The following is a 461,373-nucleotide window of genomic DNA, read 5'->3' as shown; positions in this document are numbered from 1 at the left end:
TTTCGTGGGGATGGGAATGAGGAACGAATAGTTGATGTCCTCGGGCTTGGCGAAAGAAACCGCCAGCGTGTATAAGAGCGGATAGATGCACAGCGCCGCGACCAGAAAGCAGACGGCGGTGCAGATGACCTGGTAGAGGTTTTCGTGAAACTTTGCCGAAAACAACGGCTTTTTCTTTTTTTCCTGCATACTTCCCCTCCTTACCACATACCGATGCCCGTGGTCTTTTTCGAGAGTTTATTGCAGCCGTACACGAGCACCATGCCGACCGCAGCCTGGAAGAAGGACATCGCCGCGCCAAGCGAATATTTCAGTTCGCCCAGACTCGACCAGTACAGCCAGGTGTCGATGACCATGGCTTTGGGCTTGGTGACGGCGTTGGCAAACAACAGCAACTGTTCGCCGCCCGCGTTTTTGAGGATCTGCCCCAGATTGATGATGAGAAGGTACATGACGATGGGCAGAATGCTCGGAAGAGTGATGCGCCACACGCGCTGCCACGGGCCCGCGCCGTCGAGTTTGGCGGCTTCGTACAATTCGGGCGGCACGGAAGAGAGCGCCGCGAGATATAATATCGTGCCCCAGCCCAACTCCTTCCAGATATTCGTGAGGACGACGATGAAAATAAACCAGTCGGGATCGGTCAGAATACTCGAACTCGTACCCAGCCAGGTGCTTAAAAGCCCCTCTTCGTTCAAAAACGCGTAGGTGATGGCGTAAATGATGACCCAACTGAAAAAGTGCGGGATATAGACGATTGTCTGTACGACCTTTTTGGCGCGCATCATGCGCATGTCGTACAGAAAGATAGACAAAAGCAAGGGCGGCACCGTCGCGCCGATGAGTTTTAAAAGCGATATATACAACGTGTTTCCGATGACGCGCAGCATTTCGGGGCTGAGAAATATTTCCTTGAAATTCGCCATGCCCACCCACGGACTGTTGAAAATGCCCGTTCCCAACGAGTAGTCCTTAAAGGAGAGCACCGTTTGCAGCACGATGGGATAGAGATTGAAAACCGCGATGAGAAGTAGCGGAAAGACCATAAACAGATACGAGGGAATGTACCTTTTCAGAAGAACTACCTGCGCGGAATCGATCTTGCGCTGGATCATGCCCGCGACGATGCAGACGGGGCATAGCACCAGCCAGATGACCGAGGGAGAAAACACCTTGTAAAAGGCGGCCTGCACGGCAACGTCTTCCAATCCCGCCGTCACGAGATAGGTAGTCGGTATATTGAGGGTTATGAGCAGCGCATAGACGACAAGGCACAAAAATCCCAGTCCGATCCCCGCCCAGCCGCCGATGGCGTTGAGACGCGCCGCGTTATCTTCGCCGCGCTTTCTGAAAAGTACGACGAGCGCTGCCTGATACAGAAACAGCGCCAGAAACAGCGCGATACACAAGGTCAGCAACACGCCGATCGCCGTCGGCAAATATGCCGTGACAAAGATCTTTTCACCGTCTACGAGATAAGAATAACTCAGTTTACCGCCCTGAAAGAGCGCGCCGATCACGGCAGCGCCCGAGAAGGCGCCGTTTACGCCGATATCGGCAAGTTCCCGCCCCACGACGCCCGCCGCCAACAGGCAGACAAGGCAAACGAGGCTGACGCCCGCCGCAATGGCGGCTTTGATCGTCTGCGCGGTGAGTTTCCGGGGCGCAGGCGCGCTTTGCGCGGCCGCGCCGCGCTCGATCGCTCGCTCCATAGATCAGTCCTCCCCTTTTATTTTTTTGCGGGCGGCAACGGTACGCAGCACTCCGCCCCTCAGTTTGAAAATTTTATATCCCCCGCGCGCCTCGTCCCAGCCTTCCGTATCGAAAAGCGCATCGCTGAGCCACAGTTCGCCGTCGGTCTTTTCCGCATAAACGGTCAGCGTATCTTTTGCGCTCTCGATGCGGATATCTCCGTCGCGGAGCGGAAGCGTCGCGCTGTACGAGGATAAGCGCACGAGTTTCGGGCACAATCTGTATTCTTCATAGGCGGGTTTCGTCGGTTCCAGTCCGATGAGATAGCGCCCGAGAAGATACAACGGGCTGGCGCCCCAGGCATGACATAAACTCTTTCCGTACTTGCGGTTATACATGGCGTATTTATCGTCGCCGCGCTCGTTTTTGTCGTATAATTCCCAAAAACTCGTGGCGCCCTCGTCGATCATGCCGCCCCAGTATTGCAAGATCTCGTGATATACGAAGTCGGTCTCGCCCGCAAGGCACAGCGCGCTCAACTCGAAAAAGCGCATGAACGGCGTGACGATCTTTTCCGCTTCGTCGTTCAAAAGCACGTTTTGAATGACTTTCTTTTTCTTTTCGTCGTCCAGAATACCGAAATACAACGCGAAAATATGCGGGTGCTTTTTGATCGCGGGGTTCAGTTTCCCTTGGTACCGCGAATAATAGAACACCCCCCGCTCTTCGTCCCACAGGGTATCGAACAGCACTTTTTTCAAGGCCTCGTATTCCTCGCGGTATTCTTCGGGATCGTCGCCAGAGATCCCGCACAGTTTCTGCATGGTTTCGAGCGCTTTGAGATAGATGATCTGTTCTGCGGCGACTTCGCCGCGGTTGTCGATATTCGCCCAGTCGACGAACACCCAGTCGCCCTCTTTGCCCTCGATCATGCCGCTTTCCGTCTTGCGCGTGCGCGCAAATTCGATGATGCGCCGCGCGGTGGGGATCATGCGGCGCAAATAATTTTCGTCGCCTGCGTACATATAAAAATCGTACAGCCCGATGATCCAGTAAAAAGAGTATTCCATGATATGGTTCATGAAATGCACCACGGGCGGCTTACCCGCGAGCGCCGTGATCGTGCGGCGTTCGGTTTTCAGATCGAAAAAGGAATAATAGTTCATCAGAAACGCCTGATAGGCGTCGCCCGCCCACAGCCAGCGGTCGCGCTTGATGCCGTCGAGGAAAAATTCGCGGGTATTGAGCGCCAGCGTATCCAGCGCCACCGCGTAAATTTTTTCCAGTTTTTCATCCGAACAGGAAAATTTTGCGCTCCGCGCCTGCGGCACGAATTCGCGCAGTACTTTCAGGTTGGTCAGATCGACTCCCTCGCCGTGCAGATGGACGTAGCGGAACGCCTTGCCGACTTCGGGGCGCGTCTGTACGGGAAAATCCAGTTCGTCCGTCAGTTCGCAATTCTCTTTGTCCGTCGCCTCCGCAAGGCTTTCGCCGTACCAGATATGTACAAGCCCTTCGCCCTCGCACGATTCCAAATTCACCACGCCCATCATCTCGCGGCGGCAGTCGAGAAGGAGCGAATCTTTATCCTTCCGCAAAATATCGAAATCTACGTCTTCGTAACGGAAACGAAACGGCCCCGGCGGCGATTCGGGATCGGTCAGCCCGTCGCACCCCGCCGCCGAATACCGAAAATCGTTGGAAGTGGTGAGAAATTGCTCGTCCGAGCGCACCGTTTCGCCGTTGACGTACAGCGCGGGAATTTCTTTTTCGTTATATACGGAAACGATCAGTTCGTATTCGCCCGCCCGAAGATCCACAAAACCTTGAAATTCGCGTATGTAAGCGTTTTCGGGCGCCTGTATCCGATTCACGATCACGTTGAACTTTCCGTTTGCGCGAATTTCCAACCGCTCGGGCTTCGAAAGCGTAAAGCGCCGTATAAATTTCACGTTTTTACAAAAATCGTCCGTATGCCAGAAGGGCGGCACGAACACCTCCCTTTCGTAGCGGGAAGTCAGGCACGCATTGAGTTGCCGTATCTCGTAATCGCCGTTATGCCATATCCATTCTGCCTTTCTATCCATCAGTCGTTTTCAGTCCTCCGTACGGCAGCAATACGGTCGGTCTTTCGAGAGCATGACCGCTCTGCCGTTGATTTCCACTTCCATCGGCTCGCCTTCCGAAAGTAAAATTTGCGTTTTCTCTTTTTCCACGGTCACGCGCAAGCGGCGGCCGCGGTAAGCGATTTTAAAAGAATACTTTTGCCAGCCTTCGGGAATCGCGGGTTTGAAATGCAGTTTGCCGCCGTAGTCGCGCATACCCGCAAACCCGTTCACGATCATCATGTACGCGCTCCCCTGACAGGCGGAATGCACGCCGTTGAAAGTGTTCCTGTTCACGTCGTCCAGATCCATGCGCGCCGCCTGTTTCAGATACCCGTACGCCTCCGCCGCATAGCCGATATCCTGCGCCACGATACAGTGGATCCCCGCGGACAGCGAACTGTCGTGAATGGTTTTCGGCTCGTAAAAGTCAAAGATCTTGCGTTTCATCTCGCGCGTGAATTCATGGCTGTATAAATAGATGAGCAATACGATATCCGCCTGTTTGATGACCTGATAACGCCACAGGTTGAGCGGGTGCAGATGGGTGAGAAGAGGAAGTTTTTCGGGCGGGATCGCGTCTACGTCGATGGGATCTTTATCGAGGAAATCGTCGTCCTGCAAATACAGATCGAGCGTTTCGTCATAGGCGATATACATATTGTCCGCGGCTCTTTTCCAGCGGGCAAGTTCATTTTCGTCGCAATCGCACAAATTCAGCATGCGAAGATAGGCGCTTTCGTCCTCCGCGCGCAGTTTTTCGAGCATTTGCAACGTAAAGTAAAATTGATCGCGCGTGAGCCAGTTGGTATAGAGATTGTTGTTGACGACGGGATTGTATTCGTCGGGCCCGCAGATGCCGTTGATACAGAATTTGCCGCCCTTGTGTTCGATAAAGTTTCCGCGGTGGGACAGGCACTTGGAAGTTTTCGCGAGCATTTCGATGCCGTAATCCTTCATAAACTGCCAGTCGTCCGTGGCGAGATAGTAACGCTTGATCGCGTAAAAAATATCGCAGTTGAGGTGATATTGCGCGGTCGCCGCCTCGAACACGTGGCCGCACTCTTCGCCGTTTATGCTATTCCAGGAATACAGGGCGCCGACATCGTCCATTTCCGCGGCGCGCTTTTCCGCGTTTGGCAGAATATTATAGCGGTACAGAAGCAGTTGTTTTGCGACTTCGGGCGAGGAGTACAAAAACGCGGGCGTCATAAATATTTCCGTATCCCAGAAAGTATGCCCCATATAGCCCGTGCCCGTGAGACCGTTGGCGCCGATGTTGGTTTTTCCGTCCTTGCCCGCAGAAATCTGCAGCATGAAAAGACTGAACCGAACGCCCTGCTGAACCATGAGGTCGCCCTCGATCTGCAGATCGGCATTGTCCCAAAATTTTTGCCATAACGTTTCGCTTTCCGCAAGGCAGCCGCCGAATCCTTTGCCGATCGCCGCGGCGGCGCTTTTTTTCGCCGCGGAAAGCGGCTCGTCGCAGTCGCTGTCGGTATAGAACGACGCGGCGCGTTCCAAAGTCAAAACGCCCTTTCCCGTTTCGCCCGAAAAGACGTTGACGAATAAATCTGCCATGTCCTCTTTTTGCAGCGAAAGTCCCTGCGCGCGTTCTTCGAGGGCGCAGGCGACGCGGAAGGCGGAAACTTCCGCACGATAGTCGATAGACCGCGCGTTGTCCTTTCTCGAAAGGGATAAAAGATGCAGGCGGACGGCGTTATCGCCGCCGATTTCTTCCTTGCGTATACCGTCCGCGCGGGCGGGAAGGCACAGAGGCGTTTCGATACGCACGGAAATTTTTTCGTCGGAAGAGATCTCGACGCGGTGCATGAGAACATGCACGTCGTTTTGACAGGCGAAACGCTGTAAAGAAATATGTAAGCGCTTGTTTGCGGAAGTGATTAAATCGTATTCGCGTTTCATCACGCCGTTTTTCAGATCCAGCCGCCGCATATAATTTTCCGCGCTTTCAAAAGGCGTGCACAGTTCGCCGTCGGCGTAAACTTTGAGGGCGAGAGCATTGACCTGCGAAAAGATGGAATGATAGCGGCCGGGGAAACCGGGGCGCTGCCAGATATGACGATAGGGATGATATTCATACACACCGTTAATGAGGAGCGACTGTTCGCACGGCACGCCCGACGGCACGCCCTCTTCAAAATAGCCGCGCACGCCGAGGTAACCGTTGCCGACGGAAAACACTGTTTCATTGGGAAGCGAGCGACCCTTGTTAAAGCCGTATTCGGTGACCGTCCATTCTTCGGGCACAAACAAAACGGGCACGTTGCTGTGAATCTTTCTCATAGGACCTCCGATTTCGATCGGTTTTATTCTTTTGCAAATTTAATTATCTACATTTGGTACAAAATTTCAATGGTAAATTCATCTACAAAAAAAGGAGCCAAATGCGAGCATTTCGCCCCGATTTGGCTCCTTTTTTATAAAATTTTCGTCATTTTTGCGCGTTTTGTCAGTGTCCTTGCCTATAACGCCTTAAAATTTGCTCTACTTTCCTATGTTTTTTTCTTTCGATAAGTAGACCGATTTACCAAATTTTTCTTCATTATAGTTGAAATTCACCAAAAAAATAAAAAACCCCGCCGCGCAAATGCGCGGCGGGAACTTCCATATTTACGGTAAAAGTTCTTCTACAATATCCAATATTGCGGTTTCGGTCATGGGTTGGGATAATTCTAAATAATAACGATATTCTTCATATTCGAAAAAGGCAAAAGCACTTGTAAGACTATTAGCATAGTTTATTTCTACATTCTTTACCGTTTGCTTACTCAAACATGTGATTATGAAATTTTCTAGCATATCAATATTAGTAAAATTATCCGTGATGAATATCTTTACACGATCACCAGTTTCTCCACTTATGATCTCTTCACTAAAACAAATTTCTTCGCCCGTACTGTTTAAATAATATGTAACATTAATAATGCTTTCAGCAAACTCATACCAATCTAAATACAACCAGTTTTTCTGATTAATTTCCGCATGTTTTTTTATCGTTTCCTCTATTGGTTGCGAAGAATACTCCTCTTGGGTACAGTAACGACTTTTCAGTTTCTCCTGCGGCATAAAATAAAATACGGAAAACAAACTAATCCCCAATACCAAAACAAACGACGCAGCAATGGTAGCGATTTTTTTCCAAGAAAATTTTTTACAGGTAGGCGTGCCTTCGCCCAAAATATCTTCTTGGGCTATTCTTTGACGGACTTCGTCCCACATTCTCTGTTTGGCTTCGGGCTCCTGCTCTTCGATAAGTTCATGTATAGAGCGTTTTTTCGCCATCTTATCTCCTTAAGCGGTTATCGTTACGGCATATCCATTATCTAACCAGGCGGTAGTATTTACCTGAACAAAGGCTGTACTTTGAGAATATAGCCCTGTAGATACCATCAAATATGTATCTGTTCTAAAATTTTCATCTAAGCCGTTATAATATTTTACAGTACAATAGCCATAAGCTACCATTACATGTCTATTCTGAACAATTGACGTTACAATTCTATCGTAGTGATCTCCTTGCGCAACAATGATCAAACCAGCTTCATCACAAAATAATAAAATAGGCTTATTATTATCTATGGCGCTTTTCGCAGAACTTAATTGAAATGTTCCCCATGTATTTTTTACGGAAGAATAACTTAAATTATATCCTTTTTGTTCTACATATGTCTTTAAACCATTTTTGCAATCTGCTTCGCTTACGCCGACATCGTCTACGTTAGTACGCATTAACGTATACAGTTCTTGCATTAAGGCAGGTATATAAACTTTATCTTTTACTTTATAACGACCATTTGTATAATTAGGAGTAAAACCAGGAATTAAATTTTCGTAGTAACGATCATAAAAACCAACAATAATTCCGCCTGCAGTAGGCCCACAAGAATTGCTTAAATCTGAATTTGCATAATAATCAGGCGCCTCATTAGTCGTTGTAACCATATCATAGGTTCTTCTAGAATAATTTACTGTTTCAGAGTCAACCGCATACGTACTGATCGGATACTCGTCATAATAGCGGTCGGACGAGGTTTCTTCTGCGCTTGCGGATACGGTCAGCGCGGGGATCAAGGAACCGCATAAAAGCATAAAGGCGCAGGCAAGTAAAACGAATCCCTTTTTGATGACTTTGGACATATTTTTCATTTCTCCGTGTGTAAAATTTTTTATAATTAATATACCGACGATTTTTTAAAAAGTTTCCTCAATCGTCGAATTTTTTTAGTTCTTCCAAAACAAGCGCTTCTAATCGGGCGCAACGCTTGCTGATCGTCGATTTACTGACATTCTTTAAACGCGCAATATCCGAGCGCGATAAATTGCAGACATATTCCAAATAATACAAATCCTGCATTTCCGGCGTTAATTGCTTGACAGCCTCTTTTACCGCATTGCGCTCTTCCGAATCTTCTAAATAGGCCTGTACGTTAAAACGCGAACTTTCATCGTAGAAATTATCGGGGATCCCCACATCTTCGCGATAATAAAGTTTGTTGATATCATGCGCCGCGTTTTCCGTGATCTTGCACATCCAGTTATATCCGTCGCTCGCTTCGTTGAAACGATCGATATACCTGATGACGCGCACAAACGTTTCTTCAACGGTATCTTCGATATGACTCTTGTCCGTTAAATACAGTATCGCAATCCCTTTTAAGTGGTTTGCAGTGCGTTGATAGAGTTTGTCCAACAAATCAAGCCGTTCCGCCCCACTGCTCTTTTTGATCTGTGTCAAAAGTTTCGAGACGGCGACTCCAAAATACGACATCCGTGATAATAACCCTCAATTTCCAAATATTTACAATTTTCTTCCCAATTATAATATATATTTATGAAATAGTCAAATTCTGACAGACTGTATTTTTTAATAAATTTGGAAATTTATATTAAAAATTTTTATTTTTTTGTATTTATAGGAAACTTTTGGAAATTTTGCAAGTATATACTATATCGGAAAAATATCAATCCCTAATAAATCGAATATACGGTACACACTTATGAAGAATCGCTTAAAAGCAATGGAAAGTTATTTGCGATTAGCCGCACTTGAATTTAATAATCCCGTTCAAGACACGGCGCATTATGCGTTGGCTCTAACGCTGGACTATTTCGAAACTTATGACAATCTGCATAATTCCGACAGGCATTACATATTTTGTCAACTTTATTTCAAATCGGCATATCGGAACGCTTCGGAAGTCAAAAAGAGCATGCACCTTTCCGTAAGCGTTGCCACGCTATGCCGTTATCGTAAGAAATTCGTTGAAGCCTTTATCTACTACTGCAATCTTCTGGAACCCTCGTATTTTGACGATCTGAATAAAACGACGGGTTTTTCGGCTTGATTCTTAATTTTGCTCACCCCCCTATCATTCATCCTTCTTTTACGAAGGGGCGCCCCCCGCAGCAAACGGCTGCAGGGGGCGTTCTTGTTATTCCGTATGAAAATTCAACTCAAAAGACGCTTTCTCTCCCTCGCTTGCCTGCGACTCGACAATAAACGCGTAATCTCCCGCGGTTTCGAAAACGATACTTATTTTTATACGGATCGTATCCTGTTCATAACTGAATAACACCGTCAGAAAATATTTGCCGTTTTCAGAAAAAGTGTTCCCGCTTTCGGTTACCGTATATTCGCCGTACTCGGAAGAGATTTTATGCGTTACGCCCGAATAGGAACTTTCTAACACCAACTCGATCTCGTAAACTTCGCCGCATTCCGCAGCGATCTCAGAACCGTTTTCCCGTCCGTTGACGAGAACTTGCGTGAAATCAAGTACGGGCGCGGCAGTGACCGTGTAAGAAAAACGCACGTAGATCTCTCCGAATTCGCCGTACAGCGCGACGTTCACCTCATAATAGCCGATCTTTGCGGGAACGTCTGATCCGACCTGCACGCACCAACGCCCCAGTGCGGACTGCGTCACGGTGCAGAAAAATTCTTCGGAAGGTTTTCCGTTGACTGTCCAGTCGCAGTAAATAACGCCGTAAAAGTCACTGATCTCCGCTTCTCCCGCGGGCAACGATTCACCTTCCGACGATAACAACGCGCTGTCCGAAATATAATTTATCTTCGGACAAGGCATCCATTTAGCCGACAGAGCCAGATCTTTCGTCACAGCCGTAAGGGCGGTCAGTTTTGCCGCGTTCGCACCTTCCCCGCAATACCAACCCGCAAATACGTAACCTTCACGCAAAGGAACGGGCAAACTCGCGTAATCTCCCGTCGGAATTTCTTCAAAATACGTCGTATCGCCGTTTTCGAACGCGCCCGCACCCGCGTCGTAAGAAACCGACACGGTGCCGCGCATAGCGTCCTCCCCGCGGATATTGCCGAGTTTTTCCCATACCGCCGCGCGACGGTACAGATCGTAACTTTCGGTATCGAGATAGAAATCGCCTTCCTTTCCCGAAAGCGGATCGGGCACGCCTGCGCCGCAGTACCACGCGGCTCCGTCTTTCCCGTCCTGCCCGTCCGAACCGTCAACGCCGTTCTGTCCGTCGTTGCCGTTTTGGCCGTCGTTACCGTCCGCGCCCTTTACGTTGCCGACCTTCTGCCAGCCTTGACCGACTTTTAAATAAACGTCGTATGTTTCGCCGTCCAAGTAAAAATCGTCTGTTTTTCCGAGCGATTCCCGAGGCGCGCCCGCCCCGAAGAGCCAACTTGCACCGTCTTTCCCGTCGGCGCCGTCTTGACCGTTTTCACCGTCGGCGCCGTCCTCGCCGTCTTTTCCGTCCTGACCGTCCGCGCCGTTCTGTCCGTCCTTGCCGTCGGTACCGTCTTTTCCGTCTTCGCCTTTATCCCCCTTTTCCCCGCGGACGACGCCCGCATTGACGATGGTACCGTCGGTGAGCGTGACGATCAATTCGCCCTTTTCATTGACGGTCGCGGCGGAAACGCTCGCCCCGTCCTTGCCGTTTGCGCCGTCCTTGCCCGCGACCAGCCGTAAAAATTCTTCGAGAGTTCCGTCGTAACCGAGTTCGCGCGCCTGCACATACACCTTCTCCTGTGCGGACAGAGGCTTTTCACCCTCCGCGCAGCCTGCCGAAGCACCCAGCGCCAGCCCTATCACCAGCAGCGCGACGGCGATCTTTTGTACAAATCTCAATCATTCATCCTCCTGGATATAATATTACAGCATATAAAATGCAGTAACTTCCTATCAAAAACGGCACGCAAATCTGCGTGCCGCTCAAAAACTTATTTTAATTCTTCGTCTGCACAGGCAAGCGCGGCGTCGATCACTTTGTCCATATCGTAATACTTGTATTGTCCCAATCTTCCGCCGAAGATGACTTTACCCTCCCGATCCGCGAGCGCCTTGTATTTCCGATAGAGCGCGTCATTCTTTTCGTCGTTGACGGGATAATACGGTTCGTCGCCCCGTTTCCAGTCGGCGGGATATTCGTAGGTGATATACGTGACCGGACTTTGGGAGCGTTCGAAATGCTTGTGCTCGATGATGCGCGTGTAGGGAATTTCCCGCTCCGTATAATTCACGACCGCGTTGCCCTGGTAATTTTCCTCTTCGAGGCGTTTGGTTTCAAAGCGCAGAGAACGGTATTCCAACTCCCCGAACCGATACCCGTAAAACTCGTCTATCATGCCCGTATATACGGTTTTTTCCGCGATATCGGGGTTTTCCTTGATAAAATCGAAATAATCGCAGGAAAGCAGTACTTTCGTACCTTCCAAAAGTTTTTCCGCGAGGCGGGTGTAGCCGCCCTCCGCGATGCCCTGGTAGCGGTCGTTGAAATAATTGTTGTCGTACGTGAAACGCAGGGGCAGCCGCTTGATGATGAACGCGGGCAGATCTTTGCAGGATTTGCCCCATTGTTTTTCGGTGTAGCCCTTGATGAGTTTTTCGAACACGTCGCGCCCGACGAGTTTCAGCCCCTGTTCCTCGAGATTTTTCGGCTCTCCGATGTGCAGTTCTTCGATCTGCGAGTCGATCTTTTCCCGCGCCTCGCGCGGCGTGACCACGCCCCACATTTTCGAAAACGTGTTCATGTTGAACGGTAGGTTATACAGTTCGTCGCGATAGCGCGCGATGGGAGAATTCACGAAATTATTGAAGGAAACAAACTGATTTACATAGTTCCAAACGCGTTCGTTGCTCGTATGAAAGATATGCGCCCCGTAAACGTGAATGTTGACGTTATCTTTGTTTTTCGTAAAAATATTGCCCGCAATGTGGGGGCGTTTGTCGATGACGAGGCATTTTTTGCCCGCTTTTTTCGCTTCGTAAGCAAAAACGCAGCCGAACAGCCCCGCGCCGACGATGAGATAATCATATCTTTCCATATTTAGCACTCCGATGAAGTATTCTAAGCATATTATATCCCATTTGCAGGGCTCCGTCAAGACAATTCGGAAAAAAACGGGATTTTCACGTCACGCGTAGCGATACTTTTTCCGTTTTCCCCACATGAAGGCGAACGTAACGAGCAGCGCCAGCCCTTCCGAAACATTGATCGCCATCCAAACGCCGTCCAGCGCGAAGAACACGGGCAGCGCGAGAATGGCGGCAGCGGGCAAAACGAGGGTTCGTATAAAGGAGATAACTGCGGATACCCACCCGTTGTTGAGCGCCGTAAAGAGAGCGGAGCCGAATACGTTGAAACCGCAGATCAAAAATGAAAACGCGTAAATGCGGTATCCGCGCAGCGTCATGACGAACAGCGCGTCGTCGTATCCGACGAACATTTTCGAAAGCGGTACGGCGAGCCCTTCGGCGAGCGCAGTCATGCCCACGCCGAGAACGCCCATGATCACAAGACTTTTGCGGAACAGGTTTTTCAGTTCGTCGTGATTTTTCGCACCGTAATGGTAACTGATCACGGGCGAACACCCGACCGCGTATCCAATGAAAAAAGCCAGAAAGATCATGCTGACGTACATGATCGCGCCGTAAGCCGCCACGCCGTCCTCTCCCGCGATTTTCATCAATTGAAAATTGTATAGCAGCGTAACCACCGAAGCGGATATATTGGACAAAAACTCCGAAGATCCGTTGGCGCATGATTTCAATAATATTTTCATGTCCCATATCGGCTTAGCGAATCGTAAAAGGCTGTCGTTGCGCCGCATGAAATACAAGACGGGAAACACGCCGCCGAAAATCTGGCTGACGGCGGTCGCGATCGCCGCACCCGCCAGCCCCCAGCGGAATCCCGCGACGAACAGCGCGTCCAGCACGATATTCATCGCGCCCGCCGCCACCGTTACGATCAGTCCCAGACGCGGTTTTTCCGCCACGACGAAAAAACTTTGAAATACGTTTTGCAGCATGAAAAAGATCATGGAACTCAAAACGATCCTGCCGTATAACACGCAATAGTCGTAAGTTGCTCCCGCGGCGCCCAAAAGAGAGGCTATTTTCGGCAATAACAACTGGCCGAGCACCGTTAAAAGCAAACCCGCCGCCACCATGCAGATCACGAGCATGGAAAAATATGCGTGCGCTTTTTCGGGTTCCTTTTCGCCCAGCGTTTTGGCGACGAGCGCGCTCCCTCCCGTACCGATCATAAATCCGATCGCGCCCATGATGATCAGAAGCGGCATGATCAGATTGATCGCCGTCAAGGCGCTTTTCCCGACGAAATTGGAAATGAATAATCCGTCCACGACGCCGTATATCAGGGTGAATACGATCATGACCACCGACGGCAGTACGAAACGCAAAAGTTTTTTATAATCGAAATGCTCCGATAACTGAATCCTCATCCCTTTCCCCTTTCTTGTTTGAACAACTCTTTCACAGCGTCCACATAGCGGCGGTTCAAAGCCACGAACGCAGCCCGCTCGCCCTTTTCGAACCGTTCAAACGCAGCCCGCTCGTTGCGCAGGATCAAGTCCGCCGTGACCGATGCGAGCCGTTCGCCCTTTTCGGTCAGCAAAATACATTTATTTTTTCTGTTGTCTTCCTTCGTCCGCAGGACGATATACCCTTCCTCTTCCATCTTGCGAAGCGCGGAATTCACGCTCTGACGGTTGATGAACATGGCGTCCGCGATCTCCGATTGCGTTAAGGGTGCGCTCGTTTCGCGGACGCAATATAATATCCACAGGGCGCAGTCGGATATTTTATGCGCTACGGCAACGGCATGATACATTTCGTCCAGTTCGTTGTACATCTGATTCAGGCTTGCGTACTGCAAATCTTTTTCGTCTTTCATCGGCTCTCCTTTTTTGTATGATTTCATATTATTTTTATGCATTATAATATGATTTCGGATAATTGTCAAGCAATTGCGCCGAAACGCAAAAAAAACGGTTGACATCGCCGCGAAAAAAAAGTATAATCGAAACGCTATGAGCGGACTTTGAAACGAAAGCGTTCTCATGCAAATACCTTAGACCACCCTTCGGGGTCGAGGCCATACGGACAGCCGGGTCAAATGCCGATTTTGCGGCGCGCGCGCCGCGTTATTGATTGAGTTAAAAGCTCAAATTTTATAAGTTGGTTACTTTATAACCGGTGCGTTCCGCACACAACTTGTGAAACGGTCAATAATATTGGTTGTCAGTGAGTATTTGCTTTTTGTAACTTACGCTCATTTTGGATCCTTTGCGTCCATCAAATGAAACGGGAAACGGGCAAGCGGAAACGCTTGCCCGTTATTTTTATTCCCAGAAAGAGAGAGGTACGTTATGGAAAAAATGAAATTATACGGATTCAACAATCTTACCAAATCGCTCAGTTTCAATATTTACGACGTATGTTACGCCAAGACCGCGCGTGAACAAAAAGATTATATCGCCTATATCGACGAACAGTATAATTCCAAACGGCTGACGGAGGTGCTCATCACGCTCACCTCCATGATCGGCGCGAAAGTTTTGCATATTTCCAGCCAGGATTACGACCCGCAGGGCGCTTCGGTCACCCTTCTCATATCCGACCATTCCATGATCCCCGCGCCCGAAACGCAGGTGGCGCACCTCGACAAGAGCCACGTGACCGTACATACGTATCCCGAATATCACCCCGAAACTTCGCTCGCGACCTTCCGCGTGGATATCGACGTGGCGACGTGCGGCGAGATCACGCCCCTTTCCACACTCGATTATCTCATCGGCAGTTTCGATTCGGATATCATCACCATGGATTACCGCGTGCGCGGCTTTACGCGCAGCATCGACGGCAAAAAGGTGTTCAACGACGGGAACGTGACTTCCATTCAGGAATTCATCTCCCCCGCCACATTAAAAAAATACGACGCCGTGGATATCAACGTGTACGCGGCGAATTTATTCCATACAAAGATGCTTTTAAAAGAAATCGATCTGCAAAATTATCTGTTCAACCGCGACGCGTACGAGATCGCGCCCTCCAAACGGTTGGAGATCATCGACAACCTGCGCCGCGAGATGATCGAAATTTTCAACGGACAGAATATTTACTGAGGAGGCGAGCATGGATCAGACGAGTGCGCCTATCTTCGAGGCGCTGGAAAAATTCCGTAAAATGCGCGTGGTCCCCTTTGACGTGCCCGGGCACAAGCGCGGGCGGGGCAATCCCGAACTCGTGGATTTTCTGGGGGAAAAGTGCGTTTCCACCGACGTAAATTCCATGAAACCTCTGGACAATCTGTGCCACCCCGTTTCCGTCATCCGCGATGCGGAAAAACTCGCCGCCGACGCGTTCGGCGCGGAAAACGCCTTTCTGATGGTGGGCGGCACGACTTCCGCCGTGCAGAGCATGGTCATGTCCGCGCTCAAAAGCGGAGAAAAGATCATACTTCCCCGCAACGTACATAAAAGCGTGATGGGCGCGCTCGTCTTGTGCGGCGCGGTGCCCGTGTACGTCGATCCCGAATGCGACGCAAGGCTGGGCATTCCACTCGGCATGAGCCTTGCCGCGCTGGAAAAGACCATCGAAAAAACGCCCGACGCCAAAGCCGTGTTGGTAAACAATCCCACTTATTACGGCATCTGTTCGGATATAAAATCCATCGCGGCGCTGGCGCATAAACACGGGATGCTGTGCCTTGCGGACGAGGCGCACGGCACGCACCTGTATTTCGGGGAAGATCTGCCCGCGGCGGCGATCCGAGCGGGCGCGGATATGGCGGCCGTTTCCATGCATAAATCGGGCGGGAGCCTGACGCAGAGTTCCATACTCTTAACGGGACCGCGCGTCAACGGCGACTACGTGCGGCAGATCATCAATCTGACGCAGACGACGAGCGCCTCTTATCTTTTATTGTCCAGTCTGGATATTTCAAGGCGGAATCTGGCGCTGCGCGGAAAGAGCGCGTTTGCGGAAGTGGTGAAACTCGCCGACTACGCGCGCGGCGAGATCAACGATATCGGCGGTTATTACGCGTTTTCTTCCGAACTGAAAAACGGCGGCAGCGTGTATGATTTCGACCGTACCAAACTCGCCGTGCACACGCTGGACGTGGGGCTGGCGGGCATCGAAGTTTACGATATTTTGCGCGACGAATACGACATTCAGATAGAATTCGGAGATCTGGGAAACGCGCTCGCCTATCTTTCCATCGGCGACCGCATCCGCGATATCGAACGGCTCGTGAGCGCCCTTTCGGAGATCAAGCGCCGCTACGCGCGCGACAAAAACGGCTTGATGGAAAACGAATATATCGCGCCCGCGGTAGCCGTGACGCCGCAGTACGCCTTTTACGCGCCCAAAGAATCTCTCCCGCTGCGGGAAACGGCGGGGCGCATATGCAGCGAATTCGTCATGTGCTATCCGCCCGGCATCCCGATCCTTGCGCCGGGGGAACGCGTCACGGAAAAAATTATCGAATATATCCGATACGCCAAGGAAAAAGGCTGTTCGATGACGGGCCCCGAGGACGCCGCCATCGAGCGGCTGAACGTTCTGAAACAGGAAGTTTGAGGTGAAAAAAATGGACTTATGGTTCAGTGAAAAACATACGCCGAACGTAAAATTCAGTATCCGCGTGGACAGGCAGTTGTACAGCGGACAGAGCGATTTTCAACGCATCGACGTGTTCGAATCGCCCGAATTCGGCCGCATACTCGTTTTGGACGGATATCTCATGCTGACGGAAAAGGACGAGTTCATCTATCACGAAATGATCGTGCATACGCCCTTGGCGGTGCACCCGCACGTGAAAAACGTGCTCGTGATCGGCGCGGGCGACGGCGGCGCCGTGCGCGAACTGACGCGCTATCCCGAGATCGGGCGCATCGATCTTGCCGAGATCGACGGGCAGGTCATCGAAGTGTGCAAAAAGTTTTTGCCGCAGACTTCCTGTAAAATGGACGATCCGCGCGTACATATCTACGTGGAGGACGGGCTCAAATTCGTGCGGCGGCACGCCGACGAATACGACTTGATCATCGTCGATTCGACCGACCCGTTCGGCCCGGGCGAGGGGCTTTTCACCAAGGAATTTTACGGAAACTGCTATAAGGCGCTCAAAGAGGACGGCATCATGGTCAACCAGCACGAGAGCCCCTTTTACGAACAGGACGCGCTCGCCATGCAGCGCGCGCACAAGCGCATCATCGAATCTTTCCCCTTTTCGCGCATCTATCAGGCGCATATTCCCACTTATCCGTCGGGGCATTGGCTGTTCGGATTTTCCACGAAAAAATATCATCCGCTCAAAGATCTCGACGAGGCGCGCTGGAACGCGCGCGGCTTAAAATGCAGATACTACACCACCACTTTGCACCGCGGCGCATTTTATCTGCCCGCGTACGTTGAGGAGATGCTTGAAGATGTTGAAGAAAAACGTTGAAACTTTTTTAGGCTGCGACAGTGACTGGCGCGACGCGCGCGTCGTGCTGTTCGGCGCGCCCTTCGATTCTACGACTTCTTTCCGCCCCGGCGCGCGATTTGCGAGCGCCGCCATGCGCAAAGAGTCTTACGGGCTGGAAACGTACAGCCCCTATCAGGACAAAGACCTCGCCGACTGCAAAATTTTCGACAGCGGCGATCTCGAACTTTCGTTCGGCAGCCCCGCCGCCGCGCTTTCGGACGTCGATCGGCGGGCGAAACATATTTTAAAAGACGGTAAGATCCCCTTTCTCATCGGCGGAGAACACCTCGTCACACTCGGCGCGGTGCGCGCCGCGTCGGGCGCGTATCCCGATCTGCATATCGTGCACTTCGACGCGCACGCCGACCTTCGCGGCGAATATCTGGGCGCGAAACTTTCGCACGCGTGCGTCATGCGCCGCTGTCACGAACTTCTGGGCGACGGCAGAATTTTTCAGTTCGGTATCCGTTCGGGCGACAAGTCGGAATTTACCTGGGGCAAAGAACGCGTGCAGACGCGCCTGTTCGATTTCGAAGGGTTGGAACGGACATTGGACGCCCTCGCGGGTAAGCCCGTCTATTTCACCGTCGATCTGGACGTTCTCGATCCTTCCGTATTTCCCGGAACGGGCACGCCCGAACCGGGCGGCGTAAGTTTCGAAGAACTCAGAAAGGCCGTCACGCTCGTGTGTTCGAGCGCAAACGTAGTTGCGCTCGACGTGAACGAACTTTCTCCCCATTACGACGCGAGCGGCGCATCGACCGCCGTCGCTTGCAAGATCGTGCGGGAAATGCTGCTCGCAATTCAAAAACAGGAGGTATAGATCATGGGAAAAGCACTGATCATCGGCTGCGGCGGCGTCGCGTCCGTCGCCATTCACAAATGCTGCCAGAACAGCGAGGCGTTCGAAGAGATCTGCATCGCCAGCCGCACCCTTTCCAAATGCGACAAACTCAAAGCGGCGCTGGAAAACAAGACGAAAACGAAAATTTCCACCGCGCAGGTGGACGCGAACGACGTGGAAGCGCTCGTCGCGCTCATCGACGCGCAAAAACCCGACGTGGTTTTGAATCTCGCCCTGCCCTATCAGGATATCTCGATCATGGAAGCCTGTCTGCGGACGAAGACCCACTACGTGGATACCGCCAACTACGAGCCCGAGGATACCGCGAAATTCGAATACAAATGGCAGTGGGCGTACCGCGAGGCGTTTGAAAAGGCGGGCATTTGCGCCCTTTTAGGCAGCGGGTTCGACCCCGGGGTCACGGGCGTGTTTTCGGCGTACGCGCTCAAACACCACTTCGACGAGATCGAGTATATCGACATTCTCGACTGCAACGGCGGCGACCACGGCTATCCGTTCGCGACCAACTTCAATCCCGAGATCAATATCCGCGAGGTTTCCGCCAACGGCTCCTACTGGGAGAACGGACATTGGGTGGAAACAAAGCCCATGGAGATCAAGCGCGAATACGACTTTCAGGGCGTGGGCAAAAAGGATATGTACCTATTGCACCACGAAGAGTTGGAATCTCTGGCGCTCAATATCCCGGGCATCAAACGCATCCGCTTTTTCATGACCTTCGGGCAGAGTTATCTCAACCATCTCAAATGTCTGGAAGACGTGGGCATGACCTCGATCGAACCCATTGAATTCGAGGGACAAAAAATCGTGCCCCTGCAATTTTTGAAGGCGGTGCTGCCCGATCCCGCCTCTTTGGGCCCGCGCACGGTCGGAAAGACGAATATCGGCTGCATTTTCCGCGGCAAAAAGGACGGAAAGGACAAGACCTATTATCTGTATAATATCTGCGACCACCAGGAATGCTACCGCGAGGTAGGCTCGCAGGCGATCTCTTATACGACGGGCGTGCCCGCGATGATCGGCGCCATGCTGGTGATGCAGGGCGTATGGAACAAGGCGGGCGTGCACAATATCGAGGAATTCGACCCCGATCCCTTTATGGACGCGCTCAACCGCTGGGGACTCCCCTGGCAAGAAGATTTCGATCCCGTATTGGTAGACTGATGGAATTGAAAACGCCATATTTTCTGATCGACGAAGCGGCGCTCGAAAAAAATCTGCGCATTTTGAAATCCGTATCCGACGCGTCGGGCGCGAAAATTCTATTGGCGCAAAAGGCGTATTCGTGCTTTGCGACGTATCCGCTCATAGCAAAGTATCTCGACGGCACGGCGGCGAGCGGGCTGTATGAAGCGCGGCTCGGCAAAGAACATTTCGGTAAACAGACGCACGTGTTTTCCCCCGCGTTCCGCGAAGAGGAAACCGAAGAACTCGCAAAGTATTGCGACCACGTTATCTTCAATTCGCCCGCGCAGGCAAAAAAATTCGCGCCCTTTTTCAGGGCGCGGAATATCAGTTGCGGGCTACGCGTCAATCCCGAACGTTCCACGCAGCAAGGACACGCGCAGTACGACCCGTGCGCGCCCTGTTCAAGGCTGGGCACGACGATTTTAGAATTCGACGAGAGCGTTCTGCCCCTTCTGGACGGGCTGCATATGCACACGCTGTGCGAACAGAACAGCGACGCGCTCGAAGAAACGGTCGAGGCTCTCGAAGAAAAGTTCGGGAAATACCTTTCGCGCCTTCGCTGGCTCAACCTCGGCGGGGGGCACCATATCACGCGCGGCGATTACGATATCCCGCGGCTCTTATCCCTGCTCGTGCGCCTGCGCGAGCGATACGGTCTGCAAATCTATCTCGAACCGGGCGAGGCTGTGGTCTTAAACGCGGGCACGCTCGTATCGCGCGTTCTGGATATCGTACAAAACGGCATGGATATCGCGATTTTAGACGCTTCCGCCACCTGCCATATGCCCGACGTTCTGGAAATGCCCTACCGCCCGCCCGTACGAAACGGCGGCGCGCCGCACGAAAAGAAATACACCTACCGCCTTGCGGGTCCGACTTGCCTTGCGGGCGATATCATCGGGGATTACTCCTTTGACGCGCCGCTTTGTTGTGGCGACGAGATCGTCTTCGAGGACATGGCGCTGTACACCATGGTCAAGACGAACACGTTCAACGGCATGCCCCTGCCCGCCATCGCGCTGAAAAAAGAGGACGGTTCTATCCGCGTATTAAAAACTTTTTCCTATGAAAATTTCAAAACCCGCCTTTCATAAGGCGGGTTTTTTATTATTAAAACATTTTGCTTTCGCCCGCTTTTACAGTGCAGGGTACGCCGTTTTTATACACGGTGATATCCACGTCGGGCGTGTATTCCGCGAAATCTTCGCCGAACCGCACTTCTACCGTGCCGCCGCCCGCGACGGGCAGTTTGCCCGTGCCCTCTACCCCGCGCGCGGGGAGTTTGCAGTATTCGAAGGCGCGCGGCGCGAGATCTTCACGCGGCATCAGCCCCAGACAGTAGCGCGACAACTGCCAGGTGGGACAGCCCGACCACTGATGGCAGTGCGACCAGCGTCCGTCGAACACTTCCAGCCAGGTGTTGTCCTGCGCGGCGAGCCAACCCCAGCACGTCTTATACTGCGATATGACAAAATCGCCCTCGCCCGCCTGCCACAATATGGGGAAAGCGAAATGCGAAAAGTACGGTGTGATGAGCCGCGGGTTGTTCTTGTCGGGCGCGCCGAGACGGGGCGCGCTCATATCGTTGGGGAAACAGGACAGATAATGGCGCTTGACGTACGCGACGCAGTCCTTTGCCTCCTGCCCCTCGAAAAACCCTTCGCCCAATGCCAGAACGGCGCGGTGCATACCGATTTTTTCCCATTCGCCCGCATTTTTCACAAGATACGCGGCAATGACGGCGCGCACACGGCCGAGAAACTCTTCCGCAAAGGCTTTTTCTTTCGTATCGCCCATCCATTCGCACCAATCGACATACGCCCTGAGCGCGTTATGAAGGTGCAGATTGACGCCCATGTCGCTCTCGCCCTCGTTCGTGACGTACCCCCAGTCGACGAACGCCCAGTGTACGTCTCGCGAACAGCCCGCGTTCGTGAAGTTCTCCGCAAAGTAGCGCATATTGCGCTTTGCCGCGTCAAACGCCCAGGTAAAATACTCTCTGTCGCCCGTCATGCGGAAAAATTTCAAGGACGCGCGCACCCATTGCAGGGCGTAGGTGGAAAGATAGCCGACGCCGCCCGGACACAGCCCCGCGACGCAGCCGTCTTCCGCGGCGCACTGCGCCGCCTGCACCAGACCGCGGCGGATCATGCGCATATCGCCGAACGCGGCGTTGCAGATCTCGATGCCCGCGCCGATGACGTCGCCCGTCCATTCGCCGCGTTCGCGGGTGGGATTGTCCACGAGCGCGTCCTCCGAGCACGAACGGAAAGTTTCGGCGCCGATGCGCCAGATCTTATCGAGAAGTTCGTCGCCGCTCTCGAACGCGCCGCACGGCGCGCCGAAATAGGTGCGCTCCAAAAAATTCACAGAGCGCACGCGTATCTTGTCCGCATCGCCCAAAATATGAATCTCCGCATACCGACCGCCGCGCGGCGTCAGGTTTCCGAAAGAGTTTTTCCCCTCCGCAAGGCGGTAGCGGTCGAGATTGCACGAATCCCCCGCCGAAAGGGTGATGAGCGGCGATACGCGGCCGTTTTGCAAAGTTTCGGCATACGCGATCTCGAAGAGCGTGCCCGCGGGCGCGTCGATCTCGGCCGTAAAGCGGAACAGGCGCACTTTGCCCAGGTCGTAGCGCAGCCAGATCCCCTCTTGGGGATACGTTTCGTCGTTTAAGTAACGAAGGTAAAATCGCGCGGGCACATCGTCGTTTTCATACCCGAAATTTTCCGCAAGAACGCCCTCCCCTATTTTCAGCGCGTCTACCGCGCGCGGACGGATATGTCCGAGCCGCGCTTTTGAAAGCGCGCCGATTTCGGGCGTGACGGGCACCGCCTCTTCCCACGCGGAATCGTCGAAACCGGGACTTTCGAAAAAAGGGACCGCGCTAAGGTCGCAGTCCTCCGACCAGCCCAGCTGGGGATTGATCCTGCGAAAATGCGGCGCGTAAGCAAGTTCCCGCGTGCGGAAAGAAAGCGGGATCTCCTTTCCCGCCCCGTCAAGGAGCTGCGCGCCGAAAAAGGGCGGCATTTCGGCGAGAAGGCGCGTGGAAACGTGTTCGTCGTGCACGCGCGCGGCAAGCACGTGTTCGCCCGCGCCGAGAGAAATTTTCAATTCCTCGTATTCGGGATACGCCGCGGGAAAACGGCAAGGGCCTTCGGTGATGAATTCGCCGTCGATCCGCACGGAAAACCAGGAAGCCCCGAACACGCGGAGCGTGTATCCGCCCGCAGACTCGGCGCAAAATTTCGCGCGGAAGCCCGCATAACAACCGATGTTCGCGCGCGCAGCGCGCGTCCAATAAAATTTCATCGCTTCCTCCAGAATGGATTGTTTTTTCTATTATATCATAATCTGCCGAAATTGCACCTGTTTCGCCGTACGTTTTGCAAAACTCGTCTTGACTTTGTTAAGTATTTGTTTTATAATGAACCTATTGAAAAAATGGAGGGAATCATGCGAATCAAAAAAAAATTGGCTTTGCCCCTGTTGGCGGCGCTGGCGTTTCTGGCGTTGTTTCTGTTGACAGGATGCGTAAGCCGAATGTTCGTCGTCACGCTCGCGGGCGGCGAAAACGCGGGTTTTCAGGCGCGGACGGAATACGTCGCGGAAAATTCGGAATTCACGCTGCCGTCTATGGACGAGCCGTGGGAAGGACACGTATTTACAGGGTGGAAAAATGATGCGGCCGTGTACGCTGCGGGAGATAAGGTAAAAGTAACTTCCGACATGACCTTTACCGCCGTATGGGAAGATGAAGCGGCTATGTACACCATTACATTTATATACGGCCTGAACGGCGAAAAATCGGAGGTGTTCACCTTAAAAGAGGGAACCATGCCGACCGCGCCCGATATCCCCGATGAAATCTCCCCGGACAATTCTGTTAACAGAATTGCGGGCTGGAAGCCCGCAATCGTAACGGTTTCAGCCGACGCGACCTATACGGCTCTCTATGAAAAAGCCGAGATCACGGCTACATTTATGGACGGAGATGCCGTTTTAAAGGAACAAACGCTGAAATCGGGCGAAACGCCCACGCCGCCCGAGGTAAAAGACAAAGATTTCGCGCCTTCGCACACGATGGTCTTTAAGGGTTGGGATAAAGAAGTCGGCGCCATCGTCGGCGACACGGTCTATCGCGCCGTGTTTGAAAAGCGCATAACGACCTACGAAATATCCTTCGTTTACGGGTCCGAAGGCGAACATACGCAGAGAGCGACGCTCGATTACGGCGCAACGCCGACCGCGCCGACTGTGGAGGACGAAGACTTCGCCCCCTCGCACACCATGGTCTTTACGGGCTGGGATCGAGAAATTTCCGCCGTTTCGGCTGACGCGCTTTATACCGCGCAGTACGAAAAGCGCATGACGAGTTATCTGATCACCTTCGTGTACGGAATCGACGGCGAATACAGCGAAGAATTCACCCTCGAATACGGGCAGACGCCCGAGCCGCCCGCAGTTCCCGACGTGATCATGAGCAAAACGCTCGTCAACGTCTTCGACGGCTGGGATACGGCTGTCGTGCCCGTCGGCGGAACGGCGGTCTATACGGCTAAGTACCTGGAAACCGCGCGGGAATATACCCTGCGCTTTGCAGACAGCGCGTACGTTGATTTCTACGACGAGGCGGGCGCAAACCGCATCTCTTCTCTGACGGGTACGTACGGGCAGGAAATGCGCTTTACCGTACAAAAGAAAGCGGGCGCGTATATCCTGGATATGAATATTTTGCTCGGCGAACATGCGCTGACCGCCGAAAGCGGCGTGTATTCGGCGGCTTTGACCGCGGACGGTCTGATCGTGCGCGAACAGGGCGCGCGCTGGGTACGCTTCGACGTGGACGTTTCCTCCAAAAACGCTACGTATCTGCCCTTCGAAACACAGAACTTGAATTACGGAACGGTGTTGAAAGTTTACGCCAAGGGCAACGCGTGGTATGAGGACGACGCGCCCCTTCTCACCTACGGCGGCGAGGCGATCGCTTCCGACGGCAAAGAAACAAAAGATGGCGCGCAATATTTTACATACGGCGTCTTTATCGATAAGAACGCCCCCATAAAAATCGAAGGCGTGCTCGACGTCGTGCCCGTCACCTACGTCGATATTTTCGGGGAAGAACATATCGTTGACTGGACCATCGAAAATTACACCGTGGGAAGCAACGAACAGTTCGATCCTATGGGAAATTACGACTACGAAGGCAAATATCTTTACTGCGGCTATAAATATGATTCGAGTTGGTCTTACAGTATCTTCGCCTATACGGCGAGCGCCGACTTGTCGGCACGCATCTTGGACGAAGACGCTTATTCCGCTTATATCGGTGAACAGGTAAATACAATATTACTGCCGCAAAAGGGAGCGGAAAACCTCTATTATATCGTATATTACGAAGACGTGAAAACTTTTCAAGCGGGCTTTACCCTTCCCTACGATGCAACGGAAGTGCAATATCTGAAAGACGACGAAACGGCATGGAATACTTTAACTTATGTGAAAGAAGGGGATCAAAACATTGCGCCTTATTATGAAATTTCCTCCTCGTTCGCATCGGGTACGGTATTGTATTTGCGCTTTACGATGCCCGCGGGCAAAGAACTGCCCGCTCTGTATCACACGGCGACGGACGGACAGATTATAGCGCAAGAGTACGCTCTCGCAGGCGGGACGGTGCTCTGCTATCGCATCGAGGTCAGGGACGCGGACGCTTTTTATGCGGCGAAGTTCGAAAACACGCACACCGTTTCCTTCAACGTGGACGAACGGTTCGGCGAACAGTTCAGCGTATATAACCTCAAAGGCAACCGCCCGAACTATGACGGCGTGACCGTGCAGCACAACGGCGTTTATTCTTTTAAAATATCCTATAATAAGGATAAATCTACGATTTTACAAAATATTACCGTCAACGGTGAAGTTTTTACCTTCAAGGACGGCTTTGCTCCCATCAAAATCACGGGAAATGCTGAATACAAAGTGGATTCTTACATAAAATGGGGCTCTTATTACGCTGATTTTTACCTTACCAATATTACAAGCGATCTTGTGATCGAAATCAACTGCGAAAAGCAGCCCGCTTCGGAGATGGCTTTTACCATTTCCGACGATTATCAGATCTATGTAGACGGGAGCCTGTTAAAGGGAGAGGTAGGCAGCATTGCGACCGCCCCCGTATCGTACGACAGTACCGTTGAATTCCGCATCGTCAAAGAAGGTTACCAGTTCGCCGTGAACGGCCGTTTCATTTATTATTATTTACTGGACGGAAAGTCGACCGAAAAAGCGGTGTACGGCGGCTCGTTGACCGAACAAAACACGGTATTTACTTATGTATTCAGCAGTTTTGGCTTTATAACTCCGTTCGATACGAGCAAGCCTACCTACGTTGAATCCGAAATCGTACCCTTCCGCGTGAATGCCGAACACGACCTGTCCCGCAGCGAAGCGACCGAGGCGAACGGCGTATATTTCAGCGGTAGCGCTCCGACCTGGGCGAATAACGACGGCGCGTTCACGTTCACCGTCACCGTTCCCTACGGCAAGGTGCCGAAACTTTACATTCAATATTCCGATGCCCTATCCGACGGATTCCTGCCCTACGAATACGAACTCGTCAGGGAAGAAGGCGCGAACAACGTCTACACCTTTACCGTTTCGCCGATCCCCTGCGATATTTTATGGTATATCGGGCTGGAAGCGGATATATTCGACATCACTTTTGTGTACGGCGAAACGCAGACGACGCTGCAGTTGCCTTACGGCGCCGACCTTGCTAAGATCGACGAGATCCCCAAAGAATTCGAGGGCATCAAGGACGGAGTGCCCGGATTCTTCCGCATTTTGGGTTGGAGTTCGACGGAAGGAGGCCTGGAAGATACGCTCTTGGCGGAGAAAAACGGAACGCTGTGGGCGGTCACCGAATTTACTGCCGCGGCGGCGGTCTTCGAGGGCGTATATTATCTCGACCTGAACGACGCGTTCGCCGCGCTGAACGAAAACAGCAAAGGGACGCTGGATCTCGTGTACTCGAAAACCAACGCGCCCGCATTGCAGGCAGGTACTTACAACTTGCCTGCGGGCGTGACGATGCGCCTGCCATACGCGGCGGGCGCGTACGGCCGCACGCTTGCCGAAACGACGGACGATCCCTCGCTGTTCTACGCCGACGCTTCGCGCGGTACGGTGGCGTTGATCCTCGGAGAGGGCGTGACGCTCAACGTATACGGCACTCTCTCCGTGGGCGGCATCGTGGGCTATAAACAATCGGCGCGGCCCTATCAGGGGCAGACTTCGGCGGACTACGCGATCTTACGGTTGGACGGCGCGCTCAACGTGCAGTCGGGCGGCGTGCTCGACGTGAACGGGTATATCGTCGGCGGCGGCAAAACGGACGTTTTGGCGGGCGGCGCGAGCAAACTCCCCTTTATCGTCAAGGATTACAAGGGCGGTACCAATTCGCAAAACGTATATAACGCGGGGTTCGTCCCCTTGAACATCTACGAAATGCCGAATATTCAGACGAATTATACCATCCGCTACGGCGCCAACGAATACGCTTACGCGATGCTGGTCGCTATGGGCGGATATAATGTGGCGGAAGTATGCGCCATCGGCGCGGAAGGCATGATCCGCCCCGCGATCGGCGGCTACGTCGAGAAAAAGACGACGCGCATTGAAAATCCCCGCTATGCCGAGGCGACGAAAAAGTACGAGCCGCCTTTCGAATTCCGCACGACGCTCGACTTATACGGTGGCGCGACGGACGGAACGCTCACGCTCATGTCCATCATCTCTACCGAAGGCATGCTGATGGCGATCCCCTATACCTACTCCGCCATCACCTTGCACGACGGCGATTACGCCATATACAATATGTTCAAAATCATGCCCGGCGCGAAACTCATCGTGGACCAGGGCGCGCAGTTGACCGTGAAAAACGAGAAAGCGGGCGAAAAAGAATATCTTGCAGGCTTGATCGTCTACGAAGATACGTTCGTTGAAGATCACGGCAGTTGTACGACGTTCGTAAACAGCAAACAACTCTGGTACCCCTCGCAGCCCAACGGCAAAAAAGAGGGCGGCGCGCTCATCGTGAACGGAACGCTTATTCTGGAAGGACGGTTCGGCGGCGAGATCTGCGCGTCGGCGGCAGACGCGCAGATCAAAGTGAAATCTTTGCAGGCGCACCTCACGTTTTCCTCGCAGGAAGCCATTTACCCCAACGACGAACTCGTGATCACCTATGAGCAGAATTCGTGTGCGTCGGTCAACGGCGGTTCGATCTTGTTGGAGTACGGAAAAATTTATCGTTCGTATCAAAAAGAAGACGGCTCTTTCGGCTGGAAATAAAAAAACCGCCCCGCGGCGTGTGCCGCGGGGCGGTTTTCTATTATGATTAAGATTGAGAAGTCTTTTCTTCGCGCTTTTTCGCGGCGGCAAAGGCGGTTTCCACCATTTCGGGCGAAGGGCTTTTCGTAAAGCGGCTCACGAGCGGCGTCACCAAAATGCTGTACGCGATTGTGATCACGCCGATGGCGGGCGGAAACAGGATCGCGGCGGTCGCAGGCACGGTTTTGGAAACGATATACAGTACGAGCGTGATGACGATCGTGCCGAGCATGGACGCGTATACGGCGGTTTTGCTCGCCTTTTTATCGTACAGCCCGTAAATGTACGGCCCGATGAAACAGCCCGCCAGAACGCCCCAGGAAAGGGACATCAGATTGACGATCGTCGTCGCCTTGCCCGTAACTTCCTGCACGTGGTCGTTGTAGATCGCGATAAACGCGGAAATAGCGATGACCACGACGCCGATGATCTTCAAACAGTAATTGATGAATTTATCGGACGCGTCCTTTTTGATATACCCCTTCACGATATCGATGGACGCGGCGGAAGAAATGGAGAGCGTCAGCCCGCTGAGCGTGGACATGCTCGCCGAGAGCACTAAAATGGTGATCAGCCCCAAAAGACCCGCGGGAAGCGTTTCTGCCAAAAGCATGGGAATGCGCTGATCTGCGGGAATGGTTGCGGCAGTATCGCCGAATACGAGAACGACGGTACAGCCGACAAGGTACGCGCCCACGCCGATAACCAGCGCAAACACGGTGGATACCCAGGTCGCCTTTTTGATCGCCGCCTCGTTTTTCACCGTATGGAATTTATGTACGATCTGCGGCAGCCCCCAACTTCCGAGCGAGGTCAGAAGGACGAGCATGACGAGTTGCCAGATACCCGTTCCCGTCATGGCGAGCCCCATTTCTTCGCGCTTGTCGCCGATGGCGGCGATGCCTTCGAGGAATCCGCCCACTTTTTCGTAATTGAACACGTAAAAGATCATGACCACGACGCCCACGAACATGATGATGCCCTGGATAAAATCCGAAACGGCGGTGGCGAAATATCCCCCGAAAAAGAGGTAGACCGCCGTCAGAAACGCCATGACCAACACCACCCAGATAAAGTCGATGCCGAACACGCTTTTAAAGAGGTAGCCGAGCCCCGTGTACACGCTGGCGGAATAGGGCAGCAGAAACACCACAACGATCAGCCCCGCCAACAATTTCAAATGGCGGCTCTGATAACGCGCCTCGAAAAATTCGGGCATGGTCTTCGTGCCGAGATGCACGGTCATGTTTTTCGTTCTTCTCGCCAGCACGATCCATGCGACCGCCGCGCCGATCACGGCGTTGCCGACGCCGATCCACAGCGAAGAAAAACCGAACGTATATCCCTGTTCGCCCGCATAGCCGATAAAGATGACCGCGGAAAAATACGTCGTGCCGTAGGCGAACGCGGTCAGCCAGCCGCCCATATTGCGGTTGCCGAGCAGCGTGTCCCCCACCGTTTTGCTCCGCTTGCGCGTGAAAAACGCCACGAGCAGCATTCCCACGATGTACAAGACGAGTATCGACGCCTTGATAAACATATCCCAATCCATAAAGCACCTCTCAAAATCGTGTCATTATCTTATCACACTATCGCGCTTTATGCAATCGTTTTTTGCATAATATTCAAATAAATGTCAATTATTCAATAATTATGCGGATATTCAATTATTTTTGTATAATTATCAATCGCATTTTTTTCGGTGATTCCTTTGCCCTTTGCGGCGGCGTGGTATAATATAACAAAAGGAGGAAAACCATGAATTCTTTACAGGAATCGTTTATACTGCATAACGGCATAAAAATACCGTGCGTGGGATTCGGAACGTATCTGAGCGCGGCGGGCGGCGAAACGGAGCGCGCCGTCGCGGAAGCGCTGAAAGTCGGATATCGGCATATCGACACGGCGGCGTTTTACAAAAACGAGAGCGACGTCGGAAACGCGGTGAAAAAGAGCGGCATCGCGCGCGAGGAAATTTTCGTGACTACGAAATGCTGGAACGCCGACCGAGGCTATGAAAACGCGAAAGCGGCTTGCGAAAAAAGCCTTCTCACGCTGGGGCTTTCGTATATAGACCTGTATCTCATTCATTGGCCCGCGAACGAAAAACAGTTCGGGGAACGCGCCGAAGAGATCAACGCGGAAACATGGCGCGCGTTCGAGGAATTATGCGCCGAAGGAAAAATCCGCGCAGCGGGCGTGAGCAACTTTTTGCCGCATCACCTCGAAATGCTGAAAAAGACGGCGAAATTCATGCCCGCCGTCGATCAGATCGAAGCGCGGCCGGGGTTCTGGCAGGAAGAAACGCTCGATTACTGCCGCGCTCATTCCATTCTCGTCGAGGCGTGGAGCCCTTTGGGACGGGGCGCGTCGCTCGCCCTTCCCGCGATCGGAACGCTCGCCGAGAAGTACGGCAAAAGTCCCGCGCAGATCATTCTGCGCCGTATGTTGCAAAGGGGCATCCTTCCCCTCCCCAAATCGGTGACGCCTGCGCGCATCGCCGAAAACGCCGACCTCTTCGATTTTACCCTTTCCGACGCGGACTGCGCCGCGATCGACGCTCTCCGCGCGCCCGCGGGCAAAAACCCCGACGAAATCGATTTTTAAAAAAATCCCGCTTTTCTTTGGAAAGGCGGGATTTTTTTAATCATAATTATGATTTGATAAGTTTTTTAACACATTATGTGATAAAATACAACAGATATATTTTTCTCAACGCGATTCGCGTACTTTCGAACTTTTGCTTTTTTTAGTGTTATAATGTAAATAATATTCGTATGAAAGGAGCTATCATGGAAGGAAATGCAATCTGCAAAAACTGCAAACATTTTATTCAATATTATACGCTTTTGGGCGTGCGGCTGCATGAGAGCGGCAGAGGGCATTGCGGGCAAAAAAGATCGAAAGCGGTGTGGAGCGATACAAAAAATGCCTGCGAGAAATTTGATTTGCGCGACGAACAAGCGTGGTGCGGGGAAAAGTTGGAACGGGTGCTCGGTTTTGCAAAAGATACGTGCGCGCGCATGAATTGTATGATAACCATGCTCGAATTTTTATTAAAAGAAAAGCAAGGCAAATAGTTTTATTCGGCTGTCAGATCCGCGAATACTGCGCCGACGGCGGTAAGAAGGTCGGCGGGAGAAAGGCGCATTTGCCTGCCCACCTTGCCCGCGCTCACATACATTTGCGGCAACGTCCGGGCGCTTTCGTGCACAAAGGTGCGGAAGCGCTTTTTCATGCCCACGGGCGAACAGCCGCCGTGCACGTAGCCCGTGAGCGGTTCGAGTTCCTTTTGTCGGATCATGGAAACCGACTTGACGCCCGCCGCCCGCGCCGCCTTTTTTAAATCGAGCACGGCGCATACGGGCACTGCGAACACGAGGTGTTCGCCCTTGTCGGAAACGGTGACGAGCGTTTTGAAAACTTCTTCGGGCGGCTCGTTCAAAATCGCCGCGACCGCCTCGCCGTCGGTGATCGACGCGTCGTACTCGCGCGCGGCATAGGGTATTTTGTTTTTGTCGAGAATACGCATCGCGTTGGTTTTTTCCATGATGATCGCCCCTTTTTCTTTTGCACTATTTTACCGCAGAATTTCTCTGTTGTCAACCGCGTTTTCGGTTGACTTTTCCACGTACGGGAATTACAATAGGCGTTGGCAGAGAGGGTATATGAAAGCATTGGATCTGGGTAACAAAAACGTATTTTCCACCGTCGTAAAACTGGCGGTGCCCGCCATGGCGGCACAGTTTATCAACGTTTTATATTCCGTTGTGGACAGAATGTTCGTGGGCAATATCGAAACGATCGGAGATACCGCGCTGGCGGGAGTGGGCGTCTGCGCGCCCGTCGCAACGCTTATATCCTCCTTCGCATTCTGGGTCGGATTGGGCGGCGCGCCCATGTTCGCCATGGCTCTGGGAAGAAAGCGCGAGGACGAATCACGAAAGATCCTCTCCAACGCCCTTCTGGCGCTCGTCGCGCTCGCGGTTTTCGTTTCCGCGGCGACGACGGTCTTTATCCGCCCCCTCCTCATGACGTTCGGCGCGAGCGAAAATACCTACGTATACGCGCGCGAATATCTTCTCATCTACGCGGCCGGCGCGATCTTTTCCATCACCGCGGTAGGGCTGAATCAGTTTATTATCGCGCAGGGCTATGCGGGCGTAGGCATGATGACGACGATCATCGGCGCGGTGGCAAACGTGGCGCTCGATCCCCTGTTTATTTTCGCATTCCGCATGAACGTGGCGGGCGCGGCGCTCGCGACCGTTTTGTCGCAGTTTCTTTCATTCCTGTTCGTCATCGTATTCCTTCGCAAAAAGAATACCAAAGTGCGCCTGACGGCGGGCGGATATTCGATCAAAACCATCGTAAAGACGCTGAAAATGGGCATTTCGCCCTTTCTCATCATGGCGACGGACAGCGCGATCATCATCGTATTCAACGCGGTCTTACAGCGCTACGGCGGCGCGTCGGGCGATATGTGGATCACCGCGTCTACCGTCGTGGTGGCGTTTTCCTCGCTCGTTTTAAATCCCCTGATGGGAATTTCCACGGGTACGCAGCCCGTTCTCAGTTATAACTACGGCGCGAAAAACATACCGCTTATCAAGCGGGCGGAAAAGTGCATACTGGGAATGTGTCTTGCGTTCACCGCGCTCATGTTCGCGCTCTCCTTTGCGGGCGCGGCGCCTTTCGCGAAGTTGTTCACATCCAATCCTCAAATCGTGGAAAACAGCGTGTGGGGCATCCGCATATACATGATCGGCGTTATCCCCCTTTCCTTTCAGTACGCGTTCGTGGACGGCTTTACGGGTCTGGGACAGCCGCAGTATGCCATCGTGCTCTCCATGCTGCGGAAAATGGTCTTTTATCTCGTATCTCTTCTCGTGCTGCCCGCCTTTTTGGGCGTGGAGGCGGCTTTCTACGCGCAGCCCATCGCAGACGTGGCGGGCTCGCTCGCGAGCACTGTCGCTTTCGCCGTGTTTTTCCCGAAAGTTTTGCGCAAAAGACAAAACGCAACCATTGGTTGACAGATTGCAAAGCGGAGAATATTGCATGCTTTCCCGGTTCCGTGGTATAATGAGCGCAGAATAATACGAAAAGAGGTAAGACATGACGCTCGGACAGAGATTGTATCGGTTGCGCAAGGACAAAAATCTATCGCAGGAAGAACTGGCGGACCGCCTCGGCGTTTCGCGGCAGTCGGTTTCCAAATGGGAGACGGACGCGAGTTATCCCGAACCCGAAAAACTGGTGGCGATCGCCGCCTTCTATCACGTGAGCGTCGATTTTTTGCTGCGCGGAGAGGATGCAGAACCCGATAGAGAGCCGCGGCACGGATATCCGTTTTGCCGCCGCCGCTTTCATTACGAATATAAGAGCAAGCGTACCTTTCTGGGATTGCCGCTCGTGCACGTAAACGTCGGCCCCGGACTGTGCCGCGCCAAGGGCGTCATCGCCGTCGGCAACGTGGCGACGGGACTCATATCGGTGGGATTCGTCGCCGCAGGACTTTTGTCGTTCGGCGTTCTCGCCGTCGGGATCTTGGCGCTCGCGTGCCTGTCCTTCGGCATCTTCGCGCTGGGCGCGATCGCCGCGGGCGGGGTGGCGGTCGGAGCCGTTGCCGTGGGGCTGTTCGCCGTGGGCGGCGTGGCGGTCGGGCTTTTTTCCATCGGCGGGTGCGCGATCGCGCAATACATCGCCTACGGCGGATACGCGCAGGGAATGTTCGCCATCGGCGACGTCACTGCGGGGCAATACTTCTGGCACGTGGACGAATGGCCTGATTTTATCGCCCTGCGCGGGGAAATTTACGAGACGATCGTGCGGGTGATGCCCGATATCCCGCGCTTCATCCTGCATATTTTTTCTCTGACGTAGCCCGAAAGGTTTGAAAATCATGCGGAATGTGCTATAATTATGGAAAAAACTGAAATTCGGAATGATTATGAAATTTAAAAAACTGACGCGCAAGAGGATCAAAGATCTTCTGCCCTTTTTAAAAGCGCAGAATCTGCATCTTGCCAACTTTTCGGCGGGATTCCTGTTCATGTGGAATAAATATATTTCCCCCGAATACGCAATCTACGGAGATACGCTCATCCTCAAAGAGCGGTACGTGAACAACGTATACTTCCACTACCCCTTATGCCTGAGCGGCGACGAATACTGCGAACGGCAGGCGATCTCCGAACTGGAAAAATACTGCCGCGAAAATAAGATCCGCATCCACTACACGAACGTGCCCAAGTCGCGGCTCGCCTCCCTCGTGATCCGCTACGGCAGCGACGTACACGTCGCCAACCAGCGGCGCTGGCGCGACTATCTGTATTACGCCAGCGATTTCAAGACCTACGCGGGCGGCAATTACAGCGGACAGCGCAACCACGTCAATAAATTCAAAAAGAGTTTTCCCGACTACGAGTTTCACGTATGCGAACAGAGCGACGCGTGCGGGGTTCTGGCGTTTTTCGAGGAATACGAGAGTTATCAACTCGCCAAAGGCGAGTTTTCCGCGACCGAGGAAATGAAGGCGGCGAAAGAAATTTTGCCTTATCTCAAAGACTTGGGGCTGTTGTGCGGATATCTCACCGTGGGCGGCAAGATCGTGGCGGCTTCCATCGGCGAGCGTTGCGGCGACATGCTCATCATCCATATCGAAAAGGCGCTGCGCGACTATCCGGGGGCGTACCCGACCGTGGCGCAACTGTTCGCCCAGACGTTCGCGGACGAAAACGTGCACTATATCAACCGCGAGGACGATTCGGGAGATCTGGGGCTTCGGAAATCCAAACTCAATTATCTGCCCGTGGAGATCGTGGACAAATATAATCTCGCCATCAGGCGGAGCATCGACGCCCTTTCCAAACTGCCCGAGATCGAAAGCGAACGCGTGATTTTGGCGCCCGTTCCGAACGGCGACGCCGCACAGTACGCGCGGCTCGCGCGGGATACCGAACTCAATCGGTTTTGGGGTTACGACTGGCGCGACGACGCGAAGGGAAAGGACGTTTCCGACGCATGGTTTTTAAATTCCGCGCGCAAGGATTTTAAGAAAAAGGAAGAAATGCCGCTCGGCATTTACCTGGACGGCAAACTCGCGGGCGAAGTGATCCTCTTCAATTTCGGATTTTTAAGCGAGGCGGAGATCGGGATCCGGCTCTTGCCCGAATATCGCGGCCGGGGACTTGCAAAAGAGAGTCTTTCAGCCTATATGCGCTACGGGTTTTCTAAACTGGGGCTGGAAAAGATCGAGGCGAAATGCTATAAAGAAAACGTCGCCTCCGAAAAGGCGCTTTTATCCGCAGGCATGCGGCGCATCGGCGAGGACGATACCTTTTATTATTTTTATAAAACGGCGGCTATGTAAAAAAAGAGCGGAAAGTTTCTTCCGCTCTTTTTTTATTGCGCGGGAATGACCGCAGGCACGTAGACGCGCGCCGCGAGTTCCTGATTCAAAAGATACAGGCCCTTCGCGTCACCGCCGAAAAGGCTCATCTTGCGGATCAAATCTTCGGCGGTTTTCTCCTCTTCGCCCTGTTCTTTCACAAACCAGTCGAGAAACTGCACGGTCTTGTAATCTTTGAGCGCGAGCGCCTGTTCGTAAACGGCGCATATGTGCGCGGTTACGAACCGTTCGTGCGCAAGCCCCTCGTTTAACGGCTGCGCGAAATCTTTATATTCGCCTTTCGGCCGCTCCACCGCTTCAAACACGACGCGCACGCCGCTGTCGATGAGGTATCTGCGCATCAAAAGCGCGTGGTCGCGCTCTTCCTGCGCCTGCACTTCGTACCAATGGGCGAATCCTGCCAACGCCTCGTCCTCGTAATAATTGGCAAAATCCAGATACAGATAAGCGGAAAACAATTCCCTCGTGATCTGTTCGTTGAGCATCTTCGCAATTTTTTCGTTTAACATTTTTGTCTCCTTTTAATCGATCGAATGAAATAACAGGTTTATAAAATCGCCGTATTGCCGTTCGTGCTCGGCGTATAATTCTTTTTCCGAAATCGCTCCGAGCGTATGTTCCAGCCGCCTTGCCATAAAGCGGTAACAGCAATCGGCGTAGTGCACGGGACTGACGCCGTACTTATGCGCCCCGTCCGACAGACAAGTCTCTAACGGCGGCAAAACGGGCGCGCCGCCGAGATATTTCAACGCTTGGTTCTCGAACTCGCGAACGCGCGCCTGCGCCTCGGGCAAAAGCCGAAAATGATCGGTAAACGGATAGATTTTCATACGGCCGTATTCCTCTTTCAGATAATATTTGCTGTAGGTCGCCCGATTCAAAATAATTTTATCCGAAGAAATCACCGAAGAAAGTTCCTCAAACAGTTTCTTCACTATGCTTTCTACGCTGCAATTTGTATATTTCTGCCGTTCGTACGGTTGATGCAATTCATTTAAAAGCGCTTTATAATGTTCCGTGGCGGGCAACCTGACGCCATTTTCTATCCGGTAAAAATCCGTAACGGTTTCTGCAAAATCCAAGATCAGATAATCCGCCTGCCCCTCTTTCAGATAACCGAATATTTTTTTGCGGCATTCCAGATCGAGCATATTCGCAAAAAAGCGATTGGGGGCGACGCGGTCTATCGCTTCGCGATCCACGGGAAAAGGCGGCTCGTTCAGCGTGATAAACGGCGTATAGACGCATTTAGTCACTTCTAACCGATCGGTATAGTTGAACATTTCGCGGGAAACGCAGCAGCCGAGTACCTTTATTTTAATCATTTTCCCTCCTTGCCAGATATTCTTGGGCGCGCTTTTTGCCGCGGAAGACGCGCACCATCGTATATTTGAAGCCTTTCGTATGCCAGCAACGGAAAAATGCCGCGGTTTTACGGGGGATCCAGGTCAGAAATCTTCCCAGTTTATAGGAAAAGGATGACTCCAGCGCCCACAGCCGACGCAGCGCCTCGTCCGCGGTTTTCAAGCGGTCGTTGTGGTTTTGCAGCGCCTCGTACACGGTGGTATGGATCCGCTTGCTCATTCCGATCTGACGGATAATGCCGTTGTAACGGGAGGATTCCGCATAGTTCCAGAAATCGATGGAAAATTCATTTTCGGGATACGACCACGCCTTTTTCCCCGAGGTAAAGTGTGTGATGTATTTTTTCGCCTGCGCGTTATCCAGCGACGCCTGCGATTCTTTGACCACTTTTTCGGCATACGGCAGTACGTTGTGCCATTGGAAATTCCAGCCGCTGTCCAGCATTTTCGCGCTGTCGCGGCAGGAAAGATTTAAAAGATCCTGATCGGGGCAGACGAGATTGTTCTTTATTTTCAAAAGATCGAAACATTTGATTTTAATTTTATTTTCCACGAACGAGTTTACGTTGATGAGCAGCACGCCCGAATTGAAATAGCGTTCCGCGGGCAGTTTCAGCATTCTCGTGACGTATCGGTACATACTGTAATTCATGGCGTTATGCACCGCCCCCAAGGGCGCCTCGCCGAGGTCGGTTTCGTACAACTGCGCAATATCGCGGTTGACGATCACGTCGCAATCGAGATACACGACCTTATCGCAATGGTAAAAAAGTTCGGGGATAAAGATGCGGTAATACATCTCTTTGGAATAATGCGCGCGGGAATACAGCGTGGAATCGTTGAATTTGGACTTTAGATCGATACAGTTGACGCGGTAATTTTCGCCCTTGTGTTCTTCCAGTTTTTGAATATTGAGATCGCTCAATTCCGTTTCGAAAACGTAAATATCGTAATAGTAACGCGGCGTGGCGTGCGCGATCAGGGAAAGGATCGCAACGTCTAAAAAGGGCGCGTAGCCGTTATTGGTGGCAAAGACGACGGGTACGACGATTTTATTGGTATCCAGTTTCCGATGCAAAAGCGCGATCTTTCCGTTCGCATACCAGGATTTTCCCCGAAACGATTCGAGGTCGAACGGGTACATTTCCCGCACCAGCATATCGCAGATCCCGCGAAAGTTTTCTTTTTTGCTTTCTTTGCTCGATTTCCAGAAAAAAGAAAACAGATCCTCCATATTGGCGTTGAATACGCGCTGAAAAATTTCGTCGGGAAAAGATTTTGCGATCTGAAAGATGCGGTCGTTCGCCGTGAGATGACAGTCGAAATGTTTGGAACGCCCCTGCCCTACCAGGGACAGTTCGTTGTTTTCCCTATAAAAAATAAACGATTCGGCATACAGCACGATGGATTTTGCCGCCGTGATCGTCTGGAAATAGAAAGCGCGGTCGTTCGCGCAGACGATCTCGTCAAACCGCGCGCCGACGGAGCGAAGGAATTCCGCATTGTAGATCTTGTTCCAGGGAACCACCGAAGTGTTGCAGAAATGCCAGTATTTACGGGAAAAGGTCGTGATCTCCGTTTTTCCTTCTTCCAGTTCGAACAATCTGACCTTGCGTTCTGCGCCCGTGCGGTTGTCGTAGCGCGTATACATGAACACGCCGACGTCGGCGCGGGAATCGGTCATAACTTTGTAAAGTTTTTCGTACGCGGCAGTATCCACCCAGTCGTCGGCGTCCAGAAAGTGGATAAATTTTCCCTTCGCGCGGCGCAGACCGTTATTGCGGGCTGCGCCCGCTCCCCGGTTTTTCTGCTGCAAAACAATGAGCCGCTCGTCTTTATTTTGAAATTTGCGCAAAATTTCGACGGACGCATCCGACGAGCCGTCGTCCACACAGATAACTTCCAGCGCGTCAAAGGTCTGCCCGAGCACGCTTTCGATGCACTTTTCCAAATAAAGTTCCGCGTTATAAACCGGTATGATAACCGATATCTGAACGTTTTTCTCTTTCATTTGTTTTTTCCTTTGTATTAGTATGTTTCATTTTTTCATTTATTTGCGAATAGATTTGTTTTTGTTTGGGCGCGCCCAAACAAAAAAGACGTCTTTTTTGTTTGGGCGCGCCCAAACAAAAAAGACGTCTTTTTTGTTTTGATAATGATCAAATTATTATATATACCATAATTCTTGTCTGCCGACGGAAACGGCGTCGGCGCCCGCGGAAAGCGCGGCGATCACGTCGGATTTGCTCTCGATAAGCCCACCCGCGATGATCTTGACGTTGAACGGCTGCGTCCGCGCGCGAAAGCGCGCGATCTCTTTGCATAGGACGCCGGGCATCAGTTCCGCGCAGTCGGGACGGGAGGCGGACACGCTCTCGAAAGCGGTCTGCACGGACAGCGAATCGATGAGGAAAAACCGCTGTACCGTTCCCAGCCCCAGGCCTTTCGCCGCGGCGATCAAAGAATTTTTCGTGCTGATGACGCCGTCCGCGCCCAGACGCGAGAGAACTTCCAGCCCCACTTTGTCTTTGCCGAGCCCCTCGCACGTATCCGCATGCACGAATACCTGTTTGCCACGCTTTTCTGCGAGCATCTCCCGCAAAGACAGAAGATCGCTCTTGACGACGAATACGGTCTCCGCGCCGCTTTCAAGCGCCGCGGCGTATTCTTCCGCGCTGCGCACCGCCGCGATGACGGGACCGATCTCAAACTGCATCACAACTCCTTTGCGGGCGCCTTTTCCTTCTTTTGGCGCTTGGCACGCTCGAACGCGTTCGTTTCGGGAACCAAAAGTCTGCGGAGCCTTCCCCCCAGTTTATGGTCGATAAGAAGTGCCGCAATATAGACGACGCCCCCCATAAGGCACACGAGCATATCGTTGAGCGTATCGAAAAGCCCGACGTCCAGATAGCCGCCGAGAATGACTTTCGTGCCGTCCGCATAGTAGATGACCGTCTGGGTAATGCCGTCGATCACTTCCGTCGCGTTGTGCGTGCCCATCAAAAAGTAGGAGGAAAAACCGTCTATCAGCATATCTTCCTGCATATCGATGCCGAAAAACGCATAAGCGGCGTATTCGAACATCTCCCATAAGAGGGCGATGGACAGGCTGAACAACAGCCCCACGAAAAGACAGATGAAAAAATTTTTATTGCTCTCCTCTTTGCCGAGCAGCGCTTTCATCAGCGAAAACCCGAGCACGGCGAAGATCACGCCGGAAATGCCGTGCAGGATCTCGTCGAAACGGGGGATATAGTTATACAAATCGTACGCACTGCCCAAAATTCCGCCCGCGATCAAAAACAGGAGGATCGCCATGAACAAAGGGGCGAATCTGAGGCGCACGCCGTATTCCACCGCATAGATTACGGGAACGACCAATAAATAGGCAAAGGACATGACGCAATTCCGCGCCTGCCCGATCACGCCGAAATAGATACCCGAACCGACACAAAAGGCGATAAAGACGAATACGATCGCCGTCAGGATCTTATCCGCTCTGACGCGCCCTTTCACATAAGAGAAAAATTGTTTCAAAAATCAAGACTCCTTTGCTTCAAGTATGAAATTTCCTCGCCATTTCCGATTTCAGGGGCTTCCAATACAGGACCGCTACCACGAACAGATTCAAAAGCGTAAAGCAGAACAGCGGAAACGTGAGCCAATTGCGGTAAACGGGCAGGCACAGCACCACGATCTCGGGCACGAGCGCGACCACGGAAACCAGAACGAGCGAAACGAGATAATATTTATATCCGCTCTTTTCGACGAACGACATCACGTCGCAGGTGATCAAAAGGGCGAATAAGAGCCCCGGTACGGCGTATTGCAGAGAGATCCCGAAATAAGAAGCGTTTCCCGCCAGGTCGAAAGAGATCGTCAGATCGATCAGATACAGCGCGGCGGACAGCGCATAGGCGCACACGGCGAGCAGGGAATAAAACCTTCTGCGGCGATAAATGGTTTGCAGCACGCACCAGTAGACCGCGAGGCCGCCGATGACGACGTATCCCCACCATTGCTGCCGTGGCGTGATGAGGCGGTTGACGAGCACGGCGATGAGAATGGCGGCGATCGTCAGAAGCAGCGATTTTTTGCGCAGGAAATGGCGGAAAAAGTCGCCCTGGTAATCGAGCGGCACGAAACGCACGCAGGGTTCCGATTCCCGCTCGTAGCGCGCGGGAGGTGATTCCGCTTTTTCCGCACCGACCAGATAACTGCCGCATAAGGGACAGCGCGTCAGATCTTTGTGCGCAAAGACGCGGCATTGTCTGCAATATTTCATACTATGCCTCTATAACTCGCAGTTGCTTTCCAGCGTGACGGAAACGCCCAGTTCGGAAAGTTTGCGGAAAAAATATTTTTCGACGCCCGTTTCCTGCCGATAGCGGGAAAACGACAAAACGACGTTGTTGTTATACGCCGCCGCGCAAAGGTTGGTCAGTTGGCACCGGTTGGGACCGAGATAAAAATCGTAACGCAGCACGTGCCCCTCGAATTCTTTCGGCGCGGCGATGCGGCCGAGATTGGAAAAGGTGGTCGTCGTCACGCGGTCGGAATACAATTTTAAAACCGCTTTCATGCCGACGTTTTTCAAGGGCAGGGGCAGCGCGACGAACAATTTGTTCTTTTCCACGTTGACGTTGTAATTCACATAGCCGCGCAGATATTGTTCCGAGCGCATGTGCGCGAACTGTTCTCTGACCGTCTTTTCGATGGTCTCGAAATCGCTGCCGCATTCTACGCGCACGGGCATGATGGCGACAAAATTCCTGAGCGTTTCGCTCGGGAATACTTTTCTTAAGTTGACGGGGATATTGACCACGATGGGATGGTTTTTTCCGCGCATATAAAAGGCACGCTCGGCGTCCACCGCGTAGGCGAGGACGGCGGTCAGCAGTTCCCCCACCGTAAGGTTCCTGCTTTTGGCAGCCGCGTTCAATTCGTCCGCATTCAAAACGCCCTGAATGACGGCGAGCATGGTGGCGGGCAGTTTTTTGCCGTGCATATGATACGCCTTGGTTTCCCGCTTGTCCTTTTTCGTCTTGCCGTCGTATACTTTTTTATAACTGTCGGAAAGTTCTTCGGGGCGGGGCCTGTCCCGCGTGTCCAGACAATTCGCCCCCTCGCCCACAAAAACCCCCTTGCGGCGCAGATAACAGGCTATGAGGGTGTTTAAAAAGACGATGCCGCCGTTGCCGTCCGTCGCCACGTGGAAAAATTCCGCGGCGACCGCGTTTCCGTAATACAGGACGCGCACCATGTGATGGCGGGTGTCGAGCGGAATGGGCCTCATGGGAAATTCGCTCTCTTCCTGCACGACGAGCGGCGTGGCGGAAGGTTCCAGATAATAGCGGAAAAACCCGCCTTTGAGCGTGGCGCAAAGCCCCGGAAAACGCGGCACGACCTCGTTTACGGCGTATTGCAGTTCCACGGGATCGATCGGCTCGTTTAACAGAGCGCCCACGCGGAACATGCTGGACATATCCGCGTTTTCGCTCGCGGGAAAGATCAGTGCGGCGTTGTCGAGGGGCAGCCAGTCGCTGACAGCCTTTTGCTCCGCCGCGATGCGGCGCAGCCGTTCGGGCATACTATCCTCTTTTTTCCCCTCGCCGAAAGGACGGCCCGACCGCCTTTCGCGGCGGCGCGTCTGCTTTTCATTTTTTTTCAGTTGTCTGCTTCTGAAATCTGACATAGGTTATCCCTTCGGGTCTGTTCGGCCCGCTTCACGTAGGGCAGCAAATATCGGGTGATCTGCCGATAGGCAGGCAGCGTCAGATGCAGCCCTTCCAGCGTGAATTCTTTTTTCAGTTCGCCCGTCCCGTCCGTCAGTTCCGCGTGCACGTTGCAGAATTCCATGCCTGCCGCCGCCGCTTTTTTCGCGAGCAATTCGTTCGCCGCGTTGACGCGCCCGTTATCCGCATGGTTCAAGACCGCGGGACTGACGATAAAATATTTTTTCCGCCGCACGGGATAGAGAGATAAGAGCGTGACTTCGATCCCCTCCGCAACGAGCGCGTCCACGATCTTGAATACGCGTTCGCATAAAATTTCGGCGGTCAATTTTTTCCCTTCTCTGATCAGATCGTTGATGCCGATCTGCAAAAACACGTGACTTGGACGCAACGCAATGACCTCGTCGAGCCTTGCCTGCACGTCCGCGGTGGTGTCGCACGCGATGCCGCGGTTGGCGACATTGTACGGCGAATAAAATTCGCCCGTCGGGTAAAAATCGGTGAGAGAATCCCCCAGAAAGACGATGGGCGCCTCGCCCGCGAACTCATCCTGCAAGACGAAACCAACGCGCTGCTTGCGCATCAGTTCCTTGAACCTGTCGTACACGATCACGCCCAACACGAGCAAAACGATGATCACGCTCAAAAGCACGATCAGAATGATTTCCCACGGCGACATAGTTATACCCACCTTTTTATTTCCGTATTCTTATTATAACACATCCCCCGCGATAATACAAACCTTTTTTCATTTGCGGTAGATACCGCCCCAAAAAACGACAAAACCCGATGCGCGCATCGGGTTTTCCTTTCGATATGCAATTTACCAGAGCCCGAGCGCCGACTGCACGCCGATGCTGACGCCCGCGATGGCGATCCAGCAGACAAGGCCCAAAAGAATGGGTTTCCATCCCGAACGTACGAGTTTGACGATATTGGTATTGAGGCCGATCGCCGCCATGGCGAGCGTGATCATGAATTTCCCCGCGGTATTTAAAAAGGCGGGAACGGTTTCGGGCACGCGCAGCGCAGGAAACAGCCACGTATTTACGACTGCCGCCAACAGGAAAAAGACGACGAACCAGGGAAAGACTTTTACGAAACTGAAACGGATGCCGCCCTCTGCGGTAGCGCTCCTTTTCGCCTTGATACCCTCGAGAATCGCGAGCGCAAGCGTGATGGGAATGATCGCAAGCGTGCGCGTGAGTTTGACGATGGTCGCATATTGCAGGGCGACGTCGCTGCCCGTCATGCTCGCCCAACTCTGTCCCGCCGCCACGACGCTGGAAGTATCGTTAATGGCGGTGCCCGCCCACATACCGAAACCCGTATCGCTCATGCCCATCGCCTGCCCCAGCGCGGGGAACGTGAACGCGGCGATCACGTTGAACAGGAATATGACCGAAACGGAAGTCGCCACGTCGGAATCCTTGGCGCGGATGACGGGTGCGGTCGCCGCGATGGCGGAGCCGCCGCAGATCGACGAGCCCACGCCGACAAGCGTCGCCACGTTCGAGGGGATCTTCAACAGTTTCGCCAAAACAAAGGATACGATCAGCGACGTCGCAATGGTCGAAAGGATGATGAGTACGGAGTTTCCGCCCACTTCCATGACGGTGTAAAAGTTCATGCCGAAGCCCAGAAACACGATGCTCGCCTGCAAGACCTTTTTCGAAGTGAAGCGCACGCCGCCGTCCAGAACTTTGGGCCTTTTGAAAAACGCGAGGATCATGCCGAACACGATGGCGAACACCGCGCTGCCGATGACGGGCACGAGTTTGCCCAAAAACCACGCGGGCACGGCGAGAGCCGCGCACAATGCCACGCCAGGCACCGTGTTTTTCAGCCAATTCCGGACTTTTCGAAAAAAGCCCTCTTTGCGCGGCACGGCGGCTACGGCCGCCTCTTCGACGCTTGTTTCGGACTCTTCCGCTTCCGAATCTTCCTTGTTTTTTACCATTTCGACACTTCCCTTTCGTATGAATTTATTTATTTTATCAAACTATCGGGCAAAAAGCAAGCAAAAGAAAGACCCCGCGATATTTTCATATCGCGGGGCTGGTGTGTCCGCCGGGGCTCGAACCCGGACCGAAGGCGTCGGAGGCCTTTATGGTATCCAATTCCACCACGGGCACAAAAGTGATTCGGCTATCCTATTATACCAAATTAAACGGAAAAATCAAAGGATTCGCGCATAACATTCTCAAAAAAATAATCATATTATGAAATAAGAGGCGAAAAATACGCCTCGGCTACGAATGAGGAATTTTATGACGCTCGGTATTTGTATGATCGTGAAGGACGAGGAAGACGTGCTCGCGCGCTGCCTCGACAGCATTCAAGAAACGTACGACGAACTTATCGTCGTGGACACGGGGTCGACCGACAAAACGGTCGAAATCGCGAAAACGTACACGGATAAAGTGTATACCTTCGAATGGGTCTACGATTTTTCCGCGGCGCGGAACTACGCGTTTTCCCTGTCTGAATGCGATTTTTTAATGTGGCTGGACGCCGATGACGTGCTGGACGAAACCAACCGCCAAGCCTTGAAAGCGCTGAAAAACAGCCTGACTGCGGACGTGGATATGGTGATGATGCCCTACGTTGCGGCATTCGACGAAGAAGGAAAGCCCACCTTATCTTACGAGCGGGAACGCATCGTAAGGAGGACGGCAAACTTTTCGTGGGTGGGCGCGGTGCACGAAGTCATCGTGCCGCGCGGAAACGTCGTGCATTCGGATGTTTCCGTCTTTCACAAAAAAATCAGACCTGCCGAAGCGGGGCGCAATTTAAAGATTTTCCAAAAAATGCTCGCGGACGGTAAGACGCCGGACGAACGGCAAAAATTTTACTATGCGCGGGAGTTGTTCGACAACGGGTTGTACGATGCAGCCGTGACCGCGTACAGCGAATTTTTGAACGGCGACGGATGGGTGGAAAACAAAATTTGCGCCTGCCGCGACCTTTCGGCGTGTTTTTGCAAAAAAAACATGCCGAAACAGGCGCTCGCGGCGCTGTTCAAGAGTTTCGAACTCGATTCGCCGCGCGCGGAAACGTGCTGCGATCTGGGCGCTTTTTATATGCAGCACGCCATGTACGGGCGCGCCGTTTTCTGGTACAAACTCGCCTTGAATTTAAAGCCGGACCTTACCACGGGCGCGTTCGTTTTTGCGGACTGTTACGGATATATTCCCGCCATTCAGTTGTGCGTTTGTTACGACAGGCTCGGCCAATTACAAAAAGCGCAAAAGTATAACGAACTTGCGGGACGTTTTAAACCGAATAACGCAAGTTACTTGCATAACAAACAATATTTCGATAAAATTTTAAAAAACAAAGGAAACGAACAATGAACGATTCTTGTTTTCATTTTCCCGTCTATTTATTCTGCCCGCAGCAAAGGCGTTGCGGCTGCAGGCGCGCATGCGAACCTGTTCCGAACATCGATGCATTTGGCGTAACTCCCACGGGTCCTACGGGTTGTACAGGTTGCACAGGCCCGACCGGTCCGACCGGGCCGACGGGAACCGCGGGCGCAACGGGCGCGACGGGACCTGCGGGTCCGACAGGCCCCACGGGCGCAAGCGGACGCGCGGCAACGATTTCTATCGGCAACGTATCGACTGCGGAACCCGGGCAAAACGCCTCGGTGACGAACGCGGGAACTACGGAAGCCGCGGTATTCGATTTTGTGATCCCGCGCGGCGCGACGGGTGCCACAGGCGCGACAGGCGCAAGCATCACGGGTGCCACAGGCGCGACAGGAGCGACCGGTGCGACAGGCGCGACAGGAGCGACCGGTGCGACAGGCGCGGCGGGTGCAACGGGTGCAACGGGCGCGATCGGACCCACAGGACCTACGGGCATTAGCATCACGGGTGCGACAGGCGCCACAGGCGCAACGGGAATTACAGGTCCCACCGGGCCGACAGGACCTACGGGTGCAACGGGCGCAAGCATCACGGGCGCAACAGGCGCGACGGGAATCACAGGCCCCACAGGCCCGACAGAGCAGGTAACATATGGGAAAAAGGTAGCGAAAGGTTCGCTACCTTTCTTTTATTCCCGTACTCAGAAAAACGTTCCAACGTCACACAAAAATGAATGCATTTTCATATAAATAATAGAAAAATTTTGCGTTTTTAAGGAGGGAAACCATACGAACAGACCGATAAGACCGTTGCTTGAACAGTATGCCGCATGCCCGACTTCAAAAGAACTGCACGAAACAGACGGCAAAAAGTATCTTGTAACGAGACATTTCACAAAGGAGAAAGAGATCGGCAAGATCATACTTGAAATCGCACGTGAGCAGGCGATGCGGATTTCTGTAAAACAAAGCATTATTTTACAGAAAAAAAGCGATCTATAAAATAGATCGCTTTTTTGTTCGCCCTCAATATATTCTTGATTATTTGGAACGGCTGCGTTTTTTCATAAGCACCGCGATCCCCGCGAGGAGCAAGGCGCCGCCCGCTACGGTACCGGTACCTACGACCGCACCGCCGCAACCGCCTTTCTCGACATCGTCGGTCGTATCGCCGCCGGGGTTATCGTCGGGCTTGTCGTCATCGTCGCCGCCGGGACCGGGCGTCACGTCGGGGACTTCCGTTCCTTCATAATAGTTCAAAGTCAACGCCATTTTCCCGTCCGCAGTTCCTTCGGGCACCGCCACGGTGCAGACGCAAGAACTAACGCTGAAAGAACCGAGCGACGAGATCGTCGTTGCTCGGGCGGAATCGATCTTGACCGTCATCACGCCGTCGCTGTAGCTGAACACGATCTCATGCTTTCCGAGAGCGGAAGGATTTTCGCAGTTACTGATATTGATCGTTCTGCTCGTCGGCATAATGACGTAGCCGCCTTCTTCATTGACCATGTAATACGATTCGTAAAGAGCCGTATAGTTATCCGTAATGGCATCGTCCGCATAGTTGCAATAAAGCGTGTAATACAAGGTATTGCCGCTGTACGGATCATAGAATTCGAACGTGACGTAGCCCGCCGTCTTTCCGTTTCCGTTGTTGTAATAACCGGGAATGGAGGTGAAATCTACGAGGAATGCCGCCCCAGCCGCAAAATCAACCGACTGCATGATCGTATACACGGCATCGCCCTCAAACGTAAAAGTGCCGTCCTTGTTGGATACGGAGCCGTCCCCTTCCGTCTTCACGCCGCCGTTTTCAAACGCATCCGCATACACATAGCAGGGATACAGGGCAGAACCGCTCACGACCATGAACTCCGTAACACCCGCTTTGTCCGTCAACACGTCTTTTTTAATAGTCAGCGTGCCGTCTTTAAAGGTATACAGCGATGCATCGATCTCGTTGCTGTCCTTATCCAGGACCATGGAAACTTCGCTGACGCCGTCCAGCGTAAACACGGCATCCGTCAAAGCGCCTACCGTGACGAACGCAACAGACGTATCCTTCATATTGGAAGACGAATAAGCCATCGAGAATTGCGTTCCCGTTTTGTTCACGTTATCCCAAACGGAAATAACGCTGCTTTTTGTAAAGTCGATCCTGCCGAAATAGGAAGCCTTGATGACGAGTTTCCCGTTGCTGTATGTGTAATCGGTATCCTTGACCAAGGTATTGCCTGCGGCGTCTTTGACGGTGATATCGCCCTCTGCATTCACGTTGATGAGCGAAATCTCGAAATCGGCCGCTTTGGCGAGATCCATCGCATACGCTTTGTCATCGACGGGCGCAGTGACCGCTACCGCGTTGACGTTGCTGTTCACTTTGAAGTTAAAACCGCCCTTGGTGTCGTTGAAGAACCAGCCGACGTATGCAACGCCGTCCGAAAAATCGCTCTGTACGGCAGACGGGCTGCCGCAATTCTGCCCGTTGATGCGGAAATAACTTTCTTCAGCCGTTTTGCCGAAATAAATCTCCACGACGATGCCCTTCATTTCCGATTTCGGATAACTTGCATTCGTCGATTCACCGGATCCGATGGTGAACCCGGAAAATTTCTGGATATCCGATCTGCCTTCGCCGAAAAACAGCGCCTGCAACTGAGAAGATTCTCTCGTATTATCCGAGAAGTAATCCATGGTTTCCAAACTGTCCGTGACGTTCAGCATTGCCCAGGTCGTCGAACTGGGGATGCTTGCAAATTCGATCACGATCGGTTTGGTGACGTCAAGCCCCCGGTTGTAATAGATACGGGATGCCAGAGACACGGTGCTCATCTTGTTGAAGGTGCCGGTCGTATAGTAATCATCTGCCGTCAGCGCCGTACCGGAAGCGAGATCGACGGAACGGGCCACCCACCCCTCGGTATCCTGCTGATAATAGAGAGAGGCTGTAAGTGCATTGGTGCCGAAAGAAATGTGGAAATATCTTCCGTAATAAGTTTTCAGCGCCTCTTCCAGGTACGTATCCCGGATGGTAAGCGTGTAATCATATGTATCATCGTCCTGCTTCTCCGGCGCGCTCAGCGTGTAATCTTCCCCTGCGGTCAGATCGGAGAGCGTGCTGCCGCTGTAAATACCGCTGCGAATGGTGACCGATTCTGCCGTATAGGTATTATATACGCTGTTAAACGTGAAAGACGTATCGGCAATTTCGTCAATGACGACGTAATTATCGCCGACCCATGTGGGCGCAACGCCCGTGGTAACGTCCAAAACGACAAACGCGCTGCCGTTGGTCGAAGTGATCGTCAGATAATTTTCGGCGGCAAAAGAAGCGGCGTTCGTCCAGAAAGACTTTTTGATCGTGAGTTTTGCCGTGGAATCGGAATCAGACGTCAGCGTGTAGTGCTGTTTATCGACAGCCGCCCCGTTGATTTCCACCGTAGCGGCGGAAACATCTTCAAGATTCGCCACCGATACCGTGAGGTTATCCGAAATAGAATCCGGATCGTATTGCAGAATCTTATCGTTCAGTTCATCACTCTGCGAAGTTACGTAAGGCGTATTGTATTCGCCCAGATAAATGATCTGGTTGCTATCTCCCGCTAAGTTGATATGGATGCCTAAATAGCAACCGTTGGGGAAATCCGCCTCGGTGATATAGTTTATTGCGGAAACGTCGCTCGTTTCGTGTAAGAGCATATTCCCGTTCAGTTTCATATAGGACACGTCGTCCCCTTCCCCTGTGCCGATATGCAATTCAACGCTGATCAGACGATCCGAGAAGGAAGGCACATTTCGTACCCCATAGACGGGAGAAATTCCGTTTCCGTACGCCTGACCGGCACCGTTCTGGAAAATGATATGCGGTTTCGTATCGACGCCCGCATTTAACCCTGTCCACACCACGTCCTTCCAGTCGTTGACATCCGACTCTAAGCCGTTCAAAAACGAAAATGCGGACCATGCACTGCCCGTGTCGACCATCATCTGGAAATATACGGTATTATTCTCCATTTCCAAAATATTCTGGTCGTTTGCGAGGATCGCCGCCGCGGTATACTTCGTCAATCCGTTCTGAATAGTATTCCCCGAGCCGTTATGCGACATCCAATGCCCTGTTTCCGCAGCGGAAACGGATCTTCCGTCGGAAAGCATTGCGGCTCCCGTAACGCCGAAGATCAACGCAACAGCCGCCAAAAAACACAATATGTACTTTTTGGACTTTGCCAGTAAATTAGCCATAATTCCTCCTATAAATTTAGTATTTAAGCGCGGAGCGGCGTATGGGTTTCCCCTTGTTCCGCCCCGCCGCAAAAATGAAAACCTTAATATGCCATACGGTAAACGTAATTCAGTCTGCCGATGGGTGCGCTGTCGCCGCCGCAATAGAACGCCATTGCATCGCCGAACGAATACACGCCCACCCCGTCGTTTTCATCGGTCGCTTTTACGCCGAAAATGTTGTCGCACGCCTTGATCTGAATTTCGTCCGCACTGGTAACGCCCAACGCTTCGAGCGGGATACGGTAGGAAATATACTGCCCGTTGACCGCATAATCCGCCTGTGCGGAGAGCGCAGTCGCAACGATTTTGCCGTCAGCCCCCACAGAAAGCGCCTCGATCGAGGTTTTATTGCCGGACGGACTGCGGTTGATCACGAAATTGTAATTTTCCCAACCGCCGGCCTTGCCCGTCGAAAGGTAAAGATTCATCCAGCAATCGTCCCCCGCGGTATATTCGCTGATCTTGTCTTCCGCAGCGACGAGCACATAGAGGTATTCGCTGTCGTTCGCGATTTTAAGGTACGATATATCGTTGCGCGCCGAATCGTCGGTATAGGTATACACGTTTGCCACGCTCGAATAGTTGCGGGCCTGCGCATCGGCGGTAATATCGATGTATTTTGCCGAAACGTTGTCCCAGGCGCTCACATTTGCCCAATCGACGCTCTGGCGCATCCACATGGCTGCAGACGAATTTTTTCCCGTCGCCGCGTATTTGAAATCGCGGACGTTCTGCGCAAGTTGCATAAAGAAGTTATCGGAATAGCCGCCGTCGCGCATCATTTCGATATCGCGGGAAAAAGCGATGTTGAAGGTATCCACAAAATTCGCATAAGAATTTGCGCCGTTGTGGTTGTATTTCTGCGCGACCCACTCGTTCCAGCCCGTCACGGTGACCATCCATACTTCGTCGTCGCCCTCGTAATGGAGGACGTTATACCATTCGTCCGCGAAATTCTGACCGTAAACAGCCTGCTCGACGCTGTCCGTTTCGTATGCATATTTCTGCGAAGAAGTCGCGCTCCTGCCGCGGTACTGATACGAAGCGTTCATGCGCGAACGCGCGAGATACGCTTCCGAAGACCAACTGCCTGTCAAATGCTGCGCAACGGAAACGTTCATGATCCCGCCGTAATTGTTTTGCGGCAGAGAATAATCCATCCAGGGGAAGCCGTTTTCAAAGTCGCTCTGCGAAACCGAAGTGGGCCAAACCACTTTCCGCATCCAGAACGCATCGGCCGCGGCGCTGTTCGTAAGATATTTTTCGTCGAAATCGTAGCACACGAGCAAGGGCTTGCCGCTCGGGTTGCGCGTTTTGTCGGCGGTGAACCAACAACTTTTGTATTTGAAATCGTCGTGGGCGTAATAATTTTCATATACCCACTCGACGATCTTCGTGATGCTCTGCGTACCGCCGCCCGTAGAGGGATTGCACACCATCGGCACGATTTGCGGCACGTCGTACCCCTTCGACTGCAATTCCAGGATCGCATCCAGCAAGGCGTACGTCTGTTTCTGATAGATATTCACTACGCTGCCGCCGCTCAATCCCGCATTGGTGAAGTCGAGATACAAAAAGTCTATATCCGCCATCGCCAACAATTCAAGATGACGCCGTATGACCCACGGATCGTCGCTCTGATAATATCCGTACAGCGGCTCCTCAAAATAATGGAACGCATACAGAGGAGAAACGGATGCGTCGTAGTATTCCGAACCGGGGAGCGCCCACAGCGGGTTGCGGATGGTATCCGTAGCCAGCGCGGCGTTCTCTTCCTGGATCTTCGAAATGTCGTAGATCCCGCCGAAATCGGTCAGCCAAAGGAAATAAAATACGCCTACATACCTCGAGGATTCCTTTTTGGTCCCGTGTGCGGAAAAACTCCTGCCTGCGCCGTCCGTGCCCCCGATCTGCGAAAGGGTGAACCCCTGTTCCCCCATATCGAGCAGAGATTGCGTATACGCGGCGTCGTAAGTATCCGCCCAGTTTTCGCCGTAGGAATAGACGCCGGGCGGGTCTTCGTCCGTCCCGCCGGTATTGCCGCCGGGGTCGTCCCCTCCCGTTTCACCGCCCGGCTCGTTTGTCGTCGAACAGCCGATCAATAAGCAGCAGCCGAAAACGGCGACAAAAACAAGCGCGAAAATTCTCTTTAATAATTTACTCATCTGTACCTCCTTATCCGTTATAATAACTGTAATTGATCCTGCCGATGGGAGCGGCGTCGCCGTTCGTATAAAGGTCGGTAACGTCGAAATCCTTTTGCAGATTATCCGTCACCTTAAATACGATCCCGAATTCATCGCCTTCGATGCCGAGAGATCTCTTTGCGACCTGCACGAGCATATATCTGCCCGAAACAACGGTCGCAGCCGTACCGACGGACGCATACGCGCCGTTTTCGATCTTATCCAGGCTGGCCGTGGTCCCGTCGAGCGAGCGGTTCACCACGTATTGCAGCCCGTTCCAGCCGCCTTCCGCCCCCTCGATGCCGATAAATACGTTCATCCAACGGGTGTCTGCGGCTTCCTTGGCCGTGATATCTTCCGCCGCCGCGACGAGGAAATACACATACTCCTCGTCGGAGGCTACGCGCACCTCCTGAATGTCGTTGCGGCCCGTATCGTTGGTATAATAATTGCCGCCCGCGCCGAGCGCCGCGCGGGGTTCGGTTTCGCCGACCAGATCTTTATAGACAGGAGCGGCAGACCAATTCGACAGGTCGAAAAGATCCGTTCCCTTTGCGACCGTCGCGTTGCGAGTGACCTGCGTGCCGTAACCGACACCCTTGTATTCGCGAATATTCGCGACCAGTTGCAGATAACAGTTATCCAGATAACCGCCGTTCATCATTTCGATATCGCGGGAAAACTCCGTGCTGAACGTGTCCACAAAATAACCGTAAGAACTCCCCAAAAGCGGATCCTTGCTCTGTTTTTGCGCGATCCATTCGTTCCAGCCCGTCACGAATACGAGGTTGACGTCCTCGTTTTGCAACGCGCTGTCCCACTGCTCTTCGAAATTGACGTTCGCGAGAGCGGAATCGTAATCGTTCGAGCCGGTTTCGTGTGAATAACCTCTTCCCCAATTATAATTGTAGTACTTCGTTGCCGTTTCTGAAGAAACCCGCGCTTTCAGACTGTCGGAAAGCGTATCGTAGTTATAAGGGGCGAACAGGCCGGAAATTGAAAAATTGATGCCCGAAACGCCTGCGTCGCTCAAAGAGCCGCCGATCCCCGTATGCTGCGATACGGATACGCTCATGATCGTGTAATCGTTTTCCCGATCCGTATACGTTTCCTGCGGATAATGCCAGGAGATCCAAGGGAATCCGTTTTCGTTGTAGGAACGGTTGGGCCACTGTGCGGGCTTGAAATAAAAGCGGTCGAGAATGTTCGCATTGGAGCCTGCATAGGAGGAGATGATCCACGGCTTATCGCCGTTCCCGTAAAACCACACCGCATCGTACGTATCGCGGCGGTAAAACGCATTATAGATATTTTCGGTCATCAGCGTGGAATCGCTGTTCGTCATAAACATGGCGCGCGGCACGTCGTAGCCCATCTCGGCATATTCGAGAAGAACGTCGAGCACGGCCTTTGCCGCTGCCTGATAAAAATCGTTGTTCGTACAATCGAAACAGATGAAGTCCAGCCCCGCGTTGATGAACAATTCCACGTGTTTGCGCACGACCCACTCATCCTCGACCTGATAGAACCCGTACATCGGTTCGCCCCAATAGGTGAAAGCGGGCGCCATGCCGACCTCGTCTCCCGTCAGCACCGCTTCGACGTTTCCGTCCTCTATGTACGAATCGACATTGGTGGTGACCGATGCCTGGCTCAGCCATAAAAAGTAAAAGATACCTACGACGTTTCCGTTATAATCGGTCACTTCGCCGAAACTGCGGTCGTAATCGTCTGTCGCCGACGTACGCATGAATCCGGTGGAATAATCATCCGAATCGCGCAGCGTCCCCGTCAGAGTTCCGGACTGTTTGCCTCCGCCGCCGCAGGCGGCAAAGGCAAAGAGAAACGTCAGTCCCAAGATCAAAGCCACTATTTTTTTCACGGCCCGTTACCTCAACTTACCGAAGAATAAGGCGAATTGACGAGGTTGTTGGTCTGCTCCGCAACCTTCGTATAATCGTTGTAGATAAAATTATTTTCTTCCGCATAATTGGCGAAGCCGGATTTGATGATATTGAAATAAGATGTTGCCTGCGCCGTCCAGTCTGCATTGCCGCCGCGGAAAAAGCCGGAAAGCACCGCCGCTATCTGATCGGTAACATATTCGCCGCTGCTGCCCGCGGTGATGGTATCCATGCCCGAGCCTTTGCCGAAGAAACGGTACGGGTTGTTCGAACAGTCGCCCACCGCACTGATCAGATCCGTATAGTCGATGCTCTCGGGGATCGTTACGTTCTTGACCAACTGGCGCATATTGATGGGCGCGTAGTTAGAGGATTCGTAACTGGCGTAGATCGCCGCCTGACCGGTCGGAGAGATGAGATAACGGAGGAAATCGACCGCGATCTCATCGGTAGACTGAACGCCCGTGCTCAGAACGCCGAAGTTTTCGTTCGGACCGCCTTCGGGACGCAGATTGTCGGCTACGCCTTCCAGGTCAGAGGAGATCGCAGGCAGGATAAACCATCCGATCTCCGAAGCGATCTGCTCCGCCGTGGGGTATACCGTAGCCCCGCCTGCGCCGCTTGTCTTGAAGGCATCCCTGTACGTACGGATATACGTAAGATCTTCAATGTAAAAGAGTTTCATATCGCTGTACGAACCGCCCTTTCCCTCGTACGTGATGACCGTTTCGTTGAAACGATTGAATACGTCGTTGTACGAGGCCTCGGGGTCGCTGTAAGAGAAAAGCGTATACAGATTTTCCATCAACTCTTCATAGCGCTCGGAAAGCGGGTTGTAGCCGGTCTGATTGAAATAGGTATCCACAACGCGGTTTATATTGTAGGTATAGGAGTTCGGAAGGTCGATCGAGCCGTCCGATCCGTCGTATTTCCATACCGAATCGATGCTCGAAATGTAACTGTAATCGCCTTCTTTCGAATGCACCACGTCCAGGAAATCGCGGAAATACTGGTCGAGATACGCCTCGATGACCGAAGCGCCGATATGGAAACTATCCGAGCCGAAAGACTGTTCGCTCGTCGATAAGCCGAGCGGATAGTCGAAATTCGCGTCCGCGTTCTGCGCCGTTTCCAACGCGTTCAGCAGCCATTCCCACGTGATCTTCGAATTGTCGATGGTACCGTCCTCGGCAACGAGAGGATCGTCGCCCAGCACGTCGAGCACCGCCGCCTTGTTATAATACACCGCCGTGTAGTTGCTGGAATAACTCAATCCGGGGATCGTCGTGGAAGCGCCCGTCTGGCGCGCCCTGTACGCGTCCTCTTCGAGCGCGTCCATCCAGGCAGCATTGCCTTCTATGTAGGGATTCGGCTCCTCCAGATATCCCGAAAGGTCGAGGATCTTGTCGGTGCCGTAGTACTCGTCGACGACGGACGTGTTGGCGATCGTAGGATTTTTGACGCCGTTGGATACGAGCGTTCGCAGCGTCTGCATATACGCAGCGGGGTCGGTGTTGTTGCGGATCATAATGGTGATATCGTTCCCCTTCTCGTACTGCATATCCGAATACGCGTTTGCGACCTGCTGCAAGGCGGACTGTTCGATGATATTTACGGAAGTATAAAAATCGAGCGTCGCGGTCACGCCTGTATTGCCGCCGGGATTGTCACCGCCGGGATTGTCACCGCCGGGGTTGTCTCCGCCCGTATTTCCGTTGCCGCCGCAGCCTGCTGCCGTCAATCCGAGGGAAAGAGCCAACACGGCCGCCACCAGAAGTTTGGAAAACTTTTTCATGGAAAACCTCCTGTCTGAATAATTTTTATAATTTCATCCCGCTGGCGAAATCGCCGCTGACAAAAAATTTGATACTGATGATGGTGGTGATGATAAGGGGGATGCCCGCCACCAGATACATGGCATACTGCACGCCTTGCGCGTAGTTGTTCACGATCGACCGCAGATACGGCATGAGGACGCCCGAAGACAGATCGTTCTGGTACAGCAACAACGGCCACAGATAGTCGTTGTACATTGCCGCAAAGATGGATATGCCCTGGATCATCATGATGGGCACCGAAAGCGGCAGGCACAGATAGAAGAACAACTGCGGCGCTCCTGCGCCGTCGAGTTGGGCTGCTTCGTAAAGGGAAGCCGGCTGCTGCCGCATGAATACGCGGAGAAGGAATATGCTCGCGATCTGGTTGCCCGCGATGTAAGGAAGGATCAGTCCGAACCAGTTGTTCCCCAGATTCAGCCACTGCACCGCCACGATATATGTGGGCGAGAGCAGGATCACGCTCGGTACCATCATCGGGGCAAAAATAAAGAAGAACAGTGTCTTTTTGCCGCCGAAATCGTAACGCTCAAACAGAAAAGCGATAAAGCAACTCAATAGCAGCGTGACGAAAGTGGAGATCAGATCGATCAAAATCGTATTGAGCATAGGAGAGGAAAGTACTGAAAACGCCTCTCTGTAATTGGAGAAATACCAGCCCGTCTGCGGAAGCGTCCAGATCGGATACGCCATGATATCCTGCGAACTCTTTACGGACATGATCATCGTGATCAGCACGGGCAAAAGCGTCAAAAGCAATATGATGAGAATGATGACGAGCAGGATCGTCTGGGCAACGGGCCCCTCGATACCGCGGCGAAAGCCCTTTTTTATTTTTTCGCCGTTCGCGGGACGTAAAGCCGTATTTTCAGAATTTGAAACCATGTTTATGCTTCCTCCCCTTGTTTCATTTGGATCTTGAAGTTCAGTGCCGTACAAACGCTCAGGAATGCAAAAATAAACAAACCCATTACGCTCGCAACCCCGTAATTAGCATTGATGATCTCTCGGTACACGAGCAGCGCAGTCGTCTTGATCTGACCGTTGACGCCGTATAGAACGTAGATCGACGTATAATTTTGCACCGACGCGATAAACGCCGTGATCACGATGTATTTGATCTGCGGAAAAATCAGGGGCACATCCAGCGACGCCATCCTGCGCCACCATCCGCAGCCGTCCAGTTTTGCGGCTTCGAACAAGGATTTGTCGATGCCGGAAACCGCGCCGTAAAAGATGAGGTATGACCCCACCCACGGGAAACCGAAGGCGATCAACGACCCGATCGCCGTTGCGTTCGAGGCGCTGTAGATCCAGTTCTTTGCAAAGCCCGGCACGAACAACCCTACGAACGCGTTGATCAGGCTGTTGCTCGTCGAGCCGAAAATACCGTCGCTCCAAACGAGCGTCGTGGCGACGCCCGGCAAAATGCCGGGCAAAAACAGCAAAATCCGCACGACGAGGGAAAACCGCTTGAATTTTACCGCAATGATCGCCTCTGCCACGAACAGCGGAGGAATGACCGCTTTCAGCAGGTCCGCGATGAGAAATATGAGCATGGTCGCAGAGGCGTTCCAAAACTGCGTGTTCAGTACGACGGATACGAAGTTATCCCAACCCGCAAACACGAGGCGAACGCCCGGTATGTATTCGAAGAAGGAAAGCCCCAGCCCCAAAACGATCGGAATGTAGTAAAAGACGATCAGCAAAATAAAGGGGATCACCAACGACAGGTAAATGAATTTATGCCGCACCATTTCCGTGAAGAAACCCTTCACCTTCCCGTGCATTTTTTTGCGGCTGTCGGGATTGATGCCGAACCCGAAATACGCTCCCGCCGCCAGCGCCGCCAAAGCCACGGCAATAAATACGTAGAGCAAGGTTGAAAAGACTTCCTTGGATCTGGCAAGATCGCTCGAATAATAAGTGATCGTGGGATTGTTCAGATCGGCTGCGTTGTACAGAACAAAACTTTCGTCCGTCCACATGATCAAATTCAGCGAATCGGACGCCCGCATGGAGAGCGTGACCGAATGCGAGGACGAATCGATCATCGCAACGCCGCCGTTGTTGATCTTCGCCGTGAAATTTTCGCCCGTCGAAAAGACGTATTCCGAATTGAGCGATACGGAAAGCGCATAGTTTTGCGGCGTGCCCGCGCCGTATTCGGGAAGAATGAAAAGATTGTTCTGCGCCGTGACGAGCGAAAGAGCGTTTTCGAAACAAGAGAGCGCGACGATCGTTTCGTTGACGTTTTGCAGAGATGTTACGCCTCCCTCCGCCGAAACCGCGTACACCGTGCTGCGCATTGCATAATACAGCGTACCCTCCGAATAAGCCATGCCGCCGACGCTGTTGGAAGTACCGACCAGACGCTGCGGCGTTTCCGTTCCGTATTCAAAACGATAGATCCTGTTGATCTGCGAAATGTCGTTGAATACCCCTCTCAGATAAAAGGTCTCCTCTTCGGGTACGACGATGAGTTGCGTGTTTTTCACGTTTCCGTTCGTATTGAAAGACGTCCCTATGGAGTACACGCTCGCTTCGGAAAAACTCTCCCCTTCCTCTATGGACGCGGCGTATTCCAGAGAAAAGCGCACCACATTGCCGTTGGCATAGACGACGAATACGTCGCCGCCCTCCACCGCCAGTTCGTAAACGGGACTCGTGTAAAACGCACCGGCATCCCACAACATCTCCCCTTCGAGATCGGAGGCGAAAACCTCGCCGTCCTGCGTGCCGAAAACGCGGATGGTTTCATTGTCGGTATGCATCTTCGTTACATTGTAACCGCTAAGGTCGATCCCCAGATCCATTTCCTGTTTCGATACGACCGCAGAAACCGCGACCATCGCGCAGGCCGCTATGAATAAGATTGCCGAAACAATCAATCCCGCTATAAATAATTTTTTTGTCTTCATTTCCGTTCCTTCGTTTCCTTGCCATCTAAAACGTTTTGTTTTTTGTTTTTTGTTTACAAAAAACAAAAGCGTACGCTTTTCGATTTATGGGTGATTTTGATCTTAAACCGAACTCGCCCGTTTTATGAATTTCGATACGATGGTATCGTTATTTAAATTTTTATCCAATATGTAAGTGATATATCTTTGGATCTCGATTTCGGTAGAAGAATCAATGGTACTCAGCGGCGGCACGCAAAATTTGCTCATCAGCGTATTATCAAAACCGATGACCGAAATATCTTCCCCGATCTTTTTTCCTATCTTTGTGAGAAACTGCATTCCGCCGAATGCCATGGCGTCCGTCAAAAAGAAAATCACGTCGGGCTCTTCCGTCTGATAAATTTTTTTTACGGCAGTTTCTCCAGTTTCCATCGCATTGCTGGCGGGATAATCTCCCCAGATAATACTGTTTTCATTTTTTTCCAGCCCGTATTTCTCGAGCAATTGCAAAAAACAGCGAATCCTTCCGTCTTCCAAAAAATTTTTTCCGCCGCCGCAAACGAATTTAAACTTTTTCAGGCCGCGGCCGAGAAAGGAACAAAACGCCTCCTCCATCGCCGCCGAATAATCGATATTGATGGGAACGGGGTCTGTACCTACGCCGGGATGGATAATTTTGATCTTAGCGGAATTTATTTTTTTCAAATATTCTTCGTTGATCGGGAAAAAACCCAGATTGATGATGACCGAGACTCTGTTTTCCAGCATAGTGTCGAAAGTCTTGAACAAATTATTCTCGTTTATGCGGCATATCGACACGATGTAATCGTACTTTTCGAAAAATTTGGTCAGATAATCGAAAATTTCCAAATAATAGTAATTCGACATATCCGGCACGAGCACGACGACAAAATTACTGTTCTTGTTGCGGCTGAGATTTCCTGCGATCTTATTCCTCGTATAGCCAAGTTCATCCACCACTTCCAGAACGCGCAAACGCGTCTGCTCCGCCACAAGTTTATCGCCTTGCAATACGCGCGTGACGGTCCGCATAGACACGCCCGCCCTTTCTGCTATCAACTTCCTTCCTATCGTTTTTTCCATGGCCCGATAACCTTCTCTTGTTTTTGCCCCTGGGGGCATTTTATACCAAAAAACTTGATTTGTCAATACTTTTTTTAAAAATTTACAAAAATTTAAAATTTCTCACATATTCCGAACGAGGTTCTCCCGACCGTAAAAAGTTACCGTCACACAAAGCCCGCAACAGTCCATATATATGGTACTATAAAAAAATACGTCTCTTGCCGCGTATACGGGCAAGAGATACGGGTTTCAAAATGCAAAATTTGCATCGAACAGGGCTTTATCTGCGCCTCTCGCGCGACGACGAGAAATGCGGCGAGTCGATGTCCATCGAAAATCAGCGCGCCATCCTGCAAAAATATGTTTTGGAAAACGGCGGCACGATCGCGGGTGAATACGTGGACGACGGCTGGTCAGGGACCGATTTTGAGCGTCCGGGCATACAGAGGCTTTTAAACGACGCGAAAAACGGCAATCTGGATACGATCGTCGTCAAAGATCTTTCGCGGTTCGGAAGAAATTACATACAGGTCGGGCAGTATATCGACTATATTTTCCCCGCGTACGGCATCCGCTTTATTGCCCTGAGCGACAATGTAGATACCGCCGACCGCGGCAGCGCAGGCATGGATATGATGCCCATTATGAACGTGTTCAACGAATGGCACGCGGCAAACACTTCCAAAAAGATACGCGCGGTGCTTGACGCAAACTGGCGCGCGGGAAAGTATACTAACTGGGCATACCCGTACGGTTATAAGGCGGACACGGACGACAAGCGCACGGCAAGGATCGACGAGCCTGCTGCAAAAGTCGTTCGGCGCATCTTCGACATGCGCTTGCAGGGCTATTCGGCACGCACCATCGCAAAGGCGCTGACCGATGAAGGGATCCCAAATCCCACGGCGTATTATACGAGATTGGACGGGAAAAAGTCTGAGCGGCGCGCCTCTCCGTACTGGTCGCCCAAAACGGTAACGGAAATTCTCAAGGATACGACATACATCGGCACGCTGACACAGCACCGCACGGCGCGCGTTTCATATAAAAATCACAAGGCGGCGAACGTCCCCGAAAACGAACACGTCGTCCGAAAAAACGCGCACGTTCCCATCGTTTCTCTCGACGTGTGGGAAAAAGTACAGGAAATCAACCGTTCGGTTTCCCGCGGCAGGACCGACAAACAAAATGCCGTACATCCCCTGTCAGGCTTACTCGTCTGCGCCGACTGCGGGAAAAAATTGAAACGCAAGACCTCTGCCCGTTCACGTAAAAAACCTTGCAATACGTACGAATGCCGTACTTATACCGATCTCGGGAAAAAGTATTGTACTTCTCATTCCATCCCCGAAAAGCAGATCGAAAGCCTTGTTTTACAGGATATCCGATCTCTCCTCGGCGATCGTAAATTCGATGAGGAAAAAGAAAAACGCTGCTTTTTGCAGTATATGGCAAAGCACGGCGCTCAGAACAGAAACGCAGACGAAAAACAGCGGCGGGCGTTCAAAAACAGGCTTGCGGAATTGGATCGGTTGATACAGTCCGCGTTTGAAGAAAAAGTGCTCGGCGATCTTCCCGAAAACGTGTGCAAAAATCTCTGTGAAAAATATCAGACTGAAAAAGTTGCGACAGAGGCCGCTCTCGCCGAGATTGAACAACGCCTTGCCGAAAAGAACGAGGACGACGCGGACGCCATGAGGTATCTGGCGGAATGCAGGCGTTTCAGCAACTGTGAAGATCTCACCCGCGAAATGTGTTTACAACTTATCGAATTTATCACGATCGGAGAATCCCCGACGGATAACGCCCCTCGCGAGATCCATATTTATTATAAATTTAATTCATGTCCGGATAACAAAAAATAATTCCCATACGGTACCTGCCCGACAGGGCCTACGGGCGCGACAGGTGCGAGCATCACGGGAGCGACAGGCGCGACGGGAGCGACGGGCGCAACGGGAATCACAGGCCCCACGGGCCCGACAGGGCCTACGGGCGCCACAGGTGCAAGCATCACGGGCGCCACAGGCGCAACGGGCGCGACGGGAATCACAGGGCCCACGGGTCCGACAGGGCCTACGGGCGCGACAGGTGCAAGCATCACGGGCGCGACCGGACCTACGGGAGCAACGGGCGCGACGGGCGCCGCGGGCAGCGTGCCGCTGGATACAGTTACCGCCTATGCGGATACGACGCCGACGATCACTGCCGGCAGTCCCATAATATTCTCGGACAACACCGAACTGAACGGCACCGCTCTTTCGCACACGGCGAACACGGGCGATATCGTCTTTAACGAACCGGGCGTGTATTTCGCCGCTTTCAGCGGGACGGCTGTTCCTGCGACGGGCGCGACGTTCCCTTCGACCAACGAGGTCTATCTGACCTTGGACGGAACGCGGCTGGAGGGGGCGACCGCACAGCACATCTTCCACATTTCCACGGAAAACGCTCCCGAATCTGTTTCACGGATCATAACGGTGACTGCGGCGGGTTCGCGGCTGGAAGTCGTCACGGAGGGCGATATCGTCTTCAATTACGCCACTTTGAGCGTATTTAAGATCGCAGATCTTCCCGCAAACACGTAAAAACAGACGGAGGGCCCGCAAAAGGGTCCTCCGTTTTTGCCGCTTTGCGCTTGACGAACGGCAAAAAAAACATTATTATGATAGGGAAAAGAAGTTGAGAGGCAAAACGATGATTTTGACGGATATCCACACCCACACCAAATTCTCCGCGGACGGACGCGGCGATATACGCGATATGATCGAAACGGCGCTTGCCAAAGGGATTTCCTATTACGGGATCAGCGAACACGTAAATTATGATTATACCGAGCAGGGCATAGAGATCGAAGGCGAAACCGAAAACGAGATCAATATTCCGCTCTATTTTCAAACCGCGCGCGCCTTGCAGGAAGAATACCGCGGCAGACTGCATCTTTTGATCGGCTGCGAATTCGGCTTTCACGACGGGCCCTTTTGCTTTCGGGAATACCAAAAGATCATAGATTCGTTTCATCCCGATTTCGTGGTGAACAGCATTCATACCTGTATGGGCGAAGAATGTTATTTTCCCGAATACACGCGCGGCAAGGAAAAGCGCGACGCTTACAACGCCTATTTTCAGGCGGTTTTGGCGAGTCTGGACGCGCCCTACCCCTACGATATCGTGGCGCACATCGGATATTGTTCGCGCAACGCCGTATATGCCGATCCCAAGATCCGTTACGAAGATTTTTCCGAAATACTCGACCGTATTCTGTACAGGATCGTTGAAAAAGATAAAATCCTCGAGATCAATACTTCCTCCAAGACGGCGGGCAGCCCCTTTCTCCCCGACACGGATATTTTGCGGCGGTACTATGAGATGGGAGGCAGGAAAGTTTCCTACGCCTCGGACGCGCACGATCCGTCGCGCATCATGGAAAAACGGGATATCGTCGTCGCCGCGCTCAAAAAGATCGGTTTTTCTTGTTTAAGCGTTCCCGATTGCGGGAAAATCCTGCAAATAGAAATTTAATAAAGGACTGCCGCCGGCAGTCCTTTTTGATTTAGCGGTCTTTTTTGAAAATAACGCCGACGACGGCGCACAGAATACCGCCCACGGGGAAGACGACCCAGCCGGGATGCCATAAGCCGCCCAAAAAGCCCAGCAGCAAAAATGCGACGGTAGCGAGCAGCATGATGACCGAACTGAGTTTGCCCGCGAGCGAATTGTCTTGCTCGTCTTCTCTCGCGATCGCGCGCAGAGCGTCCCGCTCTTCCAGAACCGCGTTTATGTCTTCTTTTTCTTCGTCCGTCAAAAAGCGAGCCGCCCGTTTCATGCTGCGGCTGACGACTTTTTTGCGGTAGCCGTCCCACACGACGCCGCCGTAAATGAAAAAGAAAACGCCGACGGCAAGACAGGCAAACCCCGCCAGAATAACGCCGACGAATGCCGCACGGCTGGGCAACAGCGCCCCCTCTTCGAACAGCCCGCAGGAGACGATGCCGATAACGCCGAGCATGACAAAGGACATTCCCGCCAGCAAGCGGCGGATAAACGCGCCGAGTTGCGATTTCCATGCGCCGTCTTTCACGGGCAGAAAGGCATATTCCGAAGCGACGCCCGCGTAGATGAACAGATCGACGCCGATCCCGATGAGCGCCATCAGCGCGCACGTGACGGCAATATGCACCCATTCCGTTTCGGTGAGCAATCCCGCCGCGATGACGGAAATGACACCCGCCGCAATGGAGGCGAACCCGCACACGATAAGCGCGGCGAATTTTTTGTGCCACCAGTCGGGCTGATATTTGCGCGCGATCTCCTCTGCGCTGTCTGCGGGAGGCGTTTCGTTTTCCTGCGGCGGGATCGCGCATTGCGCGCTCCTGCCGCGTAAGAGTTCGTCCGTCGTGACACCGAAAATATCCGCGAGCGGCACAAGTTGCGCCGTTTCGGGAAATGCCTCGCCCGTCTCCCATTTGGAAACGGCTTTGTTGGTCACGCCCAGTTTATCCGCGAGTTCCGCCTGCGTATAGCCTTTCGCCTTCCGAAGAGTGTACAAATAATTGCCGAAGTCGTTCATAATTCTCATTCCTTTTTTCTTTATTGTAACCCCGAAAGACCGAAATCGCCAAATACCTGCGTTCGAAGGTTGTCGAATTACGGTAGAATTTTACGAATCTTCCTCTTTTTGCGTGATCATTTCCCTGTAAATCTCGCTTTTTGACACGCCCCTGTCCTTGGCGACGCGCTTGAACGCTTCTTTTTGTTCCATACCCTGCTTTGCGTAGTGCGCCACGTGTTCGGAGACGGAAAGGCTGTTCAAGGGACTTTCCGACTTTTCCGCGCCCTGCACGAGCAGCACGTACTCGCCCCGCTTTTCGCCCGCAAGCCCCGTTTCCAGACCGAAATATTCCACGCTTTCGTGAATTTTGGTGATCTCGCGCACCGCCGCCGCCTTCCGCGGCCCGAACGCCTCGAATAAAAGAGCGACGTCGTCATCCACGTCCTGCGGGGCGCTGTAAATGACGAGCGTGCCGCGATCGGACGCATATTCCTGCAACAGCGCGCGCTTTTCGCTCTTTTTGCCGCGCAAAAATCCTATGAAAGAAAAGCGGTCGGCGGGGAAAGCGGAGAGCACGAGCGCCGCCACGAACGCGCACGCGCCGGGGATCAGCGTAAATTCCACGCCCGCCTCTCGCATGGCGGACGCCAATACATTGCCAGGATCGGAGATGACGGGGGTGCCCGCGTCGGTGACGACGGCGACCTGTTTGCCCTCGCGGGCGAGCGAGATCAATTTGTCCGCCGCCGCCCGCTCGTTGAATTGATGGCAGGCGTACAGCGGTTTTTTGATCTCGTAATGGTTGAGCAGTTTGAGCGAATGGCGGGTATCCTCGCAGAAAACGCAGTCGCAGCCGCGCAGAACTTCCAGCGCGCGCAGAGAGATATCTTTTAAATTGCCGATCGGCGTGGCGATAAAATAAACCATTTTTTTATTCCTTTATTTGACGTTGACGAGATCGGGCAGAACGTCCACGCCCTCCTTCCCGCCCTTGGTGCCCTCGACGAGCAACAGATACGGTTTGGCGTTTGCGCTGCCGCGCACGAATTGCAGACGCTTGGGCTCGATGCCGCGCGATTTCATGGCGAAAAGCACTTCCGCCACGCGGTCGGCGCGGTTGACGAGCGCGAGCCGCCCGCCGAATTTCAGTTTCGCGAACGCCGCGTCCACGATCTCCGCGAGCGTGACCGTGATCTCCTTGCGGCAGATCGCTTTTTTGTAATCGTCGTTGGAAAAACCGCCGCGCTCGTAGGGCGGATTGGCGAGCACGAGCGAAAAATACTCGTCGTATTCCTTGCCGATATCCTGCACGCGGCAGTTCACGGCGGTAAAATTTTTCAAACCGTTCAGCGCCACGGAGCGTCGGCTCATATCGGAAAGATCTTTCTGCATTTCGAAAAGGGCGACGCTCTCGACTTTTTCGGGATTGAGCGCGTAAAAATGCAGTCCCACGATGCCGCTGCCCGCACAGAAATCCGCCGCCTTCTCGTGCGCTTTCGCTTTGACGAACCGCGTCAAAAGCACGCTGTCGCTGGTAAATCGGTACAGTTTGACGTTCTGAATGATTTTCAGCCCGCCTTCCAACAATTCTTCGACGACTTCTCCCTCGCCGAGTTTGCCCGTAAATTGTGTTTCCATTGCAACTATCATATCACAGATCGCCGTTTTTTGCAAATACGATTCGCCTTTTACATTGACAAAACCGCGGATCCGCTATATAATACTAACGAAACACAAGTACGTTTTAGGGTTAGAAAGGGTTTCTTATGCGCATTTTTATCAAATTTTTTCTGATCGTCGCGACCGCTTCGGTGATGATATTCAGTTATAAATTCGTCATCGTGAGCGACGGGGTCAAGACGGCGCTCAGTTATTCCAATCTGCATTTCAACGAATACGACGCGGCGAAAAAGAACGAGGTGATCTCCGACGTCGAAAAGATCTACACCTATCGCGCGTTCGGCAGGCAGTTTTATATTTTCGAAACCAGATATAACGGTCTTTTGCTGGAAAGCATCCGCCCGGACGAACTTCCCCGCGAGGCGTTCGTGCATTACGGGCTGGATAAGGCGCTGGACAGGCTGGACGAAGTTGCCGTAAAAGTACCGCACTGGGGCATTTTTGCGGGCGTCGGACTGGTCATCGTCCTGTTTCCCTCCTTTAAAAAAAAGAAAAAGGCATAAAAAAAGGGCTGTATAGCCCTTTTTTAAATGTGTTGCGAAATCGCTAACATAATCGGCAACCAAATGCCGATCCATGCGGCGTTGACAACAACGCCCACGACGATACAGAGAATCACCGACAAAGGTTTGGAAAGGTTGGAACGGAGCAAGATCGCGTTGCAAACCGCGCCGATCATACAGAACAAAGCGCTCAGTCCGCCGCCTATCGCGCCGCCGAAGCCTACGCCGAAAACGATTCCCACCAACGGGAAGAAGATCAATATCCATTCGTACCAAAGATTTTTGCAAAGGACGATCTCTTCCGCATCTGCCATGACCGTTACTCCCGAAATAAAATTTCCCCTTATACAATAATAATGCTTTGCATCCTCTTCTTCTTTTACAAAGGTTTTCCGATCTGCTTTCGCGATCTCGGTGCCATCTACGTACAACTTACGTTTGCCCGTCCAAAAATTTTCCTCATACGTAATTTCCGAGCCCGCTGCCGAACGACCTGTTAGTTTCATGAATCCCTCCAACTATTTTTAATCATTATAACATATCCGTGCAGTGCTTACAATCCTTTTTTTAAATTCCTGAACAAATTTCGATAAAGTGTTGCAAACACCATATCTTGTGTTTATAAAAAATTTTTTACACTAAATATTGACGCAAGAGTATTGACAATCGCAAGGGGCGGTGCTATAATAGAGCCCTACCGAAAGTTTTGGGAGGATTGAATCGATGTATCGCGTAATCAAAAGAGACGGTGCAAAAGCAGAGTTCGACATTCATAAGATCGTTGTCGCCATCACGAAAGCGTTCGAAGCGCAGGAAAAACAGTATCACCCCAGCGTGATCGATATGCTCGCCCTCAAAGTCACGTCCGACTTTGAAAATAAGATCAAGGACGGGCTCGTTGCCGTCGAAGATATTCAGGACAGCGTGGAGCAGGTGCTCATTCAGGCGGGTTACGCGGACATCGCCAAAGCATACATACTGTACCGCAGACAGAGAGAAAAGATCCGCAACATGAAGTCCACCATTCTCGACTATAAAGAACTCGTGGACAGTTATGTGAAGGCGACCGACTGGCGCGTGAAGGAAAACTCGACCGTGACTTATTCGGTCGGCGGGCTGATCCTTTCCAACAGCGGCGCCATTACCGCCAATTACTGGCTTTCGGAAATTTACGACGACGAGATCGCCAACGCGCACCGCAACGCCGACCTGCATATTCACGATCTGAGTATGCTGACGGGCTATTGCGCGGGTTGGTCTTTAAAACAGCTCATTCAGGAAGGTCTGGGCGGCATTTCGGGCAAGATCACGTCCGCCCCCGCAAAGCACCTCGCCACCCTCTGCAACCAGATGGTCAACTTTTTGGGCATCATGCAGAACGAGTGGGCGGGCGCGCAGGCATTCTCTTCGTTCGACACTTATCTCGCACCCTTCGTCAAGGCGGACAACCTCTCCTACGACGCGGTGAAAAAGTGCATCGAAAGTTTCATTTACGGCGTGAACACCCCCAGCCGCTGGGGCACGCAGGCGCCTTTTTCCAATATCACCCTCGACTGGGTCGTTCCCAACGATCTGGCGGAACTTCCCGCGATCGTGGGCGGCAAGGAGCAGGACTTCAAGTATAAGGACTGCCAAAAAGAAATGGATATCGTGAACAAGGCGTTCATCGAGGTAATGATCGAGGGCGACGCCAACGGACGCGGATTCCAGTACCCCATCCCTACCTATTCCATTACCAAGGATTTCGACTGGTCGGATACGGAAAACAACAAACTGCTCTTCGAAATGACCGCGAAATACGGCACGCCTTATTTCTCCAATTACCTCAATTCGGACATGGAACCCAGCGATATCCGCAGCATGTGCTGCCGCCTGCGCCTGGACCTCCGCGAATTGCGCAAAAAATCGGGCGGGTTCTTCGGCAGCGGCGAATCGACGGGCTCCGTCGGCGTCGTGACCATCAATATGCCGCGCATCGCCTATCTGGCTGCCGACGAAAATGAATTTTTCAAGCGGCTCGACCGTCTGATGGACATTGCGGCGCGCTCCTTAAAAACCAAGCGCACCGTCATTTCCCGCCTTTTGGACGAGGGGCTGTATCCCTACACCAAGCGTTATCTGGGCACCTTCGCAAATCACTTCTCGACCATCGGGCTTTTGGGCATGAACGAAGTCGGTCTCAACGCCAAATGGCTAGGCAAGGATATGACCGATCCCAAAACGCAGGAATTCACCAAAAAAGTGCTCAATCATATGCGCGAGCGTCTTTCCGACTATCAGGAGGAATACGGCGATCTGTACAATTTGGAAGCGACGCCCGCCGAATCGACGACCTATCGCTTTGCCAAGCACGACGTACAGCGCTATCCCGATATCAAGACCGCGAACATGAACGGCACGCCCTATTACACCAACAGTTCGCATCTGCCCGTGGGATACACGGAAGATATTTTCGACGCGCTGGACATTCAGGACGAATTGCAGACGCTGTACACTTCGGGCACGGTATTCCACGCATTCCTCGGCGAAAAACTCCCCGATTGGAAAGCCGCGGCGACGCTGGTCAGGAAGATCGCGGAGAACTATAAACTGCCCTATTATACCCTTTCCCCCACGTATTCCATCTGCCAGGACCACGGCTATCTTGCGGGCGAACAGTTCAAGTGCCCTGTCTGCGGCGGCAAGACGGAAGTTTACAGCCGCATCACGGGCTACTACCGTCCCGTGCAGAACTGGAACGACGGCAAGGCGCAGGAATTCAAGGACCGCAAGGTGTACGATATCGCGAACTCGAAACTGCACGCGAAGAGCGCGGCGAAAGTGTGCGAAAAGGTCAACGCGGCGGCGCCCAAACTGGACGGCCCCGTGCTCTTTACCAGAAACGGCTGCCCGAACTGCAAGACCAGCAAAATGATGCTGGACAAGGCGGGCGTGAAATATGCGATCGTCAACGCCGAAGAAGACGCGGCGGCGACCGCGAAGTTCGGCGTGAAAAAGGCTCCCTCGCTGCTCGTTCCCGAAGGCGACGGGTTCAAGACCTACGACAACGCCAGCGAGATCAGAAAATATATCGAGAGCATCGGCTGATATGTACGACGTAATTATCATCGGCGCGGGCGCGGCGGGCATGACCTCCGCGCTCTACGCTTTGAGAAACGGCAAGAGCGTATTACTGTTGGAAAGCGAGAGCCTTGGAGGGCAGATCGCGACTTCCCCGCGGCTGGAAAATTACCCTTCCATCAAGGAGATCAGCGGCGAGGCGTTCGCGGACAATTTATTCGAACAGATCTCGGCGCTCGGCGCGGAGGTGGAGATCGAAAAAGCGGAACGCATCGAAAAGCGCGCCGATAAAATTTTTTCCGTCAAGACCGAATACAACGAATACGAGGCAAAAAGCGTGATCATTGCCTCGGGCGTAAAGCATAAGCACTTAAAGACCAAGAGCAACAGGGACGATTTGGTGGGCAAAGGCGTATATTACTGCGCCATTTGCGACGGCGCGTTTTATAAGGGGAAAGAGGTCGCCGTTATAGGCGACGCGAACACCGCCCTGCAATATTCGCTGCTGCTCGCGAGTTATTGCAAAAAAGTGTACGTTTACACGCTGTTCGATAAATTTTTCGGAGACGCACAACTCGTAAAAGCGCTGCGCGCCAAAGAAAACATCGAAGTGCGCCCGAATACCGCCGTGACGGATTTTATCGGGGACACGGAACTGAAAGCCATCGAATACACGGATAAAGACGGCAACGTATGCCGACACGAAATTCCCGCCGTATTCGTCGCGATCGGGCAGGTACCCGACAACGCGGCGTTTGCGGACCTCGCCGACCTGGACAAAGACGGGTATATCGTCGCGGACGAAAATTGCAAAACCAAAACGGAAGGTCTGTTCGTTGCGGGCGATTGCAGGACGAAACCCGTGCGGCAGGTAGCGACCGCGGTCGCGGACGGCGCGATCGCCGCGACCAACGCCTCGATCTATTTAGAAAGTTTATAAGATTTTTTTTGCGTTCCCGCCGCTCTCAATTCTGAGAGCGGCGGGATTTTATTCGTCGAAATCCGTTTCGGGGTCGTCGAACGCCTCAAACGCCAGGCGCAGCCCCATTTTAAATCCTTCTTCATAACGCTCCAACATGAGTTCGGAATAAAGGTCACCGTACGTATCCATCACTTGTCCGAACTCATTTTTTAAATCTTCATTCAATTTCAACTCAAAATCGTCGGCTTTTTTACAGAATAACTTTTGTAAAGTTTTACAGTTTTTTGTAAGTTTGTAGATCTGAAAATCTCCTCTTCTGCCTAAATAAATCTGCCGCATGACCGAATATTTTTTTTGCATATTTACTCCTTTTCCAATATAGTGGATTTTTTATATTATATGCCACAATAGTGGAATTGTCAAGCAAAAATGAATTATTTATAGTATAATCATCTTATGGAAGGCTTCGGAAAAAGATTGAAAGAATTACGCAAAGAAAAAGGAATTTCGGTCATTGAATTATCAAAAAAAATCAATTACTCGAAATCCGTAATATTTTATTGGGAAAGCGACGAAAGGGAACCGAGTATTTCCGCGTTAAAAGCGCTTTGTGATTTTTTCGACGTTTCTGCCGATTATTTTTTAGGAAGATAACGCCTATATAAAAAAGCCCCGAGTGCGGCAATGCCGCACTCGGGGCTTTTCATCGTTCCGAATTATTCGTAATCGACCACGTTCACCCATTTTTCGAGGAACGCCTGTTCTTCGGGGATCGCTTTCATCGTCTGGCTCGCCGCCACGATGGGAAGCGCTTTTTGTACGAGCACTTTGGCAATGCCCGTCTTTTCCGAAAAGAGTTTCAGATATTCTTCCGCAAGGTCGTCCTTGCCTTCCAGTTTGAACAAAAGGTACGTTCTCGCCGCGTCGCAGCGGGCATTGCCCTGCGTAGCGTGCGCCCAGTCGATGATGAATTTTCTGCCGTCGGGCGATACGATCACGTTCGCGGGGTTGAAATCGCCGTGCAGAAGTTTATCGTGCTTGGGCAAAGAGTCGAGAAGAATGTGCAGATCGTAACGCGTCGTTTTATCGAACTTCGTCGCCGAAATTTTGCGGTGCATTTTATCTTTCAGGGGCGAGAGAAGCGGCACTTTCTGCGAGAGCACTTCCACTTGCAGATCGACAAACTCGTTTAAAAGTTCGCCCGTCTTATCGGGATTTTCTTCCATCAGTTGCTGCATGGTCTTGCCTTCGACAAAGTCCTGAATGATCGCCCATTCGCCGTTGACTTTGGTCACTTCGTGCACCGCGGGCACATTGAGCGTGGTGCTCTCCTCCACGCGCGCCGTATTGAGTGCCTCGTTCAAAACGTCCGACTTGGGGTATTCGTTGTTGAACAGTTTGACGAGCGTTTTGCCCTCTCTGTAAATGGTCTTTTTCTGCGTTTTCTGAATGATTTCCGCCATGATTTTTTCCTCCCTCATTTCCCGTAATAGCATTTGAGATACATTTCTTTGATCTCGGAGATCAGAGGATATCTCGGGTTCGCGCCCGTGCACTGGTCGTCGAACGCCTGGTCGCACATTTCGTCGAGCGTCGCAAGGAATTTCTCCTCGTCCACGCCGTAATCTTTGATGGTCTTTTTGATGCCGACGCGCTCTTTGAGTTGTTCGATCGCTTTGATCAGATTTTTGACCTTGTCCGCATCCGTCTTGCCACCCAGCCCCAGATAGTCCGCGACTTCGGCGTATCTCTGCATGGTATGCGGGTAAGCGTACTGCGGGAACGTGCCCATTTTCGTGGGAACTTCGGCACTGTTGAAGCGGATGACTTCGGAGATCATCAGCGCGTTCGCCACGCCGTGCGGCAGATGATGGAACGCGCCCAGTTTATGCGCCATGGAATGGCACACGCCGAGGAAAGCGTTTGCGAATGCGATGCCCGCCATGGTGGAGGCGTTCGCCATCTGCTCCCTCGCCTCGGGATCGTTGGCGCCGTTCTCGTAGGCGCGCGGCAGGTATTGGAAGATCAGTTTCATCGCCACGAGCGCCTGCCCGTCGGTATAAGGCGTCGCCATGACCGACGCGTACGCTTCCAGCGCGTGCGTCAGCGCGTCGATACCGCTCGCGCTGGTCAGTCCTTTGGGCATATTCATCATGAAATCGGCGTCGATGATCGCCATTTTCGGCAAAAGTTCGTAATCGGCGAGCGGATATTTGATATTGGTCGCTTCGTCCGTGATGACGGCGAAGGGCGTGACTTCCGAGCCTGTGCCCGCGGATGTGGGGACGGCGATGAAATACGCCTTTTCACCCATTTTCGGGAAGGTATAGACGCGCTTGCGGATATCCATAAAACGCATCGCCATGTCCATGAAATCCACTTCGGGGTGTTCGTAGAGCACCCACATGATCTTGCCCGCGTCCATGGCGGAACCGCCGCCCAGCGCGATGATGACGTCGGGCTGGAATTCGCGCATCAGTTTCGCGCCCTCTTTCGCACAGGCAATGTTGGGATCGGGCGCCACGTTATAGAAACAAGTGTGGCGGATGCCCATTTCGTCCAGTTTATCGGTAATTGGTTTGATATAGTTGTTTTCGTACAGGAAAGAATCGGTGACGATGAACGCCTTTTTCTTGCCGAGTACGGTTTTGAGTTCTTCCAGAGCGACGGGCAAACAGCCCTTTTTGTGATAGACCTTTTCGGGCAGTCTGAGCCAGAGCATGTTTTCCCTCCTCTCCGCGAGTGTTTTGATATTCAAAAGATGCTTGATGCCGACGTTTTCGGAAACCGAGTTGCCGCCCCATGTGCCGCAGCCGAGCGTGAGCGAAGGCGTCGTTTTGAAGTTGTACAAGTCGCCGATGGCGCCCTGCGAGGACGGCGTATTGATGAGCATACGGCAGGTCTTCATCGCCTCCTGCCACTTTTCGATCTTCGCCTTTTCGGTGATCGTATCGATATAGAGGGAGGAAGTGTGGCCGTAACCGCCGTCCGCGATCAGGCGTTCCGCTTTCTGCACGGCGTCGTCGAAATCTTTCGCGCGGTACAGAGCGAGCACGGGGGAAAGTTTTTCGTGCGCGAACGCCTCTTCGAGTTCCACGCTCTCCACTTCTCCGATGAGGATCTTGGTCGCCGCAGGCACGGTAAAGCCGCAGATCTCGGCGATCTTTGCCGCGCTCTGTCCCACGATCTTGGCGTTGAGCGCGCCGTTGATGATGATGGTATTGCGCACTTTATCCGGTTCGTCGCCCTTTAAAATATGACAGCCGCGCGCCGCGAATTCCGCCTTGACCTGCTCGTACACGCCGTCTACGGCGATGCACGACTGTTCGGACGCGCAGATCAGCCCGTTATCGAAGGTCTTGGAATGGATGATAGAGTTGACCGCCACAGTCACGTCCGCCGTGTCGTCGATGATGGCGGGGGTATTGCCCGCGCCCACGCCGAGGGCGGGTTTGCCCGAAGAATAGGCGCTTCTGACCATGCCGGGGCCGCCCGTCGCCAGAATGATATCCGCCGTCTTCATCAGCGTGTTGGTCATTTCCAGCGAGGGGATATCGATCCATCCCACGATGCCCGCGGGCGCGCCCGCCTTGACGGCGGCGTCCAGCACGACTTTCGCTGCCGCAATGGTGCAGTTCTTCGCGCGCGGATGGGGGCTGATGATGATGCCGTTGCGCGTTTTCAAGCAGATAAGCGTCTTGAAGATCGCGGTAGACGTGGGGTTTGTGGTCGGAATGACCGCCGCCACGACGCCGATGGGCTCGGCGATCTTTTTCACGCCGTACGCCGCGTCCTCTTCGACGACGCCGCACGTCTTGACGTCCTTATACGCGTTGTAGATATACTCCGCCGCGTAGTGGTTTTTGATGACTTTGTCTTCCACGATGCCCATGCCCGTTTCCGCGACCGCCATTTTGGCGAGCGGGAGCCGCGCGTTGTTCGCCGCGAGCGCCGCCGCCGTAAAAATTTTGTCGACCTGCTCCTGCGAATACGTTGCAAAAATTTCCTGTGCCTTCCTGACCTCGTCGATCTTCGCCATCAAGGCTTCGACCGAATCGACGATTTGGTTTTCCATGAAAACCCTCCTTTCCTGATTTTATTTTTCGTTGTATAAAATTTGTTCGAGGCGTTTGGACAAGATCGCGAGCGAGCCCGCCATATCCTCGTTTTTAACGGCTATTTTTTCGGAAAGTTGCAGGTGCGCGGGCGCAAAGTTCCAGATCGCGCGCACGCCGCCCTCCACCAATTCGTCGGCAACTGACTGCGCAAATTCTTTGGGCACGCAGATGATGCCGATTTTTACGTTCTGCCGCCGCACGAATTCCTGTATTTTGTCCGCGCTCTGCACGGTGACCGAACTGATTTTCTTTCCGATGAGTTTCGGCGCGGTGTCGAACGCGGCGACGATATTCAGCCCGTAATTGCGGAATCCGCCGTAACCCAAGAGCGCTTTGCCCAGCCCGCCGACGCCCACGATGACCGCGTCCGTCGTGTTGTCGTATCCCAAAAATCGGTTGATGTCCTCGATAAGATCGGTGATCTCGAAACCCAGTTTGGGCTTTCCCGCGACCGACGATACGAGCGCCAGATCCTTTCGCACCTGCACCGCGTTCAAATGCATTTCCTCGGCGATCGCCGTGGAAGACGCCTTCTTTTCCCCTTTCGCCTGCTTTTCTTTGAGATAACGAAGATACGCGGGCAGCCGCGCGATGGTCGCTTTGGATATGCCTATATTATCCTTTTTGACTTCCATTGCCCCTTTCCTTCCCCTTGCAGATTATCGATATTTTTTTATCGATAAAATAATATCAAATTATCGGCGATTTGTCAAAACAGTAAAAGTGAAAATTTCGATCTTTTCGGTTTTGTGAATTATTATCATTTTTTACATAAAATAATCAGCGGACGAAAAAAAGGCGGGCCTTTCGGTCCCGCCTTTCGATTATGCGTGAAAATCGTCGATAATGGATTGGATGAGTTCGTTTTCCGAACGGAGTTCCGCCGCCGCACGCCCCTCTTCGGTGGAGAGGCTGCTCTCGTTCTTTTTATAAGCGAGCCGCGCGAAATGGAAATTGCGGAAGAACACGAGCGACACGACGAGCGCGACAGCCGCCGCCGCGTCCAGTATCATGGCGGGAATAAGTATTTGCACGCCCGAAACGGTATTGATGAGGCAGGTCAGAACGATGCCCGCGACGAGCGCGACAGCGAAACAGACGAGGGAAAGGTAGAAGGGCTTTTTGCTCGCTTCCAGCGCCGCCGATAGGCCGTCGCGTTTGGATGCGCGGTATGCCGCGTCCGCCTCTTCGAGCGTTTCCGCTTCCTCGGCGTTTTCCGCTATCTTTTGCTTTAGGCGCGCGTCATAGGTAGCCGCAAGTTCTTCCTTGCCCGCTTTGCCCGCACGTTTCAAGGCGCGGTTGTAGGCGTTCTGGCAGTCGTATATGCCCGAAAAATCCGTCATATCCTTGGTCTGCACGCGCACCACGCCGAACCAGGCTTTCCAGTTGCCGCCGTGCACCGCCACGCTGTCAAGGTATTTTTCGCCCGCGCTTTCCAACTCGCCCGCCGCGAACAACGCCTCCGCCTGCTCGAAAATCTTTTCTGCCTGCGCCTTTTTTTCCGCCACGTACTGTTCGTACAATTGATTTTTTGCGGAAAGTTCGTCGCCTGAAAGCCCCACGTTGTCGTCTTCCTCGCGGAACCCCGCAAAATCGGGAACGTCGATGACGATCTCTTCGTCGTCCTCTTTTTCGGGATGATCGAGAAAATCTTCGCGGTTTTTACGCATTTTGATCTTGCCGTCGTCGTCCAACTGCATGTTTCTTTCTTCCATGATACCCTCCTTTTTATTCGAGAAGTTTCTTTTCCTCTTCCGAAAGGGAAAAGGGGTTCTGCGGCGTCCGCTTTGCGCGGGGCGTCACCGTATGCGCGACGCGCGCGCGGAATTTGCCGCGGTATTCTTTTTTCGCCCAACGGCACAACTCTTCGCTCTCGAACAGGGCGAACGCCGCGCTGCCCGATCCCGTGACCGCGTATGCGGCGGGCGAAAATTTTGCAAGTTCGTCAAGCGCCGTCTGCACGTCGCCGTTGAGTTTTGCGGCGGGCGCGCCCAGAGCGTTGTACACGCCGCGGCACAGCATCTGAAAATCGCCGCTCACCAGCCCGCTCGCGCACGTTTCGGCGTCGTTTCGCTTTTCGTCGGGCGCCTCGTCGTATTTTTTATAACACGCGGCGGTGTCCACGCCGCTTTTCGGCAGCAGGAGCAGCAGATGATAGCGCTCTTTGGCGGGAATGGGAAAGACGCGCTCGCCCCGTCCCGCAACGCGCGCAAAGCCGCCGCCGAGCATATAGCCCGTATCGCTGCCCAGCGCGTCCGCAAGGCCTTTGAGCGCCGCCCGGTCGGTCACCTTATACAGCGCCGCCATGGCGTTTAAAACGCCAGCGGCGTCCGCAGAAGAGCCCCCGAGCCCCGCGCCCATGGGAATATCCTTGTATATCTCGATATCCGCGCCCTTTGTGGAAAAAGCGGAAACGAACGCTTCGCCCGCCCTGACCGCGTTGTTGCGTTCGGGCAGGATATTTTCGCTGCCCAGCCCGTGCATATACACGTTGACGAGTCTGTCGCCGCGCGGCTTGACGCACACCGTATCGTAAATATCGATACTCGCCAGCACGCTGTCTATGAGGTGATAGCCGCCCGCCGCGCCCGTGACGTTGAGCGACAGGTTGACTTTCGCGTAACTTTTCACTTTTTTCGCAAACACGATGGGAGGCGCCTCCGTTTTTTCATCTCATTATAGCATTTTTTACACACGCTGTAAACAACGTATGGTGAAATTTCGCAAAAATTCCATAAAAAAGCCGCCCCGCGCAACTTTTTACGCGGGGCGGCACGATATTCACTTTTACGAAGATTTGCGGCGGTAGATGACGATGCGCTCGTCGCCGCAGAGCGGGTATTCAAGTTCCGCGTTGCAGCGGCTCACCTCTTCAGGCGGTTTTTTCAGTTTTTTTGATACTTCCCAAAGCCCGTCGCCGCTTTCGGGAATGTACACGCTGATGGCGCATTCGTTCTCGGGAATGTCCGCGCCGCCCTCGATGCCGCACACGTAAGAGTAAGAACGGGGCGAATAGACGCGCACAAACATTTTCAGAGTGCCCTCGGCTTCCAGTTCCCCTTCCTTTTTCTGCCGCGCGTACACGCCGCACACGATGCCGTCGATGCGCACGCGGTCGCCGCGTTTCGCCTTGTCGCAGGAGACGGGGAATGCGAAGGGAAGGCTGATCTGTACGCTTGCAGGCAGCCCCTCGCCGTCGGTAAAGAGCACCGTGGCGGACAAAACGCCCTCGGCGGTGATCTGCCCGTCTTCCGCGGTCACGCCCGTGATTTCCAGATTCTGCGCGGTCACCGCCTGCATATTACAGGTGAAATCGATCTTGCCCATGAGCGCCGCAGTGCCCGACACCCGTTCGGTGGCGAGAAACGCCGCGGTCTGTTCGTCGTAACTCATGCTCGCGCGTTCGACGGCGCATTCGCAGGAAGGGCTGAACGCGTCCTCGCACAGCGGAAGTTGCTGGGTAAGATATACTTTGCCGCCGATCTCCAACGCGATCTCGGCGACGATGGCGCATTTGTTTTTGTCCTCGTCGCAGTTGGCGGAAATATTGACCGAGCGCACGCATACGGAGGCGTCGCAGCCGTCGTGCGATTCCGCCTCGTCGCAGGAGATCTCCGTTCGGAACGGAATGAGCCGCTCGTAGGAAACGAGTTCCTTTTCCCCCGCGCGCTTTGCCAGAATGCCCAGTTCGATCTCGCCCGCCACGTCGATCGTACCGTTCCCGCACACGGCGCGCGTCACGTAGGCGCTCTCCGAATGGGAGAGTATGTCGCCCACGTAATCGGTTTCGAATTCCTCCTCCACTTCGGCGTTTTCGGAAAACACGGCGATGCGGCGCACGGGCGTATCCGCCGTCTTGACGACGATGCCGTCGCCGCCCGACAGGCAGTTGATGCGCGTGGATAAGACCAACTGCGCCGAAGCGGACACGATCGCGGAGAGAATGACCGCCTTTCCGTCCAGGCGCACTTCCACCTTTTCCACTTTGAGCCGCACTTCCGCACTGAGGGCGGGGGCGGCCTCTTCCGCTACGCACTTATGGGAAAACTCCGCCGCGCGCTCCGCGCCCGCGATCGCGCCCTCCGGCGTTGCCGCGAGTACGGAAAAATATATTTTGCCGCCGTAGCGGATCTCGCCCGACACGACTTCCGCGCCCGTGAGGGCGACAGAGGCGTTGACGGCGAGGATCTTGTTTTCCGACCAGTCGTTTAATCTGCATTCCACGATCGACTGCGTCGTCAGCCTTTTCCCCGCGGAATTGATATCGTATTGTTCGTAACGTGCCGAAATAGCCATTTTCTTCACTCCTCAATTTTATGTCATTGCTATTCTATGAGGCAAAAACACGGGTTATGCGCCGCGCAAAAGAAAAATTTTGTCGGCTTTTGTCCGATGCGCATAAAAAGCGCGGCAAAGGGAAATAATTCGGTCATGATTAAGCCGACACAGAACTTACAAGCGATTAAAGACAACATCCGCTCCTTTTACGATACGGACGTGGACGTGCGCGTCAACCTCGGGCGCAATAAGATCGTACAATTTACGGGCAGGCTCTCGGGCGTGTATCCCGCGCTGTTCACCGTGGCGCCCCACGATAAAAATTACAGAGGCAAGACAGCCTATTCCTATTCGGAGATCCTCTGCGGCAGCGTACGGATCAAACCGCACCATTAAAGAAAAAACACCGCCGTGCTTCTCGCACGGCGGTGTTTTATTTATTTAAAAATCGTCCTCTTCGTCGGACTCATCGTCATCGTCGTCGAAATCGTCCAGATCGTCGTCGGAAAAATCCAGATCGTCGAAATCGTCGGCGATCTCTTCGGGTTCCGTTTCTATCTCCTCGTCGTCGAAATCGTCCTCGAATTCGGCGGCAAGTTCGACCGGCAGACCCAAAGGCTCTTCTTCGAGCACGAGATCCTCCGCATCGTCGTCGAGGTAATTGCGCCACTCATCGTCCTCGTCGGGCTCTAAGATCTCGTCTTCCTCATACTCGCTATTTTTCCTGCATTCGTCGCACATCTTATCGCTCAAGCGCATATAATTCACGCCGCAGACGGGGCAGAGTTCCGTCTTTTCGAGATCGTCGTCCTCGTCGAGGTCGGCGAATTTCAATTTACTGCCCTGCAATTCCGCGAGGCAGACGTCGCAGTATTCCTGTTTTTCCGAGTCGATATAGTTGAGTTCGCATCTCGGACATTTAATATATTTTACCATTTGTTTTAACCCCCTTGCTGAAAGTGAATTCGGTTACAGTTACATTGTATGTATTTTTCTGCGGTTCGTTACAGTAAATTCCGCCGCGGATTAACTACGCTGTATTTTAGCAATAAAAAATGAATTTGTAAACTGTTTTTTTAATATTTTTTCGGTTTTTCTGAAATTTATTCGCGGAAATTTTTTTTGCATGAAAAAAGACGGCTTTCGCCGTCTTTTTCGGTTTTTTATCTTCTCTTTTTGCGCACGATCACGATGGGCACTACGATCGCCGCCGCCAATACGACTACTCCGACGGGCACCCAAAGCGCAACGTACTGCCACGTTTTCCAGCCCGTGCTCTCGTCTTCGTCCGCTTCCTTGACGAGCAGCGCGGATTTGAGCGCTTCGTCACGCGCGTCCACGTCGTCCTCTTTCATAACGCCGATACGGTTATAGAAGTACGTTTCCACGTTGAACGCTTTGTCGCCGTCCTTGAGTTCGTCGGTCGCGTACACGCCTTTCTCGCACTTTACGAATTGTTCGTATATGACGAGCGCGTCTTCCTTGTACTCGTCTTTATAGTCTTCAGTGTAGATAGTCGCGTTGTCGCCCGTATAATAATAGTATTTCGCCGCGTTGGAGATATCGCTGAATTTGACGGCGATATCCTCGAATACGTCGTTCACCTTTTCGAGTTTATCGTTGATCTCTTCCAGAGCCGCGTTGGTTTCGGGGTTCTTGAACACGTACACATAGTTGTAGCCGTAGGTAGACGCGTTGGCGAAGAACACGAAACCGCTCACGATCTCGGGCTTATACCAGGAAGAATTGTAATCGACGTCGAGATACTTTGCGGGTTTGATGACGTCTTCGCCTGCAAGCATGGCGTTGTAGTCTTCGGGATCGCCGTTGTATATCACGCGGTTGAGCGCGTTGCCGTTCGTGCCCGACGTGGAATAATACACGTAGTTGCCGTCGCGGTACAAGAGCGTCGCGCCCGTCGCGTTATAGGCGACGTAGACGGTCTCCTCGGCAAAAGCGTTGGAAGAATCGCCCACTTTGACACGCACGATTGCATTGTCTTTGACATACATATAATAATGAGCGCCCTCTTCGATATAGAACATGGAACTCGCGCCCGCGGTCGTCGTGTTGGCGGCAAGTTGCACGTTTTTGTCGCTGTCGTTGCCTTTTACGGCATTCCAGTCGGCAGCCTTGACGTCGCCGTCCGCGATGTAATACAGGGCGCCGCCGTCGCCGACGGAACTTCCCGACGCGGTCGCGTCCGTTCTGGTATAATACAAGCCCCCGTTTTCATACTTTATAAGCGAATAGGTATAGCCCTTGTCGGACGCGCCGTCATTCCCATCGACGTTGAACACGGTGGGCGTATCGAGTTTGCCGATGCCGTCGAACACGAGCGTGCCGAGATTGACGTACTCCATCACTTCGCCGCTGTCCTTATCGGTGTAATCCGCCGCAAGGTCGATCTCGTAAGGGCTTTTCGTCGTCGCCGCGTTGACGGTGTAGACCTGCTTGTACTTTTCCTGATTGGTGCTTCCCTTTTTGTAGCCGACTTTCTTTTCGACGGGCATGGTGTAATACACGTTGGGATTGGTCACGTCGCTCGCATCGAATACGTAGGATTCGTAACCAGCCGCCAGTACGGTATTTTCGTTCGTGGCGGTGTTATAGGAATGAATTTCCTTTTCGCCCGAATCCACGTACAGACAGTAGACGGTGCCTTCCACTTCCACATAGCGGTATACGGTGGTGTTGTCGCTGATACGGAAATAGTAGTCGCGCATGGTCGAGGAGCCGTCGAGTTTGGAGCGTTTGAAATCGAGATAGGAATTTTCCACCTTGCCGTCCTTATTCTTGGTGGACGTAGGCGTGGCGTAATACACGTAGTCGCCGTAAATATACAGGCCCGAGGTGTAATCCTGCGAAACCATCAAAAGCGGCACGACCACGTCGGTCTTGTCGTAATTACCTGCGGCGAGGTCGCTTTCCTTGATGCGCATCAAAGAGCCCTTCTGCACCTTATTGAAAGTATTATCGGCGGTGTATTCTTCGCTGCCGTTGATAAAGTAGATCCATTCGCCCTTCTGGACGACAAATCCGCCGTTGGACGTGACTTCTCCCGAAGAGGAATAGCCGTCGAGCGGTTTAGAAGAAAAGTCGCCGCCGCAACCCGCGAACACGGCGAGAACCATGACGAGGGCGAGAAATACGATCGCGAACTTTTTGACGCTTTTACGCATAAAAGTCTGACTCCTTTGATGATGAGTATTTTCGTTTATCCGAACAATATACTTTTCTATTATATACCAAAACGGTGTTTTAATCAATTAAAAAATATTAAATTTGCGTGAAAAATTTCACGGAGGAGCAAAAAAAGGTGGAAAAATTCGGAATCTTCAATATTTTATCCGCGTTGGGCAATCTTGCGGAAGAAAAAGGCGAAACGGCGAAAAAAGAAGAGGAAAGCGCGCCCGCCCCGCCCGCACCAGCGCCCGCCGAACGCGCGGGCATTTTTACCGGCGAGGAACGCATGAACAAGATGCTCAGCGTGCTGGAACGCCACGATATGATCTCGCGGCGCATCGACAGCCGCAAGCCGCCGAGATAAAGAATACCGATTGCGCAAACAATCGGTATTCGGATACTGCGATATGAATTTCGGCTGTTATCTCTTGGAGAACTGAGGCGCTCTTCTCGCCTTTTTCAAGCCGTACTTCTTTCTTTCTTTTGCGCGGGGGTCTCTGGTAAGGAAGCCCTCTTTTTTCAGCGCGGGGCGAAGTTCGGGCTGCGCCTGGATGAGCGCGCGGGAAATGCCGTGGCGGATGGCGCCCGCCTGTCCCGTAAAGCCGCCGCCGCACACGTTGACGACGATGTCGTACGCGCTCTCGGTGGAGGTCAGAACGATGGGCTGCTTGACGATATACTGCAAGGTGCCCTGCGGGAAATAATCTTCCAAACTTCTGTCGTTGATGACGATATTACCGCTGCCTGCGGGAATGAGGCGGACGCGTGCGATAGCTTTTTTTCTTCTGCCCGTTCCCCAGAACTGCAATTTCTTTTTTAAATTCGCTTTTGCCATGCTACCTTTACCTCACTAAAATAATTTAAGTTCTTCGGGTTTCTGCGCTTCGTGGTTGTGTTCCGCATTTTTGTACACCCGCAGTTTTTTGAGCATTTTTCTGCCCAGAGAGTTTTTGGGAAGCATACCCTTGACCGCTTCGTACACGGCTAAATCGCTCTTTTCCGCCATCATTTTGCGGTAAGGGATCTCTTTCAAGCCGCCGATGTAGCCCGTATGATATCTGTAAAATTTGTCGTCCAGTTTTTTACCTGTGAGAACAGCCTTGTCGCTGTTGATGACGATGACGAAATCGCCGCAATCCACGTGGGGAGTAAAAGTAGGTTTGTTTTTGCCGCGAAGAATTGCCGCGACTTTGGAAGCAAGACGGCCCAAAGGCACGCCCGCCGCGTCCACAACATACCATTTTCTCTCTACCGTTTGGGCATTGGCCATGTAGGTTTTCATTATGTTGTTCTCCTTAATTTGTGTATATTTTGCGTTATAAATCTTTACATACCCGAAAGGTTCCGGCGCTTTGAAAGCGCCCCGCGGTTCCGGCTCAAAAAACTGCGGTGCGAATCCCGTTCGCCGTTTGCTACCCATAAATTTTAGCCTATATACAAAATACTGTCAAGCGGTTTTGATCGGGAAAACCTCTTTTTTTTTAAAAAAATTATAAATATTTTTTCCGTCACGAGAGCGTTTCGCTCGCGATCCTGGGCCCGTTCTCGCAATCGTAGACGAGCGGCCGCCCGCCTTTGAGCACCACGAGTCTTGCCCCGAACTTTTTGAGAACGGGCGCGAGCAGACGGAATTTTTCGTACAGGCTGTGCCCGTCCAGCATCAAAAATTCCAGACTGAACCCGGACGTGTAATAGGTCGCGCCCGTAGAAGCCGCCGAAACGGAGTTTTTCTTTTTGCCTCCCGACATATAATGCGCGAGCGTAGCCATGACTTTTTCCGCGTTTTCCGTATCGTTGTCGAAGTCCAGCCCGCCGACGTACAGATAGCCGAACGTAAAGCCGTATTCCTCGTGCAAAAGCGACTGTTCGCCGCTCAGCGAGGGTATGGAGATCGAGGGCGCCGCGGTCGTGAAATACTGCGTATCGCCGCGGAAAGGAAGATCCTTCCCCGGCGCGTTCTGCCCGTCCATGCGCGCGATCGGGCGATAGAGCGATTCGGGGTACTGTTCTTTGATTTCATCCGTCACGCGGCTTTCGAACATACGGCAGACCGCTTCCGCACTGATGAGCGGCTCGCCCTTTTCCGCGTCGCCGCGCTCGTTGGTAAAGAACAGCATCAGATCCTCGCCCATCTGCTCGCACAGGTACAGGTACGCCGCTTCCTTATACATCCAGGCGCGCTTTTTCGAATACCGTTCGGGCGCGGCGAAATGCAGGCGGAACCAGCCGTCCTCTTCCTTGACGGAAAAGAGAGGCGGCGTTTTTTTCATGTCGAACCCCGTTTCTTTTTTATTGTATGTAAAGACGCCCTTTTTGAGATAGGGATAGAATTCCCACGTATCGGGGATGTCGTCGGTTCTGCATTGCAGCACCGCGTCCACCATCACGCTGTACACGTCCTCGCGCGCGCCCACAAAGCACACCGTGTACACGTCCCCCTTTTTAAATAGAAACGAATCGCTGATGACCGCGCCCGCCTTGATCGTTTCGAACAGTTTTTTCGCCGCCTTGACCTTTCCCTTATCGAGCAGTTTTTCAAGTTTCCCGCGCGCCGCCGCGAACTTTTCCCAAAAAAACGCCGCGCGGGCGAAATAGGGAAACTCCCCGTCGATGGAATGGCGGTAGCATACGTTGTCGTAGGAGATCTCGTCGTAATGCGTGGAAATATCCTCGTCGCCGTCGTCCGTATAATAATGGCAGGACGGGCACGTTTTGGCGATATTTTCGCGCAGTTTCGCATCGTATTCCTTTTGCGGAAGCACGAAGAGCGTCGCGTCGAAGGCGAGCGAATAATCGCTCACCGAGATGGTTTCTATCCTTTCGCTCTCGCCCGTGACGTAGGGCGCCATGCACGTTTTCTGCTCGTAACGCACCGTTTCGAACGCGCGGTGACCGTATTTTTCTTCCAGTTCGGCAACGCTCGAAACGTCGTCGGGCAGCAGATAATATTCGAATTCGTAAAACAGCCCTTTCTTTTCAATCATATCTCTCTCCTGATACCAACGGTTTTTTTCGTATTTTCTCTATTATATCCTACCCCGCCCCGTTTGTCGAGCGTTTTTATAAAAAGAGCCGCGCGGCGATCGCCGCGCGGCTGTATTATAAATTATTTCAATCTCGCTTTCAGATCGGAAAGCTCCTTGGAAAGTTCCGCAGGCAGGCGGTCGCCGAACTGCTTGTAGAACTCTTCGATGCCTTCCGCTTCCTTCGCCCAGGTCTCTTTGTCGACCGTGAGGATCTCTTCGAGCGTTTCTTTGGTCACGTCGGTGCCATCGAGGTTGATGTCCTCGGCCTTGGGCACGTAGCCGATGGGCGTTTCCACCGCGTCCACTTCGCCCTCGCAGCGCTTGATGATCCATTCGAGCACGCGCATATTCTCACCGAATCCGGGCCACAGGAATTTGCCGTCGTCGTCGAGGCGGAACCAGTTGACGTTAAAGATCTTAGGCTGGTTTTTGACCTTTTTGCCCATCTCGATCCAATGTTTGAAGTAGTCACCCATGTGATAGCCCGCGAACGGACGCATCGCCATAGGGTCGCGGCGCACGACGCCGACCGCGCCCGTAGCCGCGGCGGTCGTTTCCGACGCCATGATGGAGCCTACGAACACGCCGTTGTTCCAATCCTTGGACTGATACACCAGCGGAGCGGTCTTGGCGCGTCTGCCGCCGAACACGATGGCGGACAGGGGCACGCCCTTGGGATTATCGAATTCCTTGCTGATGCAGGGGCAGTTGCGCGCGGGAGCGGTGAAACGGGAGTTGGGATGCGCGCCCTTGACGCCTTCCGCCTGCTCTTTCTCCGTCCAGGGATTGCCCTTCCAGTCGATGGCGTCCTTGGGAGGATTTTTATCCAGCCCTTCCCACCACACGGTATTGTTTTCGAGGTTGTGCACGACGTTGGTGAAGATCGTGCCCTTTTTGGTGGATTCCAGAGCGTTGGGATTGGACTTCGCGTTGGTGCCGGGCGCCACGCCGAAGAAACCGTTTTCGGGGTTCATCGCCCACAGTCTGCCGTCCGCGCCCACGCGGATCCACGCGATATCGTCGCCCACGCACCAGATCTTATAGCCTTTCTTGCGATAACTTTCGGGGGGAATGAGCATGGCGAGGTTGGTCTTGCCGCAGGCGGAAGGGAACGCCGCCGCGATGTATTTCACTTCGCCGTCGGGTTTTTCGAACCCTAAAATAAGCATATGTTCCGCCATCCAGCCCTCGTTCTTGCCCAAATAGGACGCGATGCGCAGCGCAAAGCACTTTTTGCCCAAAAGCACGTTGCCGCCGTAGCCGGAATTGACCGACCAGATGGTGTTATCCTCGGGGAAATGCAGAATGTAGCGTTTGCTTTCGTCGATATCCGCTCTCGCGTGCAGGCCTTTGACGAAATCGCCGTTCTCGCCCATGGCTTCCAGAACGTTTTTGCCCACTCTGGTCATGATGGTCATGTTCAGTACGACGTAGATGCTGTCCGTGAGTTCGATGCCGCATTTGGCGAATTCGCTGCCCACGATGCCCATGGAATAGGGTATAACGTACATGGTTCTGCCCTTCATGGCGCCTTTGAAGATCTCGCCCGCCATTTTATAGGCGGCCGCAGGATCCATCCAGTTGTTGATGGGGCCGGCGTCTTCCTTGTTTTTGCAGCAGATAAACGTTCTGTCCTCTACGCGCGCAACGTCGTTGACGGCGGTTCTGTGGAGAAAGCATTCGGGGAGAAGATCCTCGTTGAGCCTGATCATTTCGCCCGTGGAGCAAGCCTCCGCGCGCAAATTTTCGATCTGCTCTTTGCTGCCGTCTATCCAGACGATCTTGTCGGGCTGACAAAGCGCCGCGCTCTCGTCGATAAACTGCAAAACCTTCTTGTTGTTGGTCATTCCCATTGTTATATCTCCTTTTTTCAAAGAATTTAACGTATTTAATCTCTATTATTATATACCAAATTTTATAAAAAGTAAAACGAATTGATGAGGTTACAAAAAACCCGTTGCGCAGGCTTTTAGACGCTTTTCGGCGTTTCGCGACAAAAAAGTATGTTTTATGCGGGGAAAGAATATATTACTATCATAATAAGAAATACGGGCGGGGATTCGCGCCCTTGTACGGAATGGATTTATGAGTAATTACTGTAAAAAAATGTGCGTCCTGAAACAACTTTCTACGGGATTCGCCTCCGACGGAAAAAAAGTTTCGGGGCTTTTGACCGCGGAAAAATACGGGACGCGGCTGACGGCGTGTTTTTCGCTCATCAACTTCGCGCCCCTTTCCGAGGGGCGGTACGTGGCGGCGATTTCCGACACGCGCGGCGGGCTGGAATTTTTCGAACTTTCCGCAACGGGCGGCACTCTCAAACGGGAAAGTACGCTTTCTTTGGAGGACGGATTCTGCTGTCTTATCTGCCACGTTGCGTTCCGCGCGGCGCCAGCGGCGTTCGGCAAGAGCGGCGAGGACGTGTACGACGTAAAAAAACTGTGCGCCGCCGTTGAGGAAAAGGAGCGGGGCAAGGCGGCGCCTGCCGCCAAAGAGGAACGGGAGGAGACGCCGCCCGAGAACGCTCCCTACGACGATGAGATCGTGGCGACGGAGAATTATTACGAATATCCCGACGCGAACGTGGAAAATTTGACGATAAAGGAGAAATCACATGAAGAACAACCAGGCCTTAGCGCTGTTGATGCAGTTGCCGATGCAGTCGATACGGGCGAAGAACGCGCAGAAGAAACGGCTTGCGGAGCGGACGCTGATGCGGATGAAGATGCTGTGCGCCTATTCAAAGTCGAAAGTCCGGGAAACGAAAACGGAAGCGCCCGTTATTACGATTCGGTAAAGGGTGAACTCGACGAACTGTTCGAAAAGTACCCTTCCGAAGACAATTTGCAGCGCGCGGTGGAAGATTCGCGCTGGGTGAAGATCGAATTCGCGCCGCAAAAGTATTACACGGTGGGTTTGATGTTCGAAAAGGGCAAGCCGCGCTATATCTGCTACGGCGTACCCGCGGCGAATAAGAGCGAGCCGCCCGCCGCTTTGAAGGGTTTTTGCTCGTATCTTCCCCTTTCGCTGTTCGATCTGCGCGGCAAGGGCTACTGGATGATGTACCAGGACGCGGACACGGGCCGCTGCGTGGAAATTTCGGCAACTTAGTTCACGAAATTTGTTCGAAAGGGACGAACAAATTTCCGTTAGTTTTGAAAGACAACCGCCGTTCGCGCAACTTTGTACGCTCTGCGGCGTTTTTCTCTCTTCGAAAATTTGTTACGGCTCTCCTATTGTCACAATTTTCGAATTCACTCTTTTCCCCGAGCGCTTGACGCGCAAATTGAGTTTCGCTGCGCAAAAACGCGGTTTTGCTTGCAAAAGTTAGATTTTTATTCACGAAATTTTTTTAATAGACACGATTCGGCGAGCCCCGTTATACGGGGCTCGCTTTTTCCGTTAAAAAGTCGGCGCAGCAGACGCCGACCAAAAGACCTTTGCGGATTCCGTTTATCAAATATTCGTCTTCTTTCAGCGCGGCGATATCGCCGATAAATTCGTAAAAGTCGTTAACGCTCCTCTTTTTCGCCGCGGAAACGTTCGATCATCTTTTCGTTTTCGCGGATATTTTGCGCAACCCGCTCGCGGTCCGAACTGACGCCCACGCTCTCACGCGTCAGTCTGCCGCTCAATACCCGATAGAGCACGGAATATTTTTTATCGAACACGCCCGACGTTTCAAGCCCCGCAAGAACACCGAAGACAAAACCTGCGCCGTAATAATCTTCGAAGGCGACGGCGCTCGCCTTGTCCCATCCCTCGACGATCTCGTCGAATTTCTTTTTTTCGCTCTCGGCGAACAGTTCTTGCAGCGACGCAAGGGCTTTTTCTTTTTCCGCCGCAAGCGCTTTCAACTCCGTTTGCACGCTTTCACAGAATGCGACTTGCTCGCCTTTCAGCATTTGTTGTATGATTTTTCGCATATTTGCCTCCTTTATATACTTATTATACTTTATAAAAAAACATAATTGTTAAAAATAAAGTATGCTTTGCGCTTTTTTTTCCTTACACAAAGAAAAGCCCCGACGGTCACCGTCGGGGCTTTTCCTGAGGTTATGTTATAAGAGATTACGTTATGGATAATCAGGGTTTAGGTTTGTCGTCCGGCTTTTTCTCGTTCGAGTGACACGCCGATTTGCACGAACAGCAGTCGCAGCCGCAATCGCAGCCGCTCTTGCCCTGCTTTTTGCGCACGTAACCGTATATCAGCGTGAACACGACGATGCCGACCGCCAATACGCCGACGGCGACGGAAACGATGGTTCCGACCGCGGCTGAAAGGGAGAGTATCATAAAAACTCCGTTATTCGTTGCGCTGTTTGGATTTTTTGCCCCAACGGATCATACCTTTGTTCCGAAAAACGAAGAAGATCACGACGAGGGCAATGAGCGCAACGAGGATAAATGCCGTCCACCACCAGGATAGCACCGTATAGACGATGGTTGCCGTGAGATAGGACGTAATCATCCAGAATGCGACCGTATTTTTGAATTTGCCCTTAGGCGTTTCGCCGCGCACTGCCGCCGCCGCCGCGAAACAGGGTATGGTAAGCATATTGAACACACAGAAAGCGATCAGCCCCTGCCAGGTGACGCCCGTGGACTCCATCAGAGCCATCACCGCGCCGATGCCGCTTTCGCCGTCGTCCCAATCGGGAAGCACCGCGCCGATGGCGGGTACGAGCACGTAGAAAGTGGTGATGACGTTTTCTTTCGCGATCAGCCCCGTGACCGCCGCGACGACGAACACCCAGCCGAATTTGCCGAGTTGCAGGCCGAAGCCCATGGGGGTGCAGATCCACTGCACGAACGTGCCTATATTATATAATATGCTGTCTTCGATGCCGACGAGTTGCCAACTCCACGAAAAATTGGATAAAAACCAGATGACGATGGACGAAGCCAGAATAATGGTAAACGCCTTTTTGATATAATGCTTCAGTTTATCCCAAAGGTGTAGCATCAAATTGCGGAACTGCGGCGCGTGATACGCGGGAAGTTCCATGATGAAGGGCGGCACTTCGCCGCGCATGGAAGTCTGCCGCATGAACGCGACCGTGACGACCGCCATTACCATGCCGAACACGTAGAGCGCGAAAGTCAGAAGACCGCCGTCCAGATTGGTGTAATGCGCCGCGAGCGCGCCGCACACAGCCGCGAGGATGGGCGCCTTTGCGCCGCACGTGAAGAAGGGGATCACGCGGTTGGTCATGATGCGTTCCTTTTCGTCCGCCAGCGTTCTGGTGTTGATCGCCGCGGGAACGGAACAGCCAAAGCCCATGATCATGGGGATGAACGCGCGGCCCGAAAGCCCGAATTTGCGGAACGCTCTGTCGAGAATGAACGCCACGCGCGCCATATAGCCGCTGTCTTCCAGAATAGAGATGAACAGAAACAGCACGAGGATCTGCGGAATAAAGGACAATATGCCCGAAAGACCGCCCCAGATACCGTCGTTGACCAGCCCCTGCGCCCATTCCGCCGCACCTGCGTTTTCCATTCCCAGCGCGATGCCGCCGCCGATCTGGTCGGTGATAAAGCCCATTAAATTAAAGACGATGGCGCCCGGCGTGGAGATCCCTTCCGACGAGTAAAAGACCGTCACAAAGGCATCGAGTACTCCGTTGCCCGTATTTACGTCGTTCGCGAATCCGAAAATGGCGTTGAGATACAAAAGATCGGTGCCGAACGTCAAGTGAAAGACGGCGAACAGAATGACCAGAAAGATGGGAATGCCCCAGATGCGGTGCGTGAGCACCTTATCCGCTTTGTCCGATTTCGATAAATTTTCCTTTTTCGGAACGCGGGTGAGCGCGCCCGAAAAATGGGTGGATATGTATTTGTAGCGCTCGTCCGCCACCATGGCTTCGAAATCGCCCTCGAACACGTCGTCCTTGAACTGCGCCTTGAATTCCTCTACCATGCGCATCTCTTCGGGGTGGGAGGCGACTTCCAACTCGTCGCCCTCGGTGAGTTTGACCGCGTGGAACAGAGGATTATCCACGCCTTTGCCTTTGAGCGCGATGCGCACGTCCGAGATCACGTGGTCGAGCGGCGTGCCCGCGAGCACGGTTTTGCCGTCGCGTTTCTGTTTTGCCGCTTCGAGCGCGCGCTCCATGAGTTCTTTCACGCCCTCTTCTTTGAGCGCGGAAATTTCCACGACGGGCACGCCGATCTCTCTTTCCAGTTTTTTCGCGTCCAGTTTGTCGCCGCTCTTTTTCACGACGTCGATCATGTTGAGCGCGACCACGACGGGCACGTCGATCTCCATGATCTGCGTCGTCAGATACAGATTGCGTTCGAGGTTGGTCGCGTCCACGATGTTGATGACGCAGTCGGGCTTTTCTTCCAGGATAAAGTTTCTCGACACGACTTCTTCGGGGGTGTAGGGAGAGAGGGAATAAATGCCCGGCAAATCTACGATATTGATATGCTCGGAAAGTTTTTTATATACGCCTTCGCGCTTATCCACCGTGACGCCGGGCCAGTTGCCCACGTGCGCCGTGGAACCCGTCAAGGTGTTGAAGAGCGTCGTTTTGCCGCAGTTGGGGTTGCCCGCGAGCGCAAATTTAAGCATTTTTCACCTCCATACAAACGCAGGAGGCTTCTGCCTTTCGCAAAGTGAGTTCGTAACCGCGCACGGTGATCTCCAAAGGGTCGCCGAGCGGCGCGAGTTTGCGCAGATAAATTTCCGCGCCGGGGGTCACGCCCATATCGAATAATCTTCGGCGTATCTTGCCTTCGCCCTCGATCTTCAGAACGACTCCCTTTTCTCCCACCGAGAATTCGTTGAGTTTTTTTTGCATTTCTTTCTATCCTCTATATATATTCTTTATACCAGAATTTTCATTGCCTGCGTTCTGTCGAGCGCGAGTCTGCCTTCGCGCACCTTTAATATCACGTTTCCGCCCACCTGCGATACCACCGTGATCTTCGATCCGATGGTAATGCCCAGGTTTTCGAAATGCCTCTTGTTCTTATCGTCCAGCAATACTTTTTTCACCGTGAGTTCTTCGCCCGCGGGAGCTATCGGCAACGGCATAATTCGCTCGTCCTCCCTGTCCCTGTTCTCTGTTTTCGATGAGAGTTTACCATAATTAACTTTTTATGTCAAGCATTCGCGGGAATTTTTTGAAAAAATATTTTTTATCACAAATTTCGACGAAATCAAGGCGGATATTAAACGCGCGAGATCTGCGTTAAAATAAGAAAGGAGCGCGGTGACTTCGCGCTCCTTTCTTATTTTAATATCTTATAAATTTTCCGCTTTGCGAGCGCCTCTTTCGCCTCGCCGTTGCCCTGCGCCGCCGCCTTTTCGTACCACTTTATCGCCTGTACGAAATCCTGCGGCACAAGTTCGCCCGCTTCCAGACAGAGCGCGTACAGATACTGCGCCTCGGCGTTTCCGCTCTCCGCCGCGCGTTTATACCAGTAGGCTTCCTTTTCCGCGATTCTGGGCACGCCGTCGCCGCCGTGGTAACAGTAGCCGAGCGAGAGCATTGCTTCCGCACTGCCCTTTTCCGCCGCCTTTTTGTACCAGCGGGCGCCTTCGAACACGTCCTTTTCGCAGCCGCGGCCCGCGCTGTAACAGGCGCCCACGATGAACTGCGCGTCCGCGTCGCCGCGCTCTGCGGCAAACAGATACCAGGAAAAGGCGGCGCGGCTGTTCTTTTCCACGCCGCGGCCCGTATCGTAACATTCCGCAATGGCGAAAAACGCCTCGCGGCAGCCGAATTGCGCGGCGCGCTCGTACCACTTTGCCGCGCGTTTCATGTCCCGCCGCACGTTATCTCCCCGCTCGTAGCGCAGGCCTATCTTGTAGCACAGATCGCCGTCGCCCTGCGCGGCGGTCTTTTTGTACCAGAATAAGGATTTTTTTGCGTCCTTTTTCACGCCTTCGCCCGTTTCGTAGCAGATTGCCAGATTGTACTGCGCCTCTTTTAGCCCGCGCTCCGCCGCTTTTTTATACCATTGCACCGCTTTCTTTGCGTCTTTTCTGACGCCTTCGCCGTTTTCGAAGGAGAGCGCGAGATTGTACTGCGCGTCCGCATCGCCCTGCCGCGCCGCCTGTTCGTACCAGTACGCGGCTTTTTTTGCGTCCTTTTTCACGCCTTCGCCCGTTTCGTAGCAGAGCGCGAGGTTATACTGCGCCGAAATGTGCCCTTTCCGCGCCGCCTGTTCCAGCCAGAAGGCCGCGGCTGCCGCATCTTTTTCGGCGTCCGTTCCTTCGCCGAGCCGCACCGCCAGATTGTACTGTGCGACGGCGTCGCCGTTTTCCGCCGCTTTTTCAGTTCTTCCGTCTGCATCCGCGCCTCCCGTATCATTTTCATTTTATGCAGAATTATAGCCGAACGCCGCCCGTTTGTCAAACGGACGGCGTTTTGATTTACTTATACTTCTCATTCGCGGTTGCGCATATCAAACAGCGCGTCGATATTTTCGGTAGGCACGTCGCGTTCGAGCGCCTGGCTCGCCATGAGGATATAGCCCCCGTTTGCGCCGAGCGCGCGAACGTAGCGGCGGCACTCCGCGCGCACCTCTTCCGGCGAGCCGAAGGGCAGAAGCGACTGCGTGTCAATGCCGCCGTGAAAGGCGATCTTTCCGCCGAATTCTTGCTGCAAACTTTCGGGGTCCAGCCCGTCGACCTTTTGCAGCGGTTCCAAAACGTCCGCGCCGCACCCGATCAACGCGGGAATGAGCGCACGCACCGCACCGCAACTGTGCTGTTGATAAAAACAGTGGTAGCGATGGGCGAGATCCGCCAACTTTTTGGTGTTTTCCGAAAAAAATTCTTCGAACAGCGCGGGAGAAAAAAGCAGGCTCTGCTGTGTGCCGTAATCGTCGTGCGGGCGCATGATATCAATCTGCCCGTCGCCCGCAATCAAAATGCGCTCGTAAAATTCCAACTCGAACTGCACGAAACGGTCAAAAAGCGCCTTTGCCGTTTCGGGTTCCAACATCATCTTGGAAAACAGATCCGACATTTCCATCATAAACGTGGCGATCTGAAAGGGGCCTTCATGCCCGAAAATCAGCGCCTTGTCCTCATGCGCGCCGCACTTTCTCTTCACGCTCTCGTAATCGAAATCGTCGGGCGTGATCCAGTCGAAAGATAAAATGTCTTTTACAGTCGTTTGCTCGGAAAACGGATAGCGGTGCATGACGGAATGCGTTTCGCCGCCGTTATCTTTGAGCCGCACCTCGCCGCCGTAAATAGACTGCGCCAGCGCGATATCCCCCTCTTTCCACACTTTGGTGCGGCCGCCGATATAGTCGGGATGACAGTCGCAAATATCGATCTGATAATACGCGGCGAGCCCGTCGAAGTTCCGACAATTTTTCTCGCGCAAAAGCCTGTTCACGACCGCGGGCGTCGCCTCGAATCCGACGGGAACGCGGTCGGGCGCGCGATGCGAGATCGCGCGCCTTACCCGTTCTTTTGACGTCATCAGAACTGTACCTTTTCCGCGCCGCTCTCGATCGAACAGACGGTGAACTGATTTTTTTGATAGTTTTTCATCTCGTCGGTATCGCTCGCCTTAGGCCCGGAATTCCAGTTCTGCAAATAAAACTGGAAGTAAGCCTCGCCGCTGGGAAAGAGCGCGTTGAAACGCGATTCGGTGATATTTCCGCCCTGACTTAAAGCACGGCCGTCGAAATACAGAGTGTAAAATACGCCCAACTCGTCCGATTCTTTTTTCAACTCGAACGTATGTTTTTTGCCGACGACGGCGTTCTCTTCCTGCGGATTATCGCCCTTCTGCACGAAATTGTTGCCCTTTTCGTTGACTAGAATGGACATTTCCGCGCCCGCGCTCACCTGCGCGAAGGGTTTTAAGAGCATGACGAAGCCCTGCGCGAACGTGCCCGACGTGTCGGTCACGGTATTGAACATAGTCGCCTTGTCGGTGAACGCGAAGGCGAACCAACTGTCCCACACCCCGCCGCTGTTCGTATCGTTCTTATGGCCGATCTCGTCGATGATAAAAGTGACTTTGAACCCGTTTTCCTTTATGTTAAACTTTTTCGTGTATACCCCGCCGCACGCCGCGCCGCTCTCGCTGCCGTCGTCTTTCTGCCAGAAACCGCCGGTTCCCGAAAAAGTGACGCCCGCATCGGTATCTTCGATCTTTCCGTCGGTATAGTATTCTTTACCCGCGCCCGTCACGCTTTCCTCGTATTTTTTGCCGCCCGTCGTGATCTTCCAATCCTCGAGCACGGCTACGTGCGAGCCGCCGCCTCCGCATCCGACGAGCGCAAGGCCGAACAGCGCGGCCAACAGTATGACAAGACATTTCTTTTTCATGATATTTGATCTCCTTTCAGTTTATTTTCAAGTTCCGCATTTTCCCGCTCTTCCTGTCTTTGCTCGATCTGGGCATTGTTGGCGAGCACGATGCGGTTGACGACAAAATAGAATATCGGAAACATGAGGATCGCGAGAAATTCGCTCGTATAAACGGCAACGAGCAAAACGATCAGCGCGACGCAGACCTCCGTGAGAGTCTGCAACAGGTGCCCGAACGCGTACAGCGCGGAATTTGCGAACAGCCGCGGCACGTTCGATTGCGAATACGCCGCGACGGGATAGTGCATCGTCAGGCAAAACGCGAGCACGGCGCAAAACTGCGAGACGTAATACACGGCGCTTTGCGAGACTGGAAGCGACAAGAGAAACACGACCGCCGCGAATACAAGCGTATACGGGATCCCGCAGACGATCTTTTTGCGAAAGACGCGAAAAAATTCGCTCACGGTGAATTTATCGTCCTGCGCCAGCGCGCGCAGCGCCGCATTGTAGGCGATCAGCGCGCCGCCGAACGTGACGATCGGCAACGTGCACAGCATTAAAAACAGCGTAAAGAGCAGAACTTTATGCAAATTGATAAAAAAATTCATAAACCCTTCGCCGATATAGCGCGGGGAAAGGTACAGCGTCATGGCGTCCTTTCTCATAGTTTCAGCCCCGAGGCGAAATCGCCGTTGACGAAATATTTCAGCCCGAACAGGGTGGTGAACACGAGCGGAATACCGCTTAAAAGATACATCGCGTAGGACACCCCCTGTTTGCCGCTGCTCTGGGCGACCTGCGCCAGATTTTTCAAAACGGGCATGAGGGGCTGTTTGGACGTTTCCTGTATGATGATCGTAGGCCATAGAAAATCGTTATACGCGGAGGCGAAAGAGTTGACCGCCTGAATACAGAGCACTGGTATGGCGAGCGGCAGACAGATGGAAACAAACATTTTCAGTTCGCCCGCGCCGTCGATCTTCGCCGCCTCGAAGAGTTCCTTGGGCTGTTGGCGGAAAAACGTGGAAAACAGGAAAATGGCGGATACCTGCCCGCCCGCGACCGTGGGGAACCAGATCGCGAACCAGGTGTTTTCGATATGCAGCGCGGCGCAGAGGATATACAGCGGCGTGAGCGTGATGATGGAGGGAATGAGCATCAGCAAAATGACGAGTTTGAAAAGCACGTTTTTGCCGAGAAAATCCATTCGCACGAACACGTACGCGGAGATCGCGCCGATAAACACGGTAAAAAAGGTGGAAACCAGCGCGATGAGGATACTGTTGAGCATATTCGGCAAAATTTCCGTAAATCCGAATTTCCAGTTGCTCCACATGATCTTTGTCGGGATCGACCAGATGCCCTGCAACAGATCGTAATTGCTTTTCAGGGAAAGCATGATTGTCAAAAGCACGGGGAGAAGCACGAGAAACACCACGATCGCCATGATGGTATATACGGCGGCCTGCGAGATCGGCCCGTCGATCCCCTTGCCGCGGTTGAGAGATCTTTTGTTCGTTTTATCACTCATAACTGTCCACCGTCTTTAATTTCAGATTGATGAGCGTAGCCACCATCAGCACCAAAAATAAGATCAGCCCCATCGCGGCCGCCATACCGAGGTTATTGAATTTCGTCAGGTTATAGTACATTTCCAGCATGGGCACGTATGTGCCCGCGGCGCCTTCCGTGGTCAGATAGATGCGCTGGAAATCCTGCACCGAACCGATGAACGTGATGACGAAAATATATTTGAGTTGGGGCGATACGAGAGGAAGATCGATCATGACCATACGCTTGAACCAGGTACAGCCGTCCAGTTTCGCCGCCTCGTAAAAGGATTTCGGAACGCCCATCAGCGCGCCGTATAAAATGATATAACTGCCGATCCAGGGGAATCCGAAAAAGATAAGCGACGGGAGCGCCACGCCCTCTTTCCCCAAAAAGTTGACCGATTGGCCGCCAAGCGCCGTGATGATGCCGTTTAAAAGTCCCTCGTTGCCGAAAATGCCGTTCTGCCACATTAAAAGCGCCGCGACGCCCGGTATGATGCCCGGGAGATAAAGAAGCACGCGCGTGACGTACTGGGCGCGCGACGAGCGCATGGCGATGATGAGCTGCGCGAACAAAAAGGCGGGGATCAGTCCCTTGACGATATCCGTGACGAGAAAGATGACCATATTCCCCATGCCCGACCAGAAATAGGTCTTGGAAAACAGATCTATGAAATTCTGCCAGCCGACAAAGGTGTTCACGCCGCCGATATCCACCTCGTAAAAGGCGAGTACCAGCCCGCGGAACGAGGGATAATAGGCGAATATCGCGCACAAAAGCAAAGTCGGCAACAGCAGGCAATAGGCGATCTTGCCCGCATACAGTCGTTTGCCCGTCGATCTCAAAGAAACCGTGACGCGCCGATAACGGCGTTCGCTGAAAAGCCCCAGCGCGGCAATGACGGTGCACGCGAGCGCGGCGAGCAGCAATACGATGCCGACGTACGCGAGAACGACGTACAGAGTATAAAAGCGCATCTCGGACCAATCATAGCGGTCGACCGTCGCCGAGCCCTGCGTCCAGATGGAAAACCCGTCGTCCGCGCCGAGATACACGCCTTCGATCTTGCCTTTGAGCGTCTGCCGCAATACGACGTTGCCCTGCATGTCGAGTTCGGTACAGCGTCCGTTCTGATCGCTGACGATGATCTTATCCGTACCGACAGCCATCGCCCGATTCGCGGAATTGAGATTTTCCAGATAAAAACTTTTTTCAAGTTGCCCGTCGAACGCGCCTATGCCGCCCGCATCGTCTAAAACGAGCAGTCTGCCGTCATCCAGAAATTTACCCGCGATCGGGTTATAATCCAGTCCCAGCGCGGCGTGCAGTTCGCCCCTGCCGTCGTATTGGTTGATGACGCCGTACGAGGAAAGGACGGTCAGAAGATCGCTTTCCCGATCGTAGCCGACCGTGACGACGGGGATTTCGAGAAACAGCGCGTTGATGCGCTCGCGGTAGATGAGATCGCTCTCGTTCGCGCCCTGCGGCTCGTGCACCGTGTCGGGCGTGAGATCCAAAAGATTCAGATTTTCGTCGAAACGGTACACCTTGTTGCGGTTGACTTTCGTACTGCCCGCGACGAACAGATCGCCCGCAGATACGCTGAATGCGACGGGATTATAGTTGATCGCCGTCTGCGCCTCGATCCCGCCGTTTTCATTAAAAAGAGTGATCTTTCTGTCTTCCGTGGCGACGGCGAGATTTTCGCCGAGTTTTTCAAGGAGTAAAATTTTACTTCCCAGATCGGCGAACGTTTTCACGCCGCTTTCGTCTGCGCGCTCTATTTTTCCGTCGGTCTCGCCGTAGTACTCGTAACGTTCGTCGGCAAAGACGGCGCTCACGTCGCTTTTGAGGCGGATTTTTTCGGGACGGATCAAGAGCGAGGAAAACAGTACGCTCAGTAAGGCGATAACCGCCGCCAGGATCAGTGCGGAAAAGAGAAAAAACATCTTTCTTTTACGCGATGCGGCTTTCCAAAAATTGTTCATTTTCATTACCTCGCGGGATCCAGCGCGGGATTTTGCGTTGCGTCCGTACGGTACTGCATACTGCGAAGCCAGTAAGGAATGCTGTTTTTACAGGCGCGCTCCTGTAAATCATTGCAATATTTTACAAGGTCGCCGCCCGAACCGTAATAAGCCTGAGAAAGTTCCACGTATTCGCGCACGCCTTCGGGTTCGTCCATAAAGCCGCGGGAAAACGCGGCGAGCGGGTTGCTGTCCGCACTGCCCGAAAATTCGATGTCGTACTTTCCCACCCACTGTTCGGGCATGGTGACGTCCTTGACGAGGGAAATGCCCTGCGGCGCGATATTTTCGCGCGCCATGGTTTCGAGGTAGAGCGTCTGCCCGCGCGGCGAGATCAAGAACATGAGAAAATCCATCGCCAGATCCGATTGTTTTTTGTTTTTGTAAATAACGCCGTAGTTACCGCTGGCGCCGCCCGTATCGCGGGTATAATCCACGCCTACGTCAACTCCCTGCGTATGCGACACCATCGGCGGATACTGGAATACGCCCACCTCGAACTTTTCCACGCCCGTATCTTCGAACGTACGTTCGATGCCCGCGTAGAAACTCATCAGATCGATATAGATCGCCGCCTCGCCGCGCAAAAAGTATTTGACCGCGTCGTCGGGCTTGAGCGACGTGAAGTTGGGCGGCACAAATGCGGGCACCAAACGGGACAGATTTTTGATCATGTCCTGAAATTTGGGATGCGCGGGGCCGATCTCACCGTCCTCCACCAGTTTCGCAAGGCGTATTTTATTGACGATGTAGCCGTCTTCGGTATCGTTAAATTTGTCCTCTTTATCGAAAAACCAGGAAGTCTGCAACTCCTCGTCGTACAGATAATCCCCGGGCTGCGCGACGACCAACTCTTCCATGTCGCGGAAATACTGGTCGGTATAGACGCGGTACAGCCAACCGAACTGCCAAGACCAGAAACTCGCGTAATCGCCGCCGATCGCCAGAGGGATCACGCCGCCCTGCTGCAAAATTTCGCACGCGGCGATCAGATCGTCCCAGTTCCATTCGGAAACGCTCTTGCCCACGGCTTGTTCCACGCCCAGTTCCTCGAAGATCTCCTGATTGTAAAACCATGCGGTAACGACCTGTTCGGTGTTCAGGCTGTATATCTGCCCCTCCGTCGTCGATTCGGGGTACGCTACCTTTTCCATCAGCGTTTTCCAGACCGCGTTCTCCGCGTAGGGATTGGGGCGGTTCAGATACTGCGAAAAATCGACGAATTTGCCCTTATTGAAAAAGGACGCCGCGCCGTTGTTGATGACAATATCCGCAGTGGGCGTTCCTACCGTGAGTTGGTTGGACAGCCAGGTGTTGTAAGTGCTGCCCTCTTTCTGATCAAGTTTGATCTCCACGTTTTCGCGCTGTTTGCAGTATTCCTCCGCGATATGTTCCCAGACGGGCTTTTCCACGCCGAAATCCCAGGCGAGCACCAGCGTGCTCTTGCTTGCGCCGCTCTGATAGGTACAGCCGATCAACGAAAACAGGAAACACACGGCAAGCGCCACGGAAAGCGTTTTCAAAATTCGTGCGAGTCGCCTCTTCATGATTCCTCCTGATTTATAAATATTCGCCCTCCCGCCGCACGGCGGGAGGGCCGACGCCGTTCGATCAACCTCTCTTTCTGCGGATCATCGCGGCGGCAGCGCCGAGCGCAAGCAAGCCCGCGATGCCGATCCCCGCGCCCGCAAATACGGCGGATCCGCAGCCTTTATCCCCTTCCTTGTCCGTATCGTCGGGAGGGGGCGCGATCGTTTCTTCCTTGACGACGATCTTGATGCTCGCCGTCTTTTGGTTAACGGTCGTGACCGTGATCGTCGCTTCGCCCTCTTTCAGCGTTTCGATCTCTCCGCTCTTCGCGTCTACTTTGGCAACGGTTTCGTTGTCCGAACTCCACGTCACGTCCGTTTCGGTGATGCCCGTCGCAGGTTTGAACGTATGAGGCAAAACGAATTTTTCGCCGGGTTTTTTCTGCATTTCCGTAATGCTGCCGTTTCCGATCTGTACGGATTCGGGATACACTTTCTGCACGTTGACCGTCTTGACGAGAAAGACGAACTCTTCGACGTTTTCGCCCGCGACGGCGGGCTGCGCCATGCCGATATGCAGATACGCTTCGTTGTTTTCAAAATCCGAAACGTGCATCTGATAGGGCTTCAACGTTGCGGAAGGGTCGTTCTGCGTTCCCGCATAGGGGTCGCACTGCGCGGGGAAGATCGCGTCCGCCTGGAAATCGAAATTATCCGGATTTTCCGCGTTGGCTTTCACCGCGTAAGTATGTTCTCCGATCGTGGGAAACGCGCCCCAGTCGGTGTTGCAGGACAAATTTTCCTCGCCCTGCCAATAACCGTTTTCCATCAGTTTGGTCTTCATGCCCCACATCATGTAGGTCACGCCCTTGGCGCTTTCGGAAAACAAGTCTGTATTGGCTTTCTGATGGAAACCGACCGACCACCATTGCACTTTTTTGTTGAAGTGCGCCTGCGGCGCGTCGCTCCCGTCCGTGGGGCCGAGCACTTTCAGCGTGACGGACGCGTTCGTGACGTTCAGCGGCAGTTTCATATACACGTAGCCGTTGGTGAACGTGTCGTCTTTCGCAACGGGCGTCATTTTCACGAGCAGTCCCGTATCCCCCTCGACGCCGTTGTAATCGGTGACGTCTTCCATGGAAATGGTCACGTTGGGCCCGGCCTTTTCGGCAAAGTATTCCTTTTTTGCCGCGTTGAAATACGCGGGCTCCTCCTCGGCGGCAAGGGCGCTGATACCCGACAGCATGCAGCCTAAGCATAGCGCGAGAACTGCAAGCATACTGACAAATTTTTTCATGATTTCCTCCTTTTATTTTGTATATGCCTTCAAAGATAAGTCGCTCATCGAAAACGTACAATCCCAGTTTCCCATGTTTTCCCAGCCGACCTGGTAAAAACTCAGCGTGAGATCGTCCACGGATACGTTGTACCAGGGGTTGGCAACGCTTTGTCCGCCGACCTGGATCGTTTCGCTCTTGTTTTGCAACTTTCTAATCAGTACGTAGTTGACCATTTTATAGAGATCGTATTTGACCGTAACTTCTTTGCCGATCTCCATCTTCTCCCCTTCGAGATCGAAATAACTTCCCTGCTCCTCCGCGGGTCCGATGCGGTAAAACGCCTGCCCGTGCTGGTCCATGTTGAAAATTTCAGTCTGATTGGAAGGCGTGGTCGAAAAGTAGTTCATGCCGACGAAGAATCCCCCGCTCGACTTTTTGCTGCGAAAGAAAAACGTGCCTTGCAGACTCGCTTCGGAATTGGACTTGGCTGCATCAGACGGTAACGCGGGTTGATCGTAACGGTCGGACTCGCCGTTGGGCCAGCCGTTGATCTGTTTCGCTTCCGACACTTTCATCGTTACCTTGTATTCGAGTTTATCGAACTGCGCCATGTCTATTTCCTGTCGGAAATTCTGGTGCACGTAGAGGTGCGGCCAGGTATTGTTGGCAAAATCTCCGCTATACGCGTACGCGGAATTACTGATATCGTTATAAGAATTGTAGCGGACGGTCAGTTTCCCCTGCTTGTCGCTTTCCAATGACTTTACGAATTTGGGATTCGATTCGTACAAAGACGGATAATGGTCGTGCAGATAGTCGTTGTACTGTTCGATCAGCATTTTCGCGGAAGAATTTTCCTTGACTTCGCTCTTGACGCAAAGTCGGAAATCGTGCAGTTCGTCCACGGGGGAACCGAGTTCGTCCACGATATTCTTTTTGGCGCCCTCTTCCAATTCCCAGAAGGTATCGTTTTCCGCGCCGCTCGACGTCACGCCGTCTTCTTTGGTCGCTTTGCCTACGGGCTGAATATAAATATCCTGCCCGATATCGCGGTAGGTGAGGGGAACGCCCTTTTTCAGCGCGTTGTCGCCCGTAAAACTGGTGCCGTAGATCCAGCCCGCGCCGAAGCCGCGATCGAACTTTCTATCCTCGAACAACTGTATCCAGCCGTCGCCGCTCTGCGACCAGTCGGGCGGATCCTTTTCGTTCTCCTTGCCTGAAGATGCGCAGCCTGCCAGACTCGTCATAGCCAATAAACCTCCTAAAATCAATGCAAGCCCCTTTTTATTCATCGTTTTCCTCCCTTTTTTATCTTGCGCGGTACTTGCGGTAAAACTCGTCGTACCACAGCGCGTTATCCACGGGCGTGTTGGGCGGTATGTGATTTCCCACCGCCATTACGAATCCAGGATAGCGTTTTCCGAACTCCATGACCCGCTTGACCTCTCTTTCGATGTCCTCTTTGCTTCCCGAAAGCAGTACGCGCGTATCGACGTCGCCGACGAACCCGTGCGTCTTTCCGTGTTTCTTTGCGAACCCTTCCATGTCGGAATGCGGTTCGAAAAAGAGCATATCCGCGCCGCAGTCCACGATTGCGTCGGTAAACTCACCGTAATTTCCGTCCGAGGTGAAAAGGATCTTTTTCCCTGCGCGTTTGCAGGGTTCCAGAAGTTTTTTCAGATACGGCAACACGTTTTGATCGTACCATGCGCGCGAGGCGAACTTGCCGCTCGTCCAGGTGATATCGTCGTGCATCATCAGAACGGGAACGTTACTTTTGGCGAAAGCCTCGTAAAATTGTTTCACCCACTCGTAATAACTCTGCATGACTCTGTCGAATTCTTCATACGCCATGCATTCCAAAAACATTTCCCAGCCGTACACGTACGTCAGACCCGATACCAGAGTGATGTACACCCCGCCCATATTCACCGTATCCGGATAATCGCGGCACATCGCCTCGTATTCCCGCTCGTAGGTCGCGATGAGTTCCGATTGATCGAATTCGCCGTAAAATTTCGTGCAATCGAGCGCGAGCGCTTCGTCCACGTCTTTGAACAGTACTGACGTGTTTTCGTCCTTATCCGAGCCGCCCGCAGATGATTCCGCATATACCGCGTGTCCCATATTGGAAATTTTTCCGAACCGTTCGAGATAGTTTTTATGGATGTTCGCGTACCACAGAAGGGAAAAATCCCAGTTTTTGATAAACGCGGCGCTCGCGCGGTCGCGGTTTTCGATTTTTTTCGTATCGATGCCCGTCACTTTTTCGACGAGTTCCCAATGCACGTGCGCGCTGTATTCGGTGCGGGGCACTGCGTCCGGCATCTGCATATTGATCGCCTGCCAGCCCTCTTTAAATCCCATTCGCCGCTCTCTCCTTCTTTAGAAATTTTATCGTATATTCGCCGCCTTGCAGCCGTTTTGGAAGATTTCCGCCCTCGTAAAGCCATTGCCCGCGGAATCCTTCGTCGAATTCGGCATAACAGCCCGTCGGAATACGGAGAAATAAGTTTAAATTTTCTTCCTTGCGTTCCCATGCGATCGCCGCTTCGCCGTACACGGTGCGGACCGACGCGGAGGCATTGTCCAAAAGTTTGCAGCACAGAGGACTGACGCGGATTTTTTTCGCGCTGCCGATCTCACCGATATCCAGACCCGCCACGAAACGGTACATTACGGCGAGCACGGAACCGAACATGGGATGATTATGCGATACGGGATAGCCCTTGTTGAGCGTGCCCGCCGCGTCCGCGTAATCGGGGGAAACGTCCTCGGACCAGCATTCCCAAAGCGTCGTGGCGCCCTGTTTCAGCATATAGCCGTAAGACGGATAGTCTGTCTTTTGCAAAATTTTCAGCGCGATATCCGCACGATGCCGTTCAAACAGCATACGGAACAGTATTTCCGTGCCGAAAATACCCGTATCGACGTGAAAAAGCGTATCTTCGGAGTAATGCTCTACACAATTTTGCCAGCACGTTTCACGCAAAGACAAAGGCACGACGCCCGCGTCCAACGCGAAAAGGTTTGCGCCCTGTACGTTGCCGCAATAATTGCCGTCCGCAGCCAAAAATGCGCGGTTGACCGCATCCGCCGCCGCCTCGATCTCTTGGGTAACGTTTTCCCGTTCGCCCGAAAGTCGTGAAAATTTCTGCTGACGGCGAAGAGATTTTATGTACACGAGCGTATTGACGAATTCGGGCGGAATGAGTACTCTCTCGGGACAGAACCATTCACCGAGACACCAGTCGCGTTCCTCGCGGTCGATAAGTCCCTCTGCGTTCATGCGCGTCTTTAAGTATTTCGTCCAGCGGCGAACGTGCGGAAGGGCTTCCTTCACGATCTTTTTATCGCCCGTGTGCCTGTACAATATTTCGGGCACGGCGCAGATCGCATAGCCCCAGGAAGGACCGCCGCCCCCGCCCGAAAAGGGCGCGGTGTGCGGGACGAATCCCGTGACGCCGTCCTGCGCATCCTCGATATCTATAAGCCATTTGCGGTAAAAGACTTCCGCCTCCACGGCGTAGAACACCGCTTCGCAGGTGATCTGTCCGTCGCCCGTATAGCCGCGCCGCTCCCTGTGCGGGCAATCGCTCGGAATTCCTCCGTGCATATTGGAAACGAACGTCTGCGTACAGACGTCCGTCAGCCGTTCCAACTGTCGGTCGGAACAGGTAAATTTTGACGGCTCCCCCACATAACTGTGGGTTTCCTGTGAAACTACGCTCAGAATTTTACAGGGTGAATCCCATACGATCTCCGCATATCGGTAGGCGTGCACGGTAAATTCCGCGGCGAATCGATCCTCTTCGCCGCTCAAAATCAAGCGGTCGTTCTGAATAAGAACGCCCCAACTGGACGAATAGTGGTCGACGTGACGGTCGGGCGTCATCTTTTCACCGTAAACGACGCGCACGTGCGCACCGCGGATTCCCGAAATTTTTATTGATAGATTTCCCGCATGATTTTTACCGAAATCCAGCGTGACGCTGTTTTCGAAATAATAACTGGCAACGGGCAAAATACAATTTGCCGCGTAATCGCCGCAAGCGGGCGCCGCGCACAATTTTCCCGTAGGGATCTTTTTACAGATGTCCGCCCTGTCTTTTGCGATCAGTTTCGTCAGATCTGATTTTTCCCGAAAATCCACGCGCTCGCCGCGAAACAGCGTGGCTTCGCGTTCGGTTTCATAGACAAAACACGTTTCGTCGCTCGCGACGATCGCAGAGGTTCCGTCGGCATACTCCAGATGCAGTTCGAAAAGCGTTTTGGGAATCCCGTAAGAATAGTCTCCCTCGACGCTCTTTTCCTTATGGTGATACCACCCGTTGCCGAGAAGTACGGATAGTACGTTTTCCCCCTCTTTCAAAAGAGGTAAAACGTCGAACGCGTTATAATAAATGCGCCGTTTCGGCTGCTGCACCGCATAGCAGAGGATATTTTCGAGAGCGCGTTCGTCGTATTCGCTGACGAGCGGTTTCAGATATAGTTCGTCGGTACGCGCGCCGTTGAGATAGGATACATAGTATCCCAGTCCCGTCACGTAGAGCCGCGCCCGTTCAAGCGCGCCCCGCACGCAAAATGTTTTTTGGAACAGGGGCAATTTTCCGCGGTAAGAAGAAAGTTCGATCCATCGGCCGCTGCAAAACTTGCCCAAGAGTCCGCGCTCGAAATAACTCTCTTCGGACTCTGCGACAAGTTTCCCGTTCTCGTAACCCCGAACGCGCCAGAATACTTTCTCGCGCGCTTCGCCCGCACTCACGTATGCCTCTTGCCTCCCCGCCTCTATGGGAACGCGAAAAGCCATTTTTTCCCGTTCGGTTCTTCCTTCCGCGAAAAACCGTATGGCGTCGTTATGATCGCGTCTCTTTTTTATTTCAAACGTCAGCCGCACCGTCTTTGCGTCGGTGATTGGGCAGATCTCCCCGTTTGTTTTTAAATTGTCAATGATCCATGCAGTATCCATCGTTACGGCCATTTTACATTATTCATGCGCCGTTTTCTTGCTTTTTCTTAATATAAAATTGCTTTTTTTTGATATTTCTCTTGAAAAACATGGCTATTTGTGTTAGAATTTTGAACGGAGGAAAGTTTCATGAATCAACACAATCCCGGAGATCTGTACCATCCGCTCACCTATGCGGTCTCCTTCGAAGTCAATGAAAAGCACTGCCACACGTCGTGGGAGTTCACGATCATTTTGCGCGGCAGCGCGAAAAGTTTTATCAATGAAAAGGCTTATTTCGTGCAGCGCGGCAGTTTTTTCCTTTCAAAACCCGGCGACTGGCATTATTTTCGCGTGACGGACAAAAAGAATTACGAACACCGCGACCTGTATTTAGGCGACGACGAAATGAAAAAGGTCTGCGGCGCGCTCTCGCCCGATCTGTACGAAAGACTGACCGTCGGCAGCCGCGAATGCCCCGTCGTGCAGTTGGGCGAAGAACTGTTGACGATTTTAGACAGAAAACTGCGGCTCTTGCAACTCGCCAATCCCGACGACATCACGGAAAACGACAGGATCGTGCAAAAATCTCTGGCGGCGTTTATGCTGGGCATCCTCTTCGAAAACGAAAAAAATTCCAAATATCCGCCCTGGCTGACCAACGTACTGACGGAAATGAACAGTTACCGCATCATCTGCGGCCCGCTGGAAAACGTGGTGACGCTGACCGACTATTCGCACGAACACCTCACGCGCGAATTCAAAAAATACGTGGGAGTTTCCCCCATCGAATATCTCATCCGCCAAAAAATGAATTATGCCGCCCTACTTTTGCGGCAGACGGATAAATCGGTTTTACAGATATCCTCGCAGATCGGGTACGATTCGCTCAGTTATTTTATTTCGCAATTTAAAAAACGCTTCGGTGCGTCGCCCGGACAATATCGTAAAAAGGGAAAAAACTAAAAAAACCCCGCCTTTTTAAAGGCGGGGCTCTTTTATTTTCAGTTGATTTTTACATTGGAAAACTGTTTCGGAAGGCGTAGATCGTACGCGCCGAGATCGGGACAGTCGGTAGAAATTTTCAGCGTTTTTTGTTCCGTATCCCATTCGAGGCTGACGGTATATTGAAACAGCCGCAGATTTTTTGCCCTTCCCTTTCGTAACGCGGCGGGCAGAGCGGGCAGTATTTCCACTCTGTTTGCTTCGCAGTGAAGAAGCATTTCCTGCACGGCGCAGACGAAACCGAGATTTGCGTCCAACTGGACGGGCACGATATCGTCCGAGTGCAGGCTCATCCCCATCCCTCTCCAATCGTTGTGCACGGTCATCAGATTTTGCAATACGTCGCTCTTCACGAGAAATTTCAGGCATTCGTACGCCCTTTCGCCGTCGTGCAGGCGGCAGTACAGATTGCAAAGGTGCGTGAGCGACCAGCCGCTCTGGTGATGCAGCCCGTTTTCCGTGCGGCGCTCTAAAGCGCGGCGGCAGGCTTCAAACCACTCGCTTTCCTCTTTGATCTCGTCCCCTGGCCAAAGAGGATACAGGTGCGCAAAGTGGCGGTGATTATGATTTTCCGAAAACCCGTCGAAGCACCATTCCTTGAACGCGCCGTCCTCCGTCCGATACGCGGGCAGGCGATTCAGAATTTGCCGCATTTTTTTTTCGTTTTCATCGGTTTGCCCCGCTCTTGCCGAAAGAGAAAGATATTGCGTAAAAACTTCTCTGACGAGTGCGACATCCATCGCCGCGTTGATTGCCGAGGGCATGGGATGCGAGAGCGTTTCCGCATTTTCCCCGACAAAATTCTTCGGTGAATTTTCGGGAGATACGGAAGGATAGATCTCGATTTCCCCGCGTTCGTTCAGATAAAGAAAATCGAGATAGAACAGGCAGACTTCTTTTAAAAACGGAAGCGCGCGCGAAACGAGAAAGGTTTCGTCTTGGGTAAACTCGAAATACTTCACGTAAAAATGCGCGATCCATGCCGCTGCACCCGTCCAGTTGGTGATGACGGGCACATTTACCGCCACGCCCCCCATATTCGGGCAACTATATGCGTGTATACAAATGCCGCGGCAGCCGAAAAGTTTTTTCGCCGCTTCGCGGTATTCTTCGAGATTGCTCTCGAAATAATCGAACACGGGCAGCAGGCGGTCGATCAAATTACCGCAAAAAGACTGCTCGTAAATCATTTCCAGATTTTCGTTGAGTACGTTTTGGCTCCACTGCGCATTGTAATCGCCGAACCACAGCCCGTACTGCGCGAACGGGAGCGCGCCCGCACTCGTGCCGCTGACGAACAGATATCGCCCGTACCGAAACATTTTTTCGATGAGTTCCGTCGAAAGTCCGTCTTTTTGCGCTTGCAGCAGCAACTCTTCGTTTGCGTGGCTTTTTCCCCGGTATAAGTTGATCTCCGTTCCGCGATACTGCCTTTTAAAAGCCTTTTTATGCCTTGCAAAGAGCGTTTCGTATCCCTTAGTCAATTTGATCGTTTCCTGAACGGGACGTTCGCGGTTTGCGTATAATCCGACGCAAAGCAGCGTATCCGTAGCGCCGCTCACGCGGATTTCGGCGTTTGAAACGCTGATTTTTCCGTCCGTCTTTAAACACAGATTCGCGCCGAAATACAGTCCGTCGTCGTTTCGGGCGGAATATTCGACGCGCCCGTTTTCGGCGCTTACGGCCGCGCTTTCCGCGACGTACGGAGGGCAGGGAAACTGACTGTCGCGCTCGTCGCGCGTGCGCAAACGCAGAATAAAGGAATCTTCTATCGAACTGCGGATACCGATATATGCGCGGTCGTCCGCTGCGTCGACAAAATATCTTCGCTCGAAAGCGTTTCCTTCGCTTTTCCAGCGCACGCATATCTCGCCGCTGTCCATATCGAGAGAACGAAGGTAATTTTCAAAGATGCCGCCCTTTTCCCGAACGATGTCCAGTTGTCCCAAAGGAAGAGGAACGGAACACGACGCTTTATAGCCTTTTTGGACGAGCGCGTCGCAAATCGCGCGGTCGGCCTGTAAAAACTGACCCTTTTTGCGCAGTTCCCGCATCTGTTTCAAAGCATCCGACACGTCGGGGAGGGACGTCTTTTTCAGCCCGGTCCAAAGGTCGCCGCGGTTCAAGAGCACAGTTTCATGCTGTACGGCGCCGAGCACGTTGATGCCCGTCCGGCCGTTGCCCGCGACGAATCCTTCTCGCCATAAATTTCTATGCCATTGCGCGGGATAATAAGAATACAGAACGTTCGGTTTCATGATCTCCTCGGTTTTTTCTTTTATTATAGCGGAAAAGGAAAAGCCGTTCTTGTTTTTTCATGATAAAAAGATGCTTTCTTTTGACAAGAAAACATCTTTTTTCTTACAGATCGAACAGATCCCCGCTTTCGGGCGCGCGGGTGACGGTCGCCACGTTCAAAACGAGTTCGCCCTCGGCGATCTTCTCGCTCTTGCCTTCTTTCAGAAAAAAAACTTTGCGGCCGTTGGTGCAGACGACGCCGCCTTCCGCAAGGCTGAAATCGCAGATCCCGCTTTTCATCTCCTCTTCCTCTCCGCCGCGGATCCGCACGAGTTTCCAACTCGCGGGAATAAAAGCGAGGTCTTTATCCTTGAACTTTTTGTTGCGCGCGATCTCCTTGTCCACTTCGATCACGTTGCCGCGGATGATCATTTGACGGGAATCGGTATCCCTGCCTTTGGCGGGGTTATTGCCGCCGCCCGTCATCGTTTTTCCCGTAAAAAACACCACGAAGATCTGTATGAAGTTGACGATCGCCATCAGCAATCTATACGGAATGAGCAGGATCTCCACGACGGGATTGTGCCGGTCCCGCTCTTTGGCGGGCTTGCGGATACAGTAAATATCGCCGTTTTCGTCCTCCACGGGCTTGATATAAGAATATTTTTCGCTCGCGCGGATCTCTTTCAAGTCGAGGGTATTGAGGTCGTACTCGTAAACGGCCGCGGGCGCGTATTCAACGAATTCGCCGCGCGCGTTCCTGCCCGCCGCCAGAGAATCGTACAGAATGACGCCCGGGCGCTTTTTGGAAAACGACGGGTTTTCGTCGCGCGAATCGCCGTCGGTGATGCTGACGTAATCGCCGCGCTCGGTATCTAACAACACGAGGTCGGAAGAGATCTCTCCCCGTTTGAGTTCGGCGACGAATTTGCCGTCCGTCACGTTGTAATCGGAAGAGAGGAGTTCCCCGTCGTTGGTATGCAAAATAAAGCGTTCGCCGTCTTTTTTTGCGGAAAGCGTTTTTTCGATGACGCCCGACGTCTGATTCACGGTAAACGTATAGAGCACCTTATCCTCGCCCGCGGCATGTACGGAATTTATGTACGCGTCCACGCGCGTTTCCGAATCCATGCCGACTTCGGACATGGTATCCCCGCGGAACATCGCGCCCATACCGCTGTGTTTCCATTCCTTGTTCTTGACCATGCGGCGCATGCGCTCGCGGTAGTCCGCGATATATTGGCTCGCGTACGTTCCCTCTTCCCCTTCGTCCAGAACGCGGATGCTGTCCCCGTCGCTGAATACGATTTTTTCCATTTTCTCACCTACCGAAAAAAGGGCGGAATCCTCCCCGCCGGGAAATTCCGCCCGAAAAAATTACTCTTTTCCTTCCTCTTCTTCTTTGTCGTCCTCTTTTTGCGGCGCGACGATCTTGGGCAGGGAAAGCCCCGCCATATTGTACATTTCTTCTAAGGGGGGCAGGCTCTTCAAAAGCCCGCTCAAAAAGTTCGCCGTTGTGGATTTTCCGTCCGCGTTGTTGCCGCCGTCCCATACGGTCACTTTGTCGATCTTGATATTCTTGATCGCCTCGACCTGTTCGGAAACGAGCTGTTCGAGTTTATCGGCGATCATCAGGCGCACCGCGTCGTCCGCTTTGCCGCCCGCGGCGGAAACCAGTTTGGCAATACCTTCGCCCTGTTTGGACAGTTTTTCTTTCATACCGCGCGCTTCCGCTTCCATTTTCGCGAAGATGGCGTCCGCTTCGCCGCGTGCGATACGGCGGCTCTGCTCCGCGATGGCATCCGCTTCGATCTCTTTCTTGCGCTTTTCGATCTCGCTCTTGATGATGACGTCCGCTTCCTGCGTGGCTTTTTCTTTCGCGGCGCGCGTAAGTTCCGCCTGCTTTTCGGCGACGTAACTCTCTTCGAGCGCCTTTGCCGCCTGTACTTTTTCCGCGGTGACGGCGAGTTTCAATGCCTCCGCTTCCTGTTCTCTGAGCGCCGCGCGCGTTCTCGCGATCTCCGCTTTCGCCTTGGATTCGCCCTTGATCGCCTGGCTCTCCGCTTCCGCGACCATGACGCGCTCTTCTCTTTTCGCGTTCGCTTCGCCGATGGAACCGTTCTTATCCGCTTCCGCGACGGAGATCTTCGCGTCGTTGATGGCTTTCGCCGCCGCTTCTTTGCCGAGCGCGACGATATAGCCCGATTCGTCGGAAATATCCGTCACGTTGACGTTGATCAGACGAAGGCCGATCTTTTTCAGTTCGCCCTCCACGTTGCGGGAGATCGCTTCCTGAAATTTATCGCGGTCGGTATTGATCTCTTCGATATTCATCGTCGCGATGACCAGACGCAACTGGCCGAAAATGATATCTTTGGCGACGTCCTGGATCTCGGTGAGTTTCAGCCCTTTGAGCCTTTCCGCCGCGTTTTCCATGATGGTGGGTTCGGTGGAAATGCCGACCGTGAAGATGGAGGGCACGTCGATACGGATATTCTGGCGCGAAAGCGCGCTCTTCAAGTCGACGGCGATGGAAATGGGCGTCAGATCGAGATAGGTATACGACTGCACGAGCGGCCAGATAAACGCCGCGCCGCCGTGGATACACTTCGCGCTGCGGTTGTTTCCTTCTTTATCCGAGCCGACTTTACCGAAGATGACCATGATCTTATCGGGCGGGCACTTCTTGTAGCGCGTGACGAGCATCAAGAACATCATGAACAGCACGAGCACCACGACTACGATGAGTACGATGATAAAAGGTTGCATATTTCTCTCCTTATATTTGATTTAAGTTTTGTTACGCTTCTTTGCGTTTGACGATGAGGCAGTCGCCGACGACTTCGACGACTTCCACCGTTTCGTCGACGGGAATGCGCTCTTCCTCGTCGCTGACCGCGTCGAGTTCGGTGAATCTTCCCTGCGCCGTCATGGTGACTTTGCCGCGCCCGCTTCTTTTGGGCGGGATGCTGACGTAAACGGTCGCCGTTTTTCCGACGATCTTTTCCATGACCAGCGTGCCGTTATCCTGCAATTTCAGAATGGAACGGAGAATGAGCCAAACCGCGACGAGCGCCGCGCCTCCCGCGACGAGCGATACGATGACGGATACCGCCACGTGCACGTCGTAAGAGAGCATCAGGAGCCCCGTCCAGCCGCCGACTGCAAAAAACGCCACGATGCCTTTGACGGAAAAGGGCGTAACGCCCGAATCGCCGCCGCCGTCGGATGCGCCGTCACCGTCGATATCCCCGTCGGCGTCCGCGTCGCCGTCGCCCCCGAACACCATAAATAATATCTGTATGATCAGAAACACCGACGCCACGCAGGCGATGATGAAATACGTCTTTTCCAATGCGGAAAGACTGTTGAACCAACCCATAGAAACCTCCTTTTCGAAAAAATTTCTTATACTCTTCTATTATACGTACAAAATGCGGATATTTTTCGATTTCGCATAATTTACGGTATAAAACGTGCCGCCTTTCTCTTCGCGCAGGTAGGCGATCAGCAGATCGCCCATGTCCGCCATGTAGCGGTTCCTGTCGAAATAACAGCCCGTCTGATAGCGCGGATACAGAACGACTTTCCCGTCGCTCGCTTCCACGTAATTTTTATACACTTCTTTCTGCCGCGGCGAAAACTTTTCTTCCTGCCCCGCAAAGGGGATACAGGCGACGATCGCGATATCGTACGTTTCGCGCAGTTTATAGAGCACGCGGCAGCACGCCGTATCGAAACCCACGGCCATACCCGAAAGAAACAGCGTAAAACCCTCGCCGATCAGACGGACGAAAATTTCTTTAAGTTGCGTTTCGTCGAAATCGTAGCCCAGTTTCCTGTGCCCCGTGAGCGCGCAGATCTTGCCTCCCGCCGCCAGTTTTTGCAATTCTTCCTTTGTCACAGCGGTTTTCCCCGCTCTTTCCCGTTACCGCGCGGATAAGCCGCGGGGGTGGAAAAAATTTTTTCCGCGACGATGAGCGTACGCTTACCCATTTCCTCGGGGAGATCGTACCGCTCGCAGGCGACCGTTTTTACTCCCAGAACGCGGAACGCGTTTTCGGCTTCCCGAAGTTCCTCTTCTGCGCTGCCCTTATACGCGATAAAGCGGCCGCCGATCTTTACGAAAGGCACGCAGTATTCGGAAAGGGTATTGAGCCGCGCGACCGCACGGGCGCAGCACACGTCGAATTTTTCGCGGTACGCGCGGTTTTTTCCGCCGTCTTCGGCGCGCATGTGGATAACTTGTATATTTTTCAGGCCGAGTTCTTTGACCGCCTCGCGTAAAAAAACGCACTTTTTTTCGACGGACTCCACCAATGCGAATGAAAGATCGTCCCGCACGATTTTAAGCGGCAGCGAGGGAAACCCTGCGCCGGATCCGATCTCCGCGACGTTTGCGCCCGCGGGAAAGTACGTTTCGGCGCAGATACTGTCCAAAAAATGCTTGATGCGGCATTCTTCGCGCCCGATAATGCGAGTAAGATTGAACTTTTCGTTATAAAATACGAGAAGATCGTAGAAAGCCTGCATTTTTTGCGCGATTTCATCTCTTTCCAGTATATCGAGATATTTTTGCGCCCATTGTGTATCCATGAATTTATTATATCATACACTTTGCGAATTTACAACATTTTTTTCGAAACATTGTCCCCACCCCGATTTTTCCACAAGTGGACAACTTTCTGTGGAAATCGGGACAACTCCCTTTTTTGTGGTTCCACACTCCTTTTCGGGAAAAAACACTTCCTTCCGGCGCCGGGAAGATTTCCACTTATCCACGAATTGCCCACAGGTATCTCCACAAAAAAAAGCCTGCTTGTCCACATCTTTTGTGCGCAAAGTTGCTTGCTTTTTCGGGCGTTTTTCTATATAATAAAAGCACCTCTCACCGTTTCGGGGGAGTTTGTCCACATTTCAACAGAACATATTAATAAATATAATACCTATAAATAAAAAAAGTAAAGTATCATTCTTCCCGTTCGGGAAAGGGAATTCGTTTCCATTACGGAGGTTTTTATGAAAGTTATATGCGAAGGGCTGGATCTTTCCGATGCGGTTATGAAAGTCGTCAAGGCGTGCAGCACCAAGACCACCAACCCCATTCTGGAATGTATTAAAATTTCGGCGAAGAACGACGGATTGACGCTTGTATCCACCGACGGCGAGATCGCCATACAGAAAAAAATCAACGCGGAAGTTTTCGAAGAAGGCGAAATCGCCGTTCCCGGAAAGTATTTTTCCGACTTTATCAAGAAATTGGAGAACGTGCAGATTACCCTTTCCACCGACGGGGACAAACTGACCATCCAATATGCGGACGCGGAGAGCGTCATACAACTTCTGAACGCGGATGATTTTCCCTCCATCGACATGGAAATCGGCGAGAATCAGTTCACGCTTTTGCAGAAAGATCTGAAAGAACTGATCGCGCGCACCACGTTCTGCTGCGCGCAGGACGATTCGCGCCCCGTGCTCAAAGGCTGCCTCATCGAGGCGAAAGAAGGAATGGTGACTTTCACCGCCCTCGACGGTTACCGCATGGCGGTGTGCAAGCGCAACGTCATCTCCATGAGCGAGGATATTTCCGTCATCTGTCCCGCGCGCACCCTCAACGAGATCGCGCGCATGCTTGCGGGCGAAGGAGAGGAAATCGTCGTCTACGTGCAGAAGGGCATGATGCTCGTCAGCGTGGACGATACCGTTCTTACCAGCCGCCTTTACGACGGCGAGTTCGTCAACCGCGCGAATATCATACCCAAGTCGTTTTCCAGCGAGATCGTCGTCGATTGCGCGGCGCTCGCCGCGAGCGTCGATCGGGCGAGCATCCTCGCGAGGACGGATAAAAACAGCATCATCGTGTTCGATATCAAAGACGGCGCGGCGAACGTCAGTTCCAATACTTCCATAGGAAGAGTCAACGAGAGCGTAAAGATCATGCTCGACGGCAAGGACGTCACCATCGCGCTCAACTCCAAGTTCGTGAGCGAGTGCATCAACGCCGTCAGCGACGAAAAGACGCGCATAGGCTTTAACGGCGCGGTGGCTCCTTGCGTGATTTATCCCGTAAACGGGGACGCGTATCTGTATTTGTTGCTCCCCGTGCGCACAAACGCGTAAAAACGGTTGACAGAGCGCGGCGTTTTTAGGTATAATATTTTGAGCAAAAACTAAAATTAGGAGAAATCTATCATGAAAAGAACATATCAGCCGAAAAAGAGACAGAGAAGCAAAGTACACGGTTTCCGCAAAAGAATGAAGACGCAGGGCGGAAGAAAAACTTTAAAGAGAAGAAGAGACAAAGGCAGAGCGAAACTCTCCGCTTAATTTATTTTGTATACCAGACTCAAAAAAAACAACGAGTTTCAGAGAATGTTTGCGCGGGGAAAAAAATCTTTTTCCCCCTATTTGCTTATGATGTATATGCCCGCCGCGAAAGTTTCGCTGGGACTGTGCGTCAGTAAAAAGCACGGAAAGAGCGTTATGCGAAACCGTATAAAAAGGCTTTTGAGAGAAGCGTTCCGCGCCGAATGCGGACATCTCAAATCGCCCTGTGCGATCGTTCTCGTACCCAAACAAGCCGACGAGTATTCTTTGGAGAACTTTCGAAAAGGCCTTCGGGCGATGTTTAAAAAAGAAGGCTTATATAAATGAGTCGGCAAAATTTCAGAAAGACAATCAAATATCTTCGCAGGCACGTGTTTAAACCGTATATCAAAATGTTCTGTATGCGGGCGATTCTCTTTTACCAAAGATATTTTTCCAAAGGAACGTGCCTTTACCGCCCTACCTGTTCGCAGTATATGCTGGAATGCATCAATAACCAGGGCGTCATTTTAGGGATATTGCTCGGGTGCTGGCGGCTTTTGCGCTGCAATCCGTTTTCCAAAGGGGGATACGATCCCGCTCCCGAGAATTTCATCCGGAAACGATGGGTCCTGTGAATCAGGGACAAGCCATCCGCGCGTTTTGCGCAAAAATCCCTTTAAAAAGAGAAGGACAACACAAAGAATGTTAAATTATTTATTGCAGAGCAATATCATCACTCTGTTCTTTAACGGCGACAGCGTGAGTATGAATTGGATCGCCAAACTCATCAACGGGCTGATCAACGCGATCGGCATCGTTGGCGTTGGCGTAGTCGTTTTCACTTTGATATTAAAACTGATCACGCTGCCGCTCGACGTCTATTCCAAGGCGTCGATGCGGAAAAACAGCCTGAAAATGGAAAAAATGCGGCCGCAGTTGGAAAAATTGCAGAAACAGTACGCCAACGACCAGCAGATGTACAATGCCAAAATGATGGAACTGTACAAGAAAAACGGCTATTCCATGCTCGGAGCCTGTCTGCCCCTCATCGTGTCGCTCGTCGTATTCATGCTCGTTTTGAACGCGTTCAACAGTTATTCCAGATATACAGACCTGCAAGTTTTCAACCAGATGGCGAACGATTATTCTGCCGCCGTTCTGGAATACGCCCCCTCCCGCGATTTGGATCCCGAGCCCGTCTATACCTGTTCGGAATACGGGAAGAATGCGGAAGGAGTCATGCAGTATAAAGTTACGATGACCAAAACTTTCCGCGAAGACGGAAAATATATCTCTTTTGAAGAAACCCAGACGAAGATCACCACGAATAAAGACGACCGCGATTTTGCCGATACCGATGCCTATCCCGTCAGCACAGTCTACTATGTGGAAACGGAGACGATGGTCGCCGATCCGTCTATCGAGGAAAGTTTAGACGCGCTGCGAGCCGAACATGAGGGAGAGGACGACGATTTTATCTGCCGTCGGTATATGCAGAATATCGGACGCGCCGCTTCGGAAGAATCTTATCACGAAAACCAGGTCAGTTTCCTGTGGGTGAAAAATATCTGGTATCCCGATACCGCGTTCAATCATCCCATGAAAAATTATAAAGATTTCAAGAGTTTTCTGGGAATCAAAGACAACGGTAACTTTATCAGCGAAACTTTTTACAACGAGATCACAGCCAATTTGCAGAGCGAACTGAAAGAGCCCAACGGATACTTTATCCTGATCGTCGTATCCATCGGCACGATGTTCCTTTCGCAGTTCGTTATGTCCAAGAGCCAGAAAGCGCAGAACGAATTGCAGACGGCAAACGGACAGGGCGCAAAGACGCAGAAGATCATGATGATCGTCATGCCGATCATGTTCGGTATATTCTCGTTCATGTACAGCGCGGCGTTCAGTATTTACATGATCGTAAGTTCGGTGTTCGGTATTTTAAGTTCGCTCGGCACCAACTTCATCATCGACAAAAAGTATAAAAAACTTGAAGAAAAAGAACTTCAGGAGAAATATAACAGGAGGATTCCGCAAAGCGCGAAGAGCGAAGTCATCACGCGGAATGAAAAGAAAAAGAGATGAAAGAGTACGAATTCATCGGCAAATCGGTCGAAGCGGCCGTGGAGGAAGGGTTAAAATCCCTGAATCTGAGCAAAGAAGAGGCGGAAATAACCGTACTGGAAGAGGGGAAAAAAGGGCTGTTCAAATCCACGCCCGCGAAAGTGAAGATCTGTAAAAAGATGACGGACGGCGAACGCGCGGTCGAATTTCTCGACGGCATCATGGAACTTTTGAATATTCCCGCGACCAACGAACTTGTCGAAAACGAAGAAAACACCAAGATCAACGTGATCACGACCAGCACGTATTCGGTCATCGGACACAGGGGCGAGATCCTCGATTCCCTGCAGGTGCTCGCGGGCGCGGTCGCGAATATCGGGCGCGAAGAGTACAAGCGGGTGGTGGTCGATTGCGAAAATTACCGCGAAAAGCGCGAAGATACGTTAAAGCGCCTCGCGCAGAAACTGGCTGAAAAGGCCGTGCGCACGGGCAGAAAGGTTTCCATCGAACCGATGAGCCCCTACGAGCGCCGAATCATCCATTCGGCGCTGTCCGAGTCCACCGAGGTCAAGACGGTGAGCGAAGGAAAAGAACCCAACCGCTTTATCGTGATCGTGCCCAACAATCTGCGCCCCGGCGCGGACAGGCCCTTCAGAAGCGACAGAAGGGACAACCGCGGCAGAGACGACAGAAGATTTAACCGTGACAGGAGAGACGATAGGCGCGACTTCCGCGGCAGGGACGACAACCGCGGGGAAGGCCGCGACAACCGTGATTTCCGCGGTCGAGACGATAGACGCGGCGGAGACAGACGGGACAGAGGGCCCCGCCCCGAAGGCAGGCCGCAAGCCAAGCGCGCCCCCTTCTTCGGCACCTACCTCGGCAACAGCAACAAAACCGCCGACGACGCGGCCCCCGAAAAAAAAGACGAAGAATAAATTTTTAATAAAAACCCCCTTCCGTGATTATCGGAAAGGGGTTTTTATATTGACAAATTTTCCCGGTTATGATATCATGAAAATGCGACACAATTCAATATTCCTGACAGGAGTACAACTATGCGATTTTGTACTTCCTTTTCCTGTTAGGGAGAATTGTGTCGCAACAAGCGAGGTACATTTTCGGGGTGTGTCTCACTTGTTGAGGCACACTTTTTTTTATGCAAGGAGAAATTGTTATGCAAATGAAAAACTATGAAGATAAACGTATCTTCAAACAGTTGGCTTGGGCAAAGAGTGGGTATACCATTTTTACGATTTTAATTTTTTTAATATTTATAGGAGCACTTATTTCTACTCTTATAGGGAAGACAGTTTCTTATATTTCATGGTGGTTATATATATATTTATTGATCACTTCTATAATCGGTTGGATGATTTCAAATGTTAAGCCAATAAATGAAAACTTGACGAAAAAGCAAATGCAAAATATAGAAGAAAGAGATATAGAAACGAAATTTTGGAATGCGGAAAAAAAACTTTTTATTTGGTCAATTATAGAAAGCGTTTTTATTCTTTGGTATCTATTTGGAATGATTGGTATAATCTTTTATTTATTTTTTGATTATATATTCGCGTTAGTGTTAATGTTAGCCTTTTTACTGTTTTTCCCTAAACTCATTGCCGCTATTTCTTGTTTTCGCGCGTATTTATATGTAAGGCAAGAAAATAAAAAAAATCCTCCTGATTATGTAATTCAGGAAAAGCAAAGAAAATTATTGCAAGAAAAAGAGAAAAACAGTCAGACAGCCGCGAATTTAATTTTAAAAACAGGAAAATTATTTTTTGTAAAATATTATATATATTTGCAAAATTATTCGGAATCCGATTTAATGGATATCGTAAAAGAAAACTATTCCGAAGAAATCAAAACGCAGAAAATTCGGGCGGGTAAGGAAATTTTTCGGTTGGGCTTGCATAAAAATGCTTTACAACAAATTGTTTCGGATACAAACGGCTCTGTTGACGAAAGAACAAAAGATATGGCAAAAAAACTGTTAAATAAATAAAAAAGGAGATACTTATGCAAATCAAACAAGGAGATTTTTTCAGAGGAACCACGATTCAGGATTGCTGTTCACAGGCGTTCGGCTGCGACGCGCTACCAATGAGAGCGTATTTTATACCGAAAACAGTCCGTGAACGCTACGGGGATCATTATTATGCCTGGTTTGTTTTTATGGACGGAAGCGTAAAAAATAATTGGAGCAATCAGTTCATTGCAAAATCGCAAATTATTCCGTTTTTAAAAGTCCCTGCCGAAAGAGATTGCATTTTTGAAGCGTACAGCGGCTTGCAAGCCGATATGACCAAACATGAGAAAGATCCGTTGGGCGAAGAAAGAATTGCTTTTCAGCGCGTCAAAGGTTATAATGGAAAAGTTGTAGGCTATCGTTTCGAGGGCGTCTATAAAATAACCCGCACAATCTATGAAGACGGAAAATTTATTGCACGCATTCATGAAAAGACGTCAGATATTTTTTCACTGTAAATATTTACGGTAATTGTACGAATTATGTAAATTATAACAGACTTATTTAAAAATCAGCGCAGGAATTTTTTCAACTGCGCTGTTTTTTTGTCATTATAGGGTGCATAGCGAAGTTGTATATCGATGGCGGTGCTTTTTTCCACGATGCTCTTGACGTGGGAAAAGGCAAAAAACCCGCGTTCGCCGTGGTAGGCGCCCATGCCGCTCTCCCCTACGCCGCCGAAGCCCATGCGCGTGGTCGCAAGGTGTATGATGGTATCGTTCACGCAGCCGCCTCCGAATTGGATCTCGCGCAGGATTCTTTGTTTCAGATCGCTATCTTTTCCGAAATAATAGAGCGCGAGCGGCGTCGGATGATGTGCGATCGCCGCGGCGATTTGTCCGTAACTTTCAAACTCGATGACGGGTAGAACAGGTCCGAAGATCTCCTCGCTCATAACTCTGTCCGTAAACGTTACGCCGTCGAGAACGGTCGGCGCGATCTTCAAAGCGCTCTCATCTGAATCTCCGCCGAACACGATTTTATCGGGCGCGACGAGCGACAAGATCCGTGCAAAATGCTTTGCGTTAACGATTTTCGGATAGTCGGGATTTGTGAGCGCGTTTTCGCCGTACATGTTGATGATGTGCGTTTCGAGCGCCTCCAAAAACGCCGCGTGTACCGACCTGTGCACGAGAACGTAGTCGGGCGCGACGCAAGTCTGCCCCGCGTTTAAGAACTTTCCGAACGCGATTCGTTTGGCTGCAAGCGGTATATTTGCGTCTTCGTTGACAATGCAGGGGCTTTTGCCGCCGAGTTCCAGAACAACGGGCGTCAAATTCTTTGCCGCGGCTTCCGCGACGACGCGGCCCGTGGAAGAACCGCCTGTAAAGAAGATCATGTCGTATTTTTGTTGGATCAGTTCGGTGTTTTCCGCCCTTCCTCCCAGGATCACGGCGATATGATCGGGATCGAAGGTTTCTTTGAGCAAGTCCGCGATCACCTGCGCTGTCTTCGGCGCATAGGCGCTCGGCTTTACGACGGCGCAGTTGCCTGCCGCGATCGCATCCGCCAAAGGCGCCAGAGTGAGTTGAAAGGGATAGTTCCAGGGACTCATGATCAGAACGACGCCGTAAGGAGCGGGATAGGTATAACTTTTTGCTTTGAATTGCGCAAGCGGCGTTTTAACGCGCTTTTTCGCGGCGAACTTTTTTAGGTGTTTCAGCTGAAAGGAGATCTCCTCCTTTACCATGCCGATCTCCGTCATATAAGCCTCTGCAGGGCTCTTATTTAAGTCCGATCTGAGGGCTGCGAGTATTTTATCTTCCCACGCGTTTACGGCGGCGAGAAGGGCTTTTAACGCCTTGATTCTCGATGAGACCGGAAAAGTGTTTCCTTTTTGAAAGTACAATTTTTGTTTTTGTACCGTTTCTTGTATATTCATGATTTTTTCCTTATGAATGCAGAAAGATTTGGCATTCCTTGTCCATATTATAAGATCGATTTATAGAATTGTCAACATAATGTGGATAATTTCTTTTTTTGAACATAAAAACAGCGCCAAATTTGAATTAGGGCGCTGTTTTTATGTTATATTACTTGGCGCATAGAAGATTTATGCGCGTTCATTAAAAAAGTAGCCAGAGAATCGGAAATAATATCTGACATTTTATAAACTAAATTCAGGCGCGTGAGATTCAGTAAAGAATAATTAAAGAGCGACTTTTCTGCGACGATGCCCATAATGCTTACGTCTCCCACCGCAGGAAGTTTTTTATTGGCGCCAAGACCCGGTTTTAACCCTTTATTATTGATTTTGATCAAACCGATGTCTCCCGCGGCGCCGACTGCCGCATCTACCGCAATGATTTTACTATTCGGGTGCGTCTCTTTTAAAAATGCGTTCAGATATTTTACTTCTTTTGCGGTCACGGGTTTTTTAAGCGTCCCGTAGACGAAACACCCTTTATAGCAGTTTTTGCTTTGCAGCATGGTCCCGCAGACAGGTCCCAGACTGTCTCCGATCGCAAGATCGCTGCCTATGCAAAGTATTACAGGCGGTGCTTCGTTTGTTCCTATATACGCGTTCAGTGCCATCAATATACCCGCGCCAGCCATCTTGTTGTAGATATTGAATGAATATTCCATTTGCGTCATTCTCCGTGTGTGCGTTGATACTACTTTATTGACAAATTCACGTCGATTTATACCTTCTACGCGGTTTAATTTATCCACAAATTGTGCACATAGTGTGGATAAGTGCATTTTTCAAATATTGCATCTAATGTATTTTGTGTTGATAACTAGCGTAAGAGGGGTTTATTTATTTGCGTACTTTGTTTTTTAAACTTTATATTTATGCGTTTATATTGTGACAGAAAATTTTTAGTTGCGTTTATGACTTTTAAAAAAAGCCTCTCAGACGATTTGAGACAGAATAATTTTATTTTTTTGAAAAATTTCCGACCTAAAATCTTCTGTTTTTTCAGATAAAAACCAGGTAGTTTATCTGAAATATGATAAAATATGTATAGTTTCAATAAAGGAGACTGCTTGGAATCTATTTACTATTAAAGAGAAATTTATCTGTTTCACATGAAACGTGGCCTTGATAGTCTAAATTAATGTTTCATATGAAACATTAATTTAAGGGCGAGCGCGTGCATAACAGTTGGTCAAAGCAATGTTTCACGTGAAACATTGCTTTGACCGGGGAAGTTTCATATGAAACATTTTAGAGGTTAAAAAAGGGTCGTTTTTGATGGGTGCATAATGATTTCGTGTGTAAATTTATGATAATTCGGTAAAAAATTAGCAAGAATTCAATTATTTTTCAAATAATCCTTGTGTTTTTTTTTAGGATATGGTATGATAGAATCCACAGGAAAATATTCTTGCTGTTACGGAACGGCAAATAGTTTTTGCGGCTTTGATTGCCCTGCTTTTATAAATAGCGTATGAATATGTGCCGATTGTTTGCGGGCGCTGTAACATGATTTATGAAATAAAATAGCGCTAATTTACTATTTCATTATAAATTGGTAATAAACGGGAATCGATAGGCGGCTGATATTTTATCTGTTAAGTTGGCACATACTGAATAGTGCGAAAGTCAACCCTATTTTATGTAAGGGAAGCATTTTTCTTCCCCTGTATATATATAATAAGGAAAGTTGATTAAACGTCGGTAAAACAGTTCATAATTTTTCGGCGGGAATTCAAATAGAAAAACAAGTTATAAAACGGACTTTTAAGGAGTAATTGAATGAACAAATCATCGAAAATTCTTCTCTGGGTGGTGCTTGGGGCGGTGATCCTCCTATTGGGGATTACGCTTTTTACGAGCTTTTACAGCCCTGCCACAGAAATCAAATTTTCTGAATACGAAGAAAAGATTGCCAATGTTGATGCAAGCGAGAGGGTTACAACGATTGTCGTGGACGATTATATTTATAAAGGATATAATGCGAACGGCAAGTACATTTTCTTTGCGTACGGCGACCGCGGCGATTACACCGCGCAGAAACTCGACGAATGGACGGGGAAATATCCAGGTTTCAAATATACCTACACCGATCCCAACGCGGGCAGTTTCTGGTCGTATCTGATTCCTTTCTTCGGGATCATTCTCGTGTGCGTGGTCTTCTATCTCATCATACGCCAGACGCAGGGCGGAGGCAGCAAGGCGATGAGCTTCGCAAAATCCAAGGCGCGTGTCAATTCCAATATTAAGGTGCGTTTTGCAGACGTCGCGGGAGCGGAAGAGGAAAAGGCGGAACTTGCCGAAGTCGTCGAGTTTTTAAAATCTCCGAAAAAGTTTTCCGATCTGGGTGCAAGGATTCCGAAGGGTATTCTGCTCGTAGGCCCTCCCGGAACGGGTAAAACGTTGTTTGCCAAAGCCGTCGCGGGCGAAGCGAACGTTCCTTTCTTCTCGATAAGCGGCTCCGACTTCGTGGAAATGTTTGTCGGTGTCGGCGCGTCGCGTGTGCGCGATCTGTTCGACGCGGCGAAAAAGAGCCAACCCTGTATCATCTTCATCGACGAGATCGATGCCGTCGGCCGCCAGAGAGGCACGGGCCTCGGCGGAGGTCACGACGAACGCGAACAGACCTTGAACCAACTGCTCGTGCAGATGGACGGTTTCGAGACCAACGAAGGCATTATCGTCATGGCGGCGACCAACCGCGCGGATATCCTCGATCCCGCTCTCCTTCGCCCGGGCCGTTTCGACCGTCAGGTCTACGTCAACCTGCCCGATGTGCGCGGCAGAGAGGCGATCTTGAAAGTGCATTCCAGAAATAAGCCGATGGCTCCCAACGTCAACTTCAAAATACTTGCGAGGATGACGAGCGGGTTCTCGGGTGCAGATCTGGAAAATCTTTTGAACGAGGCAGCTATTCTCGCCGCCCGTGCGAATAAAAAACTCATCGGCAATAAAGAATTGTACGAAGGCATCAACAAGGTGCTCGTCGGGCCGCAGAAAAAGAGCCGCCTTGTCACAGAGTCGGATAAACGCATCACCGCTTATCATGAGGCGGGGCACGCGATTCTGGCACGCCTTTGCAAGAACTGCGATCCCGTACAGGAAGTTTCCATCATTCCCCGCGGCATGGCGGCAGGGTATACGATGACGCGGCCCGACAGCGACGACAACCATATGAGCAAAGATAAACTCAAAGACATCGTCTGCATGACCTTGGGCGGCCGCGTGGCGGAAGAAATCGTCATCAAGGACGTGTGCACGGGCGCTTCGAGCGATTTGCAGAAAGTGACGGAGATCTCCCGCAAAATGGTCACCGAATGGGGTATGAGCGAAAGAGTCGGTCTTGTCACGTACGGTTCGGACAATCCGATCTTCCTCGGCAGGGATATGGAAGCCCACAACTCTTACAGCGAAGAGACCGCGAACATGATCGACGAGGAAGTTCACAAGATCATAGAAGAGGCACACGCCCGCGCGACCAAATTACTGACGGAAAAACGTTCCGTGCTCGACAACATGGCAAGACTTTTGATCGAACGCGAAACCATTTATACGGACGAAGTGGATATGCTGATGAACGGCGAGCCGCTGGAAAAGATCAACGAATATATGGACACCAAGGAAAAAGCCGCACAGGAAAATCCTTTCAAGAGGTACGACGCCCCGACGGAAGAAAAAAAGGACGAAGATCCCTTTGAGGACGAAAACGGCGAACGGAAACACTGATCCACGTGACAAAAACGACCGCGGGGAGCGCCGATGCGCTCCGCCGCGGAACATAAATTGACGAAAGCGGTGAAAGAATGGGAAAAATAGTTTCATTTTCAAATCAGAAGGGGGGCGTGGGTAAGACGACGACTTGCGTGAACATGGCGGCGTATATCGCCGCAGAGGGCAAAAAAGTGCTCCTCGTGGACATGGACCCGCAGGGCAACGCCACCACCGGGCTGGGCTTTTCCAAAAGTTCGCTCGAACAATCCATTTACAGCGTCCTCATCGACGACGAAAAGGCATTGGAAAACATCATGCCCACGGAAGTGGAAAATCTCGACCTTTTGCCTTCCAACATCGATCTCGCGGGCGCCGAAGTCGAACTGGTCTATAAAAAGAACCGCGAACGCGTACTGAAGAACGCTCTCGAAGAGATCCGTTCGCGGTACGATTACATATTGATAGACTGTCCGCCCTCGCTGGGACTTCTGACCATCAACGCGCTCGCGTGTGCGGATTCGGTCATCATTCCCATTCAGAGCGAATATTACGCTTTGGAGGGACTGAGTCAACTGATGAATTCCATCAGCCTCGTGAAACAGCATCTCAACGCCGGTCTGGAAGTGGACGGCGTCGTCCTCACCATGTACGACAGCCGTTCGCTCATTTCCAAGCAGATCGCCGAAGAGATCAAAAAATTCTTTACAAAGCGGCTGTTCGAGATCGTCGTGCCCCGCAACGTGCGGTTGGTGGAGGCTTCCTCATACGGCAAGCCTATCATGATGCACGATCCCAAATGTACGGGCGCCCGCGCCTATAAAGCGCTGACGCTGGAATATCTGGCAAGACAAAGCAAATGAGTTTTCGTCCGTTCAGGCAGAAAAATCGCATGAGGTAATTATGAAAACGAACAGAGGATTAGGAAGGGGGCTTTCGGCACTCTTTTCGGATACGGAAGAGGCGTATGAGAACGCAGCGAAATCCTTTACCAGGGAGAACGCGCAGGAATTTCCCGAAGACATCAAGGGGCTCATCGAGGTGGACATCGATCTCGTAAAACCCAATCCCAACCAGCCGCGAAAGCATTTCGATGAAGACGCTCTCAACGAACTGGCGGATTCCATCAAAAAACACGGGCTGATCATGCCCATCGTCGTCAATAACATGATCGGCGGGCAGTACATGATCATCGCCGGCGAACGCCGTTACCGCGCCGCGAAGATCGCGGGCAAAAAGCAGATTCCCGTCGTCATCCGCTCCTACACCGACCGCGAGATCAAGGAAATTTCCCTGATCGAAAACCTGCAGAGGGAGGATCTGAATCCCATCGAAGCGGCGAATGCCATGAAACAGCTGATGGACGAATATAAACTCACGCAGGAGGAACTCGCGGAACGTATCGGCAAATCCCGCCCCGCGGTCACGAACACGCTCCGTCTGTTATCCCTTTCCCGCGAGGTCATCGAACTCGTCGCCTCGGGTAAACTCAGCGCTGGGCACGCCCGCGCGCTCATCACGCTGCCCGAAGACGCGCAGTATAAACTCGCGATCGACGCCATCAAGGACGGCCTGTCCGTCCGCGACATCGAACGCAGTGTGAGAGAATATTTTTCCTCCGCCGAAGAGTTGGACGAAAAGCGCGAAAAGAAGAAGATGCAGGTTTCTCTCGAACTCAAAGACATGATCGAGCGGATGAAACACACCTTCAAAACCAAAGTGAGCCTGATCGGCAACGACAGAAAGGGCCGCATCTATATCGACTATTACAACACAGACGACCTGGACCGCATCAGCGAGATCATCGACCTGGTCGAGCGTCAGGAAAAAAGATAAAAAGGTCCCCGCCGCTTTTCTTGCGGCGGGGATTTTCTTTATATATAATATATGTCGCGCGCGTGCGCGCGGAAGAAAAGAGGAGGGGTCAGTCCTTTTTTTCCTCTTCGGGTTCGGGTTCCTCGGGCGACTGCGGCTTGGGCTCTCGCATTTCCTGCAAACTTTTAAAAAGCATCATCAGCACGAAAAACAATAGGGCGAGCACGGCTTCGATAATCACGTACACCGGCTTGAACCAGACGACGGACGGGATGATGAATGCCAGAAGCAGCGCGCAGAGCACTGTGCTGACGATGCGCAGCGTTTTGAACATTTTTAAACCTCTCTTTTTTTATTAAGTTCATTATATCATACAATCGAGGAAATGGCAAGTTTGCGTCGTATAGTGGTACGAAAATCGCCGACAATACTATATATAGCGTTGTCGAAAAAGAATGAAAAAAAAGCGGAAAAATCGCAAAAAAGTGCGAAAAAAACGTTGACTTCCGTGGCGGGATATGATATTATAGGCAAGCTGTCAAACGAGAGCGGCAGACACCATAAAACATACGAAAATGCTTGCAAAAGTTTTTTGAAAAAATTCAAAAAAACAGTTGACAAAAATTTGTAGATGTGATATGATAGTCAAGCTGTCAAACGAGGCGGACAAAATCATAACGAAGCGCAAAACTTCGACAAAAGTTTTTCAAAAACTTTGAAAAAAGTCGCGAAAATCAGTTGACAAAAGATTTGCAATATGGTATGATAGTCAAGCTCACTCGTTGAGAGAGCTCCGAACGAAGTTCGGACAAGCGATGCTTAAAAATTGAATAGAAGGAAATGAATTAAAAATTACTATTTTTAAAAAGTTTCTGTCAATTAACTTTTGAGTACACAAAAGTACCAAAAAGAACAGTCAGCAAATAATAACGTTAGAGCCGTTGTTCGAAAGAACAGCTTTAAACAATTAAACTTAAGAGTTTGATTCTGGCTCAGGATGAACGCTGGCGGCGTGCTTAACACATGCAAGTCGAACGGAGTAAGAAAGCTTGCTTTTTTACTTAGTGGCGGACGGGTGAGTAACGCGTGAGCAATCTGCCCATACCAGGGGAATAACACATAGAAATGTGTGCTAATACCGCATAAGACCACAGAGAGGCATCTCTCAGTGGTAAAAGATTTATCGGGTATGGATGAGCTCGCGTCCCATTAGATAGTTGGTGAGGTAACGGCCCACCAAGTCTGCGATGGGTAGCCGACCTGAGAGGGTGATCGGCCACATTGGAACTGAGAAACGGTCCAGACTCCTACGGGAGGCAGCAGTGGGGAATATTGGGCAATGGAGGCAACTCTGACCCAGCAACGCCGCGTGAGTGATGAAGGTCTTCGGATTGTAAAGCTCTGTGATGGGAGACGAAGAAAGTGACGGTATCCCAATAGCAAGCCTCGGCTAACTACGTGCCAGCAGCCGCGGTAATACGTAGGAGGCAAGCGTTATCCGGAATGACTGGGCGTAAAGGGTGCGTAGGTGGCTTGGCAAGTTGGTAGCGTAATTCCGAGGCTCAACCTCGGCGCTACTACCAAAACTGTCAGGCTCGAGTGCAGGAGGGGTAAGTGGAATTCCTAGTGTAGCGGTGGAATGCGTAGATATTAGGAGGAACATCGGTGGCGAAGGCGACTTACTGGACTGTAACTGACACTGAAGCACGAAAGCGTGGGGAGCAAACAGGATTAGATACCCTGGTAGTCCACGCCGTAAACGATGTATGCTAGGTGTAGGGGGTATCGACTCCCTCTGTGCCGACGTTAACACATTAAGCATACCGCCTGGGGAGTACGGCCGCAAGGTTGAAACTCAAAGAAATTGACGGGGACCCGCACAAGCAGCGGAGCATGTGGTTTAATTCGACGCAACGCGAAAAACCTTACCAGGACTTGACATCGAGTGAAAGCCTAAGAGATTAGGCCCTCCTTCGGGACACGAAGACAGGTGTTGCATGGTTGTCGTCAGCTCGTGTCGTGAGATGTTGGGTTAAGTCCCGCAACGAGCGCAACCCTCATATACAGTTGCCAATATTCAGTTAGGAACTCTGTATAGACTGCCGTGGTTAACACGGAGGAAGGTGGGGATGACGTCAAATCATCACGGCCCTTACGTCCTGGGCTACACACGTGCTACAATGGCTATTACAAAGAGCTGCTATACAGTAATGTTGAGCGAATCTCATAAAGATAGTCTCAGTTCGGATCGTGGGCTGCAACCCGCCCACGTGAAGTCGGAGTTGCTAGTAATCCCGAATCAGCATGTCGGGGTGAATGCGTTCCCGGGTCTTGTACACACCGCCCGTCACGCCATGGGAGTTGGGAGTACCCAAAGTCAGTGACTTAACCGCAAGGGGAGAACTGCCTAAGGTAATACCAATGACTGGGGTGAAGTCGTAACAAGGTAGCCGTATCGGAAGGTGCGGCTGGATCACCTCCTTTTAGGGAGAATAGATTAGCATTAAAAGCTGATAGCTAATCCATTTTCAGTCGATACAGAAACTTTCATTTCCTTTCTATTCGTTTTTAATACAAAATTTGCTCCGATTTCGGAGCATTATTTTTGTAATTCGCAAAATTATTTTTCGCAAATGCGGAGAAAGTACGGGGGTATAGCTCAGCTGGTAGAGCACCTGCCCTGCAAGCAGGGGGTCAGCGGTTCGAACCCGCTTACCTCCACCATTATGGGCTCATAGCTCAGCTGGTTAGAGCACACGCCTGATAAGCGTGAGGTCGGTGGTTCGAGTCCACTTGAGCCCACCAAGCAACGCAAGTTGCGAGGGGTTATTGTGGGCTTTGCCGACGTAACCCGTAAAAAAACGCGTTTTCCGACTCTGTCGAGAAGGAAGGTTGCGGACAAGTAGATTGACAACTGCATAGCAATAAAAAAGAAATAGTACAGAAGGCAAAGAAAAATAAAAAAAAGAGCTAATTGGTTAATACGAAAGTATGCGAAATTAAGCACCGGAAGGAGCCTAAGAAAGCGAGAATCAAATAGCCGAGTAAAAATTAGAATTTTTTGTATAGCTAAAGGAAAGTAGACGAAAAAGATCAAGCTACAAAGAGCATACGGAGGATGCCTTGGTACATGGCGCCGAAGAAGGACGTGACAAGCTGCGAAAAGCTGCGGGGAGCTGCAAATGAGCCGAGATCCGCAGATGTCCGAATGAGGAAACTCAGCGCGGGTAATGCCGCGTTATCATACACTGAATCCATAGGTGTATGAGGGGAACCCGGGGAACTGAAACATCTTAGTACCCGGAGGAAAAGAAAGTAAAAACGATTCCGAAAGTAGTGGCGAGCGAAATCGGAGAAGCCCAAACCGCATATAGCAATATGTGCGGGGTATGGACCCCGAAAAGCACGGAGAACGATAGCCGAATAGTGTTGGAAAGCACATCGAAACAGGGTAACAGGCCCGTAGGCGAAATTGTTCAAAGGCCGGGGGTATCCGGAGTACGTCGGGACACGAGAAATCTTGACGGAAGACAGGAGGACCATCTCCTAAGGCTAAATACGACCATGTGACCGATAGCGAATAGTACCGTGAGGGAAAGGTGAAAAGCACCCCGGGAGGGGAGTGAAAGAGAACCTGAAACCGTATGCTTACAAGCAGACAGAGCACCACACGCGTGTGATGTCGTACTTTTTGTAGAACGGGCCGGCGAGTTACGTTGTGTTGCGAGGTTAAGCGATAAAGTCGCGGAGCCGAAGCGAAAGCGAGTCTGAAAAGGGCGGTAAGTAGCATGACGTAGACCCGAAACCTGATGACCTATCCATGAACAGGTTGAAGCAGCGGTAAAACGCTGTGGAGGACCGAACCCACGCCTGTTGAAATAGTCGGGGATGATTTGTGGATAGCGGAGAAATTCCAAACGAATCAGGATATAGCTGGTTCTCCTCGAAATAGCTTTAGGGCTAGCCTCATGAAAGATTACCGAAGGTAGAGCACTAAATGGCCTAGGGGGCTTCACAGCTTACCGAAGCTTATTAAACTCCGAATGACGGAAAATTGATTCATGGGAGTCAGACAGTGACAGATAAGTGCCATTGTCAAAAGGGAAACAGCCCAGATCCACAGCTAAGGTCCCAAAGTACAGGTTAAGTGGTAAAGGATGTGTCATTGCAGAAACAACCAGGATGTTGGCTTAGAAGCAGCCACACATTAAAAGAGTGCGTAATAGCTCACTGGTCGAGTGATGATGCGCCGAAGATTACCGGGGCTCAAACCTGACACCGAAGCTTGGGGATAGAAGTAATTCTATCGGTAGAGGAGCAATGCATACTGGCAGAAGCTGTAGCGGAAGCGGCAGTGGACGGTATGGAAGAGAGAATGCCGGCATAAGTAGCGAGAGCGGAGCGAGAAACTCCGCCGTCGAAAGTCTGAGGTTTCCTGGGGAAGGTTCGTCCGCCCAGGGTAAGTCGGGACCTAAGTCGAGGCCGAAAGGCGTAGATGATGGACAACGGGTTGAGATTCCCGTACCACCGACAGACATCTAAATGAAGCAGTGACACAGAAGGATAGTTCGAGCGCACGGATGGAAAAGTGCGTCCAAGGCGAAGCGTTGGCAGTTAGTGAAGTACGGCTGTCGCAAAACGTAGCGCTGACGGGGAGCGGATTAGAGAAGCGAAGCGAATGAATCCACGCTGGCGAGAAAAGCTGCTAAATACGTCTGAAGGTGCCCGTACCGCAAACCGACACAGGTAGACGAGAAGAAAATTCTAAGACGAACGGGAGAACCATTGTTAAGGAACTCGGCAAAATGACCCCGTAACTTCGGGAGAAGGGGAGCCACGGCAACGTGGCCGCAGTGAAGAGGCCCAAGCGACTGTTTATCAAAAACACAGGTTTCTGCGAAAGCGTAAGCTGACGTATAGGAGCTGACGCCTGCCCAGTGCCGGAAGGTCAAGGGGAAGTGTTAGGAGCAATCCGAAGCACCGAACTTAAGCCCCGGTGAACGGCGGCCGTAACTATAACGGTCCTAAGGTAGCGAAATTCCTTGTCGGGTAAGTTCCGACCCGCACGAATGGCGTAACGACTTGGGCACTGTCTCAACAGTGGGCCCGGCGAAATTGTAGTATACGTGAAGATGCGTATTAACCCGCGACTGGACGGAAAGACCCCGTAGAGCTTTACTGTAACTTGATATTGAATCACGACCATTGATGTACAGGATAGGTGGGAGGCTAAGAAACATTCTCGTCAGGGAATGCGGAGCCGACGTTGGGATACCACCCTTTAATTGTTGGGATTCTAACCTGCAACCGTGAAACCGGTGTGGGGACATTGTCAGGTGGGCAGTTTGACTGGGGCGGTCGCCTCCTAAAGAGTAACGGAGGCGCCCAAAGGTTCCCTCAGCATGGTTGGAAATCATGCGAAGAGTGTAAAGGCAGAAGGGAGCTTAACTGTGAGACAGACATGTCGAACAGATGCGAAAGCAGGGCTTAGTGATCAGGCGGTAGAGAATGGAATTGCCGTCGCTTAACGGATAAAAGTTACCTCGGGGATAACAGGCTTATCTCCCCCAAGAGTTCACATCGACGGGGAGGTTTGGCACCTCGATGTCGGCTCGTCACATCCTGGGGCTGAAGCAGGTCCCAAGGGTTCGGCTGTTCGCCGATTAAAGTGGCACGCGAGCTGGGTTCAGAACGTCGTGAGACAGTTCGGTCCCTATCCATCGTGGGCGCAGGATATTTGAGAGGCTTTGTCCTTAGTACGAGAGGACCGGGATGAACGCACCTATTGTGCACCTGTTGTCGCGCCAGCGGCATAGCAGGGTAGCGAAGTGCGGATGAGATAAACGCTGAAAGCATCTAAGCGTGAAACTCACCTCAAGATAAGATATCCCATATCGTAAGGTAGTAAGACCCCTTGAAGACAACAAGGTTGATAGGTCGGAGGTGGAAGTGCAGCAATGCATGCAGCTGACCGATACTAATAGGTCGAGGGCTTGATCTCAATAAAATGAGAAAAGGCGTAATACAATCCTTAAATATACAAAGAAAGAACAATTTTTACGAGCCTTGCCGAAAGTGCTATGGAAAGAATATTGCTGTGTAGTTGTCAGTTTGCTTGGGAAAACAGGCAGATTGAGAAAAAGAATGTCCGCAACGGGGGATAAACGGAGCGGACAGAGCCGTGTATGTATACCGCGATAAGCGGTTTATATAGCCATTGCGGTGACGATAGCGGAGAGGATCCACCTGTTCTCATACCGAACACAGAAGTTAAGCTCTCCTACGCCGAAAGTACTTGGGTTTCATTACCCCGGAAGGATAGGTAGTTGCCGCATCTAATTGAAAAAGACACTCTATACGGAGTGTCTTTTTTGTTGTTGCAATTTCAATAAAAAGTATTGACATATTCATGTTAGGTGATACAATCTAAATAAGGAGATTTATCATGGAAAAATTTCTCAAATATATGCTATTAGGAATTGCTTTCATTCTGGTCGGCATCGTAGCGGCCGTTATTTGCATAATTTCCGATTCCTATATTCCGATGGTATTAACGATTCTTATGCCAAGTGTTGGTATCGTACTGTGTATTATTGGAGTTCGAACAAACAATAATAATAAAAAATAAATTTTCATTCCGCCTTTTTATTCGTTTATATTCTGTCGTTCCAGCGTCATCACGACGCCGAGGTTTTCCCCTAAAAGGGATATGCGGTCTTTGACGGTCTGCATGATCGTTTCTTCGCTGAGTTTGTTGTCGAAAGGAACGGCAAGGTCAAAAACGAGATTTGCGTGCGTTTCGCCGCCCACCATGCGGAAGTCATGCACGCGGAACCGTCCGTCTATGTCCCGCACGATGCGCTCTATCTCTCCGCGATAAAGATTGATCTTCGGATCGTCGAATACGAGGGGATCGATATGTACGGTCAGCAAAATATCGGTGTGTTCTGTAAATTCATGCTCGATGTTGTCCGCCAGATCGTGCGCCGCCATGATAGGCATATGAGAATCCACTTCTACGTGTACGGTCGCATACATTTTGCATTCGCCGTAATTGTGAACGGTCAGGTCGTGCAGCCCGTGCACGCCATCGAACGCCAGGATGCGTTCCTCGATCTTCTTGACGACGTCCGCGTCTGGCGCTTTTCCCAAAAGGCGGCTGATCGTATCTTTTAGTATGGAAACGCCCGCAAACGCAATGAACAGCGCGACCAGAACGCCCATATAACCGTCGAGATCGATTTTCGTGTAGTGTGAGATCAAAAGGGAAACGAGCACAGCGGTCGTGGCGATTGCATCGGAAATGCTGTCGGTTGCCGTTGCTTTCAGGGTTTCGGAGGAGATTTTTCGCCCCAACCGCCGATTGAACACGAACATTCCCAGTTTGACGAGCACGGACACGATCAGAATGACGAGCGTCAGAACGGAAAACTCGCCAGTTTCGGGGGAGAGTATCTTTTCCACCGAAGAGATCGCCAATTCCACGGCGACGACTAAAATGATCAGCGAAATCACCATCGAAGCGACGTATTCCGCGCGCTGATGCCCGAAAGGATGCTCTTTATCCGCGGGCTTTCCCGCCATTTTGAAGCCGATGACGGATACCGCGTTGCTGCCGCAGTCGGTCAGGTTGTTCAGCCCGTCCGCAAGTACGGACAGCACGCCGGACACGGCACCCGCCGCGATCTTTCCCGCCGCGAGCAGCACGTTGAACCCGATGCTCAGATATCCTGCAAATTTTCCGTACCGCTCCCGCGTTTTCGCGTCGGGAGCGGTCTGCAAAGTCTGTAATTTATTTTCTTCCATTGTTCAAGTGTACCATAACGCGCCGCGAAAATCAAGCGGCGCGCTCTTTTTTTAAGTTCTTAAAAAAATTTTAAATATTTTATATAAAACCGTTGACAAATTTTTAAAATCGAGTATAATATGAATTAGCAATTAAGAAATGAGAGTGCTAACACTCTTATAAATAAATTGCTAAATCATAACTATTATCCCCGAGAAAGGGAAAGGAGAATGTTTTATGAAATACGCAATTACGAACCGCAATCGTTTCGGCAACAATCTGTTTGAGGATTGGGACAAATTATTCTTCAATCCTTTCGAAACCAGCGAACTGAAAACGGATATCCGCGAAAAGGACGGCAATTATATTCTTGACGTGGATCTTCCCGGATTCCGCAAAGAAGATATCGACGTAAGCATGGACGACGGTTATCTGACTGTCCGTGCGGAGAGAAAGGAAGAGAAAGAAGAAAAGGATGAAAAAGGGCGTTATCTGAGAAGGGAACGCTGCTACGGTACCTGTTCGCGCAGTTTTTATGTGGGCGACATCGACGAAAAGACGATCAAAGCCTCGTACAGCGACGGGATCCTTACCGTAACGATCCCCCAGGAGCAGCCGAAAAAACTCGAAGAGAAAAAACGCATCGAAATCGAATAATTTCGTCCCCCACGAAAGGGCCGCGGCGCAAGCCGCGGTTCTTTTTCGATTGCTCTTGACGCGGGGTCGGCGAAATGATATAATACAGGCATGGAATACGCCAATGCACTCAAGTTTATCAACAGTTACAACCGTATCGAGGCGCAGTTGAAACTGATGTACCGCGCCAAGCCCACGCAGAATTTCACGGATCTTGTCAAACGGTGTTCGGATCAGAACCTGACGGTGCGCCGATACGCCGCGGAACTGACCGATTACGGGAAACTCCGCAACGCCATCGTGCACCGCACCATGCGCGGCGATCAGTTTATCGCCAATCCGTGCGACGAGGTGGTGGAATCCATCGCCGCCATCGAAAAACAAATCTGTACGCCGCCGCGCGTGATGGACGCTTTCAAAGTCAAGCGCATCGTGCACGTGTTCGCAGACAGTTCTCTCGCCGAGGCGTTCGCAAAATTTTCGGAGGGACGGAGAAAGAGCCTGCCCGTCTACCGCGACGGAAAACTGGCGGGGATCCTCAATCCTTATACCTTAATGGGAAAACTGTTCGAGTTATCGCAAAACGGGGCGGACATCGCCGCGTATCTCAACGATACCCGCTGCGGCGATATTCTGGACGAAACCGAATTGGGAAACTATCGGTTTATGGGAAAGGACGCCAATATCTTCGAAGTGTTTCAGGCGTTTGAAGCCAAAAAGCACGTGAACGCAGTAATAATCACCGAAAACGGCGCGTTCGGCGAAAAAGTGCTCAATATCATTACGCCTACGGATTTTCCGATTTTAAACAGTTATATCGAAAACTACGATACCAAACTTTTGTAATTCACAAAAAATTATAAAAATTTTCAAATAACCTATTGACAAATTTTGAATGTGTGGTATAATAAAAACACAAAAGGGAGAAATACTCTTTTGCAAACGAATTTCATAGCACGGAAGTTCCCGACAGTCAGGGAAGAAAATTACGGAAGCGTTAAAGCGTAGCAAGTCGCGAGGCCGGAAGCGCAGGGGTAAAAGTCGGAAAGGAGTGTCAGATTTAGAAGATCCGGGAACCGTGCGCGGCAAAGGGTAAAAAAAAGAAAATATCCTATAGATCCTGTTTTAATCGGCGTGAGCCAAAAAAGATTAAAGAGAGTAAGTCAGGATCGGAAAAAAGGATAACTTTTGGAATAACCTGCGCCAATGAAATTCGTAATACAGGGCTGTGTGTGCAAACATACAGCCCTCAATTTTCCAATAAAGTTCCGGTCTGTACGGAAAAGTCTTTCCGGAATTTTATGATAAAGGAGATCAGGCGCCCGGCTATGGCCGCGCGCCTGTTTTCCTGTCTTTAATTCCTATAAAATTTATAGAATATACTGCAAAATGCTTGCGCGGCAAATCAATGTGTGGTATAATCATGCAAAACAAAGGAGCGGTCATGAAGATTTCCACAAAAGGGCGCTACGCGCTGCGAATTATGATAGATATAGCCGAGCACGAGCCGCAAATCACGAGCGTAAACGAACTTGCCGCGCGGCAAGAGATCTCCGTCAAATATGCCGAGGCCATCGTCGGCGCGCTTTCCCGCGCAGGGCTGCTCGTCAGCCGCCGCGGCAAAACGGGCGGTTACGTGCTTTCGAAAAGCGCCGATGCCATCACCGCGGGCGATATCCTGCGCGCGGGCGAAGGCTCTCTCGCTACGGTCGCGTGCTTGTCCGCGCCCGTCAATCCCTGTCCGCGCGCGGCGGGCTGTAAAACGCTACCGTTCTGGCGCGCTCTCGATCGGCATATCGCCGGATTTTGCGATTCCGTTTCCCTTTCCGCCCTCGTCACGGGCGAATTTTTGCCGTAAAAATTTTATATTTTATTCCTATATTTATGATAGGAAAACAGGAGTAAACATGAGTTATCGTTTTGAAACATTGCAGGTGCACGCGGGGCAGGAACAGCCCGATCCCGCAACCGGCGCGCGCGCCGTGCCCATTTATGCGAGCACGTCTTTCGTGTTCGGCGACTGCGACAGCGCTGAGGCGCGCTTTGCGCTCAAAGAGAGCGGCAACATTTACGGGCGGCTGACCAATCCCACCAACGACGCGTTCGAAAGGCGGATCGCGGCGCTGGAAGGGGGCAAGGCCGCGCTTTCGCTCGCGAGCGGCGCGGCGGCGGTCACCTACGCGGTGCAGAACATTCTGCGCGCGGGCGATCGTCTGGTCTGCTCCGCCGATGTGTACGGCGGCACCTATAACTTGTTTGCGCATACGCTCGCGGAGTTCGGTATACAGACGGATTTTTGCGAAAACACGCCCGAAGCGTACGAACGGGCGATGAAAGACAATACCAAAGCGATATTTATCGAAACGCTGGGCAATCCGCACAGCAGCGTTGCGGACGTGGAAAAGATCTCGGAAATCGCCCATAGGCACGGCGTGCCGCTCATCGCGGACAATACCTTTGCCACGCCGTATCTGTTCCGCCCCTTAGAGCACGGCGCGGATATCGTGGTGCATTCCGCGACCAAATTCATCGGCGGTCACGGCGCGGCGCTCGGCGGCGTCGTGGTGGACGGCGGCAAGTTCGATTGGAACAACGGTAATTTCCCCGCGCTTTCCCGCCCCAATCCCTCCTATCACGGGGCGGTATTTACAGACGCCGCGGGCGGTCTCGCGTATATCGTAAAAATGCGGGCGGCGCTTTTGCGGGATACGGGCGCGACGCTCAGTCCCTTTCACGCTTTTCTCTTTTTGCAGGGGCTGGAATCTCTCTCCCTGCGCGTGGAGCGCCACGTCGGAAACGCGCTGAAAGTGGTGGACTTTCTCCGTTCGCGGCGAGAAGTCGCGTTCGTCGACCATCCCGCCAACCCCGAGCGGCGGGACAACGCGCTTTACCGCAAATATTTCCCGCAGGGCGGGGCGAGTATTTTTACGTTCGAGATGGCGGGCGGCGGCAAAAAGGCGCGCAAGTTCATCGACTCGCTCAAATTGTTTTCCCTGCTTGCGAACGTGGCGGACAGCAAATCACTGGTCATTCACCCCGCGTCGACCACGCATTCGCAGATGAACGAAAAAGAGCGCCGCGCTGCGGGAATCACCGACGCGACCGTGCGCCTATCGGTGGGGATCGAACATATCGACGACATTCTGGCAGATCTCGATGCCGCGTTCGGCGCAATTTCGCGCGCATGATTGTCAACGCGCGGGTAATATGATATAATAGAAAGAGGAGGTCATCGCATGATTTATCGGAATATCACCCAACTGATCGGAAAAACGCCCCTGGTGGCGCTTGAAAACATACAAAAGGAATTGCGCTTAAAGGCGCGTTTGCTTGCAAAAATCGAATATTTCAATCCGTCCGGCAGCGTGAAAGACCGCGCGGCGTATTCCATGCTCGCGGAGGCGGAAAAACGCGGCGCGGTGAAAGCGGGGACGGTCGTTATCGAGCCGACGAGCGGAAATACGGGCATCGGACTCGCGGCGATCTGCGCGGTCCGGGGATATCGGCTCATTCTCACTATGCCCGAAACGATGAGCGTGGAGCGGCGCAAACTTTTAAAAGCGTACGGCGCGGAGATCGTGCTGACCGAGGGCGCCAAGGGCATGCGCGGCGCGATCGAAAAGGCTTCGGAACTTGCCGCACAGTATCGCGACAGTTTTATTCCTTCGCAGTTTGAAAATCCCGCAAATCCCGCCGTTCACCGTGAAACAACGGGCCCCGAGATCTGGAACGACAGCGAGGGCACGGTGGATATTTTCGTGGCGGGCGTGGGTACGGGCGGCACCGTTACGGGCGTGGGCGAATATCTGAAATCGCAGAAACCGACCCTGCGCGTGGTGGCGGTGGAGCCTGTCAATTCCGCGGTGCTCGGCGGCGGCGCGGCGGGCCCGCATAAATTGCAGGGGATCGGCGCGGGATTCGTTCCCAAAGCGCTCAATACGAAAATTTATGACGAGATCGCGCAGATCGCCGACGAGGATGCGTTCGCTTTCGCAAAACTCATTGCAAAGCGCGAGGGGCTGTTGGTCGGCATATCGTCGGGCGCGGCGCTGAAAGCGGCGTGCGATCTGGCGGCGCGGCAGGAAAATGCCGGCAAAACGATCGTCGTGCTGCTGCCCGATTCGGGCGATCGGTATCTTTCCACGCCCATTTTCGAAGAATGAGCCCCCAAGAGCGTTTCGAAAATACCTGTGAATCTCTGCAAGCGCAGGGGTATACGGCGCGCGATCGCACCTTTTCGGGCGCGGGCGGGGCGGCGATGCTCGCAACGGTACTGCCCGTTTCGGCGCTCTTTGTCGCGCTGTACGCCATACTTGCGCGCTCGGTTGCATCGGTCTGGCTGGGCTGGGTCATGCTCGCGGCGGGGATCGTTTGTAGCGTGCCCGTGCACGAACTTCTGCACGCGCTGGGCTGGGCGGCGGTCAACCGTTCGTTGCGCTGCGTGCGGTTGGGATTCGATCGCCGTACGTGCACGCCCTACTGCGCGTGTTCCGCACCCATGCAGCGCGGGAAATACCTCGTCGGCGCGCTTTTTCCCTGGCTTTTGCTGGGGATCGTGCCTGCGGCGCTTTCGGTGGCGTTGAAAAATATTTGCCTTTTGCTCTTTGCCCTCGTCAACGTCGTTTTAGCGGGCGCGGATACCGCCGTGGCGCTTCGCGCGACGACCTGCCGCGCGAATTTATTGCTCGACCACTACGAACGCGCGGGATTTTACGCGTTTTCCAAATAAAAAAGACTGTGCGCCGCACAGTCTTTTTTTGATTACAGGATCTGCAATACGAAATATTTGAGATACATGGTCTCCTCCGCGCATAAAAGAGAGGGGTGGTCTGGCGCCTGTATCTTGACTTCCAGCATTTTTACCCTGCGCCCGCTCGCCGCGGCAGCGTCCGCAAGCATATTTTCGAAGAGGGGCAGCGTCATATAGTGCGAACACGAGCACGTAATGAGGTATCCGCCCCGCTCTACGAGTTTCATGGCGAGCAGGTTGATATCCTTATAGCCTCGGCAGGCGTCCCTGACCTCGGCCGCGCTCTTGCAGAATGCGGGCGGGTCGAGCACGATGCAGTCGAACTTTTTTCCCTCCGCCTTATAAGCGCGCAGCGCCTCGAACACGTCGGCGCACTGCGTGCGGATATTGGTAAACTGATTCAGCGCGGCGTTTTCCCGCATGTTTGCGAGCGCAAATTCGGAAATATCCAGCGCCGTGACCTCTTTCGCGACCGTCGCGGCGTTTAAGGAAAATCCGCCGCTGTTGCAGAAACAATCGAGCACGCGCGCGTCCTTGCAGTAGCGCCGCGCGGCGGACCGATTTTCTTTCTGGTCGAGAAAATATCCCGTTTTCTGCCCGTTTTTCACGTCTACGGACATGATCAGCCCGTTTTCGCGGATCTGAACTTTGTCCGGCACTTCGCCGGAAAGCACGCCGCTTTCCAAGGGCAGACCCTCTTTGGCGCGCACCGCCACGTCGCCCCGCTCGTAAATGCCGCGCGGGCGGAACAAATCGTTCAAAACGCGCACGATCATCTCTCTTTTGAGCGAAATGCCCAAAGAAAGGCATTGTAGCACCAAAACGTCGCCGTAGCGGTCGATGATGAGCGCGGGCAGATCGTCCGCCTCGGCAAATACCATGCGGTAGCAGTCGTCGGAAATCAACCGCCTCCGCGCGGCGTCCGCCTCCGCGATGCGTTCGCGGTACAGCGTCTCGTCGTCCTCCCGCCCGTCGCGGATAAAGATACGCACCAAAATTTTGGAAAGGTGGTTGAGATAGCCCTTTCCGATATAGCGCCCGTCGCTTGCATAGACGGCGGCGAGGGCGCCGTTCTTGTCCTTGCCCTCGATGCGCGCGACTTCGTTGGCATACACCCAACTGTGCCCTCTCAGCAGGCGTTTTTCCTCGTTCTTTTTCAAATAGACGCTGTACGGCATAAAAATCTCCAAGGTTTTGTTAACATTATAACAAAAGTATGTGAAAAACACAAGCGCGCGCGCCGCGAAAAGGGGATAGGCTTGACAAACGCCGCGAATTTGGGTACAATGTTAAAGTTCAATAGATTTGCAGGCGGCATATTTTCGTGCCGCGCTCTCATAGAATAGAGAGCGTCGAGGTGGGTTATGCAAGCGGTGTCTTCCCGAGAGATACATTCGTACAATTTAAAACAACTGGAAGCGCTCGCCGACGACTGCCGCGAGGAGATCGTCGCCGCCGTACGCAAAAACGGCGGGCATCTCTCTTCCAATCTCGGCGTGGTAGAACTGACGCTTGCCCTGCACTTCGTCTTCGATTTTCCCAAAGACAAACTGCTCTTCGACGTGGGGCACCAGTGTTACGCGCACAAACTCGTCACGGGGCGCGCCGAACGGTTTTCGACCATCCGCCAAAAGGGCGGACTCTCGGGCTTTCCCGACCCCGAAGAGAGCGATTACGACGCTTTTATCGCGGGTCATAGCGGCGCGAGCGTGGCGACGGGCATCGGGTTTTGCCATGCGAGAGATCTTTTAGGCGGGAGCGAAAAAGTCATCTGCCTTATCGGCGACGCTTCTCTTTCCAACGGTCTGGCGCTGGAAGCGCTCTTTTCGTCGGAATCCAAGCCCAAAAATTTTATCGTGATTTTGAACGATAACGGCATGTCTATCGGCAAAAACACCTCCGCGCTGTACAGCGCGGTCAGCAAAATGACGGCGAAACGGCGCTATCGCCGTTTCAATTCGTTTCTGGAAAAGACCTTCCGCGAAACCAACGCTCTGGGAAGATCTCTTCGCAAAGTCAAGAGAAATATCAAGCGGCTGCTCAATAAAAACGCGTTTTTCGAGCGCTGCGGATTCAAATATATCGGCCCGCTCGACGGGCACAATCTTTCCGAACTCGTGCGCGTGTTCGAGGATATAAAACACCTCGACAAGCCCGCGTTCGTGCACGTGGTCACGCAAAAGGGGCACGGCATGGAACTCGCGGAACAGCAGCCGTCGCTCTATCACGGCATCGGCGCGGACCTCAAAGTGAGCGAAAATACCTTTTCCGAGCGCGTGAGCGCGATGCTGTGCCGCGCGGCGGAAAAAGACGAACGGGTGACCGCCGTCTGCGCGGCGATGCGCGACGGGGTAGGGCTCAACGAATTTTCCGAAAAATATCCCGCGCGCTGTTTCGACGCGGGCATCTGCGAAAGTTACGCCGTCACGATGGCGGCGGGCATGGCGAAGGGCGGTTTAAAGCCCGTCGTGTGCATATATTCCACGTTTTTACAGCGCGCGTACGACCAGATCGTTCACGACGTGTGTATCCAGAATCTGCCCGTCGTCTTTCTGGTGGACAGGGCGGGGTTGTCGGGCGCGGACGGAAAGACGCATCAGGGAATGTTCGATACCGCGTATCTCCGTTCGATCCCCAATCTGAAAGTATTCGCGCCCAAGGACGACGACGAGGCGGAGGCCATGTTCGCCTACGCGCTTTCGCTCGATTGTCCCGTCGCCCTCCGTTATCCCAACGGAAAGATCGGCAAAGTCGGTATAAGCGGCGCGGATTTTGAGAAAAATAGGTGGGAAGTGCTTGAAGAGGGGGAAGACGTCTACGTGCTCGCGAGCGGCGCGCGTTCGATCGCGAGGGCGCTTTCGGCGCGGGAAAAGGCAAAGATCCCCTTCGGGATCGTAAACGCGCGCACCGTCGTGCCGCTGGACGAAGATATGCTCGAACGGCTGAAAGATAAAAAACTCGTCACCTTCGAGGAATCGTACGCGGCGGGCGGGTTCGGCGGCGCGGTCGCGGAATTTTTCGCGCAGAGAGGGGAACGCGTCAGTTTGCGCCTTGTGGGCGCGCCTTTGAAATTCATTGCGCACGCGAAGGCGGAAGAGCAGGCGCAGATGCTGGGCGTCGCCGAAAACGACTTGCTCAAAATCGTGGAAACGCTGCAACGAGAGCGCGGCAACGGAGACTGAATCTATGGATCTTGGAAATATCCTGTCGGCGGGCGTCACCGAATGGATCAAAGAACTGTTCGCGCGCGTATTCGGCGATAATGCGGCGCTCGCGACCGTTCTCATATCGATCGTGCCGATCATCGAACTCAAAGGCGCGATCCCCTTCGGCATGAGCACGGCGTTCTGGGGCGAACACGCCCTGTCGGGCGGCGCGGCGCTCGGATGCGGCATATTGGGCGGGCTGATCGTCGCGATCCTGCTTTCATTTTTGCTCGAGCCTTTGGTGCGCTGGCTGAAAAGCACGAAACTTTTCAAGCGGCTCATCGAGCGTTTCGAACACTCCGTGCGTGAAAAGGCGGAAAAAATGGAGAGCGAGGGCAAAGCGCAGTCTTCTCCCCGCAAAAAAACTTTTTATAAAATGCTGGGCGTGTTTCTGTTCGTGGCTGTGCCGCTACCGCTGACGGGCGTGTGGACGGGCACCGCGATCGCGGTGTTTGCGGGGCTCAAATTCTGGCAGAGCATTCTTGCCGCGTTTGCCGGCAACGTGGTCGCGGGGCTGTTGATCTCTTTCGTGTGCACGGTGTTTCCCGCGTTCACGACGCTCTTATTTTATCTCATCATCGCCATCGTGCTGATGGTCGTGGTGTATAAACTCATCAAGGGCCGATTGTACAAACAAAACTGAATTTTCCCGACGGGATCTCCCGTCGGGATTTTTTTATGCCGATTGCGTAAAATAAGGTTATTACAAAATTATGACAACATTTGCGAAAAGATTAGACATTTTGGGTTTATACTCGAATTACAAAGAACAAGGAGATCGAAAAAAATGAAAAAGATATTGCTTGCGATTCTGAGTATCGCAATGGTAGGCGTTTTAGGCGTTGCGGCAGTCGGCTGCGGCGAGGACAAAATGACGGACACGATCACGGTGATCACCCGCGAGAGCGGTTCGGGAACGCGCGGCGCGTTTATCGAACTGACGGGCGTACAACAGAAGGATAAGGACGGCAACAAAGTGGACAGGACGGTCAAGACCGCGCAGGTTGCCAATTCTACCGCGGTAGCGCTGCAAAACGTACAGAAAAACCCGAGCGCCATCGCTTATATTTCGCTCGGTTCGCTCAACGACAGCGTCAAAGCGGTGCCCTTTGAAGGGACTGCGGCTACCGTAAACAACATCAAAAACGGCTCTTACACGCTTTCGAGGCCCTTCAATCTCGCGTACAAAGAGGACAACGACAATCCCACGCTGGCGGATTTCATGAAATACATCGCGAGTACGGAAGCGGCGGAGGTCATCAACGGAGAAGATTTCATTGCGCCCGAAAATACGGCTTCGTACACGAAACCCGCTACGGCGCCTACGGAAAAACTGGTCGTCAACGGTTCCTCCTCGGTGTATCCTTTGATGCAGGCGCTCGTCGAAAGTTACTGCAAGGCGTCGGGCGTTTCCAAATCGACGATCGATCTGCAATTCAACGATTCCACGGCGGGCATGACGGGTGCGATGAACGGAACGTACGATCTGGGCATGGCGTCGCGCGAATTGGAAGAGAGCGAGGCCGCGGCGCTGCAATCCGTCGTGCTGGCGACCGACGGCATCGCGGTCATCGTCAACAATATGAATCCCATCACGAATATTACCAAAGAACAACTTTGCAACATCTATATCGGCGTCGCGACGAAATGGTCGGACGTGGGCGTGTCGGTAGAGGCGTAAAGCAAAAAATAAATCGGGCTGGCGGGGCTTTGTACAGACCCGCTTTTGCCGCGTTCTGAGAGGAAAAAATGGAACAAACCTTACAGGAAGGCGTAAAACGCGCCGTAAAGATCCAATGGAAAGAAACGATCATGAGGATCGTCTTTATTATCTCCGCCGTCGTATTCGTGGCGGCGGTGGCGACGATCTGCGTGTTCATTTTCGCGCAGGCGTTTCCCGCGATCGCCGAGATCGGCATCATCGATTTTCTGTTCAACGGGAACTGGGCGCCTACCGACGGCAATCCGAGTTACGGCATCGCGACCATGATCGTCGGGTCCTGCTACATTACGGCGGGCGCGCTCGCCATCGGCGTACCCATCGGTTTTCTGACCGCCGTATTCATGGCCCGCTACTGCCCCCGCCCCGCGTACAAGGTGCTGAAACCGCTCACCAATATTCTGGCGGGCATTCCCTCCATCGTGTACGGGTTTTTCGGCGTGGCAGTCATCGTCCCGCTCATCCGCCGCACGTTCGGCGGATCGGGCTCGAGTATTCTGACCGCGTCCCTCGTTTTAGGCATCATGATCTTACCCACCATCATCAGCGTGTCGGAAAACGCCATCCGCGCCGTGCCGAAAAGTTATTACGAGGGCGCGCTCGCGCTGGGCGCGACCAAGGAACGCGCGATCTTCCGCACCGAAGTGCCCGCGGCGAAATCGGGCATCATGACCTCCATCATTCTGGGGCTGGGGCGCGTCATCGGCGAAACGATGGCGGTCGTCATGATCGCGGGCAATCAGGCGGTGTTCCCTTCGAGCATACTCGACGGTGTGCGCACGATGACGGCGAATATCGTCATCGAACTCGGCTACGCGACCGATCTGCACCGCGGCGCACTCATCGCCACGGCGGGCGTGCTGTTCGTATTTATTCTCATCATCACGCTGCTCGTTTCGCTCATCCGCAAAAAGTCCAGATAAGGAGGTATTTATGGAACGCGAAAAAATTCTGCCCGCATCGCAAATGCCGCAGGGCGCCGTCGCCATCAACAGGCAGAGCGTATCGGATAAACTGCGCGCCTATCTGAAAAAACCTTTTTCGCTCGGCGCGCTCGTATTGGTGCTGCTTGCGGCGGCGATCACCGTGGGCGCAGTCTTGTGGGTGCTCGTCTATACGCTCGTACAGGGCGTTCCCAACCTGTCCGCCAGACTGTTCGAATGGGAATATACCACCGAAAACCAATCTATGCTGCCCGCGCTTTTAAACACGCTGTTCATTGCGGGCACCGCGCTCGCCGTCGCCGTGCCGCTCGGCGTGTTCGCCGCGATCTTTATGGTCGAATACGCGAAATCCAATAACGTGTTCGTCAAGATCGTGCGCATGGCTGCGGAAACGCTGGCGGGCATCCCTTCCATCGTGTACGGCATTTTCGGCATGCTCTTTTTCGTACAGTTGTTCGGTTGGGGCACTTCCGTTCTCTCGGGCGCGCTCACGATGGCGCTGATGATCCTGCCGCTCGTCATGCGCACCACGGAAGAGGCGTTAAAAGCCGTGCCCGATTCTTTCCGCGAAGGCAGTTTCGCGCTGGGCGCAGGAAAACTCCGTACGATCTTCAAGATCATTCTGCCCTCCGCCATGTCGGGCATCATCTCGGGCGTTATATTAAGCCTTGGCAGAATTGTGGGGGAGACCGCCGCGCTCATCTATACGGCGGGCACGGCCACCAACGTGGCGGGCGGATTTTTAAAGGGCGGCGAAACGCTCTCCATTCACGTCTATATTCTCGCGACCAACGCGCTGTACGAAAAGGAAGCGTGGGCGGCGGCCGTCGTGCTCATCGCGCTCGTTCTCGTCATCAACGGGTTGGCGGAATTCGTCGGCGCAAAACTCAAAAAGGAGTACTGATCTTGGATAAGTTCAACGTAAAGGGATTAAATTTATATTACGGCAATTTTCATGCGCTGAAAAATATTGATATGGACATCAAAGAAAAGGAGATCACCGCGTTCATCGGTCCGTCGGGATGCGGAAAATCCACCTTTTTGAAATCGCTCAACCGCATGAACGACCTCGTGCCCGACTGCAAAATTTACGGAGAAGTGCTGATCGACGGCGAAGATCTGTACGGGAAAGTGGACGTCAACGATCTTCGCAAGCGCGTGGGCATGGTGTTCCAGAAACCCAACCCGTTTCCCATGAGCGTGTACGACAACGTCGCCTACGGCCCCAAGACGCACGGCGTGAAAAAAAAGGCGGCGCTGGACGAGATCGTGGAAAAATCTTTGCGGCAGGCAGCCATCTGGGATGAACTGAAAGATCGTCTGAAAAAAAGCGCTCTGGGGCTTTCGGGCGGACAGCAGCAGCGCCTTTGCATCGCGCGCGCGCTCGCCGTCGAACCCGAAGTCATTCTGATGGACGAACCGACGAGCGCTCTCGATCCCATTTCCACCTCCAAGATCGAAGATTTGGCGCAGGAACTGAAACAGAATTACACCATCGTCATGGTCACGCACAATATGCAGCAGGCGGCGCGCATTTCCGACAAGACCGCGTTTTTTCTGTTGGGCGATCTCATCGAATTCGGCGAAACTGATCAGATTTTCGATAAGCCGCGGGACAGGAGAACGGAAGATTATATCACGGGGAGGTTTGGCTGATATGGTCAGAAATCAATATAACGAGCAACTCGCGGAACTGAAATCGTTGCTTACCGAAATGGGGGATCTGAATTCGCAGGCGATCGCACAGGTGGTCGCGGCGCTCAAAAGCCCCGCGATCCCTCCCAGAAAAGAGGGGGAATTGTACGGGAGCGTCAGCGTGGTGCGCGCTATCAAACGCTATGAAAACGCGGTGGACGAAAAGGAGAGCGAGATCGAGCGCCTGTGTTTAAAACTCATCATCCGTCAGCAACCCGTCGCAAGCGACCTTCTTTTTATCACTTCCGCCATGAAGATGATCACGGACATGGAGCGTATCGCCGACCAGGCGGTGGATATCAGCGAACTGGTGGTCAAAATGAGCGGGTTGAAAGAGGGGGAGATCCCCGAAGAGATGAGCGCGATGGCGGACGCGGTGCAGAAGATGGTCGTAGGCGTCATGCAGGCGTTCACCGAGCGCAGCGAGCAAAAAGCGCGCGAGATATGCCGCGCGGACGACGTCGTGGACGAATGTTTTATCAAAATCAAAACGAAACTGACTTCCGTCATGCACCGGAGCGGCGACGAGGGCGGCAACGAACGCGCGCTCGATCTTTTGATGGTGGCGAAATATCTCGAACGCATCGGCGACCACGCGGTGAATATCGCTGAATGGGTACTCTTTTCCCTGACGGGAGAACATAAAAAATTGGGTTGACGATTTTCGCATAAAGGATCGCGGCGCGGCGCATACTATCATAAAAAGGAGAGTTCGATATGAGCCAAACCATTCAATATATCCTGATCGCGGCGGCGGTCATCGTGCTGTTGCTGATCGGTCTGAAGTTATTCAAAGCGACGTTCAAAACCATTTTTACGATCGTTTTAAACGCCGTCATCGGCGCGCTCGCCATCTGGCTTTTGAATTTTATCCCCGCGGTGGAAATCCCGCTCGTGTGGTGGACGGCGCTGCTTGCGGGTATTTTCGGCGTTCCCGCGGTCATCATCATGCTGATCGTCAGTCTGATCAAATAGTAAAAGCGCACCCTTTCGGGCGCGCTTTTTTTATCAGGACGCTTTGTCTTTCATGATAACCGTTTGCGGCACGTCCGTCTTTACGGGGACGAGTTGTTCGATCCTGGTCGTGTCCACGTGTTTGATTTTTTTCCAGGTGACGTGCATGAACAGGCTGAAGATCGCGAGCGGGATCTCGATAAAATCGAACCAGGGGAAGAGCAGTACGTACAGGACGAGTTTCTTCGTCGTACAATGAATGTGTTTCCGTTCGCGTATGACGACCACGGTGCCGGTGAACACGGTCATCAGCCAGAAACTCAAAAGGTCCATTCCCATGCTTTTGAGCGTCGCCAGCGGCCCGTAGGAATCCATCACGGTGCCCGCCTGCACCGCGAGCGCGACGGAAAGGGCGGTGACCGCCAAAGATATGACGGTCGTGACCAAACCGTAAGGAAAGGCGTAAAACAACATATCGAAACACGCCCATTTCTGCGTTTTCTTTTTGAACATGCCCGCGATCTCCTGGTGCGCATAGGCAAAAAACGCGTAAAGGCGGCCCTTGAACCAACGCATGCGCTGTTTGATGACCGTTCCGAATCCGACAGGCTGTTCGTCGAAAAATTCCGCAGCCTCGCAGTAGCCGATCTTATATCCGTGCGCCACGAGGTAGAGGGTGAGTTGGGTATCCTCGGTCAGACAATACCAGCGCCAGCCGTCCTTTAAAATCTCCGCTTTCACGAGATAGCCTGTGCCGGCGAGGTGCGTGGCGGAATTCAATAACTGCCTGGGGCGGTGGTATGTGAGCGAACTTCTGTAAAAGTGAATGCCGTACGCGGCGGAAATGCAATTCGTGTCGAAGTTTTTCGTATTGCGGTAGCCCGTAATTACGTCGAGTTCGCCCGTATCGAACGCTTTGTTCATTTCGGTGACGTAATCGGGGCGCAAAAGGTTGTCCGCGTCGAAAAAGAGATATCCTTCGAAATTTTCGATGCCGTAATCTTCCTTGATCCGATCGAACCCGAACCCGAGCGCGTAACCTTTGCGCGCTTTGGAAAGATCGTGCCGCTCGTACACGGTGGCGCCTTTTGCGCGCGCGATGGCGGCGGTTTCGTCCGTGCAGTTGTCCGCGATCACGAACACGTGCAGTTTGTCTTTGGGATAATCCTGCCCCGCAATGCTGTCCAACAGGTTGCCGATGACCTTTTCTTCGTTGCGGGCGCAGATCACTATGGCGTAACGATGTTTCTTTTCAGTAACTGAAAAGGTTTTTGCCTTGCGGCAAAAACCTATGATCATATAAACGAATTTATAAAAGGACATGACTAAAAAGACTTTCAGTATAATGTCCAGTACGCGGATTGCTGTTTCCATATTCTCCTCTTTCTTTTAAACGACTACGATATTTTTGCTTTCGAAACTTGCTTTTACCGCGGCGGGCAGATTATCGTCGGTAATGAGTACGTCGATGTCCTCGGGGGATGCGAAGGTATAGGGCATGATCTTGTCTATTTTGGAAGTATCGAGCATCATATATACCATTTTCGCTTTATCCAGAATAAATTTCAGAAGGTCGGCTTCCACCTGCCCCAAACAGGAAAACCCGTGCGCGAAGGAAAACGCGGAAGCGGATATGATCGCAAGTTCGAAATTCGTGTTTTCCAGAAACACCCGCGAATAAGGGGACGCGGTGGAAAGATTTTCCTTGATGAGCGTGCCGCCGACCAGCACCACGTTGGGCTGTTTTTTGTGCGCCAGTTCCTCCGCCACGGCGATGCCGTTCGTGAAGATATGGCAGGGGCGGTCGGGAAGTTCTTTCGCGAGGTACATGGCGGTAGTGCCGCCGTCCAGAAACAAACTCACGCCCTCGTCGATGAGCGCCGCCGTCTTTTTGGCGATCGCCTTTTTCGCGTCGGTGTTGATGGTGGTCTTCTGCGCGTACGCCTCCCCCGAGCGCTTTTGCACTTCCAGAACCGACATGGCGCCTCCGCGCACGCGGATGACCTTGTTTTCCTTTTCCAGTTGCAATAGATCGCGCCGCAGCGTCATGTCCGATACGTCGGGAAATTGCTCCGCCAACTCTTCCAGACTCATTTTGCCGTTCTTCTCGATGAGAAGCGCGATCTCTTCGATTCTCGTTCGTTTCGTAATGGGGCCCCCCTTATGGTCGAATATCGGTTATTATTATATCATAAGCGTCGGCTAAAATCAATAAAATGTTCAGGAATTGTGAATTCTTTTCAAATTTCGGTGAAAAGACGGAAAAATTTTTCCGCGCACGCGAATTACTTTGTTTTTTCGCGCAAATCATGTATAATAGTGTCAAGAAAATATCGAGGTTGACTATGAGTGAAGATCTCATTCGCGATTTAGACGAATACTTTGCTAAGAAATACGAAAATTACGATCTGATCGCCGGCGTCAAGAGTTACGAATCGGTGACCATGTGCATGATCCTCAAAAATCAGAACCGCATCGAACAGGGCGAAATGGCGTCCAACGAAATGCGCAAAATATACTGTCAGCCGCAGCCCGCGGTGATTTTGAAAGAGGTCAAGGAAAAGTACGTCGACAACAATTTTTCCTTTACCGTAAAGGTCGCGCCCTTGAAACTGCGCTGGAAGGCGATTTTTCATCACAGCGCCGTGCCCGCCGCGCGCATCGAAAGCGTCATCGAGAAAAAGGGCTTTTCCCCCGCGGAATTTTACAAGGAGTTCGACTATCCCGAGGCGACCTGGAAGGGCATTTTGAAGGGCAAATACCTTCCCGAAAAGAATCTGATCTATCAAATCGCGCTCATAACGGGCGCGAGCCTTGAAGACGTGAACGGACTTTTGGCGGCGTGCGGATACTCGTTCGATTATTCCGACGCGCGCGACGTGGTGATCCGTTTTCTTTTAGATTACCGCATCACCAATCCCGAAATGGTGCAAGCGGCGTTCGCGGAATACAAGATCGCGCCGCTCATCGCGTAAAAACGCTTGCATTTTGCCGTAAATCGTGATAAAATGACGGCACAAATCCAATTAAATAGTGTTTCCGATGCGGAAAAAGAGTATCAGCGAGTTTCAAAGAGAGTGCCGACGCGGCTGAAATCGGCGCAAATTTTTGCTGAGAAGGTGCGTTTCCGCGCTTGAGGACGGGCCAATCCCCCGCGGTGCGCGCCGTTATCGCGCCAACGAGAAAAGCCTTCGGGCTTTTGAAGTAAAGTGGAACAGCGTGCATTGCGCCTTTATATACTGTATAGAGGCGCTTTTTTTATTTGGAAGGAAAAAGGGCGGCTTCTTTGCCATCGAACGCGATAGGAGGAAACGACAAATGTTTTTCAAACGGCTGCGGCAGGATATCAACGCCGCAAAGCGCAACGATCCCGCCGCGCGCAATAAATTCGAGATCTGGCTTACCTATTCGGGCGTGCACGCGCTCTCCTGGCACCGCGGCGCCCAGTTTTTTTATAAGATCAAGTTAAAACTCCTTGCGCGCATGATCTCGCAGTTCGCGAAATTTTTAACGGGCATCGAGATCCACCCCGCCGCGAAGATCGAGGGGGGCGTGTTCATCGACCACGGCGCGGGCGTCGTCATCGGCGAAACGGCGGAAGTCAAGAGCGGCGTGGTCATTTACCAGGGCGTCACGCTCGGCGGCACGGGCAAGGAAAAGGGCAAGCGCCATCCGACCATCGAAAAAGACTGCATCATCAGCGCGGGCGCCAAAGTTCTGGGCGGATTCACCGTGGGCGAAGGCGCGAAGATCGGCGCGGGCGCCGTGGTCTTAAAAGAAGTTCCCCCGCACGCGACCGTGGTCGGCGTTCCCGGCAGAGTCGTGCGCATCAAGGGCGAAAAACCAGACCTTTTGCAGGAAAAAGCCGATCCGAATCTCGAAGAGATCTGCTCGCTGCGCTCCCGCGTGGCGGAGTTGGAAGCCGCGCTCGTAAAACTGACGGGCGGCGAATTTCAGCCCTGCAAACCGCACGGCGGCGAACAAAAAGAATAAAAAAGAGGCAAAAAAATGAAATTATACAACACGCTCACGCGCAAAAAGGAAGAATTCGCGCCGCTTGACGGCAAGACCGTCCGCATGTATTCGTGCGGGCCGACCGTTTACAACTTCGCGCATATCGGCAATATGCGTACGTATATTTTTATGGATATCCTGCGCCGCACCCTGCGTTACGAAGGCTATAAAGTCAAGGGCGTCATGAACATCACCGACGTGGGGCATCTCTTGAGCGACGCAGACGAGGGCGAGGACAAAATGGAAAAGGCGGCGAAAGAACAGCGGAAATCGCCCTACGAGATCGCGGATTTTTACACGAAAGTGTTTTTCGACGATCTGAAAAAACTGAATATCGGCAAGCCCGAACTCACCCCCAAAGCCACCGAACATATCCGAGAAATGCTCGATTTCGTCTATGCGCTGTGCGAAAAGGGCTACGGTTACGAAACGAGCGACGGCATTTATTTCGATATTTCCAAATTCCCCGCCTACGGGCAACTTTCGGGCATCAATTTAGAGGATCAGAAAGCGGGCGCGCGCGTCGAGGTCAACGACGAAAAGCGCAGCCCCTTCGATTTCGCCATCTGGAAAAAGGCGCCCAAAGAGCACATCATGCAGTGGGACAGCCGTTGGGGCAAAGGGTATCCCGGCTGGCATATCGAGTGTTCCGCCATGAGTAAAAAATATCTCGGCGAAGTGTTCGATATCCACACGGGCGGCGTGGACCATATTCCCATCCACCACGAAAACGAGATCGCCCAAAGTTACGGCTATTCGGGCAAAAATCCCGCAAAATTCTGGATGCACGGCGAATTTATGCTGGTGAACAACGGCAAAATGAGCAAAAAATTAGGCAACACCTATCTCGTGAGCCAGTTGGAAGAAATGGGTTATTCGCCCATGTGTTTCCGCTATTTCTGCCTGAACACCCATTACCGCAAAAAACTCAATTTCACGTTCGAGGGCATGGACGGCGCCAAGACCGCCTACGCGCGGCTGTGCGCGCTCGTCGCAAAGCACAGAGAGGGCGAAAACGACGTTTCCGACGAAAAACTCGCGGCGTACAGAAAGGAATTCGAAGAGGACGTCACGGACGATCTGAACGTTCCGGGCGCGATGGGCGTGCTTTGGACCATGCTCAAAGAGCCTGCGAGCAGGAAAATTTACGCGCTTGCTCTGGAAATGGACAAGGTTTTCGGTCTGAAACTCGACGAGGCGAAGGCGGAAGAGGTCAAAGAGGAATTCCCCGCCGAGATCACGGCGATCGCAAACGAGCGCGCCGCGGCGCGCGCCGCCAAAGACTGGGGCAAGTCGGACGAACTGCGGGCGAAACTCGACGAACTCGGCTATGCGGTCAAGGACACCAAAGAGGGATATACGCTTACGCGCAAATAAGCGAAGAGAGGAATATTTGAAAATGATAACGAGCAAACAACTGCGGAACAAATGGATCTCATTTTACGAAAGCAAGGGGCACGTCAATATCGGCGCGGTGTCTTTGATCGGCGACGGCAGCACGGGCGTCATGTTCAACGTGGCGGGCATGCAGCCGCTCATGCCCTACCTTCTGGGACAACCTCACCCTGCGGGCAAGCGCCTGTGCAACGTGCAGGGCTGCGTGAGAACGGTCGATATCGAATCGGTGGGCGACGCGTCGCATTTCACCTTTTTCGAGATGATGGGCAACTGGTCGCTGGGCGACTACTTCAAAAAGGAAAAGACCGCCTGGTCGTTCGAACTTTTGACAAAGGAGTTTGGATTAGATAAGGACAAACTGTGTTCCACCGTGTTCGCGGGCAACGAGAGCGCGCCGCGCGACGAGGAAACGGCGAAATTTCTCGAAGAGTTGGGCATCCGTAAAGAAAATATCTTCTATCTGGATAAATCCAACAACTGGTGGGAGTTGGAGGGCACCGTCGGCACGCCCTGCGGGCCGGATAACGAGTGGTTTTATCCGCTGCACGACGAAAAGTGCTGCGATACGTGCGATATCAACTGCGCCTGCGGTCGCTACGTGGAGATCGGCAACGACGTATATATGCAGTATAAAAAGTTGGAAGGGGGCAAATACGCGCCTCTGGAAAACAAAAACGTGGATACGGGCTTCGGGCTGGACAGAATGCTTGCCTTTTTGAACGGGCTGACCGACGGTTACAAAACCGACCTGTTCAGCGGCGTCATCGCGTATCTGGAAAAAATTTCGGGCAAGCGCTACGACGACGGCGGCGAGGCGCAAAAAGCCATGCGCATCATCGCGGACCATACGAGGACTTCCGTCATGCTCATCGGCGACGTGAACGGCATCGTACCCTCGAACACGGGCGCGGGCTATATTCTGCGCCGACTGATGCGCCGCGCGGTGCGTTACGCGAGAACGCTGGGCATCGAGAGCAAAGAACTTTTGAACGCCGCGAAAATATTTATCGAAGAGGTGTATAACGAGGCGTATCCGCTCCTGCCCGAAAAGGAAGAGTACATTTTGCAGGAATTTTCCCGCGAGATCGAACGCTTCGAAGCGACGCTGGAAAAGGGCATCAAGGAATTCGAAAAGTGCGTAAACGGCATCGAGCGCAAAAACGAATTCATGTCCAAACAAAATCCCGATTACGTGAAAGAGAGTGCCATCGGCGGAAAACAGGCGTTCAAACTGTACGATACGTACGGTTTTCCGCTCGAACTGACCGAAGAGTTGGCGGCGGAGCGCGGCTACACGGTGGATGCGGCTGGATTCGAAGCGGCGTTTAAAGAGCACCAGCAAAAGAGCCACGCAGTGGCGGAAGGGCAGTTCAAGGGAGGGCTTGCCGATACGGGCGAGGCGACGACAAGGCTGCACACCGCAACGCACCTTTTGAATGCGGCGTTAAAAAAAGTGCTTTCCCCCGATATCAACCAGAAGGGCAGCAATATCACGCCCGAGCGTTTACGGTTCGACTTCAATTTCTCCCGTCCGCTGACGGAAGAGGAGATCAGAGAGGTGGAAGCGCTCGTCAACGAGAAAATCAAGGAAGATATTCCCGTCGTATTCGCGGAAATGCCCTACGAACAGGCGCGCGAAGAGGGGATCACGGGCGTATTTGACAGCAAGTACGGCGAAGTGGTCAAAACGTACAGCATCGGCGGTTTTTCGCGCGAGATGTGCGGCGGTCCGCACGTCGGGCGCACGGGCGAGTTGGGCACCTTTAAGATCGTAAAGGAGCAATCCTCCGCCAGCGGTATCCGCCGTATCAAAGCGGTTTTGGAATAAAAAAACGGCTGTTCCTCATGGAACAGCCGTTTTTTTATTGTTTTTCAAAGTCTTCCAACAGTTTTGCCGCCTCTACGCCGAGGCTTATCCCCTTACGAAAGCCGCGCATTAAAAATTCGTCCGCAACCGGCGCGTTCATTCCGTAAATCGCCATGTCGAGTTGATGGAGCAGTTCATTATTCTTTAACTTTTGGGCGAGTTTTGTTTCATAATAAAAATATGCGCTTTCGCGCGACTCTATTTCTGCATTCGTAAACGGCATTTCGCAACAGAAAAAATCCTGAAAATAAGTGTTGTATAATACAGAATGTACGCGGTCAAAACAGTCTGCCGTTTCCAAACCGAACAAAATGCCGTAGCGCAGTCCCTGCGCGTAACTCTCTTCCTTTTTAAATGCCGCCGCTTCTTGCGAGACCTTTATTAAACGTTTCAAGTCTTCGCGGCCTTGCTTGTCCAATCGGGATAAAAGTTGATTTTTGACCTGTTCGCATTCTTTTCGCTCCATATCGATTTCCTTTAAAATATCTTCGGACAAAGTTTCTCTTTCGCCTTTCATCATAGTTTTTACAATTTTTTTCATATGTGCTCCTTTATTTTTTATAGGCTCATTTTAGCAAAATTGCAAAAAAATAAAATATAAGTTTAGAAACTCTCAATTATTTTATTACAATTTTATTACAAATTTTACAAGTGTATTATACAACTTTTCCGTAAAATGAATGTGTAGTTTTCACAAGAGGAGCACGTTATGGATTATTTTTGGGCGTTTATCGGGCTTTTGGCAGGACTGGGAGCGTTTTTATTCGGCTTTAAAGTCTTATCCGAAAGCATCGAAAAACTGGCGAACAGCCGCATGCGCCGCTGGTTCGATAAAACCGCCAAAAGCAAACTCGCGGGCGTGGGCATCGGCACCGTCACCACCGCCATCATTCAGAGTTCTTCCGCCACGACCGTCATGGTCGTAGGCTTTGTCAATGCGGGCATCATGACTTTGTATCAGGCGACCGCCATCATCATGGGCGCAAATATCGGCACCACCATCACCGCCCAGATCGCCTCTTTGCAGGCTTTCGACTTTATCGCGTTCGTCACAGTGTTCGCCTGCGTCGGCGTGTTTATGGATATGCTCTCCAAAAACGAAAAGATCAAGACCATCGGCGTCGTGCTCGCGGGGCTGGGGCTCGTCTTTCTCGGCTTGCAGGTCATGTCCGATTCCATGTCCATTTTCCGCGATTCCCAGTCGTTCAAAAACTTTTTGACGGGCGTGAGCAATCCCTTTTTGCTCCTTCTCATCGGCGCCGCGTTCACCGCCCTCGTACAGTCGAGTTCCGCGGTCACTTCGCTCATCATCGTCATGGTCGGCGCGGGGCTGTCCATCGGCGAACCCGGCAGCAACGGCGTTCTCTTTCTCGTGCTCGGCAGCAATATCGGTACGTGTATCACCGCCATTCTCTCTTCCGTCGGCGCGAGCACCAACGCCAAGCGCGCCAGCCTGATCCATCTCATGTTCAATGTGTTCGGCTCTATCATTTTTACCGTCTTTCTGCTGTGCTGGCCCTCTTTCATGCAGGATACGCTCGTGCGCTGGTTTCCGCAGGCGCAGACGCAGATCGCCATGTTCCACACCTTTTTCAACGTCATCTGCGTGGCGATTTTTCTGCCGTTTACCTCACTGTTCGTCAAGATCGCGACCAAAGTCATCCGCGAAAAGAAGGAAAAGTCTGTGGACGAGGCGCGCTTTCTCGACGAACGTATCTTGCAGACGCCCGCCATCGCGCTCAACCAGGCTACCAAGGAGACCGATTATCTCGCGCAACTCGCCATGCAGTCTTTGAGCGTCGCTTTCGAAGGGTTCATCGAGGAGAACGTGGACGCCAAAGCCAAGGTGGACGAACTCAACGCGCGGTGCGCCGATCTCGAACGCCGCATCGTCGATTATCTGATCAGAATTTCCTCCAACGACGTGTCCTACGGCGACGAAAAGATCATTTCCGCGCTGCACCACGGCGTCAACGATATCGTGAGGATCAGCGAACTTGCCGACAATATCACCAGATACACCGCTAACTGCAAGCGCGACGACATCACTTTTTCGGACAGCGTAAAATCTTCGCTCAAAGATATGTTCGAAAAAATCCTCGCGCTGTACGCGAGCACCAAACAGGTATTCGCGGAAGGGGACGTGACCGCGCTCAAAGCGGTGGATTCCATCGAGGACGAGATCGATCACGCCCGCCGCGCCATCGTGGACAGCCATATCAGGCGCCTGAACGACGGCAGATGCCGTCCCGCGTCGAGCGGCGTGTTCATCAACTTAGTCGGCAATCTCGAACGTGCCGCAGACCATCTGACCTATTTGGCGCATTCGTTTGATGAATCGCCCGCGGTGTGATATAATGGGAACCATGAATAAGAAAGTATATTTGTTGGAAGACGATACGAGTATCTGCGAACTCGTGCAGTGCGCGCTTGAAATGTCGGGCATCGAACTTTCGGCGTACAATACCGTATACGAATTCTGGGCAGCGCTGGAAAAGAGCGCGCCGTCGCTCGCGCTTCTGGATATCATGCTGCCCGACGGCAACGGATTGGAAGTATTGGCGAAGATCAAACAGAAATATCCGCAGGTGAGTTGTATCATGCTCTCCGCGCTGGGGCAGGAAACGGACAAAGTGCGCGGGCTGAATCTGGGCGCGGACGATTACATCGCCAAGCCTTTCGGTATTTTGGAACTGACTGCGCGCGTCAACGCCGCCCTTCGGCGCCACGGCGAGAGCGCGGGCATCGTGCGCGGGGATCTGGCGCTCGACGAAGAGACCATGACCGCGACGCTGCGCGGCGTAAAACTCGAACTCAACAACAAGGAATTCAACCTTTTGAAATATCTCATGCAGAAGGAGGGCAAGGCGCTTTCGCGCGAAAATATCCTCAACGCGGTCTGGGGGTACGACGAAGGCGAAACGCGCACGGTGGATAATCACGTGGCGCGCCTTCGGAAACTCGGCATCGACTACATCGAAACGGTGTTCGGCGTGGGGTATAAATTCGTTTACAGGGAATAACGGGGAAAAACTATGCTCAAACGCATTCTGTTGATCACGCTCATCGTTACGGTATCGGGCGTGGTTTTCTTTTCTTTGCTGTCGGCAAACGTATATTACAATTCGTCGCTGGATTTCGCGAAAAACCAACTTACGCGATACATGGAAGAATTCGAAGAGGACGAGCCCTTCGACGAGGCGGGCGCTGCGGCGCTTTCCGAAAAATTGTTCGGCGCGCGCGTGACGTATATTTTATTCGACGGAACGGTGGTGGCGGACAGCGACGGCGCCGCTTCGGATTATCCAAATCATCTGGGGCGGCAGGAAGTGAGCGCCGCGCTCGGATCGGGCGCGGGTTTTGCCGTGCGCAGCAGCGCGTCCGTCAATGCCGACATGATATACTACTGCGTCAGGGTGAACGCGCGGCTCGTCTCGGGCGACGGCACCGTTTACGACGACGGGGCGCTCGTGCGCATTTCCATGCCCACCGATTCGCTGTGGTCCATCTTCGTCGATTCGCTGCCCACGCTTTTATGGTTTCTCATTCTGGTGGTGCTGTTCAGCCTGTTCTTCACCTGGCTTTCCACCTCCTATATCTTAAAACCCGTGGAAAAACTCACGCGGGAAATGTCGCTTTCGGGCGGCCGCCACGTGTCCACGAAATACCGCGAATTGCAGCCCATCGTCAAACTGATGAACGGTATGAGCGACGAGATCAAGGACAAAGTCAAAAAACTCAACGCGGACAGCGAGTTGGAAATACTCATACTCGACAGCATGGAAAACGGCATGGTCATTTTCCGCGATCCGAAAGACGTGATCCTCATCAACCGCACCGCGGCGAAACTTCTGGAATACGAGGAGAACGAACCCGTGCGGCTGTTCGTCGAAGACGCCGAAGTGAGCGCCGCGCTCGCGGGAAACGAAACCGCGTCGGTCTCGCATAAATTCGGCGAGCGGGAATATATGCTGCGCTTTACAAAAGTGGAGGAAACGCGCGTGCTTCTGATGACCGACGTCACCGAGGCGGTGTCGGCGGCGCGCAGCAAGAACGAATTTATCGCCAACGTCACGCACGAAATGAACACGCCGCTCACCAGCATCAAGGGTTTCGCGGAACTGATCGGTTCGGGCAATCTCGATAACGAGCGCGTGTCCGAGGCGGCTGCGACCATTCTGCGGCAGAGCGAACGGCTGTCCAATCTTATTCGCAGCATCATCAATTTCAGCGCCATCGATAACGACGAACTGCCTCCCTACGACGTCGATCTCACGGCGCTCGTCAAAGAGACGGCGGCGCCGTTCGGGCCGCGCATCGCGGAGCGGAATATTTCGTTCACGCTCGAAGCGGAGGAGGGGGTGATCATCCTTTCCCGCCGCGAGCGCATGATCGAAATTCTGAACAACCTGATCAGCAACGGCATCCGTTACAACAAGGATGGCGGCGATCTGAAAATCACGCTCACGGGGGGCAAAATTCCCGAACTTTGCGTATCGGATACGGGCGTCGGCATTTCCGAGGAAAATCTGCCGCATATCTTTTCGCGCTTTTACACGGTGGATAAATCGCACAACGGCACGGGCGGCGGATTCGGGCTGGGGCTCGCCATCGTGCGCAAACTGTGTACGCGCGCGGGCTGGAAATTGTCCGTGGAAAGCCGCCTCGGAGAGGGCACGACCTTCAAAATTCGCTTTTTTCCGCCAAAAATTCTATGATTTGATATGTAAAAACCGTGCAGAATATGATAAAACGGTAAAAATTCTTTTAAAATGTAATAATATTGTAAATTTTAATTTACTTTGCGCATTTTAAATGATATAATCTTGGTATGAAAATGTATTTGTACGTAAAATATGCTTTTTCGTACGTGATTGCGGCGGTGCTCGCCGTCTTGACCGCTCCCGTGATCGCCGTTACTGCGATCGCGATCAAACTGGAAGACGGCGGCAAAGTCTTCTTTTCGCAGGAGCGCACCGGCAAGGGTATGAAAAGGTTCAAAGTATATAAATTCCGAACGATGACTTCGACAAACGTCGCGTTCGATAAGGACAACCCCGTGGTTTCGGGCAACAGCATGCACGTGACCAGAGTGGGGCGGATCATCCGCAAGTTCAAGATCGACGAATTGCCGCAGATCTACAACGTGCTCAAAGGCGATATGTGTTTCATCGCGCCCCGCCCGCTGCTCCCTTCCTATGAGAAGGATTACCGCGATTGGGAAAAGGTGAAATTCTACGTCAAGCCCGGCCTTACGGGGCTGGGACAAGTGAACGGCAACGGATATCTTTCCACCGAGGAACGCAATTATTACGACGTCTATTACGTCATGCACGCGTCTTTATGGCTGGATATCAAGATCTTCTGCAAAACGGTGTTCGTCGTCCTGTTCGGCGAAGAAAAGTTTATCAATCACGTTCCTTTGAACGAATATTGCAAGGTAAGAAATCAGGCGAAAGCGCTTTGGGCGAGCAAACATTACGTCCGCAGGGTATTCTCCCCAAATTTCGCGGCCTGAAAAACAGGAAAAACTTCTATGACTGACGGGAAATTGAAGATCGCGCAGGTCGTAGGCAACGCCGCACTCGGCGGGGTCTCGTCCTGCGTTTTTAATTATTACAAGCACATCGACAGGAGCCGCGTCGTATTCGATTTTTATACCTACGGCGAGAGTCCTTTCGACGAAAAAATACGCGCGCTCGATCCCGATGCGCGCATTTTTACCGTTCCGAGCCTTGTCCGCTTTTATAAATCTGTGCCCGCGCTGACGCGGTTTTTCAGGGAACAGAATTACGACGCCGTGCACTCGCACATGACCACGCTGTCCGCGTTCGTTTTACACGCCGCGAAAAAAGCGGGGGTGCCCGTGCGCATCTGCCACTCGCACAGCGCCGCCAACCGCTATGCCGACCATAAATTCGTCAAAGACGTGTTGAAGCGCTTTGCCGCCAAAGACGCCACGCACCTGATGGCGTGCGGCGGGGACGCGGCGAAATACTTGTTCGGCAAAGATTGGCGGAAAGCGTTCATTATGAAAAACGCGGTCGAGTTGGACGCCTTTTCCGACGTTCCCGAAAAAAGCGAGGCGAAAGCCGCATTGGGGCTTTCGGGTACGGTGCTCGGGTTCATGGGGCGGTTCGCCTACCAAAAAAATTTATATTTTTTGCTGGACGCCTTTTCGCTGGCGGCGAAAGAGGATCCTTCTCTGACGCTCGTTCTCGTCGGCGACGGCGACGAGCGGGAAAATCTGGTACGTTACGCCGAGGAGAAATGCGGCGGCCGCGTCCGCTTTTTCCCGCCCACCAAGACGCCCGCGCTCTTCTATGCGGCGATGGACGCTTTTTTGCTCCCTTCGCGCTACGAAGGCCTGCCCGTCGTGGCGATCGAGGCACAGGCGGCGGGCGTTCCCTGCCTGTTTTCCGATCTCATCACGCGCGAGTGCTCGTTCGCGCCGCAAAACGCTTTTCTTTCGCTCTCGACAAAAAAATGGGCGGAGGCGATGCAAAAAATTCCCGATAAGTGCGTAAAAGCGGTTGACATTTTGCGCGCCGAGGGGTACGATATTCGTACGGCCGCCGAGCGGCTCGCCCAAACGTATTTTGATTTTTGCGGGGAATGCGAGTGATATCCGTCATTATGGGCGTATATAACGCCGAAAACAGCGTGGAACGCGCTGTCCGCTCCCTATATACTTATACGGGGGACATGGAAGTCATCGCCGTAAACGACGGCTCTAAGGACGGCACCGCGGACAAGTTGTTTCGCCTGTCGGAAGAGTTTCCGTCGCTGAAAGTGTTTTCGCTCGAAGAAAATTGCGGGCTCACGTATTGTCTGAATTTCGCGCTGGAAAAGAGCGCGGGCGAGTTCGTGGCGCGCATGGATGCGGACGATATCTGCCGCGTCGGGCGCTTCGAAAAGCAGTTGGCTTTTTTAAACGGACATCCCGATTACGCCTTTACGGGAGGCGGCGCCCGCCTGTTCGACGAGAAGGGCGTCTACGCGAGAAGGTCTTTTCCCGCACAGCCGCAACTTTCGGATATCATACGCGGGAACCCCTTTATCCATCCCACGCTTTTGTTCCGCCGCGAGGCGCTCTTAAAAGTCGGCGGATACCGCGACGTTTCCAAAACGGTGCGCAGCGAAGATTACGATCTCGTATTCCGCCTGTATGCGGCGCGCCTGTACGGATATAATTTACAGGACGATCTCATTTCGTATTACGAACCGCGAAACCTCGCCAAAAAGCACACCTTCCGCACCCGCCGCAACGAATTTTACGTGCGTATGTACGGGAGTCGGCTCAACCGTTCCGTCAAGGGCAGATTTTATGCGTTCAAGCCGCTGATTCTGGCATTTTTGCCCGCGGGGCTGTATCGCAGATTGCATAAAAACAGAGAAGAAAAGTTATAGAGAGAAGACATGAAGCAAATCGGCATTTTGAATCAGGCGGCACAGCGTACCTATCTTTTGCGCCTGCTCGTCAAACGGAATATCAGAAATCAATATTACGGCTCGTTTATCGGCGTTTTGTGGACGGTTTTGAACCCGCTTTTGAATATGCTCGTGATGGCGTTCGTCTTTTCGCAGATCTTCGGGCGCGACGGGATCGAGTTGGATTATTCGGTCTATGTTTTAAGCGGAAATATTATTTTCAACGTGATGCGCGCTTCCACGTCGGGTTCGCTTCCGTGCCTGGTCAACCAGCGCAACCTGTTGCAAAAAAACAAGATCTCCGTCAGCATCTTTCCCATTTCCAACGTCCTGTCTTCGCTGGTTACGTTCGGATTTTCCTTTATCGCGCTTGTGCTGGTCATGGTCATCCGCATACTGATGGGGGCGGACGTCGCTTTCCATTGGGAAATGCTGATGACGATCGTTTTGCTTCCTTCGCTTCTCCTGTTTTCTCTGGGGATATCTTTATTTTTAAGCACGTTATTTGTGTTTTTCCGCGATATTCAGCATATTTATTCGGTATTGCTGACGTTGTGGACGTACCTGACGCCGTTATTTTATACCGTAGATAAACTGAACAGTCCTATGGTCACCAAGGTCATGGCGTTCAATCCAATGTATCATTATGTGGAATATTTCCGAACGCTGTTGATGGGAGGGATGCCCTCTCTGGCCGAACACCTGATCTGTTACGGGTTCGGGATCGTTTTCTTTTTGTTGGGACTGCTTTTTATGCGGCTGACGAAAAATTCCATTGCGGCGAGGTTGTAACATGGCAGAAAAAAACGATTCCAACCAACTCCTCGTGGACGCGCGCGGCGTCAGCATGGATTTCAACGCATTTACCGAACGAACGGACGATTTGAAAGAAGTCGTCGTAAAACTGTTCCGCGGCAAACTGAAAAAACAAAAATTTCATTGTCTGACGGATCTTACCTTTCAGATCCGTTACGGCGAATCGGTGGCTTTTATCGGACGGAACGGCGCGGGCAAAAGCACGCTTTTGAAAATTATCGCGGGCACGTTGCAGCCGACGCGCGGCAAAATAGACGTGTTCGGCAAAATCACACCGCTGTTACAGTTGGGCGCGGGGTTCGACGGAAACGCCAACGGCATGGAGAATATCTACCTCAACGCCGCCATCATGGGCTATACCAAAAGGCAGATCGAAAATAAGATGGACGACATTTTAAAATTTGCCGAACTCGGAGAGTTTATCAATTCGCCCGTCAAGAATTATTCTTCGGGTATGCTGTCGAGGTTGGGTTTTTCCATCGCCATTAATATGGATTCCGACATTCTGCTCGTCGACGAGATCCTCGGCGTGGGCGACGCGGCGTTCCAGAAAAAATGTTATGCGCGGCTGATGGAGAAAAAAGAACAGGGCACGACGTTTATCATCGTTTCGCACACGCGCAGCGTGGTCGATCTCTGCGAGCGTGCCGTTTGGCTGAAAGACGGCAAGATCGAACAGGACGGCACCGCGAAGCAAGTCATTGCAGATTATACCGCTTACTTAGATGCTGGTGGTAAATAAAAGAAAAATAAGCGCTCTCCGCCGATCGGCGGAGAGCGCTTATTCGTCAAATCCGAACAACTCGTTTGGTGTAATGTTATAAAATAAACATAATTCGATAATTTGTCCGTAATTCAGTTCAAAGACTCCGTTTTCAAAGCGACTGTATTGCTGTTGCGTCATTCTGAAATGAGCGGCAACTTCTTTTTGCGTCAGTCCTTTTGCCTTGCGGGCATCGCGCAAGCGTGACCCGACCAATTTTGCTGTTTCCATATTAAGAAAATATCATTTTGTGATGTAAAATGATTGACATACATCATATTATGATGTAAAATAATAAAAAACATACGTTACAAACGGAGGATTATGCGGGAATACGAGGTATGGGAATGGAAACAGGACGTTGTATTTGTCGAAGGTGAAAAACGCGCAGCCGTTTACGATTTCCGCAGCGGCGATGTGTATTGGCTGGACGAAGAGGGAAAATCAATTGCAGAACGCTGTATTTTGCATGGTGAAAGGGCGAGCGGCGGGAACGAACGGAAGTTTATCGAGGAGATACGTGCTTTAGGGCTGTATCATGGCGAAAGCACGCATCGTTACCTTCCTTCAGTCACGCAGGCCCCTCTGACTTTTGCCTGGATCGAAGTTACGCAAAAGTGTAATTTGCGTTGCGTTCACTGTTACGAGGGCACTCGGCATGAAGCCGAAGGGGAATTGACGCGGGAAGACTGGCGTCGCGTACTGCGCGAACTGAAAAACGAAGGCTGTTTTCGTGTGCAGTTTATCGGCGGGGAACCCTGCTGTAATAAAGATCTGGAAAACCTTGTGAGGTACGCCTGCGAGTTGTCGTTCGGACAAATCGAAATTTTTACGAACGCAACGTTTTTTAGCGACGAGTTGACAAACCTATGCCGTGAAAACAAAATTCATGTGCGTGTTTCGTTGTACGGAGATAGGGCGCAGATACACGAGACGATCACGGGTGTGCGCGGAAGTTTCCAAAAAACGGTCGACACCGTCCGCCGTTTACGGGAGTCCGGAATAAAAGTGAGCATCGCCGTCGTGCTGATGAAAGAAAATATAAACGAACGCGAAAACATAATCGCTTTTTTGAATGATCTGAAAATCGACGATTATAAATTTGACGTCATACGTAAAGTCGCGGGCGGGATACAGAACAGGCACCTCGTGTCTAGAAAAGAAGAAGTCAAATACGCCTGTCGCACAGAACCTGTTTTCAGGGCTGAAAAAGAATGGTTTGCTCGCGCCATGGGGGAAAATACATGCTGGGCGGGAAAACTTGCTGTCTCCTCGGACGGGAGCGTTTACCCCTGCGTGTTTGAGCGGAATCTTTCGTTGGGCAATGTGCGTAAACAGAATTTACATGAGATCGTGTGCGGAGAAACGGCGTTACGCTATCGTAAATTACATTTCGGATTGATCGAAAAATGTTGCGGGTGTGAATTTCGTTTCGCCTGTTCGGACTGCCGTCCCCTCGCCAGTGCCGAAAGCGGAAACCTGTTTGCAAAGAATCCAAGATGTCTGTATGACCCTTCGACGGGGATATGGAATAAAGGCACTTCCGAAAAAAATAAAATAGGAGGTATAAGGTGATGATTGAAAAACTTAAACAAAGCCAAAGTTATTCTTGCGCGCCCATGGGCGATTCGTCTGACAGCGGCAGTTGCAACCCCAAAGGCGCATGTGCACCGAGCGGTTCCTGCGGACCCGAATATACCAGACACTGACAATAGTTGTTATTAAGCATAGGAAGTGCGGGGCGGTGTAAACCGCCCGAAAAACAAGCCCCGACAGAAATCTGTCGGGGCTTGCCGTATATTTTTAATTGTTTTCCGCCTGCCGCGCCCTGACGATCTTTTCCGATTCCGCTGCGGGCACTTCGTCGTAGCGTTCAAATTCGGCGATAAACCGTCCGCGTCCCTGCGTCATGCTGCGAAGGTCGGTCGCGTACTTGGAAAGTTCCGACTGCGGCGCCTCCGCGTTTACGATCTGCATACCCTCCGCCATGTCGATGCCGAGGATGCGTCCGCGGCGCTTGTTCATATCGCCCATGATATCTCCGAGATATGCTTCGGGAATACGGATCTTTAACCGCATGATCGGCTCCAAAAGGGTGGGTTGGGCGTTTTTCAGCCCTTCTTTAAACGCGATCGCCGCCGCCAGTTTGAACGCCATTTCCGAGGAATCCACGTCGTGATAACTGCCGTCGTACAAGACTGCGCGCAGCCCCGTCACGGGATATCCCGCCAGAACGCCCGACGGCAGACATTCCCTGAGCCCCTTTTCCACCGCGGGGATATATTGTTTGGGCACGCTGCCGCCCACGACTTCTTCCGCAAACTCGAAATCGCCGTCGAAAGGCTCGAACCGTATCTTGCAGTGACCGTACTGTCCGTGCCCGCCCGATTGTTTTTTGTGCTTGCCCTCCGCCTGTACGATCTTGCGGATGGTCTCGCGGTAGGCGATGCGCGGCGTTCTCAAAGCCGCCGACACGTTAAACTTCGCCTTTAATTTTTTATTGATGACGTCCAGATGCGTTTCGCCCTGACCGCTTAAAATCATTTCGCCCGTATCGGCGTTCTTCTCCACCGTAAAGGTGTAATCTTCTTCGGATAATTTATTGAGTCCGCCGAAAATTTTATCCTCTTCGCCCTTTTTGTCCGCGTACACCGCCATGGAATAGACGGGGCGGGGGAAGTGAATGGCGTCGAACTTCACTTTCGCGTTCTCGTCGCAGAGCGTGTCGCCCGTGTTGGTCGAGATTAGTTTGTTCACCGCGCCGATATCGCCCGCGCCCAGTTCGGAAACGGGCTCCTGTTTTTTCCCTTTTAAAAGATAGATCTGACTGATGCGTTCGCTTTTGCCCGTCGTCGCGTTGTACACCGTCGAGCCCGAGCGGAGCATGCCGCGGAATACTTTCATGATATTGAGTTTGCCGACGAAAGGATCGACCACCGTCTTGAATACCTGCGCCGCAAAGGGTCCGTCCTCCTCGCAGGAAACGCCCGTCAGTTCGTCTTTCATAAGGTCGGTCGCCACCATTTCGCGGCGTTCCTTCGCCTTAGGCATATATTTTACGATCTCGTCCATCAGATTGATGATGCCCTTGTTCTGCAGCGCCGAACCCGCCATGACGGGAATGGTGTTCACGTTGTAAATGCCCTTGCGGATGCCGTGCACGATCTCGTCGCGCGTGAGCGCGCCCTCGGAAAAATATTTATCCAAAAGCGCGTCGTCGTTCTCCGCCGCCGTTTCCGTCAGGCTGTCCTGCATTTCTTTGAGCGTCGGCAGCATATCCTCGGGAATGGGGATCTCCTGCAAGCCCGCGTCGGAAAAGCGGTATGCCTTTTCTTTGATGGCGTTGATATAACCGATCATTTTCTGCCCCTGCATGATGGGGATCTGAATGGGCGCGATCTTGCCCGCGTAATTTTGTTTGAGCGCCGCCACCGTGCCCGCGTAGTCCGCGTTGTCCTTATCCATGCCGTTGATGAAAATGACCATAGGCAGTTGCGCGCGCTGGCAGATCGCGATCGCCTTTTCCGCGCCGACCGTCACCGTTCCGTTCGCGCCCATTACGATGAGCGCGCCGCCCGCGGCGCGGAGCGCCTCGTTCATCTCGCCTTCGAAATCGTAAAATCCGGGTACGTCCAAAAGGTTGATCTTCGCTCCCTCCCATTCGGTGTATGCGACCGAAAGCGAAATGGACATCTTTCGCGCGATCTCCTGTTCGTCGTAATCGGTTACGGTGTTCCCGTCGGGAACTTTGCCCAAACGGTCGGTCGATCTGCCGTTGAACAGGATCGCCTCGCAGACCGAAGTTTTGCCTTCGCCACTGTGCCCGATGATTGCAAGGTTGCGGATGTCTTCCGCCTGAATTTTACTCATAAATCTGCTAACCCCCTAAAATATAGCCTGCAAGCAAAGATCAATCGTCGCTTACTTTATCATTATATTATACTTTTTTTGTTTTTTCAAGAGTGTTTGAAAATTTTTTTTACAAAACGCTTGTAGATACGCGTTCTTTTGGAGTATAATTTTTTTATGGAAGAATTTTATTGCAGAACAGCCGCCCTTCTCGGGGAGGGCGGCGTGCGGAAACTTGCGGGTGCGCACGTGGCGCTGTTCGGGCTGGGCGGCGTCGGTTCGTATGCGGCGGAAGCGCTCGCGCGCTGCGGCGTGGGGGAACTCACCCTGACCGATGCGGACGTGGTTTCGCCCTCCAATCTGAACCGACAACTCGTCGCTCTCCGCTCTACGGTGGGGCGGTACAAGACGGAAGTGATGCAAGAGCGCATCGCGGATATCAATCCCGACTGCAAAGTGCATATAAAGACGCTGTATTTCGACGCAAAGACCGCCGCGGAGTACGATTTTTCCGCCTTTTCCTATGTGGCGGACGCAATCGACAGCGTGGCGGACAAAGTGCGCCTCATCGCCTCGGCGCGGGCGGCTGGCGTGCCCGTCGTCAGTTGCATGGGCGCGGGCAACAAACTCGGCTGTGCTTTCCGCGCGGCGCCTCTGGAAGATACGAAAGTGTGCCCGCTCGCCCGTATCGTGCGGCGGGAACTGAAAAAGACGGGGATCACGGGCGTCAAGGCGATCTACTCGGAGGAGCCGCCCGAAAAAATAGACAGGTCGGCTGCCGCCGCGGGCGAAAAATTTGTGGGCAGCGTCAGTTTCGTGCCAGCGTCGGCGGGGCTCATGATGGCGGGCGAGATCGTCCGCGATCTCGTTTACGGAATATAAATTCGATAAGGAGCGAATTATTATGGAAAATTTTGAGTATTGCACGCCTACGCGCGTGCTGTTCGGCAAAGGACAGGTGGAAGAACTGCCCGCAAGGCTCGCCGCTTACGGCAAAAAAGTACTGCTCACTTACGGCGGCGGCAGTATCCGAAAGATCGGACTGTACGACAAGGTGAAAAAACTGTTGGACGGTTTCGAGATCTACGAACTTTCGGGCATCGAACCCAACCCCAAACTGCAAAGCGTGGAGGAGGGCGCGAAGATGTGCAAGGAAAAAGGCGTCGAAGTCGTCCTCGCGGTGGGCGGCGGCAGCGTGCTCGACTGTTCCAAGGCGATCTGCGCCGCCGCGTGTTACGACGGGCAGGCGTGGGATCTCATCACGGGCAAAGTCCCTACAAAAAAGGCGCTTCCGCTCGTCACCGTGCTCACCCTCTCCGCCACGGGCAGCGAATACGACTGGGGCGCGGTCATCTCCAAGCCCGATACCAACGACAAAGTCGGCTATCTCGACGGGCATCTCTTCCCCGCGCTCTCGATTTTAGACCCCGAATACACCTATACCGTTTCCGCGCGGCAGACTGCGGCGGGCGCGGCGGATATCATGAACCACGTGATCGAGCAGTATTTTACCGCGCCCAACAACTATCTCGCCGATAAAATTTGCGAAAGTTTGCTAAAGACGGTCATCCGTTATGCGCCCAAAGCGATTGGGGATCCGAACGATTACGAGGCGCGCGCACAACTGATGTGGGCAAGTTCTTTGGGCTGCAACGGCATCGCGGGGTTGGGCAACCGCTATTCGGGCTGGCCGTGCCACGCCATCGAACACGCGCTCAGCGGGTATTACGACATCACGCACGGCGTGGGGCTCGCCATCGTCACGCCCCGATGGATGCGGCATATCCTGAGCGAAAAGACGCTCGAACGCTTTGTAAATTACGCCCAAAACGTATGGGGGATCGAAGTAAACGGCAAGGACGGTTTTGCCGTCGCGAACGAGGCGATCGAAAAGACGTATGCGTATTTTGTTTCGCTCGGCCTGCCCATGACGCTCAAAGAAGTGGGCATCGGCAGCGAGCGCCTCGGCGAAATGGCGCATCATATCGCCGTAAACGAGGGGCTGGAAAATGCCTGGTCGCCGCTTACGGAAAAAGATATTTTACAAATTTTGCAGGAATGTCTGTAAAAATAGAGCCTGTTCCTTTCGGAACAGGCTCTTGTTTTTTACTTTTTAAAATATTGCGCGCAAAGTTTCACGTTGCGCTTGTCCATTTCTATGATGCCGTCGCGGCTCATCTTTTTGAGTTCGCGCACCATGGCGCTCCTGTCCACGCAGATATAGTCGGCAAGGCTTGTCTGCGAAAAGGGCAGGGTGAAATAATAATTTTTGTTTTTCGTCGCAGCGGTCACGAAGTATGCCAGAAGTTTTTCGCGGATGGTGCGGCGGCTTAAAATTTCCAGATGTTCGGAAAGCGCCTGCGTCTTTTCGCTCATCAGTTTTACGAGGTTCTGCACCACTACGCTGTGATGCGTGCACGCCTTTTCGCAGCGCTTGACGATATGCTCGTAGTCGATGAAGAGGATCTCGCAGTCCTCGTCGCATACGATGAAAAAACTGGCGTCCGTGCCCGAAAACGCGAGCACGTCTCCGAACACGCCCCCGGGGCGCAACTGTTCGAAAATGGTGCGCACGCCGTTCAGGTCGGTCTTCAAAAGGCTGGCTTTGCCTTTCTGCACCACGCCTACGCGGTCGTGCCCGACCGTGATCTCTTCTCCCTTTTTATAGGTCTTCACCACGGCCTTGAAACAGACCATCATCGCGTCGTATTCGTCTTTTGTAACCCCGTCAAACAGGGACGTCGTAATTTCCACTCCCCACTCCTTGTTGTAAATGCAACATAATCCTCTTTGTAATACTATAAATGATTGAAGAGCGATTGTCAAGCACTTTTTTTTGAAAAAAGTATTGGCAAATATTGGAAAAGCCCCGCGGCTGTGCCGCGGGGCTTGTTGTTTACGAGATCGGTTTTACGGGGCGCTCGTCGCAAAAAGCGGGAATGCCGCGTTCGCGCAGGGAACGCACGCCGAAGTAGAGGGGAACGCCCAGCGCATAGACCCATACGCACTGCGTCACGGCGAGAGAAAGCACCATAAAGGGATAAGAGAGCGCCTCGCCTGCGGTAAATACGATGATCGCGGCGATGCCGAACGCGTTGAGCGCTACGGGGAACAGTCCGCCGACGGCCAGTTTCAGCGGCGTGTTTCTGATCAGTTTTCCCGCAAAATAAGTGCACAGCGCGGCGATGAGGGAAATCAGGCTTCCGCCGAAAATATCCCACGGGCCGACGGGGGAAATGAGGTTTGCGATCAGGCAGCCCACGAACAGCGCGGGCACGCATTCCGCGTAAAAGAGGGGTAAAATAGTAAGAGCCTCCGCGGGACGGATCTGGAACCCCAAAGTTCCGAACGACAGATTTCCCAAAGCGAAGGTCAGCACGGCATACAGAGCGGCCACGATGCCCGCCCTGCACAACATTTTTGTTGTGAATTTTTTCATATGAAATTACCTCGGTTGTTTTTAAGTAGTGTTTTCCGAAAACCTACCGCCGTTATGATAACAAAAATCCTGCCTTTTTGTCAACGATTTTTCAGCCGAGATTGTGAAAAGGCTTGAAAGCGATCGTCCAGAAGGCGATAAAGAGCGCCGCCACGCCGAAAAAACTGTTGACGGTGCGGTATACGAGGGCGTTGTACGCGCATAAAACGAGCAGAACGTCCACGCCGAACAGGGCGTTGATACAAAAATTCAGGCCGCAGAGAATGAGCGCGGCAATGGAAAGAATCGCGGAAATCTTCATACCCGAAAGTATGCGCAACATTTGGGAAATTTTGCATTACAGGACGATATTTTCCAAAAGAAGGCAATCGAAATCCACGCTTTCCACAAAATCGCGGGGCAGAAATTTGACGTGGTTGAATTTCGCGAAATTGAAAATATGCGTCTTCAAGAGCACGGGCGTGGGGATATCCATTTCGTGGCATATATCCATGAGATAGGACAAAAAATGCGAATAATCGAGTTTTTCGTCCGGTTCATAGACGAATTGGCGGCGGATCTTCCCGTCTGCCATGATCTTTGCCCAAAGTTTAAACATATTTTCTCCTTAACGTATGATCCGATGATAATTCTATTTTAACATAATTGCGCGAAAAAGTAAAATCTGATTGACAGCGGGGCGGTGAAAAGTTTATACTGTTTGCAAGAAAAACAAGGAGTTCGGAAATGAAAAAACTGGAAGCGGACATTTTAAAGATCCTCGAAGAGGATTGCAGGTATTCCCCCTCCAAGATCGCCGTTATGCTCGACACGAGCGAAGCGGAGGTTTCCGCCGCGATCAAAAATATGGAAGAGAGCGGCGTCATCGTCAAGTACACGGCGATCGTCAACGGCGAAGCCCTGTCGGAAGAGATCGTGCAGGCGCTCATCGAAGTGCGCGTCACGCCGCAGAAGGTGAACGGTTTCGACGCCATCGCCGAGGAGATTTACCGCTTCGACGAGGTGCAGAGTTTGTATCTGATGAGCGGCGGTTACGATCTGGCGGTGTTTATCGAGGGAAGATCTCTGCGCGACGTGTCGCGTTTCGTTGCCGAACGCCTGTCCACCATCGACGGTATCTTATCCACGGCGACGCATTTCATCCTCAAAAAATACAAGATCGAGGGCACGATCGCGGACAGACCGGACGACTCCATGAGGTTATCCGTACAGCCATGAAAGACTTTCTCAATCAGCGCGTCAAGGATTTAAAGCCGAGCGGCATCCGTAAATTTTTCGACATCGTATCGGAAATGAAGGGCGCCATCTCCCTCGGCGTGGGCGAGCCGGACTTTATCACGCCCTGGCATATCCGCAACGCTGCCATCCGCTCCGTACAGCGCGGCTATACCCAGTACACGGGCAACCGCGGCATTCCCAAACTCAGAGAACTCATTTCCCGCTATCTTTTTGAGCGTTTTTCCGTTTCCTATCCCGCCGACAACGTCATCGTGACCGTGGGCGCGAGCGAGGGTATCGACCTCGTCCTTCGCGCGATCTGCGAGGTCGGCGACGATATTCTGGTCCCCGAACCCAGTTACGTTTCCTATTTTCCCTGCGTGCATCTTTCGGGCGCGAACGCCGTCCCCGTCAAATGCGTGCGCGAAAACGGGTTTATCGTCACGCCCGAAATGCTGGAAGGTTCGATCACCCCGCGTACAAAGGCGATCATTCTGCCCTATCCCAACAATCCCACGGGCGGCATTATGACCAAAGAACAACTCGAAGCCATCGTGCCCGTCATCGTAAAGCACGACCTTCTGGTCATTTCCGACGAGATCTACGCCGAACTTACCTACGGCGGCAAGCACGTTTCCGTCGCCTCGTTCGAAGGGATGCGGGAAAGGACCGTGCTCATTTCCGGCTTTTCCAAGGCGTTCGCCATGACGGGCTGGCGCATCGGGTTCGTGTGCGCGCCGCCCGAAATAGACAAGGCGCTCTTTAAAATACACCAGTACGTCATCATGTGCGCGCCGACAAATTCGCAATATGCCGCCATCGAGGCGTTGGAAGAGGGCTTTACCGACAATTTTTCGGTGGTCGAGACCATGCGCGCGGAATACGACAAGCGCCGCCGATTTATGGTGGATTTTTTCAACGGCTGCGGCCTCAGATGTTTCGAGCCGCGCGGCGCGTTTTACGTGTTTCCGTCGGTGGAATCGCTGCAAACGGACGGCGAGGCCTTTGCGAACGGGCTTTTGCGTGCCGAAAAGGTGGCGGTCGTTCCGGGCAACGCGTTCGGCGACGCGGGAAGATTTCACGTGCGCTGTTCCTATGCCACGAGCATGGCGAATCTGAGCGAGGCGGCTTCGCGCATCGGAAAGTACCTGGACCAAGTGAAAAAGGGCTGAAAAGCGCGAGAAAAATGCAAAATTCGCCCTGCTTTGCCCTGTCGGTAAGCCGAAAAAAATCAAAGCCGCTTGACAAGATTCAAAAGAAAGAGTATAATATAAAAAGAGTAAGAGTGATTCCGCTTTCTGATTGGCGGAATCATTGTTTTATCAACAAATATGGAATCACGGGAGCAAGTGAAAAATGTCGGAAGAATTCATCATGACGCAGAAAGGGTATGACGAGGCGGTCGAAAAACTCAAATACCTGCAAACGGAAAAGAGAAAGGAAATCACCGAGCGCATCAAGGTGGCGCGCGGGTTCGGAGATCTGAGCGAGAACGCGGAATACGACGCGGCGCGCAACGAACAGGCGATGAACGAAGGGGAGATCCTGGAACTGGAGGCCAAGATCAAAAACGCGAAGATCGTCGAAGAGAGTACGGATATTTCCAAGATCCATTTCGGAAGCAAAGTGAGAGTGTACGATTACGACATGGAAGAAGAGGCGGTCTATACCCTCATGGGCACGACCGAGGCGGACCCCATGAACAACGTCATCAGCATCGATTCTCCCTTCGGCAAAGCGCTCCTCGGCAGCGCGAAGGGCGCCGTGGTCACGGTGCACGCCCCCGGCGGCGACTTCAAAGTGGAGATCAAAGAAATTCTCGAATAAACGCCGGCTTTCGGCGCAAAATAAGGAAAAATAACGCATGGACGCACACATCAGCAAAAAAAGAATCGGGCATATGCTATCGTATGATTGGATCAAGATCATCGCGATCGCAGCGGCGGCGATCATCGTCTGGTCGCTGCTGTTCACCATGCTCGCAACGCGCGCTACCATCGGGCAGACGTTTTATTTCTATTACTTCAACGATATGGAATTGAAGAATAACGAAAAACTCAACACCCTCGATTATCTGAAAGAGAAGAACGCGCTTTCTTACGACGTACTCGAATTTACGCAAGGTTCGTTTTCGGACGACTCGCAGACTTCGCAGGCGATGGCGGCGTGGTTTTCCGCCAAACAGGGCGATATTTTGTGGGTATCCGACGTGAAACCCGAGCCTGAAAAAGAGGGCGAGGAAACGTTCAGCAGATTGCAGCAGTTCGCCACTTCGTATTATTCGATCCTAGCGCCCCTCGGCGAAGACTACGTGGACGACGATGGGAAGATCGTCAAGGAAGACTATCTGAAAACGTGCGAAAAATATCTTGCGCAGTTTTATACGGACGGCGATTTCCGTGAGGGAAATCTGGATGCGGGCGCAGTTGAAAATTCTTTCCGCACCCGCATGAAAAAGGACAAGCGTTATAAGACGGAAGCGCAGATAGCAGAGGGTATAAAAGACGAAACGGCGCGCATCGAAAACTTGCGGGACAGTTATCTGAACGTGCAAAAGGCGCTCGAAGTCGGCGTGCTTTCCATCAAGGAAACCAAGATCTGGCAGGACAAAAACAACGATAACAACGTGGACGATGACGAATGGAAGACCGTTCGCTGCGCTTTCGATCTGAGCAATCTGACCAACATCACGGAATATATCACCAACGGCGACAAAGATAAGAGCAACGAGGGGATCTGTCTTTCCGTGTTCGATTGGGCGGCGTCGCAGTACGATCTGCAGTTCGAGCCGATCACCTATCTGAATTTTATTCTGACCACATACGACAAATCGGGCAAACTGTCCGCGTAAACGACGCAGGAGGGAGAGCATGGAATACCGAATTCTCGGCGCGATGAAAAAGTACAAGGGCATACGCCCCGCGCGTTTTCATATGCCCGGACATCAGGCAAACCGCAAAATATTTTCCTTGTTCAGGGATGCGGCTCTGGATATCACGGAGTTGTCCTTTTCCGACTGTCTGGAAGATCCCGACGGCGTGATCGCCGTGGCGGAGCGCGAGATCGCGGAAATATTGGGCGCGCGCAGGAGTTTTATCGTCACGGACGGCTCTTCGTGCGCCGTGCTTTCCATGCTGTTCGCCGCGCGCAAATTCGGATCCAAAGTCATCATCGGCCGCAACTCGCACAAGAGCGTCTACAACGCCTGCGCCCTCTTAGGCATCGAGCCGTATATCTTAAAAGCAAACGAGATAGACGGCGTTCTGCTCCCGCCCACGCCGCTGGACGTGGAGGAAGCGTTCCAGAAAGAGAGCGACGTGTGCGGCGTGCTGCTCACCTCGCCCGACTATTACGGCAATATCGCGGAATACGAAAAGATCCGTAAGATCTGCGAAAAGTATAAAAAACTTTTGATGGTGGACGGCGCGCACGGCGCATACCTCAAATTCGACGCGGACAACGGTTCGGAAGAATCGGGCGCGGCGTATGCGGGCGACTTTGCGGATATCTGGGTGGACGGCGCGCACAAAACGCTGCCCACGCTCACGCAGGGCGCGATTTTAAACGTCAGGGACGAGCGGCTCGCCGCCGCGGCGGAAGAGGGCTTGCAGATCTTCCGCACGACCAGCCCCTCCTATCTCATCATGGCGTCCGTCGAATTCGGCGTCAAGTACATGGCGGAGCACGGCGCGCGGCTCATCGATTCCATCAAACGCGAACTTGCGCTCGTCAAATCCCGCCTCGCCAAAAAGGGCGTCAAATTTTATAAAGGTTCTTCCACTTTGCAGTTCGCGGTGGATTTCGGCGGTATGGGTATTTCTCCCTATCTCGCCTGCGAAGAACTGGAAAAGCGCGGCATTTTCGCGGAAATGAACGACGGTCGCTACGTGGTATTTTATATCACCGCGGCGACGACGGCTTCCCGCCTCAATCGGCTGGACCGAGCCCTCCGCCGCGTCGCGCGCAACAAATCTTTGAAAAACACTTACGAGGCCGTGCCCGAATACGTGTGCGGCGTCAAAAAATTCAGTTATCTCACCGCCCTTACCTTCGCGGTGCAGGAAGTGCCCCTCGAAAAGGCGGCGGGCAAAGTCTGCGCGCGCAACGCGGGCGTCACGCCGCCCTGTTTCCCGCTCGTCATCGCGGGCGAGGTCATCGGCAAAGAAACTGCCGAATGCTTGAAACGCGCGAAAAACACGTTCGGCGTCAAGAACGGAAAGATCAGCGTCATCAAGATCGGGGGACGCGTATGAGGGGAGCCTTCATCACCTTCGAGGGCTGCGAAGGGTCTGGCAAATCTACCCAGATACGCCTTTTGAGCCAATATTTGCAGGATAAAAATATCCCGCACGTCGTCACGCGCGAGCCGGGCGGCGGCGAGATCTCCGAAGAAATACGAAAAATTATCTTAAACGGCAAGTTCATGGAGATGAGCGACGAGTGCGAGGCGCTTTTATACGCCGCCGCGCGCGTACAACATCTCAAAGACACCGTGGAGCCCGCTCTCGAGCGCGGCGAAATGGTTATCTGCGATCGGTATATCTTCTCTTCTTTCGCCTATCAGGGCTACGGAAGGGGGCTGTCGATCGATTTTCTGGAAAAGATCAACGAATACGCCCTCCGCAATTATATGCCCGACGTAACGTTGTTTCTGAATATCCCGCCTCGGCGCGCGTTTGCGCGCAAGCACGGCGCCGACGAAAACGACCGTATGGAAAAGGCGGGCGAAAATTTTCATCAGCGCGTCTACGAGGGCTATCTGCAACTTTTGAAGCGCTATCCCGATCGGTTCGCTGAAATCGACTGTATGGGGGATAAGTTCCGGACTTCGCAAAATATCGTGCGCCTGTTAACGGCGCGCGGCTATCTGAAATAAAGGAATCGACGGTGAGCCTGTTTTATAAGAGTAAACCTTATCGCATCGTTGCGGGGGACGCGAAAAGCGGTACGCTCTCGCACGCGTATTTACTCGTCTGCCCGGACGGGGCGAACCTGCGCGCCTTTTTAAAGGAACTCGCGGTGCTCGTCGCGGGCGGGGACGAGCGGCGGGACAGGCTGATCCGCGAAGAGCGATTTGCCGATATGGCGGTCATTCCTGCGGAAACGGGCGGAAAGATCGCGGTGGGCGACGTCAGGGCGGTCATCGACGACGCGTACGTGAAACCCCTGGAATCCGACCGCAAACTGTACGTTCTGGACGCCTTGCAGGACGCAAACGCGGCGGCGCAGAACAAACTCTTGAAAATTCTGGAAGAGCCGCCCGAAAACGTGTATTTCATTCTCGGCTCGACCAACGGCTACGCCGTCCTTCCCACTGTGCTCTCCCGCGTCAAAAAACTCGAGCTCGTCGGGTTTTCCGAAAAGGATATCGCCGCGGCGCTCAAAGAAAAATTTCCCTACCGCGAAGACATCGCCGAGATCGCCGCGATTTCGGGCGGAAACCTCGGAAAAGCCGAAGAACTCGCGGGCGAAGGCTCGCTGACGGAACTCTCCGCAAAGGCGGCTCAGATCGCGCTCAATCTCACGGCGTCGACCGCGGTCGAATTCGCGCGGGGGCTGGTTTCGGAAAAAGTGGAAGGCAACAAATTTCTGCCTCTTTTGCGGCTCGCATTCCGCGATATGCTGATGCTCCGCCTGAACCGTAAAGACCTGCTTTTGTTCGGCGGCGAACGCGCCGTTCTGGAAAAAGCCGCGAAACGGTACGATGAACGGGCGCTGGTATTTTCGCAGGAGGCGATCGGGCAGGCGGAACGCAACCTGAAATTCAATGCAAATCCCGCAATGACTTACGAAACGTTGTTTATACGGATCCTGGAGGGACGATGAAAGTAATCGGAATCAAATTCAAAGACGGCGGTAAAATTTACTATTTCGCGCCGAAAAATAACGAAACGTACGAAGAAGGCATGGAAGTCGTGGTAGAGACGAGCAAGAGCACGGAGTTTGCCGTCGTCGCGTTTCCGCCCAAGGACGTTCCCGACGCCGAGGTGGTGCAGCCTCTCAAACCCGTGGTGCGCATCGCCACCAATAAAGACAGGGAACAGGTCAAAAAGAACGCCGAGCGCAAACCCGGCGCTATGAAGATCGCCGAAGAAAAGATCCGCAAGCACAATCTGGACATGAAACTCATCGACTGCGAATTTACGTTCGACGGCACGAAAGTCATTTTTTATTTCGCTGCGGACGGGAGAGTGGATTTCCGCGAGTTGGTCAAAGATCTCGCGTCGGTGTTTCATATCCGCATCGAACTTCGTCAGGTGGGCATCCGAGACGAGACGAGGATTTTGGGCGGCATCGCGCCGTGCGGCAGGGAATGCTGCTGCGCGGGGGCGCTTCCCGAGTTCAAAAAAGTTTCCATCAAAATGGCAAAGGTGCAGGGGCTGTCGCTCAATCCCGGGAAGATCAGCGGTCTTTGCGGCAGGCTGATGTGCTGCCTTTCCTATGAAAACGAATATTACAGCGAAATTTATAAAAAGATGCCCAAACTCGGCAGCGAGGCGACGACTCCCGAAGGAAAGGGGACCGTCGTTTCCGAAAACATGCTGAAACAGACGGTTCGCGTCAAAATCGAGAACAAGGACGGGAGTCTTGTCTACAAAGATTTTCCTTTGGACAAAATTGTTTTCAAAGGCGGGAAAAAAGAAGAGCCCGACGACAAAGCGGACAAAGATCTGAAAAATTTACTCGATTGAGCCGCGAAAAACAATTTACTAATCGAAAAATATGTGATATAATACTCGGGTAAAAGCGGATGGTTTCCGCCTATGAAGAACAATCGGAGGTTATAAATATGGCACATACCATTTCTGATGAGTGCATTTCTTGCGGCGCCTGTGCAGACACCTGCCCCGTGAACGCAATTTCGCAGGGGGATTCTCAATACGTGATCGATCCGGACGTCTGCATCGACTGCGGCGCGTGCGAAGACGGTTGCCCCGTTTCCGCGATCAAACCGGAATAATTAATTTTATTCCAATCCTTTAAATTTCCGCGCGGCTTCACGCCGCGCAATCATGGGGATATAGCTCATCTGGTAGAGCGCTTGAATGGCATTCAAGAGGTGGACGGTTCGAGTCCGTTTATCTCCACCACGTTTAACCTAAATTGAACATCTCAAAAAGGTGTTTGGTTTAGGTTTTTTCTTTTGCCGCGGAAAGCCGTTTAATCGCGTTTAAGGCTCGAAATCGGCAATTTACGGCGCACAATGCTTTCGGTCGAGTAAATCTCCGTAACGGTGAGCGGCGGCGGTTTATGCCGCGAAAGGCTCTTGACGCGAGTCGGAGCGTGTTAGGCTGTTTCCGCCGAAGGCAAACCAAAACCCCGTACCCTGTTTGGGTGCGGGGTTGCATGGTTTCGCCCGTATTTGCCCTCAAACACGCTCCGAGAGAGGCTCGTGTCAAGAGCACCGTGGAATAAATAGCCGCCGCTTATACGGTCATGATCACTCGTATCGCGCGCATGGCGGGATTAGGTTTATTCTGTATGATATACGGCATGAAAGCAATTTCATCGTAAAAAGAAAAGCCCTGACTGTTTCCGTCGGGGCTTGTTTGTATGGGGCTATTGTAGTAAACTATCATTTTGTCGTTATACAATACGATTTGCTTTATAAGCAGGTTTATCAGCATTTGCGGCTCTTTCAGTAAAGCCTGTTCGTAATATTTCCGTATCTTATCTTCGGATAGGGTTATCTTTGTTTTGCTCTGTTCTATCAATATATTTCTTTCGAGTTCCGTAAGTTTGTTTTCGAGTTCGTGCAAACGCTTATTTGTCGTAGCGGAGATAATACCCTGTTCGATAGCGGACATCAAGTTGTTCAATGCCGTTTCCGTCTGACGCTTTTCCGAAAGCAATGTTTTGAGTATCGGGCTTTCTTTGTTCTGCATTTCCTGTATCTGCATAAGCCCGTCAACGACCTTGTTCATTGTATCGGGCTTGGAGAGTTCGCGCAGGATAGTTTCAAGTACAAAGTTTTCCAAAAACTCTTTGCGTAATGCCGTTTTTTCACAACCGTTGCGATACTTTTTTCTGCCGTGGCATTTGTAGTAGTGTATCACTTCACCGTTTGAGGAAGTACCGCTTTCCGCGCTTATCGGGTGTCCGCAATATCCGCATTTCAGTTTATGGCGCAATAGGTATGTTACCTGTACGCTCCTTTTGCCGTACTTGTTCTTTTGTACTTTTGCCCGTACTTTATCGAAAATTTCAATCGGTACGATTTGCGGATAGATATTGTCGTATTCTTCGCCTTTATTGCGGTAAATGCCGAGATACTTTTCATTTTTCAGTATATGGTACACGGTATTGGGCGCAAACGGTTTTCCGTTATGGTAAACGCCGCGCTCCGTCAAGGCTTTGATAATCGTAGGCACATACACGCCGAGGGCATATTGCGAAAATATGTAACGGACAATATCGGCTTTTTCGGCATCATCAACGATTTTGCGGGCAACCACTTTGTACCCGTAAGGCACGCCCCCGCCGCAGTAAAAGCCTTTCTTACGGCTCTCGTTCAACCCGCGCAATATCTTTTGGGAGAGTTCTTCGGAATAATATTCGGCAAGCCCGATATACATATTTTCAAGTAAAATGCCGTCAAGGTTCTTGGTGCCGTCTATATTTTCCGAGGTGCGTTGCGTAGCGGAAATAAGCGTTTTACGGTTCTTTTTCAAGCGTTGTTTATTGACGGCTATCTCAATGGAATTTCTGCCGAAACGGTCGATTGCATATACAAGCACGATTTCCCACGTTACGGGCTTTTCGCTGTCGGACAATAACTTTTGAAATGCGGCGCGTTGGTCGTTCTTGCCTGTCATGGCGCGGTCGATATAGGTATCGACGATTTGTAAATCGTTGTCTTGTGCATACTTTTTGCAAACGTCTAATTGCCCTTCGATAGACTGCTCGGTCTGGCTTGCGCTGGAATAGCGTGCATAGATAACTGCTGATTTCATGATACATAACTCCTTTGAATTGTTTTTTGTCTTTCGACGGAAACGGACGAAACGGAAACGCAAAGTCTTTCCCTTATCTGTCCGTGTGTTGTCTTTCCGTCAAGGGTTGCCGCAGGCAATGTATTTTACCCTTGACGGAAAGGGTGTTTTCGTTTACGCTCCGACGGACGAAAGACAAAAAGGATTGTTTTCCATTTCTTCTTTGCTCAATTCTTTTATTTCTGCCAATACCGCGGAGAAAAAGGCATTTGTTTCGCAATCTGATAAAGGCGCTATATACAAGTCATTCCCCGCGATATAAGTTAAATCCTGTCGTTTCATATTCTTTCCCTGTCCGTAAAATCTTTATGGACAGATTATATCAAAAACGAATTCAAATTGGTACGGACTGTTCCCGTACAAAAACCATTATCAATCGGATTGTTTTCATTAAATATCGTTTTTTTTCGTACTCTTCCCGCAGATATACGGTTGGGGAAAAGAGAAAAGCCCTCGGACAAAATTCCGAGGGCTTTCAAAAGACTTTTATTCCTTTACTTGTATAAAAGACAAGCGCACGTATTACTGCCATTTGCGAAAAAAAGGGGGGAACAGCAGAATAAAAAAGTATGCGCGACGGTATGCGCGGGAGTGACCGCCGAGCGGTTTAGCGGCGCCACCCCGCGCCGCCGCGCTTTTTTTGTGCGTTCCGCTGTTGCGTTGTTGCTTTGTTTGGGGCGCGTGCTTGTCTTAGGCGCCCGCGAGCGCAGCGAGCGGGTGACGAGGCGGCTCTGCCGCCTCGTCAGCGTAGCCGCCGTACTTGTATCAAGACAAGCACGCGTCCCATCGTCACTTACCTACCTTATCTCGGACTTTTCCCGCGATTTCCGTTTGCTGTGAACATGAAAAAAAAGACGCTCGAAAGCGTCTTTTTCAGTACTGATTTTTATTAAATTATTTGAACCGAAATTCATTATTTGGGGTTATGATTTCCTGTATATCCGTTCCTCGGAATGTCAAGTACCATACTGTATAACGTTCATATTCGTTTCTGTTTTCCATTAAAAAATGTATTTCAAATTTTTTGTCTGTGCGGTACAACTCGGCGGCAATCACCATGCTCCAACCGCTGTTGGGGATATCCGCGTTCCATGCAAACAGTTTTTCTTCCTCCCTTTCGAGTATTTCTCCGTTTTTGATAAGCAATTTTTCGCCGTTGTCAAACAGTAAATAGATATCTTCGTTTTCAAAAATGATATCTGTTAAAAACAATTCCGTGTATTCGCTTACCCCGAGCCTTTTTGTCAGATATTTTTCCGCTTTTTCCGTTTCGCGTTCTGCTTGTTTCAGTACACCTTTACATTGCCGTTTCAATTCTCCGCAATAGGGTTTTAATAATCTTTTTACTTCCTCGCTTACATATCCGAACGCAAAAACACCGATATCTGCAACCTTATCCAATATCGTCGGCGGCATATGCTGCAATAATTCTATCTTTTGCCGCAAGCCTTCTTCGAATTTACGGGCGGCATGGTTTTCATCGAACACAAACGGCGCGCCTGCCGCTATCCGCTTTTCGCAAGTTTTTGCATAATACCTGTATATACATTTTCTGAGTTTTCGTTCCTCTTCGGTTATCCCTTGCTCGTTCATTCTTTGTTCGCACAATTCTAAATCCTTGCAGGGATCCGAATAGATTTCGTCAGATTTTTCAATCTCGATAAATTTTAAATAGCGATTTCGATAAAGGTTGTTGTAATAAACGATATTTTGAGTTTGAGCCTGTTTAGACTTCTTTGTGACGCTGTTTATATATGATAATTTGTATTGTATCAGCCATTCTTTCGTTAAATATTTCATTTTGCACTCCTTTCCTTGTATTCTATATATTTTCGAATGTCAATAAATTGTTCAAGAATATGTTCATAATTGTTACATAGTTGACTATAATTCTATTATATGGATTGTGGGTCAATTAGTCAAGGAATTTTATGAGATAAACTATAAGTATGAAATTCGAAGATTTTAGCATAAATTTAGCAAAAGAAAGAATGGCTGCAAATTTATCCGCTTATGAATTAAGTTTAAGAATTGGTAGAGATGCAAGTTATATTCATAAAGTAGAAAACGGTAAAATTAATATAAGTTTGAAAATGATATTGAAGATTTGTGAGGTTTTAGAAATTGAACCCGTTGAACTATTTAAGCCCCCAAGTAGCAATTAAAAAAATCTATCGAAAATTCGATAGATTTTTTTTCGTTCAATTTACGATATAGGCACTCCACCATAACGGAACTATCCGAACCCGGATAGTAAAAAGAATCCCGATGATTAGATTCATCGGGATTTGTTTTATCTGTAAAATTGTAATAGATAATAATTTTATCGTCATATACGACGATTTTTTGTATCAGAGTTTGCAGCATCTTTTTAGGTTTTTGCAGAATGGCGTTCGTGAGAAAGTCAATAATATTTTCTTTTGTTAAAATGGTTTTCTCTTTGTATTGTTCTATGGCAATGTTTGATTCAACGTCGGCAAGTTGCTTTTCGAGTTCCTCCATGCGTGATTGAGTTGTTGCATTGAAAATACCTTTTTCGACGGCTTTCATAATGTTAGCCAATGAACGTTTGATTTCGTCGCGTTGGTTTTCTAAAATGCTCAATACTGATTTTTTGTTCATTCGCGTTTTATGTACATTCATGATCTCATTGGCTATCAAGTCAATATTAGACTGATCTTCGAAAAGTTGAACGGTAGTATCCGTTATAAGTTTTTCAAATTTATCTTTTGAAACCGCTGATTTATTACAAGAATTATTACGTTTTCTTGCCATACAATTATAATAGTGCATGGTTTTGCCCGTATGAGAAGTACCGCTGTCGCCATGCATATTTTTACCGCAATACCCGCATAAGAGTTTTCCCTTTAATAGAAATTCTGTGCGGGTACTTTTTGAACCTTTTTTATTTGTCTGCAATATTTTTTGTACGTCTTCGTAGATGTATTTTGGAACGATCGCGGGAAAAATGTTATCATAAACGCCTTCATCGTATCGACATATACCGATATATTTTTCAAGGCGCAACATTTGATAAACGGTATTCATAGCGAAGGGCTTTCCTCGATAAGTCAAGCCTTTCTCGGTCAATTTCCGAATAATTTCTTTTACGGTTGTACCTTCCGCATATTGTTGAAAGATAAAACGGACGATTTCGGCACGTTCTTCGTCGATAAATACTTTTTTATTTTCAACATAATATCCGTAAGGAAGAATACCGCCGGAGAATTGACCTTTCATGCGACTTTCGTGCAGACCTCTGCGAATTTTTTGTGAAAGTTCAGCGGAATAGTATTCCGCAAGCCCGATATAAACATTTTCGAGCAAAATACCGTCAAGGTTTTTTGTCCCGTCAATATTATCAGAAGTCCGTTGTGTAGCAGAGATAAGCATTTTGTTGTTTTTCTTGAGTTTTTGCTTATTGACAGCGATCTCGATAGAGTTTCTGCCGAATCGGTCAATGGCATAGACAAGCACAATATCCCACAGTACGTTCTTTTCGCAATCGGCAAGCATCTTCTGAAAAGCAGGGCGATGGTCGTTCGTACCGGTCATAGCTCGGTCTATATAAGTTTCTACGATTTTAAGATCGTGCTGATCAGCATATTGCTGACAAATTCTTAATTGACCTTCAATAGATTGTTCATTTTGTCGTTCACAGGAATAACGTCCGTAAAAAGCAGCGTATCTCATTGTTTCAAAACCTCCTTTTGTTCGATAACAGTGATAATCCGTTTGCCCGCCATGTTGAGATTAAATTGCAATTTAAAATATTCCAGCGGATCATCGGTTAAACGCGACGGATCGGTTATAAGCAGCGAATCCCATTCGCAACTTTGGATTTCGTTCAAAAGTTTGCACATGGCAGGCAGTTTATTCCCGATGCCCGACTTCTTAAAGTCTGAATAAATGTGTAAGATCTTAAAATCATTCTTTAGCGCAAAGGTTTTACAAAGAATGATTTGGCTCTGGATAGCGGCGTCGTTCTCCGCCGTGCTCCATGTGTAAATGATTGCTGTTTTCATTGGAAAACCTCCTAAAAATTATTGTGAATAAAGGATACCAAAAAAAGAAAGAAAAAAGTACGGACTGGAATCGGAACAAATCCGTTTCAATCCGTACAATTTCCGCTCGGCTCCGCCCTTTGTTCGCGAAAACGAAAGAAAAGAGAAAAAACCGACCTGCCTCACCACCCCAAAGGACAATGGAAAAAACAGCAGAAAAGACCGAAGCGGTCAAGGGAAAGGCGAAGTCAAGAAGATATATGTAATAAAAAAAATGCCGCAAAAAAAGTATTGCGTGCGAATCATACATATTCAGTTTTAAGCGATACTTTTTTTCCTTGACGGCAAGGTCTTCTTCTGCTAAAACCGAAAGGAAACGCGGGGAAAGGACGGAAAAAAACGGGGAAAGAAGAAAACCGACCGAAAAGGACGGGAAACCCAACGGGCGGAGTCCGAGGAAAAATTTTTTATTTTATGGTAATATGAAAGAAAAAAGGAGGGAACGGAAATGCAGGAAATTGAAACGAAGGAGAATCCGCTGAATTTAAAGGTGTATGTGAACGGAAAACCCGATCTGCGATTGATACCGAAAGAAAAAGCGGAAAGTATATTGTCTGCGATAGAGTTGGAAATTTCGGAATATTACCAGCGAAAACAATCTTGTCAAAGAGAATAAAAAAGGGGGGGGTGGTTTTAAACTGTCCCCCTTTTTTACTATTTAATTTTTTCAAAAATATACTTTGCAAGATTAGAAAGTTCTTTGCAAAAACGGTTGCTTATTTTATCTGCAATCGTTTGCGCCAACTCGTGTCCATAATCGTGGGAAGTAAGGTTCCTCGAATCGAGCATGTCCAGCCAAAGTGTTTCGTTGGAGATGATTCCTTCCTGATAGGCAAAGGCAAAGACACCTTTGGGAGAAAGAATTTCTAATTGATAGCCTTGATCAGTCATAAACTCACGCAGCGTTTTCCATGCCAGTTCAAAAGTGAACTCAAACCGTTGAATCAATGCGTCTTGATAAATGTCATCGTCACGGTTCTTTTTATAAGCGATATTTGCTTCATTCAGCCGCTTAACGGCTTTGTTGAAATTATCAAATTTATTGGCAAGTTTTATCATAAATCAAAATTCCTTCGGTTTCGATATTTTTAATCAATTTGCTGTCCGTTTCGGATTGCATAAAAACGGTATCGATTTTATGCAAGGTAGGGAGATCTTCCCGAAGGGCATTCCGTAAAAGAACGATTTCGCTTGGTTGTAACTGTCCGTAAATTGCTAAATCATAATCGCTTTTTTGCGTATGATCTCCGCGAGCGCGTGAGCCGAATAATATGACCTTTTCAATGGTAGGATAATTCCTGCAAATATTTTGTATAAAAACCAATAAATTTTTTTCTATATTCATCAATTTAATCTCTTTCATCGGTTCTTCCAAGGATATAATCGGGAGAAACATTGAAATATTCCGCTATTTTTATTAAATAATCAAGAGAGGGTAATGTGTTTGTTCTGATCCAATCATGGAAATAACTCTCGGGGAAAATCATTTTTCGAGCAATTTCAGAATACTTTTTATGTTTTTCATTGGCTAAACTTCTCAGTCTTTCGTGAAAGGATACGTTACATTCTGATTTAATAAAATTTGAATTTGAAGTTTTCCCTAAAAGATAATTTATTGAAATATTCAAATAATCGGCTATTTTAATAAGAGATTGTAGACTGGGAATAATTCCATATAAGCATGATCGGCTGATAACTTCTTTACTGACGCCAACTAAAGAAGAGAATTCATACTTTGTACATTCTTTATCTTTAATAATACTATTAAGACGATCTTGAAACTCAGGCGATATACGTTGAGTTGGGTGTATTGTCGGATTTCTTGGCATAAATTTAAACCTCTTTTTAATTGGTTTTATCGTCGGTTCGTCCAAGCAGGTAATCAATGGATACTTCAAAATAGTTGGCAATTGCGAGCAAATATTCTAATGATGGTAGGGTATGTTCGCGTTGCCAGTCATAAAAAAGATTAGTACTAAAAGGCATCTGTTTTCCAATCTGTGAAAATTTGACGCCCCTTTCCAGGCGCAATTCGTTTATTCGAATATGAAAGGGGACCTTTAGAATTGAGGGAGAAAAAATTGTTTCGTTCGTTAAGCCTAATAAATATTCCAATGAAACTTCACAAGTATCGGCAATTTTTATCAATGGTTTAACGCTTGGAATAATGCCGTAAATGGTAGCACGTGTAATTACGCCTTTACTAACATGCGCTTTCGGGGCAAACTCATAAATAGAGCAGTCTAAATCTGCAATGAGTTCATTAAGTCTTTTTTTAAATAAATCTGAAGTTTTTAAATGTGAATCGGACGGAACCCTCGACATAATTCGTCAAACCCTCCTACAATACTGCAAAATTATTTAACTCGGATAGATGGAATTTCTTTATCTAATATGATATAATATGCGCATATAGAAAATTCACGGTTAGAAGTCTAACCATAAACATATAACTCGGATAGACGGTTTTTCTGTTTTTTAAGGATAGCCTATTTTTTTAAGGTATAAACACGGACAGCGCGCTATCCGAACTAATTATTTTTATAGACGCGCCAAGGAGATAAAAAGTGAATCCGATCTTATTCAATTATTTATTAACGAGGTATCGTAGCAGTTCGAGAGCCGTCACAAAGTTATATGAATATTACTATCCGCTCATTGTTCGGTATATAGACAGGCAATTCCGAGGAAAGGTAGACGGCAAAGACATTGCACAACAATTTTTCATAAAGTTGTTTGAGATCAAGCCGAAGTTTGTTCGTGCGCCGACGGCTTGGGTATATACGATCGCAAGAAACATGGCGTTGGACAAATTGCGCAAAGACAAGCGGTTGGTTTATTCGGACATGGATAACGGAGAGTGCGGAGAATTCCGTTTGAGCGATAAAGCCTTAATCGCATTAGAAGGATTGAGCGAGTCCGAGCAGAAAATAATTTATCTGCGCTATTGGGAACGTTTTCGATTAAAAGAGATCGCGGAACTGTTAAACGAAAAATACGATGCGGTAAAATATCATCACCGCATCGCTAAAAATAAATTAAAAATTCATTTCAGGGAGGAAGAAAAATGAAAAGAATGCACAAAGGAATTGCAATCGTTGTTTTAACGGCAATGATCGCGGCTATGTTGGGGATCGGCATTACGGCGAATGCGGCGGTTGTCGAAAGCGAGGCAGATATGCTGTTCTACGAAACGTTAAACGAAATATTCGACTATGAAAATGCCGACACCACTACGGTATCGGCGGAAAAGGAAAGAGTATATGATATTGAATTGAATGAGTTGGGTATCGCTTACAGTTTTATATACGGCGAAGGACAGGGCTTTGCGCTATTGATAGACGACGGGGCGTTACGCGTAACGGAGTTTTATCCGCAAGGGGAAAGCCCGTATCGTCAGGAAGAAGGCAAAAATGTATATGTTAGGCAGGGTATCTATTGGTACAGCGACGGCGGGAGTTTCTATGACTGCGAAACAAATCTGCCTGTTTCTGAAAATTCGGTAGAACTGTTAGGCGAGGACGCATATCGCGGAACGGGCGACGCTTACTATGAAAATAAGCGGGTAGATTACATATATAGGTCGGAGAACAAATATAATATGCTGCCGTCGATCCCCGGCTGTATGCACGGAGAGGCAGCCTCCTGCGTTGCAAAAATGTGCGTGAACCTGGTCGTATATCTGGATAAAACGTATCCGAATTTGATCCCGAATTACGAACCGGGCGTATCTTTTATGGGCAGTTATATGTATCTTTCGGACACTCCGGAAACGAGAGCGGTGTTCGATCAGCTTTATATAGATACGGGAACGGATGGAAACGGCGCAACGGTATCGGACTTCAAAAGCGGATTTAAAAAATATGCGAACAGACAGGGATATCAAGCGAGTTATACGAGCCTTATGTCATGGCGGACTTTCAATTATAACTCTGCCAAAACGGCGGTAACGTCTGGAAAACCGATAGCCTTGTTCATGGAAAATTACAGAGGATTAAAAATATCCGAGCTGGACGGTTACGATTTTCTTGAATATGAGATCACAAACGGAAATCATGCCGCGGCGGGGTTTGGCTGTCTGGAAGTGAATTATACTTTGGCAGGAAACAAGACGAGGACGGATAAATATGTATACGGCGCGTTGGGTGTGGCATTGTACGATAAGGGCTATATCAATATCGGCGAAGTAAAAATCGTAGATGCCTATGCGCTAACGATCTCGTGAGGAAAACCATGAAAAGGTTAAAAAAGGCGATAGAGAAGGAAAACGCCGAGTTGCTGGAAGAGGATCGTTCGTTTTTAGAAAATACGCTGATTCCGAAGGCACAGGCGAACCGAGTTGCAAACAAAAAAGTGAAACGGATCATACCAGTCGCGGGTTGCCTTTTATTCTGTATCACAGTTTTTGTGCTCTGTACAATATTTCTATTCCCTCCGAAGGACGATTTTGACGATACTTATAAATCAAGTAAATCGGAATTATCGGAAGTCAATGAAAATCTGACATTGACGCAGATGGCGGGAGAGTATTCCTCTATCGAAAAAACGTATAAGATAAGCGACGGCAAGGCGGTCAGTTTCTTTCTCGTACAAAACAGAGTGGAGACAGAAACGGAAATCCTATCCTGCAAATTCAATCTGATCATAGACCGGGAATATAAGCAGGGCGATCCCGACGGGTACGATCAACAGAGCGAATACCTCGACTATACATTATATTATCGCCGGACGATAACGACGGGAGAGTTCAATATTTATCAGATCAGCGCCTACATGGATACGGGCGCAGAGCAATATTTTATAGAATACGAAAGATGGAGCGTTGAGCAAACGGATAATTTTATCGAGTTTCTTTCGACAAAGATTAAAAATAAAACATCATAAAATAAGGAGCGGCATGGAAACTGAAAAAGTTGAAATAGTGTTAGATGAAAGAGAATTTTCTGCCCTGATGCAGTTAGTATTTTTAGGAAATTATGTAGCGAACAGTATTCGGGACGAGGACCATAAAATCCGGGAATATCAGGCATTGGACGAAAAGTTAACTCGTTTGGAATATGAAATTTATCAAAAAATATCCGGAGAAGAAGCGGAGTTTAACGAACTTGCCGATCTATGGGATAATACGATCGATGCCGTGGACGAATATTTAAAGGATTTCGAAAAAGACGTATTTCGAGAGCGGTTGGCGAGAGTGATAACGTGGTCAAATTATCCGATCCTGCCGAACGACGAAGAATCTTTAAAAAAGCATTGGGCGGCAGAAACAGAATACATAAAGCTGATCAAGGAAAAGGGAATAAAATTCGTGCAAATAACGGCTCCGAAAATTGACGATAGATTAAACATAGACCGGGAATGGGGGATATGACCCATGACGATCGAAAAAGCGATGGCATTCAGGATCAAAGAATTGCTTGAAGAAAAGAAAATGACCGTAGAGGAATTGGCGTTTGCCAGCGGTGAAAGCGTCGAAACGATCAACAAATTGTTGAACGAAGAAATCCCGTTAGACGATATGAAAGCATTTATATTCGCGGTGAAAGAGTGTTCGGAGGAGAAAAACTTATCATGAAGATTTTTACCAAAGAATGGTATAAACAATACGAAATCTGGAACATCCGATATTGGCTGACCGAAGAGGAGGGCGGGATCAGGGTCTTGCCTATATTAGACGAAAGCGTACCTAAAATGCCGGATGAAATAAGGGCAGACGCGACCTCTTATTTGACGGATAAACCAAAACAAGAAAATCAAATGCGGGTGTTAGCGGCAAAAAATATATTTCCGCTATATATGTACTATGATCCTGAAAACTCAAATGTAAAATGCCGGTCGTTGGAGAATGATATCAAAGCAGAACTAATGAACCGAATGCGGGTGTACGAGGAATTGCCTGCAAAAATACGGCAGCGAATACCCGATAAACGGCTGTTTGTCATGGGGTATGCTCCTCCGAAGGTAAAAAAGGCTGTATTAGATTATTTAGACAGCTTACCCGATATTTTTGAGGATTGCGAACAAAACAACTTAAGAGAGTTAAAAATCTTATCAGAATTAACGATCAATAAGCAAAAGCAAGAGGAAGATATATATTCTATAAATTATTTTTTTCGGGATGAAGCGGTAAAAGAGGTAATTATAGATACAAACGAAATAAAGATCCGATTATTTGACGATTCCGAGATGATCTTAACCGGCGGTGAAGTCATAGAACAGGAAGAAGAAATGGCAGGATCGATGGTAATAGAACATGAATTGCATGAAAGTAACGGAAAATACGAACTTCATTTGTTGATGCAGAAATACGACCGGAACTTTATGGAAGAGGTGTTTTATGCAACGTATTCGTTTAAGGATCTACGTTTAAGTAATTTGAAATGCAGTTTTGTCAAGCGGAACTGACAGAAAAAATCGGGGTACGATAAAAAAATCGTATCCTCGATTTTTCTTTTCAAGCGCTTGACGGATAAAACAATAAGCGTTATAATATAGAAAAAAATACAAACATACGTTCGTATTATAAAAAATAATGGAGGAAAGAAAGGCGGGAGGATAACGAAGAAAATCTAATTTTCCCTATACCACGGAAGCCCCGGGTAGGAAGGTATCGAAACATACCGGAGCAAGCAGTTTCCCTATGCAACGGTAAGGTCTTGTAATACGTCAGGGAGAATAGGAGAATGAAGGAATCAGGGAAAGTAAAACAAATGTACTGTCCGAATTGTATGAAAAGACTGACGGGCATAACGGATGAAAACGGAGCGATGCGCGTGATCTGCGAACGTTGCGGAGCGAAAATCTATTCGAAACAGATCAAACCGCAAACGTATATGATGCGGATAAACGCAGTATAAGGGAAAAAACTAAATAATATCGTTCGGGAAAGAGGTAAACGGTCAGGCTGAAACAGTGCCACCGCGATAAATCCGTTTAAGAATAAATCGCCCGAATAAGTATCCGTGCTGAAAAGCGCAACAATCGGTGAAACACCGCTGGCGGGTAGGCTAATCTTTTTATGGGATAAGTCTATCTACCGGCGGTGTTTTTTTATATACGCATAAAAAGGTTAGCCCGACAAGCAGTCGGGCGTTTTTCATTTAACGGCGAGATCCGCCCGATCGCGATTTTAAGAAAAAATCAAAAATCGGAGGATTTCAAAATGAAAAACGTAACAGTAACATTCAAGGACAAAAACGGCGAAGAAACCAAGGTTTCGGCAGAAGTAGAGGATGAAATCGCTGCATGGCTTTCGGAAAAAGACGAGGATTTTGTACGTGAGTTTATACAAGCCGAAAATGCCGCCGCAAAAATCGAGCGGAAAGAAACGCGGCGGCATCAGTCGTTGGACAAGTCAATCGAAAACGGATACGACATTGTAGATGACAAGGCGAATACAGAGCAACAGTTGATTGGCGCAGATGAACGGGAGCAGTTCTATCGTGCGCTGTGCGAACTAACATCGTCTCAGCGTTGGGCGATTTATGAGCATTGCATCGAAGGCCGAGGTTTACAGGAATTAGCGACCGAAAAGGGCGTAAGTTTTCAAGCGATTGCGCAGCGGATTGAAAGAGGAAAGACGCGCTTGAAAAAAATCTTAAAAAATTTTTGAAAAACCCGTTGAAAAAGCCTTCATGCCGTGGCTATTAGGTGAGAGGGATAAAATCCCGAATAAAAAATCGAGGTGAAATATGGAGTCAATGGATACAATCCGTAAAGAATTGAAGGAAGTCCGATATTATTATGCGAACCGAGAAATGTTTGACCAAGCCGCAAAGGACGTTGGCGAAAATGAAATTATCAAGACAGTCAATCGATATAACGCAGCGGTTCAGAAAGCACCGGTGAAGTTATATGCCTTATATATCGGATTATATGTGGGGAACCGGACGCAAGAAGCGTTGGCGCAAGACATGAACTTTTCGCCGGATTATATATACCGCCAACACAGGAAACTACTGCGATTTTTGCAGGGAGAAATAAAAAGATAAAAAAGGAGACAGTTATGAAACAACAAACACCTGAGTTTTTAAGGAAGGCGGACAATGTATACCGCACACAGGATTACATAGTCGTACAGCGTATATCGATCGTTTATGACGGTATGGAAGATCCGGAGACGGTGAGCCGCGACGTGTATTACAGGCGGACACGTAAAAGAGATGCGGATTATGAAGCACTCGGCCGCAAGCGCAGGAATCTCGACGGCAAGCGTTTGCCTGCCACGATGCACACGCGCAAATATATAGACTAACCGAGGGTAAAACGGATTGCGGACAGACGAAAAAGTACGAACAACGGGAGAAAAAGGATCCGTTTTCCCGTTGCGTACACGGCAAAACGCCGAAAGGAGCCGCAACCGAAACCATAAATACAATTACATAATTTTAATTTGGCTTTGCTAACGGCGATACGGGCAAATTTATAATTCAAAAACGGAGGTAAACAAATGGCAAAAGCACAAGACAACGCGCCTGCGGAATCGGGCACGAATAAATACCGGCGCGACGGGCGGTGGTTCAGACCGCGTATCCGTGCGAAGGGATATGCGGAAGAGCGTAAAGCGAAAGTCCACCAGCGCGGCGAGAAGGAAGGGCAGGAACTGACCGAGTATGAAAAGGGCTTGCGTTCGGGATATCTTCTTTCGCAAAACGATAACGCCGGGGATTTTAAGTATAAACAGGCGCTGGATGCAGGCTTCTCAAAAGCAGAGGCAGGTGAACTGTCTCATAAATCCTGGAAGGAGATTAAACCTATTATCGATAAGAAAAGAAAAAATAAAGGAGGCAAAGCAGCATAATGGAAAAGCAGATCAAAGTAGAACGCGAAACGTACGAGAAGAACGAAAAGACGTATTATTCGTATTTCATTAAAGGAACGGTCCGCGGTAAAGATGCGCGAGTACTGATCGTGCCGCCCGACAACGGCGGATATAAGGTACTGGATATCGTATTCGGCGCGGAGATGGAGGCGGAATTGGTACTCAAGCCCTATGAAATCACGGACGAGAACACGGGCAAAGTCATCAAGGGGAATACTTATGCAGTCCATACGCAGGACGAGGACGGCACGGAATATGAATGTGCGGTCAAGCCGTTCCGCGCGTCGGACAAGACGCTCTTGAATATGCTGCTCAATAAAAAGTCGGCATAAAACAATCGCGGCGGTTTGTAACAAAAAAGCAAGCCGCCGTTTTTACAAATAGAAAAAGGAGGAAACAAGGAAAAATGTACAACGAATTTGAAGAATACGAACTTTATGAGCATAAGCGCTCGGATAAAGTGAAGTGGGCAATATCTTTTATTCTCATCATCGTGTTGCTTGCGGGGCTTATCGGAGCATGGATCATGCTATTGAAACCGGAGGAAGTACCGCCTGAGCAGGAAGCGGGCGGCGCGGTCATTACGGAAGGAGAAAAGAACGGTATGACGATCAAGAGCATGAAGATCCCGCAATCAGATTACGGCGAATACGGTATTTCGACAATGGCGGAAACGGCATATTCGCTGACGGCGACGATCACGCCCGATAACGCGACGAATAAGGCGGTGGATTGGACGATCGTGTTTGTGAATGCCTCGAGCGAATGGGCGACGGGTAAGACAGTGACCGATTATGTGACCGTAACGCCTACGGCTGACGGAGCTTTGACCGCGAACGTGGCGTGTATCAAAAGCTTCGGGGAACAGATCAAAGTGACGGCAACGAGCCGCGATAATGCGGACGTATCGGCAAACTGCCTTGTGGATTACACGCAGAAACTATCGAGTGTAAAAGCAACGTTCGGCTCGACTGTACTCACGGACGGGATAACAAAAATGTTCGATCTTACGAAGAGCGGACAAGCCGCCGAAACTTGGAAATTTGATTATTCAGCTTCTGTTTATACGATCAAGGACGATTATAAGACTACGGTAAAGATATCTTTTTCGGAGAGCGCGTCTGGTATCGGGAACACGATCGGTGCGATTCTGACATGGGATGAAGAAAATATCACAGCGGGAATGCCCGCGTTTGATAAGACGTTTTTTGACCGCGTATTTAAAGACGCTATGAGCGGACCGGTATCTGAAAATCCTTCCGTGTTTAATAAGCTTGTAATGGCATTGACAGGGAATCCGGGCGATCCCGGAAATCTGTTGTTCAAGGTCGAAGTGAAAACGGTAGGCACGTACGGTTCCAAAACCGACGTTTATCAAATCAAAGTACTGCCGGACGGTTTAAATATCCGCGTGGAAGGAATGGGCATGAGCGACAGCGCTATCTTATTCTGAGCAGAAACAGAGGGCGGGAAGATTTCCGCTCTCTTTCTCCCGCAAGGGAAAGGAGGCAAGCAATGGGCAAGACAATAGGAAAGATCGTAACGTACCTGATCGTAATACTGTCGGTACTCGGCGCGATCGCGGCAATCAGTTTTTTTGCGATGCGCAGCCAAGGCGTTACGTTCTATGTAGAGCATAACGGCGCACGGTATCTTGCGAACGGCGACGGCGGCAGTTTGTTTTTACGCACGGAGAAGGCGCATACGTTTTCCGTAAAGTCCTTGACGGGCGGCGAAGTCAATTATTCCGTCAAAATCACGTCGAACAGTGCGAATAATTTCGGTTTTTTCCTCAACGGTACGGCACAGCAGTTTTTCGGTACGGAAGAGGAAAGCAACGATTATACAGCAGTATTCGGTCTGAAGAAGAAAGCGGAGGGATTTACGCTGACGTTTCCGAAAGGGTATACCGTGAAACAGGCGATCGAAAGGAAGTATGGCGGAGAGATCGAATTGCAAAACGAATTGCAGGACGAACTATGTTATTTCATGATCGCGGTCATTGCCGGGAAAAGCAAGGCGGAGTTATGGTTTAACTTTGCGGATTTGACGATCACGCTCGATCCTCCACAAATCCTGTTTTGAGAGGTGATAAGATGCGGAAAAAGATAAAGAATAATTTGATCCGGTTATCTGCAATATTCGTTTCAGCCGTATTGTGTATGACGATGATTCGTGGCGGGCTTTGGCCTGCCCTGCATGTAAAAGCAGAAACAGACCGAGCCTTAAATTACGATAAAACGGACGTATTGGACGATTTGGGCAGTTCCACCGTGGAGGGTAAACCGTTCAATGTAAACGATTATCCGCGCAATCCGTTCGGAACCGTGCAGGTAATTACCTTTGCGGAATATTGCTATTCGCAATACGAAAACGGAAACGGGAATTATGCGCTGTACGTGTACGTATATAATCCTGCCTTGGTTGAGTTTGCGGCAATATCCACGCAGAATAAAATCGAGATATCGTCTGATTTTTATTTTGAAAACGAAGAGGGGAACCCGGGAACTGTAAAAGACTATGCGAAATTTCCTCTGATATTTTGTAATGCAAGTACGGGCGCATACGAAAACAGATTCTTAAAGTTTCGTATCAAGGACGAGAATAAAACGATATTCAATGCCGAACGCGAGCGTGAAGCGGCAACGGGCAGCAGGTATTATCATATATCCGGGATAGAATTATATGAAAACAACAGTGATAAAACCACTGCGCAGGAGTATTGGGTAAACAAGTATTTTCAGTTCAGCGGTTACGCGGAAGGCTACGGCGACAGCAAGTTTCCCTTTCAGTGCGACGCCGCGGGCAACGCCGAAGCCGTGCAATTAAAGGTACAACATACCTATTACCGTACGGCATCCTCGGGCAAGGGGAAGAACTACCAAAATCAACTCGACACGGTGTATTTTGCCGTTCCCAAGAGATTGTTCGATACATACGGTGAATTGCAGAGAATAAAAGCGGAATGGTGGGAGTACAAGACGAAGGAATTTGTAGTGACGAGCAACGCTGAGTTTTATAACGCGGTACAACAATATCTCGGTAAGACCGTGGAGAGCAAAAAGGGCGAGATCTCAATGAACGAGCCTGTATTGAACGACGATATCGGTTACGCGCTCGCAAACGAAATGAAAACGATCTCATCATGGGGCATCGAAACGTATGAATCAGCGAAATGGGGCTGGAACCTGGCAGTCAGTTCAAGGATAGAAGAGATCTGCGACAGGCTTACGCTGTTATTCCTTACGGACGATATTGACGGGTACGATCCTTATAAAACGGATACCGCCGGGACCGTAAACGGAAACTTATTGTATGATCATATCATAGCGTACGGCAAGAGTTACGACAGCGGCAGGCTGCCCGTAAAGGACGGGAGCATCAGCGCGGATCTGTTCGAAAGCGATATAGACGACAGCCGTAAGATAGACAACGAACAGGGGAAAATACAGCAGGGATACAGTTATTACGATTTCGATGCGGATACCGACCTGCAAAAATTGATCAGTTGGAAAGACGGCGATCCGTCGTTTTGGGAGAATTGGAACGAGTACGGGTTTTGGGAAACAATATTCGGGAAAATCCCGTCGGAAACGGGCAGGGAGATCTCTCCGATACAGGTGCTCAAAGAGAATGATTTGAAAGGCACGGATCAGGAAATATCCGAACGGCTGCTGGTCAATATCAAGGACGTACAAACGATCAAAGACGCATATTCTGACGCGGTAAAGGTAGATCCGCTGGATAAAACAGACGAAGAATGTTATTTGGTCATGTTTCGGTTTGCGGCAAGCGACTATTATGCCGCCCCCGTCGATATTTATAAAAGCGATCTTTGGGGCACGGTAAAAAAGGGACAGGCGTATTTCGCAAGGCAGAGCGTATTTTTCGATTTCGATATAATAGACCTTACGTTTCATAAAGACGGCATGTATATGGTCATTCCCGCAGTATCCGATCCTATAGATATCATCAATGGTCTGACGCCGCCGGGGGATATGGGGAATAATCTTCCCGATTGGCTGAAATATGTATTGTTGGCGATAGGATTGCTTATAGCATTACCTGTGCTGTATTGGATCTTAAAAATCGTCGTATGGCTCATACAGATCATATTTAAGGGGATCGCGTCGGTATTCCGGGGTATCGGTAAGTCGGCAAAGAAACGTAACGAAAAAAAGAACAAACGGAAAAATGAATAAGAAAGCGGAGGAAATATGAAAAAGAAGATAAAAAGGATATTGGCGGTCGTTATCATTATAATAACCGTATTGATTATCAGTTATCTGATCTATACAGGAGGACAAGCCGATGCGTAGGAATATCATCATTACAGCCGCCATATCCGCAGTCATGGTGCTGCTCGGCGTATTTGTGTTTTCGGACTCATATCTGCGGTTATGGGAAAGCCTGCGCGATTTGGGTAATTCCGCAGCGTATTATTTCTGCGAGTTGTTCAGAATACAACACAGTATCACGGCTACGGTCAACGGATATTCGGAAGTGTTTTCGTGGGGGACGGTCTTGCCTAAGAATTTCGGAGAGTTCAAAGAAGGCGCGGCGAATTATTTTTCTTTGTTGTTGAATGCGGAGACTTTCGCGGGTTGGGGGAAATCAGTCGCCGCGTTTTTGGGAACGGCGGCAAAGGTACTCATGCTCGCTTTGCCGTGCATTGCAGCGTTCGTGTTTATGATACGAAAACTGTATCAAAAAGGCAACCGAAAGCACGGCAGGGATACCGTTCCGCTCAAAGTATTTAAAACAGTAACAAAGTACGCATACCAGCCCGTGAAGAGGACGGTCGTTTCTTTCCGAGAGTTTATCCGTGAACACAGAGCGGTGTTGGGTTGCTGGCTGGCGGCATGGGCGTTGCATCTGAACCTTGTAACCATAGTCACGGAGTTTATAGCCTATTATCTGTGGTTTGTCGTGTCCTTCGATATTGTAACGGTCTATATACAGGTCAATAAACTGCTCATAGATCTGCAAGTCATTATCAAACATTTCCCGTGGTGGAGCATCGCCATAGCCGCGTTGATCGGGTTCGGGAAAATGCGGGAACGTACTGCGAAACGAAGGCTGCGGCATTTCGAGGCACGTAACTGCGGTTTCATCAACGAACTGCCGATCGTGAGCATGGCGTGCGGCTCGATGGGAAAAAAGAAAACGACGCTTATCACAGATATGGCGCTCTCACAAGAGGTCATGTTCCGCCAGAAAGCCTTGAAAATTTTGCAGGACAACGATTTGAAATTCCCGCATTTCCCGTGGATATGCTTTGAAAAAGAACTGCAAAAGTGCATGGAACACGGCACGGTGTACAATCTTGCCTCTATAAAAGACTGGATAAGGTTAAAGCAGCAAAGGTTTGAAAGCCATGGGAATGCGGAACGTCAACTCTACGGGTACGACGCCGACAGATACGGTTACGAATACAACGACGGACTGAAAACGAGCGGTTTGTTTGACGTATTGGAAACGTATGCGCAGGCTTATTTTATATATGTGATCCAGAGCAGTCTCATTATATCTAATTATTCCATACGTACGGACAACGCCTTTATAGATACCGGCAATTTCCCGCTATGGATTATGGACTTCTTTCCCGAACAGAACAGGGAAACGGACAGGCATTCCCACATATTGGATTTCGACGTGTTGAGGCTGGGCAAGAAAGTTATGGAAAACAATCCGAAAGCGGGCAGTTTCGAGTTCGGGATAGTAAATATAACGGAGATCGGCAAGGAACGCGGGAATAATCTGGAACTGAAAGAAGTGAAGAAAGGCACGGACGGGGCGAACCAGAAAAACGATCTGTTCAACGCCTGGCTGAAAATGTGCAGGCATAGCGCAACGGTGGATCATTTCCCGTTCATCAAGGTATTCACGGACGAACAACGGCCGGAAAGTTGGGGCGCGGACGCAAGGGATTTGAGCGAGGTGTTACATATTATTTCATCCGGAGAACAGAGGCTTACGCTGCCGCTGTATTCGATAGAGGAAATGATATCTGAATGGGCGTTTGGGCGATTTATGCGGCTGTACGAGGATTTCCGTTTCCGCAGGGGCGACAACACGCTTTTGGTACACGTCCTCAAAAGCGTAACGGCATGGCTTTGGAGAAGGAATGCGCGGGTTTATAACCGTTACGGGTATTGCATATTGAAGATAGAGAAAGAGCGCGGCACGATGGACGGAAAGACAGAGAATAAAAAGTATTATTTAATGAACGCAAAGATTTATGCGAACAGGTTTTCAACGGATTGTTTCAGTGATTATTTTAATGACATGGCAAAGAAAAGCAAGGTCGGATTGATGGATTATATCGAGTATGCGACGGAAAAAGCGAGCGTAGAGGAATTGAAAAGTCAGAACAGTTATTTTATGAACGCGCTGTATAAGGACAACGGCGCATAAAAAAAGCCTATAAAGCCGAGAGGGTTGCCTCTGGGCTTTATAGGCATACAAAAAACGATGAAGGAGATAATTTTAATGCCGTATTCGAAGGCAAAAGTATATTCCGACGGGAGCCACTATATAGCGATCCCGCACACGCCGCGGAAAAAACGCTTGAAAAAAGGCGTAAAAATAAAGCGGCAGGTTCCCGTGATGGAAGAGTTGGAAGAGGAAACTACACCGTTTGACGGCGGCGTACAGATGAATATGTTTGACGCCGAAAACAAGGCGCAAGTAGTTGAAAAGAGTACCGAGGCAGTTCCCAAGCCGAAGTCAGAAACGGCGGCAAAGGGGCAAACGGAGGTTTCTCCGCCGCGCAAAGAGTTGTTCGAGGCGTTGTATAAGAAACATCTGTTTGAGCCGAAAAGTCGGAGACGTCAGGCTGTTTATGCGGGTATGCGTGCGTATTTCAAAAGCGACGAAGAGGCTCGGTTGTTTGTAGAATTGAATTTTGAACGTAAGAGAAAGAATCTGATCGCCCGCCGCATCCGAATGACGCGGAAAGCGAATTTGCAAAATTTCGATTATTTTGTCACTTTTACGTTCGACGATAAAAAGCATACGGAGTACAGTTTCCGAAAGAAGATGCGGAATTGTCTGAGTTTGCTGAGCAGCCGCAAGGGTTGGAAGTATATCGGGGTATGGGAACGATCTCCCGAAAAAAAACGTCTGCATTTCCACGGCGTATTCGATATACCGCAAGGAATGATGCCGGGATATTTTATACAGGTAAAGGATTATAATTTTAAAAATCACCGTCGGCAGACGACGAATCAGAATACTTATTTTTTGGAGAAGTTCGGACGGAATGATTTTGAAAAGATAGAGGATAACGCCCGCGTTGGGGAAGCGCTGGCATATATTATGAAGTATATGGAAAAGAGCGAAGAAAAGATCGTATATTCCAAAGGCATGCCGCAGTATTTTATAACGGATATAATGGACGAGGATATCGTATGCACGGTAGGTATGGAAGATCAGAAATTGCTATTGTTCGACGATTTCGGCTGTTGGGACGAGGGAGAGTACATAGGACAGGTGAGCAAGGAAACGATCGCAAAAATGCCGAAAGCGAATTGAGGCGAAACACAAGACAAGGACAAGAGGCGCTAAAAGAACAAGGCAAGATAAAAAATACGTCGTAAAAACGAAAAGCGCGCGCACGGAATGCGCGGGGCATTTGCAAGCGGTTTAGCGCAAACGCCCCGCCCGGCGCGCTTCGTATTTTCGTATTGATTTCGGTTGTGCTGCGGGGACGTGTGCTTGTCTTCGGCGCCCGCGAGCGCAGCGAGCGGGTGACGAGGCGGCTCTGCCGCCTCGTCAGCGTAGCCGCCGTACTTGTATCAAGACAAGCACGCGTCCCATCGTCACATACCTACCTTAACTCGGACTTTACCCGCGATTTAGTGTGTTCAGGGACATAAAAAAAGGGAGCCTTATGCCCCCCTTGGGAATGTTTGAAATATTATTCTTGTATTAAACAAGCCACGGGGCATTATGGACATCGCTTTGGTAGTATTTCAAACAAGTTTGAGAATTAAAATTCATTTTATTGGAAACTTCAGTTAAGATATCAAGTATATATTACAGGAGTACTTTACAAGGAGGGAATAATAATGTAAAATTAAATTATTAAAACTTAGTTTAAGGAGGAAAATATGAAAAAAATTACGATAATTATTTTGGTTGTAATATTTGCGTTCAGTACAATAAATATGTTTGTCGGCTGTAAAACCGAAAAAGAAGATGTGTATGAAATTATTCTGGTGGACGACGATATGAATGAGATAGGGAAGGGTGATATTGCAGATAGAACCTATTCCTTTGAGTATGATGGCGAACCGAAAATATTTAACGCAATTTCGTTGAAAAACGGTGAAAGATTCGGAACTCCGTTATTTCCAAAAAATGAAGAATTAAGATGGCGAAGCAACGTATCGGTAGGCGTTATGAAAGGCAGTCAAGCATTATCATTGCCGATTCAGAAGGGGAGATATACTTTACATTATCGATTTAACAGAGATAATAATGATAATTATCAACTATCGCGTTACTTTATGTTGAATTACACTGTGAGAGTAGATATAGAAATTATATGAAGAGGAAATTACATATGAAAAAAGTAATTGGTTTCATCTTAACACTCGTTTGTTGCAGTACATTATTGTTTGGGTTGTTCAGTTTTGTACAGGCGGAAGAACAAGCAGCGGTTGCCCAAAGTGAGATGGATGAATATACAAAAGATGACTATTTTTATTTCGATCGCGACCGTGACGGCGTTTTAGACGAATGTCAGGTGCAGGATTATGCGGATTCGCTGCATTTAGAAGATATCCGGCAGAGCGATTTATTTAATAGTAATTGCGAAACAATATGGAAGCCTGCGATCGAACGTTTTTCTTTGACAGCCGCAGAAGACGATCCAATTGTAAAAATAGTCCCGAAAAATTTGTTTGTCTACGAGAATAAAACTTTACATATCGGAAAAGAGTATGGTTTTTTTATCGAAACATTAAATCGCAAGACGCATTGTTACAGTAATCTGATCGTTTTTGATTTATACAACGACATAAATATGCCCGACACCAAAGATCATGCTTATTTTAACATAACGGTCTTATTTCAAAGAGAATATGTTTATGCCTTGACAAACGGGGGATATGAAGGCGGTTTTTTGATCGAATCGGAAAATTTAGACGTGGTTATGCCGCTCCCTCAGTTATATGTAATCGGGGCGGGGAATATCCATGTCCGATATGCTGAAAGTACTAAATATTATGTCAGCGATATTATAAATTCGATCAATATTCGCAATGAACAACATTTAAATGAGTCGGATCCGGGTTATAAGGCGATTCAGGATAAAGGCCGATTCATAACAATGACAGACGCGTCGTATAATGCAATGATCTACAATGCAAATGACCATATATTTCGCGACGAGTCGAAGTTGGTTTTAAAAACGGCCTTCGATGTGGCGTTTGACGCTTTATTAAAATCACATCCTGTAATTGGTACGGTCAAAAACGTGGCAGAATTTCTTGTAACAGCCGGAGTTCTGACGCTTGATTCGCAGGAAGCGATCGGAAGAGAGTTTACTTATGTACCGAACTACGTTACCAATGAAGGTCAAATTCGCGATAAAGGATATCTTTCAAGATACGGGACTTCGATGCTGTGCATTCCGGACAACGGAGAATATTCGGATAATGATTTTGTTTATATTCAACCGGGCGGAAGTTTCACGGTCGATTATCAACTAAGTTATACTTCCGCACAGGATGAGCAAGGCGAATTTTTGCCTGCTTGGCAGGCGAGGATAGATCGTTTATTCAATATAACGATCAGGGACAGAGAAGGGAACGAGATAGCCCGGGAAGAATCAATCTATTCGTTTCCCACGGTATCTGAAAAAAAGATTTTACAAGCGCAGGATATTGTTTCGATTCTCCCGCAAGGCAAAAATATATATCAATTCAACGCTCCCCGTAACGGGTACTACCGTTTTTCTACGGTCAATGCGCCGTATTTGACGAACTTGGCGGAGATCGATGAAGACGATTTGGTCGTTCAGAACGGTAAAAAAATCGGCAATGATGCAAGTATTGAGATTTATTTGAAACAAGGAGAAAAGCGATATTTTAATATTTCGTTTGAAGATCCTGTACGGAAAGGAAATTTCATTTTCCGAGTTGATTTTGTACCGCAAGTTGTCGGAATCGGGCAGAATAATATAAAATTCGACCAAACAACAGAAGAATATTTTCGTATTCATTCCGATCAAAATTATTATTTTCGCCTGAAAATTTCAGAAAATAATATTTTACTTTACGAACTCGATTCAAAGTTCAATGCAATAGGGGCTGGAAAAACAGAATTAGTCGTAGAACACGGATCAGGATACAAATACTTTAAATTAATTTCGGGCACGAGTTTGGATGTAACTGTATCAGTCGCAGTTCAAAAAGAGAGAAACGTCGGTTATGAGTCCAATTCAGGTCAGTTTATTCCAACCCAGGTACTCGTAAATGATGCATCGATTACATTTCCGGACTTGGAATTAAGGTCAGGATATGATTTTGCCGGGTGGTGGCCGTCGCAATCCTTTGAAGGCGACCCTGTGAATGTAAATAATTTTTATGAACTGAATTTTGCCGATATTACTCTATATGCAAAATGGGATCCGATTCAATATTCTATAGATTTTGTCGGGAACGGGGGGACGAACCTTGCTTCAATCAATTACACAATAGAAGATAGTATCCAACTCCCTTCTATCCAAAAGAATGGCTGTATATTTTTAGGGTGGTACGATAATGCTGGATTCGACGGACAAGCTGTAACCACCGTCTATGTCGGTTCAGTCGGAAATAAAACTTTTTATGCAAGATGGGTTTTTGATAAATACCAAATTACGATAGATCTTGCGGATGATGAAGTGGATTCTGAAAACGGGGTGGTTGAACTAAAATCAGGGACAACGGTTACGCAAAAATTCATTTTTGAAGTAGAGTATGGTAAAACTTTTACGTTGCCTGTTGCAAATACACGGGGTTTTATATTCAACGGTTGGTTTATGGATGACGAGCAAATTACGACGAATAAAGGAACTGCCGTTTCCAGTTATACGTATGAAAATTCGATAATCGTAAAAGCCGATTGGACAAGAGAAGTATATAAAATTCAAGTTGTCATAGAACAAAATCAGAAGATATTATGGATGTTTAAGGATGGATTATCAGAAATAGAGCAAAGTATTGCTTATGAAGAAAATCTATGTCCGAATTGTAAAATGATTTCATTAAGAAATTCAACGAATGCGGAAATCAGAAATGCGGCAATAAATGCTTTATATCGTCCAGGATATAAATACAGTTATTTAAAAGATTCTAAGGGCGGAGTAGCATGTTTTCATAACTTAGTAAATAACGGGGAATACGAAGTTTATGCTGTATATCAAACAGAAAGTTACACTCTAAACTATAGTGCTGATAATCAAACGATTGCAAAGCATTCATATTATATCGGTGAAAATATACGGAGCGTACCATATACTAAAACAGGTTATACGTTTCAAGGATGGTCGTTGAACGGAAAAATTTTTAAGGACACCGTAGCAAAAGATTATACTCCTAATTCTGAACGGGATGCCGAGTTGATACTATATCCAGTTATGCAGGCGAATGAATATACTATTTATTTTGATGGATATGATGAAACCGTAAAGATTCGATATGGGGAATCCGCGTCCGGGATTTTTGTTCCGGAAGAACAGGGATATAAGATATCAGGATGGTATACGCAACCGGAAGGTAACGGAGATTGTATAATCAATGCGGCAGGAGAGATGAATTTTGCATATCCGTTTACCGAAGATATCACTGTTTATTTAAATAAGACAGCAATTGAATATAAAATTTATTATAATTTAAACGGCGGTACACTTGATACGCTCTCGGCTTCTTATACTGTAGAAAGTGGCTTTGTATTTGCTATTCCGACGAAAGACGGCTATTGTTTTATGGGGTGGTATAAAACAGAAAATTTTGCGGGGGAGAAAATTGAAACAACAGATAACTGTATCGGGAATTTGAATTTATATGCTTCTTGGAGCAAACTGTATACATTAACCTTAAAAAATGGAAACGATACAAAAACTTTGCAAGGTGTTATCGGAGAAACGATAAATTTGCCTACACCTAAAAAATACATGCATCGTGGGGTTTGGCGGTTTTATCCTGATTTCAATTCAAGGCCTTATATATATACTGATTATGCTTTCGGTGGCGAATATGCTTTTGGGGCAGGTGATGCCGAATTAAGCGTGATTTGGTATGTCGTCCAAAGTACAACGATTGTGCGCCGGAATGAAGAGTTCACGATTACGGACGCTGCGAAAGAAGATAATAAAAGTGATGACATATCGTTATCGAAATTTAACATCAATTATTCATCGCTGATCGGTGCCGGGTTTACAAACTTATATATCTATATTGAAATGGATATTAAAGAATTAGATGACGGATATCAGGAAATTTATATTTGTAATGGCAGTAAAACTTTGTGGGAACAGGAATTGGAACACGGCGGAACAAAAAAGGACGGGAATTATGCTCATTATAAATTTAACGTCGGGCTAAAATTATCCGATTTAAATTCCGGGACTCTTTCTTTGAGATACGGGGCCCACGGTCGTGGATCGGATAATTGGTGCTGTAAAAATTTAACCGTCAAAGTTGAGGTTACAAAAGCATAATATTGTTTAAGAGTCATTCGTTTATCGGGTGGCTCTTTTCATTAAACAAAAGTTTCTCGTCTCAGGACTGTAACGTATTTTTATGGACAGTTTTTCAATCTCAGGTAAAAAATAGTTAAAAAATTAAACTTGCAAGTTATTGACATGCGCTTAACATAATAAACTATGCGTAATTTAAATGGTTTTAATCAATAATTCAATAAGCATGAAATGTCATATGATTAAATTTTATCTTTTAAATTACTAAAATATTTCATCCAGTTATGTTTTTCAACGAATAAATCCAATTCCGTGTTAGATAATGTTAATCCTCTTGAAAGTGCTTCAATAATATATTCAATAAAATCATCAACAATGGCATACGCGTACTATTATGTATGAAAATTACTTTCTGTATCAATACACAGGAAGAACGGGCATCCGAGATTTGCGGTAAAGACAAGCACGGCAAAGAATTAACCGTTAAACTTGCCTGTTGCCCGCGAAGCAGATCGCTTGATACTTTGCACAACCGCTCCGACAGACGCGGCGCAATCGAATACATAGACTTTACGGATTACAAGGCTCTGCCAATGGATCCCGTTGACTGTTTCGAGAAAGAACAGACCGATTCCAGCAAATACGACGAACTTATGACATATTCGCCAAACATAAGGTTTTCGTCTATATAGGATTTAGTCGGGTTGAGAAAATTTTTTACGGTATTCTTTTGGTGTCATATGGAAGGTTTCCTTGAAAACTTGGTTAAAGCGGTAGGGGTACGAATAGCCGAGTTCTTCGCTTATGGAGATAATGGTCAGTTTTGTTGAGCACAGATAAACTTTGGCAAGCTCCATGCGTCTTTTGTTCAAAAATTGCGTCATCGTCATTCCCGTGTATTTTTTAAAGGTGTGGCAAATATAAATTTGATTATAATTCACGTCTTCGATCAGTTCGGGGACGGATTTTTTTATCAGTTCGGGCTGGTAAAATTTTGTCAGTAAGGTACGGAACCAAAGCGGTACGGTGCGCGAACCTGCGCTTGAATATTGTAATACGTACTTAAAAAAGCGGATAAAAAACATTTGATCAAGTACGGTTTTTTCCAAAGTTCATCATCTGGCGCGTATTTGATATCGTTGAGTTTCTGTTCAAAAAAATTGATTTCCGGCAGGGACAGGCTGATGCGTATCGGCGCACAGTTGGAAAGAATACAGGCATATAGATCCGGCGAAATATAATCGCACGCATTGCGGAATCGGGTTGCGTCGACGCAAATATCTCTATGCGAACAGCTGTCGTCGCGCAGAAAGCAATGTATATCCGTATTCGGACGCAAAATATAGCAGTCTCCGAACGCGAGTTGAGAAATCTCTTCGTTGCATTCGTGGCGAATCGTACCTTCTAAAATGTAAAAAAATTCAAAAAATTCATGGTTATGCCGATATTCGTCTTGCTGAGAGGTAATATGCGTCGCAAAATGCTCGAGGCTCGGAACGCGCATTGTTTCTATGTTTTCCATGATTCCATTATAACAGATTTTGTTTGTCTTGTAAATATCGGAAAAACAATTCCTTGAATAAAAAATTTATGAGTAATGCATTTTAGGCAAGGTATGGTATTGCTAATTTTTTGTTTCAAAGTTAGAATAGTAAGGAATCAGGGATTCGTGTCACTCTTGCGAAGGAATCGTTTGGGAGGTTTGAGAAGTGAAAAAAAGTTTTGTTTCGTTCATGCTTGGAATTCTTGCCGCTTGTTTGTTTGCAACGGCAGGAATTTCTTTCGCATTGGCACAGGAATCGTCGCTTTACAAAAAATACGGTTTTGATTTTAACGAAAGTGCAGAAAAAGTGCAAGTTCTCGGCGCTGCCGAAATAGTCACGGACGGAGCAAAAGATTTATTTAAAGATGCGGGCGCATTGGATTCTTATGTTCCCGCAAAAGATATCAATCAGAACAATCGTGAGTTTACGATCCGATTGCCCGAAAGGGTAAACGCGAGCGATTACGCATTTATTCACGTGTATCTGCTGATCAACCAATGGGAAACTCCGGGCGATCCCGATACTGTGGCATCGTTTGTTTCCGTTTCGGCGTATGCTCCCTCGGATTCGGAATTCGCAAATCCTGCCGGTACTCTTCGCGGGAACAAAAACAGTAATACGGTAGATATACTGCGAATCGATCCCAAGAAGGTAGCCGATAAGGACGGCTATGTTCGTAATATTGTGCTGCGCGTGGATTGCGATGCAAAAAAATACGCGACTGCAGTGTATTTGAATTACGTCGAATTGACGGAGACGCTCGAATCGTTGTATTTACAGACGGGGAAACAGGTCGTTGCGACGGAGAACCCGGAGCAGATCGCCGATCCGAACGTAACTTGGTTTTATTTAAAGGACAATGGAGAAAAAAACGAGCCGTACGGCTATGTGGAACACCCTGCCTTTAACTTCATGAATGAAGGAACTTTTCCCGGCGCAAAAGTTGAAAACGATGTTCTTCTTTTGAGAAACGCCGTGTTCGCCGTGAAGTTGGGAAAGATTAACGCATCCCTTTATGCGCAGATGAATATAGATTTGCTGTTCGCTGATTGGAATGCGGGGCGTCATGATTTTTATTTATATGGCAGCGGCACGACATCCTTTACCGATGAAAGAGGGAATCCTGTCGGATATGTGAAAAAATTGACAACGGTCGGCGCCGAAACGCGCGCCAATTTCAAACTCGGAGCAGATGAGCTCAGAAAGCTTGCCGATTCGTCGGGCGCCATTGACTATATCTACATAATGTGGGGCGGGAATGAAAGGGATACTGCCGATCGGACTGTCGGATGCCCGACGAACACTTCGATATGGATGAACGAAATCGTGTTTTTAATTGAAGAGGACGTACCGAAGCCGGTCGTTCCTACGGAAAAAAACTCGGTCGATATCTCTGACCTGTTTCCGACGGGGAACAGTGCGGCGTTGAATTTTCAAGCCGAAGAAGAGAACAAAAATAAAGTGTTGACGCAGGCTGCCGTTTCCATGGACAGCACGGACGAAATCAATTTCGGGATAAAGCCCGCAACGGATACGTATTCGATCATGTTTCTTTTGCGTGCGGCTGACAATAGCACCATGCAAGATGCGTGGTTGAAAAGCGGCGTATTCTTTTGGTTTTCCAACGATAATATCACCCTCGGTTCTTATAAAGATAATACAAGTTCCGGCATGACGACGCTTTTGGCAAAGGATTATCCGAAAGGGGCTTTTGCAAAAGGAAAAATTACGAACGTAAAAATGACGTTGCTGCCTTTCTATATCGACGGCGTTGAGGCGGGCTATTATGCTGCCGTCACCATCGGCAGTGCGCAGACGCCGCAGATGGAAATGTATTTTTACTCCGAGGATATTTCCACCGGCAATTATCTGCATTTTGCATGGCAGGATTTGGGCAAGGATATCGGTTTTGAACTTTCCGCCCTGAAGCAGGATGCAAAGAGCGCACAGGAAGTGATGGGCTTAAAACTTGAAACATCGAATGGCGAAACGGGAAAAGTAACCTTGGAAAAAGAGCGCGCAACAGTTAAGGCAAGTTGGTATTCGATGGCGGGTGAAAAGGTTTCCGAAATCAAGACGAGCGGCGCGGAGATCGAGTTTAACCGGGAAACCGGGCGCGTCGTGTTTCAGAAAAAAGGAAGCGTCAGCCTTTCCTTTACCGTAACGAACGTATTCGGAACATTTGAGTCTCCCGTATTGGAACTGTCTTACGGCGTTGAGGGAGGCGGTTGTACCTCGGCGGTTGTAACGGGCGTTCTGATCGGTGCAGCGGTTTTGGTTTTGATATGCGCAATTACAATCATTATTTTTAGGAGAAAAAAGGTCAAATGAAGATCAAATTGAAAGAATTATTGGCGCTTACCGTAGCCGTCATATTGAGCGGCATGATTCTGGCAGGATGTTCGCCGAGGAAAAAGCCGGGGGACGGTGACATCGGGGATCCCGTATATATCACGGTGGTCGATAAAGGATTCGGCGCGGAATGGCTGCAAGCCGTGGGGGATGCGTATTACGAAGAGACCGGAGTAGAAATTACGGTGTCTGCCGATCCCGAACTCTATACGAATTTACAGACGAAAATGGATACCACGGCTGAAAAAGACGATATGTATTTCGTGTCCGGGGACATGATGTCCTGGCGGAAGTGGGCGCAGAAAGAACTCATTGTCGGTTTGGATGACGTTTTGGAGAGCGATAAATACGGCACGCCCGCCATCGACCGTGTACGAGACGACACTTTCGTAAAACTCGGAAAATATAACGGTACTCTGTATGAACTGCCCTATATTTATTCTGCCTGGGGTATGGTGTATAATCAAGGCTATCTCAATCAGATTGATTCGTATGGCGCATATGTGAAAGGTCGTTTTCCCGAATCGTTTCAGGGACTTCTCGATCTTTGCACCGCCACGAACAATGCAAAAATAACCAACAACAGAACAGGCAATATTGTAAAGCCGCTTGCAGTCGGGAATTCGAAAAATTATATGAACAATCTGTTTTACAGTTACTGGTATCAGTTGGACGCGGAGGGGTTTGAAGAGTATTTCGATCAGAATGACCGCAATGCATACAACGGCGAACTTTTGAATACGCCTGCCGTACTGAAAGCCTTGGAAATGGCGTTTGACCTTACAGGCGCAAAGTCTGAAACCGAGAGCAATTTGGTCGGAGCGTCGCAGTCGCATACCGACTCTCAGCGTTCGTTTTTAAACGGTGATAGCGTCGTGGTCATGACGGGGACGTGGTTTGAATCCGAAATGCGCGAAAACCTTGCTGATACAAAAATTGATTATCATTTTGCCGCATATCCGAAGGCAGAAGGCGTTTCCAAAATAGCAATGCAGATGAATTTGCCCGGCGAATTTTTCTTTATTCCGTCAGATGCGTACAATGTAACGGGAGCAAAAGACTTCCTGGATTTCGCTCTTTCGGAAAAGGGACTTGCCGCGGCGAAAAGATCGTTAAATCAGGAACTCTGCTTTAAGACGGAAAAATTGGTGGAGATCAATTCTTTCGGCAACGAGATGTCTGCCCTTCTGGAAAACACGAATCGTTTTTACACTTTCTCCACGGGAGACGTGTTTACGACGGGCGCGCTCGGGTTGTTTATGCAGGATACGAATCCTTTTCTTTCGATGGCAAAGTTCGATATCAAATCGAAAGCCGATCTCAAAAAAGAGATTATCGATAAAGAGATCGCGAAACATAACGAGCGGTGGTCGGATTATATGAAACTGCTTGCGTAGAAACACGCTAAGAAGGAGGTTTGACTTGCAGACTATTCGGGAAAGCATACCCGCAGGGGATCGCCCTGCGGGTACGGGAAACAAAAAGAAAAACAAAAAATTACTGTTGAAGCGCAATCTGTTTGTCTATTTGAGTTTACTGTGGCCGTTGCTTCATTTTGCCGTGTTTTTTATCTACGTCAATTTTGGTACGGTATATGCCTCCTTTTTCACTGAAAGACTGGACGGAACGCTCTACTTCGATCATTTTGATTCGTATAAAGAAGTTTTTTTGTATCTGTTTAACCGAAAATCATCGGGAATGATGTCCTTTCGGGTATTTACAAACGTACTCTCGTTAATGGCGTTGGCATTTTTTGTCAATCTTCCCATTACGCTCGCTTTTTCATATATGATTTATAAAAAAGTTTGGACGAGTAGCGGGCTGCGGATTTTATTGTACATTCCCAGCGTGCTTTCGGTCGTAATACTTTGCCTGTTTTTTAAAATCTTATTTTCAGGCACAGGCAGTTACAATACGAATATTTTTACCGTTTTGACACATTTCGGGTTTTCAAACGAGTTCATCATCAAAGAGGGGATGTTAACTTCGGCGGAGACGGCATGGTGGGCAATCATGATTTTCAGCGTTTGGGCGGGGATTACGGGAAATATCATTTACTTTAATTCCACGATGTCTCGTTTGCCTGCCGAGGTTCTGGAAAGCGCGGAATTGGACGGGGCAAGCGAAACGCGTCAGTTTTTCAGTATTATTCTTCCGATGATTTGGTCGACGGTTGTTACGATGAGCGTAACTACCGTAGGAGGATGTTTCAGTTGGTTCATGCCGGCACAAATCATGATCGGGGAAGATATGGCGGCAACGACAGGCGCCGGGACAATCGGATGGGTGATAGTCAGTCGTTCTACAGCCGGCAATCGGTTCGGTTTTACTTCGGCATTCGGCGTTGTTGTCGCCATATTGGGAGGAGCTTTGATACTGGGATTCAAAACCCTTCTTGAAAAATTTGGAGGCGACATCGAATATTGACATGAAAAAATTGCGTAAGTACGCTCCGCAGGATCTGCCGGGCAGAATCGTATTATTCATTCTGATGTGGTTGGTTGCGCTTACTTACATTTTTATGTACGTATGGCTGCTGTTCAACTCGTTTCGAAAATCTGCCGACTTTAATATCAATACATTCGATATTTTTAATTTTAAGCAGTTTACGGGAGAAAATTGGAAACATCTTTTTACGACACAGATTGCAGGTACGGCGCGTAATCCCGTTTATATTTACGATACGGTCGTCAACACCTTTGTAATCGTTGCAATTCAGATTTTACTTGCAATCACAATTCCTGCGCTGACGGGTTATGTTGTTGCAAAGTATCGATTTAAGGGCAAAAAGTTTATTTTAAACACCTCTATTTTTGCGATCATCGTTCCTACGGTCGGGAATCTTGCAACGACCTACAAACTGATGCAGGATACTTTGCATCTGACCAATAGTTTCCTGGGGATTATCGTGATGGGTGCAGGAGGATTCGGATTCGGTTTTTTACTTTTTCGGAACTTTTTCGCGGCGATACCGTGGGATTATGCGGAAAGCGCGTTTTTGGACGGAGCAAGCGATTTACAGGTATTTTTGCGCATTTTTTATCCGCAGGCGTTGCCCTTGCTTGTGACCATTGCCATTACTACATTTATCGGCGCGTGGAATGATTACATGACGGCGTATATTTACCTGCCCGAACGCCCCACGATCGCGCTCGGCGTGTATCAGATGTTTTCAAAAATGGAAAATCAGTTGCGCATACCCGTCGCACTTGCGGGAATGGCGTTTATGGCGACGATTTCGCTTGTCGTATACGCATGTTTTAATAAGGTAATTATGAACAGCGTGTCCGCGGGAGGTTTGAAAGGATGAACAGGAAAAAATTATCGGCAATTGTTTCTTTTCTGTTGGCGGGTGCGCTCGCGTTTTTGTTCAGCGCCTGCGGCGGCGCAGAAACGGAGGAACACGAAGAGCCCGTGTTTGCGGAGGATAAAAGTCTGACAATCGGCGGGTGGGTAGGCCTGTCTTCCTACGACGATACGCAAATGCGGTATTTACAGGAAAGCGGCATCGATACGCTGTATTTGCTTGCAAACGCTTATGATGTAGAGACGACGAAAGCACAGTTGTCTGCGCTTGCCGGCGTCGGTGTCAGTGCGTATCTTGCCGGCGGGAATACAGTGGATCGCATCGAATTGATAGAAAATTATAACGACGTCCCGAATCTGAAAGGAATGACCTTTGACGAACCGGATAAAAAGCAAATCGACGAACTGTCGAAATACATTGCAAAATATTCGTCGTTGGCAAACGGTAAAAACTTTTTTGTCAATCTGTTTCCGTCGTCTTCCTTAAAAGTCCTCACGGATTTCGGCGGTAATTATGAAAATTATCTGCAATACGGTTATGATAAGCTCATTTCGAAATCTTCGACGGGCGAAAAATGGATCTCCGTCGATCGATATCCTTTAAAAGAAGAGAAAAACGAAAACGCAACGGGTGATTTTACCCCGGTATCGAATGACGCAACGCTTGTAAAGCTGGATACCGGTTGGTTGCGAGACCTCGAAGCAACAGCGATTTTAGGGCGCAAATACAGCTTGAAGACAAACTTTTTTATTCAGTCGATGCCGTATCTGCCGAGCCATAACGTCTTGCCCTCTTACGAAGATATCCGCATGCAGATCTATACGGCTATGGCATTCGGATTTGACGGGATTGCCGAGTTTTGTTACGGTACTCCGGCAATCGGCGAGGAATTTCAGAAACCGCAGGTGGCGATGATTGACCGCGACGGACAGCCTACGGCGATTTACAAGGCGGCGAAAAAAGCCAATCTTGAAGTCAAAAATTTTGATCACGTGTATTTGTCTTTTGATTGGCAGGGCGTTTTCACAAACGATGCGGGGAAAACGATTACAGAAAAAGAGCGGCGCACGTCTAACACCTCTTTTCAGAATTTGACCGAACGTCTCGACATTGCGGAGATCGATTCAATCAACTCCGTATATTCTTCGTGCGATACGCTGTTCGGATATTTTCGGAACGAACAAAACCGCGAAGCAATCATGGCGGTCAACTATAACGAAACACGTTCGGCGCGGTCGGATACCGTGCGTATCGCGTTCGATTCCGACCAATATCGCTATTGTATCGTTTACGAGGGCGGAGAAAAAAAGATTGCGGAATTGTCCGAAGGAGTGCTGGAGCTGGAATTGGACATCGGAGAGGGAATGTTCGTTGTTCCGTATTGATGGGTTATGCGTAATCAGTATCTGATCGGCGGTTGGTATACTCCGCCTTGTTCTAAAGAGCAGTTCCGCCTGTTTCGCGAGTGCGGATTGAATACGATTTTTTTGGTCAACAATGAATTGCCCGAGGAGGCGGAGCTGCGGCGCGATTGGAGGGAACGGGCACTTTCATTTTGCGATGATTGCGGGATTTTCGCTTATATACAGCCGGATAAAGGGATGACTCCGCGCGAATCGGCAGAAATTATCGCACCTTTTCGTTCGCATCCTTCCTTTCGCGGCTACATCGCCTTTGACGAGCCGTCGCGCGGCGATTTTTCCGTTTTGCGTAAGATCAGCCGCATTCACTCCGATATCTTTCCGCGGCAAAATTGCTTTGTCAATCTTTTGCCGACTTACGGAAGTGAAGAGAGTTTCGGGGATTCTTATCGGGGGTACGTAGAGGAATACGTAACAATATTAAAGAATACGTGCGGCGAGAAATGGCTGTCTTTTGACTTTTATCCGTTGCTTGATTCTTCCGAATGCGGTTATCTGATCGCCGAAACATGGTTGGAAAATATAGAGATTGTTGCGGAGACCGCAAAGCGTAACGGCGTACCGTTCAATGCTTTCATACAGGCGATGCCGTATTCGGCGCGGCTGCACAACCGTATCCCGTCTTATGCCGACCTTTCTTTACAGGTCTATACATATCTTGCATACGGTGCGCGGGGGGTTACTTATTTTTGTTACGGCACGCCGCCGGTGGATTCGGAATTTTCGGAGGAGCAGGAGGCGCTGATAGACCGCAGCGGTGCGCCGACCGAATTATATGCAAAAGTCAAGAAACTCAACGCGGAGATTTTCGGTTTTTTGCCCGGACTTTCCGAAATGCAGTATGATTTTACGTGGATTCTCGGCGAATACAAAGGTTTTGAAAAACTTTCACGCGTTTCGCCGCGTGCTCGCGGTATAGAGAGAGTAACGGCGGACGGCGCGTGTCTGTGCGGTGTTTACGAAAAAGAAAAGGTTACGGGCATGATTCTCGTGAATTACGGAGAAACGACGCTCGAATCGGAAAAAACGGTCAAAATTCGTTTGGACGCGCCGCGCAACGTCATTTGCATGCAGGCCGGAGTGCGGAGCGAAACCTATACCGCGATGTTGGAATTGCGCCTGAATGCGGGCGAAGGTTGTTTTATTCAGGTAAATTAAGCGGGTACGGCGAAGGCGGCGGTTCTTTGCAAGTCGTAGCGGCTGCCGACGTTTGATACACGCTGAAATAAAGAGGAGGAAAATGATGAAGGCGATTTTTAGAAACAAACTTGCACTCGTACTTTTGGGTGCGGCGCTGGCGTGTCTTGCGGGCTTTGTTTTGCTGTCTGACGGGAACGTGGCGCGTGCGGCGACTGCCGAGCCGAACGTTATCTTCAAGACTGTTACATGGCCGAATATGGATGAAAGCGGCGGCATTTACGGCGGTACGGACACAAAAGGGATGCTTTTGACGTTCGACAAAAATTTGTCGAACGACACGGCGATCGCCGGGGGCAGTAAACAGAAAGTGAATCTCGCAGAACAAATCGGAGGAAATTTTTTACTCAATTCTATTCCGATGAACACGATTGAAGGGGCGCAGATTTGTTATTTCAGCGGAACGCATCTATGGATCAGTGCGCCTGGCATCGAAAATAAAACCTTTTTGGAAATTCGGGAAGGGACGCAGATTTTTGACGCCGTTTTACCTGAAGTGCGCCTTTGCAATCATTCGCAGATGTTCCGTGGCTGGCATCAGGAGAAAGACTTTGTAGACGTGACCTATACGGAAGAAAAGTGGTGGAAAAGCAATTACGGCGAACCGGGTATCGCAGGTGGCGCAAAGGGCGTACTGTTGGGATTTTCTGAGAATCTTTCGGAGGCGTCAAACGGTATGAAAGAATATAATTTCGCCAAAGAAAGCGTGGGCGATCGCGTGAAATTGGGCGGCATACCCATTTCAGAGATCGAAGGCGCGTACCTTATTTATCATTCCGGCGTAAACTTATTCGTTTACGCGCCGAATATGTTTGCATATCGTACGATTACCATTGAAGAGGGAACGGAATTCTTGGGCGCGCGCTTTGCGTCCGGTATGAAACTGTATCTCGATCCGACTACGTATAAGTGGGAAGAAGGCGAGCAATCTGCGGAGAAAGTGAATTTCAGCGCCATTAGCTGGAATTCGCAGGACAGCAGCGGCGACGATTCTTGCGGCGGCGGAAAAGGCGTTTTGCTAACGTTCGATAAAAATCTTTCTCGTTCTGATAAGGAAGACGGGACCAAAGGCTTTATAAAGTCGATCAATCTGGCGTTTTTACCCGCTGCGGAAACGATAACGTTTAACGGCAAACCGCTTTCGCAGATCGAAGGCGCGAATATCCGCTATTTTAACGGGCCTCATTTGTGGATTCAAATCCCGGAAGGAGAAAAGGGAACGGACGATTTGGCGGAAGGCTGCGCCTATAACGGAGTCCTCAGTATCGAAGCGGACACGAGGTTTTTAGACGTTTCGCTGCCAGCTCTTACCATTTACCGTGAAGGCGATACGTGGGGTACGGAACAGAACGTTTACGTGAATTATCTGAATGAAGACGGTACCGCATACGGAGATCGGCAGAAAGTCAAAGTCGGAACGAGCCTGCAAGAGCCCGTCCCGCCGACAAAACCGCAAACCGCATCGCAGACGTTTCCGTTTGATGGTTGGTATCACGAAGGCGTTAAATGGAATTTCGCCGATCCCGTGACTCAACCGATTACCTTGAAAGCGGTTTTCAAGGAGGAAGTGAGAAAATATACGGTAACGTTTGACGGAAAAGACGGCAAACAAATCGAATACGAGACAAAAGTTCCAAAGCCCGCCGATCCCGTAAAGGATAACACGGCGGAATTTACGTATGAATTCCTCGGCTGGTACGACGGGAACGATGAATGGGATTTTGAAAACGACGTCGTCACGAGTGATCTGAATTTGGTTGCGAAGTTTAATGAAACGAAAAACTCGTACAAGGTGACGATTTCTTTCGAGGGAATCGACGGCAAACAGCCCGTAGAACTGACGCAGGAATACGGGACAAAAGTGGATTTTTCCAAGTACGATATAGAACATTATTCTTTTGAAATATTTAACGATTCGCAAAAAATATCCGAATTTACCGTAGAAGGCGAAGCGAATTTAAAAATCGTATATGCGATCGACAAATTTACGGTAACGTTTGACGGAAAAGACGGCAAACAAATCGGATACGGGGCAAAAATTCCAAAGCCCGCCGATCCCGTAAAGGCGAATACGGCGGAATTTACGTATGAATTCGTCGGCTGGTACAACGGGAACGCCGAATGGGATTTTGAAAACGGCGTCGTCACGGGTGATTTGAATTTGGTTGCGAAGTTCGATGCAACGAAAAACTCGTACAAGGTGACGATATCTTTCGAGGGAATCGACGGCAAACAGTCCGTAGAACTGACGCAGGAATACGGGACAAAAGTGGATTTTTCCAAGTACGCCGAAGAGGGATATACTTACAAAGTATACTGCGGAGAAGAAGAAACGACGGAACTGACGGTTTCGGAGAATACGGCTATAAAAATAGTATATGAAAAGGTATCGCAGGGGAGCGGATGCAAAGGCGGTATTGTCGGCGGTGCAGCATTGCCCTGTTGCGGACTGTTGGCGTATGCTGTCGTAATGCTGATGAAACGCAGACAAAAATAATCGGCATCAAAGAATATTGAGGCGGCAGCGCCGCCTCAATATTCTTTCGGTGTGAAAAAAAACAAACGGATAAATAAACATGAAAAAAATTATAAGGATGATATGTGTTTTGATGGGGATTTTTTTGTTTGCCACGTCTTTTGCAGCATGTGCGAATGAAGGAAAGAATCCTGAAAGCGATAAGCCGTCTATCATTGAGCCGGAGCCCGAGCCCGAACCGGAGCCCGAACCGGAGCCCGAAATTATGGCTGTGAATCCGAAAAACGGGGGAATGGCAACGCTTGCAAACCCGCAGGTGAAAGCGTTTATTGCGGAGTACGTTCCGTTTTCTTCGCAGTTTTTCAATAAAGAAGCGGTCGATTGTTTTGCCAATGCGCCCGACGTCATTTCGTGGAAGTGTAAAGAAATTGCGACGTATTATACGGTGCGTATTTCCGAATACGAAGATATGCGCAAAGTCGATTCCTATCTTGTCAACGAAACGCAGCTTTCGTTGCCTGCCGAATACTTTCATTTGGGGAAAAAATATTTTTGGGACGTAACCGCGCCTGCGGGTACGGCGTTTATTCGCTCTGAAATGTTCAGTTTTACCGTCGACCACGCGCCGCGCTCCGTTTCTATCGACGGCGTATCGAATACGCGTGATTTGGGTGGAAAAATCGGATTAGGCGGCAAGCTCGTGAAACAGGACAAGGTTTACCGCGGCGCAAAGTTGGACGATATCAGCGAGACGGGCAGAGAGCGGGCAAAAAACGTTTATAAAATTCGTACGGATCTCGATCTTCGCAATTCTTCTGAAAGTATGGGAGCGGTTTTGAACGGAGTTACATATTTGAATTATTCTGCGCCATATTACGTGGGCGACGGCACGGGGCTTGACGACGGCGGAGCGCAGTTCGAAAAGGCGCTTGCAGATGCGCTTCGCGTATTTTCTAACGAGCAAAATTATCCGATTTATATGCATTGTTCTATCGGAAGAGACAGAACGGGTACGGTCGCATTGCTATTATACGGTCTGCTCGGCGTTTCCGAACGGGATATCTATATCGATTATGAAATGTCGTTTTTCTCTTCCGCAGGCAGAAATCAAGCCAATATCAATCATTTGGTCGGAAAGCTGAGATCTACAATCGGGTATCTGAAAAGTTTCGGCGAGGGAGATTTGTATACAGGATGTGAAAATTATGTAAAGAGCGTCGGGTTGTCCGAAGACGAAATTTCGGCGATTCGCTCATTGCTGTTGGCATAATGGGGGCATATATGAAAAAAGCGATAAAATTTTTCGGAGTTTTTGTTTGTTGTTTTGCTTGTTTGTTGGGGATGTTTTCGTTCTCGGTTTTTGCGAAGGACGAAAAAGAAGAGTTCCCTTATACCGAGAACGATGTGAGCGGCGTTTCGTATTTTACGCCGGGTACCGAACGCTTTGTCGGCGCGGGAGAGGACGCGGGAAACGCAGGCGCGCCGACCGGGTATACGGGTTATGTAATGTCCTTAAAAAAAGCGGGAAACGCAGGCGTTACGCTCGATTATTCGGCATATGGGATTCGTGTGTCGCAAATAGAGAAAATCATATTTTGTTTTTATGTTCCGCAAGAAACGAAGGCGGTGCGTATTACGCCGGATGCTGCAAAAACCTGGGTTGTCAACGATACGCTCGAATCGGAAGAAAAGGGGCGCTGGATTGATTTTTCGGTCGGGAAATCGAGCGACTGCATGGTAAATGCCGACTTGTCGGCATTACAAAACAGTGAAGGTTGTCTCGGGATATTTGAATTCGGATTTCGATGGACGGACGATTCTGTTGTGCGTGTCGCATGGTTGGATTGTGTGCAAATCGTGCGCGTTGTGGATACGCAAGCGCCGATCATCACTTACAACGGTAGTGACAGCGTTCGTGTATCCCGGGGGAATTCTTTACCGATCGAGGCTTCTGCGTATGATGAATACGACGGTGAAGAAAAAGAAGTCGAGTTCGTTTGGTCCGAAAATCCGTACGATGATGGCGGATTGTTGAGAGTGGGAGAATATATTCTGACGTTGCGTGCGAGCGACAATGCGGGAAATACGGCGCAACGTCAGATATCCGTGACGGTTCTTCCGCAGGATACGCAGCCGCCCGTTTTATCGTTTGCAAGCGGCGAATTGTCGGAAATTTATACGATTGCCGGAACTTATCCGCTGATAAAGGCGTCGGCCACAGATAACGTCGACGAGGTGACGGTCGTCACGGTCTGGCAGGACGGGGCGCTGGATGACGAAGGCAAGTTAAATACGGGAAAATTTCTCGTAACGTTTCAATCAGAGGACTTGAGCGGAAACAAAACGGAAAAGTCGGTAACGGTGCACGTATTGTCGGCGGAAGAATTTGAAAAAAACATATTGAAAAGCAAAATGGACTAAAGTCAAGTAAATATTTAATCTGAAATGGCACCGTGACGTGTGCTTGGCATAGACAAGAAAATTCGTGCGGTGAAGAGAGCTAATGCGAAAGAGGGAATATATACTGCCAAGAAAGCGTCTTACGAGTATAGAATGGGGACAGATAAAAAACGCGCTCCCGTCATTGATGAGGAAACAGCACCCATTGTAAAACGTATCTTTGAAATGTATGCTTCGGGAATGAGTCCGACAACTTATGCTTAAACTCAAAGCGGACAAAAGCCGAAACCAAACGTGACGGGATTATGGACAGCCGTCACGATAAGGGAAATGCTGAATAAAATCATCTACATCGGGCATATGCCGCAGTTACGTTGGACTTCTCTGTCCTATAAAAATCACAAACGTTTTAGAAAGGATGAGAGTGAGTGGACAGCTGTTTACAATACCCATGAACCCATCATTACGCAAGAACTTTGGGACAAAGTGCAGGAACGTAAAAAATCGGTCGCAACAGGCAGAAAAACAAAAATCGGATTTACGCATCCGCTGTCGGGTTTTCTCATCTGCGCAGATTGCGGAAACAAGATGAAGCTTTGCACATCGGTCAGCCGTAAAGGAACCAGATTATACCACTTCGATTGCGGATATCATATACGGTATGGTAAGGCGTACTGTTTTTCGCATTTTATTTCGGCAAAAATCTTAGAAGAGATCGTCCTCGACGATATACGGGAAATGGCAAAACGAATTGTGCTTGATGAGAAGGCTATCCGTGAAGATTTTATCCGTCATAACGCCGAACTTGCGGATAAAACAATGAAAAACTCAATAAATAACGGCAAGCGTATGGGTTATCTGAACTCATACGCTTATTTTTGCGCTAATGCCCGTAGCTTATGAGTGTCTATAAAATTGTGTTTCAACACAATAACGTAAACAGATAACTTGAATACCCCCATCGAAATATATGAACGAACAGCGCACTTAGGTTGTTAATCAATCAATAGCCATATTATCAACTACTTGTCCCAAGTGTATTAGGATTGACCAATATAGCGAATTTAACTTATCACAAACAATTGCAGTCTTGTAGGCATTCAATAGTGATAAGTTTTATATCATATACATCTCTTCTCTCGCCTCTTTTATAACTTCGTCAATTATTTAAAGATATGATATGAATTAAACAAAAAGTATCCATAAAAACATGTTAAAGTTTAAGAATTTTGTGCTAAACGGAATTATCTTTATAAAACACTTGAAAGTTTTAGGAAAAGGTAATATAATATATTTTAATAAAATTTATGAATAAGAGTTCCATCAGGAATAAGTATTCATTTTTTTGGAGGTATCGCATGGAATTCAAAACACAGCTTCCCGATTCATTCGTAAAAGAAAAGAAAGACGAAAAAGAATGGGAGGCGTTGATTGCGCCGACGAAGACATTGCTTAAGATTTTAGAGGTGTTAAAAGCCGTCTTTATCATCTTGGGTATACTTATGTGTATTCTCTTTGGTGCGCTCAGTAATGGTGCCGCTGCGATCGTACTGAATATTATAAGTACTGCTATATCGTTCGGCGGGCTTGTATTATTGTGTTATATAGGGCAGTTAATATGTTATGCGCGTATCAATCACCTTTCCGTTGAATATCAGCAGCGGAACCTGCTTAAAGAGATGGCGGGCGAAGAGAAAAAAACAGCCGAGGCGGAAAACGTTGTTGTAAGCGAAACAATAACTGAAACAGACGAAGAACAATAATAAATACGGTATATTTGCAACGATAATAAAACGATATCGAATAAAAGTGAGTGAAAAGGCAATCGATAGGTTGCCTTTTTCGTTTCGTTGAATTATATGATTTCGGCTCAATAAAACGCGGGCGCGGATTGTTTAATAAATAGACATATCGGAAAGAGCCGCTAATAGGAGAGAACGTGGATCGTAAAAAAATGAACGAATGCCTTGTGCGGACGCAGAACGGGGACAAAGCGGCGTATTCGCTGTTTTATGAGGAAGCGGCAAAGGGGGTATTTGCTTTTCTCTATGGATATTACAGAAATTATGCTCGGACGGAAGAGGCGATGCAGGAAACTTTTTATAAAGCGCTGAAAAATATATCCCAATACCGCGCGGGCTCGGACGCGCGCGCGTGGCTTTTGCAGATCGCAAAGAATATTGCGCTCAACGATCTGAACCGTGCAAAACGCGAGGAATGGCTTCCCGAAGAAAATTTTGAGCCACTGTTAACAGAAAATTCGCCTGACGGAACCGTGTTCGATGCGCTGAACCGCGCGTTGGACGATACGGAACGGCGGATTGTGGTACTGCACGTTTTATGGGGGTATAAACACCGCGAAATTGCTGAAAAGCTGGCAATGCCTCTCGGCACCGTAACGAGCAAGTATAAAATATCCGTCGCAAAGCTGAAACGATATTTAAAGGAGGAGATGTGAATGGCTGCTTGGAAGAAAAAACTCAACAGAGAACTTGACGAACTCGTCCGCGCGCTCCCCTCCGAATTTGCCCCCGCGGAAAACGAACCTGCGGCAGTGAAAAGCAACCATACACGGACTGTCCGCATTACGGCGGCGGTAACAGCCTGCGCGTTGCTGTTCGGGGTTCTTTTGCCCGTCGTAATGTCGGGGCTGTTCATGCCGAATACGGGCGGCGTCGTTTTGATGGAGATGAACTCCGCCGTTCGGCTCTATACGGATGCGGACGGTTCGGTTTTGAGTGTATACAGCGAAAACGGGAACGGCGATATACTTCTTTCCGACAGCGAATTTGCAGAATCTCTGTGCGGCATGTCTGCGGAGGATGCCGCGCAAAAACTTGCCGGGCGCGCCTTTGCGGCGGGATTGGTGCGAGAGGGCGAAAATGCGGTGCGCATTACCGTTGCGGCGGATAAAAATTCTTCGGCGAAAGAATTACAGACCGTGCTGGAATCTTCCGTTATCGGGTACTTCTGCGAAAAAGGCGCGTTTGTGCCCGTGCTCGGGCGAACGGCGGAGCTTTCTGCCTTCGGAAAAGAGGATACCGCGCGCGAGATGGCGGAAGCGGGATTCGGAACGCCTTTCACGGTGACCGAACGTCTTGCGGCGGCAACGCCTCTGGAACGCGTGGAAGCGAGTTATCGCAATTCTTTGCTTCTATATACGAAGGAAGTGACCGAATACGTATACCGTACCGTGAGCGGCAAGCAGGCGGACCTGAAAAAAATCGACGCGCTCAATCGGGAAATAATGGATCATCCGGATAATACCCTTTCTCTTCCGTACTGGCTTTTGGAAACGAATATCGAACGAACGGATAGCCTTGCCGCATTGCTTGTTCGGATGGAGAATGAACTAGCCGATTACGAGCTACGCTACGGTCAGTCTTTGAACGAGCCTGAGCAGTATTTGCTTTTCCTTGCGCTCGATGCTTTTTACGAAAATTTCGATCTTTTCGCACTACGCAGGGGGATCGACGATTTGCTGTCCGTTATTGAGTATTTTACGGGGATTTTCGATCCGAGCGCATTTATCGGTTTGATTTCGGCGGACGATGCCATGGAAGAAATCGTTTCCGCATTGTTCGAGGGGATTGGCGACCTGCCCGATTCGGTGGGATCGTATGTGGACACCGCTTTGAAAATGCTGCAGAGGGAAACGAAACTGTCGCTGTATGAGAACAGAGCCGAAGCGGAAAAACAACGCCCGACGATTTCTTACGAGGGGTATAGGGCGAAAATGGAGGAACTTTTCGGAAAATTTGAAAATTTTGAAGATTTTTGGAATTCTTTTCAATAAAACGAGGTTCTCATTTGTTTAATGATCGTAAACCAACCGAAGGAGGTAAAACGTTAATGAAATTTTGGAAAAAGATCGCGGCCTGCGGGCTGAGCGTTGCTTTGGCGGTAGGTACGGGCGTCCTGCTTACAGGGTGCGGCGGGAGCGAAAAAGACGCCGCCGCTCGCATGCAAGTGGATATCAATCCTAGCGTCGAATTTATCCTCGATGCAGACAACAAAGTTTTGAGCGTTACGGCGCTCAACGACGACGGCTCCCTGATCATCGCGGGCGAGGCTTTTGTAGGAAAAACCGCGGAGGAAGCCGTGGAAATGATGGTAAGCATTTCTACCGATGCGGGGTATCTCGTTAAGGGCGAACTTACGGCGGAACGGGATGCGATAACGATCAGCATTACAGGCGACGATGCGGCTGCACAGGAATTATATGAAGAAGTCAAAGCGGAAATCGACGGTTTTCTGGAAGAAAGCGGCATTTATGCCGTCGTGGAGCGGGGCGAAGAGCTGAAACTCGAGGCATTGCGTGAACTCGTAATGAAAGCAGACCCTTCCGTTACCGAGGAGGAAGTAGCGAAGATGAACGAGGAACAGTTGATCAACGCACTGAAAATTTCCCGCATCGAAACCGCGCAGCTGATCACCGAAGAACTGCGCGAAGCGTATAACGTGGCAAAGGAATACGATCTCCGTTTTGCCGAGCGGCAGGCCACCAAGGACGTGATCGACGGCTTGGGTTCCGCCTATGAGTCTTTCTTAAACTTATATTCTAAAGCGCTCGATTCTTATCAGGAAACTATAGCGGCCGTGGAACAGGCGCGTTACGATAATTTCGTCGACGTCGGGTCACAGTATCAGAAAGCATTGGCGGAAGTCCGTGAACAAAAAGACAGAGTGCTTGCCCAGCGCAAAGAAGTGGCGCAGCTCAGCGAAGGCCCTGCCAAGGAAGCGGCGGAGGCTGCTTTGGACGCAGAAGAGGCGGCTTTAATGTTCAAGGAAGATGCGTTGAATATAGCGGGAAGTGCGGCGAACGCGGCGTTCGATCTCGTTCTCGGGGCGATGAAAACAGCGGAGAATGTTTTGATTGAATTGGAAAAAACATTCCCGGAAGAGATCAAAACGGCTCTGACCGAGAGCGCGCAGAAAACGCAGGATGCCATGAACGAGGCAAAGGACAAAGCGTTTGCGAAATTTGAAGAAGCGCATAAAGAAGATATTGAAAACGCGCTCGCCGAACTGGAAGCCCGTAAACAGGAATTGATCGAGGCAAACAAACCCGCCGCTTAAATAAATCATTCCGATAATCAAGAATTGTAACATATTTTTATGGACACTATATCAAGATAGCTAATAATAAATAAAAGAATTTTACGATACTTTAAGGAATAGAACGAACCAAGGCAGTAAGCCGGGGTTCGTTTTATTTTAATAAAAGATTTCTTCGGATTTTGTATAGGTGAAATTCTCCGAAGTTTTGCTTTTTCGACTGTCTATCCATCGCACAAGTCAACATTCGCAAAATTATCTTGACACTATTTTTCAGTTGCGGTTGAGGTGAGATTTGTATGAGGCGTACTTCGGGTTTGACTCTGCGGCGTAGCCACGTATATACAAGCACACGCCTAATTGCCATTTGCCCTTTTTCGGTCAAATTTACAACTGACTGAGGCATAAAAAAAGGGGAGCCTTGTGGCCCCCCTTCAGGAATGATGAAGAATTAAATATTTGCGGCTTTGAGTTTCTTTTCTTCTGCCGGATCCTTGATCACGGTAGAGCCGTGTAAGCGACGTATCTCATCGAGCGTGAGTTTATGACGGTTCTCGTTCGGTTCTTCCGCCCAAGCCCAAGCCTGCTTTTTACTGCACCAGAAGAAACCAAGTTCTTTCAACTGTTTTCGGTACGGGTATGCGTTGAATACCCAGATCCATGAACCGCAGATCTCGATTTTACAGTGAAAGCCGATGATCGCGTTTATGATCTCTTTGAAACGGTCGGGGACTTCATTTTGCTTTTCTTCCTGTTTTGTATAAGTTTTGCCTTCCGCCGTCTTATGTACGTTGCGATAGATTTTCAACAGATCGTCGTATTCTGAATTAATGCACTGCATATCATCTTTGTTGCCGCCCCTGTCGGGGTGAAATTTGAAAGCGAGCGCCTTGTATTGTTTTTTGAGTTCTTCGACGCAATCTACGTTTTGGAAAAATTTGTATTTCATGAGAAAACTCATATGTCAGCGTTTTTCAGAACGCAACAATTCTTTTCTTCGTTCGTTGTAGTCTTTGAGCGCTTTGTTGAAACTCTTGAAGTAATGCCCCCATGCCCAATCGAAATTGCCGCTTTTTAATTCGGACAAGTCGCGGACGGTAATAAACGGGCAGAAGGTGTTTTCTTGCATGAGCAGGGCGACGTTATTCTTTTCAGTCCCGTTTGTGAGAATGACGATGAAGTCTAAGCCTTCGTTCACGAATTTGAAACCGGAACGGATAGGGTTTTTCATTGCTTTGCCTCTTGTACGGATATTTGCATCTCTTTGCAGAGCGTCGAATAGATTTGTTCATAAGGGATATCGTCGGAGCAGATCCAAAGTATAGCGGCAAGTTCTTCGGGCTGAGCGCCCTCATCGTTTCTTTGGAAAAACCGAGTATATTGTCGGATATCTCCGCAGGTAAACCAGTTGTTGCGGATACATAGCGCGCGCAGTTCGGCGCTGTCAAGCCGTTTCATAATTGTTGCCTCCTTTGTTGGAAATTGGGATTGTCATACGGGTTATCGAATTTGTGGAATCGCAGGTATTGGAAAAGGTATGCAGGGGTATACCAGACGCTCCGGCAATCTCTGGAAAATGTATCTTGGTGCCTGACGATGGCGGGAACGCCCGCAAGGGCAAGTTGCAAATAGGCCATATGTACGCAACGCAGATCGATGTCGTTGGCTTCCATGAAACAGTTTCGCGCGTAGTTGACGCCTGAATCGTGCAGAACTTCTAATGCGGCCATAAGCATCCCGCCACCGCCGCAGCAGGGATCGTTGATCGTTATGATTTCGTTCTTATCGGTCTTTTCCCGAATGAGCGTTTCGCCCATAGAGGCTCTTGCCATAAATTCAGAAATATGATACGGCGTAAAGAACTGTCCTGCGATTTTGTTGCCGAGATTGCAGCGCATGAATATCTCACCGAGGTTGTCGTTGAAACTGCCGTTATCATAGACGACGGAGGCGAGTAAAGCGTAAATCTTTGCAAAAATTTCCGCAAGGCTTTTCTGTTGAGCGGGTTTATAGCTGCGGATAATTTGCAAATACCGTTCTTCCCGTTTATCCTTTTGCGCAAGGTCAACGGCGTTGGAAATAGCGATAGCGCCGCACTCGAAGAGGTCGGACACGAATTTGAAATTATCTACCTGAAAAGCGGCTTTTTCGATATCCTTCACGATTTCGTCTGTCTTAGGAATAGGATAGGGGCATAGGTTATTTTGCTCAAACGGAACTTTCGGACAGAATGATTCGGGAACGGTCACAACGGGCGGCATAGCCGATTTATCGAGGGTAAAATCGAAAAAAAAGAAAGGCGCCATAATTACGCCTTCCTTAAATTCTTTCCGCAGACGGGACAGAAGTTGAGTTCGTCGAACAAGTACGTTGTTTGCCCGCAGCAGTGTTCGTCGTCGATTTGTTTGTAATATCCCACGTCTATAAGTGCAGGCCTATAAACGGAAAGGTTGTGATAATATTCGTTATCGTCTTTTAATTTTTTAAGCCATTCGCAGAACGGGCAGTTGTTAGTCGTATTCATTATTTTCCTCCGTAATATAATCTCTGTCGGCGTCTTGCCGTTCTATGCGGTTTAAGGTCAGGCGCAGCAGAGTATTTGCTCGTTGCGTTATCCAGTAGAATTGCCGGTATGCTTCTTCCTGGGTATCGCAGACGCATAGGCGGCAGATGTTTCCGTTCAACATTCGCAATTCGTTATCTTTGCTAAACAGTTCTTCATTTGTTACATAGGTCTTAAACATTTTTTTCTCCTTTACGGATTTATTTTATTTTGCCTTTCGGCGCAACGAAAAAAAATCACAAAGCGCGCAAAGGCTTGTCAAGCGAGTAACGGAATTGCGGATAGGGCGAAAAGAGAAAATATTGCGTACAAGACGGAATAATGCTTGTTTTAAGCGATATTTTCTTCCGCTTGACAAGCCGGGCGCTTTGTGATAAACCGAAGCGCCGGAAGCAAAATAAACCGCAATCAAAAAGGAAACGGCCCGCCCGGACGGGCGAGCCGTAAAAACCATTCAAGATCGGATAAATTCGGAAAGCAGGCATCTTCGTCCGAACAGGCGCACGTAACAGGTTTTTGCTCCGTAATGGATCTTCAAACGGTGGTACGAGCGCTGACCGTACCATGTCCCGGCAACGAGATAAATATAATCGTTGATACCGTATTCGATATGTTTTGCTTCCAATCCGCCTGATCCGCTATAATAAGCGATGGTGGCGCTGTTTTCGCAGATTTGCTTTTTCGTCTGTTTCGTCACGTTTTCATCTCATACGATTTGCCGTTGACCTCGATAACGGAACCGTTCTGTTCGGGGTTACCTTTCATACAGGCGCGCAGGAACAGTTTGTCGCTTTCTTCGGCCTTGGGGATATTGCCTTCCGAGAATTTTGTTTCGTTCCCCACGGCGAGGATCTTGAAACCTTTGGAAACGAGGAACGCGGAGAACTGCCAGAGTTTCTCGAACTTGCCGTTGGAATCGACGATCATGCCGACGTCCTCGGTGGGGTGATATGCAGTGATGCGGAAATAATTTGCCATAGTGTTTTACCTCCTATGCGGCGATTTGTTTTAAAGTTTTGTTGGCATACGGCAGCCAGACCTTGTTGACATAGTGCAGAATATCGTCGTTCGGTTGCGTATTGTGTTCTGCATAGCATTGCAGTACTTTATAGGTTTTCAGCGAATATTCAAGCGTGACAAGCGGCCGGTCGGGGTGTTCCTTCGTGCGGACGAAGAAGATGAGCGATTTTTCCTGCACAAAGCGCTCGTCGTAATCCATTCTGCCAACGCAATGTCCGAGCATTTCGCCTTCGCGGATAAGGTCTGCCGGGGATCTGGCAATAACGCAGATAAACGCGCTGCGTTTATTATGCTGGAGCGGCAGATACTTTTCCGCGACCTCGGAAAACTTTTGCATGAGTTCCTGTTTGTTTTTTGCCGCTGCTATTGCTTTGGCTTCCGAATACTGCCGGATACGAATGTCGTGCCATTTGTAAAAATCGGCAGGGAGCAGGTTTTGCTTTTTCGACATATCTACGCCGAGGTAATTACAGGCGTTCAGATAATCCAGGTACAAGTTATCGGTAATGTTTTGTTTGTTGGAATAATCAAAATAAGTTTGGAGTTTCCAACCCGGGAAAAGAGTGCGGATAGGGTTAAACCTTGTTTCCCGTTCAAACTGCTTTTTACGGAACAGGAAATGCTTGACCTCTTTGAGCGGACTGTCCGTTTTATATGCCTCCCGTATGGTAGTTATGTTGTATGTATTTCCATACGGGAGGGCGAGTTCTTTTCTGTGACGGATGAACCATTTGCAGAACTTTTTGTCTTTTGCGAACTTTTTAAGCAGGGTTATGTTCTCCGCATAGGCGCATAATCCGTTTTTGAGCATATACTCGGTCTGCGGAAACCGTGAATAGATCCGCAGGTACGAAATGATATCCCTGCCCGAATAATGCTGATATGCGCTATATCTGTATTCGGGGATCTTTGCAATGACGCCTCTGTTGATGAGCGGGGCGTAGGGATCATAATATTTGGTATCGGCGGTGTACCACTTTCCGTCTTCAAAGCGTTTTTGATAGGGCTGCAATTCTTCCGTGAACCAGCCGACGCGATAGCCGTAACCAAAATAATTGTATTCCATGTCTTTGACGAAGCATTTTGAGGAATTTACGCCGTGTACCGCGACTTGTTTGCAGCACCATTGCTTTTTCTGTGTTGTGACCGCGACGGTCACTTTCACGAGTTCTTTTTTCCAAATAGTCAGATAAGCGTAATATCGTACCATGCTTTCCTGCCACGGGTGGATTTTAATATCCCGTTTAAAAATTTCGTCCATGATATAATTCGGAATGGGTTTAATATCTTTTTCTGTCATAGTAAATCACCTCAAATCGATTATTTCTCCAAACAATTCGTCCAGCATTGCAAGTGCTTCCGTGTCAAAGGCGGACATATCGAAAGCGGGCGCAGTTTCTTCGGTTTCAGTTTCAATATCGTGCACGATGCCGTCGTCATCGATATAGGTTTTCTCGTCGATCCAATGCTTTTCGGGTTCCGTCGGCAAGGCCTGTTTCGGCTCATACAGTTCAATGGAATTGTCGCCGGGCGAATCGAAAACAGCGACTTTTAAGCCTTTGTTTACGGCTTTTACAAAGTAAGTATTCGCGGCGTGGCAGGGGAACCCGACCATGGGCACGCGTTCGGGAAGCCCGCAATCCCGGCCGGTTAGGGTAAGGTCAAGTTCGCAGGCGAACTGTTTGGCTTTTTCCCCGAATATCTCGTAAAAATCGCCCAAACGGTATGCGACGATATAATCGGGATACTTGCTTTGGGCGTTCATGTATTGCTGATAGATCGAAGAGCCTTTGGACTGTTCTGCGGCGGGTTTCGGCAGTTCTTTGACTTCACCGAGTGAATCGGCAACAGCGATTTTCAGGCCTTTCTGTACGGCTTTGGCTATATAGATGTCAACGGCGTGAATGGGAACACCGACCATAGGCACGCGCTCCAAAAATCCGCAGTCCCGTTCTGAAAGCGGCAGCGATAGTTCTTTGGCAAACCATTCCGCGTTCTTGCCTAAAACTTCATAAAACTCGCCGCGTTTGAATGCGACGATATGATCGGGGTATTTGTTTTGTATCTGCATATAGCGCTGATAGAACGGAGAGCCTTGTGGTTGAACGGCAGGGCTTTCAATGTCGTTTGCGGCGATTTCTTCGAGGATCTCCCGTTGTTCTTCTGCGGATAATTCCTCGTCCGGAGGCGTATCATTGGTGACTTCTTCCGTTTTTTGTTCGGGAACGTTCGGAGCGTTTTCGGGTTTCTGTTCTTCGATGAGTTCAAAGAGCGACATCTGCGGTTTGGGTTTGGGAGCGGGCGGCGTGTAAGTCGTCGCGGGCTTTGCAGGCGTAACCGGTTTCGGCGGTTTGTATTCCGCGCCGTCCTCGTTGTAGAGCGTGCCTTCGACGGTATCCTCTTCAAAGTAGTGGATAGCCCAGCCGTACACCGTGGAATCATCGATATAGGCGGAGTTCGCTTCTTTATCGGCAGTTTTTTTCGCCTCGTCCGCCGCATAAACCATAAAGCCGTCCAACGTCTTTTTATTGACGAGCGTCTTTCCGTCTTTATGTATTCGGACGCCTTCATTGATCTTTTGGGCAAGAACGTCGCTCGCATTCGTTTCGAGATATGCTTTGATGAGTTCCTGCGCCTTGTCTTTCGTTTCGAGATTTAATTTCGGCATAAAATCCTCCTTATGTTTTTTTGAATAAAAAGAGCGGGAGCGTCCTAAAAAGGGCACTCCCGCCAGATCCCGCGCAGGACTTCTTTTCGTGTAACGGGAAAGATGAACCAGCGCGGATCGTCCAGTTTTCTGTCTGTGTCCCGTTCTGAGGGCGGGTAACGGATATAACCCTGTTTGACGGTAACGGCGTCTTTGTAGGTATAGGTCAGGAAATATCGGATATAAACGGAAGAGCCTTTTTCCTGATAACAGACTTTATACCCATAAGGATTACGCGGATATTGTTTCATACACTCTCCCGAATATTACCCCGGCAAGGCGCGGCAAAGCGGAATAAAAGTTGTTTTTCATGATATTTTGATGCAGGGTTTTATCATGGGCAAAGCCGTGGCGGTCTGCGTATTCGGTGCCTTTATCCGTAAGGCGTTTGAGTTCGTAGCAGTCGTGTCCGTCATGATGAAAGCCTTCCACATATAAATGTCCGTTCCGCTCGTATATTTTTACAGTATCGAGGTGTTGAATAAAAGAGCGGAAATCGTTCCAGTCCGTGATAAAGTTGCCGCAACAGCAGGGGCCGTTCCATCTGCCGCACGTTCCCGTAATAAGGAAACAGTGCCTTGCTATTTCCCGTTTCAACGCGCAGGTAAAATATTCCCAGTCCGCCTCGTTCTGTGCGGCGATCTCTTCCCAAATCATACCGGAAGGAACCTCGTCGATGCTTGTCCAGTCTTGGCTTTCATAGTAAGATTCGTAAACGGCTCGTTTCGCGTTATCATACTTGGAGTAATCGTCTGTGTTATCGAAAAAGACTGTTTCTTCGTTTCGCATATCAATAATCCTCGCAATGTTTAAGGTATTCCCGCGTAGCCTTTTTTAAGCCGTGTAAAAGCCGTTTGTCCGCGTTGATCTCGTCCACGGTAAGCCCGAGCGCGTCAAATGTATCTTCATAATCATAGGTAATGCAGTATTCATGATTGGCAAGCTCATAGAGGAACATCTGATAGATATATCCGTCGCCGGTTTTATCCGCAACGATAGCGTCTTTACGTTCTTTTTCAAAACGTTTTCCCATGGCGATAAATTCTTTATAGTCGGATTTTCGGACATAGTAGCCTCCGCCGATGGAACAGATCTTATCCGTGTCGTGTACGGTCAAGCCCCATTTTTGCATCATTTCTTCAAATTGTTTTTGACTGAAACATGCGCCGATGGGAAAGGCGTTCATTTCTTGTTGGTGTTTGTTTTTTAATTCTTCGTATAAATTTTTCATGAATGATCTCCTTATTCAAATAATATCTTCCTGTTGCAAAAACTCGAAAAATTCCTCGTCGAGCAGTTGGTTGCCGTAGAAGTTTGTAAACAGCCGCGCTACGGTCTCACCGTTTTCTTTTATAAGTGCGTTCCAGATCATTTCTTGGATTTCGTCGAGCATGTGAGCGGCTCCTTATATAAATCTACCAACCGGATATGCTTTCGTTGCAATCCAAACTCTTTGCGGAATTTTTGCAGAGCATCGCGGAAGGAATAGAACATATAACATTGTTCGATATGTCCGCCGTTTCCGTCGCTGTATCGGAATACAAGCCCTGCATATCTGTTGTAATAATAAAAGATCGTCTTCAATCCTTTTTCCTCCCGTACACGTCGTCCGCGTAATAGGTACAGTTGTACCAATTAAAAATCGCGGAGCATTTCACTCCGCGATAGTCTACAAGATATTCATTGTTGCCCGTTTCTTCCAAAACGGTGATCTCGTCCATTTCTCCGTTCAGAGAATGAATATGCGCTTGCGTCTTAAAGGGTTTCATTGATTTTCCTCCATAAAATCTTTGAGGGTTTGTTCATATCCCAAAAAGTTCAGATCAGGTTGGTCGTCAAGGATTTTGCAATAGCCGTGTTCTCCGAGATCGAGAGGGGATTTCGTAACAAGCGTGCCTGCAAAGTTTATAATGACGTTGTTTTCAACTGTCGCAAAGTTTCCGTTGCCGTCGTCGCGCAGTTCGTATCGGTGCAGTTCTTTCGGTAAATCGGATAGGGGAATGCGTTCGTTCGTAAAGAGCGCTTTCTGCCCGAACAGTTCCACGGCTTCCGCCGTAAGTGTTTCACTTTTTGTTTTCATTTTATTTGCTCCAAATAATTTTTGTATTGAGTATAGCCGAGAAGTGTTTGTACTTCGGGCATGATTTGTTCTTTGGTTTTGCCGACGCAGGCGAGGGTTAAAAGGTTCGTGTTCGAGCCGTATAACCTGCGGAAAGCATAATCGAGGATAGAGGATATGTCACTGTCCCTATGTTCGCTCGTTTGGTTTATGGCAAGAATGGAAACGAGCAGAAATTTGAGTTCGTCAAGTTTTTTCATAGGTCTGCCTCCGAATAGTATTTTTCAAGGATCGCGTATCTGTCGGTTTTCCGCAGCGATTTCCAGTTCTCTGCAATATAATCGGCAAGTTTTCCGAGATTCGTGTTGTTGACGTCTGAAATATAACAATCATAGACAAGATCGACGTATTCGAGTAATATATCTGCTTTTCGTTTTCCCATGTCGTTCAAGATTCCGGCATGGAAGATATAAGCGGCAACACCGGAGCGAAAGGAATATTCATTTTCTTTGTATCGGACTATATATTGCGGTTCGTCCGAGCGTTTTGTATAAAGCGGAGTGCGGATAAGGTCAACGAAGGTGTGAATATAGTAATCGTATTTCAAGGATAAATGCCAGTAAACGTCGGATTCGTTCGAGTTGTTATCTTCCTCAAAAAACTCGTATTCCTCGCCGGGATCTCCGTCTGTATCAAAATTGACCTCGTTTTTCCAAAAGTTTTTCAGTTGTTCGCTGATGATATCCTTGTAGCGGTCATAGGCTTTGTCATAATCTTCATATAATTCCGTTTCAATGCTGTCCGAATCCGTTGCAGACCGGTCCAGTTGTACCATGTAAACGTATTTCATAATGTTTTTCTCCTTAAAACTTATATTCTTTAATTTTGTTGAGTTCGAGCCGATAGAGGGGATAGGTAACATACCCTGACCGACGGGTTACTTTCAAGCATTTGATAAAGCCGTTTTTTTCCAGATAGCTGATAAGCCTTTTATCGAGATTGTTCACGTCTATAAAAGCAGTATTTTTTATAAGCGGCAGATCCAGGTTGACGGTCAGATTGGCGAAAGGTTCTATATAATCTCCCTCTTTGCACCAAATTCCTATACAGGTGTTTCCGTTTATAGCATAGGTATCCGTCGTGAAGGCAAATTCCATGTCTTTGTAAAACGGTATTGAGAAAGTTTTCATTTTGTTGTCCTCCTTTAGTTTTTTTCGAGATGCTCAATAAGTTTTAAGTAACAATTCCAAAGATCCCCGCTTTCATTGTCGAGGATATGCAGGATTTCTTCTTTTTCCGTTTCGCTGATGCTGCCGTCGTCCGCGGCTTTGTTTTCCCAACCGATAAGGAAATTCGTACGGATATATTCATAACTGTCGTCGCAGGCGGCACTATCATGGAAATCCACGTTGTCAAGTCCATAACCTATGTCTATGAGCAGAGAATCGCGCAAGTCCATTTCCCAAAAAACCTCCTTTTTTAAACGTCAAAGTGTATGTCATATTTATCGGGATGTAGTTCGCGGTTTTTTAGGATTTCGCGAATGCGCATCAAGATCTTGCCGAGTTTATTTTTGCCTATGCCGTTACAGACGCCCCACTCGGTGTCGTACCAGGTATTGCCTTCAATAAGTTCGGCATCGCCCGTGGCGAGAAGTTGATCTCCCAGGTCTTTATGCTGCGTGAATTTGGCAAGACAGATTTCATACATGATCGTTTCCTTCGATTCTTCCCAGTCGTCGCAGAGCGGAACACGCCTGCCGAGCCGTTTTGCTTCGGCTGCGGAGAGCTTCGTAAACTCTTCCATTCGCTCCGGGCATTTCATGGACTGGAACGCCGCTTCGTTGTTCTCAAAGACCATATCGAAGTATTCGATCTTTGTGTTATAAAAATTGCTGAGGAAGAAATATTTGCCACGAAATTCTTTAATTGCTTTCATAATTAGTTATTCTCCATATTTTCAAAGTCATTGATGTGAATAGGCTCTCGGCCTGCAACACCGTACTCGAAGTACAAACCGTTTTCATCTTCGAAAAGGTCGTATTCTATAACGGATATCTTTCCGCATTTGGTAACGGCAACGGTGATCTTGTCATCGTCTACCGCCACGATATTGAATACGACGGTATCTTCTCCGTCGAAGAACTGAAACTCTTTGAGATAAAATTTGTTTTTCATGGGATGCCTCCTTAATCGACCCGCTTATACCATACGGAATATTCGACTTCGATCTCGCGTGTTTCATAACTTCCGTTTTTCTCAAATTCCACTTCGCGGATCTCGTAATGCGAACCTTTGAACTCGCCGTCGCGTCCTTGTATCGCATGGCAGTTTTTTACGCAATCTTCAAACACGCGGATATACGGATTGCCTTTCTGACTGACGCAGGCGATGATCAAGTCTTTGTCGGTGATAAATCCTACACCGGACATTTTGTTGTTTCCAAACTTATTAAATCTGGAAATGCTGTAAACAACTTTTTTCATTCGTTTTTACCTCCGAATTTATATTTTTGCCGTTTTCGGCAGTGGCAAAGGAGCAAGGGACGGTCAAAGGCATACGTTCTGTAAAATATAGTGCGGAAGTCAACGGAGGAAGGAAAAATTGCCGCGTGGGGAAAAGGAAATTGAAAGTTTTAAGCGGGAATTTTTCCGCCGTTTACTTCCGCGAGGAACCGTGCTACGATAGCCACAACGAAAACAAAAAAAATCGGAGAAGAAAAAAGAAGTTGTCGCGCCTCTTGTTCCTCCCCGAAAACTCATTCTTTTGAAAGCATAAAAAAATGTCTATGAAAACAAAAAGAGCCGAGCAAGGATTGGCCTTGCCCGGCTCTGATGGTAGAGAGAGGATATATAAACATTCTTCTTATAAAAGAAAATCAGTTTTATTTAATCTTTACTTTGCTCCCGTTTGGTGGTATAATGTTTTGTATATAATATAACATGTGCAAGGCTTTATAATCGAGGACAAGAAGATGATAAAGACATCTATACGATTTTTTGACGATATACCCGTAAGAGCCGTTTGGGACGAGCAATCCTCTAAATGGTGGTTTTGTGCCGCCGATATTGCGGAAGCGTTGACAAAGAGTAAAAACAGCCGTTCTTATTGGAACGCAGTGAAGAGACGTAAGCCTGAGTTGTCGACAATTTGTCGACAACTGAAATTGACTGCAAGCGACGGAAAAAAGTATAAGACGGACGTCGTTGATGAAGACGGGGTAAATACGCTGATAGCGCTTGTTCCGAGTAAAAAAACCGTCGTTTTCAAAAAATGGCTGACGGATATGGGAACGACGATCGATGAAAAGAGCAAGCAAAAGGCATATGAACTTTTTGAGTCTGGCATTATTAAAGATATAGAGGTCGGCACCGTAAAGGGATTGCAGCAGATCCATTCTTATATCTTTGGCGGATTGTATGATTTTTCCGGTCAGATACGCACGGTAAACATAGCGAAAGGGGGCTTTGCATTTGCTCCTGCCATGTATTTGCATGAAAATCTTTTGAAGATAGAGAAGATGCCTGAATTCACCTTGGAAAATATCGTGGAGAAATATATTGAAATGAACGTCGCTCATCCCTTTCGGGAGGGTAACGGCCGAAGCACTCGGATTTGGCTGGACTTGATGCTCAAAAAGAATCTCGGTAAATGTACCGATTGGAGCAAAATAAATAAAAAAGACTATTTGGAGGCAATGCAAAGAAGTCCTATTGACGGAAGCGATATATTTTTACTTATAAAGAACGCTTTGACTTGCGAGATTGACGACAGAGAGATTTTTATGAAGGGGATAGACTATTCCTACTACTACGAAGAAATTGAAGAATAAGGACACAAAAAACAAAAAAATGAATCATGTATTCTTGACGAATTAATTTTTTTATCGAGTCAAGAGTTTTTGTTGATAGATCGAAATGTTAGTTAAATTATCTTTGGATAAAATGAATAAATTTAATCAACTTATTACAGATAAGTTCTAAAAGTTTTGATTAAAATAATTGACAAAAATATTTTTATCATTTACAATTAGCCCGAGCCAAATACAAAAAAAGAGGAAAGCCGCTTTGAAAAAAGAATATTATGAAAAAGCCAAACAATTACTTTTTCAAATGACATTACAGGAAAAGATAGGTCAGCTCTGTCAGAAAAATATCGGGGATACTTCGGGATTGGGGGAAGAAAAAAATCTTATCAATGAAGACGCTTACGATAAAATACGCCAAGGAAGGATAGGTTTGATTTTGCAGCCCGCCTGGAATATGATAGACGATATCCGCGAGGCGCAACGCGTCGCGGTAGAAGAAAGCCGTTTAAAAGTTCCTTTATTGGTCCATTCGGATATTATTCACGGATTCGATACGATATTTCCGTTGCCCATTGCTTCGGCTTGCAGTTTTAATACCGAATTGATCCGGCGTTCAGCCGCGATCAGCGCTACAGAAGCTACGGTAGCAGGAATTAACGTTACGCATGCGCCGATGCTTGATATTGCGAGAGACCCTCGTTGGGGGAGGATTGCCGAGGGCGCGGGAGAAGACGCCTATCTGGCAGGAGAGATTGCAAAAGCATACGTAAAAGGATTCCAGGAGGATAATGGCAGATCGGAGTGTCTTTCCGCAACCTTGAAACATTTTGCCGGTTACGGGGCCGCCGAAGCGGGAAGGGATTACAATACCTGTGAATTAGGCGAAAGAACCATGAGAAATACGTATTTGCGCCCGTTTAAAGCTGGTATAGATGCGGGGGCAAAGCTGGTTATGGCGGGTTTCCATACCGTTGACAGTGTGCCGATGACGGCAAATGCTAAATATCTACGTAAAATATTGCGGAAAGAATTTACGTTCGAAGGAGTTGTCATTTCTGATTGGTGTGCGCCTTATGAGTTGATTGCCCACGGGATTGCCGAAAACGAACGAGAAGCGGCTTTGGCTGCATTTCAGGGCGGAATCGACGTGGAAATGTGTTCCGATTGTTACGATAGGTTTTTAAATGAATTGATAACTGCCGGTTTGATTGATGAAAAAACTTTGGACGCCGCAGTTCTTCGTATTTTAATGTTAAAATTTGAATGCGGAATAATGGAAGATCCTTATCTGTTTATGCGTAAATCCGGCGCGTGCGAATTACCGCCCGATCATTTGCAAGTTGCGGAAAAACTTGCAGACGAATCGATTGTTCTTTTGAAAAACGAAAATATATTGCCTTTGAAGCCGGGAGAAAAAATTATAGTGACAGGTAGCCGCTGTTTTGACGCAAATCTTTTGGGTTGTTGGCAAAGCAGCCGTTTTATAACAGATACGATTACCTACCCCCAGGGATTGGAAAAGGAAGGCTTTCACTGTCATTATGCATCGACAGCCCAAGAACTTATTTCTGATGATTGCGGTACTGTCATCGTTTTTGTCGGTGAAGCAGCGGAAAACAGCGGCGAAGCGTGTTCGGAACAAGATATCAGAATTTTAGAAGAAGATACTGAGTTGCTGCGTATTGCCAAAGAAAATGATAAAAAGACTGTTTGCGTAGTAAGTAGCGGACGACCTATGATATTGACCGAAACTGAAAAATACAGCGATGCGATCGTATACGCTTGGTATCTTGGGCATTCGGCAGGTAAATCTTTGGCGGGAATATTGAGCGGTCGGGTAAATCCTTCAGGGAAATTATGTGTTACCTTACCGAGAGATATGGGACAAATTCCGATTTATTATAACCATTTACCGACCGGCCGCCCCAGAAGCGAAGCGGATGATAACAAATTTACCAGCCGTTATATTGACGGTAGCAGCGAACCGCTTTATCCTTTCGGATTCGGACTATCTTATTCGAAATTTATTTATGAAAACTTGATTTTGGATTCAGACGTGATAACCGATGTTCCTGTCAAAGCCTCGATCACCGTAGAAAATCAAAGCGATACGGCAGGGAAAGAAACAGTACAATTATATGTACACGATGTTTGCGCGCAAATTTCGCGCCCCGTAAAGGAATTAGCTGCATTTCAAAAAGTTTATTTGAACGGAAGGGAAAGAAAAACAATAACGTTTAAAATTACTGAGGAAATGTTATCGTATTATCATAGCGATAACACTTTTTGTTGCGATCCCGGGTTATTTGAAATTTATATTGGCGGCGATAGCGAAACTAAAATTTTTAAAAGTTTACGAAAAATTTGAAATAGGTATTGACAAGCGTCGTTTTTATGATATAATACTTATGAATTAATTAGCCCGCGCTAAAAAAGGCGAAAAATTATGGCAAACAGAAAAGACGTAGCGAAATTAGCCGGAGTATCTCCTGCAACCGTATCCAATGTTTTCGATAAACCGGATGTCGTTAAAGTTGTAACAAGGGAGAAAGTTTTAAAGGCTGCAAAAAAGTTAAAATACGTTCCGAACCACGCCGCGAAAACTTTATCTTCGGGAAATTCCAGGCATATCGGTGTAGCCGTATTCGAATATACGAATCCGCATCATATGGAAATCATTCGAGGGATAGAGAATTATGCGATCGGAAAAGATTACATGGTAACGGTTTTCCTATTGGATAACGCAATACGGGATAAGTTTTCTTTTATACAAAATAAGCAGCTTTCAGCTTTAATAAATTTCACGACCAATATCTATCCGGACAGTTTTATTGATATTCTTACAAATTCAAATACGTTGCTCGTAGATTTCGGGGCGGACAAGGGATTGAGCACGAATATCGATATGCGAAACGCGTATCTGAATTTTATGGAAAAACTTCGAGAGCTTGGGCATAAAAATGTAGGATTTGTTACGGGAATGGATCGTTTTCGGTTTCATTGCGATGTTAGAGGAAAACTGTTTGATCTTCGCGGGCAATATGGTTTTTGCGAGGACGAAAATTTAATAAGTTACAACGACGATTACCGTTTGAGTTCGGAAGAAAGAGGATATTTAGGGGCGACGAATTTGCTTTCCGTGAGAAATGATATTACTGCGATTTTTGCGATAAACGACATGGCTGCTTTGGGTGCCATGCGAGCGATTCGGGAAGCGGGACTGACTGTTCCGAGTGATATTTCGGTAATCGGTTGCGACGATATTAGTCTTGCAAAATATGCTTGCCCGAGCTTGACTACGGTTTCTTGTCAAAAATACGAGTTCGGCATGAAGATCGCGGAAAAGATATTAGAATGTATCGACCGAAAAGAACGGGGAATCGGAGAGGAAATCGCCACTCAGGCGTTCTGCATATACCGTGAATCGCTTACAAAAGTGTCGGATTTGTAAGATTTGTTTTTACCCAAAAATTAGCCCGCGCTAATTTTTGGATTTTAAGTTAATTGTTGGAAAATAAGAATACAGGAGTGTGAAAATGAAACATTTTAGCAAACTTTGTATGTTGGTTTTATCTCTCGTTTGCATCTTCGCTACGGCGGCTTGCACGATGAAACCGCCGGAAACGGATTATAAGGCAGATATTCATCCGGACAAGCAAGCATCCGGAAAACTGGTAATCTCAACTCCGGTCAGCGAGGAAGAGCAAAACATGATCCTTGGTATCGCGGAACTTTTTAATGAGGAATATCCGAATATAAAAGTGGAACTGAAACCTTTTAGCGGAGAGGTTGCACCTACGATCGCCAACTGGTTCAACGCGGAAAAAGTGAAACCCGGAACGATGCCGGATATTTTTTGGACAACTTCATTCGATATGCTCGTTTTGAGCGATAAACGCGTGTTGTTGGATATGGACGCCTATATTGATGCGGAAACCGCCCAAGGGACTTTTGACGTCAACGATTATTATGCCGAGTTTTGGCGTTTGGGACAAAAGGATTTTGACGGGGGACAACTTATGATCCCCAGAACAGCCGATAAAGTCGTTACCCACGTCAATAAACAAATTTTTGAGGATTGTTTTAAAAATGTGCCCGAATCGGAGTTACCTTTTACGCCGCAGCCTGGTACGAAAATTCCTGAAAACGGTTGGACTTGGGAAGAGTTTAAAAACACTTGCCGCGCTCTGAGAGCACATTTTGATGCTACGGGAAGAAAGGATCAATACCTGATCAATGCTTATCTCACTTGGGAGGCCGTCTACAATCCGATACTTGAAGCGTTCGGGGCAAAGGTCTTTAATGAAAACGGCGACTTTGCGCTCGATTCTCCGGAAGGTAAAGCGGCTTTGGATTGCATGAAAGAGATGCAGGACGAGCGTTGGATCGCACCTTTGAATACGGCGTCAGCCGATTTTGTCGGAGGCAAAGCCGCGATGATGTTTCATTCTCAGGCCGCTTCGATTATTTACAAAGGTATGCAGAACAGTTTGCCCGAAGGAGCGGATATCGATGATTATTACGACGTTACGACCTTTCCTTTGATCGGAAAAAATCCAAAGATCGGCGGCGGTATTTCGGGGTATTCCATATTTGCCAACTCAAAAAATAAAGATTACGCATGGCAGTTTTTAAAGATCCTGTTATCGAAAGAGGGACAAAATTTGATCACGGAAAAGGGTAATTCAAATTACGCTCCTATTCGGATAGATATGAAAGATCCGAAAGATTCGAATAATTTATGGGGAAAAGGTTTTGAAAATATAAATCTGGAAGCCTATACATGGGGTGATCAATATACTTGTGCGACGGAATTCGTTGCCGTCCATAAACCCGAGTACGCTAAGGATTTGATGAACTGCCTCAAAGGTTTGATTTTAAATTACGTGGATAATCCCAATTATACTTATCAAACGGCGATGGATAAGTGTGCGAATCAGATCAAAGCCTATCTTTCCATGTGAGGCTTAACGCAATGTTTTCAAAAGTCAAAAAAGCGCCTGTGATCGATAAAAGCGCTAAAAACAGAAAACTGAAAGAATATATGATCGGTTATCTGTTTGCGGCTCCCGTCATCTTGGGCATCATCATCTATACTTATGTACCTGCCGTTCAGTCGTTCGTATACAGTTTTTTTAATTACGACGGTTTTTACACGATGAATTTCGTGGGGCTGAATAATTTTAAAGTACTTCTGACGATCGATCCGGATTTTTGGACTGTCGTAAAGAATACTTTTATCTATGCCGTATGCGTCGTGCCGCTTTCGCTGATCGTGGGGTATTTGGTCGCGCTTACCGTTAACAACAGCATGAAAGGCATCACGGTGTACAGAATGTTGTTTTATCTGCCCGTCATCATCCCGGGGGTGGCGTCGGGATTATTATGGCTAGACTTATTCGAGGCAGGTCCAACGGGTATTTTTAATAAACTGTTAGAGGCTGTAAATCTTCCTCGTTTGGCTTTTTTCTCCAAACAGGAAACGTCAATGGCGACGCTGATAGCGACTACTCTTTGGGGCGTGGGCGGCGGTATGGTGATTTGGCTCGCGGCATTCAAAAATATACCCGTGAGCCTGTACGAATCGGCAAAGATCGACGGGGCGAACGCTTTTATGCGTACAATACAAATTACCATTCCTCTTTCAACTCCAATGATTTTTTACAACCTCGTTACCGGCATTATCGGAGCCTTACAAGTCAGTTCAACGATGATAATCGGAGGCTCAAGCGGAAAGGGCGTCGGTGATTCGCTTTATTTTATTGCCGTTAAAATATATCATGATTCTTTTGGCGGCGCATTCCGTCTGGGATATTCTTCGGCGTTTGCTTGGATGTTGTTTGCGGTGATCGGTCTACTCACTTTTATCGTATTCAAGACCAGTAAATGGGTCTACTATGAGGATTGACGATGGAAAATATAGAACAGTATTCTTCACAACGTTCAGCGAAGGTCACGCGGACAGTCGTTAGTATTTTTCATTACATTCTGTTAACGGCAATCGCTTTATTCTTAATGTTTCCCTTCGTCATGATGGTAAGCCGTTCGTTAATGAGCGAAGCCGATATTGCCGATGCACGAATTTTTCCGTCGGTGATTACCTTTTCAAATTATAAGATCGTACTTTTCCAACAGAATTATTTCAAGTATCTATGGAATACTTTACAGATTTTGTTGTTTAACTTGTTTTTTGTACCCTTATCATCGTCGATTTGCGCGTATGCCTTTGCAAGATTGCGTTTTCCGGGTAAAGAACTGATTTTTGCTTTGGTTTTGGGAACGATGATGATCCCAGGATCTGTAATTCAGATTCCCATTTACGTGATGTATTCGTTATTAGGATTGACGGAATCACCGTGGCCTATGATGATTCCTGCTGTATTTGGCGGCGGCGCGATGAACATTTTTTTATTGCGTCAATTCATCCGCAACATACCCTCTGAAATCGAAAGTGCCGCGAAAATAGACGGAGCCAATACTTTTCGTATTTATTTAACGATCGTGCTTCCGTTATGCGGTCCGATTTTGTTATATGTCATGGTTGGTGTGTTTTCTTCCGTTTGGAGCGACTTTTTTGGCCCGCTGATTTATCTCACGCAGCCCGAAAAGTACACGCTAGCCATTGCCATATATTATGATTCTCTTATCAACGGCGAGTTGGGCAATGCGGGATTGAAAATGGCCGCAGGCACTTTTATGTCCATACTTCCGGCAATCATCTTTCTCGTCTACCAACGAAAATTGGTCGATGGGATCATGATCGGTGCGATCAAAGGCTAAAAATATGAAGAAGGAGATTATGTATGAGTAATTCAAAACGAACCTGGGTCTTAACATTTGGGGCTTTGTTATTGAGCGCTATGTTATTTCTGTTTTTAGGAATAACGTACGCTACGAGGGCAGCCGCCGAAGGAATCACCTTTAAGGAAGGCGGCCAAAGTTATGGAATCGGCTATGACGTCGATAATAACAGATGTTTTCGACTGGAACTGGTCAATGCTGCCGATGCAAAGACGGCTTATGGCGGATTTTGTACGCTGCCCAGCGCTGTCGACGGCAAAACGAACGGGGATTTGATTTTGCTGACGGGTAAAAACGGTACCGAAAAGAGCGTTACGGAATGGAAAAAGACGGTCGGTACAAAAGACGGGGATACAGATAAATATATCCGTCATATCGCAGTGTACGGCAATATTCTTCATTTCATTACAGATACCAAAGAAGCCCAGAATTATTTTACCAAGGTAACGATAGAAGAGGGTGTGCGCTGGTATATCGGAAACGGCGGCGGAAATTTTTGGGACGGTACTCCGCCGACGGATATTGCAGATTCTCAAACGTATCAGGACGTGAATGCATCTTTTACCGCATATCGCAATGTAGCTTCCGCCAAAGCCACATGGACAGCGCAAAGCGATGCGGAAGTCGGCGCGATTACCGGCGGGGTATCTGCGAGTTATGTCAACGATCCGGCGGGAAAACCGCACGTGAGTTTAACGCTGGACGGGGCGGCTGACGCAAGATCCGTTTATAAAGGTTTTGAAACGTTGCCCTCGGCTAAAAGCGGGAAAACAAACGGGGATTTGATTTGGTTGCTTGGAAAAGACGGTAAAATCAAGACGGTCAATGAATGGAAACAGGAGCACGGAACAAAAGCCGGCGATACAGATCAATATATACGGCATATAGGCGTGTACGGAAATCGTATCATTTTTGTAATCGATGCCAAAGAAGCGCAGGATTATTTTGTCGGCGTAACGGTCGACGCGGATGTGCTGTGGTATGTCGGCACCGGTGACGGCGGTAATTTCTGGGCGAGCGATCCTCCCGAAAGCATTACGAGCGCTCAAAATACTCTGCGCGTAGGAAAGGATTTTTCAATGTTTAGACCGTTGAGCGGTGATGCGGTTTGGGGAATTATGCCCAAATACGAGATCGCGGACGGGAAGTGGGCATATGCGAGTAATGTTGTTCAAATAAAGTCCAATCCGAAAATGGAATACAGAGCCGGAGAAACATTCGATTATCAGGGATTAGAGCTGACGGTAAAGCTGAACGACGGGAGCTTGAAAAGTGTAAAAATTACCGCGGATAGCATTGCTTACGGGCATATTACTTTCGATTCAGACGCATTTAACGACGGCGATATGTCTTTTAAGGGCAGTTCCGATAATGTGGCGGTAACAATAAACTATATGGGCTGTGAAACTGTTTTAGAGGGGATCAAAGTTGCAGATGAATGGATAGAATCGGTCAAAATTTTAAAATCGCCGAATAAATTGATCTACGATATTGGTGAATTGTTTGAGGCGACCGGTTTGCAGTTGGAAATTAAAACGAATAAGGGGACGTTGTCAACAGTCGACTATTCCGATTCATCTTCTTTTATCCTCGGAAAAATGGATAACGGTCGTATCGGCAAACAGGTTATAGAGTGCTCTTACGAAGGCGTCGCGTTTACGGTAGAGGTAACTGTCGAAAACAAAAATCCGCAAACGGGCATCGAGATCGATTTTGATTCGGAAACTTACTGTAATTCCGAATATTCTATCCCATTGATCCCGTTCAAGTTTGTCGGATTCAACCCGCAAAATCTTCCCAATATCCTTTGGGGAATCGATAAAATGACAAATGTCGGGGATAAAATATTGATCAACGGTAAAACTCTTGCGGAAATGCGTGCGGAATTCGGAAGCCAAACTCCGGCAAGACTTACGATCAATTATAGCGGAACGACGGCTTCGTTGGAAATTTCGCTCGATGATCCGAACTGGAAGATCGATAAGATCGAAACGGTCGAATTTTTGCCCGGATTTACATTGATCACTGCGGCGGATGGGCATACGATTCCCGAGCCTCAGACGGAAGAAGATTGCTTGGGATACGGTTATAAGTATTTGGAGAATGCCGTATTGAAAAACAGAGTCATTCTTTATAATGCTTCCACCGGCAACAATCAAGGTAAGTGGGTGCGCCAGTTGAAAACTGATAATGGTACTGTCGCAGAGGATGCCGTTACTTTAACTGCCAATAAAACAGAGTATCGTGTAAATGAACCTGCAAGCCTGAACGATCTCATTTTAAAAGTAAAATATGAAGATGATCGCGATAACTTGATTACGATTCCAGTAACCGAAAATATGATCGTAAATCCCGATTTTTCGGCAACGGCAGGTGAAAAAGAAATTATCGTACGCGTCAGCGGCCACGAGTTTTCGGTTTCTGTCACCGTAAAATCAACTGTTTTAGACAGTATCGAAATCGCGAAACAGCCGAATAATTTGGTCGGGAATCTCGGCCGTGAACTTGATTTTTCCGGTATCGAAGTCAACGCTATATGGAAAGACGAAGTCAGCGGCGAGTTGCTGACGCCTGAAAAAATTGCGGATGAATATCTTACTTTCACCGGATACGATCCTTATCGTGCGGGTAAACAGACGGTCACGGTAAATTATGCGGGAAAGTCCGACGAATTCGAAGTGGAGTTTAAAGATCTGAATCCCGAACTGAACCTCAGCATCAATGTATCTGGTTACGCGAATTACGAATCGACTACACACCACGATTTAGTATTTTATGTAAATCTCAACGGTTATACGGGCAATACCAAAGCGCTCACGAATTTGGAGAGGTTCGACAATATTGCGGATTATATACTGATAGACGGCAAGAGTGTTACGGAACTCATGAAAGAGGGGCTTTGCAGCGGTGTGAGGTTTTGGAGTAACTGCGTCATAATCTTATTGAACGGAGTATTACAGCCTAATCAAGAAGCATTCGACGCGGCAAAAGCACGCTCGAACGGTGCGATCACAGACGATATGAAACCCGTCTTTATTAAAGAAATTACAATCAAGGCGGGATTCCAATATTATACGGCGGAGGCGGATAATTGGGGAGGCAATAATTTCGATTATGAAAAAATCGAAGGCTGCTTCCTTCGCGAAGACGTCATTTTAGAGAATATGTCCGGGTTGCGGTGGCGTCGTCCTTTTGCGGAAGGAAATGATGCGCTTACCGTGAATACGATGCCCGATAAAGTCGTTTATCAGAAAGGAGAGTACTTCGATATTACGGGACTTACTTTAAAAGCAAAGTATAAAGACGGCGGCGAAGAGGTGGTTACCGTTGCTGATTCGTGGATAGAGGGCTTCGACATGAACAAGGCGGGCGAACAGACGATCACCGTTTCATATAACGGGGGCAAAGTTACTTTCAAAGTAACGGTAGAAGATGTTACGGATACAGCGGCCGGCTGCGGATCGAATATCGGAACGACCGCGCTTACGTGCTCTTCTCTGGCTATCGGTTTAGCTATGTTTTTTATGATGTTCCGTCGGAAACATAAAACGGATAGGGGGATGTGAGTTGAAAACCAAAAGATTTTTGTGTATATTGCTAGTCGCCGTATTGCTGGCTGCCTGCGCAGCTTGCAATACGACGCGGGCGGGGTATGACGAGTCTCTAAGAATCAATGATGATAGGGATTTATCCCCCAACGAATATACAGTGTTAAATTTGTCTTCAACGGACGATTATGGGCGTAAAGTTTCGACGGCCGATTCGAAAAAAGATAAATATGTGGGTATGTTTTTCTTTTTAACGTTGGGTCAGCATGCCGGACATGACGGGCACTATGATATCAGTAAAATTACGCAATACGGTACGAAGTACGAGAATTTTCAGGAAAATAGCGCAAGATCTCCGCTCGGGAGCGCGCATTTTTGGGGTGAGCCTGTTTGGGGATATTACAACTCGGAAGATCCATGGGTGATGCGTAAACAGATAGAAATGCTAACGATGGCCGGTATAGATTTTATCGTTTTCGATACAACCAACGCCGTTCTGTATCAGAATGTAGTCGACGTTCTCTTGGAAATCATGGAGGAATATCGCTTAAAGGGCTGGAACGTACCCAAGTTCATGTACTATTTAGGAAATAACAATAACTATAAGTCCGATCTTAAATTTCTTTACGATAAATTTTATAAAGAAGGTGAGGAACGTTATAAAGAATTGTGGTTTGCTCCCGAAGGAAAGCCGTTTATTACGAAACCCGATTTTGTGGCGTTCGATGAGGATGATCCGATTGAAAACGCGATCGGCGAAACTTTTATATTCAAACATGTTTTTTGGCCGGATAGTCTGCCTGACGATAACGGCCTCTCGTGGATGGAGTGGCAGTACGATGCGGTCAGCGGGAAAGGCCAGCCTCGGCACGGCGATTGGATCAGCGTATCCATTGCGCAACATCCTACGGTTCGCTTTTCAGATACGGTCGGTTCATGGGGGCGCGGCTACAATTTTGAGACCGGAGAAAACGACCACAGTCGTTTTAGGGAAGGATTAAATTTTCAATCGCAGTGGGACGCAGCGATCGGTTACGGAGATAAAGTGAAATACATTTTCCAGACCGGGTGGAATGAGTGGGTCGCCGGTAAATTATACGACGGGAATGTATATTTTACCGTGGATCAGTTTGACGAGGAATATTCGCGCGATATAGAACCTTGCCGCAACGGTTACGGAGATAATTTTTATCTTCAATCGATTATGAATTCCAGACGGGCGAATTATACCGAAGCAAAACATTATATATATCCGAAAAAGAGCATCGATATTACCGATTTCGAAAACGGCGAACCGTGGAAAGATGCCTCCGTGTTTCTGGATTTTACGGGAGAATGTATTCGCCGAGATTTTAAACCGATGTGCGTGACGTTGGATAATTACGTAAACGAAACCAATCGAAACGATATTGCCAAAGTTAGCGTTTTGCGCGATTCCCAAAATATTTATTTCCGTGTCGAAACGGCGGATGATATAACGGCCTATCAAAACGGCGACGAGTCTTGGATGAATTTGCTTATCAGAACGCAGAACGGCGGCAATTTATATTACGGTTACGATTACGTGATCAATACGCAGCCGAAGGCGGACGGAACGACAAACATTTTAAAAGCGGGCAAAAATAATTCCCTGAAAAATAATGGTACCGCGAAGTATGCAGTAGATAAAAATGTCTTGATGTTACAGATTCCTCTAAAAAATTTGGGACTCTCGGCAACGAACTACGAAATTCAGTTTAAAGTTACGGATAACGTAGGCGGGTATGAAGATTACCTGAATCTTTACGATACGGGGGATTCTGCTCCGATCGGCAGACTGAACTATACGTTTGGATATTAAACGAAGGTCGGCTCCGTATTTTTGAGAGTACGGAGCCGATATTTGTACGGAGTTATTATGAAATACGAATTTAATACGCAAAAAGGCGTTTTCACGCTGTACGATCCTGAAACGGGAAAAGATTGGAGCAACCATTTTTTTAATGATTTGAGTTGGATTATGAGTGTGACTCATTTCGGGGCAACCTATTCCAGATATGTGGACAAAAATTCCGTGCAGGTTACGCTGAATTGTCCGCTTTCTTCATTCTTATATCTTCGCGATGCGGAAACGAAAAAATATTGGAATATCGCGGGTTATCCATCCTTACAGAAAATTCGCAAATACCGTTGCGAACACGGGCAGAACTATACGAAAATTTCCTCGGGATTTCAAAATATAGAAGCGGCAATCACATACGCCGTTGCACCTCACGATACGAGGGAGATATGGCGGGTGGATGTCGTGAATACGTCAAAACGGGAAAGGACGATCGATGTTTTTGCCGTGACCGCATTTGATCTGAACGGTTATGCGCAACCCGTATATTATAGTGCCGTAACAACTTCAGCCACAGAGTTTATTGAAGAGGCAAATGCGGTCTTTAATAAAAATCTGAATCCGTACCGTCCTCATGAACGGTCGTCAGGATATATTATGTCCAGTGAACCCGTATTTGCATATGAGGGTAATTATGAAAAATTTATCGGTACGATGGGAACGCAGACCAAACCGCTCGTGTTAGAACGAGGATGGGATTGCGGCAATTCTACCGCAACGGTCCGTCAACGCGGCGGAATATTACAAAATCGCTTGCATTTGCTGCCGGGAGAAAGTAAAACCGTTTATTACGTACTGGGTTTGATCGATTCGGAAGAAGAACTGATTTCGCGTACGCACGAGTTGGTTTCCGCCTGTCGTGGAATTATTGACGATGCGATGACGTCGGAAAATCGTTTCGGCAAACTGCGTACCCAATGTCCTGATCCGCAATTTAATCATATATATAATTTTTGGGCGGAAAAGCAAGTATCCTTTTGCATGCTCGGTAAAAAAGCCGTACGCGACAACGCGCAGTTGGGGATGGCTATGCTTAATTTTAATATCGATCTCGCAAAAAAGACGATCGACGAATGTGTTGCCCATCAATATTCCGACGGGCATGCCGTGTTGACTTGGTATCCCTATTTGGAACCTAATATTTATTCGGATCCTTCTGTCTGGTTGATTTTCGCAGTCTGCGCGTATGTAAAAGAGACGGGAGATCTCGGCTATTTGGAAAAGTCGGTACCTTATCTTGACGGCGGCGAAGACAGCGTGTACGGACATCTTCAACGCGCTGTCAAGTGGTTTCGGGATCCGCAAAATTTAGGGCCGCATAAGTTTCCCCGAATTCATCATGCGGACTGGAATGACGCGCTCAATATACCCGACGAGCAAGCCGAGTCGGTCATGATGGCTATGCTTATCGGAAAAGCATATGACGATATGGTACGGCTTTCCTGTGCAATATCAGATTTTTCTTATGCGGAAGAATTATCTCATGCAAAACAGGCGCTTGTCGAATTGGTCAATCAAGTAGCTTATAACGGAGAATATTACGTAAGAGCCTTTTCTAAATTCGGGATCGTTGGAGATAAAACCTGTGAAAACGGCGGAAAAATTTATGTGAATCCGCAAAGTTGGGCAATACTTGCGGATATGTGTCCGGAGGATAGAAAACAAAGCGTGCTGAAAGCGATCGATGCAATGGAAACGGAGGACGGGCTTCCTATGTGTACTCCAAGTTACGCAACTTATGACGAAAGCGTCGGACGTATGAGTGGCATGCTGCCCGGCGTCTACGAGAACGGAGGGATATATAACCACGCGGGCTGTTTTAAGGTCATGGCGGACTGTAAAGCGGGACGCGGCGAACAGGCGGTTGCAACTCTTAAAAAAATTATTCCCGGAGGGATTCGGAACGACAGCTATCTAACGACGGCTGAACCATATGTTTTTACCAACTGTTATTTAAAGCATCCGTCGGTAGATATGAAAGTTGGTTTTTCTTGGCAAACGGGTACTTCTGCGTGGGGACTGATGGCATATTATGAAGGAATATTGGGGATTCATCCCGATTATGACGGATTAGTTATACGGCCTTGCTTGCCTGCGACGTGGAAAAATGTGGAGGCGTATCGCGAATTTCGAGGGAATCGGTTACGTTTTCGGTATAAAAACAGGGGCGGTTACAAAGTGCGGTTAAAAATCGACGGGAATTCGGTCGACGGCACAAAGGTTCCGTTATTTGCAGACAATGAAGAACATACGATAACGGTCGAGCTATATTGATAATGTGTATGAAATATATTTATCCTACAAGAATTGTTGCACAGGGAGAAAATACAAATCATTCCTATGTACTTATGAACGAAAGTATTTTGCAAATCGGATTATCCGAGGCAAAGATATTTTCGATGATCGGAAAAACTTATATCATTCTCGATTTCGGTAAAGAATTGTCGGGCGGTATCAGGCTTTTAACTTATCATGCGGACGGGAATAAAAAAATCCGTTTGCGGTTCGGCGAATCCGTTTCGGAAACCTGTGCGGAACTTGGTGAAAAGAATGCGGGAAATGATCATTCCAATCGGGATTTCGTCGTGGAATTACAGAGTTTTTCCGATATGAATTTCGGGAATACGGGTTTTCGTTTTTTGCGTATCGATACATTGAGTGAGAGTGTTTCAATTAAATTTAAAAGTATCGTTGCATATTTGGATATGGATGAACGGGAAGAAGTAGGTTTTTTCGAATGCAACGATCCGTTAGTCAATCGGATTTGGACTACTGCGGCGTATACGCTTCGGTTATGCTTGCATAACGGTTTTTTATGGGACGGTATAAAACGCGATCGACTCGTATGGATCGGCGATTTATATCCGGAAATGAAAAGTGCGCATTGCCTTTATCAAAAGGTGCCTGAAGTAGAAAATTCGCTTCGATACATAAGAGAACAAACACCTTTGCCCGAGTGGATGAACGGAATTCCAATGTATTCCTTTTGGTGGTTGATCATTCTTTGTGATCATTATTTCCGCAACGGCGACAAAAATTTCGTTTACGAAAATATTGATTATATAAAAGCGCTCGTGAAACAAATCTACGCATTCGTTCGGGAAGACGGGCATACGGAGTTTTGTTATAATTTTGTTGACTGGCCGTCTCACTATAACGAAGGTGACGGTGAAATAAAAAAGCATGAAGAGCTTGCCGGTGTCAATTATTTGCTGCGCATAGCCTTGGAAAAGACTGCGCAATTACTGCGTGAATTCGGTGAAGATAATAGAATTTGTAATGATGTTCTTCGTAAATTAAAAAGAGCTTCATTTTTGCTTCAATCTTCTAAATCCATGGCTGCATTAGGCATCATTTCGGGGGAAAAATCTGTAAACTTAGAAAATATATTGATAGATGGTCAAGTAAAAGGATTGTCTACGTTCATGTCGTATCAAATTTTGACGGCAATGGGGCAACTAAAAGCATATGATCAAGCACTTTCTTCCCTGAATTTATATTATGGTGAAATGCTTCGTCTCGGGGCTACGACCTTTTGGGAGAATTTTGATTTCGAGGACGCAAAAAATTCGACTGGAATCGATTGCTTGCCGGAAGGAAATAGCTTTGATATCCATGGCGATGGCGGAGAACATTGCTATCGGGGCTTCCGCCATAGTCTATGTCATGGCTGGTCAAGCGGAGTGATTGCATACCTTTCCGAAACTGTTTTAGGGATTCGAGTACTCGCTTCTCGCAAAAAAGTATCGGTCGATCCGCATTTGAATGGATTAAATTGGGTAAGAGGCGCCTGTCCTACGCCGTATGGTCCGATCTATGTGGAACATCAATATAATGATTCAGGCAAAGTAGTCACCCAAATAACAGCTCCACATAATAAAAAAGATTATATCTTGGAAAAAGTTTGATTAACTCATACATACGGTAATACAAAAATGGCGCAAAACGAGCGATTTTCGGCGCGTTATGCTTTCGGATGAGTATATGCCCGTAACGATAAGCGGCGGCGGTTTATGCCGCGAAAGGCTCTTGACGCGGTCTGAGCGTGTAAGGCTGTTTCCGTCGAAGGCAAACCATGCAACCCCGTACCCTGTTTAGGGTGCGGGGTTGCATGGTTTCGCCCGTATTTGCCCTCAAATACGCTCCGGGAGAGGCTCGCATCAAGAGCCCCGTGGAATAAATAGCCGCCGCTTATACGGTCATGATCACCCGTATCGCACACATTGCGGGTGTAGGTTTGTTTCGTATGCTATACGGCATGAAAGCGGTTTCGTCGTAAAATGAAAAGCCCTGACTCTTACCGTCGGACTTGTTTGTATAAGATGACTGTAATAAACTATCATTTTATCGATATACAATACGGTTTGTTTTATAAGCAAGTTTGCATGTTTAGAAAGTTTTTCGAAAAGCGGTTATTTATTTACAATAAACTTGTGATCTTAATCGAGGCAAAAGAGGTTTTTTGAATCGAGAATATCCAAAGTGTTTCATTGGATATGATTCCTTCCTAATAAGTAAAGATACCTTGGGAAGAAAGAATTTTTAATTGACAGCATTGATCTATCATAAACTCATGCAGAGTTTTTAATACCAGTTTAATGGTGGTTTTATGGTATAGATTACGCTCGGGGACATCATATATTATAAATTGAAAACATGATATGGCATGTCTGGGCTGAGGGAATAAAAAGTGATATATATCACAGAGAATAAAGATGAAATTAATATCGATAGTTTGAAGGGAAACTTTAAGAAATTATTTCAGTATATAATTAAAATGGAATATTTTAGATTCAGTGGACAAGTTTATACGAGGAGGTGATTCCAATGTGGCATCAACAAAATTTTAAACTTAAATAAAATTACGGAGGAATATGATGAATAAGATTAAAAGTCGAATACTATGGGTTTTGATAACAATTCTTTTATGTTTATGTTTCGTGTTCTTTGGCATGTCCAAAGTAAATGCTGCAAGCTCAGAATCTGCTGCTTATGATATATATACCGATTCCGACCAAATTATCGGTTACAACGGATATACCATACAAAATTATTCAGATAAATTATTCACTACAAAGATAAAACCAACTTTTGATGCGAATAAAAACTTGGTTTTACAGAACAAAGAGACAGATGATCCAATCATAGGTATCATTCCTAAGCAACTCTTTAAAGAGGTTAATAAAACTTTGCATATAGGCAAAGAATATGGCTTCTATATTGATACTGCTGCGTTAGGAAATAATTTTGTTTCAATTGTTCTGGTGTTTGATATTTCGACAAACACAAATTTGATGGAAACCATAGACAGGGTAATTATATCTGTTTCACCGGTTTTTCAATATAAATTTGCCTATTTAAAGGCGAGTGAAAGTACTTTAAGTTGCCAAAACGGATATATTTTAAATTATAGTTTAACAGATGATAGGGTCGTCCCGTATCCCAGCAATATCACGAGTTCAGCAATACAGTTCGATATGGTGGAGAAATATTATCTTAAAGATATTTCCTACGGATTGACCTTAAATAATGAAAATAATTTAAATAGGTACGATGTTGGATATGATCCTTATAAAGATAACGGCTCTTATTTTACAGCAATGGATTATACATATAATGGGAAATCGAGGGAATATGGCGAGTTTCCGACAGAAGAATTGATAAATATTGGTTTAGATGTTGCGGAGGTTCTCCTGGGCCCTGCCGGTGAAACCTTGGGGTTGATCCGTAATATAGCCGATGTTTTTGAATTCGGTGGAAAACTGATCGATATGGAGTATGGACATCAGGTACAGGTAGGAACGGGAGAGTTGACGACGACTTGTTATTATCAAAACCGAGACGATCAGTTGAGGAATTATATTGACAAAAACGGCACTCCTACGCTTATGAAAAGCGCGGCTTTAATTATCAATACGCCGCAAGACAAAAGCGTTTGGTACGGCATCGGAGATGATGTTACAGGGTATTTTACCATATCGCATTCGGCGTTGAACGACGTTTCAGCCGAGTATACGCGGCTGACGAAAGAAATAGCTGTGAAGGTCGTTGAATCGGATGGCGATACGCAAGTTGCCGCTTCTACGAGTCTGTACGATCATTTTTTGCGTCAACAGAAAGTAAAGCTAGTTGCGGAAGGAAAGGTGGACTTATATACTATAAAAGATGCCTATGATAAATTTATGTTTTCGCCTAATGAAAGCGAATATTACACATTTAAAAATTGTGGAATATACTCCATCGAACTAAAAATTAATGATGGTTCGACAATAACTTCGTATACGAATATCAAAAAACAACAGTCTGTACGCATTAAGTTAGATAAGACAAAGATATATTTTATCGAAGCAGGCGGGATTCATTCCGAAGCGCAATTTCACAGTTTTTTAATGTCAATAGATTTAGATCCGGATGAAATACAAGCTGAGCATATCGTTACGCTGTCATTTGGCAACGCTGCCGAAAAGTGGTATAAGTTTAATTCGAATAAAAATGACGTTTCGGTATTTCTCATTACAACTTCCGAAAGAATGTTCGTTTACAATGAAAAATTCGAAATTATAGACTCAATTGATGGAACCCGTCTTGAAGTTCTGACAAAAGTTGATCAAAAATATTTTATAAAAATTATCAAAATAGGAACAACCGATACAATATCTTTTCAACATAGTTATAAGCCTATTTCGACAATTTCACAAACCGTCGGAGCGAACCGAATATTTTTCAAAACCTATATCGATATTGTCGGAAATTACGGTCTAAATTTTATTTCGGCCTCATCTTCATCCCTTCATATTCAAATATATGATGCTGATTTAAGTTTGATTGAGGAATTGACTGGAAATAGTCTCGATAATATATTTGAACATACAGGATTATACTTTATCGGTATAAAGTTGATCGGTTCGGGACCCGTAAGCGTTACATTTTCAAAAAGATTGCTGATGGATAGTGTATTTCTTGGAGCAAATAATATTCAAATTTATCACAGTTTGGAATATAATTTATATGCATTTCAACCTACCGCTACCGCAAAATACACCTTTACCGCGGATACGAACTCGATCTATGTTGTAGATGAACCGTCAAGTTTGAACGATTTACAAAATACTAAATTAAATGCAGGAACCATTTATTACGTTAAAATCTATTTAAGATCAGGGTATCGTAATTTAGAAATAAAACTAAAAGATTATCAAACTATCGGTTTGAATACACCTACGAGCGGCAAATTTAATGCGGACGAATATGTGTTTTATCAATTAAGTACAGTTATGCAGGGTAAGTATAAAATTGAAGCTGTAAATGCACAAATTCTTTTATTTACTTGGGGTTTGAGCCCAATACATATCAATAACGGGAATGAATTTACGGCGCTTTCCGAAGGTGTGTATTATTTAAAACTAATCGGAGGAAACGGAAATAATTATACTATAAAATACTATTTTGATCCGGTGGAATTACAGGTAAATCATGCAAGGGTAATGATGCAAGATACGTTTTATCAAGTAAAAAACAATGGTCAAAATAAATTTATTATAAAGACTTTCGGCGTAGATTCGATTTCTACGAAAATTCGCTATACCACAGATCTGGTAAATTACACTGATTCGACAAACGTATCGGGACATGCGACGTTATTCGTCAATTGTTCTAAAAACGTATTTTATGTTTTTGTAGATATTACGGGCAGTGGTTTTGTCGGTGTTTCTGTGGAGTACGAAGATCCGATTGAATATACGCAGGGAGGATACCAACTTCGTGAATCCGAAATATACGGGATAAATTTTTTGCGCAAAGAAACAAAAAACTTTGCTTTCAATATTCCTACGGCAGCTCTAAACTGTGCATTTGAAATTCGTTTAAAGAAAAACCTTTTTACAAATTTTCAAATGGCTGTAGACGGTAAGTTGATTAAATGTGATGATTTGGAAGAAGGAAGTGTAGCACGGTTTATCATCGAAACCTTACCTGGAAATCATGTTATATCTTTGCGCTATGATTGTAATGAGGATATTGTCAATGAAGATTTTGTCAGTCTGGTTGCTATCCGAAAAGTCGAAGAACTCAATTTAGCGTTTAATGAGGTGAAAACAGGAATCGCCGTCCGAGACGGTATTCGCGCCGGATATGATTATTCTATGTCAATCGTTGTCAATGGAGAGCTTGTTAAAGATCATTTCATTATAGATTGTATTTCCAATGAATCCAATATCAAAGGGAATATAGTCATAACGGAAGATATACTGCATGCTTATAAAAATTTACCCTTCCATAGAGAAGTGACTTTTCGGGTAAATTATGCTTTTGTAAACTACTATTTAACTGTTTCTACAGAATATCCATATCATTTAAGTGTGGGGCTTATACAAAATGATAATCAGTTGGAGTATAATATTCCAATATATGATTATTATACAAGAGAATTACTTCATAACGATACCGATGGTAATACATTGGCTAGGTTCGATATTAAAAATATTGAAGTCAGCGGAAAAAATGACGATTGGAAGGTTTTAGACAAAACGATATATAATTCAGACCCGCATTATAAGGGTGATATATCGTTCGACCTGTTAAAATTGAACTACTTCAAAGATGTACCGATAAAATGCATTATTACGCTGACAGATGATAGCACTGTCATTATGTCGCAACTAGTGATACGTTATCAAACGAATACATCGATCGAAAACTTTGACCCCAATAATAAAAAGGTATTATATATAGATGTTTCGGGGTTGGATTATTCTGATAATTATCGAATGTCTTCAGTTACTGTACCTGAAAGTGTGAAAGTGGTTTGCGTAAAAGGAAACGGCAATTCTTATAATTTTCATGGTTTTGAATTTTTGGGTGATACGACTTTCAACTTATATAATGTTTCGATTACCGGACAATGGAGCGGTGCGCCTGCTGCTACGGAAAAAGATTTAACCATCAATGTTTTGGGAGAGGTCTCTTTAAACGGCTGCGTTGGTTATTTTGGTACCATGCAAGCCATGGGGACTCCGGCGGTGAAAGCGAAGAATCTGACGCTTGAAGTGCAGTTCGGCGCAGGGCTGAATTTGAAAGGCGGCGAGCCGTTTAATTTTGATTACAACGGAAATAGAGGGACGCGCGGTTCAAATGGCACGAACGGTGCGAACGGAACTTCGGGCAGCAAAAACGGCGAAAACGGTAAACAGGGAGGAACTGGCGCAACCGGCGTAACGGGGGATATAGGCATTTGCGGAGTCAAATGCGATTATCTGTATATAGTTGCCGACGGAAAATTAAAGATCGTAGGCAGTCAGGGCTGTAGAGGCGGTTATGGCGGCGACGGAGGTACGGGCGGCAATGGCGGCGACGGATACGCTGTCGGCGGCTGGGGTCAAACGAGCGGTAACGGTGGCAATGGCGGACGCGGCGGTATGGGCGGACGCGGCGGAACAGGCGGAACAGGCGGCGCGGGCGTCGAGTGTAAAAGCATTACTGGTATGAATAGCAATTGTACCATTACAGGCGGAACAGGTGGTAATGGCGGTTATGGCGGCAACGGCGGGGCTGGCGGCACAGGCGGTTCTGGTGCAAAAGCGCCTTGGTTCGGACATGCAGGTAACGACGGGAGTAATGGGGCGACTGGTTCCAAGGGAAGCGATGGTTATAAAGGTTCTACCGGAATAGCTATCAAGTATGTATAAATTTTTAACAGAGGGAGAACGATCGAATGCTCGAATTAAAAGACATTAAAAAAACGTACCAAAGCAAAAGGGTTGAGGTAGAGGCGTTAAAAGGCATCACCTTGACCCTCCCCGAAAGGGGCATGGTTTTTATCGTCGGCAAATCGGGAAGCGGGAAGAGCACGCTGCTCAACATTTTGGGCGGCTTGGACGTTCCCACCGCGGGCGAGTTGTTGATCGACGGAAAATCGACAAAAGCTTTTAAGGCGGGGGATTACGACCGTTACCGTAATGAATATGTCGGCTTTGTATTTCAGGAATACAATTTAATTGAAGGATTGAATGTAATAGAAAACGTGAGTATGGCGCTCGATTTGCAGGGTGAAAAAGACTACGGCGCGGTGGAGCGCGAGCTTGCGCGCGTGGAATTGAGCGGCTTTGAAAAGCGGAACGTTTCCACATTGTCGGGCGGGCAGAAACAGCGGGTGGCGATCGCGCGCGCGCTCGTAAAACAGCCGAAAATTTTAATTGCCGACGAGCCGACCGGTGCATTGGACAGCGAAACGGGAGAAAGCCTGTTCAGATTGCTCAAAGATATAGCCCGCGACCGATTGATCGTTGTAGTTTCGCATGACCTGGAATTTGCAAGACAATATGCCGACCGAATTATCGAATTAAAGGATGGAAAAGTAATCGCCGATCAAGAATCGAGAGCGCCTATGTCTTCGGTTAAGGCGATAAAAAAAGATGTTAGAGTGAAACGACGCGGATTAAACCTCGCCAGAGTATTTTGTCTCGCGTTAAAGGGTATGAAAAAAAATCCTGTGCGTTGCGCCATCTCGCTTGTTTTATGTGCGTTTTCATTTATTTTGCTGGGCATCAGCTTTTTGTCCTCGCAGTATGACGTGAACGAAACGATGGCTTATTCCCTGGAAAAATACGATCCCGAGGTGTTACTAAGTAGAAATAGCTTGTACACTTATAGCGAAATGCAGCAACTCCGCGGAACGTATCCCGGTCTTGAATTTAACGCGGTTTTCGGCGTCGACGGTACGGAAACAGGAAGAATCGTCGTAACCAAAGAAAATGAACCAGATTTATATTCTGCTTATGCTTCTCAAAATCGTCAGGGGTATTTAACGGAATTTTCCACTATTATATGTAACGGCTACGAGCTGGTCGAAGGGCGGCTGCCCGAAAAAAACGACGAGGTCGCCATTCCCCTGGGAATGTTTTATGCGATGACAGAGTACGGCGGCGAAAATCTGGACTGGGGGATCGTTAAGAATTTCGACGATATTTTGGGCAAATACTTTCGCGCCCCTTATTTACAGATCGTCGGCATCGTAGATACTAAAATCGATGCGAAATTTGATATTTTAAAAGATTATACTTATCAAGAAATCATGGAGATCGAAAGGGAAAAAGATAGTACAGGATTGAGAAGTTTGTTTGATTTATACTGTATCTATATGGAAGACAGTACACGCAGCTGTGGGTTTGTAAAGGAGGGTTTTTTACCTGAACAATTGAGCTTTGTGAATCCGGGGCTTAGCACTCGCGATGGTTACGGGCTTGCCTATCAAACGGTTTATGACACTAGGGAGTTCGATTATATAGCCGGTTTTTCCGATTTGGCGGATAACGATAAAATAAATTTATATTTAAAAGGGAATAAACAAGATATCGGCAAGGATGAGATCGTGCTTCCCTGGGCGCTGTTGGATCATATACGACCGGGTATTTCATCAGAAGTTCAGGGGAAATTAGATTCGGTCGTTGATGATTATGTGGAAGAAACTGTCGGTAAACATTATGAAGATCCTGCGTTTTGTCAACGATTTGATACCGAGCATGCTTCAACGCAGGATGTGAAGATACAATATGCTGCAGCAATTTGCAATTACGATGAATATTATTATGAAAATCCGTTTGGCAAATCTGGATATGAATTGTCACTGCCCCTACGGGAAAAAATTTTTGATCGGACAGAAATATCCTTGCAGCTCAAGAACATTTCGCCGACAGGAGAGACGGGATACACCAAAAAAGTAGTTGGGTTTTTTCATGATACTCCTGAAACAGTCAGGCTTTATTCAAATCGCCATGATAACTATGCTGTTCTTGCTGATAATGATATTTTAAGTGTATACGAAGCGAAAAAGACTGCCAATATCTATTGTCTCAGTGTGAACGTCACAAGCGGAAACAGCGGAGAAGCGTTTGTGTCAAAGTATAAGAGTCGGCCGAATAGCGAATCGGATGATCCTTTTATTACGGGATTTTTTAGAGGTGAAGTCACAAAAGATGTGCAGCTTGTCGACGAACATTTTTATTATTTCAAAACGATGGGTTTACTGTTCGGCGGCGTTTTGGCTGGAGTGTCTGTCCTGATGATGTTCAACTTTATAAGCAGCAACGTCAGGGATAGAAAGCGGGAGATTGGCATTTTGCGCGCGCTGGGAACTACTGCCGGCGGAGTCTGTAAAATTTTCGCCCTTGAAGCGCTTATCTTATCGACAGTGACGGCGATCTTAGCGAGTATCTTATCTTATATCACGATTATACAATTAAATAGTATTTTTATCGCCGAAGTTATTACTCCGATCGAACCGTTACGATTTACCGGTTGGTTTATCTTATTATTGCTCGGGGTAAGTTTATTGATTTCTTTGGTTTCATCGATCGTTCCGCTTTGTAGGATTATACGTATGCAACCGGTAGACGCAATCAGGGAATAACAGTTACATGAAGAAATTATTAAGGAAAGGCAAGATCTTCCTTAAAAATTAAAATTTTATTATTTTTTAAAATTGAAAAAGATTAATGTAAAAAATTGAAAAAGTGAAAAGTAATTTACAAATGACCATAAACTGTGAACCTTGCTTTTACAAGAATATTTTTGCTTCCTGCGCTGACTTGCATCTACAAAAATGGTGCGTCTTCCTTGTTTGAACGCAACTTAATCAATCTAATTTTCAGTTGATTACAATTTATAAACAACTGTTATCCCTACTACTTCGAAAAAATTACGAATAAGTGTAAATAAAATTATTGCTTGATCTTCATAACGTCTAAAGCAAATTTACGGCAAAACAAAACCATTTGTCCGAAAATTGTAATTGTAGGTTCGGATTTGTATGGTTTCTGTCCACCAAAATCGGGCAAAGTGTCGATTATCTGCCCGAAAACTACATATTTTTTTGGAGTAAAAGCCTGTTTTAGTAGTCAAAATACAAGTCAAACGGGTCTTTACTCACCGAAAGCGGAGCGGATTTGCTCCGCTTTTTCGTTTATAAAATCGCTTTGGATATGGGTATAAACATCTTGTGTCATGCGGCTTGTGGAATGGCCGAGCAGATACTGCTTTACTTTCGAGGAAACGCCCGCCTCTTCCAGCCGTGTGGCATAGGTATGGCGCAGAATATGGGCGGATACGTTAAACCCGAGCGAGAGGGAAATGCGTCGCAGAGCCGAGCGGACGTAATCATAAGTAAAGGGAAACACGCTCTTTTCCGTTCCGTTCGCTTTGGCGATCAATGTTAAGGCTTCATCTGGTATGGGAACGGATCTCACGCCCGCGGCGCTTTTGGGCGTATCCTGTTCGATACGCTTGCCCGCGATAAAAACAACGTCTTTATTGACCGACACGGTTTTTTTCTCGCGGTCAATGTCCTCGTGCGTCAGAGCAAGCGCCTCGCCGATCCGCAGTCCTGTCTGCAATAAAAATACGAACAACGGGCGGAGGGGCTGGGTTTCGATCGCTTTTACGAAATCGGCTTGCTGCTGTCTGGTAAGTGCCTCTCTGTATTAACGGCAAACTATAATCTCCTTTTTAGTTTGAAAGGATTATTTAAACATTCTTTTAACCCAAATTAGGCACGACTTTTTTACGTGAATCAAATATTAATAAAGCAACGATTGTTGAAAAAAAACTACGATTTGTAAATATCCTTTGCAATGCATACAATACTGTGCTATAGTGTGATCGGGGGGATGAAATGAAATACCAAGCGTTCAATCCGTTTCTTCCGAGTTGGGAATATATTCCGGACGGAGAGCCGCATATATTCGGAAACAGAGTGTATTTATATGGTTCTCACGACAAATTTAATGGCAACAGTTTTTGCAAAAACGATTATGTTTGTTGGTCGGCACCTGTCGATGATTTGTCTGATTGGAAATATGAAGGCGTTATTTGGAGTAAAAAGCAGGATCCTCGTAAAAAAGGGAATATGTATGCACCAGATGTATGCCGATCTCCGGATGGGAAGTTCTATCTCTATTATGCCTTTGCTCCCGGAATTACGCGCAAAAGTTGGTCAATCCGTGTAGCAGTTGCTGATTCCCCTGTGGGGCCATTCCGATACCACGGAGAAGTGGATCTGTATCCTTGGATAAAAGAATATCTCCCTTTTGACCCAGCCGTATACGTGGAGGATGGACGGGTATGGTTGTATTACGGGTCAGGAATGTTTTTTCCCGTGTTGGGTATATCGAAAAGGAACATTAAAGGCGGGGCAGTTATTGAACTCGATCCGAGAGACATGAAAACTCCAATCAGATCACCCAAATTAACTGTTACATCGAACAAAAGCAGTAAATTGGCAGAGCATGCTTTTTTTGAAGCGTCATCGGTCAGAAAGATAAAGGATAAATATTATTTTATATATTCTTCACGGCTCGGCCATGAATTGTGTTATGCAACGAGCGATAAGCCTGACGGCGACTGGAAATATGGAGGTACAATTGTCAGTAACGGAGACATAGGATTGAAAAACCATAAAAATGTATTGTCAGCCTCTAATCATATGGGTAATATTCATGGTAGTTTATTAGAAATTAACAATACATGCTTTATATTTTATCATCGCCATACTAACCGTGCATGTTTTTCGAGGCAAGCGTGTGCAGAAGAGATTCAAATCGAAAAGGACGGTTCGATTCAGCAGGTGGAAATGACAAGTTGTGGATTGAACGGAAAACCGCTCGAGGGGCGGGGAACATATGAGGCGCGGATTGCTTGTAATCTATATTCAAGAAACGGGGTTCATTTTTACCGCAATATTATTAAAAAGAAGAAAGGTATATATCCTTATTTTACACAGACAGGAACAGACAGAGAAAGCGACCCCGATCAATATATTGCTAATTTTTGCAACGGAACAACGGCTGGTTTTAAATATTTCGATTTAAAAGGCATCGATCGGATTTCCGTGACTGTCAAAGGAAATGCGCGCGGTAGATTTGTCGTTCGCATAAAAGAAGACGATAAACCCGTGTGTATAATTCCTGTTTTTGCAACAGAATGCCTCGAAAATTTTTGCGGGGAGTGGAAGGGCGGTAACATCGTTGCGGCGTTGTATTTTACTTATGAAGGCAAAGGGAAATGTGATTTTTACGCTTTTACATTCGGTTAGTGTCTGATTTATAATTTGTCAAAAGCCATTGCAATGCAAACATCAGCGTGTTATAATGTAAAAAAATACTACGGCAGGATCCTGCCGTTTGCGCTTAAGCGCAAACGGAGATATTTAATCGATATGTTTTTTACTTTTGTATATGATTACATTTTTATTTTACAAATTGCAGCGGTGAGCCTCTCGCTTTTGATCGTATTTTATCCGTTTCAAAAGACGTTTCGCTCGATCGCGTTTGCGGCAGCGCAATTTGCCGCTCTGTTTGCACTCGGAACAGTATTAAATTGGGGACTGTTTGAACTATCTTCGGTTTGGACATTTCTTGGCGGGATCAATTTCCATATTTCTTGGCTGTTGGTAATCATTATTTACTTATTATTCAATCGCGTATATATAATGAGCCGTATGATCATGGGCGCTGTCCTTTATACGTCGGTGATTGCCGTTACCGATTTGGGAAGACTCGTTATGAATGTTTTACCCGTGGGCACGGACTGGTCGTTCGTAAATATTCTTTTTTATCTGTTGATCATAGGATTCAGTTTGCTTATCCGCCGTTATACGCTTACGCGATATAGTGACATTCCGGTGTTTTCCGTGGCAATGATCATGCTCGGCGCTATTTGTTCTTCGTCGCTCATCATTGGAAAAACGATTTTAAATGTAAAGATCGGAGGCATCAGTCAAGACACTTTCTTTATATTTACGCTCGCCGTAATTTATATTTTGATTGTTTCAAGTTATATGATCATATACTTTCATTGCAAGGGTAGAAAAGAAGTCATTGAATTACAGGTCAAAAATAAATTGTTGGAGGCAGATAAACAGATGCTGGCGGTTTCTGAACAGGCAATTTCGGAGATGCGGCAGATAAAGCATGATATTAAGAATCAACTTAAAGTGATTGAACTGATGCTCGAACAAAAGCAGTACGGTGCGCTTGGACGGTATTTTTCATCTATGAACGAAAGTTTTTTGAAAGAAAGCGGCAGTTCGTTCATCGATTGCGGAAACGAGTTTATTAATTCCGTCATCAATATGGAAATTCTCAAAGCGAACAATTATGGCATTCAACTTGTAACGAGAATCAATGTTCCTTCGGAACTTCCGTTTGAAAAGAGCGACCTTTGCAGAATTCTGGTGAATTTGTTGGATAACGCTATAGAAGGGGTATTGCGGGCAGATAGCAAAGATTACCTCGTGGATTGCAAGATTGCTCGGCAGGCCGGTTTCTTATATGTCAGCGTTCAGAACCACATCAGGGACGACTACGACAGGGACCGTCTTCTTGAAATGAATACTGAAAAAGAGGATGCCGATAATCACGGGTTCGGACACAGGATCGTAAAAAGAATTGTGGAAAAATATAACGGCATCGTAAAATATAAAGTTGAGGATAACGAGTTTATCGCAGAAATGATGCTTGATTTCACAAGTATGGAGGTTAAATAAGTTGGATAAAGCGGTTTCGTTCGCGGTATGCGACGATGACGAAATTATTTGCGAAGCCATTTGCAACAGGATCGACAAATTACTTGCTAAATTCGGGCTGAGCGCGTCCATTGACAAATATGTTTCTCCCGTTGCGCTATATAAAAACATCGAAGGCGGGCAAAGAAAGTACGATGCTCTGTTTTTGGATATCGATATGCCCAAACTAAACGGCATCGACCTTGCGAAAGCGATAAAAAAGGCGGAGGAAGCGCCGGATATTATTTTTGTTTCAAACCGCGAAGAAATGGTGTTCGATACCTTTTCGGTGCGTCCGTTCGGATTTGTGCGGAAAAATAATTTTACAAACGATCTGATCGATACTTTGCGTTCTTATGTCAATACGCGAATGAACAAAAACGCTTATATCGGGATCAAGACGAACAATAACTCCGTTGTAAGAAAACTTAAGGTAAGCGACATCGTCTATATCGAAAGTTTCCGTTATAAGCAATATATCTATATGGCGGATAACGAAGAGATCGAATGCAGGATGTCTATGGAAGAATTTGAGAAAAAACTTGCAAACTACGATATCGTGCGGATGTATAAGGGATACCTGGTCAATTTAAAGTATGTACAGAAAATAGAAAGAACGGGGGTTTTGGTCAATTATAAGGGCGGGGTGAACATAAATGTGAGCAGAGACAAAGTTCAGGAGTTAAAAGCGATTTATCTCAATTATTTACGAAAAATGGGCACCGTACTTTTTAACGGAGAGTCGTAAAAGGAGCAGACGGAAGTACCGCGTTCGATAAGACGCGGTACTTCCGTTTTTTTGCAATTTGTTCAAATAAAATGCTGATTTGTACTTTATCGCGCGCAATGTGGGCGATTAAATGCAGGTTGTGCGTGTGCTATTGCTATTCGGGTTTTTTGATTTTATAATTAAGTCGTTAAAGGCGGACGGTAGTGTTAGCCGATAACGAATTATAAACAGGAGGGAAACTTAATGGCAAAAATCAGCAGGGTCGGCAAGAAAAGGGCGTTTCGCGCGTTTGCTTGCGCTACAATGCTTGCCCTCGGTCTGTCGTGCCTTTCCTCGCCGATCTTGAGTGTCGGGGCGGAAGTTATGGGGGCTAAGGGCATGACCAAGTACTACGCGGATTATGATTCTTTGGAAGAAACTCTTTCGGCTGCCGAGCAGTTGACTGAGGATACCGCGGCGGAGGGCGATGTTCTGTTAAAGAATCAGAATAAAGCTCTTCCTATGCGCGGCAACGAATGGATCAGCGTTTTCGGCGTTAGTGCGGACAGCCTTATCGGCGCGGCTCCCACCGGCGGCCAGTCGACCGCATCGGCCGGCGGAGACAAGGTCGCGGATGTTTTGGCGGATGCGGGATTTAAGGTAAATCCGACGTTGAAAAATTTCTACGACAACCAAAGCGCCACTATAGGGCAGGAAGAATATGCTTTCAACGGAAAAGTAACGAGTTCGTTCAGTATGTATAGCGACGCGGCTGTCGTCGTGCTTGCGAGAACGGGCGGCGAAGGAAGCGATGCGAAGCGCGTCACGAGCGAGGAGGCCGGTACCAATCTTCTGGACGAAAAGGACACCGCGTCCCACGTAGCGCTTGCGGAGAAAGACGGCAAGACGTATAAGCATTATCTCATGCTTACCGACAGCGAGCGCGCGCTTATTAAAATGGTAGAGGAAAAATTTGATAAGGTGGTCGTCGTACTCAATACGTCCAATGCCATGGAAATAGAGGAATTGCGGGACGACGAGAATATCGATGCGATCATCAATATCGACAGACCCGGAGAAGGCGGGCTCGCAGCACTCGGTAAGATTTTAAAAGGCGACATCAATCCCTCCGGCGGACTGGTCGACGAATGGTATACCGACTTTACTGCGGATCCTACCTGGTACAACTTCGGTAACAACGATCAGACGGGGTCGAAGGGCGCAGGTTCGAATACATACATGAACGAAGCGGGTTCTTCGGCAGGAACCACTGAGGGCGCCGACGGCACGACAACCGACGTTATCAGCGATACCGAAGGATTCCACGGCATCGACTATGAAGAGGGTATTTATTTAGGTTATAAGTATTATGAAACTTATTACCATGATATGTATCAGATCGATGCGGACGCCGCGCAGCAGTGGTGGGAAGAAAACGTCACTTATGCGTTCGGCTACGGTTTAAGCTATACGACTTTTTCTTTTAAATCCAACGGAATTTACACCGATTCCGCGCTTAAAAATAAACTGACGGCGGCGGATCAAAAAACGATCGCCTCCCAGTTACAGTCGACCTATCAGAAGGCTGCGGCGGTCGACACGTTATATTTGCCCGTAACGGTAACGAACACGGGCAGCGTCGCGGGTAAAAAAACGGTGCAAGTCTATGTCAGCGCGCCTTACGAAACGGATAGCGTTGTCGAAAAAGCGTCTGTGTCCCTCGTGGGATTTGCAAAGACCGGCATTCTTGATCCCGGCGAATCGCAGACGGTCGTCGTCTCGGTAAACGTGCAGGATATGGCGTCGTGGTACTCCTATTATGCGCAGAGCGACAAAGTGACCAAAGGTGCTTACATAATGGAGAGCGGCGAATATACTCTCCGTATCATGGAAGACAGTCACTACGATTGCTCTACGGTTGAAAAAGACGGCAAATATTATGTTACGGACAGCGAAGGGGTCGAACGTGCAGAATGTTATGCGGAAGAGTCCTTCACGCTTGAACAGGATATTGCCCTCGAAAAGGACGATTATTCAGGCTTACAGGTTTCCAGTCTGTTTACGGACGGGGTAAACAACAACGGCGAGGGTATGGACAAAGATACCGCTGTGGATGAAAGCCATTTCGGCAATATCCGCACGAAAGCCATGATGAAGGACCAGGCGTCCGGCATGACGACCATGACGAGAAACGCAAGCGTTTCGGCTACCGATCCTTCCGTTGTCGTAAAGAACGACAAAAATGTTGCTTCCGCCTCGATAGTGAATTATACGGGAGTATCCGTTCCCACGAAACCTTCCGAAGTGAAATCCACAGTGAACGGGTTTGATCTTTCTTTCCCTAAGGCTCCCACGGCAGCCGATCTTACGTTTAAGGATAACGTGCTCGATAACTGGTCGTATTGGGATAACTATGCGGTCAGCAGTACTTATACAGGCGCAAACGATGCGACGAAGACGTACAACAAGTACTATGAGAATGACGATGATAAAGGCTATGTCTGGTCGCATACCTCTGTTCCCACGGATTGGTCGCAGGCGAAGGGCACCTTGGGCGAGTATACGAACGCGGGTGCGAACGGCGATAAAGGAGCGCAGAAAATTAAATTCTACGCATCTTCGTCTTCGGTCAATACGATCAAGTTTTCCGATATGGCGGGCGCGGACTATAACGACGAGAAATGGACGGAGTTCCTCAACCAACTCACCTACGATGAGTTGTGTCAGGTTAATACGTACTGCGGTTACGGTACGGTCAATATCGATAGCGTCGGAAAGAAAGTAACCGTCGACAGAGACGGCCCCAACAGCATCAATCAGGAATTTCAGGCATGCGCGGAAAGTTTGCAGGCCGCAACCTGGAACACCGAACTTGCGGAAAAACGCGGCATAATCATCGGCAATATCGCGCTCATCACGGGATTCCAGGGCTGGTATGCTCCGGGCGCGGATATTCATCGTTCTCCGTTCTCTGGGCGCAATAACGAATATTTCTCGCAGGACGGTATCCTCGGCGGGTATATCGGTGCCGCGCTCACGCAGGGCGTTCAGTCTAAGGGTATTATCTGCTATGCGAAACATACTCTCATGAACGATCAGGAAACGGATAGAGGCTGTCTGTTCACCTGGTGCGACGAGCAGGCGATGAGAGAAAATTACATGAAGAACTTCCAGATGATTTTCCAGGAAGGCGGATCTCAGGCAGGTATGACCGCTTACGGAAGATTGGCGGGGAAGGCGAACACCAATAACACGAATCTTTCGGTCGAATTATATCAGAACGAATGGGGCAGTCATGCTTATTTCGTAACTGACGGCTATATCGGCTGGAATCAGAGAACGAACCCCGATATTATGGTCAGAGCAGGCGCGCAGACCATTCTCACGACGGGGAACACCGAATATCTGTCCGGACAGACGGATCCGACGACGGGCGAACAGCCGACCGGCGGTTTCTATAAACAGGGCGAAACACTCCCGGACGGCAAAACGGCAGAGACGGAAGGCGTTTACATCGTGCAAAAGGGCGAAGACGGGAAAACGTATTACGAAATCTCCTATACGCAGTGGTATTGCGTGAGAGAAATGGCGCATAACGTGCTCTATCAGGTTGCAAACTCTGCAGGTCAGTTCAACGGCTACGGCGATCTGGAACTTGATAACGGTAAATTGGAGGCTACGGAAAGTCTCAGCGTGTCGAACGTAAGCGTTTCGATCGAAAGCAAACTTGATAAAGATTCCACTGTCAGATACAGTCTGACGGGAGCGCTTCCCGAAGGGCTCACGTTCGACGAAAACACGGGAACGATCAGTGGTACGCCGAAGGAATCGGGAACGTTTAATCTTACGGTAAATTATGTGATCGACGGGTGGATCAACAAGAGCGCGACTTACGTACTTACGGTAGATACCGCAATTCAGATCACGGCGGAAAGCAGCAACTTTACGGAGGCCGCCGTGGGAACAGAATTTTACGCGGAGTTTACTTCCGACGTTTATACGAGCGCGGAATACAATTCTATCACCTATTCTTTGAAGGAGGGAAGTTCTCTGCCCGATGGGCTCACGCTCAATGCGGACGGAACGATCACGGGATCGCCCGAAAAGGCTGGAACGTATACTTTCACCGTTGTGCTTACTGCGAAAAATGAGGAAAGCGGTACGAATCCTGCCGCAACACCGTTTGCCGAAGGCGGCGACAAAGGCGACGGCGGTAAAGGCGACGGTGGCAAAGGCGACGGCGGCAATAAGGATAAAACGGCAGAAACTACGTTTGTCATTGTTGTCAAAGGTGAAACGACGGGCGGTGATACGGACATCACGATCGAAGATCTGAATGACAAGATAAGCGATCTCGAATCCACCATCAAAGACCTGCAAAACTCGCTGGAAGGGAATACGAGCAGCGGTTGCGGTTCGTCCGTGACCGGCGGCGCGGCGCTTGTCGGCGCGGTCGTTCTCTTAGGCGCGACGATTTGTATGGTAGTATCCAGAAAAAAGAAAAATTAAAGTTCAACGTTTGAACAGCGGGAAACCCCGATTATAGCGTAAGCCGTAATCGGGGGAATGCTGTTATTTTACAAATTTGACAGGAGGCTTACTATGAACAGAGTATTGAAAGGCCTGATTAGTAAAACATTCTTATGTGCGTTGCTGGCGGCATTGCTCGCCATGAGTTTTGTTGCGTGCAGCGGCAACGATGTGAAAAAATACACGGTAAAATTCGAAACGAACGGCGGAAGCGATATTGCTTCGCAACAGGTCGAAGAGGGGGCGTTTGCTGTGCAGCCCGATGATCCGACCAAAACCGATTATATATTTAACGGTTGGTATGAAGATGCCGATTTGAGCAAAACTTTCGATTTCGAAACGCAAGCGATTACTGCAGATACGACTATATATGCAGGATGGACCTCCGAATCGGAAGCGACGTCCGCAACGGCCACATTCTACTGGAATTACGAAGGCGCTCCCGATAACGGAATCTATTCGTCCAAAATATTTGTGAGCGGAGGGCGGTTGACGAAACCGACCAATCCCACTCGCAGCGGATATACTTTCGAGGCATGGTATCTGGATAAGGAATATTCCGAAAAATTCGTAAACAACAGCGTATACAGCGGCAATCTCAGCCTGTATGCCCGCTGGATGAAACAATATACGTTCGAAGCGGAGGATACCCAACTTACCGGGCTGGATCCCGACACGGATCTGACCGCCAATACGGAAGGCAATAAAAAGGGCGTCGGTTTTTCCAGCAATTTCAGCGGGACCGGTCTGATCGGCAACGACAGCGCCGCCAGCAACGGAAAGGCAGTTCACGGTCTGTATTATGAAGGCGCTTATCTCGATTTTGAAATTACCTCGGATAAAGCGGAAAAGGGCGCTTCTCTTTCTCTGCGCATATCCTCCGAATACAGGGCTGTAACGCTCACCCAGGATTCTTTTCAGGTGATGGTGAACGGCACCGTTCTCGCATATAAAACCGGCGATATCGAAATGGATTGGGGCGAAGATTATATGGACGGCGTATGGGACAGCGGTTCTGATCATCGTTATGTTACAGTCGTCATCAACAATATTGATCTGAAGGGCGGCGAAAATTTGATCCGATTGTACGTCAACAACGCAAACGGCAGACCGGACGGCACTGTCGCCGCAATGGCCCCTATCGTAGACTGCATTTATATCAATAGTTCTTCGGCTTTGAAAATGACTGTTTATGAAAACAAATAACGGTGACGGAATGAAAAACAATTTGGGAAAAGTAAAACATATATTTGCGGAAAGGGGAATCGGTTTTTACTTGACCGTGCCTGCGATCGTCTTTGCGGTTTTGGCGCTCGTTTTTTACAGGCAGAACGGCGTTACGGAATTCAATCCCGAACTGAACGGCTCGGCGATCGTGTGTCTGATCGTCGGAATAGCCCTTTCCGTGGTGAGCCTTGCGGCGGATATCATTCCTTACAAATGGATATCCGCCGCGGCAAAGCCCGTTAGGTATGTGGCATATCTGGTCGAACTGTACGCTTTTTTGATGTTCGTATTTTCGCAGGTGACGTACATTGCAAACGTATTAGTGAGCATCGACGGCAACACTTTCACAGCCGGATTTATCTTGACGGCAGTCTTTTTTGTCGCGGCGGCGATTTTGACTCTTGTATCCGCGTGCTTGAACGCTTTGCACCCGTGGACAAAAAACAAAGCGAGGTAAAAGCATGAAGAAGAATTTGTTCAACAGGGTACTGTGGGAATGCCTCGCCGTATGTATGGCCAGCCTCCTCGTTTTAATCACGGGAATATATGAGATTGCCCTGAGCCAGAGTGCCGCGATCAACGACGCGCTGAATATTTCTGGTTCGGAAATTGATTATTCCGACGACCCTGCATATCAGTATTTCAAGAGCGATTATAAAGATAAGGATTACGCGGAGTTGACCGAATATTTTCAGAGCGTTGCAGAACAGATCGAAGGCGAAGGCATCGTTCTTTTGAAAAACGAAAACGACGCGTTGCCGCTCTCCGAAAAGGAAAAGGTCAGCTGTATGTTGTCCGGTTCCAACAAGTTTAACTACGGTTCATCGGGATCGTCCGCGTCGAATACGGCCTCTTATAAAGATTTGAAACAGGCGCTCACAGACGTCGGACTGGAAGTGAACCAGACTATGTGGAATTTCTATCAAACCTCTTCTTCGAGAAAGAAGATCGGGGATACTTATCTTATCAACGAAACATCGTACGACGCAATTCCTTCCGCGGCAAAAACCAGTCTTGAAGATTACGGCACGGTCATCGTAACGATCGCCCGCAGCAGCGGGGAAGGTTCGGATATTTCCGCCACGCGAAGCGACGGCGAGGACGGCAGTTATCTTTCTTTGAGCGAGGAAGAGATTTCAGTCCTGCAAGGGCTGACAATGTTGAAAAACCAGGGTAAAATCGAAAAGATCGTTGTTTTGCTCAATTCTTCGGCAACCGTTCAACTCGATTTTCTCAGCCGAAACGGGATCGATGTGGATGCCTGTCTTTGGGTCGGAAACGTCGGTTCGGCAGGTATCAATGCGGTTGCCAAAGTCTTGACGGGAAAGATCGTTCCGTCGGGCAAACTATCCGATACTTACGCGAAAGATAATTTTTCTTCGCCTGCGGCGATGCAACTTTCCTACAACAGCGGCAAATCTTTTGCGCAGACCTATTCGAATTACAGCGAGATGGGACTTAATTCGACCCAGATGTATTACGGCATATACAGCGAAGGTATTTACGTCGGATATCGGTATTATGAAACGAGATACACCGATTATGTTACGGGAAGGTCGAATACGGGCGATTACCGCTATTCCGACGACGTGGCGTATCCGTTCGGGTACGGAATATCATACACCGAATTTGCCTATTCCGATTTTTCCGTAACTGAAAACGAGGACGGAAAGAGTTATGACGTTACGGTGACGGTGACCAACACGGGCGATACATATTCCGGAAAAGAAGCCGTACAGGTCTACCTGCAAAAGCCCTATTCGGAATACGATATCGAACACGGAGTGGAGAAGGCAGCGGTCGAACTTGTCGGCTACGCGAAGACGGAGGAACTCGCGCCCGGAGAGAGCAGCGAACCCGTCACGATCAACGTGAAAAAGGAATTGTTCAAAAGTTATGACGCGAACTATGCCAAGACGTATATCGTGGACGAGGGCGATTATTATCTGACCGTTGCGAACGGAGCGCATGAGGCTGCGAATAATATTCTCGCAGCACAAGGGAAAACTCCCGAAAATACCGATCAGAGAATGGACGCTGCGGGAAATTCAGTTCTTGCGGGCAAGATCGCGGTCAATGCTTTTGACGATAAAACTTATTCCGTTTCCTCCGAAACGGGAGCGTCGATCACAAATCAACTCGATGACGCCGATCTGAATAAATACGAGGGCAGCAACACAAAAGTGACTTATGTATCCCGAAACGATTGGCAGGGCACTATGCCGAAAGCGAGTATATCCTTGAACGTTACCGCAAAAATGAAAGAGGATCTGCGCAGCAATAAAGATATCGAAACGGATCCCGAAGCGGAAATGCCCTCTTACGGAGCAAATAACGGCCTCACCTTAGCGATGCTTAGGGGCAAAGATTATGACAATGCGTTATGGCAAGATCTTTTGGATCAGATGACGTTTGGAGAACAGTCGTACCTGATCTCCAACGGGCAATACGCTACGGTCATGGTCGAATCCGTCTGCAAGCCGGATACGCGCGAGGCGGACGGACCCACCGGTTACGGTAAATCGCAGGGCAGTCTGTCGTTCCCCAGCGAGGGGATATGGGCCTCCTCTTTTAATAACGAACTGATTGAAAAAGTAGGCGACTGCCTTGCGGAAGACGCTCTGTATCACGGCTTGTCCGGCTTATATGCCAACGCCATCAATATTCACAGAATGCCGTTCGGCGGAAGATCGCATGAGTATTTTTCCGAAGACCCGTATCTTACCGCAATAGCGGCGGTGTATGAGATACAGGGAATGCAGGCAAAAGGAATCATCGCGAACGTCAAACATTATGCGTTTAACGACGAAGAGGCGGCAAGAAACGGTATCGGCGTCTGGCTGAACGAGCAGGAGGCTCGCGAGATCATGCTGCTTCCCTTTGAATATGCGCTATCCTCTGCGGAAGGCATGGGCGATGCTGCCGCTGTCATGAGCGGGTTCAACCGCGCGGGGACCGACTGGGTAGGCGCGGATCAAGAATTATTGGACATCATGCGCGAGGAATGGGGATTCGACGGTTACTGTATTACCGATATGGCGTCTTCCAACGGAGCGTCGTATATGACCTATCAGGACGGCGTGACGGGCGGAACAGACGTTTTCCTGGGAAGCGGTTCGCAAACAGCCTTGAACGACTTCCGGAAGAATGCGACATATTGTCTGGCAATGCGCGAGGCATCACACAGGATTCTGTATTCCGTTTGCAATTACAGCGCTGCTATGAACGGTATCGGTCCCGATACAAAAGTTTTGGCGGCAAGTTGGTGGTGGAAAGATACGCTCATAGCCGTAATCAGCGTCAGCGCGGTCCTTGCGGCCGGTTTCGGTACAATGTATGCGATCAGCCTTATAAAAGAGCGCAAAAAGAAAATAGATATCGAATAAGCATTAAAAGGGCGCTCTTGTTAGTTTTACAGGAGCGCTTTGTTCCGTATCTGTAAAGCGGAACGAATAGGAAAGGGGCGGGATATGGAAAATATACGTTTAAAAAGATTTACCGCGGTAGTTCTGGCGTCTTTCTTTGCTGTATTTTTACTCGTTGTTCCGTTTTTGACGATTTTTATCGTAGGCACAGCGACGGCGCCGCAATACGCGCAGACCTATTACGGCGAATTGTCGAAAATGTATGAAAGACTGCAAGAAACCGAGAATAAAAAAATCGTGGTCATAGGCAATTCGAATGTTGCGTTCGGCGTCGATTCGGCGCTCTTCGAGCGCTTGCTCGGCCAAGCAGGCTTGGACTTTACTGTATGTAATATGGGATTATACGGTGCGTTGGGAACGAAAATGATGATGGAGATCGCCGATGCTTATATCGGCGAAGGAGATATCGTCATTTTTACGCCGGAAATAGATTCGCAGTCGCTCTCTCTGTATTTTTCCGCCGAAGAGGCATGGATGGCGCTCGATTCCGATTTGAGCATGTTCGGTGAATTTTCCGCGCAGACGAAAGGGAATCTGGTAGGCAGTTTTGCTTCTTACGCTTCGAAAAAGTACCGATTGTGGCAAAGCGGTCTGCCTGCGCAGCCGAGCGGTGTGTATGCGCAGGCATCGTTCGACGAACACTGCGACCTTAAAAATTTCGGGCGGCCGTTCAATATGCTTGCGGACAGTGTAGACATGAACAACCCTATTTCTTTGGACGTTTCTTTATATCGGGAAGAATTTATCGCATATGTAAACGAGTTTTTTAAGGAAATCCATAAACGCGGCGCCTCGATGTATTATTCTTTTCCGCCGATGAACCGAGCCGCGGTGACCGAAAACAGTTTGGCGGGGATATCTGAATTTTACGACTTTGTGTGCGATCGTTTTGATTTTCCCGTGATCAGCGATATCGAAGATTATATTATGGATAAAGAATGGTTTTTCGATTCCAATTACCATCTGAACGACAGCGGCATGGCGGTGCGTACCGTTCAACTCGTAAACGACTTAAAAAATCAACTCGGCAATACGACCAAAACGGAATACGTATTACCCCAAAAGCCCGTAAAACCGCAGGAAGACATCGAGGGCGAGGGGGATAACAGTTGTGCGGAATATTTCACTTACCAACAAAACGGAAATTATTATGCCGTAACGGGACTTACCCCGGAGGGGGCGCAGAAGAAACATTTGATCGTTCCCTACCAAGTAAACGGATTGTATGTCAAATCTTTTTCGGCCTCGGTATTTTCAGGGAACGAAATCGTTGAAAGTATAACGATTCAGGGAAATATCCGTTCGGTGTCCGATAACAGTTTCAAAGGCTGCACGAATTTGAAAAAAATCGTATTGAAACATACCGAACCGTCGCAAATTACGGTCGGCTACGGGTTGCTGAACGGTACTTCTTCGGCGATATATGTTTCGGAATCGTCAGTGAGCGCATTTAAAAACAATTATTTTTGGGGGCACTATGCGGAAAATATCTACGGAACGGAATCATTCGGTTAAAATTCTGTTTCGGTTCATTGTGTTGTTGGCCGCAGTCGTGGTACTATTCACGGGATGTACGGACTCTTCCGAAAAAAAAGATATGTTCGTCAGGGTCAGTATCGTCGAAAGCGTATTTTTTACGGCGGAAAATCCTTCCGGCACGGTCGAACGCGGCGGCGACTATACCGTGCGTTTGAAAATGTTGAAAGGATACGAGCCTCTGTCTTGCGATCATGCGTCGTTCAGCATAGATAAGAGGGGGGACGGAGAATATGAGTTGACTCTGCGGAATATCGAGCGCCCCGCAAGGGTAACTTTGTTTTCGAAAAAAACGGAAAAAGAACCCGCCGAAAATCCGGCAACGGAATGTGAAATATTATTTGTTTATAACGACGGCACGTCGGAATGTGAAACTGTAAAGTACGAACTTTCCGAACATATCCGTCCGAATACGCGCAACGGGAGCGGGATTTCGCGAAAGGGATACACTCTTATAGGCTGGAATACAAAGGCAGACGGCTCGGGCGAGCACGTAGGGCTGGGCAGCCGATATACGGTTGCGCAAGGTCAGAAGGCCGTTTTGTACGGAGAGTGGGTCAAGTGTCAGCCGGAAAGCGATTTTTTGTACAGCGTGCGGGCAGACGGTACCTTAAGTCTTACAGGATATAAGGGGACGGGAGATCAGGAGCCGTTTGCAATTCCGTCCGAAATCGCTGGAAAAACGGTCTCTGATATCGGCTATTCTTTTACGACAAACATTCCCTGCGGCGAGATATCCGCAAAAACGCTGATTCTGCCGGATACGGTCAAGACAGTATCCGATTACGCTTTCAAAAATTCACGCTTCGAAGAAATTTACTTTTTCGACAATCTCGAAGCGGTGGGCAGTAAATCATTTTCGCAGAAGATCAAAACATATCACGTCAATGCGGCGAAGGCGCCATGTTTGCTTAAATCCAATTATAACGCGAGGTTTGCGGACAATATTGATATTTTGATCGTAAACAAAGACAAAAGAAAATTGCTGTTTTTTGCAGGATGCAGTTTTGCTTACGGGCTCGACAGTGCGGCGGTGGAAGAGGCTTTCGGGGGCGAATACGTCGTTGCCAATTTAGGCATCAACGGTGAATTCGACGCGCTGTTTCAACTCGAATGTATATTGCCTTACATCGGCGTAGGCGACGTATTAGTCCATGCTCCCGAACAAATGAGCCCTTATCAGTTTTTGGCTTCCATGCGTTTGGACGGCCGCGTATTCGCCATGGTAGAGGGGAATTACGATTTGCTGGCATCGGTCGACTTTTCCTATTCGGACAGCGTGTTCGAGGCGTATATGATGTATAATAACCTGCGAGCGGGTCAGCCGCCCTGTAAATATTCGGACGATGCGGGGCTGTTCAATAAATACGGGGATTACTCCTTAGAACGTCCGTACGACGAGGCTACGGAAGTAGAAAGAGATGTTGCTTACAGCGAATCTTACATATATGATACGGGATTGCTGACGGAAGAAAATATCAGCCGCTTGGCTTCCGTCTATGAAAAGTTCGAAGATCTGGGGGCGCGCGTATGCGTGTCGTACGCGCCAATGAATCGTCATTCGGCGGAATCTGCGCAAATTTTTGAAAAGGCGGCGAATTTTGAGGACGAGTTGGTGCGCTTGCTCTCGCCCTATGGCTGCTTTGTGATTTCGGAGATATCCGATTACATTTTCGACGGACGATATTTTTATGATTCCGATTATCACCTGAACGACCTCGGCGTGCTGTTGAGAACGGAACGGCTGATCGACGATTTGTTTGCTGCGGGTATCGGAGGGGAATGATGAATAGCGTGTTTTTACGATCTCCGCTGTTGATTGCATTGATAGCGGCAGCGCTTGCAATCACCGCTGTTTCGCTTATCTGGCGCCAGTCGGAAAAATCGGGTATGTGCATAAGTTTCACGATCGTTGCAGGCGCTTTGGCATATGCGCTCGTCTTGGGGGCGAGTCTTTCGGAATGCGCGGCAGTCAGCATGATCTTTTTTCTGCTGAATCTCGTGAGGATCATGAAAAGAGGGGGAAAGGGTCGATGAATTTCAACTCCTTGTCCTTTTTATTGTTTTTGCCTTTGGTCGTATGCCTGTATTGGTGCCTGCCGCATAAATTCCGTTGGATACTGCTGCTGATCGCGTCGTACTATTTTTATATGTGCTGGAACGTAAAACTGATTTTTTTGATTTTGACAACGACGGCGGTTTCTTACGTTTCGGGACTCTGTATGGAGCGTGCGTCGAATATCCGCATAAAAAAGTTGATGCTCGGCATCACGCTTTTTGTTTGCCTCGGTCTGCTCGTTTTCTTTAAATATGCGGATTTTTTGTTGCAAAGTATTGTCGGCGCGCTGAATTTTTTCGGCGCGGATATTGTCGGTATTTCCCTCAATATTTTACTTCCCGTCGGCATATCGTTTTATACGTTTCAGACACTTTCGTATGTTATCGATGTTTATCGGGGGAAAATCCGCGCGGAAAGGCATTTCGGATATTTTGCCCTCTTCGTTTCATATTTTCCCCAGTTGGTGGCGGGTCCGATCGAACGGCCTGAAAATTTGCTTCCGCAGTTGAAAAGTCCGCAGAATTTAGACGGGGAGAACGTGAAAACAGGGTTGAAGTTTCTTGTTTCGGGTTTTGTCCAAAAATGTGTGATCGCTGATTTTTGCGGGATATATGTAGATAAGGTTTACGCAAATCTCGCTTCAAGCAATGCTCTCGCCGTTTTTATCGCTTCTGGGTTGTTTCTCATCCAGATGTATAATGATTTTGCGGGTTATTCAGAGATAGCAATGGGGGCTGCAAGGCTGATGGGCGTAAAACTCACGCGTAATTTCAACGAGCCTTTGCGTTCAAAAAGTTATACGGAATTTTTCCGTCGGTGGCATATTACGCTCAACCAATGGTTTACGGATTATGTATATATTCCGCTGGGAGGCAGCAGGAAAGGAAAATTGAGAAAGATCGTCAATACGTTGGTCGTCTTTTTTCTGTGCGGTCTATGGCACGGGGCGGATTGGACGTACGTATTATGGGGATTAACGGCCGGGATCTTTGTCTGCGCGGAAAGTGTTTTGAAAAAACCCGCCTTAAAATTGTGCGGAAAACTGCATATCCGTCCCGATTCGGGCATTTTGCCATTGCTGCGCTGGGGTATCGTTATGGTATTGTTCAGTTTGTCTGCGATACTGTTCCGCGCACAGAGTATAAGCGAGATCATTACGGCGTTCAATCGAATATTTACGGCGAACGGATTCGGAACGGGTTACTGGTCGGAATGCGCCGAACAACTCGGACTGAATGCGGGAAAACTTTTATTGCTGCTCCTTTCACTTTCCGTAATGATTCTGTTGCCGAAATTGACCGAATGCAATCACGCGCTGTTTCTTGGAGAGAAAAGAGTTTTGATATCCGAAACCACAGGAGCGATGTTCTTCGGAATATTTTGTATCGCTTTTTGTTGGCTTGCGCTTCTCTCACAGACAGACGCGAGCGGATTTCAATATTTTCAGTTTTAAGGAGAAAAAATGAGAATACCGAAACATAAGTCGGAGCAATGTAATAAAAATTTATACGACTATCTGCGTTCTTATGCAGAAATAGATGCGGCCAGGCCGTATATGGTCACGGAACAGGGAACGACGACGTACGGCGAGGCGTTGGAAACAGTGGAAAGTCTTGCGGCGTTTTTTATGTCGCAAGGATTAAAAAAAGGCAGTTTGGTCGCATTGCGTGCGACGCGTAATCCCGATACGATATTGTTGACGATCGCGCTGGGATGTTTCGGAGCCGTTACCGTTATGACGGATCCTCATGTAAAGGCGAGGGATTATGTGGCGCAGACAGGTGTGGATATCCGACCGGATTTTTACTTGACGAATGAAGATTTTTCCGAAGACATCAGTGCCGGCGGAGCCTGGAAACTGATCGGGGAACATAGTAAAAGCGATGTGGATCTGCGTCAAAAATTATTAGGACGGAAAGATTTTGTGCGTGCCGCCGCAAAACAAACGAAACCCGACGACCCTTTTATGATCATATTTACTTCCGGTTCGACGGGAAAGGCAAAGGCTGTATTGCTCAGCCATAAAAACTGTATTGCAAACCCTGTGGATGCCATGCCTCTTTTTGAAGAATGCGAAAAAGACAGGGCGATCGCATTGCTTCCGTTCAATCATGTATTCGGCTTTGCGGTCGCCGCCTGCGCAACTTTTTGCGGACATGGTATCGTGTTTCCGACGGATACGAATATAGATCGGGTGCTTTGGTGTATCGAAAAATTCAAAATAACTTGTATCTATGCCGTCCCTACATTTTTCATGGAATTGTTGCGCGACGGGCGGCATACGCGCTACGATTTATCGTCGCTCCGTCTTGGCTTGATGGCGGGAGCGCCTTTCACCGCAGAGCAGATGAGATATATAGAGGGGCAACTGGGATTACGGCTGATGCCCGGTTACGGCATGAGCGAATGCGTCGGTATCAGCACGTGCAGATACGCCGATTCGGTAGAAGAGCGCTCTGCAGGAGTGGGGCGGCTGTATCCCATGACCGAAGCAAGATTGACGGATGAGGAAGGAAATATTCTGCCGACGGGGCAGGAGGGTGAAGTATGCGTGCGCGGAATGACGCTGATGTTGGGATATTATAACGATGAAAGCGCAACTCGCGAAGTGATAGACAAAGAGGGTTGGATGCATACAGGGGATCTGGGATATTTCGACTGCAAAGGCATCTTACATATCAGCGGGAGAAAAAAAGAGATCATTATACGCAACGGAAATAATTTATCCGCAGTAGAGATCGAAAAGAAGATATGTTCTCTTCCGCATGTTTATATGGCGGCGGTGGTGGGAGTGTCGGACGAAAACTGCGGAGAGATTCCTTGCGCGGCGATCGTCTTGGAAAAAGGTTGTTCATTGACCGTGGAAAGGATAACGGAACTTGTAACGAGCGTCCTGAATAAACTCGAAATGCCTGAAAAAATCATAATTCTTCCGAGCATTCCTCTTACCGGTTCGGGTAAAATCGATAAACAGGCGTTAAAAGACCTTTTTAAAAATGACGAAATATCGAGTAAAAGCAAGATGTGATTACCTTTTGTTTTAAAAAATCGACCATATGTGGCAGGCATCTTCCTTTTATTTTGTCTGCATGATATAATTTAAATCATAAATTATATAACCGAGCGTACGAGGAGAAAAAATGAAGACGGAAAAAAGTATATTCGAAAAGGGCATACTGCGTACGAAAGTGAAGACGGCGAACGTGAAACCCGTGGAGGCAATGATCGGTTATCTGATCGGGCCGTTTTGCGGGATGCTGGCGAACTGCCTGTTCGGTACGTATCTCGTGGAGTATTTCCGCAAGGTATTGTTTGCGCAGGAACTCGCGGCGGGGAACACGGGGATCGAAACGTTTCTGACGTTGTTTCCGATCCTTTCCGCGGTGCTGATCGTGGCAGGGAACCTTGTCGCGGGTCAGATCATAGAACGGACGCGCACGCGTGCGGGGAAAGCGCGTCCGTACATACTGCTCTCGTCGGTGACGGTAGCCGTTGCGAGCGTGCTGATGTTTATCCAGCCCGTAGAAAATGCGGTATTCAAGATGGTATGGCTGGCAGTGGCGTACAACCTGTTCTATGCGGTGGCGTTTCCGCTGTACAACACGGCAAACAGCGCATTGGTTCCTATGTCTACGCGGAACGGCAAACAGCGCGGCTTTCTGGCGTCGCTGGTGAACATGGCGCTGTTGGGCGGGTCGGGCGCGGGCTCTATCGTGATGCCGATGATCATTTTGGCCTTTGCGAACGGGTTTCCCGGTCCCGCGGAAGGATTGCCCTCCTCGAACGGATATCTCGTTTTGTTTATCGCGATCGGAGTAATCACGTTTCTGGGTTGCATATTGCAGTACTATTTTACGCGCGAGAGGGTGACTGAGGAAAGCATAACGAGTCTTGCCGAAACGGAGAAAGTGAAAGGTCCGACGCTGGGAAAGCAGGCGAAAGCGATATTTGGCGACCGGTTTTTCGTTACGGCGATCATATTCTATCTATTGTTCCAGTTATCGGGCGGAATCAAGAACGGATCCATGATGTCGTTTACGAATAACATAAAGTTCGCGGGATTAGAGCCTGCGTTCGCGATGTCGATCTTAGGCATAGTCGGCGCGGTGCCGATGGCCGCGGCGATCCTGTTCGTGTCGCCGTTGTGTAACAAATTCGGGAAGAAGGCGGTCGTGTTGACGGGCATGACGCTCGGCGCGGCGGGCGGCGTGCTCGCGGGGATATTTTACGATAATTTTATCATGGTCGCGGTGGGCGTGGCGGTAAAATGTCTGGGATCCGCGCCCGCGGGATATATGATCCTGGCGATGCTTGCGGACTGTCTGGATCATATGGAGGCGAAAAACGGCTTCCGCTGCGACGGTTTGGCGATGTCGGTATACAGTTCAATCATGATCGCGTCGGTGCCGCTGGCGACGGGCATCATAAGCGGTGTGTTGGGCGCGTTCGGGGACGCGATCGGATCGGTTGTATCGTATATCTGGATAGAAACGATCGCGTACGCGCTGGCGGCGCTGGTCATGCTCTTTTTCGGCGTGGAGAAATATCTCGTCAAAGACCGCGAAACGGTGCTAGCGCGACAAAGGTCCGAGGCCGAGGCGGCCGGCATCGAGTGGGTGGAGCCGGAAGAGCGTCTTCGTCGGGAAGAGGCGGAAGCGGACCGTATGGCGGAGGAGGCCCGCATCGCGGACTTGAAAGCGTATTGCGAAAAGAAAGGTTTGGACTTTGCTGCGGAGGAAGCGAAATATCAGGAAAAACGCCGCAGGAAAGCAAAAAAATAAAGAGCGGGGCGAGCGGAAATGAACAAATCCGAAATCATAAAAAAGATGACGATCGAAGAAAAAGCGTCGTTTCTGTCCGGGCGGGATTTCTGGTCTACGACGGAATACGAGAAATACGGCATACCGTCGATGTTTCTGTCGGACGGGCCGCACGGCGTGCGGAAGCAAGCGTCGGCGAGCGACCATCTGGGTTTGAACGCGAGCATCGCAGCGACCTGTTATCCCACTGCGTCTGCGATGGCGAACAGTTGGAATACGGCGCTGGGCGAGCGTTTGGGCGAAAGACTCGGCGAGGAAGCCGCGTCGCAGCGGGTGAACGTGCTGCTGGGACCAGGGCTGAATATCAAGCGAAATCCGCTGTGCGGCAGAAATTTCGAATACTTTTCGGAAGACCCTTACCAGGCGGGCAAGTTGGCGGCGGCATATATCCGCGGCATACAGAAAAACGGCATCTCCGCGTGCCCGAAACACTTTGCCGCGAACAATCAGGAAGAGCGCCGCATGGTCATCGATTCGGTGGTTGACGAACGTACCCTGCGGGAGATATATCTTACCGGTTTCGAGATTGCGGTCAAAGAGGGCGAGCCGAAAACGATCATGTCGTCGTACAACCGAGTCAACGGCACGCACGCCAACGAAAACGAACATCTGTTGCGGGAGATCCTGCGGGACGAATGGGGTTACGGCGGCGTGGTGGTGAGCGACTGGGCAGGCAGCAACGACCGCGTGGCGGGATTAAAAGCGGGCAACGAATTGGAAATGCCCTGTTGCAGATACGGGAACGAGGATATCGTGCGCGCGGTCAAAGAAGGCCGTCTGGACGAAAAAATCGTGAACGAGAGCCTGGTACGGCTTTTGGACCTTATATTCGAAACGGACGGCGCGCTGAAAGACGCCCCCGAACAATTCAACGAGTCGGAACATCATTTATTTGCCTTGGAGTGCGCGCGCGAAAGCGCGGTGCTGCTGAAAAACGAAAAAAGTGCGTTGCCGCTGACGAAAAAAGAAAGGGTATGCGTGGTAGGCGATTTTGCGTGTAAGCCGCGGTATCAGGGCGCGGGCTCGTCGGTCGTGAATCCGACGCGTCTCGATAGCGTGCTCGGCTGTATCAAAGAATATCCGCTGCAATATGTCGGGTATGCGCAAGGGTACGAGCGATACGGTAAGAAAAACCAAAAGTTACGGAAAAAGGCGGTGACTCTCGCCGAGTCTGCGGATACGATCTTGTATTTTGTCGGCTTAGACGAGGTGAGCGAAGCGGAGGGTATCGACCGCCGCGACATGAAACTTCCGCAGAATCAGTTGGAAGTGCTGACAGAACTGACGCGTCTCGGCAAAAAAGTGGTTGCGGTGTTGGTCGGCGGGAGCGCGGTGGAATTCGGTGCGCTGGAACAGTCGGACGCGATCCTGTACGCGTGTTTGGGCGGCCAGGCGGGAGCGCGCGCGATCTTGGATATCCTGACGGGAAAGATCAACCCGTCGGGCAAACTCGCGGAGAGTTTTCCGTATGCGTGGAAGGACTGTGCTTCATCATCGCGCTTTCCCGGCAAGGCGATGAGCGTGGAATACCGGGAGGGGCTGTACGTCGGGTATCGTTACTTTTCCACGGCGAAAATACCCGTGCGGTATCCGTTCGGGTTCGGACTGAGTTATACTAAGTTCGAGTATGCCGATCTGCGCGTTACGCAAGAAGGCGTATCGTTTACCCTAAAAAACATCGGGGAACGCGGCGGCGCGGAGATCGCGCAGATGTATATCGGCAAGCAGGACGCACAAGTGTTCCGCCCCGCGATCGAACTGAAAGGTTTTGCCAAACAGTTTCTGAAAGCGGGAGAAAGCAAAACGATCGAAATACCGTTCGATGAATATACGTTCCGTTATTATAATGTAGGAACGTCGCGCTGGGAGACCGAAGGCGGCAGATACGAAGTGTATATCGGCGCGTCGAGCGAAGACTTGCGTCTAAGCGGTAGCGTCGAGATCTCGGGCACGGGCGCGGAAACGCCGTACCAAAAAGAGGAATTGCCGAGTTATTACTCCGGCAAAGCGAACGACGTCGGCAAGGAAGAGTTTGCGCGGCTTTTAGGACGCGAAATTCCGTATCCGGGTTATAAGTTCTATAAAAAGCGCCGCATGGTGATCGACGAAAACAGCACGGTGGCAGATCTGCGGTTTTCGCGTCGCTGGATCGGCAGGTGGTTCTCAGGCGGAGTACGGTTCGCGCACGCGTTCTTATGGAAGATCGGCAAGCGTCCGCTGGCAAACACGCTGATGATGGGAGTGATCCATCAGCCGATCCGCGGCATGGCAAAATTCGGAGGCATGAGCCGAAGGCAGATGGAGGCGATGCTCATGGTGTTCAACGGCCATGCGTGCAAAGGGCTTTTTCGGTTTCTGAGCAAAGGAAAGAAGAAAAAGGAGGACTGAAAACAATGTATCTGATCACGTTTGCCGTTCCGTGTTACAATTCGGCGGGATATATGCGACGGTGTATAGATACGCTTCTTACCGGCGGCGAGGACGTGGAAATCATCATCGTCAACGACGGCTCGACGGACGAAACGGGAAAGATCGCAAGGGAATATGCGGAACGCTTTCCGAACGTGACGGCGGTGAATCAGGAAAACGGGGGACACGGTTCGGGAGTGAACAAAGGTCTGGAACTCGCGCGGGGCTTATATTTCAAAGTCGTGGATTCGGACGACTGGCTCGAAACCGCAGCCCTGCATACGTTGCTGGATACGCTGTGGGAGCATCTGGAACAGGATACGCCCGCAGATCTGTACCTGACGAATTTCGTATACGAAAAAGTGGTGGAAAACGCAAGGTTCGTGAGGCGTTACACGGAGAATTTCCCGCAGGGAAGACTGTTCGGCTGGAACGAGGTGAAACGGTTCCGTAATTCCAACGTGTTGTTGATGCACTCTATGCTGTACCGCACGGATAAACTGCGTGAAAGCGGGGTCGTTTTACCCGAACATACTTTTTATGTGGATAATATCTTCGCCTATAAACCGTTGCCGTATACGAAAAAACTGTACTATATGAATATCGATCTGTATCGCTATTATATCGGCAGGGAAGACCAGTCGGTGAACCGTGAGAACATCGTGAAACGATACCGTCAGCAGATCCGCGTGATGAAAGAGATGTTGAACGCGTACAGTTACCGTGATTTGAATAAATTGCAGAGCGGCTTGTCGCAGTATATGAAGCACGATCTGGGCGTGGTGATGACGCTGACGATGATGTTTACGACGGGAGGCAAAGAAAACATAGCGGAACGCAAGATCGCTTTGAAAGAACTGTGGGAAAACTTGCGCAGAAAAGACGAGAAAATGTACTCATATCTGCGCCGAAGTTATCCCGCGCTCGTAAACTGGCTGCCGTTCCGTTTATGCGGCACCGTCATGTCCTGCGGTTATAAATTTTTTCGCAATAAATTGAAATGCAGTTAAAGTCTAATAGTTTTTACATAGCGTTATACCTTACTTAAAAGAAGTTGAAAGGTTTCCAAAAAGCCTTTGATGCTTTTAAAGTAATCACCGACTTTAACCGTGTTTAGTAACTTCTAATTTGACTTTTGCAATATAAAATGCTAAAATATAAACCTGACCGCAGAGAAGAAACGATACCCCAAAATATGTTGTTTAACCGTCTTTTTTGCACGAATATTTATTTTTTAAGCAGAAAACTCATATGATAAAACTTGAAATTTTCACTCATCCTTTTGCCGATTATAAAAATCTTAACCTTCCTTGGGACTACCACTGCCTGTATATTCTTGAAAACGGCAAGCAGGTTTATATAGGCGAAACAAAGGATATCGCGCGGAGGAACAAGGAACATCTGGCGCCGTATGATTTGTGCGGGAAGTTTACATTCGACAGAATACACGTGATTACGGGCGAGGACTTCGAGGAAACGCCCGCCAAGCATTATGAAGATTTGCTTATCCGCCTTATGCACGCGGACGGGAAATTCGAAGTGATAAACCGCAAAATGGGCGATTGGACGCACTATAAAAGAAAAAACGACTTCGAACTTTCGTTCGACAGGCTGTGGCCCGAGTTGGAAAAAAAAGGCCTGGTAAACGAAAAGCATTTTTATTCTGTGCTGAATAAGGGCATGTACAAGTACTGCCCCGACATGATGCGCCTCACTGAAAAACAGCAGGCGGCGCTTAAGAGCATAATAAACGCCATAAATTCAAAGGAGACTTTTCCTACAAACGAAAAATTCCGAAGCCGCCCCATACTAATAAGAGGCGACGCGGGCTGCGGCAAAACGGCGGTAGCCGTATCACTATTCTATTATCTTAAAACGCATACCGAATACCGAAAATTAAAAACGGGACTGGTTTACGCCAACCCTTCCACCCGCAAAGAAATAAAAAAGGTGTTTTCAGGCACGCCTGAACTGAACAAAGAGGACGTAATATCGCCAGTAGAAGCCACTAAACGTCGCTATGACATACTGATATGCGACGAAGCGCAGAGGCTGCGCCGAAACAAGAACATAGGCTATTATTTAAGAGCGTTCGAGGAGGGAAACAAGAGGCTTTCGTTAGACAATTCGCACGACGAACTTGACTGGCTTCTTGCCGCTTCAGACCGCCTTATTCTGTTTTACGACGGTAAGCAGATAGTAAGCCCCTCAGATATACCCGAAAACAGTTTTGAAAAGCGCGTTTACGACCGCTTCAGAGGCATACGACCGATAGATCTCGACGAGCAGATGAGGATACGCGCGGGCGCGGAATATACCCCTTACGTTTACGACGTTTTATTTCAGAATACCGACAGATCAAAGAATTTTGAAAATTACGATTTCAGACTTTTTACCGACTTTGCCGAAATGAGAAAAGTCCTTTGCGAAAAGGAAGAAAAATACCGCCTGTGCAGAATTTGTTCGGGCGGTTACGGCTGGAAATGGGTATCTAAAACCAACCCCGAAACGCCCGATATCGTTATAGACGATTGCGGTGTAAAATGGAACAGGCAGTCGGGCGGCTGGCTGGAAAACGACAAAGCAAAAGGGGAAATGGGCAGCATATATTCCCTCGCAGGTTTGGATTTGAACTATACGGCGGTGGTTTTCGGACCCGAACTTTACTTCGACGCGCAGGAAAACAAAATAATGGTTGACAGAAAGAATTATTACGATAAAAAGATAAAGCGGGGCGTTTCGGACGGCGAACTGAGAACTTTTATTTTAAATTCCTATGCTGTACTTATGACGAGGGGCATTCGCGGGACTTACGTATACGTCTGCGACAAAAACCTGCGCCGCTATTTGGAAAAATTTATCCCGACGGCGTAGCGGAGTGCGGGCGATAAAAGTTTAATGGAGCGACGGCGTTGTTTGAATCAATACTAAAAACCGAGAACTGTATACTTTTTTAGATAATAAAAAAGGAGCAGTTTTCGTATTTCTCATAGGGAATTTTTTGTAAGCCGCAGTAAGTTATGTTATAATGATATAAATAAAAATTGTGCATGGAAAAGATTATGGAACTTCGGGTATTAAGGTATTTTTTGACGCTTGCAAGAGAGGAAAATATATCAAGGGCAGCCGAGGCATTGTACATTACGCAGCCCACGCTCTCCCGCCAACTTGCCGAGTTGGAAGAAGAACTCGGTGTCAGACTGTTTGAGCGGGGCAAAAGAAAGATTGTTTTAACCGAGGACGGCATACTGCTGCGCCGTCGCGCGGAAGAAATGATCGCGCTCGAACAGAAAGTGGAATGCGAATTTCGCCAAAAAGAATATGATTTAAGCGGGGTTATTTCCATTGGTGCAGCGGAAACAAAAGCCTCCGAAATTTTTCCTAAACTAATCACTTCCTTCCGCGCGAAGTACCCTGCGGTAACTTTCGATATTCAATCCGACATTGCCACTCATGTAAAGGAAGGCTTGGACAGAGGTCTGATTGACGTGGGGCTTTTGATAGAGCCGGGCGACATCGATAAATACAGTTTTATTCGCTTAGGCATAGACGACAGATGCGGTATCTTAATGAGTACGGATTCGCCGTTGGCGCAAAAGGATTACATAACCATAGACGATTTGATCGGATTGCCGATCGTGGCGAATAAGCGGCCGTCCGTTCAATCCTTTTATCGCAATGCTTTGGGCGAAACTTACGATCAACTGAACGTAATCGCCACCTTCAATCTTGTCAACAACGCAGCCCACTTTGCCCGACAGAATTTAGGGTACGTTTTTACCGTCGAAAGCACGCTTACGGAAGCGAGCGGCTTGGGAACGTGTTTCAAACCGTTTTATCCCGAAATACGTCAATCTACATTTATTATCTGGAAAAAATATCAGCCTGTGAACCGTGCTGTCAAGAAGTTTATTGAAGAAATTATTATGCTTTATGGGCATAGTGAATGATACAAACCAAGTATTTTACATATTTAAATAGAAAAATTATAATATAAGTGCAGAAACGTCGTACTGCACTTATATTTTTTTGCGGAGAAACCATGAAACTGAAAGATCTGCGCGAACAATGCGCTTTAAGCGAAACCGAACTTATGTTTTACAAAGATAAAGGATTATTTGACGAAACGCTTTGCAGCGACAGTGAACTGACCGATGATTCCATTGAAATTTTGTCTGCAGTCTCGCTTTTCCGCGAAGCGGGACTTGGGAAAGAGCAAATCGCAGAATTTTGTATATGTAACGACGTAAAAAGAAAAATTCAGATTTTAAGAAAAGCGCGGGATAAATTATTGAACGAGATGCATTGCGCGGGACAACTTCTGGATAAGGTAGATTTTATCCTATATAATTTGCAGCATAAAAACAAATAATCAAGGAGTTAGATTATGGAATATGTAACTTTATCGAATGGCGTGAGGATGCCGCAACTCGGCTACGGCGTGTATCAGGTATCGAAAGACGAATGCGAACGCTGCGTTCTCGACGCGCTCAAAGTCGGATACCGTCATATCGACACGGCACAGAGTTATTTCAACGAAGAAGAAGTCGGCACCGCTATCGCGAAATCGGGCATTCTGCGCGAAGAAATTTTTTTGACGAGCAAGGTCTGGGTGGAACATTACGGCTATGAACAGACGAAAGCGTCCGTATACGAATCGCTGCGCAAACTCAAAACCGATTATATCGACCTTATGCTCCTGCACCAACCCTTCGGCGACTATTACGGTGCATGGCGCGCTCTGGAAGAATTGTACGGAGAAGGGAAATTAAGATCTATCGGCATATCCAACTTTTATCCAGACAGAATGGTTGATCTATGTTCGTTCAGCCGAATTCGTCCGATGGTGAACCAAGTGGAAACGCATCCGCACAATCAGCAGACAGAAGCACAGAAATGGATGCAGAAATACGGCGTGCAGATAGAAGCATGGGCGCCGTTCGGAGAAGGTCGCGGCGGACTGTTCACCGACGGGACGATTGCAAAAATCGCCGCAAAGTACGAAAGAACGGTTGCGCAGATCATTTTGCGCTGGGAATTACAGCGCGGCATCGTAGTGATTCCAAAGTCTGTTCATATCGAAAGGATGATAGAAAATTTTAACGTATTCGATTTTGCCCTTTCCGACGAAGAAATGGCGATTATGGCAACTCTTGATAAAAAACAAAGTTCGTTTTTTTCTCACACCGACCCCAATATGGTGGAATGGTTTGTGCAGATGGTTGAACAACGAAAGAGCAATCACGATCACAGCAAAGATAAAAAGAAGTGGTAAGGAACAAAACTTATGAAAAAAACATTTATCTTAATTTTATTGGCGTTCTGCCTGGTATTCGCTTTTACGTTTACCGCATGCAACGATAACGGCGAGAACACGGTACCCGGTGACGGTAATTCGAGACCGTCCGAAACGTCGAATATTTTAATCGTATATTTTTCAGCAACCAACAATACCGAAAGGATAGCCGGATACATTGCAGATGCGACGAACGGCGTTACGTTTGAATTATCGCCCGTAAATCCGTATACAAGCGCCGATTTGAATTATTCCGATCGTAATAGCCGAGTTTATCGCGAATATGAGAACGAAAATTTAAGGAACATCGAATTGGTATCTGCAATCGTAAATAATTGGGATAGTTACAAAACGGTGTTCGTCGGCTACCCTATTTGGTGGGGAATTGCGGCGTGGCCCATAAATAACTTTATAAAAAATAACGACTTTACGGGAAAAACCATAATTCCGTTTGCGACGTCTGCAAGTTCGGGATTGGGACAGAGCGGAGCGTTGCTTGCTCAAATGGCAGGTACGGGAAATTGGCAAGAGGGAATGCGCTTTTCTTCGGGCGCATCCCGTTCAACCGTAACCGAGTGGGTAAACACTCTTAATTTAATCGCTTAATTTGCAAAGGAGATACGATTATGCCGAAAATTATAACCGTTTACTATTCGCGCAAAGGCGAAAATTATTGGAACGGAAGCATTCAAAATTTGAAGAAAGGCAACACGGAAATCGTTGCGGAATTTGTTCAAAAAAACGTCGGCGGCGATCTGTTCGAGGTGGAAACCGTAAAAGAATACGCCAAGGACTATTATGCCTGTTGCGATGAAGCGCAAAAGGAACTTCACGCGAACGCCCGCCCCGAACTCAAACTTTATCCCGCCGCGTTGGACGGATACGACGTTATCTTCGTTGGTTATCCGAATTGGTGGGGGACTATGCCCATGCCGATGTTTTCCTTGCTCGAAAAATACGACTTGAAAGGTAAAAAGATCGTGCCGTTCTGCACCAACGAGGGCAGCGGTATGGGATCGAGCGAACGCGACCTTGTTAAAGTCTGCAAGGGAGCGACCGTGATGCGTGGACTTTCCGTTCGCGGCACAAAAGCGGCTGAATCCGAAAAACAAGTCGCGGAATGGGCGAAAAGGAGTATTTAAATTATGGATATAACGGAAAACGCAAGGCGTTATCACGAAAAAATATTTCCGCATTATCAATCGGAGTTTGCGCAAACCGATCCTGAATTTATCGAGCGGTTTGACAATTTTGCCTTTGGAGAAGTAATAAACAACGATGACCTTGACGACAAAACGCGCTTTATTGCGATTGCCGCCGCGCTTATCGGCTGTCAAGCCATAGACGAATATAAGGTAATGCTGCCCGCCGCTCTCCGCTTCGGGATTTCTCCCGTTGAAATAAAGGAGATCGTCTATCAGTCGGTTGCCTATGTCGGCATCGGCAGGGCGTTCCCTTTTCTGAAAGCGACGAACGACATTTTGATCGCGCAGGGCGTTTCCCTCCCCCTTGAAGGACAAGCGACCACGACGACGAATAACCGCCGTGAGAAGGGGGAACAGGCGCAAATCGATATATTCGGCGAAAGTATGCGCGGTTTTGCTCAATCGGGCAATCCCGAAACGCGGCATATCAATAAATGGCTTGTGGAAAACTGCTTCGGCGATTATTATACGAGAACGGGGCTCGATTATAAACAGCGCGAGATGATTACCTTTTGCTTACTTGCCGCACAGGGCGGTTGCGAGTCGCAACTTATCTCTCACGCAAAAGCGAATATCCGTATCGGAAACGATAAAAGTTTTTTAGTCAAGGTCGTTTCGCAGTGTTTGCCGTATATCGGCTACCCCCGTTCCCTCAACACAATCCGATGCGTGGAAGAAGCGGCAAAAGTTAAGAACAAAATGGATCGGGAGAATCTAAGCGTGTTCCCCGTAGGCGAAAAGAATGAAGCCTATGCTGAATATTTTATCGGCCAAAGTTATCTCAATATGCTCTCAACGGAACAAGTCGCAATCGGAAACGTAACCTTTGAACCCCGTTGCAGAAACAATTGGCACATTCACCGCGCAGATAAGGGCGGCGGTCAGATTTTGCTCGTTACGGCAGGAAAAGGCTGGTATCAGGAATACGGACGGCAGCCCCGTGCGTTAAAAGCGGGTGACGTCGTCAATATTCCCGCAAACGTAAAACATTGGCACGGCGCGGCGAAGGACAGTTATTTTCAGCATCTGGCAATCGAAGTTCCTTCGGAAAACGGACGTACGGAATGGTACGAACCCGTATCCGACGAGGAATACGATAAGATCTCGGGGGATGTAAAATGAGAAAATGGTTGATCTACGGCGAATTCAACATATTTTTCATATTCGGCAGTAAATGGAATTTGATTGATAAAAGTACTCGGAGAAATTCTCCGAGTACTTTTATCAATCGCCAGAAAGATATAAGTATAAATTTATAAAATTTTAAAATTATCTGTAAAAAATTGGAAAAAACATTTGACAAACATATGTTCGTATGTTATAGTATTAGTAATCTGTAAGCAGATAGCTGACAGAGAGCGGTCAATGCAAGTCAATATCGGAGGAGAAAAAATGACGTTCGGCGAAAGTTTACAGAAACAGAGAATCGCCAAAGGGCTCAGTATGCGCGAACTTGCTTTAAGAGCAGGGTTCACCGCGCAGTATCTGAGCGATATTGAATACGGTAAAAGGGCGGCACCGGAAAAAGATGTTTTGGATAACCTCATCAATGCGTTGGATTTGACCGTAGATGAGGAACGGCTTCTCTATGATCTTGCTGCAGAGGAACGCAACAGCCTGGCGCAGGATATTCCGAATTATATTAAGGGAAACGATATTATTATCCGGGCGTTAAGAACGGCAAAAGATGTAAACGCCGGCGTGGAAGAGTGGCAAAATTTTATTGATGCAATGAAAGAAAGGAATAAGAGGGACTGATGGTCGATTTTGATTTGCAGAGATATCGAAAGGGATCGCGGCTGATGTTATCGAAACGGGATATAGAAACCATCGCAGACGCAGTTCTGCAGGACTTTAAGCCGCAAGCCTTAAAAGATCCGATTGCTTTGAGTGCCGACGAATTTTTAGAGCAGTATTTAGGCTGTCATCTTCGATACGAAAATTTATCAAACAACGGTTCAATATTGGGAATGGTGGTTTATAACGGCGGGAAACTTATCGTATACGATAAAGACAACGATAATATCGAAGAAATATTTCTACGCGGAAAGACAGTGCTGATAGATAACCTTTTATTGGCGGAAGAGCAGCGCGGAAGATATGAATTTACAGGTTTTCACGAGGGCGGACATTGTATCCTTCATCAGCCTGAAACGGTTTCGGGATTTTTTGATCATCGAAAAACGATCGTTTGCAGGACGAGTGAAACGTTTGCAAGATTTAAAAATCTAACAACGGATGAGGATTGGGCGGAATGGCAGGCCGATTATTTTTCTGCGTGCATGAAACTGCCCCGCAGGATCGTGAGGATGGTTGCGATCGACGCAATGCGGGGGATCGGTGTCAAGAAAGACTGCGTTACGTCTTATGAGCGAGATGTATATCGGGAATGCTGTGAATATCTGCCCAGACTGATCGCTTCGATATTCACGACGTCCAGAACTGCCGCCAAATACAGGTTGATGGAACTGAAAATATTAAAAGAAAAACGCGTTCAGCCGATCGTGTTTCAAAAAAATTCAGAGGGGGTGGAGTATGTCTGCTAATGTATTTTGTCCCACTTGCGGCGCTAAAATCTGCGAGATCGAAAAGAGTCGGGATCTTAAAATCAAATGCAAAAAATGCAAGAGTGAAGTGACCATCGACAAAGATGAAACAAAGTTAAAAGTGGAAATCGTCGATAAAAACTTTAACCCGGGCGGCTGAATAGCGTATGAAAAATTACATATCGAGTACTTTTTAAAATGAGTTCGTGCCGATGAACAGAATTCGGAGAACAACGAAAAGAAACTCAAATTTGTGACGAGGCACAGGCGGTCAAAGAGCCGCGAAAGCCCGGACAAATAGAATGACCCTGAGAGGGGGAATTTATTTGTCCGGGCTTTTTTATTTTACGAAAAAGGAGAAATTATGCAGGAAATTTTGGAAGTTATCGATTCGTACGGAATCGATACCGTGGTATTGGCGCTGATTATCAACGTTCTTACGGGTATCGTTAAAATTCCGATCAAACATCTTTCAACGAAGTTAGAACCTAAGGGTATTCATCTGAATAAATATATCACGTTGCTGCCGATCGTCTTGGGATTTTCGGTATCCGCTTTGGCAACGGGACTCGTCTTTGAACCCGGCGTTTATTGGAATGCGCACACCCCCGTACTTGCGCTTACTTCCGCCGGTTTAAGCCTTTCGATTTATGCGATATGCGAAAAGTTTTTCGGGGAAAAGCGTGTAACGGACAATACGGCGAAAAACGGGGATATGCCCGTTGCGACGGAAACAGAACAAGAAACGTCCGCTGACAAACCTGCCGCGCGGATCGTTTTGAAAAAACAAACAGAGGTTAACAAGGATGAAAGTAAAACTTAAAAGACGACGCTATCCGGGTAAATTGATCGTGTTCGAGGGGACGGACGGTGCCGGGAAGACGACCATGATCGCTATGGCCAAAGATTATTTGGTATCGATATACGGCGCGGAAAACGTCATCGTCACAAAACAGCCGACGGATATGTCGAGAAAAACAAAGTTGTTTCAGAAAATGATGTACTGCAAAAACAATCGGGACGTAGACTATCGAGCCATGCAGTTGTTGACGCTTTCCGACAGAATGCAGCACGGCTTTGAAGAAATCGAAACAGCGCTCAGAGCGGGCAAGACGGTCGTATGCGACAGATATATTTATACCAGCGTTGCCAATATGTCGGCGAGGGGATATAAAAATGAAAAATGGTTTTTTCAGGCGGCAAAACACATTTTAAAACCCGATCTGGTATTTTTGGCGTATGTTCCGCCTGAACTGGCGATATCACGCATTAAGGCAAGACCTGCCGAAGCGACAAGACATCTGGACGAGCGTTTATTGAAACGCGTAGCGGAAGAATTTAAAAAACTGGCGCATTCGAACGGATTTATCGTTTTAGATACCGCTCAGGCACCGAACACGGCATATGAGTGGGTTGAAAAAGTTTTGAACGATAAAATAATCAAGGAGAAACGCGTATGAATATAATTCTGAATTTTTTACGGACGGAAAGCCTCGATCTTGAAAATATGGATTGGTACAATTTTATGGGCTTTTGCGATTTTCACAGGCTATCGGGATATCTGGCGGGAAAACTGGAAAAATACAATCTTCCTCCACAGGTCAAAAGGCATTTCGGCATACAAAAAGAATATCAGGCATATCGGCAGGAGCATCTGTTCAGGGCGGCTAAAGAAATCGAGAGTGCCCTCGTTCGGGAAAATATCGCACACGCCTTTTTAAAGGGAACCGCATTGAGCGGAACGCTGTACGAACGGGGCGAACGGGGAAGTAACGATATCGATATATTGATATCTTCGCAAGACGTCGGGAGAGCAGGAAAACTGTTGGAATCTCTCGGATTTGCACAGGGGCTGTACAGAAACGGCAAACTCGAACGTTTTTCCCGCAAAGAGATCCTTTCGCGGCGCATGAACAGAGGGGAAACCGCTCCGTATCTTAAATTGACGGGGGATAAGTTGTTACCGTTCATAGAAATAGATCTGAATTTTTCGCTCGACTGGCTGCCCTCGTCGGATATCGGGACAGTGGATCGTTTTTTGCGCAATACAACGCTTTTGGAAAACGGATTAACGGGTCTGACGCCAAGTTACTGTTTTATGTTTTTGTGTATGCATCTTTATAAGGAAGCGACGGTTTTGAGTATGGTGCAAAGAAACAAGGATATCGAACTCTATAAATATTTGGATATATACAAACTTTTTCCGCAAATCGATGTGCCCGGATTCAGGGCTTTGGCAGAGGAACTGGGAATAGAGAAAGAATGCAATTATGCGCTGTATCATGCCAAACGGTTATTTCCCGAGATCGGGATCGGAACGGAGGTGCCGCAGGAACTCGAAACGGTAATCGACCCCGAAAATAATAACAAAAGATATTTTTGGACGGTAGAGTTTCTGGATCGCGTTGAGGATACCGACAGGCTTCGCTTTTTATTGGAAGACTGTCAGCCTGCGGATGGATGGAAAAAAAGATTGTTTCAGCGCATCGCAGAGGTGAAGTATGATTGAAAGGATACGCAGAGCGTTGGGGATTTCCTGTGTGGAGATCTATCTGTTGGCATTGTTTGAACGTCACAATGTCGACCGAAACGAAGTGTTTATGGAAAGTTATATTCCTTTGCACAGGTTGATTTCTGATTTTACGGAAAACGTGCAGACTAATTTTGCGTCTTACGCCGGTTTGGAACGGGTGCAGAGCATCGCCGCCCGTAAAAAGATGGCGGAGTTTTCAAATTTGCCGTGCAAGAAAAATACGGCTTTTCAATATTATATGTACCGCGTTAAACCCGAATATAAAAACGCGGGCTTGCGGCCCTGGCGGGACGATCATTTTCTGCTCGGGTATGAAGGAGAATTTTACGATTGTTATCCGCCTTCAAAAGTTCTCATAAAGGATATAGACGCATTATCGGATTTTAAAATCAGCGTCAGAATTTTATCTGATTTTAAGGGCGATCCCGCCGAGCAATACAGAAAATTGAAAGAAAGTATCGCAGGCGTTCCCTATCGGGAAACTGACGTCGGCGGAATCGGAAACGATCTGCGGCGATTGCGCGATGCTCTGTTGATCTTTAAAATTTCAAGGCAGAGAATCAACTGCATATTGCAAAGTAAATCGTTAAATGATCTGATATATGAAACGGGCAAAATCACGGGGATCATTGAAGCCAGCCGTTTAAGGCATCGGAAGACAGATTTTAAAACTGCCGTAGAAAAACTTTGTATTTTGGAAAAACAGTGGATAGAAGAATTGATGTCAAAGGAGAAAAATGAAAAAGTTTGAACTAAAAAAGATCGTTCAGGAATCGCTTCAAAACATTTGCGAAACAGCGCGTGCAGAAATGAGCCACAGGCTGAAAGAAGATTGCGGTCTGGATTCGCTTTCGTTGGTTGCCGTCATCGTGGACATGGAAGAGCGTCTCGATATCACGTTTGACGAGGGAGATCTTGACCCGGCAAAACTTATAACGGTTTCGGATTTGGTGGAATTGGCATGGAAAAGTATTTGAATATCTGGAAATTTTTAAAGAATCGGTTTGAGTTTTTCAAACAAAAAACCGCTCTGGTTTGCGGCAGTGAAAGAATATCTTACGCACAACTTACGGAGATCGTCGAACAGGGCGGAAAGCAAAGAAAAATTCTGCCCGTTCTGGAAGGCAGTCTTGCTGAACAGGCGATCTCGATACTGAAAGGATTGCGTCGGGAAAATATCGTCGTACCTCTGAATAAAGCGTATGGCGAAAACTATTGCCAAAATATTCTCAGCGAACTCGAAAAGCATAATGCGAACGATATGGACAGCGATATCGCGCTTATCCTGTTTACGTCGGGCAGTACGGGAAAACCGAAGGGGGCTATGCTTTCGCACGAAAACGTTATTTCCAATCTCCGAGCGATCGGCGGATATTTCGAGATCGACGAAACCGACAAAATGCTGATCGCGCGGCCGTTGATGCATTGCGCGGTACTCACGGGGGAATTTTTATACGGCCTGTATAAAGGGGCGGAGATCCATCTGTACGGGGAAAGTTTTATGCCGCGGAGGATCGTCAGGTATATCGCGGCGCAGGGCATCACAGTATTCGGCGCTACTCCCACATTACTGCATCTTTTATTGCCGTCCTTTCTCAATGAAGACGCGCGCGTCCTGCAAAAAATCGTCGTATCGGGCGAGATACTCAGCGCCGCACATGCGGAACGGTTCGCCGCGGCTTTCCCCGAAGCGGATATTTATTCTGTTTACGGGCTTACGGAAGCCTCTCCGCGCGTGGCGGCATTGCCTCCGAAGATGTTCGCCTCGAAGTACGGCTCGATCGGAAAACCGATCGAAAACGTCGAATTGCGTTTAGAGGGGGAACGACAATGCGAAGGAAGACTGTTTGTGCGATCGCCCGGGATTATGCGCGGATATCTGGGAAACGAAAGTCTGACGAAACAAAAAATCGTCGGTGGCTGGTTGGATACGGGAGATATTGCCAGGCGCGATGCAGACGGATATTATTATATCCTCGGCCGTGCCGACGGCATGATCATCCGCAGCGGTATAAATATATATCCCGAAGAGATGGAGACGCTTTTAAAGCAAGACGAACGCGTACGGGAATGCCTGTTCTATGCGGAAAACGACGGCGCTTTGGGTAAGAGGCTGTGCGTGAAAATGGCCGCGGAAATCACCAAAGAAGAAGCGTTCGAAATTTGCGCTGCGAAATTACCTTCGTTTGCGCGGCCGCAGAAAATAGAGATCGTCGGCAGCCTCTTGAAAACGGCGAGCGGAAAAGTGAGAAGATCGGTATGACGGATATGGAAGCGGAAAATACGGTGCGGAATATTGTATGGCAAAATTGTAACGGCGGCGAAATGCCGGAACTGGATACGGAATTGAAAGATCTGAATCTCGACAGCCTTTCCTTCATCGCCGTCATCGTCGGGTTGGAGGAAGCATTCGGTTTCGAGTTCAAAGATGAAGAATTGAACGTATACGGATATCGTACGGTCAGAGATTTATTATCGAGGGTACAAAAAAGCAGGGAGGATATAACGTGTATTATCTGAAAGAAGGCGTTCGTCACAATGTCGAGGTTCGGGAGGGCACCATCGATTATATGGTCGGAAAACTGGAATATCGGACAAGCATAGGCTTGATGATGACCGCTTACGTGGATCTGCGATTTACGTCGGTTGACGAACATGGGCAAAGAAGATTCAAAAAAGATTTTCGGGATTGTATTGTCGAGGAGGTAACGGTCAAAAAGAAGGTCGGCACCGACAAAGACGGGGCTTATTTTGAATCCAACGATCTTTATACGACGGCGGGCGGCGTTTCTCTCGGACCCGTGTTGATGCCTGACAAGTATAAAATTCGTTTATTTGAAGATAAGGAGTGTCAAAATGAAAACGCAGAGTAAAGAGTATCGAAAACTGGAAAACGTAGAACCTTTTAACGGTTATCTTTTCCGAAGTTGTTATTACCATCAACTGATCGCGGCCTACGCTCATTTTGGCATCGATAAAAATTTTATTATGATGAATTATCTCCCGCTGTATTCGTATGACCCGAAGACAGAAGGGTATGCAGTCAAAGACTTAGAACTGTTTTCCCCGTCAGAAATGGAAGAATATACGGGGATTCGTGTAACGGCAAAGAGAGACAGCGCGAACGTCGTACGGGATACTTTGTATCATCTCAGGCGGGACCGTCCCGTCATCGTCGCGGTCGATGCTTCTTTATTGCCGTACCGCAAAGACGTCTATCAAAAATTGCCGACCATTCATTATCTGCTCTTATACGGTTTCGATCTGGGCGCAAAAGAATTTATCGCGATGGAACATATGTATCTGAACAGCCAGATTTACCGAGAGAGCCGTATCGGTTTCGAGTTGCTTGAAACGGCGTTCCGCGGAGCAGTCCGAAGTTTCGGGAAAGAAAATCAACGCATGGTTGTCGCCGTTCAACGAATACAAAAGAAGACGGGCGTTCGGCCGCTCGTGATCGGCAAAAATTATAGCGAGGAAATTACTGCAAGTTATTCTATATTAAAGAAACTGATCGCGCATTTGTCGGAAATATACGATCGCGAGGCGGGGTATTTTGAAAATGCCGCACCCCTTCCGGTATTCTACGGCGAATATGCCCACAGGAAACGGATTCAGAAGCATTGTTTGGATCGGTGTTTAAAGGATAAGCAACTTTCCGCTCTGATCGATCGGATTATTGATAATATATCCATCGTTTTAGGCGTAACGCAAAAGTCGATTGTGATGCGCCGCTACGATAAACAGTTGGGCGCAAAAATAAAAGGGCGTCTGGAAGAAATTCTGAGTCTGGAAAAATCCGTTCATGATACTATGTCGCATTTTTACAGAAAGGGGCGGCAATTATGGGAATGACGTATCTCGATTTAAAGCCGTATTTCAATTTAAAAATGGTATACCCAGACAATACAACGTTTGTTCCTGGCGAATGTATCGGAATTCATAATTTAATCGTGGAGGAGCGCAATTATTTATTCGGTGAAACGAAAAAAGACGGACGTCAGGCGTTATTCGAGAAAAATGACAAGGGAGATCATCTGATAAACTGTGCGGCGCAAAAAATCCGTGCGGAGAGATGCTGCGACAGGGTGCATGTTTTCGGATTTAATACATGGGGAATTTTTCAGGATAGAATCCTGATCGAGTCTGACGGGGGATTCCGCCCTTATACGATCGGATTTTCCGACGTAAAGTGGAACGTCAAATCGGAAAACCGCAAGCGGTTGGCGGCAGACCGCAGGTATTATGCAGAGTTCGGGGACGTTTACAAAACTTATAAAGGCTTTCATGCGGAATGCGATGATTCCGCAACCGTTTTCATGTACTGCAAGACGATTGAACTGGAAAGTGAAACGTATATAAAAAAGATTATCCTACCCGATAATCCGCTTATGTATATTTCGGCGATTACTTTGGAAAAGAAGTCGTCTTATCCATAAAAAAAGGAGGAATAAAATGATCAAAAAGATTCGGGCAGAAGAGAAACTGTCCGTGAGTGAAATTGAAACAATCATCAACGGCTGCGTAGAATTCGACACCGTCGCGTTTGAAGGCGTTTTCCGTTTTGAGGATACGAGCAAGCATTTTTTTATGCTCGGCAAAAATGCGGTGGAAAGTCTGATTATGGTCACGAAACCGAATCTCAGACTGGATTTTTCGAAAGCAAAAATATTCTACGATCTGAAAACGCTTACTTGTAAAACAGTTTTTCTGACTTTATATCAAACGGCAAGAAATGTCAGGATCATCGGATTGGATCTGCAAATCCGTTATATCGGAGAAGCAACGACGCACACCCTGTACGGGCTTTATAACTTCGGGCATTCCTTGCTTGTCGATAGATGCAACATAGAAATATATGCGGAGAAACAGATCAATACTGCGGCGCTCGCCAATTACGGCGGTATAGATACGCCGCTCGATACGCAGGCCGATAATCTTTCCGTGAACGATTCGAGGATCAAAATACATATTCAGCCCAAAGAATCGCTTCTGCCGTGCGAAGTGTACGGTATCCATAACTATTTTGCAAATTCTATACAGATTTCGGATACGTATATCGAGGTAAGAAACTGCGGAAACGGCTCTGACCAGTGTGCCGTAGGTTTGTATAATAACGGTCGGTTTTGTCGGTTTTCTAATAATAACGTTAAGGCGAACGGCGGCCATAATACGGGTGTTTCGTTGGAACAAGCGCATGCCTGCGGAATGATCGACGAGGGAATGTACAGTTTGATATCTAACAGCAATCTCGTAGGCGAATGGGGCGGAAGTTGCATCGGATTGCTTTTGAAAGGAGAATATGCCAAAGTAAACGGCTGTAAAATTCTTTCTACGCATACCATCAAGGGCACGACGGTGCGGATAGAGGGACACAAAATCATTTTATCTGACAATATTTTAACTTCCACCAGTCGTAACGCGCGTATCATTTATACGGTCGGCAGTGCCGTTACGATATGCGGAAATATTTTGGAAGTTTTAATGAATCCCGATATCTGTAAAAGCGGCGTCGGGGTCATGATGGTAAATTGTTCGGATACGATCGTAGCGGACAATCAATTTCGAAATATAAAAAATTGCGGTATTTACTCAAAGCAATCTCGGGCAAATATACACAATAATGTTTTTCGGTCACTCGATCTGCCGTCTGATTTTAAGGAGGTGATGGAAGATGATCTGAACTATGAAAACCGGTTGGAAAAAGGTGAAAACTTTTTTACGATCAATTAACGGATGAATCGGGGAAATTATGAAATATTCGCCATTGCAGGAAATAAAGAAAATCAAAAATGCCGATCTGTGTATCGATCGGAAAAATCTGAACCCGTTCAGGATCCTTTGTAATGAAAAGGAAGGCATGAGCGCTTACTATTTTTCATGCCCGATTTATGACGAGCGGGAGCATCGATTGATAAATTTAAGTTACCAAAAAAACGGGAATGAATTTTGGGGTAAAGGGATCAATGCCCGTATAACGATAAGCGGGAATCGTGTATCTTTAAAAAACAATTTTTGCAAATTGGATTTCCTTCTGCCGCAAGAAAATATCCGTACTCATCTGACGGTGAGAGATTTTTGGGGGAACGAAAGGGAATGCCTATGCGATGAATCAAACCGAATGTATTTGACGTATAACGGCGTGGCGATCGAAACGCAACAAGAAAAATTTTCGTTTCGAATCGACAAAAATTCGGATAAACTCATGCAGAACGGTCATTTCGTCGCATGTATGGCAAATGAATTTCTGCCATACGCGACAGTTGCTCCTCTGGCGGAAAAAACATCGGGTTCGGAAATATTACCGCTGTGTTGTACCGCGGAAATGAGCGATGATAACGTTACCGTTACATTCGAGAAACGGCCGGGTTCTACGATATTATTTACCGTGGATTTATATGCCAATAAATGTGTTTTCGATACAACGATCGAAAGCAAAAATCCCGACAAGAATAATTCTTTCGGCGCGGTCGCGGTCTTGGGGAATTCGGAGACGTGCGGTACACAATGGCTGTATTCGAGATTGGATGTTATGCAGTTCGTTGATTTAAATTCGATGATTATATCGGGCGCCAGGTTGTATTCGTCTTGCTACAATTCTGCGGACACTGAGTTTGGCGTCTACAAGATGACGGAAAGTTGGTGCAGTTTCGGTTCAACCTGGAACAGCAGGATTTTACCTTCGGAAAAACTGACGGTCACAAAAAATGAAGGATGGTATCTGGTGAGCGATATTACGGAAATCGTGAAAGACCTGATCGGCTTAAATATGCCGAGAAATCCCGGTATCGTAATGATCCCGATACAAAACGATAAGAATTATCGTTTGATTTCAACGGGAGACAATTATTTTACGCCACAAATGATAGAAATAAATTTAAAAAAAAGAGGATAAAAAATGAAGAAAATAATTTTAGGGAAATTAGCAAACACGAGGAATAATGCAGAAGAACAGATGATTTCGGATGACTCATCGAATAGAATGATTGAACCCGGAGTTGCACCCGAGGTCAACGAATACATGACTTCTGAAGAAATTAACAAACGTGAGGATGCGCTTTTTCTTGGCGATAAATCCGAAAAAGCAGCCGAAATCGTGGAAGAATATGTAGAGATGCGAGAGGAAAACGTAAAACATTTTAAGATGAGCGACGGTACTTGTAAAGCCGTATTTTACAATGAACCGGTTCATTACCTGGACGAGCAAGATCATACATACAAAGAGATAGACAATACATTTACGTTTGTAGAGCGGGATCTGTCAGATGCGGAAGATTTTTCGGGGTATGAAAATCATTGCGGAAACGTTAAAGTCAAACTGTCGAAAGAGGCTAATGACAATAATCTTATGAGAATCCAAAAAGGCGAGCATAAGATCGTTTGGAAGTTTTTGGGAAGAGGTCAAAAGACTTCCGAAAATGCGCTCGGCGATTTTTCCGATCGATTATTGACAGAAGCGAAAGTTATAAATTGCGCTTCTGACAAAGGGGGAACGTATACTGATTTTGCAAGAAAATTAGTCAATGAAGTCAAATATGAAAATTTGGTATCGGGTACGGATCTGCAGTACATTGTTTCGAGTGCGAAAGTTAAAGAAAATATTATCGTCAAAGAAAAATCGGACAGTTATGAATATGCGTTTTTGTTGAAAGCGGAAAATTTAGAACTGGAACTTTCTAAGAATCAAAACTCGATCGAATTTTTTGTTACGAAAGTCAATGAAAGCGGTTCTTTCGAACGAGAGGTCATCTTTACAATGCCCGCCGCGTATATGTACGACGCTAAAGGGGAGATAAGCAACGACGTCGTCTGCGAATTGGAAGAAATACAGACGGGGCGTTATATTTTTAAAATTATACCGGATAAGAATTGGATGGAATCGGCGGACAGAGAATTTCCGGTCACGATCGATCCTACGATATTTACGTCCGATAAATCGTTTATACAAAGCGTCACTTTGTGGGAACATAGCGGAAAATATTTCGATTCTACATATAACAGAATCGTCGCTTATACCGGAAGCGAAAGAATCATGTCCTACATTAAATTCAATGTTCCTTCTGTTTCTTACGGCAGAATTCTGAATGCATCTTTAAATTTGCAAGTATTTGATTATTATCAGGAAGAGCTTGAGATCAGGCGTATCACATCGAACTGGTCGCCGGAATCGGTTACATGGGATTCCAGGCCGTCATACGGCACCGAAATCGAGGGTTACTTTAAATTTTATACGGATAATCGTGATTATGCGCCGGATCAGAACATCGAAATTGATTTAACGCGAATTGCCCAACGGGGCGCCGATGCGTTGAATAAGGGTATCGTACTCAAATTGAAGGATGAATTCGAACCGGGCTTTCTCGGCTTCTGGGGAGAGTATACTCCGGCGAATCAGGGTGCGGTTCCCGTTTTATCGATGGTTTATACGAATACTCGGGCGATCGTCGGCAATAAGCAACAAAAAAATTCCGTAAACAGGGCGGGTACGGGCATTTTGGATTTATATACTCAAAATTTGCAATTCGTGCACGAAGACGTGCGGCTTGCAGGTGAAAAAATGCCGTTGGAAATCTCGCATATCTACAACAGCAAGTTTGCTTCAAATTTAAATATCAGATCTTCCTCCGGTTATTTCAGCAGCAACTTGGGGCTCGGTTACGGTTGGAAAACGAATCTTCATCAATATGTTTTCCCTTGCAATTCTATCGGTAACGTTGATGAGTACAGTCCGCGAGCAAAGTATGTTTATATTGACCAATTCGGGAACGAGCATATCTTGGTCGAAACGAAATTGAATGCGGAAGGTTCTAAAGAAATTACGGATGAAAGCGGAAAAAATCTGATCTATGACGAAGTGGATAAAGTTCTTAAAGATAAAACCGGCAACAAACTTTATTTCAATAAATATTGTCAATTGGAAAAGATAGAAGATAGTTTCGGCAATTCTATAAGCATTTCTTTTAATACAAATCAAACGATCGCTTCCGTGCAGGACGGCGCCGAAAGGTATGCGTATTTTCATTATAACGGTGCCTCTGCTACCGCATCTGATCCGCTGTTATCTTCCATCAGTTACGCCGAGTCGCAGCGAAGTGTGGAATTTGAATACACGAATAAAAGACTGACCAAGATTAAATATAAAGACGGCACTTTCAGTACGTATACTTACGGTGAAACAGGCAGCAGTTATGATTTGACGTCTGTTCGCGATCAGATCGGTTACAGACTCAATTATATTTACGGCAATAATAAAATAACGATACAGGAAAGTACCAACGTAGGAAAAATCGCAAATAACTCGACTACGAATATCAGCGAAAAGTACGGAAATAAACTGGAAATAGATTTTGTCGGAAATAAAACGTTTTTAAAATCCAAGGACGGTAAATGTTTGGTTCATATTTTTGATAAATCCGGTACCGCAATTTGTTCTTACGTGGATCAAGGAACTGCGTTGAACGGTCAAAAAAACAATGTCGTAAACGATATACAATTTGTATCTTCCGAAAACGGCAATTTGTTTACCGTTGCGGCGAATCGCGACGCCGAAAATTATGTGATCAACGGCGGTTTCGAGCAGAACAGTTATTGTTGGACGGCGAATAATCTCAATAATTGCGATTACGTGACAACGATTGCAACCGTGGAGGGATCGGGCGCTTATAGAATTCAGGGAGAACTGAATAAAAGAAAATATATTTCGCAGAACGTCGCGGTCTCTTCCGACGAAGATAGTTTCATTCTGTACGGTTTTGCAAAAGCCAGATCTCTACCGACCAACATCAGAACGTATGTAAACGGATCTACCGATAACGGCAGCATAAAGGATCCCACCGTCAATGAACTGACGGATTATACAAAATTCGGACTGAATGCTCAAATCGTATATACGGATAATACAAGAGAGCCGGTCTGTTCAACGAGTTTCAACTATTCGGAAGAAGAATGGCAACTCGCCGCGGTAGGAGTATGCAAAAGCAGGGACAACAGATATAAAAAAATCAAATATATTGCGATCCAGGCGGAATATACAAACAATTTGAACGATGTATATTTTGATAACATCCGTTTGGTGCCGGGCAGGTATGCAAAGCAGAAAATTACGAATAATTATCTTTTGCAGCGCAATAATGTCAACTATGATTTTTCAAAAATAACGCATATCAAATATACGACGGAAGGATTTCTGGCGATCCAAAAATGGGAAACCGTCAGTACCTATAAAGACGGAAAATGCATTTTGAACGAAGATGATATCGGAAAAATGATTCGCCAAAAAATCACCGACGGAAAAGGTTGTGTCTTTATCGGCGGGGAACTTATATCTTCAGAAGCAATTGTTGGAGAACTTTTTTGGGGAAATAAATTAGCAAGGATCGCATTCGTCATAAATGGAGTTGAATACGATATTTTTGACAATTTCATTTTGAGAAATACGCAGACGATCGAAATCGAAAACGGTTCCGGACAGATTGCGGAATTAAAAACCGATTTAAACGATAATATTGTCAAGGCTACTATTATTGATGAAAACGGCAGACGTTTTGACACGGAATTTACGTATCAAGGTGCAAAGCAGAAAAGTCAAAAAGATGTTTATCGCGGAATTATTACGGAAAATACTTATAACGGATATGGTAATCTCATATCGACAAAGACGCGAAATACCGGAGATTACGATACCACAAATGCGCTGATCAACGATCTGCAATACAATAATTCAGGGAATACGCTTTACAGCGATAATGGTTCTCGCGGAAGCGGTTTTGAAACGAAAACAAACTTTAATAACGCTTTCGGCAGGCTGGAATATATGTTGTTGCCTGACGGAACTAAAATCAATTACAACTATTTCAATGACGACAGTCTGCGCAGTATGTCCGTAACGACCGAAAATGAAGTCGTTTCCAACTTATATAATTATACGAAAGGGCTTTTAACGCAAATATCCTGCAAAAACAATGTTTATAATTTTGAATACGACGGATTTGGCGAGATTACAAAAACTATCGTGAACGGTATAGAGTTTGTAGGAAACGAATACTTTAATCAAAGCGATTATACATCCTCGGATGAAGCCACTTTCGATTATTCCAAAACGACCTTTCATAACGGAATAGATCAACAAGGCAAGAATAAAGATTACAGTGAAAAATCTATTTATAATAAGAATCAGGCATTAATTTGTCGTTTCGGGGAGGGTTATGATAGTAACAATAATTTAGTGTCCGAAGAGATCATCCGCGTCGAATATGATGATCACGACAGGGCGGAGTATGTTCACGATAAAGCAATGGGTTCGGATAAACAGGTAACGTACCGCAATGTTTACAAGGACGACGGTAAATTGGACTATGTGAGTATATCGGGATACAAAACGGGAACACTGAAAGATAATTACGATAATCAAGAACGTCTGGTATCCAAAAGCATTATCTTCGGACAGCAAAAAAACTATGCGTTTTATTATGATTCGTATGGCAGCAGTATCGTTCCCGATAATCGTCTTTCCTCGATCAATCTGCCGACGGGCGCCAATATCGCCTACGATTATGATAATTTAGGTAGGATCCGTAAACGGAGTATAGATACCGGTTACTGTAATCGGAAAATCAGCGAATCGTTTGGTTTTTTAAAGTCTAATTATAATAAAGATATTTGTAAAGAGGATAGGACTACGAATTTTGTTTCGACCGTCCAGTATAACTCAGACAGTTTCAGCGCCAGCGCGTTTTACAGTTACGACAAGCGAGGAAATATCTCGCAAGTTACCGATAACGGCAAATTATATCGTTATCAATATGATGAATTGGACAGGCTGATACGGGAAGACAATCAGGCACTCGGCTTTACAAAAACATATGTATACGACGGAAACGGGAACATCGAAAGTATCCGTGAATATGCTTATACGACAGGCGACGACTTAAACAATGTCCGCGTAGCAAGATACGGTTACGACGGGATCGGGATTCATAAAGATCGCCTCATGCAGTATACGGGATATGATGGACAATCAGAAAATATCTCGGATTACGATTCTATAGGAAACCCTTGCAAATATCGGGGCCATGTGTTAAAATGGGAGCGAGGAAGACAGTTGGCGAAATACGGGGAAATCGAATACAGATACGATGCCTCAGGAATCCGCCAGGAAAAACAAGTCGGGAACGTACCGCATAAATATTATACGGACGGCAGCCGAATTTATAAAGAAGAGCGCGGAAACGAAGTTCTTTGGTATCATTACGACAATACCGGAGTAACGGGATTAGAGCATAACGGAAAGAAATATTATTTCCAGAAAAATATCCAGGGCGACGTAGTAAGAATATTCGACGAGGCAGGATCATTGAAAGCGTCGTATATCTATGACGCGTGGGGAAACCATCGAGTGATCGACGGGATGACGGGAATGGACGTGACGCACGATTTCACGATCGGGGGAGTCACGACAGACGTGAGCCAGCATATCGGCAATATCAATTCTTTCCGATACCGCGGGTATTATTTTGATCGTGAAACGGGCTTATACTACCTGAATAGCCGATATTACGATCCTGCGATATGCCGTTTTATCAATGCGGACGATGTTTCCTATATTAATCCTGAAATAATTAATGGATTAAACCTCTATGCTTATTGTTTTAATGATCCTGTAAATGCAATCGATGAAGCAGGCAATATGCCGAATTGGCTAAAATGGCTGATAGGTGGTTTAGCATTTGTTGGGGCCGTAGCATTAACTGTTTTATCAGGCGGATCATTGACTCCTGTATTTGTAGGAATGGGAATAAGCATAATAGGTGGAGGTTTAATACAGGGAGCAATAACAGCGACTAACGGAGGAGATTTTTGGCAAGGATTTGCCAATGGGGCAGCAGATGGTGCCTTTTGGGGCGGAATTTTTGCATTTATGAGTGCAAGCTTTTCATTTGTAAAAAATATTAATTTAATTCGATCCAATGGTGTTGTTATAGGTAAAGGGATGGAAAGAGTAGGTTATGTAGCAGATCAATTAGCCTTGTCTAAGTATACTCCTATGAAAGGCTATAAGATGATTTCTAAAATATTTGGTAATAAGTTTGCCGATACGTTAAGTATTGCTCATAATAAGGCATGGATAAGAAGAGTTATGCGATTAAACAAAAGTATTTTGGATATTGGATTGGGTGGAGCATCTTCAGCAGGTGCTTGGTATGGCATGGAGTTAAATGAAGTATCTAAATATTTGTGGCATATTTTGTTTTGATTAGGAGATAAGGTGTTATGTTAAAAGAATTGAAACCTTATTTACAACTGTTTAAGAGTTGGGAAAAACAAGAACACAAAGATGTTGGTTTTGTTATGGTTAAATTCCATAAAGATAATTATACAGTTGTATTTGAGGAAGATTTGCGAGAGCATATTATTAACTTTACAATTTTACATCCCTTGAAAAAAATAATAAAAATTTATTTTAGAGAGTGTCTTTATGCGGATAAAATATTACAAATTAATGATTTGCTTTTTGAATTAAAGCAGTTAGGAAATACAGTTGATGAACAGGCAGAATTAAAAGCGTATATTAATTTTTTGATGTTAAATCATTTTTTTGAAAATAATATTTAATTTAAAATCAAATTCAAAGAATAGTGGGAGAATTCATACGATGATTCTCCCTTTTTCTTATCATAATGCAGTATACGTGATTGGATGGACAATCAGAAAGTATCTCGGATTACGATTCGATTTAAATCCTTGCAATTACCGAGGTCATGTGTTAGAATGGGATAAACGAAGATAGTTATATAGTTATTGTCTGAATAATCCGATTTACCGGGAACTTTGATCGATAGATATGGTTCGCTTATGGTTAGCAGATTATATCAATAAATCTTTGTGTAAACTTGAAATCATAAAACGGATCCAGGTTCAGGCAGAAATGACCAGGGTTAGGAATACAATATAGATTTTTTGATTAAATAAAGAATTTAGGGGATTATTTAATAGAAGTATCTTTTTAGGAGTTTATTATGACAAAACAAGAGTTAGATAACAAACTAACAGAAAACGGACTTGAACCTAAGCAAACTTATGCAGTCGAGAATCCTAGCTGGGGAGATGTTTATTTAATAAAAAAGTTAAATTCAAGCGAAGGATATCGCATTTATTATAATGAACGCGGTAAAAATTATTTATTGATTGAAACAAAAACTATAGAAGAGGCGTATGACTTTATTTACCAATGATTAGTTTTGGGAGGTTAATTTGGAAGTGTTAGAATATTTTTTTGGTAAAATCAAATTGCCCAAAAAAGAAACAAAGGAAGGAGATGCGTTGTGGCTGAATCCGAAAGCAGATAAGCAAATGGATAAAGTAGTACACAAAAAATATGCCCCAATTAATGAAATACAAATACAACAAATGGAGCAAGATTTACAAAGAATTTCGAGAGTTGTATTTCCGGATTGGTATCGTTCTTTTTTACAATATGCAAACGGGCTTAGTCTATATTATGGAGCAATATCGTTGTATGGCTTACAAAAAGTTGAGCGTAGTAATCCGGAATGGGAGTCTCCTTCTAGTTTGTATTTAGAGAATTTGAGCCGCCATAAACACGTGCCTAAGGAATGGCTGTTTATCGGATGTTATTGTTACGATGGAACAGAAATAGTAATCGATACAAATAAAGAGGAATCGGATATTTTTTGTCTTTACAATGAAACAGATAAAGTCATTTGTTCATGGAAAAATTTTGATGAATTTTTATTTACGGAAACAAAGCGATTAGAATTATTATATTTACAGCATCCTTGGGGATGGCTTGATATAAAATCTAATACATTGCCGGTTGGACATAAAGATAAAAATTAATATCACGGAAAAAGCAGAGTAAAAATACTCGGTCTTTTCTTTTTCCTTCTTTTTATATGCAATGAATTCAGCCCCCAAAGGGCTTTTGAGGAATACTGTGTTTCCTTTCCGAAGGGAACGTAAGACCTTATAAAACGAATAAAAATTAAAAAGAGCCGCCCCGATGATTCGTTCATCGGGGCGGCTCTTTTATGTTAGATATAATTTGTGCTCTCACGGGGCACGGGTTTGCAGTTTATGTAGGAGAATTTGGGATGTTTGGAGGGGCTGAGCATCTGATTGATCAAGGTCTGCACCAATTCTTTTCCGAGGGCGGTTTTATCCACGTTGATGGTGGAGAGCGTCGGGGTGCTGTATTTGCTGCCCGATGAATTTTCGAAACCGACTACTTTGATCTTTTCGGGTACGGATATGTCGAGTACCTTCAAAGCCTCCAAAGTCAGAAGGGCGATATAATCGTTTGCGCAGATAAAACAGTCGGGGAGCGTCGCTTTTGAAATTAATCCGGATAATTTTTCAATGTTGTTATAAGGAAGCGCGTTATCAGCCAAGATATTGTTGGCGGGATCGTAGGGGATATCCCTTAAAAACATAGCGTCGCGCATGCCCAGGTATCGTTCGTAAAAGGACAGGCAGTTTTTATAGTAACCGACGAACCCGAACGAACGGCAGCCGCCTTCGTCGATGAGTTTGAGACAATACGATTTGACCGAATGGATATTTTCCATCATCACGATGTCGTAATTGTAATTGGAATCGACGTCGGAAAAAGCGGTGTCCATAAATACAATGGGAAGATTCAGCGACTTTACCTGTTGGATCAGGTCCACGTCGAAAAATTCCATGCACATGATGCCGTCCACTTTGAACTTGTTGATATAGTTTTTCAGATTTTCGAAATGCGCGCTCGACGAGAGCGTATATCTCAAAAGGCTCACGTTCAGTTTAGAAAGTTCCGCCTCGATGCTCTTTAAAACGTAAATATGGAAGGGGATATTCATGAGCATCTTCGTGGAAAGCAAAAGGATTTTTTTGTTTGCCAGCGCCGCGTACGAATCGCGCATTTTGGGAAAATTTTTGTATCCGAGTTCGGAAGCGGCGTTCAGTACCGCGATCTTGGTCTTTTCGGGCACGTATTTCCCATTCAGCGCTTTGGATACGGTGTTGCGCGAAATCCCCAATTTTTCTGCGATATCGGAAATTTTGATCGTGTCGCTCATTTTCAATTCCCTCGATTTTTTCTCTCTTGTCTTGATTATAAATCGAATCGCGCAGAATGTCAATAAGATTTGTGTAAATGTATAAAAATAGAGTTTTATTCTGAAAAAACGCGCGGCATGACATTGCAAATACACAAATTAGTTTGCGGCGGTCAAGATTTAATAACGAAAAAACGATATAAAAATATGCAAATACACAAATACGCAACTCAAAAATTGTGCAAATATAGAATTAAAATCAAAAATAAGGTCAAATATTGACAAACATATAAATTATGATACAATAAAACTACAAAAAGGGAGGTGCTATGGTGAAAAGCGGAGAAAGCGAACGGGAAGCCGCGGCGCGCAGCGACGAGTTATTCAAAGATGGCGACATCGTTGCGGCGGGCGGTAAAAATCATAGTGAAATCAGAATAAAACAAAAAAAATCGTGGGTGCCCGTGGTATTTATCTTGCCCGCGCTCGCGTTTCTGATCTTATTCAATTACGTGCCTATGTACGGCATTCTGATCGCGTTTCAGGATTACGTTCCGGGAGACGATTTTTTATCTGCAAACACGATATGGATCGGTTGGCAAAATTTTTCCATGTTTTTCGGCGCAACGAATTTTTGGCAACTGATTGCAAACACTTTTATTTTAAACATACTCGGCTTTATCATCGGATTCCCTTTGCCAATTATCGTAGCGCTATTATTGAATTCGTCTATCAATAAGTCGATGAGCAAAGTGATGCAGACAATCTTTATCGCGCCGAACTTCATTTCGCTCGTGGTTATGGTAGGTATCTTGTATCTGTTTTTCGGCACGACGGGCTTTGTGAACAACGTTCTGGAATCGCTGGGGCTGGAACGGTATTCTTTTTTCCTGGAAGCGGGCGCGTTTCGGCCGCTTTATACGCTCTCGGGCGTATGGCAGGGGTTCGGCTGGTCGGCGATCATCTATATCGCGGCGCTTTCGGGCGTGGACCCGACCCTGCACGAGGCGGCGAAGATCGACGGCGCGAGCCGTTTCAAGCGCGTTTTGTGCGTGGATTTCCCCGCCATCTCGGGTACGGTATCGGTCCTTTTGATCCTCGCGATCGGCGGGCTTTTGGCTTCGGGCCATGAAAAGGCGCTTTTGATGCAGACCGAGGCCAATCTGGAAACTTCGGAAATTTTGGCAACGTACGTCTATAAGCGGGGGCTTACGGGTTATACGCAGCCGGGCTATGCGACCGCCATCGGGCTGTTCAGTTCGGTCATCAACGTCGTATTATTGGGCTTTGCGAATTTTCTGGCGAAAAAATTCAGCGCCAACACGCTGTGGTAGGAGGCAGAAGGTATGGATAACAAACCCGTTACCGCGGAAAAGGCAAGGCGCAGGCTCAACAGCGACACGGTTTATTACATCGTCAATACGGCAATTTTAGTGCTTTTGACGTTGATCGTCGTATATCCGCTGTACTTTCTGGTCATCGCTTCCATTTCAGATCCCGACCTCGTATTGAACGGAGAGGTGCTCTTTTACCCCCGCGAGATCACGTTTTCGGGTTTTGAAAGGCTGTTTCAGGATAATAAGATCTGGAACGGCTATCTGAACACCATTATCAATACGGTGGCGAGCACGGCAATCAGCCTAGCCATCACGGTGGCGGCGGGCTACGGGCTGAGCCGTCCCAATATGATATTCAAAAAGTTTTTTCTCTGGCTGTTCATCATCACCATGTTTTTCGGCGGCGGACTGATCCCGTTTTATCTGGTCGTTTCGCAGTTGGGCTGGATCAATACCCGCTGGGCGCTCATCGTGCCTTCGGCACTGAACGTATGGAACGTGTTCATGACGAAGGCGTATTTCGAATCGAATATTCCCGATTCCATATTAGAAGCGGCGCGAATCGACGGCGCCAACGAATTTATGACCTTTGTACGCATCGTTTTGCCCATATCGCAGGCGATCATCGCCGTCATGCTGCTCTTCTACGCGGTGGGCAACTGGAACAGTTATTTCAACGCCCTGATTTTTATCACGACCAAACAGGATCTGTTCCCTCTTCAAATGGTGCTGCGCGAGATCCTCATCGTCGAAAACTCGGGCGCGATCGGCGGCGGCAGCAGCGATACGATCGTCGAACAGATCAAACTTGCGAATCAGATCAAATACTCGTCGATCATCGTTTCTACGGTCCCTATACTCTGCCTGTATCCGTTCGTGCAGAAGTATTTTTCGCAGGGCGTCATGATCGGTTCGTTAAAAGGATAATAAAAGAAAAATATAAAGGAGGAAATTATGCAAAAAAAACTTGTAGTAGCAATGTTGTGCCTGCTGTTCGCGCTCGTCCCGTTCGCGGGATGCGCGGGAGGGGGCGGCCCTTCGCAGAGTCTCGATGAACTCGGCTATCAGTATAAGGATACGAGCAAACCGATCATCGCGGAAAAGGGCGCGCAGAAATACGACATCATTTCGCAGAAAAACCCGCAGGCCGACGACTATAACGACATGAAAGTGCTCAACGATCTGGAGGACAGCACGAACGTCGATATCCAATGGCAAAACCTGTCGGCGGGGCAGTATGCGGAGCAAAAAAATCTGATCATGTCGGATAAGAGAAACTGGCCCGATTCTATCTATCACGCCTATTTCTCGGACGCGGAAATGATCCGCTATTCGACCAGAAAGACCTTTTTGGCTGTCAGCGATTATCTCCAGTATATGCCCAATCTCTCTGCGATCCTGGAAAAGCGCCCCGACGTGAAAAAAGCGATCACCATGCCCGACGGCAAAATTTGGTCGCTGCCGCGCGTCGAGGAAATGGGGCTCGTCATGCACCCCAATCTGTTCTTTATGAACAAAAACTGGCTCTTAAAACTCGTCAACGACGGTTCCATCAACTTTTTGAAGGCTTCCGACGTCAAAGACGGGCTCGATCTGACCGTCGACCAGTTGGGACAAATTCTGGAATACTTCAAGGGCGACATGAACGGCAACGGAAAAAGCGACGAGATCCCCCTCAATTTCGTTTACAACAACTATTTCCAGGGCAACCAGGCGGATCTGTACGCCGCGTTCGGGTTCCCCGCCAACGTCGATTTCAGAACGGTCATCGACGGAAAGGTTACGAACATGGCGGTTCTGGACGAATATTACCAGGCGGTCAACTACTACGCCGATTGGGTGCAGCGCAAACTGATCCCCACGAACGTGTTCGAAAACAGCGAGGAAACGTTCCTGGCGAGCGGCAAGGGCGTCGAAAAACTGGGCGCGTTCTATTGGTGGGAGGCGGAAACGGTCGTGGAGCATCCCGAAAATTATATCTATCTGAACCCGCTCATCGGACCGAACGGCGACCAGATGGTCGGCCTTTCCAACAGTCCCGAAATTTCCAAGTGCCTCGCGGTCGTGTTCGCGAACTGCCCCAATCCCGAAGTGCTCTTCACGTATTATGACAGATATTACGATCCGTACGTTTCCGCGCAGATCGTATACGGTCCCGTCGGCATCGTATACGAAGAGGAATTGGACGAAAACGGCATGCTGGTGCAAAAACCCATACCCGACGGCATGACTGCGGACGAATTCCGCCTGAAAAACGCGCCGATGGGAATTTCATACCTTTCCCAGGAAACGTGGGATAATTATCTGAACATGGAACCGCGCGCAAAACTTAGGGTGAAAAATCTTGAAAAGTATATCGATCCTTTCGTCCCGTCCAACGTGGATACGTTCTCGAACCCCATCTATACGCTGGAAGAGATCAACACGCTGGCGCAGTACGAACAGAATATCACAGACTATATCAACAAAAAGCAGATCGACTGGCTGCGCAACGGCGGCGTCGGAAAATCTGCATGGGAAACGTATAAAGCGGATCTGAAATCGCTTCATATCGACGAAGTGTACGCAATTTATCAACGCGGCTACGAACGTTCCGTGGCCGACTAAACAATAAGGGAGAATCACAGTGAAAAAAATTTGTGCAGCCATTTTGGCAATGCTGCTCGTACTCGGCGTATTTACGGCGTGTTCTGGCGCGAAAGATGAAGTTAACCCCGAAATCCTGGGCGTAAAAGACGCCGCCGCCGTCGAGCAGGGCAAGGAATACGACGCGCTCGCGGGTGTGACCGCCACGGACGATAAGGACGGCGATCTGACCGCGAAGATCGTGATCACGTCCACGCCCGCCCTCGAATTCGTCAACGGAAAGACGACGCCGACGAAACAGGGGACGTATGAACTCGTCTATTCCGTCAAGGACAAGGCGGGCAACGAAGGGAACGCCTACACGACGTTGACGGTAACGAGATCGATTTCCGAAGAGACCTCCTATAAAAAATATCAGTTCGGAAATACCGACACCTCCGACGTGGACGATTTCGGCATGGAACTGATCAAAAGCGGCACGGGCGACGCGACGCTCGCGCTGACGGACGGCGTCATGCGCCTCGACGTGAAAAATTCGGGCGCGGCGGTTGGCGACGTCAAACTCATGCGGCAGGAATTCAAACCCGTCGCGGGCACCGAATACGACGTGATCTTTACCATGAAATCGTCGCAGAATATCATGTTCAATATGCTGGCAAATCATAACACCAAAGACGGCGATACGGCGGCATGGGCTCCCATCGGCTCTAGCGCCTGGAATGTGGCAATGGGGTCGAAATATCAGGAGTACAAACTTACCTTTACCGTGCCCGAAGGCGAAAATGAAAACGTACAACTCATTTTCGAGTTGGGCAAACATTCCATGAACGACGTCTCCAATCCCGATAGTTACGTCGTAGATATCTTATATGTAAAAGTCGTGGAAAGAGTGGGCGAAGAATATCCCGAAAGCGTGTTCAAAACGGATTTTACCGCGGAAAACCCGGGTATGTCGATGAGCAATACGGCGCTCGGCAGCGTGGCTTTTGCGAACGGCAAGGCTGTCGCGACGATCACGGGCTACGGCGAAGCGGGCTGGACGAATAAACTCGAGCAGGACACGACCGTCAATATTGTCAAAGGTAAAAAATATCGCCTCACCCTCAAAATGACGGCGAAAAACGCGCAGTCGGGCGAATTCTGCATCGAGGATAAAGTCACCGAATATCAAGCAAGGGCACTGTACGATAATATCAACCTGGCGGCGGGCGAGGAATTCGTCTACACCAAAGATTTCTTTGCCGAAAAAGACGTGGAAAACACCAGCATGAAATTCTATGTGGGCGGCGCCTCTGCGGGCGTGACGAGCAACGAGATCACCGTCACCGAATGGGAAATTTCCGAACTGGTCGGCGACAAATCGGAAGACAAGGCGCTGTACAGATTTATCCCGTACAGCAAGGCGAGCGAATGGGATTGCTTCAACGGCAGAGAATCGGACATCGGGTCGGGCATGGGCACCATGTACGAAAAGGACGGTTCGATGTTCTACCGTGTCGACGAATTGTCCGCCCTGGATTACGGCAACAAGATCTTCGTCAACAAGATCACGCTGGAAAAGGACGCACTCTATAAGATCCGCTTCACGATCAAAGCCAATAAAGCGGGAAAGACATGGTTTATTTTAAACCAACTCGATACCTCGAAATTCGAGCCGACCGTCAGCGAAGTATGCAATCTTACGACCGAGGCGCAGACGTTTGAATTTACTACCGACAGAGAATTTCCGCTGGCGCTGGATTTTGAACTCGTATGGTCTTTCGGGCAGGGCTACAACACCGAAGGGGATTATCTCATCGAAATTTCCAACGTTGAAATTTTGAAGTTGACTTAAAACAGAATAGGTCAGGTTTTTTCCCCGCCGGAAGGCGGCGAAAAAACCTGATTTTTTAGAGACGGACTATGGATTACTTGAAAGAATCGGCGGACAGATATATCCGCCAAAACTTAAACAAAGGCTCAAAAGATTATAAGCCCCGCTATCATTTTTCCGCGCAGGTCGGCTGGATCAACGATCCGAACGGCTTAGTGTATTACGACGGGTATTTTCACATTTTTTACCAATACTATCCGTACGGACTGGAATGGGGCCCTATGCACTGGGGGCACGCGCGCAGCAAAAATCTCGTGGATTTCGAGTATCTGCCCGTGGCGCTTGCGCCCGACGCGCCCGACGAGAGCGGCTGTTTTTCGGGCGGCGCGGTCATCGACAAGGAAAAAAATCTGCTGCACTTGCTCTATACCCGCCATTACGAACGGGAAAACGTGATCAGACAGACGCAATATCACGCGTATTCTTCGGACGGCGTGCGCTTTACGAAGACCGAGCGTGCGGCGATCGGGGAAGAGTTGCTGCCCGAAGGTTTTACGTCGTGTTCCTTCCGCGATCCCAATCCCGTCGTCATCGGCGACACCTATTACGTAGTGGTGGGCGCGCAGACCAAAGAGCGCGCGGGCGCGGTGCTCGTATATTCCTCGCGGGATATGAGCGAATTCAAATATGAATTCACCATCGAAAACGAGAATTTCGGCGAAATGGTCGAATGTCCCGATCTTTTTCGGTTGAACGGCGAAATGGTTTTGACCTTTTCCGTCGTCGCGCTGAAAAACCAAGATCTGACCAATATCGACGGAAAAGCGAGCCTGTACGCGGTCATGAACGTCGATTTCGAAAAAAAAGCGTACGAATTTCTGCATATCGACAGTCTGGACGAAGGCACGGACTTTTACGCCCCGCAGACGTTGGAGGACGGAAACGGCCGCCGCATCATGCTCGCCTGGCTGGATATGTGGAACAACAACTCCTTTTCCAAAAATAATCGCCTCGTATCCAACGGCGTCTATACTCTCCCGCGCGATCTGGTACTGGAAAACGGCAGGCTTTTACAATATCCCATTCGGGAAGTAAAGGATATCTTCCGCAATCGGTTTACGGTCGCGGAGGGCGGCGAAATGAGCAAGACGGCGTATATAGAAGCGGAGATGAACGGCGGTTCTCTCTTCACGTTCGGCTGCGGCGACGACTATATCTCTTTGAAAATCGAAAACGGCCGTTTTACGCTGGAACAGCGGCAAAAGAATCATATCACCGCCGTACGCAAAGGAAAGTACCGAAGCGATACCTTTCACGTGGAAATTTTTACCGACAGGTGTTCTTTGGAAGTATTCGTAGACAACCGCGACGTGTTCAGCGCGCAGGTGTTCATCGAATGCGAACGTTATAAAATCATGCGTTCGGAAAAAATAAAGATCTTGCGCGCCGCCTCCGTTTGACGGGGCATAGGAGGAAAGATGAAGAAAATCGTGAGTTTGATCATGTGCGTATTGCTTATGACCGCACTGTGCGCCTGCACGGGCGGAGAGGAAACAAAGGAACAACTCGTGCCAGACGTATCCGATCTGTCGGGGCTAGACGAATACGGGCAGGAAAAGAATACCGATTACAGGTATTTCTGGAAACCGCCGCAGGCGAACGGATATGTGGGCGATCCCATGCCGTACTATGAAAACGGCGTCTACTCGATCTTTTATCTGCAGGACGAGGGCGGCAGCCTGCGTCACAGCGTGTTCAGAGTGGATACGAAGGATTTTATAGATTACGAGTATAAGGGCGAGGCATTGCGTTCGGGCAATCTGTACGATCAGGATTATTGGATCGGCACGGGTTCCGTCGTCAAAGCGGAAAAAGATTACTACTTTTTTTATACGGGGCACAATCCCAATATGGAACAGCAGGGCGAACCGTGGGAAAAGGTGATGGTCGCAAAGTCGGTCGGCAGTCTGGACAATTTCGTTAAAATAAAAGATTTCGAGATCGCGCCTCCCTCCGAATATTCGCAGCGCGATTTCCGCGACCCGCAGGCGTATTACGACGAGAAAACCAGAAGTTTCGACGTGACCGTGGAAACCAACGCTGGCGGCGTCCCCAAGATCATCAAATATACCGTTTCGCTCGATTTAAAGCAGATTACTTTAAACGGCGTCGTGTTCGAGGACCCCGTCAACGGATTCTGGAATCTGGAATGCGCCGACATCACGCACCAGAACGGCAAATATTTCATGACCTACTCGGCGCAGCCCGAGGATACCGTCTGGTACACCGTCAGCGACGAAAAGTTTTCGGGGTACGGTGCGCCCAAACGGCTGGAAGGAAAGCATTTTTACGCTCCCAAGATCGTGGAAGGGGATGCGGGCACGTTTCTGGTCGGCTGGGTATATCGGCGCGACGCGCTTTCGGACAATTCCAAACTCTATTGGGGCGGTCACCTCTTGGCGCATAAAATGGTGTTTAACGCCGACGACACGATCACTTTGACGGCGCCCGACGGTTTGCAGCGTTATTTCGGCTACGAAAACGATCTCGACCGCGCCGAGATCGACGTTTCCGTCGGCAACCGCTACGCGGCGGATTCCTACGAAAGTTATCTTTTAAAAGGGGAATTCCGATATACGGGCGCAAAGCCGTTCGGCATTCTGCTCGGGTACGGCGACGACGCGGCGGCGTACCGCTATGTCGGATACGATCCCGCGGCAAAAACGCTCGGTTACCGCCTTCCCGGCAAAACCGTAAACGAGTGCGAATACCGCATGGACCTCGAAGAAAATACGGAATATTCGTTCACGTATATACAGGAAGGCTCCGTCGGCGCGCTCTATATCGACGGCGCGGGCGCGCTGTCGTTCAGGACTTACGGCACGAGCAACAAGAAAGTCGCTTTCTTTTCGGAGGGCGCGCAGTTTCGCGTCGGCGGGCTGAGCCAGTGGATACGCAGCAAAAAAGCGTAAGAGGCAGGATATGATTTTTCAATGCAAAGACAATATCACCTGGGATACCTGGATGTATTTTTACGAAAATAAATACTATCTTTATTATCTCATTACGAACAATTCGGGCGGCGAAGGGTTCGGCGTGGCGGTGAGCGACGACGGCGTGCATTATACCGACTGCGGACAATGCATCGCCGCGTCGGATAAAATGGTGATCTATCTCGGCACGGGCGCCGTGTGGAAAAGCCCCGCGTTCGAGAAGGACGGCACGTTTATCTGCAATTATTCGGAATGGCGCGAAGAAGAGGGAACGGGCAAACGATATCAGAATATTTTTTTCGCGACAAGCAAAGATCTGATCCATTGGGAAAAAGCGGGCGAAGATCTCGTTTTTCCCGTAGACGAGAATTATTACGTCCGTTATGAAGAGGACGGCGGCCGTTGGGACTGCATTTATCCGCACCGTACGAAAGAGGGCTACGAGGGGTTTTTCACCGCCGCGCCCAAAGAATACGCGGGCTGCGGCTATGCCGTAAGCCGCGACGGGCTGCGCTGGACGGCGCAAAAGCCCCCGAAATTTTCTTTCGGCGGGCGCGATATCAGGGACGGGATCGAAGCGGGCGCGGTATGCGTGCACAACGGGAAATATTATATGCTGACGGGCACTTACCTGTATCCTTACGGCATGAGCGTGATGGTGAGTGAGCGCGCGAACGGAGAATATAAGCCGCAGAAAAAAAATTTCGCGCTCCTTTCCAATCAGTCCTTTATGCACGCGTATTTTATGCGCATTGTAGACGTAAACGGCGAAAAGTACGTCAATCATCACGTCCTTTTGCGCGAAACCAACGAATTCGGGCGCAATACGACGATGGCGGCGCCTCTCAAAGCCATAGAGTTTGACAAGGAAGATACCCTGCGCCTCAAATGGGCGGCGCTCAACGAAACGATGAAAGGAGAGAAGATCTCCGATTACGATTTGGAAAACGGGTTCGTACTCGAATACCTTGCGGACGACATTGCTTTTCAAACGGAAACCGAAGAGGTGAGATTTCATTTCGATTTCGCGTCCTGCGGGCTGCGGATCTGCGAAAACGGCGTGGTGGCGGAAGACATCTGCAAGGAGATTTGCGTTCCCGAAAAGCGTGTGAAAGTCTTGTATCGGAATACCCTCTGCGAGGTGTATCTGGACGATTATTTCGTCGGCTGCTATACATTCAAAGGAAAGGTAAAAGCCGTCGAAACCAAAAACGAAAGTACGATTTGGAGAATAAAGTGATGACAGGCAGAGAACGCATTTTAAACGCGCTGGATCATAAGGACACGGACAGAGTGCCCGTGGATTTCGGCGGTCACCGTTCGAGCGGTATTTCCGTGCAGAGTTATATCGAACTGAGAAAAGCGCTGGGATTGCCGCCTTCTAAACTGTATATCTACGATTTTATACAGCAGTTGGTGCTGATCGAGGACGACGTGTACGAAAAGATCCCCACCGACGTGGTGCAGTTGGGGCAGATCTATCTGAAACGGCCCGCATACTGGAAGGACTGGACGCTGGAAGACGGCACGCCCTGCAAGATCCCCGCCTTCATCGACGTGGTGCGGCAGAGCGACGGCGACGCCGTATACGGCGCGAACGGCAAAATGATCTGTATCAAGAGAAAGGGCTGTCTGTATTTCGAACAGACGTATTTCCCTTACGCCGACTCCGACGACGATACGTTCGAGGATATCTTATACAATCTCGAACACATTCTGTGGTGGAAACTCGGCGTGCCGCCCGCGCCCGCGGGCTTTGACGAGGCGGGGCTCGCGCAGATGCGCGAGGACGCGAAAGAACTGCGCGGGAGCACGGACAAAGCGATCTACGCGATCTTCGGCGGCAATCTGGTGGAAATGAGCCAGTTTGCCTTCAAAATCGACAATATCATGTGCGAAATGGCGCTCAACCCCGATCGCGTGCACACCTTTTTAGACAGGCTCATGGAAATGCACCGCGTGAACCTGAAAAAATTCATAGACGCCGTAGGCGACTATGTGGACGTGATCGGTTTCGGAGACGATATGGGCACACAGAACGGCCCGCAGTTCTCGCCCGACATGTACCGCGAATTTTTTCAGCCGCGCCACAAAGAGTTATGGAGCGCCGTGCGGCGATATAATCCGAACCTCCGCACCAATTTGCACTGCTGCGGCAGCATCGACAGGCTGCTCCCCGATATCATCGCGGCGGGCATCGACAGCATCAACCCCGTGCAGATCAACTGCAGCGGCATGAGCCCCGAACATCTGAAAGAGGCGTACGGAAAAAATATCGCCTTTTGGGGCGGCGGATGCGATTCCAACGTATGTATGTCCGCGAGTCCGCAGCAGGTCGCAGAACACGTCGAAAAAAACGTGCGTATTTTTTACGAGGGGAGCGGATTCATTTTTCAGCACGTGCATAACATTCTCGCGAATGTGCCTCCGCAAAATATCATAACCATGTTCGGGACCGTACGGTCTTTCGGCAAATAAGGCGGACGTATATGGTACTCTGCATCGGCGAAATTTTGGCAGACCTTATCGGCAGTACTGCGCGGGACGGCGCCGTCGTATATACCCGCCACGCGGGCGGCGCGCCCTTTAACGTAGCATGCGGCGTCAAGGCCGTAGACGGCGCCTGCGGATTTATCGGACGCGTGGGCGACGACCTGACGGGAAAATTTTTGCGCGCATTCGCGCGCGAAAAACACTTTGAATTTCTGAATATTGAAACAGATCCGAGCCACAACACCACGCTCGCATTCGTCGAGATCGATGCCGGCGGCGAGCGCAGTTTCTGTTTCGCGAGAAAACAGACCGCCGACTATCTCATCGAGGACGATTTCGAAAGCAGCCTTTCGCGCGCCGACATCGTGCATATCGGATCTTTGATGCTCAGCGAACCGCAAGGGCGAACGGTGTGCGAAAGGGCGTTTGCCGCCGCTGCGCAACAAGGCAAAAAAATCAGTTTCGACGTGAATTTCAGAGACGATCTGTTCGGATATACCGACGCTGCGCGCGAAATGTTTTTGAATTATGTACGGCGCGCGGATATCGTAAAGGTCAGCGAAGAGGAACTTGTTTTTTTATGCGGCGCGGCTGAATGCGCGCGCGGGGAACATTGGTATGCGAGGTATCTGCGAAAATTGTGCGATAAAGCCGATAAAGTGGTCGCGCTCACGCTGGGCGCGCGGGGCTGCGCCGTCTGTTTCCGCGAAAAGGTTTATTTGATCGAGGCGCAAAAGATTACGCCCGTCGATACCACGGGCGCGGGCGACGCTTTCTACGCGGCTTTTTTGGCGGGATTGGACAGGCGCGGCTTCACTGCGGAAAACGTCGTGCGTTCGGCAAGGCTCGCCAACGTCGCCGCGGGTTATACGACGCTGCAATACGGCGCGATTGCAATATTACCGCCCCTTGCCCAAATGGAATTGCTGGCGGAAACATTGCCTTTTTCGCAAATTTAGTTATGAATATTACAGTAAGCGAACCTCTCCGAATATATCGGAGAGGGTTTTTTAATTTATTTATAAAATATATTGTAAAATATATAATTATATATTATAATACAAATATATTTTGTAATGAAAAATGGCATATTACGGTAAAACCGTAAAAAGTTGGGAATTTATGCGGATAACAGCCAGTTATAATAATAGAGTATGGAAGGGAAAAAGTGATTATTATGACGAAAAGGGGAGTCCAGAAGATTGTGAAGAGATATCCGTACGTAGCGCGGGCTGTCGCCGAGGGAAAAGACTCGGCAATTTTTTATGTGGGGAAACGCAGGCAAAAAATAGAAATCACACAGGAAACCAAAGAAGTTTGCAAAATTATTGAAGAAATCAGCAAGCGGGAAACAAATGAAGACGTTCTCTGTATGATCGACGGAATCAAAAAAGGGCGGTGCGACGTCGCGATCATTCACGACGTACATTGGGAAAAGAACGCATATTATGACAAAAAACGCAAATTTATAGAAAAAGTTTATAAATGTTGTATCAAATTACAGTTGGTCGATTACGAAGAGATCATCAACGAGGAAATAGTATGATGAAAAAACTCACCGCGCGGGCAACTTTGATTTATATGATAAAAATGTTGACAGAATGTTTGGAAGAATTGAAATCAACCGCAAAAGACGGCTTTACATACGGCGAAAAAACGGCATATGCCGAGTGTCTGGAAATCATACAATTATGGGAGGAATCGGAAAGCAACGGATTGGATTACGAAATAGAAGAGCGGTTTCCGCTGTAATCGATATCGTTTTCATTGACAAACGGCATCTGCCGTGGTATACTGTTTCCGACATATGACGGAAATGAGGTAAAAACATGCCGAGGCCGCAAAAAAAACGATACGTCTGCCGCGAACCGGATATACGGGATTTCGGGCCGGAAAACCCGCGCGGGCAGATATCCTTGTCGGTGGACGAGTACGAAAGCATTCGGCTCATCGATCTGGAAAACTACACGCAGGAGGAATGTGCCGAGCAGATGTGCGTATCGCGCACGACCGTGCAGGGCGTGTACGATGCGGCGCGAAAAAAGATCGCGGACGCGCTCGTCAACGGAAAGTGCCTTCAAATCGGCGGCGGCGACTACGTGATTTGCGAATATTACCGATCGGAATGCGGGCGCGGCTGCCGAGGTTTCTGTCATAGAGTACAAAATGCAAATCATCGGAAAACGGAGGTTCGTATGAAAATTGCGGTAACGTATGAAGACGGAAATATTTTTCAGCATTTCGGGCATACCGAGCATTTTAAGGTTTACGAAATCGAGGAGAATACCGTCGTAAAGGAATCCATGCTCGATGCGAACGGCAGCGGGCACGGCGCTTTGGCGGGATTGCTTGCGAATAACGGCGTGGATACGCTCATATGCGGAGGCATCGGCGGCGGTGCGCAGATGGCTTTATCGGAAGCGGGCATCCGCCTGTACGGCGGCGTGCAGGGAAACGCGGACGATGCGGTGCAAAGTTATTTATTAGGTACGCTCGGCTACGATCCGGAAGCGCGCTGCAACCACCACGATCACGGCCACGGCGAAGGACACGCCTGCGGCGAGCACGGCTGTCATTCGAAATAAAAAAGGACGGTTCTTTCGAACCGTCCTTTTTTATTCGCCGCGGATTTTCGTTGTAGGTATATAGGGCAGGAGCAATTGCTTGAAGGCCTGCAGATCTTCGTCGGAATAGGCGGTAAGTCCCTTTTCGAGAACAAATTCGGAGTCGACGAAGTTTTGCAGAAAATACTTCTTTGCGCCGCGCAGCCACTCTCCGATGGCGATGAAATCCTCCGCGCGGTGATACTTTGCAACGACGGTCGTGCGGAATTCGTAGTCGAAGTCCGATTCCATCAAAAACGCCGCGCTTTCTCTGATATTTTCAAGATCGACTGCCGCCCCCGCCGTCCGCGCATATTTTTTTGGCGAATTCTTGATGTCCATCGCCACATAATCGATCAGTTTTTCCTGCACGAGCCGTTTCAGGCGTACGGGAAAAGTTCCGTTTGTGTCCAGTTTTACGGCGTATCCGAGCGCTCGGATTTTTTCGATAAAGGAAAAAATCCCCTCGTGCAGAAGCGGCTCGCCGCCCGACACACACACGCCGTCCAGAATTTTCTGCCGTTTTTTTAGAAATGCGAAAAAATCATCTTCCGTCATGCCCGCGGTGCGCCCGTCCAGAATTTCGCCGTTTTGACAAAACGGGCAGCGCAGATTGCAGCCGCCCAGAAACACGGTGCAAGCCACCTTTTGCGGAAAATCCAGCAGCGTCAATTTTTGCAGCCCCGAAATCATCATATGTTCTACCTCCGACCTTGTTTATTATATCACACGCCATGCGAAATGACAATAAAATTGTTTTACGCAAAATTGAAAAAAGGTATTGACAAGCAAATTAATGTGTGCTATCATTAAACTGTAAAAACTACACGTGTCTAATGACATATAGTGAGGATGGATCAAACGATGAAAATAACTCGGGCAACAGTGGCGAAAAAAGCGGGCGTATCCGTATCGACGGTATCGTATGTTTTAAACACCTCGCGTTATGTGTCGCCCAAGTTGACGCAAAAGGTCATGGATGCGGTGGAGGAACTGGGATATGCGCCCGATATGGCGGCGCGCAGCATGGTGACAAAGCGCAGCCGAATTCTCACGATCATAGCCAACGACCTGACCAATTCCATGTACGGCGAGATCGTCATGGCGATCGAGAGGGAAGCAGTCAAGCGCGGGTATTTTATCAATATTTGCAGCGGGCAACTGCCCTTGAAAGAATATGTCAAGACGATGATCGGCCGACGCATCGACGGCGTATATTTCGCCAGCGTGCCCGGAAAAGTGAGCGTCGAAGACATCGAACAGTTACTGGACAACGATATCGCGATCGCCTGCGGAAATTATCTTTTGCCCGACGAAAAGCGCGTAAATCGCGTGGAAGTGAACTACGGGGGCGGGATAAAGCAGGCTGTCAAACATTTAATCGGGCTGGGGCACAAAAAGATCGTCTATCTGGACGGATTTGAAAAAGATTACGTGCCCGACGAAAAGCGCAACGCGTTCATCGAGTTCATGAAGGAGCAGGGCGAAGAAGAGCCGTCCGTGCTCTACGGATTCGGCGCGGACAGTCTGACTGACAAGGAAGGCAGGCTCCTGGCACAGCAACTCGTGCGGAAGTACCCCGACGCGACCGCCGTTATCTGCTATTCCGATTTGATGGCGTACGGCGTTTTGCAGCAACTGCGCGCATTCGGATTCCGCGTACCGCAGGATATTTCGGTGGTGGGCATCGAAAACAATATTACGTCCAATTTTACGAACCCTCCGCTGACGAGCCTGTCTTTCGACAGAAACGAGTTTGCCCGCGCGATCGTAGAATGTCTGCTCGGCGAGATCGAGGGCGGACAACTTTCAAGGCGGCTCGTGAAAATGCAGTTGTGCGTGCGCGAAAGCACGGCAAAACCCAGAGATTAAAAAATTTACCAAAAAATACTACACGTGTCTAATCTTATAACCGGTTTGTAAGAATTTGGTTTCAGTAAATAGAACTACACGTATCTAATCATACTAAAAAAGGGATATCCCTTTTTTGCGTTCGCTCATCGAACGCAAAAAAGCGGTTATAAGAAAAATGCGGCGTGAGCCGTAGAATATTTATTTTCAGGAGGAGAAAATGAAAGGCAACAAAGCGATATTCAAAACGAATGTCATTGTATCGGTTTTGCTGGGTCTGGTACTCACCTTTGGGTTGGTATTCGGCGAACTGTCCGCTACGGTATTTTCCGCGCGCGCTGAGGAGACCTCACAGACCGAGGTTGAGACCTGGAACACCGACGGTTGGAGCGAATATGAACAGGACTCCATTTCCGCGACGGATGGAGGTATCCGTATGCAGGACGCTGCGTCGGAAGGTTATTCGTTCAGTAACACGAGCAAAAATGGCTATACGCTCCAAGAACTCGCTGTCAGTATGCGCGTAAAGGATGCTAAATATGAGACGGGCGTGAATGGCGCGAGCATTTATCTCGGCGTTCTGCCCGCGGATCGCGACCTGATGGCTGCGGACGGCGCGGATTATGGCGTTGCGTTCCTTCCTACAGCGGCAGATACGTATGACGCCTGGTTCGTCAAGAGAAACAGCGAGGCGACCGCCGTCCCTGGTTTTGACAACATCGCCTTTGCGAACAATGTCAAACTCAGTGCTTCGGGCACGTTGAGCGTGCTGTTCCACCGTGAGGCGGACAATCGCTGGATGATAATGATCAACGGCAATTATCAGATCGATCTGAACGGTCAGACGGAGGTCAATACTGCGCTGGACGCGATACAGTCGGCGCATATCGCAGTGGCGGCGGAGGACAACTTCTCGGGCGCAGCGGGGCAGACCATGAAAATTGAAGTCTTCCAGACGGGTTCCGACGTTCTCGGCACCCTCAATGAAAACGGCTCTATCGTCAATTCAATCGCCGGTACGACCTATGAAATGACGGACAAGGGCGTCACATTCTCGACCGACGAACCTACGGAGATCCCGTCGGATCTGAAGGCGGGCGTGCAGGAGAGTCTTTCGGGCTTGCTAGACGGATTGGTGATTTCTTTTAAAGCAGATTTGAAAAACTGCGCTTCTTATTCCATGGATATCGGCGTCGGCACCTATCATGAGCCGGGCAGATACACTTTTTGGGACAGTTTTTCGGATACGCCCGCGGTCGCGGGCAGTATAGGTATCCGTTTCAGCGCGGATATGAACGCCACTTTCCTTTTGATGACGCGCACCGCTACCGCGGGGTATGAGGATGCGAACGTTTTGATGACCGCAAGCGGCAATGTGAAAGTGAGCGAAAACGACGCGAACGAATACACCATTCAATTTTTGAAAGTCGGCGACAACTGGAACGTTCTCATCAACGGGCGCATCATGGGCAGCGCGCAGGAAGGCTTTCAGGAGCATCTGAACAACACTTTAAACAGTTTGAACGATTCGCCCGCAGTCGCGGCGATCTCTCCCTGGCTCTCCTACGGCGACGTCAAGGGAAAAACGGAAGGTTATTCTGCGGACATCACTGTTAAGGGCTACGGCACGAGGAGATGGGGCAAAGAAACCGATCCCGACGAGGGCGTGATGGGCGATGAAATTACGGGCGATCTGGAATTTTCTAAAAACAAGTGGACTTCCACCTGTCCCGAAGCGACGACTGTCGACGTAAAAGTGACGGACGAAGGCTTTGCTTTGCAGGGACGCAACGAAGTGACAGGCTTTGATATCGGTATGAATTATAAAGAAATGATCCCCGATATGGCAGGTTATGCCGTCACGTTTAAAATGCCCGAAAAAGTGCTCGCGTCTTCGGGAGCCACGCACGCCTTTTACGGTATGTATATCGGCGAGGCTACGCTGAAAAACTTTACGGAAATGAAGAGCGTTTATATCCGTTGGTCGTATGCCACCGAAAACGCGGCGGACGGCGCCAATCTCGAAGTGATCGTTTGGGACAATACGCAGGACAATCCGCAGATCGCCTCCTGTTCGCACGCGGTCCCCGCAAAAACGCAGGAGGGCAAAGAAACGGAAGTCACGGTGCGTTTCGTGTATAACGAAAAAGACGGCGCGTACCGCATTTACGCGAACGGCACGCGCATGACTACACCTGCCGTGGAAAAGACGTTGACTTCGCAACTGAATGCAATGCAGGCGAAATATTTTTATTGCAATGCGTCTTACGAAACGGACGGCGTCGGTTCTGCCTGGAGCGAGGGCGTAGACGGCGTGCAGGAAATGACGATCGTGTCGCTCGGCGGCAAAAAAATCGTCAACAAATCGCCCGAAATGGTCGCGAACGCCATGACGCTGGACGCAGAGGCGCTGTCTTCTTCGAGTGTGAAACTGACCTGGACGAAGGCGGAATATCCCGTCGGAGAGATGGATTCTCACAATTTCGTGCCCGTGGGCTATGAGATCGAACGCATCAAAGGCGACGCTTCCGCGCCCGAAAAGACGATCAAAGTACAGGGTGATGTGAACACGCTCACCTTTACGGACACCGATCTTTCGGCGGATACCTACTATTACTACACGGTATACGCTGTCGATGCGGACGGCAATCGCCTGATGGTTTCCAACAGCAATAAGCGCGTCAAAACGGCGGCGGAGGGCGGCCAGAAACCCGACGACGGCGACAAAAACGAAAGCAAGGGTTGCGGCTCGGTCGCGGGCGCGACCGCGATCGGCGCTTCCGCCGTACTTTTGGCGGGCGCGGTGATCGCGTGCTGCAAAAAGAGAAAGTAATTATTAAACCGAGGTTTCCGTCGGGAGTTTCCTCCCGACGGAAAAAGAATTATGCACGATGATTTCAAAGTTGTAAAAAGTTTTATCCGCGGCAACGCATTGAAAATGCTCAAAGAGGGCAACGGCGTATTCAAACATCCCTTTATCGATCCAGGCGCAGGTTACGAAAATAATTTGTGGGACTGGGATTCCTATTGGAGCGCATGCGCTCTGTTCGGATATTGCGAATATTTCAAAAAGTATCGGGATTTCGATTATCAACACACCAAAGAGCGCGTGGTTTGTCACGCGAAGGGCAATATCCTAAATTTTTTCGACTTACAGCAAAAAGACGGCTTTATCGCCATGGTCACGACCGCAGACGGTTTGTTTTCTTCGCTTTTAAAAGACGAACACGCCGCTGGCAAAAAGGTCAATCAGCACAAACCGTTCCTGTGCAAAGGCGTATATAACGCCAGCGTTTATTCCGAAGATTTTTTCTGGTTCGAAACCGAACCGCTTGCTCGCTATCTGCGATTTTACGAGCAAAACCAGTACGACGAAAAGAGCGGACTGTTTTTCTGGCGGAACGACCAGATGATCGGTATCGACAACAATCCCACGGTCTTCGGCATGCCCGAGGACAGCGTGGCTGACATTTATTTGAACTGCTTTTTATATACGGAATTCGTTGCGATGGCAAACATCTGTAAAGCCCGCGGCGAAGATGATTCCCAATATCTTAAAAAAGCGGAGCGTTTGAAAGAGAGCATACGCCGCGAGTTGTACGATCGGCGCGACGGACTGTATTATTCGGCGTTTATCGACGTAAAGACGCGCAAAACGGAAATTTTTCATCACGGCGTGGGCGCGTTCTGGCACAGCGTGCCGCTGAAAGTGCGCCTTTGGGCGTGTTTTCTGCCCGTCATGTGCGGTATCGCCGACGAAGCGCAGGCGAAAACGATGATAGAGCGGCATTATCTCGATGGGAATTTTTGTTGCGATTACGGCATCCGCACGCTCGCGCGCGACGAAAAAATGTATAACACCGAAAAATCAAGCAATCCTTCCAACTGGTTGGGTGCGGTATGGATCATCGCCAATTACTGCACTTACCGCACGCTTTTGGCGGCGGGGCGGGAAGATCTGGCGCGGGAGATGACCGAAAAGACGGTTGCGCTCCTTGCCAAGGATATCCGCGAACACGGCGCGATGAGCGAATCTTACGTGCCCGAAACGGGCGAACCGATGATGTACGGCGGATTTCTCAATTGGGACGTTCTCGTTATCAACATGATAAAGGATTATGAATATGGCGGATCTGAAAGGATTTTCTGAGGGAAAGCATGAATTTCGCCCCGCTCCGTTCTGGAGTTGGAACGATAAACTCGACGCGGAAGAACTGCTTTCGCAGATGAAAAAGATGCAAAAGGCGGGGTACGGCGGCTTTTTCATGCACTCGCGCGTGGGATTGATCACGCCCTATCTTTCCGACGAGTGGATGGATTGTATCCGCCTGTGCGCAAAAAAGAGCGGAGAGTACGGCCTGGACGCCTATTTATACGACGAGGATATGTGGCCGAGCGGCTACGCGAGCGGTATCGTGCCCGCCATGAGCGACGATTTCAAGGAAAAGGCGCTCGTGCTCGCAAAAGAAGGGGAGTTACTTCCCTCGGACGAACCGTTTAAAACGGTGGAATCCGGCGGCGAAAAATATACGATCGCCCGCCGCACGTGCGCCGCGGGCATGGTGCGTTTCAACGGGCAATGCTATATCGATACGCTCAATCCCCGCGCGGTGCGCGCGTTTTTGGAAAGCACACATGAAAAATACAAGGCGTGCGTGGGCGAGATGTTCGGCACGCGGATCCGCGGTATTTTTACCGACGAGCCGTGTTACGGGATCCACTGGTTCTATACCTTGCCCCACGTCACGTACAGCGAATATTTACGCGAGCGTATTTTGCGGGAAAAGGGCTACGACGTCAAAGAGCGCTGCGAAGAGTTGTTTTTCGACGTCGGAAATTACAAAAAGACGCGTTCCGACTACTATAACTGCGCGGGAAAACAGTTCGAAGAGAGTTTTACCAAACAGTACGCCGACTGGTGCGAACGAAACAACCTGTGTTTTACGGGGCATCTGATGGCGGAAGAAACCATGGCGGAACAGGCGCAGTGGACGGGCGGCGTCATGCGCCATTACGCGGATATGCAGCAGCCGGGCGTGGATAAACTGATGCGGCGAAATTCCCAACTCGTCACTTTGAAACAACTCACTTCCGTAACGGAACAACTCGGGAAAGAACGCGCGCTCAGCGAATGTTTCGCAGGGCTGGGACACGAAAGCGGCTATGTCAAGCGCAAAAAGATCATGGATTGGCAGGCGGTCAACGGGATCGATTTCGTGAATATGCACCTTTCGCATTACTCTCTGCGCGGCGAGCGCAAGCGCGATTATCCGCCCGATATATTCTATCAACAGCCATATTTTTGCGAGGAAAAACTGTTTTCCGACTATGCGGCGCGCCTTTGTCAGATCGCGGCCTACGGAAAGCGCGCGGTGCGCCTCCTCATCATACAGCCTCTCTCGTGCGTGTTCGCGCATTATAATCCCGCGGACGCGCAAAATCCCGAAAAACTCCGCGCCTACGACGAACTGTTCGCTGGCCTTTCCGAGGCGTTGCAGGCGGCGGGCGTCGATTTTCATTACGGCGACGAGAGCCTGCTGGAAAAATATGCGAGCGCCGACAAGAGCACGCTGCGCGTAGGGGCTTATTCTTACGATACCGTCGTTCTCTGCAACGCGGAGAGCCTCTCCGAGAGCACGCTGCGCCTGTTGGATCGGTTCGGCGGCAGGATCTTATGCCTGGGGCAGCGCCCCGAATGGTGCGATTTTCAAAAACGGGCGAGCGTCCGCGTCGACGAACGCTTTGACGAGATCGCGCCGCTCGTCGAACTCGTTTCCGACTGCCGCGCGGCTATATATGCGGGTGAAAACATCATCTGCTGCCGACGGACGGCGGAGCGGGGGGATATCCTGCTCTTTGCCAATACGGGCGACGAAAAACAGGTTCTGCGCGCGGAACTTCTCGACGGCGCGTTTGCGCTCGATCTGACGCACGGAAAGGCGTATCCGCTCCGTCAGAATCAGGTGACTTTGCTGGCGGAAGGCAGTCTCGCCGTGTTTACGGGAGCAATAGAAGTTTTAAAAGAATGGGGCGTTCCCGTGTGTCCGCCGCCTGCGATCGGTTGCGACGGCGTGGAGTTTTCCGACTTCGAGGCGCGGGAAATACCAGTGCACGCCGCCCGCGTGTGCGATGAGAACGCGCTCGTTCTCGATCGCGCGGATTTCGAATGCGAGGGCGTGCGGCTGGAAAATTCGCCGCTCGAAGCAATATGGCACTATCATTTTTACAAACTGCCCGAAGGCGCGCCCTATACCATGCGCTATCGGTTCTATGTGCGCGACGTGCCCGAACGCGCGCAGCTCGTCGTGGAAAATGCGGAAAACGCGCAGTATATCGCGGTCAATCAAAGACCCGTAAAACCCTTGCGTGCGCGCGGCGAAGCGCAGCGCTGCGACGAAAAGGCGTATAAAGACCTCTCTTTCACCCGCTGCGAGGGCGTTGTCCTTAAAAAGGGGTGGAACGAAGTCGAACTCCGCGCCCGCAAGATCAACAACATTACAGACGTTTGCTGTCACCGCCCCGTGCATGAAAAAAATTACGCGCCTACCGAGGCGGAGGCTGCGTATATCATCGGCGACTTTTCCGTCCTTTCGGGAGAACACGGCTATGAGATCGCCGCGCCTGAATCGCCCTTGCGGGACGCCGCTGCCGAGGGCTATCCCTTTTACAGCGGCGCGCTCGAATACGAAGCGGAATGCGATTTAAACGGACGGGAAACGCTTCTTTTGGAAGGCGACTGCGCCTACGCGAGCGTAGAGGCGAACGGACGCAAACTGACCGCGGGCGGAACGCTCGCCTTCGATACGCGCGGGATCAGCGGCCGCGTGCGGCTGAAAATCAAACTTTACAATACGCTGTTCGCCCTGCTCGGGCCCCATCATATTCGGGACTACGACGATCTTTCGTGGGTGGATGCGGGCGTGTTCAACGATTTGGACCGCTATGAAAAACGATATCTTACGAAGCCCTTCGGCTTACGGAAAATAAAAATCATACAAGGAGTGGATAACAATGAAAAGTAGGTTTCAGAAAGTGCTCCGCATTGCCGTCTGCGCAATGCTCGTCGCCATACTGGCGGTCACGACGTTGCTCGCGACGGGTTGCGGCCGTACGGATTTCGACGGCTCGACGGTTCCCGTCGATGTAAATCTTCCCAAAGACACCGCCGCCAACCTCAAAATGGGTGTTCTGGACGACGCGAGCGAGAAGACTTCGGCGCAGGCGATCATCGACGCGTTTAACGAAGTGTATCCCAATATCAAAATCACGCTCGATCCCATTTCGGGCAACTATACGCAGGGGCTTCTGTCCCGTATCAAGAGCGGCACCGTCCCCGATATTCTGTACGTGGGTGACGACACCATCTCCTATTTTGCGGAGAAAAAACTGCTTTTGAATCTTGACGCGCATATGGACGCGGCGAAATTCGATACCTCGCTGTATTATGACTCGATGATAAAACTGGGGCAGAAAAACCAGAACGGCTCGCAGTATATGATGCCGCGCGATTATAACAAAGTCGTGTGCTATTACAACAAAGACCTTCTGGCGGAGGCGGGCATCACAAAGGACAATCCGCTGTACCCGAACGACGACTGGACTTACGATGAATTCCTCGATCTGTGCGAAGCGCTGAAAAAGAGTTCTTTAAGTTCGGATATCTATCCCGTGGACGCCATGCTCGCTTGGCCGCCCGTATTCAATGCTTTTATCCGCAGTTACGGCGGCGAACTGATGACCGTGGACGGCAAGCCCGCATTCAATACGCCCGAAGCGAAAGAGGGGCTTTCCGCAATGAAGACCCTTTTGGACAAAGGATACACCATCAACCCCATGCAGAAGACCGAAGAGATCTTCAACGCCGAAAAAGCGGTCATGTACTTTGCGGTGCGCCCGATCATGAGCAATTTGCAGGTGGCGGGCATCAACTACGACGCGGTGTCTTTCCCGTTCATCGGTGAAAAAGGGTATATCGGCGCGGGCACGAGCGGCTACGGCATCGCGCGCAGCAGCAAGCACCCCAATGAGGCGTGGGCGTTCCTTGCCTTTATGATGAGCAAGGACGGCCAGCAGGCGTTCTCCAAGACGGGCAACGCCGTTCCCGTTCTGAAATCGCTCGCGACCGACGAGGACGCCATCTGGAACACCATTCCGGACATCCAGGCGCGTTTCAATCATAAAGCGTTCATTCAGTTCGACGAGAGGGATACGCTCAAAGATTATCTCAACGGCGTCAACGTAGACCTGTACGCCAAGATCGATTCGGCGATGCTCAACCTTCTGGACAATTACATGGGCTGGACGGTAGCGGCGGGCGATCCCGACGAAGTGTGCGCAAAAGTCGAAAAAGATATCAACAGAATTTTGAATTCCGACTAAACGGTCGGCAGGGCGCCGTGCGCGGATCGGACGATCCGCGCACCGCTGCCAAAGAGTAAAGGAGGCGATTTTCTTGAATACGGAGCAGGTAGCAGAAAGTGCGGCTACCGAAAAAGAGCCGCGCGGTCCCAAAAAAGTAGTGTGCGCCGTCGGAAGATATTTCAAAAAGAATTGGGTGGGGCTGTTATACGTTTCGCCCGTCATCATCGGCATACTCGTATTTACGCTGTTGCCCATGGTGACGTCGCTGTTCGACAGTTTTTTCAAGTACGACGGCATCACGGACAGGGAGTGGAATAATTTTAAAAATTATCTGCGTCCTTTCACCGCCGATTGGGAAACGTTTTCCAAATCGGTCGGCGTCACGTTCTTATACAGTTTTATCAACATTCCCCTCACCATGGTGCTTTCTTTTCTTCTGGCGCTCTTTTTAAACCAGAAACTTAAAGGGATCAAGGTGTTCCGCACGCTGTACTATCTGCCCGTGGTCATTCCCACGGTCATCTACGGCCTATTGTGGAGAAACTTCACCGACGTGCAGTACGGTCTTGCCAATTCCGTTTTAAACAATATCGGGCTGGGTTCGTTCCCCTTTCTTACGTCGGAAAATACAGCCATGATCACGCTCATCTTTTTAAACTTGTTCGGTCTGGGCGGCGGCATGGTCCTGTGGATCGCCTCTTTGAACGGCATATCGCCGGAATTGTACGAGGCGTGCGACTTAGAGGGCGCTTCCTGGTGGCAAAAACTGGTCAGCATCACCGTGCCCATGTGCAGTCCCATGATCTTTTACAATCTCATCATGGGTATCATCGGTTCTTTACAGACGTTCGGGAACGTATTCGTGCTCACGAACGGCAGGGCGGGCCCCAACAACTCGCTCTTATTCTTCGTCATGAATATTTATTTCACGGCGTTTTCCACTTCGCCCGAAATCGGCTATGCGTCTGCGCTGTCGTGGATTCTGTTCCTCATCATCGGCGTGTTTACGCTCATCGTGTTCAAGACGAGCAAGTGGGTGTTTTACGGGGAGGATTCTTAATATGGAAGAGATCGTAACCGCCGGACAAGCGGAAACGAGGCGGAAAAAAGCGAAGGTCAAGCGGGGCGTCAAAATATCCGTCAGTTACTTTTTCCTCGTTCTGCTGTTAGTGTTTTTCTTGTTTCCATTCTTCTTTATGTTCTTCAAAAGTTTTATGGGGGACAAGGAATCGTACAGTTTGCCCGTCCGCTTTTTCCCGTCGAGTTTTACGCTCACGGCGTATAAAGCCGTTCTGGACGTCACTCTTTTACAGTATTTCAAGAACACGCTGTTCGTCATCGTGTTCAACGCCATCGCGGTGCCGCTTTCGGCATCCCTTTGCGCCTACGGGTTCACCCGCGTCAAGTTCCAGGGAAGCGAATTCGTGTTTGCTATCGTGCTCGCGACCATCATGCTGCCTTCCATCGTCATTCAGATCCCGCTGTACGTTATTTTCAATTCGTTCGGCTGGATCGGGACGCTGTACCCGTTGACCATTCCGAATATCTTCGGCGGCGGCGCGGTGAATATCTTTCTCATACGTCAGTTCATGCGGGGCATCCCCAAGGACATCGAAAACTCCGCCAAGATAGACGGTGCAAATTCTTGGACCATCTACTGGCGCATCATTCTGCCGCTATGTATGCCCATCATTACTTTTATTATCGTCAACACCTTTTTGGGAACGTGGAACGATTTTATGGGACCGCTCATCTACCTTGCGGGCAAGCCCGAAAATTACACGCTCGCCATCGGGATTTACTATAAGTTCATGGGCGGGTTGTCTATGAAGAATTATCCTAACCAGCAGATGGCTGTCGGCGTACTCATGGTCATACCCCCGTCGATCATCTTCTTTATATTCCAGCGTCAACTCATCGAGGGCGTGACGTTCGGCGGTCTTAAAGGTTAATTTAAAGATAAGGAGAAAAAAATGAAACGTAAATTACTTTCTCTCGCGCTGCTCGTGATGCTCGCGTTCTGCCTTGCGGCGCCCGTCGGGGCGTTTGCCGACGGGCAGACCGCGGTACCGCGCGCCGCCATAGAAGGTCAGACCGATTGGCCGGAATTCGAACCGGTCGAAGGCGAGAACAGTACGGAGATCGAGGTGAAACCCGCAGATAAGCGTACCGCCACGGGCTGGGGGATCGCGTATATCGTCCTCATTCCCGTGGGCGCCGTCGTATGCGGCGGACTCGCCGTCCTGTTTTTCGTAAAAAAGAAAAAGGATAAAACGGAAGAGAAAAAGAACGGAGTCCGTCTCTGCTCGCAGATCCTCACCCTCGTCTTTGCCTTTACCGTGCTCGCGGGTACGGGCATCTTCGGCGTTTCGGGACTGTTGGAAGAGCGCCACAATCCCTTATATTACTATGCGGGCGCGACCGCGAGCAAAAGCGCTGCACCCGATGCGGTCAAGGGCTTTACCGAAGGACTGACCAACCGCAAAGTGCTTTCCACTTTCGATTTCGGATTGGAAAGCAAGTATGACCGCGTATATTCCAATTTCCCGCATTTCTGGAACACTTCTTCGCCCAAGCATAATTACAGTACGGTTTCTCTGAGCAGTAAAAATTCGTATAAATACGAATACGCGTACGAAGAGGACGACGGCGACGGCGCGAACGTATGGTACGTTCTCTCCGCCGACGACAAGTCTGACGTGGGCGACAACTACTATGCCGATGCGGAATATCGCCTGACCATGAACAGCAGCGACGGCGAGACCAACTACGTAGATACAAGCATTTACGATAAAATGCGCCTCGTATTCAAGGCGGAAAATGCGGGCAAGCCCGTCAATCTGACGGTCATAGCGGATACGAGAAGAAAGGAAGCCAAAGACGAGGATGACCTCGCGCCCGTCCGCTACGAACTGGGCACCTATGAAGGCAAGAGCGGCGAAAAGGTGGAAATCACTTTGAATATGGGCTCGATCGCGCCCGAAGACAGGCCGTATCTTTCGCGTATCATATTCCGCACGAACAACGAAGATATTGCGGCGAACAGCGAAAAGAGTTGTCAGAAAAACAGCCTCTATTATCTGGAACTGTATTCGACTGCCAAGACGGAAAATCAGGCGGAACTTGCGGGCGTGGGCGCGAACGAGGGCGTTACGCTCGGCATGCAGAGCGAATACTTGGGCAGTTACGGGTACAGCCTGTACGGCGCCTATTCCGCGAGCGGATTTTACGATACCTCCGACGGCAAGTGGAAGATCTGGTACGGCGCGGGCATTCCCGAAAACATCGCCAGCGACAACGTATATTATATGGAAACGACCGATTTGAACAAGGGCTGGTCGCAGCCGACGCGCCTTATCCTGAACGATCCCACGGGTAAACTGACGGCGGCGAACAAGGCGCCCGGCTACGGCGGCGATCCTTCGGTCGTCAAAGTGGACGGCACCTATTATATGTTTTTCAGCGGGCTGGAAAACACGCCTTCGCCTCCCAATAAGATATATTTGGCCACCAGCAAGGACGGTGTGAACTTCACCGTGTACGGCGCGGTGGTGGACGTGGTCAAAATGGGGTTGGGCTACGGCGCGGGATCGCCCAGCGTCGTCTATAAAGACGGCATATGGTATCTGTATTATTACACCCAGTCGCCCAGCACCGCTTATCCCGACGAGGCGACGGGCTTCGTTTTGAAAACGGGCACGACTCCCTACGAATTCGGCAAGGCGGTCGCCACGCAAAACACCTACGGCGCGGCAGACGTGAAATGGATGCCTTCTCTGGGGCTTTGGGTATGCACCGACTACACCGAGGGCGCGGAACAGGGCGGCTACGAGTTCGACTCCGTGCGCATAGGCTTTTCCAAGGACGGGCTGAATTTCTCTTTTACCAACGAACCGCTTTCCCGTCCTATCCAGGATTACACAGCAAAGACCTGCCATAACCCCGGCTTTATCGGTAACGAGTACGGCTATGGGTTCGAAACGATGTTTTTAACGTACGGCGTCAACGATTTTTCGTTGCGCGGAATGGATGCGGGCTTGCAGATGGACTGCCGTATGCTCGGCTATTCGAGAGTGACCTTCTCGAAAAAGGAGGCGTAACATGAAAAAACTCGCACTTTTGGCGATGATCCTTCTTCTGGCGTTCGCGCCCGTTTCGGCTGCGTACGCAGAGGAAACCGAAAAGACGGTGGACGGCAGCGGCGATCGGTGGGAGCAGGAATCTTCCAACGCCGCGTCGCTCGCTACCATGACCTGGGATCAGGAGGCGGACACGCTGCATTTTTCCGGTAAAGGTTACAAGGATCGCATCGGCATGAAATTCGGGTTCCGCTGCAAAATAGCCTTCGATACCGACGATCTTTCCGTCACCGTACAGTTCCCCGAAACGTTCCAGGCTCTGTATTCCGAAGATAACAACATGCACTACGTGATATCCCTCGTCAATACCTATTCGCGCTGGTGGAATACAGACGGCAACGACGTGAAGTCTGCTGCGTTCATCGTGCGTCCGCAGGCGCAGGATACGATCAGCGTGGAATTGGCGGGTCGCTGGGGTCTGGGTTCCGCGGGCTATGGTGACATTTCGGGTGCGGAGAAGACCGAATTCAAACTCGGCGAAGATAGAACGATGCAGTTCGGCTTCAAAAAGGACGGCGATGTTTACGGCGCGTATATCGACGGCGAACTCTTCGCTACCTTTGAAAAGGAACTCAAAGACGGCAATACCATGTCCGACTATATCGCGCAATACAATGAGAACAAAGGCTATCTGCAATTCGGCGCCACGCTGGAAAACGACAAGGACGACGTCGAACTTTCCTATACGCTCACGCACATGAGCGGCGCGTTGGACGCCTTTGCCGAGCCCGAAACTCCTCCCGACGACGGCGGGGATACCGAAACGCCTCCCGTTCAGCAGGGCAGCGGAAAAACTTCTGATTTCAATTGGAATTATGTCGTTTTATACGGGATCGGCGGCGCAGCGGGCATTGCCGCGCTGGTCTGCTATCTGATTTCCGGAAATAAACGTACGTGACGGGAGAGGGGGTAAAATTATGAAAAAGACGGTCGCGGCACTCGCGCTGATGCTCGGTCTCTCCTTCTGTTTTGCGGGCTGCGGGGGGCAGACGCCCCCCGGAAAAGCCCTCGAGTTCGACAAGATCGCGGGCTATACCGACAAAATGCCGCAGCGTTTGGAGATCGCGAATTTCAAGTACGGCGCGGAAATGCCGTACGGACGCTATAACGAGAGCGGCAACCCCGACTGGCACGCGCGCAGTTTTGCGTTCCGCGCGCCCGTGTACGACTATACGCCCCGCGTTTCGGGCGCGGCGCTCGAATACAAGGCGACTTCCGACTGGAAGAGCGAGGACAGCAAGGACGACTGCAACTATTTCACCGTGTACGGCTCGGATACCCAAACGGGCGCGGGCGCGGCGATTGCCGATTACCGCATGTACATTCCCGCGCTCGACGAAGAGGGGGCGGAGATCGGATTCGGCAAATATCCCAAGGAATACGAAAACTATCTTGATCTTTCCGGTTACGAAACTTTGTTTATCGACCTTGACAGCGTTTCTTCGCAGAAAAAGAACGTGGAATACGCGGTTTATTGGCTCAATCACGGCGGCGAATTGCAGAAACTGTACGATTATGCGGGCGAAAGCGGCAAACGGCAGACGGTAAAGATCGATATTTCCGATAAAGAGAGAGACGCCGTCGAGTTTATCCGTTTCGAGCAGAAGATGAAGGATATCTCCTCGGACGAAACCGTGACGATGAAACTGTATTCCATCCGCGCGGAGGCGCCCGCGCCCGTAAACGTGCGGCATGAGGACGTGACGGGCATGGACGTGACGAGCGAATATCTCGGCAATGTGCTCTACACCAAATGGGGCGCCTATTCGGCGAGCGGGTTTTATGATTCTTCGGATCAAAAAATCAAGATCTGGTACGGCGCGGGCACGGCGGAGTGCGATTCGAGCGACAACGTGTATTATACGGAATGTTCCGACCTGTCCGAGGGTTTTTCCAAACCCAAACGCATTACGACGGACGATTCCACCGGCTATAAACTCGTCGATCCGTCGGGCAAACTGAAAAAACACGACGAACAGATCGGTTACGGCGGAGACCCTTCCGTCATCAAGGTAGACGGGACGTACTATATGTACTTTTCGGCGCTGGAAAACGGGCTGGACGACGGTACTTTCACGCACTGGAACAAAATTTATGTGGCCACTTCGACGGACAGCAAGACGTGGACGGTCGCGGGCGTACCCCTCGACTGCCATACGGGCGGCACGCTGGGCTACGGCGGCGGCTCGCCCAGTGTCGTGTATAAGGACGGCGAATTCTGGATGTATTATTACACGCAGGCGCCCGATTATCGTTATCCGCAGGAGCCGTGCGGTCTGGTGCTCAAAAAGAGCACGGACGGCATTCATTTCGGGGAGGGCATCGAGATCAACCGTTCGATGTCCACCATGGACGTAAAATATATACCCTCCCTCAAAAAATGGGTTTCCACCTATTACGCGGAGGAAAATCAGTTCATGCAGGGCGCGAAAGCGGGCGTGCGCATCGCTTTTTCCGACAACGGCGTGGACTGGGATTTCGATTACTCAAACGAAAAAATGATCGCCCAGAATTTCGACTATCCCATCAATCACAACCCGGGATTCATCGGAAACGAGTTGGGGCAGGGGTACGAGACCATGTTTTTGACCTACGGCGCGAACGATCTTCCGCTCACGGTCGACGGGTACTGGTTCTCCGCCGCGCAGTACGATGCGCGCCAACTCGAATGGAGTCGTATCACCATCAAATAGCGGAGATTTTATGAATATCACGAGCGGAAAATGTAAACTGAAATGGGACGAAAACGGTAAACTCGTCGATTTTGCCGCATCTTCCAAAGAAGAATATGTAGGATTCGTTCCCTTTAAACTGTGCGTGGCGGGCGAAAGTGAGGGGCAGTTTTCCGAACTGACCTCCGCTAACTGCCTGCTTTCCGAACAGTTTCGCTTGGCGGGAAAAGAGAGAAAAGAGGGCGCGACCCTCTTTTCCTATTTCCACGACGGACTGAAACTGCGCGAAGTAACGGAAATTTCCCCCTTAGGGAATACGGGCGTATTCGTCTGCCGTTCGCGCCTTTTCAACGAAAGCGGGCAAGAGATCGTCGTCAATGCCTTTTCCTCCGCCTTTTTAAGCGGCATGGGCGGGGGCATCGGCGAGAGCGCGCCGCCCCTTCGCGCGCACTGGTTCGAAGCGGCGTGGCACGCGGAAGTGCGCCATCGGTCGCAGTCTGTGCGGGAATTGGGACTGACGTACGTTTCCCCGCATTTTATGAGCAAGAGTTTCGTGCTCTCCTCGCACGGGGGCTACACCACGGCGAAATATTTTCCTTCCCTGTATCTGGAAGATACGCGCAAAAAGAAAATATGGTTTATAAACGCCGAATGCGAGGGCAACTGGAATATCGGGCTGGGACACGCGGCGGCGTACGCCGCGCAGAAGGCGGGCTGGTATCTGGAAAGCCGCCATATTTCCGCGTCGGATCTCGGCGCCGCGCTCGTTTTGCGGGCGGGAGAGCGGTACGAAGCGCCCGCCGTGCTGTTCGGCGCGGTTGCGGGCGGTATAGACGAAGCGACGGAGGCGCTCACCCGCGCACGCCGCGTCCTCTATAAAAAGGAGACCGCCCCGCTCATGTTCAACGACTACATGAACTGCCTTTGGAGCGACGTGACCGAAGATAAAATTCTTACGCTGGCAAAAAAAGCGGCGGCGCTGGGCGCGGAGGGATACTGTATCGACTGCGGCTGGTATGCGCCATCCGACAGCCTTTACGGCGGGCTGGGCGACTGGAAGGAGAGTCCCGACCGCTTCCCGAAACTCGGCTTGCGCGGCGTTCTGAAAGAAATTCAAAAGTTGGGACTCGTCGCGGGCGTGTGGACGGAACTGGAACTTTGCAGCGAAAACGCCGAAGCGTTCTCTTTCCCCGACGAATACTTCATTTGCGAACACGGCAAAAGAGTGGGCGGCGGCGAGCGGTATTTCTTTGATTTTTCCAATCCCGACGTGCGTACATATCTCTTTGAACGGGTCAAAGCGCTCTACGATATGGGCGTGCGCTATATCAAAAACGACTTCAACGCGGCGATCCGCTGGACGACGCTCTCCGACGTCATCGCGAAAAACCATCGCGCGGCAATGGCGTTTTACGACGGGCTCAAATCCGCGTTTCCCGATCTGTATTTGGAAAACTGCGGCAGCGGAGCCATGCGTTCGGACTACGGCACCCTCAAGCATTTTTGCTTGCAGAGCACGTCCGATCAGGAATTGTACTATTTGAACCCGCCCATCGCGCAGGGCACGCTCGCGAATATTTTGCCCGAGCAGGCGGGGATCTGGGCGTATCCCTATCCCAACCTTTTCGACGTTCGCGCGGACGCGCGCGCCATGGAAGAGGAGGCGGCGCGTCAAAAGGGCGGGCGGCAGACGATATTCAATCTTGTCAACGGCATCGCGGGCAATCTGTACCTATCGGGAAGGCTCGACTATGCCGACGAGGAAAACGCGGCGCTCATCGCGGAAGGCGTGCGCTATTTCAAATCTTTGCGCCCTTTCAAGGCGCGCGCGAGCGCAGTCTATCCCGTCGGCTTTGCGGATATTTCCGACCTCGGCGAATTTACCGCGCTGGGCCTTATTGACGATGAAAAGACCAAACTCGTGCTCTTTTTCTGGCGGTTCGGCGGGAACGGGACAAATTTCCGCATACCTTTGAAAAAGTGGCTTGGCGAACAAACGGAGACCGTTCGCGCCTATCCCGAACGGGACTGCGGCGTCGGCGCGATGCTGAACGGCAAATCGCTCGACGTCACGGCGAGAGAGCCGTACAGCGCCGCGATTTTCGAGATCGCGCTTAAAAAGGAGAAAATATGATACCGAACAAGGATAAGGAAATACTGCGTACCCTCGCTTCCCGCTATCGGGAAATTTCGGCGGGCGAGGAAAATCGGAAACTGCGCGCCGAATGGGTACGGTTCAACGACGAAAAAGCGGGGCGCCCCAAAGTCATCGTGGACGAGATCCCCTGGCAGGAAATGCAATGCGAAGAGTTGGAAAACCGCTGTGAAAGCGCCTTTGCCCGTTCGTTGGAAACGCATTTTTTGCGCAAACTGTATAGCAAAAAACATTTCGATACCGATTTGGTGTTGGACGATTATATCAAACTCCCCGTGCCGGTCCTGGGCTGCGATTACGGTATTTCCGCCGCCACGGAGAGCGCTTCCGCCCAATCCAACCGCTTCTGCGATTTGTTGGAAGAGGAAAAAGACATCGAAAAGATTTGTTTTCAGGAAGTACGCGTCGACCGCGCGGAATACGAACGATGCGCGGAAATTTACGAGGATATTTTCGGCGGCGTGATCCCCGTACGTCACACGGGGCGCACGGTGCTCTTCAACGCGTGGGATCTTCTGGAAACCTGGCACGGTGTGGAAAACTGCTTGATGGACCTATACGATCGCCCCGAATTTCTGCACGCGATCATGCGCCGCATCACCGACGTCACGCACCATATCATCGACGGGCTGGAAAAACTGCGCCTCGTCGAGGGGCGGCAGGAATCTTTGTGCTATTCGCTCTTATACAGCGACTGGAAGGGCGCGGGCGAAGAGGGCACGGCGAAAAATTCCTGGACGTTCGGCACCGCGCAGATATTTTCTTCCGTTTCCAAAGAGATGCACGAGGAATTCGAACTTCCCTACGCGCGCGAAATTTTCGCGCGGTTCGGCAAGGGCTATTACGGCTGCTGCGAACCTCTCCACGACCGCATGGGTATGGTCAACATGATCCCGAACGTGGAAAAAGTTTCGGTCAGCCCCTTTGCCGACGCGCGCGTCGCCGCGCAGAATATCGGCAATCGTTATATCATGAGCCGCAAACCCACGCCCGCCTATCTGGGCACTTCTTCCGTCGAATGGGACATCGTCGAACGGGAGATCAAAGAAACCTTGCAGGCGTGCCGCGAATACGGCGTCGCCGTCGAATTTATCTTAAAAGATCTCACCACCGTGCAGCGCGCGCCCGCGCGTTTGGAAGAATGGAGCCGCCGCGTCATGCGTCTGGTAAAGAATTATTAAATTTCGGGGAAGGGAAGATGAAAAAGAGAATTTTATTGCTTCTGGCGCTCGTCGGGTGCCTTTGCGCGTGCCTTGCGGCAGCGCCCGCGTTTGCGGAGCCTGCTTCGGATACGATCTGCGTCACGGGCGCGGATATCTTGCGCGGCGCGCGTTCCAACGTCAACCGCGAACTCACGGGCGTCAATATCACCGCCGACGGCGTAGAACTGCGCGGCGCGTTCGAAGCGGATAAACCCGTAATCAAGGCGGCAGTGAAAAAGGGCGTCGCGCTCACCGAAAATTTTTCCGTACAGGCGGAGATCTTGCAGGCGGACGCGGGCTGTAACGTGGATATCGGCTTTATTTCGGGCGACGTGGACGAATCGTGGTTGGATCCCTGGGACTTTCTTGGGATAGATATGAATGATCCCGGCAGTCTTGCGAAATTTAAAAATATCGGCGGTTTTACCGTGCGCTTTTCCATGAGCGGCGCGTCCGCTTCCACCGTCATGATGAAAGGCGTGGGCGAAAACCTGACCGATGCGGCGTTCGCCGTCGCGGGCGTCACGCAATCCGTTCCCTTTGCAAGCGCGCGCGAACTGACTCTCGTCAAAGAAGGCGGAAACTGGTCCGTTTCCGCGAACGGCGCCGTTTTACCCCTCGAAGCGAACGCTACGCTTCTGAACCCGTCGGGCAGCGAAAGCGCGCAGGCTTTTCTCAATAAGACGCTCGACGCGATGCTCGGCAAACAGGTCTACGCTTTTATCTGCATGGAAGGGGGCGACGGTGCTTCCGCCGCGGTCAGACTCAAAGGCGCGGGCGGCAAAACGTTCGCCGCGCCCTCGCGCGATGATCCCTATGCGGGCGATAGTTCGTATGAAAAAGACCCCGCGGAAAAAATCGAGTTTTCGCTTGCGGAAAATTACTATCTCGGTATGCCCGAATACGCCGACCGCGCGTTCACCTATCTCAGCCAACCCTATATGGATCCAATGTTCGAAGTGAGCGAAAAGGGTCTGCGTTTGAGCGGCCGCGATAAACTGTACGGCGTGAATGCGGACGTCACCTACCTTACGCCATTCGCCTCGTTTGACGGGTTTTCCGCCGTCCTGTCCGCGGGCGATATGCCGAGATCGACTTCCAAAATCAATTCCAACATCTCTTTGACGCTCAACGGGCAGAAATTTGCCAGTTATTATGCCTGGAATTCCATTCATGTCAAAATCACGTTCCCTTACGGGAGCGACGCGGAAGGCTTTTTCGCAAGCGTCCTTTTATGGGACGAGCCGTCTTATCCGAACGGCGTGTATACCCCCGTACTGCGCGCGGAACTGCCTGCGGCGTATATTCCCGCTGCGGACGGCGATATCGTCGTAAAGACCGCGAAAGTGGACGGGAACTATTACGTTTACGTCAACGGCGTGCGTTTCGGGGACGGATTTGAAAGCGCGCTCAACGAAACGGTCGCAAAAATCGAAAAAGGTTATACCGACGCGGAGGGGAAGAACAGCGGGTTTTACGTTTCCACACTCAACACCACCGCGTACCTTGCAGACGGCACGGGCGTGGACGACGGCGTGCTTTCGGGCAAAGCGAGCCACTATCTCAAACAGATCGGCGGCAAAAAGATCGTCAACGAACAGCCCACGTTAAAAACGGCGCAGGCGCCCTGGGCGCCCTCGGAAAAGGACGTTACGGTAAACAGCATAAAACTTTCGTTCAGCGCCGAAACGCCCGACCGCACGGACGGCAACTTCCAGGTAGACGGCTATCTCGTGGAGCGCTGGCGCGCAGGCAAATTCGACAAATCTTTCGTGCTGAAAGGCGCGGATAACCGTACGTTTACGGATACGGGACTTCTTTCCGATACCCGCTATACGTACCGCGTATACGCGGTGAGCGGCGCGGATACTGCCTCGCCCGTCAAACTCGTCGCCTATCAGCCCATTGCGGTCAAGACGCTTGCCGCGCCGGCCGTAAGCATTGCCGCAGGGCTCTTTATTCTCGGCGGAGGCATCGCCCTGATCGCGGCGCTGTTGGCGATCCGATGCGCGTCCGTGCCCAAACGAATTAAGCAAAAAAGATTTTGTGCGCCCGCGCCGCGCGTGAAAGTGAAAAAGAAAGCGCGCCCTCTGGCGCTCGCGCTGTGCGCGTGTTTGTTTTTGGGAATGCTGAGCGGCTGCGGCCCTACTGCGCCGACGCCCAAACCCGAACCCGAGCCGACGAAAGGGGAGGCATTTGTGGATACTTTTGAAAACGGTACGACGCCCGCCTGGAAGAGCGGCGTCATGTATAACGAGACGGTTTTAATGCTCAAAAGCGGCGATAAAATGCCCTCGGGCAAACTCGCTTTCCGCCCGAAAAAGGTTATCTCTGTGCGCAGTTACACGCTGGAAACGACTTATACGGAAAATAAGGATTACACCATCGACGCAGAGGGGAATATCTTTCTCACGCAGAACTCGGCCTGTCCCTATCTCAATGAAGAAAACCTGTTTTACAAGACCCGTCCGCAGGGCGTGGAGGGGCTGTACGAGTTTCCCGCCTCCTCGTCGTCCGTTCCCAGCCTCATGTACACGGAAACTTCGTATCTCGTGGAAAAACAGATCTGCGTCACCTACGAATACGATATGAATGAATTTTCGAAGGAAGCGGTAAGCGCGGCGGACGAAAGCAAACTGCCGGCTTTGCGCAACCTGTTAAAAGAGCGCGCGCCCGTGCGGCTGGCGGTGTTGGGCGACAGCATTTCCGAAGGCGCCAACAGCAGCGGTAAACTGAATATCGCGCCCTATCAGCCCATCTATTCGTCGCTCTTCCGCCGCTACGTGGAAAAGACTTTCAGCGTCGATATCGACTTTCAGAACTATTCCATGGGCGGCATGGCGTCCGAATGGGGCGCTTCCCGCGCATACGCGGTGGGGCAGTCCATGCCCGATCTGGTGATTTTATCCTTCGGCGCGAACGACGGAGGCACGGGCACAGACAACAGCGTCGCGCCCGTACCCGTGGCGACCTTCGAGAGCAATATCCGCGCCGCCATGGCAAACGTCAGAAAGTACAATCCCTCCTGCGAATTTATATTGGTTTCCTCCCTCATGCCCAATCCGCAAAGCGGCGCGTTCGGTATTCAGGGGCAGTACGCTGAGGCGATGGACAAGATCGCGGAAAACGACGCTTCCGTCGTATCGGTAAATATGTATGCCCTGCACGAATATCTCGTGTTCGAGCGCGGCAAACATTACGTCGATCTGAGTTCCAACAATATCAATCACCCCAACGATTTTCTCATCCGTCTGTACGCCATGAATATTATTTCCGCTTTATGGAACTAAAAAAAGAGAGAGCCGAAACGCTCTCTCTTTCCTTTTATAAAATACCGATCGCAAAGCCTTTGCCTGTGGCGGCGGCATTTTCGGGATACTTTTCGAAAATTCCCTCCCTTGCCCGCATTTCCGATTGACGAAACGCGCGCGCGGAACTATAATATTCCGGATATGGAAAAAGTCAAAAAAAAGACGGCGGCAACGCTGTTACATATTATGAAAAACAGCGCGGTGTTGTGGATCGCGCTCGCGGCGGCGGGGATCACCTGTATTTTCGTTCCCATCGACAGGGGATATCTGGATTACTTCGATCTGCGCACGCTCTCGTGTCTCTTCTGTACGCTGGCTGTGGTAGGGGCGTTCAAGAATATCAAATTTTTCGTGTGGCTCGCCGATAAGATCGTCAGGCGTTTCAAGAGCGTGCGCGGCGTCGTGCTCGCGCTCGTGTCCGTCACCTATTTCGGCTCGATGATCATGGCGAACGACATGGCGCTCGTCACTTTTCTGCCGCTCGGTTTTTTCGTGCTCGATTCGTGCGGCAAAAGAAAGCACCTCGCGTTTACTTTCGTTATGCAGAATATCGCCGCCAATCTCGGCGGTATGCTCACGCCTTTCGGCAATCCCCAGAATCTGTACCTGTATTCTTTTTACGAGATCGGCACCGCGGAATTTTTCAAAATCATGGCGTTGCCCTTTGCCGCCGCGTTCGCACTGATCTTCGGTGTGTGCCTGTTCGTAAAGAAGGAGAGCGTGGAAGTGGGCACGCGCCCCAAAGCGTCGCCGCCCGTATGGCGCGTTCTCGCCTATTCTCTGCTGTTCGTTCTCTCCGTGTGCATCGTTTTCCGCCTCTTTCCCTATTATTGGGGACTGCTCGCCGTGTTTGCCGCCGTACTCGTTTTGGATCGGAAAGCGCTGTTGCGCGTGGATTATGCTCTGCTTTTGACGTTTTGCGCTTTTTTCGTGTTTTCGGGAAACCTCTCGCGTATCCCCGCCGTGCGGGAATTTTTCAGTTCGCTGATGGCGCTCGATCCGCTCTTTTTCGGCGTTTTGTCCTGCCAGGCGATTTCCAACGTGCCGTCCGCGGTGCTCCTGTCGCATTTTACCGAAGATTTCCGACGGCTGCTCATCGCGGTCAATCTCGGCGGTCTGGGAACGCCTGTCGCCTCGCTCGCGAGCCTGATCACTCTCAATACCTACCGTGCGCTCGATCCGAAAGGGACAAGGCGCTATCTCGCAAAATTTCTGCTTTTCAATTTTTCCTTCCTTCTCGTGCTTCTCGGCATATCGTATTTGACAGTATATTTCGTTTTATAAAAAAACGCCCGCAAGTTGCGGACGTTTTTTTCTTACCGTGAACGTATAAACCGCGAAAAATATGTTCATAAAAGAAAAGCGGCGCCGGGAAACGGCGCGGGGAGGTTTTGAAATGAAAAAATTTTGCATAGTTTTTATGTTTTTATTCATAATAATTCTGACGGTATGTATGAGCGCAACGCCCGCAGCGGGAACGGAATCGGAATTTCTGCGCGTGCATATCCGCGCCAACTCCGACGCCGTGTACGACCAATCGGTCAAATACGAAGTCAAGGACGCGGTCGTGGATTATCTCATGCCCCTCGCGGCTGCCTGCCAAAGCAAAGCGCAGGCGATGAAAAGGATCGAGGAAGTACTTTCCGAGATCGAACAGGTCGCAGACGAGGTCTTGCGCGAACACGGCTATTCTTACTGCGCAAAGGCAAAACTTACGAGGGAAGAGTTCCCCACCCGCGTTTACGAGAACGTAACGCTGGAAAGCGGCGTGTACGACGCGCTTATTCTGGAACTCGGCGAGGCATCGGGCGCCAACTGGTGGTGCGTGATCTATCCCCCCTTATGCTTTGCTGGCGAGGCGACAGGCGCGAATATACGTTACCGTTCGGCAATTTACGATATCATTGCGGGCTTCTTTTCCCACGATTCGGGCGCGTCCGCATAGATTTTTAAGGAGGAGAAATGAAAAAAATCTTAGCAGTGAGCGCGCTTACGCTCGTCTTTGCGGCGGCGTGCACCTTCGGCGTTCTGTTCGCGGCGCAAAGCGCCGTCGCAAATACCGGCAGCGGTTATTCTTTTGCGATCGATGCGGCGGTCCTCAAAAAGGGCAGTACGGGCTCCGAAGTCAAAAAAGTTCAACAAAAGTTAAAAAATTGGGGCTACTATTCGGGCTCCGTGGACGGGATCTACGGTTCCCAGACCAAAAAAGCGGTCGAATATTTCCAGCGTAAAAACGGTTTGAGCGTCGACGGTATCGTCGGCAAACAGACGTTCGCGGCCCTCGGCATCAACACGGGCAGTTCGTCGTCTTCGTCGTCTTCCAACGGGAATTATTCCAACGCGGATATGCAACTTCTGGCGCGGTGCATTTATGCGGAGGCGCGCGGCGAGAGTTATACGGGTCAGGTCGCGGTCGGCGCGGTCATTTTAAACCGCGTGAAGAGCCCCAAATTCCCCAACACCATTTCGGGCGTTATCTACCAGAAGGGCGCGTTTACCGCCGTTTCCGACGGTCAGATCAACCTTTCGCCCGACCAGACTGCGATGAACGCGGCGAAAGACGCCGTGAACGGCTGGGACCCTTCGTACGGTTGTCTGTACTATTATAACCCCGCGGTTGCCACGAGTTCGTGGATCTTCTCCCGCGAAACGGTTACGGTGATCGGCAAGCACGTCTTTGCCATTTGATAAGGAGGATGCGATGAAGAAAGATAATAAGATTTCCAGCGGCGCCGAAAAGGTAGAGAATATCAACAAAGAGAGCGGCTCGGAAAAGTCGGAAAAAATTGAACGCAAAAGCGGCTCGGAAAAGTCGGTGAAACACGGCAGGAACGCCGCAGCCATCGAGCGCGAGAATGAACGCGCGGAAGCCCGTCTGGAAGCCGCGATGGAGCGCGAGAACAAAAAGCGCGAAAAGCAGGCGGAAATGCAGCATCGCCGCGCGGATATGGCCGCGGACCGCATCGCCGCGCACGAGCGCCGCGAAGCGGAGATGGAAGAGCGCCGCGCAGCCCATCGCTTAGCGCAGGAAAAGAAGGCGGAAGAGCGCCTTGCCGCCCGCGAAAAGCGGAAAGCGGAGATGGAGGAGCGCCGCGCGGAACAGATCGCTGCCCGCGAAAGAAAATTAGAGGAGCGCCGCGAACGCGCTTCCGCAAGGGCAACGCTTTCCGCAAGCGAGAGAAAAGAGCAGAAACGCGCCATGCGCGCCGAGCGCGAAGAGCGCAGAAGGGAACAGCACGCGCATATGATGGAAGAACGCGAACGTAAAAGAGAAGAGCGCGCAGCCCGCAGGGCGGAACGCGGCGACCGCCGCGACCGCACGCCGGGATTCGGCGGCTGGATCACCGCGGTGGTATCTTTGAGCGTCATGGTGCTCGCGCTGGGCGCGGTCGTCACCGTAGGGTATTTCAACCTGCAAAACGTGCGTTCCAACGTATCCAACGGCTATACCGGTTCGTTTTACGAACTGATGAGTTTTGTCGACAATATGGACACGAACCTTTCCAAGGCGCGCGTCGCAAACGGAAGATACGAACAGCAGAAATTGCTCACCAACGTAGTCGTGGAGAGCGAACTGTGCGAAAACTGCCTCGAATCTTTCCCCGTCAGCGTGGAAAAAACGGAGAATCTCACTTCGTTTATCAACCGCGTCAGCGACTATTCCCGTTCGCTCCTCAACAAACTTGCCAAGGGCGGCAAACTGAGCGAAGAGGAAGGAGAGGTCATCCAGTATATGTACGAAACGACCAACGCCCTCAAAAACAAACTCAACGAAACGGTGAACTCCCTCGACAGCAAAGAGATCAATAAGATCCTCGACGGCCACAGCGAAGTGTTCGACAAGGGATTCGCGGCCATGGAAAACGACACCATTCAGATGCCCAAGATGATCTACGACGGTCCGTTCGCGCAGTCCGCCAACAGCGGCGACGTCAAACTCATCGCGAAAATGGGCGAGATCTCAGAAAAGGAAGCCAAAGAGAAGATCGCGGCTATCTTTGAAAAGCACGATATGAAAGAAATCGATATGACGGGCGAGACCAAACTGCGCAATATCGAACTGTATAACTTCGAAATGAAGGACAACGCGGGCAGAATGTTCAGCGCGCAGATGACCAAAAAGGGCGGCGTGCTGGCGATGTTCGACAGTTACGAAAAGTGCGAAGCGCACAACTTCGACGTCGAAGCCTGCGTCGAGATCGCCGAAAACTTCCTTGAAAAAGCGGGATTCGACGATATGCAGGAAGTCTGGATCAGCGAAGCGGGCACCGAGTGCACCATCAACTTTGCGTACGAACAGAACGGCGTGGTCTGCTATTCCGATCTGGTGAAAGTCAAAGTCTGCGAAGAGAAGGGCGCCGTCATCGGACTGGAAGCGAACTCGTATATCCGTTCGCACACCGAACGCAAACTGCCCGCCGCCAAACTTTCCATGAAAGAGGCGCGCGCGAAACTCAAAAACGGTTTCGAAGCCGAAACCGAACGCCTGTGCCTCATTCCCGTGGATAACACGGAAACGCTCGCGTACGAATTCTCGGGCGAATACGGCGGCAGCACCTATTACGTCTATATCGACGCCGTAAACGGTTCCGAGTGCGAACTCTTTACCGTAGTCGGCAGCAACCAGGGCAGAGCCTTGATGTAACAGATCATAAAAGTAAAAAAGGAGTTTCGGCTCCTTTTTTTCATGCCGCTTGCTTTTGCGTCCGTTTCATGTTATAATCATAAAAACAGAGGAGGACGTCTTATGAAAAGCGTGAGGCTGACCGCAGATCGGAATATCGATCTGCAAGAGATCTTAAAAGGGGAACCGTTTTCCTGTTTTTGTTCGGAAGACGGAATGTATCTGCGGGAATTCATCGAAGGCGACGGAAAAATAACGGTGTGTATCGGGGAAGAGTTCTATTTCCGAACCAATTCCACGCTGATGGTCGCCATGATCGTGAAAGAGGAACCGAACAAAACGATCGTGGATATCGTATCGGGCGGCGGCAAGACGGGCTGGTTGAACGTGTCCTGGGGTTCGGAGAACAGCGCCGTGAAAAAAATAAAAAAAGTGTTTGCAAACATGGGATTCGAGGTGTGCGAGGAATCGTAAATCTGAAAGAAAAACCCGACCGCGGCGTCCGCTTCGGTCGGGTTTTTTTGAATAAAACGACAAAAAACGCATTCCGTGATGATTAAAATAGGGAATATTTATGCAATCGCGTTGACAATCGCCGCGTTTGATTGTATAATTTATAGGCATATATTGTAGATTCGGGGGTGTGAGTCATGGAACATATTTCTTTGAATCTGCGCGGGATCCGCGCGGAAGAACTCAGTTTCAAACAAAACAACGTGAAGATTCCCAAAGACGCGAAACTGGACTTGAAGCCCTCTTTTTCCCGCCGCGTGCGCAAGACGCCCGACAACGAAAAATTGCATTTCGTGACGTTGGAAGTCAAAATAGAGAGCAGCGAAACTTCGCCCAAGCCCTTCGATCTGAAAGTCTGCCTGACGGGCGTATTCGAGGCGGAAGTCGGAAGCGACTTCGAACGGCGCGCGTTCAACGTGCAGGCGGTCGCGATCCTGTATCCCTATCTCAGGGCGGCGGTCACCAATCTCACGGGCGCGGCGTTCGTCGCGCCGCTCGTTCTGCCCGTGGTGGGCGGCGCGCTCTTTCCCGAGGACAGGGAACCGCCCGAAGTCTTTCCGAACTGATTTTCACCTCGGCGACACAATCCGAAAAATGGGTGAAAAAAGCGGGCGGATTGTTAATCGTTTGACATTATTATAAAACATTTGGTAAAATAAATTGAAAGCGGCCGCACGCGGCGGCGCTAATTTTAGGATTTAGAGGAAGAGTAGTTATGTTCAGAGAGGAAATCAAAAAGCACCTCCCGCATCGGGAACCCATGCTCCTTTTGGATGAAGTGAACGTAAACGAAGGGGGCGAAGCCGTGGGCAAGTACACCGTGCGCGGCGACGAATTCTTTTTGCAGGGGCATTTTCCCGGCAATCCCATCGTGCCGGGCGTCATCCAACTGGAAATGATCGCGCAGACCTCCGTCGCGCTTTTGTGCGACAACGAGGGCGCCACGCCCATGTACACGGGGCTCAACAACGTCAAATTCAAGCACCCGCTTCTGCCCGGCGACACCGCCGTCATGACCGTTTCCATTACGGCGAGAAAGGGCATTTTCTGTTTCGCCAAGGGGAATTTGAAGGCGAACGGAAAACTTTGCACCTGCGCGGAATTCTCGTTTGCAATGGTTCCCCCCGAAAAATAAGGATAAAAGTACGTAAAAACTGTTTCGACGAAATTTTTCCCGAAGCGGGTTTTTTCATGTTTGGAAGGAAGATAAAATGTCATTCGATATTCTGGGCACGGGCAGCCGCGTCCCCCGAAAAGTTGTCACCAACGATGATTTAACAGAATTTCTCGATACGTCCGACGAATGGATCTATACGCGCACGGGCATCCGGAAAAGGCACGTTCTGACCGACGAAACGCTGCTCGATCTTGCCGTCGGTTCCGCGGAGATTGCCCTGGAAGATGCAAAAACTTCTCCTTCGGAGATCGGGTTCGTGCTGGCGGCGACCATGCGCGGCGACACCGTCACGCCCTCGTTCGCGTTCTGCGTGGCGGAAAAACTCGGCATCGCCGCGCCCGCGTTCGACGTCAACGCGGCGTGCGTGGGCGTTCTGTATTGCATGGAACTTGCCGATTCTCTCATTTCCACGGGCAAAGCGGATAAAATACTCATCGTATCCGCCGAGGCGATGTCCAAACTCGTCGACTGGAACGACCGCGCGTCCTGCGTACTGTTCGGCGACGGCAGCGGCGCCATGGTCGTGGGAAAGGGCGAAGGGCGTCTTGCGGGCATACTTTCGGGAAAGCCCGACAGCGTGTCCATCCGCATGCCCTCGTTCGAGGGCGAAAGCCGTTTCAACGAGATCAAGGCGGAAAAGATGGTCATGCACATGGACGGGCAGGAAGTGTATAAATTCGCGGTCAACGCCATGGGTCACGAGATCGAAAACGTCTGTAAAAAGGCGGGCATCGAGCCTGCGGAAGTGGACTGGTTCCTCCCGCATCAGGCGAACGTGCGCATCGTGGACGCCTGTCAGAAAAAGTTTAAAATAGAAAAGAGCAAAGTGCTCATGAACATTGCCGAATACGGCAACATGAGCGCGACTTCGATCATGGTGCTTTTGGACGAATTTGCCAAAAAGGGCACCTTTCACAGAGGAGACAAGTTGCTGTTCGTCGCGTTCGGAGGCGGACTGACGAGCGGCGCTTTACTCATAAAATGGAATAAAGATTAAAAAAGGAGATTGAAAAAATGGAAACTTTGGCGAAATTGAAGGAAATTCTCAGCGAATGCAAGGGCGAAGAACTGGACGTGAACATGGATACCACGTTCGACGAACTGGACTTCGACTCTCTGGATAAAGTGGATATCGTCATGCAGATCGAAGAGGCGTACGATATTTCTTTGGGCGACAATATGGCTCTCTCCACCGTGGGCGAACTGGTCAAAAAGATCGACGAGGCCGTCGCAAACAAGTAAGCAAGCGGTACTATGCAGACAAAATTAACGAAATTACTTCATATCGAGCACCCCGTTATCCAGGGCGGCATGGCGTGGATCGCGGACGCGTCGCTCGCGAGCGCCGTTTCCAACGCGGGCGGCCTCGGCATCATTTCCGCCATGAACGCGAACGCCGACTGGGTGCGCAGCGAAATACGCGCCTGTAAAGCGATGACGGATAAGCCCTTCGGCGTCAATCTCATGCTGATGAGCCCTTTCGTCGAAGAAGTCGCGAAAGTGGTCGCCGAGGAAAAAGTCCCCGTCGTCACCACGGGCGCGGGCAATCCCTCGCGTTTCGTCAAAATGTGGAAAGAGGCGGGTATCACCATTCTTCCCGTCGTGGCGTCCACGGCGCTGGCGAAGATCGTCGAGCGCGCGGGCGTTGACGCGGTGATCGCCGAGGGCGGCGAGAGCGGCGGGCACGTGGGCGACCTTACGACCATGGCGCTCGTGCCGCAGGTGGTAGACGCGGTGAAGATCCCCGTCGTCGCCGCGGGCGGAATCGCGGATGGCCGGGGCATGGTCGCCGCCTTTGCGCTCGGCGCGTGCGGTGTGCAGATGGGCACCCGTTTTCTGGTAGCAAAAGAGTGCACCGTGCACCCGAATTATAAGCAGAAAGTGCTGGCGGCCAAGGATATTTCCACCATGGTCACGGGCAGAAGGCTGGGACATCCCGTCCGCTCGATCAAGACCACCTATACCAACGCTTACGCCAAGTTGGAGGCGGACGGCAATACTCCCGACGAAGAACTCGAACAGTTCGGCGTGGGTTCGCTGCGCTTTGCCGCCAAAGAGGGCGACACGGAAAAGGGCTGTTTCCTCGCGGGACAGATCGCGGGGCTCGTGAAGTGCGAACAGAGCGCCAAAGAGATCGTCGACGACGTGATGGCGGGCGCGGAAAAACTGATGGAGGGCGTCAAGTGGGACGTTTAGCCTATCTGTTTGCGGGCCAGGGCGCCCAAGTCGTCGGCATGGCGTCCGACGTGAAAGACCTTCCCAAGGTCAAAAATTTGTTCGAGCGCGCGGAGAGCGTGTGCGCGGGCGTCGTCGAAAAGATGCTTTGCGGCCCGCAGGAAGATCTGAACCGCACGCTCTGGACGCAGCCCGCCATGTTTCTGGCGGATCTCGCGTATGCGTACGCGCGTGAGGAAGAAACGGGCGCGCCGCAGGCGGTCTGCGGATTTTCCGTGGGCGAAGTGCCCGCGCTTTGCTTTGCGGGCTCGTTGTCGGAAGAGGACGCGCTCAAAGCCATCGTGCGCCGCGCGCAGTTGATGGAAGAATACACAGGGCGGGTGCAGGGTTGTATGATCGCCGTCGTCGGGTTGGAGCCCGGGGCGGTCGAAGCGCTCTGCGACGGCAAAAATACCCATCCCGCCAACTATAATTCCCGCAAACAGACGGTCGTCGCCTGCGCGATGAGCGAACGGGAAGAATTTTCCGCGCGCGTGAAACAGGCGGGCGGAAGGGCGATCCCCCTCAAAGTGAGCGGTATGTTCCATTGCCCCGAACTTGCGCCCGAAGCGGAAAAATTCGCGGAATTTTTGTCCGCGCTGAACTTTCAAAAACCGAGAATGGACGTGTACGCCAATCTCACGGCGCTGCCGTACGCAGAAGATTTCGTCGGCACGCTGTCCGAACAGATGTGTTCCCCCGTGCGCTTTGCCGCAACGGTGGAAAATATGCGCGCCGCGGGTATCGAAGAATTCATCGAGGTGGGGCCCGGAAAGGTGCTGACCAATCTCGTGCAGCGCGGCTGACTTTAAAAGGAGAACATTATGTCTGAAAAGACTGAAAATAGAGTCGCCCTCATCACGGGCGCTGCCCGCGGCATCGGCGCGACCATCGCGCTAGCGCTCGCGGCGGAAGGCACGGATATCGCCGTCGTGGACTACGGCGAAAAGTCCGCGGCGGAAGAAACGCTCGCAAAGATCGCGGAACGCGGCGTGCGCGTCGCCTATTATCGCTGCGACGTTTCGGATTTTGCCGCCGCAAAGGCGACGGCGGACGCAGTTTTCAAGGATTTCGGCAAGATAGATATCCTCGTCAACAACGCGGGCGTCACTGCGGACAAACTGCTCGTCCGCATGGAAGAGGCGGACTGGGACCGCGTCATCAACATCAACCTGAAAGGTTGTTTCAACATGATCAAACACGTCACCCCCTATATGATGCGCAAGCGCTACGGCCGTATCGTATCCATCAGTTCGGTCGTCGGACTCATGGGCAACGCGGGGCAGGCGAATTATTCCGCTTCCAAAGCGGGCATCATCGGGCTGACCAAGACGGTCGCCAAGGAATTTGCGCCGCGCGGCGTCACCGCCAACGCGGTCGCGCCCGGCTTTATCAAGACGGCGATGACCGACGCGCTCTCCGAGGAGCAGAAACAGGCGATGTATAAACTCATTCCCCTCGGGAAACTGGGCGAAACGGAAGACATTGCGGAAGCGGTGCTCTTTCTCGTTTCCGACCGCGCGCGCTATATCACGGGCGAAGTGCTGCGCGTAGACGGCGGCATGTGCATGTAATTTTTTGTGAATGATCACAAAAATCAACTGCGCAATACCGAAGGGCGGAGCCTTTCAAATCACGGAAAATACTTTTGTGGGTTCAAAAAGATTTTCGTGAACAATAACGGAGGATTTATGGAAAGAAGAGTTGTCGTAACGGGGCTGGGAGCGGTCACGCCGCTCGGCAACGACGTGAAATCAACCTGGGAAAATATGATCGCGGGCAAGAACGGCATCGATTTTGTCACCGCGTTCGATATCGGTTCCTTTAAGGCAAAACTGGCGGGCGAGGTCAAGGGCTTCGACCCCGCGCTGTATATGCCCAAGGGCGACGTCAGAAAGACCGATCTGTACGCGCAGTACGCCTTGGCGGCGGCGGTGCAGGCGGTCGAAGACAGCAAGATCGAGGGCACCGTGGAGCCCGACCGCATGGGCGTGTATATCGGTTCGGGGATCGGCGGCATTCACACCCTCGTCGCAGAGCACGCGAAGGGAATGGAAAAGGGTTGGAACCGCATTTCTCCCTATTTCGTACCGATGATGATCTCCAACATCGCCTCGGGCACGGTGGCGATCCGCTACAATGCGCAGGGGCCGAATATTGCGGTCGTCACGGCGTGCGCCACGTCCACGAACAGCATCGGCGAGGCGTTTCGCGCCGTCCGTCACGGCTATGCCGACGCGATGATCGCAGGCGGCAGCGAGGCGGCGATCAACGAGATCTGTTTCGGCGGGTTCATCAGTTGTCAGGCGCTCTCGCAGAGCGAAGATAAAGACCGCGCTTCCATTCCTTTCGACAAGGAACGCGGCGGTTTCGTGATGGGCGAAGGCGGCGGCGTGCTCGTTCTGGAAGAACTGGAACGCGCAAAACGGCGCGGCGCGAAGATCTATGCCGAAGTCGTGGGCTATGCCTGCACCAACGACGCCTATCACATGACCGCGCCCAATCCCGAGGCGATCGCCTCCTCGCGCGCCATCATGCTGGCAGCGAAAGAGGGCGGCGTGGTCGCGGACGAAAAACTGTATATCAACGCGCACGGCACGGGAACGCCGCTCAACGATAAAACGGAGACCGCCGCCATCAAAAAGGCGTTCGGCGAAAACGCGTATAAACTGCACGTTTCTTCGACAAAGTCGATGACGGGGCATATGCTCGGCGCCGCGGGCGCGGTGGAGGCCATCGCCGCCGTCAAAGCGCTCGAAGAAGGCGTTATTCCGCCCACGATCAACTACCGCGTGAAGGACGACGAGTGCGATCTCGACGTCACGCCGAACGTCGCCGTGCGGGCGCCGCTGGAATTCGCGCTGTCTACCTCTCTGGGATTCGGAGGCCATAACGGCTGTCTTGCATTCAGGAAATACAGGGATTAGTACACATAGGAGTATAACATGGATAATAAAAAGTTGAAAGGCATCGTGGATATTTTCAACGACAGCGGTCTGACTTTTATGGAAATAAACGAAAAGGAAGGGGAGAACGCCTTTTCCATCAAACTGGAAAAGAAAGGCGAAATTTTACCCGTCCCCGCGTCCGCCCATGCCGCCCCGCAGTTTTCGGCAACGGAGCCCGCAGCCTCGGATACCGAGCGCGAGATCAAGGATTTCAATAAATACCGCGACGTGAAATCGCCCATGGTGGGCATCTTTTACACCTCGCCTTCGCCCGATTCCGAGCCGTTCATCAAAGTGGGCGACAAGGTGAAAAAGGGCGATACGCTCTGTATCATCGAGGCGATGAAACTGATGAACGACGTCGTCGCGGAAGAGGACGGCGAACTTGTGGAGATCTGCGCGGAAAACGGCTCTTTGGTCGAATTCGGGCAGGTGCTTTTCAAGATATTTTAAAAGGGTAAGAGATGTTCAGTAAAATTCTGATAGCGAATCGTGGCGAGATCGCCGTGCGCATCATCCGTGCCTGCAACGAAATGGGCATTTCCACCGTGGCGGTATACTCTGAGGCGGACGCGAACTCGCTGCACGTCAATCTGGCGGACGAGAGTTACTGTATCGGCCCCGCGCTTTTGAAAGACAGTTATTTGAATATGACCGCGATCATCGACGTGGCGATCGCGACGGGCTGCCAGGCGATCCATCCCGGTTACGGGCTTTTGAGCGAGAATGCGCGCTTTGCCGAACTTTGCGAAAAATGCAACGTCAAGTTCATCGGGCCGCACTATTCCGTCATCGCGAAAATGGGCGATAAGGACGAGGCCAGAAGGACCATGAAAGCGGCGGGCGTGCCCGTCGTTCCCGGGCTCGACGAGATCGCCGACGTTGCGGAGGCAAAGGCGTTCGCTGCAAAAATAGGCTATCCCGTCATCGTCAAGGCGAGCGCGGGCGGCGGCGGCCGCGGGATCCGCATCGTGGAAAGGGAAGAGGATTTCGAAACCGCGGTGGCGCTCGCGTCCAACGAGGCTCTCTCCGCTTTCGGCAACGGCAAGGTGTATCTGGAAAAATTTCTGACCGACGTCAAGCACGTGGAAATGCAGATCGTCGCCGACGAACAGGGCAACGTGGTGTGTTTGGGCGAGCGCGACTGCTCCATGCAGCGCAAGAACCAGAAACTCATAGAGGAGAGCCCCTGCGTCGTTTTGAAAGAAGACGTGCGCCGCGAAATGATGCGCTGCGCCGTGCTGGCGGCGAAAGCGGTCAATTACACGAGCCTCGGCACCATCGAGTTTTTGCTCGATAAAAATAACGATTTCTATTTTATGGAAATGAACACCCGCCTGCAAGTCGAGCACCCCGTCACCGAATACGTCACGGGCATCGATATCGTCAAGTGGCAGATCCGCATCGCGGCGGGCGTGGAGTTCATGTATAAACAGGAAGATATCCGATTCCGCGGCTGCGCCATCGAGTGCCGCATCAACGCGGAGGACGTGCGCAAAAATTTCCGTCCCTGCTGCGGCAGGATCAACCTTTTGCACATTCCGGGCGGACCGTGGGTGCGTTTCGATACCGCCATTTACCAGGATTATATGATCCCGCCCTATTACGACAGCATGATCGGCAAACTTATCGTCTTCGCGCGCGACCGCACCGAGGCGATACGGAAAATGCAGGCGGCGCTGTGCGAACTGGTCATCGAGGGAGTCTGCACCAATGCGGAACTTTCGGGCGATATCCTCGCCGAGCCCGCATTCAAGAGCGGCGAGTACTGCACCAATTTCCTGGATAAATTTCTGAAAAACTACTAAATAAACCCGCAGACAGGGAGTTTGTAACGTGAAATTCGAAGATATTAAAAAGTTTTTCTTCAAAAAACCGAAAAACGAGTTGGAAGGGGACGGGGAGGCCACTGCGTCCGCGATTCCCGAAAAACTCGCCACAAAGTGCGAAAAGTGCAAGCAGATCATTCTGTGCGACGAACTTGCAGCCAATCAATATATGTGCCCGAAGTGCGGCTTTTACCATAAAATGGGCGCGCGCGAGCGCATATCCTTCAATTTCGACGGATTTGAGGAACTTTTCGCGGAAGTGACGGGCGAAAATCTGCTGCAATTCCCGGGATATGACGAAAAACTGGAAAAATCGCGTGCGGCGAGTTCTGAAAAAGAGGCGGTCGTGTGCGGCACCGCTTTTTCGGGCGGGCATAAAGCCGCGGTGTTTGCCATGGATCCCCGCTTTATGATGGGCAGCATGGGGCACGCGGTGGGCGAAAAAATCGCCTCGCTGTTCGAATACGCCACGGAACAAAAACTTCCCGTCGTCGGCTTTGTTCTGAGCGGCGGCGCGCGCATGCAGGAGGGCATCATTTCCCTCATGCAGATGGCAAAGACGAGCGCCGCGGTCGCCAAGCACGGCGAAGCGGGGCTTTTGTATATCAGCGTTCTGACCGATCCCACGACGGGCGGCGTGTCCGCTTCTTTCGCGTTCGAATCGGATATCATTGTAGCGGAAAAAGGCGCGCTCATCGGTTTTGCCGGCCCGCGCGTCATCGAACAGACCATCCGACAGAAATTGCCCGAAGGGTTTCAGCGCGCGGAGTTTTTGCAGGAAAAGGGCTTTGTGGATCTTATCGTGGCGCGCAAAGAGATGAAAGAAAAGTTGGCGGAACTTTTACGCCTGCACGCGGCGGAGGTATAGAATGAACGCATACGAAAAAGTGCTCAAAAGCCGCGAAAAGGGCAGACCCACCGCGGTGAAATACATCGGCAGTATCGTGGAGAATTTCATCGAACTGCACGGAGATCGCCGCTTTTCCGACGATAAGGCGATCATCGGCGGCATCGGCACGATCTCGGGCATGCCAGTCACGGTCATCGGCATCGAAAAGGGCGACGGCACGGCGGATAAGATCGCGCATAATTTCGGCTGCGCGCATCCCGAGGGTTACCGCAAGGCTGTGCGGCTGATGAAAGAGGCGGAAAAATTCCGCCGTCCCGTGCTCTGTTTTGTGGATACGTCGGGCGCGTACTGCGGCATCGGCGCGGAAGAGCGCGGACAGAGCGAGGCGATCGCGACTTCCATTCTGGAAATGATCCGCTTAAAGACGCCCACGCTCTCGATCATCATCGGCGAGGGCGGCAGCGGCGGCGCGCTTTCCCTGTGCGCCGCGGACGAAGTGTGGATCACTTCCAATTCCACCTATTCCGTTATTTCTCCCGAGGGCTGCGCCTCGATTTTGTGGAAAGACAGCGGAAAAGTCGCAGAGGCTTCGGAAAGTCTGAAACTCACGGCGGACGATCTCGTATCGCTCGGCGCGGTGGAGAAAATATTCGAAGAGAACGACTTTCCCGAAACGTTTTTCGAAGATATGAAAGAACAGATCTTCCGATTCTTTCAGCAAAAGAAAAAAGTGCCTGCCGATGAACTTATCGAAGAGCGCTATCGCCGTTTCCGCAAGTTTTAAAGCACGCAAAGGAGGAAAAATATGATCGCAATCGTAACCGACTCTACGGTCGGCTACTCTTCGGCGGAAATTTCCAGCCGCGGCATCGTGAAGGTAGTTCCCGTCAACTATCAGATCGGCGCCAAATTTTTCGAAGAGCGTCCGTCCGACAAAAACGGAAACTTTTTGCCGCTCATCCGCGGTGAAAAGTGCAAGACAGCGCAGCCCGCGCTCAGCCATTTCATCTCTGCGTTCAATTCGCTCGTGTCCGCGGGGCACGAGGTCATCTGTATCGTGATGAGTTCCGCGCTGTCGGGCACCTATTCCTCCGCGAAATTCGCCGCGGGCGAAGTGGGCGGCAAGATCTATGTGCTCGATTCGGAGACAGTGGGAATGGGGATGCACCTTTTGGTGGACGAGGCCGTGAACATGATCAACGGCGGTTTCGATTTCGAACATACCGTCGAACATCTCGAAGCGCTGAAAAAAAAGATCCGTATCGTCTTTACCGTGGAAACGCTGGATAACCTGCGCGCGGGAGGAAGGCTGATCTCCGCGAAAGGAAAGATCAATTTCAACTATAAGCCGATCTTCGATCTGTATAAAAAACTGACTTTCCGCTGCAATGCGCGGCTCGCGCGCGACAGATTGCAGATTTTGTGCGAGGCTCTGCCCGATAACACCCGCCGCATCATCGTGGCGCGCTGCGGAGAAACGAAACAGGCGGACGAACTTGCCGCGCTCATCGGGCACCGCTTTGCGCACATACACGTCCATCGCCGCGAACTGGGACCCGTTCTGTCCATCCATACGGGTGAAGGCGCGTTCGGCGTGGCTTTCGTTACACAGGACTGACAGTCGCGGGAAAAGCCGGAGAACGGCTTTTCCCGCGCGTTGTTTACAGGCGGTTTTTATGAAAAAAAGAATGTTGTATCTGCGCAAAACGCCCGTTCAGTCGGCATTTATCATCTATCTTCTGGCGCTGGGGCTGATCTTATTTCCCACGCAGTGGCTGGGCGATCTGTTTTTCGCGGAAGAAAAAATGGCGGTCTTGTTCGGATTGGGCGGCATGCGCGTCGTCATGGGCGCGGTCATGGCGTTGATCGCCGTGCATACGGGATTTTCCGCGTCGTTTCTGCCGCGCTCGGTAAAGGGCGTGCTTCTGGCTCTGCCCGCGGTTCTCATCGCCGTCAACAATCTGCCTATCGTCGCGCTCGCGCGCGGGGACGCTTCCCTCCTCTACGGCGGCGCGTATATCGCGGTGTTTTTGTTCGAGTGCCTTGCCGTGGGCTTTTTCGAAGAGGTCACCTTCCGCGGCATCGTATTCCCGCTCCTTCTGCAAAAGACGGGTACTTCCGTCAAGGGACGGTTTATCGCGATCTTAGGCTCGGCGGCGATGTTCGGATTGCTGCACGCGGTCAATCTCCTGAACGGGTTCAGCGGCGCGGTGTTCTTGCAGATGGGCTATTCCTTTCTGATCGGCGCGATGCTCGCCGTCGCCATGTTCGCGGGCGCGGGCGTCATCTTCTGCGCGCTGGTGCACGGCGTCTACAATTTCTGCGGAATGCTTATATCCGAACTGGGACAGGGCGGCTTTTCCGCGATCTGGAACGTGCCCGAGATCATACTCACCGCCGCCGTCGCGCTCGCCGTCATCGCGTATTTCGTCGTGTTCACCCTCAAATCCAAGGGCGAATCCGCGCGCGAACTCATCGCTCTCCCCGAACAGGAATAAGATAAAAGTAAAAAAACGGACTGCCGAAAGCAGTCCGTTTTTTTTGTTTAAACAAATTGATTGCACGTTTCGTCGTAGCGAAAGCCGAGCGAGGATAGGCGGGTTTCCAGCTCTTCGCGCGAAAGGTCGAGATCTTCGCAGAGCGCGGAAAGATTCGGGTAAAAGTCGCGCAGTTTCGCGTTGAGATAGGAAAGTAAAATAAAATCATCCTGCGGCAGCATAAATTTCTCCTTAAATGAGTTTGTCGAGTTTGGTCGAGCGCACGTATTCGGTCGGGGACAGGTTTTCGTATTTTTTGAAAGCGCGGGAAAAGTAGTGGATGCTGTTAAATCGCAATAAATAAGCGATCTGCGTCACGGAAAGTTTGTTTTCCGATAACAGCCTTTTCGCTTCCTCCATTTTCAGCCGCGTGTAGTATTGCATCACGCTCTCGTGCATCTGTCGCGCGAATACCTGCTTTACGTAGGTTTTCGAAAAGAACACCTTTGCCGCGATCTCGTCGAGCGTTACCGTGCCGTACACGTTTTCCTGCAATATCTGCACGATCTTCGCGCACAGCGCGTTGTTTTGCGGTACGTCCATCATCACGTTGGGCGCGGCGCTCTCGGTGCCGCGGATGAGGGAAATGAGGAGAAGTTCGAGCGTGTTTTTAATGATCTGCTCGCCGCCGAAGGGCGCGTCGGGCTTTTTATTCATCTTTTGCAAATACATATCGTCGAGGCGGTCGGAAAAATTTTCGCTGCCTTCGAGCACGAGCCCGTTCAGAAGTTCCTTTTCCGCGTCGGTCAAGGTGAATATACGCTCTTCGAGCGCGTCCAGTCCCCGCCCCGTGCCGGCAAAGGACACGATGACGGAATTGGCGAATTTATCGTGTGTAAGAATGTTGTGGAACTCGTTCGGCTTATGGAATACCGCCTCGCCCTGTTTTAAAACGAAACGCCGCTCGCCCGCCACGATCTCCGCCGCGCCGCCGTCGATGTACACCATTTCCCAAAAATCGTGGCTCTCGCCCTTCGCCGCGAATCCGCGCGCATATTTAAAATAGTGAATGGTATAAATTTCTTTTACGCACAGCACGCTGCGCAGTTTGTTGGGTTGGTACTGCATATCCGCATTATACCGCGCCGCGAAAAAAAATGCAAGCGCGTTTGTGTCCGATTGTGCAAATCCGTTGTTTTTTTCGTGCAAACACATTTGCACGGATTGTTGTATAATGAGTGAGAAGAATCCAAGGGGAGTATAATCATGACCTTCGACTTTACGAAACTGAGCGAAGAACTGCGTTTCGGCGCGCGCGAACTTGCCGCCGAATACGGCGTCGAGGAGGGCGCGGGCACGATCGTATCGCATCGGCAGTCCGATAGGCTTTCGGTACATAGAGAAGGGGATACCGTCACGATCGGCGCTTCGACGAAGAGCGAATTTTTCCGCGGGCTTATTAAGGCGTTCGCGGGAGAAACTTGCGAACAGAGATCGGCGTTTTCCCATCTCACATTGATGGCGGACTGCTCGCGCGACGCGGTTTTATCCGTTCCCGCCGTCAAAAAACTCGTCCGCTTACTCGCGGCGTGCGGGTACGATCGGCTGCAACTGTACACCGAGGACACATACAAGATCGAAAACCGCCCGCGGTTCGGGTACCTTCGCGGCGCGTATACGGAGGCGGAACTCAAAGATCTGGACGCGTACGGGCAGGCGCTGGGCGTGACGCTCGTGCCCTGCATCCAGACGCTCGCGCACCTTTCCGCGATTTTCCGCTGGGGCGAATTCTGCGATCTTCGCGACTGCAACGACATTCTTTTGTGCGACGACGAACGGGTGTACGAATTGATCGACGATATGTTCGCGCAACTTTCCCGCTCGTTCACGGCGCGCGTGGCGCATATCGGCATGGACGAGGCGCACATGGTCGGGCTCGGGAAATATCTCGACGGACACGGCTATCAAAACCGTTTCGATATCATTCACCGCCATCTGACGCGCGTTTTGCAAATTGCGGAAAAGTACGGCTTTACCTGTTATATGTGGGGCGATATGTTCTTCCGCCTCGCTTTCGGCGGCGAATATTACCGTTTCGATCGGGAAATCCCGCAAGAGGTGATCGACAGCATTCCGAAAAACGTCAATCTGGTCTATTGGGATTATTATCAGACAGACAGAAAAGTCTACGACGGCATGATCGAGAGTTACCGCAAGATCGGCAATCCCATGTCGTTCGCGGGCGGCGCGTGGCGTTGGAGCGGTTTTATGCCGCAAAACCGCTTTTCGCTCAACGCGTCGCGTCTGGCTCTGGACAGTTGCATCGGGCACGGCGTGGACGATATTGCCGTCACCGCCTGGGGCGATAACGGCGGCGAGGCGTCGATTTTTTCCGTGCTGCCTTCGGTCGTCTATTTTGCCGAGCGGCGCTACGGCGGCGACGTCAAAACTTCTTTCAAAAATATCGTCGGCTGCGATTTCGAGGATTTTCTGTCGCTCGATCTTCCGGACGCGGTCTATAAAGATTTGCCCGAAGGGTATCTCGCGAATATCAGCAAAATATTTTTATACAACGATCTGTTTTTGGGGATATTCGACGGCGCGGCAAAGCCCGAATATAAGCGCGTGTTCCGCGCGAATCTGAAAAAGATTTCGGCGGCGCGCTCGCGCGCGGGAAAATTTGCCTATCTCTTCGACACGGCGTACACCCTTTTGGACGCGGTCTTAGAAAAGTACGATTTCGGCGCGCGGCTCATCGCGGCGTACGGCGCAAACGATCGGGAAACGTTGGCGGCGCTCGTCAAAGATCTCGGACGTATCGAGAAAAAGGTGCGCGTATTTTACAAGGCGTTTTCCGCGCAGTGGTATCGGGAAAATAAGCCCAACGGCATGGAAGTGCACGATGCGCGCCTCGGCGGGCTGCTCGGCAGGATCCTCGCCTGCAAGGCGCGCCTTACGGGCTATCTATCGGGCGATATTTCCGCGCTCGAAGAATTGGAAGAGGAACGGCTCGGCGGCTATGAGCGGACGAAAGGGCTCATGTACAACAATTGGGCGGAACTCATTTCCGCCAATATCGTATAGGGTAGAACATGGAAAAGACAGTCGTCGGTATCGATCTGGGCGGTACCTTTATCAAGGCGGGCATATTGGACGCGCGCGGAAAAATTTACGCAAAGCGTAAGATCCCTACCCGTGCGGAGCGCGGATATAGGGCGATCGCCGAAGATATGCGCGATCTCGCGCAGGTCCTTGCCGAAGAGTCGCATATTCCTTTTTCGCAGGTGCGCGCGCTCGGCGTCGGTTCGCCGGGCATCGTGGACAGCGCGGCGGGTACGGTGCTTTCCAACTGCAACCTCGGCTGGGAAAACGTGCCCATTGCCGCGGAACTTATGAAATTGACGCAAAAGCCCGCGTTCGCGCTCAACGACGCGAACGCGGCGGCGCTGGGCGAAAGCAAGTGGGGCGCGGGCGGCGGGTTCTCGTCGGTGGTGCTGGTCACATTGGGCACGGGCATCGGCAGCGGTATCGTCGTCGAAGGCAAACTCGTCGAGGGCTTTCACGGTGCGGGCGCGGAACTCGGGCACACGACCATCCGCAAAAACGGAAAACTCTGCGCATGCGGCCGCCGCGGCTGTTTCGAAAAGTACGCTTCCGCCACGGCGCTCATCGAAGAGACCCGCCGCGTCATGCGTCAATATCCCGAAAGCGCGCTCTGGGCCGAGGCAAAGACGTTGCGGGACGTAGACGGCAAGACCGCCTTCGAGGCGGCGAAACGCGGCGATGCCGCGGCGGAACGAGTCGTCGCAAAATACGTGGACGATCTGGCGGAGGGACTCGCAAATATCGCCAATCTTCTGCGTCCCGAGGCGATCCTTTTGGGCGGCGGCGTGGCGCAGGAAGGGGAGGCGCTCTTTGTCCCGCTGGAAAACGCGCTGCGCGGTAAAATTTACGGCGGCGAAACATATACGAAACTCATCTTGCGGCGGGCGGCGCTCGGCAACGACGCGGGCCTGTGCGGCGCGGCGCTGTACGCGTTGGAAAAAATAAACGACGAGGAGAAAAGGTCATGCAACTGAACGAACGGGCGGTCCTGTATATTCCCGACGGCGAAAAGGAAAGCGCGGCGCTGGAACGCGTCACGCACCTTGCCGTAGCGGCGCATCAGGACGATATCGAATTTATGGCGTACGCGCCCATAGCCGACTGTTTCGGCAGAACCGATCTGTGGTTCGGCGGTGTAGTCGTCAGCGACGGCGCGGGCAGTCCGCGCAAAGGGCTTTACGCCGACTATACCGACGAGGATATGAAAAAAATACGCGTCACCGAGCAGAAAAAGGCGGCGTTCGTGGGCGAATACGGCGCGCAGTTTATGCTCGGTTATCCCTCGTCTCAGGTCAAAGATCCGGACGATACGAAGATCGCGGAAGAATTGACGCGCATTTTCCGCGCGGCAAATCCGCGTTTCGTATACACGCACAATATCGCGGATAAGCACGACACGCATCTGGGCACGGCGATGAAAGTCATCGCGGCGCTGCGCGAACTGGAAAAAGACGAGATGCCCGAGCGGGTGTTCGGCTGTGAAGTCTGGCGCGATCTGGACTGGCTTTGCGACGAAGATAAAATATATCTGGACACAAGCGCGCACCCCAACATCGCGCGCGCGCTTTCGGCGGTGTTCGACAGCCAGATCCTCGGCGGCAAGCGCTACGATATCGCGGCGGAGGGCAGAAGGTGCGCCAACGCCACCTATTCCGAAAGTCACGCCTGCGATACGCACGAGGGGCTCAATTACGCCATGGACTTAACGCCGCTCATTCTGGACAAAAAACTGAAAGTTTCGGATTTTATTTCCGCTCATATCAAAAAATTCGAGCGCACTGTGCGCGAAAAAGCGGCGTATTACGCCAAGGAGGACTGAAAATGGATTACCGCAACACAAGAATGTGGGAGGAACTGAACGCCGCGCCCGCGATCTTACAGACGCTCGCCGCGAAAAACGCGGGCGTTCTCGATGAGATCGCAAAGGCGGCAAAGGGCGCACTCAACGCCTACACGGTGGCGCGCGGCACTTCCGACCACGCGATGATGTACTTTAAATACCTTGCCGAAAGCATTCTGGGACTGCCCGTCGCGTCGGGCGCGCCCAGCGTCGTTACGGTATACAATGCCGCGCTTCGCCTCGATCGTTCGCTCGTCGTCGCCTGTTCGCAGAGCGGCAAGGCGGCGGACGTGATGGAAGTGGTGCGGCGCGCCAACGATTGCGGCGCGGTCACCGTAGCGATCACCAACGACGAATCCAGCCCGCTCGCCAAACTCGCAAAATTCCATCTCTGCTGTTTTGCCGAGGAAGAAAAGAGCGTCGCCGCCACAAAGACGTTCAGCGCGCAGTTGTATCTTTCCATGCTGCTCGTGAGTGCGCTCGCAGGGAAAAAGGAGGATTTTTCCGCTTTTTTGCATACGTTTTCGTCCAACGTCCCCACGATCGACGCCGCGACCGACGCTGCGGCAGCGGAGTTTATTTCCGCGGAAGAATGCTTTTTGCTCTCGCGCGGCATTTCCGCCGCGCTCGCGTTCGAAGCGGGGCTGAAATTGCAGGAAACGTGCTATATCAAAGCGCGCGCCTATCACAGTTCGGATTTTTACCACGGCCCCATGGCGATGGTGGGAAAGGGCACGAAGATCGTACTGTTCGCCTCCCGCCGCGCTTTAAACGAAAGTTCGGAACAAACGCATCGGGAAGATTACGTCAAATGCGCGCAAAAGATGCTCGAACTGGGCGCGGATCTCTTTATCGTCACCGACGACGAAGGGGCGTTCAGCGGCATGGCCGCGAAAATCATACCCGTCGCGGGCGGCGGAGACGAGCGGCTGACCGCCTTTTATTTCGCTTTGGCAGCGCAGATGCTCGCCTGCAAAGTGAGTTGCGGCAAGGGGCTCAATCCCGACAGCCCGCGCGCGCTCAAAAAAGTGACCATAACGAAATGATTTGGAAGGCGTCCCGCGCGGGCGCCTTTCTTTTTTTGCCTTGACAGAAACGCCCGCTTGGTGTATAATTTTTCAATGACAAGGAGTTTATCATGACCGAAAACAGTTTCCGTTTATCCAACGGCGCCGCGGTGCTCGCCGCGCAGAACGAGGGGCTGCACAGCGTATCCCTCGCCGTCGTACTGCCCTTCTGCGCGCACGAAACGGCGGGCGTCTATCATTTTGTCGAGCACTTGTTTTTCGAACGCGCGGGCGAATTGCGCGCGGAAGAGATCAACCGCAGAATGAGCGAATGCGGCTCGGAGATCCTGGCGTACACCGCGAAAAATCATATGTGCTTTTCCTTTCATTGCAGAAGGGAAGTGTTTGCACGGCAACTTTCGCTGCTCGTTTCCATGCTCCGCGAAAAGGGGCACGCCGCCGAGGATTTCGACAAGGTGCTCCCCGTCATCGAAAACGAAATTTTCGAATACGATTTTTACGATTACGCGCGGGAGGACGTTTTGCGCGAACTCTGGTACGATGCGCGATACCGCGAAAGCGTGCTCGGCACGCCCAAGGCGCTGCGCTCCTTAACGCTCGAAACGTTGCAAAAGGCGCGCGACGGACTGTTCACCGACGCTATGCACATATTTTTGGCGGGCGGATTTTCAGAAACCGAACTGTCACTCGTCAAAGAGGCGTTCGAAAGTTTTTCGCTTTCGCCTTTTTCGCCGTTGCCGCCCGTGTCCGCGCCGCCGCGCTATTTGAAAGACGTGGAAAAAGTGGGGCGCGGGCGCGATCTGCAAATGATGTTCACCTATCACGTCAAGGACGTTTCCGAAGAGGAGATCTTTCTTTCTCCCTATCTGAAAAACGCCGTGTTCTACGGCATGGACGCGGTGTTCAACGAGTTTATGACCGCCGAGGGATTTCCCTTTTACTCGGTGGACGCAGACTACGCGGTTTTGGGCGGCGAACTTATTTTCTATTGGCTGGTACACGTGAAAAAACGGGACGTGAACGCCTTCAAAGAAGTCGCGCAGGTTTTCGAACGCTCGGTGCTCAAAGCGCCGCTGATGAGCGTGGTGCGCCCCTTTTTAGGGGATAACCTCGTATTTTTGTACGACAATCCCGAGCGGCTCGTCAACCGCTATACGGATCTTTTCGAGGATAGTTTCCGCGCGGTCACGCTCGAAGAGAGCCGCCGCCTCGCCATGGAACTTTCCGATAACCGCCTTTACGATGTGTGGAAGACCTTTCTTTTGGGCGAAAAAAAGATTTTTTTAATAGGAAAACAATAATATGCTGGCCTATTCTTATCTCGATCAAAACAAATTCGGGTTTACGAAGAAACCCGTGCCGCAGATCGTGGGCACGCGCGACGCGATCGTCAAAGTCATGCTTGCGAGCGTGTGCACGAGCGATCTGCACATCAAGGGAGGGCACGTGCCGCGCGCAGTACGCGGCGTGACCGTAGGGCACGAGATGGTCGGCGTCGTCGAAAAAGTCGGAAAAGACGTGCGAAACGTAAAGGCGGGCGACAGGGTGTGCGTCAACGTAGAGACCTTTTGCGGCGAATGTTTCTTCTGCCGTCGCGGCTTTGTCAACAACTGTACCGATCCGCTCGGCGGCTGGGCGCTCGGCTGCCGCATCGACGGCGGGCTCGCACCCTATGTACGCGTGCCGTTTGCCGATCGGGGGCTGACCGTCATTCCCGCAAACGTCGACTATGAAAGCGCTCTGTTTGTGGGCGACGTGCTCGCCACGGGTTTTTGGGCGACGAAAATTTCGCAGATAGAGAGGGGGGATACCGTCCTGATTCTCGGCGCGGGTCCCGCGGGCATCTGCACGATGCTGTGCGCGGAACTAAAACATCCCGATCGGATTATCATGTGCGAACAGGATCCCGTGCGGTTGGAATTTTTGAAACGGCATTATCCGCATATTTTTGCCGTGCGTCCCGAAGATGCGAAAGATTTTATTTTGGGTTCGTGCGCCCGCGGCGGCGCGGACGTCGTCGTTGAGGCGGCGGGCACAGAAAAAAGTTTCCGCATGGCGTGGGAATTAGCGCGCCCCAACGCGAACGTCACCATTGTCGCGCTGTACGAAAAGGCGCAGAGTCTGCCGCTTCCCGAAATGTACGGCAAAAATCTCACTTTCCGCACGGGCGGTGTGGACGGATGCGACTGCGCGGAAATACTGCGCCTCATATCCGAAGGAAAAATCGACACGCGCCCTTTGATTACGCACAGGTTTTCTTTCCGCGATCTGGACCGCGCGTACGAACTGTTTGAAAAAAGAGAAGACGGCGTCATGAAGATCGCCGTTTCCATGGAATAAAATTATAAGGAGGATATAAACATGAAGAAAAATTTCGGAGCCAAACCCTATCTGTATCCGATGCCCGTGCTCATCGTTGCGAGTTACGGCGAGGACGGCGTTCCCGACGCCATGAACGCCGCCTGGGGCGCGATCGCGGATACCGACAAAATCTCTTTGACGCTCAGCGCCGATCATAAGACGGTGAAAAACATTCTTTCCCGCCGCGCCTTTACCGTCAGCATGGCGACAGCAGAACAGGTCGTCGCGTGCGACTACGTGGGCGTCGTGTCGGGGAACAAAGTGCCCGATAAAGTGGCGCGCGCGGGCTTTCACACGCAAAAGAGCGCGTTCGTAGACGCGCCGCTCATCGACGAACTGCCCATGGCGTTGGAATGCGTGATGGAAAGTTACGATGAAAAGGAGGAACGACTCGTCGGCAGGATCGTCAACGTGTGCGCGGACGAGCAAATTCTGGGCGAAAACGGCAAGATTGACCTTTCGAAATTTTCTCCCGTTACCTATGACCCCGTCAATCACGATTATCTGAAACTGGGCGAAAGGGCGGGAAAAGCCTTTTCGGACGGTCTGAAACTGAAATAAAAAGACGCGTTCGCAAAATTTTTGCGAACGCGTTTCAATGTTCTGTCAAAAGGGTCGTTTCCCGCGAGGTGGGGTCGAAATCGCCGCTCACCGAATAGATGAATTTTTCGTCGGGAACGTAGGTTTTGGGCAGGGATCTGGGCGTGCAGCCCGTCACTTTCTTGAAAATGCGGTTGAAATTGCGGATGGTATTGAATCCGCATCGGAAGGCGATCTCGGTGACGGGCAGTCCCTTGTTTTCCCGCAAAAGGCGTACCGCCTCTTCGACTTTGACGCGGTTGAGGTACTGCGAAAAAGTCATGCCCGCTATTTTTTTGAAAAATTTTGAAAAGTACGCCTCGCTGAACCCCATAAAATTTGCCGCGTCGGTAAAGGTATAAAAGGCGTAGCGCTCGTTGATGTCCGCCAAAAGGTCTTTGAACGACTGCACGGTGCCGCTGCTCATTTTGCGTTCCGCGGTGCGTTCGCCGCGAAAAATGCGTATCGCCAGCGCGAGGATCTCGTTTTCCGCCGCCGCGTTGTAAAAAGGGCGTTTTTCTCTGAGTTCCTCGGATATGCGCGCGTACGTTTCGGGTATTTTATAATCGCCGCAGAGCAGGGGACATAGAAGACGGCGCATCTCGCAAACGGGTTTTACGATTTCGTTTTCGAACGTCATCACGATGAGCACCGTTTGGTTTTTCGCGTGCATGTAATGCACTTCGCCGCTGTCGATGAAAAAGGCCTGCCCCTCGTGCAGCAGATAACTTTCTTCCCCGCAGAACACTTCGATATCGCCGCGCTCCACGTATAAGAGTTCGCAGGCGTAGTGCCAGTGCAGAACGTTGTGCGAATTCTGATATTTTCCCGCCCATACGCGCGCGCCGCCCGCATATCGCCGCGTTTCCTGCTTTGCCAACATAATTCCGAAAAATCCCTCTTTTTTTCTTACATTATATCCCGCAAAACAATAAATGTCAATATTCGGTCAATAAATTTCTTTTCAAACGGCGCGAAATGGTTTATAATAGAAAAAAAGAAAGGGTCACGATTATGGAACAAAAAGAACTGTTCGCCCGCGTGTTCGGCGCGGCGCCGTCATTACGGGCGAGTGCCGCGGGGCGCATCAATCTGATCGGCGAACACGTCGATTACTGCGGCGGGAAAGTGTTTCCCGCATCCCTCAATTTAAAATGCACCGTGCTCGCGCGCGCGAACGGTACGGACGAAATACGCGTCTATGCCGACGATTTGCAAATACGGCAAGATCTGAAACTGAATTCGCTCGGGGAATACAAAACGCTGTCCTGGGGCAATTATCAGGCGGGCGTGGCGTATATCCTCAAAGAGAACGGATATCCCCTCGTCGGTTGCGATATGCTGTTTTCCTGCACGGTGCCGTTCGGTTCGGGGCTTTCCTCCAGCGCGGCGATAGAGGTCGCGACCGCAATCGCGCTGTGCGAGATCGCAAAAATCCCCTATGATTTGGTGGAGATCGCAAAACTTTGCCGCCGCGCGGAAAACGAGTACTGTGGCGTCAACTGCGGCATCATGGACCAGTTTGCCTCCGCCATGGGGAAAAAGGACTGTGCCGTGCTTTTGGACTGCAAGACGCTCGAATACGAGTATGTGCCGCTGAAACTGAAAGATTACGCCATCGTCGTGGCGAACTGCAATAAGCCGCACAATCTCGTGGAAAGCAAATACAACGAGCGCCGCGCCGAGGTGGAAGAGGCGCTGCGCCTTTTGAAAGGGGAGTATCCTCAGATCTCCTGCCTTGCGGAGGTGACGCCCGCCATGCTGGAAGCGTCGCATTGCCTTTCGGGGAAGATCTACGCGCGCGCCGCGCACGTCGCGGGGGAATGCGACCGCGTGCGGAGAGCCGCCGCGTGCCTGAAAGAGGGAGATATCCGAACGCTCGGAAAACTGATCGACGCCTCGCACGAAAGCCTTTCGAAAAATTATGAGGTGACGGGAAAAGAACTCGATACGCTGGCGGAACTTTCTCGGAGCGAAGAGGGCTGCATCGGCGCGCGCATGATCGGCGCGGGATTCGGCGGCTGCATCATCGCCATCGTCGAAAAAGATCGGGTCAAGGCGTTCGAGCAGCACGTCGGAGAACGCTACTTACATAGGATCGGCTATGCCGCGAGTTTTTACCGGACGAGCGTCGAGGACGGCGTCGTCGTGGAACATTTTAATTGAATTCGGAGGGTACTATATATGGAACGAATTTTATTGACGGGCGGTGCGGGCTTTATCGGCAGCCACACCCTTGTGGAACTTTTAGAGCGCGGCTATCGGGTCGCGGTTGTGGATAATCTGTGCAATTCCTGCGAAGAGGCGCTCGCCCGCGTGCGGGAGATCACGGGCAAAGATTTCGATTTTTATCTGGCGGACGTGCGCGACCGCGCGGCGATGGATCGGATTTTCAGCGAAAACAAATTCGATTCGGTCATTCATTTCGCGGGACTCAAAGCAGTGGGCGAAAGTTGCGAGATCCCCCTCGATTATTACGACAACAATATATACGGCACGCTCGTCCTTCTGGAAACGATGAAAAAATACAACGTGAAAAAGATCGTTTTTTCCTCCTCGGCAACGGTGTACGGTACGCCCGAAAAACTACCATTGGACGAATCGTGCAAAACGGGCGGCACGACCAACCCTTACGGTTCCACCAAATATTATCTGGAAGGAATCCTGACCGATCTGTATAAGTCCGACCCGACGTGGAACGTCATTCTCCTTCGCTATTTTAATCCCGTCGGCGCGCATAAGAGCGGCAGGATCGGCGAAGATCCAAAGGGGATCCCCAACAACCTGATGCCTTACGTGGCGCAGGTGGCGAGCGGAAAACTGAAAAAGATCAACGTGTTCGGAAACGATTATCCCACGCCCGACGGTACGGGCGTGCGCGACTATATTCACGTAGTCGACCTCGCCGCGGGGCACGTCGCCGCCATCGAAAAGTGCGTAAAGAGCGGCGTGCATATCTTCAATCTCGGCACGGGCGTCGGGTACAGCGTGCTGGATATGATCCATGCGTTCGAAAAGGCGTGCGGCAAAAAACTGCCTTACGAAATCTGCGGCCGCCGCAGCGGCGATATCGCCGCCTGCTACGCCTGCCCCGACAAAGCGGAGAAATATCTCGGCTGGAAGGCGCAATTCGGCATCGAGGAGATGTGCCGCGATCAATGGAACTGGCAGAGCAAAAATCCCAACGGTTATCGCGATTGACCTTGCAGTCAGAGTATGAAAAACCCCGCCCCGCGGAAATTTCCGCGGGGCGGGGTGATTTTTTATTTTCAGTCTGCGCGCTTTTTGCCCATAAAGAAAAGCGCTACCGTTCCGGGGCCCGTGTGCGCGCCGATGGTCGTGCCCACGTCGTAGATCTCCACCTTATCTTTGAGGGCGGGGAACTTTTCTTCGATCAGCGTCTTTACCGCGAGCGCGTCGGTCAGGCACGCCGCGTGCGAAATATAGCACTTGCCGTCGTAAGCGTTTCCGCCTTCCGCGTATTCTTCCATCGTCTTTACGATCTCGGAAATGACCTTGACTTTGGTGCGGATCTTTCTTCTGGGGATCAGCCTTCCCTTATCGTCCATATTGAGTAGGGGGCAGATGTGGAAAATGGTGCCGAACCAGCCCATCGCCTTGGAAATGCGACCGCCGCGCACGTAAAACGTGAGGTCGGTGGAGAAAAACCAGTGATTGACTTCCAGTTTATGCTCTTCCGCCCATGCCGCCGTTTCTTCCGCGCTCTTGCCCGCGTCGCGAAGGTCGGCGAGCGTGTCCATCAAAAGCCCGTAGCCCGAGGAGGCGCCGAGCGAATCCACGACGAGAATTTTCCGTTCGGGGTACTTTTCCGAAAGCGACTTTTGCGCGATGAGCGCCGAATTATACGCGCCCGAAATGCCCGAGGAGAGCGCAACGTATAAAATATCTTTTCCGTTCTCTAAGTAAGGGGTGAAAAAAGTTTCGTACTCGTCGGCGTTGATCTGCGAAGTTCTCGTCATCACGCCTCGCGCCATCGCCGCGTAAAACTCGGTGTAGGGCAGCGTCTGTCCCAGATCGTCCGCGTATTCCTTCTCGTCCAGGAAATAATGGAAGGGAAGATACTCGATGTTTCTCTTCTTCAAATGCTCGTGTGAAAGATCGGCGGTCGAACCGCAGCACAAAATGAAATCCTGCATACTAACCTCGAAAGGCCCGCAAACCATGCGCGGGCGCTGTTTTTTATCTTGTCTACTATTGTATGCGATATTCCGGGAAAAATCAATATCTCTTCCGTGTTTTCCGTTCTAATGTTTTTGCACGGCGTTCTACCGTTTCAAAAAGGCGCTCTACTGTCGGTAGAGTTGCCTTTTTACGCCTTTTTTGCGAGTTTTTTTTGCAAAAATCCGTATCCGTAGATGAGCAGCGTCGCCAAAAGCACTGCGCCGAGATAGTATACGATGAGATAGGGCGCATATCCGAATTTTATGCGGAACTGTTCCAAAAAGGGAATATAGGCGTGCAGAATGCCCATATAATTGGCGTTGAAAACAAACGCGCAGGGAATTGCGACCGCACCCCAGAGAGCCACTCCGCCCGCAAAGAAGAGGGGATCGTGGCGTTTGGGACGGTAGTTGCCGCGCGCGAGCATGATGCCGAATTGGAGCACCACGAGCATATGGTAGAAATATCCGTGGGCATGGATATGCGAAGTGAACACGCCCGATAGATTGCCCAGGATCGCGGCGGGCCTGACGAGGATCATGGCGCACATGATGATGCCGCCGACGAACAAAATGGTCTGCGCCGCGTGCTCGGCTTTCCCGTGCGCGAACACGCTTACGCCGACGGTGATATAGAAAGTCGATGAAAAATGCAGGGGCAGATACCACAAATCGTACCCCGTCGCGATCGCGATGATCTGTTTTGCGATGCCGCTCGCCGCCATCGCGATAAAGAGGAGCGCAGTCACGATAAACGCGGTGCGTGCGGACAGTTTTCTTGACAAGAAAGAAATGATAGCGATCCCGATCAAGGGACACACGACCATCCATACGTATTCCATTTTCATTCGTTATCCTTATACTACCTTAGTTTTTCTCTCACGGATACGATTATACCATATCCCGCGAAAAAAGCAAGCCTTTACGAAAATTTCACGGACAGAACGAAAAAAACGCGCACTTCTCAGTGGTATAATGCGATTTCGTTTTTGCGGAAGAGTTCCAGCCATTTTTGTTCGGGGACGATGTCTGTGATCAGGCAGTCTATGTCGGCAAAATCGCATACGGTATAAAAAGAGACCGTTCCGAATTTACTGCCGTCCGCGAGCAGATAATTTTTTTTGGAATTCCGGATCATGATCTTGCGGATCTTCGCCTCGCTGATATTGGAATCGGTCAGTCCGCCCGTGAGATCGATGCCGCGGCAGGAGAAAAAAGACGCGTCGAAATGATAGTTTTGCAGTGCCTCCGCGGCGGTTTCCCCGATAAAGGAGAGGCTGTTTTCGCGCAGTTTTCCGCCGATGCAATAGATCTCGCAGTCGGACGTCTTGGAGAGCAGCAGCGTCGTCTTCGCGCCGTTCGTCACGAATTTCACGTTTTTCTTTCCCTTGAAATAGGGGATCATGAACGCAGTTGTCGAGGAGGAGTCCAGAAACACGGTATCGCCGTCGCGCACGAAGTCCGCGGCGGTTTCGCCGATCTGCCGCTTTGCCTCGGCATTCGAAGTTTCGCGGATAAAAAAGGGGATCTCGCTGTCAAGCCCCTCGTTGAGTACGGCGCCGCCGTAGGTGCGCGTGACGGCTCCGCTCTTGGAAAGCGCGTTCAGATCGCGCCGTACGGTCGCCTCGTTTATGTACATCGTTCTGGAAAGATATGCCACGCTGACCGCCTTTTTTTCTCGCAGGATCTCCAATATCCGTTTTTGGCGGTGGGACGGCAAAAGGTCTTGTTCAAAGTTGTTCATTGTGTCCTCGTTTTTCTGTTTAATCTTGTCAATCAAATGGATTCAGCGCCGCATATTGACAAACAATTTACAATATCATACAATGAATCGGCGAAAAAAGCAAATGAAATGAAAGGGAAAGAGCATGAAGGAAGGCGAAGAAATCGGTTACATATTCGATATTCAGAAATTTTGCCTGCACGACGGCGACGGCATACGAACCAACGTGTTTTTCAGCGGCTGCAATCTGCGGTGCCTGTGGTGCGCGAATCCCGAATCGCGGCCTTCGTCGCATTCGGGGGAGAACAGCGCCCGCAAAATGACGGTCGGGGAAGTCGTCGGGGAAGTTTTGAAAGACAAAGCCTTTTACGACAAGAGCGGCGGAGGCGTAACGTTGACGGGCGGAGAAGTTTTTTTACAGTTGGGGTTTGCCGAAAAACTGTGTACGGCGCTGCGCAAAGAAAAAATACACATAGCGTTGGAAACGGCGGGTTGCGTTCCGCAAAGAGATTTCGCCGCGCTGTGCGATCTGGCGGATTTCGTCTTTATCGACTGCAAACACTATGACGAGGCGAAGCACGTCGCGGGAACGGGCGTTTCCAACGCGCCGATCCTGCGCAACATAACTTGGCTCGCGCGTTCGGGAAAAGCCTGCTGCGTGCGAATCCCCGTCATTCCCGCATATAACGATAAAACCGAGGACGCGCAGGCATTTTGCGAATTGTTCCAAACGCTGGGCGTGCGAAGGGTGCAACTTTTGCCCTTTCATCAGTTCGGGGAAAAGAAATACGAAAATCTCGGTCTGGATTACGCCTACCGCGGCGTACCGCAACTGCACAAAGAGGATCTGAAAGATTATTTGAAATTATTTGAAAAGAGCGGTTTCGACGCCGCCATCGGAGGTTGAATTGTGAATGATTTCGGCGACATGACGCCGCGGATCAAAAGTTTCCGCGACGAACTTTTAAAGATCGAACCCAAGGTATGCGCGGAGCGGGCGCGGCTCGCGACGAAGGCTTACCGCGAGCACGAGAGCGATCAGATCATTTTGAAACGCGCTTATATGCTCAAAGAAGTGCTGGAAAACATGAGCATCTACATAGAGCCGCAGACGCTGATCGTCGGAAACCAGGCGAGCGAAAATCGGGCGGCGCCCGTCTTTCCCGAATATGCGATGGATTGGGTGGTGCAAGAGTTGGACGAATTCGAAAAACGCGAGGGCGACCGATTCACGATCAGCGAGGAAAACAAACAGACGCTGCGCGAGATCTATCCCTATTGGAAAGGCTGCACTTTGCAGGATAAGGGCTACGCCGCGTATCCCGAAAGCGCCCGCACGATCTACGATATCGGCATTATCCGCAACGAGGGAAACATCACTTCGGGCGACGCGCACCTCGCGGTCGATTATGCAAGCGTCTTAAAGTACGGGTTGGAAGGCATCCGGTCGCGCGTTCGGGAAAAACTCGATCGGCTCGACTATACGGACTATAATTGTTTAAAGACTTCCTATTTTTATCGCGCGATCCTGATCGCCGTCGGCGCGGTGGAGAACTTCGCGCACCGTTATAGCAAACTGGCGGAAGAGGAGGCGCGTTCGGCGCCGCCCGCGCGCGCAAAAGAGTTGCTGCGCATTGCCGAAATCTGCATGCGCGTGCCCATGCGCGGCGCGAGGAATTTTTACGAGGCGCTGCAAAGCCTCTGGTTCGTCCATCTCGTTTTGCAGATCGAATCCAACGGACACTCGCTCTCATTCGGGCGCTTCGACCAATTTCTATATCCCTATTACAAAAAGAGCGCGGAAGAGGGCATGCCGCAAGAAGAGGCGCTCGAACTTCTGGAAAACCTGTGGTTAAAGACGCTGACCATCAATAAGATCCGCAGTTGGGGACACACGCGCTTTGCTGCGGGCAGCCCCATGTATCAGAATCTGACCATCGGCGGGCAGACGTCGGACGGCAAGAGCGCGGTTAACGAACTGACGCGCCTTACCCTGATCTCGATCGGCAGAACGCGCCTTCCGCAGCCCAATCTGACCGTCCGCTATTTTGCGGGATTGGAAGAAGATTTCATGCAGGATTGCATTCGGATGATCCGCCTCGGGTTCGGTATGCCCGCATTCAATAACGACGAGATCATCATTCCCGCGCTCATCGGACAGGGCGTCGCGCGGGAGGACGCCGTGAATTACAGCGCCATCGGCTGCGTCGAGGTAGGCGTGCCGGGAAAATGGGGATATCGCTGTACGGGCATGAGTTATCTGAACTTTCCCAAAACGCTGATGATCGCGCTCAACGACGGCGTGGACGTCACGACGGGAAAGCGCGTGGCAAAAGGCGTCGGCAAATTTACCGATATGCAGACTTTCGAAGAGGTTTTCGCCGCGTGGGATAATACGGCGCGCCAGTTGATCCGTCAGGGGATCATCCTCGACAACTGCGCGGACATGGTCATCGAACAGGAAGTGCCCGACGTGCTCTGTTCGGCGCTGGTCGACGATTGTATCGGCCGCGGCAAACACCTCAAAGAGGGCGGCGCGGTGTACGATATCGTCAGCCAGTTGCAAGTAGGGGTGGCGAATCTCGGCGATTCTCTCGCGGCGATCAAAAAATGCGTATTCGAAGACCGTTCGCTGACGCGCGAAGAATTGTGGGACGCGCTGATGCACGATTTTGCGGGCGAACGCGGCGAAGAGATCCGTCAGATACTTTTGAACGTTCCGAAATACGGCAACGACGACGATTTTGTGGACGAACTCGTCGTGCGCGGGTACGACACGTATTTGGACGAGATCAAAAAATATAAAAATACGCGTTACGGCAGGGGCCCGATCGGCGGGCATTTCTATGCGGGGACTTCTTCGGTCGCTGCGAACGTGCCGCAGGGCGCGGGTACGTGCGCAACGCCCGACGGAAGGCACGCGGGCGAGCCGCTGGCGGAGGGCTGTTCTCCCACCCATTCCATGGATACGCACGGCCCCACGAGCGTGTTCAAATCGGTTTCCAAATTGAGAACGCAGAAGATCGCGGGCGGCGTACTGCTCAATCAGAAAGTCAATCCGCAGATGCTCGCCGAACCCAAGGACTGCAAAAAACTGAGTTTTCTATTGCGTACCTTTTTCGACACGCTGCACGGATTTCACGTGCAATATAACGTCGTGTCGCGCGAAACGCTGCTCGATGCGCAGAAACATCCCGAAAACTACCGCGACCTCATCGTGCGCGTGGCGGGCTATTCGGCGTTTTTCACCGTGCTTTCGCCGCAGACGCAGAACGATATCATCGCGCGGACAGAACAAATTTTGTAAGGAGAAAAGAGATGAACGACTTAAAAAATAAAGTGGCTGTCGTCACGGGCGGGGGCGGCGGGATCGGCCGCGCCGTTGCCGTGCGGCTCGCAAAAGAAAAGGCCGTCGTGGCGCTTCTGGGCGGGAACGACGGGCAAAAACTGAAAACGACCGCCGAAATGGTCGAAGAGGCGGGAGCGAAATGTATCGTCGTCGGGGGAGATCTGACGGCGGAAGGATTTTTACGCGCAGGGGTCGAAAAGATCGTTGCCGAGGCGGGCGGCGTGGACATTCTCGTCAACAACGCGGGCATGGCGTACAATGCGAAATTCGAAGAAACGGGCGAAGAGGTCTTCGAACGCATTATGCGCATCAACGTGAAAGTGCCGTATTTTCTCACGCAGGCGGCTCTGCCGTACCTGCGCCGCTCGAAATCCGCGAGCGTCATCAACATATCGTCGGTTGTGGGGCACGCGGGATACCCGTTGCAGAGCGCTTACGCCGCTTCCAAACACGCGGTGCTGGGGTTTACGAAGTCGCTTGCGGCGGAAGTATACGGGGAGGGGATCCGCGTGCACGCGATCAGTCCCGGGGGCGTCTATACGGACATGGTCAAAGTCGCCCGTCCCGACCTTTCGCCCGAAGGAATGATCTTGCCCGAAGAGATCGCGGAGATCGTCCTGTTTTTCCTTGCCAACCGCGGCAACGCCGTCGTCGACGAGATCCTCGTCCATCGCGTCAATAAAACGCCGTTTCTGATTTAAAAAAGAATAGAGAAAACCGCGCTCGCCAGAGCGCGGTTTTTTATCTTACAGTTGTTTGCCGCAGTGATTGCAGAATTTACTGCCCGCAGCGTTTTCTTCGCCGCACGCGGGGCATATCGCAGCGAGCGGTTTTCCGCATTCTTTGCAGAATTTGCTGCCTTTGCCGTTCACGGCTCCGCAGTCGCAGCGCACGCCGTTCTCCTCGGTCAGCCCCTCTTTCACGGCGCGCGTGACCGCGCGCACCGCGGGTTGCAACTCTTCGCCCGCCTCGTTGATCACGGGCACCGATTCGTTTTTAACGTAGCGCGTGATCTCTTTTCTGAAACCGAAAGTCAGGCAGACGATCCCGACAAAGAGCATGGGAAAACCGATAAAGCATAAAAAGAACAGTTTCGGCATACCCTCGCCGCCGAACGCGCGGAAAAAGTCCGCAAAGCCTATGATCGCGCAGATCAGCCCGCCCGTCGCGAATATCACGCCGAGTATTTTTAAAATCGTTTTCGTTTGTCTGTGTTTTTTATCGTCCATAAAACTCTCCTTATATTGTATAAAGATTATATCATAACCGTGTCTGCCCGTCAAGGGTTTAAAAATATGCGCGCGGAATAGCGACAAATAGATTTTTTATGATATAATAAAAAGAAAAGGAAAAAAACGCTATGAAATTTGCACGATTATTGGCTGCCAAAAACGACGATATATTGAACGCGCCGCCCGTCACGGCCGCTTTTTTGGGCGACAGCGTCACGCACGGATGTTTTGAATGTTACCGCGACGAAGACGGAAACATTCAGACGATATTCGAGCGCGAGCAGTCGTACGCCGCAAAATTTGCGCACATCGCGGGCATGCTGTACCCGCGCGCGCAACTGAATATCGTCAATGCGGGCGTGAGCGGCGGCACGGCAATGCAGGCCGCGGCGCGGTTGGAGCGCGACGTTCTGCAGTTCCGCCCCGACCTTCTCGTGGTCAATTTTGCGCTCAACGATTGCGGCGCGGGCGATCGCGGACTGGAAGAATACGTTGCGAGCATGAAAAAGATTTTCAGACAAGGCAAAGAGGCGGGCGCGGAAGTCGTGTATCTCACGCCCAATCCTATGTGCGGCTACGTCAGCGCGCACCTGAACTCGGATTTTTTGCGTGAGATCGCAAAAGATTTGGCCTCTCGCACGGCGGACGGCGTTCTCGACAGATACGTGGCTGCCGCGACGGCAGCGGCGAAAGAGGAACGCGTTCCCGTCTGCGACTGTTATTCGGTCTGGAAAAATATGCGGAAAAACGGCGTGGATATCACAGTACTTCTGGCGAATTATCTCAACCATCCGACAAGGGATATGCAATGGTTGGCAGCGCTCAAACTGGCTGAAATGCTTTTCGGAGAATAAAAACGCTTGCGGATATTCAAGTGGAAAAAGGTTCCACGGCATTGGTTTTGCTGCAGGAATTATAAAAATATTTTGAAAATCTATTTACAAATAAAAAATTGTATGATAGAATAAAATAAATTTACTCGGGTAAATTAAAAAATATTTGAAAAACGGTGGTACAATGGAAGGTTTTGATGTAAAAAAGGGTACATATACGATCGAGGAACGGGAAAAGGGAAAGGACTGGGGCAATTTCCTTTTCAATGAATGCTCTTATATTTTGTATGTATCGCATTTGGGTGATACCAATTCAAAATTTTTGAATCGCGAGGCGGTCCAGGTGACTGTCAACGCGCCCCAATCGAGTTTCATTTATATTCGCGACGAAAAGACAAAAAAATACTGGGACGTGGCGGGATATCCGACGATGGTCCCCGTAAAGCGTTACCGCTGTGTGCACGGGCAGAAGTTTACGGAAATTTCTTCGGCGTATGAAGGCATCGATTGCAGGATCACCTATGCTGTGGCGCCCTCGGATACGTACGAGATCCGACAGGTGACTTTGAAAAATAAGACGGCAAGACCTCGTGATCTGAGCGTATTTGCAACGACCGCGTTCGATCTGAACGGGTATGCGCAGCCCGTATATTACAGCGCGGTGACGACCTCTGCAACGGAATATCTGGCGGAAGCGAACGCGGTGTACAACGGTTTGCTGAATCCGTATAAGCCGCATAAACGCTGCAACGGTTTCATTGCCTCCGAATTGCCCGTATTTGCCTATGACGGCAATTATGAAAAATTTATAGGGACGCTCGGCAACATCACGAAACCGAAAATCTTGCAGTCGGGCGGCGACTGTACTGGCTCGACGGCAACGGTTCGCACGCGGGGCGGCATCCTGCAAAATAAAATCGTGCTCGCGCCCAAAGAGGAAAAGACTTTTCATTATATCATCGGATTGTGCGACGGTAAACAAGAGTTGATCTCGGCGTGCAAAGAAATATTCGAACAGGCACCGCTGATTATAAAAAAGAGCAGATCGAGCCTTTCCGGCTATACGCTCCGCACAGGATGCCCCGAAAAGAGGATTGAAGGCGTCATGAATTTTTGGGCGGAAAAACAGGTGCGTTTCTGTTCGCTCGGCAAAAAAGCGGTGCGCGACAACGCCCAACTTGGTATGGCGATGCTGAACTACGACGTGAAGAGCGCGAAGGCGGTCATCGACGAGTGCGTGGCGCATCAGTATTCGGACGGCCACGCCGTATTGACCTGGTATCCCTATCTGGAACCGAATATCTATTCCGACCCTTCCATGTGGCTCATCCTTGCCGTCTGCGAATACGTGAAGGAAACGGGCGACACGAAATACCTGCATAAACAGATCGCGTATCTCGACGGCGGTAAAGATTCCGTATATGAGCATCTGAAAAAGGCGGTCGCTTGGTACGACCTCCCTGAAAATTACGGCGAGCACGGTCTGCCGCGCATTCATCACGCGGACTGGAACGATGCGCTGAACATTCCCGATGAAAAGGCGGAATCGGTATTTATGGGTATGGGCATCTGTTGGGCGTACGGCGAACTTGCCGCGCTCGCCCGCTTTATCGGAGATATCCCGTTTGCCGAGGTATTGGAACTCCGGAAAACTGCGCTTGCAAAGACTGTGAACGAAACGTCGTACAACGGCGAATATTATGTGCGCGCCTTTTCCAAATACGGCGTCGTGGGCGACAGAAGCGACGAGAACGGCGGCAAGATCTACGTCAATCCGCAGTCCTGGGCGATTTTGGCGGATATCGTCCCCGCCGAGCGGCTTGCTTCCGTTCTCGGTGCGATCGACGGCATGGAGACGAAAGAGGGCATTCCTCTGTGTTCGCCGCCGTATGCGGCCTATGACGAGCGTGTAGGGCGCATGAGCGGCATGCTGCCCGGCGTGTACGAAAACGGCGGCATCTACAATCATGCGGGCTGTTTCAAGATCATGGCAGACTGCAAGTTGCATCGCGCCGAACAGGCGGTGGGAACCTTTTTGAAGATCCTTCCGGACGGCGAAAGCAACCCGAGCCGCTTGACCACTACCGAACCGTATGTGTTTACCAACTGCTATCTGAAACATCCGTCCGTCGATATGCAGGTCGGGTTTTCCTGGCAGACGGGCACCTCCGCCTGGGGGCTCAAATGTTATTACGAAGGTATCCTCGGATTGCGCCGCACGTATGAGGGATTGAAAATAGAGCCTGTTCTCCCTGATTCGTGGAAAAGCGTGAGCGCGGAACGCGTGTACAGGGGCAACCGCCTGGTCATACGCTATCGCAACGAACAGAGCGGTACGGTGCGCCTTATCGTCGACGGCGAACCTGTCGAGGGGAATACCGTTCCCGCCTTTTCCGATTCGGGAACGCATATCGTCGAGGTGTGCTGCTGAGCCGAACATGGCGCCGTTTTCAAACGGCGCCATGCAGAAATAAATTTTCACAAAAAATTTTTCTGAACCCTATTGACAAATATTAAAAGGCATGTTATATTATAAGTGTTTTACGCGGGTAAATACAAATAATTTGACAAAATCAGGAAAAAAATAAGGGAACAGAAGGATATGATCACGAGAAGAGACGTGGCTGCGCGCGCCGGTGTATCGGTGGCAACGGTATCAAACGTTTTGAACAAGAAGGGCATCGTACAGCCGGAAACGGAAAAGCGGGTATACCGCGCGGTGGAAGAGTTGGGGTATATTCCCGACGAAACAGCGCGGAATCTGAGCCTGGGGCGTTCCAATCATATCGGTGTGGCGCTCAACGAGTTGACAAATCCATACCATATGGAGGTCGTGCACGGGATCGAGCGGCAGGCATCGGCGAGCGGTTTTCACGTGACTGTCTGTAACATCGAAGATTGCGAGCAGAGCAAACTGGAATTTCTGAACGGAAGGCGGTTCGATGTGCTCGTGAATTTCATGACGATGACGTTCAGCGAAAAGATCCTCGATATGCTGCTCGCGAAAAATACGCTGCTTGTGAATTTTCCCATCGAGGACAGCCTGATGTTTCATCTGGATTCGCGCGGAACGCTCAAAGAGTGCATGAAACTTCTGCACGATCACGGGCATACGCGCGTGGGTTATGTTTCTACGATCGACTCTATGCGCTGGGTAAACGATCCGCGCGGTATCGCCTATCTCGACCATTTACGTACATACGGATTCGAAAATCGCAGCGAATACGTCGTTTTCAACGACGATTATGCCAAAGATTCCAGTCTTGTGGGCTATGAAAACGGATTAAAGTTGTTCCGCGCGCATCCTGAGATCACGGCGGTGTTCGTTTCCAACGATATTGCCGCGCTCGGCGTGATGCGGGCGCTGAAGGAACTCGGGCTCAGATGTCCCGAGGACGTATCCGTTATCGGGTACGACGGCATTCAGATCGGAAGACTGTTCACGCCGTCTTTGACCACGGTCGGGTACGACAATGTGGAATACGGCAAGGAGATGGCGAAACGCGTCATCGAACGGATCTTGCATAAGGCGCCGACGGCGGAAAGGGAATTTATTTTTCCCGCAAAGTTGATACTCGGCGAATCGGTAGGGCCCTGCCTGCGTAAATAAGGGCCGCTCATAAATTAAAAGAAAAAAAGGGCATGCCCTTTTTTTGTGCCGCAGTGCGGCACAAAAATTCTTAAAGGAGAAACGGAGGAATTTACATGAAAAAAATCATATGTTTGTTGTTTGCTTTGGTTTTTTCCTGTTCGGTCGTCATGCTGGCGGCATGTAACCGCGGCGTGGAAAAATTGCCTGAACAGAACGAGGATGATATCGATTATTCGCAATTCGACGAAAATACCACAGCCAGGCTGAAAATATCCATCCAGTCGTACGATAACGAAGAAGCGCTCATCCGTTCCGTTGCGGAGGTGTTCCAAAAAAAATATCCGAACGTGACGATCGACATTGACCGCATGAGCGGCGAGTTGACGTCCACGCTCATGTCCTACTACAACGCGGAGGCGGCAGCGCCCGGTACCATGCCGGATATCTGGTTTTCAACCTCCTTCAATATGCTCGCGCTTTCCAAAAACGAGATCATGCTCAACCTCGATCCCTATCTGAACGCGGCGACCAAACAGGGGTTGTTCGATGTGAACGACTATGTGGCAGAATACTGGACGCTGGGCAAAAACAGTTTTAAGGACGAACAACTCATGATCCCGCGCAGCGCGGACAGAGTCGTGGTACATACCAACGTGGAGATCATCAAAAAGGCGCAGGCATGGTGCACGGCACAGCGTGTGACCGACGCCGACTTTTTGGCGGGCGCGGTGGGGCAGTCGCAGTGGATCACCGAAGATTATATCAAGGATCCGAGCGCCGCGGTCGACCTTTCCGCGCGCATGTACAACGGCTGGACCTGGGAGGATTACCTCTATGTTCTGTACTGGTGCCGCAGATATTACGATGCGCAGGGACTGACCGCCGCTAAGGGCAATTATCTTGTGGACGCATATCTGAATTGGGAAGCAAATTACAACCCGATTTTTGAAGCGATGGGCGTGACCTATTTCAACGAGGACGGCTCTTTCAATACCGATGAGGCCAACTGGCAGAAAGCCATGGATATGATCAAATTTTTGATAGAACAGGGCTTTTCCGCGCCTTTCTCGGGCGGCAGCGCCGGATTTACGGGCGGAAAGGGAGTATTCCTCATCCATTCGCAGGCCATGGCGATCACGCTGAACAAATTGCAGGCGCTCGACCAATACGCGAACGTGGAGGATTTTTCGGAAGTGTTCGACATCTACACATTCCCGCTCATCGAATATAACAACACGCCCAAGATCGGCGCGGGCATCGCGGGTTACAGCGTGTACAGAAACAGTGCCAACCGCGAACTTGCGGTTTTGTTCCTGCTCGACGTTATCAGCGCGGCGGGGCAGTCCGCTATGTCCGACGCGGGCATCAATTATCCTTCCATCCGCAAGGATATGCAGAATACCGAAGCACCCTGGGCTGCCGCCTACGCGGATTATAACATGGAGGCTTATATCTGGGGACTGGAATACACCTGCGCGACCGATTACTTCCTTGCGCATGAACCCGAATATGCGAGCGACATCATGGAAGCGGTACAGACGATGATCTCCTCCTATTGCGACGGTCAGAAAAGTTTGCAGGTCGTCATGCAGAATTGCCACGACGACATCGAATACTATCTGATGTTCTGAGGAGCGGATCGATGAAATTTACTTTGAACGAATCGGCGGAGGGGAACGCGGCGGGCGTGCCGCTCGCCGCCCCCGGATCCGAAGAAAGCGCCGTACGGGCGAACGGGAAAAAACCATCCTCTTCCAAGCGCTTTTGGGAAAAACCCGCCGTGCGCGAAGAATTCTTCGGTTATCTGTTTGCGTTGCCCGTAATCCTGGGGCTGATCATCTTCACGTTTATTCCCGCCGTGCAGGGATTCGTGTATGCTTTTTTCAACTACAACGGATTTACCGAAATGGAATTCGTGGGGCTGAAAAACTTTGTCACCTTCTTTACGCTCGACAGGGATATGCCGTACCTGTTCCGCAACACGTTCACATTCGCGATCATCAACGTGCCGCTCTCGATGGTATTGGGTTACGTGATCGCGCTGCTCGTGAACACTTCCATGAAAGGCGTGCGCGTATTCCGCACGATCTTTTATCTGCCCTGCGTGATTCCGGGCGTCGCGTCGGCACTTTTATGGCAGGACCTCTTTGCCGTGAACGGCGGCATCATGAACCAGATTCTTTCTTCGCTGGGCTTGCCGACGGGGACCTTTTTCGACGAGGCGTCCTCTTCGATGGCGACGTTCATCTGGACGACCACCTGGTCGGCGGGCGGCAGTATGGTCATATGGCTGGCGGCGTTCAAAAACGTGCCCACCCAACTGTACGAGGCTGCGACGCTCGACGGCGCGGACTATATGCAGAAGGTCTTTTACGTGACCATCCCCATGAGCACGCCCATGATCTTCTACAACCTCATCAACGGCATCATCGGCTCGCTGCAAATGTTCAATACCTTTATCGTCGCGTCGAATACGGGCGGCAGAGGAATCGATAATTCGCTCTATATGTTCGCGGTCAAAATTTACAGAACGGCGTTCGTCGGAACGAATACGCAACTCGGCTATGCCTCGGCGGTCGGCATCGTGCTGTTTGTAATCATTCTCATTCTGACCGCGGTGGCTTTTATGACGAACAAATGGGTACATTATTCGGAGGACGACTGATATGAGACAGGAAGAAGTACTGCAATCGATATCGGAAATCCGCAAAAAGAAGCGCGGCGCGCGCTGGTACGTATTCCGCTGTCTGTATCTCATCGCGCTCGTGCTGGTCGGCGTCTATCTTATATTCCCGTTTTTATATATGGTAATGCGTTCGATCATGAACTACGGAGATGCGGTGAATACCAACCCCGTCTATTTCTTTCCGCATTCGGGCGTCACTTTCGAAAATTTTATTTCCATGTTTACCAACAGTTCGGACAATCCGTACACGCAGCAGGGATATTCGTATCTTCACTATCTGTGGAATACCATGAAGATCGCGCTCTTTAACATGATCGCCGTGCCGCTTTCGGGCTCGCTGTGCGCCTATTCCTTTTCCCGCATCCGCTGGAAAAGCAAAAATATAATTTTTGCCGTGATGATGGCGTCGGTCATGATCCCGGGCTCGGTGCTCACGGTCCCCCAGTACGTGCTCTTTGCGAGCATGGGCTGGACGGAATCGGCATTGCCTCTGACCATTCCAACCCTGTTCGGCGGCGGCGCGATGAATATTTTTCTGATGGTGCAGTTTATGCGCAATATTCCGTATGAGATCGAAAACGCCGCAAAAATAGACGGCGCGAACGTATTTCAGCGCTATCTGCTCATTACCATTCCGCTGTGCGTGCCCATACTCATCTATATCATTATCGGCACGTTCAACAGCGTATGGGGCGATTTTACCGGCCCGCTCGTCTACTTGAAGGAACGCTCGCAATGGACGCTCGCGGTCGCGATCTACTATGATTCCACGTCGCTTGCGGAGGGCATGGATATGCCCAACGTGCGTATGGCGATCTGTACTTTTATTTCCCTCGTGCCCGCGATCATTTTCTTCTTCTATCAGAAGACGCTGATCGAAGGTATACAGATGGGAGCGATCAAGGGATAAACGGCTATGGCTGTTTTCTATAAAAATTATTAAATCGGGAGGAAACAACATGACAAAGGTGAGATCGGCAGTCGTCTGGTTACTCGGCGTGCTGCTGGCAGTTTCGCTGATCTGCGCGGTCACGACCGTGCACAGGGCATCGGCTGCGGAGGAGCAGACGGCAGACAATACATATCTGATACCGATAGACGGTTATGCCGGAACGGATAGAAAGGCAAAGGACGGCGGCTTGTCGCTTTGGTTTACCACCAATTTCGGACGGGGTAAAGAAGGCGTCTGGCAGGGGCTGGCGGAGTACAGCATTTCTAACGAGTGGTCGCCGATCGGCTGCGACGATGCGACGAAACTCGTCATACTGCAGGACGTGTGCGACCATATCCTCATTAACGGAAAGACCATGCAGGAACTGATGACCACGGAGGAGAATCCTGAGCCGGAGATCTCGATCGGTAAGAGCGGCACGGCGGTCACGCGCGTCGTATTCGGCTATTACGGAGAAGGACTGATCTGTCTTCGCTTTCATATGGACGCGGGCGAGATCCTCTCGGTCGACGACGTCGACACGGTCACCATCCGCCAGGGCTTCCAGTGGTACAACAAGGATGGCAACAAAGTGGGCACGGGGACCGATCAGGATTACACGATGTATTTCGATAAAGCAAACGATCAGTTCGTGCGCCAACTGAAACAGACGGACGAAGGGGAGATCGACCCTTCCTCGGTCACGATGGCTTCCGGTCCTGAAAAGACGCTGTACTTCAAGGGAGATACGTTCAATAAGGAAGGGCTTTCTTTCAATGTGACCTATCAGGATAAGGATGCGAGCGGCAAAAACCGTACGGGAATTGTGTCCGCGGATAAAGTCATCGTGGGCGCGTATGACTTCAACGGCGATACTGCCGGTAAAGTCAAAGTTGCCGTATCCGTGCAGGGATATACGTACGAATTGGAAGTGGATTATAATCCTTTGCAGATCGATCTGGAAAAAGTTTCTCAGATCGAAGTGGACGGACTGAAATCGAGTTACGTAATGGGCACGGATCAGGTGACGGGGCTGACGCTCAAAAACGTGCCGTATTCCGACGGGACGAGCGGCGAGGTTGTGCTCACCGACGAGAACATCAATGCGCCCATCGTCTATGAAGGCACCTGCAAGGGGCTCATCAATTATCTGAACCTCGAAAATTTTGTTTTTGAATATACGGTCGAAAATCAGAAGGATATTCCCATCGAACTGAAAATCGACACGTCGAACTATCCTATTTTCCAGGCGACGGTCAATAACCGCCTCGGCTTTAAGGTTTCCGTTCCCGGAAGCACGGTTTCCAGAAAGGCGATCGAAAACGTGCAACTGGCGACCTGGCTGGACAAGGACGGCAAAAAGGTGCAAATCGGAGACTTTATTTATATCAACGGCGTCAGTTATACGCAGCTCGCCAGCGAATACAAGATCCGTAAGATCCTCGCCTACGGCGATACGCTTCTGTTTGACGTGTATACCAATAAGAGTGAAGTAACGGAGGATAAGATCCCCGCCGAATTTGTCGACAGCGAAACGGGTATGCCCAAAGGGTATCTCACCTACGATACCATCCGCACCATCGAACTTAAACCCGGCTTTGCGTATGTGACTGCTCCAAAAGATTCGTGGGGGCTGGGCACTTCTCAGAAAGACAGCGCCGACTATTTCCCCGTGCCCGGAGGGTATCTGAAAGAAAGCGTTCTGCTGGTGCGCTATCCCGCGACCAGTTCTTTGACGAGATGGATGCGTCCGCTCGCCACCAAGGAGGCGGACGGCACCGCGACCACGGCCGAACAGATGACGAACGCCGTTTTGGCGATCGAGGAAGCCGATTATACGAGAGCGACGCTCGATGCCCTTTTCAACAACGTAACGGACGACGCGGCAAAGATCACCGCGGCGGGCATCACGGAATTTGAAGTGGGCGACGACTATTCTGCGGAAGGATTGCAGGTGACTGCCAAGTACGTGGACGGCGGCTCCGAGATCCTCACCTTCAACGACGCGGCGATCCAGGGCTTTGACAGCGAAGTGGCCGGCACGTGCGAATGCTATGTGACGGTGAATAACGTGCGACTCACCTTTACGGTGACGATCAAGGCGAAGGAGGATAACCCCGATCCCACGCCTACGCCCGACGATCCCGAAACGCCCGAAAAGGGCTGCGGCTCGATGATCGGCGCGGGTACCGCACTCGGGCTTTCCGTCCTGATCCTTGCGGGCGCGGCAATCGCGATCAGAAAGAAAAAGGCTTAATGCGGCGCGTCGGCGCTTGACGAAGGCGGTTTAGACGAATGTGCCCCGCACCCGTTTTGCGGGCGCGGGGCACGCTTATTACAAAAATAATTATCTAAGGGAGGTCACAATGAGAAAAAGCGCGGATAAAATTGTGCGCGTGCTTGCCTTTCTCATCGCAATGCTTATGGCAATCGGTCTTTTCGGATGTTCGGCAAACGCCGTGGACGAAAGCGACAAAAAGGACGACGTCCGCGATCTGAATGAATTTGAATATACGGCGCTCAATCTCGGCGCCTCGGACGATTACGATCGTTCGTTTACGGCGTGCGATACAGAGAATCGTTCCCGCTATGTGGGGATATTTTTCTTTCTCACACTCGGCTATCACTCCAACCACAGCGGCATTTACGATATTTCCAAAATCACCGATTACGGCAGGGATATCGACGCGTTTTTCTCGAACACGGAGGATTCTCCCGTCGGCGCGGCGCATTTCTGGGGCGAACCCATATGGGGATATTACCGTTCGGACGATCCGTGGGTGATCACCAAACAGGTGGAGATGCTCACCATGGCGGGGCTGGATTTCATCGCATTGGACGTTTCGAATATGGTGCTCTACGAAAATACCGTGGATACCTTGCTGGAAATTTTGCTGCGCTTTCAGGAGCAGGGTTGGAGCGTACCCAAAGTGTGGTTCTACTGCAACCAGCAGAGCGCCGAGACGATGGACGACAAGGAAGTTATCAAAAAGGTCTACGAGCGCTGGTACACGCAGGAAAGGTTTGCGGATCTATGGTTTGCGCCCAACGGCAAGCCGCTCATCACCAAAGGGTGGAATACCGTTTGGAACGAAAACGACCAACTCGAAAAGACCATTTCGGAAACGTTTGAATTCCGCCTGCGCCAATGGCCCACCGAAGCGTTCAACGATAACGGCATCCCGTGGATCGAATTCACGTATCCGCAGCCCGTTCATAACGGCTGGATGAACGTTTCCGTCGCCCAGCACGCGAACACCGTCGCATTCAGCGACCGCGAGAAGAACTGGGGCAGAGGCTACGACTTCGCGACGGGAAAGAACGACGACGAACATTTCCGCGAAGGCATCAATTTCAAGCAACAGTGGGATACCGTTTACGGGGCGGGGGACAGCGTACAGTACGTGTTCATCACAGGCTGGAACGAATGGGTCGCCGAGAAAATGATCTACAACGGCCGCATCCAGACGGTCGATCAGTTCGACGAGGAATATTCCCGCGATATCGAGCCGTGCGTCAACGGTTTCGGCGACAATGTTTATATGCAGATGATACAGAATATCCGCAAGTGGAAGTATTCTGACGGCGTCGCTTATAAAAATCCATCGGTGACCATCGACGTTTCGTCGTTCGACACGGCGCAGTGGAGGGACGTCAAGACGGTCTACCGCGATTTCGAGGGCGATGCAATCCCGCGCGATTGGTATTCTTTCGACGGCTCGTTCTCGTACGTGGACGATTCCGCCCGCAACGACATCGTGCGCACGTCGGTGTGCCGCGACGCGACATATCTGTATTTCCGCGTAGAAACGAAGGACGAGATCACGCAGCGCGCCGAAAACGATACGAAATGGATGAATCTAATGATCAAGACGGGGTCGGACGGTTCTGCGGGTATTTTCGGCTATGAATATTTCATCAACCGCAATGTGGACGGGAACAAAACGAGCGTACAGAAATACGACGGGAAAACGTACAAGGATATCGGCACGGGCGACGTATATGTGCGGGGCAACGTCATGCAGGTACGCGTGAAACTGTCCGATCTGGGGCTTGATGCGAACGATTATCAGATGGAGTTCAAGGTGACGGACAATATAAAAAAAGTGAACGACGTGCTTTCCTACTATTCCACGGGCGATTCCGCCCCCATGGGCAGGATGGGGTATGTATTCGGTTACGGAGGGCGCAAATGAAAATAAAAAAATCCGTTGCTCTGTTGCTTGCGGCTGCGCTGGCGCTCATGTGTCTTGTCGCCTGCGGCAAAAAGAGTTCCGTCGTCCGCGAGAAGGATACGCGCGAACTTTCCGCGCAGGAATATACGCTCTTGAACCTTTCGGGAACGGACGCGCTCGGCAGAACGTTTTTGCCGGCGGACGAAGAGAATAAGGAACTGTACGTGGGAATGTTCTTCTATCTCACGCTCGGTTACCATGCCAATCATTCGGGCATTTACGATGTGTCGAAAATCACAAATTACGGCAAAGATATGGATGCATTCTATACCGCGAACAACGATTCTTCGCCTGTAGGTGCGGCGCATTTCTGGGGCGAGCCCGTATGGGGGTACTATCGCTCGGACGACGAGTGGGTGATCCGCAAGCAGGTGGAGATGCTGACCATGGCGGGCGTCGACTTCCTCTGTTTCGATACGACCAACGCAGTGCTCTATCTGGATACGGTCAACGTCATTTTAAAAGTCTTGCAGGAATACTACGACGCGGGCTGGGATGTGCCCAAATTCATGTTTTACGTCGCCGCGAACGACAAAGGCTGTATCAGAACGCTGTATGAAACTTATTATTCGCAGGGACTATACCGCGATCTGTGGTTCGCGCCTGCGGGCAAGCCGCTTATCACGCAGATGTATTCGACTGTGTGGGATACGGACGACGTGACGGAAAAAGCAATATCCGAACTGTTTGAATTCCGTTACCGCCAGTGGCCGACGGAAAGTTTCTTGCGCCAAGGCTGGTCGTGGATCGAGTTCGAATATCCCCAGCCCATCCATACGGACATGGTCAGCGTGTCTTCCGCACAGCACACCAATCTGAAATTTTCCGATACCTCGGACAACCGCGGCAAGGGGTTTGACCTTTCGACCATGAAAAACGATCCCTCCAAGGTGGCGGAGGGGGCGAATTACGCGTCGCAGTGGGAGCGCGTGCTTTCGGGCGACAATCATGATAGGATCAAGTACGTGATGCTCACGCAGTGGAACGAATGGGTCGCGGAAAAATCCTGGGATCAGAACCAAAACCGCGCCTATATGGTGGACGGGTTCAATCAGGAATACAACCGCGATATGGAGCCCGTCAAAAACGGCTACGGCGACAATTATTATATGCAGACCATTCAGAACGTCCGCAAATGGAAATACAGCGAGGCGAAACACTACGAATACGCCGAGAAGAGCGTGGATATTACTTCCTTTGAGGAGAGCGCGTGGGAGTCCGCCGCCGTTTATCTGGACTTTACGGGCGAGTGCACAGAGCGCAATCATCCGGCTTTTGACGGCTCGTTTTCTTATACGGATACGTCCGATCGCAACGACATCGCCTCCGTCCGTGTGCTGCACGATTCTAAATACGTTTATTTTCGTGTGCAGACGGATGAGAATGTTACCGCTTATCAGAGCGGCGATACGGGTTGGATGAATATCCTTATACAGTCGGGCGAAACAGGAGAATCGTTCATGGGCTACCGATACGCGATCAACCGCACGGTAGAAGGCGATCGGACGAGCGTGTGCCGCTATGAAAACGGCGCGTGGAAAAAGATATCGGAGGGAAATATCCGTGTAAGCGGCAATACCGTGCAGGTGCGCGTAAAACTGTCGGATCTGGGGCTGAACGCATCGGATTTTTCCATACGATTCAAGGTAACGGACAATATCAAGAATGAGGAAGATCCGCTGTCGTTCTTCACGACGGGGGATGCCGCACCCATCGGCAGGCTTTCCTATACTTACGGATATTGAGGAGAAAACAGTGAATAAATTGTTAAAGATCGCAAGTTTTGTGATGACCGCAGCGCTCGCGCTGAGCGCGCTTTCCGGCTGCAAGGGGGCGGATTCCGTGACGCGCGTTGCAGATTCCCGCACACTCACCGCGCAGGAATATACGGCGCTCAATCTTTCGGGTACGGACGCGCTCGGCAGAACGTTTTTTTCCGCGGACAGCGAAAACGACGAGTTGTACGTGGGGATGTTCTATTTTCTGTGGTTGGGGCAGCATTCTGGCGAGCAGAACGGTATTTACGATATCAGCGAGATCACCGACGAAGGAAAGGATCTCGATGCGTTTTATTATACGAATAATGCCGACTCTCCGCTGGATAAGTATCATTTTTGGGACGAACCCATCTGGGGTTATTATCAGTCCGACGACGAATGGGTGATCCGTAAGCAGGTGGAAATGCTCACCATGGCGGGCGTGGATTATCTCTATTTCGATACGACCAACGGCGCGCTGTACGACGGTGTGACGAGCGTTCTGTTCGAAGTTTTGCAGGAATATTACGACGCAGGCTGGGACGTGCCCAAGTTCATGTACTACATCGCCGCGAACGACAAAAATTGTATCAAGCAACTGTACGAAAATATTTATTCCGTGGGAAAATACAGCGATTTGTGGTTCGCGCCCGACGGGAAACCGCTCATCACGGTGATGGCTTCGACCACCTGGGATCAAAACGACGCCACGGAAAAGGCGATCTCCGAGTTTTTCGATTTCAGACTGCGGCAATGGCCGACCGAAAGTTTTTTGCGTGAGGGCTGGCCATGGATCGAATTCGAATATCCGCAGCCCCTGCATACGGACGCCGTCAATGTATCCGTCGCGCAGCATACTTCCGTCAAGATGAGCGAGCGAACAGCCAACAGAGGGCGCGGGTTTGATCTTTCGACCATGAAAAACGATCCGTCCAAGGTGGCGGAGGGGGCGAATTACGCGTCGCAGTGGGAGCGCGTGCTTTCAGGCGAAAACAACGAAAGGATCCGTTTCGTGAACCTCACGGGCTGGAACGAATGGATTGCCCTCAAACTGAGTGATTCTTCCGACCGATATTTCATGGTCGATCAGTTCGATTACGAGTATTCGAGAGATCTCGAGCCCATGAAAGGGGGCTACGGGGACAACTATTATATGCAGACCATCCAGAATATCCGCAAATGGAAGTACAGCGAAGCAAAACATTATAAGTACGAGCAAAAGACCGTGGATGTTTCCTCCTTCGACGAAAGCGCGTGGGAGTCCGCCGCCGCTTATCTGGATTTTACGGGAGAGTGCATCGGGCGCGATCACCCCGCGTTCGGCGGTGCTTTCAATTATATCGACGATACCGATCGTAACGACATCGCCTCCGTCCGTGTGCTGCACGATTCCAAATATGCGTATTTCCGCGTGGAAACGGTCGCGGATATAACCGCTTACGAGAGCGGCGATACCGGCTGGATGAACATTCTCTTGCAGACAGGCGGCGGAAACAATCATTTTATGGGCTATCAGTATGCACTCAACAAGAATGTGAACGGCAATTCGGGCAGCGTGAGCCGCTATACGGCCGACGGAAAATGGGAATCTTTTTCCAACTGCGACGTATACGTACAGGGCAACGTCATGCAGGTGCGCGTGAAATTATCCGACATCGGGCTGAGCGCAAAAAATTTTTGTATGCAGTTCAAAGTGACCGATAACGTGAAAAAGGCGAGCGACGCCGCGTCCTATTATACGACGGGCGATTCTGCACCCATCGGCAGGCTTTCTTATACGTACGGTTATTGAATACGGGAAAGGGTAAATATGCGATGAAAAAAGTTTATGGTTGGCTGGCGGGAATTTTGCTGGCGGCGATGGTCTGCGGTGCAGTTTCGGCATTTGCCGAGGAAAGCGGGGCACAGGCGGGGTTCGTCAATAACGTGCAGGTTTTGCAGGAGATACGAAACGAGGCGCAGTGGCAGGCGCTGCCCGAAAGCGATGTCGATATCGCGCTCGTCAAGATCGACGGCGACGGCAAATTATCTGTCGGCAACGAAAAAGCGGATTTCCGTCTTTCCTCGTTCGGAAATGCGATCCCTGCCCTCTATGTATCGGACGAGGCTGCCGCCGCTGCGGCGGTCACCGTCCTGACGGAAAGTGCTCCCTACGCGTTCGTCGTTTCCGATCGGCCTGCGCTGGTGAAGAGCGTGCGCGCGTCCTGTACGACCGCCAACGGCATCGTGGACTTCCGCGGAAGGAGCGCGACGGTCGCAGAGATCCAGGCGGAGGTCAACGGCAATGCGGCTAAATCCGCACTCGTCTCCTATGCGCAACTGGGCGCGGAGGAAATACAGACCGTACGCAAACTTTTCATCAACGTATATACAGAGGCGGAAGGGGAAGAGCAGTGCATCGCTGCGCTTTCGGCGGGTGCAGACGGCGTTTTGTGTGCGCAGACATCTGCGATCCTTCAGGCGCTTGCGCCTGAAGGCGAAGATCCCGCTATCTATGCGCCCCGCCCCTTCGTCGTTTCTCATCGCGGAAATTCGCAGGCGGTGCGCGGGCTGTACGGGAACTATTACGAAAATACCGTGGAGGCGGCGCGCGCGGCATACGACCAATACCGCCCCGATTTCGTGGAGATCGACTTGTATCTCTCTTCGGATGGCTACGTCGTCATCAGTCACGATCCTTCCCTCGACAGAATGACGAACGGCACGGGCAATATCGAATCGATGACGCTCGACGAGATCCGTCGCTATAAGGTCGACGGAGGGCTTGGAGATTCGGCGCAGTATCTGGATGAGATCCCCACGCTTGACGACTATTTTGAAGAGTTCAAGGACGACGATCTGTTTTTCCTTCTGGAGATAAAATCGGCAAAGCCCGAATGCGTCGATGCGGCCGTATATGCCATCAAAAAATACGGTATGGAGCAGAGGGTAAACTTTATTTCCTTTGATGCGGCGCAACTCTCCTATGCCGCGGCTGCAGCCCCCGATCTTTCCGTGAGTTTTCTCACTAACGGTTATGAATACAACGTAACGAGCGAAACTTTCGAACAGGACGTGATGGACATCATAAATCCTCTCAATGCGTCGCTGTCGCCCAACTGGGAGCGCATGACGGATGAGGGAGTAAAAAATCTGAATCGTTACGGGATCAAGGTGAACGCTTGGACTTTGAATATGGAAGCGGCTTTTTTCCGTGAGATTAAAAATATCGGCTATGCGACTTACACGACTGATTTTTGCAACTGGATGGAAAAGCAGCCATATACGCTGCGGCCTAACGAAACGGAGATCGCGGCCGCGCCCGATGAGCGCTTTGCTTTGACGGCCGATCTGATTTTGTGGAACGGGCAGGAGCAAGCAGATGTCGAGGTGACCGCTCTGTACGTTTCGCCGAATATTCAAAAAGACGGCGATCGTTATTTCATAACGGAAGGGGAGGGCGTCATCGTTCTTCTCTATGAGGGTAAATGGTTTTCTTTGCTCTCCGAACCGATCGTCGTACGCGCACAGGAAAATCCCGCAGGCTGCGGCTCCTTTTTACAGGGCGATGCCCTGTCGGTTTCTGTTTTATGTTTCGCGGCAGTTTGCTGTTTCATAACAAAAAAGAAATAATTTAACCCCCGCATTCGACTGAATGCGGGGGTTGTCTGTTTATTTCTGTATAACCACGAACTATACGAATTGATTATAAAATAAATTTATTCGCTTTGTAAGCGCTGGCGGTAATGCCCGTTACGTCTTTGAATGCGCGTTGAAAGGTGCGCATATTCGTAAAACCGTGTTTCGTGGCAAGTTCCGTGAGCGTTTTATTATTTTTATCTTCCAAAATTTTTAAAATCCGTATTTTATTCAGATACTTAGTGAGAGAAGAATCTAAAATTTTTTGACAGATCCTCGAAAAATAATATTTGCTGTAGCCGAAATGATCGGCTAAACTGTCGAGGGACAGATCTTCGCTGTAATGTTCGTCGAGATAAATTAAAATATTTTTAGTAAGGTTTTCATCTTTTTCGTCGTTACGTTTCACAAAGGGAATACTCCGAAGTACGATGCCCATGATCGTTGCAAGGCACCCGAGAATAAACGCTTCGTCCGCATGGGAATAATGGGTGGTCAAATAAAGCGGTTCATCGATATTATAGGTATGCTTTTGCATGAGCCGGATCAGGCAGAGCATTTCGTCACACGCTTCGGTATCGGTCAGAAAGTTTGCGGCGAGTTTCATACGCTTGGTGCGTTCTTTATAAGCAGGACAGAGGGAAACGGGTATTACGATGGAAATAGAGCGCAACTGTTGCGGATTCGTATAACTGTGTGTATCGAAACTGTCGATCACGGCCACCTCTCCTTCCTGCATCAATTTACTCTTGCCGTTTACGGTGACAAGCAAGCCGCTTTCCAGTACATACAAGATCTCCACATGCCTGTGAAAGTGCGGCTGACAAAAATTTTTATTTTCACTGATATACAATCTTTCGATCGATTCTCGGTATTTTTCAAAGGTTTCGTACATATCAACCTCGCAATACAGCAATATTTGTCGCATATCTGACGAAATATGTATTGAAATATGATTTTTTATCAAGTATAATGATAGCAGAAACAGGATAGAAAGTCAATACGAAGAGAGGTTTTTATGACAGTTAACGAATACATCAGAGGCAACTGGAAAAACAGTGTCCGCCCGGGAGAACCGAAGGGAATCCCTTATCCGTTCAATTCTCCTTCCTGCGAGCAGACCAGCGACGTGGGTTTTGAAAATTTCTTTTATTGGGATACATATTTTATCAATTTAGGGCTGCTTTGCGACGGTATGAAAGAACAGGCGCTCAACAATATAAAAAATATGATTTTTCTGATAGATGAATACGGATATATGCCCAATGTAGCGACGGAAGGGGGGGATAACCGTTCGCAGGTCCCTTTATTTATTCCGATGTGTCACGCTTATTGGCAGGAGAGCGGCGATTTGAATTTTATCCGCGGCGCGTTTCCCGCAATGGAAAAGGAATATTCCTTTTGGATGCGTGAGCGCATGACGCCCTGCGGGTTGAATCGTTACGGCAATAACGCGGAACCCGTTACCCACAGCGATTTTTATAAAATCGTAATGCACACGCGTTTGGGCGAAGATTGCGAACAAAAAGAAAGCGATGAGATTTTAGGCTCGAATTTACTTTCCGAGGCGGAGAGCGGTTGGGATTTTACGCCCCGTTTCGGTTCGCACATCGAACATTACGCGCCTGTCGATCTGAACAGCCTTTTGTATGCGAACGAACGGATCCTTGCCTTTTTCGCTTCTTTGCTGGATCGTAAAAATACTTATCGGGAAGCGGCGGACAAACGCTTGGAACTTATGCGCAAATACTGTACCGTAAACGGCGTTTTTTATGATTACAATTTTGTGTACGGAGAATGTTCGCCGTTTGTCAGCACGGCTCTGTTGATGCCGTTTCTGTGCGGCGTTTCACAGGACAGTGCAAAAGCCGCGCAGATCTTGAAGTCGTTGGATTCCCGATACGGGATTCCTGCCACGGCAAAAACGGATGAATTCGGAAAATATCAATGGTGTTATCCCAACATATGGCCGCCATTGGAATGTTTTTCGGTCATGGCGCTCGATCGTGTGGGATTGAAAAAGGAAGCGAAACGGCAGGCTGAAAAATACATCGCGCTGGTAGACAGTTGTTGGAAGGAAACGGGCTGTCTTTGGGAAAAATACGACTGTATTTCGGGGCAGAAGGCTTTCGTGCACGAGTATAACGAATCGAAAATGCTCGGTTGGACGGCCGGTACGTATCGCGTATTCGAAAGATACCTTTCGAGCGGCAATATGATACATGTCTTTACGACCGAACAAACCCGGATCGCCATCTGAAATAAATTTTTCAAAAACAGGAGGAAAACATGAAACTTATTCGTAAAATTTTGGGCGCTGTCCTTGCCGTATCGCTCGTGGTCGTTACGGCTACCGGATGTTTGAACAAACCCGACACGATAAAGGGAAATGATTATACGTTTTCCATCACGCCGGATAAGCAGACTGAACTGACTTTGGTCGTCGCCTGCCAAGCGAGTAACGATGAGATGAATATCATCCGCAAGTTGGGAGAAGGTTTTAATAAGTACTTTCCAAAAGTAAAAATCGAAGTGCAGCCCATTTCCGGCAATGTGATCGGAACGATGATGGGATTCTTTCAAGGGAAAAAGATGCCCGATATTTTCCAGACTTCGAGTTTTGAAATGCTCAGTCTGGGCAACTCGGGCGTAACGCTCAGTTTAGATCCGTATATCGAGGCGGAGGAAGCGGCGGAAAGTTTTTCCATGGGCGATTATTACGAATCTTTTTTTAAACTCGGGCAAAGTGATTTCGACGGGGATCAATGGATGATTCCCCGCGCGGCGGATCAGGTCGTCTGCCACTATAACGCGCGGCTTTTGCGGGAAGCGGGCGTAGACGTCGATTCCGAAAATTCGCTCATCAAAAACGGTTGGACCTGGGAAGACTTTCTTACCGTGTGCCGGCAAGTACGCGCTTCGAACGCATGGAAAAACTCGGAAAGAACGTTGTTGGACGGCTATCTGAATTGGGAAGCGGTGTTTAATCCCATCATTTTATCTTGCGGCGGCGGATATTACGGGGAGAATAACGAAGTCATCATTGACAGTCAGGGAACGCGCGACGCCCTGAATCTGATGAAAGATCTTGTGGATCAAAAGATCACCTCGAAGTTTACCGGCACGCAGGCAAACTTTCAGGGCGGCGAGGGAATATTCATGTTTCATTCGCAGGCCGCTTCGATCCAAGTCCGTAATTTGCAGGGTGCATATGGTTCCGGATTCAAAGAGAGCGATTATAACGTCGTAACTTTTCCGATCATAGACGAAGAAAATCCCATGATCGGTTCGGGCGTATCCGGATACTGCGTTTCGTCCACCATCACCGAGCAGGCGCGGCGCGATATTGCATGGCAGTTTTTAAAATTTATGCTGAGCCGCGAGGGACAGAACATCATAGCCGATTGCGGAACGAATTACCCGCCGATCCGCAAGGATATGTCTGACGCGAAAGATCCCGAAAACCATTGGGGAAAAGGTTACGAAAATTATAATATGGGCGCTTTTACCTGGGCGAGCGAGAACGGCGCGATCTGTCCCACCGATTTTATTTTGGCGCACGCGGAACGTGCGGACGATCTGCAAAAAGTGATACAGACGATGATCGGCAACTACATCGATACGGGCAGAACTTTGGACTATTCGATCGATCTTGCCGAACAGCAACTGGAATACTGGCTGACGCATTAAGGCGCGTGTGGAGATAGGGTATGAAGTTGTCGATTACTAATAAAAGTCAAATCAAAACGGATATAGCGGGTTATTGCTTCGTATCTCTCGTCGTGATCGGCGTGGTCGTATTTACATTCATACCCGCGATCCAGTCTCTCGTATACAGTTTTTTCAATTACGACGGATTTTTAAAAATGGAATTTGCCGGGTTCGACAATTTCCTCTATATGTTTCAGCAGGATTACGAGATCGGAAAGGTGTTCGCCAATACTTTTATTTATGCCGCGATCACCGTACCGCTCGGATTACTGCTCGGGTATGCCTTAGCGCTTCTGGCTAACAGTAAAGTACCGGGGATTTCGGTTTTCCGCGTGTTGTTTTATCTTCCTGTGATTATCCCCGCCGTTGCGGCAGGAGTTCTTTGGAAGGACATTTTTTCTCCCGCTTACGGAATATTCAATCAGATCATAGGCGTATTCGGGTTACATTCCATGTTTTTCGAAAGCGCAAAAAGCGCGCTGCCCACATTGATCCTGACGACCGTCTGGAGTACGGGCGGAAGTATGGTGGTCTGGCTCGCATCATTCAAAAATATTCCGCAAGGCCTGTACGAAGCGGCGCGGCTGGACGGTGCAAGCCGTTTCAAACAGTTATTGTTTATCACCATTCCGATGTCAACCCCGATGATCTTTTATAATCTCGTTACGGGCATCATCGGCAGTCTGCAATGCTTTAACACATTTATCATCGCGAGCGGTTCCGGCGGAACAGGTCCCGATAATTCTCTGTACTTTATCGCCGTGAAAATTTATAACGAAGCCTTTACCCGTATCGGAATGATGGGGTATGCCTGTGCTCTCGGTTGGGTGCTCTTTATCGTTACTTTCGCACTCACGATGTTTGTTTTTAAAACCGGCGGCTGGGTACAATACGCGGAGGATATGTGATATGGACAGAGAAGGACAGATCCTCCATAATAAACTGCTTGTCCGCAAGATCGTAAATAAAGTCGTCCTATATACTTTATTGGTCGCGGTCGCCGTATTTCTGATTTTTCCCTATATATTCATGATCAACCGCAGTTTCATGACGAGCAAAGAGATCATGGGTTCGGAAATCAAATTTTTCCCCTCGGTCTGGACGGTTTCGGCGTATGTCAAGATGTTTTCACAGCAAAATTATCTGTTATATACGCTCAACACGCTCAAAGTCGTAGTCTTTAATATCATAGCCGTGCCGTTTTCCGCATCGCTCTGCGCGTATGGATTTGCAAAAATCAAATTCCGCGGAAGAAAGATCGTCTTCATGCTCGTGCTTTCGACGATCATGATCCCCGGAGCGGTCACGCAGGTGCCCTTGTACGTTCTTTTTTCAAATCTCGGCTGGACGGAAAGCGTTTTACCGCTTACGATTCCCGCTCTGTTCGGCGGCGGCGCGATCAACATTTTTTTGATGATGCAGTTTATGCGCGGCGTATCCAACGAAATCGAAGAGGCGGCGAAAATCGACGGGGCAGGATACTTGCGCAGATATTTTTACATCATGATCCCGCTCTGTCTGCCCATTCTGTTATATGTGGCGGTTGGGGCTTTCGGCAGCAACTGGTCGGATTTTTACGGACCCTTGGTTTATCTGCGCGATTCAAATAGTTATACGCTGGCGGTTGCCATCTATTACGACAGCATTACCACAAACGTAGCCATGGAGTCCGCCAATGTGCGCATGGCGGCGGGGGTATTTATGTCCATTCCGCCCGCGCTGTTGTTTTTGCTGTATCAACGTAAACTTGTGGACGGCATCCAAATGGGTGCAGTCAAAGCATAAAAGGAGGAAATTATGAAAAAAATAGGATTATTGCTTTTATCGGTGCTGCTCCTCATTTCCGTTTCTGTCGGCGTGATTGCTTTCGCCGCAGAGCAAGCGGAGGAAAAGATCTTTCCCGAATCGCTTACCGTCGATGTTGAAAATCCCGGAAGAGCCAATATGTGGGGTGATAGCGGTTTTATGAACTCAGCGGGAGAAGCATGCGGTGAATCTATCCAGATCACGATGAAAACAGCAGAAAAAGACGGATATTTCCAACATGCAGAGGTAGGGGGAAATTATTATACACATATTTCTTTATACACGAAACTCAAAGGCGATAAAGATTATACATGGACTACTCTGAAAGAACTAAATGAAACCAAAGACGCGACGGGTAAAAAGTATATCAGTGAAATGCATCAAAGAGCAGAGATACTGATTATCCGTTTCGAGAGCGTGTGGAATCAAAATACCTCTACGGAATTTTCTCCGTTGGACGTAAAAGCCGTAAAGTTTTCAAAAGGCATGCAGTGGCTTGTCAAAAAATCTGATCTGAACGGGGATCAATGGAATGATTATCCCAATGGCGGCGCCGGAGAACCTTCCGTCCGAACCGGAGTGAACGAAGATATTGTAGTACAATTTAAAGAATACTCAAAAGGAAGCAATAACGACGTTTTCATGTTTTATCATGAATTGGGAGAGGCCGATACTTTGGCAGTCAAAACGCAGCCCGCGAAAGTGAATTATTCCATCGGAGAAACTTTCGATGCGAGCGGTTTGCTTTTGACGGCCACGGTCGGCGGCGTTGCGCAGGATATACCGTTAAATGCCTCGATGGTCAGCGTGGAAAATAAAACGTTTACCGAAACGGGTGATCAGACCGTAACCGTAACTTACGGCGGCAAGAGCGTGGAAATTCCTGTAACGGTCGCAGATTTGCCTCTCGATCATATCGCGATTACGAAAATGCCGACCAAAACGGCTTATCTGACAGGGGAATCGTTCGATATATCGGGCATGGAAGTCACCGCCTATCCTACGGAGACGGAAGAGAACGGAAGAAAACTGGACGCGGCAGACTTTACCGTGAGCGGCTACGACGCGACTAAAGTCGGCGAACAAACGGTCACGGTCAATTATCTTGATAAGACAGCGGGCCTGAAAGTAACCGTAAGCGCGCCCGTTTTGACGAATTATATCGAATTCGATACTGCGGTCTGGCCGTATCATAACGTATCGGAAACCACGAATATAAACGGGATCGAGGTAGGGCACACCCTGGAAATCAAACTTGCGGGGCAAAAAACCGATACTTATCTGTACGGAACCGATAAAAAGACCAATCAGGACACGCATATCGAACTTTATGCAAAACTGAAAGGGGATTCCGAATACAAATGGTATACGGTAGGTGAATTGACGGAAATGAAGGACGCCAATCAACAGCCTTATATTGCACGCGTCGCGCAGCGCGAAAAAACACTGATCTTATATTTCGATACGTTTTACGGGGAAAATCCGACCAATGAATTCACTCCCCTCGATGTGAAAGCGGTCAAATTAAAGGCAGGTATGCAATGGGCTGCGCAGTACGGTGATCAGAACTGGACCGCTGGCGGAGAAAGCGCCATCATGCCGGGTGAAACAGGTGTGAAAGAAGATATCGTTTTGCAGATCGAGCAACTTTATCACGGGTCTGCAAGTCCGACTTCCTGCGATAAATTTTCCTATTATTTTGAAACCGTCGATACGCTTGCCGTAAAAACACAGCCGAATAAAAAAGCGTATCTTCCGGGAGAGACGTTCGAGCCCGCAGGTATGGTATTACTGGCGACGAAAGACGGAAAGACGTTTGAAGTGAACGGCACGGCGAGCATGGTGCTATACGACGGCGCGCCCCTCGACAACGGCGATAAAAGTATCGATGTGAGTTGGGGCGGAAAAACGGTTTCTATCAAGATCGAAGTAACGCCTGAAATCCATCACATTGCGGTCGAATACGAACCTGCTAAACTCGATTACGGTTTGGGTGAGATGCTTGTGCCCGATCTTACGGGACTTATCGTAAAGGCATATGAATCGGACGCCGACGCGGGATGGACGATTGAAAACAGCGAACTGGAAATCAGCGGCTACGATATGACGGTCGCCGGGAAATATACGGTCAAAATCAACTATCGTGATTTTCAAACTTCATTCGAAATCACCGTCACTGACAAGAATCCCGATAAAAAAATGACCTTCTACAGCGGCAGCCCCATTCAGATCAGCGATCAGGCGGGAACGCTGTCCGTCCGTTTCAATTTTGAAAATATATCGGTAAAAACGGGCTTTTGGAGTTTATATAAGACGGACGACGCCACCAACGTGAAAGAAAAGATGTTCCTGAAAGTTTCCGAAGTATACGAGGGCGGTCGATTAGAGGTCGGCAAATGGTATTCGGTCGGCGAATTGATGAAGATCAAGGATAAAAACGGTATGCCGTACATCGCCCGCGTTTCGCAATTTGGCGAATCGCTCGCGCTTCATTTGGATACGTATTACGGCGGGCAGGAACCTTCGCTCGAATTTACGCGCGAATGCGTGGCGGCGGTGCGTTTGGAAAGGGGATTGTATTACGTGGAATACCTGACCAATAACTGGGGAGATCAGGCCGGCTGGGAAAATAACGTTGCATCCTACACGATGATCCCCGACGCGATCTTGCGTGAAACGGTGGAGATCGAAATGAATATTGTGGGTACTTCGTGGCTTCGCCCTTTTAAGGAGGATGCGAATGGCAATACGACTTCCGATGCGCTTACCGTAAAGACGATGCCGGATAAGACGCAGTATGCAGTCGGCGAAGACTTTGATCCCGCGGGATTGATTCTTCACGCAATCTATCGGGACGGAGGCGAAGAAGACATTGCGATCACTGACAGAACGGTATGCAATTATGATTTTTCCGAAGAGGGCAAAGCGGCGGTGACCGTGAATTTCAACGACGGTTCGGTGACCTTCGAAGTCAACGTCGGCAATAACGGCACGGACGGTGGCAAACCCGAAAAAGGGTGCGGCGGCGTTTACGACGCGGGCGGGGTTGCGTTGATTTCCTTATTGCTTCTCTCTTCCTGCGCGCTGATGATTTTCCGTAAAAGAGAACAAAAATGAAAAGCAAAGCGACTTTGGCTTGCGTACTTGCGCTGATGATTCTCGCGATGACCGCCTGTTCTTCAAACAGGCGGATCGTCGACGAGAGAAATCTGACGGTCCAGGAGTATTCAATCCTCAACACCGTGGGAAGGGACGCGCTCGGACGCTTCAGCGATCCTTCCGATTCCGTCAAATCGGACAAGAAGCGGTATGTCGGACTGTTCTATTTTCTCATTCATAATCAGGCATCCGATATGAAGGGGATCTACGACGTGACGAAGATTCTGAACCGATACGGCCGCGATTTTTTTAATTCTGATACGGATATTTCGCCTTCGGGCATGTGCCATGTCTGGGGCGAACCGGTCTGGGGATATTACGGCGCGCCCGACGAATGGGTGATGCGAAGACAAATCGAAATGTTCGTCTTTTCGGGGATCGATTTTCTCGTGTTGGACTGCTCCAACGGCCCACTGTTTGAAAAAGTCACCGACGTCCTGTTTTCTTTGATAGCGGAATATCGTTCCCAAGGCTGGAATGCGCCGCAGATCGTCTATCAGTTGAACGGCGGCGGTAAAATGGAAAACGATATCAAGCAGTTAAAAACCGTTTACAATACCTATTACGCGCAGGATAAGTATCGGGATATCTGGTTTGCTCCCGAAGGGAAACCGATGGTCATTTGTTTGGAAAAAACGCAGGTGTATCTGGAAGAATCTCCGGAAGCCACGCAAGAGGAGCGAGAACTTGCCCGATTTTTTCAAATCAAAAATTCTTACTGGCCGACAGACATATCTTTCACGGATAACAGCGTGCCCTGGATGGATTTCGACGTCGATCCCAAAGTAATGGGAAACTGGATCAGCGTTTCCGTCGCGCAGCATGTAGGATCGAAGATGTCCGATTCGATTTCTGCGCGCGGCCGCGGCTGGACGCTGGAAAACGGAAACGACCATGAAAATTTTGCCGCGGGCGCGAATCTGGAACATCAGTGGAATAACGCGATTGCTAAAGATAACGAAATACAATATGTTTTCGTTACGGGCTGGAACGAGTGGGGCGCGCAAAAAATGTATCGTCCCGACATGGATCCGATCAACGGATATGTGATGATCGATCAATTTAACGACGAATTCTCGCGTGATATCGAACCGACGTATTCTTCGGGAATGAAAGACAACTTTTATTTGCAGAATCTTCGCAAAGTCCGCGAATGGAAATACGAACGGGCGCGGCGATACGAAATCCCCGCGTTATCGCCAAGCGATGTTGCGGACGAAAGTTGGAAAGATGCGGCAAAGTATGCTGATTTTACGGGCGAAGCAATCTATCGCGATGCACCGCGTTTCGACGGCGCATATACGGGCGAACGTTTGACGGACCGGACCGCGCGAAACGATATATCCGCCGTCGATGTTGCGCGAGACGGCGAAAATCTGTATTTCAGGATCGCAGCGACAAAGAATATCTCGCCTTATCAAGCAGGGGATACCGGTTGGATGAATATCCATATCCGTACAGAGAGCGCCGAAAGCGCGGCATGGGGATATAACTACGTGATCCGCGAAAACGGCCGTGTTATGTCGGTGCAATACGGAGTTTACAGCGAAGAGGGAAAAGCGGAAACCGCCGTCGTCGGAAATCAGATGTATGTCAGCGTTCCTTTAAAACTTTTGCGCCTTTCGCGCGATCGCTGTTCGATCGAATTCAAGGTGAGCGATAACGTCGGCGATCCGCTCGATGTGCTGAGTTTCTATAATTCGGGAGACAGCGCGCCGATCGGAGGTTTAAGTTGGTCGTTCGGATATTGAAAGGAGGAAACAGGTGAAACTAAAAAAATTGTTTTGTTTACTGTGCGCTGTGGCTGTTTTAGCGCTTTGCGCGTGTTCCGGGGAGGAGTCGTTCGTCAATGAAGACTATCAATTTTACGGGGGGCCCCGTCAGGAAGATACGCGCTCGTTGAGCGCGAAAGAATACGCGGTCAATCATACCGTCGGCACAGATATGTACGGCCGTTCTTTCGGCGCTTCTGACGGGCGTAAAGAAGATAAAACGCGCTACGCGGGCATATTCTACTTTTTGAATACAGGCAGCGGAAACGACGTGAAGGGAATCTATAACGTAACCGAAATCATCGAAAAATACGGCGAAGAGGAGTTCGGAAAGGATTCGGTAAATTCGCCTGGCGGAGCCTCCCATATTTGGGGAGAGCCCGCTCTCGGATATTATTCCGCGGGCGATACGTTTGTCATGCGAAAGCACATGGAAATGTTTGTCGCGGCAGATATCGATTTCTTGATTCTGGACTGTTCCAATACGATCACGTATAACGAAGTAGCCAGAAAACTGTTCGACATTATCGCGGAATATCGTTCCGAGGGCTGGAAAGCGCCGCAGATCGTCTATATGCTCTCCAATTCTGCGCCCGACGCGGGTTTGACCAATCTGCGCGACGTTTATTCGACCTTCTATACCGAGGATAAATACGACGACGTGTGGTTTCGTCCGAAACCCGAAAACAAACCGATGGTAGCGATTTCGCCTGAAGCACGCGAAAATCTGGAATCCGCGAACGATCCGCTTGCACAGTACTTTTATTTTCGCGATACGCAATGGCCCGTGAACGAAAACGGCACCTATACTTACCGAGAGAACGGACTTTCTTGGATGGAATACGAATATCCGCAGCCTCTTCATATCGATTTGATGAACGTATCCGTGGCGCAGCATGTCACCGTACGTTTTTCCGACAAAAACGGTTCGCGCGGACGGGGATGGACGAATGGAAACGGAAACGATCACGAGAATTTCGGCAAAGGGGCGAATTATGAAAACCAGTGGAAAACAGTTGCCGCCAACGATGATCGGCTTCGCTTTGTCACGATAACGGGCTGGAACGAATGGTCTGCGCAGAAAATTTATTCTGCGGGCGGCGGTACGCACGGCAGTTATTTTATGTGCGATACATTCAACGATGAATATTCTCGCGACATCGAACCTTCGTTGGAAAACAAACTTTTGGATACGCCCTACATGCAAACGATTTCTTATTTGCGGGATTGGACGGGGAAGGAAGCCGTTCATTATAATATTCCCGAGGGAACGCCTTCCATGAACGATTTTTCCGAATGGAAAAACGCCGCGGTTTACGAAGATTTCACCGGCGAATCGGGTGTACGCGAATGGCCTCGCTTCGACGGAAAAGTTACACTCCGCAGCGCAGCGGCTCGCGTCGATTTTAAAAGCCTGTCCATTTGCGTCGATGAGACCAACGCATATTTCCGAATTGAAGCGGTAGATGAGATCCCCCCGCGCGAAGAGGGGGACGACTCATGGATGAACCTCTTCATTAAGCCGGCAAATTATCGATATACCGACAATTACGGTTATTCTTATGTTGTCAACAGAGAAGAAAATACCGTTCTGGCTGCCGATAAAAACGGCGAATATAAATCGGTCGGGCAAGCGCAAACAGCGATTCAAGGCAATGTAATGTTAATAAAAGTCCCGCTTTCCGCACTCGGTCTTACCAAAGAAAACTGTCTTATGGAAGTAAAAGTTGCGGACGATTTCGGCAAAAATGTAATGAACTTTTATTCCCAGGGCGATTGTATGCCTGCAGGCAGAATGTCATATCAATTCGGCTATTAAAAGACGATATTAAACCAGAAACAAATAAATAAACCAGCCAAAACTTTTTTATGTCAACAAAAGTTCGACTGATTCCAACATGGTGGAGTGCCTATTTCTAAATTGAACAAAAAAATGCTATCGAATTTTGGATAGCGTTTTTACTACTCTTGGGGTTTAAATAATTCTAAGGGTTCAATTTCTAAAACCTCGCAAATTTTTAATATCATTTTTAAACTTGAGTCGGATAAATGTACAGCCAACATACAGGAAATTATAGCCCCGCAGAATGAATTTTGGCTTAGAATAATTAATAAAAGAGCAAAACTCTATTTTAAAAAGACTCTTTCGGGCGTCTTTTTTATCATGTTCACAGCAAAGTAAAATCGTGGAAATCCGAGTTTTGTCAAGCATAACTCCTCGCGTAAGTCAACGGTTGCAGATTTAAAATTTTTTCGCTATAAAGCCATCATGTCAAAAGTATTATTTTTTTTCATACACAAGCACACGTCCCATCGTCACATACCTACCTTAACTTGGACTTTTCCCACGATTTAAGTGTGTTCCGGGACATAAAAAGGGGGAACCTTGTGGCCCCCCTTTGGGAATGTTTAAAATATTAATCTTGTATTAAATAAGCACGGGCATTATGGACATCGCTTTGGTAAAATTTCAAACAAGTTTGAGAATTAAAATTCATTTTATTGGAAACTTCAGTTAAGATATCAAGTATATATTATAGAAGTAATTTACAAGGAGGGAATAATAATGTAAAATTAAATCTTCAAAACTTAGTTTAAGGAGGAAAACATGAAAAAAATTACGATAATTATTTTGGTTGTAATATTGGCGTTCAGTACAATAAATATGTTTGTCGGCTGTAAAACCGAAAAAGAAGATGTGTATGAAATTATTTTGGTGGACGACGATATGAATGAGATAGGGAAAGGTGATATTGCAGATAGAACCTATTCCTTTGAGTATGATGGCGAACCGAAAATATTTAACGCAATTTCGTTGAAAAACGGTGAAAGATTCGGTACTCCGTTATTTCCCAAAAATGAAGATTTAAGATGGCGAAGCAACGTATCGGTAGCTGTTATGAAAGGTAGTCAAGCAATGTGCCTGCCGATTCAAAAAGGGAGATATAGATTACATTATCAATTTAACAGAGATAATAACGATAATTATCAACTATCGCGTTACTTTATGCTGAATTACTCTGTGATAGTAGATATAGAAATTATATGAAGAGGAAATTACTTTATGAAAAAAGTTTTTGGTTTCATCTTAACATTCGTTTGTTGCAGTGCATTATTGTTTGGGCTGTTTAGTTTAGTACAGGCGGAAGAACAAGCAGCGGTTGCCCAAAGTGAGATGGATGAATATACAAAAGATGATTACTTTTATTTCGATCGCGACCGTGATGGGGTTGTAAACAAGTGCCATTTGCAAGATTATGCGGATTCGCTACATTTGGACGACATTCGGCAGAGCGATTTATTTAACAGTAATTGCGAAACAATATGGAAGCCTGCGATCGAACGTTTTTCTTTGACAGCCGCAGAAGACGATCAAATTATAAAAATAGTCCAGAAAAATTTGTTTGTCTACGAGAATAAAACTTTACAAGGATAATATGTATGAAAAATTATAAAAATATCTTGGTTATGGTGGTGTCTGCAATTTTGAGTTTAATGATTTTTACCGGATGTGAGAAAAGTTTAATGATTGATTTTCAAATTGGAAATGCATGGCCAAACCATTATGATAAGGAAATTGTAACAATTATTAACTCGCTGAACGATATTTCTGATAGCAATATAAAATTAGATAAAAAATATGATGAGGTTTTTTTTGAAGAACAATCATTATTTTTTGTGACTTTTAAAACACGTTCAGGTGGGGGGAATATTGAGAAGATTGAGGTAAATAGGCGCGGTAATTCCGTTATGATAGATATAAAAGGAAACGAGGGGATGCAAGCTGCCATAACGGATCACGTAGTTGTACTTGAGGTGCAAAAAAATCTTATTGTTGGAGTTAAGAAAATCTATTTTACTACTAATATGGATAAATATTAAAAATGTTATGGAGGGAATGAGATGAACACGAGCAAAAATGTAAGAAGTAGATTGTTAATTATTTTGCTATTTATAACAGCTATAATGATTTTATCTTTATTGTTTTCTCAAGGAAAATCGTTATATGCTGATAGTAATGAAAATAAATTTGAAAAAAATACAACAAATGAATATGTGGTATTTGGCAAGTCCAGTATACAAGAAAATTTTGCTGACGATAAAATTTTAGTGGTTTTAAACAGACAAGAGACACTTCGTTTTAAAAATTGGGATATTGATGATTTTCCTGAAATAGATATTATTTCAGTAGAAAACTTAACAGCAACTTCTGAGAATGTTGTGAATGCTGACTTAACTAGACGTAAATATGGTGAAACATATCAAACAAAAAACGTGAAACACGTTTCTAAATCAAAAATTAACGCTGAAGAGTTTAAAACCATTCTTTGCTTAACATTAAAAAACTCAGGCAAGGAAAATGTATTGAATGCTATTGAGAGATTACGTCATAGAACAGATATTATAACCGCAGAACCTGATTATGCATTTACTTTCACTTCCACTCCAAATGATACTTACTTTGTTGAAGGAAAGCAATGGGGCCTTAATGGTGAAAAAGGGATCAATGCGCCCCAAGCTTGGAACATGGTTAAAGGATCTAATTCAGTTATGGTCGGAGTTATCGATTCAGGAATACAAGCTAATCATCCAGATTTACAGGGTAGAGTCAATATTTGTTTAAGCAGAGATTTTACTTTGCCTGCTCCATATATACCAGAAAGTGTTACAGATACAAATGGTCATGGTACGCATTGTGCAGGAATTATTGGAGCACAGGGAAATAATAGCATGGGGATTACAGGTGTTGGTCAAAATATCCAGCTTGTGTCACTTAAAATAAGTCAAGTAGCAGGAACTCCGGCAGCAGAAAATACATTTGCTTCACATGTAGTTTCAGCAATAAATTATGCAGCAACTGAAAATATACCGATATTAAGTTGTAGTAATGGTACACAAAATTTCTTAGGTAGTACAGCTTCACTTACTGCTTTTGAGACTGCTGTTACTAATTATACAGGGTTATACATAAACGCGGCAGGTAATAATTCTCGAAATAATGATAATAACCCAGATGGCTTTCCGCGGGCTCAATTTCATCCAGATAATTTTCTTTCAGTAGGATCTTTAGACAGTAACGGTAATCTAAGCTCTTTTTCAAATTGGGGCGTAAACACGGTTGATATATATGCACCTGGAGGTAACATTTTAAGTACGTGGCCGACAGAATTAACTAATCAACACGATTCTGGTAGACCTGGCTATAGAACGATGAGCGGCACATCAATGGCGACTCCTCATGTCGCGGGTGTTGCTGCTTTGATGCTTTCGGCGAATCCTGATTTAACGCCACAAGAATTGAAAACCATCATAAAGGAAAGTGCGAATATTGTTTCTTTGACAACGCCAAGTTCTACTACAATAAATGGAAGATGTTTAAATGCTGAGACTGCAGTAGGTGAGGTCTCAACATTTACTGTCGAAGAAATATCTAGTAATACTGTAAAATTAACTGGAATAGCATTAGGTAAACAACTTACGGATTCCATTCTTATACCTGACAGTATTGAGGGCAAAACAATTGTAGAAATAGGAGATTCTACTTTTGCAAATCAAACAAAAATAACGCAAGTATTAATACCTTCAAGAATAGAAAATATAGGCGATAGGGCTTTTGAAAATTGCACCAATCTAACCTCTGTATCGGCAATGGATAATTTAGAACATATCGGAGTAAGAGCATTTAAAGATTGCAGTAAATTAACAGAATTGCCGACGATGAATCATTTAAAGAATATAGGCGAAGGAGCGTTTGAAAATTGTAGTTCGTTGCAACATATAGCGTCCATGCCCAAACTGGAAACAATCGGAAATGCGGCGTTTAAAAATTGTACAGACCTTGAGGTCATCGCTCAAATGCCCCAAGTACTATCGATTAGCGGGGAGGCTTTTAAGAATTGTAAGTCGTTAACAGTACTTTCTGAAATGGAAAGACTTGAATTGATCGGGGCAGAGGCTTTTGCTGAATGTTTTTCATTAACAACTATTAAGGCGATGCCAAATATAAATTGGATTGGGGATGCCGCTTTTAAGAATTGCATAGCGTTAACAAATCTCCCCAAAATGGACAATATTGAATATATTTATAAAGAAGCGTTTATGAATTGCAGTGCGTTACAATCTATACCCGCTATGCCAAAACTTCAAGAAATTGAATATAGTGCCTTTGTTAATTGCAGTGCCTTAACAAATTTATTGGCGATGGATTGTCTTGAGAGTTTAGGGGCAAGTGCGTTCGAAAATTGCAGTTCGTTAGAATATGTGACATCAATGCCAAATTTAGAGACTATTGGAGCCGCGGCTTTTAAGAACTGCAAATCTCTTATAAATTTACCTGAAATGGACAACGTTAAATATATTTATAAAGAAGCGTTTATGAATTGCAGTGAATTGGTTACCATACCCTCATTGGAAAATGTGCAAGAAATTGGAAACGAAGCATTTATAAATTGTGGGAAATTGAAGACAAATTTGGTGTTGGATCATATATTAAGCATCGGGGATAAGGCTTTCTTGGGGTGTGTCTCTATTCCGAGTGTATCTTTGTCTAAAGACTTGAATACAGTGGGAAGCGAGGTGTTTCGTTATTGTACAGAGTTGAATATTACGGTCAATGAAAACAATAAGGATTTCCGCGCTGTCGATAATGTTTTATATCACGGATCAATAGTTATAGCGGCGGGGAACACTTCTCATGCTATCGAATTGCCGGAATCTATTACTGAAATAAATGCATATGCTTTTGAAAATAATAGCAAATTGAATATAATACGTTTTAAAAGTTCTCCGAAAATAGGTGAACAGGCTTTTGCAAATTGTATAAATTTAAGCGAAGTTTATTTTGATGACGTTACTATGCCAACTTTGCAAGAGAATGCGTTTTTAAACGATTCGATCTCCCTATTTGTTCCGTATATAAATCGAATTAAATACAGGATTAAGTTTGCTGAATATGATGTTTCTATCGATTCATTATTGTTGCAAGTTATGTTTATGGATCAAGGTAAAATAGTGCAGAAAGAAGAAGTATACTATGGTTCTAATGTATATTTTCCCCGGCTTAAGATGAAAGACCATGCGTTTTTCGGTTGGTTTCAAAAAGATGGAAACGCGCCAGGATTTTATAATTCGAAAATATGGGATACATATGAAGATATCGTTCTTCATGCTGAATGGGTGTATAATTCCGCAGAAGCGTATCTGGACGGAATTAAACAGGTCGGTACATACTATGTCCAGAATGCTTATAACAGCATTGATGCAGACGGATTCAGCATCAATGAATTAACTGAATATTTTAAAACACAAAATGCTCTATTGATGGGAGGGAGACTGCGGAATGATCTTAAAGGATTGGAGGGATTTGAAAACCAATATCGTCCGCAAATCGTAATGAGCGGTAATGTCGGAACATCTATTCGGGAAGAATTAGAATTTATTGCTAAAAATTTAAGCAATAAAGATATTATTTATGTGGCAGGAAAGTCTACATGTACTTTTTTAAAGTCTATAGGGCTTGATATAGGATTAGGATATGTAGATAATATGTTGGTTGATTTGGCAAGAGATATATTAAACAAGGCTGAAAAAGTTGGTTGCAGATTAATTCTTCCTGAAGTAATTATAACAGCGTCAAAAGATATGCAGACAATCAAAGGTATCCGGGAGATCGATGAAATACCTGCTGATGAAATTCCGCTTACGATTTTACCTCCTTCGTATATTGATAAGATCGGGCAAGCACAAACGTTGGAAATTTATGGATATCCTATATTATGTTCAACAGAAGATTTGTTGGAAGCAGATAGTGAGGTAATTGAAACACTCAACAATACAATTAAAACGACTGTATTGGAAAATGAAAGATTGGCGAATGAAAAAAATACGTCGCTGATATTTTTGCATGACACAGAGGGTTACGGACGCACTCAAATATATAAGTTTTATTCGCAGGAGATGAGAAGACCTCCCTATGATGCTCCAATGTATTCCATTTATATTAAGAACGGTCAATACTCAGATCGAAAAACAGTATATGATGTGAATTTGCAGCAAGGAGATATCATATTTATGCGTGTTGAATTTGATATTCGAAACACGGGTAATATCTCGGATTCTCCATTGAGTATGGAAAGATTTAAAACATTATACAATGTTTTTTTGCCGGAAGTGAAATATGTACTTGATCAAGGCGGCAAGGTGGTCTTGATGGCAAGCAATCCCATAGATATACATAATGAGTCAGATTTCGAGGCAAAAGAGTATAACAATCCTAAATTTTTACAGATGAGTTCTGATATTCTACAACGGAACGTAGGATTCATACCGATTGAAAATATACGACAAATTGTAAATTCGGAAAATCAAGTAGTTTGGACGAACAATACATATTTTTATGAATTGGACTGATTGAATACGAGTAAAGAATATCTTTGAAAAAGAATTGTTTGCAGAAAGTTGAAAGTAAATCGAACATAAACAAAGGGGAGCCTTGTGGCTCCCCTTCAGGAATGATGAAGAATTAAATATTTGCGGCTTTGAGTTTCTTTTCTTCTTCCGGATCCTTGATCACGGTAGAGCCGTGTAAGCGACGTATCTCATCGAGCGTGAGTTTATGACGGTTGTCATTCGGTTCTTCCGCCCAAGCCCAAGCCTGCTTTTTACTGCACCAGAAGAAACCGAGGTCTTTCAACTGTTTCCGGTACGGGTACGCGTTGAATACCCAGATCCATGAACCGCATATCTCGATTTTACAGTGAAAGCCGATGATCGCGTTTATGATCTCTTTGAAACGGTCGGGGACTTCATTTTGCTTTTCTTCCTGTTTCGTATAAGTTTTGCCTTCCGCCGTCTTATGTACGTTGCGATAGATTTTCAACAGATCGTCGTATTCTGAATTGATGCACTGCATATCATCTTTGTTGCCGCCCCTGTCGGGGTGAAATTTGAAAGCGAGCGCCTTGTATTGTTTTTTGAGTTCTTCGACGCAATCTACGTTTTGGAAAAATTTGTATTTCATGAGAAAACTCCTATGTCAGCGTTTTTCAGAACGCAACAATTCTTTTCTTCGTTCGTTGTAGTCTTTGAGCGCTTTGTTAAAACTCTTGAAGTAATGCCCCCATGCCCAATCGAAATTGCCGCTTTTTAATTCGGACAAGTCGCGGACGGTAATAAACGGGCAGAAGGTGTTTTCTTGCATGAGCAGGGCGACGTTTTTCTTTTCAGTCCCGTTTGTGAGAATGACGGTGAAGTCTAAGCCTTCGTTCACGAATTTGAAACCGGAACGGATAGGGTTTGTCATTGCTTTGCCTCCTGTACGGATATTTGCATCTCTTTGCAGAGCGTCGAATAGATCTGTTCATAAGGGATATCGTCGGAGCAGATCCAAAGTATAGCGGCAAGTTCTTCGGGCTGAGCGCCCTCATCGTTTCTTTGGAAAAACCGTGTATATTGTCGGATATCTCCGCAGGTAAACCAGTTATTGCGGATACAAAGCGCGCGCAGTTCGGCGCTGTCAAGTCGTTTCATAATTGTTGCCTCCTTTGTTGGAATTTGGAATTGTCATACGGGTTATCGAATTTGTGGAATCGCAGGTATTGGAAAAGGTAAGCAGGGGTATACCAGACGCTCCGGCAATCTCTGGAAAATGTATCTTGGTGCCTGACGATGGCGGGAGCGCCCGCGAGAGAAAGTTGCAAATAGGTCATATGCACGCAGCGGATATCAATGTCGTTTGCCTCGATAAAACAGTCGCGGGCATAATTAATGCCGAAACTGCGAAGTACTTCGAGCGCGGCAATCAGCATCCCGCCACCGCCGCAAGCGGGATCGTTAATGCTAATTATCTTGCCTTTTTCCGCTTTTTTCTTTAAGCGGTCGCTATCCAACAGGCACCTTGCCATTAGAGAGGAAACATTGTACGGAGTAAAGAACTGTCCTGCGGCTTTGCTGCCGAGATTGCAGCGCATGAAGATCTCACCGAGGTAGTCGTTGAACACGCCGTTGTCGTAGACTACGGAAGAAAGCAAAGCATAAATCTTCGCGAAAATCTCTGCAAGGCTTTTTTGTTGGTCGGGCTGATAGGTCTTAATGATCTGCATATACCTTTCTTCCCGTTCGTCGCGGTTGAAATGATCGACCTGATTTGAAATCGCAATGGCGCCGCACTCGAAGAGGTCGGAAACGAATTTGAAAGTATCTACCTGATAAGCGGCTCTTTCGATATCCTTCACGATTTCGTCTGTCTTAGGAATAGGATAGGGGCATAGGTTATTTTGCTCAAACGGAACTTTCGGACAGGGTGATTCGGGAACGGTCACAACGGGCGGCATAGCCGATTTATCGAGTGTAAAATCGAAAAAAAAGAAAGGCGTCACGATATCACCTCATACGATTTGCCGTTGACCTCGATAACGGAACCGTTCTGTTCGGGGTTACCTTTCATACAGGCGCGCAGGAGCAGTTTGTCGCTTTCTTCGGTCTTGGGGATATTGCCTTCCGTGAATTTGGAATCGTTCCCCACGGCGAGGATCTTGAAGCCTTTGGAAACGAGCAAAGCGGAGAACTGCCAGAGTTTCTCGAACTTGCCGTTAGAATCGACGATCATGCCGACGTCCTCGTTTGGATTGTATGCAGTGATGCGAAAGTAGTTTGCCATGATGATACCTCCTATTAAGCGGCGATCTGTTTTAATGTTTTGTTGGCATACGGCAGCCAGACTTTATTGACGTAGTGCAGGATATCTTCGTCCGGTTGCGCATTGCGGTTTGCGTGGCATTGCAGCACCTTATGTGTTTGCAGGGAATATTCAAGCGTGACGAGCGGCTTCTCGGGGTGTTCTTTCGTGCGGACGAAGAAGATGAGCGATTCTTCCCGTGTAAAGCGTTCGTCGTAATTCATTCTGCCTACGCAATGATGGAGCATTTCGCCTTCGTGGATCAGGTCTGCTAAAGATCTGGGTATCACGCAGATAAAGGCGCTGCGTTTGTTATGCTGGAGCGGCAGATACTTTTCCGCGACCTCGGAAAACTTTTTCATGAGTTCCGGTTTGTTTTTTGCCTTTTCTATCGCTTTGGCTTCCGAATACTGTTGAATACGGATATCGTGCCATTTGTGAAAATCGGCAGGGAGCAGGTTTTGCTTTTTCGACATATCCACGCCGAGGTAATTGCAGGCGTTCAGATAATCCAGGTACAAGTTATCGGTAATGTTTTGTTTGTTGGAATAGTCAAAATAAGTTTGGAGTTTCCAATCCGGGAAAAGAGTGCGGATAGGCTTAAACCTTGCTTCCCGTTCAAATTGCTTTTTGGCGAACAGAAAATGATTGACCTCCTTGAGCGGCCATCCGGTTTTATAAGCCTCCCGTATGGTAGTTATGTTATAGGTATTGCCATACGGGAGAGCGAGTTCATTTCTGTGACGGATGAACCATTTGCAGAATGTTTTGTCTTTGGAGAATTTTTTGAGCAGGGTTATATTCTCCGCATAGGCGCACAAACCGTTTTTGAGCAGATATTCGGTCTGCGGGTACCGTTCATATATCCGCAGGTAGGAAATAATATCCCTGCCCGAATAGTGCTGATACGCGCTGTATTTATACTCTGGGATCTTGGCGATAACGCCCCGGTTGATGAGAGTGGCATAAGGATCGTAGTATTTGGTATCGGCGATGTACCACTTGCCGTCCTCAAATTTTTTCTGATAGGACTGCAATTCTTCCGCAAACCAGCCGACGCGGTAGCCATAACCGAAATAAAGGTATTCCATATCTTTGACAAAGCATTTTTTGGAATGTATGCCGTGAACGGCGACCTGCTTGCAGCACCATTGCTTTTTCTGCGTCGTGACCGCGACGGTCACTTTCACGAGTTCTTTTTTCCAAATAGTCAGATAAGCGTAATATCGTACCATGCTTTCCTGCCACGGGTGGATTTTAATATCCCGTTTAAAAATTTCGTCCATGATATATTTCGGAATGGGTTTAATATCTTTTTCTGTCATAGTAAATCACCTCAAATCGATTATTTCTCCAAACAATTCGTCCAGCTTTGCAAGTGCTTCCGTGTCAAAGGCGGACATATCGAAAGCGGGCGCAGTTTCTTCGGTTTCAGTTTCAATATCGTGCACGATGCCATCGTTATCGATATAGGTTCTCTCGTCGATCCAATGCTTTTCGGGTTCCGTCGGCAAGGCCTGTTTCGGCTCATACAGTTCAATGGAATTGTCGCCGGGCGAATCGAAAACAGCGACTTTTAAGCCTTTGTTTACGGCTTTTGCAAAGTAAGTATTCGCGGCGTGGCAGGGGAACCCGACCATGGGCACGCGTTCGGGAAGCCCGCAATCCCGGCCGGTTAGGGTAAGGTCAAGTTCGCAGGCGAACTGTTTGGCTTTTTCCCCGAATATCTCGTAAAAATCGCCCAAACGGTATGCGACGATATAATCGGGATACTTGCTTTGGGCGTTCATGTATTGCTGATAGATCGAAGAGCCTTTGGACTGTTCTGCGGCGGGTTTCGGCAGTTCTTTGACTTCACCGAGTGAATCGGCAACAGCGATTTTCAGGCCTTTCTGTACGGCTTTGGCTATATAGATGTCAACGGCGTGAATGGGAACACCGACCATAGGCACGCGCTCCAAAAATCCGCAGTCCCGTTCTGAAAGCGGCAGCGATAGTTCTTTGGCAAACCATTCCGCGTTCTTGCCTAAAACTTCATAAAACTCGCCGCGTTTGAATGCGACGATATGATCGGGGTATTTGTTTTGTATCTGCATATAGCGCTGATAGAACGGAGAGCCTTGTGGTTGAACGGCAGGGCTTTCAATGTCGTTTGCGGCGATTTCTTCGAGGATCTCCCGTTGTTCTTCTGCGGATAATTCCTCGTCCGGAGGCGTATCATTGGTGACTTCTTCCGTTTTTTGTTCGGGAACGTTCGGAGCGTTTTCGGGTTTCTGTTCTTCGATGAGTTCAAAGAGCGACATCTGCGGTTTGGGTTTGGGAGCGGGCGGCGTGTAAGTCGTCGCGGGCTTTGCAGGCGTAACCGGTTTCGGCGGTTTGTATTCCGCGCCGTCCTCGTTGTAGAGCGTGCCTTCGACGGTATCCTCTTCAAAGTAGTGGATAGCCCAGCCGTACACCGTGGAATCATCGATATAGGCGGAGTTCGCTTCTTTATCGGCAGTTTTTTTCGCCTCGTCCGCCGCATAAACCATAAAGCCGTCCAACGTCTTTTTATTGACGAGCGTCTTTCCGTCTTTATGTATTCGGACGCCTTCATTGATCTTTTGGGCAAGAACGTCGCTCGCATTCGTTTCGAGATATGCTTTGATGAGTTCCTGCGCCTTGTCTTTCGTTTCGAGATTTAATTTCGGCATAAAATCCTCCTTATGTTTTTTTGAATAAAAAGAGCGGGAGCGTCCTAAAAAGGGCACTCCCGCCAGATCCCGCGCAGGACTTCTTTTCGTGTAACGGGAAAGATGAACCAGCGCGGATCGTCCAGTTTTCTGTCTGTGTCCCGTTCTGAGGGCGGGTAACGGATATAACCCTGTTTGACGGTAACGGCGTCTTTGTAGGTATAGGTCAGGAAATATCGGATATAAACGGAAGAGCCTTTTTCCTGATAACAGACTTTATACCCATAAGGATTACGCGGATATTGTTTCATACACTCTCCCGAATATTACCCCGGCAAGGCGCGGCAAAGCGGAATAAAAGTTGTTTTTCATGATATTTTGATGCAGGGTTTTATCATGGGCAAAGCCGTGGCGGTCTGCGTATTCGGTGCCTTTATCCGTAAGGCGTTTGAGTTCGTAGCAGTCGTGTCCGTCATGATGAAAGCCTTCCACATATAAATGTCCGTTCCGCTCGTATATTTTTACAGTATCGAGGTGTTGAATAAAAGAGCGGAAATCGTTCCAGTCCGTGATAAAGTTGCCGCAACAGCAGGGGCCGTTCCATCTGCCGCACGTTCCCGTAATAAGGAAACAGTGCCTTGCTATTTCCCGTTTCAACGCGCAGGTAAAATATTCCCAGTCCGCCTCGTTCTGTGCGGCGATCTCTTCCCAAATCATACCGGAAGGAACCTCGTCGATGCTTGTCCAGTCTTGGCTTTCATAGTAAGATTCGTAAACGGCTCGTTTCGCGTTATCATACTTGGAGTAATCGTCTGTGTTATCGAAAAAGACTGTTTCTTCGTTTCGCATATCAATAATCCTCGCAATGTTTAAGGTATTCCCGCGTAGCCTTTTTTAAGCCGTGTAAAAGCCGTTTGTCCGCGTTGATCTCGTCCACGGTAAGCCCGAGCGCGTCAAATGTATCTTCATAATCATAGGTAATGCAGTATTCATGATTGGCAAGCTCATAGAGGAACATCTGATAGATATATCCGTCGCCGGTTTTATCCGCAACGATAGCGTCTTTACGTTCTTTTTCAAAACGTTTTCCCATGGCGATAAATTCTTTATAGTCGGATTTTCGGACATAGTAGCCTCCGCCGATGGAACAGATCTTATCCGTGTCGTGTACGGTCAAGCCCCATTTTTGCATCATTTCTTCAAATTGTTTTTGACTGAAACATGCGCCGATGGGAAAGGCGTTCATTTCTTGTTGGTGTTTGTTTTTTAATTCTTCGTATAAATTTTTCATGAATGATCTCCTTATTCAAATAATATCTTCCTGTTGCAAAAACTCGAAAAATTCCTCGTCGAGCAGTTGGTTGCCGTAGAAGTTTGTAAACAGCCGCGCTACGGTCTCACCGTTTTCTTTTATAAGTGCGTTCCAGATCATTTCTTGGATTTCGTCGAGCATGTGAGCGGCTCCTTATATAAATCTACCAACCGGATATGCTTTCGTTGCAATCCAAACTCTTTGCGGAATTTTTGCAGAGCATCGCGGAAGGAATAGAACATATAACATTGTTCGATATGTCCGCCGTTTCCGTCGCTGTATCGGAATACAAGCCCTGCATATCTGTTGTAATAATAAAAGATCGTCTTCAATCCTTTTTCCTCCCGTACACGTCGTCCGCGTAATAGGTACAGTTGTACCAATTAAAAATCGCGGAGCATTTCACTCCGCGATAGTCTACAAGATATTCATTGTTGCCCGTTTCTTCCAAAACGGTGATCTCGTCCATTTCTCCGTTCAGAGAATGAATATGCGCTTGCGTCTTAAAGGGTTTCATTGATTTTCCTCCATAAAATCTTTGAGGGTTTGTTCATATCCCAAAAAGTTCAGATCAGGTTGGTCGTCAAGGATTTTGCAATAGCCGTGTTCTCCGAGATCGAGAGGGGATTTCGTAACAAGCGTGCCTGCAAAGTTTATAATGACGTTGTTTTCAACTGTCGCAAAGTTTCCGTTGCCGTCGTCGCGCAGTTCGTATCGGTGCAGTTCTTTCGGTAAATCGGATAGGGGAATGCGTTCGTTCGTAAAGAGCGCTTTCTGCCCGAACAGTTCCACGGCTTCCGCCGTAAGTGTTTCACTTTTTGTTTTCATTTTATTTGCTCCAAATAATTTTTGTATTGAGTATAGCCGAGAAGTGTTTGTACTTCGGGCATGATTTGTTCTTTGGTTTTGCCGACGCAGGCGAGGGTTAAAAGGTTCGTGTTCGAGCCGTATAACCTGCGGAAAGCATAATCGAGGATAGAGGATATGTCACTGTCCCTATGTTCGCTCGTTTGGTTTATGGCAAGAATGGAAACGAGCAGAAATTTGAGTTCGTCAAGTTTTTTCATAGGTCTGCCTCCGAATAGTATTTTTCAAGGATCGCGTATCTGTCGGTTTTCCGCAGCGATTTCCAGTTCTCTGCAATATAATCGGCAAGTTTTCCGAGATTCGTGTTGTTGACGTCTGAAATATAACAATCATAGACAGGATCGACGTATTCGAGTAATATATCTGCTTTTCGTTTTCCCATGTCGTTCAAGATTCCGGCATGGAAGATATAAGCGGCAACACCGGAGCGAAAGGAATATTCATTTTCTTTGTATCGGACTATATATTGCGGTTCGTCCGAGCGTTTTGTATAAAGCGGAGTGCGGATAAGGTCAACGAAGGTGTGAATATAGTAATCGTATTTCAAGGATAAATGCCAGTAAACGTCGGATTCGTTCGAGTTGTTATCTTCCTCGAAAAATTCGTATTCCTCGCCGGGATCTCCGTCTGTATCAAAATTGACCTCGTTTTTCCAAAAGTTTTTCAGTTGTTCGCTGATGATATCCTTGTAGCGGTCATAGGCTTTGTCATAATCTTCATATAATTCCGTTTCAATGCTGTCCGAATCCGTTGCAGACCGGTCCAGTTGTACCATGTAAACGTATTTCATAATGTTTTTCTCCTTAAAACTTATATTCTTTAATTTTGTTGAGTTCGAGCCGATAGAGGGGATAGGTAACATACCCTGACCGACGGGTTTCCATTATTCTGCCTCGTCATAGTAGTCATATCGCCCTCGCTCCTCAAGGGTATCGTTCTGTTCTTCTTCCCAATAGAAGAGCGGATCTGTATCTCCGCACCTACCGTCACAAAATCCGTATAAAATGCAACTCTCGCAAATGTTTTCCATTATTCAGCCTCCTTGAAGTCCTCAATGTGAATATGCTCTTGACCTGCAACTCCGTACTCGAAATACAGACCGTTTCCATCGGTACGCAAGTCATAGTCCGATATAGAAATCTTTCCGCATTTAGTAACGGCAACGGTGATCTTATCAGCGTCTACGGCCACGATATTGAATATGACGGTATCTTCTCCGTCGAAGAACTGAAACTCTTTGAGATAAAATTTGTTTTTCATGTCGTACCTCCTCAATCGACCAACTTATACCAAACGGAATACTCGACTTCGATTTCGCGCGTTTCGTAACTTCCGTTTTTCTCAAATTCCACTTCGCGGATCTCGTAATGCGGACCTTTGAACTCGCCGTCGCGTCCTTGTATCGCATGGCAGTTTTTTACGCAATCTTCAAACACGCGGATATACGGATTGCCTTTCTGGCTGACGCAGGCGATAACCAGGTCTTTGTCGGTGATAAATCCTACACCGGACATTTTGTTGCTTCCAAACTTATTGAATTTGGAAATGCTGTAAACAACTTTTTTCATTCGTTTTTACCTCCGAATTTTTATTTTTTGCCGTTTTCGGCGGTGGCAAAGGAGCAAGGGACGGTCAAAGACATACGTTCTGTAAGATATAGTGCGGAAGTCAACGGAGGAAGGAAAAATTGCCGCGTGGGGAAAAGGAAATTGAAAGTTTTAAGCGGGAATTTTTCCGCCGTTTACTTCCGCGAGGAACCGTGCTACGATAGCCACAACGAAAACAAAAAAAATCGGAGAAGAAAAAAGAAGTTGTCGCGCCTCTTGTTTCTCCCCGAAAACTCATTCTTTTGAAAGCATAAAAAAATGTCTATGAAAGCAAAAAAGAGCCGAGCAAGGATTGACCTTGCCCGGCTCTGATGGTAGGAGATATATAAGTTTTAAAGCAGAAAATTTGTTATATCTTTCAGCGAGAAAATATATAAAAAAGAGGGGATAGGTTAGTTGACCTATCCCCTCTTTTTATCTGAATAAAGGAAAAACCAGCCAAAACTCTTTTGTGTCAACAAAAAAGTTCGACTGGGTCCAACGTGGTGGAGTGCCTATATCGTAAATTGAACGAAAAAAAATCTATCGAATTTTCGATAGATTTTTTTAATTGCTACTTGGGGGCTTAAATAGTTCAACGGGTTCAATTTCTAAAACCTCACAAATCTTCAATATCATTTTCAAACTTATATTAATTTTACCGTTTTCTACTTTATGAATATAACTTGCATCTCTACCAATTCTTAAACTTAATTCATAAGCGGATAAATTTGCAGCCATTCTTTCTTTTGCTAAATTTATGCTAAAATCTTCGAATTTCATACTTATAGTTTATCTCATAAAATTCCTTGACTAATTGACCCACAATCCATATAATAGAATTATAGTCAACTATGTAACAATTATGAACATATTCTTGAACAATTTATTGACATTCGAAAATATATAGAATACAAGGAAAGGAGTGCAAAATGAAATATTTAACGAAAGAATGGCTGATACAATACAAATTATCATATATAAACAGCGTCACAAAGAAGTCTAAACAGGCTCAAACTCAAAATATCGTTTATTACAACAACCTTTATCGAAATCGCTATTTAAAATTTATCGAGATTGAAAAATCTGACGAAATCTATTCGGATCCCTGCAAGGATTTAGAATTGTGCGAACAAAGAATGAACGAGCAAGGGATAACCGAAGAGGAACGAAAACTCAGAAAATGTATATACAGGTATTATGCAAAAACTTGCGAAAAGCGGATAGCGGCAGGCGCGCCGTTTGTGTTCGATGAAAACCATGCCGCCCGTAAATTCGAAGAAGGCTTGCGGCAAAAGATAGAATTATTGCAGCATATGCCGCCGACGATATTGGATAAGGTTGCAGATATCGGTGTTTTTGCGTTCGGATATGTAAGCGAGGAAGTAAAAAGATTATTAAAACCCTATTGCGGAGAATTGAAACGGCAATGTAAAGGTGTACTGAAACAAGCAGAACGCGAAACGGAAAAAGCGGAAAAATATCTGACAAAAAGGCTCGGGGTAAGCGAATACACGGAATTGTTTTTAACAGATATCATTTTTGAAAACGAAGATATCTATTTACTGTTTGACAACGGCGAAAAATTGCTTATCAAAAACGGAGAAATACTCGAAAGGGAGGAAGAAAAACTGTTTGCATGGAACGCGGATATCCCCAACAGCGGTTGGAGCATGGTGATTGCCGCCGAGTTGTACCGCACAGACAAAAAATTTGAAATACATTTTTTAATGGAAAACAGAAACGAATATGAACGTTATACAGTATGGTACTTGACATTCCGAGGAACGGATATACAGGAAATCATAACCCCAAATAATGAATTTCGGTTCAAATAATTTAATAAAAATCAGTACTGAAAAAGACGCTTTCGAGCGTCTTTTTTTTCATGTTCACAGCAAACGGAAATCGCGGGAAAAGTCCGAGATAAGGTAGGTAAGTGACGATGGGACGCGTGCTTGTCTTGATACAAGTACGGCGGCTACGCTGACGAGGCGGCAGAGCCGCCTCGTCACCCGCTCGCTGCGCTCGCGGGCGCCTAAGACAAGCACGCGCCCCAAACAAAGCAACAACGCAACAGCGGAACGCACAAAAAAAGCGCGGCGGCGCGGGGTGGCGCCGCTAAACCGCTCGGCGGTCACTCCCGCGCATACCGTCGCGCATACTTTTTTATTCTGCTGTTCCCCCCTTTTTTTCGCAAATGGCAGTAATACGTGCGCTTGTCTTTTATACAAGTAAAGGAATAAAAGTCTTTTGAAAGCCCTCGGAATTTTGTCCGAGGGCTTTTCTCTTTTCCCCAACCGTATATCTGCGGGAAGAGTACGAAAAAAAACGATATTTAATGAAAACAATCCGATTGATAATGGTTTTTGTACGGGAACAGTCCGTACCAATTTGAATTCGTTTTTGATATAATCTGTCCATAAAGATTTTACGGACAGGGAAAGAATATGAAACGACAGGATTTAACTTATATCGCGGGGAATGACTTGTATATAGCGCCTTTATCAGATTGCGAAACAAATGCCTTTTTCTCCGCGGTATTGGCAGAAATAAAAGAATTGAGCAAAGAAGAAATGGAAAACAATCCTTTTTGTCTTTCGTCCGTCGGAGCGTAAACGAAAACACCCTTTCCGTCAAGGGTAAAATACATTGCCTGCGGCAACCCTTGACGGAAAGACAACACACGGACAGATAAGGGAAAGACTTTGCGTTTCCGTTTCGTCCGTTTCCGTCGAAANTTTCGGCAGAAATTCCATTGAGATAGCCGTCAATAAACAACGCTTGAAAAAGAACCGTAAAACGCTTATTTCCGCTACGCAACGCACCTCGGAAAATATAGACGGCACCAAGAACCTTGACGGCATTTTACTTGAAAATATGTATATCGGGCTTGCCGAATATTATTCCGAAGAACTCTCCCAAAAGATATTGCGCGGGTTGAACGAGAGCCGTAAGAAAGGCTTTTACTGCGGCGGGGGCGTGCCTTACGGGTACAAAGTGGTTGCCCGCAAAATCGTTGATGATGCCGAAAAAGCCGATATTGTCCGTTACATATTTTCGCAATATGCCCTCGGCGTGTATGTGCCTACGATTATCAAAGCCTTGACGGAGCGCGGCGTTTACCATAACGGAAAACCGTTTGCGCCCAATACCGTGTACCATATACTGAAAAATGAAAAGTATCTCGGCATTTACCGCAATAAAGGCGAAGAATACGACAATATCTATCCGCAAATCGTACCGATTGAAATTTTCGATAAAGTACGGGCAAAAGTACAAAAGAACAAGTACGGCAAAAGGAGCGTACAGGTAACATACCTATTGCGCCATAAACTGAAATGCGGATATTGCGGACACCCGATAAGCGCGGAAAGCGGTACTTCCTCAAACGGTGAAGTGATACACTACTACAAATGCCACGGCAGAAAAAAGTATCGCAACGGTTGTGAAAAAACGGCATTACGCAAAGAGTTTTTGGAAAACTTTGTACTTGAAACTATCCTGCGCGAACTCTCCAAGCCCGATACAATGAACAAGGTCGTTGACGGGCTTATGCAGATACAGGAAATGCAGAACAAAGAAAGCCCGATACTCAAAACATTGCTTTCGGAAAAGCGTCAGACGGAAACGGCATTGAACAACTTGATGTCCGCTATCGAACAGGGTATTATCTCCGCTACGACAAATAAGCGTTTGCACGAACTCGAAAACAAACTTACGGAACTCGAAAGAAATATATTGATAGAACAGAGCAAAACAAAGATAACCCTATCCGAAGATAAGATACGGAAATATTACGAACAGGCTTTACTGAAAGAGCCGCAAATGCTGATAAACCTGCTTATAAAGCAAATCGTATTGTATAACGACAAAATGATAGTTTACTACAATAGCCCCATACAAACAAGCCCCGACGGAAACAGTCAGGGCTTTTCTTTTTACGATGAAATTGCTTTCATGCCGTATATCATACAGAATAAACCTAATCCCGCCATGCGCGCGATACGAGTGATCATGACCGTATAAGCGGCGGCTATTTATTCCACGGTGCTCTTGACACGAGCCTCTCTCGGAGCGTGTTTGAGGGCAAATACGGGCGAAACCATGCAACCCCGCACCCAAACAGGGTACGGGGTTTTGGTTTGCCTTCGGCGGAAACAGCCTAACACGCTCCGACTCGCGTCAAGAGCCTTTCGCGGCATAAACCGCCGCCGCTCACCGTTACGGAGATTTACTCGACCGAAAGCATTGTGCGCCGTAAATTGCCGATTTCGAGCCTTAAACGCGATTAAACGGCTTTCCGCGGCAAAAGAAAAAACCTAAACCAAACACCTTTTTGAGATGTTCAATTTAGGTTAAACGTGGTGGAGATGATCGGACTCGAACCGACTACCTATACGTTGCGAACGTATCGCTCTACCGGGTGAGCTACATCCCCGTATTTATTACCTATATATTATAATGGATATCGGAAAATATTTCAATTATTTTTGCATGGATTTTCAAAAAAATTCAAAAATTTTTTACGGGTTGCGCGCAAGAAGATAAATTTTGAGAAATTTATTGACAAAGCGGAATTTATGGTGTTTAATAGAAGTGGGTAAACACGCCGCCGCGCCCTTCGTTCCGGCGGGATACTATGTGTTTTCGGAGGCAGATTATGAATAAGGTTATTACGATTAGCAGACAGTTCGGCAGCGGCGGACGCGAATTCGGCATCAAACTCGCGCACGAACTGAAATTACCCTTTTACGATAAAGATCTGATTTCCATGGCAGCGCAAAACAGCAATCTTTCCGAAGAATTTATGCGCCACTACGAGGAAAGCGCGCCTGGAATTTTTTCGAGAAGCCTTTATTCCTACTATCAGATGCCGATGACCGATCAGATCTATATCGCGCAGTCCAATCTCATCAAGCAACTTGCCGCGAAAGGGCCGTGCGTCATCATCGGCCGCTGCTCGGACGTCATCGTCGAGGACAGCGTCAAAATTTACGTGCACGCCGACCTTAAAAAGCGCGTCGAACGCAAACTTTCCATGGATACGGGCATTTCCCCCGAGAAAATGGAAGAACACGTCAAAGCGACGGACAAAAAGCGCAAAAAATATTACGAGTATTACACCGACCAAAAATGGGGCATGGCGGAAAATCATAACCTCTGTATGGACAGTTCCGTCATCGGCGTGGACGGCTGCGTCGAAACGGCGCTCGTCTTCTTAAAACAGTATTAAAGAAAAGCCATCGGAAATCTTCCGATGGCTTTTCTTTAATTTTTCGTAACTTTCGCCGTGTATTCTTTCAAAAGACGCACGTAAATTTTGTAGTTTTCCAGACTGACGTCGGGCGGCGTCTGGTGGTCGCACGAAGGAATGACTTTGCCTTTCTGCATGGAGGGCAGAAGCCTTTCGAATTCCTTTCTCATCGCCTCTTCGCCGAACTTCATGCACATTTTATCGAAATGTCCCAAAAACGCCATGTGCGGCTGTTTTTCGATATAGAGCGAAACGTCTACGCCCGCCTGCCGTTCGAGGGGGAACATACCGTCCGCACCGACGCCTGCGTACCAGTCGACCGCCAGAGTGATATCGCCGTCGCTGTCGATGAAAACGGGCACGTCCATCTGCTTTAAAATGGGGATCACCTCCTTATAAAAGGGGGCGAGGAACTCGTCGAACGTTTCCTTGGAGAGCATCGGGCCGTTGTTGTAACTCATGTCCTCGGCAAAACTCATAAAGTCGAAGCGGAACGTTTCGGCGATATATTCGAAAGTTTTTTTCAGCCATGCCGCATAGTCGGAGCACATACGCTTGTAGAGGTCGCCCTCGTCGTAAAAACTGTACAGATGGTCTTCGATGCCGAACATTTCGCGGGGATACCAGAAGAATCCGTCCACGGTAAAGAAATGCAGCGTATCGCCGTCGTCGTGCGTTTTTTTCAGCCATGCGACGTACTCGTCGGGCAGACGGATCTCGGGGTAGAGCGTGGGCAGCAGGCGCTCGTAATCCGCCTCGTTTTTCATGATGCCGTGCCCGTACACGGGCGGAAGGGGCGTTGCGGCGGAGCGCTCGCCGAATCCCGTCTGGCAGCATTTGTCAAGCCCGAAATAATTCTGAATGTCGTATACCGACTGCGCGCTTGCGGGCAGTCCTTCGCCTCTCCAACGGTCGACGGTCAGATTCCACCAGGGCGCCCACTCGATCGCGGGCAGGCGGTCGATGGGTTTTCCCTTCATTAAATTATAAAACCGTTCGCTTGCTTTCATAATGATTTTCCTCCCGATGCTTTCGCAAACAGTATAGCATTGCGCGCGAAAAATGTAAATTATTCAAAGAATAAAAAATAAAATCAAAAAATTCCGTAATTTTTTCGTAAAATATGATATAATGGAATCATGGAACAACTTTTGGAAAACATTCAGATGGACCGGGATTTTCCTTTCCTGTTTTACCGTTTTCATTACGACGAGAATACGGCTTTTTCCTATTATCATTATCACAATTATATCGAGATCACGCTGGTGTGGAACGGCGCCATCGAATATTCGTTCGAGGACGGCACGAAGGTGCGCGCGGGCGCCGGGGATATCGTGCTCGTCAACAACGTCGAGCCGCACTCGGTGCGCGGCACAAAAGAGCGGGCGAGCATCGCCGTTCTGGGTTTTCTGCCCGATCTCGTGTGGAACGGCGCGAGCGACACGGATTTTTCCTATATCGAAAGTTTTTTCAACAGCGGCGAAGTATTCGAAAACCACATTCCCGCTTCCCGCGCGTACAGCGACGAGATCGTTTCGCTCATCCGTCAGATCGGCGTCGAGCGCGACAGAAAAGAGGACGGCTACAAAATGATGATCAAGACCAAACTGATGCAGATCCTGACCATTCTGTATCGGTATCATCCCAAGAAAAAACAGTCGGTGAACCGAAGATTTCTCGCGAAGACGCAGCCCGTTTCGCAGTATATACGCGAGAATTGTACGCGCCCTCTGTCGCTTTGCGAATGCGCAGGATTCTGTTCGTACAGTCCCGCCTATTTTTCCAAACTTTTTCACGAAGTGTGGGGCATGCGGTTTTCCGATTACCTTTGCCGCGTGCGGGTCGAAACGAGCGCGAAACTCTTGCGGGAGAGCACGTTGTCGGTGAAAGAAGTGTTCGAGCGCAGCGGATTTCAGAGTTTTTCCGCCTTTTCCGAGGCGTTCAAAAAGCATACGGGCGCCACGCCGCTGCAATATCGCAAACGATTGACAAAAGGTTCGTACGCGGGTATAATTTGACGGAAGAGAGGTTTTTATGATGGAAAAAAAGACGGTCGTCGTGGGAATGAGCGGCGGCGTGGACAGTTCGGTCGCGGCGCTTTTATTGAAGGAGCAGGGCTACAACGTCATCGGACTTTTTATGGTCAACTGGGAAGAGGACGACGAAAACGGCTGTTGCACCGCCGAGCAGGATTACGAGGACGTGCGGCGCGTGAGCAACCTGATCGGCATTCCGTACTATACGGTCAATTTTTCGAAAGAATACCGCGAAAGAGTGTTCTCTTATTTTTTAAAGGAGTATGAGCGAGGCAGAACGCCCAATCCCGACGTTCTGTGCAACCGCGAGATCAAATTCGGTCCGTTCAAGGAGCACGCGCTCGCGCTGGGCGCCGATTATATCGCCACGGGACATTATTGCGATATTGCGCACGAAGGGGACAAAAGTTTTCTTCTGAAGGCGGCGGATACGGGAAAAGACCAGACGTACTTTCTCAACCAGGTCACGCAGCCGCAGTTTCAAAACGTCTTGTTTCCGCTCGGAAAGATGCAAAAGAGCGAGGTGCGCGCCGTCGCGGAGAGGGCTGGGCTTTCGACCGCGCACAAAAAGGACAGTACGGGCATCTGCTTTATCGGCGAGCGCAATTTCCGCAATTTTTTAAAAAGTTATCTTCCCGCAAAACGGGGCAAAATGATGACGTACGACGGCAAAGTGCTGGGCGAACATCTGGGACTCATGTATTACACGCTCGGTCAGCGCAAGGGCCTGGATATCGGCGGGCAGAGAGAGGACGGGGGCGGCCGCTGGTTCGTCGTGGAAAAAGATTTGAAAAACAATATTTTATACGTGGCGCACGGGGACGAGAGCCGCCTGTATTCGGCGGCGTGCGAAGTTTCGGGCGTGAACTGGATCCCCGCGCCGCCCGAAAAACAAACTTTCGAATGTACGGCGAAATTCCGCTACCGCCAAAGCGAACAGTCCGTCCGCGTGCACGTGCGGGAGAGCGGGGATCTGTTCATCGAATTCGCCGAGCGTCAGCGCGCGGTGACGGAAGGGCAGTATGCGGTCTTATACGGCGGCGGCCGCTGTCTGGGCGGCGGCGTCATCGAGCGGGCGGTATTTTAATAAAAAACGGAGCGCACCGCAAGGCGATACGCTCCGTTTTTTCATCTTATGTACAAAACTTATATCAACCAAACATTTTGGCGATCGACTTTTTGAAGAAGCATACGACGGCGCCGAGAACACTGATAACTCCGCCTACGATCGGACCTGCGCACAGAGCCGCGTCCGCGTGCTTTACCACTTCTGCCTGAGAGTCGCTCATGCCGATGGTCGCGAAACCTGCCGTCGAGAACAGGAATACCGCGCCGACGACAAAGCAGGCGGTGGCGATGATCTTCAAAATGAAACTCTTTCCGCTTAAAAGCCCCAGAATACCGCCCGCCAAAGGAAGAACGAACGCTAAAAACACCATAAAGTTAAAGCTCAGAATGGTAATGTCTTGGTTTAAAACCGTTTCCTTATAGCCGAACGCGAGTTGCGCGCCCGAGTATTTATAACTCACCGTCGTAACGATCGCATCCGCGGAATATTTTACCGCGTCGAGAAACATCATGCAGAAAGCCGCGATCCCCAAAACCAACGCGATCGCGCCGGGAATGTACGTTTTCAGACTTTTTTTCTTTCCCACTATAAAACCTCCGAGAAAAATTTATGCGTTTATTCTATCATACGTCCCGTAAAATAGCAAGCGTTAAACTACGAAGTTTATTCTTTTCGACGTTTCGCAAAAATTTGTAGCGCAAAAGGATTGCGCGCGGCGCGGCGGCAATGTATAATAGAATTACTATGCAGGAACAGAAAATTATGCAAATGGTCTGCGATCTGGCGGGCGCGGTCTGCGACCGTCCCTTTGCGGACGAAACCATCGTGATCTTCCGTCACGGCGCGCAAGGCAAGTGGTTCGGCGCCCTTTTGAACGCGCCGCGGCGCGCGCTGAAATTGGACGGAGAAGGGGAAACGCGCGTTCTCAACGTCAAGTGCGATCCGCTGCTTGCCTCCATGCTGCGGGACACCTATCCCGAAATTTCGGCGGGCTATCATATGAATAAGACGCACTGGATCTCTCTTATGCTGGAAGGCGGTCTTCCCGAGGAAGAATTTTGCAAATTGCTTTCGCTGAGTTATCAACTCACTCTTCCCAAGGCTCGCCGCCGCGATTTTGATTGATTTATTCCGCGATTTATATTATACTGATCGTATGAAAATCGATCTCGGACCCTTTCGCGGCAAAAAGATTTGCGTCGCCCTTTCGGGCGGGGGCGACAGCATGGCGCTGTTCGATTATTTACTGCGCCATGCGGCGGAATATTCCGTCGACGTGTGCGCCGCGCACCTGGAACACGGTATCCGCGGCGAGCAGTCGAAAAAGGACGCGGCGTTCGTCCGCGCGTATTGCGAAAAGAGGCGCGTAATTTTATACGAAAAGAGCGTAAACTGCCCGCTGTACGCGGCGGAGCACAAGACGGGGCTGGAAGAGGGCGCCCGCGCCCTGCGCTATGCGTTTTTTGCGGAAGTTTTGAAAAAGGGCGTCGATCTCGTGTGCACGGCGCATCATGCCGACGATAATGCGGAAACGGTGCTTTTCAACCTGTTCCGCGGCAGCGCGCTTAAAGGCGCGGGAGGCATCGCCGCGCGTCAGGGGAAGATCGTCCGCCCCATGCTCGGTATCGGCAAGGAAGAAATTTCGGCATACCTTGCGGAAAATGAGATCCCGTTCGTCGAGGACGAGACCAACGCGGATACCCGATATACGCGCAATTTTTTACGCGCGAACGTACTTCCCGCTGTCAAAGAAATTTTTCCCGCCTGCTGTGAGCGCGTGTATTCCTTTTCCCGCCTCGCGCGCGAGGACGACGAATATTTATACGAACTCGCCGAACGTCCCTGCCGCAGGGAAGAAGGGCTTTTCACCTTTCCGCACGATCTGCCGCGGCCGCTCTTTTTGCGCGCCTGCGTGCTGGCGTTCCATTATCTTGGCGGAGAGAAAGATTATACCCAACAGAATTGCGAGGATATCTACGCCCTTCGCGGCGCGAAAAACGGGGCGGCGGTGCATCTGCCGTTTTCCCTCGCGGCAGCGCGCGAATACGATAAGATCGCCGTATACCGTCCCCGCGAAAAGGAAACGGCGGAATATCCGTTTGCCGCGGGCGAATTTTCCTTCGGCGGAAAAAAACTTTCGATCGTGCGCGGCGAATTGCGCGGCGGTCTGCGCTTCGACGGGGCGAAACTTCCCGCGGGCTGCGTCGTGCGCGCGCGGCGGGAGGGAGACTATTTCGAAAAGTTCGGCGGCGGCACGAAAAAACTCAAAGATTATTTCATCGATAAAAAAATACCCCTGCGCGAACGGGATTTCATTCCTCTGATCGCCCGTGGGAGCGAAGTGTACGCCGTCTGCGGCGTGGAGATCTCCGCGAAAGTCAAAATCGACCGCGACAGCGGCAGAATTTATACGATCATTTTACAATAAGGAGAAAAGAACATGCATCCCGACGTTGACAGTATTCTGATTTCGGAAGAACAGATCAAAAAGCGCATTCAGGAACTTGCCGTAAAACTCGACAAGGAATATGAGGGCAAGCGCCCCCTCATGGTTTCCATTTTAAAGGGCAGCGTAATGTTTTACGCGGACCTTCTTCGCGCGATGAGCATTCCCGTCGAAATGGATTTTATGGCCATCTCTTCCTACGGCGCGGGTGCCAAATCCTCGGGCGAAGTCAAACTCATCAAAGACCTTGACCGCAAGATCGAAGGGCGCGACGTCGTCATCGTCGAGGATATCATCGATTCGGGCTACACGCTCTCGTACCTGAAACGCATGCTCTATTCGAGAAAGCCCGCGTCTGTCAAGATCTGCGCGCTGCTCGATAAGTACGCGCGCCGCGTCGTGCCCATCGAGGCGGATTTTAAGGGGTTCGACATCGAGGACGAATTCGTGATCGGCTACGGGCTCGACTATGCCGAGCGGTACAGAAATCTGCCGTACATAGGTATTTTGAAACGCAGCGTCTATGAAAAGTAAAAAACGGCGCAAGCGGAGTTTCCATAGGTTTTTCCTAAAAGTGTGTCAGTCTATTCGGTATAAAGGGAAATAATTTCGGAATTGCCTGCTCCCTTGATGAAGTAAATAAATAATTAAAAAAAGGACAGCCTTAAAATGGGGCTGTCTTTTTTATTGTGTATAGTCTGCGTTTCGGTAGGAATTTCGTCTGTATTGCGAAGGAGTTAAATTGAACATACGCTTAAATTCTTGCGAGAAATAATAGGGGCTTTTATATCCGACCGATAGGGAAATATTAGAAATACTGAATGTGGAATGCATTAACATTTCCCGTGCCTTTTGCATGCGCAGATTGATGATATATTTTTGCGGGGAAATACCGACTGACTGCTTGAAAATACGACACAAATAGGATTCGTTGAAAAACATCTGCTCGGAGATAGCGCGCAACGAAATGTCTGGCGTGCAGAAATTGGCGTGAATGAAGTCAAGCACCGGCTGCAGCTTTGCTTGTTCGGGGGAGATATCCTCGGGTGGTCCGCCGCTACTGTCTTCACACAAAAGGGCAAACAGATTTAAAAGAGCCGCTATGCTGCGCGGGGAGTTGCTTTGTGGCGAGCCAGCCATATTTTGTTTCAATAATTCTGAAAACAATTCGTAGAATTTTTCGGGATGCAATGGCGTGTAGATGGGCGATTGTTCCGAAAGATGCGCCTTGTCACAGAAATATTTGCAATTATAACCATTAAACTCGATCCACATATATTCCCAAGGATCACTCTTATCGGGGCGATAGATCGCCGTGCATTCGGGCGGGATATAAAACAGTTGATTGTTTCGAATGGTATAATCAATTCCTCCCAAAGAGAGGTAGCCGCTGCCTCGGATTATAAAATGCAGTAAATGACAGGGCTTTTTTTGCGGACCGATGCTGTCCTTATTTTGTGAACAACGTTCGTAGCCCAAAATGAAGGGAAATATACTGAATTCTACAGGGTGACTGATATACGCAAAAAATACATTATTTTTCATGAAAGGTTTGTCTTTTTTCATGGAGACAGTATACTATATTTTTTTGCTTTCGTAAATAAAAAACATCGTAGAGAAAAAAATTTAAAATAAAAATGCGAAATTATCGTGATTATTTGGATAAAAGTAAAAAAAGTGTATTTTTGACAAAATATATTGTATTGATTAATCACTATATGCCCTTTATAATAAAATCAAAATTTTTCGCAAGAGGATAACCGAATGATAAGGTCCCTTCGTTTAAAAAAGAACAGAATTTCGAAAAAAAATATTTTGTCGGGAAAAAAGAATTTGTCGCTATATCTTTTGATTATGCCGGCGGTCATTTATGTCATCCTGTTACATTATATGCCGATATTCGGATTATTCATAGCATTTAAAGATTACAATTCCTATCAGGGGATTTTTGGAAGTCCCTGGGCGGGAATGATGGGATTCGAGCATTTTATTACGTTTATAAAACTCCCGAACTTTTGGCTCATTATGCGAAATACGCTGATACTGAGTGTCTACTCGATCGTCTTAAATACAGTGCTGCCCATCATCTTGGCGCTTTTTATCAATGAAATACGTAGTAAAATTTTTAAAAAAACGGTGCAGACGATCTCTTATGCACCATATTTTATTTCGACTGTAGTCGTAGTAGGCATGTTGTTTTCCTTCTGCGATGTGGAAAGCGGCATCCTAAATTCCATAGGTGCTATATTCGGCATAGAGGCGATTAATCTGATGGAATCAGCCTTTTGGTTCCCTACGATATACGTCGTCAGCGGGCTTTGGCAGGGACTTGGCTGGTGGGCGATCATATATATCGGCACACTTGCCAATGTTGATCAGAGTTTACACGAGGCAGCGGTTCTGGATGGCGCAGGGCGTCTGAAGCGAATTTGGTACGTCAATGTACCTGTGATCTTACCCATGGCGATCATCATGTTTATCATGAGCCTTGGGAATATGCTGAGTGTCGGCTTTGAAAAGGTCTATCTCATGCAGACAAGTGCGAATCTCACGACCTCGGAGATCATTTCGACCTATGTTTATCGCGTATCGCTCATGGCAAAGATACCGCAGTACAGTTATGCAACAGCGATCGGACTTTTCAATTCGGTCATCAATATTATTCTTTTGATAACAGCGAACTTCATATCTAGAAAAGTTAGTGCAACATCACTATGGTAAAGGAGGATTCATATGGTTGAAAATAGAGGGAAAGACAAAATTTTTAATATTGCGATCATGGTGATCATGGGAATTTATGCATTGATCACGCTCTTTCCGCTGTTGCATGTGCTGGCTAATTCTTTTTCCTCCTCAGACTTTGTCAATAAAGGCAGTGTCGGCATTTGGCCTCGCGGCTGGACGTTCGATAATTATGAAAAAGTTTTGCAGGAAACTAGCATTTGGCGCGGTTATGCGAACACGCTGTTGTATACGGCGATCGGCACGGTTATTCAGCTTGTGCTTCAGTTTACCGCTGCATATCCTCTTTCGCGGAAGGATTTTCGGGGGCGTACGTTTTTCAGCATGTTTTTCGTGTTGACAATGTTTATCCAGGGTGGACTTATTCCGACTTTTTTGGTTGTCAAAGCCCTGGGAATGCTGAATACTATATGGGCGATGATTATTCCCGGCTGCGTAGGCGTTTTTAATATAATCATTATACGGACTTACATTACTTCGACGATCCCTAACGAATTGCAGGAGGCTGCGCAAATCGACGGCTGTGGGAATTTGCGCATATTCTTGTCTGTCGTAATACCTTTGTGCAAACCTATCCTTGCAGTTATGACATTGTATGCGATCGTAGGATATTGGAACAGTTATTTTAATTCTCTCATGTATTTAACCGACGAAAAGCTGTTTCCGCTACAGCGTGTGCTGCAGGGGATCCTCGTCAGTAGCGAAAGCAGCGTTGGAGGGATCGGCGGCGGAGAGCAGGCAATGATGGCGGAAACGCTCAAATATGTTACGATCGTGGTGGCGAGCGCACCAATCCTTCTTATCTATCCGTTTTTTGAAAAGTATTTTGAAAAGGGTATTATGATCGGCGGCGTAAAAGGTTAAACAATAAAGGAGACAAGTTTTATGAAAAAATTAGTTACAGTTCTTCTGGCACTAGCTGTTTCGCTATCCGCAGTACTTGGCCTTACGGCGTGCGGTAGATCGGAAAATTACGATCCTAATAATTTTTTACCGAACGGAACGGCAGAAAATCCCTATCAGATCGTGGCTGAGCCGATAACAATCAAAATTTTCGTTCCCAAAAGCGCCCTGAATCCGTCCTTTAAAAACTTGAAAATGTTTCAGAAACTCGAGGAAATGACCAATCTTCGATTTATATTTACGGAAGCGGATACGGCAGCATACTCTCAGCTGCGCAGCGCCGCATGGGAAGATAAGAAAAGTTTGCCGGATTTATTCCTTTTCAATAATCCCGTATCCGAACAAGTCATCTATTCGCAGTACGGCGCTGTCGTTCCGTTCAACGATAGCGATCTGGTCGTAAACGGTATTGAGGTCGGGAGCCTGATCGACAACTATATGCCCACCTACAAAAAGTTGCTGGATGAAAATTTTAATATTGATTCTCCGTATTCCGCGCGCAAGGTCGCGACTTTCAGTGACGGTATGATGTATTCTACTCTTTGCGTGAACGATGTACCCCGCGATTTGACATTTAAAATGTATATCAATCAGCAGTGGATCGAAAATTTACGTGAAGACGATGTTGAAATACCTTCCAACGTGACATCTTTTAAAACAGCGGCCGAAATTCCGGATGCGACCGATATTAAAACGGTGGAGGAATACGTCGATATCCTGCGCTTGTTCAAAAAATATGACGTAAACCGTAACGGCGATCCAAATGATGAGGTGCCTGTATCTGCCAAAGAATTGGAATACCTGAGGAACTTTATTTTAGCTTCCTACGGATATGTGTACGGCGGCGCCGAGCAGGAGTCGGACGGCTCAAAGATGACTTATGTTCCCTCCACCGAGGCATACCGTAAGTATTTACAGACGATGAATATCATGTTCTCGGAAGGCTTATTGGATAAATCTACATTTTCGATAAAGACGGACGCGCAACTCGCACAGAAGGGATTGGAGCACCGCCTTGGTTCTTTCTGTTCCGCCGCTGCGTATATCACGGTCGGTTATGATTACGAGGACGAGTATGAAATGTTCGGGCCTTTGACGAGTGACTATTATACCGGAGATCCCATCCAATGGGGCTTTGCTAATTTTTCGCCCACAGGTGCCGTTATCCCCACCGGAACTTCAAAGGTTCGAGAGGTCGCACGGTTGCTTGATATCATGTATTCGGATATCGGCTGCCAGCTGATCGCGTATGGCGAAGAAGGGGTGGATTGGAAATGGGACGATGAAGATAAGACGTCTTGGACATTTTTAGTGCCCGATGATTGGACTGGATCGCAGGAGGATTACCGTGCGACGATTACTCCCAATGTGGGTACCGCTTCCGCGCTTTATTGGAAGTATGATTTCGTCGGCAAAATGAATGACGATATCATCACAGCGCTTAACCGCATGTCCGAACGTTATGCTCCCTACTTGAAACAGATCGTTCCTGACGATTTGAAAATGATAGAGGAAGAATATAACAAGATCGAAACGATCAATGCTTCGTTGGATGTGTATCTGAAAAATGCGGAGTGCCTCTTTGTCATGGGAGATAACGACCCGTTCAAAGACTCAGACTGGAACTCTTTTCAGTCCGATTTGAAGAGTTACCGCAGCGAAGAGTTGATTCGATGCTATAACGATGCCTTTGCCCGCAATAAAAAATAATTTGCAGGGGGAAAGAAAATGAAATCGTTTTTTAAAAAATTATTCGCGGTACTGATAAGCCTTACTTTGTTTTTATCATTGTTCGGCTGTGAAAGTAAGGATACACAAAAAGAAGACCCGCCGCAAAAGGAAGTGACGCTTTTGGAAAAAGAACAGGTGATCGATGCGCTGGAGAGGGATATTTACAACCGTTCGTTTCCGGCCGACAGCAAGGAAAAGGAATTTATGGGCTTATCCGATGCAAATGCCGTGGGCGTAGATCGGGATCGGTTTGAAAACGAAGTGCTGTATCCCGTTCCTGACGAAGAGGATTTTGTCGCCGTATACGATGTACGTGAGTACGGAATATTTCCCGAAAATAAGGACAACGCTCCCGCGCTCAATATTCTTCTGAAGCAAATCAAGAACGTGGAAGGGCTTAAGTTTCTGCGCTTCCCGCAAGGCGTCTATCTGTTCCATGCAACGGTAAACTTTGCCGACATCGAGGATCTGTACGTGGTGGGAGAGGATGCCGAATGGCGGATGACCGAGTGGACGAGCGCTATGGATATCCGAAACTGCAAGAATTTCCATATAAACGGATTTGAATTCGATTATCACCCTGCATCTACGGTCACGGGAACTGTCATATCTACCGACGAGGCAAAACGATCGGTCACTTTGAAACTCGGTGAAGAATTTGATATGTCCGACAGCCGTTTCAACGGCGGAAAAGTGAAGTATGGCAGCTATATGGAATATGTGTGGGATGAAACTTATGGCGCATATATTCCCGATAAAGATGGTATGCTCCGTTACAATTCCACGGGCGACAGGGTGGAAAACCTTGTCGGTGGTTCCTACGATCCGGCAGCGCACACGTTGACGATTGCGTTCAGCGCCGACAGCGGATACCGCGCGCCGGACGAAGGAACGAAAGTTTCCGTGTCCTACACGATGTACGAATATGGCATGTTTATGTTTCAGTCATGCGAGAAAGTCTATATGGAAAGCAATGACGTTTACGCTTCTTTGGGCATGACTTTCGTGACCTATAACGTTAAAGATCTGTACATGAACAGAACCAATTTGCGGCTGCGGGAAGGCTCCGAACGTCTGATGACGTCTACGGCTGATGGTCTGCACGCGAACGGATGTTATGGCGATATGATCGTTACGAACAGTCTATACGAGGCGTCACACGACGACGCGATGAATATTTGTTCCTTTTACAATACGGTAAGTTCATACGCAGGAAATACATTGGTCTGCGGAGCTTCTTCCGCTACGACAAATTATCCCATCATGGAAGGGGATGTGATTGAAATTTACGACCCGCAAAGTATGGAACTGATAGAAACGTATACGGTCGTCAAGGTTACTGCTTTGGGCCTTTCTTATGATCTGACGGTGGATAAGCGTATCCGTGAGGATATTTCGGGTTGCTTGGTAGGTAATACTACTCGTGTCCCTGCATTGAAAGTTGAAAATTGTATCATCCGAAATAAGCGCAACCGCGGAATTTTGGCGCAAGTCCGGAATTCAGAAATCGTGAACTGTGCTTTCTATAATGTATTACATGGTCCGATTATGATGAACGCATCTTTCGACATTTTTGCCGAGGCGATTATCCCCCGTTCAATTACTGTGAGAAATTGCAAATTTTTCGATAATAATACGGCACACGGACTGTCGGCGGATGTATCTGCGTTCCGAAACGGCGGAACAGTACTCGCAAATACCGTACGAGCGATTGAAGTTGAAAATAACTATTTCAGCCGTTCGGCGGCAGGTGCCGTATATTTCTGCGGGACAGGCGACTGTGTCGCAAAAAATAATCTTGCCTATGATATCTGCCGCAGTGCCGTGAATGATGCACAACGCGCAATGATTTCTTTGGTCACCGACAGGAACGCGTATGTCTGCGATAATTTTGCATATTTGCCGTCTGCCATCGAGGGCTTTGCGCTTCTGTATAAATCGGCAGCGGAGGGGACTGAGGCAACCGGTAATATCGAATACATTCTGGAGGGAAAGGTATGAAGTTAAATAGAAAATGGTTGCGGACCGTCATCTGTTTTGGATTAGTGACTGCGCTTGCATTTTCATTCGTTGCGTGCGGAAGAGATAAACAGGAAGAAGACCCGCCTACGCCGAAACCGCCGGTACAAAAAATGGAAATTGCCGATTATGTCAAATCATTGTCGGAGGACGAGTATACAGTAGAAAACTTGACGGACAGTTACGGTCTTTCTGATCCGGCCAATGTTGGCGTACGAAAGGAGGGAAGGTCGAAAGGCATGTACGAGATCCCCGCCGATTCGCAATTCAGCGAGGATGCCATATTTGATGTTGAAGATTACATCTCAAAAGGGAAATCGGATACAGAGGCGCTGACTGCCGTAATAAACGATGCGAAAGACTTTCAGAAGAATGGCGGTAAGGTCAAGATTAAATTACCCGATCGTGATTTAAATATCGACCGTAACAGTTCGGGCCTTGCCGATACCACCTATACTCTTTCTGTCGCCGGTTTTGACGGGTTATATATCCAAGGGGGCGAGAATACTGTTTTGACCATCAATACGGGTTCTTCATGGCTGGGAGGCTTATCTTTTACAGACTGTACCGATCTGCATTTGGAAAATGTGCGTTTGGATTATTCGGTGCTTCCCGCGCTTGCAGGTACAGTAAAAGCTTCCGACAAAGACGCTCTTACCGTTACGATGACCGTACCTGAAACTCAGCAGGCGAGCCTGGCTGCGCTTTCATCCAGCCAGGCGCTCGGGGGAACGCTGTATTCTTATATCGAATACGATCAGTATACCTCTGCTCCGAAGGAAGGCGGCGCGTTCCTGATAAGGGATGAAAATGTTTTCGAAAGCGTTACCTTTTCAGCTCCTGCGACTGTGACGGTAAAATTTAAAGAGTCGTATCGCAGTTCCTTTACGAAACCCAGAAACGGCGATATTGTCGCTTTAGGTTTTGCCATGTACGGAAAAAATGGCATAAATTTTAGCGATTGTAAGGATGTATATGTAGAGAATTGCGCTGTTTACACCTGTCCAGGTATGGCGATCACCGTGAGCGGCGTCGAAAATTTTTATGCGAACCGCTTTGACGTCGCTTTGAAAGATGACCGTATCATGACGGCGACGGCAGACGGGTATCATCTCCAAGCTTGTCTCGGAGAAGTAAAGATTACAAACAGCATCATTGAAAACACCCATGATGACGCGCTCAACATCAAATCGGGTTATTATTACTCGCTGAATACGGTCGATCCTGTTGCCCGTACGCTGACGATTTCCAAAAAGACCGGCGCTATCGCCTTGCCGAAAGCCGGCGAAACGTTAAAGGTCTATGCACAGACTGATTTTGCCGAACGCGGCAGCTTTACTGTCGAGTCAGCGGTGGCGGAGGGCGCCAGCTATGTGGTTACGGTCAAGGAACGTATAAAAGGCGATGTGGATTGGACAAAGTGTGTCGTTACGAATGTTTCCGCAGTGCCCCGCTTTACCTTTTCCGATAATATCGTGCGCAATAAGCGTAACCGCGGTATCTTGGTGCAGATACCAGGCTCCGTTGTTGAAAACAATACCTTTGAAAACGTAGGGCAGGGAGCGATCATGATCCATTCCAGTCTGGATATTTTCAACGAAGCTACAATGCCTTCGGATATTGCTGTACGCAACAACAAGCTCATCAATAATGGCTATCTGCTTTACAATGCTCTCCGCGGAAGCATTGCTGTATTTGCCATCGCGGAGGGAGGGATCGTTGCTCCTTCGGGCACTGTCAGCGGCATTTCGATTGAAAATAATTTTATTTCCAATTCAGGCAACGCGGGTATATCACTGCGCGGCGTAGGTGCTCCGGATAGTGCGATTTCCAGTAATTTGTTTTACAATACGGGGCGCGTATCTGCCTCAGAGATGACAGAATGCGCGGTAGAATTGGAAAACGTAAACGAAATCGAGTTGGTGAATAATTATAACTATAATACGCTCGGTTCGGAAACCTTTGTCGGGATCAATACCGCAGGCACGACCGATACAAAGACGATCGTCTTAAAGGATAACTATAATCTACGCTATAAGGAATATGACGGAGAAGTACCGCAAATCGACGTTTTCAAGCTGGATAAGGATGTTATTAAAATTGATGGTGATATTTCAGATTGGAATGACGTCGGAACGGCAATCGAAATGAACGGTTCGTCTCTTGCAACAGGCGATGAGATCAATCCTGCTGATTATGCCGATGTTTTCGGGGTGGAAGTCGCACGCATTGCATGGACGGACGAAGGACTTTATTTCGGCTTTAAGGTGCGTGATAATAAGCCTGATTATGCTTCCGTGCTCGATTTCTGGAACGGAGACTGTGTGGAAATTTTCATGAGCACCGTCATTGATATGCCCAACGCGGATATGCAATTATATCGCAACAAAGGAGATGTTTTGCAAATGGCATTCGCTCCTACCTGGGCAGGAGGTTTTACTTTCGGCAACAGTCGTACTTCGGATAAGTTTATCGACGGAAAAGCGCAGATGCGGGTTGCTGTCAAAACAGTTTCCGACGGTTATAGCGGTGAGATTTTTATACCGTTTACGTTGGCAGACGGAATGAAGACCTGTATTGATGAAGGTAAGCCCGTCGCCATGGCGTTTATATTTGCAGACGCGGACCGCGACGAGCTCAACCGTAAACGCCTTCAGGTGGGAAATGTGCCGCACTTTGTTGAAAACTATAAAACTAAAACAGAAAAAATGCCTCAGTTCAATTTTAAGAACGGGCAAAAATAAAATTGAGAGGAGAAAATTATGAGAACCAAAATTAAGATGTTGCTCTCTGCAATCCTGTGCTTTGTTTTTGTGTTTTCTTTTGTCGCCTGCGGCGACAAAGGGTCGGCTGAAAAGCCGACCTTGACGATCACCAGCAAAGAACAGACCATCGGGATCGGCGAAAAGTATGTGCTTGAATATACCGTTGATCATGCCGAAACCGTCACGGTGACCGTAACGGAAAAAAGCGGTAAAGAAAGCGGCCGATATAACGAGACGAGCCGGGAATTTACTGCGACAGAAACAGGGATCTACACACTGACAGTCAAAGCGGTAAATGAAGCGGGCTCAGCGGAAAAGAGCGTTGTTGTTACGGTGAAAGAAGCTGAAAAACCTGCCGATACTACGGCTCCGGTAATTACCATCCAGGATAAAGAAAAAGAGCGTATCGTTAAGGTGGGAGAGAGCTTGACATTGCCAACCGTAACTGCATCCGATGATACCGACGGCGATTTGACTTCCGCTGTCGAAGTAGGTATGGCGACTTCTCCGCGCGGCGTTGAGCTGAAGAAAGGGGAGAACGGAAACTATACATTTAAAGCCCAAGTTGCGGGTGAGCATAAAATTTCTTATTATGTCGAAGATAAAGCAGAAAATTACGACGAACAGTTCATCGACGTTACAGTAACGCCTGCAAAGGCTGAAACCGTACTTTCGGAAGGGGAAAATGATATTTCCAATCTGGCAAAAGATAACGTAAAGTTTACCGAAAACTTTGAAGAGGGCTATAACGGCTCGTTTGCCAAAGGTCTGACTTATGATACCATCGTTCCCGCCTCGATCAGTGGCGGAGAAGATGCGATCGCGGGCAATTCGCTTATTCTCGATTACGAAAACTGCGTTGCTACTTCGGATACTAAATTTTATTTTGGTGCGGTACAAGATTATATCAAGACCGGCAAATGGACGGTCAGCTTGGACGTGAAGGTCATCGAAGGAAATCTTCCCGATAACAAAATTTATCTCTTCTTTGTACAGGAAGGCCAGACTGAGGCTCAGGGTATTCCTTATGAGGTAAAAACGAACGGAGATGTCACGCATATCGAATATTCTGCGATCAAGGTATTTGATACAAGCAAGCCTTGGTATATGGGATTCTTCACATATACAGGCAATACCTCTTTCCAATACAACGGCCTGCGCCTGGCGATGGATAACATCAGCTTGACGCGCGAAGTAGTAGAAGACGCCACCGTTATCCGCACACAGCCCGCCAAAACGATCACGGCGGACGATCTCGACGGTAGCGGTCATACCTTTACAGGTGACGACGACAACTATTCCGATGTGATCGGTTCTTCCGGAGCGATCTATTTGCAAAAAGATAAGCTCGTCGGCGGTAAATATCTTACGGAGGAGCAGTTCAAAAATATCACTCCTGAAAATGGATTTAATGGTTCTACGGTTGTATTCACTACGGGACAACAGACAGGTTTCCTCTCTGTGAAAGATCTCTGTATCGATCCTGCTTACGATTACACCCTCACGCTGAAAGTGTATCTGCCCGCGGATATCAGCGGCTGGCATTGGTGGCAGAGTACGGATGCGAACATGCAGGTTGGCGGAAATTCTTTGGGACAACTATCAGGCGATCAGTGTAAGGCAGGTGTGCATACCTGGACGCTTAAGGTGCAGGGAAATGCAAAAAATATAAATCTAGGTCTATACAGCGGAAATCAGAATACTGTATTCATTGGAGATGTGACCATCAGCAGATCTGCTCACGAAACGGCGCAGAAAACGCCGAACGGCTATGCCGTGGGGCATACGTGGACACTTACCGCGAAAGACAAGCCGGGCGATTTCAACAACGTATCCAACGTTGTTCCGTCGGAAATAACTCTTTCCGACGGAACCAAGTTATCCGAAAAGGAAGGTTTTACCGATAGCGCCTTGCAGTTCAATAAATCGGACAATAAGACAGGCGAAATGTTCCGTCTGAATAAAATTTGCGAAACGGGATGCATCTACAAAATTACGTTTACGATGTACGTCGAAACGGTAACGGGTAGCCTGATGGCAAACTTCGATAATCAAAAATTCCCCGTATTGACCGAAAAAACAGGACTGCAAACCGTTTCGATCACCAATGAAGGTTTGATCGATTTCTTCAGCCTGTATGTAGCGGGCGGCGCTTCCGCCAATGTATATGTAGCTTCGGTAACGATTGAATTGATCGAAATTAAATAAAAAGGTGGGCCGTTCCGCAGAGGATTCTGCGGAACGGCATAATAAACAGAATGAAAAAAGTTTACGGACAGTTAAAAAACAGAATACGCAAAAACAGAGAACGGTTGTCGGCGCCCGAATATTGTGCCCCTCAGATTTTTCTCGAGGGAGGGGATTGGCCGGGTGATTGGCAAGGCAGAACGATTCTTGCGCTCGCATCGCTTTATCGGGCAGAAGACGGCGAGAGGGAAAAACAGAATATCCTGCATCAGCTTGATGATATTTTAGATTCTCTCGATGAACACACCAATGAAGACGGTTATTTCGGCGAATTGTTTGACGAAAATTCAGTAAACGAGCAACAGCTTTCTGGCAACAGTTGGTTTTTGCGGGGCTTGTGTGCTGTGTATGAGATCGTTGGGAGAGAGGAGGTACTCGCAAGGCTGAACCGTATCTCAGAGAGGTATTTGACAAAACTTGCACCGTCTTATCTGCGTTATCCTACGGTCAAGCGCGAGGAGGGGGATGTAGGCGGCCATTTACAGAAGATCGTGACCGAAGGATGGCGGCTTTCCAGCGATGTGGGCTGCGCGTTTATTTTGTTGGACGGTATTACTCATACTTATGAAATCACAGGAAATAAGGCGTTGCTACCCGTCATCCGAGCTATGATTTCAAAATTTTCTCAAATTGATTATGTGAGATATAACTGTCAGACGCACGCAACCCTATCGGGTTCCCGCGGGGTTCTTCGCTTTTATCGGTTGACGGGCGAGCAAGAGCTTTTGGACCTGGCGAAACGCAATTTCGAGCTGTACTTCAACTACGGAATGACGCTTAATTATGCAAATTTTAACTGGTTCGGCAAGCCTTATTGGACGGAAACCTGTGCCGTCGTAGATTCCTTGATATTTGCCATGCAGCTGTTTGAAATAACGGGAGAGAGGAGATATATAGAATTTGCCAATCGCTGTTATTTGAATGCTTTGCGCGTATCGCAAAGGCCGAACGGCGGAGCCGGGTGTGAAACTTGTTTGAATGAAAAGAACGATTGTCTGCACAGCTACATTTATGAGGCTTTTTTTTGCTGTACAATGCGTATAGCAGAATGCTTTTATGAACTCTGTGAGTACGGCATCATAAAGAGGAACGGTACATCATATGTTCTTTTACCTTTTGAAATGGAAAGTGAGGAATTGTCT

The 461,373-nt window shown here is 49.3% G+C and carries 411 protein-coding genes, 5 tRNA genes, 3 rRNA genes and 3 pseudogenes (2 of these 422 only partly in view); 265 read left to right on the top strand and 157 right to left on the bottom strand.

The genetic code is table 11. From position 1 onward, the window contains the following. The 7 genes from ESZ91_RS05155 to ESZ91_RS05125 all read right to left on the bottom strand — a co-directional run. A protein-coding gene (locus tag ESZ91_RS05155; protein WP_129224781.1) for a carbohydrate ABC transporter permease crosses the window boundary here: on the bottom strand, positions 1 to 189 show its start. It extends 732 nt beyond the left edge of the window; only the first 189 of its 921 coding nucleotides appear in the window; it begins with the start codon at positions 187 to 189; the stop codon falls past the left edge of the window. A gap of 11 nt (positions 190 to 200) precedes the next feature. Continuing rightward, positions 201 to 1,712 carry an ABC transporter permease gene (locus ESZ91_RS05150; RefSeq protein ID WP_129224779.1) on the bottom strand — a complete coding sequence of 504 codons (1,512 nt, stop codon included), beginning with the start codon at positions 1,710 to 1,712 and terminating at the stop codon, positions 201 to 203. A 3-nt stretch (positions 1,713 to 1,715) separates the two neighbouring features. After that, positions 1,716 to 3,779: an alpha-L-rhamnosidase-related protein gene (locus ESZ91_RS05145; protein WP_129224777.1), complete on the bottom strand. Its 2,064-nt coding sequence runs from the start codon at positions 3,777 to 3,779 to the stop codon at positions 1,716 to 1,718. A 9-nt stretch (positions 3,780 to 3,788) separates the two neighbouring features. Beyond that, the gene (locus ESZ91_RS05140; RefSeq protein WP_129224775.1) at positions 3,789 to 6,104 is read right to left on the bottom strand and encodes a glycoside hydrolase family 65 protein; all 2,316 of its coding nucleotides are present in this window, start codon (positions 6,102 to 6,104) and stop codon (positions 3,789 to 3,791) included. A 327-nt stretch (positions 6,105 to 6,431) separates the two neighbouring features. Beyond that, a complete protein-coding gene (locus ESZ91_RS05135; protein ID WP_129224773.1) occupies positions 6,432 to 7,103 on the bottom strand; it encodes a hypothetical protein in 672 nt (223 codons plus the stop codon). 9 nt (positions 7,104 to 7,112) lie between these two features. After that, positions 7,113 to 7,958 (bottom strand): hypothetical protein, encoded by an 846-nt coding sequence (locus ESZ91_RS05130; protein ID WP_129224771.1) that lies wholly within the window; start codon positions 7,956 to 7,958, stop codon positions 7,113 to 7,115. A gap of 67 nt (positions 7,959 to 8,025) precedes the next feature. After that, positions 8,026 to 8,589 carry a sigma-70 family RNA polymerase sigma factor gene (locus ESZ91_RS05125; RefSeq protein WP_129224768.1) on the bottom strand — a complete coding sequence of 188 codons (564 nt, stop codon included), beginning with the start codon at positions 8,587 to 8,589 and terminating at the stop codon, positions 8,026 to 8,028. A 229-nt stretch (positions 8,590 to 8,818) separates the two neighbouring features. Here ESZ91_RS05125 and ESZ91_RS05120 point away from each other — a divergent pair, with 229 nt between their 5' ends. After that, entirely contained in the window at positions 8,819 to 9,166 is a 348-nt protein-coding gene (locus ESZ91_RS05120; RefSeq protein ID WP_129224766.1) for a hypothetical protein, read from the top strand. Between the two features lie 87 nt (positions 9,167 to 9,253). Here the strand turns inward: ESZ91_RS05120 and ESZ91_RS05115 are convergent, their stop codons facing one another. From ESZ91_RS05115 to ESZ91_RS05100, 4 genes are all read right to left on the bottom strand, one after another. Beyond that, a complete protein-coding gene (locus tag ESZ91_RS05115) occupies positions 9,254 to 10,930 on the bottom strand; it encodes an InlB B-repeat-containing protein (protein ID WP_129224764.1) in 1,677 nt (558 codons plus the stop codon). A 92-nt stretch (positions 10,931 to 11,022) separates the two neighbouring features. Further along, positions 11,023 to 12,126, bottom strand: a complete 1,104-nt coding sequence (gene glf, locus ESZ91_RS05110; protein ID WP_129224762.1) for a UDP-galactopyranose mutase — start codon at positions 12,124 to 12,126, stop codon at positions 11,023 to 11,025. 90 nt (positions 12,127 to 12,216) lie between these two features. After that, positions 12,217 to 13,548 carry an MATE family efflux transporter gene (locus ESZ91_RS05105; protein WP_129224760.1) on the bottom strand — a complete coding sequence of 444 codons (1,332 nt, stop codon included), beginning with the start codon at positions 13,546 to 13,548 and terminating at the stop codon, positions 12,217 to 12,219. Then, complete coding sequence (locus ESZ91_RS05100; protein WP_161971061.1) at positions 13,545 to 14,000, bottom strand: MarR family winged helix-turn-helix transcriptional regulator; 456 nt, start codon at positions 13,998 to 14,000, stop codon at positions 13,545 to 13,547. The genes ESZ91_RS05105 and ESZ91_RS05100 overlap by 4 nt, the downstream gene beginning before the upstream one ends. Before the next feature lie 475 nt (positions 14,001 to 14,475). Here ESZ91_RS05100 and speD point away from each other — a divergent pair, with 475 nt between their 5' ends. From speD to nspC, 6 genes are read left to right on the top strand one after another with little or no spacing between them, the layout of a single operon-like run. Further along, positions 14,476 to 15,231, top strand: coding sequence for an adenosylmethionine decarboxylase (speD, locus tag ESZ91_RS05095; RefSeq protein WP_129224756.1), 756 nt, complete (start codon positions 14,476 to 14,478; stop codon positions 15,229 to 15,231). 10 nt (positions 15,232 to 15,241) lie between these two features. Beyond that, entirely contained in the window at positions 15,242 to 16,690 is a 1,449-nt protein-coding gene (locus tag ESZ91_RS05090) for an aminotransferase class I/II-fold pyridoxal phosphate-dependent enzyme (protein ID WP_129224754.1), read from the top strand. A gap of 10 nt (positions 16,691 to 16,700) precedes the next feature. Continuing rightward, positions 16,701 to 17,561 carry a polyamine aminopropyltransferase gene (gene speE, locus ESZ91_RS05085; protein WP_129226258.1) on the top strand — a complete coding sequence of 287 codons (861 nt, stop codon included), beginning with the start codon at positions 16,701 to 16,703 and terminating at the stop codon, positions 17,559 to 17,561. Continuing rightward, on the top strand, positions 17,542 to 18,405 hold the full coding sequence (speB, locus tag ESZ91_RS05080; protein ID WP_129224752.1) for an agmatinase: 864 nt from the start codon (positions 17,542 to 17,544) through the stop codon (positions 18,403 to 18,405). The genes speE and speB overlap by 20 nt, the downstream gene beginning before the upstream one ends. Positions 18,406 to 18,408: 3 nt before the next feature. After that, entirely contained in the window at positions 18,409 to 19,611 is a 1,203-nt protein-coding gene (locus tag ESZ91_RS05075) for a saccharopine dehydrogenase family protein (protein ID WP_129224750.1), read from the top strand. Further along, a complete protein-coding gene (nspC, locus tag ESZ91_RS05070) occupies positions 19,611 to 20,729 on the top strand; it encodes a carboxynorspermidine decarboxylase (protein ID WP_129224748.1) in 1,119 nt (372 codons plus the stop codon). Before ESZ91_RS05075 ends, nspC begins: the two co-directional genes overlap by 1 nt. A 16-nt stretch (positions 20,730 to 20,745) precedes the next feature. Here the strand turns inward: nspC and ESZ91_RS05065 are convergent, their stop codons facing one another. Next, positions 20,746 to 22,947, bottom strand: a complete 2,202-nt coding sequence (locus tag ESZ91_RS05065; RefSeq protein ID WP_129224746.1) for an alpha-L-rhamnosidase-related protein — start codon at positions 22,945 to 22,947, stop codon at positions 20,746 to 20,748. 144 nt (positions 22,948 to 23,091) lie between these two features. On the opposite strand from ESZ91_RS05065, the gene ESZ91_RS05060 reads away from it, so the two are divergent. Continuing rightward, a complete protein-coding gene (locus ESZ91_RS05060; protein ID WP_129224744.1) occupies positions 23,092 to 27,990 on the top strand; it encodes a hypothetical protein in 4,899 nt (1,632 codons plus the stop codon). 46 nt (positions 27,991 to 28,036) lie between these two features. Here the strand turns inward: ESZ91_RS05060 and ESZ91_RS05055 are convergent, their stop codons facing one another. After that, complete coding sequence (locus tag ESZ91_RS05055; protein ID WP_129224742.1) at positions 28,037 to 29,581, bottom strand: sodium:solute symporter family protein; 1,545 nt, start codon at positions 29,579 to 29,581, stop codon at positions 28,037 to 28,039. A gap of 206 nt (positions 29,582 to 29,787) precedes the next feature. On the opposite strand from ESZ91_RS05055, the gene ESZ91_RS05050 reads away from it, so the two are divergent. Next, positions 29,788 to 30,636, top strand: a complete 849-nt coding sequence (locus tag ESZ91_RS05050) for an aldo/keto reductase (RefSeq protein ID WP_129224740.1) — start codon at positions 29,788 to 29,790, stop codon at positions 30,634 to 30,636. Positions 30,637 to 30,821: 185 nt separating this feature from the next. Beyond that, entirely contained in the window at positions 30,822 to 31,109 is a 288-nt protein-coding gene (locus ESZ91_RS05045) for a hypothetical protein (protein ID WP_129224738.1), read from the top strand. A 2-nt stretch (positions 31,110 to 31,111) separates the two neighbouring features. On the opposite strand, the gene ybaK is transcribed toward ESZ91_RS05045, so the two are convergent. Further along, positions 31,112 to 31,579, bottom strand: coding sequence for a Cys-tRNA(Pro) deacylase (gene ybaK, locus ESZ91_RS05040; RefSeq protein WP_129224736.1), 468 nt, complete (start codon positions 31,577 to 31,579; stop codon positions 31,112 to 31,114). A 118-nt stretch (positions 31,580 to 31,697) separates the two neighbouring features. Between ybaK and ESZ91_RS05035 the strand changes: the two genes are divergently transcribed. From ESZ91_RS05035 to ESZ91_RS05025, 3 genes are all read left to right on the top strand, one after another. Next, the gene (locus ESZ91_RS05035; RefSeq protein WP_129224734.1) at positions 31,698 to 33,062 is read left to right on the top strand and encodes an MATE family efflux transporter; all 1,365 of its coding nucleotides are present in this window, start codon (positions 31,698 to 31,700) and stop codon (positions 33,060 to 33,062) included. 82 nt (positions 33,063 to 33,144) lie between these two features. Continuing rightward, on the top strand, positions 33,145 to 33,912 hold the full coding sequence (locus ESZ91_RS05030) for a helix-turn-helix domain-containing protein (RefSeq protein WP_129224732.1): 768 nt from the start codon (positions 33,145 to 33,147) through the stop codon (positions 33,910 to 33,912). Between the two features lie 67 nt (positions 33,913 to 33,979). Next, positions 33,980 to 35,401: a GNAT family N-acetyltransferase gene (locus tag ESZ91_RS05025; RefSeq protein WP_161971060.1), complete on the top strand. Its 1,422-nt coding sequence runs from the start codon at positions 33,980 to 33,982 to the stop codon at positions 35,399 to 35,401. Positions 35,402 to 35,433: 32 nt separating this feature from the next. On the opposite strand, the gene ESZ91_RS05020 is transcribed toward ESZ91_RS05025, so the two are convergent. From ESZ91_RS05020 to ESZ91_RS04975, 10 genes are all read right to left on the bottom strand, one after another. Then, positions 35,434 to 35,949 carry a ferritin gene (locus tag ESZ91_RS05020; RefSeq protein WP_129224728.1) on the bottom strand — a complete coding sequence of 172 codons (516 nt, stop codon included), beginning with the start codon at positions 35,947 to 35,949 and terminating at the stop codon, positions 35,434 to 35,436. A 12-nt stretch (positions 35,950 to 35,961) separates the two neighbouring features. Beyond that, positions 35,962 to 36,765 (bottom strand): DUF6270 domain-containing protein, encoded by an 804-nt coding sequence (locus ESZ91_RS05015; RefSeq protein ID WP_129224726.1) that lies wholly within the window; start codon positions 36,763 to 36,765, stop codon positions 35,962 to 35,964. Beyond that, entirely contained in the window at positions 36,758 to 38,815 is a 2,058-nt protein-coding gene (locus ESZ91_RS05010) for a glycosyltransferase (RefSeq protein ID WP_129224724.1), read from the bottom strand. Before ESZ91_RS05010 ends, ESZ91_RS05015 begins: the two co-directional genes overlap by 8 nt. A 156-nt stretch (positions 38,816 to 38,971) precedes the next feature. Beyond that, positions 38,972 to 39,520: a glycerol-3-phosphate responsive antiterminator gene (locus tag ESZ91_RS05005; protein ID WP_129224722.1), complete on the bottom strand. Its 549-nt coding sequence runs from the start codon at positions 39,518 to 39,520 to the stop codon at positions 38,972 to 38,974. Further along, positions 39,520 to 40,341 (bottom strand): hypothetical protein, encoded by an 822-nt coding sequence (locus tag ESZ91_RS05000; RefSeq protein WP_129224720.1) that lies wholly within the window; start codon positions 40,339 to 40,341, stop codon positions 39,520 to 39,522. Before ESZ91_RS05000 ends, ESZ91_RS05005 begins: the two co-directional genes overlap by 1 nt. Before the next feature lie 19 nt (positions 40,342 to 40,360). After that, positions 40,361 to 41,089: a DUF6320 domain-containing protein gene (locus ESZ91_RS04995; protein WP_129224718.1), complete on the bottom strand. Its 729-nt coding sequence runs from the start codon at positions 41,087 to 41,089 to the stop codon at positions 40,361 to 40,363. Positions 41,090 to 41,098: 9 nt separating this feature from the next. Beyond that, positions 41,099 to 42,499: a hypothetical protein gene (locus ESZ91_RS04990; RefSeq protein WP_129224716.1), complete on the bottom strand. Its 1,401-nt coding sequence runs from the start codon at positions 42,497 to 42,499 to the stop codon at positions 41,099 to 41,101. Further along, positions 42,472 to 43,218 carry a GDSL-type esterase/lipase family protein gene (locus tag ESZ91_RS04985; RefSeq protein ID WP_129224713.1) on the bottom strand — a complete coding sequence of 249 codons (747 nt, stop codon included), beginning with the start codon at positions 43,216 to 43,218 and terminating at the stop codon, positions 42,472 to 42,474. Before ESZ91_RS04985 ends, ESZ91_RS04990 begins: the two co-directional genes overlap by 28 nt. 144 nt (positions 43,219 to 43,362) lie before the next feature. Further along, on the bottom strand, positions 43,363 to 44,499 hold the full coding sequence (locus ESZ91_RS04980; protein ID WP_129224711.1) for a YeiH family protein: 1,137 nt from the start codon (positions 44,497 to 44,499) through the stop codon (positions 43,363 to 43,365). A 99-nt stretch (positions 44,500 to 44,598) separates the two neighbouring features. Continuing rightward, positions 44,599 to 44,674, bottom strand: a tRNA-Arg gene (locus ESZ91_RS04975). 135 nt (positions 44,675 to 44,809) lie between these two features. Between ESZ91_RS04975 and ESZ91_RS04970 the strand changes: the two genes are divergently transcribed. Then, complete coding sequence (locus ESZ91_RS04970; protein ID WP_201270854.1) at positions 44,810 to 45,895, top strand: tetratricopeptide repeat-containing glycosyltransferase family 2 protein; 1,086 nt, start codon at positions 44,810 to 44,812, stop codon at positions 45,893 to 45,895. Between the two features lie 25 nt (positions 45,896 to 45,920). Here the strand turns inward: ESZ91_RS04970 and ESZ91_RS11775 are convergent, their stop codons facing one another. The 8 genes from ESZ91_RS11775 to ESZ91_RS04930 all read right to left on the bottom strand — a co-directional run bounded on the left by ESZ91_RS11775 (position 45,921) and on the right by ESZ91_RS04930 (position 60,128). Then, positions 45,921 to 46,541, bottom strand: a complete 621-nt coding sequence (locus ESZ91_RS11775; protein WP_236082713.1) for a hypothetical protein — start codon at positions 46,539 to 46,541, stop codon at positions 45,921 to 45,923. Positions 46,542 to 46,953: 412 nt separating this feature from the next. Beyond that, complete coding sequence (locus tag ESZ91_RS04960; protein WP_129224707.1) at positions 46,954 to 50,154, bottom strand: hypothetical protein; 3,201 nt, start codon at positions 50,152 to 50,154, stop codon at positions 46,954 to 46,956. An 83-nt stretch (positions 50,155 to 50,237) separates the two neighbouring features. Then, the gene (locus ESZ91_RS04955) at positions 50,238 to 52,361 is read right to left on the bottom strand and encodes a hypothetical protein (RefSeq protein ID WP_129224705.1); all 2,124 of its coding nucleotides are present in this window, start codon (positions 52,359 to 52,361) and stop codon (positions 50,238 to 50,240) included. Between the two features lie 10 nt (positions 52,362 to 52,371). After that, positions 52,372 to 54,264: a hypothetical protein gene (locus ESZ91_RS04950; protein WP_129224703.1), complete on the bottom strand. Its 1,893-nt coding sequence runs from the start codon at positions 54,262 to 54,264 to the stop codon at positions 52,372 to 52,374. An 11-nt stretch (positions 54,265 to 54,275) separates the two neighbouring features. Then, positions 54,276 to 56,081: a hypothetical protein gene (locus ESZ91_RS04945; protein WP_129224701.1), complete on the bottom strand. Its 1,806-nt coding sequence runs from the start codon at positions 56,079 to 56,081 to the stop codon at positions 54,276 to 54,278. A 25-nt stretch (positions 56,082 to 56,106) separates the two neighbouring features. Then, positions 56,107 to 57,006 (bottom strand): carbohydrate ABC transporter permease, encoded by a 900-nt coding sequence (locus ESZ91_RS04940; protein ID WP_129224699.1) that lies wholly within the window; start codon positions 57,004 to 57,006, stop codon positions 56,107 to 56,109. Between the two features lie 2 nt (positions 57,007 to 57,008). Next, entirely contained in the window at positions 57,009 to 59,042 is a 2,034-nt protein-coding gene (locus tag ESZ91_RS04935) for a carbohydrate ABC transporter permease (RefSeq protein WP_129224697.1), read from the bottom strand. Between the two features lie 102 nt (positions 59,043 to 59,144). Next, on the bottom strand, positions 59,145 to 60,128 hold the full coding sequence (locus tag ESZ91_RS04930) for a LacI family DNA-binding transcriptional regulator (RefSeq protein WP_161971059.1): 984 nt from the start codon (positions 60,126 to 60,128) through the stop codon (positions 59,145 to 59,147). Positions 60,129 to 60,364: 236 nt separating this feature from the next. On the opposite strand from ESZ91_RS04930, the gene ESZ91_RS04925 reads away from it, so the two are divergent. Further along, positions 60,365 to 61,975: a recombinase family protein gene (locus tag ESZ91_RS04925; protein WP_129224693.1), complete on the top strand. Its 1,611-nt coding sequence runs from the start codon at positions 60,365 to 60,367 to the stop codon at positions 61,973 to 61,975. On the opposite strand, the gene ESZ91_RS11725 is transcribed toward ESZ91_RS04925, so the two are convergent. Continuing rightward, on the bottom strand, positions 61,939 to 62,211 hold the full coding sequence (locus ESZ91_RS11725) for a hypothetical protein (RefSeq protein ID WP_201270853.1): 273 nt from the start codon (positions 62,209 to 62,211) through the stop codon (positions 61,939 to 61,941). The genes ESZ91_RS04925 and ESZ91_RS11725 overlap by 37 nt on opposite strands. Before the next feature lie 55 nt (positions 62,212 to 62,266). On the opposite strand from ESZ91_RS11725, the gene ESZ91_RS04915 reads away from it, so the two are divergent. Together ESZ91_RS04915 and ESZ91_RS04910 are read left to right on the top strand one after the other, a co-directional pair. Further along, positions 62,267 to 62,698 carry a hypothetical protein gene (locus ESZ91_RS04915; RefSeq protein ID WP_129224691.1) on the top strand — a complete coding sequence of 144 codons (432 nt, stop codon included), beginning with the start codon at positions 62,267 to 62,269 and terminating at the stop codon, positions 62,696 to 62,698. A gap of 109 nt (positions 62,699 to 62,807) precedes the next feature. Continuing rightward, the gene (locus tag ESZ91_RS04910; RefSeq protein ID WP_129224689.1) at positions 62,808 to 63,632 is read left to right on the top strand and encodes a histidinol-phosphatase HisJ family protein; all 825 of its coding nucleotides are present in this window, start codon (positions 62,808 to 62,810) and stop codon (positions 63,630 to 63,632) included. Positions 63,633 to 63,663: 31 nt separating this feature from the next. Here ESZ91_RS04910 and ESZ91_RS04905 read toward each other — a convergent pair whose 3' ends face one another. The 3 genes from ESZ91_RS04905 to ESZ91_RS04895 all read right to left on the bottom strand — a co-directional run bounded on the left by ESZ91_RS04905 (position 63,664) and on the right by ESZ91_RS04895 (position 66,312). After that, the gene (locus tag ESZ91_RS04905; RefSeq protein ID WP_161971058.1) at positions 63,664 to 64,680 is read right to left on the bottom strand and encodes a helix-turn-helix domain-containing protein; all 1,017 of its coding nucleotides are present in this window, start codon (positions 64,678 to 64,680) and stop codon (positions 63,664 to 63,666) included. A gap of 90 nt (positions 64,681 to 64,770) precedes the next feature. After that, positions 64,771 to 65,589 (bottom strand): 16S rRNA (cytidine(1402)-2'-O)-methyltransferase, encoded by an 819-nt coding sequence (gene rsmI / locus ESZ91_RS04900; protein WP_129224685.1) that lies wholly within the window; start codon positions 65,587 to 65,589, stop codon positions 64,771 to 64,773. 12 nt (positions 65,590 to 65,601) lie between these two features. Next, positions 65,602 to 66,312 carry a tRNA1(Val) (adenine(37)-N6)-methyltransferase gene (locus ESZ91_RS04895; RefSeq protein ID WP_129224683.1) on the bottom strand — a complete coding sequence of 237 codons (711 nt, stop codon included), beginning with the start codon at positions 66,310 to 66,312 and terminating at the stop codon, positions 65,602 to 65,604. 116 nt (positions 66,313 to 66,428) lie between these two features. Between ESZ91_RS04895 and ESZ91_RS04890 the strand changes: the two genes are divergently transcribed. Beyond that, positions 66,429 to 66,845, top strand: a complete 417-nt coding sequence (locus tag ESZ91_RS04890) for a hypothetical protein (protein WP_129224681.1) — start codon at positions 66,429 to 66,431, stop codon at positions 66,843 to 66,845. A gap of 23 nt (positions 66,846 to 66,868) precedes the next feature. Here ESZ91_RS04890 and ESZ91_RS04885 read toward each other — a convergent pair whose 3' ends face one another. Further along, a complete protein-coding gene (locus ESZ91_RS04885; RefSeq protein WP_129224679.1) occupies positions 66,869 to 67,351 on the bottom strand; it encodes a hypothetical protein in 483 nt (160 codons plus the stop codon). Positions 67,352 to 67,568: 217 nt separating this feature from the next. Here ESZ91_RS04885 and ESZ91_RS04880 point away from each other — a divergent pair, with 217 nt between their 5' ends. Beyond that, the gene (locus ESZ91_RS04880; protein ID WP_129224677.1) at positions 67,569 to 69,932 is read left to right on the top strand and encodes a ribonucleoside triphosphate reductase; all 2,364 of its coding nucleotides are present in this window, start codon (positions 67,569 to 67,571) and stop codon (positions 69,930 to 69,932) included. Position 69,933: 1 nt separating this feature from the next. Then, positions 69,934 to 70,845, top strand: a complete 912-nt coding sequence (locus ESZ91_RS04875; RefSeq protein WP_129224675.1) for an NAD(P)/FAD-dependent oxidoreductase — start codon at positions 69,934 to 69,936, stop codon at positions 70,843 to 70,845. A gap of 48 nt (positions 70,846 to 70,893) precedes the next feature. Here the strand turns inward: ESZ91_RS04875 and ESZ91_RS04870 are convergent, their stop codons facing one another. Then, positions 70,894 to 71,187, bottom strand: a complete 294-nt coding sequence (locus tag ESZ91_RS04870) for a DUF6809 family protein (RefSeq protein WP_129224673.1) — start codon at positions 71,185 to 71,187, stop codon at positions 70,894 to 70,896. A gap of 96 nt (positions 71,188 to 71,283) precedes the next feature. On the opposite strand from ESZ91_RS04870, the gene ESZ91_RS11905 reads away from it, so the two are divergent. Further along, the gene (locus ESZ91_RS11905) at positions 71,284 to 71,481 is read left to right on the top strand and encodes a helix-turn-helix domain-containing protein (protein ID WP_129224671.1); all 198 of its coding nucleotides are present in this window, start codon (positions 71,284 to 71,286) and stop codon (positions 71,479 to 71,481) included. Positions 71,482 to 71,543: 62 nt separating this feature from the next. On the opposite strand, the gene ESZ91_RS04860 is transcribed toward ESZ91_RS11905, so the two are convergent. From ESZ91_RS04860 to ESZ91_RS04835, 6 genes are all read right to left on the bottom strand, one after another. Further along, complete coding sequence (locus tag ESZ91_RS04860; protein ID WP_129224669.1) at positions 71,544 to 72,308, bottom strand: phosphotransferase family protein; 765 nt, start codon at positions 72,306 to 72,308, stop codon at positions 71,544 to 71,546. Further along, on the bottom strand, positions 72,305 to 74,902 hold the full coding sequence (adhE, locus tag ESZ91_RS04855) for a bifunctional acetaldehyde-CoA/alcohol dehydrogenase (RefSeq protein WP_129224667.1): 2,598 nt from the start codon (positions 74,900 to 74,902) through the stop codon (positions 72,305 to 72,307). The genes ESZ91_RS04860 and adhE overlap by 4 nt, the downstream gene beginning before the upstream one ends. Positions 74,903 to 74,923: 21 nt before the next feature. Beyond that, entirely contained in the window at positions 74,924 to 75,580 is a 657-nt protein-coding gene (locus tag ESZ91_RS04850) for a redox-sensing transcriptional repressor Rex (RefSeq protein WP_129224665.1), read from the bottom strand. 189 nt (positions 75,581 to 75,769) lie between these two features. After that, positions 75,770 to 76,660, bottom strand: coding sequence for a hypothetical protein (locus ESZ91_RS04845; protein WP_129224663.1), 891 nt, complete (start codon positions 76,658 to 76,660; stop codon positions 75,770 to 75,772). A gap of 13 nt (positions 76,661 to 76,673) precedes the next feature. Beyond that, a complete protein-coding gene (ispE, locus tag ESZ91_RS04840) occupies positions 76,674 to 77,591 on the bottom strand; it encodes a 4-(cytidine 5'-diphospho)-2-C-methyl-D-erythritol kinase (protein ID WP_161971056.1) in 918 nt (305 codons plus the stop codon). Positions 77,592 to 77,732: 141 nt separating this feature from the next. Beyond that, the gene (locus ESZ91_RS04835; RefSeq protein ID WP_129224659.1) at positions 77,733 to 79,241 is read right to left on the bottom strand and encodes a DUF3794 domain-containing protein; all 1,509 of its coding nucleotides are present in this window, start codon (positions 79,239 to 79,241) and stop codon (positions 77,733 to 77,735) included. A gap of 135 nt (positions 79,242 to 79,376) precedes the next feature. On the opposite strand from ESZ91_RS04835, the gene ESZ91_RS04830 reads away from it, so the two are divergent. Continuing rightward, on the top strand, positions 79,377 to 79,619 hold the full coding sequence (locus ESZ91_RS04830) for a Veg family protein (RefSeq protein ID WP_161971055.1): 243 nt from the start codon (positions 79,377 to 79,379) through the stop codon (positions 79,617 to 79,619). Between the two features lie 45 nt (positions 79,620 to 79,664). On the opposite strand, the gene ESZ91_RS04825 is transcribed toward ESZ91_RS04830, so the two are convergent. Both ESZ91_RS04825 and ESZ91_RS04820 read right to left on the bottom strand, forming a co-directional pair. Next, positions 79,665 to 80,159 (bottom strand): hypothetical protein, encoded by a 495-nt coding sequence (locus tag ESZ91_RS04825; protein ID WP_129224655.1) that lies wholly within the window; start codon positions 80,157 to 80,159, stop codon positions 79,665 to 79,667. A gap of 227 nt (positions 80,160 to 80,386) precedes the next feature. After that, entirely contained in the window at positions 80,387 to 82,405 is a 2,019-nt protein-coding gene (locus ESZ91_RS04820; protein ID WP_129224653.1) for a hypothetical protein, read from the bottom strand. Between the two features lie 137 nt (positions 82,406 to 82,542). Here ESZ91_RS04820 and ESZ91_RS04815 point away from each other — a divergent pair, with 137 nt between their 5' ends. Beyond that, positions 82,543 to 82,773, top strand: coding sequence for a hypothetical protein (locus ESZ91_RS04815; protein WP_129224651.1), 231 nt, complete (start codon positions 82,543 to 82,545; stop codon positions 82,771 to 82,773). A gap of 57 nt (positions 82,774 to 82,830) precedes the next feature. On the opposite strand, the gene rpsI is transcribed toward ESZ91_RS04815, so the two are convergent. The 4 genes from rpsI to ESZ91_RS04795 all read right to left on the bottom strand — a co-directional run bounded on the left by rpsI (position 82,831) and on the right by ESZ91_RS04795 (position 87,282). Further along, a complete protein-coding gene (rpsI, locus tag ESZ91_RS04810) occupies positions 82,831 to 83,244 on the bottom strand; it encodes a 30S ribosomal protein S9 (RefSeq protein WP_129224649.1) in 414 nt (137 codons plus the stop codon). 15 nt (positions 83,245 to 83,259) lie between these two features. Continuing rightward, complete coding sequence (gene rplM / locus ESZ91_RS04805) at positions 83,260 to 83,691, bottom strand: 50S ribosomal protein L13 (RefSeq protein ID WP_129224647.1); 432 nt, start codon at positions 83,689 to 83,691, stop codon at positions 83,260 to 83,262. Between the two features lie 226 nt (positions 83,692 to 83,917). Continuing rightward, positions 83,918 to 85,393: a hypothetical protein gene (locus ESZ91_RS04800; RefSeq protein ID WP_129224645.1), complete on the bottom strand. Its 1,476-nt coding sequence runs from the start codon at positions 85,391 to 85,393 to the stop codon at positions 83,918 to 83,920. Between the two features lie 122 nt (positions 85,394 to 85,515). After that, positions 85,516 to 87,282, bottom strand: a complete 1,767-nt coding sequence (locus ESZ91_RS04795; protein ID WP_129226254.1) for a phosphoenolpyruvate carboxykinase (GTP) — start codon at positions 87,280 to 87,282, stop codon at positions 85,516 to 85,518. A gap of 238 nt (positions 87,283 to 87,520) precedes the next feature. Between ESZ91_RS04795 and ESZ91_RS04790 the strand changes: the two genes are divergently transcribed. Continuing rightward, entirely contained in the window at positions 87,521 to 88,546 is a 1,026-nt protein-coding gene (locus ESZ91_RS04790) for a hypothetical protein (RefSeq protein WP_129224643.1), read from the top strand. 401 nt (positions 88,547 to 88,947) lie between these two features. Here ESZ91_RS04790 and ESZ91_RS04785 read toward each other — a convergent pair whose 3' ends face one another. The 17 genes and pseudogenes from ESZ91_RS04785 to ESZ91_RS04710 form a co-directional block, all read right to left on the bottom strand. Further along, positions 88,948 to 89,361, bottom strand: a complete 414-nt coding sequence (locus ESZ91_RS04785) for a hypothetical protein (RefSeq protein ID WP_129224641.1) — start codon at positions 89,359 to 89,361, stop codon at positions 88,948 to 88,950. A gap of 160 nt (positions 89,362 to 89,521) precedes the next feature. Next, positions 89,522 to 89,731, bottom strand: coding sequence for a hypothetical protein (locus ESZ91_RS04780; protein WP_129224639.1), 210 nt, complete (start codon positions 89,729 to 89,731; stop codon positions 89,522 to 89,524). A 10-nt stretch (positions 89,732 to 89,741) separates the two neighbouring features. Next, positions 89,742 to 92,015 carry a ferrous iron transport protein B gene (feoB, locus tag ESZ91_RS04775; RefSeq protein WP_129224637.1) on the bottom strand — a complete coding sequence of 758 codons (2,274 nt, stop codon included), beginning with the start codon at positions 92,013 to 92,015 and terminating at the stop codon, positions 89,742 to 89,744. Further along, the gene (locus ESZ91_RS04770; RefSeq protein WP_129224635.1) at positions 92,008 to 92,244 is read right to left on the bottom strand and encodes a FeoA family protein; all 237 of its coding nucleotides are present in this window, start codon (positions 92,242 to 92,244) and stop codon (positions 92,008 to 92,010) included. The genes feoB and ESZ91_RS04770 overlap by 8 nt, the downstream gene beginning before the upstream one ends. A gap of 26 nt (positions 92,245 to 92,270) precedes the next feature. Next, complete coding sequence (locus ESZ91_RS04765; RefSeq protein WP_129224633.1) at positions 92,271 to 92,480, bottom strand: FeoA family protein; 210 nt, start codon at positions 92,478 to 92,480, stop codon at positions 92,271 to 92,273. Between the two features lie 197 nt (positions 92,481 to 92,677). Then, positions 92,678 to 93,415, bottom strand: a complete 738-nt coding sequence (locus ESZ91_RS11900) for a tetratricopeptide repeat protein (protein WP_407923386.1) — start codon at positions 93,413 to 93,415, stop codon at positions 92,678 to 92,680. After that, positions 93,395 to 93,691, bottom strand: a pseudogene (locus ESZ91_RS11895) (tetratricopeptide repeat protein); the annotation flags it as partial. The pseudogene ESZ91_RS11895 and the gene ESZ91_RS11900, both read right to left, overlap by 21 nt. 146 nt (positions 93,692 to 93,837) lie before the next feature. Continuing rightward, positions 93,838 to 94,887, bottom strand: coding sequence for a uroporphyrinogen decarboxylase family protein (locus ESZ91_RS04755; RefSeq protein WP_129224629.1), 1,050 nt, complete (start codon positions 94,885 to 94,887; stop codon positions 93,838 to 93,840). Continuing rightward, positions 94,887 to 95,744 (bottom strand): hypothetical protein, encoded by an 858-nt coding sequence (locus ESZ91_RS04750; protein ID WP_129224628.1) that lies wholly within the window; start codon positions 95,742 to 95,744, stop codon positions 94,887 to 94,889. Before ESZ91_RS04750 ends, ESZ91_RS04755 begins: the two co-directional genes overlap by 1 nt. Beyond that, on the bottom strand, positions 95,741 to 96,394 hold the full coding sequence (locus ESZ91_RS04745; protein WP_129224626.1) for a DUF624 domain-containing protein: 654 nt from the start codon (positions 96,392 to 96,394) through the stop codon (positions 95,741 to 95,743). Before ESZ91_RS04745 ends, ESZ91_RS04750 begins: the two co-directional genes overlap by 4 nt. Continuing rightward, the gene (locus ESZ91_RS04740; protein ID WP_129224624.1) at positions 96,391 to 97,260 is read right to left on the bottom strand and encodes a carbohydrate ABC transporter permease; all 870 of its coding nucleotides are present in this window, start codon (positions 97,258 to 97,260) and stop codon (positions 96,391 to 96,393) included. Before ESZ91_RS04740 ends, ESZ91_RS04745 begins: the two co-directional genes overlap by 4 nt. Further along, positions 97,253 to 99,271: a carbohydrate ABC transporter permease gene (locus ESZ91_RS04735; protein WP_161971054.1), complete on the bottom strand. Its 2,019-nt coding sequence runs from the start codon at positions 99,269 to 99,271 to the stop codon at positions 97,253 to 97,255. The genes ESZ91_RS04740 and ESZ91_RS04735 overlap by 8 nt, the downstream gene beginning before the upstream one ends. 5 nt (positions 99,272 to 99,276) lie before the next feature. After that, a complete protein-coding gene (locus ESZ91_RS04730) occupies positions 99,277 to 100,857 on the bottom strand; it encodes an ABC transporter substrate-binding protein (RefSeq protein WP_129224620.1) in 1,581 nt (526 codons plus the stop codon). Between the two features lie 64 nt (positions 100,858 to 100,921). After that, on the bottom strand, positions 100,922 to 102,136 hold the full coding sequence (locus ESZ91_RS04725) for an Ig-like domain-containing protein (RefSeq protein WP_129224618.1): 1,215 nt from the start codon (positions 102,134 to 102,136) through the stop codon (positions 100,922 to 100,924). Positions 102,137 to 102,148: 12 nt separating this feature from the next. After that, positions 102,149 to 103,366 (bottom strand): hypothetical protein, encoded by a 1,218-nt coding sequence (locus tag ESZ91_RS04720; protein ID WP_129224616.1) that lies wholly within the window; start codon positions 103,364 to 103,366, stop codon positions 102,149 to 102,151. Positions 103,367 to 103,427: 61 nt separating this feature from the next. Next, on the bottom strand, positions 103,428 to 104,486 hold the full coding sequence (locus ESZ91_RS04715; protein ID WP_129224614.1) for a uroporphyrinogen decarboxylase family protein: 1,059 nt from the start codon (positions 104,484 to 104,486) through the stop codon (positions 103,428 to 103,430). Continuing rightward, positions 104,476 to 107,100 carry a family 78 glycoside hydrolase catalytic domain gene (locus ESZ91_RS04710; protein ID WP_129224612.1) on the bottom strand — a complete coding sequence of 875 codons (2,625 nt, stop codon included), beginning with the start codon at positions 107,098 to 107,100 and terminating at the stop codon, positions 104,476 to 104,478. Before ESZ91_RS04710 ends, ESZ91_RS04715 begins: the two co-directional genes overlap by 11 nt. A gap of 117 nt (positions 107,101 to 107,217) precedes the next feature. On the opposite strand from ESZ91_RS04710, the gene ESZ91_RS04705 reads away from it, so the two are divergent. Continuing rightward, the gene (locus ESZ91_RS04705) at positions 107,218 to 108,033 is read left to right on the top strand and encodes a helix-turn-helix domain-containing protein (RefSeq protein ID WP_129224610.1); all 816 of its coding nucleotides are present in this window, start codon (positions 107,218 to 107,220) and stop codon (positions 108,031 to 108,033) included. Between the two features lie 38 nt (positions 108,034 to 108,071). Here the strand turns inward: ESZ91_RS04705 and ESZ91_RS04700 are convergent, their stop codons facing one another. The 6 genes from ESZ91_RS04700 to rsmG form a co-directional block, all read right to left on the bottom strand. Next, positions 108,072 to 110,330, bottom strand: a complete 2,259-nt coding sequence (locus ESZ91_RS04700; protein WP_129224608.1) for a glycosyl hydrolase family 95 catalytic domain-containing protein — start codon at positions 110,328 to 110,330, stop codon at positions 108,072 to 108,074. A 103-nt stretch (positions 110,331 to 110,433) separates the two neighbouring features. After that, positions 110,434 to 111,627 (bottom strand): hypothetical protein, encoded by a 1,194-nt coding sequence (locus ESZ91_RS04695; protein ID WP_129224606.1) that lies wholly within the window; start codon positions 111,625 to 111,627, stop codon positions 110,434 to 110,436. Positions 111,628 to 111,687: 60 nt separating this feature from the next. Further along, positions 111,688 to 113,079, bottom strand: coding sequence for a flotillin family protein (locus tag ESZ91_RS04690; protein WP_129224604.1), 1,392 nt, complete (start codon positions 113,077 to 113,079; stop codon positions 111,688 to 111,690). 31 nt (positions 113,080 to 113,110) lie between these two features. Beyond that, positions 113,111 to 113,692, bottom strand: coding sequence for an NfeD family protein (locus ESZ91_RS04685; protein ID WP_129224602.1), 582 nt, complete (start codon positions 113,690 to 113,692; stop codon positions 113,111 to 113,113). A 39-nt stretch (positions 113,693 to 113,731) separates the two neighbouring features. Continuing rightward, positions 113,732 to 114,214 (bottom strand): SLOG family protein, encoded by a 483-nt coding sequence (locus ESZ91_RS04680; protein ID WP_129224600.1) that lies wholly within the window; start codon positions 114,212 to 114,214, stop codon positions 113,732 to 113,734. Continuing rightward, positions 114,211 to 114,906 carry a 16S rRNA (guanine(527)-N(7))-methyltransferase RsmG gene (rsmG, locus tag ESZ91_RS04675; RefSeq protein ID WP_129224598.1) on the bottom strand — a complete coding sequence of 232 codons (696 nt, stop codon included), beginning with the start codon at positions 114,904 to 114,906 and terminating at the stop codon, positions 114,211 to 114,213. Before rsmG ends, ESZ91_RS04680 begins: the two co-directional genes overlap by 4 nt. 423 nt (positions 114,907 to 115,329) lie before the next feature. Here rsmG and dnaN point away from each other — a divergent pair, with 423 nt between their 5' ends. The 8 genes from dnaN (at position 115,330) to ESZ91_RS04635 (ending at position 121,176) form a co-directional block, all read left to right on the top strand. After that, on the top strand, positions 115,330 to 116,430 hold the full coding sequence (gene dnaN, locus ESZ91_RS04670; protein WP_129224596.1) for a DNA polymerase III subunit beta: 1,101 nt from the start codon (positions 115,330 to 115,332) through the stop codon (positions 116,428 to 116,430). A 72-nt stretch (positions 116,431 to 116,502) separates the two neighbouring features. Then, positions 116,503 to 116,637 (top strand): 50S ribosomal protein L34, encoded by a 135-nt coding sequence (gene rpmH, locus ESZ91_RS04665; RefSeq protein ID WP_129224594.1) that lies wholly within the window; start codon positions 116,503 to 116,505, stop codon positions 116,635 to 116,637. Positions 116,638 to 116,643: 6 nt separating this feature from the next. Beyond that, the gene (gene rnpA, locus ESZ91_RS04660) at positions 116,644 to 116,964 is read left to right on the top strand and encodes a ribonuclease P protein component (RefSeq protein ID WP_268878042.1); all 321 of its coding nucleotides are present in this window, start codon (positions 116,644 to 116,646) and stop codon (positions 116,962 to 116,964) included. Next, positions 116,961 to 117,254: a membrane protein insertion efficiency factor YidD gene (yidD, locus tag ESZ91_RS04655; protein ID WP_201270850.1), complete on the top strand. Its 294-nt coding sequence runs from the start codon at positions 116,961 to 116,963 to the stop codon at positions 117,252 to 117,254. Before rnpA ends, yidD begins: the two co-directional genes overlap by 4 nt. Positions 117,255 to 117,321: 67 nt before the next feature. Continuing rightward, positions 117,322 to 118,707, top strand: a complete 1,386-nt coding sequence (locus ESZ91_RS04650) for a YidC/Oxa1 family membrane protein insertase (RefSeq protein ID WP_129224590.1) — start codon at positions 117,322 to 117,324, stop codon at positions 118,705 to 118,707. Then, positions 118,704 to 119,624: an RNA-binding cell elongation regulator Jag/EloR gene (gene jag / locus ESZ91_RS04645; protein WP_129224588.1), complete on the top strand. Its 921-nt coding sequence runs from the start codon at positions 118,704 to 118,706 to the stop codon at positions 119,622 to 119,624. Before ESZ91_RS04650 ends, jag begins: the two co-directional genes overlap by 4 nt. Before the next feature lie 239 nt (positions 119,625 to 119,863). Continuing rightward, on the top strand, positions 119,864 to 120,694 hold the full coding sequence (locus tag ESZ91_RS04640; protein ID WP_129224586.1) for an MraY family glycosyltransferase: 831 nt from the start codon (positions 119,864 to 119,866) through the stop codon (positions 120,692 to 120,694). A 14-nt stretch (positions 120,695 to 120,708) separates the two neighbouring features. Then, positions 120,709 to 121,176 (top strand): hypothetical protein, encoded by a 468-nt coding sequence (locus ESZ91_RS04635; RefSeq protein ID WP_129224584.1) that lies wholly within the window; start codon positions 120,709 to 120,711, stop codon positions 121,174 to 121,176. A 53-nt stretch (positions 121,177 to 121,229) separates the two neighbouring features. Here the strand turns inward: ESZ91_RS04635 and ESZ91_RS04630 are convergent, their stop codons facing one another. Beyond that, the gene (locus tag ESZ91_RS04630; protein WP_201270849.1) at positions 121,230 to 122,600 is read right to left on the bottom strand and encodes an aldehyde dehydrogenase; all 1,371 of its coding nucleotides are present in this window, start codon (positions 122,598 to 122,600) and stop codon (positions 121,230 to 121,232) included. A gap of 146 nt (positions 122,601 to 122,746) precedes the next feature. Then, complete coding sequence (gene yyaC, locus ESZ91_RS04625; protein ID WP_161971053.1) at positions 122,747 to 123,304, bottom strand: spore protease YyaC; 558 nt, start codon at positions 123,302 to 123,304, stop codon at positions 122,747 to 122,749. A gap of 1,117 nt (positions 123,305 to 124,421) precedes the next feature. Between yyaC and ftsH the strand changes: the two genes are divergently transcribed. The 3 genes from ftsH to ESZ91_RS04610 all read left to right on the top strand — a co-directional run bounded on the left by ftsH (position 124,422) and on the right by ESZ91_RS04610 (position 128,183). Further along, complete coding sequence (gene ftsH / locus ESZ91_RS04620) at positions 124,422 to 126,365, top strand: ATP-dependent zinc metalloprotease FtsH (protein WP_129224578.1); 1,944 nt, start codon at positions 124,422 to 124,424, stop codon at positions 126,363 to 126,365. A 77-nt stretch (positions 126,366 to 126,442) separates the two neighbouring features. After that, positions 126,443 to 127,210, top strand: coding sequence for a ParA family protein (locus ESZ91_RS04615; protein ID WP_129224576.1), 768 nt, complete (start codon positions 126,443 to 126,445; stop codon positions 127,208 to 127,210). Positions 127,211 to 127,250: 40 nt separating this feature from the next. Then, positions 127,251 to 128,183 carry a ParB/RepB/Spo0J family partition protein gene (locus tag ESZ91_RS04610; protein ID WP_129224574.1) on the top strand — a complete coding sequence of 311 codons (933 nt, stop codon included), beginning with the start codon at positions 127,251 to 127,253 and terminating at the stop codon, positions 128,181 to 128,183. Between the two features lie 88 nt (positions 128,184 to 128,271). Here ESZ91_RS04610 and ESZ91_RS04605 read toward each other — a convergent pair whose 3' ends face one another. Next, a complete protein-coding gene (locus ESZ91_RS04605) occupies positions 128,272 to 128,496 on the bottom strand; it encodes a hypothetical protein (RefSeq protein WP_129224572.1) in 225 nt (74 codons plus the stop codon). 635 nt (positions 128,497 to 129,131) lie between these two features. Here ESZ91_RS04605 and ESZ91_RS04600 point away from each other — a divergent pair. The 6 genes from ESZ91_RS04600 to ESZ91_RS04575 all read left to right on the top strand — a co-directional run bounded on the left by ESZ91_RS04600 (position 129,132) and on the right by ESZ91_RS04575 (position 134,790). Beyond that, positions 129,132 to 130,646, top strand: a 16S ribosomal RNA gene (locus ESZ91_RS04600). A gap of 164 nt (positions 130,647 to 130,810) precedes the next feature. Continuing rightward, positions 130,811 to 130,886: transfer RNA gene (locus tag ESZ91_RS04595), tRNA-Ala, on the top strand. A gap of 4 nt (positions 130,887 to 130,890) precedes the next feature. Further along, a tRNA-Ile gene (locus ESZ91_RS04590) sits at positions 130,891 to 130,967 on the top strand. A gap of 286 nt (positions 130,968 to 131,253) precedes the next feature. After that, positions 131,254 to 134,163 (top strand): 23S ribosomal RNA (locus ESZ91_RS04585). Positions 134,164 to 134,380: 217 nt separating this feature from the next. Further along, positions 134,381 to 134,497, top strand: a 5S ribosomal RNA gene (gene rrf, locus ESZ91_RS04580). The 16S, 23S and 5S rRNA genes sit together here with 2 tRNA genes alongside, the layout of an rRNA operon. A gap of 110 nt (positions 134,498 to 134,607) precedes the next feature. Continuing rightward, a complete protein-coding gene (locus tag ESZ91_RS04575; protein ID WP_129224570.1) occupies positions 134,608 to 134,790 on the top strand; it encodes a hypothetical protein in 183 nt (60 codons plus the stop codon). Between the two features lie 17 nt (positions 134,791 to 134,807). Here the strand turns inward: ESZ91_RS04575 and ESZ91_RS04570 are convergent, their stop codons facing one another. After that, complete coding sequence (locus ESZ91_RS04570) at positions 134,808 to 135,968, bottom strand: cation diffusion facilitator family transporter (RefSeq protein ID WP_129224568.1); 1,161 nt, start codon at positions 135,966 to 135,968, stop codon at positions 134,808 to 134,810. A gap of 217 nt (positions 135,969 to 136,185) precedes the next feature. Here ESZ91_RS04570 and ESZ91_RS04565 point away from each other — a divergent pair, with 217 nt between their 5' ends. The 6 genes from ESZ91_RS04565 (at position 136,186) to ESZ91_RS04540 (ending at position 141,313) form a co-directional block, all read left to right on the top strand. Next, entirely contained in the window at positions 136,186 to 136,605 is a 420-nt protein-coding gene (locus ESZ91_RS04565; RefSeq protein ID WP_129224566.1) for an Hsp20/alpha crystallin family protein, read from the top strand. Between the two features lie 90 nt (positions 136,606 to 136,695). After that, positions 136,696 to 137,430, top strand: a complete 735-nt coding sequence (locus tag ESZ91_RS04560; RefSeq protein ID WP_129224564.1) for a CBS domain-containing protein — start codon at positions 136,696 to 136,698, stop codon at positions 137,428 to 137,430. A gap of 598 nt (positions 137,431 to 138,028) precedes the next feature. Then, positions 138,029 to 138,442, top strand: coding sequence for an RrF2 family transcriptional regulator (locus ESZ91_RS04555; protein WP_129224562.1), 414 nt, complete (start codon positions 138,029 to 138,031; stop codon positions 138,440 to 138,442). A gap of 49 nt (positions 138,443 to 138,491) precedes the next feature. Then, positions 138,492 to 139,772 carry an O-acetylhomoserine aminocarboxypropyltransferase/cysteine synthase family protein gene (locus ESZ91_RS04550; RefSeq protein WP_129224560.1) on the top strand — a complete coding sequence of 427 codons (1,281 nt, stop codon included), beginning with the start codon at positions 138,492 to 138,494 and terminating at the stop codon, positions 139,770 to 139,772. A 48-nt stretch (positions 139,773 to 139,820) separates the two neighbouring features. Further along, positions 139,821 to 140,747 carry a cysteine synthase A gene (gene cysK / locus ESZ91_RS04545; RefSeq protein WP_129224557.1) on the top strand — a complete coding sequence of 309 codons (927 nt, stop codon included), beginning with the start codon at positions 139,821 to 139,823 and terminating at the stop codon, positions 140,745 to 140,747. Beyond that, positions 140,744 to 141,313, top strand: coding sequence for a DUF3267 domain-containing protein (locus ESZ91_RS04540; RefSeq protein ID WP_129224555.1), 570 nt, complete (start codon positions 140,744 to 140,746; stop codon positions 141,311 to 141,313). Before cysK ends, ESZ91_RS04540 begins: the two co-directional genes overlap by 4 nt. Before the next feature lie 32 nt (positions 141,314 to 141,345). Here the strand turns inward: ESZ91_RS04540 and ESZ91_RS04535 are convergent, their stop codons facing one another. After that, the gene (locus ESZ91_RS04535) at positions 141,346 to 142,512 is read right to left on the bottom strand and encodes a class I SAM-dependent rRNA methyltransferase (RefSeq protein ID WP_129224553.1); all 1,167 of its coding nucleotides are present in this window, start codon (positions 142,510 to 142,512) and stop codon (positions 141,346 to 141,348) included. Between the two features lie 186 nt (positions 142,513 to 142,698). Here ESZ91_RS04535 and dxs point away from each other — a divergent pair, with 186 nt between their 5' ends. The 8 genes from dxs (at position 142,699) to ESZ91_RS04495 (ending at position 149,874) form a co-directional block, all read left to right on the top strand. Next, positions 142,699 to 144,516 carry a 1-deoxy-D-xylulose-5-phosphate synthase gene (dxs, locus tag ESZ91_RS04530; protein WP_129224551.1) on the top strand — a complete coding sequence of 606 codons (1,818 nt, stop codon included), beginning with the start codon at positions 142,699 to 142,701 and terminating at the stop codon, positions 144,514 to 144,516. Positions 144,517 to 144,520: 4 nt separating this feature from the next. Beyond that, a complete protein-coding gene (locus tag ESZ91_RS04525) occupies positions 144,521 to 145,183 on the top strand; it encodes a COG2426 family protein (RefSeq protein ID WP_129224549.1) in 663 nt (220 codons plus the stop codon). Between the two features lie 144 nt (positions 145,184 to 145,327). After that, positions 145,328 to 146,221 (top strand): substrate-binding domain-containing protein, encoded by an 894-nt coding sequence (locus ESZ91_RS04520; RefSeq protein ID WP_129224547.1) that lies wholly within the window; start codon positions 145,328 to 145,330, stop codon positions 146,219 to 146,221. 68 nt (positions 146,222 to 146,289) lie between these two features. After that, positions 146,290 to 147,183 (top strand): phosphate ABC transporter permease subunit PstC, encoded by an 894-nt coding sequence (pstC, locus tag ESZ91_RS04515; RefSeq protein WP_201270848.1) that lies wholly within the window; start codon positions 146,290 to 146,292, stop codon positions 147,181 to 147,183. Positions 147,184 to 147,193: 10 nt separating this feature from the next. Continuing rightward, positions 147,194 to 148,108 carry a phosphate ABC transporter permease PstA gene (pstA, locus tag ESZ91_RS04510; RefSeq protein ID WP_129224545.1) on the top strand — a complete coding sequence of 305 codons (915 nt, stop codon included), beginning with the start codon at positions 147,194 to 147,196 and terminating at the stop codon, positions 148,106 to 148,108. After that, positions 148,108 to 148,860: a phosphate ABC transporter ATP-binding protein PstB gene (gene pstB, locus ESZ91_RS04505; RefSeq protein ID WP_129226248.1), complete on the top strand. Its 753-nt coding sequence runs from the start codon at positions 148,108 to 148,110 to the stop codon at positions 148,858 to 148,860. The genes pstA and pstB overlap by 1 nt, the downstream gene beginning before the upstream one ends. Before the next feature lies 1 nt (position 148,861). Beyond that, the gene (gene phoU / locus ESZ91_RS04500; RefSeq protein WP_129224542.1) at positions 148,862 to 149,557 is read left to right on the top strand and encodes a phosphate signaling complex protein PhoU; all 696 of its coding nucleotides are present in this window, start codon (positions 148,862 to 148,864) and stop codon (positions 149,555 to 149,557) included. Positions 149,558 to 149,616: 59 nt separating this feature from the next. Continuing rightward, positions 149,617 to 149,874, top strand: a complete 258-nt coding sequence (locus ESZ91_RS04495; protein ID WP_129224540.1) for a pro-sigmaK processing inhibitor BofA family protein — start codon at positions 149,617 to 149,619, stop codon at positions 149,872 to 149,874. Between the two features lie 33 nt (positions 149,875 to 149,907). On the opposite strand, the gene ESZ91_RS04490 is transcribed toward ESZ91_RS04495, so the two are convergent. Both ESZ91_RS04490 and ESZ91_RS04485 read right to left on the bottom strand, forming a co-directional pair. Continuing rightward, a complete protein-coding gene (locus ESZ91_RS04490; RefSeq protein ID WP_129224538.1) occupies positions 149,908 to 151,227 on the bottom strand; it encodes a glycosyltransferase family 2 protein in 1,320 nt (439 codons plus the stop codon). Between the two features lie 15 nt (positions 151,228 to 151,242). After that, positions 151,243 to 151,977, bottom strand: coding sequence for a DeoR/GlpR family DNA-binding transcription regulator (locus tag ESZ91_RS04485; protein ID WP_268878047.1), 735 nt, complete (start codon positions 151,975 to 151,977; stop codon positions 151,243 to 151,245). Between the two features lie 221 nt (positions 151,978 to 152,198). Between ESZ91_RS04485 and ESZ91_RS04480 the strand changes: the two genes are divergently transcribed. From ESZ91_RS04480 to ESZ91_RS04465, 4 genes are all read left to right on the top strand, one after another. Further along, complete coding sequence (locus ESZ91_RS04480; RefSeq protein ID WP_129224534.1) at positions 152,199 to 152,828, top strand: hypothetical protein; 630 nt, start codon at positions 152,199 to 152,201, stop codon at positions 152,826 to 152,828. A 343-nt stretch (positions 152,829 to 153,171) separates the two neighbouring features. Further along, entirely contained in the window at positions 153,172 to 153,846 is a 675-nt protein-coding gene (gene epsC, locus ESZ91_RS04475) for a serine O-acetyltransferase EpsC (protein ID WP_129224532.1), read from the top strand. A gap of 15 nt (positions 153,847 to 153,861) precedes the next feature. Next, positions 153,862 to 155,244 carry a cysteine--tRNA ligase gene (cysS, locus tag ESZ91_RS04470; protein WP_129224530.1) on the top strand — a complete coding sequence of 461 codons (1,383 nt, stop codon included), beginning with the start codon at positions 153,862 to 153,864 and terminating at the stop codon, positions 155,242 to 155,244. Between the two features lie 22 nt (positions 155,245 to 155,266). Then, positions 155,267 to 157,093: an alanine--tRNA ligase gene (locus ESZ91_RS04465; RefSeq protein ID WP_161971052.1), complete on the top strand. Its 1,827-nt coding sequence runs from the start codon at positions 155,267 to 155,269 to the stop codon at positions 157,091 to 157,093. 34 nt (positions 157,094 to 157,127) lie between these two features. Here ESZ91_RS04465 and ESZ91_RS04460 read toward each other — a convergent pair whose 3' ends face one another. Beyond that, positions 157,128 to 157,673, bottom strand: coding sequence for a hypothetical protein (locus tag ESZ91_RS04460; protein WP_129224526.1), 546 nt, complete (start codon positions 157,671 to 157,673; stop codon positions 157,128 to 157,130). A 168-nt stretch (positions 157,674 to 157,841) separates the two neighbouring features. Here ESZ91_RS04460 and ESZ91_RS04455 point away from each other — a divergent pair, with 168 nt between their 5' ends. From ESZ91_RS04455 to ESZ91_RS04420, 8 genes are all read left to right on the top strand, one after another. Then, positions 157,842 to 159,485 (top strand): Na/Pi cotransporter family protein, encoded by a 1,644-nt coding sequence (locus ESZ91_RS04455; protein ID WP_129224524.1) that lies wholly within the window; start codon positions 157,842 to 157,844, stop codon positions 159,483 to 159,485. A 13-nt stretch (positions 159,486 to 159,498) separates the two neighbouring features. After that, the gene (locus tag ESZ91_RS04450; RefSeq protein ID WP_129224522.1) at positions 159,499 to 160,155 is read left to right on the top strand and encodes a response regulator transcription factor; all 657 of its coding nucleotides are present in this window, start codon (positions 159,499 to 159,501) and stop codon (positions 160,153 to 160,155) included. A gap of 12 nt (positions 160,156 to 160,167) precedes the next feature. Beyond that, on the top strand, positions 160,168 to 161,850 hold the full coding sequence (locus ESZ91_RS04445) for a sensor histidine kinase (RefSeq protein ID WP_129224520.1): 1,683 nt from the start codon (positions 160,168 to 160,170) through the stop codon (positions 161,848 to 161,850). 113 nt (positions 161,851 to 161,963) lie between these two features. Next, positions 161,964 to 162,650, top strand: coding sequence for a sugar transferase (locus tag ESZ91_RS04440; protein ID WP_129224518.1), 687 nt, complete (start codon positions 161,964 to 161,966; stop codon positions 162,648 to 162,650). Positions 162,651 to 162,668: 18 nt separating this feature from the next. Next, on the top strand, positions 162,669 to 163,757 hold the full coding sequence (locus tag ESZ91_RS04435; RefSeq protein ID WP_129224516.1) for a glycosyltransferase: 1,089 nt from the start codon (positions 162,669 to 162,671) through the stop codon (positions 163,755 to 163,757). Then, complete coding sequence (locus ESZ91_RS04430; RefSeq protein WP_161971051.1) at positions 163,754 to 164,542, top strand: glycosyltransferase; 789 nt, start codon at positions 163,754 to 163,756, stop codon at positions 164,540 to 164,542. Before ESZ91_RS04435 ends, ESZ91_RS04430 begins: the two co-directional genes overlap by 4 nt. Positions 164,543 to 164,551: 9 nt before the next feature. Then, entirely contained in the window at positions 164,552 to 165,355 is an 804-nt protein-coding gene (locus ESZ91_RS04425; protein WP_129224512.1) for an ABC transporter permease, read from the top strand. Position 165,356: 1 nt separating this feature from the next. Continuing rightward, entirely contained in the window at positions 165,357 to 166,121 is a 765-nt protein-coding gene (locus tag ESZ91_RS04420) for an ABC transporter ATP-binding protein (protein WP_129224510.1), read from the top strand. A 39-nt stretch (positions 166,122 to 166,160) separates the two neighbouring features. Here ESZ91_RS04420 and ESZ91_RS04415 read toward each other — a convergent pair whose 3' ends face one another. Continuing rightward, positions 166,161 to 166,373: a helix-turn-helix domain-containing protein gene (locus ESZ91_RS04415; RefSeq protein ID WP_129224508.1), complete on the bottom strand. Its 213-nt coding sequence runs from the start codon at positions 166,371 to 166,373 to the stop codon at positions 166,161 to 166,163. A 93-nt stretch (positions 166,374 to 166,466) separates the two neighbouring features. Here ESZ91_RS04415 and ESZ91_RS04410 point away from each other — a divergent pair, with 93 nt between their 5' ends. Both ESZ91_RS04410 and ESZ91_RS11810 read left to right on the top strand, forming a co-directional pair. Further along, complete coding sequence (locus tag ESZ91_RS04410; protein WP_129224506.1) at positions 166,467 to 167,717, top strand: radical SAM/SPASM domain-containing protein; 1,251 nt, start codon at positions 166,467 to 166,469, stop codon at positions 167,715 to 167,717. Then, a complete protein-coding gene (locus ESZ91_RS11810) occupies positions 167,717 to 167,851 on the top strand; it encodes a hypothetical protein (RefSeq protein ID WP_268878040.1) in 135 nt (44 codons plus the stop codon). Before ESZ91_RS04410 ends, ESZ91_RS11810 begins: the two co-directional genes overlap by 1 nt. Before the next feature lie 94 nt (positions 167,852 to 167,945). On the opposite strand, the gene fusA is transcribed toward ESZ91_RS11810, so the two are convergent. After that, a complete protein-coding gene (fusA, locus tag ESZ91_RS04405) occupies positions 167,946 to 170,012 on the bottom strand; it encodes an elongation factor G (protein ID WP_129224504.1) in 2,067 nt (688 codons plus the stop codon). Between the two features lie 156 nt (positions 170,013 to 170,168). Here fusA and ESZ91_RS04400 point away from each other — a divergent pair, with 156 nt between their 5' ends. Beyond that, positions 170,169 to 170,873 carry a tRNA threonylcarbamoyladenosine dehydratase gene (locus tag ESZ91_RS04400; protein ID WP_129224502.1) on the top strand — a complete coding sequence of 235 codons (705 nt, stop codon included), beginning with the start codon at positions 170,169 to 170,171 and terminating at the stop codon, positions 170,871 to 170,873. 22 nt (positions 170,874 to 170,895) lie between these two features. Beyond that, on the top strand, positions 170,896 to 172,059 hold the full coding sequence (locus tag ESZ91_RS04395; protein ID WP_129224500.1) for an iron-containing alcohol dehydrogenase: 1,164 nt from the start codon (positions 170,896 to 170,898) through the stop codon (positions 172,057 to 172,059). Between the two features lie 38 nt (positions 172,060 to 172,097). On the opposite strand, the gene ESZ91_RS04390 is transcribed toward ESZ91_RS04395, so the two are convergent. The 4 genes from ESZ91_RS04390 to ESZ91_RS04375 form a co-directional block, all read right to left on the bottom strand. Beyond that, a complete protein-coding gene (locus tag ESZ91_RS04390) occupies positions 172,098 to 172,745 on the bottom strand; it encodes a Crp/Fnr family transcriptional regulator (protein WP_201270847.1) in 648 nt (215 codons plus the stop codon). A gap of 142 nt (positions 172,746 to 172,887) precedes the next feature. Continuing rightward, positions 172,888 to 173,430, bottom strand: coding sequence for a QueT transporter family protein (locus ESZ91_RS04385; RefSeq protein ID WP_201270846.1), 543 nt, complete (start codon positions 173,428 to 173,430; stop codon positions 172,888 to 172,890). Between the two features lie 91 nt (positions 173,431 to 173,521). Then, entirely contained in the window at positions 173,522 to 173,731 is a 210-nt protein-coding gene (locus ESZ91_RS04380) for a hypothetical protein (RefSeq protein WP_129224498.1), read from the bottom strand. Between the two features lie 36 nt (positions 173,732 to 173,767). After that, a complete protein-coding gene (locus tag ESZ91_RS04375) occupies positions 173,768 to 174,028 on the bottom strand; it encodes a hypothetical protein (protein ID WP_129224496.1) in 261 nt (86 codons plus the stop codon). Between the two features lie 128 nt (positions 174,029 to 174,156). Here ESZ91_RS04375 and ESZ91_RS04370 point away from each other — a divergent pair, with 128 nt between their 5' ends. From ESZ91_RS04370 to ESZ91_RS04325, 10 genes are all read left to right on the top strand, one after another. Beyond that, positions 174,157 to 174,648: an Lrp/AsnC family transcriptional regulator gene (locus ESZ91_RS04370; RefSeq protein WP_129224494.1), complete on the top strand. Its 492-nt coding sequence runs from the start codon at positions 174,157 to 174,159 to the stop codon at positions 174,646 to 174,648. Continuing rightward, the gene (locus ESZ91_RS04365; RefSeq protein ID WP_129224492.1) at positions 174,645 to 175,820 is read left to right on the top strand and encodes an aminotransferase class I/II-fold pyridoxal phosphate-dependent enzyme; all 1,176 of its coding nucleotides are present in this window, start codon (positions 174,645 to 174,647) and stop codon (positions 175,818 to 175,820) included. Before ESZ91_RS04370 ends, ESZ91_RS04365 begins: the two co-directional genes overlap by 4 nt. A gap of 184 nt (positions 175,821 to 176,004) precedes the next feature. Beyond that, entirely contained in the window at positions 176,005 to 176,475 is a 471-nt protein-coding gene (greA, locus tag ESZ91_RS04360) for a transcription elongation factor GreA (RefSeq protein WP_129224490.1), read from the top strand. A gap of 37 nt (positions 176,476 to 176,512) precedes the next feature. Then, complete coding sequence (locus ESZ91_RS04355; RefSeq protein WP_129224488.1) at positions 176,513 to 177,499, top strand: hypothetical protein; 987 nt, start codon at positions 176,513 to 176,515, stop codon at positions 177,497 to 177,499. A gap of 19 nt (positions 177,500 to 177,518) precedes the next feature. Beyond that, on the top strand, positions 177,519 to 178,901 hold the full coding sequence (locus ESZ91_RS04350) for an aminotransferase class I/II-fold pyridoxal phosphate-dependent enzyme (RefSeq protein ID WP_129224486.1): 1,383 nt from the start codon (positions 177,519 to 177,521) through the stop codon (positions 178,899 to 178,901). Next, positions 178,898 to 179,524 carry a dTMP kinase gene (gene tmk / locus ESZ91_RS04345; RefSeq protein ID WP_161971050.1) on the top strand — a complete coding sequence of 209 codons (627 nt, stop codon included), beginning with the start codon at positions 178,898 to 178,900 and terminating at the stop codon, positions 179,522 to 179,524. Before ESZ91_RS04350 ends, tmk (ESZ91_RS04345) begins: the two co-directional genes overlap by 4 nt. Before the next feature lie 11 nt (positions 179,525 to 179,535). Next, positions 179,536 to 180,474, top strand: coding sequence for a DNA polymerase III subunit (locus ESZ91_RS04340; RefSeq protein ID WP_161971049.1), 939 nt, complete (start codon positions 179,536 to 179,538; stop codon positions 180,472 to 180,474). Further along, positions 180,471 to 181,340, top strand: a complete 870-nt coding sequence (locus tag ESZ91_RS04335; protein WP_129224480.1) for a PSP1 domain-containing protein — start codon at positions 180,471 to 180,473, stop codon at positions 181,338 to 181,340. The genes ESZ91_RS04340 and ESZ91_RS04335 overlap by 4 nt, the downstream gene beginning before the upstream one ends. Positions 181,341 to 181,438: 98 nt before the next feature. Continuing rightward, positions 181,439 to 181,609 (top strand): DUF362 domain-containing protein, encoded by a 171-nt coding sequence (locus ESZ91_RS04330; RefSeq protein WP_129224478.1) that lies wholly within the window; start codon positions 181,439 to 181,441, stop codon positions 181,607 to 181,609. A gap of 54 nt (positions 181,610 to 181,663) precedes the next feature. Then, a tRNA-Ala gene (locus ESZ91_RS04325) sits at positions 181,664 to 181,739 on the top strand. Positions 181,740 to 182,075: 336 nt separating this feature from the next. On the opposite strand, the gene ESZ91_RS04320 is transcribed toward ESZ91_RS04325, so the two are convergent. The 3 genes from ESZ91_RS04320 to ESZ91_RS04315 all read right to left on the bottom strand — a co-directional run bounded on the left by ESZ91_RS04320 (position 182,076) and on the right by ESZ91_RS04315 (position 185,234). Then, the gene (locus tag ESZ91_RS04320) at positions 182,076 to 183,602 is read right to left on the bottom strand and encodes a recombinase family protein (RefSeq protein ID WP_129224476.1); all 1,527 of its coding nucleotides are present in this window, start codon (positions 183,600 to 183,602) and stop codon (positions 182,076 to 182,078) included. A gap of 153 nt (positions 183,603 to 183,755) precedes the next feature. Next, the gene (locus ESZ91_RS11595) at positions 183,756 to 183,923 is read right to left on the bottom strand and encodes a hypothetical protein (protein WP_154071819.1); all 168 of its coding nucleotides are present in this window, start codon (positions 183,921 to 183,923) and stop codon (positions 183,756 to 183,758) included. Between the two features lie 612 nt (positions 183,924 to 184,535). Next, on the bottom strand, positions 184,536 to 185,234 hold the full coding sequence (locus ESZ91_RS04315; RefSeq protein WP_161971026.1) for a DUF4085 family protein: 699 nt from the start codon (positions 185,232 to 185,234) through the stop codon (positions 184,536 to 184,538). A gap of 356 nt (positions 185,235 to 185,590) precedes the next feature. Here ESZ91_RS04315 and ESZ91_RS04310 point away from each other — a divergent pair, with 356 nt between their 5' ends. After that, entirely contained in the window at positions 185,591 to 185,806 is a 216-nt protein-coding gene (locus ESZ91_RS04310) for a helix-turn-helix domain-containing protein (RefSeq protein ID WP_129224083.1), read from the top strand. Here ESZ91_RS04310 and ESZ91_RS04305 read toward each other — a convergent pair. Both ESZ91_RS04305 and ESZ91_RS04300 read right to left on the bottom strand, forming a co-directional pair. Continuing rightward, entirely contained in the window at positions 185,784 to 187,334 is a 1,551-nt protein-coding gene (locus tag ESZ91_RS04305) for a recombinase family protein (protein ID WP_129224474.1), read from the bottom strand. The two genes, ESZ91_RS04310 and ESZ91_RS04305, sit on opposite strands and share 23 nt — an antisense overlap. Further along, positions 187,331 to 187,666 carry a recombinase family protein gene (locus ESZ91_RS04300; RefSeq protein ID WP_129224472.1) on the bottom strand — a complete coding sequence of 112 codons (336 nt, stop codon included), beginning with the start codon at positions 187,664 to 187,666 and terminating at the stop codon, positions 187,331 to 187,333. Before ESZ91_RS04300 ends, ESZ91_RS04305 begins: the two co-directional genes overlap by 4 nt. A gap of 487 nt (positions 187,667 to 188,153) precedes the next feature. On the opposite strand from ESZ91_RS04300, the gene ESZ91_RS11590 reads away from it, so the two are divergent. Beyond that, positions 188,154 to 188,321 carry a hypothetical protein gene (locus ESZ91_RS11590; RefSeq protein WP_154071826.1) on the top strand — a complete coding sequence of 56 codons (168 nt, stop codon included), beginning with the start codon at positions 188,154 to 188,156 and terminating at the stop codon, positions 188,319 to 188,321. Positions 188,322 to 188,359: 38 nt separating this feature from the next. Here the strand turns inward: ESZ91_RS11590 and ESZ91_RS04295 are convergent, their stop codons facing one another. Genes ESZ91_RS04295 through ESZ91_RS04280 form a run of 4 tightly spaced genes read right to left on the bottom strand, consistent with a single transcriptional unit; the run spans position 188,360 to position 190,030 of the window. Then, positions 188,360 to 188,764: a nucleotidyltransferase substrate binding protein gene (locus ESZ91_RS04295; RefSeq protein ID WP_129224470.1), complete on the bottom strand. Its 405-nt coding sequence runs from the start codon at positions 188,762 to 188,764 to the stop codon at positions 188,360 to 188,362. Then, positions 188,745 to 189,068 (bottom strand): nucleotidyltransferase domain-containing protein, encoded by a 324-nt coding sequence (locus tag ESZ91_RS04290; protein WP_161971048.1) that lies wholly within the window; start codon positions 189,066 to 189,068, stop codon positions 188,745 to 188,747. Before ESZ91_RS04290 ends, ESZ91_RS04295 begins: the two co-directional genes overlap by 20 nt. Next, complete coding sequence (locus ESZ91_RS04285) at positions 189,055 to 189,534, bottom strand: helix-turn-helix transcriptional regulator (RefSeq protein WP_129224466.1); 480 nt, start codon at positions 189,532 to 189,534, stop codon at positions 189,055 to 189,057. Before ESZ91_RS04285 ends, ESZ91_RS04290 begins: the two co-directional genes overlap by 14 nt. A 16-nt stretch (positions 189,535 to 189,550) precedes the next feature. Next, positions 189,551 to 190,030, bottom strand: a complete 480-nt coding sequence (locus ESZ91_RS04280; RefSeq protein WP_129224464.1) for a helix-turn-helix transcriptional regulator — start codon at positions 190,028 to 190,030, stop codon at positions 189,551 to 189,553. A 242-nt stretch (positions 190,031 to 190,272) separates the two neighbouring features. Here ESZ91_RS04280 and ESZ91_RS04275 point away from each other — a divergent pair, with 242 nt between their 5' ends. From ESZ91_RS04275 to ESZ91_RS04190, 19 genes are all read left to right on the top strand, one after another. Beyond that, entirely contained in the window at positions 190,273 to 190,776 is a 504-nt protein-coding gene (locus tag ESZ91_RS04275) for an RNA polymerase sigma factor (RefSeq protein WP_129224462.1), read from the top strand. Continuing rightward, a complete protein-coding gene (locus tag ESZ91_RS04270; protein WP_129224460.1) occupies positions 190,773 to 191,930 on the top strand; it encodes a hypothetical protein in 1,158 nt (385 codons plus the stop codon). The genes ESZ91_RS04275 and ESZ91_RS04270 overlap by 4 nt, the downstream gene beginning before the upstream one ends. Before the next feature lie 8 nt (positions 191,931 to 191,938). Beyond that, positions 191,939 to 192,589 carry a hypothetical protein gene (locus tag ESZ91_RS04265; protein WP_129224458.1) on the top strand — a complete coding sequence of 217 codons (651 nt, stop codon included), beginning with the start codon at positions 191,939 to 191,941 and terminating at the stop codon, positions 192,587 to 192,589. Positions 192,590 to 192,602: 13 nt separating this feature from the next. Beyond that, the gene (locus tag ESZ91_RS04260) at positions 192,603 to 193,076 is read left to right on the top strand and encodes a hypothetical protein (RefSeq protein WP_129224456.1); all 474 of its coding nucleotides are present in this window, start codon (positions 192,603 to 192,605) and stop codon (positions 193,074 to 193,076) included. 3 nt (positions 193,077 to 193,079) lie between these two features. Further along, positions 193,080 to 193,280, top strand: coding sequence for a helix-turn-helix domain-containing protein (locus tag ESZ91_RS04255; RefSeq protein ID WP_129224454.1), 201 nt, complete (start codon positions 193,080 to 193,082; stop codon positions 193,278 to 193,280). After that, positions 193,277 to 194,110 carry a hypothetical protein gene (locus ESZ91_RS04250; RefSeq protein WP_129224452.1) on the top strand — a complete coding sequence of 278 codons (834 nt, stop codon included), beginning with the start codon at positions 193,277 to 193,279 and terminating at the stop codon, positions 194,108 to 194,110. Before ESZ91_RS04255 ends, ESZ91_RS04250 begins: the two co-directional genes overlap by 4 nt. Before the next feature lie 278 nt (positions 194,111 to 194,388). After that, entirely contained in the window at positions 194,389 to 194,562 is a 174-nt protein-coding gene (locus ESZ91_RS11585) for a hypothetical protein (protein ID WP_154071825.1), read from the top strand. A 305-nt stretch (positions 194,563 to 194,867) separates the two neighbouring features. Continuing rightward, positions 194,868 to 195,317 (top strand): RNA polymerase sigma factor, encoded by a 450-nt coding sequence (locus ESZ91_RS04245; protein ID WP_129224450.1) that lies wholly within the window; start codon positions 194,868 to 194,870, stop codon positions 195,315 to 195,317. 79 nt (positions 195,318 to 195,396) lie between these two features. Continuing rightward, complete coding sequence (locus ESZ91_RS04240; protein WP_129224448.1) at positions 195,397 to 195,696, top strand: hypothetical protein; 300 nt, start codon at positions 195,397 to 195,399, stop codon at positions 195,694 to 195,696. A gap of 14 nt (positions 195,697 to 195,710) precedes the next feature. Beyond that, the gene (locus ESZ91_RS04235; protein WP_129224446.1) at positions 195,711 to 195,959 is read left to right on the top strand and encodes a hypothetical protein; all 249 of its coding nucleotides are present in this window, start codon (positions 195,711 to 195,713) and stop codon (positions 195,957 to 195,959) included. 195 nt (positions 195,960 to 196,154) lie between these two features. Then, positions 196,155 to 196,505 (top strand): hypothetical protein, encoded by a 351-nt coding sequence (locus ESZ91_RS04230; RefSeq protein ID WP_129224444.1) that lies wholly within the window; start codon positions 196,155 to 196,157, stop codon positions 196,503 to 196,505. Then, positions 196,505 to 196,858 carry a hypothetical protein gene (locus ESZ91_RS04225; RefSeq protein ID WP_129224442.1) on the top strand — a complete coding sequence of 118 codons (354 nt, stop codon included), beginning with the start codon at positions 196,505 to 196,507 and terminating at the stop codon, positions 196,856 to 196,858. Before ESZ91_RS04230 ends, ESZ91_RS04225 begins: the two co-directional genes overlap by 1 nt. Before the next feature lie 74 nt (positions 196,859 to 196,932). Beyond that, positions 196,933 to 197,979, top strand: coding sequence for a hypothetical protein (locus ESZ91_RS04220; protein ID WP_129224440.1), 1,047 nt, complete (start codon positions 196,933 to 196,935; stop codon positions 197,977 to 197,979). Between the two features lie 62 nt (positions 197,980 to 198,041). Beyond that, positions 198,042 to 198,611 (top strand): hypothetical protein, encoded by a 570-nt coding sequence (locus tag ESZ91_RS04215; RefSeq protein WP_129224438.1) that lies wholly within the window; start codon positions 198,042 to 198,044, stop codon positions 198,609 to 198,611. 77 nt (positions 198,612 to 198,688) lie between these two features. Further along, the gene (locus ESZ91_RS04210) at positions 198,689 to 200,728 is read left to right on the top strand and encodes a hypothetical protein (RefSeq protein ID WP_129224436.1); all 2,040 of its coding nucleotides are present in this window, start codon (positions 198,689 to 198,691) and stop codon (positions 200,726 to 200,728) included. Between the two features lie 109 nt (positions 200,729 to 200,837). Next, entirely contained in the window at positions 200,838 to 202,943 is a 2,106-nt protein-coding gene (locus tag ESZ91_RS04205) for a hypothetical protein (protein ID WP_129224434.1), read from the top strand. 75 nt (positions 202,944 to 203,018) lie between these two features. Then, positions 203,019 to 204,062 (top strand): rolling circle replication-associated protein, encoded by a 1,044-nt coding sequence (locus ESZ91_RS04200; protein WP_129224432.1) that lies wholly within the window; start codon positions 203,019 to 203,021, stop codon positions 204,060 to 204,062. Positions 204,063 to 204,640: 578 nt separating this feature from the next. Next, positions 204,641 to 205,081 carry a hypothetical protein gene (locus ESZ91_RS04195; RefSeq protein WP_129224430.1) on the top strand — a complete coding sequence of 147 codons (441 nt, stop codon included), beginning with the start codon at positions 204,641 to 204,643 and terminating at the stop codon, positions 205,079 to 205,081. 14 nt (positions 205,082 to 205,095) lie between these two features. Beyond that, complete coding sequence (locus ESZ91_RS04190; RefSeq protein WP_161971047.1) at positions 205,096 to 209,238, top strand: InlB B-repeat-containing protein; 4,143 nt, start codon at positions 205,096 to 205,098, stop codon at positions 209,236 to 209,238. A gap of 674 nt (positions 209,239 to 209,912) precedes the next feature. Here the strand turns inward: ESZ91_RS04190 and ESZ91_RS11770 are convergent. Together ESZ91_RS11770 and ESZ91_RS11890 are read right to left on the bottom strand one after the other, a co-directional pair. Continuing rightward, a complete protein-coding gene (locus tag ESZ91_RS11770; RefSeq protein WP_129224426.1) occupies positions 209,913 to 210,326 on the bottom strand; it encodes a helix-turn-helix domain-containing protein in 414 nt (137 codons plus the stop codon). After that, positions 210,215 to 210,721, bottom strand: a complete 507-nt coding sequence (locus tag ESZ91_RS11890; RefSeq protein WP_407923385.1) for a cupin domain-containing protein — start codon at positions 210,719 to 210,721, stop codon at positions 210,215 to 210,217. The genes ESZ91_RS11770 and ESZ91_RS11890 overlap by 112 nt, the downstream gene beginning before the upstream one ends. Before the next feature lie 205 nt (positions 210,722 to 210,926). Between ESZ91_RS11890 and ESZ91_RS04175 the strand changes: the two genes are divergently transcribed. The 14 genes from ESZ91_RS04175 to ESZ91_RS04110 all read left to right on the top strand — a co-directional run bounded on the left by ESZ91_RS04175 (position 210,927) and on the right by ESZ91_RS04110 (position 228,993). Further along, a complete protein-coding gene (locus ESZ91_RS04175; protein ID WP_129224422.1) occupies positions 210,927 to 213,092 on the top strand; it encodes a hypothetical protein in 2,166 nt (721 codons plus the stop codon). Continuing rightward, a complete protein-coding gene (locus ESZ91_RS04170; RefSeq protein ID WP_129224420.1) occupies positions 213,089 to 214,510 on the top strand; it encodes an ABC transporter substrate-binding protein in 1,422 nt (473 codons plus the stop codon). The genes ESZ91_RS04175 and ESZ91_RS04170 overlap by 4 nt, the downstream gene beginning before the upstream one ends. Before the next feature lie 25 nt (positions 214,511 to 214,535). Beyond that, positions 214,536 to 215,540, top strand: a complete 1,005-nt coding sequence (locus ESZ91_RS04165; protein ID WP_129224418.1) for a carbohydrate ABC transporter permease — start codon at positions 214,536 to 214,538, stop codon at positions 215,538 to 215,540. Position 215,541: 1 nt separating this feature from the next. Beyond that, positions 215,542 to 216,423, top strand: coding sequence for a carbohydrate ABC transporter permease (locus ESZ91_RS04160; protein WP_129224416.1), 882 nt, complete (start codon positions 215,542 to 215,544; stop codon positions 216,421 to 216,423). Beyond that, positions 216,420 to 217,805 carry a hypothetical protein gene (locus ESZ91_RS04155; protein WP_129224414.1) on the top strand — a complete coding sequence of 462 codons (1,386 nt, stop codon included), beginning with the start codon at positions 216,420 to 216,422 and terminating at the stop codon, positions 217,803 to 217,805. Before ESZ91_RS04160 ends, ESZ91_RS04155 begins: the two co-directional genes overlap by 4 nt. Before the next feature lie 216 nt (positions 217,806 to 218,021). Next, complete coding sequence (locus ESZ91_RS04150) at positions 218,022 to 218,999, top strand: hypothetical protein (RefSeq protein ID WP_129224412.1); 978 nt, start codon at positions 218,022 to 218,024, stop codon at positions 218,997 to 218,999. 82 nt (positions 219,000 to 219,081) lie between these two features. Next, positions 219,082 to 221,535: an InlB B-repeat-containing protein gene (locus tag ESZ91_RS04145; protein WP_129224410.1), complete on the top strand. Its 2,454-nt coding sequence runs from the start codon at positions 219,082 to 219,084 to the stop codon at positions 221,533 to 221,535. A 244-nt stretch (positions 221,536 to 221,779) separates the two neighbouring features. Continuing rightward, the gene (locus tag ESZ91_RS04140; protein ID WP_161971045.1) at positions 221,780 to 222,784 is read left to right on the top strand and encodes a tyrosine-protein phosphatase; all 1,005 of its coding nucleotides are present in this window, start codon (positions 221,780 to 221,782) and stop codon (positions 222,782 to 222,784) included. Positions 222,785 to 222,795: 11 nt separating this feature from the next. After that, positions 222,796 to 223,935 carry a hypothetical protein gene (locus ESZ91_RS04135; protein ID WP_129224406.1) on the top strand — a complete coding sequence of 380 codons (1,140 nt, stop codon included), beginning with the start codon at positions 222,796 to 222,798 and terminating at the stop codon, positions 223,933 to 223,935. A gap of 273 nt (positions 223,936 to 224,208) precedes the next feature. After that, complete coding sequence (locus ESZ91_RS04130; RefSeq protein ID WP_268878039.1) at positions 224,209 to 224,817, top strand: recombinase family protein; 609 nt, start codon at positions 224,209 to 224,211, stop codon at positions 224,815 to 224,817. Positions 224,818 to 225,272: 455 nt separating this feature from the next. Then, the gene (locus tag ESZ91_RS04125) at positions 225,273 to 225,677 is read left to right on the top strand and encodes a hypothetical protein (protein ID WP_129224402.1); all 405 of its coding nucleotides are present in this window, start codon (positions 225,273 to 225,275) and stop codon (positions 225,675 to 225,677) included. Positions 225,678 to 225,853: 176 nt separating this feature from the next. Continuing rightward, positions 225,854 to 226,372, top strand: a complete 519-nt coding sequence (locus tag ESZ91_RS04120; protein ID WP_129224400.1) for an RNA polymerase sigma factor — start codon at positions 225,854 to 225,856, stop codon at positions 226,370 to 226,372. Beyond that, a complete protein-coding gene (locus tag ESZ91_RS04115; RefSeq protein WP_129224398.1) occupies positions 226,373 to 227,710 on the top strand; it encodes an anti-sigma-I factor RsgI family protein in 1,338 nt (445 codons plus the stop codon). It begins immediately after the preceding gene. Between the two features lie 56 nt (positions 227,711 to 227,766). Beyond that, a complete protein-coding gene (locus ESZ91_RS04110; RefSeq protein WP_129224396.1) occupies positions 227,767 to 228,993 on the top strand; it encodes an anti-sigma-I factor RsgI family protein in 1,227 nt (408 codons plus the stop codon). A 430-nt stretch (positions 228,994 to 229,423) separates the two neighbouring features. On the opposite strand, the gene ESZ91_RS04105 is transcribed toward ESZ91_RS04110, so the two are convergent. From ESZ91_RS04105 to ESZ91_RS03995, 24 genes are all read right to left on the bottom strand, one after another. Then, positions 229,424 to 229,921, bottom strand: a complete 498-nt coding sequence (locus ESZ91_RS04105; protein ID WP_129224394.1) for a molecular chaperone DnaJ — start codon at positions 229,919 to 229,921, stop codon at positions 229,424 to 229,426. Positions 229,922 to 229,936: 15 nt separating this feature from the next. Then, a complete protein-coding gene (locus ESZ91_RS04100) occupies positions 229,937 to 230,203 on the bottom strand; it encodes a hypothetical protein (RefSeq protein ID WP_129224392.1) in 267 nt (88 codons plus the stop codon). Next, positions 230,200 to 230,430, bottom strand: coding sequence for a hypothetical protein (locus ESZ91_RS04095; RefSeq protein WP_129224114.1), 231 nt, complete (start codon positions 230,428 to 230,430; stop codon positions 230,200 to 230,202). The genes ESZ91_RS04100 and ESZ91_RS04095 overlap by 4 nt, the downstream gene beginning before the upstream one ends. Beyond that, positions 230,427 to 231,278, bottom strand: coding sequence for an N-6 DNA methylase (locus ESZ91_RS04090; RefSeq protein ID WP_129224390.1), 852 nt, complete (start codon positions 231,276 to 231,278; stop codon positions 230,427 to 230,429). The genes ESZ91_RS04095 and ESZ91_RS04090 overlap by 4 nt, the downstream gene beginning before the upstream one ends. Before the next feature lie 2 nt (positions 231,279 to 231,280). After that, positions 231,281 to 231,496, bottom strand: coding sequence for a hypothetical protein (locus ESZ91_RS04085; RefSeq protein ID WP_129224388.1), 216 nt, complete (start codon positions 231,494 to 231,496; stop codon positions 231,281 to 231,283). Continuing rightward, a complete protein-coding gene (locus ESZ91_RS04080; protein WP_129224386.1) occupies positions 231,483 to 231,716 on the bottom strand; it encodes a hypothetical protein in 234 nt (77 codons plus the stop codon). The genes ESZ91_RS04085 and ESZ91_RS04080 overlap by 14 nt, the downstream gene beginning before the upstream one ends. Before the next feature lie 273 nt (positions 231,717 to 231,989). Further along, positions 231,990 to 232,232, bottom strand: a complete 243-nt coding sequence (locus ESZ91_RS04075) for a hypothetical protein (protein WP_129224384.1) — start codon at positions 232,230 to 232,232, stop codon at positions 231,990 to 231,992. After that, positions 232,229 to 232,513 (bottom strand): hypothetical protein, encoded by a 285-nt coding sequence (locus tag ESZ91_RS04070; RefSeq protein WP_129224382.1) that lies wholly within the window; start codon positions 232,511 to 232,513, stop codon positions 232,229 to 232,231. Before ESZ91_RS04070 ends, ESZ91_RS04075 begins: the two co-directional genes overlap by 4 nt. 13 nt (positions 232,514 to 232,526) lie before the next feature. Further along, entirely contained in the window at positions 232,527 to 233,855 is a 1,329-nt protein-coding gene (locus ESZ91_RS04065; RefSeq protein WP_129224380.1) for a PcfJ domain-containing protein, read from the bottom strand. A 6-nt stretch (positions 233,856 to 233,861) separates the two neighbouring features. Next, positions 233,862 to 235,223: a MutS N-terminal domain-containing protein gene (locus ESZ91_RS04060; protein WP_129224378.1), complete on the bottom strand. Its 1,362-nt coding sequence runs from the start codon at positions 235,221 to 235,223 to the stop codon at positions 233,862 to 233,864. A gap of 44 nt (positions 235,224 to 235,267) precedes the next feature. Then, a complete protein-coding gene (locus tag ESZ91_RS04055) occupies positions 235,268 to 235,513 on the bottom strand; it encodes a hypothetical protein (RefSeq protein WP_129224103.1) in 246 nt (81 codons plus the stop codon). Beyond that, the gene (locus tag ESZ91_RS04050; RefSeq protein WP_129224101.1) at positions 235,494 to 236,051 is read right to left on the bottom strand and encodes a hypothetical protein; all 558 of its coding nucleotides are present in this window, start codon (positions 236,049 to 236,051) and stop codon (positions 235,494 to 235,496) included. Before ESZ91_RS04050 ends, ESZ91_RS04055 begins: the two co-directional genes overlap by 20 nt. A gap of 1 nt (position 236,052) precedes the next feature. After that, positions 236,053 to 236,493: a DUF7659 family protein gene (locus tag ESZ91_RS04045; RefSeq protein WP_129224099.1), complete on the bottom strand. Its 441-nt coding sequence runs from the start codon at positions 236,491 to 236,493 to the stop codon at positions 236,053 to 236,055. Positions 236,494 to 236,508: 15 nt separating this feature from the next. Next, a complete protein-coding gene (locus ESZ91_RS11720) occupies positions 236,509 to 236,655 on the bottom strand; it encodes a hypothetical protein (protein WP_154071822.1) in 147 nt (48 codons plus the stop codon). Further along, on the bottom strand, positions 236,631 to 236,846 hold the full coding sequence (locus ESZ91_RS04040) for a hypothetical protein (protein WP_129224097.1): 216 nt from the start codon (positions 236,844 to 236,846) through the stop codon (positions 236,631 to 236,633). The genes ESZ91_RS11720 and ESZ91_RS04040 overlap by 25 nt, the downstream gene beginning before the upstream one ends. Next, positions 236,843 to 237,031 carry a hypothetical protein gene (locus ESZ91_RS04035; protein WP_129224095.1) on the bottom strand — a complete coding sequence of 63 codons (189 nt, stop codon included), beginning with the start codon at positions 237,029 to 237,031 and terminating at the stop codon, positions 236,843 to 236,845. Before ESZ91_RS04035 ends, ESZ91_RS04040 begins: the two co-directional genes overlap by 4 nt. Further along, a complete protein-coding gene (locus tag ESZ91_RS04030; protein ID WP_129224093.1) occupies positions 237,028 to 237,342 on the bottom strand; it encodes an LPD28 domain-containing protein in 315 nt (104 codons plus the stop codon). The genes ESZ91_RS04035 and ESZ91_RS04030 overlap by 4 nt, the downstream gene beginning before the upstream one ends. Beyond that, positions 237,339 to 237,581: a hypothetical protein gene (locus ESZ91_RS04025; protein ID WP_129224091.1), complete on the bottom strand. Its 243-nt coding sequence runs from the start codon at positions 237,579 to 237,581 to the stop codon at positions 237,339 to 237,341. Before ESZ91_RS04025 ends, ESZ91_RS04030 begins: the two co-directional genes overlap by 4 nt. Continuing rightward, complete coding sequence (locus ESZ91_RS04020; protein ID WP_129224376.1) at positions 237,578 to 238,171, bottom strand: hypothetical protein; 594 nt, start codon at positions 238,169 to 238,171, stop codon at positions 237,578 to 237,580. Before ESZ91_RS04020 ends, ESZ91_RS04025 begins: the two co-directional genes overlap by 4 nt. Before the next feature lie 13 nt (positions 238,172 to 238,184). Beyond that, positions 238,185 to 238,511, bottom strand: coding sequence for a DUF4313 domain-containing protein (locus ESZ91_RS04015; protein WP_129224374.1), 327 nt, complete (start codon positions 238,509 to 238,511; stop codon positions 238,185 to 238,187). Positions 238,512 to 238,525: 14 nt separating this feature from the next. Further along, positions 238,526 to 238,780: a hypothetical protein gene (locus tag ESZ91_RS04010; protein WP_129224372.1), complete on the bottom strand. Its 255-nt coding sequence runs from the start codon at positions 238,778 to 238,780 to the stop codon at positions 238,526 to 238,528. Between the two features lie 20 nt (positions 238,781 to 238,800). Further along, on the bottom strand, positions 238,801 to 239,259 hold the full coding sequence (locus ESZ91_RS04005) for an NADAR family protein (RefSeq protein WP_129224370.1): 459 nt from the start codon (positions 239,257 to 239,259) through the stop codon (positions 238,801 to 238,803). 2 nt (positions 239,260 to 239,261) lie between these two features. After that, positions 239,262 to 239,498 (bottom strand): hypothetical protein, encoded by a 237-nt coding sequence (locus tag ESZ91_RS04000; protein ID WP_129224368.1) that lies wholly within the window; start codon positions 239,496 to 239,498, stop codon positions 239,262 to 239,264. An 11-nt stretch (positions 239,499 to 239,509) separates the two neighbouring features. Continuing rightward, positions 239,510 to 239,806 (bottom strand): hypothetical protein, encoded by a 297-nt coding sequence (locus ESZ91_RS03995; RefSeq protein ID WP_129224366.1) that lies wholly within the window; start codon positions 239,804 to 239,806, stop codon positions 239,510 to 239,512. Positions 239,807 to 240,294: 488 nt separating this feature from the next. Between ESZ91_RS03995 and fic the strand changes: the two genes are divergently transcribed. The 12 genes from fic to ESZ91_RS03940 all read left to right on the top strand — a co-directional run bounded on the left by fic (position 240,295) and on the right by ESZ91_RS03940 (position 265,759). Beyond that, positions 240,295 to 241,152, top strand: coding sequence for a protein adenylyltransferase Fic (fic, locus tag ESZ91_RS11885; protein ID WP_129224364.1), 858 nt, complete (start codon positions 240,295 to 240,297; stop codon positions 241,150 to 241,152). Between the two features lie 235 nt (positions 241,153 to 241,387). Next, the gene (locus ESZ91_RS03985) at positions 241,388 to 243,496 is read left to right on the top strand and encodes a glycoside hydrolase family 3 N-terminal domain-containing protein (RefSeq protein ID WP_129224362.1); all 2,109 of its coding nucleotides are present in this window, start codon (positions 241,388 to 241,390) and stop codon (positions 243,494 to 243,496) included. Between the two features lie 78 nt (positions 243,497 to 243,574). Then, positions 243,575 to 244,579 (top strand): LacI family DNA-binding transcriptional regulator, encoded by a 1,005-nt coding sequence (locus tag ESZ91_RS03980; RefSeq protein WP_129224360.1) that lies wholly within the window; start codon positions 243,575 to 243,577, stop codon positions 244,577 to 244,579. 259 nt (positions 244,580 to 244,838) lie between these two features. Next, entirely contained in the window at positions 244,839 to 246,092 is a 1,254-nt protein-coding gene (locus tag ESZ91_RS03975) for an ABC transporter substrate-binding protein (protein WP_161971044.1), read from the top strand. Between the two features lie 11 nt (positions 246,093 to 246,103). Next, positions 246,104 to 247,036: a carbohydrate ABC transporter permease gene (locus ESZ91_RS03970; protein WP_129224356.1), complete on the top strand. Its 933-nt coding sequence runs from the start codon at positions 246,104 to 246,106 to the stop codon at positions 247,034 to 247,036. 2 nt (positions 247,037 to 247,038) lie between these two features. Beyond that, positions 247,039 to 247,908: a carbohydrate ABC transporter permease gene (locus tag ESZ91_RS03965; RefSeq protein ID WP_129224354.1), complete on the top strand. Its 870-nt coding sequence runs from the start codon at positions 247,039 to 247,041 to the stop codon at positions 247,906 to 247,908. A 23-nt stretch (positions 247,909 to 247,931) separates the two neighbouring features. Beyond that, positions 247,932 to 251,495, top strand: coding sequence for a bacterial Ig-like domain-containing protein (locus tag ESZ91_RS03960; RefSeq protein WP_129224352.1), 3,564 nt, complete (start codon positions 247,932 to 247,934; stop codon positions 251,493 to 251,495). A gap of 1 nt (position 251,496) precedes the next feature. Then, positions 251,497 to 253,317: a glycoside hydrolase family 71/99 protein gene (locus ESZ91_RS03955; RefSeq protein ID WP_129224350.1), complete on the top strand. Its 1,821-nt coding sequence runs from the start codon at positions 251,497 to 251,499 to the stop codon at positions 253,315 to 253,317. A 57-nt stretch (positions 253,318 to 253,374) separates the two neighbouring features. Then, positions 253,375 to 255,630 carry a GH36-type glycosyl hydrolase domain-containing protein gene (locus ESZ91_RS03950; protein WP_129224349.1) on the top strand — a complete coding sequence of 752 codons (2,256 nt, stop codon included), beginning with the start codon at positions 253,375 to 253,377 and terminating at the stop codon, positions 255,628 to 255,630. Positions 255,631 to 255,638: 8 nt separating this feature from the next. Beyond that, positions 255,639 to 257,264, top strand: coding sequence for a family 78 glycoside hydrolase catalytic domain (locus tag ESZ91_RS03945; protein WP_161971043.1), 1,626 nt, complete (start codon positions 255,639 to 255,641; stop codon positions 257,262 to 257,264). Positions 257,265 to 258,230: 966 nt separating this feature from the next. Beyond that, complete coding sequence (locus tag ESZ91_RS11575; protein WP_154071824.1) at positions 258,231 to 263,039, top strand: hypothetical protein; 4,809 nt, start codon at positions 258,231 to 258,233, stop codon at positions 263,037 to 263,039. 26 nt (positions 263,040 to 263,065) lie between these two features. Further along, positions 263,066 to 265,759 carry an ABC transporter ATP-binding protein/permease gene (locus tag ESZ91_RS03940; RefSeq protein WP_129224346.1) on the top strand — a complete coding sequence of 898 codons (2,694 nt, stop codon included), beginning with the start codon at positions 263,066 to 263,068 and terminating at the stop codon, positions 265,757 to 265,759. A gap of 511 nt (positions 265,760 to 266,270) precedes the next feature. Here the strand turns inward: ESZ91_RS03940 and ESZ91_RS03935 are convergent. Beyond that, positions 266,271 to 266,804, bottom strand: a pseudogene (locus ESZ91_RS03935) (site-specific integrase); the annotation flags it as partial. Positions 266,805 to 267,019: 215 nt separating this feature from the next. Here ESZ91_RS03935 and ESZ91_RS03930 point away from each other — a divergent pair. From ESZ91_RS03930 to ESZ91_RS03735, 42 genes and pseudogenes are all read left to right on the top strand, one after another. Then, positions 267,020 to 268,438 carry a family 43 glycosylhydrolase gene (locus tag ESZ91_RS03930; protein WP_129224344.1) on the top strand — a complete coding sequence of 473 codons (1,419 nt, stop codon included), beginning with the start codon at positions 267,020 to 267,022 and terminating at the stop codon, positions 268,436 to 268,438. 15 nt (positions 268,439 to 268,453) lie between these two features. Then, positions 268,454 to 269,890 (top strand): sensor histidine kinase, encoded by a 1,437-nt coding sequence (locus ESZ91_RS03925; protein WP_129224343.1) that lies wholly within the window; start codon positions 268,454 to 268,456, stop codon positions 269,888 to 269,890. Between the two features lies 1 nt (position 269,891). Continuing rightward, on the top strand, positions 269,892 to 270,656 hold the full coding sequence (locus ESZ91_RS03920) for a LytR/AlgR family response regulator transcription factor (protein ID WP_161971042.1): 765 nt from the start codon (positions 269,892 to 269,894) through the stop codon (positions 270,654 to 270,656). A gap of 225 nt (positions 270,657 to 270,881) precedes the next feature. Continuing rightward, positions 270,882 to 275,126 (top strand): glycoside hydrolase family 3 C-terminal domain-containing protein, encoded by a 4,245-nt coding sequence (locus ESZ91_RS03915; protein WP_129224341.1) that lies wholly within the window; start codon positions 270,882 to 270,884, stop codon positions 275,124 to 275,126. A 93-nt stretch (positions 275,127 to 275,219) separates the two neighbouring features. Then, positions 275,220 to 276,353: an InlB B-repeat-containing protein gene (locus ESZ91_RS03910; protein WP_161971041.1), complete on the top strand. Its 1,134-nt coding sequence runs from the start codon at positions 275,220 to 275,222 to the stop codon at positions 276,351 to 276,353. Positions 276,354 to 276,363: 10 nt separating this feature from the next. Further along, the gene (locus ESZ91_RS03905; protein WP_129224339.1) at positions 276,364 to 276,831 is read left to right on the top strand and encodes a hypothetical protein; all 468 of its coding nucleotides are present in this window, start codon (positions 276,364 to 276,366) and stop codon (positions 276,829 to 276,831) included. 4 nt (positions 276,832 to 276,835) lie between these two features. After that, positions 276,836 to 279,760 carry a glycoside hydrolase family 3 protein gene (locus tag ESZ91_RS03900; RefSeq protein ID WP_129224338.1) on the top strand — a complete coding sequence of 975 codons (2,925 nt, stop codon included), beginning with the start codon at positions 276,836 to 276,838 and terminating at the stop codon, positions 279,758 to 279,760. 84 nt (positions 279,761 to 279,844) lie between these two features. Next, complete coding sequence (locus ESZ91_RS03895; protein ID WP_129224337.1) at positions 279,845 to 281,314, top strand: leucine-rich repeat protein; 1,470 nt, start codon at positions 279,845 to 279,847, stop codon at positions 281,312 to 281,314. Positions 281,315 to 281,396: 82 nt separating this feature from the next. Further along, on the top strand, positions 281,397 to 283,121 hold the full coding sequence (locus tag ESZ91_RS03890; protein WP_129224336.1) for a leucine-rich repeat domain-containing protein: 1,725 nt from the start codon (positions 281,397 to 281,399) through the stop codon (positions 283,119 to 283,121). Next, a complete protein-coding gene (locus ESZ91_RS11650) occupies positions 283,118 to 283,372 on the top strand; it encodes a hypothetical protein (protein ID WP_161971040.1) in 255 nt (84 codons plus the stop codon). Before ESZ91_RS03890 ends, ESZ91_RS11650 begins: the two co-directional genes overlap by 4 nt. Further along, on the top strand, positions 283,369 to 284,847 hold the full coding sequence (locus ESZ91_RS03885) for an MBOAT family O-acyltransferase (RefSeq protein ID WP_161971039.1): 1,479 nt from the start codon (positions 283,369 to 283,371) through the stop codon (positions 284,845 to 284,847). The genes ESZ91_RS11650 and ESZ91_RS03885 overlap by 4 nt, the downstream gene beginning before the upstream one ends. Positions 284,848 to 284,856: 9 nt before the next feature. After that, a complete protein-coding gene (locus tag ESZ91_RS03880) occupies positions 284,857 to 286,422 on the top strand; it encodes a class I adenylate-forming enzyme family protein (RefSeq protein ID WP_129224334.1) in 1,566 nt (521 codons plus the stop codon). Between the two features lie 112 nt (positions 286,423 to 286,534). Beyond that, a complete protein-coding gene (locus tag ESZ91_RS03875) occupies positions 286,535 to 288,175 on the top strand; it encodes an MFS transporter (RefSeq protein ID WP_129224333.1) in 1,641 nt (546 codons plus the stop codon). Positions 288,176 to 288,193: 18 nt separating this feature from the next. Further along, positions 288,194 to 290,602, top strand: coding sequence for a beta-glucosidase (locus tag ESZ91_RS03870; protein ID WP_129224331.1), 2,409 nt, complete (start codon positions 288,194 to 288,196; stop codon positions 290,600 to 290,602). 5 nt (positions 290,603 to 290,607) lie between these two features. After that, positions 290,608 to 291,633, top strand: coding sequence for a glycosyltransferase family 2 protein (locus ESZ91_RS03865; RefSeq protein ID WP_129224329.1), 1,026 nt, complete (start codon positions 290,608 to 290,610; stop codon positions 291,631 to 291,633). A gap of 241 nt (positions 291,634 to 291,874) precedes the next feature. Further along, positions 291,875 to 293,497 (top strand): DNA/RNA helicase domain-containing protein, encoded by a 1,623-nt coding sequence (locus ESZ91_RS03860; protein WP_129224327.1) that lies wholly within the window; start codon positions 291,875 to 291,877, stop codon positions 293,495 to 293,497. Positions 293,498 to 293,673: 176 nt separating this feature from the next. After that, positions 293,674 to 294,573 (top strand): LysR family transcriptional regulator, encoded by a 900-nt coding sequence (locus ESZ91_RS03855; protein WP_201270845.1) that lies wholly within the window; start codon positions 293,674 to 293,676, stop codon positions 294,571 to 294,573. A gap of 92 nt (positions 294,574 to 294,665) precedes the next feature. Further along, positions 294,666 to 294,995 (top strand): hypothetical protein, encoded by a 330-nt coding sequence (locus tag ESZ91_RS03850; protein WP_129224325.1) that lies wholly within the window; start codon positions 294,666 to 294,668, stop codon positions 294,993 to 294,995. A gap of 15 nt (positions 294,996 to 295,010) precedes the next feature. Then, entirely contained in the window at positions 295,011 to 295,898 is an 888-nt protein-coding gene (locus ESZ91_RS03845) for an aldo/keto reductase (RefSeq protein WP_129224323.1), read from the top strand. Between the two features lie 12 nt (positions 295,899 to 295,910). Then, the gene (locus ESZ91_RS03840) at positions 295,911 to 296,525 is read left to right on the top strand and encodes a flavodoxin (RefSeq protein WP_129224321.1); all 615 of its coding nucleotides are present in this window, start codon (positions 295,911 to 295,913) and stop codon (positions 296,523 to 296,525) included. A gap of 20 nt (positions 296,526 to 296,545) precedes the next feature. Then, positions 296,546 to 297,061: a flavodoxin gene (locus tag ESZ91_RS03835; RefSeq protein WP_129224319.1), complete on the top strand. Its 516-nt coding sequence runs from the start codon at positions 296,546 to 296,548 to the stop codon at positions 297,059 to 297,061. Positions 297,062 to 297,064: 3 nt separating this feature from the next. Next, positions 297,065 to 297,808: pseudogene (locus ESZ91_RS11880) on the top strand (carboxymuconolactone decarboxylase family protein); the annotation flags it as partial. 15 nt (positions 297,809 to 297,823) lie between these two features. After that, positions 297,824 to 298,246, top strand: a complete 423-nt coding sequence (locus tag ESZ91_RS11875) for a cupin domain-containing protein (RefSeq protein WP_129226240.1) — start codon at positions 297,824 to 297,826, stop codon at positions 298,244 to 298,246. 270 nt (positions 298,247 to 298,516) lie between these two features. Further along, on the top strand, positions 298,517 to 298,882 hold the full coding sequence (locus tag ESZ91_RS03820) for a helix-turn-helix domain-containing protein (protein WP_161971038.1): 366 nt from the start codon (positions 298,517 to 298,519) through the stop codon (positions 298,880 to 298,882). After that, a complete protein-coding gene (locus tag ESZ91_RS03815) occupies positions 298,882 to 299,670 on the top strand; it encodes an ImmA/IrrE family metallo-endopeptidase (RefSeq protein WP_129224314.1) in 789 nt (262 codons plus the stop codon). The genes ESZ91_RS03820 and ESZ91_RS03815 overlap by 1 nt, the downstream gene beginning before the upstream one ends. Continuing rightward, the gene (locus tag ESZ91_RS11570; RefSeq protein ID WP_154071823.1) at positions 299,660 to 299,830 is read left to right on the top strand and encodes a hypothetical protein; all 171 of its coding nucleotides are present in this window, start codon (positions 299,660 to 299,662) and stop codon (positions 299,828 to 299,830) included. The genes ESZ91_RS03815 and ESZ91_RS11570 overlap by 11 nt, the downstream gene beginning before the upstream one ends. 204 nt (positions 299,831 to 300,034) lie before the next feature. Continuing rightward, positions 300,035 to 300,493 carry a hypothetical protein gene (locus tag ESZ91_RS03810; RefSeq protein ID WP_129224312.1) on the top strand — a complete coding sequence of 153 codons (459 nt, stop codon included), beginning with the start codon at positions 300,035 to 300,037 and terminating at the stop codon, positions 300,491 to 300,493. Beyond that, a complete protein-coding gene (tmk, locus tag ESZ91_RS03805; protein ID WP_129224310.1) occupies positions 300,477 to 301,130 on the top strand; it encodes a dTMP kinase in 654 nt (217 codons plus the stop codon). Before ESZ91_RS03810 ends, tmk (ESZ91_RS03805) begins: the two co-directional genes overlap by 17 nt. Further along, entirely contained in the window at positions 301,127 to 302,179 is a 1,053-nt protein-coding gene (locus tag ESZ91_RS03800) for a nucleotidyltransferase family protein (protein WP_129224308.1), read from the top strand. Before tmk (ESZ91_RS03805) ends, ESZ91_RS03800 begins: the two co-directional genes overlap by 4 nt. After that, on the top strand, positions 302,172 to 302,954 hold the full coding sequence (locus ESZ91_RS03795) for a hypothetical protein (RefSeq protein ID WP_129224306.1): 783 nt from the start codon (positions 302,172 to 302,174) through the stop codon (positions 302,952 to 302,954). The genes ESZ91_RS03800 and ESZ91_RS03795 overlap by 8 nt, the downstream gene beginning before the upstream one ends. After that, complete coding sequence (locus ESZ91_RS03790) at positions 302,941 to 303,180, top strand: acyl carrier protein (protein WP_129224304.1); 240 nt, start codon at positions 302,941 to 302,943, stop codon at positions 303,178 to 303,180. Before ESZ91_RS03795 ends, ESZ91_RS03790 begins: the two co-directional genes overlap by 14 nt. Further along, the gene (locus ESZ91_RS03785; protein WP_129224302.1) at positions 303,165 to 304,466 is read left to right on the top strand and encodes a class I adenylate-forming enzyme family protein; all 1,302 of its coding nucleotides are present in this window, start codon (positions 303,165 to 303,167) and stop codon (positions 304,464 to 304,466) included. Before ESZ91_RS03790 ends, ESZ91_RS03785 begins: the two co-directional genes overlap by 16 nt. Next, positions 304,463 to 304,723: an acyl carrier protein gene (locus tag ESZ91_RS03780; protein WP_201270843.1), complete on the top strand. Its 261-nt coding sequence runs from the start codon at positions 304,463 to 304,465 to the stop codon at positions 304,721 to 304,723. Before ESZ91_RS03785 ends, ESZ91_RS03780 begins: the two co-directional genes overlap by 4 nt. Beyond that, on the top strand, positions 304,711 to 305,076 hold the full coding sequence (locus ESZ91_RS03775) for a hypothetical protein (protein WP_129224300.1): 366 nt from the start codon (positions 304,711 to 304,713) through the stop codon (positions 305,074 to 305,076). Before ESZ91_RS03780 ends, ESZ91_RS03775 begins: the two co-directional genes overlap by 13 nt. Beyond that, the gene (locus ESZ91_RS03770) at positions 305,060 to 306,058 is read left to right on the top strand and encodes a cysteine peptidase family C39 domain-containing protein (protein WP_129224298.1); all 999 of its coding nucleotides are present in this window, start codon (positions 305,060 to 305,062) and stop codon (positions 306,056 to 306,058) included. The genes ESZ91_RS03775 and ESZ91_RS03770 overlap by 17 nt, the downstream gene beginning before the upstream one ends. Beyond that, entirely contained in the window at positions 306,049 to 306,642 is a 594-nt protein-coding gene (locus ESZ91_RS03765; protein ID WP_129224296.1) for a hypothetical protein, read from the top strand. Before ESZ91_RS03770 ends, ESZ91_RS03765 begins: the two co-directional genes overlap by 10 nt. A gap of 16 nt (positions 306,643 to 306,658) precedes the next feature. Beyond that, on the top strand, positions 306,659 to 307,936 hold the full coding sequence (locus tag ESZ91_RS03760; RefSeq protein ID WP_129224294.1) for a hypothetical protein: 1,278 nt from the start codon (positions 306,659 to 306,661) through the stop codon (positions 307,934 to 307,936). A gap of 388 nt (positions 307,937 to 308,324) precedes the next feature. Beyond that, a complete protein-coding gene (locus ESZ91_RS03755; protein WP_129224292.1) occupies positions 308,325 to 309,098 on the top strand; it encodes a DNRLRE domain-containing protein in 774 nt (257 codons plus the stop codon). A gap of 3 nt (positions 309,099 to 309,101) precedes the next feature. Next, a complete protein-coding gene (locus tag ESZ91_RS03750) occupies positions 309,102 to 315,455 on the top strand; it encodes an RHS repeat-associated core domain-containing protein (RefSeq protein WP_129224290.1) in 6,354 nt (2,117 codons plus the stop codon). A gap of 17 nt (positions 315,456 to 315,472) precedes the next feature. Beyond that, the gene (locus tag ESZ91_RS03745) at positions 315,473 to 315,814 is read left to right on the top strand and encodes a hypothetical protein (protein WP_129224288.1); all 342 of its coding nucleotides are present in this window, start codon (positions 315,473 to 315,475) and stop codon (positions 315,812 to 315,814) included. 404 nt (positions 315,815 to 316,218) lie between these two features. Then, positions 316,219 to 316,434, top strand: a complete 216-nt coding sequence (locus ESZ91_RS03740; protein WP_129224286.1) for a hypothetical protein — start codon at positions 316,219 to 316,221, stop codon at positions 316,432 to 316,434. A gap of 25 nt (positions 316,435 to 316,459) precedes the next feature. Continuing rightward, a complete protein-coding gene (locus ESZ91_RS03735) occupies positions 316,460 to 317,059 on the top strand; it encodes an SMI1/KNR4 family protein (RefSeq protein WP_236082725.1) in 600 nt (199 codons plus the stop codon). A 194-nt stretch (positions 317,060 to 317,253) separates the two neighbouring features. Here the strand turns inward: ESZ91_RS03735 and ESZ91_RS03730 are convergent, their stop codons facing one another. After that, complete coding sequence (locus ESZ91_RS03730; RefSeq protein WP_129224282.1) at positions 317,254 to 318,279, bottom strand: LacI family DNA-binding transcriptional regulator; 1,026 nt, start codon at positions 318,277 to 318,279, stop codon at positions 317,254 to 317,256. A 308-nt stretch (positions 318,280 to 318,587) separates the two neighbouring features. Here ESZ91_RS03730 and ESZ91_RS03725 point away from each other — a divergent pair, with 308 nt between their 5' ends. The 12 genes from ESZ91_RS03725 (at position 318,588) to ESZ91_RS03670 (ending at position 332,065) form a co-directional block, all read left to right on the top strand. Next, positions 318,588 to 319,592 (top strand): ABC transporter permease, encoded by a 1,005-nt coding sequence (locus ESZ91_RS03725; RefSeq protein ID WP_129224280.1) that lies wholly within the window; start codon positions 318,588 to 318,590, stop codon positions 319,590 to 319,592. 12 nt (positions 319,593 to 319,604) lie between these two features. Beyond that, entirely contained in the window at positions 319,605 to 320,522 is a 918-nt protein-coding gene (locus ESZ91_RS03720) for a carbohydrate ABC transporter permease (RefSeq protein ID WP_129224278.1), read from the top strand. Between the two features lie 27 nt (positions 320,523 to 320,549). Next, positions 320,550 to 322,202: a type 2 periplasmic-binding domain-containing protein gene (locus ESZ91_RS03715; RefSeq protein ID WP_129224276.1), complete on the top strand. Its 1,653-nt coding sequence runs from the start codon at positions 320,550 to 320,552 to the stop codon at positions 322,200 to 322,202. A gap of 19 nt (positions 322,203 to 322,221) precedes the next feature. Next, a complete protein-coding gene (locus ESZ91_RS03710; RefSeq protein ID WP_129224274.1) occupies positions 322,222 to 324,015 on the top strand; it encodes an immunoglobulin-like domain-containing protein in 1,794 nt (597 codons plus the stop codon). A gap of 68 nt (positions 324,016 to 324,083) precedes the next feature. Beyond that, the gene (locus ESZ91_RS03705; RefSeq protein WP_129224271.1) at positions 324,084 to 325,454 is read left to right on the top strand and encodes a glycoside hydrolase family 32 protein; all 1,371 of its coding nucleotides are present in this window, start codon (positions 324,084 to 324,086) and stop codon (positions 325,452 to 325,454) included. A gap of 18 nt (positions 325,455 to 325,472) precedes the next feature. Then, positions 325,473 to 326,966 carry a glycoside hydrolase family protein gene (locus ESZ91_RS03700; RefSeq protein WP_129224269.1) on the top strand — a complete coding sequence of 498 codons (1,494 nt, stop codon included), beginning with the start codon at positions 325,473 to 325,475 and terminating at the stop codon, positions 326,964 to 326,966. A 10-nt stretch (positions 326,967 to 326,976) separates the two neighbouring features. Beyond that, positions 326,977 to 328,227 (top strand): glycoside hydrolase family protein, encoded by a 1,251-nt coding sequence (locus ESZ91_RS03695; protein ID WP_129224267.1) that lies wholly within the window; start codon positions 326,977 to 326,979, stop codon positions 328,225 to 328,227. Continuing rightward, on the top strand, positions 328,227 to 329,465 hold the full coding sequence (locus tag ESZ91_RS03690) for a uroporphyrinogen decarboxylase family protein (protein ID WP_129224264.1): 1,239 nt from the start codon (positions 328,227 to 328,229) through the stop codon (positions 329,463 to 329,465). Before ESZ91_RS03695 ends, ESZ91_RS03690 begins: the two co-directional genes overlap by 1 nt. 11 nt (positions 329,466 to 329,476) lie before the next feature. Continuing rightward, on the top strand, positions 329,477 to 330,439 hold the full coding sequence (locus ESZ91_RS03685) for a carbohydrate kinase family protein (RefSeq protein ID WP_129224262.1): 963 nt from the start codon (positions 329,477 to 329,479) through the stop codon (positions 330,437 to 330,439). A gap of 413 nt (positions 330,440 to 330,852) precedes the next feature. Further along, a complete protein-coding gene (locus ESZ91_RS11645; RefSeq protein WP_161971037.1) occupies positions 330,853 to 331,026 on the top strand; it encodes a hypothetical protein in 174 nt (57 codons plus the stop codon). Beyond that, positions 331,023 to 331,232, top strand: coding sequence for a hypothetical protein (locus tag ESZ91_RS03675; RefSeq protein WP_129224258.1), 210 nt, complete (start codon positions 331,023 to 331,025; stop codon positions 331,230 to 331,232). The genes ESZ91_RS11645 and ESZ91_RS03675 overlap by 4 nt, the downstream gene beginning before the upstream one ends. A 77-nt stretch (positions 331,233 to 331,309) precedes the next feature. Further along, the gene (locus ESZ91_RS03670) at positions 331,310 to 332,065 is read left to right on the top strand and encodes a DUF134 domain-containing protein (RefSeq protein ID WP_129224256.1); all 756 of its coding nucleotides are present in this window, start codon (positions 331,310 to 331,312) and stop codon (positions 332,063 to 332,065) included. Between the two features lie 30 nt (positions 332,066 to 332,095). Here the strand turns inward: ESZ91_RS03670 and ESZ91_RS03665 are convergent, their stop codons facing one another. Continuing rightward, positions 332,096 to 332,779, bottom strand: coding sequence for an anaerobic ribonucleoside-triphosphate reductase activating protein (locus ESZ91_RS03665; protein WP_129224254.1), 684 nt, complete (start codon positions 332,777 to 332,779; stop codon positions 332,096 to 332,098). Positions 332,780 to 332,947: 168 nt separating this feature from the next. Between ESZ91_RS03665 and ESZ91_RS03660 the strand changes: the two genes are divergently transcribed. The 32 genes from ESZ91_RS03660 (at position 332,948) to ESZ91_RS03510 (ending at position 372,427) form a co-directional block, all read left to right on the top strand. After that, on the top strand, positions 332,948 to 333,955 hold the full coding sequence (locus tag ESZ91_RS03660; RefSeq protein ID WP_161971036.1) for a LacI family DNA-binding transcriptional regulator: 1,008 nt from the start codon (positions 332,948 to 332,950) through the stop codon (positions 333,953 to 333,955). Between the two features lie 199 nt (positions 333,956 to 334,154). After that, positions 334,155 to 336,767 carry a hypothetical protein gene (locus tag ESZ91_RS03655; RefSeq protein ID WP_129224250.1) on the top strand — a complete coding sequence of 871 codons (2,613 nt, stop codon included), beginning with the start codon at positions 334,155 to 334,157 and terminating at the stop codon, positions 336,765 to 336,767. A 51-nt stretch (positions 336,768 to 336,818) separates the two neighbouring features. Then, the gene (locus ESZ91_RS03650) at positions 336,819 to 338,084 is read left to right on the top strand and encodes an MGH1-like glycoside hydrolase domain-containing protein (protein ID WP_129224248.1); all 1,266 of its coding nucleotides are present in this window, start codon (positions 336,819 to 336,821) and stop codon (positions 338,082 to 338,084) included. Then, positions 338,059 to 340,956: a hypothetical protein gene (locus ESZ91_RS03645; protein ID WP_129224246.1), complete on the top strand. Its 2,898-nt coding sequence runs from the start codon at positions 338,059 to 338,061 to the stop codon at positions 340,954 to 340,956. The genes ESZ91_RS03650 and ESZ91_RS03645 overlap by 26 nt, the downstream gene beginning before the upstream one ends. Then, positions 340,946 to 342,313 carry an ABC transporter substrate-binding protein gene (locus tag ESZ91_RS03640; protein WP_129224245.1) on the top strand — a complete coding sequence of 456 codons (1,368 nt, stop codon included), beginning with the start codon at positions 340,946 to 340,948 and terminating at the stop codon, positions 342,311 to 342,313. The genes ESZ91_RS03645 and ESZ91_RS03640 overlap by 11 nt, the downstream gene beginning before the upstream one ends. Positions 342,314 to 342,386: 73 nt before the next feature. Continuing rightward, a complete protein-coding gene (locus ESZ91_RS03635; RefSeq protein WP_129224244.1) occupies positions 342,387 to 343,355 on the top strand; it encodes a carbohydrate ABC transporter permease in 969 nt (322 codons plus the stop codon). Position 343,356: 1 nt separating this feature from the next. Continuing rightward, entirely contained in the window at positions 343,357 to 344,247 is an 891-nt protein-coding gene (locus ESZ91_RS03630; RefSeq protein WP_161971035.1) for a carbohydrate ABC transporter permease, read from the top strand. A 21-nt stretch (positions 344,248 to 344,268) separates the two neighbouring features. Further along, positions 344,269 to 346,395: a glycoside hydrolase family protein gene (locus ESZ91_RS03625; protein WP_129224240.1), complete on the top strand. Its 2,127-nt coding sequence runs from the start codon at positions 344,269 to 344,271 to the stop codon at positions 346,393 to 346,395. Position 346,396: 1 nt separating this feature from the next. After that, a complete protein-coding gene (locus ESZ91_RS03620; protein WP_129224238.1) occupies positions 346,397 to 347,332 on the top strand; it encodes a hypothetical protein in 936 nt (311 codons plus the stop codon). 19 nt (positions 347,333 to 347,351) lie between these two features. After that, entirely contained in the window at positions 347,352 to 349,127 is a 1,776-nt protein-coding gene (locus ESZ91_RS03615; RefSeq protein WP_129224236.1) for a glycoside hydrolase family protein, read from the top strand. 10 nt (positions 349,128 to 349,137) lie between these two features. Then, the gene (locus tag ESZ91_RS03610; protein WP_161971034.1) at positions 349,138 to 351,240 is read left to right on the top strand and encodes a glycoside hydrolase family 36 protein; all 2,103 of its coding nucleotides are present in this window, start codon (positions 349,138 to 349,140) and stop codon (positions 351,238 to 351,240) included. Next, positions 351,237 to 352,442, top strand: a complete 1,206-nt coding sequence (locus ESZ91_RS11640; RefSeq protein ID WP_161971033.1) for a uroporphyrinogen decarboxylase/cobalamine-independent methonine synthase family protein — start codon at positions 351,237 to 351,239, stop codon at positions 352,440 to 352,442. Before ESZ91_RS03610 ends, ESZ91_RS11640 begins: the two co-directional genes overlap by 4 nt. Positions 352,443 to 352,459: 17 nt before the next feature. Beyond that, positions 352,460 to 355,753 carry a GDSL-type esterase/lipase family protein gene (locus tag ESZ91_RS03605; RefSeq protein ID WP_161971032.1) on the top strand — a complete coding sequence of 1,098 codons (3,294 nt, stop codon included), beginning with the start codon at positions 352,460 to 352,462 and terminating at the stop codon, positions 355,751 to 355,753. Positions 355,754 to 355,915: 162 nt separating this feature from the next. Next, on the top strand, positions 355,916 to 357,058 hold the full coding sequence (locus ESZ91_RS03600) for an SLC13 family permease (RefSeq protein WP_201270842.1): 1,143 nt from the start codon (positions 355,916 to 355,918) through the stop codon (positions 357,056 to 357,058). A gap of 112 nt (positions 357,059 to 357,170) precedes the next feature. Next, complete coding sequence (locus tag ESZ91_RS03595) at positions 357,171 to 357,719, top strand: stage II sporulation protein R (RefSeq protein ID WP_161971031.1); 549 nt, start codon at positions 357,171 to 357,173, stop codon at positions 357,717 to 357,719. Between the two features lie 17 nt (positions 357,720 to 357,736). Beyond that, positions 357,737 to 358,462, top strand: coding sequence for a spore cortex-lytic enzyme (gene sleB / locus ESZ91_RS03590; protein WP_129224228.1), 726 nt, complete (start codon positions 357,737 to 357,739; stop codon positions 358,460 to 358,462). A 13-nt stretch (positions 358,463 to 358,475) separates the two neighbouring features. Continuing rightward, the gene (locus ESZ91_RS03585; RefSeq protein ID WP_129224226.1) at positions 358,476 to 360,419 is read left to right on the top strand and encodes a PepSY1/2 domain-containing protein; all 1,944 of its coding nucleotides are present in this window, start codon (positions 358,476 to 358,478) and stop codon (positions 360,417 to 360,419) included. Positions 360,420 to 360,521: 102 nt separating this feature from the next. Then, entirely contained in the window at positions 360,522 to 360,872 is a 351-nt protein-coding gene (locus ESZ91_RS03580; RefSeq protein WP_129224224.1) for a DUF6054 family protein, read from the top strand. Between the two features lie 176 nt (positions 360,873 to 361,048). Beyond that, entirely contained in the window at positions 361,049 to 361,477 is a 429-nt protein-coding gene (locus ESZ91_RS03575; protein WP_129224222.1) for a protein-export chaperone SecB, read from the top strand. Between the two features lie 149 nt (positions 361,478 to 361,626). Continuing rightward, positions 361,627 to 362,046, top strand: coding sequence for a 3-hydroxyacyl-ACP dehydratase FabZ family protein (locus tag ESZ91_RS03570; protein WP_129224220.1), 420 nt, complete (start codon positions 361,627 to 361,629; stop codon positions 362,044 to 362,046). Between the two features lie 76 nt (positions 362,047 to 362,122). Continuing rightward, positions 362,123 to 363,085: a beta-ketoacyl-ACP synthase III gene (locus tag ESZ91_RS03565; protein ID WP_129224218.1), complete on the top strand. Its 963-nt coding sequence runs from the start codon at positions 362,123 to 362,125 to the stop codon at positions 363,083 to 363,085. A gap of 17 nt (positions 363,086 to 363,102) precedes the next feature. Further along, positions 363,103 to 363,330 (top strand): acyl carrier protein, encoded by a 228-nt coding sequence (locus ESZ91_RS03560; protein ID WP_129224216.1) that lies wholly within the window; start codon positions 363,103 to 363,105, stop codon positions 363,328 to 363,330. Between the two features lie 12 nt (positions 363,331 to 363,342). After that, a complete protein-coding gene (gene fabK, locus ESZ91_RS03555; RefSeq protein ID WP_129224214.1) occupies positions 363,343 to 364,284 on the top strand; it encodes an enoyl-[acyl-carrier-protein] reductase FabK in 942 nt (313 codons plus the stop codon). Next, positions 364,272 to 365,108 carry an ACP S-malonyltransferase gene (locus ESZ91_RS03550; protein WP_129224212.1) on the top strand — a complete coding sequence of 279 codons (837 nt, stop codon included), beginning with the start codon at positions 364,272 to 364,274 and terminating at the stop codon, positions 365,106 to 365,108. Before fabK ends, ESZ91_RS03550 begins: the two co-directional genes overlap by 13 nt. Positions 365,109 to 365,126: 18 nt before the next feature. Further along, positions 365,127 to 365,876, top strand: a complete 750-nt coding sequence (gene fabG, locus ESZ91_RS03545) for a 3-oxoacyl-[acyl-carrier-protein] reductase (protein WP_129224210.1) — start codon at positions 365,127 to 365,129, stop codon at positions 365,874 to 365,876. A 117-nt stretch (positions 365,877 to 365,993) separates the two neighbouring features. Next, positions 365,994 to 367,229, top strand: a complete 1,236-nt coding sequence (fabF, locus tag ESZ91_RS03540) for a beta-ketoacyl-ACP synthase II (RefSeq protein WP_129224208.1) — start codon at positions 365,994 to 365,996, stop codon at positions 367,227 to 367,229. An 18-nt stretch (positions 367,230 to 367,247) separates the two neighbouring features. Next, positions 367,248 to 367,703: an acetyl-CoA carboxylase biotin carboxyl carrier protein gene (accB, locus tag ESZ91_RS03535; RefSeq protein WP_129224206.1), complete on the top strand. Its 456-nt coding sequence runs from the start codon at positions 367,248 to 367,250 to the stop codon at positions 367,701 to 367,703. Between the two features lie 11 nt (positions 367,704 to 367,714). After that, a complete protein-coding gene (gene accC, locus ESZ91_RS03530; RefSeq protein WP_129224204.1) occupies positions 367,715 to 369,058 on the top strand; it encodes an acetyl-CoA carboxylase biotin carboxylase subunit in 1,344 nt (447 codons plus the stop codon). A gap of 28 nt (positions 369,059 to 369,086) precedes the next feature. Continuing rightward, on the top strand, positions 369,087 to 369,947 hold the full coding sequence (accD, locus tag ESZ91_RS03525; protein WP_236082711.1) for an acetyl-CoA carboxylase, carboxyltransferase subunit beta: 861 nt from the start codon (positions 369,087 to 369,089) through the stop codon (positions 369,945 to 369,947). A 1-nt stretch (position 369,948) separates the two neighbouring features. Next, positions 369,949 to 370,713, top strand: coding sequence for a carboxyltransferase subunit alpha (accA, locus tag ESZ91_RS03520; RefSeq protein WP_129224202.1), 765 nt, complete (start codon positions 369,949 to 369,951; stop codon positions 370,711 to 370,713). Between the two features lie 21 nt (positions 370,714 to 370,734). After that, positions 370,735 to 371,547, top strand: coding sequence for a DegV family protein (locus tag ESZ91_RS03515; RefSeq protein WP_129224200.1), 813 nt, complete (start codon positions 370,735 to 370,737; stop codon positions 371,545 to 371,547). A 58-nt stretch (positions 371,548 to 371,605) separates the two neighbouring features. Further along, positions 371,606 to 372,427, top strand: coding sequence for a CPBP family intramembrane glutamic endopeptidase (locus ESZ91_RS03510; RefSeq protein WP_129224198.1), 822 nt, complete (start codon positions 371,606 to 371,608; stop codon positions 372,425 to 372,427). 47 nt (positions 372,428 to 372,474) lie between these two features. On the opposite strand, the gene ESZ91_RS03505 is transcribed toward ESZ91_RS03510, so the two are convergent. Together ESZ91_RS03505 and ESZ91_RS03500 are read right to left on the bottom strand one after the other, a co-directional pair. Further along, positions 372,475 to 372,648: a DUF4250 domain-containing protein gene (locus ESZ91_RS03505; protein ID WP_129224196.1), complete on the bottom strand. Its 174-nt coding sequence runs from the start codon at positions 372,646 to 372,648 to the stop codon at positions 372,475 to 372,477. 10 nt (positions 372,649 to 372,658) lie between these two features. Then, positions 372,659 to 373,534: an AraC family transcriptional regulator gene (locus tag ESZ91_RS03500; protein WP_161971030.1), complete on the bottom strand. Its 876-nt coding sequence runs from the start codon at positions 373,532 to 373,534 to the stop codon at positions 372,659 to 372,661. Between the two features lie 138 nt (positions 373,535 to 373,672). Here ESZ91_RS03500 and ESZ91_RS03495 point away from each other — a divergent pair, with 138 nt between their 5' ends. From ESZ91_RS03495 to ESZ91_RS03465, 7 genes are all read left to right on the top strand, one after another. Further along, positions 373,673 to 375,490 (top strand): beta-N-acetylhexosaminidase, encoded by a 1,818-nt coding sequence (locus tag ESZ91_RS03495; RefSeq protein ID WP_129224192.1) that lies wholly within the window; start codon positions 373,673 to 373,675, stop codon positions 375,488 to 375,490. Between the two features lie 8 nt (positions 375,491 to 375,498). Next, entirely contained in the window at positions 375,499 to 376,485 is a 987-nt protein-coding gene (locus ESZ91_RS03490) for an ROK family protein (RefSeq protein WP_129224190.1), read from the top strand. Continuing rightward, positions 376,476 to 377,330, top strand: a complete 855-nt coding sequence (locus ESZ91_RS03485; protein ID WP_129224188.1) for a PIG-L deacetylase family protein — start codon at positions 376,476 to 376,478, stop codon at positions 377,328 to 377,330. The genes ESZ91_RS03490 and ESZ91_RS03485 overlap by 10 nt, the downstream gene beginning before the upstream one ends. A 2-nt stretch (positions 377,331 to 377,332) precedes the next feature. Next, the gene (locus ESZ91_RS03480) at positions 377,333 to 378,397 is read left to right on the top strand and encodes an SIS domain-containing protein (protein ID WP_129224186.1); all 1,065 of its coding nucleotides are present in this window, start codon (positions 377,333 to 377,335) and stop codon (positions 378,395 to 378,397) included. A gap of 92 nt (positions 378,398 to 378,489) precedes the next feature. After that, on the top strand, positions 378,490 to 379,680 hold the full coding sequence (locus ESZ91_RS03475) for a M16 family metallopeptidase (RefSeq protein ID WP_129224184.1): 1,191 nt from the start codon (positions 378,490 to 378,492) through the stop codon (positions 379,678 to 379,680). A gap of 1 nt (position 379,681) precedes the next feature. Then, on the top strand, positions 379,682 to 380,719 hold the full coding sequence (locus ESZ91_RS03470) for an alcohol dehydrogenase (RefSeq protein WP_129224182.1): 1,038 nt from the start codon (positions 379,682 to 379,684) through the stop codon (positions 380,717 to 380,719). A 21-nt stretch (positions 380,720 to 380,740) separates the two neighbouring features. Continuing rightward, positions 380,741 to 381,301: a flavin reductase family protein gene (locus ESZ91_RS03465; protein WP_129224180.1), complete on the top strand. Its 561-nt coding sequence runs from the start codon at positions 380,741 to 380,743 to the stop codon at positions 381,299 to 381,301. Between the two features lie 34 nt (positions 381,302 to 381,335). Here ESZ91_RS03465 and ESZ91_RS03460 read toward each other — a convergent pair whose 3' ends face one another. Beyond that, positions 381,336 to 382,202 carry a helix-turn-helix domain-containing protein gene (locus ESZ91_RS03460; protein WP_129224178.1) on the bottom strand — a complete coding sequence of 289 codons (867 nt, stop codon included), beginning with the start codon at positions 382,200 to 382,202 and terminating at the stop codon, positions 381,336 to 381,338. A gap of 131 nt (positions 382,203 to 382,333) precedes the next feature. Here ESZ91_RS03460 and ESZ91_RS03455 point away from each other — a divergent pair, with 131 nt between their 5' ends. Next, positions 382,334 to 383,485, top strand: a complete 1,152-nt coding sequence (locus ESZ91_RS03455) for a galactokinase (RefSeq protein WP_161971029.1) — start codon at positions 382,334 to 382,336, stop codon at positions 383,483 to 383,485. An 18-nt stretch (positions 383,486 to 383,503) separates the two neighbouring features. Beyond that, a complete protein-coding gene (galE, locus tag ESZ91_RS03450) occupies positions 383,504 to 384,520 on the top strand; it encodes a UDP-glucose 4-epimerase GalE (RefSeq protein ID WP_129224174.1) in 1,017 nt (338 codons plus the stop codon). A gap of 68 nt (positions 384,521 to 384,588) precedes the next feature. On the opposite strand, the gene ESZ91_RS03445 is transcribed toward galE, so the two are convergent. The 3 genes from ESZ91_RS03445 to ESZ91_RS03435 all read right to left on the bottom strand — a co-directional run bounded on the left by ESZ91_RS03445 (position 384,589) and on the right by ESZ91_RS03435 (position 387,244). Then, complete coding sequence (locus ESZ91_RS03445) at positions 384,589 to 385,476, bottom strand: DegV family protein (RefSeq protein WP_129224172.1); 888 nt, start codon at positions 385,474 to 385,476, stop codon at positions 384,589 to 384,591. 173 nt (positions 385,477 to 385,649) lie between these two features. Then, a complete protein-coding gene (locus ESZ91_RS03440) occupies positions 385,650 to 386,348 on the bottom strand; it encodes a TMEM164 family acyltransferase (RefSeq protein WP_129224170.1) in 699 nt (232 codons plus the stop codon). A gap of 116 nt (positions 386,349 to 386,464) precedes the next feature. Beyond that, entirely contained in the window at positions 386,465 to 387,244 is a 780-nt protein-coding gene (locus ESZ91_RS03435; RefSeq protein WP_129224168.1) for a DeoR/GlpR family DNA-binding transcription regulator, read from the bottom strand. A gap of 124 nt (positions 387,245 to 387,368) precedes the next feature. Here ESZ91_RS03435 and ESZ91_RS03430 point away from each other — a divergent pair, with 124 nt between their 5' ends. The 3 genes from ESZ91_RS03430 to ESZ91_RS03420 are packed head-to-tail and all read left to right on the top strand — an operon-like array spanning position 387,369 to position 391,273. Next, positions 387,369 to 388,130: a glycyl-radical enzyme activating protein gene (locus tag ESZ91_RS03430; RefSeq protein WP_129224166.1), complete on the top strand. Its 762-nt coding sequence runs from the start codon at positions 387,369 to 387,371 to the stop codon at positions 388,128 to 388,130. Between the two features lie 3 nt (positions 388,131 to 388,133). Beyond that, positions 388,134 to 390,530 carry a glycyl radical protein gene (locus ESZ91_RS03425; protein WP_129224164.1) on the top strand — a complete coding sequence of 799 codons (2,397 nt, stop codon included), beginning with the start codon at positions 388,134 to 388,136 and terminating at the stop codon, positions 390,528 to 390,530. Positions 390,531 to 390,541: 11 nt separating this feature from the next. After that, positions 390,542 to 391,273 (top strand): SDR family NAD(P)-dependent oxidoreductase, encoded by a 732-nt coding sequence (locus ESZ91_RS03420; RefSeq protein ID WP_129224162.1) that lies wholly within the window; start codon positions 390,542 to 390,544, stop codon positions 391,271 to 391,273. A 45-nt stretch (positions 391,274 to 391,318) separates the two neighbouring features. Here the strand turns inward: ESZ91_RS03420 and ESZ91_RS03415 are convergent, their stop codons facing one another. Next, positions 391,319 to 391,801, bottom strand: a complete 483-nt coding sequence (locus ESZ91_RS03415; protein WP_129224160.1) for a zinc ribbon domain-containing protein — start codon at positions 391,799 to 391,801, stop codon at positions 391,319 to 391,321. Positions 391,802 to 391,932: 131 nt separating this feature from the next. On the opposite strand from ESZ91_RS03415, the gene ESZ91_RS03410 reads away from it, so the two are divergent. The 11 genes from ESZ91_RS03410 (at position 391,933) to ESZ91_RS03360 (ending at position 409,450) form a co-directional block, all read left to right on the top strand. Beyond that, positions 391,933 to 392,658: an SGNH/GDSL hydrolase family protein gene (locus ESZ91_RS03410; protein WP_129224158.1), complete on the top strand. Its 726-nt coding sequence runs from the start codon at positions 391,933 to 391,935 to the stop codon at positions 392,656 to 392,658. A gap of 163 nt (positions 392,659 to 392,821) precedes the next feature. Next, positions 392,822 to 395,068, top strand: coding sequence for a GH36-type glycosyl hydrolase domain-containing protein (locus tag ESZ91_RS03405; protein WP_129224156.1), 2,247 nt, complete (start codon positions 392,822 to 392,824; stop codon positions 395,066 to 395,068). A 171-nt stretch (positions 395,069 to 395,239) separates the two neighbouring features. Beyond that, a complete protein-coding gene (locus ESZ91_RS03400) occupies positions 395,240 to 396,247 on the top strand; it encodes a LacI family DNA-binding transcriptional regulator (protein WP_129224154.1) in 1,008 nt (335 codons plus the stop codon). Positions 396,248 to 396,342: 95 nt separating this feature from the next. Next, positions 396,343 to 397,860 (top strand): ABC transporter substrate-binding protein, encoded by a 1,518-nt coding sequence (locus ESZ91_RS03395; protein WP_129224152.1) that lies wholly within the window; start codon positions 396,343 to 396,345, stop codon positions 397,858 to 397,860. Between the two features lie 11 nt (positions 397,861 to 397,871). Then, positions 397,872 to 398,894 carry a carbohydrate ABC transporter permease gene (locus tag ESZ91_RS03390; RefSeq protein ID WP_129224150.1) on the top strand — a complete coding sequence of 341 codons (1,023 nt, stop codon included), beginning with the start codon at positions 397,872 to 397,874 and terminating at the stop codon, positions 398,892 to 398,894. Between the two features lies 1 nt (position 398,895). Further along, on the top strand, positions 398,896 to 399,825 hold the full coding sequence (locus tag ESZ91_RS03385; RefSeq protein WP_129224148.1) for a carbohydrate ABC transporter permease: 930 nt from the start codon (positions 398,896 to 398,898) through the stop codon (positions 399,823 to 399,825). Positions 399,826 to 399,874: 49 nt separating this feature from the next. Further along, positions 399,875 to 402,103, top strand: coding sequence for a bacterial Ig-like domain-containing protein (locus tag ESZ91_RS03380; protein WP_129224146.1), 2,229 nt, complete (start codon positions 399,875 to 399,877; stop codon positions 402,101 to 402,103). A 109-nt stretch (positions 402,104 to 402,212) separates the two neighbouring features. Next, complete coding sequence (locus tag ESZ91_RS03375) at positions 402,213 to 404,042, top strand: hypothetical protein (RefSeq protein WP_129224144.1); 1,830 nt, start codon at positions 402,213 to 402,215, stop codon at positions 404,040 to 404,042. After that, complete coding sequence (locus tag ESZ91_RS03370) at positions 404,039 to 405,826, top strand: hypothetical protein (protein WP_129224142.1); 1,788 nt, start codon at positions 404,039 to 404,041, stop codon at positions 405,824 to 405,826. Before ESZ91_RS03375 ends, ESZ91_RS03370 begins: the two co-directional genes overlap by 4 nt. 10 nt (positions 405,827 to 405,836) lie before the next feature. Then, positions 405,837 to 407,630, top strand: a complete 1,794-nt coding sequence (locus ESZ91_RS03365) for a hypothetical protein (protein ID WP_129224140.1) — start codon at positions 405,837 to 405,839, stop codon at positions 407,628 to 407,630. 23 nt (positions 407,631 to 407,653) lie between these two features. Beyond that, positions 407,654 to 409,450 (top strand): glycerophosphodiester phosphodiesterase, encoded by a 1,797-nt coding sequence (locus tag ESZ91_RS03360; RefSeq protein ID WP_129224138.1) that lies wholly within the window; start codon positions 407,654 to 407,656, stop codon positions 409,448 to 409,450. Positions 409,451 to 409,523: 73 nt separating this feature from the next. Here ESZ91_RS03360 and ESZ91_RS03355 read toward each other — a convergent pair whose 3' ends face one another. Continuing rightward, complete coding sequence (locus ESZ91_RS03355; protein WP_161971028.1) at positions 409,524 to 410,351, bottom strand: AraC family transcriptional regulator; 828 nt, start codon at positions 410,349 to 410,351, stop codon at positions 409,524 to 409,526. 123 nt (positions 410,352 to 410,474) lie between these two features. On the opposite strand from ESZ91_RS03355, the gene ESZ91_RS03350 reads away from it, so the two are divergent. The 11 genes from ESZ91_RS03350 to pgk all read left to right on the top strand — a co-directional run bounded on the left by ESZ91_RS03350 (position 410,475) and on the right by pgk (position 428,313). After that, positions 410,475 to 411,716 carry a trehalase family glycosidase gene (locus ESZ91_RS03350; protein WP_129224134.1) on the top strand — a complete coding sequence of 414 codons (1,242 nt, stop codon included), beginning with the start codon at positions 410,475 to 410,477 and terminating at the stop codon, positions 411,714 to 411,716. A gap of 29 nt (positions 411,717 to 411,745) precedes the next feature. Continuing rightward, positions 411,746 to 413,146, top strand: a complete 1,401-nt coding sequence (locus ESZ91_RS03345; protein WP_129224132.1) for an ABC transporter substrate-binding protein — start codon at positions 411,746 to 411,748, stop codon at positions 413,144 to 413,146. 20 nt (positions 413,147 to 413,166) lie between these two features. Continuing rightward, on the top strand, positions 413,167 to 414,075 hold the full coding sequence (locus ESZ91_RS03340) for a carbohydrate ABC transporter permease (protein WP_129224130.1): 909 nt from the start codon (positions 413,167 to 413,169) through the stop codon (positions 414,073 to 414,075). A gap of 1 nt (position 414,076) precedes the next feature. Continuing rightward, a complete protein-coding gene (locus tag ESZ91_RS03335) occupies positions 414,077 to 414,952 on the top strand; it encodes a carbohydrate ABC transporter permease (protein ID WP_161971027.1) in 876 nt (291 codons plus the stop codon). A gap of 12 nt (positions 414,953 to 414,964) precedes the next feature. Next, positions 414,965 to 418,090 (top strand): bacterial Ig-like domain-containing protein, encoded by a 3,126-nt coding sequence (locus ESZ91_RS03330; protein WP_129224126.1) that lies wholly within the window; start codon positions 414,965 to 414,967, stop codon positions 418,088 to 418,090. Further along, positions 418,087 to 419,883, top strand: a complete 1,797-nt coding sequence (locus ESZ91_RS03325) for a hypothetical protein (RefSeq protein WP_129224124.1) — start codon at positions 418,087 to 418,089, stop codon at positions 419,881 to 419,883. Before ESZ91_RS03330 ends, ESZ91_RS03325 begins: the two co-directional genes overlap by 4 nt. Positions 419,884 to 419,896: 13 nt before the next feature. Continuing rightward, complete coding sequence (locus ESZ91_RS03320; protein ID WP_129224123.1) at positions 419,897 to 421,723, top strand: hypothetical protein; 1,827 nt, start codon at positions 419,897 to 419,899, stop codon at positions 421,721 to 421,723. 789 nt (positions 421,724 to 422,512) lie between these two features. Further along, on the top strand, positions 422,513 to 422,953 hold the full coding sequence (locus tag ESZ91_RS03315; protein WP_129224122.1) for a hypothetical protein: 441 nt from the start codon (positions 422,513 to 422,515) through the stop codon (positions 422,951 to 422,953). 15 nt (positions 422,954 to 422,968) lie between these two features. Beyond that, complete coding sequence (locus ESZ91_RS03310) at positions 422,969 to 423,340, top strand: hypothetical protein (RefSeq protein ID WP_129224121.1); 372 nt, start codon at positions 422,969 to 422,971, stop codon at positions 423,338 to 423,340. 5 nt (positions 423,341 to 423,345) lie between these two features. After that, the gene (locus ESZ91_RS03305) at positions 423,346 to 423,786 is read left to right on the top strand and encodes a hypothetical protein (protein ID WP_129224120.1); all 441 of its coding nucleotides are present in this window, start codon (positions 423,346 to 423,348) and stop codon (positions 423,784 to 423,786) included. Between the two features lie 21 nt (positions 423,787 to 423,807). Beyond that, on the top strand, positions 423,808 to 428,313 hold the full coding sequence (gene pgk / locus ESZ91_RS03300) for a phosphoglycerate kinase (RefSeq protein ID WP_129224119.1): 4,506 nt from the start codon (positions 423,808 to 423,810) through the stop codon (positions 428,311 to 428,313). Positions 428,314 to 428,425: 112 nt separating this feature from the next. Here pgk and ESZ91_RS03295 read toward each other — a convergent pair whose 3' ends face one another. The 20 genes from ESZ91_RS03295 to ESZ91_RS03210 form a co-directional block, all read right to left on the bottom strand. Then, positions 428,426 to 428,923 carry a molecular chaperone DnaJ gene (locus ESZ91_RS03295; RefSeq protein WP_129224118.1) on the bottom strand — a complete coding sequence of 166 codons (498 nt, stop codon included), beginning with the start codon at positions 428,921 to 428,923 and terminating at the stop codon, positions 428,426 to 428,428. Between the two features lie 15 nt (positions 428,924 to 428,938). Then, the gene (locus ESZ91_RS03290; RefSeq protein WP_129224116.1) at positions 428,939 to 429,205 is read right to left on the bottom strand and encodes a hypothetical protein; all 267 of its coding nucleotides are present in this window, start codon (positions 429,203 to 429,205) and stop codon (positions 428,939 to 428,941) included. Next, on the bottom strand, positions 429,202 to 429,432 hold the full coding sequence (locus ESZ91_RS03285) for a hypothetical protein (RefSeq protein ID WP_129224114.1): 231 nt from the start codon (positions 429,430 to 429,432) through the stop codon (positions 429,202 to 429,204). Before ESZ91_RS03285 ends, ESZ91_RS03290 begins: the two co-directional genes overlap by 4 nt. Continuing rightward, positions 429,429 to 430,280 (bottom strand): N-6 DNA methylase, encoded by an 852-nt coding sequence (locus tag ESZ91_RS03280; protein WP_129224112.1) that lies wholly within the window; start codon positions 430,278 to 430,280, stop codon positions 429,429 to 429,431. The genes ESZ91_RS03285 and ESZ91_RS03280 overlap by 4 nt, the downstream gene beginning before the upstream one ends. Then, positions 430,277 to 430,561 carry a hypothetical protein gene (locus tag ESZ91_RS03275; protein WP_129224110.1) on the bottom strand — a complete coding sequence of 95 codons (285 nt, stop codon included), beginning with the start codon at positions 430,559 to 430,561 and terminating at the stop codon, positions 430,277 to 430,279. The genes ESZ91_RS03280 and ESZ91_RS03275 overlap by 4 nt, the downstream gene beginning before the upstream one ends. Positions 430,562 to 430,575: 14 nt before the next feature. After that, on the bottom strand, positions 430,576 to 431,904 hold the full coding sequence (locus tag ESZ91_RS03270) for a PcfJ domain-containing protein (RefSeq protein ID WP_129224107.1): 1,329 nt from the start codon (positions 431,902 to 431,904) through the stop codon (positions 430,576 to 430,578). Positions 431,905 to 431,910: 6 nt separating this feature from the next. Then, on the bottom strand, positions 431,911 to 433,272 hold the full coding sequence (locus tag ESZ91_RS03265) for a MutS N-terminal domain-containing protein (RefSeq protein ID WP_129224105.1): 1,362 nt from the start codon (positions 433,270 to 433,272) through the stop codon (positions 431,911 to 431,913). Between the two features lie 44 nt (positions 433,273 to 433,316). Beyond that, the gene (locus ESZ91_RS03260) at positions 433,317 to 433,562 is read right to left on the bottom strand and encodes a hypothetical protein (protein WP_129224103.1); all 246 of its coding nucleotides are present in this window, start codon (positions 433,560 to 433,562) and stop codon (positions 433,317 to 433,319) included. Further along, complete coding sequence (locus ESZ91_RS03255) at positions 433,543 to 434,100, bottom strand: hypothetical protein (protein ID WP_129224101.1); 558 nt, start codon at positions 434,098 to 434,100, stop codon at positions 433,543 to 433,545. The genes ESZ91_RS03260 and ESZ91_RS03255 overlap by 20 nt, the downstream gene beginning before the upstream one ends. A 1-nt stretch (position 434,101) precedes the next feature. Then, positions 434,102 to 434,542 (bottom strand): DUF7659 family protein, encoded by a 441-nt coding sequence (locus ESZ91_RS03250; RefSeq protein WP_129224099.1) that lies wholly within the window; start codon positions 434,540 to 434,542, stop codon positions 434,102 to 434,104. Between the two features lie 15 nt (positions 434,543 to 434,557). Next, entirely contained in the window at positions 434,558 to 434,704 is a 147-nt protein-coding gene (locus ESZ91_RS11710; protein WP_154071822.1) for a hypothetical protein, read from the bottom strand. Then, entirely contained in the window at positions 434,680 to 434,895 is a 216-nt protein-coding gene (locus ESZ91_RS03245; protein WP_129224097.1) for a hypothetical protein, read from the bottom strand. The genes ESZ91_RS11710 and ESZ91_RS03245 overlap by 25 nt, the downstream gene beginning before the upstream one ends. After that, on the bottom strand, positions 434,892 to 435,080 hold the full coding sequence (locus ESZ91_RS03240; protein WP_129224095.1) for a hypothetical protein: 189 nt from the start codon (positions 435,078 to 435,080) through the stop codon (positions 434,892 to 434,894). Before ESZ91_RS03240 ends, ESZ91_RS03245 begins: the two co-directional genes overlap by 4 nt. Further along, complete coding sequence (locus tag ESZ91_RS03235) at positions 435,077 to 435,391, bottom strand: LPD28 domain-containing protein (RefSeq protein WP_129224093.1); 315 nt, start codon at positions 435,389 to 435,391, stop codon at positions 435,077 to 435,079. Before ESZ91_RS03235 ends, ESZ91_RS03240 begins: the two co-directional genes overlap by 4 nt. Beyond that, positions 435,388 to 435,630, bottom strand: a complete 243-nt coding sequence (locus tag ESZ91_RS03230; RefSeq protein ID WP_129224091.1) for a hypothetical protein — start codon at positions 435,628 to 435,630, stop codon at positions 435,388 to 435,390. The genes ESZ91_RS03235 and ESZ91_RS03230 overlap by 4 nt, the downstream gene beginning before the upstream one ends. Beyond that, positions 435,627 to 436,220 carry a hypothetical protein gene (locus ESZ91_RS03225; RefSeq protein ID WP_129224089.1) on the bottom strand — a complete coding sequence of 198 codons (594 nt, stop codon included), beginning with the start codon at positions 436,218 to 436,220 and terminating at the stop codon, positions 435,627 to 435,629. The genes ESZ91_RS03230 and ESZ91_RS03225 overlap by 4 nt, the downstream gene beginning before the upstream one ends. Positions 436,221 to 436,313: 93 nt before the next feature. Beyond that, on the bottom strand, positions 436,314 to 436,460 hold the full coding sequence (locus ESZ91_RS11560; protein ID WP_154071821.1) for a hypothetical protein: 147 nt from the start codon (positions 436,458 to 436,460) through the stop codon (positions 436,314 to 436,316). Then, a complete protein-coding gene (locus ESZ91_RS03220) occupies positions 436,460 to 436,690 on the bottom strand; it encodes a hypothetical protein (RefSeq protein ID WP_129224087.1) in 231 nt (76 codons plus the stop codon). Before ESZ91_RS03220 ends, ESZ91_RS11560 begins: the two co-directional genes overlap by 1 nt. 11 nt (positions 436,691 to 436,701) lie before the next feature. Then, the gene (locus tag ESZ91_RS03215) at positions 436,702 to 436,998 is read right to left on the bottom strand and encodes a hypothetical protein (protein WP_129224085.1); all 297 of its coding nucleotides are present in this window, start codon (positions 436,996 to 436,998) and stop codon (positions 436,702 to 436,704) included. A gap of 585 nt (positions 436,999 to 437,583) precedes the next feature. Next, complete coding sequence (locus tag ESZ91_RS03210; RefSeq protein WP_129224083.1) at positions 437,584 to 437,799, bottom strand: helix-turn-helix domain-containing protein; 216 nt, start codon at positions 437,797 to 437,799, stop codon at positions 437,584 to 437,586. A 356-nt stretch (positions 437,800 to 438,155) separates the two neighbouring features. Between ESZ91_RS03210 and ESZ91_RS03205 the strand changes: the two genes are divergently transcribed. From ESZ91_RS03205 to ESZ91_RS03200, 3 genes are all read left to right on the top strand, one after another. Continuing rightward, complete coding sequence (locus ESZ91_RS03205) at positions 438,156 to 438,854, top strand: DUF4085 family protein (RefSeq protein ID WP_161971026.1); 699 nt, start codon at positions 438,156 to 438,158, stop codon at positions 438,852 to 438,854. A 612-nt stretch (positions 438,855 to 439,466) separates the two neighbouring features. Then, positions 439,467 to 439,634, top strand: a complete 168-nt coding sequence (locus tag ESZ91_RS11555; protein WP_154071819.1) for a hypothetical protein — start codon at positions 439,467 to 439,469, stop codon at positions 439,632 to 439,634. Between the two features lie 262 nt (positions 439,635 to 439,896). Further along, positions 439,897 to 441,045 carry a recombinase family protein gene (locus tag ESZ91_RS03200; RefSeq protein WP_456236786.1) on the top strand — a complete coding sequence of 383 codons (1,149 nt, stop codon included), beginning with the start codon at positions 439,897 to 439,899 and terminating at the stop codon, positions 441,043 to 441,045. A 336-nt stretch (positions 441,046 to 441,381) separates the two neighbouring features. Here the strand turns inward: ESZ91_RS03200 and ESZ91_RS03195 are convergent. Next, positions 441,382 to 441,457, bottom strand: a tRNA-Ala gene (locus ESZ91_RS03195). Between the two features lie 222 nt (positions 441,458 to 441,679). Between ESZ91_RS03195 and ESZ91_RS03190 the strand changes: the two genes are divergently transcribed. Beyond that, entirely contained in the window at positions 441,680 to 442,252 is a 573-nt protein-coding gene (locus ESZ91_RS03190) for a cytidylate kinase-like family protein (protein WP_129224077.1), read from the top strand. A gap of 35 nt (positions 442,253 to 442,287) precedes the next feature. Here the strand turns inward: ESZ91_RS03190 and ESZ91_RS03185 are convergent, their stop codons facing one another. Further along, complete coding sequence (locus tag ESZ91_RS03185; RefSeq protein WP_129224075.1) at positions 442,288 to 443,283, bottom strand: uroporphyrinogen decarboxylase family protein; 996 nt, start codon at positions 443,281 to 443,283, stop codon at positions 442,288 to 442,290. 129 nt (positions 443,284 to 443,412) lie between these two features. On the opposite strand from ESZ91_RS03185, the gene ESZ91_RS03180 reads away from it, so the two are divergent. Both ESZ91_RS03180 and mnmA read left to right on the top strand, forming a co-directional pair. After that, positions 443,413 to 444,291: an AraC family transcriptional regulator gene (locus ESZ91_RS03180; protein ID WP_129224073.1), complete on the top strand. Its 879-nt coding sequence runs from the start codon at positions 443,413 to 443,415 to the stop codon at positions 444,289 to 444,291. 16 nt (positions 444,292 to 444,307) lie between these two features. Beyond that, positions 444,308 to 445,396, top strand: a complete 1,089-nt coding sequence (mnmA, locus tag ESZ91_RS03175) for a tRNA 2-thiouridine(34) synthase MnmA (RefSeq protein ID WP_129224071.1) — start codon at positions 444,308 to 444,310, stop codon at positions 445,394 to 445,396. Positions 445,397 to 445,460: 64 nt separating this feature from the next. Here the strand turns inward: mnmA and ESZ91_RS03170 are convergent, their stop codons facing one another. After that, positions 445,461 to 445,964 (bottom strand): hypothetical protein, encoded by a 504-nt coding sequence (locus ESZ91_RS03170; protein ID WP_129224067.1) that lies wholly within the window; start codon positions 445,962 to 445,964, stop codon positions 445,461 to 445,463. 140 nt (positions 445,965 to 446,104) lie between these two features. Here ESZ91_RS03170 and ESZ91_RS03165 point away from each other — a divergent pair, with 140 nt between their 5' ends. From ESZ91_RS03165 to hpt, 3 genes are read left to right on the top strand one after another with little or no spacing between them, the layout of a single operon-like run. After that, entirely contained in the window at positions 446,105 to 446,503 is a 399-nt protein-coding gene (locus ESZ91_RS03165) for an MmcQ/YjbR family DNA-binding protein (RefSeq protein WP_129224065.1), read from the top strand. Positions 446,504 to 446,534: 31 nt separating this feature from the next. Further along, positions 446,535 to 447,806: a tRNA lysidine(34) synthetase TilS gene (tilS, locus tag ESZ91_RS03160; RefSeq protein ID WP_129224063.1), complete on the top strand. Its 1,272-nt coding sequence runs from the start codon at positions 446,535 to 446,537 to the stop codon at positions 447,804 to 447,806. Between the two features lie 12 nt (positions 447,807 to 447,818). Next, positions 447,819 to 448,358, top strand: a complete 540-nt coding sequence (hpt, locus tag ESZ91_RS03155; RefSeq protein WP_129224061.1) for a hypoxanthine phosphoribosyltransferase — start codon at positions 447,819 to 447,821, stop codon at positions 448,356 to 448,358. Between the two features lie 150 nt (positions 448,359 to 448,508). On the opposite strand, the gene ESZ91_RS03150 is transcribed toward hpt, so the two are convergent. Continuing rightward, positions 448,509 to 449,390, bottom strand: a complete 882-nt coding sequence (locus ESZ91_RS03150; RefSeq protein ID WP_129224059.1) for an AraC family transcriptional regulator — start codon at positions 449,388 to 449,390, stop codon at positions 448,509 to 448,511. Positions 449,391 to 449,588: 198 nt separating this feature from the next. Between ESZ91_RS03150 and ESZ91_RS03145 the strand changes: the two genes are divergently transcribed. The 7 genes in view from ESZ91_RS03145 to ESZ91_RS03115 are tightly spaced (at most 50 nt apart) and all read left to right on the top strand, a layout consistent with a single transcriptional unit that may run on beyond the window. After that, the gene (locus ESZ91_RS03145; RefSeq protein WP_129224057.1) at positions 449,589 to 450,545 is read left to right on the top strand and encodes an ABC transporter permease; all 957 of its coding nucleotides are present in this window, start codon (positions 449,589 to 449,591) and stop codon (positions 450,543 to 450,545) included. Positions 450,546 to 450,557: 12 nt separating this feature from the next. After that, positions 450,558 to 451,430, top strand: coding sequence for a carbohydrate ABC transporter permease (locus ESZ91_RS03140; protein ID WP_129224055.1), 873 nt, complete (start codon positions 450,558 to 450,560; stop codon positions 451,428 to 451,430). Between the two features lie 21 nt (positions 451,431 to 451,451). Then, on the top strand, positions 451,452 to 453,179 hold the full coding sequence (locus tag ESZ91_RS03135; RefSeq protein WP_129224053.1) for a type 2 periplasmic-binding domain-containing protein: 1,728 nt from the start codon (positions 451,452 to 451,454) through the stop codon (positions 453,177 to 453,179). A gap of 18 nt (positions 453,180 to 453,197) precedes the next feature. Next, complete coding sequence (locus ESZ91_RS03130) at positions 453,198 to 455,201, top strand: right-handed parallel beta-helix repeat-containing protein (protein WP_129224051.1); 2,004 nt, start codon at positions 453,198 to 453,200, stop codon at positions 455,199 to 455,201. Beyond that, positions 455,198 to 457,963 carry a right-handed parallel beta-helix repeat-containing protein gene (locus ESZ91_RS03125; protein ID WP_129224049.1) on the top strand — a complete coding sequence of 922 codons (2,766 nt, stop codon included), beginning with the start codon at positions 455,198 to 455,200 and terminating at the stop codon, positions 457,961 to 457,963. The genes ESZ91_RS03130 and ESZ91_RS03125 overlap by 4 nt, the downstream gene beginning before the upstream one ends. Positions 457,964 to 457,981: 18 nt before the next feature. Beyond that, positions 457,982 to 460,192, top strand: a complete 2,211-nt coding sequence (locus ESZ91_RS03120; RefSeq protein ID WP_129224047.1) for an immunoglobulin domain-containing family protein — start codon at positions 457,982 to 457,984, stop codon at positions 460,190 to 460,192. Positions 460,193 to 460,242: 50 nt separating this feature from the next. Continuing rightward, positions 460,243 to 461,373, top strand: the 5' portion of a protein-coding gene (locus tag ESZ91_RS03115; RefSeq protein ID WP_129224045.1) for a beta-L-arabinofuranosidase domain-containing protein. 339 nt of this gene lie beyond the right edge of the window; only the first 1,131 of its 1,470 coding nucleotides appear in the window; it begins with the start codon at positions 460,243 to 460,245; its stop codon lies beyond the right edge, outside the window.

The organism is Candidatus Borkfalkia ceftriaxoniphila, assembly GCF_004134775.1.
GTDB lineage: Bacteria > Bacillota > Clostridia > Christensenellales > Borkfalkiaceae > Borkfalkia > Borkfalkia ceftriaxoniphila.
The sequence above is the reverse complement of the archived record's forward strand: the minus strand, read 5'-3'. Positions and strand labels throughout refer to the sequence as shown.

What these genes read in the sequence shown, in the direction of transcription:
- ESZ91_RS05150 (WP_129224779.1), bottom strand. Translation starts at nt 1,712, where the DNA reads ATGGAGCGAGCGATCGAGCGCGGCGCGGCCGCGCAAAGCGCGCCTGCG.
- ESZ91_RS05145 (WP_129224777.1), bottom strand. Translation starts at nt 3,779, where the DNA reads ATGGATAGAAAGGCAGAATGGATATGGCATAACGGCGATTACGAGATA.
- ESZ91_RS05140 (WP_129224775.1), bottom strand. Translation starts at nt 6,104, where the DNA reads ATGAGAAAGATTCACAGCAACGTGCCCGTTTTGTTTGTGCCCGAAGAA.
- ESZ91_RS05135 (WP_129224773.1), bottom strand. Translation starts at nt 7,103, where the DNA reads ATGGCGAAAAAACGCTCTATACATGAACTTATCGAAGAGCAGGAGCCC.
- ESZ91_RS05130 (WP_129224771.1), bottom strand. Translation starts at nt 7,958, where the DNA reads ATGTCCAAAGTCATCAAAAAGGGATTCGTTTTACTTGCCTGCGCCTTT.
- ESZ91_RS05125 (WP_129224768.1), bottom strand. Translation starts at nt 8,589, where the DNA reads ATGTCGTATTTTGGAGTCGCCGTCTCGAAACTTTTGACACAGATCAAA.
- ESZ91_RS05120 (WP_129224766.1), top strand. Translation starts at nt 8,819, where the DNA reads ATGAAGAATCGCTTAAAAGCAATGGAAAGTTATTTGCGATTAGCCGCA.
- glf (WP_129224762.1), bottom strand. Translation starts at nt 12,126, where the DNA reads ATGGAAAGATATGATTATCTCATCGTCGGCGCGGGGCTGTTCGGCTGC.
- ESZ91_RS05105 (WP_129224760.1), bottom strand. Translation starts at nt 13,548, where the DNA reads ATGAGGATTCAGTTATCGGAGCATTTCGATTATAAAAAACTTTTGCGT.
- ESZ91_RS05100 (WP_161971061.1), bottom strand. Translation starts at nt 14,000, where the DNA reads ATGAAAGACGAAAAAGATTTGCAGTACGCAAGCCTGAATCAGATGTAC.
- speD (WP_129224756.1), top strand. Translation starts at nt 14,476, where the DNA reads ATGGAAAAAATGAAATTATACGGATTCAACAATCTTACCAAATCGCTC.
- ESZ91_RS05090 (WP_129224754.1), top strand. Translation starts at nt 15,242, where the DNA reads ATGGATCAGACGAGTGCGCCTATCTTCGAGGCGCTGGAAAAATTCCGT.
- speE (WP_129226258.1), top strand. Translation starts at nt 16,701, where the DNA reads ATGGACTTATGGTTCAGTGAAAAACATACGCCGAACGTAAAATTCAGT.
- speB (WP_129224752.1), top strand. Translation starts at nt 17,542, where the DNA reads ATGTTGAAGAAAAACGTTGAAACTTTTTTAGGCTGCGACAGTGACTGG.
- ESZ91_RS05075 (WP_129224750.1), top strand. Translation starts at nt 18,409, where the DNA reads ATGGGAAAAGCACTGATCATCGGCTGCGGCGGCGTCGCGTCCGTCGCC.
- nspC (WP_129224748.1), top strand. Translation starts at nt 19,611, where the DNA reads ATGGAATTGAAAACGCCATATTTTCTGATCGACGAAGCGGCGCTCGAA.
- ESZ91_RS05065 (WP_129224746.1), bottom strand. Translation starts at nt 22,947, where the DNA reads ATGAAATTTTATTGGACGCGCGCTGCGCGCGCGAACATCGGTTGTTAT.
- ESZ91_RS05060 (WP_129224744.1), top strand. Translation starts at nt 23,092, where the DNA reads ATGCGAATCAAAAAAAAATTGGCTTTGCCCCTGTTGGCGGCGCTGGCG.
- ESZ91_RS05055 (WP_129224742.1), bottom strand. Translation starts at nt 29,581, where the DNA reads ATGGATTGGGATATGTTTATCAAGGCGTCGATACTCGTCTTGTACATC.
- ESZ91_RS05050 (WP_129224740.1), top strand. Translation starts at nt 29,788, where the DNA reads ATGAATTCTTTACAGGAATCGTTTATACTGCATAACGGCATAAAAATA.
- ESZ91_RS05045 (WP_129224738.1), top strand. Translation starts at nt 30,822, where the DNA reads ATGGAAGGAAATGCAATCTGCAAAAACTGCAAACATTTTATTCAATAT.
- ybaK (WP_129224736.1), bottom strand. Translation starts at nt 31,579, where the DNA reads ATGGAAAAAACCAACGCGATGCGTATTCTCGACAAAAACAAAATACCC.
- ESZ91_RS05035 (WP_129224734.1), top strand. Translation starts at nt 31,698, where the DNA reads ATGAAAGCATTGGATCTGGGTAACAAAAACGTATTTTCCACCGTCGTA.
- ESZ91_RS05030 (WP_129224732.1), top strand. Translation starts at nt 33,145, where the DNA reads ATGACGCTCGGACAGAGATTGTATCGGTTGCGCAAGGACAAAAATCTA.
- ESZ91_RS05025 (WP_161971060.1), top strand. Translation starts at nt 33,980, where the DNA reads ATGAAATTTAAAAAACTGACGCGCAAGAGGATCAAAGATCTTCTGCCC.
- ESZ91_RS05020 (WP_129224728.1), bottom strand. Translation starts at nt 35,949, where the DNA reads ATGTTAAACGAAAAAATTGCGAAGATGCTCAACGAACAGATCACGAGG.
- ESZ91_RS05015 (WP_129224726.1), bottom strand. Translation starts at nt 36,765, where the DNA reads ATGATTAAAATAAAGGTACTCGGCTGCTGCGTTTCCCGCGAAATGTTC.
- ESZ91_RS05010 (WP_129224724.1), bottom strand. Translation starts at nt 38,815, where the DNA reads ATGAAAGAGAAAAACGTTCAGATATCGGTTATCATACCGGTTTATAAC.
- ESZ91_RS05005 (WP_129224722.1), bottom strand. Translation starts at nt 39,520, where the DNA reads ATGCAGTTTGAGATCGGTCCCGTCATCGCGGCGGTGCGCAGCGCGGAA.
- ESZ91_RS04995 (WP_129224718.1), bottom strand. Translation starts at nt 41,089, where the DNA reads ATGAAATATTGCAGACAATGCCGCGTCTTTGCGCACAAAGATCTGACG.
- ESZ91_RS04990 (WP_129224716.1), bottom strand. Translation starts at nt 42,499, where the DNA reads ATGTCAGATTTCAGAAGCAGACAACTGAAAAAAAATGAAAAGCAGACG.
- ESZ91_RS04985 (WP_129224713.1), bottom strand. Translation starts at nt 43,218, where the DNA reads ATGTCGCCGTGGGAAATCATTCTGATCGTGCTTTTGAGCGTGATCATC.
- ESZ91_RS04980 (WP_129224711.1), bottom strand. Translation starts at nt 44,499, where the DNA reads ATGGTAAAAAACAAGGAAGATTCGGAAGCGGAAGAGTCCGAAACAAGC.
- ESZ91_RS04970 (WP_201270854.1), top strand. Translation starts at nt 44,810, where the DNA reads ATGACGCTCGGTATTTGTATGATCGTGAAGGACGAGGAAGACGTGCTC.
- ESZ91_RS04960 (WP_129224707.1), bottom strand. Translation starts at nt 50,154, where the DNA reads ATGGCTAATTTACTGGCAAAGTCCAAAAAGTACATATTGTGTTTTTTG.
- ESZ91_RS04955 (WP_129224705.1), bottom strand. Translation starts at nt 52,361, where the DNA reads ATGAGTAAATTATTAAAGAGAATTTTCGCGCTTGTTTTTGTCGCCGTT.
- ESZ91_RS04945 (WP_129224701.1), bottom strand. Translation starts at nt 56,081, where the DNA reads ATGAAAAAGTTTTCCAAACTTCTGGTGGCGGCCGTGTTGGCTCTTTCC.
- ESZ91_RS04940 (WP_129224699.1), bottom strand. Translation starts at nt 57,006, where the DNA reads ATGGTTTCAAATTCTGAAAATACGGCTTTACGTCCCGCGAACGGCGAA.
- ESZ91_RS04935 (WP_129224697.1), bottom strand. Translation starts at nt 59,042, where the DNA reads ATGAAGACAAAAAAATTATTTATAGCGGGATTGATTGTTTCGGCAATC.
- ESZ91_RS04930 (WP_161971059.1), bottom strand. Translation starts at nt 60,128, where the DNA reads ATGGAAAAAACGATAGGAAGGAAGTTGATAGCAGAAAGGGCGGGCGTG.
- ESZ91_RS04925 (WP_129224693.1), top strand. Translation starts at nt 60,365, where the DNA reads ATGCAAAATTTGCATCGAACAGGGCTTTATCTGCGCCTCTCGCGCGAC.
- ESZ91_RS11725 (WP_201270853.1), bottom strand. Translation starts at nt 62,211, where the DNA reads ATGCTTGCACCTGTCGCGCCCGTAGGCCCTGTCGGACCCGTGGGCCCT.
- ESZ91_RS04910 (WP_129224689.1), top strand. Translation starts at nt 62,808, where the DNA reads ATGATTTTGACGGATATCCACACCCACACCAAATTCTCCGCGGACGGA.
- ESZ91_RS04905 (WP_161971058.1), bottom strand. Translation starts at nt 64,680, where the DNA reads ATGAACGACTTCGGCAATTATTTGTACACTCTTCGGAAGGCGAAAGGC.
- rsmI (WP_129224685.1), bottom strand. Translation starts at nt 65,589, where the DNA reads ATGGTTTATTTTATCGCCACGCCGATCGGCAATTTAAAAGATATCTCT.
- ESZ91_RS04895 (WP_129224683.1), bottom strand. Translation starts at nt 66,312, where the DNA reads ATGATAGTTGCAATGGAAACACAATTTACGGGCAAACTCGGCGAGGGA.
- ESZ91_RS04890 (WP_129224681.1), top strand. Translation starts at nt 66,429, where the DNA reads ATGCGCATTTTTATCAAATTTTTTCTGATCGTCGCGACCGCTTCGGTG.
- ESZ91_RS04885 (WP_129224679.1), bottom strand. Translation starts at nt 67,351, where the DNA reads ATGAAACTAACAGGTCGTTCGGCAGCGGGCTCGGAAATTACGTATGAG.
- ESZ91_RS04880 (WP_129224677.1), top strand. Translation starts at nt 67,569, where the DNA reads ATGTATCGCGTAATCAAAAGAGACGGTGCAAAAGCAGAGTTCGACATT.
- ESZ91_RS04875 (WP_129224675.1), top strand. Translation starts at nt 69,934, where the DNA reads ATGTACGACGTAATTATCATCGGCGCGGGCGCGGCGGGCATGACCTCC.
- ESZ91_RS04870 (WP_129224673.1), bottom strand. Translation starts at nt 71,187, where the DNA reads ATGCAAAAAAAATATTCGGTCATGCGGCAGATTTATTTAGGCAGAAGA.
- ESZ91_RS11905 (WP_129224671.1), top strand. Translation starts at nt 71,284, where the DNA reads ATGGAAGGCTTCGGAAAAAGATTGAAAGAATTACGCAAAGAAAAAGGA.
- ESZ91_RS04860 (WP_129224669.1), bottom strand. Translation starts at nt 72,308, where the DNA reads ATGAGGGAGGAAAAAATCATGGCGGAAATCATTCAGAAAACGCAGAAA.
- adhE (WP_129224667.1), bottom strand. Translation starts at nt 74,902, where the DNA reads ATGGAAAACCAAATCGTCGATTCGGTCGAAGCCTTGATGGCGAAGATC.
- ESZ91_RS04850 (WP_129224665.1), bottom strand. Translation starts at nt 75,580, where the DNA reads ATGGAAGTCAAAAAGGATAATATAGGCATATCCAAAGCGACCATCGCG.
- ESZ91_RS04845 (WP_129224663.1), bottom strand. Translation starts at nt 76,660, where the DNA reads ATGGAAGAAAGAAACATGCAGTTGGACGACGACGGCAAGATCAAAATG.
- ESZ91_RS04835 (WP_129224659.1), bottom strand. Translation starts at nt 79,241, where the DNA reads ATGGCTATTTCGGCACGTTACGAACAATACGATATCAATTCCGCGGGG.
- ESZ91_RS04830 (WP_161971055.1), top strand. Translation starts at nt 79,377, where the DNA reads ATGATTAAGCCGACACAGAACTTACAAGCGATTAAAGACAACATCCGC.
- ESZ91_RS04825 (WP_129224655.1), bottom strand. Translation starts at nt 80,159, where the DNA reads ATGGTAAAATATATTAAATGTCCGAGATGCGAACTCAACTATATCGAC.
- ESZ91_RS04820 (WP_129224653.1), bottom strand. Translation starts at nt 82,405, where the DNA reads ATGCGTAAAAGCGTCAAAAAGTTCGCGATCGTATTTCTCGCCCTCGTC.
- rpsI (WP_129224649.1), bottom strand. Translation starts at nt 83,244, where the DNA reads ATGGCAAAAGCGAATTTAAAAAAGAAATTGCAGTTCTGGGGAACGGGC.
- rplM (WP_129224647.1), bottom strand. Translation starts at nt 83,691, where the DNA reads ATGAAAACCTACATGGCCAATGCCCAAACGGTAGAGAGAAAATGGTAT.
- ESZ91_RS04800 (WP_129224645.1), bottom strand. Translation starts at nt 85,393, where the DNA reads ATGATTGAAAAGAAAGGGCTGTTTTACGAATTCGAATATTATCTGCTG.
- ESZ91_RS04795 (WP_129226254.1), bottom strand. Translation starts at nt 87,282, where the DNA reads ATGACCAACAACAAGAAGGTTTTGCAGTTTATCGACGAGAGCGCGGCG.
- ESZ91_RS04790 (WP_129224643.1), top strand. Translation starts at nt 87,521, where the DNA reads ATGAGTAATTACTGTAAAAAAATGTGCGTCCTGAAACAACTTTCTACG.
- ESZ91_RS04785 (WP_129224641.1), bottom strand. Translation starts at nt 89,361, where the DNA reads ATGCGAAAAATCATACAACAAATGCTGAAAGGCGAGCAAGTCGCATTC.
- ESZ91_RS04780 (WP_129224639.1), bottom strand. Translation starts at nt 89,731, where the DNA reads ATGATACTCTCCCTTTCAGCCGCGGTCGGAACCATCGTTTCCGTCGCC.
- feoB (WP_129224637.1), bottom strand. Translation starts at nt 92,015, where the DNA reads ATGCTTAAATTTGCGCTCGCGGGCAACCCCAACTGCGGCAAAACGACG.
- ESZ91_RS04770 (WP_129224635.1), bottom strand. Translation starts at nt 92,244, where the DNA reads ATGCAAAAAAAACTCAACGAATTCTCGGTGGGAGAAAAGGGAGTCGTT.
- ESZ91_RS04765 (WP_129224633.1), bottom strand. Translation starts at nt 92,480, where the DNA reads ATGCCGTTGCCGATAGCTCCCGCGGGCGAAGAACTCACGGTGAAAAAA.
- ESZ91_RS04755 (WP_129224629.1), bottom strand. Translation starts at nt 94,887, where the DNA reads ATGACGTCAAAAGAACGGGTAAGGCGCGCGATCTCGCATCGCGCGCCC.
- ESZ91_RS04750 (WP_129224628.1), bottom strand. Translation starts at nt 95,744, where the DNA reads ATGAAAAAGAAATGTCTTGTCATACTGTTGGCCGCGCTGTTCGGCCTT.
- ESZ91_RS04745 (WP_129224626.1), bottom strand. Translation starts at nt 96,394, where the DNA reads ATGAGAAAGGACGCCATGACGCTGTACCTTTCCCCGCGCTATATCGGC.
- ESZ91_RS04740 (WP_129224624.1), bottom strand. Translation starts at nt 97,260, where the DNA reads ATGAGTGATAAAACGAACAAAAGATCTCTCAACCGCGGCAAGGGGATC.
- ESZ91_RS04735 (WP_161971054.1), bottom strand. Translation starts at nt 99,271, where the DNA reads ATGAACAATTTTTGGAAAGCCGCATCGCGTAAAAGAAAGATGTTTTTT.
- ESZ91_RS04730 (WP_129224620.1), bottom strand. Translation starts at nt 100,857, where the DNA reads ATGAAGAGGCGACTCGCACGAATTTTGAAAACGCTTTCCGTGGCGCTT.
- ESZ91_RS04725 (WP_129224618.1), bottom strand. Translation starts at nt 102,136, where the DNA reads ATGAAAAAATTTGTCAGTATGCTTGCAGTTCTCGCGCTATGCTTAGGC.
- ESZ91_RS04720 (WP_129224616.1), bottom strand. Translation starts at nt 103,366, where the DNA reads ATGACGAGTCTGGCAGGCTGCGCATCTTCAGGCAAGGAGAACGAAAAG.
- ESZ91_RS04715 (WP_129224614.1), bottom strand. Translation starts at nt 104,486, where the DNA reads ATGGGATTTAAAGAGGGCTGGCAGGCGATCAATATGCAGATGCCGGAC.
- ESZ91_RS04710 (WP_129224612.1), bottom strand. Translation starts at nt 107,100, where the DNA reads ATGGCCGTAACGATGGATACTGCATGGATCATTGACAATTTAAAAACA.
- ESZ91_RS04705 (WP_129224610.1), top strand. Translation starts at nt 107,218, where the DNA reads ATGAATCAACACAATCCCGGAGATCTGTACCATCCGCTCACCTATGCG.
- ESZ91_RS04700 (WP_129224608.1), bottom strand. Translation starts at nt 110,330, where the DNA reads ATGAAACCGAACGTTCTGTATTCTTATTATCCCGCGCAATGGCATAGA.
- ESZ91_RS04695 (WP_129224606.1), bottom strand. Translation starts at nt 111,627, where the DNA reads ATGGAAAAAATCGTATTCAGCGACGGGGACAGCATCCGCGTTCTGGAC.
- ESZ91_RS04690 (WP_129224604.1), bottom strand. Translation starts at nt 113,079, where the DNA reads ATGCAACCTTTTATCATCGTACTCATCGTAGTCGTGGTGCTCGTGCTG.
- ESZ91_RS04685 (WP_129224602.1), bottom strand. Translation starts at nt 113,692, where the DNA reads ATGGGTTGGTTCAACAGTCTTTCCGCATTGGAAAAGACGTATTTCATC.
- rsmG (WP_129224598.1), bottom strand. Translation starts at nt 114,906, where the DNA reads ATGGATACACAATGGGCGCAAAAATATCTCGATATACTGGAAAGAGAT.
- dnaN (WP_129224596.1), top strand. Translation starts at nt 115,330, where the DNA reads ATGAAAGTTATATGCGAAGGGCTGGATCTTTCCGATGCGGTTATGAAA.
- rpmH (WP_129224594.1), top strand. Translation starts at nt 116,503, where the DNA reads ATGAAAAGAACATATCAGCCGAAAAAGAGACAGAGAAGCAAAGTACAC.
- yidD (WP_201270850.1), top strand. Translation starts at nt 116,961, where the DNA reads ATGAGTCGGCAAAATTTCAGAAAGACAATCAAATATCTTCGCAGGCAC.
- ESZ91_RS04650 (WP_129224590.1), top strand. Translation starts at nt 117,322, where the DNA reads ATGTTAAATTATTTATTGCAGAGCAATATCATCACTCTGTTCTTTAAC.
- jag (WP_129224588.1), top strand. Translation starts at nt 118,704, where the DNA reads ATGAAAGAGTACGAATTCATCGGCAAATCGGTCGAAGCGGCCGTGGAG.
- ESZ91_RS04640 (WP_129224586.1), top strand. Translation starts at nt 119,864, where the DNA reads ATGCAAATGAAAAACTATGAAGATAAACGTATCTTCAAACAGTTGGCT.
- ESZ91_RS04635 (WP_129224584.1), top strand. Translation starts at nt 120,709, where the DNA reads ATGCAAATCAAACAAGGAGATTTTTTCAGAGGAACCACGATTCAGGAT.
- ESZ91_RS04630 (WP_201270849.1), bottom strand. Translation starts at nt 122,600, where the DNA reads ATGAATATACAAGAAACGGTACAAAAACAAAAATTGTACTTTCAAAAA.
- yyaC (WP_161971053.1), bottom strand. Translation starts at nt 123,304, where the DNA reads ATGGAATATTCATTCAATATCTACAACAAGATGGCTGGCGCGGGTATA.
- ftsH (WP_129224578.1), top strand. Translation starts at nt 124,422, where the DNA reads ATGAACAAATCATCGAAAATTCTTCTCTGGGTGGTGCTTGGGGCGGTG.
- ESZ91_RS04615 (WP_129224576.1), top strand. Translation starts at nt 126,443, where the DNA reads ATGGGAAAAATAGTTTCATTTTCAAATCAGAAGGGGGGCGTGGGTAAG.
- ESZ91_RS04610 (WP_129224574.1), top strand. Translation starts at nt 127,251, where the DNA reads ATGAAAACGAACAGAGGATTAGGAAGGGGGCTTTCGGCACTCTTTTCG.
- ESZ91_RS04605 (WP_129224572.1), bottom strand. Translation starts at nt 128,496, where the DNA reads ATGTTCAAAACGCTGCGCATCGTCAGCACAGTGCTCTGCGCGCTGCTT.
- ESZ91_RS04575 (WP_129224570.1), top strand. Translation starts at nt 134,608, where the DNA reads ATGGAAAAATTTCTCAAATATATGCTATTAGGAATTGCTTTCATTCTG.
- ESZ91_RS04570 (WP_129224568.1), bottom strand. Translation starts at nt 135,968, where the DNA reads ATGGAAGAAAATAAATTACAGACTTTGCAGACCGCTCCCGACGCGAAA.
- ESZ91_RS04565 (WP_129224566.1), top strand. Translation starts at nt 136,186, where the DNA reads ATGAAATACGCAATTACGAACCGCAATCGTTTCGGCAACAATCTGTTT.
- ESZ91_RS04560 (WP_129224564.1), top strand. Translation starts at nt 136,696, where the DNA reads ATGGAATACGCCAATGCACTCAAGTTTATCAACAGTTACAACCGTATC.
- ESZ91_RS04555 (WP_129224562.1), top strand. Translation starts at nt 138,029, where the DNA reads ATGAAGATTTCCACAAAAGGGCGCTACGCGCTGCGAATTATGATAGAT.
- ESZ91_RS04550 (WP_129224560.1), top strand. Translation starts at nt 138,492, where the DNA reads ATGAGTTATCGTTTTGAAACATTGCAGGTGCACGCGGGGCAGGAACAG.
- cysK (WP_129224557.1), top strand. Translation starts at nt 139,821, where the DNA reads ATGATTTATCGGAATATCACCCAACTGATCGGAAAAACGCCCCTGGTG.
- ESZ91_RS04540 (WP_129224555.1), top strand. Translation starts at nt 140,744, where the DNA reads ATGAGCCCCCAAGAGCGTTTCGAAAATACCTGTGAATCTCTGCAAGCG.
- ESZ91_RS04535 (WP_129224553.1), bottom strand. Translation starts at nt 142,512, where the DNA reads ATGCCGTACAGCGTCTATTTGAAAAAGAACGAGGAAAAACGCCTGCTG.
- dxs (WP_129224551.1), top strand. Translation starts at nt 142,699, where the DNA reads ATGCAAGCGGTGTCTTCCCGAGAGATACATTCGTACAATTTAAAACAA.
- ESZ91_RS04525 (WP_129224549.1), top strand. Translation starts at nt 144,521, where the DNA reads ATGGATCTTGGAAATATCCTGTCGGCGGGCGTCACCGAATGGATCAAA.
- ESZ91_RS04520 (WP_129224547.1), top strand. Translation starts at nt 145,328, where the DNA reads ATGAAAAAGATATTGCTTGCGATTCTGAGTATCGCAATGGTAGGCGTT.
- pstC (WP_201270848.1), top strand. Translation starts at nt 146,290, where the DNA reads ATGGAACAAACCTTACAGGAAGGCGTAAAACGCGCCGTAAAGATCCAA.
- pstA (WP_129224545.1), top strand. Translation starts at nt 147,194, where the DNA reads ATGGAACGCGAAAAAATTCTGCCCGCATCGCAAATGCCGCAGGGCGCC.
- phoU (WP_129224542.1), top strand. Translation starts at nt 148,862, where the DNA reads ATGGTCAGAAATCAATATAACGAGCAACTCGCGGAACTGAAATCGTTG.
- ESZ91_RS04495 (WP_129224540.1), top strand. Translation starts at nt 149,617, where the DNA reads ATGAGCCAAACCATTCAATATATCCTGATCGCGGCGGCGGTCATCGTG.
- ESZ91_RS04490 (WP_129224538.1), bottom strand. Translation starts at nt 151,227, where the DNA reads ATGGAAACAGCAATCCGCGTACTGGACATTATACTGAAAGTCTTTTTA.
- ESZ91_RS04480 (WP_129224534.1), top strand. Translation starts at nt 152,199, where the DNA reads ATGAGTGAAGATCTCATTCGCGATTTAGACGAATACTTTGCTAAGAAA.
- epsC (WP_129224532.1), top strand. Translation starts at nt 153,172, where the DNA reads ATGTTTTTCAAACGGCTGCGGCAGGATATCAACGCCGCAAAGCGCAAC.
- cysS (WP_129224530.1), top strand. Translation starts at nt 153,862, where the DNA reads ATGAAATTATACAACACGCTCACGCGCAAAAAGGAAGAATTCGCGCCG.
- ESZ91_RS04465 (WP_161971052.1), top strand. Translation starts at nt 155,267, where the DNA reads ATGATAACGAGCAAACAACTGCGGAACAAATGGATCTCATTTTACGAA.
- ESZ91_RS04460 (WP_129224526.1), bottom strand. Translation starts at nt 157,673, where the DNA reads ATGAAAAAAATTGTAAAAACTATGATGAAAGGCGAAAGAGAAACTTTG.
- ESZ91_RS04455 (WP_129224524.1), top strand. Translation starts at nt 157,842, where the DNA reads ATGGATTATTTTTGGGCGTTTATCGGGCTTTTGGCAGGACTGGGAGCG.
- ESZ91_RS04450 (WP_129224522.1), top strand. Translation starts at nt 159,499, where the DNA reads ATGAATAAGAAAGTATATTTGTTGGAAGACGATACGAGTATCTGCGAA.
- ESZ91_RS04445 (WP_129224520.1), top strand. Translation starts at nt 160,168, where the DNA reads ATGCTCAAACGCATTCTGTTGATCACGCTCATCGTTACGGTATCGGGC.
- ESZ91_RS04440 (WP_129224518.1), top strand. Translation starts at nt 161,964, where the DNA reads ATGAAAATGTATTTGTACGTAAAATATGCTTTTTCGTACGTGATTGCG.
- ESZ91_RS04435 (WP_129224516.1), top strand. Translation starts at nt 162,669, where the DNA reads ATGACTGACGGGAAATTGAAGATCGCGCAGGTCGTAGGCAACGCCGCA.
- ESZ91_RS04425 (WP_129224512.1), top strand. Translation starts at nt 164,552, where the DNA reads ATGAAGCAAATCGGCATTTTGAATCAGGCGGCACAGCGTACCTATCTT.
- ESZ91_RS04420 (WP_129224510.1), top strand. Translation starts at nt 165,357, where the DNA reads ATGGCAGAAAAAAACGATTCCAACCAACTCCTCGTGGACGCGCGCGGC.
- ESZ91_RS04415 (WP_129224508.1), bottom strand. Translation starts at nt 166,373, where the DNA reads ATGGAAACAGCAAAATTGGTCGGGTCACGCTTGCGCGATGCCCGCAAG.
- ESZ91_RS04410 (WP_129224506.1), top strand. Translation starts at nt 166,467, where the DNA reads ATGCGGGAATACGAGGTATGGGAATGGAAACAGGACGTTGTATTTGTC.
- ESZ91_RS11810 (WP_268878040.1), top strand. Translation starts at nt 167,717, where the DNA reads ATGATTGAAAAACTTAAACAAAGCCAAAGTTATTCTTGCGCGCCCATG.
- fusA (WP_129224504.1), bottom strand. Translation starts at nt 170,012, where the DNA reads ATGAGTAAAATTCAGGCGGAAGACATCCGCAACCTTGCAATCATCGGG.
- ESZ91_RS04400 (WP_129224502.1), top strand. Translation starts at nt 170,169, where the DNA reads ATGGAAGAATTTTATTGCAGAACAGCCGCCCTTCTCGGGGAGGGCGGC.
- ESZ91_RS04395 (WP_129224500.1), top strand. Translation starts at nt 170,896, where the DNA reads ATGGAAAATTTTGAGTATTGCACGCCTACGCGCGTGCTGTTCGGCAAA.
- ESZ91_RS04385 (WP_201270846.1), bottom strand. Translation starts at nt 173,430, where the DNA reads ATGAAAAAATTCACAACAAAAATGTTGTGCAGGGCGGGCATCGTGGCC.
- ESZ91_RS04380 (WP_129224498.1), bottom strand. Translation starts at nt 173,731, where the DNA reads ATGAAGATTTCCGCGATTCTTTCCATTGCCGCGCTCATTCTCTGCGGC.
- ESZ91_RS04375 (WP_129224496.1), bottom strand. Translation starts at nt 174,028, where the DNA reads ATGTTTAAACTTTGGGCAAAGATCATGGCAGACGGGAAGATCCGCCGC.
- ESZ91_RS04370 (WP_129224494.1), top strand. Translation starts at nt 174,157, where the DNA reads ATGAAAAAACTGGAAGCGGACATTTTAAAGATCCTCGAAGAGGATTGC.
- ESZ91_RS04365 (WP_129224492.1), top strand. Translation starts at nt 174,645, where the DNA reads ATGAAAGACTTTCTCAATCAGCGCGTCAAGGATTTAAAGCCGAGCGGC.
- greA (WP_129224490.1), top strand. Translation starts at nt 176,005, where the DNA reads ATGTCGGAAGAATTCATCATGACGCAGAAAGGGTATGACGAGGCGGTC.
- ESZ91_RS04355 (WP_129224488.1), top strand. Translation starts at nt 176,513, where the DNA reads ATGGACGCACACATCAGCAAAAAAAGAATCGGGCATATGCTATCGTAT.
- ESZ91_RS04350 (WP_129224486.1), top strand. Translation starts at nt 177,519, where the DNA reads ATGGAATACCGAATTCTCGGCGCGATGAAAAAGTACAAGGGCATACGC.
- tmk (WP_161971050.1), top strand. Translation starts at nt 178,898, where the DNA reads ATGAGGGGAGCCTTCATCACCTTCGAGGGCTGCGAAGGGTCTGGCAAA.
- ESZ91_RS04335 (WP_129224480.1), top strand. Translation starts at nt 180,471, where the DNA reads ATGAAAGTAATCGGAATCAAATTCAAAGACGGCGGTAAAATTTACTAT.
- ESZ91_RS04330 (WP_129224478.1), top strand. Translation starts at nt 181,439, where the DNA reads ATGGCACATACCATTTCTGATGAGTGCATTTCTTGCGGCGCCTGTGCA.
- ESZ91_RS04320 (WP_129224476.1), bottom strand. Translation starts at nt 183,602, where the DNA reads ATGAAATCAGCAGTTATCTATGCACGCTATTCCAGCGCAAGCCAGACC.
- ESZ91_RS11595 (WP_154071819.1), bottom strand. Translation starts at nt 183,923, where the DNA reads ATGAAACGACAGGATTTAACTTATATCGCGGGGAATGACTTGTATATA.
- ESZ91_RS04315 (WP_161971026.1), bottom strand. Translation starts at nt 185,234, where the DNA reads ATGAACGAGCAAGGGATAACCGAAGAGGAACGAAAACTCAGAAAATGT.
- ESZ91_RS04310 (WP_129224083.1), top strand. Translation starts at nt 185,591, where the DNA reads ATGAAATTCGAAGATTTTAGCATAAATTTAGCAAAAGAAAGAATGGCT.
- ESZ91_RS04305 (WP_129224474.1), bottom strand. Translation starts at nt 187,334, where the DNA reads ATGAGATACGCTGCTTTTTACGGACGTTATTCCTGTGAACGACAAAAT.
- ESZ91_RS04300 (WP_129224472.1), bottom strand. Translation starts at nt 187,666, where the DNA reads ATGAAAACAGCAATCATTTACACATGGAGCACGGCGGAGAACGACGCC.
- ESZ91_RS11590 (WP_154071826.1), top strand. Translation starts at nt 188,154, where the DNA reads ATGCAGGAAATTGAAACGAAGGAGAATCCGCTGAATTTAAAGGTGTAT.
- ESZ91_RS04295 (WP_129224470.1), bottom strand. Translation starts at nt 188,764, where the DNA reads ATGATAAAACTTGCCAATAAATTTGATAATTTCAACAAAGCCGTTAAG.
- ESZ91_RS04290 (WP_161971048.1), bottom strand. Translation starts at nt 189,068, where the DNA reads ATGAAAGAGATTAAATTGATGAATATAGAAAAAAATTTATTGGTTTTT.
- ESZ91_RS04285 (WP_129224466.1), bottom strand. Translation starts at nt 189,534, where the DNA reads ATGCCAAGAAATCCGACAATACACCCAACTCAACGTATATCGCCTGAG.
- ESZ91_RS04280 (WP_129224464.1), bottom strand. Translation starts at nt 190,030, where the DNA reads ATGTCGAGGGTTCCGTCCGATTCACATTTAAAAACTTCAGATTTATTT.
- ESZ91_RS04270 (WP_129224460.1), top strand. Translation starts at nt 190,773, where the DNA reads ATGAAAAGAATGCACAAAGGAATTGCAATCGTTGTTTTAACGGCAATG.
- ESZ91_RS04265 (WP_129224458.1), top strand. Translation starts at nt 191,939, where the DNA reads ATGAAAAGGTTAAAAAAGGCGATAGAGAAGGAAAACGCCGAGTTGCTG.
- ESZ91_RS04260 (WP_129224456.1), top strand. Translation starts at nt 192,603, where the DNA reads ATGGAAACTGAAAAAGTTGAAATAGTGTTAGATGAAAGAGAATTTTCT.
- ESZ91_RS04255 (WP_129224454.1), top strand. Translation starts at nt 193,080, where the DNA reads ATGACGATCGAAAAAGCGATGGCATTCAGGATCAAAGAATTGCTTGAA.
- ESZ91_RS04250 (WP_129224452.1), top strand. Translation starts at nt 193,277, where the DNA reads ATGAAGATTTTTACCAAAGAATGGTATAAACAATACGAAATCTGGAAC.
- ESZ91_RS11585 (WP_154071825.1), top strand. Translation starts at nt 194,389, where the DNA reads ATGAAGGAATCAGGGAAAGTAAAACAAATGTACTGTCCGAATTGTATG.
- ESZ91_RS04245 (WP_129224450.1), top strand. Translation starts at nt 194,868, where the DNA reads ATGAAAAACGTAACAGTAACATTCAAGGACAAAAACGGCGAAGAAACC.
- ESZ91_RS04240 (WP_129224448.1), top strand. Translation starts at nt 195,397, where the DNA reads ATGGAGTCAATGGATACAATCCGTAAAGAATTGAAGGAAGTCCGATAT.
- ESZ91_RS04235 (WP_129224446.1), top strand. Translation starts at nt 195,711, where the DNA reads ATGAAACAACAAACACCTGAGTTTTTAAGGAAGGCGGACAATGTATAC.
- ESZ91_RS04230 (WP_129224444.1), top strand. Translation starts at nt 196,155, where the DNA reads ATGGCAAAAGCACAAGACAACGCGCCTGCGGAATCGGGCACGAATAAA.
- ESZ91_RS04225 (WP_129224442.1), top strand. Translation starts at nt 196,505, where the DNA reads ATGGAAAAGCAGATCAAAGTAGAACGCGAAACGTACGAGAAGAACGAA.
- ESZ91_RS04220 (WP_129224440.1), top strand. Translation starts at nt 196,933, where the DNA reads ATGTACAACGAATTTGAAGAATACGAACTTTATGAGCATAAGCGCTCG.
- ESZ91_RS04215 (WP_129224438.1), top strand. Translation starts at nt 198,042, where the DNA reads ATGGGCAAGACAATAGGAAAGATCGTAACGTACCTGATCGTAATACTG.
- ESZ91_RS04210 (WP_129224436.1), top strand. Translation starts at nt 198,689, where the DNA reads ATGACGATGATTCGTGGCGGGCTTTGGCCTGCCCTGCATGTAAAAGCA.
- ESZ91_RS04205 (WP_129224434.1), top strand. Translation starts at nt 200,838, where the DNA reads ATGCGTAGGAATATCATCATTACAGCCGCCATATCCGCAGTCATGGTG.
- ESZ91_RS04200 (WP_129224432.1), top strand. Translation starts at nt 203,019, where the DNA reads ATGCCGTATTCGAAGGCAAAAGTATATTCCGACGGGAGCCACTATATA.
- ESZ91_RS04195 (WP_129224430.1), top strand. Translation starts at nt 204,641, where the DNA reads ATGAAAAAAATTACGATAATTATTTTGGTTGTAATATTTGCGTTCAGT.
- ESZ91_RS04190 (WP_161971047.1), top strand. Translation starts at nt 205,096, where the DNA reads ATGAAAAAAGTAATTGGTTTCATCTTAACACTCGTTTGTTGCAGTACA.
- ESZ91_RS11890 (WP_407923385.1), bottom strand. Translation starts at nt 210,721, where the DNA reads ATGCGCGTTCCGAGCCTCGAGCATTTTGCGACGCATATTACCTCTCAG.
- ESZ91_RS04170 (WP_129224420.1), top strand. Translation starts at nt 213,089, where the DNA reads ATGAAGATCAAATTGAAAGAATTATTGGCGCTTACCGTAGCCGTCATA.
- ESZ91_RS04160 (WP_129224416.1), top strand. Translation starts at nt 215,542, where the DNA reads ATGAAAAAATTGCGTAAGTACGCTCCGCAGGATCTGCCGGGCAGAATC.
- ESZ91_RS04155 (WP_129224414.1), top strand. Translation starts at nt 216,420, where the DNA reads ATGAACAGGAAAAAATTATCGGCAATTGTTTCTTTTCTGTTGGCGGGT.
- ESZ91_RS04150 (WP_129224412.1), top strand. Translation starts at nt 218,022, where the DNA reads ATGACTCCGCGCGAATCGGCAGAAATTATCGCACCTTTTCGTTCGCAT.
- ESZ91_RS04145 (WP_129224410.1), top strand. Translation starts at nt 219,082, where the DNA reads ATGATGAAGGCGATTTTTAGAAACAAACTTGCACTCGTACTTTTGGGT.
- ESZ91_RS04140 (WP_161971045.1), top strand. Translation starts at nt 221,780, where the DNA reads ATGGCTGTGAATCCGAAAAACGGGGGAATGGCAACGCTTGCAAACCCG.
- ESZ91_RS04135 (WP_129224406.1), top strand. Translation starts at nt 222,796, where the DNA reads ATGAAAAAAGCGATAAAATTTTTCGGAGTTTTTGTTTGTTGTTTTGCT.
- ESZ91_RS04125 (WP_129224402.1), top strand. Translation starts at nt 225,273, where the DNA reads ATGGAATTCAAAACACAGCTTCCCGATTCATTCGTAAAAGAAAAGAAA.
- ESZ91_RS04115 (WP_129224398.1), top strand. Translation starts at nt 226,373, where the DNA reads ATGGCTGCTTGGAAGAAAAAACTCAACAGAGAACTTGACGAACTCGTC.
- ESZ91_RS04110 (WP_129224396.1), top strand. Translation starts at nt 227,767, where the DNA reads ATGAAATTTTGGAAAAAGATCGCGGCCTGCGGGCTGAGCGTTGCTTTG.
- ESZ91_RS04105 (WP_129224394.1), bottom strand. Translation starts at nt 229,921, where the DNA reads ATGAAATACAAATTTTTCCAAAACGTAGATTGCGTCGAAGAACTCAAA.
- ESZ91_RS04100 (WP_129224392.1), bottom strand. Translation starts at nt 230,203, where the DNA reads ATGAAAAACCCTATCCGTTCCGGTTTCAAATTCGTGAACGAAGGCTTA.
- ESZ91_RS04095 (WP_129224114.1), bottom strand. Translation starts at nt 230,430, where the DNA reads ATGAAACGGCTTGACAGCGCCGAACTGCGCGCGCTATGTATCCGCAAC.
- ESZ91_RS04090 (WP_129224390.1), bottom strand. Translation starts at nt 231,278, where the DNA reads ATGGCGCCTTTCTTTTTTTTCGATTTTACCCTCGATAAATCGGCTATG.
- ESZ91_RS04085 (WP_129224388.1), bottom strand. Translation starts at nt 231,496, where the DNA reads ATGAATACGACTAACAACTGCCCGTTCTGCGAATGGCTTAAAAAATTA.
- ESZ91_RS04080 (WP_129224386.1), bottom strand. Translation starts at nt 231,716, where the DNA reads ATGTTTAAGACCTATGTAACAAATGAAGAACTGTTTAGCAAAGATAAC.
- ESZ91_RS04070 (WP_129224382.1), bottom strand. Translation starts at nt 232,513, where the DNA reads ATGGCAAATTATTTCCGCATCACTGCATATCACCCCACCGAGGACGTC.
- ESZ91_RS04065 (WP_129224380.1), bottom strand. Translation starts at nt 233,855, where the DNA reads ATGACAGAAAAAGATATTAAACCCATTCCGAATTATATCATGGACGAA.
- ESZ91_RS04060 (WP_129224378.1), bottom strand. Translation starts at nt 235,223, where the DNA reads ATGCCGAAATTAAATCTCGAAACGAAAGACAAGGCGCAGGAACTCATC.
- ESZ91_RS04055 (WP_129224103.1), bottom strand. Translation starts at nt 235,513, where the DNA reads ATGAAACAATATCCGCGTAATCCTTATGGGTATAAAGTCTGTTATCAG.
- ESZ91_RS04050 (WP_129224101.1), bottom strand. Translation starts at nt 236,051, where the DNA reads ATGCGAAACGAAGAAACAGTCTTTTTCGATAACACAGACGATTACTCC.
- ESZ91_RS04045 (WP_129224099.1), bottom strand. Translation starts at nt 236,493, where the DNA reads ATGAAAAATTTATACGAAGAATTAAAAAACAAACACCAACAAGAAATG.
- ESZ91_RS11720 (WP_154071822.1), bottom strand. Translation starts at nt 236,655, where the DNA reads ATGCTCGACGAAATCCAAGAAATGATCTGGAACGCACTTATAAAAGAA.
- ESZ91_RS04035 (WP_129224095.1), bottom strand. Translation starts at nt 237,031, where the DNA reads ATGAAACCCTTTAAGACGCAAGCGCATATTCATTCTCTGAACGGAGAA.
- ESZ91_RS04030 (WP_129224093.1), bottom strand. Translation starts at nt 237,342, where the DNA reads ATGAAAACAAAAAGTGAAACACTTACGGCGGAAGCCGTGGAACTGTTC.
- ESZ91_RS04025 (WP_129224091.1), bottom strand. Translation starts at nt 237,581, where the DNA reads ATGAAAAAACTTGACGAACTCAAATTTCTGCTCGTTTCCATTCTTGCC.
- ESZ91_RS04020 (WP_129224376.1), bottom strand. Translation starts at nt 238,171, where the DNA reads ATGAAATACGTTTACATGGTACAACTGGACCGGTCTGCAACGGATTCG.
- ESZ91_RS04015 (WP_129224374.1), bottom strand. Translation starts at nt 238,511, where the DNA reads ATGAAAACTTTCTCAATACCGTTTTACAAAGACATGGAATTTGCCTTC.
- ESZ91_RS04010 (WP_129224372.1), bottom strand. Translation starts at nt 238,780, where the DNA reads ATGGACTTGCGCGATTCTCTGCTCATAGACATAGGTTATGGACTTGAC.
- ESZ91_RS04005 (WP_129224370.1), bottom strand. Translation starts at nt 239,259, where the DNA reads ATGAAAGCAATTAAAGAATTTCGTGGCAAATATTTCTTCCTCAGCAAT.
- ESZ91_RS04000 (WP_129224368.1), bottom strand. Translation starts at nt 239,498, where the DNA reads ATGAAAAACAAATTTTATCTCAAAGAGTTTCAGTTCTTCGACGGAGAA.
- ESZ91_RS03995 (WP_129224366.1), bottom strand. Translation starts at nt 239,806, where the DNA reads ATGAAAAAAGTTGTTTACAGCATTTCCAGATTTAATAAGTTTGGAAAC.
- fic (WP_129224364.1), top strand. Translation starts at nt 240,295, where the DNA reads ATGATAAAGACATCTATACGATTTTTTGACGATATACCCGTAAGAGCC.
- ESZ91_RS03980 (WP_129224360.1), top strand. Translation starts at nt 243,575, where the DNA reads ATGGCAAACAGAAAAGACGTAGCGAAATTAGCCGGAGTATCTCCTGCA.
- ESZ91_RS03975 (WP_161971044.1), top strand. Translation starts at nt 244,839, where the DNA reads ATGATCCTTGGTATCGCGGAACTTTTTAATGAGGAATATCCGAATATA.
- ESZ91_RS03970 (WP_129224356.1), top strand. Translation starts at nt 246,104, where the DNA reads ATGTTTTCAAAAGTCAAAAAAGCGCCTGTGATCGATAAAAGCGCTAAA.
- ESZ91_RS03965 (WP_129224354.1), top strand. Translation starts at nt 247,039, where the DNA reads ATGGAAAATATAGAACAGTATTCTTCACAACGTTCAGCGAAGGTCACG.
- ESZ91_RS03960 (WP_129224352.1), top strand. Translation starts at nt 247,932, where the DNA reads ATGAGTAATTCAAAACGAACCTGGGTCTTAACATTTGGGGCTTTGTTA.
- ESZ91_RS03950 (WP_129224349.1), top strand. Translation starts at nt 253,375, where the DNA reads ATGAAATACGAATTTAATACGCAAAAAGGCGTTTTCACGCTGTACGAT.
- ESZ91_RS03945 (WP_161971043.1), top strand. Translation starts at nt 255,639, where the DNA reads ATGAAATATATTTATCCTACAAGAATTGTTGCACAGGGAGAAAATACA.
- ESZ91_RS11575 (WP_154071824.1), top strand. Translation starts at nt 258,231, where the DNA reads ATGATGAATAAGATTAAAAGTCGAATACTATGGGTTTTGATAACAATT.
- ESZ91_RS03940 (WP_129224346.1), top strand. Translation starts at nt 263,066, where the DNA reads ATGCTCGAATTAAAAGACATTAAAAAAACGTACCAAAGCAAAAGGGTT.
- ESZ91_RS03930 (WP_129224344.1), top strand. Translation starts at nt 267,020, where the DNA reads ATGAAATACCAAGCGTTCAATCCGTTTCTTCCGAGTTGGGAATATATT.
- ESZ91_RS03915 (WP_129224341.1), top strand. Translation starts at nt 270,882, where the DNA reads ATGGCAAAAATCAGCAGGGTCGGCAAGAAAAGGGCGTTTCGCGCGTTT.
- ESZ91_RS03910 (WP_161971041.1), top strand. Translation starts at nt 275,220, where the DNA reads ATGAACAGAGTATTGAAAGGCCTGATTAGTAAAACATTCTTATGTGCG.
- ESZ91_RS03905 (WP_129224339.1), top strand. Translation starts at nt 276,364, where the DNA reads ATGAAAAACAATTTGGGAAAAGTAAAACATATATTTGCGGAAAGGGGA.
- ESZ91_RS03900 (WP_129224338.1), top strand. Translation starts at nt 276,836, where the DNA reads ATGAAGAAGAATTTGTTCAACAGGGTACTGTGGGAATGCCTCGCCGTA.
- ESZ91_RS03895 (WP_129224337.1), top strand. Translation starts at nt 279,845, where the DNA reads ATGGAAAATATACGTTTAAAAAGATTTACCGCGGTAGTTCTGGCGTCT.
- ESZ91_RS03890 (WP_129224336.1), top strand. Translation starts at nt 281,397, where the DNA reads ATGTTCGTCAGGGTCAGTATCGTCGAAAGCGTATTTTTTACGGCGGAA.
- ESZ91_RS11650 (WP_161971040.1), top strand. Translation starts at nt 283,118, where the DNA reads ATGATGAATAGCGTGTTTTTACGATCTCCGCTGTTGATTGCATTGATA.
- ESZ91_RS03885 (WP_161971039.1), top strand. Translation starts at nt 283,369, where the DNA reads ATGAATTTCAACTCCTTGTCCTTTTTATTGTTTTTGCCTTTGGTCGTA.
- ESZ91_RS03880 (WP_129224334.1), top strand. Translation starts at nt 284,857, where the DNA reads ATGAGAATACCGAAACATAAGTCGGAGCAATGTAATAAAAATTTATAC.
- ESZ91_RS03875 (WP_129224333.1), top strand. Translation starts at nt 286,535, where the DNA reads ATGAAGACGGAAAAAAGTATATTCGAAAAGGGCATACTGCGTACGAAA.
- ESZ91_RS03870 (WP_129224331.1), top strand. Translation starts at nt 288,194, where the DNA reads ATGAACAAATCCGAAATCATAAAAAAGATGACGATCGAAGAAAAAGCG.
- ESZ91_RS03865 (WP_129224329.1), top strand. Translation starts at nt 290,608, where the DNA reads ATGTATCTGATCACGTTTGCCGTTCCGTGTTACAATTCGGCGGGATAT.
- ESZ91_RS03860 (WP_129224327.1), top strand. Translation starts at nt 291,875, where the DNA reads ATGATAAAACTTGAAATTTTCACTCATCCTTTTGCCGATTATAAAAAT.
- ESZ91_RS03855 (WP_201270845.1), top strand. Translation starts at nt 293,674, where the DNA reads ATGGAAAAGATTATGGAACTTCGGGTATTAAGGTATTTTTTGACGCTT.
- ESZ91_RS03850 (WP_129224325.1), top strand. Translation starts at nt 294,666, where the DNA reads ATGAAACTGAAAGATCTGCGCGAACAATGCGCTTTAAGCGAAACCGAA.
- ESZ91_RS03845 (WP_129224323.1), top strand. Translation starts at nt 295,011, where the DNA reads ATGGAATATGTAACTTTATCGAATGGCGTGAGGATGCCGCAACTCGGC.
- ESZ91_RS03840 (WP_129224321.1), top strand. Translation starts at nt 295,911, where the DNA reads ATGAAAAAAACATTTATCTTAATTTTATTGGCGTTCTGCCTGGTATTC.
- ESZ91_RS03835 (WP_129224319.1), top strand. Translation starts at nt 296,546, where the DNA reads ATGCCGAAAATTATAACCGTTTACTATTCGCGCAAAGGCGAAAATTAT.
- ESZ91_RS11875 (WP_129226240.1), top strand. Translation starts at nt 297,824, where the DNA reads ATGGATCGGGAGAATCTAAGCGTGTTCCCCGTAGGCGAAAAGAATGAA.
- ESZ91_RS03820 (WP_161971038.1), top strand. Translation starts at nt 298,517, where the DNA reads ATGACGTTCGGCGAAAGTTTACAGAAACAGAGAATCGCCAAAGGGCTC.
- ESZ91_RS03815 (WP_129224314.1), top strand. Translation starts at nt 298,882, where the DNA reads ATGGTCGATTTTGATTTGCAGAGATATCGAAAGGGATCGCGGCTGATG.
- ESZ91_RS11570 (WP_154071823.1), top strand. Translation starts at nt 299,660, where the DNA reads ATGTCTGCTAATGTATTTTGTCCCACTTGCGGCGCTAAAATCTGCGAG.
- ESZ91_RS03810 (WP_129224312.1), top strand. Translation starts at nt 300,035, where the DNA reads ATGCAGGAAATTTTGGAAGTTATCGATTCGTACGGAATCGATACCGTG.
- tmk (WP_129224310.1), top strand. Translation starts at nt 300,477, where the DNA reads ATGAAAGTAAAACTTAAAAGACGACGCTATCCGGGTAAATTGATCGTG.
- ESZ91_RS03800 (WP_129224308.1), top strand. Translation starts at nt 301,127, where the DNA reads ATGAATATAATTCTGAATTTTTTACGGACGGAAAGCCTCGATCTTGAA.
- ESZ91_RS03795 (WP_129224306.1), top strand. Translation starts at nt 302,172, where the DNA reads ATGATTGAAAGGATACGCAGAGCGTTGGGGATTTCCTGTGTGGAGATC.
- ESZ91_RS03790 (WP_129224304.1), top strand. Translation starts at nt 302,941, where the DNA reads ATGAAAAAGTTTGAACTAAAAAAGATCGTTCAGGAATCGCTTCAAAAC.
- ESZ91_RS03785 (WP_129224302.1), top strand. Translation starts at nt 303,165, where the DNA reads ATGGAAAAGTATTTGAATATCTGGAAATTTTTAAAGAATCGGTTTGAG.
- ESZ91_RS03780 (WP_201270843.1), top strand. Translation starts at nt 304,463, where the DNA reads ATGACGGATATGGAAGCGGAAAATACGGTGCGGAATATTGTATGGCAA.
- ESZ91_RS03770 (WP_129224298.1), top strand. Translation starts at nt 305,060, where the DNA reads ATGAAAACGCAGAGTAAAGAGTATCGAAAACTGGAAAACGTAGAACCT.
- ESZ91_RS03765 (WP_129224296.1), top strand. Translation starts at nt 306,049, where the DNA reads ATGGGAATGACGTATCTCGATTTAAAGCCGTATTTCAATTTAAAAATG.
- ESZ91_RS03760 (WP_129224294.1), top strand. Translation starts at nt 306,659, where the DNA reads ATGATCAAAAAGATTCGGGCAGAAGAGAAACTGTCCGTGAGTGAAATT.
- ESZ91_RS03755 (WP_129224292.1), top strand. Translation starts at nt 308,325, where the DNA reads ATGTATTTGACGTATAACGGCGTGGCGATCGAAACGCAACAAGAAAAA.
- ESZ91_RS03750 (WP_129224290.1), top strand. Translation starts at nt 309,102, where the DNA reads ATGAAGAAAATAATTTTAGGGAAATTAGCAAACACGAGGAATAATGCA.
- ESZ91_RS03745 (WP_129224288.1), top strand. Translation starts at nt 315,473, where the DNA reads ATGTTAAAAGAATTGAAACCTTATTTACAACTGTTTAAGAGTTGGGAA.
- ESZ91_RS03740 (WP_129224286.1), top strand. Translation starts at nt 316,219, where the DNA reads ATGACAAAACAAGAGTTAGATAACAAACTAACAGAAAACGGACTTGAA.
- ESZ91_RS03730 (WP_129224282.1), bottom strand. Translation starts at nt 318,279, where the DNA reads ATGAGCGACACGATCAAAATTTCCGATATCGCAGAAAAATTGGGGATT.
- ESZ91_RS03725 (WP_129224280.1), top strand. Translation starts at nt 318,588, where the DNA reads ATGGTGAAAAGCGGAGAAAGCGAACGGGAAGCCGCGGCGCGCAGCGAC.
- ESZ91_RS03720 (WP_129224278.1), top strand. Translation starts at nt 319,605, where the DNA reads ATGGATAACAAACCCGTTACCGCGGAAAAGGCAAGGCGCAGGCTCAAC.
- ESZ91_RS03715 (WP_129224276.1), top strand. Translation starts at nt 320,550, where the DNA reads ATGCAAAAAAAACTTGTAGTAGCAATGTTGTGCCTGCTGTTCGCGCTC.
- ESZ91_RS03705 (WP_129224271.1), top strand. Translation starts at nt 324,084, where the DNA reads ATGGATTACTTGAAAGAATCGGCGGACAGATATATCCGCCAAAACTTA.
- ESZ91_RS03700 (WP_129224269.1), top strand. Translation starts at nt 325,473, where the DNA reads ATGAAGAAAATCGTGAGTTTGATCATGTGCGTATTGCTTATGACCGCA.
- ESZ91_RS03695 (WP_129224267.1), top strand. Translation starts at nt 326,977, where the DNA reads ATGATTTTTCAATGCAAAGACAATATCACCTGGGATACCTGGATGTAT.
- ESZ91_RS03690 (WP_129224264.1), top strand. Translation starts at nt 328,227, where the DNA reads ATGACAGGCAGAGAACGCATTTTAAACGCGCTGGATCATAAGGACACG.
- ESZ91_RS03685 (WP_129224262.1), top strand. Translation starts at nt 329,477, where the DNA reads ATGGTACTCTGCATCGGCGAAATTTTGGCAGACCTTATCGGCAGTACT.
- ESZ91_RS11645 (WP_161971037.1), top strand. Translation starts at nt 330,853, where the DNA reads ATGATCGACGGAATCAAAAAAGGGCGGTGCGACGTCGCGATCATTCAC.
- ESZ91_RS03675 (WP_129224258.1), top strand. Translation starts at nt 331,023, where the DNA reads ATGATGAAAAAACTCACCGCGCGGGCAACTTTGATTTATATGATAAAA.
- ESZ91_RS03670 (WP_129224256.1), top strand. Translation starts at nt 331,310, where the DNA reads ATGCCGAGGCCGCAAAAAAAACGATACGTCTGCCGCGAACCGGATATA.
- ESZ91_RS03665 (WP_129224254.1), bottom strand. Translation starts at nt 332,779, where the DNA reads ATGATGATTTCGGGGCTGCAAAAATTGACGCTGCTGGATTTTCCGCAA.
- ESZ91_RS03660 (WP_161971036.1), top strand. Translation starts at nt 332,948, where the DNA reads ATGAAAATAACTCGGGCAACAGTGGCGAAAAAAGCGGGCGTATCCGTA.
- ESZ91_RS03655 (WP_129224250.1), top strand. Translation starts at nt 334,155, where the DNA reads ATGAAAGGCAACAAAGCGATATTCAAAACGAATGTCATTGTATCGGTT.
- ESZ91_RS03650 (WP_129224248.1), top strand. Translation starts at nt 336,819, where the DNA reads ATGCACGATGATTTCAAAGTTGTAAAAAGTTTTATCCGCGGCAACGCA.
- ESZ91_RS03645 (WP_129224246.1), top strand. Translation starts at nt 338,059, where the DNA reads ATGGCGGATCTGAAAGGATTTTCTGAGGGAAAGCATGAATTTCGCCCC.
- ESZ91_RS03640 (WP_129224245.1), top strand. Translation starts at nt 340,946, where the DNA reads ATGAAAAGTAGGTTTCAGAAAGTGCTCCGCATTGCCGTCTGCGCAATG.
- ESZ91_RS03630 (WP_161971035.1), top strand. Translation starts at nt 343,357, where the DNA reads ATGGAAGAGATCGTAACCGCCGGACAAGCGGAAACGAGGCGGAAAAAA.
- ESZ91_RS03625 (WP_129224240.1), top strand. Translation starts at nt 344,269, where the DNA reads ATGAAACGTAAATTACTTTCTCTCGCGCTGCTCGTGATGCTCGCGTTC.
- ESZ91_RS03620 (WP_129224238.1), top strand. Translation starts at nt 346,397, where the DNA reads ATGAAAAAACTCGCACTTTTGGCGATGATCCTTCTTCTGGCGTTCGCG.
- ESZ91_RS03615 (WP_129224236.1), top strand. Translation starts at nt 347,352, where the DNA reads ATGAAAAAGACGGTCGCGGCACTCGCGCTGATGCTCGGTCTCTCCTTC.
- ESZ91_RS03610 (WP_161971034.1), top strand. Translation starts at nt 349,138, where the DNA reads ATGAATATCACGAGCGGAAAATGTAAACTGAAATGGGACGAAAACGGT.
- ESZ91_RS11640 (WP_161971033.1), top strand. Translation starts at nt 351,237, where the DNA reads ATGATACCGAACAAGGATAAGGAAATACTGCGTACCCTCGCTTCCCGC.
- ESZ91_RS03605 (WP_161971032.1), top strand. Translation starts at nt 352,460, where the DNA reads ATGAAAAAGAGAATTTTATTGCTTCTGGCGCTCGTCGGGTGCCTTTGC.
- ESZ91_RS03600 (WP_201270842.1), top strand. Translation starts at nt 355,916, where the DNA reads ATGGAAAAAGTCAAAAAAAAGACGGCGGCAACGCTGTTACATATTATG.
- ESZ91_RS03595 (WP_161971031.1), top strand. Translation starts at nt 357,171, where the DNA reads ATGAAAAAATTTTGCATAGTTTTTATGTTTTTATTCATAATAATTCTG.
- sleB (WP_129224228.1), top strand. Translation starts at nt 357,737, where the DNA reads ATGAAAAAAATCTTAGCAGTGAGCGCGCTTACGCTCGTCTTTGCGGCG.
- ESZ91_RS03585 (WP_129224226.1), top strand. Translation starts at nt 358,476, where the DNA reads ATGAAGAAAGATAATAAGATTTCCAGCGGCGCCGAAAAGGTAGAGAAT.
- ESZ91_RS03580 (WP_129224224.1), top strand. Translation starts at nt 360,522, where the DNA reads ATGAAAAGCGTGAGGCTGACCGCAGATCGGAATATCGATCTGCAAGAG.
- ESZ91_RS03575 (WP_129224222.1), top strand. Translation starts at nt 361,049, where the DNA reads ATGGAACATATTTCTTTGAATCTGCGCGGGATCCGCGCGGAAGAACTC.
- ESZ91_RS03570 (WP_129224220.1), top strand. Translation starts at nt 361,627, where the DNA reads ATGTTCAGAGAGGAAATCAAAAAGCACCTCCCGCATCGGGAACCCATG.
- ESZ91_RS03565 (WP_129224218.1), top strand. Translation starts at nt 362,123, where the DNA reads ATGTCATTCGATATTCTGGGCACGGGCAGCCGCGTCCCCCGAAAAGTT.
- ESZ91_RS03560 (WP_129224216.1), top strand. Translation starts at nt 363,103, where the DNA reads ATGGAAACTTTGGCGAAATTGAAGGAAATTCTCAGCGAATGCAAGGGC.
- fabK (WP_129224214.1), top strand. Translation starts at nt 363,343, where the DNA reads ATGCAGACAAAATTAACGAAATTACTTCATATCGAGCACCCCGTTATC.
- fabG (WP_129224210.1), top strand. Translation starts at nt 365,127, where the DNA reads ATGTCTGAAAAGACTGAAAATAGAGTCGCCCTCATCACGGGCGCTGCC.
- fabF (WP_129224208.1), top strand. Translation starts at nt 365,994, where the DNA reads ATGGAAAGAAGAGTTGTCGTAACGGGGCTGGGAGCGGTCACGCCGCTC.
- accB (WP_129224206.1), top strand. Translation starts at nt 367,248, where the DNA reads ATGGATAATAAAAAGTTGAAAGGCATCGTGGATATTTTCAACGACAGC.
- accC (WP_129224204.1), top strand. Translation starts at nt 367,715, where the DNA reads ATGTTCAGTAAAATTCTGATAGCGAATCGTGGCGAGATCGCCGTGCGC.
- accA (WP_129224202.1), top strand. Translation starts at nt 369,949, where the DNA reads ATGAACGCATACGAAAAAGTGCTCAAAAGCCGCGAAAAGGGCAGACCC.
- ESZ91_RS03515 (WP_129224200.1), top strand. Translation starts at nt 370,735, where the DNA reads ATGATCGCAATCGTAACCGACTCTACGGTCGGCTACTCTTCGGCGGAA.
- ESZ91_RS03510 (WP_129224198.1), top strand. Translation starts at nt 371,606, where the DNA reads ATGAAAAAAAGAATGTTGTATCTGCGCAAAACGCCCGTTCAGTCGGCA.
- ESZ91_RS03505 (WP_129224196.1), bottom strand. Translation starts at nt 372,648, where the DNA reads ATGCTGCCGCAGGATGATTTTATTTTACTTTCCTATCTCAACGCGAAA.
- ESZ91_RS03500 (WP_161971030.1), bottom strand. Translation starts at nt 373,534, where the DNA reads ATGCAGTACCAACCCAACAAACTGCGCAGCGTGCTGTGCGTAAAAGAA.
- ESZ91_RS03495 (WP_129224192.1), top strand. Translation starts at nt 373,673, where the DNA reads ATGACCTTCGACTTTACGAAACTGAGCGAAGAACTGCGTTTCGGCGCG.
- ESZ91_RS03490 (WP_129224190.1), top strand. Translation starts at nt 375,499, where the DNA reads ATGGAAAAGACAGTCGTCGGTATCGATCTGGGCGGTACCTTTATCAAG.
- ESZ91_RS03485 (WP_129224188.1), top strand. Translation starts at nt 376,476, where the DNA reads ATGCAACTGAACGAACGGGCGGTCCTGTATATTCCCGACGGCGAAAAG.
- ESZ91_RS03480 (WP_129224186.1), top strand. Translation starts at nt 377,333, where the DNA reads ATGGATTACCGCAACACAAGAATGTGGGAGGAACTGAACGCCGCGCCC.
- ESZ91_RS03475 (WP_129224184.1), top strand. Translation starts at nt 378,490, where the DNA reads ATGACCGAAAACAGTTTCCGTTTATCCAACGGCGCCGCGGTGCTCGCC.
- ESZ91_RS03470 (WP_129224182.1), top strand. Translation starts at nt 379,682, where the DNA reads ATGCTGGCCTATTCTTATCTCGATCAAAACAAATTCGGGTTTACGAAG.
- ESZ91_RS03465 (WP_129224180.1), top strand. Translation starts at nt 380,741, where the DNA reads ATGAAGAAAAATTTCGGAGCCAAACCCTATCTGTATCCGATGCCCGTG.
- ESZ91_RS03460 (WP_129224178.1), bottom strand. Translation starts at nt 382,202, where the DNA reads ATGTTGGCAAAGCAGGAAACGCGGCGATATGCGGGCGGCGCGCGCGTA.
- ESZ91_RS03455 (WP_161971029.1), top strand. Translation starts at nt 382,334, where the DNA reads ATGGAACAAAAAGAACTGTTCGCCCGCGTGTTCGGCGCGGCGCCGTCA.
- galE (WP_129224174.1), top strand. Translation starts at nt 383,504, where the DNA reads ATGGAACGAATTTTATTGACGGGCGGTGCGGGCTTTATCGGCAGCCAC.
- ESZ91_RS03445 (WP_129224172.1), bottom strand. Translation starts at nt 385,476, where the DNA reads ATGCAGGATTTCATTTTGTGCTGCGGTTCGACCGCCGATCTTTCACAC.
- ESZ91_RS03440 (WP_129224170.1), bottom strand. Translation starts at nt 386,348, where the DNA reads ATGAAAATGGAATACGTATGGATGGTCGTGTGTCCCTTGATCGGGATC.
- ESZ91_RS03435 (WP_129224168.1), bottom strand. Translation starts at nt 387,244, where the DNA reads ATGAACAACTTTGAACAAGACCTTTTGCCGTCCCACCGCCAAAAACGG.
- ESZ91_RS03430 (WP_129224166.1), top strand. Translation starts at nt 387,369, where the DNA reads ATGAAGGAAGGCGAAGAAATCGGTTACATATTCGATATTCAGAAATTT.
- ESZ91_RS03420 (WP_129224162.1), top strand. Translation starts at nt 390,542, where the DNA reads ATGAACGACTTAAAAAATAAAGTGGCTGTCGTCACGGGCGGGGGCGGC.
- ESZ91_RS03415 (WP_129224160.1), bottom strand. Translation starts at nt 391,801, where the DNA reads ATGGACGATAAAAAACACAGACAAACGAAAACGATTTTAAAAATACTC.
- ESZ91_RS03410 (WP_129224158.1), top strand. Translation starts at nt 391,933, where the DNA reads ATGAAATTTGCACGATTATTGGCTGCCAAAAACGACGATATATTGAAC.
- ESZ91_RS03405 (WP_129224156.1), top strand. Translation starts at nt 392,822, where the DNA reads ATGGAAGGTTTTGATGTAAAAAAGGGTACATATACGATCGAGGAACGG.
- ESZ91_RS03400 (WP_129224154.1), top strand. Translation starts at nt 395,240, where the DNA reads ATGATCACGAGAAGAGACGTGGCTGCGCGCGCCGGTGTATCGGTGGCA.
- ESZ91_RS03395 (WP_129224152.1), top strand. Translation starts at nt 396,343, where the DNA reads ATGAAAAAAATCATATGTTTGTTGTTTGCTTTGGTTTTTTCCTGTTCG.
- ESZ91_RS03390 (WP_129224150.1), top strand. Translation starts at nt 397,872, where the DNA reads ATGAAATTTACTTTGAACGAATCGGCGGAGGGGAACGCGGCGGGCGTG.
- ESZ91_RS03385 (WP_129224148.1), top strand. Translation starts at nt 398,896, where the DNA reads ATGAGACAGGAAGAAGTACTGCAATCGATATCGGAAATCCGCAAAAAG.
- ESZ91_RS03380 (WP_129224146.1), top strand. Translation starts at nt 399,875, where the DNA reads ATGACAAAGGTGAGATCGGCAGTCGTCTGGTTACTCGGCGTGCTGCTG.
- ESZ91_RS03375 (WP_129224144.1), top strand. Translation starts at nt 402,213, where the DNA reads ATGAGAAAAAGCGCGGATAAAATTGTGCGCGTGCTTGCCTTTCTCATC.
- ESZ91_RS03370 (WP_129224142.1), top strand. Translation starts at nt 404,039, where the DNA reads ATGAAAATAAAAAAATCCGTTGCTCTGTTGCTTGCGGCTGCGCTGGCG.
- ESZ91_RS03360 (WP_129224138.1), top strand. Translation starts at nt 407,654, where the DNA reads ATGAAAAAAGTTTATGGTTGGCTGGCGGGAATTTTGCTGGCGGCGATG.
- ESZ91_RS03355 (WP_161971028.1), bottom strand. Translation starts at nt 410,351, where the DNA reads ATGTACGAAACCTTTGAAAAATACCGAGAATCGATCGAAAGATTGTAT.
- ESZ91_RS03350 (WP_129224134.1), top strand. Translation starts at nt 410,475, where the DNA reads ATGACAGTTAACGAATACATCAGAGGCAACTGGAAAAACAGTGTCCGC.
- ESZ91_RS03345 (WP_129224132.1), top strand. Translation starts at nt 411,746, where the DNA reads ATGAAACTTATTCGTAAAATTTTGGGCGCTGTCCTTGCCGTATCGCTC.
- ESZ91_RS03340 (WP_129224130.1), top strand. Translation starts at nt 413,167, where the DNA reads ATGAAGTTGTCGATTACTAATAAAAGTCAAATCAAAACGGATATAGCG.
- ESZ91_RS03335 (WP_161971027.1), top strand. Translation starts at nt 414,077, where the DNA reads ATGGACAGAGAAGGACAGATCCTCCATAATAAACTGCTTGTCCGCAAG.
- ESZ91_RS03330 (WP_129224126.1), top strand. Translation starts at nt 414,965, where the DNA reads ATGAAAAAAATAGGATTATTGCTTTTATCGGTGCTGCTCCTCATTTCC.
- ESZ91_RS03325 (WP_129224124.1), top strand. Translation starts at nt 418,087, where the DNA reads ATGAAAAGCAAAGCGACTTTGGCTTGCGTACTTGCGCTGATGATTCTC.
- ESZ91_RS03315 (WP_129224122.1), top strand. Translation starts at nt 422,513, where the DNA reads ATGAAAAAAATTACGATAATTATTTTGGTTGTAATATTGGCGTTCAGT.
- ESZ91_RS03310 (WP_129224121.1), top strand. Translation starts at nt 422,969, where the DNA reads ATGAAAAAAGTTTTTGGTTTCATCTTAACATTCGTTTGTTGCAGTGCA.
- ESZ91_RS03305 (WP_129224120.1), top strand. Translation starts at nt 423,346, where the DNA reads ATGAAAAATTATAAAAATATCTTGGTTATGGTGGTGTCTGCAATTTTG.
- pgk (WP_129224119.1), top strand. Translation starts at nt 423,808, where the DNA reads ATGAACACGAGCAAAAATGTAAGAAGTAGATTGTTAATTATTTTGCTA.
- ESZ91_RS03295 (WP_129224118.1), bottom strand. Translation starts at nt 428,923, where the DNA reads ATGAAATACAAATTTTTCCAAAACGTAGATTGCGTCGAAGAACTCAAA.
- ESZ91_RS03290 (WP_129224116.1), bottom strand. Translation starts at nt 429,205, where the DNA reads ATGACAAACCCTATCCGTTCCGGTTTCAAATTCGTGAACGAAGGCTTA.
- ESZ91_RS03285 (WP_129224114.1), bottom strand. Translation starts at nt 429,432, where the DNA reads ATGAAACGACTTGACAGCGCCGAACTGCGCGCGCTTTGTATCCGCAAT.
- ESZ91_RS03275 (WP_129224110.1), bottom strand. Translation starts at nt 430,561, where the DNA reads ATGGCAAACTACTTTCGCATCACTGCATACAATCCAAACGAGGACGTC.
- ESZ91_RS03270 (WP_129224107.1), bottom strand. Translation starts at nt 431,904, where the DNA reads ATGACAGAAAAAGATATTAAACCCATTCCGAAATATATCATGGACGAA.
- ESZ91_RS03265 (WP_129224105.1), bottom strand. Translation starts at nt 433,272, where the DNA reads ATGCCGAAATTAAATCTCGAAACGAAAGACAAGGCGCAGGAACTCATC.
- ESZ91_RS03260 (WP_129224103.1), bottom strand. Translation starts at nt 433,562, where the DNA reads ATGAAACAATATCCGCGTAATCCTTATGGGTATAAAGTCTGTTATCAG.
- ESZ91_RS03255 (WP_129224101.1), bottom strand. Translation starts at nt 434,100, where the DNA reads ATGCGAAACGAAGAAACAGTCTTTTTCGATAACACAGACGATTACTCC.
- ESZ91_RS03250 (WP_129224099.1), bottom strand. Translation starts at nt 434,542, where the DNA reads ATGAAAAATTTATACGAAGAATTAAAAAACAAACACCAACAAGAAATG.
- ESZ91_RS11710 (WP_154071822.1), bottom strand. Translation starts at nt 434,704, where the DNA reads ATGCTCGACGAAATCCAAGAAATGATCTGGAACGCACTTATAAAAGAA.
- ESZ91_RS03240 (WP_129224095.1), bottom strand. Translation starts at nt 435,080, where the DNA reads ATGAAACCCTTTAAGACGCAAGCGCATATTCATTCTCTGAACGGAGAA.
- ESZ91_RS03235 (WP_129224093.1), bottom strand. Translation starts at nt 435,391, where the DNA reads ATGAAAACAAAAAGTGAAACACTTACGGCGGAAGCCGTGGAACTGTTC.
- ESZ91_RS03230 (WP_129224091.1), bottom strand. Translation starts at nt 435,630, where the DNA reads ATGAAAAAACTTGACGAACTCAAATTTCTGCTCGTTTCCATTCTTGCC.
- ESZ91_RS03225 (WP_129224089.1), bottom strand. Translation starts at nt 436,220, where the DNA reads ATGAAATACGTTTACATGGTACAACTGGACCGGTCTGCAACGGATTCG.
- ESZ91_RS11560 (WP_154071821.1), bottom strand. Translation starts at nt 436,460, where the DNA reads ATGGAAAACATTTGCGAGAGTTGCATTTTATACGGATTTTGTGACGGT.
- ESZ91_RS03220 (WP_129224087.1), bottom strand. Translation starts at nt 436,690, where the DNA reads ATGAAAAACAAATTTTATCTCAAAGAGTTTCAGTTCTTCGACGGAGAA.
- ESZ91_RS03215 (WP_129224085.1), bottom strand. Translation starts at nt 436,998, where the DNA reads ATGAAAAAAGTTGTTTACAGCATTTCCAAATTCAATAAGTTTGGAAGC.
- ESZ91_RS03210 (WP_129224083.1), bottom strand. Translation starts at nt 437,799, where the DNA reads ATGAAATTCGAAGATTTTAGCATAAATTTAGCAAAAGAAAGAATGGCT.
- ESZ91_RS03205 (WP_161971026.1), top strand. Translation starts at nt 438,156, where the DNA reads ATGAACGAGCAAGGGATAACCGAAGAGGAACGAAAACTCAGAAAATGT.
- ESZ91_RS11555 (WP_154071819.1), top strand. Translation starts at nt 439,467, where the DNA reads ATGAAACGACAGGATTTAACTTATATCGCGGGGAATGACTTGTATATA.
- ESZ91_RS03200 (WP_456236786.1), top strand. Translation starts at nt 439,897, where the DNA reads ATGTATATCGGGCTTGCCGAATATTATTCCGAAGAACTCTCCCAAAAG.
- ESZ91_RS03190 (WP_129224077.1), top strand. Translation starts at nt 441,680, where the DNA reads ATGAATAAGGTTATTACGATTAGCAGACAGTTCGGCAGCGGCGGACGC.
- ESZ91_RS03185 (WP_129224075.1), bottom strand. Translation starts at nt 443,283, where the DNA reads ATGAAAGCAAGCGAACGGTTTTATAATTTAATGAAGGGAAAACCCATC.
- ESZ91_RS03180 (WP_129224073.1), top strand. Translation starts at nt 443,413, where the DNA reads ATGGAACAACTTTTGGAAAACATTCAGATGGACCGGGATTTTCCTTTC.
- mnmA (WP_129224071.1), top strand. Translation starts at nt 444,308, where the DNA reads ATGATGGAAAAAAAGACGGTCGTCGTGGGAATGAGCGGCGGCGTGGAC.
- ESZ91_RS03165 (WP_129224065.1), top strand. Translation starts at nt 446,105, where the DNA reads ATGTATAATAGAATTACTATGCAGGAACAGAAAATTATGCAAATGGTC.
- tilS (WP_129224063.1), top strand. Translation starts at nt 446,535, where the DNA reads ATGAAAATCGATCTCGGACCCTTTCGCGGCAAAAAGATTTGCGTCGCC.
- hpt (WP_129224061.1), top strand. Translation starts at nt 447,819, where the DNA reads ATGCATCCCGACGTTGACAGTATTCTGATTTCGGAAGAACAGATCAAA.
- ESZ91_RS03150 (WP_129224059.1), bottom strand. Translation starts at nt 449,390, where the DNA reads ATGAAAAAAGACAAACCTTTCATGAAAAATAATGTATTTTTTGCGTAT.
- ESZ91_RS03145 (WP_129224057.1), top strand. Translation starts at nt 449,589, where the DNA reads ATGATAAGGTCCCTTCGTTTAAAAAAGAACAGAATTTCGAAAAAAAAT.
- ESZ91_RS03140 (WP_129224055.1), top strand. Translation starts at nt 450,558, where the DNA reads ATGGTTGAAAATAGAGGGAAAGACAAAATTTTTAATATTGCGATCATG.
- ESZ91_RS03135 (WP_129224053.1), top strand. Translation starts at nt 451,452, where the DNA reads ATGAAAAAATTAGTTACAGTTCTTCTGGCACTAGCTGTTTCGCTATCC.
- ESZ91_RS03130 (WP_129224051.1), top strand. Translation starts at nt 453,198, where the DNA reads ATGAAATCGTTTTTTAAAAAATTATTCGCGGTACTGATAAGCCTTACT.
- ESZ91_RS03125 (WP_129224049.1), top strand. Translation starts at nt 455,198, where the DNA reads ATGAAGTTAAATAGAAAATGGTTGCGGACCGTCATCTGTTTTGGATTA.
- ESZ91_RS03120 (WP_129224047.1), top strand. Translation starts at nt 457,982, where the DNA reads ATGAGAACCAAAATTAAGATGTTGCTCTCTGCAATCCTGTGCTTTGTT.